This window comes from Aeromicrobium sp. CFBP 8757 (genome assembly GCF_014841755.1).
In the GTDB taxonomy this organism is placed as follows: domain Bacteria; phylum Actinomycetota; class Actinomycetes; order Propionibacteriales; family Nocardioidaceae; genus Aeromicrobium.
Map to the genome: position 1 here is coordinate 57,672 of NZ_JACYUM010000004.1, position 390,680 is coordinate 448,351.

Annotated in this window: 387 protein-coding genes, 7 tRNA genes, 1 other RNA gene, 3 pseudogenes and 2 riboswitches (1 of these 400 only partly in view); of the genes and pseudogenes, 168 read left to right on the forward strand and 230 right to left on the reverse strand. The window is 71.4% G+C overall.

Translation table 11 applies throughout. The features are described from left to right. The 5 genes from treS to IFT73_RS12165 form a co-directional block, all read right to left on the reverse strand. Positions 1-1,574, reverse strand: partial view of a maltose alpha-D-glucosyltransferase gene (gene treS / locus IFT73_RS12145; RefSeq protein ID WP_192167859.1) — the 5' portion only. The gene continues 271 nt to the left of window position 1, outside the view; the window shows 1,574 of its 1,845 coding nt (coding positions 1-1,574); its start codon is at positions 1,572-1,574; its stop codon lies off the left edge, out of view. Further along, positions 1,571-3,547 carry an alpha-1,4-glucan--maltose-1-phosphate maltosyltransferase gene (locus IFT73_RS12150; RefSeq protein ID WP_192167860.1) on the reverse strand — a complete coding sequence of 659 codons (1,977 nt, stop codon included), beginning with the start codon at positions 3,545-3,547 and terminating at the stop codon, positions 1,571-1,573. The genes treS and IFT73_RS12150 overlap by 4 nt, the downstream gene beginning before the upstream one ends. 89 nt (positions 3,548-3,636) lie before the next feature. Continuing rightward, positions 3,637-4,317, reverse strand: coding sequence for an alpha/beta hydrolase (locus tag IFT73_RS12155; RefSeq protein ID WP_371811258.1), 681 nt, complete (start codon positions 4,315-4,317; stop codon positions 3,637-3,639). Between the two features lie 40 nt (positions 4,318-4,357). After that, positions 4,358-6,481 (reverse strand): glycogen debranching protein GlgX, encoded by a 2,124-nt coding sequence (glgX, locus tag IFT73_RS12160; protein ID WP_192167861.1) that lies wholly within the window; start codon positions 6,479-6,481, stop codon positions 4,358-4,360. A gap of 55 nt (positions 6,482-6,536) precedes the next feature. After that, on the reverse strand, positions 6,537-7,121 hold the full coding sequence (locus IFT73_RS12165) for a hypothetical protein (RefSeq protein WP_192167862.1): 585 nt from the start codon (positions 7,119-7,121) through the stop codon (positions 6,537-6,539). A 211-nt stretch (positions 7,122-7,332) separates the two neighbouring features. Here IFT73_RS12165 and IFT73_RS12170 point away from each other — a divergent pair, with 211 nt between their 5' ends. Beyond that, positions 7,333-8,154 carry a PhzF family phenazine biosynthesis protein gene (locus IFT73_RS12170; protein WP_192167863.1) on the forward strand — a complete coding sequence of 274 codons (822 nt, stop codon included), beginning with the start codon at positions 7,333-7,335 and terminating at the stop codon, positions 8,152-8,154. 30 nt (positions 8,155-8,184) lie between these two features. On the opposite strand, the gene ndk is transcribed toward IFT73_RS12170, so the two are convergent. Beyond that, positions 8,185-8,592 carry a nucleoside-diphosphate kinase gene (gene ndk, locus IFT73_RS12175; protein ID WP_192167864.1) on the reverse strand — a complete coding sequence of 136 codons (408 nt, stop codon included), beginning with the start codon at positions 8,590-8,592 and terminating at the stop codon, positions 8,185-8,187. Between the two features lie 37 nt (positions 8,593-8,629). On the opposite strand from ndk, the gene IFT73_RS12180 reads away from it, so the two are divergent. From IFT73_RS12180 to IFT73_RS12200, 5 genes are all read left to right on the forward strand, one after another. Further along, positions 8,630-10,294, forward strand: a complete 1,665-nt coding sequence (locus IFT73_RS12180; RefSeq protein WP_197984157.1) for a glycoside hydrolase family 13 protein — start codon at positions 8,630-8,632, stop codon at positions 10,292-10,294. A gap of 97 nt (positions 10,295-10,391) precedes the next feature. Next, complete coding sequence (locus IFT73_RS12185; protein WP_192167866.1) at positions 10,392-11,723, forward strand: extracellular solute-binding protein; 1,332 nt, start codon at positions 10,392-10,394, stop codon at positions 11,721-11,723. After that, on the forward strand, positions 11,720-12,667 hold the full coding sequence (locus IFT73_RS12190; protein WP_192167867.1) for a carbohydrate ABC transporter permease: 948 nt from the start codon (positions 11,720-11,722) through the stop codon (positions 12,665-12,667). Before IFT73_RS12185 ends, IFT73_RS12190 begins: the two co-directional genes overlap by 4 nt. A 1-nt stretch (position 12,668) precedes the next feature. Beyond that, complete coding sequence (locus IFT73_RS12195) at positions 12,669-13,523, forward strand: carbohydrate ABC transporter permease (RefSeq protein WP_192167868.1); 855 nt, start codon at positions 12,669-12,671, stop codon at positions 13,521-13,523. A gap of 4 nt (positions 13,524-13,527) precedes the next feature. Continuing rightward, on the forward strand, positions 13,528-14,691 hold the full coding sequence (locus tag IFT73_RS12200; RefSeq protein WP_192167869.1) for an ABC transporter ATP-binding protein: 1,164 nt from the start codon (positions 13,528-13,530) through the stop codon (positions 14,689-14,691). Between the two features lie 72 nt (positions 14,692-14,763). Here IFT73_RS12200 and IFT73_RS12205 read toward each other — a convergent pair whose 3' ends face one another. Next, positions 14,764-15,615: a ParB N-terminal domain-containing protein gene (locus IFT73_RS12205; RefSeq protein ID WP_213014511.1), complete on the reverse strand. Its 852-nt coding sequence runs from the start codon at positions 15,613-15,615 to the stop codon at positions 14,764-14,766. Between the two features lies 1 nt (position 15,616). Continuing rightward, positions 15,617-16,240 carry a metallophosphoesterase gene (locus IFT73_RS12210; protein ID WP_192167870.1) on the reverse strand — a complete coding sequence of 208 codons (624 nt, stop codon included), beginning with the start codon at positions 16,238-16,240 and terminating at the stop codon, positions 15,617-15,619. Between the two features lie 63 nt (positions 16,241-16,303). On the opposite strand from IFT73_RS12210, the gene IFT73_RS12215 reads away from it, so the two are divergent. From IFT73_RS12215 to IFT73_RS12245, 7 genes are read left to right on the forward strand one after another with little or no spacing between them, the layout of a single operon-like run. Further along, positions 16,304-16,990, forward strand: a complete 687-nt coding sequence (locus IFT73_RS12215) for a response regulator transcription factor (protein WP_056611632.1) — start codon at positions 16,304-16,306, stop codon at positions 16,988-16,990. Continuing rightward, positions 16,987-18,333: a HAMP domain-containing sensor histidine kinase gene (locus IFT73_RS12220; RefSeq protein ID WP_192167871.1), complete on the forward strand. Its 1,347-nt coding sequence runs from the start codon at positions 16,987-16,989 to the stop codon at positions 18,331-18,333. The genes IFT73_RS12215 and IFT73_RS12220 overlap by 4 nt, the downstream gene beginning before the upstream one ends. Positions 18,334-18,390: 57 nt before the next feature. Then, on the forward strand, positions 18,391-18,720 hold the full coding sequence (locus IFT73_RS12225; protein WP_192167872.1) for a hypothetical protein: 330 nt from the start codon (positions 18,391-18,393) through the stop codon (positions 18,718-18,720). Continuing rightward, positions 18,717-19,625: an FAD:protein FMN transferase gene (locus IFT73_RS12230; protein WP_192167873.1), complete on the forward strand. Its 909-nt coding sequence runs from the start codon at positions 18,717-18,719 to the stop codon at positions 19,623-19,625. Before IFT73_RS12225 ends, IFT73_RS12230 begins: the two co-directional genes overlap by 4 nt. 2 nt (positions 19,626-19,627) lie before the next feature. Beyond that, a complete protein-coding gene (locus IFT73_RS12235; RefSeq protein ID WP_192167874.1) occupies positions 19,628-20,221 on the forward strand; it encodes a ferric reductase in 594 nt (197 codons plus the stop codon). Then, positions 20,218-21,465 carry an NADH-ubiquinone oxidoreductase-F iron-sulfur binding region domain-containing protein gene (locus tag IFT73_RS12240; RefSeq protein WP_192167875.1) on the forward strand — a complete coding sequence of 416 codons (1,248 nt, stop codon included), beginning with the start codon at positions 20,218-20,220 and terminating at the stop codon, positions 21,463-21,465. Before IFT73_RS12235 ends, IFT73_RS12240 begins: the two co-directional genes overlap by 4 nt. Then, a complete protein-coding gene (locus IFT73_RS12245; RefSeq protein ID WP_192167876.1) occupies positions 21,462-21,668 on the forward strand; it encodes a ferredoxin in 207 nt (68 codons plus the stop codon). Before IFT73_RS12240 ends, IFT73_RS12245 begins: the two co-directional genes overlap by 4 nt. On the opposite strand, the gene IFT73_RS12250 is transcribed toward IFT73_RS12245, so the two are convergent. Continuing rightward, on the reverse strand, positions 21,653-22,030 hold the full coding sequence (locus IFT73_RS12250; RefSeq protein ID WP_244633413.1) for a DUF4233 domain-containing protein: 378 nt from the start codon (positions 22,028-22,030) through the stop codon (positions 21,653-21,655). The genes IFT73_RS12245 and IFT73_RS12250 overlap by 16 nt on opposite strands. A 13-nt stretch (positions 22,031-22,043) precedes the next feature. Further along, positions 22,044-23,381, reverse strand: a complete 1,338-nt coding sequence (locus tag IFT73_RS12255; protein ID WP_192167877.1) for a folylpolyglutamate synthase/dihydrofolate synthase family protein — start codon at positions 23,379-23,381, stop codon at positions 22,044-22,046. Positions 23,382-23,492: 111 nt separating this feature from the next. Between IFT73_RS12255 and IFT73_RS12260 the strand changes: the two genes are divergently transcribed. Then, the gene (locus tag IFT73_RS12260; protein WP_192167878.1) at positions 23,493-25,631 is read left to right on the forward strand and encodes an MMPL family transporter; all 2,139 of its coding nucleotides are present in this window, start codon (positions 23,493-23,495) and stop codon (positions 25,629-25,631) included. 42 nt (positions 25,632-25,673) lie between these two features. Next, positions 25,674-28,259 (forward strand): valine--tRNA ligase, encoded by a 2,586-nt coding sequence (gene valS / locus IFT73_RS12265; protein ID WP_371811259.1) that lies wholly within the window; start codon positions 25,674-25,676, stop codon positions 28,257-28,259. Positions 28,260-28,355: 96 nt separating this feature from the next. Here valS and IFT73_RS12270 read toward each other — a convergent pair whose 3' ends face one another. The 7 genes from IFT73_RS12270 to IFT73_RS12300 all read right to left on the reverse strand — a co-directional run bounded on the left by IFT73_RS12270 (position 28,356) and on the right by IFT73_RS12300 (position 35,194). Then, entirely contained in the window at positions 28,356-29,507 is a 1,152-nt protein-coding gene (locus IFT73_RS12270) for a trans-acting enoyl reductase family protein (RefSeq protein WP_192167880.1), read from the reverse strand. 52 nt (positions 29,508-29,559) lie between these two features. Continuing rightward, a complete protein-coding gene (locus tag IFT73_RS12275) occupies positions 29,560-30,474 on the reverse strand; it encodes an alpha/beta hydrolase (protein WP_371811282.1) in 915 nt (304 codons plus the stop codon). 17 nt (positions 30,475-30,491) lie between these two features. Next, on the reverse strand, positions 30,492-31,763 hold the full coding sequence (gene clpX, locus IFT73_RS12280) for an ATP-dependent Clp protease ATP-binding subunit ClpX (protein ID WP_056611594.1): 1,272 nt from the start codon (positions 31,761-31,763) through the stop codon (positions 30,492-30,494). 169 nt (positions 31,764-31,932) lie between these two features. Next, positions 31,933-32,535, reverse strand: a complete 603-nt coding sequence (locus IFT73_RS12285; protein ID WP_056611591.1) for an ATP-dependent Clp protease proteolytic subunit — start codon at positions 32,533-32,535, stop codon at positions 31,933-31,935. Continuing rightward, a complete protein-coding gene (locus tag IFT73_RS12290) occupies positions 32,532-33,110 on the reverse strand; it encodes an ATP-dependent Clp protease proteolytic subunit (RefSeq protein ID WP_056611589.1) in 579 nt (192 codons plus the stop codon). The genes IFT73_RS12285 and IFT73_RS12290 overlap by 4 nt, the downstream gene beginning before the upstream one ends. A gap of 124 nt (positions 33,111-33,234) precedes the next feature. Continuing rightward, entirely contained in the window at positions 33,235-34,008 is a 774-nt protein-coding gene (locus IFT73_RS12295) for an SDR family oxidoreductase (protein WP_192167882.1), read from the reverse strand. After that, positions 34,001-35,194 carry a phytanoyl-CoA dioxygenase family protein gene (locus IFT73_RS12300; RefSeq protein WP_192167883.1) on the reverse strand — a complete coding sequence of 398 codons (1,194 nt, stop codon included), beginning with the start codon at positions 35,192-35,194 and terminating at the stop codon, positions 34,001-34,003. The genes IFT73_RS12295 and IFT73_RS12300 overlap by 8 nt, the downstream gene beginning before the upstream one ends. Positions 35,195-35,298: 104 nt before the next feature. Between IFT73_RS12300 and IFT73_RS12305 the strand changes: the two genes are divergently transcribed. Next, on the forward strand, positions 35,299-36,336 hold the full coding sequence (locus IFT73_RS12305; protein WP_192167884.1) for a LacI family DNA-binding transcriptional regulator: 1,038 nt from the start codon (positions 35,299-35,301) through the stop codon (positions 36,334-36,336). Positions 36,337-36,428: 92 nt separating this feature from the next. Here IFT73_RS12305 and IFT73_RS12310 read toward each other — a convergent pair whose 3' ends face one another. Together IFT73_RS12310 and IFT73_RS12315 are read right to left on the reverse strand one after the other, a co-directional pair. Then, entirely contained in the window at positions 36,429-37,217 is a 789-nt protein-coding gene (locus tag IFT73_RS12310) for a TIM barrel protein (RefSeq protein ID WP_192167885.1), read from the reverse strand. Next, positions 37,214-38,221 carry a Gfo/Idh/MocA family oxidoreductase gene (locus tag IFT73_RS12315; RefSeq protein ID WP_192167886.1) on the reverse strand — a complete coding sequence of 336 codons (1,008 nt, stop codon included), beginning with the start codon at positions 38,219-38,221 and terminating at the stop codon, positions 37,214-37,216. The genes IFT73_RS12310 and IFT73_RS12315 overlap by 4 nt, the downstream gene beginning before the upstream one ends. 102 nt (positions 38,222-38,323) lie before the next feature. Between IFT73_RS12315 and IFT73_RS12320 the strand changes: the two genes are divergently transcribed. Next, positions 38,324-39,358 carry a LacI family DNA-binding transcriptional regulator gene (locus IFT73_RS12320; RefSeq protein WP_192167887.1) on the forward strand — a complete coding sequence of 345 codons (1,035 nt, stop codon included), beginning with the start codon at positions 38,324-38,326 and terminating at the stop codon, positions 39,356-39,358. A 46-nt stretch (positions 39,359-39,404) separates the two neighbouring features. Here the strand turns inward: IFT73_RS12320 and IFT73_RS12325 are convergent, their stop codons facing one another. The 11 genes from IFT73_RS12325 to IFT73_RS12375 form a co-directional block, all read right to left on the reverse strand. After that, complete coding sequence (locus tag IFT73_RS12325; protein WP_192167888.1) at positions 39,405-40,394, reverse strand: Gfo/Idh/MocA family oxidoreductase; 990 nt, start codon at positions 40,392-40,394, stop codon at positions 39,405-39,407. An 82-nt stretch (positions 40,395-40,476) separates the two neighbouring features. Further along, entirely contained in the window at positions 40,477-41,664 is a 1,188-nt protein-coding gene (locus IFT73_RS12330) for a Gfo/Idh/MocA family oxidoreductase (RefSeq protein ID WP_192167889.1), read from the reverse strand. Then, complete coding sequence (locus IFT73_RS12335; RefSeq protein ID WP_082556358.1) at positions 41,661-42,551, reverse strand: ATP-binding cassette domain-containing protein; 891 nt, start codon at positions 42,549-42,551, stop codon at positions 41,661-41,663. Before IFT73_RS12335 ends, IFT73_RS12330 begins: the two co-directional genes overlap by 4 nt. Continuing rightward, the gene (locus IFT73_RS12340) at positions 42,548-43,582 is read right to left on the reverse strand and encodes an ABC transporter permease (RefSeq protein WP_192167890.1); all 1,035 of its coding nucleotides are present in this window, start codon (positions 43,580-43,582) and stop codon (positions 42,548-42,550) included. The genes IFT73_RS12335 and IFT73_RS12340 overlap by 4 nt, the downstream gene beginning before the upstream one ends. Before the next feature lie 165 nt (positions 43,583-43,747). Continuing rightward, a complete protein-coding gene (locus IFT73_RS12345; protein ID WP_056611565.1) occupies positions 43,748-44,710 on the reverse strand; it encodes a sugar ABC transporter substrate-binding protein in 963 nt (320 codons plus the stop codon). Between the two features lie 51 nt (positions 44,711-44,761). Continuing rightward, positions 44,762-46,258, reverse strand: a complete 1,497-nt coding sequence (locus IFT73_RS12350) for a CoA-acylating methylmalonate-semialdehyde dehydrogenase (RefSeq protein ID WP_056611562.1) — start codon at positions 46,256-46,258, stop codon at positions 44,762-44,764. Continuing rightward, positions 46,255-48,195 carry a 3D-(3,5/4)-trihydroxycyclohexane-1,2-dione acylhydrolase (decyclizing) gene (iolD, locus tag IFT73_RS12355; RefSeq protein ID WP_192167891.1) on the reverse strand — a complete coding sequence of 647 codons (1,941 nt, stop codon included), beginning with the start codon at positions 48,193-48,195 and terminating at the stop codon, positions 46,255-46,257. Before iolD ends, IFT73_RS12350 begins: the two co-directional genes overlap by 4 nt. Then, the gene (gene iolB, locus IFT73_RS12360) at positions 48,192-49,073 is read right to left on the reverse strand and encodes a 5-deoxy-glucuronate isomerase (RefSeq protein ID WP_192167892.1); all 882 of its coding nucleotides are present in this window, start codon (positions 49,071-49,073) and stop codon (positions 48,192-48,194) included. Before iolB ends, iolD begins: the two co-directional genes overlap by 4 nt. Further along, positions 49,070-49,981, reverse strand: coding sequence for a hypothetical protein (locus IFT73_RS12365; protein ID WP_056611552.1), 912 nt, complete (start codon positions 49,979-49,981; stop codon positions 49,070-49,072). The genes iolB and IFT73_RS12365 overlap by 4 nt, the downstream gene beginning before the upstream one ends. Beyond that, positions 49,978-50,901 (reverse strand): 5-dehydro-2-deoxygluconokinase, encoded by a 924-nt coding sequence (iolC, locus tag IFT73_RS12370; RefSeq protein WP_192168161.1) that lies wholly within the window; start codon positions 50,899-50,901, stop codon positions 49,978-49,980. The genes IFT73_RS12365 and iolC overlap by 4 nt, the downstream gene beginning before the upstream one ends. 26 nt (positions 50,902-50,927) lie before the next feature. After that, entirely contained in the window at positions 50,928-51,827 is a 900-nt protein-coding gene (locus tag IFT73_RS12375; protein WP_371811260.1) for a TIM barrel protein, read from the reverse strand. 137 nt (positions 51,828-51,964) lie between these two features. On the opposite strand from IFT73_RS12375, the gene IFT73_RS12380 reads away from it, so the two are divergent. Beyond that, positions 51,965-52,702: a GntR family transcriptional regulator gene (locus IFT73_RS12380; RefSeq protein WP_056611545.1), complete on the forward strand. Its 738-nt coding sequence runs from the start codon at positions 51,965-51,967 to the stop codon at positions 52,700-52,702. Between the two features lie 95 nt (positions 52,703-52,797). Here the strand turns inward: IFT73_RS12380 and IFT73_RS12385 are convergent, their stop codons facing one another. The 6 genes from IFT73_RS12385 to IFT73_RS12410 form a co-directional block, all read right to left on the reverse strand. Next, positions 52,798-53,277 carry an SRPBCC family protein gene (locus IFT73_RS12385; protein ID WP_192167893.1) on the reverse strand — a complete coding sequence of 160 codons (480 nt, stop codon included), beginning with the start codon at positions 53,275-53,277 and terminating at the stop codon, positions 52,798-52,800. Next, positions 53,277-53,738, reverse strand: a complete 462-nt coding sequence (locus tag IFT73_RS12390; RefSeq protein ID WP_192167895.1) for an SRPBCC family protein — start codon at positions 53,736-53,738, stop codon at positions 53,277-53,279. The genes IFT73_RS12385 and IFT73_RS12390 overlap by 1 nt, the downstream gene beginning before the upstream one ends. A gap of 52 nt (positions 53,739-53,790) precedes the next feature. Then, on the reverse strand, positions 53,791-55,047 hold the full coding sequence (locus IFT73_RS12395) for a triacylglycerol lipase (protein WP_192167896.1): 1,257 nt from the start codon (positions 55,045-55,047) through the stop codon (positions 53,791-53,793). 81 nt (positions 55,048-55,128) lie between these two features. After that, entirely contained in the window at positions 55,129-56,517 is a 1,389-nt protein-coding gene (gene tig, locus IFT73_RS12400) for a trigger factor (RefSeq protein WP_192167897.1), read from the reverse strand. 85 nt (positions 56,518-56,602) lie between these two features. Beyond that, complete coding sequence (locus tag IFT73_RS19025) at positions 56,603-58,063, reverse strand: HAMP domain-containing sensor histidine kinase (protein ID WP_192167898.1); 1,461 nt, start codon at positions 58,061-58,063, stop codon at positions 56,603-56,605. Continuing rightward, on the reverse strand, positions 58,060-58,734 hold the full coding sequence (locus IFT73_RS12410) for a response regulator transcription factor (RefSeq protein ID WP_192167899.1): 675 nt from the start codon (positions 58,732-58,734) through the stop codon (positions 58,060-58,062). Before IFT73_RS12410 ends, IFT73_RS19025 begins: the two co-directional genes overlap by 4 nt. A gap of 147 nt (positions 58,735-58,881) precedes the next feature. Between IFT73_RS12410 and IFT73_RS12415 the strand changes: the two genes are divergently transcribed. Then, complete coding sequence (locus IFT73_RS12415) at positions 58,882-59,379, forward strand: hypothetical protein (RefSeq protein ID WP_192167900.1); 498 nt, start codon at positions 58,882-58,884, stop codon at positions 59,377-59,379. Between the two features lie 8 nt (positions 59,380-59,387). Here the strand turns inward: IFT73_RS12415 and IFT73_RS12420 are convergent, their stop codons facing one another. After that, positions 59,388-61,010 carry an alkaline phosphatase gene (locus IFT73_RS12420; protein WP_192167901.1) on the reverse strand — a complete coding sequence of 541 codons (1,623 nt, stop codon included), beginning with the start codon at positions 61,008-61,010 and terminating at the stop codon, positions 59,388-59,390. Between the two features lie 154 nt (positions 61,011-61,164). Next, positions 61,165-61,238: transfer RNA gene (locus IFT73_RS12425), tRNA-Pro, on the reverse strand. Between the two features lie 31 nt (positions 61,239-61,269). On the opposite strand from IFT73_RS12425, the gene IFT73_RS12430 reads away from it, so the two are divergent. Together IFT73_RS12430 and IFT73_RS12435 are read left to right on the forward strand one after the other, a co-directional pair. After that, a complete protein-coding gene (locus IFT73_RS12430) occupies positions 61,270-61,809 on the forward strand; it encodes a 4-amino-4-deoxy-L-arabinose transferase (protein WP_192167902.1) in 540 nt (179 codons plus the stop codon). Positions 61,810-61,864: 55 nt separating this feature from the next. Next, positions 61,865-61,941, forward strand: a tRNA-Gly gene (locus tag IFT73_RS12435). Between the two features lie 45 nt (positions 61,942-61,986). On the opposite strand, the gene IFT73_RS19615 is transcribed toward IFT73_RS12435, so the two are convergent. From IFT73_RS19615 to IFT73_RS12470, 7 genes are read right to left on the reverse strand one after another with little or no spacing between them, the layout of a single operon-like run. Further along, positions 61,987-63,186 (reverse strand): PP2C family protein-serine/threonine phosphatase, encoded by a 1,200-nt coding sequence (locus tag IFT73_RS19615; RefSeq protein WP_192167903.1) that lies wholly within the window; start codon positions 63,184-63,186, stop codon positions 61,987-61,989. A 10-nt stretch (positions 63,187-63,196) separates the two neighbouring features. Continuing rightward, entirely contained in the window at positions 63,197-64,006 is an 810-nt protein-coding gene (locus IFT73_RS12445) for an Fpg/Nei family DNA glycosylase (protein ID WP_192167904.1), read from the reverse strand. After that, positions 63,999-64,457: a ribose-5-phosphate isomerase gene (locus IFT73_RS12450; protein ID WP_056611513.1), complete on the reverse strand. Its 459-nt coding sequence runs from the start codon at positions 64,455-64,457 to the stop codon at positions 63,999-64,001. The genes IFT73_RS12445 and IFT73_RS12450 overlap by 8 nt, the downstream gene beginning before the upstream one ends. A gap of 26 nt (positions 64,458-64,483) precedes the next feature. Beyond that, positions 64,484-66,076, reverse strand: coding sequence for a CDP-glycerol glycerophosphotransferase family protein (locus tag IFT73_RS19620; RefSeq protein WP_192167905.1), 1,593 nt, complete (start codon positions 66,074-66,076; stop codon positions 64,484-64,486). Positions 66,077-66,092: 16 nt separating this feature from the next. Further along, complete coding sequence (locus tag IFT73_RS12460; RefSeq protein WP_192167906.1) at positions 66,093-66,989, reverse strand: alpha/beta hydrolase; 897 nt, start codon at positions 66,987-66,989, stop codon at positions 66,093-66,095. Positions 66,990-67,023: 34 nt separating this feature from the next. Continuing rightward, a complete protein-coding gene (locus IFT73_RS12465) occupies positions 67,024-67,668 on the reverse strand; it encodes a DsbA family protein (RefSeq protein ID WP_192167907.1) in 645 nt (214 codons plus the stop codon). Continuing rightward, positions 67,665-68,816, reverse strand: a complete 1,152-nt coding sequence (locus IFT73_RS12470) for a glutamate--cysteine ligase (RefSeq protein ID WP_192167908.1) — start codon at positions 68,814-68,816, stop codon at positions 67,665-67,667. The genes IFT73_RS12465 and IFT73_RS12470 overlap by 4 nt, the downstream gene beginning before the upstream one ends. A 162-nt stretch (positions 68,817-68,978) precedes the next feature. Here IFT73_RS12470 and pepN point away from each other — a divergent pair, with 162 nt between their 5' ends. From pepN to IFT73_RS12485, 3 genes are all read left to right on the forward strand, one after another. After that, the gene (gene pepN, locus IFT73_RS12475) at positions 68,979-71,498 is read left to right on the forward strand and encodes an aminopeptidase N (RefSeq protein WP_192167909.1); all 2,520 of its coding nucleotides are present in this window, start codon (positions 68,979-68,981) and stop codon (positions 71,496-71,498) included. Positions 71,499-71,647: 149 nt separating this feature from the next. Continuing rightward, complete coding sequence (gene folP / locus IFT73_RS12480) at positions 71,648-72,517, forward strand: dihydropteroate synthase (RefSeq protein WP_192167910.1); 870 nt, start codon at positions 71,648-71,650, stop codon at positions 72,515-72,517. After that, on the forward strand, positions 72,510-73,463 hold the full coding sequence (locus IFT73_RS12485; protein WP_192167911.1) for a glucosyl-3-phosphoglycerate synthase: 954 nt from the start codon (positions 72,510-72,512) through the stop codon (positions 73,461-73,463). The genes folP and IFT73_RS12485 overlap by 8 nt, the downstream gene beginning before the upstream one ends. Positions 73,464-73,634: 171 nt before the next feature. Here the strand turns inward: IFT73_RS12485 and IFT73_RS12490 are convergent, their stop codons facing one another. Both IFT73_RS12490 and IFT73_RS12495 read right to left on the reverse strand, forming a co-directional pair. Then, positions 73,635-74,609 (reverse strand): nitronate monooxygenase family protein, encoded by a 975-nt coding sequence (locus IFT73_RS12490; RefSeq protein ID WP_192167912.1) that lies wholly within the window; start codon positions 74,607-74,609, stop codon positions 73,635-73,637. Between the two features lie 23 nt (positions 74,610-74,632). Beyond that, on the reverse strand, positions 74,633-75,238 hold the full coding sequence (locus IFT73_RS12495; RefSeq protein WP_192167913.1) for a TetR/AcrR family transcriptional regulator: 606 nt from the start codon (positions 75,236-75,238) through the stop codon (positions 74,633-74,635). A gap of 64 nt (positions 75,239-75,302) precedes the next feature. Between IFT73_RS12495 and IFT73_RS12500 the strand changes: the two genes are divergently transcribed. Next, positions 75,303-76,445: an acyl-CoA dehydrogenase family protein gene (locus tag IFT73_RS12500; RefSeq protein WP_192167914.1), complete on the forward strand. Its 1,143-nt coding sequence runs from the start codon at positions 75,303-75,305 to the stop codon at positions 76,443-76,445. Positions 76,446-76,467: 22 nt separating this feature from the next. Further along, positions 76,468-77,223: an SDR family NAD(P)-dependent oxidoreductase gene (locus tag IFT73_RS12505; RefSeq protein ID WP_192167915.1), complete on the forward strand. Its 756-nt coding sequence runs from the start codon at positions 76,468-76,470 to the stop codon at positions 77,221-77,223. A 38-nt stretch (positions 77,224-77,261) separates the two neighbouring features. Here IFT73_RS12505 and IFT73_RS12510 read toward each other — a convergent pair whose 3' ends face one another. After that, a complete protein-coding gene (locus tag IFT73_RS12510; RefSeq protein WP_192167916.1) occupies positions 77,262-77,543 on the reverse strand; it encodes a hypothetical protein in 282 nt (93 codons plus the stop codon). A gap of 32 nt (positions 77,544-77,575) precedes the next feature. On the opposite strand from IFT73_RS12510, the gene IFT73_RS12515 reads away from it, so the two are divergent. Further along, positions 77,576-78,496, forward strand: coding sequence for a mechanosensitive ion channel family protein (locus IFT73_RS12515; RefSeq protein WP_056611478.1), 921 nt, complete (start codon positions 77,576-77,578; stop codon positions 78,494-78,496). Further along, a complete protein-coding gene (locus tag IFT73_RS12520; protein ID WP_056611474.1) occupies positions 78,493-78,879 on the forward strand; it encodes a globin in 387 nt (128 codons plus the stop codon). Before IFT73_RS12515 ends, IFT73_RS12520 begins: the two co-directional genes overlap by 4 nt. 26 nt (positions 78,880-78,905) lie before the next feature. Here IFT73_RS12520 and IFT73_RS12525 read toward each other — a convergent pair whose 3' ends face one another. Genes IFT73_RS12525 through IFT73_RS12535 form a run of 3 tightly spaced genes read right to left on the reverse strand, consistent with a single transcriptional unit; the run spans position 78,906 to position 81,396 of the window. Further along, entirely contained in the window at positions 78,906-79,619 is a 714-nt protein-coding gene (locus IFT73_RS12525; RefSeq protein ID WP_192167917.1) for a thioesterase family protein, read from the reverse strand. 32 nt (positions 79,620-79,651) lie between these two features. Further along, on the reverse strand, positions 79,652-79,882 hold the full coding sequence (locus tag IFT73_RS12530) for a biotin/lipoyl-binding carrier protein (RefSeq protein WP_056611469.1): 231 nt from the start codon (positions 79,880-79,882) through the stop codon (positions 79,652-79,654). Continuing rightward, positions 79,879-81,396, reverse strand: a complete 1,518-nt coding sequence (locus tag IFT73_RS12535; RefSeq protein ID WP_371811261.1) for an acyl-CoA carboxylase subunit beta — start codon at positions 81,394-81,396, stop codon at positions 79,879-79,881. Before IFT73_RS12535 ends, IFT73_RS12530 begins: the two co-directional genes overlap by 4 nt. Before the next feature lie 170 nt (positions 81,397-81,566). Here IFT73_RS12535 and IFT73_RS12540 point away from each other — a divergent pair, with 170 nt between their 5' ends. The 5 genes from IFT73_RS12540 (at position 81,567) to IFT73_RS19315 (ending at position 85,141) form a co-directional block, all read left to right on the forward strand. Continuing rightward, a complete protein-coding gene (locus IFT73_RS12540) occupies positions 81,567-82,322 on the forward strand; it encodes an SDR family NAD(P)-dependent oxidoreductase (RefSeq protein WP_056611465.1) in 756 nt (251 codons plus the stop codon). Positions 82,323-82,329: 7 nt separating this feature from the next. Further along, a complete protein-coding gene (locus IFT73_RS12545; protein WP_192167918.1) occupies positions 82,330-83,349 on the forward strand; it encodes a phosphotransferase family protein in 1,020 nt (339 codons plus the stop codon). Between the two features lie 10 nt (positions 83,350-83,359). Beyond that, positions 83,360-83,977, forward strand: a complete 618-nt coding sequence (locus IFT73_RS12550) for a TetR family transcriptional regulator (RefSeq protein WP_235502089.1) — start codon at positions 83,360-83,362, stop codon at positions 83,975-83,977. A 184-nt stretch (positions 83,978-84,161) separates the two neighbouring features. Beyond that, complete coding sequence (locus tag IFT73_RS12555; RefSeq protein WP_192167919.1) at positions 84,162-85,022, forward strand: type IV toxin-antitoxin system AbiEi family antitoxin domain-containing protein; 861 nt, start codon at positions 84,162-84,164, stop codon at positions 85,020-85,022. Continuing rightward, positions 85,019-85,141: a hypothetical protein gene (locus IFT73_RS19315; protein WP_256435514.1), complete on the forward strand. Its 123-nt coding sequence runs from the start codon at positions 85,019-85,021 to the stop codon at positions 85,139-85,141. Before IFT73_RS12555 ends, IFT73_RS19315 begins: the two co-directional genes overlap by 4 nt. Before the next feature lie 98 nt (positions 85,142-85,239). Here IFT73_RS19315 and IFT73_RS12560 read toward each other — a convergent pair whose 3' ends face one another. The 5 genes from IFT73_RS12560 to IFT73_RS12580 form a co-directional block, all read right to left on the reverse strand. Beyond that, positions 85,240-85,629, reverse strand: coding sequence for a holo-ACP synthase (locus IFT73_RS12560; protein WP_192167920.1), 390 nt, complete (start codon positions 85,627-85,629; stop codon positions 85,240-85,242). Continuing rightward, positions 85,626-94,661: a fatty acid synthase subunit beta domain-containing protein gene (locus tag IFT73_RS12565; RefSeq protein WP_371811262.1), complete on the reverse strand. Its 9,036-nt coding sequence runs from the start codon at positions 94,659-94,661 to the stop codon at positions 85,626-85,628. The genes IFT73_RS12560 and IFT73_RS12565 overlap by 4 nt, the downstream gene beginning before the upstream one ends. Before the next feature lie 245 nt (positions 94,662-94,906). Then, the gene (locus IFT73_RS12570; protein ID WP_192167922.1) at positions 94,907-95,677 is read right to left on the reverse strand and encodes an SDR family oxidoreductase; all 771 of its coding nucleotides are present in this window, start codon (positions 95,675-95,677) and stop codon (positions 94,907-94,909) included. Between the two features lie 11 nt (positions 95,678-95,688). Further along, complete coding sequence (locus IFT73_RS12575) at positions 95,689-96,906, reverse strand: acetyl-CoA C-acetyltransferase (RefSeq protein ID WP_192167923.1); 1,218 nt, start codon at positions 96,904-96,906, stop codon at positions 95,689-95,691. A 57-nt stretch (positions 96,907-96,963) separates the two neighbouring features. Beyond that, on the reverse strand, positions 96,964-98,109 hold the full coding sequence (locus IFT73_RS12580; protein ID WP_192167924.1) for an acyl-CoA dehydrogenase family protein: 1,146 nt from the start codon (positions 98,107-98,109) through the stop codon (positions 96,964-96,966). 103 nt (positions 98,110-98,212) lie between these two features. On the opposite strand from IFT73_RS12580, the gene IFT73_RS12585 reads away from it, so the two are divergent. Next, on the forward strand, positions 98,213-98,788 hold the full coding sequence (locus IFT73_RS12585) for a TetR/AcrR family transcriptional regulator (protein WP_192167925.1): 576 nt from the start codon (positions 98,213-98,215) through the stop codon (positions 98,786-98,788). Between the two features lie 87 nt (positions 98,789-98,875). Here IFT73_RS12585 and IFT73_RS12590 read toward each other — a convergent pair whose 3' ends face one another. Continuing rightward, positions 98,876-99,421 carry a YceI family protein gene (locus IFT73_RS12590; protein ID WP_192167926.1) on the reverse strand — a complete coding sequence of 182 codons (546 nt, stop codon included), beginning with the start codon at positions 99,419-99,421 and terminating at the stop codon, positions 98,876-98,878. Between the two features lie 100 nt (positions 99,422-99,521). Between IFT73_RS12590 and IFT73_RS12595 the strand changes: the two genes are divergently transcribed. Both IFT73_RS12595 and IFT73_RS12600 read left to right on the forward strand, forming a co-directional pair. Continuing rightward, a complete protein-coding gene (locus IFT73_RS12595; RefSeq protein WP_192167927.1) occupies positions 99,522-99,995 on the forward strand; it encodes a MarR family winged helix-turn-helix transcriptional regulator in 474 nt (157 codons plus the stop codon). Positions 99,996-100,177: 182 nt separating this feature from the next. Then, complete coding sequence (locus IFT73_RS12600; protein WP_192167928.1) at positions 100,178-101,044, forward strand: DUF559 domain-containing protein; 867 nt, start codon at positions 100,178-100,180, stop codon at positions 101,042-101,044. Positions 101,045-101,137: 93 nt separating this feature from the next. Here the strand turns inward: IFT73_RS12600 and ettA are convergent, their stop codons facing one another. The 4 genes from ettA to IFT73_RS12620 form a co-directional block, all read right to left on the reverse strand. Next, on the reverse strand, positions 101,138-102,820 hold the full coding sequence (gene ettA / locus IFT73_RS12605) for an energy-dependent translational throttle protein EttA (protein WP_056611425.1): 1,683 nt from the start codon (positions 102,818-102,820) through the stop codon (positions 101,138-101,140). 42 nt (positions 102,821-102,862) lie between these two features. Then, entirely contained in the window at positions 102,863-104,512 is a 1,650-nt protein-coding gene (locus tag IFT73_RS12610) for a GTPase family protein (RefSeq protein ID WP_192167929.1), read from the reverse strand. Next, complete coding sequence (locus IFT73_RS12615; RefSeq protein ID WP_371811263.1) at positions 104,509-106,236, reverse strand: dynamin family protein; 1,728 nt, start codon at positions 106,234-106,236, stop codon at positions 104,509-104,511. The genes IFT73_RS12610 and IFT73_RS12615 overlap by 4 nt, the downstream gene beginning before the upstream one ends. A gap of 116 nt (positions 106,237-106,352) precedes the next feature. After that, positions 106,353-107,540 (reverse strand): PrsW family intramembrane metalloprotease, encoded by a 1,188-nt coding sequence (locus IFT73_RS12620; protein ID WP_192167930.1) that lies wholly within the window; start codon positions 107,538-107,540, stop codon positions 106,353-106,355. Positions 107,541-107,610: 70 nt separating this feature from the next. On the opposite strand from IFT73_RS12620, the gene IFT73_RS12625 reads away from it, so the two are divergent. After that, positions 107,611-107,684: transfer RNA gene (locus IFT73_RS12625), tRNA-Arg, on the forward strand. 455 nt (positions 107,685-108,139) lie between these two features. On the opposite strand, the gene rpsN is transcribed toward IFT73_RS12625, so the two are convergent. Genes rpsN through rpmB form a run of 3 tightly spaced genes read right to left on the reverse strand, consistent with a single transcriptional unit; the run spans position 108,140 to position 108,851 of the window. Continuing rightward, positions 108,140-108,445 carry a 30S ribosomal protein S14 gene (gene rpsN, locus IFT73_RS12630; protein ID WP_192167931.1) on the reverse strand — a complete coding sequence of 102 codons (306 nt, stop codon included), beginning with the start codon at positions 108,443-108,445 and terminating at the stop codon, positions 108,140-108,142. Continuing rightward, a complete protein-coding gene (rpmG, locus tag IFT73_RS12635; RefSeq protein ID WP_056611411.1) occupies positions 108,445-108,615 on the reverse strand; it encodes a 50S ribosomal protein L33 in 171 nt (56 codons plus the stop codon). The genes rpsN and rpmG overlap by 1 nt, the downstream gene beginning before the upstream one ends. Then, on the reverse strand, positions 108,615-108,851 hold the full coding sequence (gene rpmB, locus IFT73_RS12640; RefSeq protein WP_192167932.1) for a 50S ribosomal protein L28: 237 nt from the start codon (positions 108,849-108,851) through the stop codon (positions 108,615-108,617). The genes rpmG and rpmB overlap by 1 nt, the downstream gene beginning before the upstream one ends. 72 nt (positions 108,852-108,923) lie before the next feature. On the opposite strand from rpmB, the gene IFT73_RS12645 reads away from it, so the two are divergent. Genes IFT73_RS12645 through ykgO form a run of 4 tightly spaced genes read left to right on the forward strand, consistent with a single transcriptional unit; the run spans position 108,924 to position 110,618 of the window. Beyond that, positions 108,924-109,184 (forward strand): type B 50S ribosomal protein L31, encoded by a 261-nt coding sequence (locus IFT73_RS12645; RefSeq protein ID WP_192167933.1) that lies wholly within the window; start codon positions 108,924-108,926, stop codon positions 109,182-109,184. Further along, entirely contained in the window at positions 109,181-110,257 is a 1,077-nt protein-coding gene (locus tag IFT73_RS12650; protein WP_192167934.1) for a GTP-binding protein, read from the forward strand. Before IFT73_RS12645 ends, IFT73_RS12650 begins: the two co-directional genes overlap by 4 nt. A 44-nt stretch (positions 110,258-110,301) precedes the next feature. Further along, on the forward strand, positions 110,302-110,499 hold the full coding sequence (rpmF, locus tag IFT73_RS12655) for a 50S ribosomal protein L32 (RefSeq protein WP_192167935.1): 198 nt from the start codon (positions 110,302-110,304) through the stop codon (positions 110,497-110,499). Beyond that, entirely contained in the window at positions 110,496-110,618 is a 123-nt protein-coding gene (ykgO, locus tag IFT73_RS12660) for a type B 50S ribosomal protein L36 (RefSeq protein WP_192167936.1), read from the forward strand. The genes rpmF and ykgO overlap by 4 nt, the downstream gene beginning before the upstream one ends. A gap of 32 nt (positions 110,619-110,650) precedes the next feature. On the opposite strand, the pseudogene IFT73_RS19625 reads toward ykgO, so the two are convergent. Continuing rightward, positions 110,651-111,453: pseudogene (locus IFT73_RS19625) on the reverse strand (LysR family transcriptional regulator ArgP); the annotation flags it as partial. A 71-nt stretch (positions 111,454-111,524) separates the two neighbouring features. On the opposite strand from IFT73_RS19625, the gene IFT73_RS12670 reads away from it, so the two are divergent. The 3 genes from IFT73_RS12670 to IFT73_RS12680 are packed head-to-tail and all read left to right on the forward strand — an operon-like array spanning position 111,525 to position 112,918. After that, entirely contained in the window at positions 111,525-112,154 is a 630-nt protein-coding gene (locus tag IFT73_RS12670) for a LysE/ArgO family amino acid transporter (RefSeq protein ID WP_192167938.1), read from the forward strand. 33 nt (positions 112,155-112,187) lie between these two features. After that, positions 112,188-112,571, forward strand: a complete 384-nt coding sequence (locus IFT73_RS12675; protein WP_056611387.1) for a CrcB family protein — start codon at positions 112,188-112,190, stop codon at positions 112,569-112,571. Then, a complete protein-coding gene (locus tag IFT73_RS12680; protein ID WP_192167939.1) occupies positions 112,568-112,918 on the forward strand; it encodes a CrcB family protein in 351 nt (116 codons plus the stop codon). The genes IFT73_RS12675 and IFT73_RS12680 overlap by 4 nt, the downstream gene beginning before the upstream one ends. On the opposite strand, the gene IFT73_RS12685 is transcribed toward IFT73_RS12680, so the two are convergent. Beyond that, on the reverse strand, positions 112,915-113,703 hold the full coding sequence (locus IFT73_RS12685; RefSeq protein WP_157432702.1) for a DsbA family protein: 789 nt from the start codon (positions 113,701-113,703) through the stop codon (positions 112,915-112,917). The two genes, IFT73_RS12680 and IFT73_RS12685, sit on opposite strands and share 4 nt — an antisense overlap. A gap of 129 nt (positions 113,704-113,832) precedes the next feature. Here IFT73_RS12685 and orn point away from each other — a divergent pair, with 129 nt between their 5' ends. Continuing rightward, the gene (orn, locus tag IFT73_RS12690) at positions 113,833-114,444 is read left to right on the forward strand and encodes an oligoribonuclease (protein WP_192167940.1); all 612 of its coding nucleotides are present in this window, start codon (positions 113,833-113,835) and stop codon (positions 114,442-114,444) included. Between the two features lie 61 nt (positions 114,445-114,505). After that, a tRNA-His gene (locus tag IFT73_RS12695) sits at positions 114,506-114,578 on the forward strand. Positions 114,579-114,643: 65 nt separating this feature from the next. Here the strand turns inward: IFT73_RS12695 and IFT73_RS12700 are convergent. The 3 genes from IFT73_RS12700 to glpK all read right to left on the reverse strand — a co-directional run bounded on the left by IFT73_RS12700 (position 114,644) and on the right by glpK (position 118,770). Beyond that, a complete protein-coding gene (locus IFT73_RS12700) occupies positions 114,644-115,435 on the reverse strand; it encodes a DUF4097 family beta strand repeat-containing protein (RefSeq protein ID WP_192167941.1) in 792 nt (263 codons plus the stop codon). Beyond that, the gene (locus tag IFT73_RS12705; protein ID WP_192167942.1) at positions 115,432-117,177 is read right to left on the reverse strand and encodes a glycerol-3-phosphate dehydrogenase/oxidase; all 1,746 of its coding nucleotides are present in this window, start codon (positions 117,175-117,177) and stop codon (positions 115,432-115,434) included. Before IFT73_RS12705 ends, IFT73_RS12700 begins: the two co-directional genes overlap by 4 nt. A gap of 81 nt (positions 117,178-117,258) precedes the next feature. Continuing rightward, positions 117,259-118,770: a glycerol kinase GlpK gene (gene glpK / locus IFT73_RS12710; protein ID WP_192167943.1), complete on the reverse strand. Its 1,512-nt coding sequence runs from the start codon at positions 118,768-118,770 to the stop codon at positions 117,259-117,261. A gap of 47 nt (positions 118,771-118,817) precedes the next feature. Between glpK and IFT73_RS12715 the strand changes: the two genes are divergently transcribed. Further along, entirely contained in the window at positions 118,818-119,483 is a 666-nt protein-coding gene (locus IFT73_RS12715; protein WP_192167944.1) for a histidine phosphatase family protein, read from the forward strand. 63 nt (positions 119,484-119,546) lie between these two features. Continuing rightward, the gene (locus tag IFT73_RS12720; RefSeq protein WP_192167945.1) at positions 119,547-120,095 is read left to right on the forward strand and encodes a hypothetical protein; all 549 of its coding nucleotides are present in this window, start codon (positions 119,547-119,549) and stop codon (positions 120,093-120,095) included. A gap of 18 nt (positions 120,096-120,113) precedes the next feature. Here IFT73_RS12720 and IFT73_RS12725 read toward each other — a convergent pair whose 3' ends face one another. Then, positions 120,114-121,100 carry a pirin family protein gene (locus IFT73_RS12725; protein WP_192167946.1) on the reverse strand — a complete coding sequence of 329 codons (987 nt, stop codon included), beginning with the start codon at positions 121,098-121,100 and terminating at the stop codon, positions 120,114-120,116. 130 nt (positions 121,101-121,230) lie between these two features. Here IFT73_RS12725 and IFT73_RS12730 point away from each other — a divergent pair, with 130 nt between their 5' ends. The 7 genes from IFT73_RS12730 (at position 121,231) to IFT73_RS12760 (ending at position 125,191) form a co-directional block, all read left to right on the forward strand. Beyond that, the gene (locus IFT73_RS12730; RefSeq protein WP_192167947.1) at positions 121,231-122,772 is read left to right on the forward strand and encodes an NAD(P)/FAD-dependent oxidoreductase; all 1,542 of its coding nucleotides are present in this window, start codon (positions 121,231-121,233) and stop codon (positions 122,770-122,772) included. Positions 122,773-122,814: 42 nt separating this feature from the next. After that, positions 122,815-122,887: transfer RNA gene (locus IFT73_RS12735), tRNA-Lys, on the forward strand. 109 nt (positions 122,888-122,996) lie between these two features. Further along, on the forward strand, positions 122,997-123,335 hold the full coding sequence (locus IFT73_RS12740) for a TraR/DksA C4-type zinc finger protein (RefSeq protein WP_192167948.1): 339 nt from the start codon (positions 122,997-122,999) through the stop codon (positions 123,333-123,335). A 57-nt stretch (positions 123,336-123,392) separates the two neighbouring features. Then, positions 123,393-123,629, forward strand: coding sequence for a hypothetical protein (locus IFT73_RS12745; RefSeq protein WP_192167949.1), 237 nt, complete (start codon positions 123,393-123,395; stop codon positions 123,627-123,629). Positions 123,630-123,669: 40 nt separating this feature from the next. Beyond that, on the forward strand, positions 123,670-123,984 hold the full coding sequence (locus IFT73_RS12750) for a zf-TFIIB domain-containing protein (protein ID WP_192167950.1): 315 nt from the start codon (positions 123,670-123,672) through the stop codon (positions 123,982-123,984). 38 nt (positions 123,985-124,022) lie between these two features. Beyond that, positions 124,023-124,877, forward strand: coding sequence for an NAD-dependent epimerase/dehydratase family protein (locus IFT73_RS12755; protein ID WP_192167951.1), 855 nt, complete (start codon positions 124,023-124,025; stop codon positions 124,875-124,877). Further along, positions 124,874-125,191, forward strand: a complete 318-nt coding sequence (locus IFT73_RS12760; RefSeq protein ID WP_192167952.1) for a DUF503 domain-containing protein — start codon at positions 124,874-124,876, stop codon at positions 125,189-125,191. The genes IFT73_RS12755 and IFT73_RS12760 overlap by 4 nt, the downstream gene beginning before the upstream one ends. Positions 125,192-125,204: 13 nt before the next feature. Here IFT73_RS12760 and IFT73_RS12765 read toward each other — a convergent pair whose 3' ends face one another. Next, on the reverse strand, positions 125,205-125,888 hold the full coding sequence (locus IFT73_RS12765; protein WP_192167953.1) for a response regulator: 684 nt from the start codon (positions 125,886-125,888) through the stop codon (positions 125,205-125,207). Positions 125,889-125,901: 13 nt separating this feature from the next. Then, a complete protein-coding gene (locus IFT73_RS12770) occupies positions 125,902-128,415 on the reverse strand; it encodes an ATP-binding protein (protein WP_371811264.1) in 2,514 nt (837 codons plus the stop codon). 169 nt (positions 128,416-128,584) lie between these two features. Between IFT73_RS12770 and IFT73_RS12775 the strand changes: the two genes are divergently transcribed. Both IFT73_RS12775 and IFT73_RS12780 read left to right on the forward strand, forming a co-directional pair. Next, positions 128,585-129,634 (forward strand): aldolase/citrate lyase family protein, encoded by a 1,050-nt coding sequence (locus tag IFT73_RS12775; RefSeq protein ID WP_192167955.1) that lies wholly within the window; start codon positions 128,585-128,587, stop codon positions 129,632-129,634. Positions 129,635-129,642: 8 nt separating this feature from the next. Beyond that, entirely contained in the window at positions 129,643-130,524 is an 882-nt protein-coding gene (locus tag IFT73_RS12780; protein ID WP_192167956.1) for a CoA ester lyase, read from the forward strand. Positions 130,525-130,587: 63 nt separating this feature from the next. On the opposite strand, the gene IFT73_RS12785 is transcribed toward IFT73_RS12780, so the two are convergent. The 3 genes from IFT73_RS12785 to IFT73_RS12795 form a co-directional block, all read right to left on the reverse strand. Next, positions 130,588-130,842 carry a hypothetical protein gene (locus IFT73_RS12785; RefSeq protein WP_192167957.1) on the reverse strand — a complete coding sequence of 85 codons (255 nt, stop codon included), beginning with the start codon at positions 130,840-130,842 and terminating at the stop codon, positions 130,588-130,590. A gap of 331 nt (positions 130,843-131,173) precedes the next feature. Next, positions 131,174-132,292, reverse strand: coding sequence for an FUSC family protein (locus IFT73_RS12790; RefSeq protein WP_192167958.1), 1,119 nt, complete (start codon positions 132,290-132,292; stop codon positions 131,174-131,176). Between the two features lie 31 nt (positions 132,293-132,323). Beyond that, positions 132,324-132,572 (reverse strand): DUF3618 domain-containing protein, encoded by a 249-nt coding sequence (locus tag IFT73_RS12795; RefSeq protein WP_192167959.1) that lies wholly within the window; start codon positions 132,570-132,572, stop codon positions 132,324-132,326. Positions 132,573-132,646: 74 nt separating this feature from the next. On the opposite strand from IFT73_RS12795, the gene bcp reads away from it, so the two are divergent. The 4 genes from bcp (at position 132,647) to IFT73_RS12815 (ending at position 134,448) form a co-directional block, all read left to right on the forward strand. Further along, a complete protein-coding gene (bcp, locus tag IFT73_RS12800) occupies positions 132,647-133,114 on the forward strand; it encodes a thioredoxin-dependent thiol peroxidase (RefSeq protein WP_192167960.1) in 468 nt (155 codons plus the stop codon). 32 nt (positions 133,115-133,146) lie between these two features. After that, positions 133,147-133,228: transfer RNA gene (locus tag IFT73_RS12805), tRNA-Leu, on the forward strand. 51 nt (positions 133,229-133,279) lie between these two features. Beyond that, on the forward strand, positions 133,280-134,014 hold the full coding sequence (locus IFT73_RS12810; protein WP_056611322.1) for an AIM24 family protein: 735 nt from the start codon (positions 133,280-133,282) through the stop codon (positions 134,012-134,014). A gap of 8 nt (positions 134,015-134,022) precedes the next feature. Continuing rightward, complete coding sequence (locus tag IFT73_RS12815) at positions 134,023-134,448, forward strand: GAF domain-containing protein (protein WP_192167961.1); 426 nt, start codon at positions 134,023-134,025, stop codon at positions 134,446-134,448. Here IFT73_RS12815 and IFT73_RS12820 read toward each other — a convergent pair. Beyond that, positions 134,438-135,310 carry an EamA family transporter gene (locus IFT73_RS12820; RefSeq protein WP_192167962.1) on the reverse strand — a complete coding sequence of 291 codons (873 nt, stop codon included), beginning with the start codon at positions 135,308-135,310 and terminating at the stop codon, positions 134,438-134,440. The genes IFT73_RS12815 and IFT73_RS12820 overlap by 11 nt on opposite strands. Before the next feature lie 20 nt (positions 135,311-135,330). Next, positions 135,331-135,756, reverse strand: a complete 426-nt coding sequence (locus IFT73_RS12825) for an SRPBCC family protein (protein ID WP_192167963.1) — start codon at positions 135,754-135,756, stop codon at positions 135,331-135,333. 43 nt (positions 135,757-135,799) lie between these two features. Here IFT73_RS12825 and IFT73_RS12830 point away from each other — a divergent pair, with 43 nt between their 5' ends. The 3 genes from IFT73_RS12830 (at position 135,800) to IFT73_RS12840 (ending at position 138,317) form a co-directional block, all read left to right on the forward strand. Beyond that, entirely contained in the window at positions 135,800-137,017 is a 1,218-nt protein-coding gene (locus IFT73_RS12830; RefSeq protein ID WP_192167964.1) for a benzoate/H(+) symporter BenE family transporter, read from the forward strand. Beyond that, positions 137,018-137,482: a tRNA (cytidine(34)-2'-O)-methyltransferase gene (locus IFT73_RS12835; protein WP_192167965.1), complete on the forward strand. Its 465-nt coding sequence runs from the start codon at positions 137,018-137,020 to the stop codon at positions 137,480-137,482. Between the two features lie 118 nt (positions 137,483-137,600). Then, complete coding sequence (locus IFT73_RS12840; RefSeq protein WP_192167966.1) at positions 137,601-138,317, forward strand: SGNH/GDSL hydrolase family protein; 717 nt, start codon at positions 137,601-137,603, stop codon at positions 138,315-138,317. Between the two features lie 12 nt (positions 138,318-138,329). On the opposite strand, the gene rdgB is transcribed toward IFT73_RS12840, so the two are convergent. The 10 genes from rdgB to clpS form a co-directional block, all read right to left on the reverse strand. Further along, positions 138,330-138,944, reverse strand: a complete 615-nt coding sequence (gene rdgB / locus IFT73_RS12845; RefSeq protein ID WP_192167967.1) for an RdgB/HAM1 family non-canonical purine NTP pyrophosphatase — start codon at positions 138,942-138,944, stop codon at positions 138,330-138,332. Beyond that, positions 138,941-139,660: a ribonuclease PH gene (gene rph / locus IFT73_RS12850; RefSeq protein ID WP_192167968.1), complete on the reverse strand. Its 720-nt coding sequence runs from the start codon at positions 139,658-139,660 to the stop codon at positions 138,941-138,943. The genes rdgB and rph overlap by 4 nt, the downstream gene beginning before the upstream one ends. 19 nt (positions 139,661-139,679) lie before the next feature. Then, the gene (locus tag IFT73_RS12855) at positions 139,680-140,441 is read right to left on the reverse strand and encodes an MBL fold metallo-hydrolase (protein WP_192167969.1); all 762 of its coding nucleotides are present in this window, start codon (positions 140,439-140,441) and stop codon (positions 139,680-139,682) included. Continuing rightward, a complete protein-coding gene (gene murI / locus IFT73_RS12860; protein ID WP_192167970.1) occupies positions 140,438-141,298 on the reverse strand; it encodes a glutamate racemase in 861 nt (286 codons plus the stop codon). Before murI ends, IFT73_RS12855 begins: the two co-directional genes overlap by 4 nt. Positions 141,299-141,347: 49 nt before the next feature. Continuing rightward, the gene (locus IFT73_RS12865) at positions 141,348-142,325 is read right to left on the reverse strand and encodes a ribose-phosphate pyrophosphokinase (protein WP_056611806.1); all 978 of its coding nucleotides are present in this window, start codon (positions 142,323-142,325) and stop codon (positions 141,348-141,350) included. 168 nt (positions 142,326-142,493) lie between these two features. After that, positions 142,494-143,441: a PLP-dependent cysteine synthase family protein gene (locus IFT73_RS12870; protein ID WP_192167971.1), complete on the reverse strand. Its 948-nt coding sequence runs from the start codon at positions 143,439-143,441 to the stop codon at positions 142,494-142,496. A 10-nt stretch (positions 143,442-143,451) separates the two neighbouring features. Further along, positions 143,452-143,736: a MoaD/ThiS family protein gene (locus IFT73_RS12875; protein ID WP_192167972.1), complete on the reverse strand. Its 285-nt coding sequence runs from the start codon at positions 143,734-143,736 to the stop codon at positions 143,452-143,454. Beyond that, positions 143,736-144,197 (reverse strand): Mov34/MPN/PAD-1 family protein, encoded by a 462-nt coding sequence (locus IFT73_RS12880; protein ID WP_056611282.1) that lies wholly within the window; start codon positions 144,195-144,197, stop codon positions 143,736-143,738. Before IFT73_RS12880 ends, IFT73_RS12875 begins: the two co-directional genes overlap by 1 nt. Positions 144,198-144,260: 63 nt before the next feature. Next, on the reverse strand, positions 144,261-144,857 hold the full coding sequence (locus IFT73_RS12885) for a DUF2017 domain-containing protein (protein WP_192167973.1): 597 nt from the start codon (positions 144,855-144,857) through the stop codon (positions 144,261-144,263). Next, entirely contained in the window at positions 144,857-145,153 is a 297-nt protein-coding gene (gene clpS, locus IFT73_RS12890) for an ATP-dependent Clp protease adapter ClpS (RefSeq protein WP_056611277.1), read from the reverse strand. The genes IFT73_RS12885 and clpS overlap by 1 nt, the downstream gene beginning before the upstream one ends. Positions 145,154-145,229: 76 nt before the next feature. Here clpS and IFT73_RS12895 point away from each other — a divergent pair, with 76 nt between their 5' ends. From IFT73_RS12895 to IFT73_RS12905, 3 genes are read left to right on the forward strand one after another with little or no spacing between them, the layout of a single operon-like run. After that, positions 145,230-146,534 (forward strand): nicotinate phosphoribosyltransferase, encoded by a 1,305-nt coding sequence (locus tag IFT73_RS12895; protein ID WP_192167974.1) that lies wholly within the window; start codon positions 145,230-145,232, stop codon positions 146,532-146,534. 12 nt (positions 146,535-146,546) lie between these two features. After that, a complete protein-coding gene (locus IFT73_RS12900) occupies positions 146,547-147,101 on the forward strand; it encodes an isochorismatase family protein (RefSeq protein WP_192167975.1) in 555 nt (184 codons plus the stop codon). 19 nt (positions 147,102-147,120) lie between these two features. Beyond that, positions 147,121-148,419, forward strand: a complete 1,299-nt coding sequence (locus IFT73_RS12905; protein ID WP_192167976.1) for a GNAT family N-acetyltransferase — start codon at positions 147,121-147,123, stop codon at positions 148,417-148,419. On the opposite strand, the gene IFT73_RS12910 is transcribed toward IFT73_RS12905, so the two are convergent. The 8 genes from IFT73_RS12910 to IFT73_RS12945 all read right to left on the reverse strand — a co-directional run bounded on the left by IFT73_RS12910 (position 148,416) and on the right by IFT73_RS12945 (position 155,237). Next, positions 148,416-148,574: a hypothetical protein gene (locus IFT73_RS12910; RefSeq protein WP_192167977.1), complete on the reverse strand. Its 159-nt coding sequence runs from the start codon at positions 148,572-148,574 to the stop codon at positions 148,416-148,418. The genes IFT73_RS12905 and IFT73_RS12910 overlap by 4 nt on opposite strands. A 75-nt stretch (positions 148,575-148,649) precedes the next feature. Continuing rightward, positions 148,650-149,675 (reverse strand): LLM class flavin-dependent oxidoreductase, encoded by a 1,026-nt coding sequence (locus IFT73_RS12915; protein ID WP_371811265.1) that lies wholly within the window; start codon positions 149,673-149,675, stop codon positions 148,650-148,652. Between the two features lie 70 nt (positions 149,676-149,745). Next, positions 149,746-150,696: a superoxide dismutase gene (locus IFT73_RS12920; protein ID WP_192167979.1), complete on the reverse strand. Its 951-nt coding sequence runs from the start codon at positions 150,694-150,696 to the stop codon at positions 149,746-149,748. 67 nt (positions 150,697-150,763) lie between these two features. After that, the gene (locus tag IFT73_RS12925; RefSeq protein WP_192167980.1) at positions 150,764-151,645 is read right to left on the reverse strand and encodes an oxygenase MpaB family protein; all 882 of its coding nucleotides are present in this window, start codon (positions 151,643-151,645) and stop codon (positions 150,764-150,766) included. A gap of 64 nt (positions 151,646-151,709) precedes the next feature. Next, entirely contained in the window at positions 151,710-152,654 is a 945-nt protein-coding gene (locus IFT73_RS12930; RefSeq protein WP_192167981.1) for an alpha/beta hydrolase fold domain-containing protein, read from the reverse strand. Positions 152,655-152,663: 9 nt separating this feature from the next. Next, complete coding sequence (locus IFT73_RS12935) at positions 152,664-154,361, reverse strand: DEAD/DEAH box helicase (protein WP_192167982.1); 1,698 nt, start codon at positions 154,359-154,361, stop codon at positions 152,664-152,666. Continuing rightward, positions 154,351-154,632, reverse strand: coding sequence for a DUF3039 domain-containing protein (locus tag IFT73_RS19040; RefSeq protein ID WP_056611261.1), 282 nt, complete (start codon positions 154,630-154,632; stop codon positions 154,351-154,353). Before IFT73_RS19040 ends, IFT73_RS12935 begins: the two co-directional genes overlap by 11 nt. Positions 154,633-154,676: 44 nt before the next feature. Continuing rightward, the gene (locus IFT73_RS12945; RefSeq protein WP_206759099.1) at positions 154,677-155,237 is read right to left on the reverse strand and encodes a YqgE/AlgH family protein; all 561 of its coding nucleotides are present in this window, start codon (positions 155,235-155,237) and stop codon (positions 154,677-154,679) included. Between the two features lie 65 nt (positions 155,238-155,302). Between IFT73_RS12945 and IFT73_RS12950 the strand changes: the two genes are divergently transcribed. Then, complete coding sequence (locus tag IFT73_RS12950; protein ID WP_056611258.1) at positions 155,303-156,070, forward strand: MerR family transcriptional regulator; 768 nt, start codon at positions 155,303-155,305, stop codon at positions 156,068-156,070. Positions 156,071-156,165: 95 nt separating this feature from the next. Here the strand turns inward: IFT73_RS12950 and IFT73_RS12955 are convergent, their stop codons facing one another. Then, complete coding sequence (locus IFT73_RS12955) at positions 156,166-156,678, reverse strand: hypothetical protein (protein ID WP_192167983.1); 513 nt, start codon at positions 156,676-156,678, stop codon at positions 156,166-156,168. 140 nt (positions 156,679-156,818) lie between these two features. Between IFT73_RS12955 and IFT73_RS12960 the strand changes: the two genes are divergently transcribed. Further along, the gene (locus tag IFT73_RS12960) at positions 156,819-157,478 is read left to right on the forward strand and encodes a TetR/AcrR family transcriptional regulator (protein ID WP_082556350.1); all 660 of its coding nucleotides are present in this window, start codon (positions 156,819-156,821) and stop codon (positions 157,476-157,478) included. A 24-nt stretch (positions 157,479-157,502) separates the two neighbouring features. On the opposite strand, the gene IFT73_RS12965 is transcribed toward IFT73_RS12960, so the two are convergent. From IFT73_RS12965 to IFT73_RS12975, 3 genes are read right to left on the reverse strand one after another with little or no spacing between them, the layout of a single operon-like run. Beyond that, positions 157,503-158,516, reverse strand: coding sequence for a DUF3048 domain-containing protein (locus tag IFT73_RS12965; protein WP_192167984.1), 1,014 nt, complete (start codon positions 158,514-158,516; stop codon positions 157,503-157,505). Between the two features lie 55 nt (positions 158,517-158,571). After that, on the reverse strand, positions 158,572-159,042 hold the full coding sequence (locus IFT73_RS12970) for a hypothetical protein (protein ID WP_192167985.1): 471 nt from the start codon (positions 159,040-159,042) through the stop codon (positions 158,572-158,574). Positions 159,043-159,044: 2 nt separating this feature from the next. Further along, the gene (locus IFT73_RS12975; protein ID WP_192167986.1) at positions 159,045-159,731 is read right to left on the reverse strand and encodes a hypothetical protein; all 687 of its coding nucleotides are present in this window, start codon (positions 159,729-159,731) and stop codon (positions 159,045-159,047) included. 113 nt (positions 159,732-159,844) lie between these two features. Here IFT73_RS12975 and IFT73_RS12980 point away from each other — a divergent pair, with 113 nt between their 5' ends. From IFT73_RS12980 to IFT73_RS12990, 3 genes are read left to right on the forward strand one after another with little or no spacing between them, the layout of a single operon-like run. After that, the gene (locus IFT73_RS12980; RefSeq protein ID WP_192167987.1) at positions 159,845-164,470 is read left to right on the forward strand and encodes an ATP-dependent helicase; all 4,626 of its coding nucleotides are present in this window, start codon (positions 159,845-159,847) and stop codon (positions 164,468-164,470) included. Beyond that, complete coding sequence (locus IFT73_RS12985; RefSeq protein ID WP_056611240.1) at positions 164,463-165,242, forward strand: DNA-formamidopyrimidine glycosylase family protein; 780 nt, start codon at positions 164,463-164,465, stop codon at positions 165,240-165,242. The genes IFT73_RS12980 and IFT73_RS12985 overlap by 8 nt, the downstream gene beginning before the upstream one ends. A 36-nt stretch (positions 165,243-165,278) precedes the next feature. Next, positions 165,279-165,902 carry a vitamin K epoxide reductase family protein gene (locus IFT73_RS12990; RefSeq protein ID WP_192167988.1) on the forward strand — a complete coding sequence of 208 codons (624 nt, stop codon included), beginning with the start codon at positions 165,279-165,281 and terminating at the stop codon, positions 165,900-165,902. Between the two features lie 15 nt (positions 165,903-165,917). Here IFT73_RS12990 and IFT73_RS12995 read toward each other — a convergent pair whose 3' ends face one another. From IFT73_RS12995 to IFT73_RS13045, 11 genes are all read right to left on the reverse strand, one after another. Next, positions 165,918-166,205: a 4a-hydroxytetrahydrobiopterin dehydratase gene (locus IFT73_RS12995; protein WP_192167989.1), complete on the reverse strand. Its 288-nt coding sequence runs from the start codon at positions 166,203-166,205 to the stop codon at positions 165,918-165,920. Further along, positions 166,202-166,579, reverse strand: coding sequence for a hypothetical protein (locus IFT73_RS13000; protein ID WP_192167990.1), 378 nt, complete (start codon positions 166,577-166,579; stop codon positions 166,202-166,204). The genes IFT73_RS12995 and IFT73_RS13000 overlap by 4 nt, the downstream gene beginning before the upstream one ends. Positions 166,580-166,735: 156 nt before the next feature. Continuing rightward, positions 166,736-167,105, reverse strand: a transfer-messenger RNA (tmRNA) gene (gene ssrA / locus IFT73_RS13005). 157 nt (positions 167,106-167,262) lie between these two features. Beyond that, the gene (locus IFT73_RS13010) at positions 167,263-168,666 is read right to left on the reverse strand and encodes an MFS transporter (protein WP_197984162.1); all 1,404 of its coding nucleotides are present in this window, start codon (positions 168,664-168,666) and stop codon (positions 167,263-167,265) included. Further along, positions 168,663-169,544, reverse strand: coding sequence for an amidohydrolase family protein (locus tag IFT73_RS13015; protein WP_371811266.1), 882 nt, complete (start codon positions 169,542-169,544; stop codon positions 168,663-168,665). Before IFT73_RS13015 ends, IFT73_RS13010 begins: the two co-directional genes overlap by 4 nt. After that, entirely contained in the window at positions 169,544-170,020 is a 477-nt protein-coding gene (gene smpB / locus IFT73_RS13020) for an SsrA-binding protein SmpB (protein WP_192167991.1), read from the reverse strand. Before smpB ends, IFT73_RS13015 begins: the two co-directional genes overlap by 1 nt. A gap of 23 nt (positions 170,021-170,043) precedes the next feature. Beyond that, positions 170,044-170,526 carry an SRPBCC family protein gene (locus IFT73_RS13025; protein WP_192167992.1) on the reverse strand — a complete coding sequence of 161 codons (483 nt, stop codon included), beginning with the start codon at positions 170,524-170,526 and terminating at the stop codon, positions 170,044-170,046. Then, on the reverse strand, positions 170,523-171,845 hold the full coding sequence (locus tag IFT73_RS13030) for a M23 family metallopeptidase (protein ID WP_056611218.1): 1,323 nt from the start codon (positions 171,843-171,845) through the stop codon (positions 170,523-170,525). The genes IFT73_RS13025 and IFT73_RS13030 overlap by 4 nt, the downstream gene beginning before the upstream one ends. A 106-nt stretch (positions 171,846-171,951) precedes the next feature. Beyond that, a complete protein-coding gene (ftsX, locus tag IFT73_RS13035; protein ID WP_192167993.1) occupies positions 171,952-172,866 on the reverse strand; it encodes a permease-like cell division protein FtsX in 915 nt (304 codons plus the stop codon). 18 nt (positions 172,867-172,884) lie between these two features. Continuing rightward, positions 172,885-173,574 (reverse strand): cell division ATP-binding protein FtsE, encoded by a 690-nt coding sequence (ftsE, locus tag IFT73_RS13040; protein ID WP_056611212.1) that lies wholly within the window; start codon positions 173,572-173,574, stop codon positions 172,885-172,887. A 56-nt stretch (positions 173,575-173,630) separates the two neighbouring features. Further along, positions 173,631-174,827: an ROK family protein gene (locus tag IFT73_RS13045; protein ID WP_192167994.1), complete on the reverse strand. Its 1,197-nt coding sequence runs from the start codon at positions 174,825-174,827 to the stop codon at positions 173,631-173,633. A gap of 109 nt (positions 174,828-174,936) precedes the next feature. Between IFT73_RS13045 and IFT73_RS13050 the strand changes: the two genes are divergently transcribed. The 9 genes from IFT73_RS13050 to IFT73_RS13090 all read left to right on the forward strand — a co-directional run bounded on the left by IFT73_RS13050 (position 174,937) and on the right by IFT73_RS13090 (position 185,575). Further along, positions 174,937-176,469 (forward strand): sugar ABC transporter ATP-binding protein, encoded by a 1,533-nt coding sequence (locus tag IFT73_RS13050; RefSeq protein WP_197984164.1) that lies wholly within the window; start codon positions 174,937-174,939, stop codon positions 176,467-176,469. Then, complete coding sequence (locus IFT73_RS13055; protein ID WP_192167995.1) at positions 176,466-177,476, forward strand: ABC transporter permease; 1,011 nt, start codon at positions 176,466-176,468, stop codon at positions 177,474-177,476. The genes IFT73_RS13050 and IFT73_RS13055 overlap by 4 nt, the downstream gene beginning before the upstream one ends. A 57-nt stretch (positions 177,477-177,533) precedes the next feature. Then, on the forward strand, positions 177,534-178,583 hold the full coding sequence (locus IFT73_RS13060) for a substrate-binding domain-containing protein (RefSeq protein WP_192167996.1): 1,050 nt from the start codon (positions 177,534-177,536) through the stop codon (positions 178,581-178,583). A 79-nt stretch (positions 178,584-178,662) separates the two neighbouring features. Beyond that, the gene (locus IFT73_RS13065; RefSeq protein WP_192167997.1) at positions 178,663-179,838 is read left to right on the forward strand and encodes a Gfo/Idh/MocA family protein; all 1,176 of its coding nucleotides are present in this window, start codon (positions 178,663-178,665) and stop codon (positions 179,836-179,838) included. Between the two features lie 22 nt (positions 179,839-179,860). Next, on the forward strand, positions 179,861-180,868 hold the full coding sequence (locus IFT73_RS13070) for a sugar phosphate isomerase/epimerase (RefSeq protein ID WP_192167998.1): 1,008 nt from the start codon (positions 179,861-179,863) through the stop codon (positions 180,866-180,868). A 72-nt stretch (positions 180,869-180,940) separates the two neighbouring features. Then, on the forward strand, positions 180,941-181,570 hold the full coding sequence (locus tag IFT73_RS13075) for a hypothetical protein (RefSeq protein ID WP_192167999.1): 630 nt from the start codon (positions 180,941-180,943) through the stop codon (positions 181,568-181,570). A gap of 42 nt (positions 181,571-181,612) precedes the next feature. Then, complete coding sequence (locus tag IFT73_RS13080) at positions 181,613-182,446, forward strand: ABC transporter ATP-binding protein (protein WP_371811267.1); 834 nt, start codon at positions 181,613-181,615, stop codon at positions 182,444-182,446. Then, on the forward strand, positions 182,443-183,447 hold the full coding sequence (locus IFT73_RS13085) for an ABC transporter substrate-binding protein (protein ID WP_192168001.1): 1,005 nt from the start codon (positions 182,443-182,445) through the stop codon (positions 183,445-183,447). Before IFT73_RS13080 ends, IFT73_RS13085 begins: the two co-directional genes overlap by 4 nt. A 31-nt stretch (positions 183,448-183,478) precedes the next feature. Then, complete coding sequence (locus IFT73_RS13090; protein ID WP_192168002.1) at positions 183,479-185,575, forward strand: iron ABC transporter permease; 2,097 nt, start codon at positions 183,479-183,481, stop codon at positions 185,573-185,575. A 26-nt stretch (positions 185,576-185,601) separates the two neighbouring features. On the opposite strand, the gene prfB is transcribed toward IFT73_RS13090, so the two are convergent. Then, entirely contained in the window at positions 185,602-186,711 is a 1,110-nt protein-coding gene (prfB, locus tag IFT73_RS13095) for a peptide chain release factor 2 (protein WP_192168003.1), read from the reverse strand. A gap of 120 nt (positions 186,712-186,831) precedes the next feature. On the opposite strand from prfB, the gene IFT73_RS13100 reads away from it, so the two are divergent. After that, positions 186,832-188,535 carry a CotH kinase family protein gene (locus IFT73_RS13100; protein WP_192168004.1) on the forward strand — a complete coding sequence of 568 codons (1,704 nt, stop codon included), beginning with the start codon at positions 186,832-186,834 and terminating at the stop codon, positions 188,533-188,535. A gap of 24 nt (positions 188,536-188,559) precedes the next feature. Here IFT73_RS13100 and IFT73_RS13105 read toward each other — a convergent pair whose 3' ends face one another. After that, positions 188,560-188,742 carry a DUF5302 domain-containing protein gene (locus IFT73_RS13105; RefSeq protein WP_192168005.1) on the reverse strand — a complete coding sequence of 61 codons (183 nt, stop codon included), beginning with the start codon at positions 188,740-188,742 and terminating at the stop codon, positions 188,560-188,562. Between the two features lie 36 nt (positions 188,743-188,778). Between IFT73_RS13105 and IFT73_RS13110 the strand changes: the two genes are divergently transcribed. After that, a complete protein-coding gene (locus IFT73_RS13110; protein WP_192168006.1) occupies positions 188,779-189,210 on the forward strand; it encodes an HIT family protein in 432 nt (143 codons plus the stop codon). Beyond that, positions 189,207-189,767, forward strand: coding sequence for a hypothetical protein (locus tag IFT73_RS13115; RefSeq protein ID WP_192168007.1), 561 nt, complete (start codon positions 189,207-189,209; stop codon positions 189,765-189,767). Before IFT73_RS13110 ends, IFT73_RS13115 begins: the two co-directional genes overlap by 4 nt. Positions 189,768-189,772: 5 nt before the next feature. Here IFT73_RS13115 and IFT73_RS13120 read toward each other — a convergent pair whose 3' ends face one another. Genes IFT73_RS13120 through IFT73_RS13150 form a run of 7 tightly spaced genes read right to left on the reverse strand, consistent with a single transcriptional unit; the run spans position 189,773 to position 194,161 of the window. Then, on the reverse strand, positions 189,773-190,186 hold the full coding sequence (locus tag IFT73_RS13120; protein ID WP_256435515.1) for a Tad domain-containing protein: 414 nt from the start codon (positions 190,184-190,186) through the stop codon (positions 189,773-189,775). After that, positions 190,183-190,608: a hypothetical protein gene (locus IFT73_RS13125; RefSeq protein WP_192168009.1), complete on the reverse strand. Its 426-nt coding sequence runs from the start codon at positions 190,606-190,608 to the stop codon at positions 190,183-190,185. The genes IFT73_RS13120 and IFT73_RS13125 overlap by 4 nt, the downstream gene beginning before the upstream one ends. After that, positions 190,605-190,985 carry a TadE/TadG family type IV pilus assembly protein gene (locus tag IFT73_RS13130; protein WP_192168010.1) on the reverse strand — a complete coding sequence of 127 codons (381 nt, stop codon included), beginning with the start codon at positions 190,983-190,985 and terminating at the stop codon, positions 190,605-190,607. The genes IFT73_RS13125 and IFT73_RS13130 overlap by 4 nt, the downstream gene beginning before the upstream one ends. A 3-nt stretch (positions 190,986-190,988) precedes the next feature. After that, on the reverse strand, positions 190,989-191,150 hold the full coding sequence (locus IFT73_RS13135) for a hypothetical protein (protein WP_192168011.1): 162 nt from the start codon (positions 191,148-191,150) through the stop codon (positions 190,989-190,991). 13 nt (positions 191,151-191,163) lie between these two features. Next, complete coding sequence (locus IFT73_RS13140) at positions 191,164-192,078, reverse strand: type II secretion system F family protein (RefSeq protein ID WP_371811268.1); 915 nt, start codon at positions 192,076-192,078, stop codon at positions 191,164-191,166. Continuing rightward, positions 192,075-192,935, reverse strand: a complete 861-nt coding sequence (locus tag IFT73_RS13145; RefSeq protein WP_192168012.1) for a type II secretion system F family protein — start codon at positions 192,933-192,935, stop codon at positions 192,075-192,077. The genes IFT73_RS13140 and IFT73_RS13145 overlap by 4 nt, the downstream gene beginning before the upstream one ends. Beyond that, complete coding sequence (locus tag IFT73_RS13150; protein WP_192168013.1) at positions 192,923-194,161, reverse strand: CpaF family protein; 1,239 nt, start codon at positions 194,159-194,161, stop codon at positions 192,923-192,925. Before IFT73_RS13150 ends, IFT73_RS13145 begins: the two co-directional genes overlap by 13 nt. Before the next feature lie 253 nt (positions 194,162-194,414). Between IFT73_RS13150 and IFT73_RS13155 the strand changes: the two genes are divergently transcribed. The 3 genes from IFT73_RS13155 to IFT73_RS13165 are packed head-to-tail and all read left to right on the forward strand — an operon-like array spanning position 194,415 to position 196,782. After that, complete coding sequence (locus IFT73_RS13155) at positions 194,415-195,566, forward strand: MCE family protein (RefSeq protein ID WP_192168014.1); 1,152 nt, start codon at positions 194,415-194,417, stop codon at positions 195,564-195,566. Between the two features lie 45 nt (positions 195,567-195,611). After that, positions 195,612-196,127, forward strand: a complete 516-nt coding sequence (locus tag IFT73_RS13160) for a DinB family protein (protein WP_192168015.1) — start codon at positions 195,612-195,614, stop codon at positions 196,125-196,127. A gap of 40 nt (positions 196,128-196,167) precedes the next feature. Next, the gene (locus IFT73_RS13165; RefSeq protein ID WP_192168016.1) at positions 196,168-196,782 is read left to right on the forward strand and encodes a hypothetical protein; all 615 of its coding nucleotides are present in this window, start codon (positions 196,168-196,170) and stop codon (positions 196,780-196,782) included. A 22-nt stretch (positions 196,783-196,804) separates the two neighbouring features. On the opposite strand, the gene IFT73_RS13170 is transcribed toward IFT73_RS13165, so the two are convergent. Beyond that, the gene (locus tag IFT73_RS13170) at positions 196,805-197,161 is read right to left on the reverse strand and encodes an Lsr2 family protein (protein ID WP_192168017.1); all 357 of its coding nucleotides are present in this window, start codon (positions 197,159-197,161) and stop codon (positions 196,805-196,807) included. 104 nt (positions 197,162-197,265) lie between these two features. After that, the gene (locus tag IFT73_RS13175) at positions 197,266-197,649 is read right to left on the reverse strand and encodes a hypothetical protein (protein ID WP_192168018.1); all 384 of its coding nucleotides are present in this window, start codon (positions 197,647-197,649) and stop codon (positions 197,266-197,268) included. Between the two features lie 129 nt (positions 197,650-197,778). Here IFT73_RS13175 and IFT73_RS13180 point away from each other — a divergent pair, with 129 nt between their 5' ends. The 6 genes from IFT73_RS13180 to IFT73_RS13205 all read left to right on the forward strand — a co-directional run bounded on the left by IFT73_RS13180 (position 197,779) and on the right by IFT73_RS13205 (position 204,611). Further along, positions 197,779-198,495, forward strand: a complete 717-nt coding sequence (locus IFT73_RS13180) for a response regulator transcription factor (RefSeq protein ID WP_284148363.1) — start codon at positions 197,779-197,781, stop codon at positions 198,493-198,495. A 1-nt stretch (position 198,496) separates the two neighbouring features. Then, positions 198,497-199,936: an ATP-binding protein gene (locus tag IFT73_RS13185; RefSeq protein WP_192168019.1), complete on the forward strand. Its 1,440-nt coding sequence runs from the start codon at positions 198,497-198,499 to the stop codon at positions 199,934-199,936. A gap of 64 nt (positions 199,937-200,000) precedes the next feature. Further along, on the forward strand, positions 200,001-202,055 hold the full coding sequence (locus IFT73_RS13190; protein WP_192168020.1) for a glycosyltransferase family 39 protein: 2,055 nt from the start codon (positions 200,001-200,003) through the stop codon (positions 202,053-202,055). Next, the gene (locus tag IFT73_RS13195; protein WP_192168021.1) at positions 202,052-203,281 is read left to right on the forward strand and encodes a glycosyltransferase; all 1,230 of its coding nucleotides are present in this window, start codon (positions 202,052-202,054) and stop codon (positions 203,279-203,281) included. The genes IFT73_RS13190 and IFT73_RS13195 overlap by 4 nt, the downstream gene beginning before the upstream one ends. A 107-nt stretch (positions 203,282-203,388) precedes the next feature. Then, positions 203,389-204,129: a PspA/IM30 family protein gene (locus IFT73_RS13200; RefSeq protein ID WP_192168022.1), complete on the forward strand. Its 741-nt coding sequence runs from the start codon at positions 203,389-203,391 to the stop codon at positions 204,127-204,129. Beyond that, the gene (locus tag IFT73_RS13205) at positions 204,126-204,611 is read left to right on the forward strand and encodes a DUF2505 domain-containing protein (RefSeq protein WP_192168023.1); all 486 of its coding nucleotides are present in this window, start codon (positions 204,126-204,128) and stop codon (positions 204,609-204,611) included. Before IFT73_RS13200 ends, IFT73_RS13205 begins: the two co-directional genes overlap by 4 nt. Here the strand turns inward: IFT73_RS13205 and IFT73_RS13210 are convergent. From IFT73_RS13210 to IFT73_RS13225, 4 genes are read right to left on the reverse strand one after another with little or no spacing between them, the layout of a single operon-like run. Next, entirely contained in the window at positions 204,608-204,904 is a 297-nt protein-coding gene (locus tag IFT73_RS13210) for a hypothetical protein (protein WP_192168024.1), read from the reverse strand. The genes IFT73_RS13205 and IFT73_RS13210 overlap by 4 nt on opposite strands. Before the next feature lie 28 nt (positions 204,905-204,932). Continuing rightward, entirely contained in the window at positions 204,933-206,333 is a 1,401-nt protein-coding gene (locus tag IFT73_RS13215) for a wax ester/triacylglycerol synthase family O-acyltransferase (protein ID WP_192168025.1), read from the reverse strand. 40 nt (positions 206,334-206,373) lie between these two features. After that, positions 206,374-207,522 carry a chromosome partitioning protein gene (locus IFT73_RS13220; protein WP_192168026.1) on the reverse strand — a complete coding sequence of 383 codons (1,149 nt, stop codon included), beginning with the start codon at positions 207,520-207,522 and terminating at the stop codon, positions 206,374-206,376. A gap of 1 nt (position 207,523) precedes the next feature. Then, entirely contained in the window at positions 207,524-208,090 is a 567-nt protein-coding gene (locus IFT73_RS13225) for a hypothetical protein (RefSeq protein WP_192168027.1), read from the reverse strand. A 201-nt stretch (positions 208,091-208,291) separates the two neighbouring features. Here IFT73_RS13225 and IFT73_RS13230 point away from each other — a divergent pair, with 201 nt between their 5' ends. Further along, positions 208,292-208,543: a helix-turn-helix domain-containing protein gene (locus tag IFT73_RS13230; protein WP_056611133.1), complete on the forward strand. Its 252-nt coding sequence runs from the start codon at positions 208,292-208,294 to the stop codon at positions 208,541-208,543. Here IFT73_RS13230 and IFT73_RS13235 read toward each other — a convergent pair. Next, on the reverse strand, positions 208,527-209,030 hold the full coding sequence (locus tag IFT73_RS13235) for a hypothetical protein (protein ID WP_192168028.1): 504 nt from the start codon (positions 209,028-209,030) through the stop codon (positions 208,527-208,529). The two genes, IFT73_RS13230 and IFT73_RS13235, sit on opposite strands and share 17 nt — an antisense overlap. 139 nt (positions 209,031-209,169) lie before the next feature. Here IFT73_RS13235 and IFT73_RS13240 point away from each other — a divergent pair, with 139 nt between their 5' ends. Together IFT73_RS13240 and IFT73_RS13245 are read left to right on the forward strand one after the other, a co-directional pair. Continuing rightward, entirely contained in the window at positions 209,170-209,766 is a 597-nt protein-coding gene (locus IFT73_RS13240; RefSeq protein ID WP_192168029.1) for a LysM peptidoglycan-binding domain-containing protein, read from the forward strand. After that, a complete protein-coding gene (locus IFT73_RS13245) occupies positions 209,763-210,257 on the forward strand; it encodes an Rv3235 family protein (protein WP_192168030.1) in 495 nt (164 codons plus the stop codon). The genes IFT73_RS13240 and IFT73_RS13245 overlap by 4 nt, the downstream gene beginning before the upstream one ends. A gap of 150 nt (positions 210,258-210,407) precedes the next feature. On the opposite strand, the gene secA is transcribed toward IFT73_RS13245, so the two are convergent. The 12 genes from secA to IFT73_RS13305 form a co-directional block, all read right to left on the reverse strand. Next, complete coding sequence (gene secA, locus IFT73_RS13250; protein WP_371811283.1) at positions 210,408-213,125, reverse strand: preprotein translocase subunit SecA; 2,718 nt, start codon at positions 213,123-213,125, stop codon at positions 210,408-210,410. A 73-nt stretch (positions 213,126-213,198) separates the two neighbouring features. Continuing rightward, positions 213,199-214,416 (reverse strand): DNA glycosylase AlkZ-like family protein, encoded by a 1,218-nt coding sequence (locus IFT73_RS13255; RefSeq protein WP_192168032.1) that lies wholly within the window; start codon positions 214,414-214,416, stop codon positions 213,199-213,201. A 19-nt stretch (positions 214,417-214,435) separates the two neighbouring features. Beyond that, positions 214,436-215,098 carry a response regulator transcription factor gene (locus IFT73_RS13260; protein WP_235502060.1) on the reverse strand — a complete coding sequence of 221 codons (663 nt, stop codon included), beginning with the start codon at positions 215,096-215,098 and terminating at the stop codon, positions 214,436-214,438. Positions 215,099-215,140: 42 nt separating this feature from the next. Then, positions 215,141-215,770, reverse strand: a complete 630-nt coding sequence (hpf, locus tag IFT73_RS13265) for a ribosome hibernation-promoting factor, HPF/YfiA family (protein WP_192168033.1) — start codon at positions 215,768-215,770, stop codon at positions 215,141-215,143. 114 nt (positions 215,771-215,884) lie between these two features. Next, positions 215,885-216,541, reverse strand: a complete 657-nt coding sequence (locus tag IFT73_RS19630; protein WP_192168034.1) for a phosphoribosyltransferase family protein — start codon at positions 216,539-216,541, stop codon at positions 215,885-215,887. A gap of 58 nt (positions 216,542-216,599) precedes the next feature. Continuing rightward, a complete protein-coding gene (locus tag IFT73_RS13275) occupies positions 216,600-218,354 on the reverse strand; it encodes an LpqB family beta-propeller domain-containing protein (RefSeq protein ID WP_192168035.1) in 1,755 nt (584 codons plus the stop codon). Continuing rightward, positions 218,351-219,880: an MtrAB system histidine kinase MtrB gene (gene mtrB / locus IFT73_RS13280; protein ID WP_192168036.1), complete on the reverse strand. Its 1,530-nt coding sequence runs from the start codon at positions 219,878-219,880 to the stop codon at positions 218,351-218,353. Before mtrB ends, IFT73_RS13275 begins: the two co-directional genes overlap by 4 nt. Positions 219,881-219,890: 10 nt before the next feature. Then, positions 219,891-220,589 (reverse strand): MtrAB system response regulator MtrA, encoded by a 699-nt coding sequence (mtrA, locus tag IFT73_RS13285; RefSeq protein ID WP_192168037.1) that lies wholly within the window; start codon positions 220,587-220,589, stop codon positions 219,891-219,893. 118 nt (positions 220,590-220,707) lie between these two features. Beyond that, on the reverse strand, positions 220,708-222,135 hold the full coding sequence (gene ahcY, locus IFT73_RS13290; protein WP_056611098.1) for an adenosylhomocysteinase: 1,428 nt from the start codon (positions 222,133-222,135) through the stop codon (positions 220,708-220,710). 133 nt (positions 222,136-222,268) lie between these two features. Beyond that, complete coding sequence (locus tag IFT73_RS13295) at positions 222,269-222,439, reverse strand: Trm112 family protein (RefSeq protein WP_192168038.1); 171 nt, start codon at positions 222,437-222,439, stop codon at positions 222,269-222,271. Positions 222,440-222,492: 53 nt separating this feature from the next. Beyond that, on the reverse strand, positions 222,493-223,857 hold the full coding sequence (locus IFT73_RS13300; RefSeq protein ID WP_371811269.1) for a phosphomannomutase/phosphoglucomutase: 1,365 nt from the start codon (positions 223,855-223,857) through the stop codon (positions 222,493-222,495). Next, entirely contained in the window at positions 223,854-224,183 is a 330-nt protein-coding gene (locus IFT73_RS13305) for a DUF3499 family protein (protein ID WP_192168039.1), read from the reverse strand. The genes IFT73_RS13300 and IFT73_RS13305 overlap by 4 nt, the downstream gene beginning before the upstream one ends. Positions 224,184-224,231: 48 nt before the next feature. On the opposite strand from IFT73_RS13305, the gene IFT73_RS13310 reads away from it, so the two are divergent. After that, on the forward strand, positions 224,232-224,714 hold the full coding sequence (locus IFT73_RS13310) for a metallopeptidase family protein (RefSeq protein ID WP_192168040.1): 483 nt from the start codon (positions 224,232-224,234) through the stop codon (positions 224,712-224,714). 10 nt (positions 224,715-224,724) lie between these two features. Here IFT73_RS13310 and IFT73_RS13315 read toward each other — a convergent pair whose 3' ends face one another. From IFT73_RS13315 to IFT73_RS13325, 3 genes are all read right to left on the reverse strand, one after another. After that, positions 224,725-226,104: a DUF5719 family protein gene (locus tag IFT73_RS13315; protein WP_192168041.1), complete on the reverse strand. Its 1,380-nt coding sequence runs from the start codon at positions 226,102-226,104 to the stop codon at positions 224,725-224,727. Continuing rightward, on the reverse strand, positions 226,101-228,911 hold the full coding sequence (locus IFT73_RS13320) for a glycosyltransferase family 2 protein (RefSeq protein ID WP_192168042.1): 2,811 nt from the start codon (positions 228,909-228,911) through the stop codon (positions 226,101-226,103). Before IFT73_RS13320 ends, IFT73_RS13315 begins: the two co-directional genes overlap by 4 nt. A gap of 175 nt (positions 228,912-229,086) precedes the next feature. Further along, positions 229,087-229,341, reverse strand: coding sequence for a WhiB family transcriptional regulator (locus IFT73_RS13325; protein ID WP_056611083.1), 255 nt, complete (start codon positions 229,339-229,341; stop codon positions 229,087-229,089). Positions 229,342-229,459: 118 nt separating this feature from the next. On the opposite strand from IFT73_RS13325, the gene IFT73_RS13330 reads away from it, so the two are divergent. The 4 genes from IFT73_RS13330 (at position 229,460) to IFT73_RS13345 (ending at position 232,708) form a co-directional block, all read left to right on the forward strand. Continuing rightward, the gene (locus tag IFT73_RS13330) at positions 229,460-230,245 is read left to right on the forward strand and encodes a 2-phospho-L-lactate transferase CofD family protein (protein WP_192168043.1); all 786 of its coding nucleotides are present in this window, start codon (positions 229,460-229,462) and stop codon (positions 230,243-230,245) included. Next, a complete protein-coding gene (locus tag IFT73_RS13335; RefSeq protein WP_197984166.1) occupies positions 230,242-230,907 on the forward strand; it encodes a TIGR03089 family protein in 666 nt (221 codons plus the stop codon). The genes IFT73_RS13330 and IFT73_RS13335 overlap by 4 nt, the downstream gene beginning before the upstream one ends. Positions 230,908-230,988: 81 nt before the next feature. Then, positions 230,989-231,885, forward strand: coding sequence for an ABC transporter permease (locus IFT73_RS13340; protein WP_192168044.1), 897 nt, complete (start codon positions 230,989-230,991; stop codon positions 231,883-231,885). Beyond that, positions 231,875-232,708, forward strand: coding sequence for an ABC transporter ATP-binding protein (locus IFT73_RS13345; RefSeq protein WP_371811270.1), 834 nt, complete (start codon positions 231,875-231,877; stop codon positions 232,706-232,708). Before IFT73_RS13340 ends, IFT73_RS13345 begins: the two co-directional genes overlap by 11 nt. Positions 232,709-232,771: 63 nt before the next feature. On the opposite strand, the gene IFT73_RS13350 is transcribed toward IFT73_RS13345, so the two are convergent. Beyond that, entirely contained in the window at positions 232,772-234,142 is a 1,371-nt protein-coding gene (locus IFT73_RS13350; RefSeq protein WP_192168045.1) for an LCP family protein, read from the reverse strand. Positions 234,143-234,356: 214 nt separating this feature from the next. Further along, the gene (locus IFT73_RS13355) at positions 234,357-235,820 is read right to left on the reverse strand and encodes an LCP family protein (protein WP_192168046.1); all 1,464 of its coding nucleotides are present in this window, start codon (positions 235,818-235,820) and stop codon (positions 234,357-234,359) included. A gap of 161 nt (positions 235,821-235,981) precedes the next feature. Here IFT73_RS13355 and IFT73_RS13360 point away from each other — a divergent pair, with 161 nt between their 5' ends. Next, positions 235,982-237,112, forward strand: a complete 1,131-nt coding sequence (locus IFT73_RS13360; protein WP_192168047.1) for an LCP family protein — start codon at positions 235,982-235,984, stop codon at positions 237,110-237,112. 21 nt (positions 237,113-237,133) lie between these two features. Here IFT73_RS13360 and IFT73_RS13365 read toward each other — a convergent pair whose 3' ends face one another. Further along, positions 237,134-237,913 (reverse strand): hypothetical protein, encoded by a 780-nt coding sequence (locus tag IFT73_RS13365; protein WP_192168048.1) that lies wholly within the window; start codon positions 237,911-237,913, stop codon positions 237,134-237,136. A 77-nt stretch (positions 237,914-237,990) separates the two neighbouring features. Between IFT73_RS13365 and dapD the strand changes: the two genes are divergently transcribed. Together dapD and IFT73_RS13375 are read left to right on the forward strand one after the other, a co-directional pair. Next, on the forward strand, positions 237,991-238,935 hold the full coding sequence (gene dapD / locus IFT73_RS13370; RefSeq protein ID WP_192168049.1) for a 2,3,4,5-tetrahydropyridine-2,6-dicarboxylate N-succinyltransferase: 945 nt from the start codon (positions 237,991-237,993) through the stop codon (positions 238,933-238,935). Between the two features lie 9 nt (positions 238,936-238,944). After that, on the forward strand, positions 238,945-239,769 hold the full coding sequence (locus IFT73_RS13375; protein WP_192168050.1) for a hypothetical protein: 825 nt from the start codon (positions 238,945-238,947) through the stop codon (positions 239,767-239,769). Positions 239,770-239,888: 119 nt separating this feature from the next. On the opposite strand, the gene dapC is transcribed toward IFT73_RS13375, so the two are convergent. Further along, positions 239,889-241,001, reverse strand: coding sequence for a succinyldiaminopimelate transaminase (gene dapC, locus IFT73_RS13380; RefSeq protein ID WP_192168051.1), 1,113 nt, complete (start codon positions 240,999-241,001; stop codon positions 239,889-239,891). Between the two features lie 5 nt (positions 241,002-241,006). Beyond that, on the reverse strand, positions 241,007-241,330 hold the full coding sequence (fdxA, locus tag IFT73_RS13385; protein ID WP_056611057.1) for a ferredoxin: 324 nt from the start codon (positions 241,328-241,330) through the stop codon (positions 241,007-241,009). A gap of 116 nt (positions 241,331-241,446) precedes the next feature. Between fdxA and IFT73_RS13390 the strand changes: the two genes are divergently transcribed. Next, positions 241,447-242,406 (forward strand): GNAT family N-acetyltransferase, encoded by a 960-nt coding sequence (locus tag IFT73_RS13390; RefSeq protein ID WP_192168052.1) that lies wholly within the window; start codon positions 241,447-241,449, stop codon positions 242,404-242,406. Between the two features lie 18 nt (positions 242,407-242,424). Here the strand turns inward: IFT73_RS13390 and IFT73_RS13395 are convergent, their stop codons facing one another. The 3 genes from IFT73_RS13395 to mshB all read right to left on the reverse strand — a co-directional run bounded on the left by IFT73_RS13395 (position 242,425) and on the right by mshB (position 245,856). Then, the gene (locus tag IFT73_RS13395; RefSeq protein WP_192168053.1) at positions 242,425-244,515 is read right to left on the reverse strand and encodes a VanW family protein; all 2,091 of its coding nucleotides are present in this window, start codon (positions 244,513-244,515) and stop codon (positions 242,425-242,427) included. An 84-nt stretch (positions 244,516-244,599) separates the two neighbouring features. Continuing rightward, a complete protein-coding gene (locus IFT73_RS13400; RefSeq protein WP_192168054.1) occupies positions 244,600-244,941 on the reverse strand; it encodes a hypothetical protein in 342 nt (113 codons plus the stop codon). Positions 244,942-244,947: 6 nt separating this feature from the next. Next, positions 244,948-245,856 carry an N-acetyl-1-D-myo-inositol-2-amino-2-deoxy-alpha-D-glucopyranoside deacetylase gene (mshB, locus tag IFT73_RS13405; protein ID WP_192168055.1) on the reverse strand — a complete coding sequence of 303 codons (909 nt, stop codon included), beginning with the start codon at positions 245,854-245,856 and terminating at the stop codon, positions 244,948-244,950. Positions 245,857-245,915: 59 nt separating this feature from the next. Here mshB and IFT73_RS13410 point away from each other — a divergent pair, with 59 nt between their 5' ends. Continuing rightward, positions 245,916-247,997 carry a prolyl oligopeptidase family serine peptidase gene (locus tag IFT73_RS13410; protein ID WP_192168056.1) on the forward strand — a complete coding sequence of 694 codons (2,082 nt, stop codon included), beginning with the start codon at positions 245,916-245,918 and terminating at the stop codon, positions 247,995-247,997. 10 nt (positions 247,998-248,007) lie between these two features. Here IFT73_RS13410 and IFT73_RS13415 read toward each other — a convergent pair whose 3' ends face one another. After that, on the reverse strand, positions 248,008-248,277 hold the full coding sequence (locus IFT73_RS13415; RefSeq protein WP_192168057.1) for a hypothetical protein: 270 nt from the start codon (positions 248,275-248,277) through the stop codon (positions 248,008-248,010). 32 nt (positions 248,278-248,309) lie between these two features. Further along, a complete protein-coding gene (locus IFT73_RS13420; protein ID WP_192168058.1) occupies positions 248,310-249,254 on the reverse strand; it encodes an NADP-dependent oxidoreductase in 945 nt (314 codons plus the stop codon). Positions 249,255-249,316: 62 nt separating this feature from the next. On the opposite strand from IFT73_RS13420, the gene IFT73_RS13425 reads away from it, so the two are divergent. Continuing rightward, positions 249,317-250,558: an FAD-binding protein gene (locus IFT73_RS13425; protein ID WP_192168059.1), complete on the forward strand. Its 1,242-nt coding sequence runs from the start codon at positions 249,317-249,319 to the stop codon at positions 250,556-250,558. A 2-nt stretch (positions 250,559-250,560) separates the two neighbouring features. On the opposite strand, the gene IFT73_RS13430 is transcribed toward IFT73_RS13425, so the two are convergent. Beyond that, on the reverse strand, positions 250,561-251,424 hold the full coding sequence (locus tag IFT73_RS13430) for a bile acid:sodium symporter family protein (RefSeq protein ID WP_192168060.1): 864 nt from the start codon (positions 251,422-251,424) through the stop codon (positions 250,561-250,563). A gap of 116 nt (positions 251,425-251,540) precedes the next feature. On the opposite strand from IFT73_RS13430, the gene IFT73_RS13435 reads away from it, so the two are divergent. Continuing rightward, positions 251,541-252,257 (forward strand): YqjF family protein, encoded by a 717-nt coding sequence (locus tag IFT73_RS13435; protein ID WP_371811271.1) that lies wholly within the window; start codon positions 251,541-251,543, stop codon positions 252,255-252,257. A 3-nt stretch (positions 252,258-252,260) separates the two neighbouring features. On the opposite strand, the gene IFT73_RS13440 is transcribed toward IFT73_RS13435, so the two are convergent. Together IFT73_RS13440 and IFT73_RS13445 are read right to left on the reverse strand one after the other, a co-directional pair. Then, complete coding sequence (locus IFT73_RS13440) at positions 252,261-252,692, reverse strand: cupin domain-containing protein (RefSeq protein WP_371811272.1); 432 nt, start codon at positions 252,690-252,692, stop codon at positions 252,261-252,263. A 7-nt stretch (positions 252,693-252,699) separates the two neighbouring features. Beyond that, positions 252,700-253,449 (reverse strand): phosphotransferase, encoded by a 750-nt coding sequence (locus tag IFT73_RS13445; RefSeq protein WP_371811273.1) that lies wholly within the window; start codon positions 253,447-253,449, stop codon positions 252,700-252,702. A 9-nt stretch (positions 253,450-253,458) separates the two neighbouring features. Here IFT73_RS13445 and IFT73_RS13450 point away from each other — a divergent pair, with 9 nt between their 5' ends. Both IFT73_RS13450 and IFT73_RS13455 read left to right on the forward strand, forming a co-directional pair. Beyond that, positions 253,459-254,709, forward strand: coding sequence for a YibE/F family protein (locus IFT73_RS13450; protein WP_192168062.1), 1,251 nt, complete (start codon positions 253,459-253,461; stop codon positions 254,707-254,709). A 311-nt stretch (positions 254,710-255,020) separates the two neighbouring features. Next, complete coding sequence (locus IFT73_RS13455; RefSeq protein ID WP_192168063.1) at positions 255,021-257,147, forward strand: DEAD/DEAH box helicase; 2,127 nt, start codon at positions 255,021-255,023, stop codon at positions 257,145-257,147. Positions 257,148-257,212: 65 nt separating this feature from the next. On the opposite strand, the gene IFT73_RS13460 is transcribed toward IFT73_RS13455, so the two are convergent. From IFT73_RS13460 to IFT73_RS13470, 3 genes are all read right to left on the reverse strand, one after another. Further along, complete coding sequence (locus IFT73_RS13460; RefSeq protein WP_192168064.1) at positions 257,213-257,398, reverse strand: hypothetical protein; 186 nt, start codon at positions 257,396-257,398, stop codon at positions 257,213-257,215. 239 nt (positions 257,399-257,637) lie between these two features. Beyond that, the gene (gene rnhA / locus IFT73_RS13465; RefSeq protein WP_192168065.1) at positions 257,638-258,093 is read right to left on the reverse strand and encodes a ribonuclease HI; all 456 of its coding nucleotides are present in this window, start codon (positions 258,091-258,093) and stop codon (positions 257,638-257,640) included. A 20-nt stretch (positions 258,094-258,113) separates the two neighbouring features. Then, positions 258,114-258,527 (reverse strand): DUF1801 domain-containing protein, encoded by a 414-nt coding sequence (locus IFT73_RS13470; RefSeq protein WP_192168066.1) that lies wholly within the window; start codon positions 258,525-258,527, stop codon positions 258,114-258,116. Between the two features lie 97 nt (positions 258,528-258,624). On the opposite strand from IFT73_RS13470, the gene IFT73_RS13475 reads away from it, so the two are divergent. From IFT73_RS13475 to IFT73_RS13495, 5 genes are read left to right on the forward strand one after another with little or no spacing between them, the layout of a single operon-like run. Further along, a complete protein-coding gene (locus tag IFT73_RS13475; protein ID WP_192168067.1) occupies positions 258,625-258,852 on the forward strand; it encodes a hypothetical protein in 228 nt (75 codons plus the stop codon). A 48-nt stretch (positions 258,853-258,900) separates the two neighbouring features. After that, complete coding sequence (locus tag IFT73_RS13480) at positions 258,901-259,236, forward strand: HNH endonuclease (RefSeq protein WP_371811274.1); 336 nt, start codon at positions 258,901-258,903, stop codon at positions 259,234-259,236. Further along, positions 259,233-259,649 (forward strand): hypothetical protein, encoded by a 417-nt coding sequence (locus tag IFT73_RS13485; RefSeq protein ID WP_197984168.1) that lies wholly within the window; start codon positions 259,233-259,235, stop codon positions 259,647-259,649. The genes IFT73_RS13480 and IFT73_RS13485 overlap by 4 nt, the downstream gene beginning before the upstream one ends. 38 nt (positions 259,650-259,687) lie before the next feature. Then, positions 259,688-261,031: an MFS transporter gene (locus tag IFT73_RS13490; RefSeq protein WP_371811275.1), complete on the forward strand. Its 1,344-nt coding sequence runs from the start codon at positions 259,688-259,690 to the stop codon at positions 261,029-261,031. Next, a complete protein-coding gene (locus IFT73_RS13495) occupies positions 261,028-261,636 on the forward strand; it encodes a hypothetical protein (protein WP_192168068.1) in 609 nt (202 codons plus the stop codon). The genes IFT73_RS13490 and IFT73_RS13495 overlap by 4 nt, the downstream gene beginning before the upstream one ends. Positions 261,637-261,704: 68 nt before the next feature. Here the strand turns inward: IFT73_RS13495 and IFT73_RS13500 are convergent, their stop codons facing one another. Beyond that, positions 261,705-262,205: a hypothetical protein gene (locus IFT73_RS13500; protein ID WP_192168069.1), complete on the reverse strand. Its 501-nt coding sequence runs from the start codon at positions 262,203-262,205 to the stop codon at positions 261,705-261,707. Between the two features lie 131 nt (positions 262,206-262,336). Here IFT73_RS13500 and IFT73_RS13505 point away from each other — a divergent pair, with 131 nt between their 5' ends. The 3 genes from IFT73_RS13505 to IFT73_RS13515 are packed head-to-tail and all read left to right on the forward strand — an operon-like array spanning position 262,337 to position 266,161. Next, a complete protein-coding gene (locus tag IFT73_RS13505) occupies positions 262,337-263,992 on the forward strand; it encodes a bifunctional 3'-5' exonuclease/DNA polymerase (RefSeq protein ID WP_192168070.1) in 1,656 nt (551 codons plus the stop codon). A gap of 58 nt (positions 263,993-264,050) precedes the next feature. Then, positions 264,051-264,695: a TetR/AcrR family transcriptional regulator gene (locus IFT73_RS13510; protein WP_192168071.1), complete on the forward strand. Its 645-nt coding sequence runs from the start codon at positions 264,051-264,053 to the stop codon at positions 264,693-264,695. Beyond that, positions 264,692-266,161, forward strand: coding sequence for an MFS transporter (locus IFT73_RS13515; RefSeq protein WP_192168072.1), 1,470 nt, complete (start codon positions 264,692-264,694; stop codon positions 266,159-266,161). Before IFT73_RS13510 ends, IFT73_RS13515 begins: the two co-directional genes overlap by 4 nt. A 19-nt stretch (positions 266,162-266,180) precedes the next feature. Here IFT73_RS13515 and IFT73_RS13520 read toward each other — a convergent pair whose 3' ends face one another. From IFT73_RS13520 to IFT73_RS13535, 4 genes are all read right to left on the reverse strand, one after another. Continuing rightward, positions 266,181-267,302 (reverse strand): hypothetical protein, encoded by a 1,122-nt coding sequence (locus tag IFT73_RS13520; RefSeq protein WP_192168073.1) that lies wholly within the window; start codon positions 267,300-267,302, stop codon positions 266,181-266,183. Positions 267,303-267,396: 94 nt separating this feature from the next. Next, positions 267,397-277,662 (reverse strand): calcium-binding protein, encoded by a 10,266-nt coding sequence (locus tag IFT73_RS13525; RefSeq protein WP_192168074.1) that lies wholly within the window; start codon positions 277,660-277,662, stop codon positions 267,397-267,399. A gap of 32 nt (positions 277,663-277,694) precedes the next feature. Beyond that, positions 277,695-279,500 carry an Ig-like domain-containing protein gene (locus IFT73_RS13530; RefSeq protein ID WP_192168075.1) on the reverse strand — a complete coding sequence of 602 codons (1,806 nt, stop codon included), beginning with the start codon at positions 279,498-279,500 and terminating at the stop codon, positions 277,695-277,697. A gap of 355 nt (positions 279,501-279,855) precedes the next feature. Next, on the reverse strand, positions 279,856-281,622 hold the full coding sequence (locus IFT73_RS13535; RefSeq protein WP_192168076.1) for a GNAT family N-acetyltransferase: 1,767 nt from the start codon (positions 281,620-281,622) through the stop codon (positions 279,856-279,858). A 19-nt stretch (positions 281,623-281,641) separates the two neighbouring features. Between IFT73_RS13535 and IFT73_RS13540 the strand changes: the two genes are divergently transcribed. Genes IFT73_RS13540 through IFT73_RS13550 form a run of 3 tightly spaced genes read left to right on the forward strand, consistent with a single transcriptional unit; the run spans position 281,642 to position 283,257 of the window. Then, positions 281,642-282,424: an alpha/beta fold hydrolase gene (locus tag IFT73_RS13540; protein ID WP_192168077.1), complete on the forward strand. Its 783-nt coding sequence runs from the start codon at positions 281,642-281,644 to the stop codon at positions 282,422-282,424. A 31-nt stretch (positions 282,425-282,455) separates the two neighbouring features. After that, a complete protein-coding gene (locus IFT73_RS13545) occupies positions 282,456-282,905 on the forward strand; it encodes a hypothetical protein (protein WP_192168078.1) in 450 nt (149 codons plus the stop codon). Positions 282,906-282,921: 16 nt separating this feature from the next. Then, positions 282,922-283,257, forward strand: a complete 336-nt coding sequence (locus IFT73_RS13550) for a hypothetical protein (RefSeq protein ID WP_192168079.1) — start codon at positions 282,922-282,924, stop codon at positions 283,255-283,257. Here IFT73_RS13550 and IFT73_RS13555 read toward each other — a convergent pair. From IFT73_RS13555 to IFT73_RS13595, 10 genes and pseudogenes are all read right to left on the reverse strand, one after another. Beyond that, positions 283,254-284,099, reverse strand: a complete 846-nt coding sequence (locus IFT73_RS13555) for a hypothetical protein (protein WP_192168080.1) — start codon at positions 284,097-284,099, stop codon at positions 283,254-283,256. The two genes, IFT73_RS13550 and IFT73_RS13555, sit on opposite strands and share 4 nt — an antisense overlap. A 23-nt stretch (positions 284,100-284,122) precedes the next feature. After that, the gene (locus tag IFT73_RS13560) at positions 284,123-284,638 is read right to left on the reverse strand and encodes a hypothetical protein (protein ID WP_192168081.1); all 516 of its coding nucleotides are present in this window, start codon (positions 284,636-284,638) and stop codon (positions 284,123-284,125) included. Between the two features lie 95 nt (positions 284,639-284,733). Further along, positions 284,734-285,198, reverse strand: a pseudogene (locus IFT73_RS18655) (nuclease-related domain-containing protein); the annotation flags it as partial. Between the two features lie 15 nt (positions 285,199-285,213). Next, positions 285,214-285,558, reverse strand: a complete 345-nt coding sequence (locus IFT73_RS18660; RefSeq protein ID WP_197984174.1) for a hypothetical protein — start codon at positions 285,556-285,558, stop codon at positions 285,214-285,216. Positions 285,559-285,585: 27 nt separating this feature from the next. Continuing rightward, on the reverse strand, positions 285,586-286,119 hold the full coding sequence (locus IFT73_RS13570) for a hypothetical protein (protein WP_192168082.1): 534 nt from the start codon (positions 286,117-286,119) through the stop codon (positions 285,586-285,588). A 211-nt stretch (positions 286,120-286,330) separates the two neighbouring features. Then, positions 286,331-286,969, reverse strand: coding sequence for a fasciclin domain-containing protein (locus tag IFT73_RS13575; RefSeq protein ID WP_192168083.1), 639 nt, complete (start codon positions 286,967-286,969; stop codon positions 286,331-286,333). 37 nt (positions 286,970-287,006) lie between these two features. Beyond that, positions 287,007-287,693, reverse strand: a complete 687-nt coding sequence (locus IFT73_RS13580) for an anti-sigma factor (RefSeq protein ID WP_192168084.1) — start codon at positions 287,691-287,693, stop codon at positions 287,007-287,009. After that, on the reverse strand, positions 287,690-288,235 hold the full coding sequence (locus IFT73_RS13585; protein ID WP_192168085.1) for an RNA polymerase sigma factor: 546 nt from the start codon (positions 288,233-288,235) through the stop codon (positions 287,690-287,692). Before IFT73_RS13585 ends, IFT73_RS13580 begins: the two co-directional genes overlap by 4 nt. Positions 288,236-288,335: 100 nt before the next feature. Continuing rightward, a complete protein-coding gene (ychF, locus tag IFT73_RS13590; RefSeq protein WP_192168086.1) occupies positions 288,336-289,424 on the reverse strand; it encodes a redox-regulated ATPase YchF in 1,089 nt (362 codons plus the stop codon). 19 nt (positions 289,425-289,443) lie between these two features. Continuing rightward, the gene (locus IFT73_RS13595) at positions 289,444-289,965 is read right to left on the reverse strand and encodes a GNAT family N-acetyltransferase (protein ID WP_192168087.1); all 522 of its coding nucleotides are present in this window, start codon (positions 289,963-289,965) and stop codon (positions 289,444-289,446) included. Positions 289,966-290,067: 102 nt separating this feature from the next. On the opposite strand from IFT73_RS13595, the gene IFT73_RS13600 reads away from it, so the two are divergent. Then, the gene (locus IFT73_RS13600; protein WP_192168088.1) at positions 290,068-290,502 is read left to right on the forward strand and encodes an RNA polymerase sigma factor; all 435 of its coding nucleotides are present in this window, start codon (positions 290,068-290,070) and stop codon (positions 290,500-290,502) included. Here the strand turns inward: IFT73_RS13600 and IFT73_RS13605 are convergent. Beyond that, positions 290,483-290,650: a zf-HC2 domain-containing protein gene (locus IFT73_RS13605; RefSeq protein WP_157432675.1), complete on the reverse strand. Its 168-nt coding sequence runs from the start codon at positions 290,648-290,650 to the stop codon at positions 290,483-290,485. The two genes, IFT73_RS13600 and IFT73_RS13605, sit on opposite strands and share 20 nt — an antisense overlap. A 50-nt stretch (positions 290,651-290,700) precedes the next feature. Continuing rightward, a complete protein-coding gene (locus IFT73_RS13610; protein ID WP_192168089.1) occupies positions 290,701-291,357 on the reverse strand; it encodes a LysE family translocator in 657 nt (218 codons plus the stop codon). 54 nt (positions 291,358-291,411) lie between these two features. Between IFT73_RS13610 and IFT73_RS13615 the strand changes: the two genes are divergently transcribed. From IFT73_RS13615 to IFT73_RS13625, 3 genes are all read left to right on the forward strand, one after another. Next, positions 291,412-291,738 carry an antibiotic biosynthesis monooxygenase gene (locus IFT73_RS13615; RefSeq protein ID WP_192168090.1) on the forward strand — a complete coding sequence of 109 codons (327 nt, stop codon included), beginning with the start codon at positions 291,412-291,414 and terminating at the stop codon, positions 291,736-291,738. Positions 291,739-291,894: 156 nt separating this feature from the next. After that, positions 291,895-292,974, forward strand: coding sequence for a DNA recombination protein RmuC (locus IFT73_RS13620; protein WP_192168091.1), 1,080 nt, complete (start codon positions 291,895-291,897; stop codon positions 292,972-292,974). Further along, entirely contained in the window at positions 292,971-293,402 is a 432-nt protein-coding gene (locus IFT73_RS13625) for a DUF6542 domain-containing protein (protein ID WP_192168092.1), read from the forward strand. The genes IFT73_RS13620 and IFT73_RS13625 overlap by 4 nt, the downstream gene beginning before the upstream one ends. A gap of 216 nt (positions 293,403-293,618) precedes the next feature. On the opposite strand, the gene IFT73_RS13630 is transcribed toward IFT73_RS13625, so the two are convergent. Beyond that, the gene (locus IFT73_RS13630) at positions 293,619-295,505 is read right to left on the reverse strand and encodes a Na+/H+ antiporter (protein ID WP_192168093.1); all 1,887 of its coding nucleotides are present in this window, start codon (positions 295,503-295,505) and stop codon (positions 293,619-293,621) included. Positions 295,506-295,596: 91 nt separating this feature from the next. Between IFT73_RS13630 and ggt the strand changes: the two genes are divergently transcribed. Then, positions 295,597-297,462, forward strand: coding sequence for a gamma-glutamyltransferase (ggt, locus tag IFT73_RS13635; protein ID WP_192168094.1), 1,866 nt, complete (start codon positions 295,597-295,599; stop codon positions 297,460-297,462). A gap of 10 nt (positions 297,463-297,472) precedes the next feature. On the opposite strand, the gene IFT73_RS13640 is transcribed toward ggt, so the two are convergent. Next, positions 297,473-298,468 carry a 4-hydroxy-3-methylbut-2-enyl diphosphate reductase gene (locus tag IFT73_RS13640; RefSeq protein ID WP_192168095.1) on the reverse strand — a complete coding sequence of 332 codons (996 nt, stop codon included), beginning with the start codon at positions 298,466-298,468 and terminating at the stop codon, positions 297,473-297,475. 146 nt (positions 298,469-298,614) lie between these two features. Continuing rightward, positions 298,615-298,789, forward strand: a riboswitch (cyclic di-AMP (ydaO/yuaA leader). 4 nt (positions 298,790-298,793) lie between these two features. Between IFT73_RS13640 and IFT73_RS13645 the strand changes: the two genes are divergently transcribed. The 3 genes from IFT73_RS13645 to IFT73_RS13655 are packed head-to-tail and all read left to right on the forward strand — an operon-like array spanning position 298,794 to position 300,825. Further along, positions 298,794-299,315, forward strand: coding sequence for a C40 family peptidase (locus IFT73_RS13645; protein ID WP_192168096.1), 522 nt, complete (start codon positions 298,794-298,796; stop codon positions 299,313-299,315). A gap of 30 nt (positions 299,316-299,345) precedes the next feature. Beyond that, entirely contained in the window at positions 299,346-300,596 is a 1,251-nt protein-coding gene (xseA, locus tag IFT73_RS13650; protein ID WP_192168097.1) for an exodeoxyribonuclease VII large subunit, read from the forward strand. Continuing rightward, the gene (locus tag IFT73_RS13655; RefSeq protein WP_192168098.1) at positions 300,589-300,825 is read left to right on the forward strand and encodes an exodeoxyribonuclease VII small subunit; all 237 of its coding nucleotides are present in this window, start codon (positions 300,589-300,591) and stop codon (positions 300,823-300,825) included. Before xseA ends, IFT73_RS13655 begins: the two co-directional genes overlap by 8 nt. Here IFT73_RS13655 and IFT73_RS13660 read toward each other — a convergent pair. Then, on the reverse strand, positions 300,798-301,322 hold the full coding sequence (locus tag IFT73_RS13660; protein ID WP_056610884.1) for a DUF4245 domain-containing protein: 525 nt from the start codon (positions 301,320-301,322) through the stop codon (positions 300,798-300,800). The two genes, IFT73_RS13655 and IFT73_RS13660, sit on opposite strands and share 28 nt — an antisense overlap. 130 nt (positions 301,323-301,452) lie before the next feature. Between IFT73_RS13660 and glpX the strand changes: the two genes are divergently transcribed. The 9 genes from glpX to IFT73_RS13705 all read left to right on the forward strand — a co-directional run bounded on the left by glpX (position 301,453) and on the right by IFT73_RS13705 (position 309,880). Continuing rightward, positions 301,453-302,460, forward strand: coding sequence for a class II fructose-bisphosphatase (gene glpX / locus IFT73_RS13665; RefSeq protein WP_192168099.1), 1,008 nt, complete (start codon positions 301,453-301,455; stop codon positions 302,458-302,460). 61 nt (positions 302,461-302,521) lie between these two features. After that, the gene (locus tag IFT73_RS13670) at positions 302,522-303,466 is read left to right on the forward strand and encodes an alpha/beta fold hydrolase (RefSeq protein ID WP_192168100.1); all 945 of its coding nucleotides are present in this window, start codon (positions 302,522-302,524) and stop codon (positions 303,464-303,466) included. Positions 303,467-303,569: 103 nt separating this feature from the next. Continuing rightward, the gene (locus IFT73_RS13675) at positions 303,570-303,974 is read left to right on the forward strand and encodes a molybdopterin-binding protein (RefSeq protein ID WP_056610877.1); all 405 of its coding nucleotides are present in this window, start codon (positions 303,570-303,572) and stop codon (positions 303,972-303,974) included. Then, a complete protein-coding gene (gene modA / locus IFT73_RS13680) occupies positions 303,971-304,756 on the forward strand; it encodes a molybdate ABC transporter substrate-binding protein (RefSeq protein WP_192168101.1) in 786 nt (261 codons plus the stop codon). Before IFT73_RS13675 ends, modA begins: the two co-directional genes overlap by 4 nt. A 23-nt stretch (positions 304,757-304,779) precedes the next feature. Then, complete coding sequence (locus IFT73_RS13685; protein WP_192168102.1) at positions 304,780-305,571, forward strand: ABC transporter permease; 792 nt, start codon at positions 304,780-304,782, stop codon at positions 305,569-305,571. After that, complete coding sequence (locus IFT73_RS13690; RefSeq protein WP_192168103.1) at positions 305,568-306,614, forward strand: sulfate/molybdate ABC transporter ATP-binding protein; 1,047 nt, start codon at positions 305,568-305,570, stop codon at positions 306,612-306,614. The genes IFT73_RS13685 and IFT73_RS13690 overlap by 4 nt, the downstream gene beginning before the upstream one ends. Before the next feature lie 28 nt (positions 306,615-306,642). After that, on the forward strand, positions 306,643-307,815 hold the full coding sequence (locus IFT73_RS13695; RefSeq protein ID WP_192168104.1) for a redoxin domain-containing protein: 1,173 nt from the start codon (positions 306,643-306,645) through the stop codon (positions 307,813-307,815). Positions 307,816-307,844: 29 nt separating this feature from the next. Continuing rightward, on the forward strand, positions 307,845-308,486 hold the full coding sequence (locus IFT73_RS13700; RefSeq protein WP_192168105.1) for a hypothetical protein: 642 nt from the start codon (positions 307,845-307,847) through the stop codon (positions 308,484-308,486). After that, the gene (locus IFT73_RS13705) at positions 308,483-309,880 is read left to right on the forward strand and encodes an aspartate ammonia-lyase (protein ID WP_192168106.1); all 1,398 of its coding nucleotides are present in this window, start codon (positions 308,483-308,485) and stop codon (positions 309,878-309,880) included. Before IFT73_RS13700 ends, IFT73_RS13705 begins: the two co-directional genes overlap by 4 nt. A 105-nt stretch (positions 309,881-309,985) precedes the next feature. Here the strand turns inward: IFT73_RS13705 and IFT73_RS13710 are convergent, their stop codons facing one another. From IFT73_RS13710 to IFT73_RS13745, 8 genes are all read right to left on the reverse strand, one after another. Beyond that, positions 309,986-311,311, reverse strand: a complete 1,326-nt coding sequence (locus tag IFT73_RS13710; protein ID WP_192168107.1) for a DUF2079 domain-containing protein — start codon at positions 311,309-311,311, stop codon at positions 309,986-309,988. Then, complete coding sequence (locus IFT73_RS13715) at positions 311,308-312,477, reverse strand: ABC transporter ATP-binding protein (RefSeq protein ID WP_192168108.1); 1,170 nt, start codon at positions 312,475-312,477, stop codon at positions 311,308-311,310. Before IFT73_RS13715 ends, IFT73_RS13710 begins: the two co-directional genes overlap by 4 nt. Beyond that, a complete protein-coding gene (locus tag IFT73_RS13720; RefSeq protein ID WP_192168109.1) occupies positions 312,474-313,451 on the reverse strand; it encodes a carbohydrate ABC transporter permease in 978 nt (325 codons plus the stop codon). The genes IFT73_RS13715 and IFT73_RS13720 overlap by 4 nt, the downstream gene beginning before the upstream one ends. Beyond that, positions 313,448-314,272: a carbohydrate ABC transporter permease gene (locus tag IFT73_RS13725; protein ID WP_192168110.1), complete on the reverse strand. Its 825-nt coding sequence runs from the start codon at positions 314,270-314,272 to the stop codon at positions 313,448-313,450. The genes IFT73_RS13720 and IFT73_RS13725 overlap by 4 nt, the downstream gene beginning before the upstream one ends. Further along, a complete protein-coding gene (locus tag IFT73_RS13730; protein ID WP_244633463.1) occupies positions 314,269-315,537 on the reverse strand; it encodes an extracellular solute-binding protein in 1,269 nt (422 codons plus the stop codon). Before IFT73_RS13730 ends, IFT73_RS13725 begins: the two co-directional genes overlap by 4 nt. Positions 315,538-315,588: 51 nt before the next feature. Next, on the reverse strand, positions 315,589-316,245 hold the full coding sequence (locus IFT73_RS13735; protein ID WP_244633414.1) for a thioredoxin domain-containing protein: 657 nt from the start codon (positions 316,243-316,245) through the stop codon (positions 315,589-315,591). 67 nt (positions 316,246-316,312) lie between these two features. Beyond that, entirely contained in the window at positions 316,313-317,644 is a 1,332-nt protein-coding gene (locus tag IFT73_RS13740) for a PhoH family protein (protein WP_192168112.1), read from the reverse strand. A gap of 670 nt (positions 317,645-318,314) precedes the next feature. Next, on the reverse strand, positions 318,315-319,076 hold the full coding sequence (locus IFT73_RS13745) for an isoprenyl transferase (protein ID WP_056611742.1): 762 nt from the start codon (positions 319,074-319,076) through the stop codon (positions 318,315-318,317). A gap of 77 nt (positions 319,077-319,153) precedes the next feature. Between IFT73_RS13745 and IFT73_RS13750 the strand changes: the two genes are divergently transcribed. Beyond that, on the forward strand, positions 319,154-319,855 hold the full coding sequence (locus tag IFT73_RS13750; RefSeq protein WP_056610837.1) for a hemolysin III family protein: 702 nt from the start codon (positions 319,154-319,156) through the stop codon (positions 319,853-319,855). Beyond that, positions 319,855-320,352 (forward strand): hypothetical protein, encoded by a 498-nt coding sequence (locus tag IFT73_RS13755; RefSeq protein WP_192168113.1) that lies wholly within the window; start codon positions 319,855-319,857, stop codon positions 320,350-320,352. Before IFT73_RS13750 ends, IFT73_RS13755 begins: the two co-directional genes overlap by 1 nt. On the opposite strand, the gene IFT73_RS13760 is transcribed toward IFT73_RS13755, so the two are convergent. Continuing rightward, on the reverse strand, positions 320,342-322,327 hold the full coding sequence (locus tag IFT73_RS13760; RefSeq protein ID WP_192168114.1) for a thioredoxin domain-containing protein: 1,986 nt from the start codon (positions 322,325-322,327) through the stop codon (positions 320,342-320,344). The two genes, IFT73_RS13755 and IFT73_RS13760, sit on opposite strands and share 11 nt — an antisense overlap. Positions 322,328-322,525: 198 nt before the next feature. Here IFT73_RS13760 and IFT73_RS13765 point away from each other — a divergent pair, with 198 nt between their 5' ends. Together IFT73_RS13765 and IFT73_RS13770 are read left to right on the forward strand one after the other, a co-directional pair. Continuing rightward, positions 322,526-322,837, forward strand: coding sequence for a hypothetical protein (locus IFT73_RS13765; protein WP_157432673.1), 312 nt, complete (start codon positions 322,526-322,528; stop codon positions 322,835-322,837). After that, the gene (locus tag IFT73_RS13770; protein ID WP_192168115.1) at positions 322,837-324,219 is read left to right on the forward strand and encodes a hypothetical protein; all 1,383 of its coding nucleotides are present in this window, start codon (positions 322,837-322,839) and stop codon (positions 324,217-324,219) included. Before IFT73_RS13765 ends, IFT73_RS13770 begins: the two co-directional genes overlap by 1 nt. Before the next feature lie 506 nt (positions 324,220-324,725). Here IFT73_RS13770 and IFT73_RS19635 read toward each other — a convergent pair. From IFT73_RS19635 to IFT73_RS13805, 7 genes are all read right to left on the reverse strand, one after another. Continuing rightward, positions 324,726-324,959, reverse strand: coding sequence for a GIY-YIG nuclease family protein (locus tag IFT73_RS19635; RefSeq protein ID WP_371811276.1), 234 nt, complete (start codon positions 324,957-324,959; stop codon positions 324,726-324,728). A 301-nt stretch (positions 324,960-325,260) separates the two neighbouring features. Further along, positions 325,261-325,767, reverse strand: coding sequence for a universal stress protein (locus IFT73_RS13780; protein ID WP_056610824.1), 507 nt, complete (start codon positions 325,765-325,767; stop codon positions 325,261-325,263). 14 nt (positions 325,768-325,781) lie between these two features. Next, positions 325,782-326,165 (reverse strand): fluoride efflux transporter CrcB, encoded by a 384-nt coding sequence (gene crcB, locus IFT73_RS13785; protein ID WP_192168117.1) that lies wholly within the window; start codon positions 326,163-326,165, stop codon positions 325,782-325,784. Then, entirely contained in the window at positions 326,162-326,674 is a 513-nt protein-coding gene (locus IFT73_RS13790; RefSeq protein WP_197984176.1) for a CrcB family protein, read from the reverse strand. Before IFT73_RS13790 ends, crcB begins: the two co-directional genes overlap by 4 nt. A gap of 10 nt (positions 326,675-326,684) precedes the next feature. Then, a riboswitch (Fluoride riboswitch) is annotated at positions 326,685-326,756 on the reverse strand. A gap of 221 nt (positions 326,757-326,977) precedes the next feature. Beyond that, entirely contained in the window at positions 326,978-327,553 is a 576-nt protein-coding gene (locus IFT73_RS13795) for a DUF305 domain-containing protein (protein WP_192168118.1), read from the reverse strand. A gap of 596 nt (positions 327,554-328,149) precedes the next feature. Continuing rightward, positions 328,150-328,749, reverse strand: a complete 600-nt coding sequence (locus IFT73_RS13800; protein ID WP_056610816.1) for a uracil-DNA glycosylase family protein — start codon at positions 328,747-328,749, stop codon at positions 328,150-328,152. Then, entirely contained in the window at positions 328,746-329,651 is a 906-nt protein-coding gene (locus IFT73_RS13805) for a LysR family transcriptional regulator (RefSeq protein ID WP_056610813.1), read from the reverse strand. The genes IFT73_RS13800 and IFT73_RS13805 overlap by 4 nt, the downstream gene beginning before the upstream one ends. Before the next feature lie 94 nt (positions 329,652-329,745). Between IFT73_RS13805 and IFT73_RS13810 the strand changes: the two genes are divergently transcribed. Further along, positions 329,746-330,894: a TDT family transporter gene (locus tag IFT73_RS13810; protein WP_192168119.1), complete on the forward strand. Its 1,149-nt coding sequence runs from the start codon at positions 329,746-329,748 to the stop codon at positions 330,892-330,894. Positions 330,895-331,576: 682 nt separating this feature from the next. Here the strand turns inward: IFT73_RS13810 and IFT73_RS13815 are convergent. Together IFT73_RS13815 and IFT73_RS13820 are read right to left on the reverse strand one after the other, a co-directional pair. Further along, positions 331,577-333,127, reverse strand: a complete 1,551-nt coding sequence (locus IFT73_RS13815) for a ThiF family adenylyltransferase (RefSeq protein ID WP_162248866.1) — start codon at positions 333,125-333,127, stop codon at positions 331,577-331,579. Between the two features lie 224 nt (positions 333,128-333,351). Continuing rightward, positions 333,352-333,609: a hypothetical protein gene (locus IFT73_RS13820; RefSeq protein WP_129183188.1), complete on the reverse strand. Its 258-nt coding sequence runs from the start codon at positions 333,607-333,609 to the stop codon at positions 333,352-333,354. A 192-nt stretch (positions 333,610-333,801) separates the two neighbouring features. Here IFT73_RS13820 and IFT73_RS13825 point away from each other — a divergent pair, with 192 nt between their 5' ends. Continuing rightward, positions 333,802-334,167, forward strand: a complete 366-nt coding sequence (locus IFT73_RS13825; RefSeq protein ID WP_056610804.1) for a hypothetical protein — start codon at positions 333,802-333,804, stop codon at positions 334,165-334,167. A 180-nt stretch (positions 334,168-334,347) separates the two neighbouring features. Here the strand turns inward: IFT73_RS13825 and IFT73_RS13830 are convergent, their stop codons facing one another. Further along, on the reverse strand, positions 334,348-334,893 hold the full coding sequence (locus IFT73_RS13830; RefSeq protein WP_056610801.1) for a hypothetical protein: 546 nt from the start codon (positions 334,891-334,893) through the stop codon (positions 334,348-334,350). A gap of 1,153 nt (positions 334,894-336,046) precedes the next feature. Here IFT73_RS13830 and IFT73_RS13835 point away from each other — a divergent pair. The 3 genes from IFT73_RS13835 to IFT73_RS13845 all read left to right on the forward strand — a co-directional run bounded on the left by IFT73_RS13835 (position 336,047) and on the right by IFT73_RS13845 (position 341,163). Then, the gene (locus IFT73_RS13835) at positions 336,047-339,403 is read left to right on the forward strand and encodes a hypothetical protein (RefSeq protein ID WP_192168120.1); all 3,357 of its coding nucleotides are present in this window, start codon (positions 336,047-336,049) and stop codon (positions 339,401-339,403) included. Positions 339,404-339,805: 402 nt separating this feature from the next. Next, positions 339,806-340,270, forward strand: a complete 465-nt coding sequence (locus tag IFT73_RS13840; protein WP_129183192.1) for a hypothetical protein — start codon at positions 339,806-339,808, stop codon at positions 340,268-340,270. Between the two features lie 404 nt (positions 340,271-340,674). Next, complete coding sequence (locus tag IFT73_RS13845) at positions 340,675-341,163, forward strand: hypothetical protein (RefSeq protein ID WP_129183193.1); 489 nt, start codon at positions 340,675-340,677, stop codon at positions 341,161-341,163. A 117-nt stretch (positions 341,164-341,280) separates the two neighbouring features. Here IFT73_RS13845 and IFT73_RS13850 read toward each other — a convergent pair whose 3' ends face one another. After that, on the reverse strand, positions 341,281-342,216 hold the full coding sequence (locus IFT73_RS13850) for a nucleoside triphosphate pyrophosphohydrolase family protein (protein WP_129183194.1): 936 nt from the start codon (positions 342,214-342,216) through the stop codon (positions 341,281-341,283). Between the two features lie 106 nt (positions 342,217-342,322). Between IFT73_RS13850 and IFT73_RS13855 the strand changes: the two genes are divergently transcribed. The 4 genes from IFT73_RS13855 to IFT73_RS13870 all read left to right on the forward strand — a co-directional run bounded on the left by IFT73_RS13855 (position 342,323) and on the right by IFT73_RS13870 (position 344,827). After that, positions 342,323-342,613, forward strand: coding sequence for an acyl carrier protein (locus IFT73_RS13855; protein ID WP_129183195.1), 291 nt, complete (start codon positions 342,323-342,325; stop codon positions 342,611-342,613). Further along, the gene (locus tag IFT73_RS13860; RefSeq protein ID WP_129183196.1) at positions 342,610-342,978 is read left to right on the forward strand and encodes a helix-turn-helix domain-containing protein; all 369 of its coding nucleotides are present in this window, start codon (positions 342,610-342,612) and stop codon (positions 342,976-342,978) included. The genes IFT73_RS13855 and IFT73_RS13860 overlap by 4 nt, the downstream gene beginning before the upstream one ends. A gap of 68 nt (positions 342,979-343,046) precedes the next feature. Next, positions 343,047-343,988, forward strand: coding sequence for an ImmA/IrrE family metallo-endopeptidase (locus IFT73_RS13865; protein WP_188111748.1), 942 nt, complete (start codon positions 343,047-343,049; stop codon positions 343,986-343,988). After that, positions 343,985-344,827, forward strand: coding sequence for a hypothetical protein (locus IFT73_RS13870; protein ID WP_129183198.1), 843 nt, complete (start codon positions 343,985-343,987; stop codon positions 344,825-344,827). The genes IFT73_RS13865 and IFT73_RS13870 overlap by 4 nt, the downstream gene beginning before the upstream one ends. A gap of 3 nt (positions 344,828-344,830) precedes the next feature. On the opposite strand, the gene IFT73_RS13875 is transcribed toward IFT73_RS13870, so the two are convergent. The 6 genes and pseudogenes from IFT73_RS13875 to mca form a co-directional block, all read right to left on the reverse strand. Further along, a complete protein-coding gene (locus IFT73_RS13875) occupies positions 344,831-345,994 on the reverse strand; it encodes a nucleotide kinase domain-containing protein (RefSeq protein WP_197984178.1) in 1,164 nt (387 codons plus the stop codon). Between the two features lie 321 nt (positions 345,995-346,315). Further along, positions 346,316-346,480, reverse strand: a pseudogene (locus IFT73_RS13880) (DUF255 domain-containing protein); the annotation flags it as partial. Positions 346,481-346,515: 35 nt separating this feature from the next. Next, on the reverse strand, positions 346,516-347,886 hold the full coding sequence (locus IFT73_RS13885) for an FAD-linked oxidase C-terminal domain-containing protein (RefSeq protein ID WP_192168122.1): 1,371 nt from the start codon (positions 347,884-347,886) through the stop codon (positions 346,516-346,518). 19 nt (positions 347,887-347,905) lie between these two features. Next, positions 347,906-348,145, reverse strand: a complete 240-nt coding sequence (locus IFT73_RS13890) for a hypothetical protein (protein ID WP_056610764.1) — start codon at positions 348,143-348,145, stop codon at positions 347,906-347,908. Positions 348,146-348,178: 33 nt separating this feature from the next. Next, on the reverse strand, positions 348,179-349,117 hold the full coding sequence (locus IFT73_RS13895; protein WP_371811277.1) for a cation diffusion facilitator family transporter: 939 nt from the start codon (positions 349,115-349,117) through the stop codon (positions 348,179-348,181). A 19-nt stretch (positions 349,118-349,136) separates the two neighbouring features. After that, positions 349,137-350,009: a mycothiol conjugate amidase Mca gene (gene mca, locus IFT73_RS13900; protein WP_192168123.1), complete on the reverse strand. Its 873-nt coding sequence runs from the start codon at positions 350,007-350,009 to the stop codon at positions 349,137-349,139. 125 nt (positions 350,010-350,134) lie between these two features. Here mca and IFT73_RS13905 point away from each other — a divergent pair, with 125 nt between their 5' ends. Both IFT73_RS13905 and greA read left to right on the forward strand, forming a co-directional pair. After that, positions 350,135-350,512, forward strand: coding sequence for a DUF4307 domain-containing protein (locus tag IFT73_RS13905; RefSeq protein WP_162248865.1), 378 nt, complete (start codon positions 350,135-350,137; stop codon positions 350,510-350,512). Between the two features lie 64 nt (positions 350,513-350,576). Beyond that, complete coding sequence (gene greA, locus IFT73_RS13910) at positions 350,577-351,080, forward strand: transcription elongation factor GreA (protein WP_056610754.1); 504 nt, start codon at positions 350,577-350,579, stop codon at positions 351,078-351,080. Between the two features lie 7 nt (positions 351,081-351,087). Here the strand turns inward: greA and ilvA are convergent, their stop codons facing one another. After that, positions 351,088-352,278 (reverse strand): threonine ammonia-lyase, encoded by a 1,191-nt coding sequence (gene ilvA / locus IFT73_RS13915; protein ID WP_235502038.1) that lies wholly within the window; start codon positions 352,276-352,278, stop codon positions 351,088-351,090. A gap of 71 nt (positions 352,279-352,349) precedes the next feature. On the opposite strand from ilvA, the gene IFT73_RS13920 reads away from it, so the two are divergent. Beyond that, entirely contained in the window at positions 352,350-352,796 is a 447-nt protein-coding gene (locus IFT73_RS13920; RefSeq protein WP_192168124.1) for a MarR family winged helix-turn-helix transcriptional regulator, read from the forward strand. A gap of 23 nt (positions 352,797-352,819) precedes the next feature. Here IFT73_RS13920 and IFT73_RS13925 read toward each other — a convergent pair whose 3' ends face one another. Continuing rightward, complete coding sequence (locus IFT73_RS13925; RefSeq protein WP_197984181.1) at positions 352,820-353,149, reverse strand: MmcQ/YjbR family DNA-binding protein; 330 nt, start codon at positions 353,147-353,149, stop codon at positions 352,820-352,822. 4 nt (positions 353,150-353,153) lie between these two features. Next, positions 353,154-354,254: an AI-2E family transporter gene (locus IFT73_RS13930; RefSeq protein ID WP_192168125.1), complete on the reverse strand. Its 1,101-nt coding sequence runs from the start codon at positions 354,252-354,254 to the stop codon at positions 353,154-353,156. Between the two features lie 73 nt (positions 354,255-354,327). Between IFT73_RS13930 and IFT73_RS13935 the strand changes: the two genes are divergently transcribed. Both IFT73_RS13935 and msrA read left to right on the forward strand, forming a co-directional pair. Continuing rightward, complete coding sequence (locus tag IFT73_RS13935) at positions 354,328-355,098, forward strand: ankyrin repeat domain-containing protein (RefSeq protein ID WP_197984182.1); 771 nt, start codon at positions 354,328-354,330, stop codon at positions 355,096-355,098. 37 nt (positions 355,099-355,135) lie between these two features. After that, positions 355,136-355,771 carry a peptide-methionine (S)-S-oxide reductase MsrA gene (gene msrA, locus IFT73_RS13940; protein ID WP_192168126.1) on the forward strand — a complete coding sequence of 212 codons (636 nt, stop codon included), beginning with the start codon at positions 355,136-355,138 and terminating at the stop codon, positions 355,769-355,771. A 129-nt stretch (positions 355,772-355,900) separates the two neighbouring features. Here msrA and IFT73_RS13945 read toward each other — a convergent pair whose 3' ends face one another. Beyond that, positions 355,901-356,698 carry an SDR family oxidoreductase gene (locus tag IFT73_RS13945; protein WP_192168127.1) on the reverse strand — a complete coding sequence of 266 codons (798 nt, stop codon included), beginning with the start codon at positions 356,696-356,698 and terminating at the stop codon, positions 355,901-355,903. Between the two features lie 61 nt (positions 356,699-356,759). Beyond that, a complete protein-coding gene (locus IFT73_RS13950) occupies positions 356,760-357,122 on the reverse strand; it encodes a winged helix-turn-helix transcriptional regulator (protein WP_371811278.1) in 363 nt (120 codons plus the stop codon). Positions 357,123-357,248: 126 nt separating this feature from the next. On the opposite strand from IFT73_RS13950, the gene IFT73_RS13955 reads away from it, so the two are divergent. Further along, the gene (locus IFT73_RS13955) at positions 357,249-358,100 is read left to right on the forward strand and encodes an SDR family oxidoreductase (protein ID WP_192168129.1); all 852 of its coding nucleotides are present in this window, start codon (positions 357,249-357,251) and stop codon (positions 358,098-358,100) included. Positions 358,101-358,157: 57 nt separating this feature from the next. Then, positions 358,158-358,589 carry a VOC family protein gene (locus tag IFT73_RS13960; protein WP_192168130.1) on the forward strand — a complete coding sequence of 144 codons (432 nt, stop codon included), beginning with the start codon at positions 358,158-358,160 and terminating at the stop codon, positions 358,587-358,589. On the opposite strand, the gene IFT73_RS13965 is transcribed toward IFT73_RS13960, so the two are convergent. From IFT73_RS13965 to IFT73_RS13980, 4 genes are all read right to left on the reverse strand, one after another. After that, positions 358,532-360,016 carry a cytochrome P450 gene (locus IFT73_RS13965; protein ID WP_192168131.1) on the reverse strand — a complete coding sequence of 495 codons (1,485 nt, stop codon included), beginning with the start codon at positions 360,014-360,016 and terminating at the stop codon, positions 358,532-358,534. The genes IFT73_RS13960 and IFT73_RS13965 overlap by 58 nt on opposite strands. A gap of 29 nt (positions 360,017-360,045) precedes the next feature. Beyond that, positions 360,046-360,864, reverse strand: a complete 819-nt coding sequence (locus IFT73_RS13970; RefSeq protein ID WP_192168132.1) for an SDR family oxidoreductase — start codon at positions 360,862-360,864, stop codon at positions 360,046-360,048. Between the two features lie 61 nt (positions 360,865-360,925). Then, entirely contained in the window at positions 360,926-361,825 is a 900-nt protein-coding gene (locus IFT73_RS13975) for a pirin family protein (protein ID WP_192168133.1), read from the reverse strand. Continuing rightward, entirely contained in the window at positions 361,822-362,520 is a 699-nt protein-coding gene (locus tag IFT73_RS13980) for a tyrosine-protein phosphatase (protein WP_192168134.1), read from the reverse strand. The genes IFT73_RS13975 and IFT73_RS13980 overlap by 4 nt, the downstream gene beginning before the upstream one ends. Positions 362,521-362,606: 86 nt before the next feature. On the opposite strand from IFT73_RS13980, the gene IFT73_RS13985 reads away from it, so the two are divergent. Further along, positions 362,607-363,551, forward strand: coding sequence for an SGNH/GDSL hydrolase family protein (locus tag IFT73_RS13985; RefSeq protein ID WP_056610711.1), 945 nt, complete (start codon positions 362,607-362,609; stop codon positions 363,549-363,551). A gap of 84 nt (positions 363,552-363,635) precedes the next feature. On the opposite strand, the gene IFT73_RS13990 is transcribed toward IFT73_RS13985, so the two are convergent. Next, positions 363,636-364,469: a Bax inhibitor-1/YccA family protein gene (locus IFT73_RS13990; protein WP_192168135.1), complete on the reverse strand. Its 834-nt coding sequence runs from the start codon at positions 364,467-364,469 to the stop codon at positions 363,636-363,638. A 124-nt stretch (positions 364,470-364,593) separates the two neighbouring features. Continuing rightward, the gene (locus tag IFT73_RS13995; protein WP_192168136.1) at positions 364,594-365,112 is read right to left on the reverse strand and encodes a DinB family protein; all 519 of its coding nucleotides are present in this window, start codon (positions 365,110-365,112) and stop codon (positions 364,594-364,596) included. 18 nt (positions 365,113-365,130) lie between these two features. Here IFT73_RS13995 and trmB point away from each other — a divergent pair, with 18 nt between their 5' ends. Both trmB and IFT73_RS14005 read left to right on the forward strand, forming a co-directional pair. Next, positions 365,131-365,844: a tRNA (guanosine(46)-N7)-methyltransferase TrmB gene (gene trmB, locus IFT73_RS14000; RefSeq protein WP_192168137.1), complete on the forward strand. Its 714-nt coding sequence runs from the start codon at positions 365,131-365,133 to the stop codon at positions 365,842-365,844. Between the two features lie 41 nt (positions 365,845-365,885). After that, a complete protein-coding gene (locus IFT73_RS14005; RefSeq protein ID WP_192168138.1) occupies positions 365,886-366,272 on the forward strand; it encodes a hypothetical protein in 387 nt (128 codons plus the stop codon). A gap of 74 nt (positions 366,273-366,346) precedes the next feature. Here the strand turns inward: IFT73_RS14005 and IFT73_RS14010 are convergent, their stop codons facing one another. From IFT73_RS14010 to IFT73_RS14020, 3 genes are all read right to left on the reverse strand, one after another. After that, positions 366,347-366,835, reverse strand: a complete 489-nt coding sequence (locus IFT73_RS14010) for a hypothetical protein (RefSeq protein ID WP_192168139.1) — start codon at positions 366,833-366,835, stop codon at positions 366,347-366,349. Positions 366,836-366,981: 146 nt separating this feature from the next. After that, complete coding sequence (locus tag IFT73_RS14015) at positions 366,982-367,437, reverse strand: GNAT family N-acetyltransferase (RefSeq protein WP_192168140.1); 456 nt, start codon at positions 367,435-367,437, stop codon at positions 366,982-366,984. Positions 367,438-367,478: 41 nt separating this feature from the next. Further along, positions 367,479-368,459 carry an aldo/keto reductase gene (locus IFT73_RS14020; RefSeq protein ID WP_192168141.1) on the reverse strand — a complete coding sequence of 327 codons (981 nt, stop codon included), beginning with the start codon at positions 368,457-368,459 and terminating at the stop codon, positions 367,479-367,481. Positions 368,460-368,555: 96 nt separating this feature from the next. On the opposite strand from IFT73_RS14020, the gene IFT73_RS18665 reads away from it, so the two are divergent. Continuing rightward, complete coding sequence (locus tag IFT73_RS18665) at positions 368,556-369,080, forward strand: hypothetical protein (RefSeq protein ID WP_056610689.1); 525 nt, start codon at positions 368,556-368,558, stop codon at positions 369,078-369,080. A 25-nt stretch (positions 369,081-369,105) separates the two neighbouring features. Here the strand turns inward: IFT73_RS18665 and acs are convergent, their stop codons facing one another. Beyond that, positions 369,106-371,064: an acetate--CoA ligase gene (gene acs, locus IFT73_RS14035; protein ID WP_192168183.1), complete on the reverse strand. Its 1,959-nt coding sequence runs from the start codon at positions 371,062-371,064 to the stop codon at positions 369,106-369,108. A gap of 139 nt (positions 371,065-371,203) precedes the next feature. On the opposite strand from acs, the gene IFT73_RS19640 reads away from it, so the two are divergent. After that, positions 371,204-372,019 (forward strand): LuxR C-terminal-related transcriptional regulator, encoded by an 816-nt coding sequence (locus IFT73_RS19640; RefSeq protein WP_192168142.1) that lies wholly within the window; start codon positions 371,204-371,206, stop codon positions 372,017-372,019. A 39-nt stretch (positions 372,020-372,058) separates the two neighbouring features. Here IFT73_RS19640 and IFT73_RS14045 read toward each other — a convergent pair. The 9 genes from IFT73_RS14045 to IFT73_RS14085 all read right to left on the reverse strand — a co-directional run bounded on the left by IFT73_RS14045 (position 372,059) and on the right by IFT73_RS14085 (position 379,636). Beyond that, a tRNA-Leu gene (locus tag IFT73_RS14045) sits at positions 372,059-372,132 on the reverse strand. Positions 372,133-372,154: 22 nt separating this feature from the next. Next, positions 372,155-373,063, reverse strand: a complete 909-nt coding sequence (locus IFT73_RS14050) for an NAD(P)-dependent oxidoreductase (RefSeq protein ID WP_192168143.1) — start codon at positions 373,061-373,063, stop codon at positions 372,155-372,157. A 120-nt stretch (positions 373,064-373,183) separates the two neighbouring features. Beyond that, positions 373,184-374,104, reverse strand: a complete 921-nt coding sequence (locus IFT73_RS14055; RefSeq protein ID WP_192168144.1) for a Ppx/GppA phosphatase family protein — start codon at positions 374,102-374,104, stop codon at positions 373,184-373,186. A gap of 48 nt (positions 374,105-374,152) precedes the next feature. Next, positions 374,153-374,662 (reverse strand): DUF501 domain-containing protein, encoded by a 510-nt coding sequence (locus IFT73_RS14060; protein ID WP_371811279.1) that lies wholly within the window; start codon positions 374,660-374,662, stop codon positions 374,153-374,155. Beyond that, positions 374,659-375,249 carry a septum formation initiator family protein gene (locus IFT73_RS14065; RefSeq protein WP_082556326.1) on the reverse strand — a complete coding sequence of 197 codons (591 nt, stop codon included), beginning with the start codon at positions 375,247-375,249 and terminating at the stop codon, positions 374,659-374,661. Before IFT73_RS14065 ends, IFT73_RS14060 begins: the two co-directional genes overlap by 4 nt. A 3-nt stretch (positions 375,250-375,252) precedes the next feature. Then, the gene (eno, locus tag IFT73_RS14070; protein ID WP_192168145.1) at positions 375,253-376,533 is read right to left on the reverse strand and encodes a phosphopyruvate hydratase; all 1,281 of its coding nucleotides are present in this window, start codon (positions 376,531-376,533) and stop codon (positions 375,253-375,255) included. Positions 376,534-376,750: 217 nt separating this feature from the next. Next, positions 376,751-377,467: a MazG nucleotide pyrophosphohydrolase domain-containing protein gene (locus IFT73_RS14075; protein WP_244633469.1), complete on the reverse strand. Its 717-nt coding sequence runs from the start codon at positions 377,465-377,467 to the stop codon at positions 376,751-376,753. 16 nt (positions 377,468-377,483) lie between these two features. Further along, positions 377,484-378,131: a hypothetical protein gene (locus IFT73_RS14080; protein ID WP_192168147.1), complete on the reverse strand. Its 648-nt coding sequence runs from the start codon at positions 378,129-378,131 to the stop codon at positions 377,484-377,486. Between the two features lie 2 nt (positions 378,132-378,133). Continuing rightward, complete coding sequence (locus IFT73_RS14085; protein ID WP_192168148.1) at positions 378,134-379,636, reverse strand: APC family permease; 1,503 nt, start codon at positions 379,634-379,636, stop codon at positions 378,134-378,136. A 105-nt stretch (positions 379,637-379,741) separates the two neighbouring features. On the opposite strand from IFT73_RS14085, the gene IFT73_RS14090 reads away from it, so the two are divergent. Then, positions 379,742-380,308, forward strand: a complete 567-nt coding sequence (locus IFT73_RS14090; RefSeq protein ID WP_192168149.1) for a 1-acyl-sn-glycerol-3-phosphate acyltransferase — start codon at positions 379,742-379,744, stop codon at positions 380,306-380,308. 81 nt (positions 380,309-380,389) lie between these two features. Here the strand turns inward: IFT73_RS14090 and mfd are convergent, their stop codons facing one another. The 3 genes from mfd to IFT73_RS18725 are packed head-to-tail and all read right to left on the reverse strand — an operon-like array spanning position 380,390 to position 385,173. Further along, positions 380,390-383,911, reverse strand: coding sequence for a transcription-repair coupling factor (gene mfd, locus IFT73_RS14095; RefSeq protein ID WP_192168185.1), 3,522 nt, complete (start codon positions 383,909-383,911; stop codon positions 380,390-380,392). 3 nt (positions 383,912-383,914) lie between these two features. Then, a complete protein-coding gene (gene pth, locus IFT73_RS18720) occupies positions 383,915-384,496 on the reverse strand; it encodes an aminoacyl-tRNA hydrolase (RefSeq protein WP_371811280.1) in 582 nt (193 codons plus the stop codon). Continuing rightward, entirely contained in the window at positions 384,496-385,173 is a 678-nt protein-coding gene (locus tag IFT73_RS18725; RefSeq protein WP_371811281.1) for a 50S ribosomal protein L25/general stress protein Ctc, read from the reverse strand. Before IFT73_RS18725 ends, pth begins: the two co-directional genes overlap by 1 nt. A 199-nt stretch (positions 385,174-385,372) precedes the next feature. Here IFT73_RS18725 and IFT73_RS14105 point away from each other — a divergent pair, with 199 nt between their 5' ends. From IFT73_RS14105 to IFT73_RS14120, 4 genes are all read left to right on the forward strand, one after another. Then, the gene (locus IFT73_RS14105; protein WP_192168150.1) at positions 385,373-387,118 is read left to right on the forward strand and encodes a cell wall metabolism sensor histidine kinase WalK; all 1,746 of its coding nucleotides are present in this window, start codon (positions 385,373-385,375) and stop codon (positions 387,116-387,118) included. Positions 387,119-387,124: 6 nt separating this feature from the next. Then, entirely contained in the window at positions 387,125-388,237 is a 1,113-nt protein-coding gene (locus tag IFT73_RS14110) for a diguanylate cyclase (protein ID WP_192168151.1), read from the forward strand. 97 nt (positions 388,238-388,334) lie between these two features. Next, a complete protein-coding gene (locus IFT73_RS14115) occupies positions 388,335-389,789 on the forward strand; it encodes a glycosyltransferase (RefSeq protein ID WP_192168152.1) in 1,455 nt (484 codons plus the stop codon). A gap of 71 nt (positions 389,790-389,860) precedes the next feature. Beyond that, complete coding sequence (locus IFT73_RS14120; RefSeq protein ID WP_192168153.1) at positions 389,861-390,592, forward strand: hypothetical protein; 732 nt, start codon at positions 389,861-389,863, stop codon at positions 390,590-390,592. Positions 390,593-390,680: the final 88 nt, after the last annotated feature.

The following is a 390,680-nucleotide window of genomic DNA, read 5'->3' on the forward strand; positions in this document are numbered from 1 at the left end:
TTGGAGCCGCCCAGGTCGATGAACTCGCCCTCGGCGAACGCGCTGTGCTGCTTGCGGATCGCGATCATGCGGCGGGTCCAGTTGAGCAGCGACGCGGCGTTGTCCTGCTGCGCCTCGACGTTGATCGCCTCGTAGCCGTACGTCGGGTCCATGATCGGCGGCAGGTAGACCCGGCCCGGGTCGGAGCGCGAGAAGCCCGCGTTGCGGTCGGGCGACCACTGCATCGGCGTGCGGACCGCGTCGCGGTCGCCCAGCCAGATGTTGTCGCCCATGCCGATCTCGTCGCCGTAGTAGAGGACGGGCGAGCCGGGCAGGCTCAGCAGCATCGCCGTGAACAGCTCGAGCTGGTTGCGGTCGTTGTCGAGCAGCGGCGCGAGCCGGCGTCGGATGCCGATGTTGGCCTTCATGCGCGGGTCCTTGGCGTACTCCGCGTACATGTAGTCGCGCTCCTCGTCCGAGACCATCTCGAGCGTCAGCTCGTCGTGGTTGCGCAGGAAGATGCCCCACTGCGTGCCGGACGGGATCTCGGGCGTCTGCTGCAGGATCTCCGAGATCGGGAAGCGCGACTCGCGGCGCACCGCCATGAAGATGCGCGGCATCAGCGGGAAGTGGAACGCCATGTGGCACTCGTCGCCGCCGACGGCCGGGTCGCCGAAGTACTCCACGACGTCGGCGGGCCACTGGTTGGCCTCGGCCAGCAGGATGCGGCCGGGGTACTCGCGGTCGATCGTGGCGCGCACCTCGCGCAGGTACTCGTGCGTGCGCGGGAGGTTCTCGCCGTTGGTGCCCTCCTCCTCGAACAGGTAGGGCACGGCGTCGAGGCGGAACCCGTCGATGCCGAGGTCGAGCCAGAAGCGCAGGACGTCGATCATCGCCTCGCGCACCTCGGCGTTCTCGAAGTTCAGGTCGGGCTGGTGGCTGAAGAACCGGTGCCAGAAGAACTGGCCCCGCACGGGGTCGTAGGTCCAGTTCGACGTCTCGGTGTCGACGAAGATGATGCGCGCGTCGGAGTACTTCGAGTCGTCGTCGCTCCACACGTAGTAGTCGCCGTACGGGCCCTCGGGGTCGTTGCGCGACTGCTGGAACCACGGGTGCGCGTCGGACGTGTGGTTGAGGACGAGGTCGGTGATGACGCGGATGTCGCGCTTGTGCGCCTCCTCGAGCAGGAAGACGAAGTCGTCGACCGTGCCGAACTCGGGCAGCACCGCGCGGAAGTCGCTGATGTCGTAGCCGCCGTCGCGCAGGGGCGAGGCGTAGAACGGCGGCAGCCACAGGCAGTCGACGCCGAGCCACTGCAGGTAGTCGAGCTTGCCCGCCAGACCGCGCAGGTCGCCCGTGCCGTCGCCGTTGGAGTCGGCGAAGGCGCGCACGAGCACCTCGTAGAACACGGCGTGCTTGAACCAGTCGGGCCTGGCGGCGGCCTGGTGGGCGTGCTCGAAGTCGTCCGAGTTCGGCTGGACGAGCGTGCCGTCCTCCTCGACGCCCTCACCCGTGTGCGGGATGTCGTCGAGCCCGTCGAGGGCCGCGTCGGGGGCGGGCGCGTCGTTCGCCTCGGTGGTCAGGTCGTCGGTCATGTGAGCTCTCTCTCGGGCTGCTCAGGCTTGCGCTGAAGGGTGATGATGTGGGCGACGGCACGGTGCGGGTCGAGTCTCACGTAGTTCTCGGCCCCCCACTCGTACGTCTCGCCGGTGACCTCGTCGTGGGCGACCAGGCGGTCGTCCCAGCGCAGACCGAGGGCCGGCAGGTCGAGGTGGATCGTGCCCTCGCGGGCCTCGTGCGGGTCGAGCGAGACGATGACGAGCACCGTGTCGCCCGTCGCGGGGTCCTGCTTGGAGTAGGCGACCAGGGCGTCGTGGTCGACGTCGTGGACGTGCAGGGTGCGCATCTGCTGCAGCGCCGGGTGGGCCCGCCGGATCTCGTTGAGGCGCGTGAGCCACGGCTCGAGCGAGCGTCCCTCGGCCAGAGCGGCCGCCCAGTCGCGGGGCCTGAGCTCGAACTTCTCCGAGTGCAGGTACTCCTCGCTGCCGGGCTTCTGCGGCTCGTGCTCGAACAGCTCGAAGCCGGAGTACACGCCCCACGTCGGCGACAGCGTCGACGCGAGCGCCGCACGGATCGCGAACATCGCGGGCCCGCCGACCTGCAGGTGCTCGGGCAGGATGTCGGGGGTGTTGACGAACAGGTTGGCCCGCGACTCGTCCCAGCGGTCGCGGATCTCCTCGGCGAACTCCACGATCTCGGCCTTCGTGGTGCGCCACGTGAAGTACGTGTAGCTCTGCGTGAAGCCCGCGCGGCCCAGCCCGTAGAGGCGGGCCGGCCGGGTGAACGCCTCGGCGAGGAACAGCACGTCGGGATGGGTCTGCTTGACCGTCGCGATGAGCCACGCCCAGAAGCTCGTCGGCTTGGTGTGCGGGTTGTCGACGCGGAAGATGCGCACGCCCCGCTCGACCCAGACCATCGTGATGCGCAGCATCTCGGCGAATGCCGCGTCGGGATCGTTGTCGAAGTTCAGGGGGTAGATGTCCTGGTACTTCTTGGGCGGGTTCTCGGCGTACGCGATCGTGCCGTCGGGCAGCACCGTGAAGAACTCGGGGTGCTCGGACGCCCACGGGTGGTCGGGGGCGGCCTGCAGCGCGAGGTCGAGCGCGACCTCGAGGCCGAGCTTCGCGGCGCGGCGCACGAGGGCGTCGAAGTCCTTGAAGGTGCCGAGCGCGGGGTGGACGGCGTCGTGCCCGCCCTCGGCCGCGCCGATGGCCCACGGCGACCCGACGTCGTCGGGCGTCGGCGTGAGCGTGTTGTCCCTGCCCTTGCGGTTGAGCCGCCCGATGGGGTGGATCGGCGGGAAGTACACGACGTCGAAGCCCATCTGCGCGACTCGGTCGAGCGCCTTCGCGGTGGTCTTGAACGTGCCGTGGCGGGCAACGCCGTTCTTGTCGACGCCACCGGTCGACCGCGGGAACAGCTCGTACCAGGAGCCGAAGGCGGCGCGGGTGCGGTCGACCGTCAGCGTGTGCGGCACGCCCTGGGTCAGCAGCTCGCGGACGGGCTCGTCGTGCATCGCCGCCTGCACGACGTCGCCCAGCGCCGGGGCGAGACGCTCGTCGAGCGGCAGGGTCGCGTCGCGCAGCGCCGCGGCGGCATCGCTCAGCGACGCGGCGTGCCCGGCCCGCAGGTCGAGGAGGCGGGCGCCGATCTCGAGGTCGTTCGCGAGCTCGGCCGCGCTCTGGCCGGCGGCCTGCTTGACCGACGCGGCGTGCGTCCACGTGGCCCACGGATCGCCCCAGGCGTCGACGCGGAACGTCCAGGTGCCGGGTGCGTCGGGCACGATCGTCGTCGCGAAGCGGTCGAGGCCGGTGCCGACCTCGGCCATGCGGGACGTGCGCTCGGCACCGTCCGGCCCCCACCAGACGACCGTGGCGGCGACGGCGTCGTGCCCCTCGCGCCAGACCGTCGCCGTGACGGGGACGTGCTCACCCACCACGGCCTTCGCGGGGTCGCGTCCCCCTGCCACCTCGGGGGTGACGTCGTCGATGCCCAGACGGCCAGTCATGCACGCTCCTGTGTGGTCGGTCCTGTCGTGCTCTTGGAAGTCCGGTACCCAGCCTTCCATGCCTGGCTCGTGATGCAACAACCCGCCGATCAGATCTCAATCGGGGACTCCCCCGCCAGCGCCTGCGCCACGACACCACGGGGTGTGCGGTCGTCGAGCAGCGTCGCCGCGGCGAAGTCGGCGGCGAGCCGCTCGAACTCGCGGCCCCGCCGCAGCATGGCGTGCTTGCCACCGGAGACGCGGACGTACGAGACGTCGGCGGAGCGGGCGAGGCGCCGCGCGGCGTCGGCGGAGCGGTCGGCGGGCGCGATGCGGTCGTCGGTGCCGTGCACGACCAGCACCCGCCGGCCGTGCAGGTCGATGTCGCCGTCGGTCGGGTAGACCCACGGGTTGAGCGCCACGACGCTGCGCACCTCGGGACGATCGGCGGCCAGGATCGCGGCCCGCCCTCCGAGCGAGTGGCCCACGAGCCCGACCGGCAGGTCGGAACCGAATCCGTGGCGCAGCTGGTCGATCGCCCAGTGGACGTCGTCGACCGGCGTGTGGCGGGTGTCCCAGCCCCTCGTCGAGTTGAGCAGGCGGTACACCGCGATGCGGCGCCGGTCGGCCTTCGCGACGCGCTGCGCGATCGGGATCATGCGCAGCACCGAGAGCTGCGTCGGGCTGACGCGCGGGTCGTCCCGCCGGCTCGCCCCGCCGTGCAGGACTAGGACGACGGCCTCGGCGCGGCGGGGCTCGGCGACGGCGATGAGACGTGGGCTGTTGGTCACGGGCGATGCTGTACCCGCCCACGCCCGGTCTCACACTGTGTCATCGCTCTCGCGGGGCCTCCAGCAGCAGCAGCGACCGCCCTGCGAGCGTCACGACGGCACCGGCCGGCAGGGGCTCGTCGGACCGCGGCGCGCCGTCGGGCGTGGTGGTGTCGAGCACCGGCTCGAACGTCGTCCCGAACTCGGCGCCGGGCAGCGTCACCTCGACCGGCTCGGCGCCGGCGTGCATCAGCAGCAGCCACGAGTGATCGGCCTGCAGCTCGCCCTCGCGGGTGCGCGACTGGCTGTTGGAGCCGTCGATCCACATGCCGAGCGTGCGGCACTCGTCGGCGGCCCACGCCTCCTCGTCCATCTCCTGGCCGTCGGGCCTCAGCCAGATCAGGTCGGGACGACCCGTGGGCGTGGTGCGCCCGTCGAAGAACTCGGGCTGGCGCAGCGCGGGGCTGTTGGCGCGCAGGAACACGACCCGCCGGGCGAACGCCAGCATCTGCTCGGACTCCGGCGACTCGTCCCAGTCGACCCACGACGTCGGGTCGTCGAGGCAGTACGCGTTGTTGTTGCCGTGCTGGGTGCGCCAGCGCTCGTCGCCGGCCACGAACATCGGGGTGCCGGTCGACAGCAGCAGCGTCGCGAACAGGTTGCGCGCCTGGCGGGCCCGCAGCGCCGTCACGTCGGCGTCGTCGGTCTCGCCCTCGACGCCGTGGTTCCACGAGCGGTTGTCGTTGGTGCCGTCGCGGTTGTCCTCGCCGTTGGCCTCGTTGTGCTTCTCGTCGTACGACACGAGGTCGCGCAGCGTGAACCCGTCGTGGGCGTTGACGAAGTTGATCGACTGCCACGGACGGCGCAGCGTGTGGTCGTAGAGGTCGGACGAGCCCGAGAGCCGGTACGCCAGGTCGTCGACACCCGTCGCGCCGCGCCAGAAGTCGCGGACGGTGTCGCGGTAGACGCCGTTCCACTCGGCCCACTGGGCCGCGAAGAAGCCGACCTTGTAGCCCTCGCCCGTCGCGTCCCACGGCTCGGCGACGAGCTTGCACCGCGAGAGGACCGGATCGGTCGTGATCGCGGTCAGCAGCGCCGAGTCGGCGTCGAACGCGCCACCGCGCGGACGTCCCATGGTGCTGGCGAGGTCGAACCGGAAGCCGTCGACGCCGAGCTCGGTCGTCCAGTAGCGCAGCGAGTCGGTGACCAGGCGGATGACGGTCGGCGAGCTCGCCTCGAGCGTGTTGCCGCACCCCGTGATGTCGGCCATGTGGCCGTCGTCGTCGTGCAGGTAGTAGGCCGTGGCCTCGTAGCCGCGGAAGCTCACGGTCGGCCCGTCGGGGCCGCCCTCGCACGTGTGGTTGTAGACGACGTCGACGATGACCTCGATGTTGGCGGCGTGCAGTGCCGCGACCATCGTGCGGAACTCCTCGACCTCGCGACCCGCTTCGCTGGCGTAGCCCGCGTGGGGGGCGAAGTAGCCGAGCGGCGAGTAGCCCCAGTAGTTGTGGCGTCCGTCGCGCACCAGCGACGGCTCGTCGCTGAACGCCTGCACCGGCAGGAGCTCGACGGCCGTGACGCCGAGGCGCACCAGGTAGTCGATGACGGCCGGGTGTGCCAGACCGAGGTAGGTGCCGCGCAACGCCTCGGGGACGTCGGGGTGCCGCGCCGTGAACCCCTTGACGTGCAGCTCGTAGACCACGGTCTCCTCGAACGGGATCTCGGGCTTGACGCCGGTGTCGGGCCCGCCGGGGCTGGTCACCACGCTGAGCGGCACGCTGCCGAGCGAGTCGACCGTGCTCGGGGGCCCGTCCGGGTCGTCGGCGTACCCGAGGGCGGCGTCGAGATCGGTCGTCGTGCCGCTGATGCGGCGCGCGTACGGGTCGACCAGGATCTTGTGCGGATTGCACCGCAGCCCCGTCGCCGGGTCGTACGGACCGTGGACGCGGAAGCCGTACTTCTGGCCGGGCGTGACACCCGGGACCAGGCCGTGCCAGACGCCGAACGTCCGCTCGGTCAGCTCGATGCGGCGCTCGGCGCCCTCGTCGTCGACGAGGCACAGCTCGACACGCTCGGCGACGCGGCTCGCGACCGCGAACCGGACGCCGCCCGCCTCGGGGTGGGCACCCAGCGGGAACGGGCGGCCGGCGAGCACCTGGGCGTCGGGCGTGGGGTGGGTGGCCATGGGGTCCAGTGTCGCAGGCCCCCGTGGCACCCGGCCCCGCCCGGCCGCGGGTCGATCAGTGCGAGGAGGCCTTCGCGAGGGTCTTGGCAGCCTTCTTCTTGGCCTTCTTGGTCGACTTCTTCAGCGCCTTCTTCTGCTTCTTCGACACGAGGCCGTCGGAGGAGTTCTTGCGCTCGAGGCGAGCGGCCTTGCGCTCGGCGCGGGCCGTCTTGCGCTCGGCCTTGCGCACCTTGTGGCTGTCGCCGCTGCCGTCGATCACGAGGCTGCTGCCGATGCCGAGCAGCCAGACGTCCTTGGCGATCGCGGTGCCCTGCTGCGTCGGGCGGATGCCGTCGCGCATGCCGGGCGTCTTGGCGTACAGGCCGAGCAGGCCGCCCGAGAACGCGACGAGACCGGCGCCGGCCTTGGTCGACGACACGCCGGGCAGCAGCAGCGCCGCGCCGAGGGCGATCTCGCCGGCGGCGAGGGCCTTGACGAAGATGGGCGGCTCGACCTTCTGGACCGCGGGGTACGTGCCGGCGGCGAAGCCGTGCAGCTGCTGCGCGGTCTCGGCGTCGGCCGACCACTTCGACAGGCCGGAGTTGAGGATGAAGGACCCGGCGGTCAGACGCAGCGGGACGTGGGACAGGCGGAACGACATGGGACCTCCAGGTAAGTGACGGTGCGAGCTCGTCCCCCACCGTACGGGTCACGCCCCCACCCCGCGCGTCAGGCCGTGATGGGGAACTTCGACGTCACCGTGTCCGTCGAGGTGACGCGACCATGCCTGAGACATCAGGGTCGCTGGGACGACCCCAACCTCTCAGGATCGTGCGTCCCGATCACACGACGTGCGTCGATAGGGTCGGGGCATGCGGTTCACCCAGGTCGACGTGTTCACCGACGAGCTCATGTACGGCAACCCCGTCGCCGTGGTGCACGACGCCGACGGGCTGGACGACGAGCAGATGGCCGCCTTCGCGCGCTGGACCAACCTGTCCGAGACCACGTTCCTGCTCGCCCCGACCGATCCCGCCGCCGACTACCGGCTGCGCATCTTCACGACGGGTGGCGAGCTGCCCTTCGCGGGCCACCCCACGCTGGGGTCGGCGCGGGCGTGGCTCGCCGCCGGCGGCGAGCCTCAGCGGCCCGGACAGCTGGTGCAGGAGTGCGGTGCCGGTCTGGTGCGGGTGCGCGAGGACGGCTCACGGCTCGCCTTCGCGGCTCCCCCGCTGCGCCGCGGCGGACCGGTCGACGAGGCGGACGTGCGGCAGGTCGCCGACGCGCTCGGCATCGACCGCGCCGACGTCATCGGCGCGCAGTGGGCCGACAACGGCCCGGGATGGATCGCGCTGCTGCTGCGCAGCGCCGACGCCGTCCTCGCGATCGAGCCCCGCGGCTTCGGCGAGCTCGACAAGGTCGGCGTCGTCGGACCCCACGCCCCCGGCGGACCCGCCGACGTCGAGGTGCGCGCCTTCTACCCGGGCTCGCCCGGCGAGGACCCCGTCACCGGCAGCCTCAACGCCGCGATCGGCCAGTGGCTGATCGGATCGGGCCTGGCCACCGACTCCTACGTCGCGGCCCAGGGCACGCGGCTCGGGCGGCGAGGCCGCGTGCACGTCGAGCGGGTCGACGACGACGTCTGGGTCGGCGGCGACACCGTCGTGGGCGTCAGCGGCACCGTCGCGCTGTAGTCGTCCGGACCGGCCGGACGACGACGCGCGTCAGAAGTGCGGGAACCAGAGCGCGATCTCGCGCGCCGACGACTCCTCGGAGTCGGACGCGTGCACCAGGTTCTCGCGGTTCGACAGCGACAGGTCGCCGCGGATCGTGCCGGGGGCGGCGGCGCGGCCGTCGGTCACGCCGTTGAGCAGGCGGACGACCGAGATCGCCTCGTCGCCCTCGAGCACCAGCGCCACGAGCGGGCCGGACGTCGCGAAGTCGCGCAGCGGCGGGTACCACGGCTGCTCGACGTGCTCGGCGTAGTGGGCGTCGGCCTGGGCCGCGTCGATCGTGCGCTGCTCGAGCGCCACGAGGGTCAGTCCCTTCGACTCGAAGCGCGACAGGATCTGGCCGACGAGTCCCCGACGCACTGCGTCGGGCTTGATCAGGACGAGGGTACGTTGCGACATGTTCAGTAACGTAGCGTGCGACCGGGAGGACCCGACCATGACCATCACGCCCTGGTGGCGCGACGCCGTGATCTACCAGATCTACCCCCGGTCGTGGGCCGACTCCGACGGCGACGGGATCGGCGACCTGCCCGGCATCACGTCGAGGCTCCCGCACCTGGCCGAGCTGGGCGTCGACGCCGTGTGGCTGTCCCCCTTCTACACGTCGCCGCAGAACGACGCGGGCTACGACGTCGCCGACTACCGCGACGTCGACCCCGTCTTCGGCACGCTCGACGACTTCGACGCACTCGTCGCGCGGGCCCACGAGCTCGACCTGCGGGTCGTCGTCGACATCGTCCCCAACCACACCTCGAGCGAGCACCCGTGGTTCCGGGCGGCCCTCGCGGCGGCCCCGGGCAGCCCCGAGCGCGCCCGCTATCTGTTCCGCGACGGCCTCGGCGAGTCCGGCGAGCTGCCGCCCAACAACTGGCCCAGCAAGTTCGGCGGACGCGCGTGGACCCGCGTCACCGAGCCCGACGGCCGGCCCGGCCAGTGGTACCTGCACATGTTCGACACCAGCCAGCCCGACCTCGACTGGACGAACCCCGAGGTGCGCGATGAGATGCAGGGCGTCCTGCGCTTCTGGCTCGACCGTGACGTCGACGGCTTCCGCATCGACGTCGCGCACGGGATGGTCAAGGCCGACGGCCTGCCCGACGCCGACGTGGACGACGACGACTCCGTCAGCCCGACGTCCCGGCTGCCCATGTGGGACCAGCCGGGCGTCCACGAGATCTACCGCGACTGGCGGCGCATCGCCGACTCGTACGCGCGAGAGGGAGAGGACGCCGACCGCATCCTGTGCGCCGAGGCGTGGGTGCTGCCGGGCGAGGCGCTGGCGCGCTACGTCCGCCCCGACGAGCTGCACCAGTCGTTCAACTTCGAGTACCTCATGACGCCGTGGCTCGCGGCCGACCAGCGCGAGACCATCACGCACTCGCTCGAGCAGGTCGCCGCGATCGGGGCTCCGCAGACGTGGGTGCTGTCGAACCACGACGTCGTCCGCCACGCCTCGCGGCTGGGGTACCCGCAGCACCCGGGCCTGCAGAAGATCGCCGGCATCGGGCCGGACGACCCGCAGCCCGACGCGGTGGTCGGCCTGCGACGCGCCCGCGCCGCGACGGCCGTGATGCTCGCACTGCCGGGCTCGGCCTACCTCTTCCAGGGCGAGGAGCTCGGCCTGCCCGAGGCCACGCAGCTGCCCGACGACTCGCGGCAGGACCCCACGTTCGCGCGCACCGGCGGCGCGTCGAAGGGGCGCGACGGGTGCCGGGTGCCCGTCGCGTGGGAGGGCGGCGACCCGTCGTACGGCTTCGGCCCCGGCGCGCAGTCGTGGCTCCCCCAGCCCGCCGAGTACGGTGCGCTCGCCGCCGACCGCCAGCGCGGCGTCGTCGGCTCGACCCTCGACGTCTACACGACGCTGCTGCGCCTGCGCCGCGAGCGTCGTCTCGGTCGCGGCGAGCTCACGTGGCTCGACGGCCACCCCGCCGACGTCCTGGCCTTCACGGTCACGTCCGACGAGGGGGCCGTCACGGTGCTGGCCAACCTCGGCGCGATGCCCGTCGAGCTGCCCGAGGACGCCGTCATCCTGGCCACGAGCAGCGACATCGAGCCCGTGCGCCTGCTGGGTGCCGACGAGGCGGTCTGGCTCGACGCCTGACCCGATGTTGCGGCCGTCCGGACACGCGGATAGGTTCGTCAGCACCCTGTGACCCGTGTCACTGACGCGGGACGTGACAGGGCCGGTAGGGGGAGACATGACGAGACGACCAGCCCGCAGGACCACCAGGAGCACGAGGGCCACCGTCGGCCTCGCGGCCGCCGCGCTGTCGATGAGCGTCCTCGCCGCGTGCGGCGGAGGCGGCGGCAAGCCCACGCTGAACTGGTACATCAACCCGGACGGCCAGGACACGCTCAACGCCCTGGCCAAGAGCTGCAGCACCGACGACTACACGATCAAGATCCAGCTGCTGCCCTCCAGCGCGACCGACCAGCGCACGCAGCTCGCGCGCCGCCTGGCAGCCAAGGACAGCTCGACCGATCTCATGAGCCTCGACCCGGTCTTCGTGCCGGAGTTCGCCAACGCGAACTGGCTGCTGCCGTTCGAGGGCGAGCTCGCCGACCAGGTGCTCGACGATGACGTGCTGAAGGGGGCCGGCGAGACCGTCACGTGGGAGGACAAGGTCGTCGCGGCTCCGCAGTGGGCCAACACGCAGGTGCTCTGGTACCGCAAGTCGCTCGCGCAGGCCGCCGGTCTCGACATGACGCAGCCCGTCACATGGGACCAGGTCATCGACGCCGCCGCCGACAACGACGGCACGGTCGGCGTGCAGGCCAACAAGTACGAGGCCTACGTCGTGTGGATCAATTCGCTGATCCAGGGCGCCGGCGGCAACATCCTCGACCCCGAGACCGTCGAGGACGGCCGCGACGCCAAGGTCACGATCGACTCCAAGGCCGGCGAGGACGCCGCCGCCGTGATCGAGAAGCTCGCGAAGTCCGGTGCCACCCAGCCCGACTTCACGACGTCCAACGAGGGCACGAGCCTCGGCCGGATGTTCCCCGAGAACGGTGCCGGTGAGTTCATGACGAACTGGACGTTCGTCTACAAGAACTACGAAGGGCTGATCGGCAAGCCCGGCGGCCCGAAGGACGAGGCCGAGCTCGGCGACCTCGGCTTCGCGCGTTACCCCCAGACCGTCCAGGGCGAGGAGTCCAAGCCCCCCATCGGCGGCATCGACATCGGTGTCGGCGCGTACAGCAAGCACCCCGAGCTCGCCCAGCAGGCCGCGGTCTGCGTCACGAGCGCGCAGGCCCAGACCGACCTGGCCGTCAACGAGGGCCTGATGCCGTCGCGTCAGTCGGTCTACGGCTCCGACGAGCTCAAGGAGGCGTACCCCGCCGAGCTCCTGACGCTGTGGAGCGAGAGCGTCGACTCGGGCGGACCCCGCCCGAAGAGCGCCTTCTACAGCCAGGTGTCGAGCGCGATCCAGTCGCGCTGGCACTCCCCGACGTCCGTCGGACCCTCGACGCCGGCGAAGTCGGCCGCCTTCCTCGAGGCGGTCCTGAGCGGGAAGGCGCTGCTATGACCTCCGTGATCGCCAACGAGGCGAAGGCCGGCAACGGCAAGAAGGACAAGGAACCGACGTCCGACCGCTCGCGCTCGGAGAACCGGCTGGCCCTCAAGCTCGTCGCGCTGCCGCTGGCGCTGATGCTGCTGGTGACGGCGTTCCCGATGCTGCGGGCGCTGTACCTGTCGCTGTTCACGTACTCGCTGACGGCGCCCGACGACCGCAAGTTCATCGGCATCGACAACTACGTCACGGCGCTGACCGACGGCCTGTTCTGGCGCGACACCCTCGTCACGGTCATCATCATGATCGTCACGGTCGCGTTCGAGCTCGTCATCGGCTTCGCGTTCGCGATGGTCATGCACAAGGTGATCTTCGCCCGCGGAGTCATCCGCACGTCGATCCTGATCCCGTACGGCGTCATCACCGTGGTGTCGGGCTTCGCGTGGCAGTTCGCCTTCTCCAACACCAACGGCTTCGTCAACGACTGGCTGCCGTTCATCGGCACCGACTTCAACTGGTTCGCCGAGCGCAACTCGTCGCTGATCGCGATCATGGCGTCCGAGATCTGGAAGACGACGCCGTTCATGTCGCTGCTGCTGCTCGCGGGCCTGGCCCAGGTGTCGGAGGACATGCTCGAGGCCGCCAAGGTCGACGGGGCCACGTGGTTCCAGCGGCTCTACAAGGTGATCCTGCCCAACATGCGGGCCGCGATCATGGTCGCGGTGCTGTTCCGCGCGCTGGACGCCTACCGCATCTTCGACAACATCTTCGTCATGACGGCCGGCGCCAACGGCACCGAGTCGATCTCGTTCCTGACCTACCGGCAGGTGATCGAGCAGTTCCAGCTCGGCATCGGATCGGCGCTCTCGGTGCTGCTGTTCCTGTCGGTGCTGGTGGTGGCGTTCATCATCGTCAAGCTGTTCAAGGTCAATCTCGCCGACGCACGGCAGGAGGGCTGACATGCCGAAGACACTGACCGGCCTCAAGAACAACATCGGCACCGTCATCGGCTGCGCGCTGATCCTCGTCTGGTGCCTGCTGCCGGTGGCGTGGATCATCTCGCTGTCGTTCAAGTCGCAGGAGTCCGTCACCAACGGCTCCCCCGGCTTCTTCCCGTCCGGCGGTGGCGGCGCGGGGTGGAGCAACTACGCCGACGTGCTGCAGGACGACCAGTTCCGCCGCTCGATCATCAACTCGATCGGCATCTCGCTGATCGCCACGATCCTGTCGGTGACGCTCGCGACCCTCGCCGCCTACGCGATCGCGCGCCTGGAGTTCAAGGGCAAGAAGTTCGTGCTCACGACGGCCCTCGTGATCGCGATGTTCCCCGTCGTCTCGCTGGTCGGCCCGCTGTTCGACATGTGGCGCACGATCGGCATCTACGACACGTGGCTCGGCCTGATCATCCCGTACATGTCGTTCACGCTGCCGCTCGCGATCTGGACGCTGTCGGCGTTCTTCCGCGAGATCCCGTGGGAGATGGAGCAGGCCGCCCAGGTCGACGGCGCGACGTCGTGGCAGGCGTTCCGCAAGGTCATCGTGCCGCTCGCGGCGCCCGGCGTGTTCACCGCGGCGATCCTGACGTTCTTCTTCGCGTGGAACGACTTCGTCTTCGGCATCTCGCTGACCTCGACCGAGAACGCCCGCCCGATCCCCGCGGCCCTGTCGTTCTTCGTCGGCGCCGATCCGTTCAACCGGCCCGCGTCGCTCCTCGCGGCGGGCGCCGTCGTGGCGACGATCCCGATCGTCGTCCTCGTCCTGTTCTTCCAGCGCAAGATCGTCGCCGGCCTGACCGCCGGCGCAGTGAAGGGTTGATCACATGGCCACCATCGAGATGAAGAACATCGTCAAGAAGTACGGCGACGGGTTCCCGGCCGTCAACGACGTCAGCATCGACGTCGCCGACGGGGAGTTCCTGATCCTCGTCGGCCCCTCGGGCTGCGGAAAGTCCACGCTCCTGCGCATGATCGTCGGCCTCGAGGACATCACGTCGGGCGACATGCTGATCGGCGGCGAGCGGGTCAACGACCTGGCTCCCCGCGACCGCAACCTGTCGATGGTCTTCCAGAACTACGCGCTCTACCCGCACCTCACGGTGTACGAGAACATCGCGTTCCCGCTGCGCCTGGCCAAGTGGAGCGACAAGGACATCGACGCCAAGGTGCGCGAGGCCAGCAGGACGCTCGACCTCGACGAGCACCTCGAGCGCAAGCCCGCCAACCTGTCGGGCGGCCAGCGCCAGCGCGTCGCGATGGGACGCGCGATCGTCCGCGACGCCAAGGCCTTCCTGTTCGACGAGCCCCTGTCGAACCTCGACGCCAAGCTGCGCGGGCAGATGCGCACCGAGATCGCCCGCCTGCAGAAGAAGCTCGGCATCACGACGGTCTACGTCACGCACGACCAGACCGAGGCCATGACGCTCGGCGACCGGGTCGCCGTCATGAAGCGCGGCGTGCTGCAGCAGCTGGCCACGCCCCGCGAGCTCTACGAGCAGCCCGTCAACCTGTTCGTCGCCGGGTTCATCGGCTCGCCGCCCATGAACTTCCTGCCCGCGACGGTCGAGAACGGCCAGGTCACGCTGCCGTTCGGCACGTTCCCGCTGGCCGCCGACAAGGCCGCGAAGACCGAGGGCAAGGGCCTGCTGATGGCCGGCATCCGTCCCGAGCACTTCGAGGACGTCTCGGTGATCGAGGAGGGCAAGCTCGACTCGTCGCGCACGTTCGCGGCACACATCGACGTCCGCGAGTGGCTCGGCGACCAGCAGTACGCGTACGTGCCGTACGAGGCCGAGGCCAAGGTGCAGGACCAGCTCAAGGAGCTCGCCCGCGAGTCCGACAGCGACTCCCTGCGCACGCAGCTCGTGGTGTCGCTCGACGCCTCCAGCAACGCCGCGGAGGACAGCGACACGACGCTGTTCATCGACACCGACCAGATGCACCTCTTCGACCCGGCCACCGGCGACAACCTGACGGTCGGCCTGTAACCCCGGCCCGGAAGTGCGCAGAAGCGGACCGGATCCCCACCGGGATCCGGTCCGCCTGCTCGTGTCCGGGGCCTAGCGCTTCTTCTTGTTCTTCTTGATGGTCGCCAGCACCTCGGCGTTCCACTCGTGCTCGCGGATCAGGCGGTAGCGCTCGCACGCGACCCGCACGTAGGCCTCGGCGGGGCGCTCGTCGTCGCCGCGGACGCCGGCCTCCTCGATCATGTCGACGACCGGCCGGAACTCCTCGGCGTACCAGCGGGCCGCCATCGTCTCGCGGTCCATGTAGGCGCCCTCGGCGTGCATCGCGCGGGCCGCCCAGGCCTCGGCCGCCTCGGCGATCTCGCCGTACATCGACGGCTCGTTGACGGCGACCGCAGCGCGCGCCTCGCCCGAGAACGGCACGCGCTGCAGCATCAGCCGACGCCAGAACTTGAGCTCGAGCGCGGCCCGGGCCTCGATGCCGACGGGCGCCAGGAACGTCTCGATCGCCGTCACCCTCGCCTCGATGAGGTCGACCCGCAGGCTGCGTGCCACCGAGACGCGGTGGTGCCCGTCGCGGACGAAGTAGTAGTCGCCGACCTGGTAGACGTCGATCGGCGGGATGACCTCGCCGACGCGGCTCGCCCGCGCCAGGCGTTCCCACCGCTGCCGGCTGACGGTCGACGTCGGACGGAACCGGCGGTCGAAGTCGCGCACCTTGTCGACCGAGCCGACGATCGCGTCGAGCGGGATGACCTTGGTGCCGACGTAGTGCTCGGCGCGGCGACCCAGGGCGTCGACGACCTCGTCGAACGACATCGCCTGCACGACGTCCTCGGTGTCGCCGGTCAGCCGGGCCGCGAGCCCCGACAGCACCTGGTGACGGCGGGCGCGCATGAAGTCGCTCTCGGCGTCGACGCGCGGTGATCCCGAGCTGCTGGCCACGTCAGGCCCCTCTCCGCACGGCGGCCGCGGCGGCCCGCGGCTCGACCTCGACGACGTGCCACGGGATGACGTTGCGCACCGTCGTCGGCCCGACCTGTCGATCGCCCTTGACCATGCCGAACGGGTGGATGTGGCCGTGCAGGTGCCAGGTCGGACGCAGCGACTCGAGCACGCCGTGCAGCGCCGCGATCCCCACGTGGCTCGGGTCGTCGTCGTCGCCGAGCCCGAGCGGCGGCGCGTGCGTCAGCAGGACGTCGACCGGGGCGTCGTCGCGGTCGTGCGCCAGCATCGCGCGGGCCCGCCGCTCGTACTGCGCCTGCGTGTACTGGTGCGCACCGCCGTTGTAGCGCACGCACCCGCCGAGACCGGCGACGCGCAGCCCGCCGACCGTGACGATGCGCTCGTCGACGGCGACGAAGCCGCGCGGGCCGGTGGACGTCCGCGAGACGACCGGGTCGTGGTTGCCGGGCACGAACGCCGCGGGGGCGTCGACCTCGGCGGCGACCCGCTCCAGGTAGTCCCACGGCAGGTCGCCGGCCGCGAGCAGCAGGTCGATCCGCAGGTCACGGAGCCGCGAGCGCACCGCGAGGACCTCCTCGTCGGCGACCGCCAGCACCCTGACCATGTCACCGACCCTACCGCCGCCGACGCTCCCGCGACATGCCCGCGCGACGGCTACGCTCGCTGCATGCTGCGCATCCTGGTCGTCGAGGACGACGACGACATCCGCGCGGGCCTGACCCGTGCCCTGACGCAGCAGGGCGTCACGGTCGCGGCCGTCGCACGGGGCGGCGACGCGCTGGGCCGTCTCGGCGACTTCGCGCCCGACGCCGTGATCCTCGACCTCGGGCTGCCCGACCTCGACGGCGCCGACGTGCTCGCGATGATCCGCTCGCTCGGCGACGTGCCGGTGCTGGTCGCGACGGCACGCGACGACGAGCGCGAGATCGTGCGCCTGCTCGACGCCGGCGCCGACGACTACCTCATCAAGCCCTACTCGGCCGCACAGGTGCTGGCCCGCGTCCGCGCCGTGCTGCGCCGGGGCCGCACCGACGCGCACGAGCACGTCGGCACGGTCGACGTCGCCGAGCTCAGCATCGACCCGCAGGGCCGCGAGGCACACCTCGCGGGCACACCGCTCGTGCTGACCCGCAAGGAGTTCGACCTGCTGCTGTACCTCGCGCAGCGTCCGGGGCAGGTCGTGTCGAAGCGCGACCTGCTCGCCGACGTGTGGAACCTGCCGTGGGGTGGCGGCGACCGCACCGTCGACGTCCACGTGTCGTGGCTGCGTCGCAAGCTCGGCGAGTCGGCCGCCGAGCCCCGCTTCCTGCACAGCGTCCGCGGGGTGGGCGTCAAGCTGGTCGATCCGTCATGACGTTGCGCCGCCGCATCCTGCTCCTCGCGACGGGGCTCACGGCGCTCGTGCTGGTGCTGTTCGCGGTGCCACTGGCGATCGCGCTGAAGCAGTCGGCGTCCGACCGGGTCGTCCGCGAGACCGAGTACGTCGCCCAGGGCGTCGCGGACTACCTGACGACCAACGCCTACACGGGCGTGCAGGCCGGCAAGTACGTCGACCGCGTCAACGAGCGCACCGACACCGCCGTGACGGTGCTGCTGCCCGACGGCACGTCGGTCGGCGCGGCCCTGCCGGACGACGTGCCCGACGCGCCGGACGGCCCTCGACGCGGCGACGGCGACGAGGACGGCGACGACGACCGCGACGACCTCGGCAAGGTCTCGGCGCCCCGCACCGAGCGCGTCGACGGCGGCTGGCTCGTCGACATCGGCGCCGACAGCACGTCGGGACGCGCGCTCGTGCGGGCCTTCGTCAGCGACGGGGACGTCGACCACGAGGTGCACGAGCGGTGGGCCGTGATCGGCGGTGGCGCCCTCGCTTTGCTGCTGGTGGCGGTCGTCGGTGCCGAGGTCGTGTCACGTCGCCTGACCCGGCCGCTGGTCGCGACGGCCGCGACCGCCACCGAGCTGAGCGCCGGGCACCTCGACGCGCGGGCACCGGTGTCGGGTGCGCGCGAGGTCGCCCAGGTCTCGACGGCGCTCAACCAGCTGGCCGGGCGCATCGAGGAGCTGCTGGCGTCCGAGCGCGAGACGATCGCCGACCTGTCGCACCGGCTGCGCACCCCCATGACGGCGATCCGGCTCGACGTCGAGGCCCTCCCCGACTCCGAGCGCTCGCGCGAGCTCGCCCGGCACGTCGCGGTGCTCGAGCGGACGCTGACCGCCGTCATCCAGCACGCCCGTCTGCCCCGCGCCGAGCGCGACGACCGGTCGTGCGACGCCCGCGAGGTGCTGCGGGAGCGGGTGGCGTTCTGGACGCCGCTCGCCGAGGACCAGGCCCGCGACGTCACGGTCGTCGACCCCGGCACCGCCGCGACGGTGGGGTGCACGGCCGACGAGCTCGCCGCCGCGCTCGACGCCCTGATCGAGAACGTCGTCGCGCACACCCCCGAGGGCAGCGCCCTGGCCGTGGTCCTGCGGCGCACCGACGTCGGCGCCGACATCGACGTCGTCGACCACGGGCCGGGGATCCCGCTCGGCGCCGCCCGCCGCGGGCGCAGCGACCGCGGGTCGAGCGGCCTGGGGCTCGACATCGCCCGCAGCTGCGCCGAGTCGACCGGCGGGCACCTCGACGTGCTCTCGAACGACGACGGGTCGCACACGGTCCGCCTCGTCCTGCAGGCTCCTCACAGCATCATTTGACCGGCATTTGACGTTCGGCTGAGGCGCGCCTGACGCCCCGGCGACGACGCTGGACGCATGACCACCACACCTCACGGCCCCCGAGCCCACCTGATGGCGCGGTCGCGCCGGCACCTCGCCGCGATCGCTGCCACGAGCATCCTGATGACCGGTGCGCTGACGGCGTGCGCCGCCCGCGACGACGACGCGTCCGAGAGCTCCACGCCGACCGACTCCACCTCGACCGGCACGACGTCGACGGCGACGGACTCCGGCTCGACCTCCGGGTCGAGCTCGTCCGACTCCGGCACGACCGACTCCGGGTCGACCTCGACCGGCTCGGGCCTCACGAGCGCCGACGCCGGCAGCTCGAGCAGCTCGTCCGACGGCGGGAGCAACGCGTCATGACCGCGTCGGCGATCTGGACCGACTGGTCGTGCCGCGTGCGGGTGACCGTCACGCGCCCCGATGCGCTGATGGCGGCCAAGCAGCAGGTCGTGGCGCTCATGGCCGACGTCGCGCTGTCGGCCGACCGGTTCACCGCGACGTCCGACGTGTCGCGGGTCAACCGGGCCGCGGGTCGGCTCGTGCCCGTCCGCCGCCGCACGATGGAGCTGCTCGACGTCGCGCTGGCCGCGGCCGAGGAGTCGGGCGGGGCCGTCGACCCCACGATCGGCGCCCACCTGCTGCGCGCCGGGTACGCCGACGACATCACGGCGGTCCGCGACCTGCTGGTCATGACGGACGACGAGCCCCTCCCCCGCGCCGACTGGACCTCGGTGCGCACCGACCGGACGCTGTCGCTCGTCGGGCTGCCGACCGACGTGAGCCTCGACCTCGGCGCGACCGCCAAGGCGTGGACCGCCGACGTCGCGGCGCGCCGCGTCGCGAGGTCGCTCGACACCGCGGTGCTGGTCGAGATCGGCGGCGACGTCGCGATCGCCGGCTCGCGCAGCAGGCCCTGGCAGGTGCAGGTCAGCGAGCGGTCGGGCGAGCCCGGGCAGCCCGTCGGCCTCGAGCGCGGCGGTCTCGCGACGTCGTCCACGATCTCGCGGCGCTGGCGCACCCCGTCCGGCGCTGCGCACCACGTGATCGACCCGCGCACGGGTCGTCCGGCCGAGGGGCCGTGGCGCACCGTCACGGTCTGGGCCCCCACCGCCGTCCGGGCCAACACCGCGAGCACGGCGGCCCTCGTGCTGGGCGACGACGCGGTGCCGCACCTGCACAGCCTCGACGTCGCGGCGCGCCTGGTCGGACGCGACGGCACCGTGCAGCACGTCGGCGACTGGCCGGCCGAGACGCGGGCGGCGTAGCCATGATCTGGTACCTCGCACGCGCCACCGGCATGGTCGCCCTGATCGCGTTCACGGCGTCGACGGCGATGGGTGCCCTGGCGTCCCGTCACCGCGCGCGCCCCACCGAGCGACAGCTCGACCGCCGGTTCCTCGTGCAGGTGGCGCACCGCTCCGCCGCGGTGCTCGGGCTGACGACGCTGCTGGCCCACGCGGTGCTGATCGTCCTCGACGTCTACGTCGACGTCTCCCTCACCTCGACCGTCGTGCCGTTCACGGCCGGCTACCGTCCGCTCGCCCTCGGCCTCGGGACGCTCGCGGTCTACGCGTTCGTGGTCGTCGCGGTGTCGGGCGCCGCCCGCGGACGTCTCGCGACCTCGGCGCGGGCCACCCGCACGTGGCGCCGCGTGCACCTGGCCGCGTACGCCGGATGGGCCGCGGCGATGGCCCACGGCATCCTCGCCGGCACCGACACCGGCGCCTCGTGGACGACCGCGATCTACGCCGCCTGCGGCCTCGCCGTCGCCGTCGCGGTGGGTCTGCGCCTGCGCGACCACGCGACCGCCCGCCGCGCACCCCTCACCACCGCCCGCACCCTCGTCAGGAGCCACCCATGACCGTCGTCCTCGACTCCCCCACGACGCCCGTCTCGTCGATCGGCGCCCCCCGCCTGCTCGCCGGGGTCGCCGAGCACGGCCGCGTCGACCACGCCCGGCACCTGCTGCTGCACGGCGCGCCCGTGCTGCGCCGACGCAGCTGGCTCGTGGCCGCGACGCGCGACGTCAACCTGCTCGGCCGCGGCGGCGGAGCCTTCCCCGTCACCGCCAAGCTCGCCGCCATGCCGTCCGGACGCGACGTCGCGGTGCTGCTCAACGGCAGCGAGGGCGAGCCCGCGAGCCGCAAGGACCGCGTGCTCATGACGTGCGCGCCGCACCTCGTGATCGACGGAGCGCTGGTCGTCGCGGACGCGCTCGGCACGGCGAACGTCACGATCGTGGTGCACGACGCCGCCGCCCACGACTCGCTCGTGCACGCCGTCGCGGAGCGGACCGACGCGACCGCCGTGCGGGTCGTCCGCGCCGCAGAGAGCGGGTTCGTCGGTGGCGAGATCCGTGCCGTCGTCAACGGCCTGCGAACCGGACGGGCGGTGCCGGGCGGCCGCCGGGTGCTGCCGCACGTCTCGGGCGTCGACGGCCTGCCGACGTTCGGCTCGAACGTCGAGACGTTCGCCCACCTCGCGCTGCTGAGCCGCATGGGCGTCGACGAGTACGCCCGCACCGGCAGCACCGCCGAGCCGGGGACGAGCCTGCTGACCGTGCTGGGCGACGCGGCCGTCCGCGGTGTCGTCGAGGTGCCGAACGGCACGCCGCTGTCGGTGCTGCTTCCGGCGACGACGGCCCCCGTGCTGGTCGGCGGCTACCACGGCACGTGGCGCCGCGACGTCGACGGGCTGACGGTCGACCGGGCCGCCCTGCGCGCCGCGGGCTCACCCCTCGGCGCCGGCGTCATCGCCCGCCCCCACCCCGGCACGTGCGTCGTCGACGAGGTCGTCCGGGTCGCGCGCTGGCTCGCCGCGGAGTCCGCCGGGCAGTGCGGGCCGTGCTTCTTCGGGCTGCCGGCGATCGCGGACGACCTCGCGGCCCTGGCGGCGGGCGCGGGCGCAGACCGTGCCGCGTCGGCCCGCCGGCGGCTCGCGCTCGTCCGCGGACGGGGCGCCTGCGCACACCCCGACGGATCGGCGGCCTTCGTCGGCTCGGCACTGGACGCGCTCGCCGACGAGCTCGCCGTCCACCAGCACCACGGTCGGTGCGGCCTGCCCGCCTCGACCGTCCTGCCGACCCCCGAGGAGGGATCGCGATGAGCACGATCGACGTCGACTGGACCCGGTGCGACGCGCACGGGCTGTGCTCGCGGCTGCTGCCGGAGAAGATCACGCTCGACGAGTGGGGTTTCCCCGTCGTCGACGGTCGCGAGCTGCCGGACGACCTGGTGCGCGCGGCCCGGTCAGCCGCGCTGGCCTGCCCCGCGCTGGCCCTGCGGGTGGGGTCTCACGACGCGGGCTGAGCGCCGTCGTCGTCCTGTCCCTCGGCCTGGGCGGCCTCGCGGGCCCAGCGGGCCTTGTCGTCCTCGATGCGGCGACCCAGGAAGAACGCCCCGAACCACAGGGCCGCGAACATCAGCCCGACGAAGAACATCGCCGGCACGAGGAAGCCCAGCGCGATCGTGCCGGCCTGGATCGCGTGACCGACCCAGTACGCCTGCGGGCGGCGCAGGGATCCCGCGACCAGCACGCACAGCACCGCCAGGCCGAGCCCGAGGATCAGCGCGAGCGTCTTGTGGACGTCCTCGACCGCGATCATGACCGGCACCGACAGGCCCAGGATGATGGCCTGCAGCGACAGCATCGCGGCACACATGCCTCTCATGCGACGACTCCTCTCATGCGACGGTCCCGCCCAGCAGCACGCGGGCCTCGCCGACCGTGACGACCGAGCCCGTGACGAGCACGCCGCCGCTGCCGATCGCGTCGTCGCCACCGTCGCCGCCGTCGGCCATCGCGACGGCCCGCTCGATCGCGTCGTCGAGCCGCGGCACCACGACGACCCGCTCGTCGCCGAAGACGTCGCCGGCCAGCTCGGCCAGCTCGTCGGCCGGCATCGCGCGGTCGGTGCTGTTCTGCGTCACGACGATCTCGGCCATGACGGGCTCGAAGATCCGGAGCATCTCCTCGACGTCCTTGTCGGCCATGACGCCGACGACCCCGATCAGGGGGCTGAACGAGAACGAGTCCTGCACCGCGGCGATCGTCGCCTCGGCGCCGTGGGGGTTGTGCGCGGCGTCGAGCAGCACGGTGGGGCTGCGACGCACGACCTCGAGCCGTCCCGGCGACGTCACCTGCGCGAACGCGCCGCGCACCAGGTCGGGATCGAGCTGCTTGTTGCCCGTGAACGCCTCGACCGCCGCCAGGGCGTACGCCGCGTTGTGCGCCTGGTGCGCGCCGTGCAGCGGCAGGAAGATCTCGTCGTACGAGCCCGACAGGCCCTGCAGGCCGACCAGCTGCCCGCCGAGCGCCGTGACCCGGTCGTTGACGCCGAACTCGATGCCCTCGCGCAGCGCGATCGCGCCGACGTCGACGGCGCGGCGCATCAGGACGTCCATGACCTCGGGCGACTGCTCGGCCAGCACGGCGTGCGAGCCGGCCTTGATGATGCCGGACTTCTCGACCGCGATGAGCTCGGGCAGGTCGCCCAGGTAGGCCGCGTGGTCGACGCCGATCGGCGTGACGACGGCGACCTGGCCGGTGGCGACGTTCGTCGCGTCCCACGAGCCGCCCATGCCGACCTCGACGACCGCGACGTCGACGGGCGCGTCGGCGAACGCGGCGTACGCCATCGCGACCATCGTCTCGAAGTACGACAGCGGGTGCTGCGACGAGTCGTCGACGATCTGGGCGTAGGCGGCGACGTCGGCGAACGCGTCGACGAACTGCGCCTCGGTCAGCGGCACGCCGTCGAGCGAGATGCGCTCGGTCATCGACTGCAGGTGGGGGCTCGTGAAGCGTCCCGTGCGCAGGTCGAGCGCCCGCAGCAGCGTGTCGATCATGCGGCTCGTCGACGTCTTGCCGTTCGTGCCCGTCAGGTGGACGACCGCGTAGGCGTCCTGGGGATCGCCGAGGAGTCGGCAGATCGCGGCGATGCGATCGAGGGAGGGCTCGAGACGGATCTCGGGCCAGCGGCCGAGGAGCGCGCGCTCGACCTCCGCGTACGTGGGTGTCATCCCCACCAGTATCGCAGGACGAAGGGGATGACTCAGGGTCGCCACGGGCGTAGCCTGAAGCCGGGGTGCCGGTACCACGTTCTCGCTGCCTTCTCACCCCCTGGAGCACCGATGTCCCGCAACGTCGCCACCTGGGTCACCCACCGCTGGACCACCTGGATCGTCCTCGGCGTGTCGCTCGTCTTCCTCATGGGCATGGGTGCCCTCGGAGGCAAGCTCACGTCGGTCGTCGACAACGACATCGCGTCGTGGCTGCCCGGCGACGCCGAGTCGACCGAGGTCATCGAACGGGCGGCGGCCTTCTCCGATCCCGACGACATCCCGGCGATCGTCCTGTACGTCCGCGACGGCGGCACGACCGCCGCCGACCTGGCCAAGGCCACGGCCGACGTCGCGTCGCTCGCGAACGTCGACGACGTCGCCCGCGTCGAGGGCCCCGTCCCGTCCCAGGACGGGCAGGCCCTCCAGGTGACCGCCACGATCCGCATGAGCGACGACGGGTGGGAGATGCTGCCCGACCGGGTCGACGACATCGCGGCGATCGCCGATCGTGACGCCGCCGGGCTCGACGTCAGCCTGGCCGGCCCGGCGGCCCTCGGTGCCGACCAGGCCGAGGCCTTCTCGGGCATCGACGGCATCCTGCTGTTCTCGGCCGTCGCGATCGTGTTCGTGATCCTGCTCATCACGTACCGCAGCCTGCAGCTGGCGATCCTGTTCCTGTTCTGCGGTGTCGGGGCGGTCGGCATCGCCCAGGGCGTCGTGTACCTGCTGGCCAAGAACGCCGATCTGACGGTCAACGGGCAGAGCCAGGGCATCCTGAGCGTCCTCGTGCTCGGGGCCGGGGTCGACTACGCGCTGCTGCTCGTGGCCCGCTACCGCGAGGAGCTGCACCGCTACCGGGACCGCCGCGAGGCGATGGCCCACGCCCTGCACCGGGCGGCGCCCGCGATCCTGGCCAGCGGCGCCACCGTCATCATCGGGCTGCTGTGCCTGACGTTCGCGCAGATGAACTCGACCGCCAGCCTCGGGCCGGTCGGCGCCGCCGGGATCGCCTGCGCCCTGCTGGTCATGCTGGTCATGCTGCCGGCGCTGCTCGTCGTGGTCGGCCGCTGGATCTTCTGGCCCTTCGTGCCGCGCTTCGGCGAGCCGGTCAGGAGCGAGACCGGGCTCTGGGCGAAGGTCGGCCGCCGCATCGCACGGGCCCCGCGCGCGGTCTGGGTCGTGACGACCCTGGTGCTGGTGGGCCTGTCGTTCGGCATCGTCCAGCTCGACGCCGACGGGCTGACCAACGAGCAGAGCTTCACCAAGGAGCAGCCGTCCGTGGTGGCCGAGAAGAAGCTGGCCGAGCACTTCCCCGGCGGCGCGGGGTCGCCCGTCGCCGTCATCGCCGACGGCGACCGGGCCGATGCCGTCGCCGACACCCTGGCCGGGGTCGACGGCATCGATCCCGCGAGCGTCGCCGTCCGGAGCCCCGCCGGCAGCCCGGTCGCCTACATCGAGGGCACGCTGACGTCCGCGCCCGACTCGGCGACCGCGTTCGCCACGATCGACCGGGCGCGCGACGCGGTGGACGCCGTCGACGGCGCCGATGCGCTGGTCGGCGGCAACACGGCCGTCAACAAGGACGTCCAGGAGGCCTCCCGCGCCGACAACCGGCTCATCATCCCCGTGATCCTCGTCGTGGTGCTGCTGATCCTGGCCCTGCTGCTGCGCTCGATCGCCGCCCCATTGATGCTGCTGCTCACCGTCGTGGTCTCGTTCGCCGCCGCGATCGGCATCAGCGCCCTGGTGTTCCGTCACGTGTTCGGGTTCGAGGGAGCCGACTCGTCGTTCCCCCTGTTCGCGTTCGTGTTCCTCGTCGCGCTCGGCATCGACTACAACATCTTCCTGATGACGAGGGTGCGCGAGGAGTCGCTGCGGCACGGGACGCGTCGCGGTGCGCTGATCGGTCTCGCCGCGACGGGCGGCGTCATCACGTCCGCGGGCTTCGTCCTGGCCGGCACCTTCACGGCCCTGGCGACCCTGCCCATCGTGTTCCTGGCCGAGCTCGGCTTCGTCGTGGCGGTCGGCGTGCTGCTCGACACGATCATCGTCCGCTCGGTGCTCGTGACGGCGCTCACCCTCGACATCGGCCGGCACGTCTGGTGGCCCAGCGCCCTGTGGCGCACCGACGGGTCCGGCCACCACCCCGGCCCGGCGGACCTCGCCGACGCCGTGCCGGCGCCCCCCGAACCGGCGCACCGGGCGTAGGGGCGTGGGCCCGGCGCGCCCCGCCCCATAGACTTGCCTGTCGTGAGCAACGAACTGCGCGGCGTCCCCGAAAAGCCCGTCCTCGAAGGCCTCGAAGCCGCCTGGTCCGCCCGGTGGGCCGAGCAGGGCACGTACGCCTTCGACCGCTCGAGGTCGCGCGACGAGATCTACTCGATCGACACGCCGCCGCCGACCGTCTCGGGCTCGCTGCACGTCGGCCACGTCTTCTCGTACACGCACACCGACCTGATCGCGCGCTACCAGCGCATGCGCGGCAAGGAGGTGTTCTACCCCATGGGGTGGGACGACAACGGCCTGCCGACCGAGCGGCGCGTGCAGAACTACTTCGGCGTCCGCTGCGACCCGACCCTGCCCTACGAGGCCGACTTCGTCCGGCCCGAGAAGCCCGACCCGAAGAAGCAGGTGCCGATCAGCCGGCGCAACTTCATCGAGCTGTGCAACGAGCTGGTGCTGCAGGACGAGAAGGTCTTCGAGCAGCTGTGGCGCACGCTCGGCCTCAGCGTCGACTGGACGCAGACCTACACGACGATCGGCGACAACGCCCAGGTCGTGTCGCAGCGGGCCTTCCTGCGCAACGTCGGCCGCGGGGAGGCGTACACGCAGGACGCCCCGACGCTGTGGGACGTCACGTTCCAGACCGCCGTCGCGCAGGCCGAGCTCGAGGCCCGCGACTACCCCGGCGCCTACCACCGCGTCGCGTACCACTTCTCCGACGGCTCGACCCACCACGTCGAGACGACCCGACCCGAGCTCACGCCGGCGGCCGTCGCGATCATCGCCCACCCCGACGACGAGCGGTACCGGCACCTGTTCGGCACCAGCGCCACGTCGCCGATCTTCGGCGTCGAGGTGCCGGTCCTGGCCAGCACGCTCGCCGACCCCGAGAAGGGATCGGGCATCGTGCACTGCTGCACGTTCGGCGACCTGACCGACGTGCAGTGGTGGCGTGAGTTCCAGCTCGCCAACCGCACCGTCATCGGCCGCGACGGCCGCATCCTGCGCGAGGTGCCCGAGTGGATCGCCACCGAGGCCGGACGTGAGCTGTTCGCCGAGCTGGCCGGCAAGACGACGTTCTCGGCCCGCGAGCTCGTCGTGGCGGCCCTGCGCGACAGCGGCGACCTCGACGGCGAGCCCACGCCGACGCAGCGCGTCGCCAACTTCTACGAGAAGGGCGACAAGCCCCTCGAGATCGTCTCCACGCGTCAGTGGTACATCCGCAACGGTGGACGCGACGCCGACCTGCGCTCGGCCCTCGTGGCCCGCGGCGACGAGATCGAGTGGGTCCCGTCGTACATGCAGTCGCGCCTGACCAACTGGATCGAGGGCCTCAACGGCGACTGGCTCGTCAGCCGCCAGCGGTTCTTCGGCATCCCGTTCCCCGTCTGGTACCGGCTCGACGCCGACGGCGAGCCCGACTACGACGACCCGATCTTCGCCGCCGAGGAGACGCTGCCGGTCGACCCGGCCTCGCAGACACCCCCGGGCTTCGAGGAGTCGCAGCGCGGCGTGGCCGGCGGCTTCGCCGCCGATCCCGACGTCCTCGACACGTGGGCGACGTCGTCCCTGACCCCGCAGCTCGTGTGCGGGTGGGAGCGCGATCCCGAGCTGTTCGCCAAGACGTTCCCGATGGACCTGCGACCGCAGGCCCACGACATCATCCGCACGTGGCTGTTCTCGTCGGTCGTCCGGTCCCACCAGGAGTTCGGCACCGCCCCGTGGACGCACGCCTCGATCTCGGGCTTCGTGGTCGACCCCGACCGCAAGAAGATGAGCAAGTCGGTCGGCAACGTCGTCGTCCCCGACACGATCCTCGCCACGTACGGTGCCGACGCCGTGCGGTGGCGCGCGGCCGGTGCCCGACCGGGCGCCGACTCCCCGTTCGACGAGCAGCAGATGAAGGTCGGGCGCCGCCTGGCCATGAAGGTGCTCAACGCCAGCAAGTTCGTGCTGGCCCCCGAGGAGCAGTACGGCCTCGGTGCCGACGCCTCGCACCTCGACGCCGCGCGCGTCACCGAGGCGATCGACCAGGCGATGCTGAGCCGGCTGCGCGGTGTCGTCGACGAGGCCACCGCGGCCTTCGACGCCTACGACTACGCGACGGCCCTCGAGGTCACCGAGAAGTTCTTCTGGGACTTCTGCGACGACTACCTCGAGCTCGTCAAGGAGCGCGCCCGGCGCGACGACGCCGGCGGCACGTCGGCGAAGGCCGCGTTCGTGCTGGCGCTGTCGGTGCAGCTGCGCCTGCTGGCACCGTTCCTGCCCTACGTCACCGAGGAGGTCTGGTCGTGGTGGCAGGAGGGCTCGATCCACCGCGCCGCGTGGCCCGTCGCGTCGACCGACCTGACGACTCCCGAGCAGGACCCGGGCGTGCTGGCCGCGGCGGCGACCGTCCTGGCCGACATCCGCGGCGCGAAGTCGGTCGCGAAGGTCAGCCAGAAGACCGAGATCTCCGAGCTGACGGTCACCGGCAGCCAGGCCCAGCTCGACCTCCTCGCCGCGGCCTTCGCCGACGTCCGGGCCGCCGGCCGCGTCACGGCCGAGCCGACCCTCACCGCCGACGAGTCCGCGACGGGCTTCACGGTCGTCGCGACCCCCACCCCCGCCTGACCCCGACCCGCGAGTGGTGCGTCCTGGACGTTCTGGGACGGCGTGTCCGTCCACACCGCACCACTCCGGGGCCGGGATGCACCACTCGGCGAACCGTCAGAGCGTGCGGAACGTGATGCCCGCGTCGCGCAGGCGCGTGATGAGGGCGTCGCCCATCGCGACGGCAGTGGTGGTCTGGCCCGAGACGTCAGGCAGGTCGTCGAAGGCCAGGCACAGCGCCGACTCGCTCAGCATCTTGGCGGTCTCGGTGTAGCCCGGGTCGCCGCCCGAGACCTCCGTCGTGACCGTCGTGCCACCGCCCTCGCCGATCAGGCGCAGCGAGAACCACGACGAGGCGCGCTTCTGCTCGTCCGGACCGTCGCCCTGCGACTTGAGCTTGAGCAGCAGCGCCCGGGTCGGGGGCAGCTGCGCACCTGCCATGAGCACCGCGCCACCACCGATCGTGGCGGCCAGCATCGGCAGCCTCTTGAACTGGGCGAAGTGCGAGTAGGTGAACTCCGGTCCGTACCGCTCCAGCGACCGGGCCGAGCGCAGCACGATCTGCGGATCGATCGTCGGCAGCGGCAGCGCCCACCCCCTGCCGCCGGCACCGCGCCCGATCGTGCCGCCGCCGCGCACGCGGCGGCCGTCAGGACGTCCCTCGAGCCGCTTGCGCTCCCCCGCCGTCCGGGCCGACTGGCGCAGGCGCGAGAACGCCCCGATCGCGGAGTGGTACGTGCCACCCGACGCCGTGCCGCCGGCGCGGATGTAGCCCTTGACGTCCAGGGGGACGCCCTCGGGCAGCTGCTCGACCGTGAACAGCACGCCGAGGTCGTACGGGATCGAGTCGAATCCGCAGGCGTGCACGAGCCGCGCACCCGTGCGCTGCGCCGTCTCGTGGTACTTCAGCCACATCGCGTCGACGAACTCCGGCTCGCCGGTCAGGTCGACGTACGCGATGCCGGCCTCGGCCGCGGCCTTCACGGCCGGCTCTCCCAGCTGGACGTACGGGCCGACCGTCGTCATCAGCACCCGGGTGCTGCCGGCCAGCGCGGCCATCGAGTCGGCGTTGCCGGTCTCGGCCGAGATGATCTCGGGGCGCACGCCGCCGAGGGTCTCGACCCGGTCGGCGACGGCCTCGAGCTTGGCCTGGTTGCGTCCCGCGATCGCCCACGAGGCACCGGGCGGCAGGTGCGTGCCGAGGTAGTCGGCGGTCAGGCCGCCGGTGAATCCGGTGGCTCCCAGCAGGGCGATGTCGACGGAGGTCATGCGACCAACGTAGCGGTCCGGGGCGGTGCGCCAAGGGCTGCGGTGATCGCACTCAGCCGCCCAACGGCACCCGCCGATCGAGGAAGTCGAGCTGGTCGGCCACGGCGGGACCGCACCACGGATCCTGGTAGATCGCGAAGTGCCCGGTCTCGTACGTCCTGATCTCGACGTCCGGGGCGCGACGCAGCTGCCGCAGGGCGGTGCGGGACGGCGCGACGGTGTCGTGCAGGCACACGGCGGCGAAGATCGGCACCCGGGCGCGGCGCAGCCGTCGACCGGGTCGGTAGCCCATGATGCGCAGGCCGATGCGCGCCGCCGCCCGGTTGACGAACCGGCCGGACGCCTCGGGCGGCACCAGGGCCAGGAAGCCCGGCACGGCGTCGTGGGACGTCATGAGGGCCGCGGCGTGCGGCGGGCCCGCCGTCGGGATCATGATCGGACGGCGCCCCAGGCGGGCGCCGACGAGATCGGCGAGGGCACGCGGGCCCACCCGCAGGGCGCTCGACGGGCTCATCACGGCCGCCGAGGCGATGCCGTCGGTGAACGGGCACTGCGCCATCGCCGCGACGACTCCCGGCGGCTGCTCGGCCGCCAGCGTCAACGCGTGTCCGCCGCCGAACGAGGTGCCCCACACCACGACGCGGGCGGGGTCGACGCCCGGCAGCGTCCGCGCGAAGGCGATCGCGGCACGCCAGTCGTCGAGCTGCCGTGCGACGTCGATGACCTGGCGCGGCTCGCCCGTGCTGGCACCGAACGAGCGGTGGTCGAAGGCCAGAGCGGCGAAGCCGTGCTCCTGGAACGCCGTGGCGTACCGGTCGAGGCCCATCTCCTTGATCGAGCCGAGGCCGATGCCGAGGACCACGACGGGGGCCGGGGCCGATCCGCTGCGGGGTGGGTAGAACCAGGCGGCACAGCGCTCGTCGTCGGACGAGAACTCCACGTCATGACGGGTCACGACGTGGAGTATGGCAGCCCCGCGGACGGCTAGGAAGCCTTCTTGGCTGCCTCGTCGTGCGTCAGGATCTGCGGGCCCTCGGTGCCGGCCACCGTGGCCGCGTTGACGATGACCTTCGCGACGTCGTCGCGGCTCGGGATCTCGTACATGACCGGCTCGAGCACCGACTCGATGATCGAGCGCAGGCCACGGGCGCCCGTGCCGCGCGCCAGGGCCAGATCGGCCATGGCCTCGCTGGCGTCGGCGCTGAACTCGAGCTCGACGCCGTCGATCTCGAACAGGCGGACGTACTGCTTGGTCAGGGCGTTGCGCGGCTGGGTCAGGATCGCGACCAGCGCGTCCTTGTCGAGGTTGTCGACGGCCGCGATGACCGGGAGACGACCGATGAACTCGGGGATCAGGCCGAACTTCAGCAGGTCCTCGGGCAGCACCTTGCTGTAGAGCTTGTGCGGCTCGGCCTTGGCGCCGATGTCCTGCTGCGCCGCGCTGAAGCCCAGCGCCATCTTGCCGCTGCGCTGCTCGATGATCTGGTCGAGGCCCGCGAAGGCGCCGCCCACGATGAACAGCACGTTGGTCGTGTCGATCTGGATGAACTCCTGGTGCGGGTGCTTGCGCCCGCCCTGCGGCGGCACCGAGGCCGTCGTGCCCTCAAGGATCTTGAGCAGCGCCTGCTGCACGCCCTCGCCCGACACGTCGCGGGTGATCGAGGGGTTCTCGCTCTTGCGCGAGATCTTGTCGACCTCGTCGATGTAGATGATGCCCGTCTCGGCCTTCTTGACGTCGTAGTCGGCGGCCTGGATGAGCTTGAGCAGGATGTTCTCGACGTCCTCGCCGACGTAGCCGGCCTCGGTCAGCGCCGTGGCGTCGGCGATCGCGAAGGGCACGTTGAGCATGCGCGCGAGCGTCTGGGCCAGGTAGGTCTTGCCGCAGCCCGTGGGGCCGACCATCAGGATGTTGGACTTGGCCAGCTCGACCTGGTCGTCCTTGCCACGCCCGCCCGAGGTCTGCGCCTGCACGCGCTTGTAGTGGTTGTAGACCGCGACGGCCAGCGACTTCTTGGCGCCGTCCTGACCGATCACGTAGCCGTTGAGGAAGTCGTAGATCTCGTGCGGCTTGGGCAGCTCGCCCAGGCTCAGCTCGGCACCCTCGGCGAGCTCCTCCTCGATGATCTCGTTGCACAGGTCGATGCACTCGTCGCAGATGTACACGCCGGGGCCCGCGATGAGCTTCTTGACCTGCTTCTGGCTCTTTCCGCAGAACGAGCACTTCAGCAGATCGGCGGTTTCACCAATGCGTGCCATGGGGAGAGTCCCTTCTTGCCGTGAGGCGGGTGTTGCTGAAGCGGCGCACCATCGGCCGCTGTCGTGACGGGGGGCCGGACCCGGAGCGACCGAGACGACGTGGCATCCACGGTAGCGGCGAAATGCCTCGTCGTCTCGGTCACAGGCCGGATGTCGCGATCCGAGTTGATCAGATGGCGGGGGTCTTCAGCGTGTCGAGGACCTCGTCGACGAGTCCGTACTCGACGGCCTGCTGAGCCGTCAGGATCTTGTCGCGGTCGACGTCCTTGCTGACCTCCTCGATCGACTTGCCGGTGGCGTCGGAGATCATCTTCTCCATCAGCTCACGCATGCGGAAGATTTCGTTGGCCTGGATCTCGAGGTCGGAGATCTGGCCGCCGGTGCCCTCGGTGTAGGGCTGGTGGATCAGGATGCGGCTGTTGGGCAGTGCCAGGCGCTTGCCCGGCGTGCCGGCGGCCAGCAGGATCGCGGCGGCCGAGGCGGCCTGGCCCAGGCACAGCGTCTGCACGTCGGGCTTGATGTACCGGATCGTGTCGTAGATCGCGGTCAGCGCCGTGAACGAGCCACCGGGGCTGTTGATGTAGATGCTGATGTCGCGGTCGGGGTCCATGGCCTGCAGCGACATGAGCTGCGCCATGACGGCGTTGGCGACGTCGTCGCTGATCGGGGTGCCCAGCATGATGATGCGGTCCTCGAACAGCTTGGTGTAGGGGTCGATGCGACGGAAGCCGTAGGACGTGCGCTCTTCCCACTGCGGGATGTAGTAGCTCATGCGGTCAGGTCTCCTGCGCTCTTGACGACGTGGTCGATCAGGCCGTACTCCTTGGCCTGCTCGGGCGTGAACCAGCGGTCGCGGTCGGAGTCGAGCTCGATCTGCTCGACGGTCTGGCCGCTGTGCACCGACTGCAGCTGGTTGAGCTGCTTCTTGAGCAGGACGCTCTGCTCGGCCTGGATCTTGATGTCGGAGGCCGAGCCGCCGATGCCGCCGGACGGCTGGTGCATCATGATGCGCGCGTGCGGCAGGGCGTAGCGCTTGCCCGCGGTGCCGGCGGCGAGCAGGAACTGGCCCATCGAGGCCGCCAAGCCCATGCCGAACGTCGCGACGTCGTTGGAGATGAACTGCATCGTGTCGTAGATGGCCATGCCCGCGTCGACCGAGCCACCCGGCGAGTTGATGTAGAGGAAGATGTCGGCCTGGGGATCCTCTGCGTTGAGCAGCAGCATCTGGGCGGCGATCGCGTTGGAGTTGGAGTCGCGGACCTCGGACCCGAGGAACACGATGCGCTCCTTGAGCAGGCGCTGGTAGATGTGTCCGTCGAGATCCGAGGGACCGGCCTCGCCGGCCATCCTCGGCGACAGTGGGCTGGAGCTGTCAGATGTGTTCACGCCACAAACCTAGACGGCGCCGGGGACGAACACACGCCAAAACACGGCTGTTCGCTGATGGCATACTCGCCCCCGCCGCCGCAGGTCAGTCCGATCCCCCGACGACGTGCTGGTCCCAGTCGATGACCGAGCCCGTCACGACGCCGCTGCGGTCCGACAGCAGCAGCACCGCCAGCGCCGCCATGTCGTCGACCTGTCCCAGCCGTCCCATGGGCTGCGAGGCGTTCGCCGTCTCGAGCCAGGTGTCGTCGGCGTCGTGGAACTCGCGCTGCACCGCGTCCTCGCCCTCGGTCTGGGTCCAGCCGATGTTGATGCCGTTGACGCGCACGCGGTCCCACCGGTGGGCGTGCGCCGCGTTGCGCGTCAGGCCGGCCAACCCGGCCTTGCTCGCGACGTAGGGCGCGAGGTACGGCTGCCCGCCGTGCGACGACATCGTCAGGACGTTGACGACGGTCCCGCCGGCCCCGCGCCGCACCATGTCGGCGACGGCCGCCTGCATCAGGAAGAACGGTCCCTTGAGATTGACCGCGACGTGCTGGTCGAACAGCTCGGGCGTCGTGTCGAGCAGCGTGCCGCGGCTGGTGAGGCCGGCCGCGTTGACCAGGCAGTCGATGCGTCCGTGACGCTCGATCGTCGTCGCGACGGCCCCGCGGGCCTGCTCGACGTCGGCGACGTCGCACGCGACGAAGCTCGCCGCCGGGCCGAGGGACGCCGCGAACGCCTCCCCCACGTCGGGACGACGTCCGGTCACGACGACCGTCGCGCCCTCGGCGACGGCCGCCCGGGCGATGCCGCCGCCGACCCCCTGCGTGCCCCCGCTGACGAGGACGACCTTGTCGGCCAGCAGCGGCTCAGCCATCGGTGCGCCGCCGTCCGTCGTAGGCGTCGACGGCGGCGTCGAGCTGCTCGGGCGTCCAACCCTCGGCGAGCGCCCGGTGGACGACCTCGGCCTGCGACAGCGGCGTGAGGCCGTTGACGTTGGCGTCACGGTCGAGGTTGGTCGGGAACGGATACCCCTCGGCCGACGACGCGACCGCGTTCGCGACGAGATCGGCGTCGGTGCCCTCGGCGAGACGCGCGAGCAGCGCGGGGTAGACCGCCTTGGAGACCCGGGAGCGGTCGACCGTCTCCATCGCGCGTCCGAAGCCCGACGAGACCTGCAGCAGGTTGGCCATGCGCTGCACGTCGGTCGAGACGTTCGAGCCCGCACCGTGGAACAGGGCCGGGTTGAAGAAGGCCGCGTCGCCCCGGGCGAGCGGGAGCTGCACGTGGTGCTCGGCGAAGTACTCGCGGAACTCCGGCAGGCGCCACGCGAGGTAGCCGGGGACGTACTTGTGCGAGTGCGGGAGGTACATCGTCGGACCGCTCTCGACGGGCATGTCGGAGTGCGCGACGGCCCCCTGCAGCGTCAGCACCGGCGAGAGCAGGTGGACGTGGGCGGGGTACTGCTCGACGACCTCGTTCGACAGGAAGCCGAGGTGGTAGTCGCGGTGCGGGTCCTGCGCGACGCCACCGGGGCGCACGACGTTGACCTGCGACGTCACCTGGTACGCCGGGCCCAGCCAGGCCCGCGAGACCAGCGCGAGGACGTCGTTGGCGTAGTAGTCGACGAAGGCCTCGGGGTCGCGCACCGCGAGCTTCTCGAGGGCGTTCCAGACCCGGCTGTTGGCGCCGGGCTTCGCGAAGTGGTCGCCGGGGGCGGTGCCGGCGGCGCGCTCGTCGACGATGATCTCGTCGAAGACCGCCGTGACGCGGTCGACCACCGACGGGTCGGGGAAGGCGCCCTTGAGCGCCACGACGCCGGGACCCTCGCTCAGGGCGCGCACGAGCTCGCCCTCGACCTCGACGGCGCCCTCGGGGGTCGACGCCGCGGCGCGCAGCACGGCCGAGTCGTAGACCAGCACGCCCTGCTCGACGTGGTCGGCGTGCGGGTAGTCGGCGACGTCGGTGGTCTGCTGGACGACGGCGGCGAAGTCGTCGACGCTGCAGTCGGCCTCGCGCAGGCGGGACGACCGGCTGGCGGCGCTGTCGATGGTGGCGGTCATGGTGCTCTCCTCGGTGGCGGGTACACCCCGACGCTAGTCGCGGCCCTATGCTCCGTGGTGGGTCGGAACACCTCAAGAACACCTCAGGGAGACGTGCAGCACGCATGGGACACCGCTACCGCATGCGCGAGATCGCGCAGCAGTCCGGACTGAGTCTCGCGACGGTCGACCGCGTGCTGAACCGCCGTCCGGGCGTCCGCCCCGGCACGGTCGCCGAGGTCGAGCAGGCGATCGCCGAGCTCGATCGGCAGGCGTCGCAGGTGCGGGTCGCGGGACGCACGTTCCTGGTCGACCTCGTGATGCAGACGCCGGCGCGCTTCTCGTCGGCCGTGCGCGCGGCGCTCGAGGCCGAGCTGCCGCACCTGCGGCCCGCCGTCATCCGCGCACGGTTCCACCTGCAGGAGACGAGCTCGCCGCCCGAGGTCGTCCGGACGCTCCGCACCATCGCGCGGCGCGGCTCGCAGGGCGTCGTCCTCAAGGCACCCGACGACCCCGCGGTCGTGGACGCGGTCGACGAGCTCGTCGCCGCCGGCATCCCCGTCGTGACGCTCGTGACGGACGTGCCGGACAGCCGGCGGATCGCCTACGTCGGCATCGACAACCGGGCCGCGGGGGCCACGGCCGCGTATTTGCTGTCGCAGTGGACGCGCGACGGCGACGGCGCGGCCCTGACGACGCTGAGCAGCGCCGCGTTCCGCGGGGAGGACGACCGCGGGGCCGGCTTCCGCGCGGCGTGGGCCGAGCTCGCGCCCGGGCGCCCCGTGCTCGAGGTGGCCGAGACCGACGGTCTCGACGCGACGATGCTCGACGCGGTCGCGGCGGCTCTCGAGGCCGATGCGTCGATCGACACGGTGTACTCGATCGGCGGCGGCAACGTCGCGACGCTCGAGGCGTTCCGGCGGGCGGGCCGCACGTGCCGGGCGTTCGTCGCGCACGACCTCGACGCCGACAACGCCGGGCTGCTGCGGTCGCGCCGGCTGTCGGCCGTCCTGCACCACGACCTGCGCGACGACATGCGGCGAGCCTGCCGGGTCGTCATGCAGGCCCACGGCGCCCTGCCCGGGCCGGTCCACTCCCTGCCGTCGCACATCCAGGTCGTGACGCCCTACAACGAGCCCGGCGCCTTCCTCCCCCACCGCTGACGAGGGGGTTACCGCCCTCCGAGGAGAGGACGGCAACCCTCTCGCCGAGGGGCCGCAACCCCCTCCTCGGCAGACGGGGGGCGGGGGGCGGGTCAGACGGTGAAGGCCGTGCGGAAGGCCTCGAGGGCTCGGTCGCTGCCCTCGACCGACGGGTCGATCGCGAAGGCCTCCATCGCCACGACGCCGTCGTAGCCGGCGTCGGCCAGCGCCCGGGCGACGAACGACCAGCGCACCTCGCCCGTGCCGGGCTCGCAGCGGCCCGGGACGTCCGCGACCTGCACCTCGCCCACGTGCGGGACGGCCCGCCGGATCAGCTCGACGAGGTTCCCCTCGCCGATCTGCGCGTGGTAGAGGTCGAGGTTCATCCTCAGGTGCGGGCTGTCGACGGCAGCGACGAGCGCCAGCGTGTCGGCGGCTCTCGCGAACGGCGTGCCCGGGTGGTCGACCTCGGTGTTGAGGTTCTCGAGCACGAACGTGACGCCGTGCGTGGCGCCCAGCTCCGCGACGCGCGACAGCGTCCTCTCGGCCGCGAGCCACATGTCGCCCGTCACGACCTCGACGGGACGCACGGGGATCCCGCCCTCGCCGAGACCCGTGCCGTGCAGGTTGAGCGACGGGCAGCCGATCGCCTGGGCGAACGGGATCGACAGCTCGGCTGTGCGCAGCAGGTCGTCGGCACCCTCGGGCGTGACGAGGTCGCCCGTGACGTAACCGGTCATCGACGTGAACCGGGCACCCGTCGCGACGAGCGCCTGGGCGTCCTTCTGCGTCCAGTCCCAGATCTCGGCGGCGAAGCCGGCGGCGTGGATGCGCTCGACGCGCTCGAGGTGCGGCAGGTCGGTGTAGACCATCTCCGAGCAGATCGCGAGGTCGAAGGTCATCGTGCGACCTCCGCCCGGGCGCCGGACGTCATCGAGTCGATGCACGCCTGGGCGATCGCGAACGCCGCGAAGGCGTCGTCGCCCGTGACGGACGGCGTGCGCCCGTCGCGGACCGCCTGCGCGAACTCGGCGAACTCGCCCGTGTAGGCGTCGATCAGCAGATCGGTGTCGCTGTGCGACGTGGCGGCCACGCGACCGTCGGCGTTGTGCAGGCGCAGGGACGACTGCGCGCCCTCGCCCATCGTGACCATGCCCTCCGAGCCCAGCACCTCGCCGCGGACGTCGTAGCCGTACGTCGCGGCGAAGCTCGCCTCGGCCGTCGCGATGGCCCCGTTGCTGTAGCGGATCACGACGGTCGCGTGGTCGAGCAGCGTCGGGTGGCCGGGGGCCGTCAGCGAGTCGGCCGTCGCGACGACGTCGACCGCGTGGGCGCCGGGGTTGAGCCAGTTGAGGGTGTCGAAGTCGTGGATCAGGGTCTGCGTGAAGATCGTCCACGGCGGGACGACGTCGGGGTCGGACGGCCCGCGGCCCGGGTCGCGGGTCAGCGACCGGAGCTGCCAGACGGTGCCGAGCCGGCCCGCCACGACGGCATCGTGTGCCGCGGCGAACTCGCGGGCGAAGCGACGGTTGAAGCCGACCTGGAAGGCGACGCCCGCGGTGGCGGTCGCGGATCGCGCGGCGTCGATCTCGTCGAGCGTCATGCCGGCGGGCTTCTCGCTGAAGACGTGCTTGCCCGCGCGGGCGGCGGCGACGATCAGCTCGGCGTGAGCGACGGAGGACGCGGCGATCACGACGGCGTCGACGTCGTCGGCGGCCAGCACGGCGTCGACGGAGGTCTCGCCCCGCGCACCGAGCGGCTCGGCGAGATCGGCCGCGACGCCGGGACGGGGGTCGACGACCGCGACGAGGGTCGCCTCGGGGACGCGGCGGGCGATGACGTCGGCGTGCGAGGCGCCGATGCGACCGGCACCGATCAGGCCGATGCGGACGGGGGTGGTGGTCATGGGCTTCCTTCGCGACTAGAACGTTCTAGATGAGCGACGATAGACTCCCCGCACCGCGTCGTCAACCACGTCGACGCGTCCCCCACGACCCGAGGACGACGCATGACGCAACCCGGCACGAGGCGGACGGGCGCGGCCCGGCCGACCCTCGCCGACGTCGCCCGCGAGGCCGGCGTCTCGACGGCCCTGGTCTCGATCGTGATGCGGGGCGTGCCCGGCGCCAGCGACGCGACGCGCACCCGCGTGCGGGCCATCGCCGACGACATGGGCTACGTCCGCGACGAGCGCGCCCGCAAGCTGCGCCAGTCGAGCTCGCGGCTGATCGGCGTCACGTTCGACCTGCAGCAGGCCTTCCACGGCGACCTCGTCGAGCACCTCTACGGCGCCGCCTCGGCCCGGGGCTACGACCTCGCGATCAGCGCGGTGGCACCCAGCCGGCGCGAGGACGTCGCGATCCAGGCCCTGCTGCGCGAGCGGTGCGAGGTCGCGGTGCTGCTGGGCTCGGCGCTGGCCGACGACGAGCTCGCGACGACCGCCGGCCGCGTCCCGCTCCTGCTCGTGGCCCGGCGCAGCGAGGTCGCCGGCGTCTCGTCGGTGCACAGCGACGACGCGGGCGGCGTGGGCCTGGCGGTCGACCACCTCGTGGCCCTGGGGCACCGCCGGCTCGTGCACGTCGATGGTGGCGACGCCCCGGGCGCGGACGACCGACGACGCGGGTTTGCCCTCGCCGTCGAGCGTCACGGTCTGGGCGCGGACGCCCGCGTGGTCGCCGGCGGGCCCACCGAGCACGACGGCTCGCGCGCGGCCGAGGGCCTGCTCGACTCCCCCACGTCGCCCACGGGCGTCGTCGCGTTCAACGACCGGTGCGCCGCGGGGGTCCTCGACCTGCTGGTGCGGCGACGCGTCGACGTCCCCGCCGAGGTGTCGGTCATCGGCTACGACGACTCACGCCTGGCGGTGGGGCCACACGCCCAGATGTCGACGATCTCGCAGAACGCCGCCGAGATGGCCGAGGCCGCGATCGACGGGGCCCTCGACCTGCTGGACGGCGGCGCCCCCCGCGAGGTCGTCCTGGCACCCCACCTCGTGGCCCGCAGCACGACCGGCCCCGCGAGTGGCGCAGGACTGCTGGGCTGAGAGTGCTGCGCCAACAGTCCTGCGCCACTCGCGCGCCGAGCGCGCGCTAGGCGTAGAGCGCGGGGCGGGGCTTCAGCTCGACGGGCTCGCGGGCGCCGGACGCCAGCGACGCGACACCGGCCTCGGCGACGGCGTTGGCGACGTAGCCGTCCCACGCGCTCGGGCCCGTGGTGCGGCCCGCCAGGGCCTCGCCGGCCCACGTCGCCAGCTCGATGCGGTACGCGTCGGAGAAGTGCGCCACGAAGTCGTCGCGCACCGGCACGCCGTCGACGCCCGCGACCCGCGTGCTGACCGCCTCGGACGGAGCCAGCGAGGCGGTGCCCCTCGAGCCGACGACCTCGCAGCGGACGTCGTAGCCGTAGCCCGCGTTGACGAAGACCTCGGCGGTGACCATCACGCCGCCGCTGGTCCAGATCGTCGCGAGCTGCGGGTCGCGGAACCCCTCGACGACGGGCGACTCGACCCGGATCGCCGAGATCTGGTCGTCGAGCAGCCACGGGATCGTGTCGAGCTCGTGGATCATCGAGCCCGTGATGAGGCCCGCGTCGTCGGTGCTCGTGCTGCTCGACGCGTTGCGGTGGATCGCGTGCACCAGCCGCACGTCGCCCACGACCCCGTCGGTGATCGTGCGCTTGAGCGCGACGAAGCCGGGGTCGTAGCGGCGCATGAAGCCGACCTGCAGCAGCCGGCGTCCGCCGACGACCTCGGCCTCGACGACGCCGTAGGCCTCGTCGGCCGTGACGGCCAGCGGCTTCTCGCACAGCACCTGCTTGCCCGCCGCGAGGCACGCGCGGACCAGGTCGGCGTGCGTGCGGTCGGGCGAGGCGATGATGACGGCGTCGACCGACGAGGAGTCGATGAGCTCCTCGGCCGATCCGACGACGTCGGCCCCGACGGGCGACGCGGCCGCACGGGCCGTGTCGGTGTTGAAGTCGTAGACCGCCGACACGCGCGCCGAGGGCACGCTGGTCGAGATGGTCCGGATGTGGTCGGCGCCCATCGCGCCCGCACCGATGACACCCACGCGAAGACTCACAGCGACGCCTCCGTCGAGGAGGAGCAACGGTACGCAGCCGCCGCCGTGACACGGTCCTGATGGTTCGCTCGCTGGCGCTCGCTCACAGGGAGACCCACTTTCGTTCGTTCGATGACTCGATCATGGCGTCCAGCACCTTCGCCGTCGCCAGTGCGTCGTGGATCGTCGCGCCCACCGGCGTGCCGGTGGCGATCGACTCGACGAGCCGGCGCGCCTCGACGACCTTCAGGTCGTCGAAGCCGATCGGGTTGTTGGTGCCGGGCTGGAACCTGCTGAGCTCGCCGTCGCCGGGGCCCGCGTACTCGGTCGTGTAGAAGCTGTTGAGGTAGTCCTGGCCCGCGGCGGGGTCGACGCTCGTGACCCGCAGCTCGTTCATGCGCCGGAAGTCCCACTGCACGGCGCCGTGCGTGCCGTGCACCTCGAAGCCGTACGTGTTCTGCTCGCCGACCGCGGTGCGGCTCGACTCGAGGATGCCGCGCGAGCCGTCCGTCAGACGGAACAGCGCATTGACGTAGTCCTCGTTCTCGACGTCGCCGAGGTCGCCGGCGCCCTTCTCGTAGTGCATCGCGCCCGGCAGGGCCGCGCGCCGCTGCGGGATGAACGTGGCCCGGTCGACGACGAGCTCGTCGATCGGGGCGACGACGTGCTGCACGAGGTCGGCCGCGTGGCTGACGAGGTCGCCCAGCACGCCCGAGCCCGAGAACTCGTTCTGGAACCGCCACGACAGCGCGGCGTCCGGATCGGCCGAGTAGTCGGCGAGGAAGCGAACCACGGTGTGCTCGACGCTGCCGATGCGACCCGACGCGACGATCTCGCGGGCACGGTCGACCGCCGGCACGTTGCGGTAGTTGAACCCCGTGGCCGCCTGGACGCCCGCGGCCTCGACGGCCGCGACGATCTCGGCGGTCTCGCCGGCGTTGCGACCCGCGGGCTTCTCGACCCACAGGTGCTTGCCGGCCTCGGCCGCCGCGACGGCGACGTCGCGGTGGATGAAGTTGGGGCCGGTCACGCAGACCAGGTCGATCTCGTCGTGCGTGACGAGCTCGCGCCAGTCGGACAGCAGGTGCTCGAAGCCGTACGCGTCGGCGGCCCGCTTGGTGCGGTCGTCGGGCGCGTTGTCGGCCACGGCCACCAGACGGGGTGCCAGGGGCGCGTCGGGGTAGTGCTGCAGCAGACGGGACAGGGCACGGGCGTGCACCTGTCCCATCCAGCCGAAGCCCACGATCCCGACGCGCAGCGCGGGCTGGCCCGTCGCTGCGCCGGCGCTCACGTGACGTCGGCCTTCAACGTCTGCGCCACCTCGGAGTCGGGACCCATCGTCTTCTCGAGCTCGTGCGCGAGCGACTCCAGCTCGGCGCCGCCGGCCATCATCGACGTCAGCTCCTCGAGCGTCATCTCGGCCTTCGGGAAGTCGCCCATGCTCTTGCCGCGACGCAGCAGCATGAAGCGGTCGCCCACGGGGTAGGCGTGGTGCGGGTTGTGCGTGATGAAGACGACGCCGAGCCCACGGTCGCGGGCCTTGGCGATGTACTTCAGCACGACGCCCGACTGCTTGACGCCGAGGGCCGCGGTGGGCTCGTCGAGGATCAGCACGCGGGCACCGAAGTACACGGCGCGGGCGATCGCGACGCACTGGCGCTCACCGCCCGACAGGGTGCCGATCGGCTGCTCGACGTCGCGCAGGTCGATGCCCATGGCCGCGAGCTCGTCCTTGGTGATGCGCTTCATCTCGTCGACGTCGAGCTTCTTGAACGGGCCGACGCCCTTGGTGATCTCGCTGCCGAGGAAGAAGTTGCGCCACACCGGCATGAGCGGGACGACCGCGAGGTCCTGGTAGACCGTCGCGATGCCGAGCTCGAGGGCCGCACGGGGGCTCGAGAGCGTCGTGGCCTCGCCGTCGATCAGCAGGCTGCCGTCGCTGTGCTCGTGGGCACCCGCGAGGATCTTGATGAACGTCGACTTGCCGGCGCCGTTGTCGCCCAGCACGCAGGTGACCTCGCCCGCGCGCACCGACGTCGAGACGTCGCTCAGCGCGATGATGTTGCCGTACCGCTTGCCGATGTCCTTGACCTCGATGACCGCGGTGCCGTTGGCCGCCGGGGCCGTCAGGACCGTCGCCGTGCCGCCGTCGGTGGACTGGTTGGATGTCTTGCTCATCGTGCCGTCTCCGCTCGCTTGCGAACCCACTCGTTGAGGAGCACCGCTCCCAGGAGCATGACTCCCAGGAAGGCCTTGAGCCAGTTGTTGTCCCAGCCCGAGTAGACGATGCCCTGGTTGACCATGCCGTAGATCAGGGCGCCGAGGGCGGCGCCGATCGCCGAGCCGTAGCCGCCCGTCATGAGGCAGCCTCCGACCACGGCGCAGATGATGTAGATGAACTCCTGGCCGACGCCCGTGTTGCTCTGGACGGTCGACGTCGTGAACAGCAGGAGCATGCCGACGAGCCAGCCGGCGCCCGCGGTCGTCATGAACAGGCCGACCTTGGTCTTGAAGACCGGGACGCCGATCTGACGGGCCGCGGTCTGCTGGCCGCCGACCGAGAAGATCCAGTTGCCGGTGCGCGTGCGCAGCAGGATCCACGTCGCGATCGCCGTGACGGCGATCCACCAGAAGACCGAGGCGTACACGAGTCCGCCGCCGATGTCGGCCGCCGATCCGAAGACCTTCTTGGCCTGGTCGTAGTAGGGGACGCTCGACATGCCCTGGATCGCGACCTGGCCGATCAGCGCCTTGGTGCCGGCGAGGTCGATGCCCTGCAGCACGAAGAACGTGCCGAGCGTGACGATGAAGCTCGGTAGCCCCGTCTTCATGACGAGCACCCCGTTGATGAAGCCCACGAGGAGCGCGAGCGCCAGCGACACGACGATCGCGGCCCAGATGTTGAGGCCGTACTCGGTCGTCAGGACACCCACGACGAGGCCCGTGAAGCCCGTCATGGCACCGGCCGACAGGTCGAACTCGCCACCGATCATCAGCAGGGCGACGGCGACGGCCATGATGCCGATCGTCGAGGCGCCGCGCAGCCAGGTGCTGGCTCCCGGAGCTGTCGCGAAGACGCTCGTCGTGGCGGCGAAGAACACGAAGATGACGATGGTCGCGACGAGCGCGCCGATCTCCGGTCGTTTCAAGAGCTTGGTGACGGTGGACGTCCGCGCGATGCGCTCGTCCGTCACGGTGGCGGTGGTCATGTGGGTGCTCCCTGGGTGGGCTGAAGAGCTGTGTGGATGGAGAGGGTGAAAGGTGGTGCCGTGCTGCTGGTGGTGCGGCGGTGCTGGTGGTGCCGCGGTGCTGGTGGTGCTGGTCGTGCTGTGGCCCCCGGGGGCCCGGATCGCTCCGGGCCCCCGGGGATCAGGTCAGCGCGTGCCGTTCGAGGCGAACTTCAGGACGGCGTCCGCGTTCTCCTTGGTGATGAAGGCCGGGCCCGAGTTGATGGGCTGGCCGCCACCGATGTCGTTGCCGTTGATCGACTTGAGGTACAGACCCGTCACGCCGAGGAATCCCTGGACGTAGGGCTGCTGGTCGACCGCAAACAGGATCGTCCCGGCCTGGATGTCCTTGATGACGTCCTCGGACAGGTCGAAGGTCGCGACCTTGGCGCTGCTGCCGGAGTCCTTGACCGCGGCGACGGCGTCGATGGCGTACTGGCCACCGAGCGTCACGACGGTGTCGATGTCGGTGTTGCTCTGCAGCTTCGAGGTGATCGTGGCCTGGACGGCGTTGTCGTCCGTGCCGTCGACCTGCAGGTTCTCGACCGTGCCGCCCATCGTCTCGGCGACCGCCTTGCAGCGCTCCTCCAGGCCGACGTTGCCGGCCTCCTGGATGACGCAGATGGCGTTCTTCGAACCGGCCTCCTTGAGCTTCTCGCCGACGGCCTGGCCCGCGATCGTCTCGGTCTGGCCGATGTGCGTGATGGCGCCGAAGTCCTTGAACTGGTCGACACCGGAGTTGATCGTGATGACCGGGACGCCGGCCGCGACGGCCTTCTTGACGCTGGCCTCGACACCGTCGGGGTTGGCCATCGAGACGACGATGCCGTCGACCTTGTCGGCGACCGCGCCGTCGATCAGCTGCGACTGCTTGGCCGGATCGGCGTCGGAGGCGTAGTTGACCTTGACGCCGTAGTCCTTGCCGGCCTGCTCGGCGCCGGACTTGACCCGGTCCCAGAAGGCGTCGCCGGGCGCGCCGTGCGTGATGACGGCGTACGTGTAGTCCTTGGAGGCCGTGTCGGCCGTGCCGCTGTCGCTGCCGGTGCCGCTGCAAGCGCCCAGCAGGGTGCCGGCGGCGAGGATCGCACCGACGATCTTGATCTTCTTCATGATGGATGTGTTCCTGTCTTGTGGGTTTTTCCCGAGCCGGTGAGGGCAGGGCTAGTGAGCCGTCGGGAAGTTGAGCTGAGCGAGCGATTCCTCGCTGACGTGGGGCCACCTGGTGGTGACGACCTTCGCCTGCGTGTAGAACCTCACACCTTCGGGACCATGGATGTGGTGGTCGCCGAAGAGTGAGTCCTTCCAGCCTCCGAAGGAGTGGAACGCCATGGGGACCGGGACCGGCACGTTGATGCCGATCATGCCCACATGGACCTTCCGCTGGAAAGTCCGTGCCACCTCACCCGAGGAAGTGAACACCGCTGTGCCGTTGCCGTACGGGTTCGAGTTGATGAGCTCGATCGCGGCATCCAGCGTCGGAACCCGTAGCACGGTGAGCACGGGTCCGAAGATCTCGTCGGTGTAGACCGACATGTCAGGGGTGACCTGGTCGAGCAGCGAGGGGCCCACGAAGAAGCCCTCCTCGTACTCGTCGACGACCAGGTCGCGGCCGTCGACGACGACCGTCGCGCCGGCCGCCTCGCCCTGGCCGATGTAGTCGACGATGCGGTCGCGCGACGCCTTGGTCACGACGGGACCCATCTCGGCGTCGGGGTCGGTGCCCACGCTGACCTTCAGGTCGGTCGAGCGCTCGCGGATCTTCTCGACCAGCGTGTCGGCCACGGGGCCGACCGCGACGACGGCCGAGATCGCCATGCAGCGCTGACCGGCCGAGCCGTAGCCCGCGGCCACGATGTGGTCGGCGGCGAAGTCGAGGTTCGCGTCGGGCATCACGACGGCGTGGTTCTTGGCGCCGCCGAGGGCCTGGACGCGCTTGCCGGTGCGGGTCGCGTTCTCGTGGACGTACTTGGCGATCGGCGTGGAGCCGACGAACGAGACGCCCGCGATGTCGCGGTGCTCGAGGATCGCGTCGACCGCGACCTTGTCGCCGTGCACGACGTTGAACACGCCGTCGGGCAGACCGGCCTTCGTGTAGAGGCGGGCCACCAGGTCGGACGCGCCGGGGACGCGCTCGGACGGCTTGAGGATGAACGTGTTGCCCGTCGCGATCGCGACGGGGTGCATCCACAGCGGCACCATGATCGGGAAGTTGAAGGGCGTGATGCCCGCGACGACGCCGATCGGCTGACGGAACGTGTGCGAGTCGACGCTGCCCGAGACGCTGTCGGAGTACTCGCCCTTGAGCAGCTGCGGGATGCCCGCCGCGAACTCGACGACCTCGCGGCCGCGGACGACCTCGCCCTTGGCGTCGTCGATCGTCTTGCCGTGCTCGGAGCTGATGATCGCCGCGAGCTCGTCCTCGTGCTCGACCAGCAGCTGGCGGAAGTCGAACATGATGCGCGAGCGCGCCGTCACCGACGTCTCGCTCCAGGTCTGGAACGCCTTCAGCGACGACGCCACGACGGCGTCGACGTCGCCGGTCGTCGCGAGCCGCACCTGCGACTTCGCGACGCCGCGCGCGGGGTCGAACACGTCGCCGAAGCGGTCGCTCTCGCCCTGGAACGGCGCGCCGTCCAGGTAGTGGTCGTACTGCGTCATGAGTGGTCCTTCGTGTCGGAGGCGGGTGTCAGGTAGGGACGCTGGCGGGACTTGTGGTCCTCGTAGACGCGGCGGGCCTGCTGCGTCGACTCGAGGACGGACACCTCGGAGACCGGGACGTCCCACCAGGCGGGGCTGTCGGGGGCCGGCACCAGTGGATCGGTGTCGACGTGGATGACGGTCGTGCGGGTCGACTCCTTGGCCGTGAGCACCGCGGCCCGGAAGTCGTCGATGCCCGCCACCTGCAGGACGTCGGCGCCGAGGCTGGCCGCGTTGGCCGCGAGGTCGACCGGCAGCGTGCCGCCGTCGAGCCCCCTCTCGGTGCGGTAACGGTACGCCGTGCCGAACCGCTGGGAGCCCAATGACTGCGACAGCGCGCCGATCGAGGCGTAGCCGTGGTTCTGCACCAGCACGATGATGACCTTGATGCCCTCGGCGACGGCCGTGACGATCTCGGTGTTCATCATGAGGTAGCTGCCGTCGCCGACCATGACGAAGACGTCGCGCGCCGCGGCGCCCTCGGCGTGCTCCTGGTCGAGCGCCGCGAGCTTGACCCCGAGGCCGCCCGCGATCTCGTATCCCATGCACGAGAAGCCGTACTCGACGTGGTAGCCCTTGCGGTCGCGGGTGCGCCACAGCTTGTGCAGGTCGCCGGGCATCGAGCCGGCGGCGCACAGGACGACGTCGCGCGGGGCGGACAACTCGTTGACCGCACCGATGACCTGCGACTGGATCGCGAGCCCGTCGGCCACCGCGGGGGCGCCCTCGCCGGTGTAGGCCCGCTCGACCGTCGCGTCCCACGCGGCCGCGAGCTCGGTGGCCCGGGCCGTGTAGGCCTCGTCGGCGCGCCAGCCGTCGAGCGCGTCCGTCAGGGCCGTGAGGCCCTCGCGGGCGTCGGCGACCAGGCCGATGGCGGAGTGCTTGTGGGTGTCGAACGCCGAGACGTTCAGGTTCACGAACCGCACGCCCGCGTCCTGGAACACGGTGCGCGAGGCCGTCGTGAAGTCGCTGTAGCGGGTGCCGACGCCGATCACGACGTCCGCCTCCTCGGCCAGCGCGTTGGCGGCCGTCGTGCCGGTGGCACCGATCGCGCCGACCGACTGCGGGTGGTCGTACGGGAGCGCGCCCTTGCCGGCCTGCGACTCCCCCACCGGGATGCCGGTGGCCTCGACGAACGCCGTCAGGGCGTCGTTGGCCTGCGAGTACGTGACGCCGCCGCCGGCGACGACCAGCGGGCGGCGGGCCGAACGGATGGCCTCGACGGCGCGGGCCAGGGCCGCGGGCTGCGGGACGGTGCGCGCGACGTGCCAGACCCGCCTGGCGAACAGCTCGTCGGGGAAGTCGTACGACTCGGCCTGGACGTCCTGCGGCAGCGCCAGCGTGACGGCGCCGGTCTCGGCCGGGTCGGTCAGGATGCGGGTCGCGTGCAGCAGCGCCGAGGCGAGCTGCTCGGGGCGGTCGATGCGGTCGAAGTGCACCGAGACCGGACGGAAGATGTCGTTGACCGAGATGTCGCCCTGCTGGACGTTCTCGAGCTCCTGCAGCACGGGGCTCGCGACGCGGGTCGCGAACGTGTCGCCGGGCAGCAGCAGCACGGGCAGCCGGTTGATCGTGGCCAGCGCGGCACCCGTGACCATGTTGGTCGCACCGGGGCCGACCGACGCCGTCACGGCCATCGCGGCGAGGCGGTCGCGCTGACGGGCGTACGCCACGGCGGCGTGCACCATGGCCTGCTCGTTGCGGCCGTGGAAGAAGCGCAGGTGGCTGGGGTCGCCGGACTGCTCGCGCTCGAGCAGCGCCTGGCCGACGCCCGCGACGTTGCCGTGGCCGAAGATGCCCCAGCAGCCGGCGAAGAACGGCGTCTCGACGCCGTCGCGCTCGGTGTGCTGGGCCTCGAGGAATCGGACGGTCGCCTGGGCGACGGTCAGGACGGTCATGCTTCTCCTCCGAAGGACTCTGCCGTGAAGGGCAGGCGGGGGTCGACGGACTGGTCGGCCCAGGTGTCGCGGATCCAGGTGTGCGCGGGATCGTCGCAGATGAGCCAGGCCCGCTCGTCGCCGGGACCGGCCATCACGTTGAGGTAGTACAGGTCGTAGCCGGGCGCGGCGATCGACGGCCCGTGCCACCCGTGCGGGATCAGGACGGCGTCGCCGGAGCGCACCTCGGCCGAGACGTCGATGTCGGCGCCCTGGTGGCCGTAGACGCGCTGGAACCCGATGCCGGGACCGTTGGGGCCGTCGGCGACCTCGAAGTAGTAGATCTCCTCGAGACGCGTCTCGCCCTCGCGCTCCTCGTCGTGCTTGTGCGGCGGGTACGACGACCAGTTGCCGCCGGGGGTCAGCACCTCGCACGCGATGATGTTGACGGCGTCGAGCACCCCGGGCACGCCGAAGTTGTTGACCTGGCGGCTCGACTGGCCCGCTCCGCGCATCTCGACCGGCACGTCGCCCTTCGGCAGGTACGCCGGCTCGAGACGCTCGTGGCACACCGCGGAGGCCAGGGCGAAGCGTCCGCCCTCGGCGCTGGCGATCGTCAGCGAGGCGTCACGGGGTGCGTAGACGACGTCGCTGGGCCCGGCGAAGACGCTGTGGCGTCCCTCGAGCGAGAAGGCGTGGTCGTCGACCGTCACGTCGGCGGAGCCGCCCAGCGACAGCACCATGACCTCGGAGTCGCCGGTGTCGAGCTGCTCGGACCGGCCGGCGGCGAGCTCGAGGACCCGCAGGCCGCTGAACTCCCAGCCCGCGACCGTCGGGGTGATCTCGAGCGAGAACGGGCCGCTGGCCGCCTCGCCCGATCGCAGGACGTTGTCGGTCATCGGTGCATCAGCCCCACGGTCGCGTCGACGGCTTCCTCGACGGTGCCGGTCGGCGGGAACAGGAGGCTGCGGCCGACGATCATGCCGCGCACGACGGGATTGGCCAGCGCCTTCGACCACGTCGCGAGCTGCGCGCCCTGGTCGGCCGAGACCTCGCCGCCGAGCAGCAGCACCGGCAGGGTCGTGGCGGCCAGCACGGCGTCCATGTCGTCGACGACCGGCAGCTTGAGCCACGTGTACGCGCTCGTCGGCGCGAGTCCGGCCGCGACCGTCGCCGAGCGGATGACGGCCGCCGTCGACAGGTCGTTGCGGACCTTGCCGTCGTCGCCACGTCCGGAGATGAAGGGCTCGACCATCGCCATGAGACCGCGCGACGCCAGGTCGGACACGGCGTTCGCGGTGGCCTCCATGGTGTGCACCGTCGACGCGTCGTCGGGGTCGATGCGGAACAGCATCTTGCCGCCCTGGAAGCCGAACGCCTCGATCGTCGCGGCGTCGTGGCCGGTGTAGCGGTCGTCCATCTCGAAGACCGTGCCCGCGAGCCCGCCGCGGTTCATCGAGCCGATGACGACCTTGTCGTCGAGCGCTCCGAGCAGCAGCAGGTCCTCGATGACGTCGGCGGTGCCGAGCACGCCGTCGACGCCGGGACGCGACAGGGCGCGGACCATGCGGTCGAGCAGGTCGGACCGGTCGCCCATCGCCAGGGCGTCGTCGCCGGCCCGCAGCGCGCCGCGGGCGGGGTGGTCGGCGGCGATCAGCATGAGCCGTCCGTCGGGGTTCTGCCCGACCAGCCCGTTCGCGGGCTGACGTCGCTCGGCCCAGAGGCGCGCGATGCGACCCGGGTCGGTGGCACGCGTCGTGGTGATCGCCTGCACGTCGGCGGCGGTCACGGTGGTGGGTGCGGTCATCGGCCGTTCTCCTGGAGATAGGTCTCGAGCTGGGCCACGGTGGGCATGGCGTCGGCGCAGGACAGCTGTCCCGCGACGAACGACCCGGCGGCGTTGGCGCCGGCGAGGGTGTCGGTGAGGCTGGCCCCGGTCAGCAGGCCGTGCACGAGCGCGCCGCCGAAGGCGTCGCCGGCGCCGAGGCCGTTGACGACGTCGACGGGCACGGGCGGCACGACGACCGAATCGTCGCCGCGCACGCCCAGGACCCCGAGCGGGCCCTGCTTGACGATCGCGAGCTCGATGCCCGCGTCCTGCAGCGCCCTGGCGGCCGCGTGGGGCTCGGTCTCGCCGATCGCGACCTGGCACTCCTCCTTGTTGCCGACCGCGACGGTCGCGTAGGGCAGCGCCTTGGCGATCTCGGCGGTCGCCGCCTCGGGCGACTCCCAGAACATCGGGCGGTAGTCGAGGTCGATGACCGTCGTGCCGTGACCCTTGCGGGCCTCGAGCGCGGCGAGGTGCGCCTCGCGGCTGGGCTCCTGCGACAGCCCCGTCACGGTCACCCAGAAGATGTCGGCCGCGCGGATCGCGTCGTAGTCGAGGTCGTCCGCGCTGATGTGGAGGTCGGGCGCCTTCGGACCGCGGTAGAAGTACAGCGGGAAGTCGTCCGGCGGGAAGATCTCGCAGAACACGACCGGCGTCGGCACGCCGGGCACCGACGTGACGTACTGGTCGTCGACCCCGAAGCCCTGCAGCGCCTGGTGGATGAAGCGCCCGAACGGGTCGTCGCCCGTGCGGGTCACGACCGCCGAGCGGTGACCCAGACGGGCCGCGGCGACCGCGACGTTGGTCGCGCTGCCGCCGAGGAACTTGCCGAACGACGAGACCTCCTCGAGGCCGACGCCGATCTGCTCGGGGTAGATGTCGACGCCGACGCGTCCCATCGTGATGAGCTCGTGGTGGCCGTCAGTCACGCCAGTGCATCCTTCACGAAGTCGAGGCACGAGCGTACGTCGGAGACGGGTCCGTCGCCCTCGGGCGCGCCGTCCTTGAACATGACGTCCTGCTCCAGGACGTACCAGCCGTCGTAGCCGTGGCTGCGCAGCGCGTCGATCATGGCGCGGATGTCGACGTCGCCCTGCCCCAGCACCTGCCACATGCCGGCGGCGACGGCGTCGGCGAAGGCGACCTCGCCCGAGACGACCTTGGCCGCGGCGGCGGCGTCGACGTCCTTGAGGTGGACGTGCCGGACGCGGTCGAGGTTCGCGAGCGTGATCGCGACCGGGTCGGCGCCGGCGGCGGCGAGGTGACCCGTGTCGACGCACAGGCCGACGTGCGAGCCGTCGAGGACGCGCTGGACGTCGTCGGCGTTCTCGACGAGCGTGCCGATGTGCGGGTGGATCGCGGCGACGACGCCGCGCGACTGCGCGTGGTCGGCGATGCGGTCGAGGTTGGCGAGCAGGGTCTTCCACTGCAGCTCGTCGAGGACGGGACGCGCGTCGTAGCCGTCCAGGCCCGTCGACGCGGCCAGCACGACGACGCCGGCGCCGGAGGCCAGGCACGCGTCGATGAACGGATCGACGTCGACCATGGGGTCGTGCGACGGGTCGTGCAGCACGACGGGCAGGAAGCCGCCGACGGCCTGCAGCCCGTAGCCCTCGAGGAACGCGGCCTTCTCGGCCGGGTCCTCGGGCAGGAAGCCGTCGGGACCGAACTCCGTCGCGCCGAGGCCGAGCGACTGCATCTCGGTGAGGACGCGGTCGGCGGGCATCTGGTAGCCCCAGCCCGGGACTTCGCACACGCCCCACGAGATGGGGGCGCCAGCGATGCGGAGGGGGGTCTGGCCCTGGGGCTCAAGGGTCGTCGACACGGGATCCTCGGTTTCTGTGTGGTGAGCTGTGTTTGTCGTGACAAAGTCGGTCACCCGAGTGTGTCTCACGACACAGAGCGTGTCAAGCGTTTGTCATGACATATGGACATATGGGACAAACCCGATAGATTGTCCGCATGCCCGGGCCCGCGTTCACCCTCGACCGATCCAGCCCCGTGCCCCTGTACTTCCAGGTCGCCGAGCAGTTCGAGCGCGCGATCCTCGAGGGCACGATCGCCCCCGGTGAGCGCATCGACAACGAGGTCGCCCTCGCCCAGCGCCTCGGGTTGTCGCGCCCGACGATGCGCCAGGCCATCCAGGTGCTCGTCGACAAGGGCATGCTGGTGCGCAAGCGAGGCGTCGGCACGCAGGTCGTCCACGGCAAGATCCGCCGGTCGGTCGAGCTGACGAGCCTGCACGACGACCTCAGCGCGGCGGGCCAGAAGCCCCGCACCGAGGTCATCGCGGTCGGCCGGGTCGAGGCCGACGAGGACGTCGCCCGCGAGCTGCAGCTCACCAAGGGCGCGGACGTCTGGTCGCTCGAGCGGCTGCGATTCGTCGATCGCCAGCCCCTCGCGCACATGCACAACTACCTGCCCGTCGACGTCGTCGACCTCGACGCGATCGACCTGTCGGAGACGGGCCTCTACGCGCACCTGCGGGCGTCCGGCATCGTGATGCGGGTCGCCCGGCAGCGCATCGGCGCACGGGGTGCGTCGGTCGACGAGGCGCGGCTGCTGGGCGAGCGCAAGGGCGCTCCCCTGCTGACGATGCAGCGCACCGCCTACGACAACGCGGGCCGCGCCGTCGAGTACGGCCGCCACGCCTACCGTCCCGACCTCTACGCGTTCGAGCTCACCCTCGTCGACCGCTGACCCCTGCCGACGAGGGGGTTGCCGCCCCTCGAGGAGAGGCGCAGCGCCCTCGGCAGGGGCCACGACCCCCTCGCCGGGGGGCGACAACCCCCTCCTCAGCTGCGGGTGTCGGCGGCGAGGGCCTCGAGGGTGCGGTGCATGCCGTCGAGCAGCTCGGTGTCGTGCTGGTCGGCGCCGCCCATCGCGTAGCGGGCCGTCAGGCGCACGAGCAGCGACGGGCTCGGCAGCGCGCTGCGCCGCTCCGTCACGATCGTGCCGGTGCCGTCGGCCGTCGGCACGAGCTCGTAGGACCACTCGACGTCGGTGGGCCAGACGTGGAACGCCAGCGCCCCGCGCCCGCCGTCGTGGGCCGGGTCCTTCCAGCGGGTGATGCGGCTCGCCGTGGGCCACACGACGGCCCGCCGACGGTTCAGGTGCACCGCGCGCCGACCGACGCGCGGTGCACCCACCATGAGCGTGCCGACCAGCTCGGGACTGCGCCGGCTCATCGAGCGCAGGTCGGACAGCACGGCCCACACACCGGCCGGCGGCACGGAGATCTCGATCGACGCCTCGAGCGGCGGCTGGCCGGCCATCAGGCGGCCTCCGCCGCGGCCCTGATGCGTCCGAGCGTGTGCCTGATGCCGTCCGACAGGGATGACTCGAACGGCTCGGTGCCGCCCAGCCCCACCCGGACCAGGACGTTCGACACCCTCGAGATGCCCGCCGGGGCGCGGCGGCTCTCGGTCAGGAGCGTGCCGGTCGCGGTGGGCTCGAGCTCGTACGTCCAGACCGACCGGTTGGCAGGGATGCGGAACGCCAGGGTCTGCTCGGGCTCGAACACCACGACGCGCGCCGTCGTGGGCCATCGCTTCCAGCCCTGCCGGTTCAGGTTGACCGTGCGCGTGCCGACCCCGACCTCGCGCCCCAGCACCGCCATGCGGACGCACTGGGGGCTCCACTCCCCCATGCGGCGCAGGTCGGACACGATGGCCCACACCGCCGCGGGCGGCGCGGCGATCTCGATGCTGTGCTGGATGAGCGGCTGGTTCGGCACGGTTGCTCCTGGCGCTGGGGTGGGCTGAGCCTACCCATCGGGCGGACGGCTGTCAGGCCCTGCGCGAGGCCTCGATCGCGCGCGGGTCGCGGGTGCGGGCGGTGATCCACTCGACGATCCAGTCGCCGATCTGCGGGTGGTTGAGCAGCGCGAAGTGGTGGGCGCTCGGCAGGTACTCGAAGCGGGCCCCCTCGACGATCGGCCCGGTGCGTCCGACCCCCGTGGCCGACGAGAAGTGCACCAGCAGGTCGCCCAGCACCGAGCTGAGCGGGTGCTTCTGCGACGCCCCGAGCGTCGCCGCGACGAAGTGGTACTCGGCGTGCGGCAGCGGGGCGGCGGCGATGCGGTCGAGACCCCACTGCCCCGTCAGGTCCTGGCCCTCCCACTCGTCGCGGGTGATGTAGCCGTGGCGCAGGTCGACGATGCCCGCCGAGCGGGCGTCGAGGATCGTGCCGAACGGCGTCGACTCGGGCCAGAAGCGCAGGAGCCGCGACCCCAGGTGCGCGACCTTCTCGAGGTTGGCGCCCGCGTGGGGGGTGCCGAGGCAGATGACGTCGCGGACGAGGTGCTGCCACGTCTGGCCCGCGGCGGTCGCGTGGTTGGTGGCCGCGCGGGCCACCAGGCCGCCCATCGAGTGACCCACCAGCGTGATGCGGGTGACGTCGACCGGCCAGTGCTCGACGAGCTGCTGCACGAGGGCGTCGAGGTGCTTGCCGTTCTCGGAGATGTGCAGGCCCGTGTTGTAGCGGACCATGACGGGCGTGCCGTCGGTCTCGGCGGCGATGCGCTCGGCGTACGTCGTGCCGATCGTGCGGCGACCGTTCGACCACGACTCGTCGTTCTCGCACAGGCCGTGCAGGAAGATCACGGGGTGGCTCGTGGCGTCGCGGAACGCCTCGGCGAGCGGCCAGCCGGTCGCGGGGACGTCGGCACCCTCGACGCGGACCGCCATCGTGATGGCCTGCGGGTCGTCGAGCATGCGCAGCTCGTCGCCGATCAGGCCGTTGATCGCCGCGACGACCAGGCGTCCGCGGGGGCCCGACTCGATCGGGCGTCCGACCCCGCGCGAGGCCATCGCGCGGACCGAGCCGCTCGTGACGCGCAGCGTGCCGGAGATCGCGCCGTAGACCGAGGTCACGACGGCGTCGTGCAGCGACTCGGGGACCCGCCCGCCCACGAGGCGCGTCGCGCGGAACACGCGCGAGGAGACGGCCTGGTGCAGGTCACGGGCCGTTCCGACGATCAGTCGGTCGCCGTAGTCGAGAGCCAGCGCCGCGACGTCCGTGGTGCGTGCGGGTTCGGCGGGCATGTTTCCCATACTGCCGGTATCCGGCCGGGATGTGAACCTCCCCGAGGGGAGGGATGCATCACCCCGGCCGGACCGGACGGACTACTTGGTGTCGTCGCCCTCGGCGGCGTCGTCGTCAGCCTCGGCGGCGTCGGACTCGTCGGCGAAGGTGCCGTCGGCCTGCAGGCGCGCCAGGTCGATGACGTTGCCGGACTTGTCGCTGACCTTGGCGCCCTCGACCAGCGAGGCCAGGGCCTTGCCGCGCAGCACCTCGCTCACCATCTCGGGCACGTGGTTGTGCTCCATGATGTGCTGGATGTACGAGTTCGGGTCCTCGCCCGACTGCTGGGCGCGGCGCATGATGTGCTGCGACAGCTCGTTGTCGTCGATGCCGAACTCCTGGTCGGCCACGATCTGGTCGAGCACGAACTGGGCGACCAGCGAGTCGCGGACGCGCTTCTCGAGCTCGGCCTCGAACTCGTCGACGGTCTGCTCCTCGTCGTCGAGGTACTGCTGGAACGGCACGCCGGCCATCGCGAGCTGCTGCTCGATCTGCTGGCGACGGCTCGTGAGCTCCTCGGTGACGAGGCTCTCGGGCAGCGGGGCGTCGATCTTGCTGACGATCTCGTCGAGGACGAGGTCGCGCGCCTCGTTGGCCTGCTCCATGCGCTTGCCGCGCGTGACCCGGTCGGTCAGGTCGGCCTTGAGCTCGTCGATCGTGTCGAACTCCGACGCGGTCTGGGCGAACTCCTCGTCGAGCTCGGGCAGCTGCTGCTCCTTGACGTCCTTGACCGTGACGGTCACGTCGACGTCCTGGCCCGCGAGCTCTCCGCCGACCAGCTGGGTCGTGAAGGTCTTGGTCTCGCCGGCCGACAGGCCGATGACGGCCTCGTCGAGACCGTCGAGCATCGTCGCCTTGCCGACCGTGTACGGCATGCCGGCAGCCTGCGCCTCGGGGATCTCCTCGCCGTTCTGAGCGGCCGACAGGTCGATCGTCAGGAAGTCGCCCTCGGCGACGGCGCGGTCGACCTCGGCGAACGTCGCGAAGCGCTCCTGCAGGGCCGTCAGCTGCTCGGTGACGTCGTCGTCGGAGACCTCGGCGTCCTCGACCGTGACCTCGATCGTGGAGATGTCGGGGATCGTGAGCTCGGGACGCACGTCGAGCTCGGCGGTGATCTCGATCGGCTCGCCGTCCTCGAACTTCGACAGGTCGATCTCGGGCTGGCTCAGCGGCTGGAGGTTGGTGTCCTGCAGGGCCTGGCTGTACCAGCCGGGCAGGGCGGCGTTGATGGCCTCGTCGAGGACCGGGCCGCGGCCGACGCGCTGGTCGACGATCGCCGCGGGGACCTTGCCCTTGCGGAAGCCGGGGATCGTGATCTGCGAGCCGATGGTCTTGTAGGCGGCGTCAAGACTGGGCTTGAACTCCTCGAACGGCACCTCGATGGTGAGCTTGACCCGTGTCGGGCTCAGTGTCTCGGTGGTGCTTTTCACGTGGGTGACTCCTGCATGATCTCGGTGGGGGGTCGATGTGACCCGTTGCGGCCGTGGTCGGCCGTCAAAGCGTCCCTTCAGTCTCTCATGCGAGCGATTTGACGCCGAATGCACCTGCTGGCGCGCGACGGCCCCCGGACGTCGCCGGGAGGGTCAGCCGGAAGCGGGCGCCCACGGGCGAGTCCTCGCACGTCAGCCGTCCGCCGTGCGCCTCGGCGATGCCGCGGGCGACCGGCAGGCCGAGGCCGACCCCACCGGCGTGACGGTCGCGCCCCTCGTCGAGGCGCACCATGCGCTCGAAGATGCGCTCGCGGTCGGCGGGCGGCACGCCCGGACCGTCGTCGGTGACCTCGAGGACGACCTGCGGTCCGTCGGTGCGGACGTCGACGCGGACGTGCTCCGCGACCCGCGACGCGTTGGCGAGCAGGTTGCCGAGCACCTGCGCCACCCGGTCGGCGTCGGCCGACACCCACGCCTCGTCGCCCGTGACGTCGACGACCGTCCCGCCGAGCGGCAGGGGCCGCGAGGCCGCCGACCGTGCCGCGGCGACGAGGTCGAGCGGCTCGCGCACCAGGTCCAGGCCCTGGTCGACACGCGACATCAGCAGCATGTCGTCGACGAGCCGCGCGGCGTGCCGCGCCTCGCGGACGACCTGGACGGCCAGCATCTCCCGGTCGGCCCGCGACGTCTGGTTGCGCAGCAGGCTCTCGGCGGCGGCCTGCATGCCGGTCACGGGGGTGCGCAGCTCGTGCGCGGCGTCCGACAGGAAGTCGCGGAGCCGCTGCTCGGCCTGCAGGGCCGACTGCTCGGCCCCCTCGACCTCGTCGAGCATCTCGTCGAAGGCCGACGCGGTGCGCCCGATGTCGGTCCGCGGACGATCCGGGCGCAGACGGCGTCCGCGGTCGCCGGACGTGATCGAGCGGGCCACGCGCGTCATGTCGTCGAGGGGCGACAGCGACCGCCTCACGACGACGGTGAGCACCGCCGCGGCGAGCAGCAGCGCCGCCGCCGATGCCGTCACGAGCACCGTGCGCAGCTGCGCCAGGGTCGCCTCGACCTGGCTGGAGTCGGCCGCGACCCTGACGATCGAGCCGTCGGTCAGCTCGGCGTCGAGCGTCAGCACCGAGCCCATCTCGACGATGCGGCCGCTGGTGGCGGTCGGATCGGGCGGGCCCGGCGTGCCGCGGCCGCGGGTCGGGGGCGGCCCGGCGGCATCGGCTCCGGGATCGGTCTGGGCCGTGATCTCCTCCGGCGACGGACCCGAGGTGTGCACCTCGCCGTCCGCCGAGCGCAGGTAGGCCGAGACGCCCTGGCCCGACAGCCGGCGCACCAGCACGTCGTCGCTGACCGAGCCGCTCAGCGCCTGCGCGGTCTCGACCCGGTCCTGCAGCCGCTGCTCGATCTCACCGCGCAGCCGCGACCCCAGCGCCGTGTCGACCGCGACCCCGAGCACCAGCAGCAGGGCCGTCAGCACCAGCAGCACCGACGCGACGGTGCGGGTGCGCAGCGACCGCGTGCGCACCCGGTCCCTGACCGCCGTCCTCACGCGGCCCTCAGGACGTAGCCGATGCCGCGGACGGTCTGGATGAGCCGCGGTCCACCCCGCTCCTCGAGCTTGCGCCGCAGCGAGCTGACGTGGACCTCGACGAGGTTGGGGTCGTAGCTGTCGTAGCCCCACACCTGGGTCAGGATCTGCGTCTTCGACAGCGTGCGGCCCCGCTCCCCCGCCAGGAACGCGAGGAGACGCAGCTCGGTGCCCGTCAGGGTCACCGGCTCGCCGGCGCGCACGACGGCGCCGGCGTCGAGGTCGAGCAGCAGGTCGCCGATCTCGACGACGCCGGGCGCCCGCCCGCGGCGGCGCAGGATCGCGGTCATGCGGGCCACGAGCTCGGCCATCACGAAGGGCTTGGCCAGGTAGTCGTCGACGCCGACGCCGAAGCCCCGCAGCTTGTCGTCGACGCCGTCGCGGGCCGTCAGCAGGATCATGCCCGCGTCGCCCGACGCCGACACGACCCGGGCCAGCTCGATCCCCGAGCGTCCCGGGAGCATCCAGTCGAGCACCACGAGATCGGGCCGGAACGTGCCGAGCAGCTGCTCGAGCCCCTCGCCGTCGGGCACGGCCGTCGCGACCCAGCCGCGCGACTCCACCGCCGCGACGAGGGCCGATCGGATCGTGTCGTCGTCCTCGACGACCAGGACGCGGGCGGGGTTGACCATGCCCCCATCCTGCTCACCCCGGCTGAAGCCTGGCTGAAGATGACCTGTCCCCGACCTGTGCTTCAGGTCGGCTTCAGCCTGGGTGCCCATCGTCGGTGGGGAGGCACCAGAGCGGTGCCACGGAAGGACACCATGAACGACAACGGCATGAACGACACCGCCCCCCTCGAGCCCGTCCCGCCGGCGCCGAAGAAGGCCGCCCCGCGCCGCCGCACGATGCTGCTGGTGGGAGCGGCCGCCGCCGTCGGCGTCACGGCCCTGGGCGTCACCGCGGCCGTGGCCGGCTCGTCCGGTCCCGCGCCGACCGCCGCGTCCCGCACCTACGCCACCCAGGACGCGGAGGGGGCGACCCCGCCCACCCCGGGCGCCGAGGGCGGCACGGGCGCGCCGGCCGCAGAGGGCTCGGCGCCCGCTGCCCCCGAGGGCTGCGGACCGGACGCCAAGGGGCCCGGCCCGAAGGGTGACGGCATGAAGGGGCCCGCGGGCGAGGGCCCGGCGAAGGGCGAGGGCCCGAAGGCCCCCGGGGCCGAGGGCGACGAGCGCCCCACGCCGCCGGCCGACGGCGAGAAGCCGCAGCCGCCGAAGGCGCCGAAGGACGGCTCCGCGCCGACCCCGCCCGCACCGAGGACCGACGCCGCGGAGTAGGACGCCGGTCAGGCCGGCACCGGGACGTGCACGGGTCCGACCCGTGCGCTCCCGGCGGTCACGGCCCACGACGCGATGACGTGCGTCGTGGCCCGCGGGTCGCGGCGGTCGCTGATCGCGTGCCAGTCCATCTGCAGCCGCTCGTCCGTCACGTGCAGCACCGTGAAGCCGTGGTCGTCCAGGTTGACCCAGCGGACGTGGGGGTTGACCTCCTGGATCGCCGCCTCCATCACCAGCGACGTCGTCCGGGGCCGCGTCCCCATGAAGTCGTCGACGTTGTTGCTGGTCAACGAGCTGCAGACCAGCTCGACGGCCATCGGTCGACCCGTCCGCGGCGACGGGACCTCGGTCGCCCACGCCGAGTGCACGTCGCCGGTCAGGAACACCGTGTCGGTGACGCCGTCGTCCTCGAGGCGTCCCAGCAGCCGGTCCCGGTCGGACGTGTACCCGTTCCACGTGTCGGTGTTGGGCTCGGCGGTGCCGCGGCTCACGAAGCCGATGTGCTCGCTCATCGCGTCCTGCTCGGCCTGCGGGCGCGGCGGCATCATGACCGGTGCCACCATGACGGGGTTGCCGACGAGCTTCCAGCGGCACGGCGACGTGCTGAGGTTGTCGCCGAGCCACGCGAGCTGGTGCTCGCCCGCGATCGTGCGGCCGACGTCGTCGATCGCGGGGTCGCCCGGGTCGACCCTCTTGCTGCGGTAGCTCCGCAGGTCGAGCATCGACAGGTCGACGAGCCGGCCGAACTGCAGCCGGCGGTAGATGCGCTCGCCGTCGCCCGCCACGGCGGTGCCCGAGATGCGCACGGGCATCCACTCGTCGTACGCCCGGTGGGCCGCGCGGACGCGCCGTCGCCACGGCCCCTCGGTCGCGGGCTGGTGCTCGAACGCGCCGCCCGACCAGTTGCCGTCGGCCACCTCGTGGTCGTCCCACGTGACGACGAACGGCACGGCGGCGTGGAGCGCCTGCAGGTCGGGATCGGTCTTGTACTGCGCGTGCCGGCGGCGGTAGTCGCGCAGGCTGACGGTCTCGCGCTGCGGGTCGTGCAGGCGGACGTCGACCTGGTCGTGGCCGTAGGAGTACTTGCCGGGCTGGTACTCGTACAGGTAGTCGCCGAGGTGGATCACGGCGTCGAGGTCGCCGCGCTCGGCCAGGTGCCGGTACGACGTGAACCAGCCGGCCTGCCAGTTGGCGCACGAGACGACGCCGAAGCGCAACCCGTCGGGCGAGTCGCCCGGCGCGGGCGCCGTGCGCGTGCGCCCCGTCGGCGACGCGTGCACGTCCCAGACGAACCGGTAGCGGTAGTCGGTGCCGGGCTCGAGACCCGTCGCGTCCACCTTGACGGTGTGGTCCTGGCTCGGCCCCGTGCGCACGGTGCCGCTCGCCACGACGTCGTCGAACCCGTCGTCGCGAGCGACCTCCCAGACGACGTCGACGTCAGGACCGCGACCGGCACCGGGGAGGCACTCGGCCGTCGGCGTGACCCGCGTCCAGAGCACGACGGCGTCGGGGAGCGGGTCGCCCGAGGCAACGCCGTGCCCGAACACCCGGGGTGGGGCCGACGACGCGGACGTCGCGATCGCGGCCGGGCCGATGACGCCCAGTCCCGCGGCGACGCCGACACCACTCATCAGGAACCTACGGCGGCCGAGTAGATCAGCCGATGCGCTGCTCACGTACCTCAGTGCCGCAGACCAGCACGTCCTGCGTGACAGGTGCCGGTGAACGTCGGGCGTCGGATCGGCGTCGGTTCGACCCCGACGCCGGGGTCGGGTGCCCGGTGTGTCGGGATGACAGGATTCGAACCTGCGACCTCACCGCCCCAAACGGCGCGCGCTACCAAGCTGCGCTACATCCCGTAGCCGCGTCAGTCTAGTGGACACTGGGGGCGTGGCATCCCACTGGTACGAGCCCGTCGTCGCCCGCCTCGAGGACCGTCAGCCCGCGTGCGGCACGACGACCGTCGTGGCCGTCGACGGTCCGAGCGGATCGGGCAAGACCAGCTTCGTCGCGGGTCTGGCGGACGTCACCGGGGCCGACGTCCTGCACCTCGAGGACCTCTACCCCGGGTGGCACGGGCTGGCCGCGACGCCGGACGTCGTCGCGCGGGTGCTCGCGTCGGTCGCGGTCGGCGACACCGGCACGGCCCGCCGGTGGGACTGGGCGGCCGGCGCCCCGGGGTCGCTGCTGCACGTGCCGCCGACGCGCCTGCTGCTGCTCGACGGGGTGGGCAGCGGGGCGTCGGTCGTCCGCCCCTTCCTGAGCCTGCTGATCTGGCTCGAGGCGCCCGCCGACGTCCGCAAGGAGCGCGCGCTGACCCGCGACGGCGACACGTTCGCGCCGTTCTGGGACGTCTGGGCCGAGCAGGAGGCCCGACACTTCGCGGCCGAGGGCACCCGCGGTCGCGCCGACCTCGTCGTCCGCACCTAGCGACCGCGCCCGGGGCGTCGTGTGGCATCATGGTTCCGCTGCTTCGGCAGCACCTGCGGACGTAACTCAATTGGCTAGAGTCTCTGCCTTCCAAGCAGAATGTTGCGAGTTCGAGTCTCGTCGTCCGCTCCACCGAAGGGCCCCTCGTCGAGGGGCCCTTCGTCGTTCCCGCACCGCTCAGGCGTCCTGGTGCGTCGCGGCCGGGTCGTCGGGCGAGACGGGGGCGGCGGCAGCGACGGCGACGGCGACCGCGGTGCGGTTGAGGATCAGCACGGCGCGGTCGTCGTCGCCGGCCGTGACCTGCTTGATGATCTTGCGCGAGGCCTGGTCGAACCCCTTCGCGACGATGTCGCCGGCAGTCGCACGGAGCCACTCGATGCCCGACGTGAAGTCCTGCGTGCGGGTCTCGACGACACCGTCGGTGTAGAACATGAGGGCGTCGCCGACGCCCAGCGTGCCGGTCGTCTGGTGGAAGTCGGCGAGCTTGGTGATGCCGAGGGCGGTCCCCCGCGCACCGTCGACGACCCAGTCGCGGTCCGCGGCGTCCCAGCGCAGCGCCGGCGGGTGCCCCGCGTTGGTGATCGAGTAGTCGCCCGTCCGCAGGTCGATCAGCACGTGCACCGCCGTCGCGAAGCCCTCGTCCCACTTCTGCCGCAGCAGGAAGTCGTTGCCGGCCGAGAACAGGCCCAGGGGCGGCAGCGCGCCGATCAGGCCACCGAGGGCCCCCGCGAACTGCAACGACTGCGTGCCGGCCGCGACGCCCTTGCCGCACACGTCGACCATGACCATCTCGAGGCGGGTCTCGTCGTCCGAGAGGTTGGCCACCAGGAAGTCGCCCGCGAACTTGGTGCCCCCCGACGACACCATGGCCGACTGCGCCGACCAGCCCTCCGGCAGCATCGGCACGACGCCCTGCGCCTGCAGGCGGTCGCGCAGGTCGACCAGCATCGCCTCGCCGAGCGGCCCCGGCAGCCCGCTGCGGTGCCGGCTCGACTCGAACAGCACCAGGGTCGCGACGACCGCCATCGTGACGAGCGTGCTGACGCGGCCGCCGGTGATGCCCGGCTGCCCGGCGTCGACCGCGCGCAGGTACTCGTTCGTCACGGTCACGGCGACGCACACCACGATGAACAGCACCAGCGTCAGCAGGGGCCGGTAGCGCAGCAGCATCGTGCCCAGCAGCAGCGGGATGACGAACGTCGGCGCCGGGAACGTCGAGTAGGTCGCGAGCGATCCGGCCAGGATGACGACCGCGAGGGCCACCAGCGCCACGAGCACCGCGACCTGACCCTCGCTCGTGCCGGTGCGCCACCGCACGATCCGCTGGTCGAGGTACCCCGCCACGGAGGGCAGGGCTCGGCGCAGACGGGACGTCACCTGCTCGAGCCTAATCGCGTTGCTGGCAGGACGGGCACCAAAAGAGGTTTCTGCCCGCGAGGACGCTCGTGACGACGGGCGTGCCGCAGACCAGGCACGGCTGACCCGTGCGCCGGTACACGTACGACTCGCCTCCGCGCCGCCGCCGTCCGCGCCCCGCGGGGCCCTGCGAGTCGTCCGGGCGGACCGTCAGGATGCGGCCCTTGGCGACGCCGACCTTCATCAGCTCGACGATGTCGTCCCACATCGCGTTCCAGACGCTCTCGTCGAGCTCGCGACCCGGTGTCGTGGGGTCGACGCCGTGCCGGAACAGCAGCTCGGCCCGGTAGACGTTGCCGATGCCCGCGATGACGGCCTGGTCCATCAGCAGCGTCGCGATCGGTGCCCGGGAGGCGTGGATGCGTCGCCAGGCCCGTCCGGGATCGGCGTCCTTGCGCAGGGGGTCCGGCCCGAGCCGGCCCAGCAGGGCGTCGACGGCCGGCGGGTCGAGCAGCTCGCAGGCCGTCGGACCCCGCAGGTCGGCGGTCACCCCCGGCGCCGTCAGCCGCCACCGCACCTGCCCGACCACGGGCACGTCGTCGGAGCGCGTGACGGTGAACTTGCCGTAGAGGCCGAGGTGGACGTGCACCGTGGCGTCGGTCGCCTCGACCGGCACCAGGAGGTGCTTGCCCCACGCCTGGGCGCGCCCGAAGGTCGTGCCGTCGACGAGGGCGGCACCGACGGCGAACCGCCCCTGCGGGCTCGACGAGCCCACCACCTGCCGTCCGAACGTGCGGTTGAGCGTGCGGGCCAGCCGGTGGAGCGTGTGTCCCTCAGGCAAACCGGCCGGTCTTCTCGTAGGCCAGGAGCATGTCGATGCGACGCTGGTGGCGCGCGGCCTCGCTCCACGGCGTCGTCAGGAAGGCCTCGACGATCGCGGTGGCCTCGTCGGCCGTGTGCATGCGGGCGCCCACGGCGACGACCTGGGCGTTGTTGTGCTGACGGGCCAGCGACGCCGTCTCGGTGCTCCAGGCCAGCGCCGCGCGGGCACCCTCGACCTTGTTGGCCGCGATCTGCTCGCCGTTGCCCGAGCCACCGATCACCACCGCGAGCGAGCCGGGCTCGGCGACCGCGGCCGCCGCGGCGGCGACGCAGAACGGCGGGTAGTCGTCCTCGGCGTCGTAGGCGTGCGCGCCGTGGTCGACGGGCTCGTGGCCGTTGTCGGTCAGCCAGGCGATGAGGTGGGTCTTGAGCTCGAAGCCGGCGTGGTCGGCGGCGATGTGGATGCGCATGGGGTCCAGTGTTCCAGCCCCCACCGTCACGGTGCGACCCCGGCGAAGCGCTCGTGGAAGTAGGCGGCGAAGGCCTCCGCCGACTCGCGCCCCGTGAAGCCCCCGAGGACCCGCACCCGCAGCTCGTCGCGCGGACCGCGCATCGAGTCGGGGCCGAGCATGTCGGCGATCACCTCGTGGGCGTCCTCGAGGTCTCGCGTCAGGACGTAGGCCCCCCGCGCGACGGGGAACCGCTCGCGGAACTCGTCGACCGGCCACTTGGTGCTGACCATCGCGTACGGCTTGCCCGACTGCAGCCAGTCGGACACGACGCTCGACACGTCGGAGACGAGGGCGTCGGCGCGGTTCATGCACTCGTTGAGCGACCACGTGCGGTTCGGCAGGTCGCCGATGAGGTGACGGCCGGGCGTCTCGGGGTCCTGCGTGTCGAGCGCCAGCACGACCTCGGTGCGCCGCACGAAGTGCTCGAGCCGCGGGTGGCGCTTCGACAGGGGGTGGGGACGGAAGATCACGTCGGCGCCGGCCTCGATCAGCGCCTCGACGATCTCGGCACCGAAGCGCAGCGACGAGAAGTTGACCCGCATGCGCTTGCCCTGCCAGGTCGGCGCGTAGAGCACGACCGGGCGCTCGACGTCGGTGATGCTGCGGGTCGCCGCCTCGATCTCCTGCACCTGCGGGCGCCCCAGGACGACGAACTTCTCGGCCGGGATCTGGACCCCGCCCGTCGCGTACCGCTCGATCGCGGCGGTGCCCGAGACGACCAGCAGGTCGTAGTCGGCGTGCCGGCCGAACACGCTCGCCGGCTTGTCTGAGTCGCCGTGCCCCAGCCACACGTGCGTGACCTTCTTGATCGCCATGTACCGGTAGTTCGACTTGGCGTTGTGCAGGTAGAAGAAGTACCGGAGCGTCGGCACGACCAGCACCTGCAGGTCGCGGACCGCGTCGGTGCTCAGCTGGACGAACGGGGACGTCAGGTCGGTGTTCTCGCGCAGGTACCCGCAGTACTTCTCGCGGTAGTTGAACACGACCCCCGGGAAGCCCGCGCTGAGCAGCGGGTCCTCCCACATCGTCAGGTGCGTCGGACCGCCGCCGTAGCCCGCGTACGCGATCGCGAAGCGCGGCTGGTGGGCGGCGAGCGCGCGGGCGATCGCAACGGTGCGGCGACGCACGACGACCATGTAGAGCGCGACGCGGCCGGCTAGCACCACGACGGCCGCCAGCGGAACCGCGACGAACGCCGGCCCGAGCCCGACCGCGACGGCCAGCAGCGTCAGCGGGCCGGCGATCCTGCTGCCGATCACCCACGGGCCCATGTCGGGGTGGTCGGTCGGGCAGGGGCCGTGGGCGTCGCCGGGGACGCCGGGCAGCCCGTGCGCGTGGGGTGCCGGGGCGGGACGGCGCAGCGCCACGACGGTCAGGACCGTCGCGGCGACCGCCGCGACGACGTCGAGCACGCCCGGCGCGCCGTCGACCAGGGCGTGGACGCCGAGCGCCAGCACGAGCAGGACCGTCGCGACGCCCCACACCAGCGCGGTCGCACCGCGCCTGAACTTGAGGCTGATGCGGTGCCGGTGGATGAAGTCGGCACGCTGGCGGGCGTAGGAGGACTGGTCTGGCACCCGCACAGTATGCCAGTCAGCGACGGCGTGACCGGTGGGCGTCGAGCAGCGCGCCGACCACCGTGACGGTCGACCGCGACGCGTCGAACAGCGCCGGCTGGCGCCAGAACGAGTGGACCATCCCGAGCGCCCGGTGCGCGAGGACGTCGACGCCGGCCTCGGCGAGGCGTGCGGCGTGCTCCTCGCCCTGGTCGCGCAGCACGTCGTGCTCCGCGGTCACGACGTAGGCCGGCGGCTGGCCGGACAGGTCGGTCGCCCGCGCGGGCGACACGTCCGGGAGGTCGGCGAGGTCGCCCGGCGCGTAGGCGTCCCAGAACCAGTCCATCGTCGGAGCTTCGAGGGCGGCGTTGCCCAGCCCGATCGGCAGCTCGGCGCGACGGTCGACCGGCGGGTAGAGCAGCACCTGGGCGTCGACCGCACCGGCGTCGCGCACGCACAGGCCCGCGACGAGGTTGGCGCCCGACGAGTCGCCGATCGCGGGCATGAACGACGCGTCGACCCGGTGCCCGCGGTCGTGCTCGCGGAGCCAGGCCCCGGCGGTCTGGACGTCGTCGAGCGGCGCGGGGTACGGGTGCTCGGGGGCGCGGCGGTAGTCGACCGCCAGCAGGGCCCACCCCGTCTGGTGGGCGAGGTGGCGGCAGAACGCGTCGTGCGTCTCGAGGTCGTGCAGCACCCATCCGCCTCCGTGCACGTACAGCGCGACCGGCGCGCCCTGACGCGGGCGGTACAGACGGCACGGCACCCCGTCGGCGTCGACGTCGACGACGTGGTCGAGCCCGATGCGCGGCCCGGACAGGGCGGCCTCGCGGGCGTCGGACCGCAGGGCGCGGACGACCTCGAGCGTCATCTCGACGGCGTCCGCGCCCTCGCCCATGGCCTCGAGGAGAGCGCGCGACTGGGGGTGCAGGGTCATGCGGCCAGCCTAGGCCCGCCGACCCCCTCGCCGACTAGCTGAAGTCGAGGTCGCCCTTGCGGGTGCGCTTGAGCTCGAAGAAGTCGGGGAAGCCCGCGAGCAGCCGCGCGCCGTCGAAGACCGATCCGGCGGTCTCGCCCTTGGGGATGCTCTGCAGCACCGGACCGAAGAACGCGATGCCCGCGATCTCGATGACGGGGGTGCCGACGTCCTCGCCGACCTTGTCGATGCCGACCTGGTGCGAGGCACGGACGGCGTCGTCGAGCGACGAGTCGTCGGCTGCCTGGGCGAGCTCGGCCGGGAGGCCGATCTCGTCGAGCACGGCGGCGAACAGCTCGGGCGTGAACTCCTGCTGCTCGTTGTGCTTCTTGGTGCCGATCGCGGTGTAGTAGTCGCGCAGCGCCTGCTGGCCGTGCTGCTGCTCGATCGCGATGGCCAGGCGGACGGGACCCCATCCGCGCTTCATCATGTCCTGGTACTCCTCGGGCAGGTCGCGACCCTCGTTGAGCACCGACAGGCTCATGACGTGGAAGTGCGTCTCGACGTCGCGCACCGTCTCGACCTCCAGCATCCAGCGGGAGGTGATCCAGGCGAACGGGCACAGGGGGTCGAACCAGAAGTCGACGATCTCGGTGGACGAGTCGGTGGTCTCGGGCGCGGTCGTGTCTGAAGAGGTCATGACGGGTGCAACACCGGACGTCCCGCTCGCATTTCCTCGACCAGCGATCCGACGACGGCGTCGAGCTCGCCGCCGTTGAGGGCGGCCACGCGGCGCTGCCGCTGGTACGACGCTCCCCCCGCGATGATGTCGTGGATGCCGCCGAGCTCGTCGACGCACCCGAGCCGCTCGGCGACCGGTTCGAGGCGTTCGAGCAGGCGGTGCAGATCGGTCGTGATGAGGTCCTCGTGACCGTTCTTGTCGAGGATCAGGATCGCGTCCATGCCGTAGCGGGCCGACCGCCACTTGTTCTCCTGCGCGAACCACGGCGGGATCGTCGGCAGCTCGCGGCCCGCGTCGAGCTCGGACGAGAAGTGCTCGACCAGGCAGTGCGTCAGCGCCGAGACGCTCATGAGCTCGGACATCGTCGGGATGCCGTCGCACACGCGCACCTCGAGCGTCCCGAACTTGGGCGACGGCCGCAGGTCCCACCGGATCTCGTCGAAGACGTCGATGACGCCCGTGTGCAGCATGTCGTCGACGTAGCCCTCGAGCTGGCTCCACAGCTCGAACTGGAACGGCAGCCCCGCGGTCGGCAGCTGCTGGAACATCAGCGCCCGGTTGGACGCGTAGCCCGTCTCCTTGCCACCCCAGAACGGCGACGACGCGCTCAGCGCCTGCAGGTGCCCGTAGTAGGCCAGCATCGCGCGGCTGATCGGCAGCACCTTGTCGCGGTCCTCGATGCCGACGTGCACGTGGACGCCATAGATCAGCATCTGGCGGCCCCACCACTGCGTGCGGTCGATCAGCGTCGCGTAGCGCTCCTTGTCGGTGACCTTCTGGTGCGTCCAGTTCGCGAACGGGTGCGTGCCGGCGCACATCAGCTCGACCCGCAGCGGGTCGGTGACCTCGCGGATCTCGTCGATCGCCCGCTGCAGGTCGGCGCCGGCCTCGGCGACGGTGTGGCACACGCCCGACACGACCTCGACGGTGTTGAGCAGCAGCTCCTGGCGGATGTGCGGGTGCTGGTCGAGACCCGCGGGCTGCACCTCGTCGAGGACGGTCTGCGCGACCTGGCGCAGGTCGCCCGAGTCGGAGTCGACCAGGGCGAGCTCCCACTCGATGCCGACGGTGGAGCGCTCGGACGTCGCGAACGGGATCTGGGCCATGCCTCCATCCTGCCCGAGCGCACTCGGTCGGCCCGCCTCGCATCCGGCGCCTGCGGCGCGTCACGCACACGCGTCGCTGGCGCATGGCCTCCGCTCGCGCGCTGCGCGCGCTCGGTCGGCCACGCCTCGCCCGTGTCGTGGGCACGTGACAGCATGGCGACCATGCCTGGTACCAATCTCACCCGCGAAGAAGCCAGCGAGCGCGCGTCCGTCGTCTCCACCCAGACCTACGACGTCCGGCTCGACCTCACCCTCGACACCGACGAGCGCTTCGGCTCGGTCACGACGATCCGTTTCGGCGCCACCGCCGGCGCGTCGACGTTCGTCGACCTCGTCGACGGCGACGTCTCCGAGATCACCCTGAACGGCGATCCCGTCGACGTCTCCGCCTACGCCGACAGCCGCATCGCGCTGACGGGCCTGGCCGAGACCAACGAGCTCGTCGTCGCGGCGACGCTGCCGTACTCGCACTCCGGCGAGGGCCTGCACCGCTTCGTCGACCCGGTCGACGGCAAGGTCTACCTCTACACGCAGTTCGAGGTCCCCGACGCCCGCCGCGTGTTCGCGACGTTCGAGCAGCCCGACCTGAAGGCCACCTTCGTCTTCCACGTCACGGCTCCGTCGCACTGGGCCGTCGTGTCCAACTCCCCCACTCCCGAGCCCGAGCCCGCCGCCGAGGGCACCAGCACGTGGCACTTCGCCGAGACGAAGACGATGTCGACGTACATCACGGCGCTGATCGCGGGCGAGTACGTGTCGGTCACCGACTCCTACCGCGGCGCGTACGACGAGATCCCGCTGGGCGTCTTCTGCCGCCAGTCGGTGCGTGAGCACCTCGACGCCGACGACATCTTCCTCATCACCAAGCAGGGCTTCGAGTTCTTCGAGGGCGTCTTCCAGATGGGGTACCCGTTCGGCAAGTACGACCAGCTGTTCGTCCCGGAGTACAACATGGGCGCGATGGAGAACGCCGGCGCGGTGACGTTCCGCGACGAGATGATCTTCCGCAGCCGCCAGACCGTCGCGGCCTACGAGAGCCGCGCCAACACGATCCTGCACGAGATGGCGCACATGTGGTTCGGCGACCTCGTCACGATGAGGTGGTGGGACGACCTGTGGCTCAACGAGTCGTTCGCCGAGTTCGCGGCGTCCCACGCCTCGACCAACGCGACCCGCTTCACCGACGCCTGGACGAGCTTCACCAACGCCCGCAAGAACTGGGCGTACCGCCAGGACCAGCTGCCCTCGACGCACCCCGTCGCGGCCGACAACTACGACCTGCACGCGGTCGAGGCCAACTTCGACGGCATCACGTACGCCAAGGGCGCCTCGGCACTCAAGCAGCTCGTCGCCTGGGTCGGCGAGGAGGACTTCTTCGCGGGCCTGCGCGCCTACTTCGGCAAGCACGCGTACGGCAACACCGAGCTGTCCGACCTGCTGGTCGAGCTCGAGGCCGCGTCCGGGCGCGAGCTCGGCGACTGGACCAAGGAGTGGCTGCAGACGTCGGGCGTCAACACGCTGCGCGCCGCGTTCACGACCGACGACTCGGGCGCGTTCACGTCGTTCTCGGTCGAGCAGTCCGCGATCGAGGCCTATCCGACGCTGCGCCGTCACCGCATCGCGATCGGCCTGTACAACCGGGTCGACGGCACGCTGGTGCGCACCCACCGGGTCGAGACCGACATCCGCGGCGCGTCGACGTCGATCGACGAGCTCGTCGGCACGGTGCAGCCCGATCTGATCCTGCTGAACGACGACGACCTCACCTACGCCAAGATCCGTCTCGACGAGCGGTCGTTCACGACGCTGACCGAGAGCATCGCGACATTCGAGGACTCGCTGCCCCGGGCGCTCAGCTGGGGCTCCGCGTGGGACATGACGCGCGACGCCGAGCTCTCGGGCGCCGATTTCGTGACCCTCGTGCTGGCCGGCGTCGGCTCCGAGACCGACCTCACGGCGGTCAGCTCGCTGCTGCGCCAGGGCAACAGCGCCGTCAACCTCTACACCGCGCCCGACGCCCGACCGGCGCTGGCCCAGCGGTGGCAGGCCGGCCTGTCCGAGCTGGTCGACGCCGCCGAGCCGGGCAGCGACCACCAGCTCGCGCTCGTGCGGGCGTTCGCGTCGGCGGCGTCCACCCCCGAGCGCCTGCGCTCGATCCTGGCCGGCGAGCTCGACGGGCTGACCCTCGACACCGACCTGCGGTGGACGATCGTGACGGCCCTGGCCCGCATCGGCGACGCCGACGAGGCCGAGATCGCCGCCGAGCTCGAGCGCGACAACACGATCTCGGGCCAGGAGAACGCCTCGGCCGCGCGGGCCATCCGCCCGTCCGCCGACGCCAAGGAGACCGCGTGGCGGATCGCGGCGGTCGACCGGACGACACCCAACGAGACCCGGCGCTCCACGGCGCTGGCCTTCCAGGTGTCCGGCCAGGCCGACCTCCTCGAGCCGTACGTCGACCGCTACCTCGACCTCGCGAGCACCGTCGTCGACGACATGGGCGTCTGGATCGGGCAGGTCGCGCTGGTCTACCTGTTCCCGCTGGCCAACCCCTCGCAGGCGACGCTCGACAAGGTCGACGCGTGGCTCGCGTCGACGTCGGCCAACCCGGCGGCGAAGCGCTACGTCTCGGAGGGACGCGACGACCTGGCACGCGCCCTGCGGGCCCAGGCCGCGTCCTGACGCGTCCGCGACACCGCACCACCGAGGCCGTTCCCGTCAGCGCGACGGGGACGGCCTCGTCCGTCGCCGGTCCCCCTCGGCGGGTCCGGCCCGGGCGTAGGACAATCGACCGGGGCGCATCGTGCGTCCACCGAGCCGAGAGGTGAGCGATGCCGGTCGACCTGACGTTCCGCGGCCGCCGCGTGCAGCGTGACCGGGCCCTGGTCATGGCGATCGTCAACCGCACGCCCGACTCGTTCTACGACCGTGGCGCGACGTTCGACGACGGCCCCGCCCGCGAGGCCGTGCGCCGGGCGATCGACGCCGGCGCCGACATCATCGACGTCGGCGGCGTGAAGGCCGGGCCGGGCGACGACGTCGACGTCACCGAGGAGATCCGCCGCACCGTCCCGTTCGTCGCCGCCGTGCGCGACGAGTTCCCCGACGCCCTGCTCAGCATCGACACGTGGCGGGCCGAGGTCGGCCGCCACTGCGCCGACGCCGGCGCCGACATCATCAACGACACCTGGGCCGGCAGCGACCGCGCCCTCGGCGACGTCGCCGCCGAGTTCGGCTGCGGCTACGTCTGCTCGCACACGGGTGGCGCCGTGCCCCGCACCCGTCCGCACCGGGTGCGCTACGACGACGTCGTGCGCGACGTCGTCGACCAGACGACCCGGGCCGCGGACGACCTGGTCGCCCGGGGCGTGCCCCGCGGGGGCATCCTGATCGACCCGACGCACGATTTCGGCAAGAACACGTGGCACGGCCTGGAGCTGCTGCGCCGCGTCGACGAGCTCGTCGCGACCGGGTGGCCGGTCCTCATGGCGCTGTCCAACAAGGACTTCATCGGCGAGACCCTCGGCCAGCCCGTCGACCAGCGGCACGAGGGCACGCTGGCGGCCACGGCGCTGGCCGCGGCGGCCGGTGCGGCGGTCTTCCGCGCGCACGACGTCGTCGCGACGCGTCGCGTGCTCGAGATGACCGCCAGCATCCGCGGCGACCGCCAGCCGTCCCGGGTGGTGCGCGGTCTTGCCTGACTCCTCGTCCGTGCGGCGCTGGTTCGATACCCGCACCTTCGGGCTCGCCCAGTTCGACGCGGCGACGCTCGCCGTCGCCAAGGCCGGTCGACGCGTCAGCGTCCTGATCCCGGCGCGCGACGAGGAGGCGACGGTCGGCGACATCGTGGCGACCCTGCGGTCCGAGCTGGTCGAGCGCGTGCCGCTCGTCGACGAGATCGTCGTCGTCGACTCCCACTCCACCGATGCGACGGCCGAGGTCGCGCGGGCCGCGGGCGCCACGGTCGTCCACGTCGACGAGATCGTGCCGCAGGTCGGCAGCCGCACCGGCAAGGGCGAGGCCATGTGGAAGGCCCTGGCGGTCATGACCGGCGACCTCGGCATCTACCTCGACGCCGACGTGCAGGAGTTCACGGCCGACTTCGTCGTCGGACTGCTGGGCCCCCTGCTGACCGACGACTCGATCGTGTTCGTCAAGGCCTTCTACGACCGCCCGTGGACGGCCGGCGCCTCGCGGTCGTCGGGTGGTGGGCGGGTCACCGAGCTCGTCGCCCGTCCGCTGATCCTCGACCGCGCGCCCCTGCTGGCGGGCTTCGTCCAGCCGCTGGCCGGCGAGTGCGCGTTCCGCGTCGAGGCGCTGCGGTCGGTGCCGTTCGTCTCCGACTACGGCGTCGACATCGGCCTGATGATCGACGTCCTGCGCGACCACGGCCTCGACGCGATGGCCCAGGTCGACCTCGGGCTGCGCCTGCACCGGCACCAGGACCTCGCGGCACTGAGCGCGATGACGCAGCACGTGCGGGCCGCCTTCGACCTGCGGGTCGCACCCGACGGGCGCGACGAGGTCGTCAGCACCGCCACGATCTTCCGTCGCGAGGACGCCGCGATGCGTCTGGTCGAGCGCACCACCACGACGGTCCAGCGGCCCCCGATGGACGGCGTGCTGGGCCGCCGGCGGACCAGTTGACGCAGCTTCCCGGGTGAACCCCGGTTCCGGCCCGCCCACAGGACGATGACGGGGTGCGCCCGGGAACCATGCGCCTCACCCCTGGTGCGACCGGGGCGAGGCGCAGCAATCCGGGGTGGACCCCGAGAACTTCCGGGGTCCACCTGGGAAACCGCCGGCGCCGGGGCCGGCTCAGACGACGAGGCTCGGCAGGCGCCCGATGATCTCCTCGGCGTCGGCGACGACCTGGTCGACGACCTGCCGGACCGTGGCGATCTCGTGGATCAGGCCCTGCGTCTGGCCGGCCCACCACATGCCGTCCTCCATGTCGCCGTCGGTCAGGACGTTCTGCCGTCCGCGGACGCCCGAGGCGAGCGCGGCGATGTCGTCGAACGTCGCCCCCTCTCGCTCGGAGATCTCGACGATCTGCTCGGAGATCGTGTTGCGGACGACACGCGCGGTGTTGTGGAACCGGCGGAACACCAGCACCGTCGACCGCTCGTCGTTGGCGACGATCTGCTGCTTGACGTTGTCGTGGATCGGGGCCTCGGCGGTCGCCATGAACCGGGTGCCCATGTTGACCGCGACCGCGCCGAGGGCCAGCGCGGCGGCGAGTCCCTGCCCGGACGCGATGCCGCCCGAGGCGATGACGGGGATCGACAGCTGACGCACGGCGGCCGGGATCAGGATCAGGCCCGGCACGTCGTCCTCGCCGGGGTGACCGGCGCACTCGAAGCCGTCGATGCTGATCGCGTCGACGCCCTTGCGCTCGGCCGAGAGGGCGTGGCGGACGCTCGTGGCCTTGTGGATCACCTTGATCCCCGCACCGTGGAAGTCGGGCAGGTGGGGCTCGGGGCTCGACCCGGCGGTCTCGACGACCGTGATGCCGGCATCGATGATCGCCGCGCGGTACTCGTCGTACGGGACCGGGTCGATCGTGGGCAGGATCGTCAGGTTGACGCCGAACGGACGGTCGGTCATCTCGCGCGTGCGGGCGATCTCCTTCGACAGCGCCTCCGGCGTCGGTTGGGTGAGCGCGGTCAGGAAGCCGAGGGCGCCGGCCTCGGCGACGGGCGCGATGAGCTCGGCGGTGCCGAGACCCGTCATGCCGCCGCACAGGATGGGGTGGTCGACACCGAACTGCTCGGTGAACGTCGTACGGATCATGGCGGGTCCTTCGGATCGGTCGGTCAGGGGCGGGTCGGGGTGTCGTGGGGCGGGGTGTCGTGGGGCGGGGCGGACGTCCCCGCGAGGATCAGCCCGGCCAGCGCGCGGTACGCCGCCGAGTCGTCGAGCCCGGTGGCCCGTGCGACGTCGCCGCGATGGATCGACTCCATCACGAGTCGGGCGACCGCGCCGAGGAACGTCGGGTCGATGCCGGGCGCGGCCTCCAGGACCAGCTCCTGCACGCGCGTCGCGGCGATCTCGGTGTTCTGCCGGTAGATGTCGCCCGCGGGGGCGAAGTGCTCGAGATCGGCGAAGAAGGCCGGCGACGCCGGCGCGAGCTCGACCGAGACGGCGGTGAGGTAGGCACCGATGCGGTCGATCGCGGGAGCACCGGGGTCGACCGCTGCCTCGACCCGCTCGGTCGCCCTCCGGAAGAACGTCCGGACGATCGACACGAGCAGCTGCTCCTTGCTCGGCGCGATCGCGTACAGCGTCGACTTCGAGCAGTTGAGCCGGGCGGCCAGATCCGACATCTGGACGTCGCGGAAGCCCTCGCCGAGCACGATGTCGATCAGGGCGTCGCGCAGGGCGGCCGTGCGCCCGCTCATCGCGTCCCGCACCTCGACCATGGGCCGACCGTACCAGAACTGGTTCTGCAGTACAGTGACGCGTACATCACTGCGAGGGAGCCCCATGCCTGCCGAACGCCTCATGCCCACCGAGGAGTCGCACGACCTCATCGCCCTGACGCGCGACATCGTCGACCACGAGCTGCGCCCCGTCGTCGCCGGCCTCGACGCACGCGCCGAGTTCCCCCGGGACGTCTTCCGCACGCTCGGCCGCGCGGGCCTCATGAGCCTGCCGTACCCCGAGGAGCTCGGCGGCGGCGGACAGTCGTACGAGGTCTACCTGCAGGCCCTCGAGGAGATCGCCTCGGCGTCGGCCAGCGTCGGCGTGGGCGTCAGCGTGCACGCCCTGTCGTGCTTCGGCCTGTTCACGGCCGGCACCGACGAGCAGCGCGCCGACTGGCTGCCCGAGATGCTGTCGGGCGAGCTGCTCGGGGCGTACTGCCTGTCGGAGGCGCACGCCGGGTCCGATCCCGCGGCGATGCGCACACGAGCGGTCCGCGACGGCGACGACTACGTCATCGACGGCGCCAAGGCGTGGACGACGCACGGCGGCGAGGCCGACTTCTACAAGGTCATGGCGCGCACCAGTGACGACGGCGGGCGCGGGATCTCGTGCTTCCTCGTGCCGGCCGACACCCCCGGCCTGACCGCCGACCACCCCGAGCAGAAGATGGGCCTGATGTCGTCGACCACCGCCACGATGCTGTTCGACGGCGTCCGCGTGCCGGCGTCCCGTCGGCTCGGCGCGGAGGGACAGGGCCTGCCGATCGCGCTGTCCGGTCTCGACGCCGGCCGGCTCGGCATCGCGGCGGTCGCGACGGGCCTGGCGCAGGAGGCGCTCGACGTCGCGGTGGCCTACGCGAAGCAGCGCGAGGCGTTCGGCAAGGCCGTCATCGACCACCAGGGGCTCGCCTTCGTGCTCGCCGACATGGCCGCCGCCGTCGAGTCGGCGCGGGCGACCTACCTCGCCGCCGCCCGCCTCAAGGACGCCGGGCGGCCCTACTCGCGACAGGCCTCGATCGCCAAGCTCGTGTGCACCGACAACGCCATGAAGGTCACGACCGACGCCGTCCAGGTGCTCGGCGGGGCGGGCTACACCAAGGACTTCCCGGTCGAGCGCTTCATGCGCGAGGCCAAGGTCATGCAGATCTTCGAGGGCACCAACCAGATCCAGCGGCTCGTCATCAGCCGCGACCTCGCCCGCTGACACCCACCACCCAAGGAGAACCATGCAGCTCGACGACACCTCCGCGATCGTGACCGGCGGGGCCTCCGGCCTCGGCGCCGCGACCGCCGCCCACCTCGCCTCGCTCGGCGCGTCGGTCTTCGCGATCGACCTGCAGGGCTCGATCGACGACGCGCCCGCCGTCGACGGCGTCACCTACCTGGCCGCCGACGTCACCGACGAGCAGCAGGTGCGTGCGGCGGTCGCGACGGCGTCCGAGACCCTCCCCCTGCGCACCGTCGTCAACTGCGCGGGCATCGGCCCGTCGGCGCGCATCCTCGGCCGCAAGGGCGTCCACGACCTCGCGCTCTACGCCAAGATCGTCCACGTCAACCTGGTCGGCAGCTTCACGGTGCTGGCGCTCGCCGCCGAGGCGATCGCGCAGACCGAGCCCGATGCGAACGGCCAGCGCGGCGTCGTCGTCAACACCGCCTCGATCGCGGCGTACGACGGGCAGATCGGCCAGGTCGCGTACGCGTCGTCGAAGGGCGGCATCGTCGGCATGACCCTGCCCGCGGCCCGCGACCTGGCCCAGCACGGCATCCGCGTGTGCACGATCGCACCCGGCATCGTCAACACGCCGATGCTCGCGACGGTCAGTGACGAGTTCCGCGCGGGTCTCGCGGCGGGGGTGCCGTTCCCGCAGCGGCTCTGCGAACCCGCCGAGTACGCGAAGCTCGTGGCCATGATCGTCGACCACGACTACCTCAACGGCGAGACGATCCGCATGGACGGTGCGCTGCGCATGGCACCGCGCTGACCGAGGACGACGTCAGGCCCGGACGGCCCCGCGTGCCCTCAGTGGTGCGCGGGGCGGTGGTCGCCCACGGGCTCGAGCTCGGTGCTCGGTGCCGGGGGGACGTAGTTGTTGCGGGCCGTCAGCAGGCCGAACAGCGCGACGACGATGAACAGGCCGACCGTGCCGCCGCCGAACAGGATGATGGTGTCGAGGACGCTCCTGCCCTCGCCCTCCGGCCAGGCGCCGCCCGTGGGGGCGTCGGCGAAGGCAGCGCCCGAGCCGGCGATGAACGTCACGACGGTGGCGAGCACGAGTCCGAGCACGCGAGCAGGAGTCTTCATGGCCCCATCGTATCCACCCGTAGGGTGGAGGAATGCCTGACCTCGACATCAACTGGAACCTGCCGGAGGGCAAGGCCTACGACTGGTTCGTCGCCGTCCCCGGCAGGATCCTGCTCATCATCGTCATCGGCCTGGTGCTGCGCTGGTTCATCAACCGCGCGGTCGACCGGCTCGTCCACCGCGCGGGACGCGGCAACGTGCCCGGCTTCATCGCCGACAGCCGCGCCGGCGAGTTCCTCGACGGGCTCAAGCCCGCCAACCACGCCCGGCGCCAGCAGCGCACCGAGACCATGGGATCGCTGCTCAAGAGCATCAGCACCGGCATCATCCTGGCCGTCGTGGTCGTCACGACGCTGTCGACGTTCGGGATCGACATCGCGCCGATCATCGCGAGCGCCGGCATCGTCGGCGTGGCCCTCGGCTTCGGTGCGCAGAACCTCGTCAAGGACTTCCTGTCGGGCATCTTCATGATCCTCGAGGACCAGTACGGCGTCGGCGACACCGTCGACCTCGGCGAGGCCACCGGCACCGTCGAGGCCGTGAGCCTGCGCATCACGCGGCTGCGCGACGTCAACGGCACGGTCTGGTACGTCCGCAACGGCGAGATCCTGCGCGTCGGCAACCAGAGCCAGAACTGGGCCCGGACGGTCCTCGACGTCACGGTCTCGTACGACGCCGACCTCGACCAGGTGCAGCGCATCCTGCAGGAGGTCGCGACGACGACGTACGAGAACGAGCAGTTCCACGACGTCATCATCGAGGCGCCCGAGGTCTGGGGCGTCGAGCGGTTCGACAAGGACGGCGTCGTCGTGCGCGTCGTCCTGAAGACGGCGCCCGCGCAGCAGTGGCTCGTGGCCCGTGCGATGCGTCAGCGCATCAAGGCCGAGTTCGACCGCGCCGGCATCACGATGCCGACGACGTTCCCCGTGACCACGATCCAGGAGAGGTCATGACCGAGCAGACCCAGCAGACGTTCTACGACGCCATCGGCGGGCACGACACCATCAAGCTCGTCGTCGACACCTTCTACGACGGTGTCGCCGGCGACGAGGTGCTGCGCCCCCTCTACCCCGAGGAGGACCTCGGGCCGGCGGCCCACCGCTTCACGATGTTCCTCGAGCAGTACTGGGGCGGCCCGACGACGTACTCCGAGCAGCGCGGCCACCCGCGCCTGCGCATGCGACACGCCCCGTTCGCGGTCACGCCGGAGGCGCGCGACGCCTGGCTGCACCACTTCCGCGCGGGCCTCGACGCGGCGCACCTCTCCCCCGAGCACGACGCCCAGTTCTGGGCCTACGCCCAGCACGCGGCGCAGTTCATGGTGAACTCCGCGTAGACCCTGCAGCACCCCGTCGGGAGGTGCTAGGGGATCAGCGAGCGCAGCTGGTCGCGCTCGGCGTCGTCGAAGGTCTTGGCCGTCTGGCTGGCGGGGTCGAAGCCCACGAGCGTCGTGGTCGAGTCGGCCAGCACCCCGGTGCCGTCCGACAGCTCGGAGCGCATCTCGAACGACCCGTTGCCGACGCGGCTGATCCAGGCGGACGTCCGCAGCGGCTCGGGGCGCCACCGGATGTCGTCGCGGAACGTCACGGACGACGTGCCGACGACGAACCGTCCGGGTCGCATCGTGGCCAGCAGCGACGAGATGTGCAGCACGCGGGTCTCCTGGAACAGCTCGAAGACCTTCGTGGCGGTCGCGGCTCCGTCGGCGTCGAGGTCGTCGCGCCGCAGGCTCATCGGCAGGGTCGCGACGTCGGGGTGCACGTCGGCCGCGGCGCGCCGGCCCATCGTCGTCGTGACCTCGGCGAAGACCGTCCGGCCCGCCTCGCCGTCGAGCGCGATCTGCTGCACGACGTCGTCGCCGTCGACCGTGCCGGCCACCAGGACGGGACGCCGGCCGAGGCGCAGCGGCCGCAGGAACCGCACCGTCATGGTGACGGGCGTCAGGCCCGGTGCGAGGGCACCGTCGGCGACCATCGCGGCGCGGCCCTCGGCGGCGTAGGCCAGGTAGACGACGTTGTTGACGTGCTGCAGCGAGTCGAGGTCTGCCCAGCGCATCGGGACGAGGTGTTCGTGCACGCCGCCGATGATGTCAGACGGGGCCCGGACGGTCAGGCGCCGGCGGTCTCGTCGATCTCGACGATCGGGTCGCCCTCCTGCACGATCTGGCCGAGCTCGACCAGGATCCTGCTGACGTGGCCGTTGACGGTCGCGACGAGCGGGATCTCCATCTTCATGGACTCCAGCACCGCCAGGACGTCACCGGGACCGACCTGGTCGCCCTCGCGGGCCTCGATCTTCCAGACGTTCGACACGATCTCGGCACGGGCGAGGTGCATCATGCCCCCGATCCGTGCGTCAGCATGCGCAGCGCGGCGACCATGCGGTCGCGAGTCTCCTCCGGGAGGATGACGTCGTCGACGATGCCGGCCTCCGCGGCCAGGTACGGCCGGGCGACCTCCTCGCGGTAGACCGCGGCGAGCTCGTCGCGCAGGACCGTCGGCTCCTCGGCCTCCTTGAGCGCGCGACGGTGCAGCAGCGCGACGGCGCCACCGGGACCCATCACGGCGATCTCGGAGTTGGCCCACGCCCAGTTGGCGTGGGCCCCGAGCGACGCCGACCCCATCGCGATGTACGCGCCGCCGTACGACTTGCGGACGACGACCGTGAGCTTGGGGCTCTTGGTGTCGACGTACGCCTTGAGGAGCTTGGCGCCATGCGTGATGACGCCTCGCCCCTCCTCGACGGTGCCGGGCAGGAAGCCGGGCACGTCGACGAACGTGAGCACGGGCAGGTCGAAGCGTCCGCAGAACTCGACGAAGCGGGCGGCCTTGACCGACGCCTTCGAGTCGAGGATGCCGCCGCGTGCGTTCGGCTGGTTGGCCAGGACGCCGACGGCGTGACCGTCGATCCGGGCGAACAGCGTCAGGATGCTGGGGGCGTGCTCGGGCATCAGCTCGAGGCGGGCGCCGTTGTCGAGCACGCCGTCGAGCAGCTTGTTCATGTCGAACACGATGCTGGACTTCTCGGGCACCAGGGTCGGCAGCGCCGCCACGGAGTGCGGGTTGGCCGGCACGGGGTCGTGGCGCTTCTGCGCGCCGCCCTTGTGCGTCGGCAGGAACGACAGCAGCAGACGGGTCGCGTCGAAGGCGTCCTCCTCGCTGTCGACCTCGAGGTGGGCCACGCCGCTGACCTTGGTGTGCAGCGCGGAGCCGCCGATGTCCTCGGCCGAGGCGTCCTCGCCCGTCGCGGCCTTGACGATGTCGGGGCCGGTCAGGAACATCTGCCCCTGCTCCTTGACCATGATCGTCCAGTCCGTGAGCGCCGGGGAGTACGCCGCGGCACCGGCGCACGGGCCGAGGATCAGCGAGATCTGCGGGATGCGGCTCTGCGCCTCGATGTTCAGCGCGAAGATCCCGCCGCAGCCGTGCAGCGCGAAGATGCCGTCGTGGATGCGCGCTCCACCCGAGTCGTTGATGTAGACGATCGGGTAGCCCTTGTCGATCGCGAAGCGCTGCGCCTTCTGGATCGCCTCGGCCATGACCGCACCGATCGCACCCGAGGCGACGGCCGCGTCGTGCGAGACGACGACGACCGAGTGGCCGTCGGTCGTGCCCCAGCCCGAGACGACTCCGCTGCCGGCGCCGGGGGACGCCGAGCGCATCGGCGTCATCTCGACGAACGAACCCGGGTCGACGAGCATCTCGGCGCGCTCGCGGGCCGTGAAGACGCGCTTGCCCTTGGGCTCGACCCGCGCGAAGCGGCTGGCGCGACGGTCGGCGAGCACGCTGCGCTGGTCGGGCAGCGCCTGCGGTTCGGCCGGCGGGGCGGCGACCGGACGATCGAGCTTCGGCACATCGACTCCTAGAACATGAGGTTTTCCTCAACTATACACAAAGATGAGGAACCCCTCATATTCCTCCGACGTGTCGCCCGGTGATCTCGCGCACTCCCCCGTCGGTGCGATAACGTGCTGGAGTCCTGACTAAGCAAGCGCTTAGAACACATGGCCCCGAGGAGAACACCGTGACCGAATCCCGTACCGCGATCGTGACCGGAGCCGCCCGCGGCATCGGCGCGGCCGTCGCCCAGCGCCTCGCCTCCGACGGCTTCAAGGTCGCCGTCGTCGACCTCGACGAGTCCGCGTGCGCGTCGACCGTCGACGCCATCACCGCGGCCGGCGGCAGCGCCCTGGCCGTCGGCGCCGACGTCAGCGACGAGGAGCAGGTCAAAGCCGCGATCGACCGCATCGCCGCCGAGCTCGGCGCCCCGACCGTCCTGGTCAACAACGCCGGCATCCTGCGCGACAACCTGCTGTTCAAGATGACGGTCGAGGACTGGGACCTCGTCATGGGTGTGCACCTGCGCGGCTCGTTCCTCATGACGAAGTACGCCCAGAAGCACATGACCGAGGCGGGCTACGGGCGCGTCGTCAACCTGTCGAGCACGTCGGCGCTCGGCAATCGCGGCCAGGCCAACTACTCCGCCGCCAAGGCCGGGCTGCAGGGCTTCACCAAGACCCTCGCGATCGAGCTCGGCAAGTTCGGCGTCACGGCCAACGCGATCGCACCGGGCTTCATCCAGACCGACATGACGGCCGCGACCGCCGCCCGCATGAAGGTCGACTTCGACGACTTCATCAAGTTCAGCGCCGACCAGATCCCCGTCCAGCGCGTCGGCCAGCCCGAGGACATCGCCCACACGGCGTCGTTCCTCGTCAGCGAGGGCGCCGGCTTCGTGTCGGGCCAGGTCATCTACGTCGCCGGCGGACCGAAGGACTGACGCCACCATGAGCACCGACCCCCAGGGGCTGGACACGCGCGCCGTCGCCGACTGGCTGGCGAGCGTCTCGGCCGACGCCGTCGCCGGACCGTTCGAGGCGTCGCTGATCACCGGCGGCAAGTCGAACCTGACCTACCTGGTCACCGACGGCACGCACGAGTACGTCGTGCGGCGTCCGCCCCTGGGGCACGTGCTCGCGACGGCCCACGACATGTCGCGCGAGCACCGCGTCATGGCGGCGCTGACGTCGACCCCCGTGCCGGTGCCCGCGATGGTCGCCCTGTGCGACGACGTCGACGTCATCGGCGCGCCGTTCTACGTCATGGAGCGCGTGGAGGGAACCCCCTACAGCCGCGCGTCGCAGCTCGAGCCGCTCGGCCCCGAGCGCACGCGCCTGATCAGCGAGCGCCTCGTCGACACGCTCGTCGACCTGCACGCCGTCGACTACCGCGCCGTGGGGCTCGGCGAGTTCGGCCGGCCCGACGGCTACATCGGACGGCAGGTGTCGCGCTGGAAGAAGCAGCTCGCGGCATCGACGAGCCGCGAGCTGCCCGGCATGGACGAGCTCGTCGCCCACCTCGACGCGGGGGTGCCCGAGAGCGGCGAGGGCACGATCGTCCACGGCGACTACCGGCTCGACAACGCGCTGGTGCAGGACGACCGCATCACCGCGGTGCTCGACTGGGAGATGAGCACGCTCGGTGACCCGTTGTCGGACGTCGCCCTGATGCTGGCCTACCAGGGTCTGGCCGAGCTCAACCCCGGCTCCGGCGCCCTCGTCACCGATGCCGCCAACGCCCCCGGCTACCTCGACCGCGACGCCGTCATCGCCCGCTACTCGGCCGGTTCCGGACGCGACGTCAGCGACATGGGCTACCACCTGTCGCTCGCGTACTTCAAGCTCGCGGTGATCCTCGAGGGCATCCACTACCGTCACGCGCACGGCCAGACGGTCGGCAGCGGCTTCGACGGCATCGGTGACGCGATCGGCCCGTTGATCGAGGCAGGTCTCGCCGCTTCACGCTAGGGTGGCGCGCGTGACGGCCGAGATCCTCGAACCCCGGCGCCGCCCGACGCAGGAGCGGAGCCACAAGAAGTTCGACCACCTGCTCCTGGTGTCGCGCGAGCTCCTGCTCGAGGTCGGGTTCGAGTCGTTCACGTGCGAGGAGGTCGCGTCGCGGGCGGGGCTGCCGATCGGCACGCTCTACCAGTTCTTCCAGAACAAGTACGTCATCGTGTGCGAGCTCGACCGCGTCGACGCCGTCGCGGTGCGGCGCGAGCTGTGGTCGTTCGCCGAGGCCATCCCGACGCTCGACTGGCTCAAGTTCCTCGACCGCCTGGTCGACCACCTGGCGGCCCTGTGGGTGCGCGACCCGTCCCGCCGCGCGGTGTGGCTCGCGGTGCAGTCGACGCCCGCGACGCGCGCCACCGCCGCCGTCACCGAGCGCGAGCTGGCCTTCGAGGTGGCGCGGGCCCTGGCGCCCCTGACGCCGGGCACGCCCCGCGAGCGCCGCACGATCATGGCCGAGGTGCTGGTGCACGTCGCGTACTCGATGCTCAACTTCTCGATCCGCGACGGCCAGGAGCACAGCGAGTCGATCATCGAGCTCAAGCGCCTGCTGGCGTCCTACCTCCTCAGCGCCGAGCACGGCTGACCCTCCCCGCCGCGGTTTACCACGGTCCCGTGGTAAACCCCGTCCGCCCGGGGCAAGTCTCCCGGGGGCGGACGCAGCTTGCCCCGGGCGGACGGGTTGTCCACCGCCTCGGCGCGACCTCGTCTCGTCCACAGGCCGTCGCGAAGGGGGATCGCCGACGCGCAGGAGCCACCACCGTGGCGACATGGACGATCTCCTCCGCATCGCAGACGCCAACGGCGGCTACCTCCTGCGTCACCAGCTCAACGACCTCGGCTACCGCGACTCCGCCATCCGGCAGGCCACCCGCGCCGGCGTCCTGCGTCGCGTCCGTCACGGCACCTACGTGTTCGCCGCGGTGTGGGACCTCCTGTCCGCGCCCGAACGTCTCGCGACGCTGACTCGATCCGTTCTCGACAAGCTCGGGCCCGCCGTGGTCGCCACGCACCAGTCCGCGTCAGCACTGCACGGGCACGACCTGTGGGGTGCCGACCTCACCACCGTGCACGTCTCCGTCCTCGACGGCCGGCGCGGCCGAACGGAAGCGGGCGTCGTCTATCACGAGGGCTCCATCGACGTCGAGGACGACATCGTGCAGGTGGACGACCGCCAGGTCATCGAGCCGCGCCGGGCGGTCTTCGAGTCCTGCAGCCTGCTGGGGATCGAGAGCGGCATGGTCCTGGCCACCTCGGCCATGCGCGACCTCGGGATCTCGCGCGAGGAGCTGGAAGCCGACGGACGCAGGTTCGAGCACTGGCCCGGCACGAGGAACGCCCGGATGTCGATCCGGTTGGCCGACCCTCGCCTCGAGTCCGTCGGCGAGGTGCGCTCACTGTTCATGATGTGGAGCAACGGGGTTCCCCGTCCCGAGCTGCAGTGGGAGATCGTGACGTCCGGTGGCGTGCTGGTGGCACGGGTCGACTTCGCCTGGATCGACGACCACCACACCGGCGAGTTCGACGGACTCGTGAAGTACGGCTCAACCCCCACGCCACGGACGTGGGCCGGGTACTCGTCGACGAGAAGTGGCGCGAGGACGCGGTCCGCGCCGAGTCCCTGGGCATGAGCAGGTGGGGTTGGGCCGACCTCGGCGGCGCGAAGGGCACCGCCACGGCTCTGCGCATCAACCGTGGTCGGGCGCAGTCGCGGCGACTCCACTCGCGCAACCGCACCACGATCGTCTGACGTCCGCCCGGGGGAACGCGCAACTCCCCGGGGAAGACTTGCCCCGGGGGGACGCGGTTTACCACGGTCCCGTGGTAAACCGCGATCGCGGAGCGAGGTCAGGTCGACAGGACGACGTAGGCGATCGCGTAGTCGCCGTCGTGGCTCAGCGAGACCTCGAGCGCGTGGCCCGCCAGATGGCGGGCCACCTCGCCGTGCAGGCGGACGCGCGGACGTCCCCAGGCGTCGGCGACGAGCTCGATCAGGTGGTGGACGTGCTCGGACGCCACGGGTGCCTCCCCGTGCATCGACGCCGACCACGCCTTGACGACGGCCTCCTTGGCCGCCCAGCGGGCCGCGAGGTGGCGCCCGGGGTCGGTCGTGCGACCCCGGGCGTCGCGCAGCTCACCGGGCAGGAAGACGCCCTCGAAGCGCGTGCCGGGCAGGTCGAGCTGGTCCACGAACGACGGCACGTGGACCAGGTCGACCCCGACCCCGACGACCGTCACTCGCAGGCAGCCCCGAAGTAGGCGCCGTCGTCGCCGAGGCGCGCCGCGGGGTCGAGCAGCATGCCCGCCTCCCGCGTGCGCACGCCGGCCGAGCCCAGCCGGCGGTCGCCCGGACGCGAGTACAGCGGGTCGCCGCCGTACATCGCCCGGACGAGCCGCATGCGGCCCTCGATCAGACGCTCCTCGGCCCGCGCCAGGTACGCGTCGCGCTCGTCGTCCGACAACGTCGCGACGAAGCCCTGCGGGTGGACGATCGCGAGCAGTCCGGCGACGTGCCCGAAGCCGAGGCTCGTGACCAGACCGGCCTTGAGCTGACCCGTCGCGAGCGGCTCCCGCAGCCACACGAGGTGCTCGTGCTCGGCGAGGTCGTCCATGACGCAGTCGAGGCTGCGGTTGGGCGGCACGACGCCTCCGGTCAGCACCTGGCACAGCCCGATGATCTGGAACGCCGCCGCACCTCCCTTGGCGTGCCCCGTCAATGTCTTCTGCGACACGACGAACAGCGGGTTGCCGTCGCTGCGACCGATCGCCGCCGCGAGCCGCTCGTGCAGCTCGGACTCGTTGCGCTCGTTGACGCCCGTCGACGTGTCGTGCTTCGACAGCACCGCGACGTCGTCGGCCGTCAGGCCCACCGACGCCAGACCGCGCGCCAGCGCCGACCGGCGTCCGCCGAGGCCCGCCGCCAGCGCACCGATGCCGGGCGCCGGGATCGACGTGTGGACGCCGTCGGCGAACGAGCCGGCGTAGGCTACGACACCCAGGACGGGCAGACCCATGCGGGCCGCCACGTCGCCGCGCGCCAGGAGGATCGTGCCGCCACCCTGCGACTCGACGAAGCCGCCGTAGCGACGGTCGTTGCCGCGGCTGAAGTAGCGGTCCTCGAGCCCCTTGGCGCTCATCGCGGCCGAGTCGGCAGTCGCCGACATGTCCGCGAAGCCGACGATGCCCTCGATGCTCAGGTCGTCGAAGCCGCCCGACACGACGAACTCCGCCTTGCCGAGCCGGATCTTGTCGACACCCTCTTCGACCGAGACGGCCGTCGTGGCGCAGGCCGCGACGGGGTGCACCATCGCACCGTACGAGCCGACGTACGACTGCACGACGTGCGCCGCGATGACGTTCGGCAGCGCCTCCTGCAGGATGTCGTTGGCCTTGCTCTCGCCCAGCAGCGTGTCGATGTACAGCGACTGCATCGACTGCATGCCGCCCATGCCGGTGCCCTGCGTGTTGGCCACGAGCGCGGGGTGCACCCACTTCATGAGCTCGGACGGCGTGAAGCCGCTCGACAGGAACGCGTCGACGGTGCAGATCAGGTTCCAGAGCGCGACGCGGTCGATCGACTCGACCATCTCGGCCGGGACGCCCCACACCGTCGGGTCGAAGCCCGTCGGGACCTGGCCGCCGACCGTGCGGGTGAGCTTCATGCGGCGCGGCACGCGGATCTCGGTGCCGGCCTTGCGCGTCACGGTCCAGTCGCCGTCCGCCGAGGCGGAGACGACGGTGCGCTCGGGATCGGCGTCGCGCAGGGCACGCGCCTCGGCCTCGGTGCCGACCGTGAACGACAGGTCCTGGTCGAGGTACACCGACGTCAGCAGCGGGGCCGTGTTGTCGACCATCGCGCCCTCGTCGACGTAGCGGCGGATGCCGACGGCCTCGCGGACCGTCTCCTCGTACCGCTCCACGAGGTCGGCCTCGTCGACCGCCTCGGACGTCGCGGTGTCGAACCAGCCGCCACCCTGCTCGTCCCAGCTGACCAGGCCGGTCGACCAGGCGAGCTCAAGGACGCCGGCGGCCGACAGCTCGTCGGACACCTCGACCTCGAAGCGCGTGCGGGCCGAGCCGTACGGGCCGAGCTCGCCGGCGCCGACGATGACCACGAGGTCCTCGGGGCGCGTGTCGACGGGGGCCCAGTCGAGCTGCTCGACGCGGTCGAGCTGCCCCGGCGACGGGGCGAGCGCCGTGATGGTGGCGGTGTCGTCCTGCGCGACGGCCGCCGGACGCTCGATGCCCTCGGCGAGCGCCTTCATGTCGATCGTCGTGCCGCCGAGGCCGCCCGTCAGGTCGATCGTCAGGGGCTCGGTCAGCGCGGCGGTGCGCGCCGCGGGCTCGCACGTCGCGAGCAGCGCGGCCGCCATGTCGTACGGGGTCCAGGTGCGGACGCCCGCGGCCTCGACGGCCTCGACCAGCGGGTCGTTGGCGCCCATCAGCCCGGTGCCGCGCACCCAGCCGATGATCGCGTGGGCCAGCGTCACGCGCTCGCCCCACGTGCGCTCGGCCGACCAGCGCGAGACCAGCGCGTCGAGCGACGCCTTGGCCTCGCCGTAGCCGCCGTCGCCGCCGAACATGCCGCGGTTGGGCGAGCCGGGCAGGACGACGTGCAGCTTCGCGTCGATGTCGTGGTCCTGGCCGTGTGCCGACATCGCACCGATGAGGCGCTCGACCGACCACAGCAGGATGCGCATGTCGACCTCGGTGCGGCTGCCGGCGTCGGTGAGGTCACCGGCGACCCGTCCGGCCGCGAAGGGGAACAGCAGCGTCGGCGTCATGGCGGGCTTGAGCACCGTCGTGGCACCGGCTCGCGTCTGCGTCTGCTCGCCGTTGATCCACGCGACGAGCGCGTCGACGTCGGCGAACGAGGCCATGTTGGCCGGCACGACCCACAGGGCTGCTCCGTGGACGGCGTGCGTCCGGTACAGGTCCTTGAAGAAGGCGAGCTTGCGGGCGTCGAGCCCGGACGTCGTGGCGACGACCGTGGCGCCCCCGGCGAGCAGCTGCGCCGTCACGCCGGCGGCGATCGAGCCCTTGCTGGCACCCGTCACCACCGCGAGGTCGTCGGACCACTGGCCGGCCGTCGACGCGAGCGCGTCGCGGGCGATCGACCGGAAGCGCTCGGCCAGGTCGACGTCGTCGACGTGACCGGCCCACCACGTGGCCTGGGCCGACACGACCGCGCCGGCGCCCACGAACGAGGCGTCGACGGTCTGGCCCACGGCCAGGCGTGCGAGGTCCTCGCGGGCCGAGGCCCAGCGGTCGTCGAACACGACCGCCTTGAGGGGGTCGAACGCCGGGGCCGTGAGCTTGGCCCAGTCGCTGCCGAGCTCGGACTCGACGCGCGCGAGCACCTCGGCGTCGGCGGCGTCGGGCTCGACGACCGTCGGCACCGCCGAGAGTCCCAGCTGGTCGAGCACGAGGCGCGCCGAGGAGGCGAGGACGCCGTCGGGGCCCGTGATCTGCGCCGTGAACTCGCCGAGGGCGGCCGCGTCGATCGTGGCCTCTCCCCCGCCGGTCGACGGCAGCGCGACGCTGACGCCGTGGCGTGCGGCGACGGCCTGGACGCTCGCGTCGACCGCGGCGTCGACGTCGGCGGCCGACGCGATCGAGGTCAGCGAGCCGAACTCGCCGCCCCGGACGCTCGAGCCGTCGCGGCTCGACATCGCGAGCTCGGCGAGCACGTGGCTCGCCCAGCCGGCGCCGAGCTGCCACACGTCGGTGACGCGCTCGGAGATCGCGGCCTGGCGCTTGCCCGTCGGGCCGAGCACCTTCTTGAGGTGGTCGCCGATCGCCTCGGTCAGCACCGGGCCGAACGGCTTGTAGCCGCGGGCCAGGCCCTTGACCTGTGCCGACAGCGCGGGGATGTCGGCGTCGGCGGCACCGTCGATGGCACCGAGCCCCAGCTCGCCGCCCAGGTCGACCAGCAGCTGGTTGCGGCGCGACGACGCACCGTCGCACAGCGACTCGATCGAGTCGGCGGCACCGATCTGGTCCAGACGCATCTTGGTCCACCACGCGATCAGCAGCTGGGTGGCGTCGGACGCGTCGTACGTCACGTCGGCGGGACGCGGCCCACTGCTCGTCGGCGCCGACGCGGCGGCGGGAGCGGCGGTCGGGGCGGACGCGGAGGCGTCCTCGACCGGCGCGGCAGGTGCCTCGTCCTCGACGGGTGCCTGCTCCTCGTCGGTCGAGAAGACCGCCGCGTTGTCGCGCTCGAAGTTGAGCACCTGGACGGCGGGGCCGAAGCGACCCGGCAGCTTCAGCGTCGACGACGCGAGGTTCGCGACGGTCGGCGACTGGCCGACGCCGATCTCGACGAATCGCTCGACACCGAGGCCTCCCTCGGCGACCGAGGTGAAGAACAGGTCCTGCGTCTCGATCCAGCGCACGGGGCTGGCGAACTGCCAGGCCAGCAGCTCGATCAGCACGACGCGGCACAGCTCGCCGGGGCGCGCGATCCACGCGTCGTAGTCGGCCAGCACCTCGTCGAGGGGCTCGGACGGGACCAGGTCGGCGATCTCCTGCAGGAACGCGCGGTCGAGCGTGAACGGCCGCGGCACGAGGTTCGGCACGTACCGGCCCTCGAGGATCGTCGGGTCGATCGTCGCGGGCAGCAGCTCGCGCAGGCGGTCGCGGAAGTCGGGCACGCCGCCGTGCAGGACCGTGGAGTGGAACGGGACGTCGATGCCCGGCACGAGGATGAACGCACCCTTGCCGCCGAACTCGGCGCGGCGCCGGTTGACCTCGGTCTCGAGCACCTCCAGGCCCGCGACGGTGCCGGCGATCGCGTACTGCGAGTCCTTCAGGTTGTAGTTCACGATCTGCAGGAACTCGCCCGTGCTGCCGGCGATGCCGTCGACGAACGCCGTGACGTCGGCGTCGGTCAGACCGATCTGCGACGGACGGATCGCGGCCAGGCGGTAGTCGCTGCGGCCGGCGGCGTCGCGCGGCACCAGGCCGTGCATGACCGAGCCGCGCTGGAACACGACCTCGACGACGGCCTCGAGCGGGATGACGCCCGACACCGCGGCGAGCGCGTTGTACTCGCCGACGGAGTGGCCCGCGAGGACCGATCCCTCGACGAACGACCCCGACTCGCGCAGCTCGGCCATCTGCGCGGCACCGAGCACCGCCATCGCGACCTGCGTGAACTGCGTCAGGAACAGCACGCCGTCGGGGTGCTTGTGGGTGACGCCGCGGGTCACGAACGTCGTCGGGTTGTCGCGGACGACCGTGAGGATCGAGAAGCCGAGGGCCTCGCGGGTGTGCGCGTCGGCACGGTCCCAGATCTCGCGGGCGGCCTTCGAGCGCTGGTAGGCCGCCATGCCCATGCCGGGGTGCTGGATGCCCTGGCCCGGGAAGGCGTACGCCGTCCGCGGGGCCTCGAGACGCGCCGTGGCCGACATGACCACGTCGCCGCCGGAGCGCACCGTGACGTCGACGACCTCGGCGCCGGCGTCGAGGCCGACGCGGTCGGCCTGCACGGCGACCGGGGCACCCGGGGCCAGGGGCGACATGAAGCGGGTCGTCCAGCCCGTGATGCGGCGCGTGCCGGCGCCGCCGACGGCGAGCACCTGCTGCGCGGCGGCCGAGATCCACATGCCGTGGACGATCGGGTCCCCGAGGCCGGCCAGACGTGCCGCGGCGACGCTGGTGTGGATCGGGTTGTGGTCGCCCGTCACCGCGGCGAAGGCGCGCAGGTCGGTCGGCGCGACGAGCGAGGCCGAGGCACGTCCCTTGCGGGGGGTGTCGTGGACGTCGTCGCCGAGCGAGCCGCCGGCACGCTCGGGGTCGGCCAGCTGGCCGGCGCCCGTGCGGCCGCGGATCGCGAACCGCTCGCGCAGGGTCGCGACGTCGCCGCTCGCCGAGGTCACGGTCACGTCGACCGCGACGACCCGGCCGAAGTCGGTGTCCTCGATCGAGTCCAGGACCGACGAGATCGTGAGCTGCGTCGGCGCGAGCGGCAGCGTGCCGGTCAGGCGGATCGCGTGGTCGAGGTGCACCAGGTCGAGCATGCCCTCGATGACGGGCGTGCCGTCGGCGGTGGACGCGTCGCCGAGGACGGCGAAGACGGACGGCCACGCGAGACCCACGAGCACGTCGGGCACGGGGTGCGTCGGCACCGAGCCACCGGTGACGCCGGCGTGGTCGGCGACCAGGTCGGGGTCCCACTCGACCGTGACGGACGCGCGACCGGCCGAGACCGAGGGGACGGTCCCGCCCGCGGCACCGACGACCAGGGCGCCCATCGCCTCGGCCGCGGCGTCGGTCGTGACGACCGGGGCGGCACCGACGAGGACCGAGCGGTCGACCGCGATGCGCAGCGTCAGCGGACGCGCCATCGGCACCGTCAGCTCGGCGACGTCGGCCGAGACCTGCACCAGCGTGGCACCCGTCTCGGGGTGCTCGGCGCGCTGCGGATCGACCACGACCCAGCCGGCGCCGAGGCGGTGGACGGGATTGCGGACCGTGCGACCGGCCCACACGAGGTCGGTCGCGGCGAGGACCAGCGACAGCGCCTCGGCGGCGTCGTCGTCGACGCGGCGGCGGCCCGCGACGCGCTGCGGCGAGCGGCCCGAGGCGAGCAGGCCGTCGATCGCGGCGTCCTCGAAGCGGCGCAGCAGCTCGGCGACGGGCTCGTCGACGCGGTCGATGCCGGCGACCGCGAGGGTCCCGGGGATGATGCAGACCTCGTCGGCGGTGTAGCGGGCGTCGTGCGCCTGCCACAGCGAGTCCGAGCGCCACCAGCGGCGCACGTCCTGGTCGAGGACCGGCACGAAGTTGACGGGCTTGCCGGGCGTGCGGCACTGGTCGACGAAGAACAGCACGTCGGCCGGGTGCAGCACGACGTCGTCGGCGGCCGGGTAGGCGTCGCGCAGCCGCTGCAGCGCGGCGGCGCCGTCGTCCACCGTCGAGGCGTCGCCGAACAGCGTCCCGATGGGGCCGCGGTCGGCCTCGTTCAGGCGCGCCTCGGCGCGCTGGAGCATCGCGACGAAGCGGTTGCGCAACGTCACGTCGAGCCATTCGGGCGTGCCCGACAGCTCGAGGAAGCGCGCGAGCCACCGGCCGTACGTCATGGTCTCGACGTCGCCGAAGTACGGCTTCGCGGTGCGGTTGAGGGCCTCGACGATCTCGTCGCGGCGCGCGGCGACCGCCTCGGCGTCACCCGCGACCTCGTCGAGCAGGCGCCCCGTGCGTGACGCGGCGTTGTCGATCTCGTGGATGTCGGCGCCGAGCTGGCTGCGGCCCGAGGCCATGCCGCCCTTCGCCGTGCCGGCGCCGACCCAGGAGCCGGTGCCGGTCGTCTCGACCAGCAGCTGCTTGACGGCCGGCGAGGTCGTGGCCTCGAGCGTCGCCATCGCGGCGGTGCCGACCAGGACGCCGTCGAGCGGCATGCGCGGGAAGCCGTGGCGCGCGGCCCAGTCGCCCGTCAGGTACGCCGCGGCGACCTCGGGCGTCCCGATGCCGCCGCCGACGCACACCACGACGTTGTCGAGCGCACGCAGGTCGCCGTACGTCGCGATCAGCAGCTCGTCGAGGTCCTCCCACGAGTGGTGACCGCCGGCCTTGCCGCCCTCGATCTGGACGTGGACCGCGGTCGGCGCGACGGCCTTGGCGATCGCGACGACCTGGCGGATCTGCTTGACCGTGCCCGGCTTGAAGACGACGTGCGTGATGCCGGCCTCGGTGAGCTCCTCGACCAGGGCGACGGCCTCGTCGAGCTCGGGGATGCCGGCCGTCACGATGACGCCGTCGACCGGCGAGCCCGCGGCCCGCGCCCGCTGCACGAGGCGCTTCTGGCCCAGCTGCAGCTTCCACAGGTACGGGTCGAGGAACAGCGAGTTGAACTGGTACGTGCTGCCGGGCGTCAGCAGCTCGCCCAGGCGCTCGACGTTCTCGGCGAAGATCTGCTCGGTCACCTGTCCGCCACCGGCCAGCTCGGCCCAGAAGCCGGCGTTGGCGGCGGCCGCCACGATGGCGGGGTCGACCGTCGTCGGGGTCATGCCGGCCAGCAGCACGGGCGACTTGCCCGTCAGCCGGGTGAAGCGGGTCTCGACGTGCAGCGAGCCGTCCGCGAGCGTCACGACGGTGGGCTCGTACGCCGACCACGGGGTCGACGGGCGCGGGGCGGCACCGGCGGCGGTGAGCTCGCGGTGGCCGCGACGCGTCGTCGTGGCGACGACCGAGGCGCCGCGGACCTGCAGCTCACGGGCCGACAGGCGCGCGGCGAGGTCGCCCGGGCCGAGGTCGAGCACCCACGACGCACCGGAGTCCATCGCGTGCTCGAGCGAGGCGACCCAGTCGACGGGGTCGACGATCGAGCGCATCGTCAGCGAGCGGGCCGTGTCGGCGTCGATGCCGCACGCGGCCGCCCAGGTCGCGACGAGGTCGGCGGCCTCGGCCAGGTCGGGGTGGTGGAACGCGAGCTGCGACGGCAGCGGCTCGAGGACGGGGGCGAACGGCGAGCCGCCCGAGACCTTGCGGTCGCGGTCGGCCTTCTCGGCCGCGGCGATCTCGTCGAAGCGAGCCTCGACGACGCGCAGGCCCTCGGCCGGGCCCGACAGCACGACGCTGCGACGTCCGTTGCGCAGGCGCGACACGACGCGCAGCGACGCCGGCAGCTCGGCGAGGATCTCGTCGATCCGGCTCGGGACGACGTTCGAGACGCTCAGCATGGTGTCGCCCAGCAGGCCGCGGCGGCGACCGACGAGCTGGGCGGCGGCACCGATCAGGCGCGCGACGGCGAGCAGCTCGGCGTCCGGGACGCCCACCAGCGACTGCGTCGCGAGGTATCCCTGGGAGTGGCCGATGACGGCGCTCGGCGCGAGCGTCTCGGGATCGACGCCCTGGCGGCGCAGCGCGCGGATGCCGGCCAGCTGGGCCAGCAGGATGCCGGGCACCGACGCTCCGGGTGTATCCAGCACCGCGGAGGTCGGCAGCTCGGGGGCGTCCTCGTCGTCGGCGGACTCCGACGAGGCGAGGACGTCGGCCCATGCGAGCGGCGTGAACGTCACGCCGACACGGGCCAGCTCGGGGGCGACGGGCTCGAGGAGTCCCTCGGCGCGCTCGACGAGGGCCTCGAGCTCCGCCTCGAGGGCGAAGTCGCGGATGAGCCCGGCCAGGGGCTCCAGCCACGCGGCCCCCTGTCCGCCGAACGCGATCGCGTAGGGCGTCCCCGCCATCAGGCGGTCGACGAGCGCGGAGGCCCTGCGGCGCTCGGAGGACTGGTGGGCGGCGAGCGGGGTGTCGAACGTGGTCACGTGGTTCCCTTTGGCGTCACTGCCGTCGCTGGATCGACGGGCGGTCCCACCATCTTCGCAAAACATGAGGGGTTCCTCAACTTTAACGCGAGGGATTCCTCATGTTTTTCTGAGAAGTCGATCACGTCCCGCTCGCGAGTCACGCACGCCCGCTCGCGAGTCGCCGAGGCCCGGCGACGAATCACTCGGGTGACTCGTCGCCGGGCCTACGCGACTCGTCGCCGGGCGTGCGTGACTCGTCGGCGTCAGACGCCGCCGGTGAGCAGGACGCCGCCGTCGATCGTCAGCGTCTGGCCTGTCATCCAGGCCGAGTCGTCCGACAGCAGGAACGCCACGACCGAGCCGATGTCGGACGGCACGCCGAGCCGCTTGAGCGGGTACGGCGCCGCGACCTCGTCCTCGCGCCCCTCGTACAGGGCCTTCGCGAAGTTGGTCTTGACGACGGCCGGGGCCACGGCGTTGACGCGGATGTCGGGGCCCAGCTCGACCGCGAGCTCCTCGGTGACGTGGATCAGCGCGGCCTTCGAGGCCCCGTAGACCCCGATGCCGGGCGCGGGACGCTGACCGGCGACGGACGCGACGTTGACGATCGCTCCCCCACGCTCGGCCATCGACGACCGGTACACCTTCTGCGCCCAGGCGATCGAGGCGACGACGTTGACCTGGAAGATCTTGTTGGCAGCCTCCAGGTCGACGTCGATCATGCGCCCGTACGCGGGGTTGATGCCCGTGTTGTTGACGAGGAAGTCGATCGGCCCGAACGCCTCGGTCGTGGCGGACACGACCTCGTCCTGGTGCGCCGCGTCGTCGGCGGCACCCGCGACGAACATCGCGTGCTCGGAGCCGCCCAGGGACTCGACGGCCTCGGCCAGCGCATCGGCCTTGCGGGCCGTGATGCAGACGCGTCCACCGTCGGCGACGATGCGCTCGGCGATCGCCAGGCCGATGCCCCGGCTCGCGCCCGTGACGACCGCGACCTTGCCGGTGAACCGTCCCGTGTCCTCCGAGGGGAGCATGCCGGCCGTCATCAGGAGAGCCGCTCGAGGACCATGGCCATGCCCATGCCGCCGCCGACGCACATCGACTCGACGCCGAACTGCTGGTCGTGGTGCTGCAGCGAGTTGATCAGCGTGCTCGTGATGCGCGCGCCGGTCATGCCGAAGGGGTGGCCCACGGCGATCGCGCCGCCATTGACGTTGAGCTTGTCGAGCGGGATGCCGAGCACCTTGGCCGAGCCCCACGCCTGCACGGCGAAGGCCTCGTTGATCTCGAACAGGTCGATGTCGTCCAGGCCCATGCCGGCGTTGCGCAGCGCGGCCGGGATGGCCTCGACGGGGCCGAGGCCCATGACCTCGGGCGACAGGCCCGTGACGGCCGTCGACACGATGCGCGCCAGCGGCGTCAGGCCCAGCTCCTTGGCCTTGGTGTCGCTCATGACGACGACCGTCGCGGCGCCGTCGTTGAGCGGGCACGCGTTGCCCGCGGTCACGGTGCCGTCGGGACGGAACACGGGCTTGAGGCCGCTGATGCCCTCGAGCGTCGTGCCGGCGCGCGGTCCGTCGTCGGTGCTGACGACGGTGCCGTCGGGCAGCGTGACGGGCGTGATGTCCTTGGCCCAGAAGCCGTCGGCGATGCCCTTCTCGGCCAGGTTCTGGCTGCGGACGGCGAACTCGTCCTGCTCCTGGCGGCTCATGCCGAGGTGCTGCGCGACGTTCTCGGCCGTCTGGCCCATCGCGATGTACTGGTCGGGCAGCTGGCCCGACTCGCGCGGGTCGGTCCACGTGTCGGCGCCGCCCTCGGCACGCCTCGCGGTGCGGGCGACGGCGTCGGCGAACAGCGGGTTCTCCGAGCCGGGCAGGTCGGCGAAGCCGTTGGCGAACCGGCTGACGGTCTCGACGCCGGCCGAGATATAGACGTCTCCCTCGCCGGCCTTGATCGCGTGGAACGCCATGCGCGTGGTCTGCAGCGACGACGAGCAGTAGCGGTTGACCGTGACGCCCGGCAGGTGGTCCATGCCGGCGAGCACCGCGACGACGCGGGCCAGGTTGTGCCCGGCCTCGCCGGCGGGCTGGCCGACGCCGAGGTGCAGGTCGGTGATGTCGCGCGGGTCGAGGCCCGGGACCTTCGCGAGGGCGGCCTGGAGCATCTGCACCGACAGGTCGTCAGGGCGCATGTCCTTGAGCGATCCCTTGACGGCGCGGCCGATCGGCGAGCGGGCTGTGGAGACGATGACTGCTTCGGGCATGGACGTGCCTTTCGGGTGGGGTCGTGTCGATGTCTAGGGGCGGTGCCGACCGTCGGGTCAGAAGCCGAGGTCGCGGCCGATGAGCTCTTTCATGATCTCGTTGGAGCCGGCCCAGATCTTGCTGACGCGGGCGTCGCGCCACGCACGGGCGACGCGGTACTCGTTCATGAAGCCGTACCCGCCGTGCAGCTGGACGCAGTGGTCGAGGACGTCGTTCTGGATCTCCGACGACCACCACTTGGCCTTGGCCGCATCGGTCGCGGTCGCCTCGCCGGAGGTGTGGGCGAGCACGGCCTGGTCGACGTACGCCTCGGCGACCTCGATCTTGGTCACGAGCTCGGCGAGCAGGAACTTGTTGTGCTGCAGGCTGCCGATCGACTGCTTGAACGCCTGACGGTCGTGGGCGTACTGGACGGTCTCGGCCAGGATCTGCTTGGCGTGCGCGACGTTGGACACGGCGCACGACAGACGCTCTTGCGGGAGCCGCTCCATCATGTAGATGAAGCCGCGGTCGACCTCGCCGATGATGCGGTCGTCGCCGACGCGGACGTCCTCGAAGAACAGCTCGGCGGTGTCGGCCTCGGCCTGGCCGACCTTGTCGAGCTTGCGGCCGCGGCTGAAGCCGGGGTCGGTCGCCTCGAGCGCGAACATCGTGATGCCCTTCGCGCCCTTCTCGGGCGACGTGCGCACCGCCGTCAGGACCAGGTCGGCCGAGAAGCCGTTGGTGATGAACGTCTTGGACCCGTTGATGACCCAGCCGTCGCCGTCGCGCACCGCGGTGGTCTTGAGCGCCGCGAGGTCGGAGCCCCCGCTGGGCTCGGTCATGCCGATCGCGGTGACGATCTCGCCGGTCGCGCAGCGCGGGAGCCAGCGCTCCTTCTGCTCCTGCGTGCCGAGGTCGACGATGTAGGGCACCGCGATGTCGGAGTGGATGCCGACGCACGAGGCGAGGGCCGCGTTGAGCTTGCTGAGCTCCTCGGCCCAGACGGCGTTGAAGCGGAAGTCACCGGCCTCGGAGCCGCCGAACTCCTCGGGGATCTCGAGACCGAGGTAGCCCTCGTCGCCGGCGGCGCGCCAGAACTCGCGCGGCAACGCCTTGTCGTCGAGGTACGTCTCGAGGTTCGGGGTGACGTGCTTGGTCAGGAAGGCGGCGCACGAGTCGCGGAACGCGTCGTGGTCCTCGTCGAAGATCATCCGCTTCATGTCATGCCACCTCGTGCTCGAACGTCCGTCAGATGCCTCACGCACTAAGCGCTTGCTTAGCATGCAAGCAGTCCGTCATGCTGTCAACCGACGAAGGAGCGACATGACGACGATCACGGCCCGCGAACGGCTCATCAACGCCGCCGTCGAGGCGTTCGCCGAGAAGGGCTTCGCCGCGACGACGACGCGCGACATCGCGTCGCGCGCGGGCATGAGCCCCGCCGCGGTCTACGTCCACCACGACTCCAAGGAGAGCCTGCTCTACACCGTGAGCCTGCAGGGGCACCTGAGCGCCCTCGACATCATCGGCCGGGCGGCGCAGGCCAGCACCGAGCCCGTCGAGCGCATCCGCACGATGGTCTACCAGTTCAGCCTGTGGCACGCCGACCACAGCCGGGTCGGTCGGATCGTCCAGTGGGAGTACCACGCCCTGACACCCGAGCACCGCGCCGAGGTCGGCGCGATCCGGCGTGACATCGAGCGGACGATGCAGGACGCCCTGGCCGACGGGGTCGGTCAGGGCGTCCTGGATGTCGTCGACATCCCCGGCACGGCGTTCTCGCTGCTGTCGCTGGGGGTCGATCTGGTGCGGTGGTTCGAGCCCGGCGGGTCGCGCACGGGCGAGGACCTCGCGGCCCTCCACGCCGACCTCGCGGTCCGCATGGTCGTCGCGCACTGACGCCGGCGGCACAGGGGCGCCCGGTCTCGGGGGGATGGACCGGGCGCCCGTGAGCCGCCGGCGACGCGACGCGACGGCGGGGGGTCGTCAGGCCTGGAGCACGGCCTCGGCGACGATGTTGATCGTGATCTTGTCGCCGATCATGAGCTTGTCGGCGCCGTCGACCGGGATGTTGAAGTCGATGCCGAAGTCCTTGCGGCTGATCGTCGTCGTGGCCTCGAGGCCGACGCGCGTGCCGCCCCACGGGTCGCCGCCCTCGCCGAGGAACTCGGTGGCCAGGTCGACCGACTTGGTCGTGCCCTTGATCGTCAGGTCGCCGGTGACGACGAACTCGCCCTCGGCCTTCTCGACGATGCCGGTGGAGACGAACGTCATCTTCGGGTTCTCCTCGGCGTTGAAGAAGTCACCCGAGCGCAGGTGCGCGTCGCGGTCGGCGGTGCCGGTGTTCACCGAGGCGAGGTCGACCGAGACGTTGACCGTCGAGGCGGTGACGTCGTCGGCGCTCGTGATGGTGCCCTCGAAGGTCTCGAACTTGCCGCGGACCTTGCTGACGAGGTGACGGACCGTGAAGCCGATCTCCGTGTGGCTGGGGTCGAGCGCCCAGGTGCCGGTGGTCACTGCGGTGCTGGTCATGTGGTGCTCCTTGGAAGACTGTAGTTGACTGTTCAACGACATTGAATGTAGCACGCAATTCAAGATTCAACCAGCACCTTCCCGACGTAGGATGGATCACATGGAGACAGGCACCGACACCCCGTGGCTCGACGCCGAGCAGCAGCGCATCTGGCGCGTGTTCCTGGGCGGCACCACGGTCCTGATGGACCGGCTCGACCGCGACCTGCGCACGCAGCACGGCATCTCGATGCCCGAGTACGAGATCCTCGTCCGGCTCTCTGAGGCCCCCGGCCGAGCCATCCGCATGGCCGAGCTCGCCGACGCCGTCTCGCACTCCCGCAGCCGGGTGACGCACACGATCGCGCGCCTCGAGCGCGAGGGGATCGTGCTGCGCGGCCAGTGCTCCGACGACGGACGCGGCGTGTCGGCCGTCCTGACCGACCACGGCTTCGGCGTGCTCGAGCAGGCCGCGCACACCCACGTCACGGGCGTCCACACCTACCTGATCGCCAATGCCGAGCCCGACGAGCTGAAGGCCCTGGGCACCATCATGGAGCGGGTCATGCAGACCCTGCACGGCCGCAACTTCTGACCGACTGACGCCACCCCACCCCGCACTCAGCCCAGAAATGCGGAGAAGCGGACACTTTCGGAACCACTGAGAGGTGCGGTCCTCCGCACTTCTGGCGTCCACAGCTGAGTGCGGCGTACCGGTCGTCCACACGTGGGACGTCGAGGGCTGCCGAGCACGCGGCGCGCCGCCAGCGTGGGTCCATGCGATCCATACCCGCCCAGCTCTCGGGCCGTCCGTTCGCCCTTGCCGAGGCCGAACGGCTCGGCCTGACCCGCCGCATGCTGAGCGGCGATCGATTCGTCCGCGTCCGGCGCGGCGTCTACCGCTGCATCGACACGCCTCCGACGCTCCGACTGCAGGTGCAGGCCGCGCTCCTCGTACTACCTCCGGGCACGGCGGCCAGCCACACGACCGCGCTGGCCCTGGGAGGGCTCACCATCGGACGTCACGACGCGCTGCACTTCTCCGGCCACGGGCGTCCCGAGCACGACATCGAGGGAGTCGTGCTGCACCGCCGCCGCGTCCGCCTGAACACCGTGCTGGTCGACGGCGTGCCGGCACTGGGACCGCTGCGGACGTTCGTCGACGCGGCGACTGTGCTGTCGATGCGCGACCTGCTCGCGGTCGGCGACTGGCTGGTCTTCCACGAGCACGTCGACGTCCTCGACCTGCGCGCGTACGCCATCGCCTCACACCTCGACGGCGTGCGCACGGCCCGTCGCGTCGCGCCGCTCGTCCGCGAGCGGGTGGCGTCGGTCTACGAGAGCTACGTGCGCTGGGACCTCCACGCAGCGGGGCTGCCGGAGCCGGAGGTCAACGTCGACATCCTGGACGACCACGGCACGTGGCTCGCGCGCGGCGATCTGGTCTACCGGCCGTGGAGGATCTTGGTCGAGTACGACGGCTGGCAGCACGAGCGCGACGCCCAGCAACGCCAGCGCGACCACCTGCGTCGCGAGGCCCTCGAGGCGGCGGGCTGGCGCGTCATCGTCATCACGGTGGAGGACATGCGCAGGCCCGGCACCGTCGTCAGCCGCGTTCGCCAGGCCATCCGCCAAGCAGCCTGATGCACCCACCCGGCCCAGAAATGCGGAGAAGCGGACGCTCTCGGGTGTCCGAAAGGGTCCGCTTATCCGCAATTCTGGGCTGGGTCCGTGGGCTCAGTCGCGCGTCAGGCGACGGTGCGTGACGCGGTGCGGACGGGCCGCGTCGGCGCCCAGACGCTCGATCTTGTTGTCCTCGTACGACTGGAAGTTGCCCTCGAACCAGAACCAGCCGGCGGGGTTCTCGTCGGTGCCCTCCCACGCCAGGATGTGCGTCGCGATGCGGTCGAGGAACCAGCGGTCGTGCGACGTGACCACGGCGCAGCCGGGGAAGTCGAGCAGCGCGTCCTCGAGCGACGACAGCGTCTCGACGTCCAGGTCGTTGGTCGGCTCGTCGAGCAGCAGCAGGTTTCCGCCCTGCTTGAGCGTCAGCGCCAGGTTGAGACGGTTGCGCTCACCACCGGACAGCACGCCGGCCTTCTTCTGCTGGTCGGGGCCCTTGAAGCCGAACGACGCGACGTACGCGCGGCTGTTCATCTCGAAGTTGGCGACCTTGATGAAGTCGAGCCCCTCGGAGACGACCTCCCACACGTTCTTGTCGCCCGCGATCTCGCCGCGGCTCTGGTCGGCGTAGCTGATCTTGACGGTCTTGCCGACCTCGAGCGCGCCCGCATCGGGCGTCTCCTCGCCCGTGATCATGCGGAACAGCGTCGTCTTGCCGACACCGTTGGGCCCGACGACGCCGACGATGCCGGCCCGCGGCAGCGTGAACGAGATGTCGTCCCACAGCAGACGCCCGTCGTAGCCCTTGGTCAGGCCCTTCGCGTCGAGCACGACGTCGCCGAGTCGCGGACCGGCCGGGATGTTGATCTCGCTGGTGTCGACCTTGCGCGACTTCTCGGCCTCGGCCGCGAGCTCCTCGTAGCGGGCCAGACGCGACTTCGACTTGGTCTGGCGACCCTTGGCGTTCGAGCGCACCCAGTCGAGCTCGCGCTCGAGCATCTTGGCGCGCTTGGCGTCCTTCTGGCCCTCGATCTTGAGGCGTTCCTTCTTGCTCTCGAGGTACGTCGTGTAGTTGCCCTCGTAGCCGTGGATCTGGCCGCGGTCGACCTCGGCGATCCACTCGGCGACGTTGTCGAGGAAGTACCGGTCGTGGGTCACGGCCAGGACCGCGCCGGGGTAGTTCTTCAGGTGGCCCTCGAGCCACTGCACGCTCTCGGCGTCCAGGTGGTTGGTGGGCTCGTCGAGCAGCAGCAGGTCGGGCTGCTGCAGCAGCAGCTTGCACAGCGCGACGCGGCGGCGCTCACCACCCGACAGGTGGTCGACGAGCTCGTCGGCCGGCGGGCAGCGCAGGGCGTCCATCGCCTGGTCGAGGCGCGAGTCGAGCTCCCACGCGTTGTGGGTGTCGAGATCGGTCTGCAGGTCGCCCATCTCGGCGAGCAGCGTGTCGTAGTCGGCGTCGGGCTCGGCGAGCTCCTCGCTGATCTTGTTGTAGCGGTCGAGCTTGCCCTTGATCTCGGCGACGGCCTCCTCGACGTTCTCGAGGACGGTCTTGCCCTCGCTCAGCGGCGGCTCCTGCTGGAGCATGCCGACGGTCGCGTCGGGATCGCGGACGATGTCGCCGTTGTTGGGGTGGTCGAGCCCGGCCATGAGCTTGAGCAGCGACGACTTGCCCATGCCGTTGGGGCCGACGACGCCGATCTTCGCACCGTGGAGGAAGGACAGGGTGACGTTGTCGAGCACCACCTTGTCGCCATGGGCCTTGCGGATGTTCTGCAGTGCGAGGACGTATTCAGCCATGCGGTCAAGACTAACGAGGGCACGGCGACGGCCCCACGGCGGTCAGGAGAGCGCGTCGGCGATGCCGGAGCGGTACGTGGCGTACCGGTCGAGCTCGGCCTCGACGGGCGCGACGACCCGCTCGGACGCCGTCGAGCCGATCGCGGACCGCAGCGCCTCGTCGGCGCGCTGCGCCTTGCGTCGGGCACCGGCGCGAGCGGCGGCACCCGACCCGACCGCGAGCAGGGGTCCGCCCAGCAGCGCGACGACCAGGACGACCGCCGCGGTCGGGACGGGGCCGACCGAACCGAGGTCGGGCAGGTCGATCGACGTCAGGCTCGCGACGCCCTGGACGACGAGCCACACCAGAGCGAGGACGGCCGCCACCACCGCGACCAGCTGCACGACCTTCACGACCCGCCACCAGGGGGCCGGACGGGCGACGTCGACGCTGGCAGCGCGGACCGCGGCGTCGAGCTCGTCGACGACGTCGCGGTCGCGGGGGTTCGCGGCGTCGCGGACGGCATCGCGCCACGGTCGCTCGAGACCCGACGAGACGTGCTCGGCGAGGTCGCGGACCGCCAGCTCCGCGCCGGCCCGCTGCACCCGCGCCGCCTCGGGCGCGATCGCCCTGGCCAGCGACGCCGGCGACAGGTCACCGCCGAGGGCGAGCTCGTCGGACGACTCGTCTCCCCCGCGCCCGAGCCAGCGCAGCACGGGCCAGCCGGTGGCCAACGCGGCACGTCGCCGGGTGGACGACTCGATCGCCTCGACGATCTGCGGGACGCCCGCGCTGTCGACCAGCGCGTCGTCGAGCGAGCGGCGGGCCGCCTCGGAGATGCCGGGGGCCTCGGCCGATCCGCCGACCTGCTCGATGACGGCGGCGGCCGCGGCGATGTCGGACGTCAGGCGCGCCTTCGCGGACGACTTGGCGCGGATGCGCGCCGCCAGCTCGCGCTTGAGGTCGTCGACCCCGTCGCCGCGGGTCGCGGACACGCCGATCACGGGCACGTCGGGCAGTCCCTCGTCGGCCAGGATGCGGCGGACGTCGGCCAGTGCGCGGTCTCGCTGCTCGAACGGGATGCGGTCGATCTGGTTCAGCACGACCAGCGTCACGTCGCTGTACGAGGCCATGGGCCGGATGTAGCGGTCGTGGATCGCGGCATCGGCGTACTTCTGGGGGTCGAGCACCCACACGAGCAGATCGGCGTGCGTGACCAACCGGTCCATCTCGACGTGGTGCGACACCTCGGTCGAGTCGTGGTCGGGCAGGTCGAGCAGCACGAGGCCGTCGAGCTTGGTGTCCTCCGCCGACCGGTCGAGCATGCTCATGCGCGAGACCTGGTGCCGGGCGGGGATGCCCATCCACTCGAGCAGGCCCTGGGCGCCGTCGGGGCCCCAGGCGCAGGCCAGCGCCCACGACGTCGTGGGGCGGCGGACGCCGACGCCGGCGAGCTCGAGGTCCGTCAACGAGTTGAACAGGGACGACTTGCCCGACCCGGTCGCGCCCGCGAGCGCGACGATCGTGTGCTGGCCCGACAGCGTCAGCCGCTCGGTGGCGCGCTCGGACAGCATCTCGGCGGGTGCGAGGATCTCGTCGTCGATGCGGCCGCGTGCCGCGGTGACGGCGCTTGTCAGGCCGTCCAGACGGCGGGACACGTCGCTGCCACTGCCCGCGAACACCGGGGCATTGGACGGCGCCGGGGTCGTCATGACGTCGTCCCTCCGTTCAGGAAGTCGGCGTGCCGCGAGTACTCGGCCTGGCGGGCCGCGTCCCGCAGCGCGGTCTGGTGGCCCCTGAGACTATCGGGCGCCTCGAGCAGCGCGTGGTAGCGCGCCAGGTCGGACTCGAGCAGGGTCGTGGCCCGCGAGACGAGGTCGGCGTGGGCCGCGTCGAGCAACCGGTCGACGACCGGCGCGCCGAAGATCGCGTCGAGCAGGCGCCGCCCCAGCACCGCGCCCGAGCCGCCCCCGGACGTCGGGGAGTCGCCGTCGCGCGCGAGCATCGCGACCATCACGGCGACCGCGATGCCGTTGACGCCGAAGGCCAGGAACTTGGCGGTCATGCGCTTGTCGGCGCCCTCGACGCGCACGAGCTCGACGACGCCCTGGCGCCAGTCGTGCACCAGCCGCTCGGCCCGCACGCGGACGTCGCGCGACGCGCGGTCGAGCCCGGGCCCGTCGGCGGCGTCGAGCAGGCGACGTCCGGCCGGCGTGGCGTTCCAGGCGCGCGAGACCGTCTCGGCGGTCGCCTCGGACTGCTCGGTCAGGAGCATCCGGACGCCGGTCTCGATCGCCTCGACGACCTCGGTGGACCGGGTGCGACGTCCGGTCATGCCGCCCACGAAGCGGTCACGGATGCGGCTGACCTTCTCCTCGACCGACGAGAGCAGCTCACCGGTGCCGACGAACTCCTGCCACGTGGCGAGCAGGTCGCCGCGCATCAGCGTGCCGTCGGAGGTCTGGCGGGCGACGCGCTCGACCGTCGCACGGTAGGCGTCGTCGGCGGTGCCGAAGAGCGTCTCGGCGACCTCGATCTGACCGTCCATCGCGTCGCCGACGTCGTGCGCGCGCAGGACGAGGTGGCGGACCGCGCCGTCGAGGGTGCGGTGCACGACCATCTGCCGGGCGACGGGGTCGGCCGCGAGCTCGGCCAGCCAGTCGATCATGGGCAGCACCGACACGCGCGGCAGCAGTCCGTCGGTGTCGAGGTTCGACTCGGGCACCGTGAACAGGGGCGAGTCGGACAGGCCGCGCGACGTCATCATGCGGGCGAGGTGACCGCGCACCTCGATCAGGGCGTCGTCGCTCGTGCGGTCGAGGACGACGGCCACCGACGTGCTGCGCTCGGCCGCGTGGCGCAGGTAGTCCCACGGCACCTGGTCGGCGTAGCGGGCCGCCGACGTCACGAACAGCCAGAGGTCGGCCGCGGCGAGCAGCTGCGTGGCGAGCTCGCGGTTGCCCTTGTCGATCGAGTCGACGTCGGGCGCGTCGAGGATCGCCAGCCCCTGCGGGATGCGGTCGGTCGAGGCGAGCCGCAGGGCGTACGAGCCGTTGCCCTGCTCGGTCGTGCGGGGCAGGTCGGGCAGGATGCGGTCGGGCTGGAACCACTCGGCGTCGTCGGGGTGGTGCACCAGCACGGGCGAGCGCGTCGTGGGGCGCAGGACGCCCGACTCGGTGACCCGCTCCCCCACCAGCGAGTTGACCAGCGTCGACTTGCCGGCGCCGGTGGATCCGCCCACCACGGCGAGCAGCGGGGCGTCGAGCTGCACGAGGCGCGGCAGGATGTAGTCGGACAGCTGGTCGACGACGTCCGACCGGGTGCGACGGGCACGGTCGACACCGTCGGCCTGCAGGTCGAGCGGGGCGTCGCGGACGCTCAGCAGGAGCGAGCTCATGGCCGCGAGGAGCTCGGCCGGAGCGTGGTCGCCAGGCACGATGAGCTCCTCTCGTCGACGCGGTGGTTCAGCGGGTGGGGTTCAGCGGGTGGGTGGTACGCACAGATTAGTCGACTTGGGGACTCCCCGCGTCCACCGCATCTGTGACGCGGGGGTCAGGAGTGACGCGCGTAGCGGTGGAGCGCCGGGGGCAGCCGCAGGTCGGGCCGCAGGGCGTACATCGAGTCGAGCAACGCATACGTCCGCTCGACGCCCTGGGGCCTGCTGTGGCCGCTCATGAGGGAGTCGTGCAGGAAGGCCATCTCGGTCGCGAGGCGCTGGTAACGCGTCACGACCTTGGCGGCCTGCTTGCCGTGGTTGTCGCGGGCGTAGCGTCGCGCGGCCTTGCGGTAGCCGAACCGTGACAGGTAGGGGATCTCGGCGGGGTGGATCCAGCCGCGGTCGGCGACGTACGACAGCGAGCGCTCGAGCACCCGCACCTGCCGCACCCGCACGATGATCGCGATCGTCGCGAGGACGACGAGCAGCGCCGCCATCGCGAGGTACGCCAGGACGAAGCCCAGGCCGTTGGACGGCCCGTAGCTGAGCGAGCCGTTCCACAGCCCGTGCAGCGCGATGCTGAGGGCCAGGCCGATCGTGCAGATCAGCACGCGGACGATCTTCGAGCGCCGGCCGACCGCCAGCCCGATCGCGATGCCGAAGGCGGCGGTGAACAGCGGGTGGGCGAAGGGGCTGAAGACGCCGCGGACGACGAACGTCGTGGTGGCGCCCTCGGAGCCGGCCAGGGCGATGTCGGGCGAGCCGATGTAGCTGCTGGCGTAGTAGCCGATGTTCTCGACGAACGCGAAGCCGATGCCCACGATGCCGGCGTAGATCAGGCCGTCGAGGACGCCGTCGATGACCCGCCGCGACCGCACGAACGTCAGCAGCAGGAACAGGCACTTGGCCGGCTCCTCGGCCAGCGGTGCGGCGAAGGAGGCCGCCGCCTCGTCGCTGAGGTCGAAGGCGTTCTGCGCCCACACCTCGAGGGCCAGCGCGATCGCCACCGCGACGACGCCTCCCCAGACGAAGGCGGCGAGCTTGTAGCGCAGCGGCTCGGGCTCGTACCGGTCGAGCCACCAGAAGCAGAACCACAGGAACGGCAGCGGGATCATGGCGTAGAAGATCGACAGGCCCGCGCCCTCGGAGTCGCCGGCGCTGAGCGACAGCACGACACCGCCGACGACACCGGCGATCGCGACGAGCGCGAACAGCACGATGAGCGCGGTGCGCCCCTTCTGCCGGATCGGCTGGCGGGCCGGGGTCGACGCGGGCCGGAACGGGGCGGCCGTGGCTTCTGTCACCCGCCACATCGTAGGGGATCGTGGCGGCCCCGCCACCGCTCCGACGCGCGCCGATACGCTGGTGCCACGGGCGCCCGTAGCTCAGCTGGATAGAGCAAGAGCCTTCTAATCTCTAGGTCGCAGGTTCGAGTCCTGCCGGGCGCGCTCACTTCCTCCTCAGCAACTGTCCGCACCCCCCATCTGCCAGGGAGCGCAGCGACCGTCCCCACCCCCCCCCCGTTCGCCAGGGAGCGCAGCTGGGGGCCCGTGAGGGCGAAGCCCGAGGCGAACCAAGCGATCTGGCTTGCGCGAGTCCCCCTCGCTCCGCTCACGGGCCCCCTACTCGCAGAGCTCGTGGGGGGACCCCCAGGCCGCAGGCGGCCTCCCTGGGGGACGAGGAGTCCCGTTCGCCAGGGAGCGCAACTGGGGGTACCTCCCGCGAGCGCAGCGAGTGGGGGCCCGTGAGGGCGAAGCCCGAGGCGAACCAAGCGATCTGGCTTGCGCGAGTCCCCCTCGCTCCGCTCACGGGCCCCCTACTCGCAGAGCTCGTGGGGGGACCCCCAGGCCGCAGGCGGCCTCCCTGGGGGACGAGGGGTTGCGCTCCCTGGCGACCGCGTGCGTCACCAGCTGGACGTCGTGATGCCGGGCAGCTCGCCGCGGTGCGCGGCCTCACGGAAGCGGATGCGCGACAGGCCCGCGACGCCGACGTGCCCGCGGGGACGTCCGTCGACCTGGTCGCGGTTGCGCACCCGGACGGGTGAGGAGTCACGGGGCATCGCGGCGAGGGCACGCCCGGCGGCCATGCGCTCCTCGATCGGCAGGCGGACGTCCTTCGCCGCGGCCCGCAGCTCGTCCCGGCGGTCGGCGAGCCGCTCGACGAGCTCACGGCGTCGGTCGTTGGCGACGATCTTGCTGCGCTTGGCCATCAGCGCTCCTCCCTGAAGTCGACGTGGCGGCGCACGACGGGATCGAACTTGCGCAGCACGAGGCGGTCGGGGTCGTTGCGGCGGTTCTTGCGGGTGACGTACGTGAATCCGGTGCCGGCGGTCGAGCGCAGCTTGACGATCGGTCGGACGTCGCTGCCCTTCGACGCCATCAGAGCACCCCTCCCCGGGCGCGGATGTCGGCGACGACGGCGTCGATGCCCCGGACGTCGATGGTCTTGATGCCGCGCGCGCTGAGGCGCAGCGTGACGTGCCGGCCGAGGCTCGGCACCCAATACCTCTTCTTCTGGATGTTGACGTCGAAGCGCCGGTTGGTGCGTCGGTGCGAGTGCGAGACGTTGCGCCCGAACCCCACCTCTGCCCCGGTGACCTGGCAGATCCGTGACATGTCGTGGTCCTCTCTTGCGTGCTGGTGTAGAATGACAATCATTATCATTAAGTCTACCCACAGGAGCAGCTCGTGAAGAAGGGCATCCACCCCGCCTACGCCCCCGTCGCGTTCCGGGACCGGTCGGGCGACCTCGTGTTCGTCTCGTCGTCGACGCTGGCCGGCGGCCTCGTCGAGGGCGGCGAGACCGTCGAGGTCGACGGCACGACGTACCCCGTCGTCGACGTCGACGTGTCGACCGCCAGCCATCCCTTCTGGACGGGCCGGGGCCGGGTGCTCGACACCGAGGGTCGCGTCGAGAAGTTCAACCGTCGCTACGGGACGGGCGCATGACGACGACCCCGCTGGTGGTGCTGACGGGCCTCGACGCCGACGCGATGGCCTCGGCCATGATGGCGCTGCAGTGGGACGCCCCGCGGGCCGTGACGGTGCGGCACACGATCGACGTCGAGGCCCAGCGGCTGACCCGGCTCGTCAGCGACGTCGACGGCGTCGTCGAGCACGTGCACGTCGACCTCGACCACGCCTGCGTCGGGTGCGCACTGCGCGAGGACGTCATGCCGACCCTCGAGCGGCTGGCCGACGACGGACGGTGGGGCTCGATCATCGCCCACCTGCCGGTCGCGTCGGGCGCCGAGCAGGTGTGCGCGATCCTGATGCACGACCAGGTGCTGTCGGCCAAGCTCCACGTCGCGTCGGTCCTGGCCGTCGTGGCAGGCCCGACCGCCCGCGACGACGTGCTCGGTGACGACCTGCTGCGCGAGCGTCGGCTGCACACGTCGGTCGACGACACCCGCGGCGTGGCCGAGGTGCAGGCCGCGCAGGTCGAGTACGCCGACGCCGTCGTCGTGGTCGGGGACGTCGACCGCACGGATCGCCACCTGCTCGAGATGCTGATGCGCCCGGGCGCCCGGGACGTCATCGACCACCTCGCGCTCGACACCGCCGCGATCGTCGGCGGCAGGCGCCCGCACGAGGACGCCGAGGCGTGGGTCGACCCGAGCCACGCCGCACCCGTCGGTCTGGTCGAGTCGGGCGGGGCGTGGACCGTCGAGCTGACGTCCGACCGGCCGTTCCACCCCGAGCGGCTGATGGCCAACCTCGAGGCCCTCGGGGGCGGGGCGCGACGGTCGCGCGGCTGCTTCTGGCTGCCGACCCGTCACGACCAGGTGTGCGAGTGGGACGGCGCCGGCGGCCAGCTCAGCGTCGGCCCGTGCCAGCACGGCTCGACCGAGCCCCACACGCGGCTGCTCGTCACCGGCATCGACGACGACCGCGCCGAGCTCGTCGCGACGTTCACGGCCTGCCTGCTGACCGACGCCGAGCTCGCCGAGCGCGGCGCGATCTGGGAGAGCCGTGAGGACGGCTTCGAGCCGTGGCTGGGGCCCACGCGCCAGCCCGCCTGATCCCCACCCCCCTCCCCCGTCCGTCCCGATCACCGAGGAGAACCATGGCCGTCCCGAAGCGCAAGATGTCGCGCAGCAACACCCGTCATCGTCGCTCGAGCTGGAAGGCGACGCCCGTCGCCCTCGTGCCCGTCACGGTCGACGGCACGACGCACCGCGTCCCCCGCCGCCTGGTCCGTGCCGTCCAGCGCGGACTCGTCGACCCCGTCACCATCACCGCCACCACCAGGAGGAACCCATGAAGGTCCGCAACTCGCTCAGGTCGCTCAAGGAGCAGCCCGGCGCGCAGGTCGTGCGCCGCCGCGGACGCACGTTCGTGATCAACAAGCAGAACCCCCGCATGAAGGGCCGTCAGGGCTGACGCGCCCCGCCCCCGCCCTCAGAGCAGGTGGNCAGTGCAGCTCGACGTCGACGTGCTGCCCCGGGTCGAGCTCGACGAGCCGGCCCCGTCGCTCGGGCTCGTCGGACTGCTCGTGCGGCAGGACGGCCCACCCCAGCCCCAGCACGACGGCCTCGGCGAAGTCGGCCGAGGCCGGCACGTGGTGGCGCGGCGGGGTGAGCCGCCGGGAGGTCCGACGCCGCAGGTACCGCTCCTGCAGGTCGTCGTTGCGGTCGAAGACGACCATCGGCGCGACCGCGAGCGCGTCGACCGTCACGCCCTCGGAGAACCACCGGTCGACGAACCCGGGCGTGGCCATCGGCCGGTAGCGCGTCACGCCGAGCCGTTCGGAGCGGCACCCCTGCACCGGCTCGTCGACCGACGTGATCGCCGCCATGACCGTCCCGGCCCTGAGCAGGTCGGCGGTGCGCGACTGGTCGTCGCGGTGCAGGTCGAAGCAGACGCCCGGGCCCACCGTCGCGAGCGCCGGCAGCACCCACGTCGCCATCGAGTCGGCGCTGAGCGCGATCGGGACGGTGACGGGCGCGACGTCCCGACCGTCGCCGTCGGCACGGGTCTCGACCGCGGCCTCCCGCACGAGCGCGTCGATCTGCCGCGCCAGGCGCAGGTAGGCCTCCCCCGGGCCGGTCACCGCGGTGGGGCGGGTGCGTCGCACCAGCACCTGACCGGCCGACTGCTCGAGCGCCTTGATGCGCTGGCTGACGGCCGACGGCGTCAGGTGCAGCGCTGCCGCTGCGGCGTCGAACGACCCCTCGTCGACGACGGCGGCCAGCGCGGTCAGCTGCGACAGGTCCATGTGAAGCGATGCTAATGCACCGTGAGAATCATTCGTTGGACTTCACCCTGCGGTACTCCTACCGTCGAGTCATGACGCACGACGCCGCGCTCGCGGTCGCCTCCGGGCTCGGCTTCGGCCTCTCGCTGATCGTCGCGATCGGAGCGCAGAACGCCTTCGTCCTGCGCCAGGGACTGCTGCGCCAGCACGTCCTGCCGGTCGTGGCGGTGTGCGCCGTGTCGGACGCCGTGCTGATCGTCGCCGGCATCGCCGGACTCGGCTCGCTGCTCGACCTGGCACCGTGGCTCGTGGACGTCCTGCGCGTCGCGGGCGCGGCCTTCCTGCTGACGTACGCGGCGCTCGCGGCCCGCCGCGCGTGGCGCCCGGGCGCGATCGACGCCCGCGCGGACGGCTCCGGAGCCGCAGCGCTGTGGCCCGTCGCGAGCACCGCGGTGGCACTGACGTGGCTCAACCCGCACGTCTACCTCGACACCGTGGTCCTGCTGGGTTCGGTGGCCGGCACGCACGGCGACGAGCGCTGGTGGTTCGGCGCCGGCGCTGTCCTCGGCAGCATCATGTGGTTCACGGCGCTCGGCTTCGGCGCACGCCTGCTGCAGCCGGTCTTCGCCAGGCCATCGGCGTGGCGGGTGCTCGACGCGGTCATCGCCGTCGTCATGGTCGTCATCGCGGCGACCCTCCTGCACGGCCTCGGCGCCCGATGACCGCCCCTCCACGGGGCGTGGTCTGATGGGCTCATGAAGCTGTTCTGGCTGGTCGTCGCGGGTGGCGCGGCGGGGTCGCTGACGCGGTACGGCGTCAGCGAGTGGCTCAACCCCGGGCACGACCTGCCGGTCGGGACGCTCGCCGTCAACGTGACGGGCTCGTTCGTCCTGGGTGCCCTGCTGGCCGTGCTGACGTTGCGCGGCGACGACTCGGGCGGACGACGTCGGGCCCGCCTGCTGCTGGGCACCGGCTTCCTCGGGGGCTACACGACGTACAGCGCGCTGGCCGTCGAGACCGAGACCCTCATGCGCGACGGCCACGTCGCCCTCGGTGCCGGCTACGCGATCGGCAGCGTCGTGCTGGGCGTGGTCGCGGCGCTGGCCGGCGTCGCCACGGGCCGGGCGGTGGCGCGATGACGCCCCTGTGGCTGGCCCTGGCCGGGGGGCTCGGCGCCGGCACGCGCTACCTGCTCGACCTGTGGGTCCGACCCCGCGTGTCGGCCCGGCTGCCGTGGTCGACGCTGCTGATCAACGTGACCGGATCGTTCGCGCTCGGCCTGCTGGTGGGCGTGGGCGCCGACGACACGTGGCGCACGATCCTCGGCACCGGCTTCCTCGGTGGCTACACGACGTTCAGCACCGCGAGCGTCGAGACCGCGCACCTGCTGCTCGACCGCAGACACGCAGCAGCCGCCGTCAACGCCGTGGTCATGCTGACCGTGAGCGTCGCGGCGGCTGCCGGTGGGTACGCGCTGGGCGCCTAGCTCTTCTTGGCGGCGTCGATCGCCGCCTGCAGGTCGGCGACGGTCGCGATCGTGTTGTTCGCGCCGCTGACGTCCTTGCCGTCGATGCGGATCGTCGGGGTGCCGGACACGCCGTCGTCCTGGCCCTTCTCGCGGGCGTCCTCGATCCACTTGCCGTACGTCTGCTTGTTGATGCAGGCGTCGATGCCGGTGACGCCGGCCTGCTTCGCGAAGTCGATCAGCTCGTCGTCCTCGGGGCCGGCCGTGCCCTCCTCGGGCTGGTTGGCGAACAGGATGTCGTGGAAGGCCTTGAACGCCTTGGCGCCGCCCTTGTCGTTGACGCAGGCCGCCGCGTTCCACGCGCGCTGCGAGTACTCGTTGGTGCTCTGCTGCAGGAGGAACGAGTAGGGGCGGTACTCGATCGCGATCTCGCCGCTCTCGACCGCGCTGCTCAGGAACGAGCCGGCGGTCTGCTCGAGGGCGCCGCAGCCCGGGCACAGGAAGTCCTCGTACAGGACGACCTTGACCGGCTCGGCCGCGTCGGCAGCCGGCGCCGTGCCGGTGGCGGCCTGCTGGTCGTAGAGGATGCCGTAGTCGGAGTTGACGTTCGCCGGGGTGTTCAGGGCGGTGTCGATGGCGTTGTCGTCACTGGCCTTCTTGATGCCGTAGCCGCCGACGGCGATCAGGGCGACGACCACGACGACGATCGCCACGGAGATCAGGTTGCGCTGCTTGCGATCGGCCTTCTCGCGCTCCTTGCGCATCTGCTCTGCGCGCGCTGCTCGGTTCTGTCGGTCGTTGCTCACTGCTGTCTCCTGGTTCGGGTGGTCACCACCTGACCAACGCTGCACCTGCGGCGAAGGTTCCTGCCGAGCGTACCGGCCCGATCACAGGCGTCCCGTCACCGCCGTGCCGGCTGGACTAGTGTGCGAGGCGTGAATGACAAGCTGGTGTGGATCGACTGCGAGATGACCGGGCTCGACCTCGAGGCGGACGCCCTCGTGGAGGTGGCGGCCCTCGTGACCGACTACGACCTCAACGTCCTGGGCGACGGCATCGACCTCGTCATCAAGCCCCCGCAGGCCGCGCTCGACCAGATGAACGACTTCGTGACGCAGATGCACACGACGTCGGGCCTCATCACCGAGCTCGAGGCGGGGCTGAGCCTGCGCGACGCCGAGGAGCAGGTGCTCGCGTACGTCCGCGAGTTCGTCACCGAGCCGCGCAAGGCGCCCATGGCCGGCAACACGATCGGCACCGATCGCTCGTTCCTGGCGCGCGACATGGTCGAGCTCGAGGGCTGGCTGCACTACCGCGTCATCGACGTCTCGTCGATCAAGGAGCTGTCGCGCCAGTGGTTCCCGCGGGCCTACTTCGCGGCACCGGCCAAGGGCGGCGAGCACCGCGCGCTGGTCGACATCCAGGAGTCGATCGAGGAGCTGCGCTACTACCGACGGGCCGTCTTCACGCCCGATCCGGGCATCGACTCCGACTCGGCGAAGGCCATCGCGGCCGAGGTGTCGGGCTCGGTGACGGGCCGGTCCTGAGCACGCCGAGGCTTGCGTTAGACTTCTTCTCGCCGTGTCGGGCGCATGCCCGGCACGCGTGGTGGGTGTAGCTCAGTTGGTAGAGCACCGCCTTGTGGTGGCGGTGGTCGCGGGTTCGAGTCCCGTCACTCACCCCGATGCGCAAGACCCCCGGACCTCATCGGTCCGGGGGTCTTGTCGTTCCTGCGCTCCGACGACCTCAGCGGCGCGACAGCGAGATGTCGCCCGAGTCGGTCGTGGCGCGGATGAAGCCGTCGCCGTCCTCGTCGGAGTCGATCGACGACGACACGTCGCCCGACTCGGAGGTGGCCGTCACGTCGTACGTGCGCTTGCCACCGGCGAGGGTCGCGGTGATGTCGCCCTCGCGGGACGTCGCCTTGACGGCGAACGGCTGCGACGCGAACGTCGCTGTGATGTCGCCCGTGCCGGTCTGCACCGCGAGCTCGTCGAGCTCGAGCCCGGAGGCCCGGACGTCGCCGCTGCCGCTCTGGATCGTCAGGACTCCCTCGGTGACGTCGCGCACCGAGACGTCGCCGGACGTCGTGCGGACGACGACCGGGAAGCCCTTCGGGATCTCGAGCGTCGTGTCGACGCCGCAGCCCGGGTTGAGCCAAGTCTGGCAGCCCGAGACGATCTTGATCTGGTCGCCGCGCCGGCCGATCTCGAAGTCCGTCTTGCGCAGGCCGCTCGTGATGCGCGCCGAGACCCGGACGAGGTCCTCCGTGCCCTGGACGATCCGCAGGTCGGACGATCCCGCGTCCACGACGATCTGCGCCGACCGGCCGATCTCGATGTCGCTCGTGGACGTCGTGGTGCTGCGCTGGAGGATCGAGAAGCCCAGCACGAGGCCGGCGACGACCGTCACCGCCAGGACCGTCCCGACGACCGTGAGCAGGGTGCGCGACGCCGGCGAGCGGACGTCGTAGTCGGCGACGACCTCCTCGTCGGTGACGGCGGTGCCGTTCGTCATGGTCTCGTCGTCGGCGCTCATGCCATGCCCTGCCCGTCTCGCGTCGACACCGGCACGACGTCGTCGGCGCCCATGCGGGCGGCGTCGGCGGTCTCGTCGTCCGGCATGGTCTGGCTCTCGCGCTCGGCCTCGACCCGCTTGAGGTAGTGGTCGACCTCGTTGTCGCGCTGCTCGGCGGTCCACCCGAGCACACCGCCCATCAGGTCGGCGACCTCGGCGGCGACGTCGACGCCGCGGTCGAACGTCTCGATCGAGATGCGGGTGCGCCGGGCGATCGCGTCGTCGAGGTGCCGAGCGCCCTCGTGGCTCGCGGCGTAGACGATCTCGGCACGCAGGTAGTCGTCGGCGCCGGTCAGCGGGGCCGCGAGGTCGGGGCGCGCCTCGATCAGGTCGAGCACCTCGGAGATCAGCGATCCGTAGCGGTGCAGCAGGTGCTCGACGCGTCCGACGCCGAGACCGCTGGTGCGGGCGATCTGGTGGCGCTGGTTCCACATCGCGCCGTAGCCGTCGGCACCGAGCAGCGGGACGTCCTCGGTCACCGAGGGCGGCACGCCGCGGTCGGACACCGCGGACATGCCGTGCACCGCCGCGTCGACGGCGTCCTTGGCCATGACGCGGTACGTCGTGTACTTGCCGCCCGCGATCACGACCAGGCCCTTGACGCTCGTGCCGACCGCGTGCTCGCGCGACAGCTTGCTGGTGGCCTCGTCCTCGCCGGCCAGGAGCGGACGCAGCCCGGCGTAGACGCCCTCGACGTCGGCGTGCGTCAACGGCTCGACCAGCACGGCGTTGACGTGGTCGAGCAGGTAGTCGATGTCGCTGCGGCTCGCGGCGGGGTGGTCCTTCGACAGCGACCAGTCGGTGTCGGTCGTGCCGATGATCCAGTGGCGTCCCCACGGGATCACGAACAGCACCGACTTCTCGGTGCGCAGGATCAGCCCCGACTCGCCGCGGATGCGGTCGCGGGGCACGACGAGGTGGACGCCCTTGCTGGCCCGGACGTGGAACTGGCCGCGCTCCCCCGCGAACGACTGCGTCTCGTCCGTCCACACGCCGCTGGCGTTGACGACCTGCTTGGCGAGGATGTCGAACTCGGCGCCCGACTCGAGGTCCTTGACGCGCGCGCCGACGACCCGGTCGCCGTCGCGGACGAGGTCGACGACCCGCGTGCGGCTCGCGACGTGGGCCCCGTAGGCCGCGGCGGTGCGCGACAGGAACATCGTGTGGCGGGCGTCGTCGACCTGGCCGTCGTAGTAGTGCAGGGCGCCGACGAGCGCGTCCTTCTTGAGCGCGGGCATGATCCGGCGGGCACCGCGACGCGTCAGGTGGCGGTGCAGCGGGACGTCCTGGCCGTATCCGGACGCCTTGCTCATGGCGTCGTACAGGGCCACGCCGGAGCCGGCGTAGAACCGCTCCCACACCCGGTGCGTCAACGGGTAGATGAAGCCGACCTCGTGGACGAGGTGGGGCGCGAGCTTCTGCAGGCTCAGACCGCGCTCCTTGAGCGCCTCGGCCACGAGCCGGAAGTCGAGCATCTCGAGGTAGCGCAGCCCACCGTGCATCAGCTTGCTCGACCGGCTCGAGGTGCCGGACGCGAAGTCGCGGGCCTCGACCAGGCCGACGGTCAGGCCGCGGGTCGCGGCGTCGAGGGCGGCCCCGCCACCGACGACGCCGCCGCCGATCACGAGGATGTCGAGCGGTGTGGACGCCATCGCGTCGAGCGCGGCGTGGCGGTTCTCGGGCGACAGGGCGACGGGACGCATGCTGACAGTCAATCAGTCCTGTCACAGCGCGGCTAATGCCCGCGACCCGATGTGACCCAGCAGACGCCTCCCGGCACGGCGCTAGTCGAGGTCGACCCATCCCATCGTGCGCTCGACGGCCTTCTTCCACTGCGCGTGCCCCGTGTCGCGGTCGTCCTGGGTCGACGTCGGCTCCCACCGCCTCGACTCGTTCCAGTTGGCGACCAGCTCGTCGGTCGTCGACCAGAAGCCGACCGCCAGACCGGCCGCGTACGCCGAGCCGAGGGCCGTCGTCTCGGCCACCACCGGGCGGCTGACGGGCACGCCGAGCACGTCGGCCTGGATCTGCATGCACAGCTCGTTGGCCGTCACCCCGCCGTCGACGCGCAGGATCTGCAGGTCGAGGTCGGCGTCCGCGATCATCGCGTCGACGACGTCGCGGCTCTGGTAGCAGATCGCCTCGAGCGCGGCGCGCGCCACGTGGGCACCGGTGTTGTAGCGCGAGAGGCCGACGATGACGCCGCGGGCGTCCGAGCGCCAGTAGGGCGCGAACAGGCCCGAGAAGGCCGGGACGAAGCTGACGCCACCGTTGTCGTCGACGCTCGCGGCGAGGGCCTCGGAGTCGCCCGCGGCCTTGATGATGCCGAGCTGGTCGCGCAGCCACTGGATCGCCGAGCCCGTCACGGCGATCGACCCCTCGAGCGCGTAGACCGCGGGCGCGTCGCCGAGCTGGTAGGCGACGGTCGTGAGCAGGCCGTGCGTCGAGCGGACGATCTCGGTGCCGGTGTTGAGCACCAGGAAGTTGCCCGTGCCGTAGGTGTTCTTGAGCTCACCGGGCTCGAAGCAGACCTGGCCGACGAGGGCCGCGTGCTGGTCGCCGAGGTCTCCGGCGATCGCGACGGCGCCCGAGAACGGCCCGTCGTCCGTCGTGTGGCCGTACACCTCCGACGACGACCTGATCTCGGGCAGCATCGCGCGGGGGACGTCGAAGATCGCGAGCAGCTCGTCGTCCCAGGCGAGGGTCTCGAGGTCCATCAGCATCGTCCGGCTCGCGTTCGTGACGTCGGTCAGGTGCAGACCGCCGTCGGGGCCTCCCGTGAGCCACCAGATCAGCCACGTGTCGATCGTGCCGAAGATCGCGTGGCCGGCGTCGGCGTCGGCGCGCACCCCGTCGACGTTCTCGAGGATCCACTGCAGCTTGCCGCCGGCGAAGTAGGGCGCGGGCGGCAGGCCCGCACGCTCGCAGATCAGCGCGCCCGCGTCACCGCGGTTGAGCGCGTTCGCGATCTTGTCGGTGCGCGTGTCCTGCCACACGATCGCGTTGTAGTAGGGCTCACCGGTGCGGCGGTCCCACACGACGGTGGTCTCGCGCTGGTTGGTGATGCCGATCGCCGCGAGCCCGTCGGCCTCGATGCCGGCCCGGCCCATCGCGGCCTGGACGACGTCCTGCGTCGCCTCCCAGATCTCGTGCGGGTCGTGCTCGACCCAGCCGGCCTCCGGCATGATCTGCTCGTGCTCGAGCTGGTGCCGGGCGACCTCGTTGCCGTCGTGGTCGAAGACCATGAACCGCGTGCTGGTCGTGCCCTGGTCGATCGCGCCGACATACTTCGCCATGGGCAGACCCTATCCGTAGCGCGCCGACCCCTCCGTAGGCTTCGGTCATGCGCCTGATCCTCGTCCGCCACGGGCAGACCCCCGCCAACGTCGACGGCATCCTCGAGTCGACCGTGCCCGGGCCGGGCCTGACGTCCCTCGGCTCAGAGCAGGCCGAACAGCTCGTCGGGGCGCTCGCGGACCAGCCGATCGACGCGCTCTACGTCTCGACGATGGTGCGCACGCACCTGACTGCGGCACCGCTCGTGGCCGCCCGCGGCCTCGAGCCGGTCGAGCGCGCCGGCCTGCGCGAGATCGCGGCCGGCGACGTCGAGGGGCTCAGCGACGATGCGTCGGTGCACCAGTACGTGTCGACGCTGTTCGCGTGGTGCGGCGGCGACCTCGACCTGCGCATGCCGGGCGCGCAGACCGGGCGCGAGGTCGTCGAGCGGTTCGACGAGGTCGTGGCCGAGGTCGAGGCGTCCGGTGCCGAGAACGTCGCGCTCGTCAGCCACGGCGCGATCATCCGCGCGTGGTGCGCCGTGCGGGCCGACAACGTCGACCTCGACTTCGTCACCGACCACTACGTCACCAACACCGGCGTCGTCGTGGTGGACGGCTCGACGGCCGAGGGATGGACCGTCACGTCGTGGCTCGGTCAGAGCGTGTCCGAGGCCGCCGCGCAGGGCGTGTCCGCCGATCACAGCCCCGCCTCGGAGCACCTCGACGACTAACCAACCGCCGCGTCGTTCGTTGAAGTGACCATGGGTCGGACGAGACGTGACAGGACGCGGACGGTGGCGGCGGTCGCGGCCGTCTCGGGCGTGGTGGTGATGGGCTTCGCCCTGTCGACCCTCCTGCTCGGAGGCTCGGAGGCCGAGCCGCGCGCCGAGACGACCGTGGCCGTCCCCTCGGTCGACACCCCCGAGTACGTCGCGCCGTCCGACGCCGCCGACACCGATCGGGCCGGCTCGCCGACGAGCGGCCTCACCGGCATCCCGGGCTTCCCCGGCGCGGGTGCCACCCTGACGGGGCTCGGCGGCGAGGGCGGAGTCAAGGGGCTGCCGAAGATGCGCATCACGCTGAGCATGACCTCGGCCGCCCCGATCGCCTACGTCGGCTACATCGTGCCGACGAGCCTCGACAGCTCGACCGGCACCGTCGAGAGCCCCGGGACGTCGTGGTCGATGACGACGATCGGCTACGGCCCGCCCGACTACGCGCAGCTGTTCTCGATCGCCGGTCCGGCCGGCATCCCGGTCACGTGCACCATCACGGTCAACGGCGAGGTCACCGAGCAGCGGACAACGACCGGGCCGTACGACCAGATGTTCTGCCAGGGCTGACCGGACCGGCGCGGGCCGCTACTCCGGCAGCAGCTCGCCGTGGACGTCGTCGTGCGGGACCGTCGGGATCGTGCCGAGCCGTCCCTTCTGGAAGTCGGCGAACGCCTGGGCGACCTCGGCCTTGGTGTTCATGACGAACGGCCCGGCCCAGGCGATCGGCTCCCGGATCGGCAGGCCGCCGAGCAGCACGACCTCCATCGCGGGGTCCTTGCCGGCCTGCTGACGGTCGGCGCCGACCGTGACGGTCTCGCCGTGGCCGAGCACCGCGAGCTGGCCCGCGCGCAGCGGACGTCGCTCGCGCCCGACGTGGCCCGTGCCGCCCATGACGTAGACCAGCGCGTTGAAGTCGGTGCGCCACGGCACCGTCATCTCGGCGCCGGGCAGCACCGTCGCGTGGACCATCGTCATCGGCGTGTGGGTCGAGCCCGGGCCCTCGACGCCGTCGACCTCGCCGGCGATGACGCGCAGCAGGGCTCCGGCGTCAGGGGTCGACGCGAGGCCGACGTCGGTGCCGCGGATGTCCTGGTAGTGCGGCGGCAGCCACTTCGAGGCCTTCGGCAGGTTGACCCACAGCTGCAGACCGTGGAACACGCCGCCCTTGACGACGAGCCACTCGGGCGGGGTCTCGATGTGCAGCAGGCCCGATCCGGCGGTCATCCACTGGGTGTCGCCGTCGGTGATGGAGCCGCCGCCACCGTGGGTGTCCTGGTGGTCCATGACGCCGTCGATCATGTAGGTCACGGTCTCGAAGCCGCGGTGCGGGTGCCACGGGGTGCCCTTGGGCTCACCGGGCTGGTACTCGACCTCGCCCATCTGGTCCATGTGGATGAAGGGATCGAGCTGGCGGGCGTCGACACCGGCGAAGGCGCGGTGCACGGGGAAGCCCTCCCCCTCGTAGCCGATCGGCGCGGTCGTGACGCTGACCGGCGCGCGGTCCTCGGTCTGGGTCGGCGTCGCGATGACGCGCGGCAGGACGGTCCAGTCGGCAGCGGTGACAGCAGGCATCGGGTTCTCCTCGGTAGGTGTCTCAACCTAATTCAACATTCAACTACCGTCAAGCATTCCCCGACCGCGGAGCCGCATCGGTGCCCACACGTACGGACGCGGCGGACCGCCCGACCCTAGGCTGGACGCCATGACGCAGACCCCGCCCGCCCGTGCCGACGCCGTGATCGTCGGTGGCGGCCACAACGCCCTGGTCGCCGCCACCTACCTGGCCCGCGCCGGCCGCGACGTCGTCGTCCTCGAGCGCCTGCTGCACGTCGGCGGCGCGGCGATCAGCGCCCAGACGTTCGAGGGCCTCGACGCACGCCTGTCGCGCTACTCGTACCTCGTCAGCCTGATGCCCCAGCAGCTGATCGACGAGCTGGGTCTGCGCCTCGAGCTGCGCTCGCGCGACACGGCGTCGTACACCCCGTACGGCGACTCCGGACTGCTCGTCGAGACCACCGAGGGGCCGGCGACCCGCGACTCGTTCCGCGCCCTCACCGGCTCCGACGACGACCTCGACGCGTGGCGACGGTTCTACGCCGAGGTCGCCGACCTCGCCGGCGTCGTCGCGCCGACGCTGCTCGAGCCGCTCCCCCACATCGGCAACCTGCGCGACCTCAGCGACATGGCCGTGTGGACCGACGTCGTCGACGAGCCCCTCGGCGCCGCGATCGAGCGGCGGTTCTCGCACGACCTCGTCCGGGGCGTCGTCGGGACCGATGCGCTGATCGGCACGTTCGCGTCGCTGCACGACCCCTCGCTCGTCCAGAACCGCTGCTTCCTCTACCACCTGATCGGCAACGGGACGGGCGAGTGGCGGGTTCCCGTGGGCGGCATGGGTGCCGTGACGGGCGAGCTCGAACGCGTCGCCCGCGAGGCCGGGGCGACGATCGTCACCGGCGCCAGCGTCACGACGGTCACGGCGTCGGACGACGGCGTGGTGGTCGCCGGCGACGGCTTCTCGGTCGACGCCGACGTCGTGCTGAGCGGCGTCGCGCCGTACGTGCTGGCCGGGCTGATGGGACGACCCGCGCCGCCCAAGCCGTCCGGCTCGCAGTTCAAGGTCAACCTGCTCGTCTCCCGGCTGCCCCGTCTGCGGTCGGGCGTCGACCCCGCGATCGCGTTCGCCGGCACGTTCCACCTCGGGGAGTCGATGAGCGAGCTCGAGACCGCGTGGCGTCAGGCGTCGGACGGCGAGCTGCCGGACCGCGCCGCCGGCGAGCTGTACTGCCACACGCTGACCGACCGCTCGATCCTCGGCCCGGAGCTCGTCGCGAGCGACGCGCAGACCCTGACGTACTTCGGCCTGCACACGCCGTACGAGGTGCTGCCGGACGCGGCCGCGGCCGAGCGGGCGTACCGCCAGGTCGTCGACGCGCTCGAGGAGCACCTCGCCGAGCCGTTCGAGCCACTGGTGCTCGGCGTCGAGCACAAGACGCCCGCGCAGATCGAGGCCGCCCTGGGCATGCCGGGCGGGCACATCTTCCACGGCGACCTGCAGTGGCCGTGGCTCGAGGAGGACGAACGCCCCCGCTCGGCGGCGGCCCGCTGGGGCGTCGAGACGTCCCACCCCCGGGTGCTGATGTGCGGCAGCGGAGCCCGCCGCGGAGGCGCAGTCAGCGGAATTGCAGGGCACAACGCGGCCCACGCGGTGCTCGAGGGAGGCCTGGTTTCGAGAACCACCTGACCCCCTGCTAACGTTTCTCTCGCTTCGTGGCTCAGCCACTCGGCGGCATTAGCTCAATTGGCAGAGCAGCTGACTCTTAATCAGCGGGTTCGGGGTTCGAGTCCCTGATGCCGCACTGTGAAGGCCCCGTTCCTCGCCGAACGGGGCCTTTGCTCTTTTCAGAGCAGTCTCTTTTCAGAGCAGTCTCTTCTCGGAGCAGTCTCCTTCTCGACGAGGTGCACGCGATGGACACCGGCACCGCGACGACCGTGCTCGAGGCCGAGCGCGTTGCGTCGCAGCGACTGCTCGCCTCGTTGACGCGCGACTTCGACGGCATCGTCGAGGCGTCCGCCGACTCCAACGCCGACGACGAGCACGACCCCGAGGGCTCCACGATCGCCTTCGAGCGCTCGCAGGTCAGCACGATGGTCGGGCAGGTGCGCGGACGGCTCGTCGAGATCGATGCGGCCCTCGAGCGCGTGCGTGCCGGGACGTACGGGGTGTGCGAGCGGTGCGGGGCGACGATCCCCGACGGACGGCTCGAGGCACGGCCCGTGGCCCGCCGGTGCGTCCCCTGCTCGTGACGTCTGGCTCCTCGAGCGCGCTGGCGAGGCCGTGCGGCTCGACGTAACGTGGGTCACATGGCGAGCCGACGGTCACCCGAGTCGCGGGCCCTCGAGGCGCTCGTGGTGCTCGCGGTCGGACTCGTCGTCCTGACGGTCGTGGCCGCCGTGCTCTACCGACCCGGGGCACCGCGGTGGACGCACGTCCTGGTCGACGGGGTCGGCTGGATGCTGATCGTCGCGACCGGCACCGTGCTGACGGTGTCGGCGGTCGAGAAGCTCGTCCAGCTCACCCGTCGCCACCCCGGCCACTGACCTGCGGGAACTCTGGCAGCTCGACGCGAGTTGGTCAGGTATGAAGTGCCCCACCGACAGCGCCACCCTCGTGATGAGCGAGCGGGCCGGCATCGAGATCGACTACTGCCCGGAGTGCCGGGGGGTGTGGCTCGACCGCGGCGAGCTCGACAAGATCCTCGAGCGGGCCGCCGCGGACGTCCCCGCCGCGCCCGCCGCCCCCTCCCCCGTGCCCCAGCAGCAGTACGCCGAGCCGCGGTACGACGCTCCCCGCCGTGACGAGTCCCCCCGGTACGACGACCGGCGTGGCGGCTACGGGCAGCAGCCGTACCGCAAGAAGAAGAAGGAGCACTGGCTCTCGGAGATCTTCGACTGACGCGGAATACCGTCGGTATGGTCCCGGTTGACGCAGGCATGAAGATCTTGCTCACCGGCTCCACCGGACTCATCGGATCGGCCGTCACGGCGGCACTCGTCGCGCAGGGACACCAGGTCACCGCGGTCGTCCGCAGCCAGCAGTCGTCGCTCAAGGCCAGCGACCTCGGCGCGACCGGCGTCATCGGCGACCTGTTCGACGCCCCGTGGCTCGCCTCCGAGCTGCGCACGCACGACGGCCTCGTGCACACCGCCGCCGGCGGGGACGAGCGCGACGCCGAGCTCAACGACTCGGTGATCACCGCTGCTCTCGACGCCTTCGGCGGCACCGACAAGCCGTTCGTGCACACCGGTGGCATCTGGACGTACGGCTCGGGCGACGCGATCGTCGAGACCCAGGAGCCGCATGCCCCCACGATCACGTCGTGGCGGCCGGCCGGCGAGCAGCGCGTCCTGACCTCGGACGTCAAGGGGTCGGTCGTGCAGCCGGGCATCGTCTACGGCCGCGGAGCCGGCATCCCCGCGATGCTGGCCGGCGGCGTCGACGGCGGCACCCTGACCCTGATCGGCAGCGGTGAGCAGCACTGGACGACGGTCCACGTCGACGACCTGGCCGATCTCTACGTGCGGGTCCTGACCCGGGCACCGGGCGGCAAGGCGTACATCGCGGCGTCCGGGGACAACCCCACGGTCCGCGAGCTCGGCGAGGCGGTGACCCCGACGGTCGAGCCGGAGTCGGACGACGCGACGCTCGAGCGGCTCGGAGCGTTCGGCGAGGCGCTCCTGCTCGACCAGCAGGCGACGGGCGAGCGCGCCCGGAGCGAGCTCGGCTGGACGCCCACGCGTCCGACCCTCGTCGAGCTGCTGACGAAGGGCTACCCCGCCGACGCATGAGCGGCGGACGCGACGGCACGTGGGTCGGCTGGATCTCGTTCGACCTGCTGCTGGGCGACGTGCACTCCCTCAAGCAGAAGCGGTCGGTGGTCCGTCCCCTGATCGCCGACCTGCGGCGGACGTTCTCGGTCTCGGCGGCCGAGACGGCCGCCCTCGACCTGCACCGACGAGCAGGGATCGCCGTCTCGGTGGTGGCGGCCGACAGCCAGCACGTGAACGACGTCCTCGACCGGGTCGAGGACCTGGTCGCCCGCCGACCGGAGATCGAGCTGCTCTCGGCCCTGCGGCGCGTCGTGCGCGCCGATGACCTGTGACGCTCCCGGGCGTTCAGGAGCTCGACGTCACCAGGCGGTAGCCGATGCCGGGATCGGTCAGGAACATCGTGGGGCGGGACGGATCGGACTCGAGCTTGCGGCGGATCTGCGCGAGGTAGACGCGCAGGTAGTTGGTCTCGCGGTCGTAGCCGGGGCCCCACACCTCGTGCAGCAGATCGGCCTGGCGGACGAGCCGGCCCTGTCGCCTGGCCAGCACCTCGACGACGTGCCACTCGGTCGGCGTGAGCCGCACCTCGTCGCCGCCGCGGGTGGCGCGGCGCTCCGTGACGTCGAGACGCACGTCGCCGGCCGTCACGACGAGCGCCGCCTCCCCCGCCCCGGACCTCCGGATGGCCGAGCGGACGCGGGCGAGCAGCTCCTCCATGTCGAACGGCTTGGTGACGTAGTCGTCGGCACCCTCGTCGAGCGCCTCGACCTTGTCGTCGGACTCGTGACGGGCCGACAGCACCACGACGGGCACCTGCGTGAACGTCCGCAGCCGCTTCAGCACCGCGACGCCGTCGAGATCGGGCAGACCGAGGTCGAGGATCACCGCATCGGGCATCCGCTCGTCGACGACCTGCAGCGCCGAGCGTCCGTCGCCGGCGGTCTCGACGTCGTAGCCGCGGGCTCGCAGGTTGATCGACAGCGTGCGCAGGATCGCGGGGTCGTCGTCGACGGCCAGCACGAACGTCATCGTCCGCCCCTCCTCATCGTCCGCCGCCCGCCGCGGGCAGGTCGAGGACGAACGTCAGCCCGCCGCCGGGCGTGTCCTCGGCCGTCAACGTACCGCCCATGGCCTCGGTGAGCCCGCGGGCCACGGCCAGGCCCAGGCCGACACCCTCGCCGCGCGGCACGTCGCCCAGCCGCTGGAACGGCTCGAACAGCCCGCCCCTCTGCGCCGCCGGCACCCCGGGACCGCGGTCGACGACGCGGACGACGACGCGTCGGCCGGTGGCCGGCGTCGCCTCGACCGCGACCCGGGTGCCGTCCGGCGTGTAGGCCACGGCGTTGCCGACGACGTTCGCCAGGACCCGCTCGAGCAGCCCCGCGTCCGCCCCGACCAGCGCAGCATCGGGGTCGACCGTCACGTCGACCCGCGAGCGTCCCGCCAGCGGCGTGACGGCCGCGTGGACCACATCCTCGAGCTCGACCTCGTCGACGTGCGCCTTGACCGCGCCCATCTGGATGCGGCTCATGTCGAGCAGGTTCGAGACCAGCTCGTCGAGCCGGTCGGCCCCCTCCTCGACGGTCTCGAGCAGCGCGGCCTCGTCGTCGGCCGACCACTCGATGTCGGTGTTGCGCAGGCTGCTGACCGCCGCCTTGACCGCCGACAGGGGCGACCGCAGGTCGTGCGACACCGCCGCCAGCAGGGCGGTGCGCGTGCGGTCGGTCTCGGCCAGCACCCGTCGCTCGCTGCTCTCCCTGGCGGCCTGGCGACGCTCCTCCAGCACCGAGGCGTGCGCCGCGTACGCCTTGAGCAGACGCTGGTCGGCGGCCGGCAGCGACCGTCCCACGAGCACGAGGCTCGAGTCGTCGTCGATCGGCATGACGACGTCGGCCGTCGCGGCGTCGACCGTCTCGCCGTGGGCGTGCCGCACCTCGCCGTCGGCCGCGACGATCGCCGCCCCCTTCATGCCGAACAGCTCGCAGGCGCCGGCCAGCAGCGTGCCGAAGTCGCCCGCGTGCAGCAGGCTGTGCGACAGCACCGTCAGGGCGTCCGCCTCGGCGCTGGCCTTCTCGGCCTGGGCCGAGCGCCGGGCGGCCAGGCCGACGACCGACGACACCGCGACGCCGACCACGACGAACAGCACGACCGCGAAGGCGTTCTCGCCGCTCGCGATCGTGACGGTGCGCAGCGGTGGCGTGAAGAAGAAGTTGAGCGCGAAGCCGCTGACGAACGAGCAGACGATCGCGGGCCACCGTCCTCCGACGATCGCCGAGCCCACCACGAGCGCCATGAACAGCATCGCCTCGGTCGGCAACCCGTGGACGTCGGGTGTCGCGAGCAGCAGGGCGGTCAGCGCGAACGGGCCCAGCGCACCGATCGCGTACCCGCCGGCGCGCCGGCGCCAGCCGAGATCGGGCGAGGTGCGCACGGTCCCACGCTTCCGGCGTGCCTCGTCGTGCGTCACGATGTGGACGTCGATGTCGCCCGACTCGGCGATCACGATCTCGCCGACACCCGGGTTCGCGAGCGTCGAGAGGCGCCCGCGCCGGCTCGCGCCGATCAGCACCTGCGTCGCGTTCTCGCCCTTGGCGAAGTCGAGGATCGCGGTGGCGGTGTCGTCGCCGACGACGGAGTGGAACGTGCCGCCCATGTCGGTCGTCATGGCGTGCAGGCGGTGCAGCCGGTCGGGATCCATCTGGACGAGCCCGTCTCCGCGCGTCACGTACAGGGCGGCCCACTGCCCCCCACCGGTCCGCGACGCGATGCGCGCCGCCCGCCGCATCAGCACCTCCGACTCCGGACCGCCGGTGACCGCGACGACGATGCGCTCGCGGGCGGCCCACGTTGAGTCGATCTCGTGCTGCGCGCGGTAGCGTCCCAGGCCCTCGTCGACGCGATCGGCCAGCCACAGCAGCGCCAGCTCGCGCAGCGCCGTCAGGTTGCCCTCGCGGAAGAACTGCGACAGCGCGGCGTCGACCTTGTCGGCCGCGTAGACGTTGCCGTGCGCCATGCGACGGCGCAACGACTGCGGGCTCATGTCGACGAGCTCGATCGCGTCGGCCCGCCGCACGAACGTGTCGGGCACCGTCTCGCGCTGCCGGATGCCGGTGATGGCCTCGACGACGTCGTTGAGCGACTCGAGGTGCTGGATGTTGACGGTCGTGATGACGCAGATGCCGGCCTCCAGCAGCTGCTCGACGTCCTGCCACCGCTTGGCGTTGTCCGCCCCGTCGGCATTCGTGTGGGCCAGCTCGTCGACCAGGGCGACCTGGGGGGCCCGGGCGATCACGGCGGCGACGTCGAGCTCCTCCTGCGCCGAGCCGTGGTGGTCGAGCACGCGGCGCGGCACCACCTCGAGGTCGCCGACCTGCTCGATCGTGCGCTCGCGGCCGTGCGTCTCGACCAGGCCGATCACGACGTCGGTGCCGCGGGCGGCCCGTCGCCGGCCCTCGTCGAGCATCGCGTACGTCTTGCCGACGCCCGGCGACGCACCGAGGTAGACACGGAGACTGCCCCTGGTCGGCGAGTCCCCGGTGCGCGGTGCTGGTTCCACGCTCACAGTGTGCACCCGTGCGCCGCGAGGACGTCCGCCAGCGCCGACCTCACGGGCCCCACGGTGCCGATCGGCGACGGCGTCGGCATACTGGCCGGTAGTTTTGACGTCCGGCACCCCCCGACGCCACCACTCGACGCCCACCTGCCTCGACAGAGAGTTGACCCGCGTGCGCAATCCCCGAGCATTCCTCCGCCCCCTCGCCGTCGGCGCGCCGACGCCGCTCGCGGACATCCCGTTCCGCCCGAGCCGCATGATCCACTTCTTCGACCCGAGCAACCCGAAGATGGCCGACAAGGTCCCCGACATCGCGAAGAAGGTCGACATCATCCTCGGCAACCTCGAGGACGCGATCAAGACCGAGAACAAGGAGGCCGCGCGTCAGGGCCTGGTCGACATCGCCCGGAAGACCGAGTTCGGCGACACGCAGCTCTGGACGCGCATCAACAGCCTCGACTCCCCGTGGGCGCTCGACGACCTCATCACGCTCGTGACCGAGATCGGCGACAAGCTCGACGTCGTCATGGTGCCGAAGGTCGAGGGCGCCCAGGACATCCACTACGTCGACCGCATCCTGGCCCAGCTCGAGGCCCGGGCGGGCCTGACCCGGCCGATCCTCGTGCACGCGATCCTCGAGACCGCCGAGGGCATGACGAACGTCGAGGAGATCGCGGCCGCGAGCCCCCGCATGCAGGGCATCTCGCTCGGCCCCGCCGACCTGGCCGCGTCCCGCCGCATGAAGACGACCCGCGTCGGCGGCGGCCACCCCGGCTACCTCGTGCGCGAGGACCCCACGGGCGACGACCTGACCCAGGGACGCACGACGTACCAGCAGGACCTGTGGCACTACACGATCGCGCGCATGGTCGACGCGTGCGCCGGCAACGACATCCTTCCGTTCTACGGACCGTTCGGCGACATCAAGGACGTCGTGGCGTGCGAGGACCAGTTCCGCAACGCGTTCCTGCTCGGCTGCGTCGGCGCGTGGAGCCTGCACCCCGTGCAGATCGACATCGCCAAGAAGGTCTTCTCCCCCGATCCCGCCGACGTCGCGCACGCCAAGGAGGTCGTCGAGGCCATGGGCGACGGCTCGGGAGCCGTCATGATCAACGGCAAGATGGAGGACGACGCCTCCTGCAAGCAGTGCATCGTGATGCTCGACCTGGCCCGTGCGCTCGCCGAGCGCGACCCCGAGCTGGCCGCCGCCTACGACCTCTGAGGACCGACATGACCGACACCGCCACCGTCCTGCGCCCCCGGCGCTCCGTCCTCTACATGCCGGGAGCCAACGAGCGCGCGCTCGAGAAGGCCAAGGGCATCGACGCCGACGCCCTGATCCTCGATCTCGAGGACGCCGTGTCGCCCGACGCCAAGCCCGAGGCGCGCGACCGGGTGTGCGCCGCCGTGCAGTCGGGTGAGTACGGCCACCGCGAGCTCGCGATCCGCGTCAACGGCATCGGCACGCAGTGGCACGACGCCGACATCGCCGCGGCCGCCGCGGCCGGGCCCGACGCCGTCCTGGTGCCCAAGGTCAACTCCGCCGCCGAGGTGCTGCAGCTCGTGGCGGCGCTCGAGGCGGCCGGCGCACCCGACCGGACCCAGCTGTGGGCCATGATCGAGACGCCCGTCGCGCTGCTGCACGCCGAGGAGATCTGCGCCGCCCACGAGCGTCTGACCGTCATCGTCATGGGCACCAACGACGTCGTCAACGAGACGTTCGGCCTGCACGTCCCCGGGCGCAACCCGTTGGTGCTGACGGCCCTGTCGCTGTCGCTGCTCGCGGCGCGCGCCGCCGGCAAGGTCATCATCGACGGCGTCTACAACGACGTGAAGAACCTCGAGGGATTCGACGCCGAGGCCCGGCAGGGACGCGAGATGGGCTTCGACGGCAAGACCCTGATCCACCCGGGTCAGGTCGAGCCGGCCAATGCGGCGTTCGCGCCGTCCGAGGCCGACATCGAGCACGCGCAGTCGATGATCGAGACCTTCGAGCAGGCCCAGGCGGCCGGCCAGGGCGTCGTGACGTTCAACGGCCGGATGGTCGAGGAGCTGCACGTGCGCGACGCGCGGCGCATCCTGGCCTTCGCCGACGCCATCGCCTCGCGCTGACGCCTGACGACGTCGTCCCCGGCGGGTGCCTGACGGCTCGCCGGGGACGACGTCGCTGACGGGTCAGCGGTTGCTGCGGATTCCGTGGACCTGGGTGTAGATCGTCTGCTTCTGCTGCTGGAGCCTGCGGCGCTGACGCACCGACTCCAGGAGCACAGTTCGATCGATCTCGGACAGCTCGTCCCAGGCGCGCGTCTCACGGCCCTTGCGGGACTCGAAGAGTGCCACTGCCTTCACCCCCTCTCCGTCGTGTTCGTCCGTGGACGGGCATTCGTGGATGTGCTGAGCGGGCATGACGTGGTCGAGCGTGGTGTTCATGGCGCGCCTCCTTTCAGAAGGTTCGGGTGGGTGGGTCGAGGACGGCTCGTCCCTGGGGCGAAGGCCCCGGGAACGACGAAAAACCGCCCCGGATCGACGATCCGGAGCGGCAGAAGTGCCAACAGACGTGGGCTACTTCAGGTGCGGTGCTCCGGAGGTGTGACCGGCGAAGGACGAGACGACGTGGAAGGACGTCACGGTCGTCATCGGGGTGATGATCTGATCCATGGGTCCACCTCTTCCGTCGTCAGGCCCCCGGTCGGGAGCAGCTCCAGCAACGTAGCGCACCCTGGCGGAGGGTGTCCACCTCCGCCGTCCGGGCCCATCCGGCTCAGTCGAAGTCGAGGCTCTGGTCGATCTCGTCGCGGGTCGCGCCGCTGGCGTACAGCAGGTCGGCGGCCAGCGACCGCACCTGCGCCGCGATCGCGGCCGAGTTCATCGTCATCGCGGCGGGCAGCGCCGTGACCGCGATCCGGGCTGCCTCGACGAGCTGCTCGCGCGCCTCGGCGAAGTCGTCGTGCTCCGACAGGTCGTCGGCGAAGATCTCGACGGCGCGGGCGAGGCAGTCGATCGCCCGGTGCATGTCGGCCGGCGCGGACTCACCGTGGCGCAGCATCGCCGCGGTGCGCCGCGCCAGCACCCGGGCGTCGCGGATCGCGTTGTCGAGGTCCCTGACGGCACCGACGTAGAGGTCGAGGTGGTCGCGCTGCTTCCAGCGCATCGGCGACATCTTGGCGATCTCGGTGACGTTGACCGCCGTCGACTCGAGGGCCTGCAGGTCGGGCTGCATCGCGCGGGCCTCGGTCAGGGCCTTCTCGGCGAGGTCGGCGTCGGCCAGGCGCATCGCCTCGGCGCAGCGCGAGAGGACGGCCGAGAGACGTCGCAGCAGCTCCTGCGTCTCGACGTCGATGTCGCGAACGGGGTTGCGCGGCACCAGCAGGATCAGCGCCAGGCCGCAGCAGCCGCCGATGAACGCGTCCAGGAAGCGCGTGACCGCCGGATTGCCGGCGTTCGCGGCCGGCACGACGGCCGCGAGCAGCACCGACGAGTTGGCCGCCTGCGTCAGCGCGAGGCCCTTGATGCCCACCAGGGTGCTGATGACGACGGTCAGGACGACGACCAGCGCGATCTGCCACGTGCCCCGGCCGATCGTGAGGATCAGCAGCTCGCCGACCAGCACGCCGAGGGCCACGCCGAGCACCAGCTCGAACAGCGTCCGCGCTCGCACGCCGGCTCCGGCCACGATCACGATGACCGCCGAGATCGGCGCGAAGAAGGCCTGCGAGTGCCCCAGCAGGTGCGTCGAGATGAAGAAGGCGAGCGCCGTCGAGACGCTGAGCCGCAGCAGCAGCCGCCAGCGCTTGCGCACCAGCCGCAGGCGGTCGTCGAGGCTCAGCGTCGGACGGCGCAGACGGATGCGCCGCAGCGGGACGTCGCGCGACGGGCTCACGATGCGGCGGACGCCCTCGTGCCGGGCATGATCAGCGCAGGAACCGGCGCAGCACGACGATGCCCGCGACGACGGCGAGAGCGCCACCGACGAGCGGCGCGATCGTCTCGAGGCGCGGCGAACCGGTCTCGTCGACGAAGTGCGCCTTGAGGTCGGCCAGGCTGCGGCGGGCGACGTTCTTGGGGTTGGACCGGTCGATCAGGGCATCGACGGTGTCCGCCAGACGGTCGCGGATCACATCGATCTCGTCGACCAGATCATCGGGTTTGGCGTTCGCCACGTCGTGCCTCGCTCACTCGGTCGTTCACGGAGGTGCGGGCCGGCTGCCCGCACACGTACGTCAGGATAGTCCGCATGACGACCCGACTGCAGGCAGGCGACACCGCACCCGACTTCACGCTGACCGACGACACCGGACAGCAGGCCACGCTGTCCGACCAGCAGGGCAAGGTCATCGTCTACTTCTACCCCGCCGCGATGACCCCGGGATGCACCAAGCAGGCCTGCGACTTCAGCGACTCGCTCGACCGACTGCAGTCCGAGGGCTACACCGTCCTCGGCATCTCGCCCGACAAGCCGGAGAAGCTGGCACGCTTCCGCGAGAACGACGGCCTGACCATCACGCTGCTGTCGGACCCCGAGAAGGAGGTCCTCACGGCGTGGGGCGCGTTCGGCGAGAAGAAGCTCTACGGCAAGGTCGTGCAGGGCGTCATCCGGTCGACGTTCGTCGTCGAGGACGGCACGGTGCAGCTCGCGCAGTACAACGTCAAGGCCACGGGTCACGTCGCCAAGCTGCGCAAGGACCTCGGCCTCGAGTCCTGAGCGCCCGCGTCCGACTAGGATCGGTCGCGCAAGCCGATGTGGTGAAACTGGTAGACACGCAGGGTTTAGGTCTCTGTGCTTTCGAGCGTGCAGGTTCAAGTCCTGTCATCGGCACTCGCCGGAACCGTCGTTCGTTGTCATGTCACGACCCACGAAAGGCACGCCATGAAGTCAGAGCTCTTCGCCCAGGCCCACCACGAGGTGCAGACCTCGGAGCGGTTCACGCTGCAGAACCCACGGATGCTCAAGGTCACGCTGGGCGCGCCCGTGCTCGCGACCAAGGGCGTCATGGTCGCCTACCAGGGCCAGGTCACGTTCGAGCACAAGTCGGCCGGCAGCCTCGGCAAGCTCATGAAGAAGGTCGTCACGAGCGAGGACAACCCGCTCATGACGGTGGCCGGGCAGGGCGAGGTGTTCTTCGCCGACACCGCCAAGAACGTGTTCGTCCTGACCCTCGAGGGTGACGGCATCTCGATCAACGGGCGCAACCTGCTGGCGTTCGACGCGTCGCTCGACCACGACATCCGCCGGGTCAAGGGCGTCGGCGTCGCGGCGGGCGGGCTGTTCAACACGATCGTGTCGGGCACGGGCCAGGTCGCGCTGGTCGCCGACGGCGACCCCATGATCCTCGACTGCTCGCAGCAGCCGACGTACGTCGACATCAACGCCGCGGTGTGCTGGTCGGCCAACCTGACGCCGCAGCTCCACAACAGCATGTCGATGCGGTCGTCACTGCGCGGCGGATCCGGCGAGGCGTTCCAGTACGCCTTCCAGGGCCCGGGCTTCGTCGTCGTGCAGCCGTCCGAGGGGCCCGCCTACCCACAGGGTGGCGGCGGCAACGGCGGGGCGGTCGCGGGTGCTGCCGTCGGCGGCGGCATCCTCGGCGGCATCCTGAGCTGAGCCGTCACGTGACCGACCCGGTGTACCGCGCTCCCCTGCGCTCGCGGCGCGACGACGTCGACCACGCGGCGGCCGTCGAGCACGCCCTGCGCAACGGTCTCGTCGGCGTCGGCGAGGCCACCGACGAGCGGTCCGAGCGTCGGCTCGAGCGGTTCGCCGCGGTGCCCTCGGGAGCCTTCGTCTGGACCCGGCACCCGGACGGTCGCACGTTCCTCGGACGCATCACGGGGCCGTGGCGACGCGACGACGAGGGGGCGTCGGTCGACCTCGTGAACGTCCGCGACTGCGACTGGGTCGACGAGCCGGTCGACGCCGCCGTGACACCGGCCGCCGTGCAGCAGACGTTCGCGCGCGGCGGCCGGAACTTCCAGCAGACTCACCCCGGTGACGTGGAGTCGGCCACGGCGCACGTCTGGCGGCGGCTCAACGCCTGACGGCGAGCAGCGTGACGCCGGCGAGCAGCGCCGCGAGCCCCGCCCAGCCCGCCGCGGACAGCTGCTCGCCGAGCAGCGCCAGGCCCAGCACGCACGCCGTCAGCGGCTCGACCAGCGTCAGCGTCGACACCGACGACGCCGACAGCGACCGCAGCCCCGCGGCGAACAGCACGTACGCGATCACGACCGTCACGATCGCGAGCCAGGCGATCATCGCGACCCCCGACGTGCTCGTCGTCCACGACAGGTCGACCAGCAGCAGGAACGGTGCCGCCATCACGGCGGCCGTCGCGAACACGCTGCCGATCGCGGCGGTGGCGCTCCATCCGTCCGCCAGCAGCCGTTTCGCCGCGAGCGTGTAGACCGCGTACGACAGCGCGGCGCCGAGCGACCCGGCGAGCCCCGCCGCGCTCACGGCCTGGCCGGCGCCGTCGACCAGCCCGCCGATCAGCGCGACGCCCGCCACCGCGCACGAGGTGCCCACGAACCACGCGCGGGTGGGCACCTGCCGCGTCAGCACCCACTCGAGCAGGCCGGTCAGCACGGGAGCGGCGCCGAGCGTCACGACCGCGCCGACCGCGACACCGTTGAGCCGTGCGCCCGCGAAGAACGTCGGCTGGTACGCCAGTACCCCGGCACCGCCGACCAGCACCGCGACGAGCTGGGGACGCCCGAGGGTCGGCGGGACGAGCCGCGACCGTCGCGCGAGCCAGCACGCCACGCCGCCCAGCAACAGCCCGCCGACGACGATGCGCGTCAGGCCGACGGCACTGCTCGAGGCGGCGCCGGGCCCGTAGGCCTGGGCCGTGCCGGTCGTCCCGAAGCAGACCGCCGCCGCGAGGACGAACAGGATCGGGCGCACACCCGATTCTGGCACCTGCGTTACGGCGTCAGCTTGCCGATGCCCTTGCCGATCGCCTTCTGCAGGATCGTGCCGACGACGGCCGCCATGCCGGGCACCGCGGCGTCGAAGCCGATCGTGTAGTCGAGCTGCGTGCCGCCGTCGGGCGTCGGCGTCAGGATCTGGCGTCCCCAGTGACCCGTGAGGGGGCTCCCCTGCGTGATCCGGTACTCGATCAGGCTGTCGGGCTCGGCGACCGTCGTGGTCTCGTGGAACGCCGGGAGCGGGCCGATCTTCAGGCTGCGCGTGGATCCGACGCCGTTGCGCGTGGTGTCGCCGTCGCGGACGCGCCTGATCTTCGCGCCGAAGACCGGGCCGAGGTTCTCGTGCTCGGAGAGCTTCTCGAACACCGTGGCGGGATCGGACGTGAACGTGTGGACGACGTGGACGCGCTGGGGAGAGGCCATGGTCGGTGAGTCTAGGGCGAACCGTGCCCTAGGGTGAATGGCCATGGAGCAGGAGGCGGCCGCCGGCCACGGTCGTGGCGGTCTGCAGCAACCCGTCAGCGCCGGCGTCATCGCGGTCCTGGTCGGCTACACCAGCACCTTCGCGGTCGTCCTGACCGGCCTGCGCGCCGTCGGCGCGAGCCCCGCCCAGGCGGCCTCGGGGCTCTTCGCGCTGTGCCTGACGCAGGCCGTCGGCATGATCTGGCTGAGCCGCCGTCACCGCATCCCGCTGGTGCTCGCGTGGTCGACGCCCGGTGCCGCGCTGCTCGCCGGCACGGCGCCCCTCGACGGGGGCTGGGCCGTCGCGGTCGGCGCCTTCCTCGCGGCGGGCGCCGCGTACGTCCTGACGGGCCTGTGGCCCGCCCTCGGCCGCCTCATCGGGCTGATCCCCGCGCCGATCGCGCAGGCGATGCTCGCGGGCGTGCTGCTCGAGCTGTGCCTGGCACCCGTCCGGGCGCTGACCGACGACCCGTGGACGATCCTGCCCGTCGTGGTCGTCTGGCTGGCGGGTGTGCGGTTCGCGCCGCGCTGGGCCGCTCCGGCCGCGTTCGTGACGGCGGGCGTCGTGATCGGCGTCGACATGGTCCGCACGGGCACGACGATCGCCGGATCCGACCTGGTGCCGCGGCTGACGCTGACGGCGCCCGAGTGGAGCTGGGCCGCCATGATCGGCATCGCGCTGCCGCTGTACGTCGTCACGATGGCGTCGCAGAACGTGCCGGGCTTCGCGATCATGAAGTCGCTCGGCTACGACCTCCCGTGGCGCGGCTCGCTCGTCACGGCCGGTGTCGCGACGATGCTGGGCGCCGGGGCCGGCGGCCACTCGGTCAACCTCGCGGCCATCAGCGCGGCGCTCGCCGGTGGCCCGCCGGCCGGCCCCGACCCCCGACGTCGGTGGATCGCCGCCCAGTCGGGCGGCTGGACGTACGTCGTCCTCGCGATCGCCTCGGCGGCCCTCGCGGCGCTCGTGGCGGTCGCACCCACCGGCGTCATCGCGACCGTCGCGGGCCTGGCACTGCTCGGCACCCTCGCTGCCGCGTTCGAGGGGGCCGTGTCGGAGCGGACGGGCCGCGAGGCCGCCGTCGTGACGTTCCTGGTCGCCGCGTCCGGCGTCACGGTGCTGGGCATCGGATCGGCGTTCTGGGCGTTGATCGCGGGGCTCGTCGTCCACGTCGTCCTGATCCCCCGCTCACCGTCACCCCCGGCCGGAAGGCACCGCTGAATGTTCCGCATCCTGTTCCACGAGCCGCGCATCGCCGGCAACACCGGCGCCGCGATCCGGCTCGCCGCCGTCACGGGGGCCGAGCTGCACCTCGTCGAACCGCTCGGCTTCGACCTGTCGGAGTCCAAGCTCAAGCGCGCCGGTCTCGACTACCACGACCTCGCCGTCATGACGGTCCACGCCGATCTCGACGCGGCCCTGGCGGCCCTCGCGCCGTGCCGCGTCTTCGCGTTCACCGCGAAGGGCGACGAGGTCTACACCGACGTCCACTACGAGCCCGGCGACGTCCTCATGTTCGGCGCCGAGCCCACCGGGCTGCCGCAGGAGGTGCTGGACGACCCGCGCCTCACGGCACTGGTCCGACTGCCGATGCTGCCCGGCCGACGCTCGATGAACCTGGCCAACACCGCATCCGTCGCGGTGTACGAGGCCTGGCGGCAGCAGGGGTTCGCCCTGCCCGAGTAGGCGCTCGCATGGCCCGGAAGAACCATTTTCGGTGACAACTCGACGGACATGCGAGATTCGCTCCGACGGGGGCGCGCGGCGGACGTACAGTGCTGCTCTCGGGAACGAAGGATGCACCATGACGACACCACGCAGGTCTGCGCGCAGATCCGCCGCCCTCGCGGTCGTCGTCGCCCTGCTCGTCGGCCCGTTCGTCGCGTGGCAGGGCGCTCAGGGTGGCCAGTCGCAGGCCGTGTCGGTGATCGCCCCCGACGGCATCGTCGTGGTGGGCGACTCGATCTCGGCCCGCTACGACGACGACCCCGGTAGCGCCGACCAGGCGTGGTGGAGCGTCACCGGACGCCGCTTCGACGCCCACGTGCGGACGTACGCGCAGTCGGGCTCGGGCTACCTGCGTCCGGGCCAGCGTTGCACCGGCAACCGGTTCATCGACCGGCCCGATGCCTACACGGGCCCCGCGCCGTCGATCCTGATCGTCGAGGGCGGGCGCAACGACTGGGCCCGGTGCGTCGACGGCGGCTTCGTCCCGTCGACCGACGCCGAGGTGCGGCACGCCGTCGACACGTACCTCGACGTGCTGACGACGTACCTGCCGCGCTCGACCCGCATCGTCGTGCTCGGGCCGCCGTGGGGCCCGCTCGACCGCGCCGACGGCGTCCGCGTCACGCGCGTCATCGCCGACGAGGCGCGGGCGCACGGGCTGCAGTTCGTCAGCACCCACGGCGCCCTGACGGCCGATCGCGTCATCGACGGCATCCACCCCAACCGCGACGGAAGCCTGGCCATCGCGCGCCGCGTCATCCGGGCGCTCGAGAAGCCCGCGCTGCCGCGCTAGCCGTCCTCGTCGTCAGACCAGGGCGGCGACGATCGCGGGGGCCATCGCCGTCAGCGCCGTGCCGCGGTGGCTGATGCGGTCCTTCTCGCCCGGCGGCAGCTCAGCGGTCGAGACGTCGTACCCGTCGGCCCCGAAGAGGGGGTCGTAGCCGAACCCTCCGCCGCCGTGCTCGGCCTCGAGCACCCGACCGGCCATGACGCCCTCCTGCACGAGCTCGTGGCCGTCCGGCGTGCACAGCGCCATGACGCAGCGGAACTGGGCGGTACGGCGCGCGGCAGGGACCTCCGACAGCTGGCTCAGCAGCAGCCGGTTGTTGGCCGCGTCGCCCCCGTCGGCCTTCGGCACGCCCGACCAGCGCGCCGACAGCACGCCGGGCATGCCGTTGAGCGCGTCGACGCACAGGCCCGAGTCGTCGGCCAGCGACGGCAGACCCGTGACGGCCAGGCACGCGCGCGCCTTGATCAGGGCGTTGCCCTCGAACGTCGGCTCGGTCTCGGCGGGTTCGTCGTAGGCCGGGAAGTCGGCCAGGCCGAGCACCTCGACCCCCGGCACGAGCGGCTCGAGGATGCGACGCAGCTCGGCGAGCTTCTTGGCGTTGTTGGACGCCAGGACGACGCGGGCCGTCATCGTCCGAGCGCCTCCGTCTGGAGACGGGTCAGGTCGACGCAGCCCTTGGCCGCGAGCTCGAGCAGGGCGTCGAGCTCGGCCTTGTCGAACGGCGCGCCCTCGGCGGTGCCCTGCACCTCGACGAACTTGCCGGAGCCCGTCATGACGACGTTCATGTCGGTCTCGGCGCGCACGTCCTCGACGTACGGCAGGTCGAGCAGCGGCACGCCGTCGATGATGCCGACGCTGATCGCGGCGACCGACTCGACGAGCGGCTCGCCCGCCAGCGCGCCCTTGGCCCGCAGGTGCTCGACCGCGTCGGCGAGCGCGACGTACGCGCCCGTGATGGCGGCGGTGCGGGTGCCGCCGTCGGCCTGCAGGACGTCGCAGTCGATCGTGATGGTGTTCTCGCCGAGCGCCTTGTCGTCGATCGCCATGCGCAGCGACCGGCCGACGAGGCGGGAGATCTCGTGCGTGCGGCCACCGATGCGACCCTTGACCGACTCGCGGGCGGACCGGTCGTGCGTGGCCTGCGGCAGCATCGCGTACTCGGCCGTGACCCAGCCGAGGCCCGAGCCCTTGCGCCAGCGCGGCACGCCCTCGCTGGCGCTCGCGGCGCACAGCACCTTCGTCCTGCCGAACTCGATCAGGCACGAGCCCTGGGCGTGGTCGAGCCAGTTGCGGGTGATGGTCACGGGGCGGAGCTCGTCGGCGGCGCGGCCGTCTTCACGGGTCATGCCTCGAGCCTAACGGCCCTCAGAGCTGGTACGTCGCCCCGGCGGTGACGATGTCGTACGGGCCGGACCACGTCGTGCGGACGTCGGCCTCGACCTCGTCGCGATCGGTCCACGTGGGGATGTGCGTCACGAGCAGCCGCTGCACCGAGCAGACCGTCGCGTAGTGCCCGGCCTCGGCGCCCGTCAGGTGCAGGTTGGGCGGGTTGTCGCCCGACTCGACGAACGACGCCTCGCACAGGAACAGGTCGACGCCCTCGACGAGCTCGAGCAGCGCATCGGTGGGGCCGGTGTCTCCCGAGTAGGCGATCGCGTGGTCGTCCGTCGCGATCCGCAGGGCGAAGGCCGGCACGGGGTGGTTGACCAGCACCGACGTCACGGTGAACGGGCCGAGCTGCACCGTGCCACCGTCCTGCCAGGGGTTGAACGCGAACTGCTGCTGCATGCCCTGACGCTCCTCGACGCCGTAGGCCGCGACGAGGAAGTCGCCGGCCCCCTCGGGGGCGTGGACGGGGATCTGGTCGAAGGCGCCCTCGGGGTGGTAGCGGCTCACGACGTAGAAGCCCGACATGTCGAAGCAGTGGTCGGCGTGCAGGTGCGACAGCGCGATCGCGTCGATGTCGCGGATCGTGCTGTGGCGCTGCAGCGGGCCGAACGCACCGCTGCCGAGGTCGACGAGCAGGCGGTACGTGCGACCCTCGAACGGCGCCTCGACGAGGTAGCAGCTGGCGGGCGAGTCGGGGCCCGCGAACGATCCGGCGCAGCCGATGACGGTCAGCTTCATGACACCCCCACCCACGAGAACTGCTCGGCCGCGGCGATCTCGGGGCCGAGGAACCGGCGCCCGAGGCGGGCGAAGTCGTCGGGGCGCCCCGTCGTCAGGAAGCGGTGGTGCGGCGCCGGCAGCGTGCGGTCGCGCTCGAGGTCGTCGCGCACCAGCAGGCCGTAGACGTCCTTGGCCGTCTCCTCGGCGCTCGAGACGAGCGTGACGGCGTCACCCATGACGTAGGAGAGTACGCCGGTCAGCAACGGGTAGTGGGTGCACCCGAGCACCAGCGTGTCGACCCCGAGGCCGATGAGGGGCCGCAGGTACTCCTCGGCGGCCGCCAGCAGCTCGGGGCCGCTCGTGACGCCCTGCTCGACGAGGTCGACGAAGGCGGGGCAGGCCTGCGTGTGCAGCGTGATGCCGGGATTGGCGGCGAAGGCGTCGTCGTAGGCACGCGACGTCGCGGTCGCCTCGGTGCAGATGACGCCGACGACGCCGTTGCGGGTCGCGCTGACGGCGCGACGCGTCGCCGGCACGATGACCTCGACGACCGGGACGTCGTACCGCTCGCGGGCGTCGCGCAGCACCGCGGCGCTGGCCGAGTTGCACGCGATCACGAGGGCCTTGACGCCCTGGGCGACGAGGTGGTCGAGGCACTCGAGGGCGTACTCGCGCACCTCGGAGATCGGCTTGGGACCGTACGGCTGACGGGCCGTGTCGCCGAGGTAGAGCACCGGCTCGTGCGGAAGCTGGTCGAGCACGGCCCGTGCGACCGTCAGGCCACCGAAGCCCGAGTCGAAGATTCCGATGGGTGCGTCCACAAGCCACGACCCTACGTCCCCCGGCGCGTCCGGCGACAGCGAACCGGCCGACATCACACTCCGCCCGTCGGACCCGGGACGTCGGACCCGGGACCTGCAGCCGTCAGAGCGGCAGCTTGGGCTGCGGGGGCGCGTGGGCCGGGTCGACGCCGTCGAACAGCGACGAGACGGACTCCCCCGCGTGGATGCGGGCGATCGCCTCGGCGAACAGGCCCGCGACCGACCTCACCTGCAGCTCGGGCCAGTCGGCCGGCGGCGGGACGGTGTCGGTCGTGACGACCTCGGTGATCGAGGGGTGGCCGCGCAGGCGCTCGACGGCGTTGCCGGTGAACAGGCCGTGCGTGCAGGCGACGGAGGCCTCGACGCAGCCCTCCTCGCGCAGCTTGTTCATGAGCTCGACGATCGACCCGCCGGTCGCGATCTCGTCGTCGAGGACGATCGCCTTCTTGCCCGCGACGTCGCCCACGATCGCGTCGATCACGACGCGGTCGTCGGCCTGGCGCTGCTTGCTGCCGGCCGCGACCGGCACGCCGAGCAGGCGGGCGAACAGCGACGCGGTCTTGGCGTTGCCGAGGTCGGGCGACACCACGACGGTGTCGGTGAGGTCGCGGCTGCGGTAGTGGTCGGCGATCTCGCCGATCGCGGTCAGGTGGTCGACGGGGACGCTGAAGAACCCGTGCACCTGCGGCGCGTGCAGCGTCATCGTGACGACCCGGTCGGCGCCCGCGGTCGTCAGCATGTCGGCCACGAGACGACCGCCGATCGAGATGCGCGAGGCGTCCTTCTTGTCGGAGCGCGCGTAGGCGTAGTGCGGGATGACCGCGGTGACGGACGCCGCGCTGGCCCCGCGCGCCGCGTCGATCATCAGCAGCAGCTCCATCAGGTGGTCCTGCGTCGGCGGCACCAGCGGCTGGATGATGAAGACGTCCTTCTTGCGGCAGTTGGCCAGCAGCTGTACCTGGAGGCAGTCGTTGCTGAACCGCATCGTGTCCGACGCCGACAGGGGCTGCCCGAGCTCGGAGCAGATCTTCTCGGCAAGGGGACGGTGCGCGCTTCCGGAGAAGACCACGATCTGACTCACGCCCCGAGGGTAGTCGACGGGCACCCGAGGACGGTAGGAATGACGTGCCGACCCCATCACACCGGATCCGGAGGCGCGCAGCTCCGAGCGGTGACCTGGCGACCTCTCGCGGTCACTGAAAGGTCGCCACGTCACCGCCAGAGGGCGCCACCGGGAGCGGGGACGGCGCTAGGCCCAGAGCTGGCCGTCGAGCCTGTCCTCGGCCTCGTCGAGGGTGCCTTCGTAGGCGCCGGTCGACAGGTACTTCCAGCCGCCGTCGCAGACGATGAAGACGATGTCGGCCTTCTCGCCGGCCTTGACGCACTTGGCCGCCTGCGCCAGCGCGGCGTGCAGGATCGCGCCGGTCGAGATGCCCGCGAAGATCCCCTCGGACTCGACCAGCTCGCGCACCCGGCGGACGGCGTCGCGCGGGCCCACCGAGAACCGTGCGTCGATCATCGACGCGTCGTACAGCTCGGGGATGAAGCCCTCGTCGAGGTTGCGCAGCCCGTACACGAGCTCGCCGTAGCGAGGCTCGGCCGCGACGATGCGCACCTCGGGCTTGTGCTCGCGGAAGAACCGGCCGGCGCCCATCAGCGTGCCGGTCGTGCCGAGCCCGGCGACGAAGTGCGTCACCTCGGGGAGGTCGCCGAGGATCTCGGGGCCGGTGCCCTCGTAGTGCGCGTCGGCGTTGGCGGGGTTGCCGTACTGGTAGAGCATGACCCAGTCGGGGTGCTCGGCCGCGAGCCCCTTGGCGACCCGCACCGCCTCGTTCGATCCGCCCGCCGCGGGCGACGGGATGATCTCGGCGCCCCACATCGTCAGCAGCTGCGTGCGCTCGATCGACGTGTTCTCGGGCATGACGCAGATGATCCGGTAGCCGCGCTGCCGCGCCACCATGGCCAGCGAGATGCCGGTGTTGCCGCTCGTCGGCTCGAGGATCGTCGCGCCGGGGTGCAGGCGACCCTCCTTCTCGGCGCGCAGGATCATGCTCAGCGCCGCACGGTCCTTGATCGACCCGGTGGGGTTCTGGTCCTCGAGCTTGGCCCACAGCCGGACGTCCGGCGAGGGCGACAGCGTCGGGAGCCCGACCAGCGGCGTGCGGCCGACGGAGTCGATCAGCGAGTCGAAGCGCATGCGGTGCGGATCAGACCCCTGCGGACCCACCGGCGACCGCCGGCAGGATCACGACGGTGTCGCCGTCGGCGACGGGGGTACCGAGGTTGCCGGTGAAGCGGATGTCCTCGTCGTTGACGTAGATGTTGACGAAGCGGCGGGCCTCGCCGTTCTCGACCAGACGGTCCTTGATGCCCGCGTGATCGGTCTCGAGCTGGTCGATCACCTCGGTGACGGTCGACCCGGAGCCCTCGACGACGCGCTCACCGTCGGTGTACGTGCGCAGGATGGTGGGGATGCGGACCTCGATGGCCATCAGTGTTCTGCCTTCTGTTGGGTGACTTCTCCGTGGTCATAACCGTCGACGACCCGGACTTCTTCCTCGGTGACTTCGCCGTCCACGATCCGGTACGACCGGAAGTCGACCGGACCGCTCTCGTGGGCACCGTCGCGCGTCGAGACCAGGACGTAGTGGGCGCCCGGCTCCCCCGCGAGGTTGACGTCGGTGCGCGACGGATAGGCCTCGGTCGACGTGTGCGAGTGGTAGATCACGACGGGCTCCTCGTCGTTGTCGTCCATCTCGCGGTAGAGCCGCAGCAGGTCGCCGGAGTCGAACTCGTAGAACGTCGGCGACATCGCGGCGTTCAGCATCGGGATCAGGCGGGCGGGGACGTCGGAGCCGATGGGCCCGGCGACGACGCCACAGGCCTCGTCGGGGTGGTCGCGGCGGGCATGCGCGACGATCGCGTCATGCGTGGCCCGGTCGATGGTCAGCACCCGCCGAGTTTATCGGCTGGGGCGCCGCCCGCCCGGGACCGGCCAGCACGCAAGACGCGCCGGTCAGTCGAGCGCCGAGACCAGCGTCTCCTGGACGTAGCCGAGCCAGTCGAAGATGTCGGACATCGCCGCGATCGCCGCGTCCTCTGACTGCGCCACGTGGAAGGCGTCGTCGTCGGTCTCGATGCCGAGCCGCACCGCCAGCGACAGCCGGACGTCGGTCAGCGCGCGCAGCCATGCCTGCACCTCGTCGTCGTCGAGCTCGACCTCGACCCGGTCGCCGTCGTCGCCCGTGAGCTCGTCGGGCAGCTCGCCGAACGTGAGGCCGCCGTCGACCAGGGATCCGATCAGCGTCTCGGCGTTCAGCACCTTGGCGGACGTCAGCGAGCGCTCGGTGAACCGGCGGAACTCTCCCGCGTCGTCGGGGTCGTCCCGGTACGCGTCGGGCAGCAGGCGTTGCAGGACCGGGTCCTCCGGCGGCAGCGAGGGTCCGCCCATGCCGAGCTGCGCGGCGAGCGGGTCGGCGTCCGACTCCTCGGCACCGTTGCGGTCGCGCAGCAGCTCGACGACCTGCCCGGCCAGATTCGCCAGCAGGTGCGCCTCGCCGATCTCGAACGTCGCGGAGATGCCGCCGCGACGCCTCTTCTTGAAGGGCTTCATCAGGCGTCCTGCCGCTCGAGGGTCGCCCACAGGCCGTACTCGTGCATGGCCTGCACGTGCCGCTCCATCTGCTCGCGACGGCCACTGGAGACGACGGTCCTGCCGTCGTTGTGCACCTCGAGCATCAGCTCGTGCGCCTTCTCGTCGGTGTAGCCGAAGTAGTTGCGGAACACGTAGGCGACGTACGACATGAGGTTGACGGGGTCGTTCCAGACGATCGTGACCCACGGGTCCTCGAGCTCGACGACGCTGGAGACGTCGGGCTCGGCGATCTCGACGGGGGTCGGGGTGCTCACCCCACCATTGTGACGCAGGCACCCGCCGTGGCCAACGGCCGCGCCCCCTCCCCCCGCCCTGACCTAGGCTGAACGGGTGACCGCCACCCGGAGCACCGCGCTGCTGACCGACCGCTACGAGCTCACGATGCTGCAGTCGACGCTGCGCAACGGCACCGCGGACCGCCACTCGGTGTTCGAGCTGTTCGCCCGCCGCCTGTCAGGAGGACGTCGCTACGGCGTCGTCGCCGGCGTCGGCCGGGCCCTCGACGCGTTGGCCGACTTCCGCTTCGGCGACGCCGAGCTGACGTGGCTGCGCGAGGCGGACGTCGTCGACGCCGCGACCTTGGCGTGGCTCGCGGACTACCGCTTCGGCGGCTCGATCTGGGGCTACCCCGACGGCGAGGTGTACTTCCCGCAGTCGCCCGTCATGGTCGTGGAGGGGACGTTCGCCGAGTGCGTCGTGCTCGAGACGCTCCTGCTGTCGGTGCTCAACCACGACTCCGCCATCGCGACGGCCGCCTCGCGCATGATCACCGCGGCCGGCGACCGTCCGTGCATCGAGATGGGGTCGCGCCGCACGCACGAGGCGTCGGCCGTCGCCGCGGCCCGCGCGGCCTACATCGCGGGGTTCGCCGCGACGTCGAACCTCGAGGCGGGCCGCACCCACGGCATCCCCACGACCGGCACCAGCGCACACTCCTTCACGCTGCTCCACGACACCGAGCGCGACGCCTTCGAGGCCCAGATCGCGTCCCTCGGGCCGGGCACGACGCTGCTCGTCGACACGTACGACATCCCCGAGGCGATCCGCACCGCGGTGGGGCTCGCGGGGCACGAGCTCGGCGGCGTCCGGCTCGACTCGGGCGACCTGGTGTCGCTCGCGCGCGCGGTGCGGCAGCAGCTCGACGGGCTGGGCGCGACGTCGACGCGCATCACCGTCACCAGCGACCTCGACGAGCACGCGATCGCCGCCCTCGCGGTCGCCCCGGTCGACGGCTACGGCGTCGGCACCTCGCTCGTCACGGGCTCGGGGGTTCCCACCAGCGGCTTCGTCTACAAGCTCGTCTCGCGCGCCGGCGACGACGGCGCGATGGTGCCCGTCGCGAAGAAGAGCCAGGACAAGGTCTCGGTCGGGGGTCGCAAGCACGCCCTGCGCCGCCTCGACGCGACGGGTCGCGCCCAGGCCGAGGTCATCGGCATCGGCGACGTGCCCGACCGGGACGGCGACGACCGGCCGCTGCTGGTCGAGCTGGTGCGCGACGGCGAGCGCGTCCACCACGACACGCTCGACGACGCCCGCACGCGCCTGCGCACGGCCCTGGCCGAGCTGCCCGCCGCCGCCCGGCAGCTGTCGAAGGGCGATCCCGTCCTCGACACGATCTACGAGACCACCGACTGACCGGGAGGCACCATGACCACCGCACTGATCGTCGTCGACGTGCAGAACGACTTCTGCGAGGGCGGCTCGCTCGCCGTCGTGGGCGGGGCGAGGGTCGCGACCGACGTCGCCGCCCTGATCGCCACGGGCGCCTACGAGACCGTGGTCGCGACCCGCGACCACCACATCGACCCCGGGGCGCACTTCTCCGAGACGCCCGACTTCGTCGACTCGTGGCCCCGCCACTGCGTCGTCGGCACCGAGGGCGAGCAGCTGCACGCTCCGCTCGAGCCCGGCCTGTTCGACGAGACCTTCCTGAAGGGCGAGTACGAGGCTGCCTACTCGGGCTTCGAGGGGTCGTCCGCGTCCGGGACGCGGCTGGCCGACTGGTTGAGGGATGCCGGAATCGACGCGGTCGACGTGTGCGGCATCGCGACCGACCACTGCGTCCGGGCCACCGCGCTCGACGCGGCCCGCGAGGGGTTCGACGTGCGCGTGCTCGCCTCGCTGACCGCCGCGGTCTCGCCCGGCACCCTGTCGTCGGTGCACCGTGAGTGGGCCGAGGCTGGCGTGGTGCTGGCCGACTGACACGTCGTAGGTTGGCGGCGTGACCTCCCCGCACCTCGCCCTGCCGATCGACGAGACGTCCGCGGCGCACCTCGCCCGGCAGCACCTCACGATGCGCCTCGTCGACACCGCCGACGCGGCCGATCACACCGCCTGGTCGGACGCCGTCACGCGCGGCTTCCTCGGCCCCGCGGCACCCGCCGACCAGACCGAGGCGCGGCGCGCCCACGTGCTCGACGACCGGCTGGTCGGCGTCTACGACGAGACGTCCGCCGTGCCCGCCGAGCCCGTCGCCTCGACCCACTGCTGGCCCGCCGAGCTGACCCTTCCGGGCGGGCACGCCGTGCCGTCGTGGGCGATCAGCGGCGTGACGGTCTCGCAGACCCACCGCCGACGAGGCATCGCACGCCAGCTGCTCGAGGCCGAGCTGCGCACGGCGTCCGCGCTGGGTCTGCCGATCGCGATGCTGACGGTCTCGGAGTCGACGATCTACTCGCGCTTCGGCTTCTCACCCGCGGCGTTCGCCCGCGACCTCACGATCTCGACGCGCCGGGTGCGCTGGACGGGTCCGCCGACGACGGGACGCATCCACCACGTGACCCCCGACCAGCTGCGGCACGACGGCCACGCGATCGTCGAGCGCGTCCGCGCCCTGCGGGCCGGCGAGGTGTCCCACGCGGCCGACGGCAACCTCTGGCTGCGGCGGATCGGGCTCGGCATCGGCGACGACAACGCCAAGAACCTTCGTCTGGTGCGCCACGACGACGTCGACGGCGTCCCGCAGGGCTTCGCGGTCTACCAGCTCGTCGAGAACGAGGCCGACTTCACCGATCACACGCTCCGGCTGCACACCCTCGTCGCGGCGACCCCCGACGCGTACGCCGCCCTGTGGCGGTTCGTGCTCGAGATGGACCTCGTCTCGACCGTCACGGCCCACCTCCGTCCGGTCGACGAGCCGCTGCGCTGGCTGATCGACGACTTCCGCGCCGTGCACGTCGACGAGGTCGACCACCTCTGGGTGCGGGTGCTCGACGTGCCCGGGGCCCTGTCGGCCCGCACGTACTCCGCGAGCGGACGGGTCGTCGTCCGGGTGACTGACGACCTGGGGTTCGCCGCCGGCACCTACGCCCTCGAGGTCGACGACGACCGTCGCGCGGTCGTCAGCGCGACGGACGGGCCGCCCGACGCGACGGTCACCGTCAACGCCCTGGGGTCGCTGCTGCTGGGCGGCGTGTCGGCACGGACGCTGCAGGCCACGGGAGGCGTCACGGGCGACGCCGGGCGGCTCGACGAGCTGTTCCGCTCCCCGGTCGAGCCGTTCCTGAGCTTCTGGTTCTAGGACGCCTGCGCGTCACGCAGGGTGGGCGCCAGCACCGTGGCGAGAGCCCCCACGGCGACGCCCACGACCGCCGGACCGCCGATCGAACGGAGCAGCAGCGAGGCACGGGACGGGCGGGAGCGCCGGTGTGCGGGCGCCGCGATGATCTCGGTCATGGCACCGACCCTGCCCCGCGCAGGGCAACGCCCGTCCACCGTGGGGTGAACGGGCGTCGACGCGCGGGACAATCCCTACAGCAGCTCCTTGGCGAGCAGCTCGAGCGTGCGCTCGCGGCCCGGGGCCGTCGAGGGGTCGGTGCCGCGGTGCGCCGAGGCGATCGGGTTGACCATGACCTCGTCGACGCCGAACCGGTCGGCCAGACGACGCAGCTGGTCGGCGGCGTCGGCCGGCGTTCCGACGACGGCTCGCGCGTAGCCGTCGTCGATGATCGTCTGCAGCTGCGGGTGCGTCGGCACGGCCTGCGCGTCCTCGACCAGCGACAGCGCCGTGAGCGGCTGGCCCGTGCGCAGCTGCGACATCATCTGCATGTTCGGCAGCGCCAGCGCCCGCGCCTCCTCGTCGGTGTCGGCCACCGCGACGTTGACGGTCAGGAACGTGACGGGCTCGGACGCCACGTCGCTGGGCCGGAACTCCGATCGGTACACCGCGAGGGCCTCGGCGGTGCCGTGGCCCGAGAAGTGGTGCGCGAACACGTACGGCAGCCCCTTGGCCGCGGCGAGGTGCGCCGAGTACATCGACGAGCCGAGCAGCCACATGCGCGGCTCCGACGCGGCCGCCGGGGTGGCCTTCAGCACGTACTGCTGGCGCGGCACCGCGACCCGCACGCCCTCGGTGCCCATCAGCGCCACGACGTCGTCGAGGTACTGCGGGAAGTTCTCGACGTCGGTGTCGTCGCGGCCGGCGGCACCCCGCAGCGCCATCGACGTGACGGGGTCGGAGCCGGGAGCGCGGCCGATGCCGAGGTCGATGCGTCCGGGGGTCGCCGCCTCGAGCAGCGCGAACTGCTCGGCGACCGCGAGCGGCGCGTGGTTGGGCAGCATGACGCCACCCGAGCCGAGCCGGATGCGATCGGTGTTGGCGCCGAGGATGCCGATCAGCACCGGCGGCGAGGTCGCTGCGACGGCGGGCATGTTGTGGTGCTCGGCCACCCAGAAACGGGTGAACCCGGCCCGGTCGGCGACCTGCGCGAGCGAGATCGTCGACGCGACGGCGTCGCGGGTCGTCTGGTCGGAGCGGACGGGGACGAGATCGAGCACGGAGAGCCTCACACCGGGTCCAACGCCCTCCGCGACCGGAACCTTCCCCGCCTCGCCCCGACCGGACGGCTCAGCGCGCCGGGGCGCGGGTGATCCAGTAGGCGGCCGTCTCGGGCGCGGGCGTGCCGAAGCGGGCGTTGACGGCGTACAGCGAGCCCTTCAGCAGCGCGACGGTCGAGGGCACGTCGACGTCCGACGCGAAGTCGCGACGGCCGATCGTGTCGACGACCTTCGCCGACCGTGCCTTCGTCCCGAGCGAGAGGACGCGGATGCGGTTGTCGCGGTTCTGGACGACGTACAGGGTGCCGCCGGGGCCGGGCTCGAGACCGTCGCCGTTGACGAACGTCGTGCCGCCCGTCCGGACCCTAGTGGTGCGGCCCGACCGGGGATCGATCGTGAACAGGCGGCCGGTGTTGCTCTGGACGGCCACGAGCGTGCCGCGGGTGCTGACGATGCCGTTGAGGTTGTTGCCCTCGGCCAGCTTCAGGTCGCCGTTCAGCGACCGGGTCGTGGCGCGCCACGCGGCCGGCAGCTTCTTCGTGCGGGTCGAGAGCGGCACGACCAGCAGCTCGCGGCTGAGCGAGTCGGTCGCGTAGACCGCGGTGGGCGTGACCGTGACGTCGTTGACGAAGCGGTTGCCGGCGCTCGGGAAGCGGTACGTGCGCAGCACCTTTCCGGTGTCGGCGTCCTGGGCGCGCAGCTCCTTGCCCGCTCCGCCGGCCACCCAGAGGACGTCGCGCCGGCTGTCGTGGTCGAGGCCCACCGCGATGCGGCCCGGTGCGCCCGCGAACGTCCGGCGCTGGCCCGTGCGCACCGTGATCTTCTGGATCGCCCCGTCGGCGCGCGAGCCGGAGAACAGGTTCTTGCCGTCGGTCGTGATGCCCTCGGGCAACCAGCCGTTCGGCAGCTCGATGCGGTCGGGCGAGGACGACCGGTCGGACGGGGCGGCCTGGGCCGGCGCACCGCCCGCGGACAGGGCGATCGCGGCGGTGAGGGCGAGGACGGGGGTGATGCGCTTCACGGGGGCTCCTGGGGTCGGGACTCCCTCCATCGTGCGCTGCGCCGGGCGGACCGCAACCCGGTTCCGGTCAGACGCGTCCGGGCTCGGCGTCGTCGCGCGGCATCGTCGCGGGGAACGTGCCGAGGTGCTCGATCATGAAGCCGCCCGGGTACGTCCGCACGCGGTGCGTGTCGCGCAGCAGCGACGGCCGGCGGCGGGCGGGGAAGAAGCGCAGCAGCCGGCCGCGCGCCACCAGCGACCCGTGCGCCAGTGCCGACATCGCGCGCGTGGGCCGCGGGTAGCGGAACGTCTCGCGCAGGTGGTCGTCGAGCAGGGCGATCGCGAACCGGCGCATGACACGGCGCAGCGGTCGCGGGTAGAACGTCACGAACAGGTCGAGCGTCGAGTCGGCGACGGCCCGGGCCTTCGGGTCGAACACGTACGTCTCGCGCTCGTAGGCGTCCATCAGGTCGGAGAATCCCTGGTAGTCGACCGGGACGTCGGTGATGCCCATGAGCCGGCCGAGCCGCTGGTAGTAGCGCACCGTGGCGGTCTTCTCGGCCTCCGTGCCGTCGCGCCACCCGTACCGCTCGATCCACCGCACCGGTGTCACGACGAAGGTCGCGAGCACGTAGCGCATGTCGTCGTTCGAGATGTCGTAGCTGCCGTGCATCTGGTTCATGCGGCGCACGCCGGCTCGGCCGTCGGGCGACTCCAGGCCCCTCTCGGCGATCGTCTCGAGGAGGATCGCGGTGTCGTCGTGCCGCTTCTGCACCGAACCCGTGAACTCGCCGGTGTCGTAGAGGAGCCGGCCCACCGTCGGGACGGCGTAGGTGCGGAACAGTGCGAAGCTCAACGCCTGCTGCGAGTCCCACGGGAACTCGTGCATCGCGGTGATGCGCGCGATCTGCTCGTAGTCGGTCTCGGGATCGAGCCGTGCGATCTGCTGCTGCCAGTGGTCTCGCCTCATGAACGGACCGTACCGTGACAGCGACACTGTCACAATGGTCTGGCGCAGATTCGCCGGGACCGGGCTAGAGCACCTCGCGCAAGAAGTCGACGATGTCGTCGAGGGCGCGGCGCGCGACGGGCACGACGCCCGGCAGGCTCATGAAGCCGTGGATCGCCCCGTCGTACTCGACGTAGCGGACGGGCACGCCTGCCTCGACGAGCGCGTCGCGGTAACGGCTGCCGTTGTCGAGCAGCGGATCGGCCTCGGCCGTCAGGATGAACGCCTTGGGCAGGTCGGCGTGCGAGGCCGCCCGGATCGGCGAGGCCCGGAAGTCCTCGGTGCCGTGCTGCTCGCCGAGGTACAGCCGCGCGAACGCCCGCATGTTGGCCGACGTCAGCACGGGGGCGTCGGCGTTGCGGTCCTCCGACGGCCAGCGGTCGTACATCTCGACGCCGGGGTAGATCAGCACCTGCGCGCGGATGGGCGGACCGCCCGCGTCGCGCGCCATCAGCGAGACGACCGCCGCCAGGTTCCCACCGGCGCTGTCGCCCATCACCGCGATGCGCTGGGGGTCGACGCCGAGCTCCTCGGCGTGCTCGACGACCCACGCGAGGCTGTCGCGGGCGTCGTCGACGCCGGCCGGGAACTCGTGCTCGGGGGCCAGGCGGTACGCCGGCGACACCACGACGACGCGGCCCCGCACGGCGATGCGGCTCGCGAGCCACGCGGACTGCTCGGGGTTGCCCTGCACCCAGCCGCCCCCGTGGAAGTTCACGACGCACGGCAGCGGACCGATCGCGTCCTCGGGCCGGTGCACCAGGGCACGCTGGCCCGTGCCGATCACGAGCTCGTCGACCGTGGCGGCCGGATCGGGGCGTCCGAAGATCAGCCCGCCGATCGCGGTGCGCTGCAGCTTCACCCGCTTGGCCCGGTGCGCCGGGAGGTCGACGACGTCCTCGATGCCCTTCTCGGAGATCTTCAGGAGCCGTCCGAACAGACGGGTGCGCAGGGCCATCGACGAAGTCACCCCGAGAGCCTAGCCCGACGCCTTGAGCGCCCAGGTGCGCAGCGCGTCGATGCGGGCCTGCAGCTGCTCGGTCGAGGCCTGGGCCGCGGCGGGTCCGCCGCACTGGGACCGCAGACGGCTGTGGGTCACGCCGTGCGGCGCACCCGTGCGGTGGTGCCACGCGCCGACCAGCGCCTGCAGCTCGCGCCGCAGCTCACCGCGCTTCTCGAAGGCGACGTCGGCGGCCGGCGCCGACGGCTCGGCGGCCTTGGCCTGCGCACGCTTGGCCCGCGACGTGCGGAGCAGCTCGGCGACCTGCGCGGGATCGAGCAGGCCCGGGATGCCGAGGAAGTCGAGCTCGCCCTCGTCGTCCGACAGCGAGTCGTAGCCGAACTCGCCACCGTCGTAGACCAGTCGGTCGAAGTCGGCGTCGCTGGCCAGGGCGCGGTACTCCCCCAGCAGGTCGTCGGACGCGCCCTGGTCCTCCTGGGCCTTGGCGATCAGCTCGGCCTCGGCGGCGAACAGGTCGTCCTCGTCCTTGACGGGCCGGCCCACGACGTGGTCGCGCTGCGTCTCGAGGTCGGACGCGAGGGCCAGCAGGCGCGGCACGCTCGGCACGAAGATCGACGCGGTCTCGCCCTTGCGGCGCGCCCGCACGAAGCGCCCGACGGCCTGCGCGAAGTACAGCGGGGTCGAGGTCGTCGTGGCGTAGACGCCGACCGACAGCCGCGGCACGTCGACGCCCTCGCTGACCATGCGCACCGCGACCATCCACGGGTCCATGCCGGCCGAGAACTCCGAGATCTTGGCGCTGCTGCCGGCCTCGTCGGACAGCACGACGGTCGGGGCCGCACCCGTGATCTCGGCCAGCACCGCGGCATAGGCCCGCGCGCTGTCCTGGTCGCTGGCGATGACCAGCCCGCCCGCGTCGGGCACGTGGCGACGCACCTCGAGCAGGCGGGTGTGGGCCGCGCTGAGCACCTCGGGGATCCACGACCCGTTCGGGTCGAGGGCCGTGCGCAGCGCCTGGGCCGTCGCGGCGCGGTCGAGGGGCTCGCCGAGCCGGGCCGCGACCTCGTCGCCGGCCCGGGTCCGCCAGTGCATCTGACCCGAGTAGGCCATGAACAGCACGGGACGCACGACGCCGTCCTTGAGCGCGTGGCCGTAGCCGTACGAGTAGTCGGCGACGCTGACCTTCGAGCCGTCGGTCTGCGGCGCGTAGGTCACGAACGGGATGGGGTTGTCGTCGGAGCGGAACGGGGTGCCCGTCAGCGCGAGGCGCCGCACCGCGGGCTCGCAGGCCTCCTGCACGCCGTCGCCCCACGTGAGCGCGTCGCCCGCGTGGTGCACCTCGTCCATGATGACCATCGTCGAGCGGTGCTCGATGCGGTTGCGGTACGCGTTGGGGTTGACCGCGATGCCCGCGTACGTCACCGCGAAGCCCTGGAACCCGGACCCGAGCACGCCGCGGCTCGGCAGCGCGGGGTCGATCATGATGCCGATGCCGGCGGCAGCCAGGGCCCACTGCGTCTTGAGGTGGTCGGTCGGCGTGACGATGACGATGCGCTCGACGATGCCGCGCGCGAGCAGGTCGGCCGCGATCGTCAGCGCGAACGTCGTCTTTCCGGCGCCGGGCGTCGCGACGGTCAGGAAGTCGCTCGGTTGCGTGCGCTGGTAGAGGTCGAACGCCTCTCGCTGCCAGACCCGGAGGTGCTGGCTACGCGTCACCCGAGCCGTCTCCCTCGTCGCCCTTGTCCATGCTCTCCCAGATGTCCTTGCACTCGGGGCAGACCGGGAAGCGCTGCGGGTCGCGACTCGGCGTCCAGACCTTGCCGCACAGCGCGATCACCGGGGTGCCCATGACCATCGCCTCGGTCAGCTCGGCCTTGGGGACGTAGTGCGAGAACTTCTCGTGATCGCCCTCCTCGGTGCGCTGGTCGACGCGCTCGTCGGTGCGCTCGTCGAGAGCCGTCTGCGAACCACGCTGGAAGAAAGCCACGCGAGGAGTCTAACGACCTCGACCGGCACGTCCTAGTCGATGACCTAGTTGGTCGACGGGTCGTCCGGGAATGTCGCCCAGAACCGGACGTCGCCCTCCTGGCGTCGCAGCACCTCGCGCCACAGCAGCTCGGGCTGGGGCGAGATGAGGTCCTTGTCACGCGCGTCGACGACCATCCACGCGCCCTCGTCGAGCTCGTCGGCGAGCTGGCCCGGGCCCCATCCGGCGTACCCCGCGAAGACCCGCATGCCGATCAGCTCGGTGCCGGCGGGCACGGGCCCGTCGAGGTCGACCAGGCCCACCCGGCCGGTCATGCGACGCCAGCCCGCGGGAGCCGCGGGGGCGTCCGACGGATCGGCCACGATGCCCAGGCCCAGCGCCGAGTCGACCCCCACCGGGCCGCCGTCGAACAGGCACACGGGCGCGTTGACGAGCCCCGCCCAGTCGGGCAGGACGTCCTCGACGTCGGACGGCAGCGGCCGGTTGACGATGACGCCGAGGGTCCCGTCGGCGTCGTGGTCGAGCACGAAGACGACGCTGCGCAGGAACGGCCCCGAGTCGATCGCCGGGGTCGCCACCAGCAGCCTGCCGATCAGCTCGTCCATGGCCTCCATCATGCCCCCGCGACGCTCGGCACGGCAGAAGCCACCCTGCGGCCTATGATGCGTCCATGCCCGCCGACGCCACCTCCCCCGAGGAGAACGCCCCTCAGGAGTACACGGTCGACGAGCTCGCGGCACGTGCGCAGATGACGGTGCGCAACGTGCGGGCGTACGCGGGGCGCGGTCTCATCGAGGCGCCCCGGCTGGCCGGACGCACGGGCTACTACAACCGCGAGCACCTCCAGCGCCTTCAGCTCATCCGGCAGCTGCTCGACCGGGGCTTCACGCTCGCCGCGGTCGAGAAGGCGATCCAGAGCGCCCCCCAGAGCGCCGCGGGGCACACGCTCGACCTCATGACGATCCTCGACCTGCCCGAGGCGGACGAGGCCGAGATCATGTCGCGCGACGACCTCGCGGCACTGGCCGGCGTGGCCCGCGACGCCTCCCTCGTCGACTCGATGGTCGAGCTGGGCCTGGTCGAGGCCCTCGAGGGCGACCGCGTGAGGCTCGTCGAGCCCGCCGTCGTCCGGGCCGGCGCCGCCGCGGTGTCGATGGGGCTGGCGCCCAGCACCGTCATCGGCCTGTTCCCGACGCTGCAGGAGCACCTGCGGGCCATCACCGACACGTTCGTGCGCGACGTCGTGACCGAGCTGATCCAGCCGTTCATCGACGCCGGCTTCCCCGAGGACGACTGGGAGCGCATCATCGCGCTGGTCGACGGGCTGCTGCCGATCGCCAGCCAGGTCACGCTCGGCGTGTTCCGCAGCGAGTTCCGCCAGTCGATCGACGTCGAGATCGGCGAGCAGATCACCGGCCTCGCGTCACAGCGCCACTAGGCGGCTGCAGCCCCACCTCGCCTCTCCAGGACGCGGACATCCCCGCCCGGCACAGGAGGGAGGGAGCGTGCCGGACGGGGACGAGTGGGAGCCGCTCAGGCGGCGATCGCGTTGCGCAGACGCGTGATCAGACCCGGCCGGGCGTCGTCGCGGAGCGGGACGACCGGGGCCGCGGCGAGCTGCTCGCGGGCGGTCTCCTGGATGCGACGACCGTGCGTCGTCAGGTCGGCGCCGACGACCGAGCCGGCGGAGATCGCGAGGTAGGCGAGCTCCTTGGCGAACGCCTTGCGCAGCGCGGGGTCGTCGCGGTGGGCGTCGAGCAGCGCGCGGGCGCCGGGCAGCTCGGCCGCGGTCGTGACCCAGGCCGTGACGGGGACGAGCTCGGGCGTCTCGGAGTCGCCGGACAGCAGGCGGTCCATCTGGCCGCTGAGTCGCTGGAACCAGGTCATCTGCAGGTCGAACAGCGCATCGGTCTCGGTCGGGAAGGCCTCGCGGGCCCCGTCGACCGTGTCGAGCAGCTCGGTGAGCGTCGTGCCGGGGCGCCGGTCGGCGACCTCCAGCATCTCGCGGAGGGCGTTCTTGCGACGGTTGTAAGCATCCCAGGTCATGGTGTGCTCCTTTCTGGTCCGTCGGACCGGGGCCACATACCCGCGGTACGTACTCTCAGTATGTTGGGGCGTGCAGGCCATGGCAAACCGCAGGTATGTGATTCGGCGCACGACGCGCGCGTCCCCGTAGACTCGGACCCATGTCCCACCCCGCACGCGTGACCAAGAGCGTCCTGCGCACCGCCCGCAAGACCACCAAGACCTCGCGTCGGCAGGACTACTCCTCCAGCACCAAGCGGGCCCTGCTCGACAGCGCCACGACCCTGTTCACCGACCACGGCTACGCCGGCACCTCGCTCGACGAGGTCGTCGCCGCCGCGCGGGTCACCAAGGGTGCGCTCTACCACCACTTCCCCAGCAAGCTGGCCCTGTTCGAGAACGTCTTCCTGCGCGTGCAGGAGTCCACGACGACCGAGATCGGCAAGGCCATCAACACGTCGAAGGACCCGTGGGAGCGCGCCCAGACGGGCCTGCAGAAGTTCCTCGAGGTGTGCCGCCAGCCCGAGTTCCGCCGCATCTGCATGCAGGAGGGCCCCGTCGCGCTCGGCCACGAGCGCTGGCAGGAGGCCGAGAAGGCATCGTCGTACGGCATCGTGCAGAGCATCGTCGAGGAGCTCCTGGCCGATCTCGGCAACGCCGACCAGCTCGGCGAGGCGTTCACGGCGGTGTTCTACGGGGCCATCCGGTCGGCGTCGGAGTACGTCTCCGACGCGGAGGACCCGGAGGCCGCCAGCGACGACGTCCAGGCCACGATCGGCGCCCTGCTGGCCGGCCTGAGGCTCCTGCCGACCGTCGAGTGAGGGCCGGCGCGGACGCCGTGCCGATCAGCCCAGCGTGACCGAGCCGGCGTCCTTGGGCACGAGCTCGATGAACACCTTGCCCGGGTCGATCGTGTAGGGCGAGCCGTCGGCCGCCGTGAACGACAGCCCCTCGTCGAGGCTCGGCTTGCGCCACGTCACGGTGTCGACCTGACCGCCGTGGAACACCATGGCCTCGCCCTTGCCCTCGAACACCGTCTCGGGGACGGGGTTGCCGGCCGGGTCGGTGTAGCCCGCGTCGCCGACCTTGGCGAACACGACGATCATCGTGTCGGCCTCGAAGTCCTTGTTCGGGGAGGCGTGCCCGTTGGTGCGCGTCCACTTGCCGCCGTCGAGCTTCCACGTCGTCGACGTCGCGTTCGAGAACCGCACCGTCGCCGCCGTGGCCGCCTTGCCGGTCGCGGCAGCGGCGGCGGGTGCGTCGGCGGGCGTCCAGGGCAGGTACGGGCCCTTGATCGTGCTGCGCTTGGCCTTCTTGGCGACCGTCTTGAGATTGATCAACCGGTTGTACGGGCGGTACTTGGCGGGGTCGCTGCTGAAGCCGGCGGATCCGGCGTCCTCCGAGAAGACCGTGATGCCGGACTTCTCGACCTTGTTGTAGGCGCCGCTGGCGCCGCCCGAGGCCACGATCTGGCCGGCGACGGGGCCGGCGATGCCGATGTCGCTGGTGCGCAGCGACCGGACGTGGCCGACCTTCGACGGGATGCTGGAGTAGAAGAACGCCGCGAGGCGGGTCAACCCGCCCTCGACGAGCTCCTCGAGCACGAGGTCGGCCTTGTCCAGACCGTACTGCGGCGCACCGGCGGCGGTGTTCTCGATCTTGACGACGAAGACGGGGTTGTCGGGTCGTCCCTTCGAGAGCGCCAGGCCCGTGAGCGGTGAGATCTCGACGAGCGGGGTGGCGGTGGCCGCGGACGCGTCGGGGGCCGCGGGCTTCTCGCCGCCGTCCGACGAGGACGACGAGCACGCGGACAGGGCCAGGGCAGCGGCGGACACCGCCGCGACGAGACGCAGCTTCATGGGCGACAGCATGCCTCACGCGACGGGTCCGGCGGTGGTGCCACTCTGTCGGGCGTCAGCCGTTCTTGGGTCGGCGCAGACCAGCCTGCTCGGCCGCCTCGGCGCTCGTGAACCACAGCGCGGCGGTGGTGCGGGCGAAGGCGGGGCTCGTCGACGCGTGGTAGATCTTCGAGCCACGGCTGACCTTGACGACGTACTCGTCCGAGGGAGCGGCGCCGTCGGCCAGCGGCAGCGCCGAACCGGGGTGCGGGCCGGGGACGACGGGCGGCCGCGCCTCGGGCTCGGAGGCCGGCGGCCCGGCCGCCGGCTCCGGCGCGCCACCCTCCGCCATCACGACCTCGGGTGCGGGGGTAGGGGTCGGATCGGGTGCGGGTGCCGGGGTTGGAGCCGGGGTGGGGACGGAGGCGGGGGTCGGCTGGTGCCGCGCCCGCAGCACCAGCTCGCGCACGAGCCAGCCCAGCACGAAGCCGAGCGCCGCGGCGAGCAGCAACCAGAGGCCGATCTCGCCGATCGTGTACCCCGACATCGTCAGGCCCCCTTCCGCGGGGCCGACGCGACCCGCAGCGTCTGGACGAGCCGCAGCCCCGGCAGCGCCTGCGCGACCTGCTCGACGACCCGGGCGCGCGTCGTGCGGTCGGCGACCTGCCCGCCGAGCACGACCGTGCCGTCGCCCGGGACGTCGAGCGCCAGGCCCTCGACCCCGGCCACGATCTCGAGCACGTCCGGCACGGCGGCGACCCACGGCTCGGACGGCACCGAGCGGACGACCCTCACGTCGCCCGTGACGGTCGTGCGCAGCGTCGTCGCGACCGCGACCTTGATCGCGGCGGCGTCGTCGGGCGAGGGGACGGCGCCGCTGATCTCGACGTCGTCGCCCGCCCGGTCGAGCTCGAAGTGCGCGGCGTCCGCGACGACAGGACGCGGACGGCGGTCGACCTCGACCCGCCGGACGCCGGGCAGGGTGCGCACCAGCGACGCGGCGAGCCGCGCCTCGACGTCGTTGCCGCCGCGGAGCTCGGCCTCGCGGCCCGTGAAGTCGACGCGTACGTCGGCCAGGTCGGCGGCCTGCAGCGCCGCCGTGGACCGATCGCCCAGGTCGGCGGCGACCGATCGCGACCCCATCACGGCGCCGGCGACGATCACGGCGACGAGGCACGCCGCGACGGCCGCGACGAGTCGCTTGAGCGCTGGGCCCGCGGGGTTCGGATCGGACACGGAGCGAGGTCTCCCGGCTAGATCGGCACGACGAAGGTCCACCGTACCGGCCGGCACCCCCGTCCCGGATGCGGTCTCGAGCACATGTCGGCGGCGGCTGGGACGATGGGCTCATGACGTCGGCACTCGATCGCTTCGCCCCCGCCACCCGTGCGTGGTTCGGCGAGTCGTTCGACGGACCGACCCCCGCACAGGAGGGTGCCTGGCTCGGCGTCGAGGGCGATGAGCACGTCCTGGTCGTCGCGCCCACCGGCTCGGGCAAGACCCTGGCGGCGTTCCTGTCGGCGATCGACCGGCTCATGCACGCCGGCGACCCGGCCGAGGCCACGTCGCCCGACGATCGGGCGCCCGGCACCCGCGTGCTCTACATCTCGCCGCTCAAGGCGCTGGCCGTCGACGTCGAGCGCAACCTGCGGTCACCCCTGGTCGGCATCACGCAGGCGGCGGCGCGCCGGGGCGATTCGTTCCGCGACGTCACGGTCGGCGTGCGCTCGGGCGACACGACCCAGCGCGACCGGCGCGCGCTGATCACCCGGCCGCCCGACATCCTCATCACGACCCCCGAGTCGCTGTTCCTGATGCTGACGTCGGCGGCGCGCGAGACGCTGCGCGACGTCGACACCGTCATCATCGACGAGATCCACGCCGTCGCCGGCACCAAGCGCGGCGCCCACCTGGCGGTCTCGCTCGAGCGGCTCGACACCCTGCTCGAGGCGCCGGCGCGGCGCATCGGGCTCAGCGCCACGGTCCGCCCGCACGACGAGGTCGCCCGCTTCCTGGCCGGCTCGGCGCGGGTCACGGTCGTCGCCCCCGAGGCACCCACCCGCCTGGCGCTCGAGGTCGAGGTGCCGGTCGACGACATGACCAAGATCCCGGCACCCCCGCGCGACGAGGGCAGCGGCGCCCGTTCGCTCGCGCCCGGTGACGACGAGCAGCCGCGCGGCAGCATCTGGCCGCACGTCGAGGAGGCGATCATGCACCGCGTGCTCGGCCACCGCTCGACGATCATCTTCGTCAACTCGCGCGGGGTGTCCGAGCGGCTCACGGCACGCCTCAACGAGGCCTACGCGGCGCACCTCGGGCACGTCGACTCCCCCGACGGCGCCACGCCGGCCCGCGCGCCCGCGCAGAAGGGCAGCAGCACCCAGACGACCGCCGCGTCGTCCGACGACCCCGAGCTCGTGCTGGCCCGGGCCCACCACGGCTCGGTCAGCAAGGAGCAGCGCTCGCTGATCGAGGACGACCTCAAGTCGGGACGTCTGCGCTGCGTCGTCGCGACGTCGAGCCTCGAGCTCGGCATCGACATGGGTGCGGTCGACCTCGTCATCCAGGTGTCGTCGCCGCCGTCGGTCGCCAGCGGCCTGCAGCGGGTCGGACGAGCCGGCCACCAGGTCGGCGAGGTGTCGCAGGGCGTCACCTACCCGACGTCGCGCCCCGACCTGCTCGGCTCGGCCGTCACGACGTCGCGCATGCAGGCCGGCCTGATCGAGCGACTCGACATCCCCGCCAACCCCCTCGACATCCTGGCCCAGCACACCGTCGCGGCCACGGCGCTCGAGGGCATCGACGTCGAGGAGTGGTTCGACACCGTGCGCCGCAGCGCCCCGTTCGCGACGCTGCCGCGCTCGGCGTACGACGCGACGCTCGACCTGCTGTCGGGCCGCTACCCGTCCGACGAGTTCGCCGAGCTGCGTCCCCGCATCGTGTGGGACCGCGACGCCGGCACCATCACGGGCCGCCCCGGTGCGCAGCGGCTCGCCGTCACGAGCGGCGGCACGATCCCCGACCGCGGCATGTTCGGCGTGTTCCTGGCCGCCGGCACCGAGGAGAGCGGCTCCCGCAAGGTCGGCGAGCTCGACGAGGAGATGGTCTACGAGTCGCGCATCAACGACGTCTTCGCCCTCGGCGCGACGAGCTGGCGCATCCAGGAGATCACCCACGACCGGGTCAACGTGGTTCCCGCCTTCGGCCAGCCGGCCCGGCTCCCGTTCTGGAAGGGCGACGCGATCGGGCGGCCCTACGAGCTCGGCGAGGCGATCGGCGCGTTCGTCCGCGAGGCCTCGGCCCTGGCTCCCGACGCCCTCGCCGAGCGCACCGCCGGCCTGGGCCTCGACCGCCGGGCGGCCGACAACCTCGGCGCGTACCTGCGCGACCAGAAGGAGGCCACGGGCCAGGTGCCGTCCGACCGCACCCTGCTGGTCGAGCGGTTCCGCGACGAGCTCGGCGACTGGCGGGTCGTCCTGCACTCCCCCTTCGGCCGTCGGGTGCACGCCCCGTGGGCCCTCGCGGTGGCCGCCCGCATCATCGAGCGCTACGGCATGGACGGCTCGGTCGTGGCCAGCGACGACGGCATCGTGGCGCGCATCCCCGACACCGAGACCGAACCACCGGGCGCCGAGCTGTTCGTGTTCGAGACCGACGAGCTCGACACCATCGTGACGGCCGAGGTCGGCGGCTCGGCGCTGTTCGCGTCCCGCTTCCGCGAGTGCGCCTCGCGCGCCCTGCTGCTGCCGCGCCGCAACCCCGGCTCGCGCGCACCCCTGTGGCAGCAGCGGCAGCGGTCGGCGCAGCTGCTCGACGTCGCCCGCAAGTACCCGTCGTTCCCGATCCTGCTCGAGACGGCCCGCGAGTGCCTGCAGGACGTCTACGACCTGCCGGCGCTCACGATGCTGTCGAAGAAGCTGACCTCCCGCGAGGTGCAGATCGCCGAGGTCACGACCGAGCGGGCGTCACCCTTCGCGCAGAACCTGCTGTTCGGCTACGTGGCGGCCTTCCTCTACGAGGGCGACACCCCGTTGGCCGAGCGCCGCGCCTCGGCCCTGACCCTCGACCCCACGCTGCTGGCCGAGCTGCTGGGTCGCGCCGAGCTGCGCGAACTGCTCGACCCCGAGGTGCTCGAGCACCTCGAGCTCGAGCTGCAGCGGCTCACCGACGACCGTCAGGCCAAGGACGTCGAGGGGGTCGCCGACCTGCTGCGCCTGCTGGGCCCGCTGTCGTCCGACGAGGTGCGTGCCCGCGTCCAGCCCGATCTCGCCGGCGAGGTCGCCGGGTGGCTCGGCGAGCTGCAGAACGCCCGCCGCGCGATCGAGGTCGCGGTGGCCGGCGACGTGCGGTGGGCCGTCGTCGAGGACGCCGGCCGACTGCGCGACGCGCTCGGGGTCGTGGTGCCGATGGGCGTCTCCGAGGCGCACCTCGAGGTCGTCGCCGACCCGCTGCTCGACCTCGTCTCGCGGCACACCCGCACCCACGGCCCGTTCACGAGCGCCGACGTCGCGACGCGATTCGGCATCGGCGTCGCGATCGCCGACCAGGTGCTGCGTCGCCTGTCGCGCGACGGCCGGCTCACCGAGGGCGAGTTCCGGCCGCAGGCCACCGGCAGCGAGTGGGTCGAGCCCGGCGTGCTGCGCCGTCTGCGCTCGCGCTCGCTCGCGGCGGCCCGTCAGCAGGTCGAGCCCGTCGACCCGCTGACGTTCGCGCGGTTCCTGCCCGCGTGGCAGGGCGTCGGCGGCACGGTGCGGGGCACCGAGGGCGTGCTCGCCACGATCGACCAGCTCGCGGGCCTGGCGCTGCCCGCCTCGTCGTGGGAGTCGCTCGTGCTGCCCGCCCGCGTGCGCGACTACTCCCCCGCGATGCTCGACGAGCTCACCTCGGCCGGCGAGGTCGTCTGGTCGGGAGCCGGCTCGCTGCCCGGCAACGACGGGTGGGTGCAGCTGCACCCCGCCGACTTCGTGCTGCGCGCCGCCGGCGCCCAGGGCGTCGAGCCCCTCGACCCCGACGCGCTGCCGGCCACGATCGCCCAGGCGCTCGACGGCGGCGGGGCGTTCCTGTTCCGCCAGCTCGTCGAGGTGCTCGCGGCGCTGGGGCCCGACACCGTCGACCACGCCGACGTCGCCGCCGCGCTGTGGGACCTCGTGTGGTCGGGGCGCATCAGCAACGACACCTTCGCCCCCGTGCGCACGCTGGTCGGCCGCGGCGGCGCCCACCGCACGACGCGGCCGGCTCCCCGCGCCCGGCTGCACGGTCGCCGCATCCGCTCGCCGCGGGTCGCCCAGCAGGGCCCCCCGACCGTCAGCGGTCGGTGGTTCTCGCTCACCGAGACCGCCGACGACCCGACGACCCTGCAGCTGTCCCGGGCCGAGTCGCTCGTCGGGCGGTACGGCGTCGTGACCCGCGGATCGGTCATGGCCGAGCAGACGCCCGGTGGCTTCGCGGCGATCTACCGCGTCCTGCGCGAGCTCGAGCAGAGCGGCTCGGTGCTGCGCGGCTACTACATCGAGACACTCGGCGCCGCGCAGTTCGGGGCGCCCGCAACGGTCGACCGCATGCGCGCCTTCGTCCTCGAGGACGACCGGCCCACCGACGCCGCGGCCGTCACGCTGGCCGCCACCGATCCGGCCAACCCGTACGGTGCCGCGCTGCCGTGGCCCGACCGGCCCGTCGACGAGGCGAGCACCCGGCACCGTCCAGCCCGCAAGGCCGGCTCCCTCGTCGTGCTGCACGACGGGCACCTCGTGCTGTACCTCGAGCGCGGCGGCAAGAAGGCGCTGGTGTTCGACGACGACCCGGCACGGCTCGAGGCGGCGGGTCGCTCGCTCGCGACCCTCGTGCGGGCCAGACGCATGAGCCGGCTGACGGTCGAGACCGCCGACGGTCGTCCCGTCGCGTCCTCGCCGCTCGGTGCCGCCCTGCTCGAGGCCGGCTTCGAGCAGACCATCAAGGGGGTGCGGATCGATGCCTGAGGGAGACACCGTCTGGCGCACGGCCCACCACCTGCACGAGGCCCTCGCGGGGCGCGAGCTGACGCGCACCGACTTCAGGGTGCCGGCCTTCGCGACGCTCGACCTGTCGGGCGAGGTCGTCGACGAGGTCGCGAGCCACGGCAAGCACCTGCTGATCCGCACGCCCCGGCACTCGATCCACTCGCACCTCAAGATGGAGGGCGCCTGGCACGTCCAGCGGCTCGAGTCGCCGTGGCGGCGACCCGGCCACTCGGCACGGGCCGTGCTCGAGAACGACGAGTGGCAGGCGATCGGCTACTCCCTGGGCATCCTCGAGGTGCTCGACATCGACGACGAGGAGTCCGCGATCGGTTACCTCGGCCCCGATCTGTTGGGGGCCGACTGGGATCTCGAGCTGGCCGTCGCCAACACCGCCGCCGATCCCGACCGCCCGGTCTTCCTGGCCCTGCTCGACCAGCGCAACCTCGCGGGCTTCGGCAACGAGTACGTCAACGAGCTGCTGTTCATCATGGGCCTGCTGCCGACCCGTCCGATCGGCGAGGTGCCCGACCTGACGCGCGTCATCTCGCGCGGCCAGCGCATGCTCGACGTCAACAAGGCGCGCGTCGAGCGTTCGTTCACCGGCAGCACCCGTACCGGCGAGGACCGCTGGGTCTACAACCGCGAGCGCGCCCGATGTCGCCGGTGCGGCACCCGACTGCGCAACGGCAAGCTGGGCGACCGCCCCACCACCGAGCGCGACTGCTTCTGGTGCCCCCACTGCCAGACCTGACGCAGATGGTTGCGGGGTCGTTCTAGGATCACTGTCATGACTGACGCGATGGTGGCCGACCGGACCGACCTCGACACGTATGAGCGCTCCGATCGCGGACTCGGCCTGCTGCTGCTGATCGGTGGTGCGATCGGCCTGCTGTCGGCCGCGGTGCTGCTCATCGACAAGGTCAAGTTCCTCCAGGACGAGGCCGACGGCAAGACGGCCCAGCTGGCCTGCGACATCAACGCCTTCGTCAGCTGTGGCGGGGTCATCAACACCGACCAGGCCTCGGCGTTCGGCTTCCCCAACCCGATCATCGGTGTGGCCGGCTTCGCGATCGTCGTGACCCTCGGCGTCCTGATGGTCGCGCGGGTGCAGCTGCCCGGCTTCGTCTGGCTCGGCCTGCAGGCGGGCGCCCTGTTCGGCATCGGCTTCGTGACGTGGCTGCAGTCGCAGAGCATCTACGAGATCGGCAAGCTCTGCCCCTGGTGCATGGTCGTCTGGACCGTCATGATCCCGATCTTCGTGTGGCTCACGGCGCGCAACCTGGCGGTCTTCGCACCCGGCAACCCGGTCTCCCGGTTCGTCGGCGACTGGACGCTGCTGATCAACGTGCTCTGGTACGTCGCGGTCATCTCGGCGATCTGGTTCAAGTTCGGCTCCGACCTCTGGGCCTGAGCCCGTCCGCGCGGCTCAGCTGGCGGCGGCGACGCGCTCCAGCACACGGGCCAGCTGCACGTCGCGATCGGTGACGCCCCCGACGTCGTGGCTGCTCAGCCGGATGTCGACGCGGTTGTAGACGTTGGTCCACTCGGGGTGGTGGTCCATCTCGTCGATCGACCCCGCCGCCTTGTTGATGAACGAGATCGCGGCCATGAAGTCGGCGAACTCGAACGACTTCACGATCGCCTCGCCCTCCTGCGACCACGCCGGCAGTCCGTCGAGCGCTTCTTCGATCTGGGCATCGGTGTAGGACGTCATTCGTCCACGCTATCGCCGGGACGGTGAGGGGCAAGGCGGTGCTCACGATCCGACCGCGCCCGGCGGTGCCCGATGCGCAGGCTCGGCAGCAGGACCAGCGCCGACATCAGCGTCACCGAGGCCGGGACGGCGACCATCCGGAGGTGCTCGCGTGAATCCGACACGCAGGCGCCGTCGTGCGCCGCCTGGTCCGGTCGGAGCTCGCCGCCACGGTAGGCGTCGCCCGTGACCAGCACGTGCAGCACGCTGCCGCACTGCTCGACGCCGCCGGCCGTCCGTGCCTGCGCCTCGGACGACAGGATCTGCCACCCCCACACGAGCGAGGCTGCGAGGACGATCGCCGCCGCAGCGGCGGCCCACCCAGACCTGGTCATGAGCGTCCGACCTCTCGGTTCGCGCGACCGGGACACCGTTGCGCCGTCGCCCACCAGACTCTAGGCGCCGACGGGGGCCACTCGACCCACCGTGCTGCCGTCCGGCACGACAGAGCCCCGCTCGCCCCCGATGGGGGCGAGCGGGGCTCTGTCGTTCAGTGGAGCTGCGGGGAATCGAACCCCGGTCCTACGGCGCTGAGTCAGGGCTTCTCCGGGTGCAGTCTGTCTGGTCGCTTTTCTCAGCCCCGGCGCTCGAACAGACGCGTCGCCGACGGGCTCAGTCACAGAAAAGTCCCGATCACACGCTGTGACGCCGTGTGACCAGCAAGCCTCCTAAATGAGACTGGCGATCCGGAGCGGAAGCTCCCCCGGGCCAGCCCTTCACCTATCGCTTAAGCAGCGAGGGCGAAGTCAGTGCGCTTTGAATCGGCACTTGTTGGTTTCCAGAGATCGTTTAAGAGATAACCCTGGATCCTCTACCCGCTTCACCTGAATCGAACGACCTTAGTCGAAACCGATCAGCCCCTCTTGAGTTGTCAACCACCGTCGCATCGAGCTTCGTGCCGCGCCGGCGTGTCCATCCTACTCCTGCCCAACGCCAGGGCCGAGCCGATCATTCCGCGACGTCGTTCGAGTGCTGCATTCCCGTCCCCGAACGGTGCAGCGTGGTCGGACTCGCCGTCTCACTCTGTCCGCTCCGCACCACTCGCGGGTCCGGGGGCGGGGAGGCGGTGGATCAGGGTGACGGCGCACGCGGCGGCGAGCACCAGCATGCCGACGCAGATCAGGGTGCCGGTGCGGAAGCCCGGGCCGAACACGGCCGGGTCGGCGAAGTCTCGACCCGTGATCCCCGCGATCGGCGGGATCGCGGCCACCGCCAGCAGCGACGCGGTGCGCGAGACGGCGTTGTTGATGCCCGACGCGATGCCGGTCTGCTGCATCGGCGCGGCCGCCAGCACCGCGGTCGTCAGGGGTGCGACCAGCACCGTCAGGCCGATGCCGAACACGATGGAGGCGGGCAGCACGTCGGTCACGAAGCTCGCGTCGTCGCCGATCCGCAGCATCAGCAGCAGACCGGCCGCCGCGACCAGCGGGCCGATCGTCAGCGGCAGCCGCGGACCGATGCGCGTGCCGAGCGCTCCCGCGCGCGACGAGAACAGCAGCATGATGATCGTCATCGGCACGCTCGCCAGCCCCGCCACCAGGGGCGAGAACCCCGAGACGTACTGCAGCTGCTGCACCAGCAGGAAGCTCGACGCCGCCAGCGCCCCGTAGATCGCGAACGTGCAGATGTTGGCGGCCGTGAACACCCGGTCGGCGAACAGCTGCATCGGCACCAGCGCGTGCGGCGCGACCCGCTGGTGCAGCACGAACACGACCATCAGCACGGCACCGACAGTCCCCCACAGCCACGACCCGTCGACCAGCCCGTACGTCAGCGCGGCGAGCCCGAGCGCCGTCAGCGCGGCCCCCACGTAGTCGATCGGGTCGTCCTCACCGGTCGTCTCGGGCACGTGCCGCACGGCCAGCCACACCACGGCGACGGCCAGCGGGACGTTGATCCAGAAGATGCCACGCCAGCCCGTGGTGTCGACCAGCCAGCCGCCGACCAGCGGACCGATCGCCGTCGTCACGCCGGCCAGCCCCGACCAGAGGCCGATCGCGCTCCCCCGGTCCTCGGGCGCGAACGACGCCGAGATGATCGCGAGGCTGCCGGGCGTCAGGAGCGCCGCGCCCACGCCCTGCAGGCCGCGCGACGCGACCAGCACCTCGAGCGTCGGCGCCGCCGCGCACAGCACCGACGCGCCAGCGAACAGCACGACCCCGGCCACGAACACGCGGCGCCGTCCGAGCCGGTCGCCCAGCGACCCCCCGACCAGGATCAGCGCGGCGAGCATCAACGTGTAGCCGTTCACGATCCACTGCACGCCCGCGGCACCCGCCTCGAGGTCGGACCGCATCGCCGGCAGCGCGAGCCCCACGATCGAGCCGTCGAGGAACGACATCCCCGAGCCGAGGATCATCGCGGCGAGCAACCACCGCCCCTGGGCGGTCGCGAGGCGGATCGTGCCGGCGTCGGCACTCACACGGCGACCCCGAACAACCGCGAACCGTTGCCCCACAGCACGCTGCGCAACCAGTCGTCGCCCAGCTCGAGCCGCTGCAGCACCTCGACCTGGTGGGCGTACGCGTACGGGATGTTCGGGAAGTCGGTGCCGAACAGCACCCGGTCCTGCAGCTGGCCCAGCCGTGCCGGGACGCCGTCGGGCACCGGCGCGTCCCAGAAGTCGACGAAGGCCATCGTGGTGTCGAGCTGGACGTTTGGGTACTGCTCGGCGAGGTCGAGGAACTCGTCGATCTCGGGCATGCCGAGGTGGGCGATCACGAGCGCCAGGTCGGGGTGCCTCGACAGCACGTCGGCGACCCCCGCGGGACCTGTGTGGTGGCCCGGGGCCGGCCCGGAGCCCGCGTGCAGGACGATCGGGGTGCCGCTCTCGGCGAGCACGCCCCACACCGGCTCGAGCAACGGGTCGTTCGGGGCGAAGTCGCCGACCTGCACGTGCACCTTGAAGACCTCGACCCCCTCGTCGAGCAGCCGCGGGACGTACTGCGCGGCCTCGGGCTCGGGGTAGAACGTCGCCGAGCGCAGTGCGTCGGGGGTGCGGTCGGCGAACGCCAGCGTCCAGTCGTTCATGAAGCCCGCGACACCGGGACGGTGCGCGTACGACAGGGCCGAGAACCTCTTCACGCCGATCGAGCGCAGGTGGGCGACACGCTCCTCGTCGCTCCACCGGTACGTGATGGGCCACGGACGACCGAGCATCGGCCCCGCGGCGTCGAAGTAGGCCCAGACCTTCTCGAGGATCTGGGGCGCCATGAAGTGCGTGTGGACGTCGACGATGCCGGGCAGGCCCAGCGCGGCGACGAGCCCGGGGAGGTCGTCGTCCTGGAGCCCGCCTCCCACTAGTGGATGCCCTTGAGCCGCCGGCCCAGGTCGCGCTCGGCCTCGCGCGTCGCCGTGCGCTCGGCGATCGCGTGGCGCTTGTCGTACGTCTTCTTGCCGCGGGCCAGGGCGATCTCGACCTTGGCGCGTCCGTCCTTGAAGTACAGCGACAGCGGGACGATCGTCAGGCCCTTCTCGGACGTCCGACGCTCGATGCGGTCGATCTCGGAGCGGTTCAGCAGCAACTTGCGGCGCCGCCGCGTCTCGTGGTTCGTCCACGTGCCCTGGGTGTACTCGGGGATGTGGACGCCCAGCAGCCACGCCTCACCACGCTCGATCTCGCCGAACCCGTCGACCAGGGACGCGCGTCCCGCCCGCAGCGACTTGACCTCGGTGCCGGTCAGCACCATGCCGGCCTCGAACGTGTCCTCGATGTGGTAGTCGTGGCGCGCCTTCTTGTTCTGCGCTACGAGCTTTCGCCCCGTCTCCTTGGCCATCCCTCCATTGTGTCACGCGCCCGTCAGGCGTCGCGGGCACCGACGGCCGCCACGACGACGGGGTCGGCGCACCCGCGGGCGAAGCCGGCGATGCGTCGGTCGATGTCACGGCGCAGCACGACGGCGCCGACCCGCTCGGCCAGCGGCGCGAGCCACGACGGCCGGCACGTGAAGCTGTAGCGCCAGGTCGCGCGACACCGACCGTCCGGCTCGGGGGCGAAGCGCCAGCCACCGGCGAACGAGGCGAAGAACCACGGCCCCTGGACCATCGTCATGCCGACGTTGGTGGGCGGGTTGTACGAGACGTACTCGCTCACCATGCGCAGGCGCGAGCGGTGTCGCGTCTGCGTGCGCACCCCCTTGCCGGGGGCCGTCGCGCCGTCGAGGAAGTGCTGCTCGTGGATGAACGGGTCCCACCGCAGGCGGGTGGCGCCCGTCGACTGCGAGATCGCGAACGCCGTCGCCGGGTCGACGTCGACCACGACGCTCGACTCGGTGCGGGTCACAACCAGCCGGCGGGGTTCGTCGTCGAGCCGTTGACCAGGACCATGAAGTGCAGGTGGCAGCCGGTCGAGTAGCCGGTCGAGCCCGAGTAGCCGATGACCTGGCCGCGCTGCACCTTCGTGCCGGCCTTCAGCGCGAACCGCGTCAGGTGGTTGTAGGTCGTGACGACGCTGACGCCGCGCTTGACGCCGTTGTTGAGGATGATGCGGTTGCCGTAGGCGCCGTTGAAGTACTGCTGGATGATCGTGCCGGCGGCGGCCGCCTTGACGGGGGTGCCGCACGCCACGCCGAAGTCCATGCCGTCGTGCAGCTTGTACACGCCCGTGATGGGGTGCACGCGCATGCCGTACGGCGACGTGATCGGGCCCGACACCGGACGCGTGAGCGTGCCGCCGCTGTCGCCGGTCGGCGGATCGGGGTCCTCCGTGCTGCTGCCCCCGCCGCCCTTGGCCTTGCGCTGGCGCTCGCGCTCGGCGCGCTCCTTGGCCTTGCGCAGCTCCTCGTCGGCGATCTTCTGCAGCTCGGCGGCGAGCCGTGACGTCTCGGCCTCGCGCTCGCGGACGATCCGCTCGTCGTCGGCCTGGGCCGCGGCCGCCGTGGAGGCGGCGCCCTCGCGGACCGTCACGAGCGAGGCGACCTCGGTCGCCTGCTGCTCGGCGGCGGCCTCGAGCTGCTGCTTCTCGACCAGGTTGGCGGCGGCCTCGGCGCGCTGCACCTTGACCTTGTCGCGCAGCTTCTGCACCTTCTGCCGGTTCAGCTTGAGGATCACGCGCGTCGCCTCGAGGCGCTGCATCGTCGCGAGCTGGTCGTCGCTGACGGCGCCGTTGAGGCTGACCTCCTCGCCGTACGTCGAGGGGTCCTCCCCCTGCAGCAGGCCGCTGAGCGCGCGCAGCCCGCGATCGCCCTCGAGGTAGTCCTGCACCGCGAACTCCTCGACCGACTTCTCGGACCGCACGAGTCGCCTCTCGCCCTGGTCGAGCTCCTTGCGCGCCGACCGGAGCGCGGCCTGGCTCTTCTCGAGCTTGGCCTGCATCTGGGTGTCGAACGCCGCCGCGACCGCGACCTTGCCGCGCGTCTGGTCGAGCGTCGCCTGCGCCGAGCCGAGCTTCGCCTCGGCGTCCTGCAGGGCTGCGGCGGCCTCGGCGAACTCCTTGGTGGACGCGTCGAGGTCCTTCTGCGCCTGCTGCGCCGCCCCGCTCGCCTCCTTCTTCTGACGCTCGAGATCGTCCTTGCGGTCGGCGAACGACGGTGACGTCAGGCCGGCGAGCAGCGCGACCGAGAGCAGCGCAGCGAGCAGCGCGGAGCGGGTGTGGGAAGACATGACCTCGACCTTGGGGGAAGGATCCCCGGGCGGGCCCGGGGACGTGTCGACGAGCGTGCTGACGTGTCGTGCTGAAAGTATCAAGCCCGACTTTAGGCTATGAACCTCACACGTCGAGGTATTTGCGCGTCAGGAAGAGTGTCGGGATCAGCGCGAGCAGCAGCGCGAGCACCGTCGTCATGCCCATGACCTGCACCGCGTCGCCCCAGCCGACCCACGTCGTGATCTTGCCGAGGGTGTCGCGCAGGTAGCCGTAGACGACAAAGTGGACGAACGCGGCGAGCCCTGCCGCGGCCAGCGCGGCGGAGATGAGGGCCGCCAGCATCGACTCCAGGATGAACGGCAGCTGGATGTGCCAGCTCGACGCGCCGACCAGCCGCATGATGCCGATCTCGCGGCGCCGGGCGTACGCCGTCATGCGGATCGTGTTGGAGACCTGCAGCACCGCGGCGAAGATCAGCAGCGCCGAGATGGCCAGGGCGCCGTTGCGCAGCTTGTCAAGCGCCGAGAACAGCGGTCCCAGCAGCTCCTTGAGCGAGCTGACGTTGCCGACCCCGTCCATGCCGGACACCTGGCTGACGACCGCGTCGTACTTCTGCGGGTCGTTGAGGGTCACGAAGTACGAGACGGGGAACGAGTCGGGGCTCAGCGTCTCGAGCTGCTTGCGGCCGGTCTCGGACTGGCCGAACAGGACGCGTGCCTGGTCGTAGTTCTCCTGCGGCGTGCGGATGTCGAACGACTTGACCTGCGAGTTGCCGCGCAGGGCCTCCTGCACCGCGGTCTGCTGGTCGTCGGTCGCGGCGCCGCCGATGCACGTCGGCGCCAGCGAGTTCTTGGTGCACAGGTTGACCTGCAGCTGCAGCTTGTCGCCGAAGTACTTCTCGGTGCGCTGCGACTGGGCCAGGATCAGCAGGCCGAGCGCGGCGAGCAGCAGCGACACCGTCATCGTGACGATCAGGGAGACGGTCATGGACTTGTTGCGAGAAAGGCTCTGGCCCAGCTCGCTGAGAGTGCTACGCATGTGGTCCTCTTCGCCGGGTCAGTTCTGGTAGCCGTAGATGCCACGGGCCTCGTCGCGGACGATGAGCCCCGACTCGAGCTCGATGACGCGCTTGCGCATCTGGTCGACGATCGTCGAGTCGTGCGTGGCCATGACGACGGTGGTGTCGGTGCGGTTGATCCGGTCGAGCAGCTTCATGATGCCGACGCTGGTCGCGGGGTCGAGGTTGCCGGTGGGCTCGTCGGCGATCAGGATCATCGGTCGGTTGACGAACGCGCGGGCGACCGCGACACGCTGCTGCTCGCCGCCGGACAGCTCGTCGGGCATGCGGTGCCCCTTGCCCTCGAGGCCGACCATCTCGAGCGTCTCGGGCACGAGGGAGTTGATCTCGGCGCGCGACTTGCCGATGACCTGCAGCGCGAATGCGACGTTCTCGGTGACGGTCTTGTTGGGCAGCAGCCGGAAGTCCTGGAAGACCGTGCCGACCTGGCGGCGCAGCTTGGGCACCTTCCAGCTCGACAGCTTGTTGATCTCCTTGCCGGCGACGTAGACGCGTCCGCTCGTGGGGCGCGCCTCGCGCAGGATCAGCCGCAGGAACGTGGACTTGCCCGAGCCCGAGGCACCGACCAGGAAGACGAACTCGCCCTTCTCGATCTCGAGGTCGACGCCGTCGAGCGCGGCGCGCTTCTGGCCGGGGTAGGTCTTGGTGACCTTGTCGAATCGAATCACTGAGCCACTGTAGGCAGCCGGGACCCAGAGTCGTGGGACGTCGCGCCGTGGACGGGTCAGGCGGTGCGGCTCGCGACGTAGGCGTCGACGGCCCTCGGCGCCAGCACGGCGTCGATGACCATCGCGCTGGCCCCCAGGATGCCGCCGCGGCTGCCGGCCGAGGTGCTGACGATGCGCAGGTCGTTGGTCGCGAGCGGCAGCGACCGCTGGTAGACGACCTCACGGACGCCCGCCAGCAGGTACTCCCCCGCCTCCGAGAGCTTGCCGCCGATCACGATGACCGACGGGTTGAGCAGGTTGACGCACGTGGCCAGCACCGAGCCGAGGTCGCGCCCGGCCTCGCGGACGGCCTGCAGCGCGGCGATCTCGCCGGCCGCGACGGCGTCGACGATGCCCTGCGACCCCTCGACGTCCAGGCCCTTGGCCCGCAGGGTCGCCGCGATCGCGGGCCCCGCGGCCACGGCCTCGAGGCACCCGATGTTGCCGCAGCGGCACACGACGTCGTCGGGCGCGCCGGCCACCTGGACGTGCCCGAGGTCGCCGGCCGAGCCGAGCGCACCGCGCAGCAGGCGTCCGTCGGTGACGATGCCCGCACCGATGCCCGTCGCGACCTTGACCAGCAGCAGGTGGCGGGACGCCTGCCACGACGTGACGTACTCGCCCAGCGCCATCAGGTTGACGTCGTTGTCGACGAGGACGGGCCCGCTGAACCGCCGGCCGAGCCGCTCGGGGATGTCGACGTCGTGCCAACCGGGCATGATCGGCGGGTTCGCCGGACGTCCGGTGGCGTGCTCGACGGGGCCGGGCACGCCGATGCCGACGCCGGCGACGTCGGGCACGGCGCGGCCGAGATCGGCCAGCAGCTCGGTGCCGATGTCGGCGACGCGGTCGAGGACGATCTCGGGTCCGTCGGCGATGTCGCAGGCGACGGTGCGCTCGCCCAGCACCTCGCCCGACAGGTCGCTGACGGCGACCGTCGCGTGCGACGCGCCGAGGTCGATCGCGAGGACGACCCGGTCGTGGCGGTTGAGCGCGAAGCGGGTGGGCGGACGTCCGCCGGTCGAGGCGGCCTCGCCGACCGGGGCGAGCAGGCCCGAGGCCAGTAGGGCGTCGACGCGCGTCGTGATGGTCGAGCGGGCGAGCGACGACAGCGTCGACAGCTCGCCCCGGGTCCGTGGACGACCGTCGCGCAGCAGCTGGAACAGGTCTCCCGTGCCGACGAGCGCCGGCGGCAGCCCGACGGGCGCAGTCATGGTCATGAGTCAACCAGACCGTGTTTCGACGCCGACGTCAAGCATCCATGTCGGCGAACTTCTGACTTTTGCTTGACGGCCGACAAAACCTGTGACTAGGGTCACTCCCATGCGACAGACCGTCACCCCGCTGCTCGAGATGCGCGGCATCGTCAAACAGTTCCCCGGGGTCCGAGCCCTCGACGGCGTCGACCTCGTGGTCCGCGCCGGTGAGGTGCACTGCCTGCTGGGCCAGAACGGCGCCGGCAAGTCGACGCTGATCAAGGTGCTCGCCGGTGCCCACCCGATCGACGAGGGCACGATCCTGTGGGACGGCGAGCCGATCTCGTTCGCGAACCCGCAGGACGCCCTGGCCACCGGCGTCGCGACGATCTACCAGGAGCTCGACCTCGTCGACGGCCTCACCGTCGCCCACAACATCTTCCTCGGGCACGAGCGGGCGCGCGGCGGCATGACCCGCGACGCCGAGATGAACCGGGCCGCCCGCGAGCTGCTCGCCACCCTGGGCCACTCCGAGATCCGCCCGACCCGCGAGGTCGGCAGCCTGTCGGCCGCCGGGAAGCAGATCGTGTCGATGGCCCGGGCGCTGTCGCGCGACGCCAAGGTCATCGTGATGGACGAGCCCTCGGCGGTGCTCGACGCCGACGAGGTCGACGGCCTGTTCCGCGTCGTCGACGACCTGCGCGCCTCCGGCACCGCGATCATCTACATCTCGCACCGGCTCGAGGAGATCCGTCGCATCGGCGACCGCCTGACGGTCCTCAAGGACGGCGCGACGGTCGCGACGGATCTCTCGGCGCAGGACACCCCGACGTCCGAGCTCATCACGCTCATGACCGGTCGCACCGTCACGTCGGTCTTCCCGCGGCGCACCGCGCCGGTCCCCGATGCCGCGCCCGTCCTGTCGGTCGACTCCCTCTCGCGGGTCGGCGAGTTCACGGACGTGTCGTTCGACCTGCGCCCCGGCGAGATCATCGGACTGGCCGGTCTGGTGGGAGCCGGTCGCAGCGAGATCGTCGAGACGATCTACGGCGCGCGGCGGGCCACGAGCGGCACGGTCACGGTCGGGGGGACGACGCTGCGCAACGGGTCGGTCGACGCCGCGGTGGGCGCCGGTCTCGGCCTGTGCCCCGAGGAGCGCAAGTCGCAGGGCCTGATCCTCGACGAGGCCGTCTACCGCAACATCTCGCTCGCGAGCTTCTCCCGCTTCGCCCGCGGCGGCTTCTCCAACGAGGCGGCCGAACGGCGCGCCGCCCATGACGCGGCCCGCTCCGTCGACGTACGGCCCGACGCCCCCGACCGGATCATCCGCACACTCTCGGGCGGCAACCAGCAGAAGGTCGTCCTGGCCCGCTGGCTGCTGCGGTCGTGCACGATCCTGCTGCTCGACGAGCCGACCCGCGGTGTCGACGTCGGCGCGCGGGCCGAGATCTACTCGCTGATCCGCGAGCTGGCCGACTCCGGCGTCGCCGTCGTGGTCGTCTCGAGCGACATCGACGAAGTGCTCGGCCTGTCCGACCGCGTGCTCGTCGTCGCCGAGGGCTCCGTCGTCCACGACGGTCCCAGCGACGCCATCGACGCCGCCGGCGTCCTCGACCGCATCCTCGCCACCCACGACCACGACAAGGAAGGGGCAGCGTGAGCGCCTCCCTGAAGGACCCGTCCCTGACCGTCCCCACCCCGCCGAAGGGCGATCGTGGCGGTTCCGTCGGCATCGCGCGCAACCTCGGCCTCGTCATCGCCCTCGTCATCCTGTGCGTCGTCGGCGTCGTGACGGCCGGGGAACGCTTCGCGAGCACCGACAACATCGTCACGATCCTGCGTCTGGCCACCGTCACCGGTGTCGTCGCGATCGGCATGACCTTCGTGATCACCGGCGGTGGCATCGACCTGTCGGTCGGCGCGATCGTCGCCCTCGCCTCCGTCTGGGCCACCACCACCGGCACCCAGGCCATGGCCGATGACGTGCACTGGATCGTGATCGTGCTCAGCGCGATCCTGGTCGGCACCGCCTGCGGGGTCATCAACGGCCTGCTGGTGGCCTACGGCAGGATCGTGCCCTTCGTCGCGACCCTCGCGATGCTCGCGTCGGCCCGCGCGCTCGCCGAGCTCATCGCGGACCGCAAGACGCAGATCCTGCGCAACCAGGGCTTCACCGACTTCTTCGGCGCCGAGCCGCTCGGCATCCCCGTCATCGTCATCATCTTCGCGCTCGTGACGGTCGGTGGCTGGTTCCTGCTGAACCGGACGACCTTCGGCCGCCGCACGTTCGCGGTCGGCGGCAACCCGGAGGCGGCCCGCCTGGCCGGCATCAAGGTGCAGCGCCACACGGTCTACCTCTACGCCCTGCTGGGCATGACCTGCGGCATCGCCGCCCTGATCGTGATGTCACGCACCACGACCGGCTCGTCGACGCACGGCACGCTCCTCGAGCTCGACGTCATCGCTGCCGTCGTCATCGGCGGCACGTTGCTGAGCGGCGGACGCGGCACGGTCGTCGGCACCCTCTTCGGCGTCCTGATCTTCACGACCCTCACCAACGTCTTCACGCTGAACAACCTCTCGACGTCGACCCAGAACGTCGCGAAGGGCGTGATCATCGTGATCGCCGTGCTCCTGCAGCAGCGCATCGCGAACCGCAAGCCGTGACGGAAGACCCGCACAGCCCCGCACCATCGCACCACCTCACCCCCACCAGGAGTACACATGTCCACCATCCCGTCCCGCCGCCGCGGACTCGCCGTCTTCGGCGCCTTCGCCGCCGCCACGCTCGTCCTCGGCGCCTGCACCAACAGCTCGAGCGACGGTGACGACACCAGCGCCGCCGTCACCAAGAGCGGCACCGACAACGACAAGAGCGGTGACAAGGTCGTCATCGGCTTCTCGGCCCCGGCCGCCGACCACGGGTGGATGGGTGCCATCACGAAGGCCGCCGTCGCACAGGCCGAGCAGTACGACGACGTCGAGCTCAAGGTCGCCGAGGGCACCAACGACGTCAACCTGCAGATCTCGCAGGTCGAGACCTTCATCAACGACAAGGTCGACGCGATCGTGCTGCTGCCGTTCGACGGCGCCGCCATGACGCAGGTCGCCCGCAAGGCCATGGACGCCGGCATCACGGTCGTCAACGTCGACCGCGAGTTCGACTCCCCGTTCGCCGCCCGCACGACGGTGCTGGGCGACAACTACGGCATGGGCGTCTCGGCCGGCACCTTCGTCTGCGAGGACGCCAAGGGCGCGAAGGACAAGGTCGTCGCCGAGATCGCCGGCATCGACTCGCTGCCGCTGACCCAGGAGCGCTCGCAGGGCTTCGAGGACGCGCTCAAGGCCTGCGGTCTCGACGTCGACAACCGTGTCGCCGCCGAGTTCACGGTCGAGTCGGGCGAGAAGGTCGCCTCCAACCTGCTGCAGGCCGCGCCGAAGATCGACTACCTGTGGAACCACGACGACGACCAGGGCGTCGGCGTCCTCGCGGCGATCAACAACGCCAACCGCGACGAGTTCACGATGATCGGCGGCGCCGGCTCGGCCGACGTCATGGAGGCGATCAAGGCCGGCGACTCGGTGCTCAAGGCCACCGTCGTCTACCCGTCGACGCAGGCCGCCGACGGCGTCAAGCTGGCCCGTCTGCTGGTGCAGGACAAGTCGCTGTCGGACCTCGCCGAGATCGAGGTGCCGCGCCAGCTCAAGCTCGCCGCGCCCGTCGTGACGGCCGACAACGTCGACACGTACCTGCCGTCGGCCTTCCGGTCCTGATCTGATCGGCTGGGGTCCGCGGCCACCGCCGCGGGCCCCGGCCCCTCTCCGTCCACCACCGCCGCCCCAAGGAATCCTCATGACCGACACACGGCCCGACCTGGGCATCGCGATGGTCGGCTACGCCTTCATGGGCGCCGCCCACTCGCAGGCCTGGCGCACGGCCCCCGCGTTCTTCGACCTGCCCCTGCGTCCCCGCCTCCGCGCCGTCTGCGGACGCAACGAGGACGCCGCCGGCGAGGTCGCCCGCCGCTTCGGCTGGGAGTCGGTCGAGACCGACTGGCGCGCCCTGCTGACCCGCGACGACGTCGACGTCATCGACGTCTGCACCCCCGGCAACACCCACGCCGAGATCGCGATCGCGGCCCTCGAGGCCGGCAAGCACGTCCTGTGCGAGAAGCCGCTGGCCAACACCGTCGAGGAGGCCGAGGCGATGACCGAGGCCGCCACAGCCGCCGCCGAGCGCGGGGTCCGCGCGATGGTCGGCTTCACGTACCGCCGCACCCCCGCCGTGGCCCTGGCCCGCCAGCTCGTGGCATCGGGCCGGCTCGGCACGATCCGCCACGTCCGCGGGCAGTACCTGCAGGACTGGCTCGCCGACGAGAACGCGCCGCTCAGCTGGCGCCTCGACAAGTCGCTCGCGGGCTCCGGCGCGCTCGGCGACATCGGCGCCCACATCATCGACATGGCGCAGTTCGTGACCGGCACGTCGATCGCGTCGGTCAGCGGTCTCATGGAGACGTTCGTCCAGACCCGCCCCCTCGGGGGCGACCACGCCACGCTCGGCGGCTCCTCCTCCGTGGACGCCGAGCGTGGTCCGGTGACCGTCGACGATGCGGCCGCCTTCACCGCCCGCTTCGTCGGCGGCGCCATCGGCGTCTTCGAGGCCACGCGCTTCGCCACGGGCCGCAAGAACGCGTTGCGCCTCGAGATCAACGGGACGCTCGGTTCGCTCGCGTTCGACTTCGAGGACATGAACGTCCTCGAGTTCTTCGACGCCACCGAGGACCCGTCCGTCGCGGGCTTCCGCCGCATCATCGTCACCGAGGCGAGTCACCCGTACGTCGCCGCGTGGTGGCCGCCCGGCCACGGGCTCGGCTACGAGCACGGCTTCACGCACCAGGTCGTCGACCTCGTCACCGACATCGCCAAGGGCGCCAACCCGGCACCGTCGTTCGCCGACGGGCTCGCGGTGCAGCGCGTCCTCGCCGCCGTCGAGGCGTCCGCCGCCAGCGGCACCACCCAGACCCTCTGACCACCCGACCCAGGAGCTCCGCATGACGCGTCCGATCACCCTGTTCACCGGCCAGTGGGCCGACCTGCCGTTCGAGGAGGTCGCGCGACTCGCGGCCGGATGGGGATACGACGGCCTCGAGATCGCGTGCTGGGGCGACCATCTCGACCCGTGGGCCGCGGTCGAGGACCCGTCGTACATCCAGACCCGCCTCGACATCCTCGACCAGCACGGCCTGCAGGTGCACGCGATCTCGAACCACCTCAAGGGCCAGGCGGTCTGCGACGACCCGATCGACGAGCGTCACCACGACATCCTCTCGGCGCGGGTGTGGGGAGACGGCGACCCCGAGGGCGTCCGTCAGCGCGCCGCCGAGGAGATGAAGCACACCGCGCGGGCCGCCCGCATGCTCGGCGTCGACACCGTCGTCGGGTTCACGGGCTCGTCCATATGGAAGTACGTCGCGATGTTCCCGCCGGCGTCCGAGGCGATGATCGCGGCGGGCTACCAGGACTTCGCCGACCGCTGGAACCCGATCCTCGACGTGTTCGACGAGGAGGGCGTGCGCTTCGCCCACGAGGTGCACCCCAGCGAGATCGCGTACGACTACTGGACGACCCACGCCGCGCTCGAGGCGATCGGTCACCGCGAGGCGTTCGGGCTCAACTGGGACCCGTCCCACTTCATGTGGCAGGACCTCGACCCCCTGGGGTTCCTGTGGGACTTCAAGGACCGGATCTACCACGTCGACTGCAAGGACGCGAAGAAGCAGGTCGGCAACGGGCGCAACGGGATCCTCGGCTCGCACCTGCCGTGGGCCGATCCGCGGCGCGGGTGGGACTTCGTGTCGACGGGGCGCGGCGACGTCCCCTGGGAGGCGTGCTTCCGGATGCTCAACACGATCGGCTACGACGGCCCCGTCTCGATCGAGTGGGAGGACGCCGGCATGGACCGTCTGCTCGGCGCGCCCGAGGCGCTGGCATACGTCAGGGCCAACCTGTTCGACGCCCCGACGGCCGCCTTCGACGCCGCCTTCAGCACCCAGTCCTGACCCCTTCGCGGTAAACCGGAGTTGCCCTGACGGACATGAGCGGGGTGGGGACGACCCCGATAACGTGGGCGGATGCGACTGCCTCTTCCTGATCCCCGCGACGCCGTGACGCTCATGGGTCAGGCCCGCCAGCTGGTCGAGGACGTCGCGGGCGCCCTCCCCCGCGCCCTGACGCTGCTGGGTCAGGCCGAGGCGCTCATCGCGCGCGTCGACGGCCTGATCGACCGCATCGAGCAGACCCGCCGCTCGGCCGACGACGTCGTGGTGCGCGTCGGCGAGACGATCGACCGGGCCGACGAGTCGGTCGAGCGCATCGACCGGACGATCACGAGCGCCGACAAGCTCGTGCTGCGCGCCGCGGGCCTGGTCGGCAGCATCGAGCCCACCGTCAACCGCGCCCAGCACCTGCTCGACTCGTTCGCCCCGTCGCTCGAGATGCTGCAGCCGACCCTCGACCGCCTGGCCAAGAGCACCAGCCCCGACGAGGTCGAGGCGCTCGTGCGGCTCATCGACCACACGCCCGAGCTGGTCGACCGCCTGGTCGCCGACATCCTGCCGATCGTCGAGAACATGCAGTCCGTGGCACCCGACATCCACGACATGCTCGACACGATGCACGAGCTCAACGAGATGATCGCCAAGATCCCCGGCATGGGCCGCATCCGCCAGCGGGTCGAGGACAAGCAGGCGTCCGAGGGCTGACCCGCGACCCGATCAAGATGAGGCTTGCCTTACCTTGGTCGGGTGACCTCCCCCTCGGCGATCCAGCTGCGCGCGACCGGCCTGGTGGCCGGATACCGCCGCGCGACCGTCGTGCACGGGGTCGACGTCGCGTTGCGCGCCGGGTGCGTCACGGCCCTGATCGGCCCCAACGGATCGGGCAAGTCGACGCTGCTGCGGTCGATGGCCGACCTGCACTCCCCCAGCGACGGCCGGGTCGAGCTGGGTGACGGCACCCCCGTGTCCGAGCTGTCGGGACGCGACCTGGCCACGCGCCTGACGCTGCTGTCGCAGTCGCGCAGCGTCCCCGGTGGCGTCTCGGTGCGCGAGGTCGTCGAGTACGGACGGCACCCGCACCGCGCCCGCTGGAGCGGCTCCGACCCCGACGGCCACGCGGTCGTCGAGCGCGTCATGGCGATGTGCGGTGTCGACGAGCTGGCCGGACGCCCCGTCGACGCGCTGTCGGGCGGTCAGCTGCAGCGCGTCTGGCTGGCCAGCTGCCTGGCCCAGGACACCGCGGTACTGCTGCTCGACGAGCCCACGACGTTCCTCGACCTGCGCTACCAGGTCGAGCTGCTCGACACCGTCCGTGACCTCGCCGACCACCACGGCATCGCGGTCGGCGTCGTCCTGCACGACCTCGACCAGGCGGCGGCGATCGCCGACGAGATCGTCCTGCTCGTCGACGGACGCGTCGACGCCGCCGGGACGCCCGCCGAGGTCCTGACGTCCGAGCGCCTCAGCGCCGCCTACGGCATCCGGGTCGACGTCGCCGTCGACCCCGCGACCGGTCACGTGCGCACCCGCGCCGTGGCCCGGCACCACACCCGTGCCACCACCTCGAAGGAGAACCCGTGAAGTCCACCCGTCTCTCGATCCTGACCGCCACCGCGCTGCTCGCGACCACGCTCGCCGCCTGCGGCACCACCGAGTCGTCCGACGACGGCTCGTCGACGTCCGGCGCCGGCGCCGACGGCGGGGAGAAGATCACCGTCACCGACGCCCGCGGCAAGAAGGTCACGCTCGACGGGCCGGCCGAGCGGGTCGGCGCCACGGAGTGGAACGCCGCGGAGTACCTGGTCTCGCTCGGCGTGCAGCCCGTCGGCGTCTCGGACGTCAAGGGCTTCACGACGTGGGACAGCGCCGTCACCCTCGACGCCGACGTGACCGACCTCGGCACCCGCGGCGAGCCCAGCATCGACCAGCTCGCCTCGCTCGACCTCGACGTCCTCTTCGTGACCGACAGTCTCACCGGCGACGCCGTCGAGCAGATCGAGAAGACGATCCCGGTCGTCGTGCTGCCGGGCGGCAAGGCCGGGGAGCAGATCACGCAGATGTTCGACAACATCGACACCGTCGCGAAGGTCACGGGCACCGAGGACGAGGCCGCGACGCTGCGCACCGAGTTCGACGCCGCGCTCGACGAGACGAAGAAGACCGTCGCCGACTCCGACTTCGCGGGGGCGACGGTCGCCTTCAGCGACGCCTACGACACCGGCGACGCCGTCTCGGTGCGTCCGTACACCGCGACGTCGCAGCTCGGCACCCTGCTCGGCGAGCTGGGCTTCACCAACGCGTGGGACTCGATCGACGGGCTCGAGCCCGACAAGGCGTACGGCCTGGCGCAGACCGACGTCGAGGGGCTCACGAAGCTGCCGGCCGACACGAAGTACTGGTACATCGCCAACGAGTCGGAGACCGACCCGTACGTCGACACCCTGAAGGACAACGCGGTGTGGACGTCGCTGCCGTTCGTCGCGGACGACGGCGTCGTGCGCTTCCCCGACAGCATCTGGATGTTCGGCGGGCCGAAGTCGATGGAGCAGTTCCTCGACGCCGTCAGCGCGACGGTCAGCTGACCGACGCATCCCTGACGACTCCCTCCTCGCCATGACCCTGACGGACGACCGCCCCGGCGCCGACGAGCTCGTCTCGTCGGCGCCGGTCGACGAGCCGACCTCACCGTGGCGGGTCGCGGCGGTCGCCGCGGGGCTGGTCGTGGTGGTCGCGGTGGTCTCGGCGATCCACGTCGTCCAGGGCACCGCGGCGGTCGGCGTCCCCGAGCTGTGGGGATGGCTGACCGGCACGGGGTCCGACCAGTCCGCCGCCGTCGTCGTCGAGTCGCGGCTGCCGCGGCTCGCGGCCGGGCTCGTCGTGGGCGTCTGCCTCGGCGTCGCGGGTGCCGCGATGCAGTCGGTGGCGCGCAACATGCTGGCGTCGCCCGACACCCTGGCGGTCAACTCCGGCGCCTACCTCGCCGTCACGGTCGGCGCGACCGTCGGCGTGCCGTCGGCGATCGCGGGCGACCTCGTCCTGGCCTTCGGCGGCGGTCTCGTCGCGGCGCTGGTCGTGTTCGTCCTGGCCGGCACCGAGTACGGCACGGTGCGGCTGGTGCTGGCCGGCACCGTCATCTCGCTGGGGTTCACGGCGATCTCGACGATGCTCATCATCCTCAACCCGCTCGAGGCGATCGGCCTGCAGGCCTGGGAGGCCGGCACCCTGAGCCAGAACGGCTTCGGCACGCTGCGCCTGATGGCGCCGCTGATGGTCGTCGTCGTGGCGGCGGTCATGGTCTTCTGCCGCCGGCTCGACCTGCTGACGCTGGGCGACGACGAGGCCCGGTCGCTGGGCGTGCCGGTGCGCCGGACGCAGCTGACCGTCATCGTCCTGGCGGTGCTGCTGTCGGCGGTGTCGGTCACGGTCGCCGGGCCGATCGGCTTCATCGGGCTCGTCGCACCGGCGCTCGTCCGCCTCGGCACGTCACGCGTGAGGGGGCTGCACCGCCACCGGGCCCTCGTGCCGCTGTCGGGCCTGGCGGGCGTCGCGATCGTCCTGCTCGCGGACGTCGTCGTGCGGGCCGTGATGGGCTCGCAGCGGGCCGTGCAGGTGCCGACGGGGGTCGCCACGACGCTGCTCGGCGCCGTCGTGCTGGTCGCGTTCGCACTGCGCCTGCGCGCGTCACGCCTCGACGAGGGCGGCAACGCGCTCGACGTCCGCGGGCTGGGGCTCAGGCACCCGGTCGTCCTGATCGCTGCGCTCGTCGCGCTGCTGGTCGCGGTGGCGGGGGCGTCGATGCTGGTCGGCGACCGCATGTTCCTGCTCGGCGACCTCGTCAACTGGGTCACCGGACGTGCCGGGCCCATCACGACCAACGTCATGGACGCCCGCGCGCCCCGCGTGCTGGCGGCCGTGCTGGCCGGCGTCGCGCTGGCGGTGTCGGGCGTGCTGATCCAGGCCGTCACCCGCAACCCGCTGGCCGATCCGACGCTGCTCGGCGTCTCGGGCGGCGGGTCGGTCGGCGCCGTGATCGTCGTGACGGCGGTGCCGACCGCGAGCTTCTGGGCCATCTCGGGCGCCAGCGCGGCGGGGGCGGTCGTCGCGTCGGTCATCGTGTTCGGGCTCGCGGCCCGCAGCGGCTTCGCGACCGACCGCCTCGTGCTGCTGGGCGTCGGCGTCGCCTACGCCGCCACCGCGACGGTCACGGTGCTGATCGTCGCGACCGACCCGTTCAACGCCGCGAAGGCACTCACCTGGCTGTCGGGCTCGACGTACGGGCGGGCGTACGAGCACCTCTGGCCGCTCGTCGTGGCGTGTGCCGTCCTGCTGCCGCTGTCGTGGACGGCGGCGCGCCAGCTCGACCTGCTGTCGGTCGACGAGGACACGCCCCGCGTGCTCGGCGTGAACCCAGCCCGCGCCCGCCTGCTGCTGCTCGGCAGCGGCACCCTGATGGCAGCGGCCGCCGTGGCGGTCATCGGCGTCGTCGGCTTCGTGGGGCTCGTCGCGCCCCACGCCGCGCGGTCGCTGGTCGGACGCCGTCACCGCCTGGTGCTGCCCGTCGCCGCGCTGCTCGGCGCGGTCGTGCTGAGCCTGTCGGACCTGCTCGGCCGCACCGTCGTCGCGCCGACCCAGCTGTCGGCGAGCCTGCTCACCGCGGCGATCGGCACGCCGTACTTCCTGTTCCTGCTGCACCGCTCGCGCCGGCACTGAGCCGGGGCCCCGGCTCCTCCTGCGACCTAGGCGTCGACCTGGTTGCGGCGCCAGCGGATGCCGGCCTCGATGAAGTCGTCGATCTCGCCGTCGAGGACGCCCTGCGTGTTGCCGCTCTCGTACTCGGTGCGCAGGTCCTTGACCATCTGGTACGGGTTGAGGACGTAGTTGCGCATCTGGTCGCCCCACGACGCCTGCACGTCGCCGCGCAGCTCGTCGAGGTGCGCGCGCTCCTCGGCCTTCTTGAGTGCCAGCAGCTTGGCCTTGAGGATCACCATCGCGCTGGCCTTGTTCTGCAGCTGGCTCTTCTCGTTCTGGCAGCTCACGACCGTGCCGGTCGGGATGTGCGTCAGGCGCACCGCCGAGTCGGTCGTGTTGACGCTCTGGCCGCCGGGGCCCGACGAGCGGTAGACGTCGACGCGGATCTCCTCGTCGGGCACGTCGATCTCGTCGGTCTGCTCCAGCACCGGGACGACCTCGATCGCCGCGAACGACGTCTGGCGACGACCCTGGTTGTCGAACGGCGAGATGCGCACGAGGCGGTGGGTGCCGGCCTCGACCGACAGCGTGCCGTAGGCGTAGGGGGCCTTGACGGCGAACGTCGTCGACTTGAGGCCCGCCTCCTCGGCGTACGACGTGTCGTAGACCTCGACGGTGTAGCCGTGGCGCTCGGCCCAGCGGATGTACATGCGCTGCAGCATCAGCGCGAAGTCGGCGGCGTCGACGCCACCGGCGCCCGAGCGGATCGACACGAGGGCGTCGCGCTCGTCGTACTCGCCCGACAGCAGCGTGCGCACCTCGAGCGAGTCGATCGTCTTCTTGATGCGGACGAGCTCGCGGTCGACCTCGGCCGCCGTCTCGTCGTCGCCCTCCTCGACCGCCATCTCGTGCATCAGGCCGACGTCGTCGAGGCGCGTGCGCAGGCCCGTCACACGCTCGACCTGCGCCTGCAGCGTCGACAACCGGCTGGTCACCCGCTGGGCGTTGGCCTGGTCGTCCCACAGCTGGGGGTCGCCGACCTCGACCTGCAGGTCGTCGATCTCCTTGCGGACGGCGTCGAGGTCGAGCACCTTCTCGATCGACGTCAGGGTCGCGTCGAGGGCCTTGGTCTGCTCTGCGAAGTCTGGTGCTGCCACGTCCCGAGGTTACAGGCTCGGCCCGTGGGGGTCGCGCCGCGGCGTCGCGCCGACCGATGCGGGCATTCCGCCCCGCACGACAGGCTGTCGCCGTAAACTGGTGCGTCGGGAGCGTGAGTCGTGGGTGTCGTCAGAGTGCTGGTCGTGGTCGTCGTCATGGCGACCGCCCTCGTCGCGCCCGCCACCGCCACCGCGGCAGCGGGCGGCGTGACGATCGCGCCGTCTTCGCGCGCGCCGGCCGTCGGTCAGACCGTGACGTTGACCGGCAGCGTCCGCAGCACGACCCGCCCCCGGCAGGTGCGGCTGCAGCGCTGGACCGGACGCTCGTGGAGCACGCTGCGCACCACCACGACGTCGCGCCGCGGAGCCTTCTCGTTCCGCCACGTGGCCGGCGCGCCAGTGTCGCTGCGGGCGACGGCTCCCGCCGTCAAGCGCTCAGGCAAGCGCCTGCCGACCCGCACGTCGTCGACGCTGCGCCTGCGCCCCGTCGCGCCCGCGCTCTCCGCGACTCCCGCACCCGCGCCCTCCCCCGCCGTCACTCCCGCCCCGACGCCGGCGCCCAGCCCCACGCCGACCCCGACCCCGGACCCCGGGCCGACCACCGATCCCGAGCCGGTCGAGGTGCTGCCGCGGGTCGACGTCACGACGACGACGGGCGAGCCGATCGCGAGCCTCGAGCTCTACCAGACCGCCACGATGACGATCGACCCCCGCGGATCGACGCTGGCCGCGAGCACCACGCCGCTGCGCATCCGGGTGCGCGGCAACGTCACGTCGTGGGTCTCGATCAAGCTGCCCTACAAGATCAAGACCGACAAGAAGGCGTCGCTGCTCGGCATGCCCGCGAGCAAGAACTGGGCGCTGCTGGCGAACTTCTACGACCGGTCGATGCTGCGCAACCAGCTCGCCTTCGAGACCAGTCGGCGCGCCGGCCTGCCGTGGACGCCCCGCACGCAGCACGTCGAGCTGTGGGTCGACGGCGGCTACCGCGGGCTCTACCAGCTCGCCGAGAACGTCGAGGCCGAGCCGGACCGCGTCGTCGTGCCCGAGGGAGGCCACCTGCTCGAGGCCGACTCGTACCCCGACGACTCCACACCGTCCTTCCGCACGCCGCGCGGCATCCAGATCTTCCTCAAGGGCGACGAGACCGCGGCCGAGCGCGACGTCGTCGCCGGGCAGGTCGGCGCCTTCGAGGACGCCCTCTACGGCGACGGATTCACCGGGCCCGACGGGTGGGCGTCGCACGCCGACGTCGACTCGTTCGTGGACTGGTACATCGTCAACGAGCTGACCAAGAACATCGACGCGTCGCTGCGCAACAGCGTGTGGATGACGATCGACGCGCAGGGGCGGCTGTCGATGGGGCCCGTGTGGGACTTCGACTTCAGCGCGGGCAACCGCAGCAACTGGTCCACCGACCAGCCGAGCGGGTGGTTCCTGCGCACCAACTGGTTCGACCCCACGTGGCCGCAGACCGCGCCCACGCAGGTCAACAGCGCCGAGGCGGGGCCGGACGGGCACTGGTTCGTCCGGCTGTTCGACGACCCCGCGTTCGAGCAGCGGGTGCGCGAGCGCTGGAACGAGCTGTCGGACGACCTGGCGACCCTGCCGGCGTACGTGCGGTCGCAGGCCGAGCTGGTCGCTCCGGCCGCGGCCCGCAACTTCGCCGAGGGGTCGAACGGCACGGGTCTGCCGATCGGGCCGACGTTCCTCGACCCCGAGCCCGACCACGTGTTCGCGGGCTCGTGGGACGGCGAGGTCGACCTGCTCGCGACGTGGATCGGCGCCCGCCGGTCGTGGATCGACCAGCAGCTCGACGACTGAGGTGCGCGGCCGGGGCCGCGACCGTCAGACGCTCTTGCGGCGGAACTCCGGTGCCGTCGTGGGCCCCGTGGCGCCGTGCGACTTCTCGCTGCCGTCGTGCTCGGCACCCTCTGCGGTCGCGTGGTGCTGGTTCTTCTTCTTGTCGAGCGCCTCGCGGAACTTGGCCTTCATGTCGGTCTTCGCGTCGTTGCCTTCGTTGTCAGCCATGTCTCACCCTAACCCCGGATGTGATGGACTCGACCCATGAGCGCCACCCGCCCTGCCGACGACGGCTGCCTGTTCTGCCGCATCGTCTCCGGCGAGGCCGAGGCGCACCGGGTGCTCGAGACCGACGACGTCGTGGGATTCCTCGACGTCCGGCCCGTGTTCAAGGGGCACGTGCTGCTGGTGCCACGCGAGCACGTCGCGACGCTGCCCGATCTGCCCGAGCCCCTGATCGTCCCGCTGTTCTCGACCGCGCAACGGGTCGCCGACGCGCTGACGTCCGGGCTGGGCGCGCAGGGCACGTTCGTCGCGATGAACAACGTCGTGTCGCAGAGCGTGCCGCACCTGCACGTGCACGTCGTCCCGCGCACGAAGGGCGACGGGCTGCGGGGGTTCTTCTGGCCGCGCACGAAGTACGCCGACGGCGAGGCCGCGACCTACGCCGCCACGATCGAGGAGGCCCTGGCATGACGACGACCCGCGACGAGGCGGCGGCGAAGGCCCGGCAGGTGCTGGGCGTCGACGCCGTCGAGCCGTACCCCGACAGCGAGCTCGAGGACGACGCGGTGTGCGGCGGCTTCGCCTTCTTGGCAGGCGACGTGGCGGCGATCATCGGCCACCGCGGCGGCTACCAGACCAGCCTGCTCGAGGAGTCGGGCGAGACGATCGAGACGCTGATCCTCGGCTGGCTGGTCGAGCAGCGGCACGAGTACGGCATCGCGGCACCCGTCGGGGCGACCCACCCGTGCCCGATCTGCGGCACCCCCACCGCGCACGAGGACCGCTACCCCGCCGCGGTGTGCGCCGACTGCCAGCGCCGTGCCGCCGACCTCGACGGACGGCGCATCGTCGGCTACAACGAGGGCTTCGGCGGCGGGCTGATCGTCTTCTACGCCGAGTCGCCGAGCGGCCCGCAGACCGAGATCGCCGGCGACGTGCTCGAGACCGGACGCTGCTGGATCGACGGCATCGCGTGCACCATCACCGAGGCCCGCTTCGGCGGCGTCGTGGTGCAGCGGGCGGACTGACGCCATCACTGCCCCGTCCTGAGCTGGGCGGTGGCCTCGGACACGATCGTGGTGCGCGACCGCCAGCCCGGCGGGGCGAGGGCCAGGTCGACCGACCGCTCGAGCCGCACTCGCACCTGGTCGCCGTCGGTGCGCACCCAGGCGATGCGGACGTCCGGGGAGCCGACGTACGCCGCGACGAGCTCGCGGGCCTGCGAGCCGTCGAGCTCGATCGTCCCCTCGCGGTAGAACACCTCGCGGCTCAACCCGTCGGCCGCCGATCGCGCCGCCCCGTCGGCCAGGTTGTCGAGCTGCTGACGTTGCAGGAACGCGGCGGACGAGTTCACGACCACGACCGTCAGCAGCGCCAGGAACAGCAGGAACCCGATCGTCATGACCGTGATCGTCCCCGCCTCACGCTCTGCCGACCGCGGGGTCATCGCCGCGCCCGGTAGCTGCCGTAGGGCTCGGTGTGGGTGCTGTCGACCGTGACGCCCCCGAGCTGCGACCCCAGCGCCCGTGGTGTCAACGGCAGCCGCTGCGTCGCCCGCACGACGACCCGCACCGACGAGCCGGGCTCGAAGCACTCCGTCGGGGCGGGCAGGCACGTCACCCGGACGCTGGCACCGTCGATGCCTTGGTCGGCCAGCGCCGCATCGGCCGCGACCCGCGCCCGCTGCTCACCCGACGCGGGGTCGGTCGACTGCAGGAACGCCACCGCCGCCGCGCGGCTCGCGGCCGAGACCCCGTACGCGGCCCGTTGCGCGTCGAACACCGCCACCACGACGTAGACCAGCGGCACCAGCAGCAGCAACGACAGCCAGACGAACTCGACCGTCGCGGTGCCGTCGTCGCGCCTCACGGCTCGACCTCGCGCACCGCGTGACCCGTCACCGTCAGCGGCACCGACGGCCCGAACATGCCCAGGGCGGGCACCCGGGCGCGCACCTCGACCACGGCACCGGGCAGCCCGTCGACGGACGTCCACGACGACGTCACCTGCTGGGCATAGCGGTCGTCGAGCGCCGCGCGGATCATCGACCGGGTGCGCGCCGCCCCGTCCGCCGGCGTGGCACCCAAGGGCGAGGACGCCCGTGCCCCCTCGGAGGCCGCAGCAGCCAGCGTGTTGCGGACGTGCAGGACGAGCGCGACCTGGGCGATGCCCAGCACCAGCGGGACGAGCAGCACCATCACCAGCACGAACTCGACCACGGCCGCACCGCGCTCGCGACCGGCCACGTCTCAGCCGCCGACCGCCGACAACGCCTGCGTCAGCATCGTCTGCAGCCGCGGCCCGGCGACGGCCGTGATGAGCGCGACGAGCCCGGCCGACATGACCGTGATCATGACCCAGCCCGGGACGTCGCCCCGCTCGTCGTGGCGGTGTGACTCGAGGATCGACATGACAGTTCCTTTCCTAGGTGCCTGAGGTGAGGTGCAGGCCGACGAATCCGGGGAAGAACGCGAAGACGACGGTGACCGGCAGGATGAGGAACACAACGGGGATCATCATCGTGACCTCCTTGCGTCCGCCCGCCTCGATGAGCTCGCGGCGGGCCGACTCCCGGACGTCTGCGGCCTGGGCGTGCAGCACGTCGACCAGCGGCGTGCCCCGCTCGACCGCGATCGCGAGGCCCTCCGCGAAGCGCGCGATGCTGCCCACCCCCGTCCGCGACGCCAAGGCGTCGAAGGCGTCGGCGATGGGTGTGCCGGTGCGGATGTCGGCGACGACCCCGCCGAGCTCGTCGGCCAGCGCGCCCCGGCACACCCGCATGACGCGGTCGAGGCCCGCCACGGGGCTCTCGCCGGCCGCGACCGCCAGGGCCAGCAGGTCGGCGACGACCGGGAACTCCTCCTGCATCGCCTGCTCCCGTGCGGCGACACGGTTCGACAGGTGCTGGTCGCACCACAGCACCCCGGCCACGAACCCGAGCGCGCAGACGACCAGCAGCACCGGCCCGCCGGCTCGTCCCGTCGTCCACAGCACGCTCGAGAGCGCCACCGCGGCGCCCAGACCCGCGGCGCCCCACCCGACCTGCCTGACCCTGAACTCGTCGACCGTCGTCGTCGACCCCATCCGGGTCAGCCGGCGCGAGACGCTGGCGCTGCCGCCGAGCACCTCGCCCACGACGGTCCCGACGCGCCGCACGGCGGGGCCGAGCACCGCCTCCACCGTCGACGAGGCCCGCGCGGGAGCGGGCAGCTGCGGCAGGACGTCGCGGACGTAGGGCAGCACCCTCTGCTCGATCGACGGCCGACGCGTGCGCACCCAGCCGGACACCACCAGCAGCATCCCGCTGGAGAGGCAGAAGCCGATCACCGCGCCCGTCACGCGAGGATCCGCCGCTCGGTCGGAAGCCGTCCGATCCACATCATCAGCCGGTACGCGGTCACGCACAGGCCGGCGCCCGTCACCAGGACCACGAGCCCCACCCCGGTCGCGAAGCGCTGGACCACCTCGCCCTGCAGGCACATCAGCAGCAGGACGAGCCACGGTGCCGCCACGGCCAGCCGGGCGCCGTTCACGGTCCACGACTGCCGCGACTCCAGCTCCCCGCGCGTCCGGAGGTCGTCGCGCAGGAATCCCGAGAGCGATCTCAGCATGCGTCCGAGGTCGCCGCCGCCGACCTCGCGGGCGATGCGCAGCGCCTCGACGACGCGGTCACCCACGGGGTCGGCCAGGCGGTCCTTCAGCAGGTCGAGCGACTCGTGGAAGCGCCCCGTCGCCTGGTAGTCGCGGCCGAACTGGACGAACGCGTCACGCAGCCCCTCCGGCCCGCGCTCGCCCAGCTGGATCAGCGCCTCGGGCAGCGACAACCCGGCCCGCACCGCCGAGGTCAGGTTGTCGACGGCGTCCGGCCACACCGCGGCGTGCTCGCGCAACCGCCGCTGCGCCCGGCCGCGCAGGATCGCGACCGGCGACCCCGCCGCCATCAGGCCGAACACCAGACCGATCGCCGCCACGCCGGACACCCCGGTCATCACGACCGCCGTGATCACGAAGGCGACCGCGCACAGGCCGACGACCTGGGCCGGCGCGATGCCCTGCACCCCGGCCCGCGCCAACAGGTCGGCGAGGCGTCCCGGCCCTCGGCGCTTCCGGCGCGTCGGTCGCCAGTGCGGATCGGTGATCGTCCAGGCGACCAGGAGCAGCCCCAGGCCCGCCATGAAACCGGTCAGGGCGCCCATCGGCCGACCCCCATGACCTCGTCGAGATCGATGCCGGCCTGCTCGAACGCCTCGCGGCGCAGCGGCATGCCGTGCCCGCGCTCGAGACGGCCGGACCGACGGACGAACACCGGGTCGGCCTCGATCAGCCCGTTCTCGACCCGGCCGGTGACGGCGACGACTTCGCGGACCGCGCGGCTGCCGTCGGCGTCGAGGCCCGTGTGGACGACGAGGTCGACGGACGCCGCCACCGTCGGCACGACGAAGCGCGAGCCGATGTTGTCGCCGGCCAGCAGCGGCAGCGTGCACAGCTTGACCAGCGCCTGACGGGCCGAGTTGGCGTGGATGCTCGCCATGCCCGGCAGGCCCGCGTTGAGGGCGAGCAGCAGGTCGAGGCACTCGGCCGCCCGCACCTCACCGATGATGATGCGCGACGGACGCATGCGCAGCGCCTCCTTGACGAGCGCCCGCAGGTCGATCTCGCCCGTGCCCTCCAGCCCGGCCTGGCGCGTCTGCATCGCGACCCAGTCGGGGTGTCCTGTCTGCAGCTCGAAGACCTCCTCGGCCGAGATCAGTCGCTGCGAGCCGGGGATCGAGGCGGCGAGGCAGTTGAGCAGCGTCGTCTTGCCGGCCTGCGTGCCTCCGGAGACGACGACGTTCAGCCCCGCCCTGACGCTCGCGTCGAGGAACGCCGCGGTGGGGGTGTCGAGGGTGCCGAGGCCCACGAGGTCGGTCAGCGAGTGGGCCCGGGCCACGAACTTGCGGACGTTGACGGCCGCGAACCCGCGGGCGATGCCGTCGAGGACGACGTGCAGCCGGTGCCCGCCCGGAAGCATCGCGTCGACGAACGGCTGGCTGACGTCGAGCCGCCGCCCCGACGACGACAGCATGCGCTCGACGAGCTCGCGCACCTGCTCGGGCGTCAGCATCAGCGACGTCAGCTCGTGGCGTCCGTGCCGGGCGACGAAGACCCGCGACGGCTCGTTGATCCAGATCTCCTCGACCGTCTCGTCGTCCAGCAGTGACTGCAGCGGCCCGAAGCCCGACACGTCGGCGACGATCTGGCCGATCACGACCTCGGGGTCGTCGAGCGTCGCGACCGCACCGGTCAGGCTGCGGGCCTCGTGCTCGGCGATCGCGTCGCGCGCCGCCAACCGCACCGAGGCGGCGTCATTGCGCGGGTCGACGCGTCGCTGGCGCACCAGGTCGCGCACGCGCTCGGTCAGCGCCGACGTCGACGACTGCATCGCGATCACCCCTTCCCCGCAGGAATGCCTGCGATCAGAGTGGCGAAACCTCCGCGGGTTGTGAAGACACCATCGGCCGGCCTGGGGATTTCTTGTCACGCGCATGACAAATAACGAGCCGGACGTGACCGGGCTCACGTGCTCCCGGCCGCCCGATCGCCGGTACCTGCCGATAGGTTGAACGCGAACATACTCGCGGTATGGACTGAGAGGGGGCCGCCGAGTGATCGTGCGGCGCACGAAGATCCAACTGATGGTCTTCGCCCTCGTGACCCTGCTGGGCGGCGTGTTCGTCGGCGGGCGCTACGCCCAGCTCGACCGGCTCGTGGTCGACCGCACCTACACCGTGCAGGCCCACTTCACCGACTCCGGCGGCATCTTCGACGGCGCCCCCGTGACGTACCGCGGCATCGAGGTCGGACGCGTCGGACGTCTGACGCCCGAGCCCGACGGCGTCCTGGTCGACCTCGACATCGAGAAGAGCGCGCCCCGCATCTCGGCCGACGCCCAGCTCGTCGTCGCCAACAAGTCGGCGATCGGCGAGCAGTTCGTCGACATCCGCCCCCGCGGCACCACGGCCCCCTACCTCGCGCAGGGCACCGAGATCGCGGTCGAGAACACCGCCATCCCGATCTCGTCGACCCAGCTGCTGACGGACGTCAACACCCTCGTCACCTCGGTGAACACCGACAACCTGCAGACCGTGATCTCCGAGCTGGGCCAGGCGTTCGAAGGCACCGGCCCCGACCTGGCGCGCATCCTCGACACGACGTCGACGTTCATCCAGACCGCTGATGCCAACATCGACGTGACCCGCTCGCTGATCCGCAACTCCGACAGCGTGCTGCAGACGCAGATCGACCAGCGCGGCGCGATCTCGGAGTTCTCCGACAACCTCGCCAAGCTCTCCGACACCCTCGTCGACGCCGACCCCGACGTGCGACGCCTGCTCGACAAGGGCGGGGACGCGGCCGCGACGGTCAACGCCGTCGTCGACGAGAACGCGGCCGACCTCGGCACGATCCTGCGCGACCTGCGCACCGCCAACGAGCCGCTGCTGGCCAACCTGACGGGCATCCAGACGATCTTCGTGCTCTACCCCTACCTGCTCGAGGGCACGTTCTCGGTGCTGGAACCCAACGGCGACAACTGGGACGCGGCCTTCGGCCTCGCCCTGACCGACACGACCCCCACCTGCACCTACGCCAAGGACGGCGGCGCGTCGAGCGGCTACCAGAAGCGTCGTCCCGAGGGTGCGATCAGCGACCGCGAGCTGCCGCCCGGCACCGACTGCCTCGTGCCCAACGACATCGCGCGGCAGCCGTCGAAGGCCTCGCTCAACCGCGCCAGCACCGCCTCGGTCGCCACGTTCTCCGACGTCCTGCTGCAGCCCGCCATTCGCTGACCCCGGCAGGACGGCGCACCGCGGCCGAGGTGGGACGATCGAGCCATGACCTGGCTCTCCCCCACCCCCGACCCCGTCGACGGCCCCACGGCGGGGGCCGAGCGTCCGATCCTCGAGGGCATGCTGTCGCACCAGCGCCGCACGCTCGTCAACGTCTGCGCCGGGCTCACGGCCGACCAGCTCGCCCTGCGCCCCATCGCTTCGTCGAACCTCAGCCTGCTGGGGCTCGTGCGGCACCTCGCGAAGGTCGAGCGCATCTGGCTGCGCAAGCGCGTCGCCGGCGAGGACGTCGAGCACCTGCACGACTTCGAGGCGCACGACGACACCGACTTCAACCGGATCGACCCCGCCGACGCACCGGGAGCCGTCGACCAGCTGCGCGACGAGTGGACGCACGCCGACCGCGCCGTCGCGGGCATCGACCTCGACCACACGATCGACGTGCACGGCCACGCGATGTCGCTGCGCATGGTCTACGTGCACCTGGTGCAGGAGTACGCGCGGCACAACGGCCACGCCGACCTGCTGCGCGAGTCGATCGACGGCACGACCGGCCGCTAGCCTCACGCGGCTCACGGCGGCGACGAGGCATCATGTGCTCATGACGCGTACACGACTGGTCGCCACCGCTCTCGCGACCTCGACGGTGCTGCTGCTCGGCGCCTGCGGATCCGACGGCGACGCCGACACGGCGGCTCCCTCGACGTCCACCGACTCCCCCACCGCGACCGACGCGCCCACCACCCCGGCACCCACGAAGACCAGCACGACGAAGGAGCCGTCCCCGACGGCGACGACGAAGGAGCCGGCCGTCAAGCCCGGCACCTACATCGACTACGAGGCCGTCGACGAGGACGGCATCACGATCGCCGCGGTGTCCGACGTCTCGAAGCTCTCCGGCGCGCCCCTCGACTTCAAGACCTTCATCGCCGCCTCGATCGCGAAGCAGTCCGCGCAGGGCGTGGAGGGCTGCACCGAGGCGCCCCGCATCACCGTGACGCAGCTCGACACCGGCGGCTGGGCCCGCGGCGGCTACTCCGCCCCGGGGTGCGGCGGCTCGGCCGTGCTGTGGGCGAAGTCGGGCGGTGCGTGGACGCAGGCGTGGACGGGCCAGTCGCTCGTCGACTGCGCGACGCTCGAGCGGTACGACTTCCCGTCACGCCTGGCCGGCAGCACGTGCGACGCCGGCGGCGACTCCCGGCCCTACTCGAACTGACGGGCCGAGGCCCGGGGCCGGCTCAGCCCTGGGCCTTGTCGAACGCCTCGATGACCTCGGCCTTGATGCGGCCGCGCTCGCTGACGTCGTGGCCGTTGTCCTTGGCCCACGCGCGGATGTGCGCGAGCTCCTCGGACGAACGCCCCGAGCCCGACGGCTTGCGGGCCGACGAGGTCGACTGCGTGCCGCGCGAGCTCGCGCGCGACGCGACCTTGACGTAGCGGTCGAACGTGGAGCGGAACTCGTCGGCCTCGGCGTCCGTCAGGTCGATCGAGTAGTCGGCCCCACCCACCGAGAAGATGATCGTCTCGCCCTGACCCGGCTCGAGCTCGTCGCCCGAGAGATCACTGGTGATGACTTCGATGGTCCTCTTCGCCACGGCACTGCTCCTGTCGATGGGCGGTTGTCGTGACCGAGTATAAGGTCCCGCGATCCCGTGACGCCGGTTGGAATCGCACTTTCGCGCCGGTGGACGCCGGGTGACTAGATCGTGGCAGTGCTGCCGTCGTCGACCGGGTCGCCGCCCGACGGCGCGCCGCCCGTGCCGGGCGCCTGCCCGGGCACCTGCTGCCGACCCTGGGCGGGAGGCTGACCGGGGAGCTGTCCCGGTTGCTGTCCCTGGCCCTGGCCGACGCCCGGCTGCCCGAGCTGCCCGCGCATCTGGCCCGGAGCACCACCGGGGAACCCGCCCCGGCCGCCACCGAAGCCGCCGCTGCCGGCGTCCCCGCCCGCGCTGCCGAGGGCCGCCCCGGCCCCCGCGCCCAGCGCCACCGTGACGACCGCGGCGACGACGAGCGTCCGGGTCGACCACGTGCCCGACGACGAGCGCTCCGCGTCCTGCACCTCTGACCTCTGCACATCACTCATGGCCCCACGGTCCGTCGCCCACCTGTCAGGAACCTGTGCGCACGCTCGCCGTCGGCTGGGTCGCACGTTCACAGGTTTCTCACAGCGGACACCCATGCGCTGCCCGGCCAGCCCGTCCACACTGTCCTCATGGCTTCCTCACTGACTCGCGCCGACGGGTCCCCGCTGCGCGTCCTCGTCGTCGACGACGAGGTCAACATCGCCGAGCTGCTCCAGATGGCCCTGCGCTACGAGGGGTGGGAGATCCGCACCGCCGGGACGGGCCGCAAGGCCGTCGCGGCGGCCAAGGAGTTCGCTCCCGACGCGATCGTGCTCGACATGATGCTGCCCGACTACGACGGCATGGAGGTGCTGCGCAAGGTGCGCGCCTTCGCGCCCGGGATCCCCGTGCTGTTCCTGACCGCCCGCGACTCCGTCGAGGACCGCGTCGCGGGGCTCACGGCGGGCGGCGACGACTACGTCACCAAGCCGTTCAGCCTCGAGGAGGTCATCGCCCGCCTGCGCGGCCTGATGCGGCGCGCCGGCGCGATGGACGAGCGCCCCAGCTCGGTCATCGAGGTCGGCGACCTCACCCTCGACGAGGACAGCCACGACGTCGTCCGCGCCGGGCGCGAGATCGACCTCACGGCGACCGAGTTCGAGCTGCTGCGCTTCATGATGCGCAACCCGCGCCGGGTGCTGTCGAAGGCGCAGATCCTCGACCGGGTGTGGGACTACGACTTCGGCGGGCAGGACAACGTCGTCGAGCTCTACATCTCGTACCTGCGCAAGAAGATCGACGCCGGCCACGAGCCGATGATCCACACCAAGCGCGGTGCGGGGTACGTCCTGAAGCCGGTCGGCTGACGTGCGCCGGCTGCTGCCGTCGTCCCTGACCGGACGCCTCATCGTCACGGTCGTCGCGCTCGTCGCCGTCGTGAGCGTGCTGGTCGCGCTGACCGCGACGCTCGTCATGCGGTCGTACCTGACGGGGCAGCTCGACCGGCAGGTCGAGGGATCGCTCGAGCGCAGCAGCATGGCCGCCAACGGCGGGGTGCCCGGCATCGACCCGACGACGCCGCGCTCGGGCATCGGACCGCCGCCCGACGCCCGCGGCAACCGCGAGGGCAGCCTGACCGCCGTCTACCGCGACGGCTCGGCCACCGGGCGGTCGATCACGTCGTCGGGCAGCCGCCGGGAGATGTCGACGTCGGCGCTCGACTCGCTCGAGGACGTCGTCCCCGGGCGCGACCCGGTCACGGTGCAGGTGACGGGCCTCGGCTCGTTCCGCGTCGCCGCGACGACCCTCAGCAGCGGCGACGTGCTCGTGCAGGGCATCCCCACCGAGGACGTCGACGGCACGATCCAGGCGCTCGTCTGGTGGGAGTCGCTGCTCGCCGTGCTCGGCATCGGCGTCGCCGCCGTCGCCGGGCGCATCCTCGTCCGACGCCAGCTGCAGCCCCTGCGCGACGTCGCGCAGACCGCGCACCAGGTGACCGCGATGCCGCTGTCGTCGGGCGAGGTCGGCGAGACCGTCCGCGTCCCCGACACGCTGACCGACCCCGGCACCGAGGTCGGCCAGGTCGGCGAGGCGCTCAACCAGCTGCTCGGCCACGTCGAGCAGGCGCTCGACGCCCGCCACGAGAGCGAGCAGCAGGTGCGCCAGTTCCTCGCCGACGCCTCCCACGAGCTGCGCACCCCCCTGTCGACGATCAAGGGCTACGCCGAGCTGAGCCGGCGCACGGGCCGCGCCGACCCCGACCAGATCCTGGCGAAGGTCGAGTCGGAGGCCGGACGCATGTCGACGCTCGTCGAGGACATGCTGCTGCTGGCCCGCCTCGACGCGGGACGCGGCGTCGACCGCCGCCCCGTCGACGTGACGCGCCTGGTCGTCGAGGCCGTCGACGACGCCCGGGTGCGCGACCCCGAGCGGCGCTGGACGTTCGACGTCCCCGACGAGCCCGTCACCGTCACGGGCGACGAGCAGCGGCTGCACCAGGCCGTCACGAACCTCGTCACCAACGCGACCCGCCACACGCCCCCGGGCACGACGGTGTCGGTGCGGCTCTCGAGCGCGGACGTCGTGCGCGTCGACGTCCACGACGACGGCCCCGGCATCGACCCCGCCCTGCTGCCGACGGTGTTCGAGCGCTTCACCCGCGGCGACTCGTCGCGCACCCGCGCGTCGGGCGGCGCGGGGCTCGGCATGTCGCTCGTCAAGGCGATCATGCACGCCCACGGAGGCGACGCGACCGTCCGCAGCGTGCCGGGCGACACGACGTTCACACTGACGCTGCCGACCGCCTGACGCTCACAGACTCGGCACAGACTCAGCACACCCTCGCCCCAACCTGCGATCGCATCGTGGGGGCATGACCCAGACCACGATCTCGGCCCCCACGCCGACACCCCGACGCGACGCCACCGCACCGGCCGCTCCTCCGGCCCCGTCCCGCGCCCACCGCCTCTGGCGCGGCCGCGAGGACGACTCCCCGCTCGTCCGGCCGGCCCTGCTGGGGCTGCTGCTGGCCACGGCCCTGCTCTACCTGTGGGGCCTCGGCGCCTCGGGCTGGGCCAACTCGTTCTACGCCGCGGCCGCGCAGGCCGGGTCGGAGTCGTGGAAGGCGTTCTTCTTCGGCTCGTCCGACGCCGCGAGCTCGATCACGGTCGACAAGACGCCGATGTCGCTGTGGCCCATGTCGCTGTCGGTGCGCGTCTTCGGCCTGTCGTCGTGGGCCATGCTCGTGCCTCAGGCGCTGATGGGCGTCGCATCGGTCGGGCTGCTGTACGCGACGGTCCGCCGCACGACGCACAACGCCTGGGCGTCCCTGCTCGCCGGAGCGGCGCTCGCGCTGACCCCCGTGGCGGTGCTGATGTTCCGCTTCAACAACCCGGACGCCCTGCTGACGCTGCTGCTGATCGGCGCCGTGCACGCGACGATCCGCGCGATCGAGAACCCCGCGCGCGCCGTGCGGTGGCTCGCGCTCGGCGGCGCGCTCGTCGGCTTCGCCTTCCTGACCAAGATGCTGCAGGCCTTCCTGGTGCTGCCCCCGCTCGCGCTGGTCTACCTGGTGGCCGCGCGCGTCGGTGTCGTGACGCGGCTCAAGCACCTGCTGGTCGCGTTCGGAGCCATGATCCTGGCCGGCGGCTGGTGGATCGCGATCGTCGAGCTGTGGCCCGCCTCGAGCCGCCCCTACATCGGCGGCTCGCAGGACAACTCGATCCTCGAGCTGACGCTCGGCTACAACGGCCTCGGCCGCCTCAACGGGAACGAGACCGGCTCGGTCGGCGGCGGGGGCGGCTGGGGCCAGACCGGCATCCTGCGCCTCTTCACGTCCGAGATCGGCGGCCAGGTGGCCTGGCTGCTGCCCGCCGCGCTGGTGCTGCTGGGTCTCGGCCTGTGGTTCCGCAAGGGCGCCGGACGCTCCGACCGTCAGCTCACGGGCCTGGTCGTGTGGGGCGGCTGGCTGCTGGTCACGGGCCTGACGTTCAGCTTCATGGCCGGCATCTTCCACGCCTACTACACCGTGGCGCTGGCACCGGCGATCGCCGCGCTGGTCGGCATCGGCGCGAGCATCCTGTGGGACAAGCGCGAGTCGCCCGTCGCGGCGCTCGGCGCGGCCTTCGTCATCGCGATGACGTCCGTCATGGGCTTCGTCCTGCTCGACCGCGCGACCGACTTCGTGCCGTGGCTCAAGTACGTCGTCGTCGCCGCGGGCACGGCCGCCGCGTTCCTGGTCGTCCTGCACCGGCTGCTGCCGCGTCGCGCCGTCGTCGCCGTCATCGCGACGTCCCTCGCAGCCGTCCTCGTCGGACCGGCGGCCTACGCCGTCGACACCGCGTCGACCGCGCACACGGGCTCCATCCCGTCGGCCGGTCCCAGCACCGGGGGCGGCATGGGCGGCCCGGGCGGCGGACGCATGGACGGGATGGGCCGTCCCCCGGGCATGACGCAGGGGCAGGGACAGGGACAGGGGCAGGGGCAGACGCAGACGCCCACCGCGCCGAACGGGACGCCGTCCCGCGGCGGCGGAGGAGGCGCGGGCGGACTGCTCAACGGCTCGGAGTCGACCGCCGAGATCAACGCCCTGCTCGAGACCGACGCCGACTCGTACACCTGGGTCGCCGCGGCCGTCGGCTCCAACACCGCGGCCGGCTACCAGCTCGCGACCGAGCTGCCCGTCATGGCGATCGGCGGCTTCAACGGCTCCGACCCCAGCCCGACGCTCGCCGAGTTCGAGCAGCGGGTCGCCGACGGCGAGATCCACTACTTCATCGGCGGTGGCGGCGGGTTCGGCGGAGGCGGTGGCGGCCAGACCGGCGGCAGCAGCTCCAGCTCCGACATCGCCGCCTGGGTCGCCGACAACTTCACGGCCCAGACCGTCGACGGCGTCACGCTCTACGACCTCAGCGGAGGTGTCCAGTGACCGCCACGGCCACGGCTCCCGGCAGCCGCCCCTCCCCCGGCCGCGCACCCGTCCTCGACATCGTCATCCCGGTGTTCAACGAGGAGAAGGCGCTCGTCGCCTCCGTCGAGAAGGTCAGGGACCACCTGCGCACCCTGCCGTTCGAGCACCGCATCACGATCGCCGACAACGCCAGCACCGACGCGACGAGCCTGCTGGCCCACCAGCTGGCCCACCGCTTCGACGACGTCCGCGTCGTCAGCCTGACCCGCAAGGGACGGGGCCGGGCGCTGAAGGAGGCGTGGTCGCACTCGGACGCCGAGGTGCTGGTCTACATGGACGTCGACCTGTCGACCGACCTGAACGCCCTGCTGCCGCTCGTCGCCCCCCTGCTGTCGGGCCACTCCGACCTGGCGATCGGCTCGCGGCTGGCCCGCACGTCGCGGACGACCCGCGGGCCGCGTCGCGAGGTCATCTCGCGCGGCTACAACGTCCTGCTGCGCGGCGCCCTGCGGGCCCGGTTCTCGGACGCCCAGTGCGGCTTCAAGGCCATCCGGCGCGACGTCGCCGCCCAGCTGCTGCCGCTGATCGAGGACGACGAGTGGTTCTTCGACACCGAGCTGCTGGTCGTCGCCGAGCGCGCCGGCCTGCGCATCCACGAGGTGCCCGTCGACTGGGTCGACGACCCCGACAGCCGGGTCGACATCGCCCGGACGGCAGCGGCCGACCTGCGCGGCATGGGACGGCTCGGGTGGTCGCTCGTGCGCGGACGCATCCCGCTCGCGGACGTCGCCGAGGCCCTCGGCCGCGCCACGACCAGCAGCGCCGGCGGGCGGCTCAGCGCCCAGATGGTCGTCTTCGCCCTGATCGGTGTCCTGTCGACCGCCGCGTACGGGCTGCTGTACGTGCTGCTGCGCGGCAGCCTCGGCGCCTTCGAGGCCAATGCCGTGGCGCTGGCCGTCACGGCGATCGCCAACACCGCCGCCAACCGGCGGTTCACGTTCGGCCTGCGCGGGCCGTCCGGAGCGTTGCGCCACCAGCTCCAGGGCCTGCTGGTGTTCGGCTGCGGGCTCGCCGTGACGAGCGGCGCGATCTGGGTGCTGCGGGCGCTGCAGGGCGACGGGCACCCGCTCGTCGAGGTCGTCGTGCTGACCGCCGCGAACCTGTTCGTGACCGTCATGCGCTTCGTGCTGATGCGCACGTGGATCTTCAGGACGTCCCGTCGGCACCTCCCGTCCGTCGCCTGAGACGCCCGCCGGCCCTCGATCTGTTGTCTCGTCACCGGTGATGCAGCAAGATCGAGGGCGACGGCATCCTCCAGAGTTCGCCGACTGACGAAAGTGACGGACCCCTGATGGCACAGAAACAGTCCATCCTCGGGCGCATCGGTCAGCTGACCCGCGCCAACATCAACTCGCTCCTCGACAAGGCCGAGGACCCCGAGAAGATGCTCGACCAGCTCGTGCGCGACTACACGTCCTCGATCGCCGAGGCGCAGGACGCCGTCGCCCAGACGATCGGCAACCTGCGGCTCGCCGAGGCCGATCACGCCGAGGACGTCGCCGCCGTCAAGGAGTGGGGCAGCAAGGCCATCGCCGCCTCGCAGAAGGCCGACGCCCTGCGCGCCGCCGGCCAGACCGGCGAGGCCGACAAGTTCGACTCGCTCGCCAAGGTCGCGCTGAGCAAGCAGATCGGCTTCGAGAACGAGGCCAAGGCCGCCGCCCCGCAGATCGCCGCCCAGAACCAGACCGTCGAGCAGCTCAAGGCCGGCCTCGTCAACATGCAGGGCAAGCTCGGCGAGCTCAAGACCAAGCGCGACCAGCTCGTGGCGCGGGCCAAGACCGCCGAGGCGCAGGCCAAGGTGCAGAGCGCCGTGTCGTCGATCAACGTCCTCGACCCCACGAGCGAGCTGTCACGCTTCGAGGAGAAGGTGCGCCGCGACGAGGCGCAGGTCGCCGGGCAGGCCGAGCTCGCCGCGTCGAGCCTCGACGCCCAGTTCGCCGAGCTCGAGGGCGACACCACGCAGACCGAGGTCGAGGCTCGCCTGTCCGAGCTCAAGGCCCTCGCCGCCGGCGACCAGCAGGCCGCCGAATGAAGCTGACCGAGAAGTTCTCCTACCGCGACTCCGGCGTCGACGCGGTCTACGGCCTGCTCGTCGACCAGGCGTTCCGCACCGAGTCGTGCGTCAACCAGGGCGCCAGCGACTACGAGGTCACGGTCGAGCCGAAGGGCGAGGGCGCGACGGTCACGATCGTGCGCACCCAGCCCGCCGACATGCCCGACTTCGTCAAGAAGCTCACGGGCAGCACCGTCAAGGTCAAGCAGACCGAGGTCTGGAGCGGGCCCGACGCGTCGGGCAACCGCACCGCCGACGTCAAGGTCAGCATCATCGGTCAGCCCGCCGAGATGGTGGGCAGGGCCAGGCTCTTCGCCGTCGAGGGCGGCGCCGACTTCACCGTCGACGGCGACGTGACGGTCAAGATCCCGTTCCTCGGCAAGAAGATCGAGCCCGAGGTCGCCAAGGCCATCCGCGCCTCGCTGCGCGAAGAGGTCGAGTACGGGATGTCGAAGCTCTAGCGACGCACCAGCTCGATGACGGCGGCGATCTCCTGTGGTGCGAACCACGCGAGGTCGCCGCTGTCGTCGAGGTCGAGGTGCAGCGAGGCCACGTCGATCAGCGCGACGGGCCCGTCGGGGTCGTCGACCTCGGCCGCGGCCGCGACGGCGCCGTGCTCGGCCGCCTCCTCGAGCGCCGCGAGCTCGTCCTCCTCGTCGGTCGAGGCCGCGACGAACGACTCGGCGGGCGTCACCGATCCGCCGGCCTCGAGCGCGACCAGCTCGTCGACGTCGAGTCCCAGGTAGACCCTCATGCTCGTCCTCTCGTGGGGTGCGTGCTGCTCATGGGCGTGCCGGACGCTGACGTCCACGCGGTGCGCGGGTGCGCCGGTCCTCGACCGACTCGACGAGCTCGGCGAGCGCGTCCTCGACGCACTGCGCGAGCACGTCGACGTCCGGGATCGCCTCGCGGTCGGCGACGATGCCGAAGAAGACCTGGCCGTGGTACGACGTCACGCCGATCGCGACCGCGCGCCGACCGCTGAGCGGGATGCACGGGTAGACCTCGGCGACCGCCTCGCCGGCCAGGTACAGCGCCTCCTGCGGGCCGGGCACGTTCGTGATGACGATCTGGTGCCCGCGTCCGGCGCCCGCGTCGGCGACCCGCGCCCCGACGGCGTGGAACGTCGAGGTCGCGAAGCCCGGCAGGCCGGCCAGCTTGCTCGCGGCGACGGCCGAGCCGGTCTCGCGGTGGTCCTTCAGCGCGTACGACACCTGGTGCAGGCGCACGACGGGATTGGACTCGCCGACCGGCAGCGACAGCAGGTGGCCGCGCACCTTCGAGCCCAGCGACGTCGGCAGGCCGTCCTTCGCGACGACCGACATCGGCACCATCGCCCGGAAGCTCGTCTTGGCGGTCACGGGCTCGGCGCGGGTCAGCATCCAGCCGCGGATGCCACCGGCGATGCACGCGAGGATGACGTCGTTGACGGTGCCGCCGTGGTACTCGCGGATGCGTCGCAGGTCGTCGAGGCTGACGGCCAGCGAGGCGAAGCGCCGGTGACGGCTCAGCTCGGTCGACAGGACGCCGTGGGGCGCCTGGGCGTCCGATCCCACGACGGGCAGCTTGCGGGCCAGGCGTCCGAGGTTGTGCTCGGTGATGCGCAGGGCCTCGGCGGGGCGCCGCACGTTGCGGCTGACGGTCTCGACCAGCAGCTCGGCGCCGTTGGGCGCGGGGCGCGGGTTCCACTCCTCGAACGGGATGTCGCGCTCGTGCGCGGTCTCCTCGAGCAGCACCTGCGCGAGGTCGACGGTCTCCGAGCCGTCGACGAGCGCCTGGTGCGACTTGAACAGCAGGGCGACGCGTCCGTTCTCGAGGCCCTCGATCAGGTAGAGCTCCCACAGCGGGCGGTCGAGGTCGAGCCGGCGGGCGATGAGCCGCCCGACCAGCTCGTGCAGCGCGTCGACCGTGCCGGGACGCGGCAGCGCCGAGCGGCGCACGTGCAGGGAGATGTCGAAGCTCTCGTCGTCGACCCACACCGGGGTGCCGAGGGCGCCGGGGACGGAGCGCGGGATCTGCCGGTAGCGGGGGACGAGGTCGATGCGCTCGTTGATGACGTGGATCAGCCGGTCGTAGTCGAGCCGACCCCCGGCCTCGAGGATCGCGAGCGAGGCCACCTGGCGGGGGACGGTCGGGCTGTCCTGCTGCAGGAACATCGCGTCCAGGGGGCTCAACCTCTGCATGACTCTCCTCAAGACGACTTGCAGAGAAGTTACCACCGGGTCAGTGGGTCGACCCCGCGAGCGCGTCGGGCGAGACGAGCCGGTCGAGCACGTGCGACGTCAGCACCTCGACGCGGGCCACGAACGGCGACGACGGGGCCGCCTCGCGCGGGCTGCGGCCGCTGACGGCGGCCAGGTCGAGGCCCGACTGGTCGTGCGGCAGGTGGACGACGGGCTCGACACCGGCCAGGCGCAGCACCGTCGCGCGGACCTCGCGCTCGTGCCAGCCGAGCGTCGAGCGCATCTGGTTGACGACCACGACGGGCCGGACGTCCGGGAGTGCCTCCGCGAGCTCGTGGACCGAACGGACGAGACGCGACAGGCCGACGGGATCGGGCCGTCCGACCACCACCACGACATCGGCCGACTCGAGCACCTGCCGGGTCGTCTGGTGGCGCGACGGCCCCGGGCCCGGGGCCGTCTCGATCGGCGCGCCGACGTCAGCGACCACCAGCTGCGACCGGTCGCGCAGCTCGTCGAGCACGACCTGCATCGCCGCGGTGCGCACCTGCGACCACATGTCGGCCCGCGGCAGCCCGGTCAGCAGCCGCAGCGACGGGTCGATCCCGAGCAGGTGGTCGGCGACCTCGCTCGCGCGTCCGTTGTTGGCGGCCCGGCACGCGGCCACGAGACCGCTGACGTCGTCGAGCACGCTGAGCATCTGGCCCAGGGCACCGCCGTGGGTGTCGGCGTCGACCAGGACCGTGTCGACGCCCCGGGCCGCGGCGGACGATGCCAGGCCCAGCGCCACGGTGCTGCGCCCGGGCGCCCCGCCGGGACCCCAGACGGCGACGAGGGGCGTGCGGCGGGCGGCGTCTGCGGCGGGCGGCGTCCTTTGCTCACGAGCGAGCTCGTCGAGGTCGCCGAGACGCAGCGTGCGGCCGATGCCGAGCGCCGCGACCCGCTCGGTGGCGGGCCCGATCGTCACGACCTCGATGCCGTCGCCCCGCAGGCGCGCGACCGTGTCGACGTCGAGACCCGCGAGATCGACCGAGACGATCGCGGCGGCGGCGCGCCCGGTGTGCGCGATCGCGAGCAGGTCGGCGACGTCGACGCACCGGCGGGCGAGGCGCAGCGCCGTGGACGCCTCGACCTCGCGGATCGCCGGCTCCTCCCACGCTGCGCCACCGGCCGCGATCACGACGTCCACGTCAGACGATCCTGACGAGGGTGACGTGCCCCGTCGCGACGGCGCTGACGACCTCGGTGCCGAGTCGGTCCTGGTCGACGTCGACCAGCACCGTCCGGGCCAGCGACCCGCCCGCCGCGACGGCGTCGCCACCGGTGCGCAGCACCCGCACGCCCTCGAGCACCCGGACGGCCGGCCCACCGGAGTCGTCGCCCGGACCCGGACCCACCCAGACGTCGACGACGTCGCCGTGGGCGAGGTCGGACGGCGCCGCGCCCTGCGCCACGCTCAGCGGGAGCTCGCCGCGGGGCGTCGACGACCTGCTGACGAGGGCGTCGCGCCCCACCAACGAGCCGGACGTCACCCGGTGCGCCCAGACCAGGTCCTCCAGCGGCGCGTCGAACGCCTCGTCGGTGCGGATGTAGTTGTCGGCGGCACCGTCGGGAAGCCGTACCTCGACGGCTCGCAGGTCGTCGCGCGAGACCGTGTCGCCCGGGGTGGCGCCGTCGCCGACGGCCCAGTACTCGACCCGGTCGTCGCCCGCCGCGGCCAGGCGCGCACCCAGCACCGTCGCGCCCAGCACGAGCATGATCCCGAGGACGAGGCGCGGGTCGCGCCAACGTCTGATCTGCAGTCGTGGTGCCGTTCTGCCTGTGCTCGCAGGCCCCCGCCAGTTCGTCATGGCACGGTTCTACCGAGTTCGGCGCCTCCCGTCCAGACCCCCTCGGCGTCGTCCACAGATCTCACGACCTCGCGGACACCTGACACCGGGGCATGGGAAACTGGACGCATGCCTTCCTCCAGCCAGCGGTTCCTCACGCTGGCGGACGTCGCCGAGGTGCTCAACGTCACGGTGCGCCAGGTCTACGCGCTCGTCCGCTCCGGCGAGCTGCGCGGCATCCAGATCGGCGGCCGCGGCCAGTGGCGCATCGAGAACGACCAGCTCGAGGACTACATCTCCCGGCAGTACGCGCGGGCCGACCACGACGCCCGCGAGATGCTCGACGCCTCGGCGGACGACGACGTCACGTCCGACCGCTGACCACCACGATCGCGGCCCACACGACGTCCTGAGCCAGTCCCGCGGGCGTCACGACCCGCACGAAGTCGGCACCGACGGCCGCGACGACCCCCTCGCGTGAGCTGCCGTCGACCAGTCGCAGCACGACGTCCTGCCCCGCGTCGCGCAGGGCGCGGAACACGTGGCCCCACCCCAGGGCCGCCGCGACGCGTCCCGTCCCGTCGGCGCGCCGCTCGGCGGCGTGCACCACCGTCACGGCGCCCGCGGCCACGACGTGGTCGGTGCGGTCACCCGCGACCTGGACCAGCGTCTGGTTGACGAGCGTGACCGTGCCGGTCAGGCGTGCACCCCCGACCAGCTCGAGCGTCACGATCCCGCCCAGCAGGTCGCGCCACCCCGTCTCGGACCAGTCGCCGTCACGCAGCTCGTCGGCGAGCGCGTCACGCTCGTCACGCTCCATCTCCTCGGCCTGCGCCTCGAGATCGTCGAACAACCTGTCCCATCGCACGGGCCGCACGCTACCGGATGTCCACACCTCTCAGGCGTGAGACGTTGACACTCGTTTCGATTCGTACTTCGATGTCATCAAACGTATTCAAACGTCACGGAGCGTGCTCATGCAAATCTCGGCCAGCGGATGGACCCTCGTGGCGACCTCCGTCGTCGCATCGGTCCTGCTGGCCCCGACCGCGCCGTCCCTCGCGTCCGACCTGACCGACCGCTCCTTCCCGGTTGCAGCCGTCGCGGCGGGCTCGCTGGTGGTGCTCGGCCTCGCGTGCTGGACGCTCCTGGTCGCAGCGGCGGTCCTGGTCGGCGCGTCGTCCCGCGTCGTCACCGCGGTCACGCCCGTCGCGCTGCGACGCGCGCTGCTCGTGGGGGCGGCCGGCGCGCTCACGATCGCGCCGGCGCACGCCGAGCAGGTGCCGGCACCCACCGCACCACGGCACGTCGTCAGCGGGCTGGCGCTGCCCGACCGGCCCGACTCCCCCGCGACGTCCCACCGCATCGCGACGTCCGCCGCCGCTCCGGCCTCCGCCCGCCCCGCGGCCGAGGTGCGGGTGTGCCCCGGCAACACGCTCTGGGCGATCGCCGCGCGGTCCCTGCCCTCCGACGCCTCCGACGCCGCCGTCGCCGATGCGACCGCCGCGTGGCACCGCGCCAATCTCGACGTCATCGGCGCCGACCCCGATCTGATCAGACCGGATCAGCTGCTCGTGCCACCGCCCACGAAGGAGCCCTCATGAAGAATGCGACCACGCTGCTCGCACCCGTGCCCGTCACGCCCTTCGTCGGACCCACCACCGAAGCCGTCGAGCCGTCCCCGGGCCAGATCCCCCTGCCGTTCCCGGGCATGAGTCCCGTCCTGCCCGCCCCCGTCGAACGGGGCGACGCGCGGGCCATCCGGGAGCGGGCCGCGCGGTTCATGCAGGCGCTCGTCGAGGTGCTGTCGGGCGAGCGGCCCGTCCGCCAGATGGCCGCCTGGATGGCTCCGGACGTCTACGCCCAGCTCACCGCACGACTCACCCTGCACGCCCGGGTGCCGCTGCGCGCCCGCTCCGGGCGGGGCGCCCGGATCGTCTCGGTGCACGTGGCGATGGTGCACGACGAGGCCGCCGAGATCGCGGGGCGCATGGTGCACCGCGGCCGCTCGCGGGCCATCGCGGTGCGCCTCGAGCTGCAGACCACGCATCGCGGCGAGAAGGTCTGGAAGTGCACGGCCCTCGTCTGGGCTTGAGGCACGACGACAGAACTCGCCCGACCCATGAGGTGACCATGGGCCGAGCGAGCTTGATCCCTTGCCACGCCTCGCAGGCCGACGCCTTCGGCGTGAGACGCTCACGCTTCGCTGGCGCGCTTCGACGCTCGGCCGCAAGCGGCCTCGGTCTCAGCGGTTGTTCTTGCGGCTCTTGCGCTGCTGCTTGGCCTTCTGACGGGCCTTGTTCTTGCTGTTGGCCACGCGCCGCGCCTCCGACTCGGGCGAGTCGTCCTCGACGGTCTCGCCGTGCACCTCGACGTCGCCGTCCTCGGTGGGCGCCGAGTACGTCAGGTTCTGCGGCGCCGACTTCACGCCGAGACCCTTGGCCGAGAGCTGCATGACCTCGTCGGCCTCGTCGTCGTTCTCCTCGACCTGGACGTCGAGGTTGAACAGGAAGCCGACCGACTCCTCGGCGATGCCCTCCATCATGGCGTTGAACAGCTCGAAGCCCTCGCGCTGGTACTCGACCAGCGGATCGCGCTGCGAGTACGCGCGCAGGCCGATGCCCTCGCGCAGGTAGTCCATCTCGTAGAGGTGCTCGCGCCACTTGCGGTCGAGCACGCTCAGCACGACCCGACGCTCGAGCTCGCGCACGACCTCGGACCCCAGCTCGTCCTCGCGCCGGCCGTAGGCCGCCAGGGCGTCCTCGGTGACCTGATCGGTCAGCAGCTCGCGGCTCAGACCCTCGCGGCCACCGGCCTCGTCCTCGACCTGCTCGATCGTCAGGCCGACGGGGTACAGCGTGCCGAGCGCCGTCCACAGCTGCTCGAGCTCCCACTCCTCGGGGAAGCCCTCGGTCGCGCCGGCGACGTACGCGCCCGTGACCTCGGAGATCCGCGTGCGGACCCACTCGCTCATGTCCTTGCCCTCGAGCACCTCGCGGCGCTCGGTGTAGATGACCTCACGCTGGCGGCTCATGACGTCGTCGTACTTGAGGATGTTCTTGCGGGTGTCGAAGTTCTGCGCCTCGACCTGGGCCTGCGCCGAGGCGATGGCACCCGTGACGCGCTTGTTCTCGATCGGCACGTCGTCGGGGATCTTCATGGTCTGCAGCACCCAGTTGACCCAGTCGGCCTTGAACAGGCGCATCAGGTCGTCCTCGAGCGACAGGTAGAAGCGGGTCACGCCCGGATCGCCTTGACGCCCCGACCGACCGCGCAGCTGGTTGTCGATGCGGCGCGACTCGTGGCGCTCGGTGCCGATGACCGCCAGACCGCCGGCCTCGGCGACGGCGACCTTCTCGGCCTTGACCTGGTCCTCCATCTGCTGCAGCGTCTCGGGCCACGCGGCCTCGTACGCCTCGGAGTCCTCGAGCGGGTCGAGGCCCTTCTTGCGCAGTGCCGCGTCGGCCAAGAACTCGACGCTTCCGCCGAGCATGATGTCGGTGCCTCGCCCGGCCATGTTGGTGGCCACCGTGACGGCGCCCTTGTGACCGGCCATCGCGACGATCGCGGCCTCGCGGTCGTGCTGCTTGGCGTTGAGGACCTCGTGCGGGACGCCGCGCTTCTTGAGCTGCTTGCTCAGGCGCTCGCTCTTCTCGACGCTGGTCGTGCCGACCAGGATCGGCTGGCCGTTCGCGTGCCGCTCGACGATGTCCTCGACGACGGCGTTGAACTTGGCCTCCTCGGTGCGGTACACGAGGTCGGGCTCGTCGACGCGCGCGACGGTGCGGTTGGTCGGGATCGGGACGACGCCGAGCTTGTAGATCTTGTCGAACTCGGAGGCCTCGGTCATCGCCGTGCCGGTCATGCCGCCGAGCTTGTCGTACAGGCGGAAGTAGTTCTGCAGCGTGATCGTGGCGAGGGTCTGGTACTCCTCGCGGATGCGCACGCCCTCCTTGGCCTCGATCGCCTGGTGCAGGCCCTCGTTGTAGCGACGGCCGTCGAGGATGCGGCCCGTGTGCTCGTCGACGATCAGGACCTCGCCCTCCATGACGACGTAGTCCTTGTCGTTCTTGAACAGCTCCTTGGCCTTGATCGCGTTGTTCAGGAAGCTGATGAGCGGGGTGTTGACCGCGTCGTAGAGGTTGTCGATGCCGAGCTGGTCCTCGACCTTGTCGATGCCCTCCTCGGTGACCGAGATCGTGCGCTTCTTCTCGTCGACCTCGTAGTGCTCATCGATCGTCATGGCGCCGACGATGCGGGCGAACTCGCCGTACCACTTGACCTCGTCCTCGGTGGGGCCCGAGATGATCAGCGGCGTGCGGGCCTCGTCGATCAGGATCGAGTCGACCTCGTCGACGACCGCGAAGTTGTGGCCGCGCTGCACGCAGTCGTCGATGTCGTCGGCCATGTTGTCGCGCAGGTAGTCGAAGCCGAACTCGTTGTTGGTGCCGTACGTGATGTCGGCGGCGTACGACTCGCGCCGCTCGTTGGGCGACATGCTGGGCAGGATCTGGCCGACAGTCAGGCCGAGGAAGTGGTGGACGCGTCCCATCCACTCGGCGTGGTACTTGGCCAGGTAGTCGTTGACCGTGACGACGTGGACGCCCTTGCCCGACAGGGCGTTGAGGTACGCCGGCAGCGTCGAGACGAGGGTCTTGCCCTCACCGGTCTTCATCTCGGCGATGTTGCCGAGGTGCAGCGCGGCGCCACCCATGATCTGGACGTCGAAGTGACGCTGGCCGAGCACGCGGAACGCGGCCTCGCGGACCGTCGCGAAGGCCTCGGGCATGAGGTCGTCAAGCGACTCCCCCGCCTCGAGGCGGTCGCGGAACTCCTGCGTCATGCCGCGCAGCTCGTCGTCGCTCATCGCGCGGAACTCGTCCTCGATCGCGTTGACCTGCTTGGCGATCGCCTCGAGCTGCTTGAGGACCTTGCCTTCGCCCATGCGAAGGATCTTGTCGATGACCTTGGGCACGAAATGCACTCCTGGAACGGCGTGGGCCGCACAGTGGCGACTGAGCGGACGGTAAGCCTTGTCAGTCTAGGCCAGAGGCCAGACGGGCCGTGAGTTCCCCGGCCAGATCGCCCCTGACGGGCGGGGCGACGGTCTCGAGACCCAGCCAGCGGGCCAGGAGCCGCAGCTCGGCGGCGAGCTCGGCCGCCGTGCTCTCGGGGGCGTGCGTCTCGGCCCAGGCGCCGTGCACGACCAGGACGCCCTCGCGGCGATCGGCCTTCAGGTCGACCCGCGCCACGAGCCGGTCGCCCAGCAGGAACGGCAGGACGTAGTAGCCGTGGACCCTCTGGTCGGCCGGCACGTAGATCTCGATGCGGTAGCGGAAGTCGAAGAGACGCTCGGTCCGGGTGCGCTCGAACACCAGCGGGTCGAACGGGCTCAGCAGCGCCCGGGCGGCGACCCGGCGCGGCAGGACGGCGTCGCGGTGCAGGTAGGCGGGCCGCTTCCAGCCCGCGATCGTCGCGGGCAGCAGCTCGCCGGTCTCGACGAGGCCCTCGACCGCAGCCCTGGTCTGCGCCGGATCCATCCGGAAGTAGTCGCGCAGGCACTGCATCGTGCCCACCCCCAGCGCGCCGGCAGCGTGGCTGACGAGCACCCGGTGCGCCTCGGCGGCGTCCATCGGCGGCTCGTCGAGGCGGGCGCGCGGGATGACGCGCTCGGGCAGGTCGTAGACGCGCTCGAACGCCGCGTTGCGCCGGGCCGCGGTGACCTGCCCCTTGTAGAACAGGTACTCGAGCGCGAGCTTGACCTCCGACCAGTTCCAGCCCCAGTGGTCGCGGACACGGGGCACGTCGTGCTCGATCTCGCGCGCCGTCAGCGGCCCGCGCGACCGCACCTCGTCGAGCACCCACGCGACGAGCTCGGGTCGCTCGCGGGCGATGCGGTCCATGCCGCCCCACATCCGCGCGCCACTCTCCATGCGGAACTGGAACGCCTGCCACAGCCGGACGTCGACGAGCGCCGCCTCGTGGGCCCAGTACTCGAACAGGCGGCGGGGCGCCCGCGAGGCGGCACGGTGCAGCAGGTCGACGTCGTACGGCCCGAGGCGCGAGTACAGCGGCAGGTAGTGGGCGCGCTGCAGCACGGTGACCGAGTCGATCTGGAAGAAGCCGAGCCGTTCGACGACCGCCGCGACGTGGCGTGCCGTGACCGGCCGCTCGAGCCCCGGACGAGGACGCGTGAAGCCCTGTGCGGCCAGCGCGATGCGTCGGGCCTGGAGGACCGTGAGCTGCCGGGTCACGCCGGTCGTGCAGGGACGGTCACGGCAGGTCGTCGACGAGCTTGCTGCGCACGGCGTACATGGCAGCCTCCATCCGCGACTTCATCTGCAGCTTCTCGAGGATGTTGCGGATGTGGTTCTTGACCGTGTTCTCGCTGATGAACAGCGCCTCGGCGATCTCGCGGTTGCTCAGGCCGCGGGCGACGTGCCGCAGCACACCGAGCTCGCGCGGCGTCAGGTTGGTGGTCGGCGCAGGGCTCTTGGACATCTGGACGAACTCGTCGAGCAGCTTGGTCGCCATGCTGGGACTGATGAGCGACTGCCCGGACGCCACGAGCCGCACCGCCTCGGCCACCTGCTCGTAGGTGGAACCGTCCTTGAGCAGGTAGCCGGAGGCGCCGCTGCGGATCGACTCGTACAGATCGGACTCGTCGTCGCTGGCCGTCAGCATGATGATGCCGGTCGTCGGCGAGATCTGCTTGATCGCGGCGCAGACCTCGACCCCGCTGCGCCCGGGCATCCGCACGTCGAGCAACACGATGTCGAACGGGTTCTCGGCCACCAGCTCGAGCGCCTTGTCGCCGTCGTCGACCTCTTCGAGCTCGAGCGTGTCGTCGGCGCCCAGGACCATCTTGACGCCACGTCGGAAGAGCTCTTGGTCATCGACCAGCAGGACGCGGATGCTGTCGGCCCGGGAAGTCACGCGTCGATCATGCCACGGAACACGGGAAGTTGTGCGTCTGACTCAGTCGACGACATCGAGGTGGATCACCCCGTAGTCGTAGCCCTTGCGCAGGTAGACGACGCTCGGGCGCATCGAGTCCTTCTCGAGGAACAGGAAGAAGTCGTGGCCGACGAGCTCCATCTCGTACAGCGCCTGCTCGAGCGTCATCGGGCTGCCCTGGTGGGTCTTCTCGCGCACGACCAGCGGGCTCTCGCCCTGCACGTCGATCGGGCCGACCTTGGTCCACGGCACCTCGTCCGAGGACGGCTCGTCGAGGACGAGGTCCTCGATCGGCAGCGAGGCCGTGGCCTCGGCGACCGACGTGGGCCGCTTGTCGCCGTGGTGGATGCGCCGACGGTCGCCGGCCTTGCGCAGCCGGGACTCCAGCTTGTCGATCGCGGCGTCGAGCGCCGAGTGCTGGTCGGTGGAGGCCGCCTCGGCCCGCACGGCGGGACCACGCGAGCGCAACGTCATCTCGACCTTGGCCGCCTTGTCGTGCTGGCGCGGGTTCTTCTCGTGCGTGACCTCGACCTCGACGCGGTTGATCTTCTGGCGCGCGTCGTACTTCTCGAGCCGGAGGAGCTTTTCCTCGACGTGCTCCCTGAAGCGCTCGGAGATCTCGCTGTTGCGACCGTTGACGACAATTTCCATGTGGACTCCTCGTGTCGGTGTCACGCTTCTGAGGCGCTGCTTCATGCCATGCCTAGGACGTTAGTCCACCCTCGTGCTGAGGACCAGCATTGGTCCGAAGTTCATCCGCACGTCTCAGGATTGACGCGGCGTGGCCGCGACGACCGCGATGCCGACGGGCGGCCGACCCGCCGCCGAGAGCGCCCGGACGGCCTCGCGGGTCGTCGCCCCGGTCGTCAGGACGTCGTCGACCACGACGACCCGGCGGGGCGACGAGCCGGTGCGCGGACGCGCCACCAGGGCGCCGTCGAGGTTCGCGCGGCGTGCCGCGGCGTCGAGCCCCGCCTGGTCGTCGGTCCGGCGCGTGTAGGTCAGGGCCTGCACGACGACCGCGTCGACACCGACCTCGGTCAGCAGCCTCGCCCCGGCGCGGGCGACGTCGTCGACGAGATCGGCGCCGCGCCGTCGTCTGCTGCGCCGGGACGTCGGCACCGGCACGATCGCCACCGGAATCCCGTCGGCCACGAGCGGTACGACGGCGGCGGCCACGTGGTGGCGCAGCACGTCGGTGAGCCGGGTGACGCCCTCCTCCTTCCACGCCACGACGACCCGGCGCAGCACCCCGACGTTGAGGCCCGCTGCCACGGCGGGCACGTCGCCGGCCTCGACCGGCGTCGGGTCGGGACGCACCAGCAGCCCGCACGAGCGGCACAGCACGAGGGCCGGACCGCCGCAGCCGGCGCACCGCGCGCCGAGCAGCAGGTCGGCAGCGGGGACCACGAGCGAGCGCACCGCTCGAGCGTCCCCCGCGGCCGCGGCCGGCACCACACCGCGGCGCCGACCTGTGGACTCAGCGACCCGTCGCGAGGGCCGTGACCGGCGGGGTGTCGAGGGCGCGCCACGAGCCGCCGGGCGCCAGGTACCAGAGGGCGCCGTCCCGGTCGGTGACGTACAGGAACTCCGACCGTCCCTGGCCGATCGCGAGCGTGGCCGCTCCGACGTCGGGCAGCAGCGACCCGCTGCGCGACACCTCGCTGGTCGTCGCTGAGCCGTCGATCGCGACCTGGTAGACCTGCCGGCCGGCCTGGCTGTCGCCGAGGAACGACAGCTCGGTCGTCGACGACCACGACGCCGACCGGGGCGACGTGACCGTCGTCGGGACGCGCACGGGGTCGCCCAGACCCATGACCTGGTCGGTCACGTCGCGCAGCACCCGGCCCACGTAGAGCTCCCCGCCGCCCGCTCCCGTCACGGTGACGGCGTACCGGGTGCCGTCGGGCGAGATCGTGAGGTCGTCGACGGCCAGCCCCGCGACACCCCGGACGTCGAGCGCCCGCTCGTCGGCGCTCCCGTCGACGATCCTGACCCTGGTGGTGCCGCCCGCGCGGTCGACGAGCCACAGCTTGCCGTCGGGGTCCCAGTCGGGGGCGATCAGGTCGTTGCCGCGGATCGTGCGCGGTCTCGTGCCCTGCCGCGTCGTCAGCCGCACCGCGTCGCCGCCCGGCAGGACCCCCGCGACGCCGGACTCGGCGACCGCCACCTGCTGCACGCCGCGCGCGTCGCGACCCCACGACCCGCTGATCGGCTCGATCTGGCCGTCGGCGACCTCGACGACCCTGTCGTCGACGACGGCGTAGGCCCGGCCGCGAGCCGTGCTGGGACCGAACCCTCCCCAGGCCTGGACGGGCTGCGCCTCGTCGCCGCCGGCCGACAGCGCGGTCGTCCCGCCGACAACCTGCACGGCCTCGATGCCGGGGACCTGCCGGAGCGTCCACACGACCTGCGCCGACAACCGGTCGCGCGTCGACCCGCTGAGGTCGGCGAAGTCGTCGGTGAACTCGACGTCGGCGACGCCGCGCGACGACACGGGCACCGACGGCCGGAGCACGGTGCGCGACGGCACGTACGTGCGCGTGGCCTCGCGGGCCGACGCCGCCGGTCCGCCGGCCAGGCTCGACACCAGGCTCGTCGCGAGCTGGTCGCCGACCACGAGGTACACCGGGTCGGGCACCAGGCGGCGCCCGGGACGGTCGAAGAAGTAGAGGTCGAACGAGCGGAAGTAGTCGGTGAAGAACTTCTGGGTGACCAGCAGGCCGTCCTGCGGATCGGTGATGCGCCACTCGCCGTCGACCTGCTCGAGGGAGTACGACATCGACCGCGGGCGACCCACGCCGGTGTAGCGGCCCTGCCGGTCGAGCTGCGCGTCCTCGATGAATCCCAGCCGCACGGCGGTGCGGCCCGCGACCTGCTCGTCCGGGTCGTTGCGCGCCGACGACTGCGGCGTGGCCGAGACCGCCGACTGCGAGTAGACGCGCACCTGCGACGTGGGCGCCCACCCCTTGGCCGCCTCGGGCGTGAGGAAGGCCGACGCCGTGCGCGACGACGACGGGAACGCCAGCATCGCGTCGAGGTAGCCGCGCACGACCTGCTCGGGCGTCGCCCCCTGCTGGGGCCCGGCCGGCGCGTAGCGCACCGCGCTCTGGCCGAGGTCGCCGTCGTCGGCCACCTTGACGACCGGACCCGACGACGGGATGCCGGCGCAGCCCGCCATCACCGCGGCGACGACGACCGCCGCGACCGTCCCGGCGACGCTCCGGCGGGTCATGCGTACACCGGGTCGAGGGCGGGGTTCCTGGCCGAGCCCTCGGGCTTCGGGATCGTCAGGATGAACTCGCTGCCCTCGCCGGCGCGTCCCCAGGCCAGCAGCGTCCCGCCGTGGAGCGCGGCGTCCTCCCGCGAGATCGCCAGGCCCAGGCCCGTCCCGCCCTGCGTCCGGGCCGGGTCGGCGCGCCAGAAGCGGTCGAACACGCGGACGTTCTCGTCGCCCGACAGCCCCACGCCGAAGTCGCGGACCGCGAGCGAGACCGACTCGTCGTTCTGTGCGACCTCGATCTCGACGACGTCCGAACCGCTGTACTTGGCGGCGTTGGTCAGCAGGTTGCGCACGATGCGGTCGATGCGGCGCATGTCGGCCTCGACGACGGCCGGTGCCTCGACGCCGACCAGCCGCACACCGATGCCGGCGCGCGCCAGGCCCGCGTCGCCCGCCGCCGCGCGGGCGACCTGGGACATGTCGATCGTGTCGAGCTCGAGCTGCGCCGCGCCGGCGTCGAAGCGGCTCAGGTCGAGCAGGTCGGACAGCAGGCTCTCGAACCGGTCGAGCTCGCCCTTGAGCAGCTCGGCGGACCGCGCCGTCTGCGGGTCGAATCCCTCGCGCGAGTCGTACAGCACCTCGCTGGCCATCTGCACCGTCGTGAGCGGCGTGCGCAGCTCGTGCGAGACGTCGGACACGAAGCGCTGCTGCAGGCGTGACAGGTTCTCGAGCCGCCTGATCTGGCGCTGCAGGCTCGCGGCCATCTGGTTGAACGACGTGCTGAGTCGCGCGATGTCGTCCTCGCCGCTGACGTGCATGCGCTGCTCGAGGTTGCCGCTCGCGTAGCGCTCGGCGATGCGTCGCGCCATGCGGACCGGGTCGAGCACCTGCCGCGACACCAGCCAGGCCACGCCGCCGACCATCAGGATCATCGCGAGACCGCCCAGCAGCAGGGCTCGTCGCACGAGGTCGAGCGTCTCCTGCTGGTCCTCCAGCGAGAACAGGTAGAACAGGGCGTACGTGTCGCCGCTGCCGGGCGCCCGCAGCTGGCTGCCCACGACGACGGACGGATCGCTCGTCGTCGAGCCCAGCAGCGCCAGGTCGGAGTACCGCCAGAACGTGCCGGGGCCCGTGCGGACGGCGTCGGCCAGGTCGGTCGGCAGCGAGCCGGCACCGATCGCGGCGGACGACCGCACCGGCACCTCGCCGTCGTCGGTCAGCAGCGGGCCCTCGAGCACCAGCTCGTACGTGCGCTGCGCCCCGCGCGAACGGGTCAGCGAGTCGACCATCTGCGTCAGCGCCTGCGACTGCGTCGACTGCTCGGTCTCGACCGTCGCGTCGAGCTGCGTCTGCGCGTAGTCGAAGCCCGACCGCGCCTCGGAGACGGCGGCCGCCCGGCGGCTGTCGGCGAGGCCGCTGGCGACGTCGCGCAGCAGCGCCCACCCCGTCAGCGCGACGACGAGCGTGCTCAGCAGGATCGTGCTGGTCACGACCCGGGTCTGGATGGAACGGCGCCACACGCGGGCGAGGCGCCCCATCACACGACCGTCATGCGTCCGGGAGGATCGCCTGGTAGCCGACGCCCCGGACCGTGCGGATGACCCGGGGGTCGTCGGCGTCGTCCTCGATCTTGGACCGCAGCCGCGTCATGTGGACGTTCACGAGCTTGGTGTCGCCCGGGTGGTGGTAGCCCCAGACCTTCTGCAGCAGCGTCTCGCGGGTGAAGACCTGCGACGGATCGCTCAGCAGGCACGCCAGCAGGTCGAACTCGAGCGGCGTGAGCTCGAGGGGCTCGCCCTTGCGCGAGACCGTGTGGCCCGCGGGGTCGAGCACGATGTCGCCGAACTCGAGCGGCTCGGCGAGCTGGTCGGAGCGCCGCAGACGGGCCCGGAGTCGGGCGACCAGCTCGGTGTTCTTGAACGGCTTGGTGATGTAGTCGTCGGCACCGGCCTCGAGCCCGGCCACGACGTCGGGGGTGTCGGCCTTGGCCGTCAGCATGATGATGGGCACCTCGGACGCCGCACGGATCTGCCGGCACACGCTCATGCCGTCCAGCCCCGGCAGCATCAGGTCGAGCAGCACGACGTCGGGCTTGAACTGCGTGAACGCCGCCATGACCCGGTCGCCCGAGCGGCACACCGCCGTCGTGAGGCCCTCGCCCTCCAGGACGATCGTCAGCATCTCGGCCAGGGAAGCGTCGTCGTCGACGACGAGCACACGGTCGCGTTTGGTCCGCCTGTAGCTCATGTCGTCACACCCGCTCGCTCATAGGCGTCCCATGATACGGAGCCGACAACAGGACGAGCGCCCGGATCGTGACCCGGGCGCTCGTTCTGGGTGGTGCGTCGTGCGTCGTGCCGACCGCTCAGTAGCGGTAGAGGTCCGACTTGAACGGGCCCTCGATCGGCACGCCGAGGTAGGCGGCCTGCTCCTTGGTCAGCTCCGTCAGCTCGACACCGAGGGCGTCGAGGTGCAGGCGGGCGACCTCCTCGTCGAGGTGCTTGGGCAGCACGTGGACGCCGAGCTCGTACTCGTCGGCCTTCGTGAACAGCTCGATCTGCGCCAGGACCTGGTTGGTGAACGAGTTCGACATGACGAACGACGGGTGGCCCGTCGCGTTGCCGAGGTTCAGCAGGCGTCCCTCCGACAGCACGATGATCTTCTTGCCGTCCTCGAAGATCCACTGGTGGACCTGCGGCTTGATCTCGTCCTTGACGATGTTCGGGATCTTGGCCAGACCGGCCATGTTGATCTCGTTGTCGAAGTGACCGATGTTGCCGACGATCGCCTGGTGCTTCATCTTCTGGAAGTGCTCGACCGTGATGATGTCGAAGTTTCCGGTCGTCGTGATGAAGATGTCGGCGGTCTCGACGACCGACTCGAGGCGCTTGACCTCGTAGCCGTCCATCGCGGCCTGCAGCGCGCAGATCGGGTCGATCTCGGTGACGATGACGCGAGCGCCCTGGCCGCGGAGCGACTCGGCCGAGCCCTTGCCCACGTCGCCGTAGCCGCACACGACGGCGACCTTGCCGCCGATCATGACGTCGGTGGCGCGGTTCAGGCCGTCGATCAGCGAGTGGCGGCAGCCGTACTTGTTGTCGAACTTGCTCTTGGTGACCGAGTCGTTGACGTTGATGGCGGGGAACAGCAGCGTGCCCTCGCGGAAGCGGTCGTACAGACGCAGGACACCGGTGGTGGTCTCCTCGGAGACGCCCTTGATGTCCTTCGAGATCTTGGTCCAGTGGTCGGGCTTCGCGGCGACCGAACGGGCCAGGACGCGCAGCACCTCCTTGAACTCCTCGTTGTCGGTGCTGTCCTGCGAGGGGACGACGCCGGTCTTCTCGAACTCGACGCCTAGGTGCAGCAGCATCGTGATGTCGCCACCGTCGTCGAGCAGGACGTTGGGTCCGCCCTCGGCGAAGTCGAAGACCTTCTCGGCCTCGTCCCAGTACTCGGCCAGCGTCTCGCCCTTCCAGGCGAAGACGGGCGTGCCCTGGGGGTTCTCGGGGGTGCCGTCACGACCGACGACGACCGCCGCGGCGGCGTGGTCCTGCGTCGAGAAGATGTTGCAGGTCGCCCAGCGCACGTCGGCGCCCAGCTCGACCAGCGTCTCGATGAGCACGGCGGTCTGAATCGTCATGTGCAGCGAACCGGCGATGCGGGCTCCGGCGAGCGGCTTGCTCTTGCCGTAGCGCTCACGCATGGCCACCAGGCCCGGCATCTCGTGCTCGGCGAGGTCGATCTCCTTGCGACCGTACTCCGCGAGGGAGAGGTCTGCGACGTTGTAATCCATGCCTCCAGCCTAACGCCGGGTGGGCATTATGGCCGAATTGAAGAGGCCTCGACGGTGTGACGCTTCGCGCGTCCCGCGGGCGGGACGTCGGCGCGCCGTGCTCGTTGGTCCAACGGGGACCGGTACGGCCCGATCAGGCCAGCGACCGGGACTCGTCGACGAGCATGACCGGGATGTCGCGACGCACGGGGTACGCCAGCGCGCACGCGTTGCAGACGAGCTCGCTCGCGTCGTCGTCGACGAACAGGGTCGCACGGCACTGCGGGCACACGAGGATCTCGAGGAGAGCCGGGTCGAGGTTCATGCGCCCACCCTAGTCGGTGCCGGGGCCGACGCGCGGTCGCCCGCGCTGCTCGTTCAGTCCCCGCGGATGACGGCGAGGACGTCGTCGCGGACCGCGGACATCGTCGCCTCGTCGTCGCCCTCGACGTTCAGGCGCAACAGCGGCTCGGTGTTGGACGCCCGCACGTTGAACCACCACGTGTCGGCCGTGACCGTCAGCCCGTCCATCGTGTCCTGGTCGAGCTCGGCGTAGTCGTCGCGGAGCCGGTCGAGGATCGCGGGGCCGTCGTCGACCGTGCTGTTGATCTCGCCCGAGGCGACGTACCGCTCGTACTGCGCCATGAGCTGCGACACCGTGCCGTCGGTCTCGGCCAGCGCTGCCATGACGTGCAGGGCCGCGATCATGCCGGAGTCGGCGAGGAAGAAGTCCTTGAAGTAGAAGTGCCCCGAGTGCTCGCCGCCGAACACGGCGCCGGTGCGGGCCATCTCGGCCTTGATCAGCGAGTGGCCGACCGGCGTGCGCACCGCGGTGCCGCCGTTCTCGGCGACGATCTCGGGCACGGCCCTGGACGTGATGACGTTGTGCAGGATCGTCGCGCCGGGCGTCGTCAGGAGCGCGCGGTGCGCGATCAGGCCCGTGATGGCCGAGGGCGACACGACGTCGCCGCGCTCGTCGACCACGAAGCAGCGGTCGGCGTCGCCGTCGAAGGCCAGCCCGATGTCGGCGCCGGTCTCGCGGACCTTCGCCTGCAGGTCGACAAGCGTCGTGTGGTCGAGCGGGTTGGCGTCGTGGTTCGGGAACGTGCCGTCGAGCTCGAAGTACATCGGCGTGAGCTCGACGTCGAGCGAGGCGAACACCGACGGGACGGTGTGGCCCGCCATGCCGTTGCCGGCGTCGGCGACGACCTTCAGGCGACGCCCCGCGGGAACCGGCACGATCTCGTGCAGGTACTCGGCGTAGCGGCTCAGCGCGTCGCGCTCGCTGTACGAGCCGGTCGGCTCGGGCAGCTCGGTGCGCTGCAGCAGGGTCGTGGCGTGCTCGGCGATCGCCGACAGCCCCGTGTCGTAGCCGATCGGCTTGGCGCCGGCCCGGCACAGCTTGATGCCGTTGTACGCGGCCGGGTTGTGGCTGGCCGTGATCATGGCGCCCGGCAGGTCGAGGTCGCCCGAGGCGAAGTAGAGCAGATCGGTCGACGCCAGCCCGATCGCGACGACGTCGCCACCCTGGGCCCGCACGCCGTCGGAGAAGGCCTCGACCAGCACGGGCGAGGTGTCGCGCATGTCGTGGCCGATGACCGCCGCGCCGCGTCCGCCGGCGATGCCGGTCTCGACCGCGAAGGCCTCGCCGAGGGCCCGGGTCAGGGTGGGGTCGAGCTGTTCGGGCGAGCGGCCGCGCACGTCGTACGCCTTGACCACCTGCTCCAGGCGGGGGTCGATCACTGATCAGGCCTCACGAGTCGAAGGGAAGGTGGTCCGTCGGGGGCCGGGGCGGGCGGACGACCCGCCTCGCGGACGGCGTCGGCCAGCGCCAGCAGGTCGTCGCGGTTCGGCTCGGCCGCGGTCGGGTCGGGGGCGAGCCGCAGGACGCTCCAGCCCTGGGGCGCCGACATGCGCTGCGAGTGCGCCTCGCAGAGGTCGTAGGTGTGCGGCTCGGCGTACGTCGCCAACGGCCCGAGGACAGCGGTCTGGTCGGCGTAGACGTACGTCAACGTCGCCACCGCGGCCTGCGAGCACGTCGAGCGCGTGCACCGTCGAACTGTTCCCACGTGGCGAGGCTAGCGGGCCGGTCCGCACCACGGCGTTAGGCTCACCGCATGACATCGCGCACCGATGGCGAGGCCTCCGGCCCGACCTCCCGCTGGGGAGGGGTCGTCAGCGGTCCCCGGCCCGGACGCATGCGCGACCGGCGTGGTCGCGGGCCTCGCGGACCCGTCGCGCTGCCCGGTCCGCTGTCGCCCGACAGCATCCCGACCCACCGCCCGTCGCGGGAGTCGTTCGGCCTGCTCGTCGAGGAGATCTGCACCGCGCTCGAGCCGCACTTCACGGTCGAGCCCGACCACGTCGAGATCGTCGTCGACGAGGCTCCCCTGCTGCCGCCCGAGTGGACCGACGAGGTGCCGCTCAGCATCGTCGCCGCGATCCCCGGCGGTCACCGCATCCTGGTGTTCCGCATCCCGATCACGCACCGCTGCGTGACGGAGCGGGACCTCGAGGAGATCGTGTGGTCGGTGATCCTCGACCGGCTCGCCGAGGTGTGGCACATGTCGCCCGACGACCTCGACCCGCGGCCCCGCTGACCGGCGACGCTCAGCGCGCCGGCCGCACCTGGGGAGCCTCGGCCGACACGGGGGCCGCCGACAGCGCCAGCGAGCTGACCCGGTCGCCGTCGGTGTAGGTGGCGGCGGCCACGACCCGGCCCGTCGGTCGCAGGACGAGGTAGGCCGCCCCCTCGACGTCGGGCCGCACGGCGGTCGTCGTCCCGGCGGCCAGGGTCACGGTGGTCGGGGACCCGACGGGCGCCATCGACGCGTCGAAGGCCTGCACCTCGACCGAGGCCGCGTCCTCGGCCGCCGTCAGCACCAGCTGCGGCACCGACGAGCGGTCGCCCAGCGCGACCGGGACGACGGTCGGCCCCGAGAGTGCCGGGGTCGACTCCGCGTACGCGACGTCGGTGGCCGTCGGGGCCGACCTGACGGTCGCCGACACGGGCTGGTCGGACGTCAGCCGCAGCGCCTGCGGCTCGGCCCCGGCGGAGGCGGGGATCGTGACCGCCTGCACCGTGCCACCCGCGACCGAGACCTGCTCGAGGCCCTCGGGCGTGAACGTGCCCTTCTGCCCGACGACCTCGACGTCGACCCGGGCGGTAGACGTGCCGGGGTTCAGCACCAGCAGCGTGCGTCCGGAGGCACCTGCGACGAGCCCGCCGACGACCTGGGTGCGACGCGGCGACTGCGCGGCCGAGATCGGCTCGGTGCCCCGGGGCGCCGACGTCGAGGTGTCGTTGACGACCGCCGAGACCGAGCCCCGGCGGCGGGTCAGGTGCACCGCCACCTCGGACTCCCCCGCAGCCAGCTCGTCGAGGCGGATGCGCCGCACCGAGTGCGGCTCGACGACGATGCCGTCGGCATCGACGGCGTCGATGGGGCCCTCGGGCCCCCACAGCGACAGGTCGACCGAGGCGGTCGAGCCCGCGAGATTCGTCAGGATGAGGGTCGAGAAGTGACCGTTGCCCGAGCCGAGACCGAGGAGCCAGGCGTCGTCGACGATGCCCGTGCACGCGCCGACCACCAGGCCCCCGCCACCCGAGGCCGGCGCGGTGCCGGAGAAGTAGCCGACGGCCCCCGATCCCGTGCCCTGCTGGTCGACGACGACGCCCTCGCCGTCGACGACCGCCGTGCGCCACCCGTCGGCGCCGGCGAGCCCCGACGCGGGCGTGCGGGACGGCAGGACCTCGGCCGTCGCGGACGTCCCGGCCTCGACCTGCCCCGACGCCACCGTGATGATCGAGCCCGCGGGGCACGCGTACGACGACTGCGTCACCGGGACCGACGTCGGACGCCGAGCGCCGTCGCCGTCGCCGTCGCCGTCGGCGCCCGGCGCCAGCACGGCGGCGAGCACGAGGACGACGGCGAGCGCCGGGAAGGCCGCCGCCTTGAGGACGTCGAGCGGTCCATGGGACGGGGTCATGCGGAGACCTCCTCGACGTCGCCGGGCAACGGGGCGGGCTCGGCACGTCGGCGCACCGGAGCGGTCAGCACGATCGCGACGAGCCAGAGCAGCACCTGCAGGCCCGTCAGCGGCCGGTGCCACCACGGTGCGGACGACCGGTCGGCGGCGGGGGCCGACTCGAGGGTCCACACGCGCGAGTCGGGGTCGTCGCTGCCGGACGGCTCGAGGGCCGGGGTCGCGTCGATGCGGCGGACGAGCTCGGGGTCGGCCCGCGGCGCGTAGATCGCGTCGATGCCGGCGGCGGCGAGTCGCTCGACCTCGGCGCCGGTGGACTGGGCCAGCAGGCGGCGCACCGCCCGGGCGACGCGCTCGGTCGCCTCGGACGAGGCCGCGACGGCTTCCTGGCCGAGGAACGGCCCGTCGCCCGTCACGACGTCGATCTCGACACCCGACGCGATCGAGCCCGTGACGACGAGCGTGTCGCCCGGACGGTCGGCGACGAACGCCGGGACGACGGCCCGCGGCTCGTCGTCGAGCGGGTCGGCCGTGCCGCGGGCGATCCACCACACGCCGGTGCCGATCGGCATCACGAGCGCGACGACGACGGCGGCGACGACCACGGGACGCCCGCGGTCGACGACGGCGGGCACGGCCAGCAGCACCGCGGTCGCCAGCCCACCGATCCACAGCCCGGTCGGCACGCCGACCCAGGCCGTCACGGACGCGGCGCCGTCGGCGGACGAGTAGCTCACGAAGGTGCCGGCGAGCGCGACCCCGAGCCCGATCAGCGCGACGGTCCACGCCAGCTGCACGCCCGCGCGGGTGCGTGTGGGCACGAGCGCCAGGACCGCGAGCACCAGCAGGCCGACCGTCAGCACACCGGGAGCGGCGCCCGGACCTCCCGCGCGGCCGAGGACGACGTCGGTGACCGAGGCGCTGCCGGGCACGGGCAGGCCCGCCTCCCACCACATCTGCCACGGACGGAGCGCGCGCTGCGCGAGCCACGGCCCGAGCAGCACGAGGGGCGTCACGACGGCGACGAGCAGCTGGCGGCTCACCCAGCGGCCCTCCGACCACCACAGCACCAGCAGGCCCGCGAGCCCGAGCACGAGGACGATCGGGGCGAACGCCGCCGCCAGCGACATCCAGATGCCGAGGCGCAGGGCCAGCTGCCATCCCGGCTGCTCGGCGAGCTGCCACGCGGTGTTGACGACGATCGGCAGGACGATCAGCGCCACGACGGTGCCGATGCGTCCTTGGGCGACGGCACCCGTCGCGACGACGGCGAGACCGTACGACACGGCCCACACGAGACGCGGCAGACGGTGCGGGCTGATCTGCCGGCCCAGCCGGTGCGCCGTGAGCGCGGCGAGCGGGACGGCGAGCACCATGACGACCGTGACGACGAGGCCGGGGTGGAACCAGACCGGGGTCGCGACGACGGCCAGCGGCAGCGCGAACAGCGGCGGCAGGGACGTGCTGCCCAGGCCGACGTCGTGACGCTGCTCGAACAGCAGGCCCCACCAGCCGCCGGCCGTGCCGGGCGCCGGCAGCAGGGCGCCACCGTCGAGGCCACCCCCGAGCAGACCGCGCCCCGCGACGAGCGACAGCACGACGAGCGTCAGGACGGCGGTCAGCCACGGACGTCGCAGCAGCAGCGACGGGCCGTCGTCGAGGTCGACCGCCTCGTCGGGTGCGTGCTCGACGGCGGTCGACCGGCGGCCGACCGACGAGGCGGCCTCGGGCTTGACGAGGGCCGTCACGGTCTCGCGCAGGACGTCGTACCCGTGCTGGTACGGCAGCCAGTACGGCGGGAACAGGTCGCGGATCGCGCGGTGCGACCGGCGGCTGGTGCGGGCCCTGCGGCGGCGTGCCCGCAGGAGCCGGACGGGGTGCAGGTAGGTCGAGCGGAGCGCCAGCAGCTCGTCGCCCGCGGCCTCGGGGTCCTTGCCGATCAGGAGGCCGACGACGCGCACGAGCGAGCCGACGAACAGACGGACGTACTGCCACACGAAGTGCGGCATCGGGGTGTTGGCGAGCAGCGTGTGCAGCGCCGCGCGGCGCAGCTCCCAGTGCGGCCGGTCGCCCGGTGCATGTGGGCGGGTCCCGCGGCGGCTCGACTCGGCGTGGAACAGCACGGCCGTCGGTGCGGTGCGGGTGCGGTAGCCGGCGCGGGCGAGGCGCCAGCCGAGGTCGACGTCGTCGAAGTGCAGCGGCAGGTCGGGGTCGAGCCCGCCGAGCTCGTCCCAGACGTCGCGCCGCACCAGCATGCCGGCGGTGTTGACGGCGAGGACGTCGCGGGGTCGGTCGTGCTGTCCGGCGTCCGGCTCACCCGTCTCGAGGCCCGTCTCGCGCGCGCCGGTCGACGTGACGGTCACGCCGACCTCGAGGAGGCGACGCAACGACGGCCACTCGCGGATCTTGGGGCCGACCATCGCGATGTCGGTGGCCGAGGTGGCGGTGTCGAGCAGGCCCGACAGCGTGCCGGGCAGCACCGCTGCGTCGTCGTGCAGGAGCCAGAGCCAGTCGGTCTCGGGCAGATCGGCCAGCCCGAGCCGGACGGCGTCGCCGAACCCGGTGCCGGCAGGGGCGTGGGTCACGCGGTCGGCGCCGAAGAAGTCGGCGAGCAGCTCGGCGCTGCCGTCGGTCGATCCGACGTCGACGGCCCGCCAGGCGGTGGGCGCGTGGAACATGTGCGTCAGGGACGCGAGGACCTTCGGCAGCCAGCGGGCCCCGTTGTGGGCGACCAGCACGGCACCGACGGTGGGTGGGTCGTCGAGCCAGTGGCGCGTCGCGCCGACCTCGTCCTCACCGACCCCGTCCACAACGGCCAACCCTAGGCCATCTCCCCCAACCGCGGGTCCGGCCCGATGTCAGCTCCTCACCCCGCAGGCGCGTACCTGAGCGGGCTGGCGCCCGGCTGGCAAGGCAGAGGAGGGAAGGCGCACCGGTCTTGTGCGCCGACCGACGATAACGCCGCCAGGCGGGATGCCAGGTCGTTCAGGCTCGTTTCTTGAGCTTGCGGCGCTCGCGCTCGGACAACCCGCCCCAGATGCCGAAGCGCTCGTCGTGGGCGAGGGCGTAGTCGAGGCACTCGCCGCGGACGTCGCAGGTCAGGCAGACGCGCTTGGCCTCGCGGGTCGAGCCGCCCTTCTCGGGGAAGAACGCCTCGGGGTCGGTCTGGGCGCACAGCGCACGCTCCTGCCACATGAGTTCCTCATCGGGCTCGTGCGACAGTTCCAGATCGAATGACATAGATGGAATTACAGTCCCGTGACCTCTCACATGTCAAGCCGATTGGCAAGATCCACGCGATTCGCGGCGTGTCGTGGCCGCCGGTCGACGGTGCGCCGGGTCAGGACACAATGGCCGGATGCGGATCACGCTCATCTCCGGCGCCGACGGCGCACCCTTCGTGCACGAGCTCGCGGCGGCCCTCGGGCCCGACGACGAGCTGACGGTCGTCGCCCCGATCGTCCGCGACCACTGGTCGGCCTGGCTCAAGGCGTGCCCCGACCTGGACGCCCTGCTCAGCCCGCCGGGCGTGACGCCGACGTTCGCGGTGGCCGACCAGCTGCGGTCGATCGACTACTCCCCCGCGTGGCAGCGGGCCAGCGACCAGACGGTCGCGACACGTCTGGTCCGCACCGAGCTGCTGGGCACCGGCTACTCCTTGTCGCAGGCGACGCTGGCGGCGGCGTCACGTGGCGGCCTGGGCTACCGGCTGCTGCCGATGAGCGATGACCGAGCCGAGCTGCACGTCGTGGTCGAGGGCGACGACGAGCAGCCGCGGGCCGTGCACGTCGAGGAGTACCTGGCCGCGCCGTCGACGCACGTCGCGAGCGAGACGGTGCTGGTCGCCGAGGCGTGGGGCGTGTCGTCCCTGGTCGCCGACGAGCTGCGCGACAGCGACGTCGTGGTGCTGGGTCCGTCGAGCCGCACGCTGGCGATCGATCCCGTGCTCCGCACGCCGGGTCTGCTCGACGTCCTCGACGACCGGGGGCGCGCGCAGGTGCTCGTCGTCGAGCACGACGACACCGCGCCGGACGAGCTGGTGCGGGTCGCGGGTCTGCGGGCCGACGTGCCCGGCGAGGCGCGGACCGTCGCGGCGGACGTCACGGCCGTCGTCGCGACGCTGCGCGAGGTGGTGGCCCCGTGAAGACGCTCGACCACCTGCTGCGCGCGGCGGCCGACCCCTCGCAGCCCCTCGTGACCTACTACGACATGTCGACGGGCGAGCGCGTCGAGCTCAGCACGACGACGACCGCGAACTGGGTCGCCAAGACCAGCAACTTCCTGGTCGACGAGCTCGACGTCGAGCCGGGTGCTCGCATCCGGCTGGGTCTGCCGAGCCACTGGCTCACGATGGTCTGGATCCTGACGGCCTGGAACGTCGGTGCCGCGGTCGTCGACCACGACGCCGGGATCGGGGTCAGCGGGCCCGAGCTGCGGGCCGACGAGCCGCACCGCCTGGCGGCCTCGCTACGACCCCTCGGCGGACGGTTCGCCGAGGCACCCGCGGGCTTCCTCGACCTGGGGGCCGAGGTCCCGGGTCACGGCGACCACTTCGTGGCGGTCGACCCGCCGACCGCCGGCACCGTCGCCCTCGACCTCGAGGGACGCACCAGCACGCATGCCGACGTCCTGGCCGTGACGGCACCGTCGTCGGCCCGGCTCGTCGTGACGCCGGGCCCCACGGCCCGGGACGCCCGGATGCTCGCCGCGGCGTGCCTCGGCGGCGGCTCGCTGGTCGTCGTCGCGCAGGCCACGCCCGAGCAGCTGGACCGCGTGGCGGCCCAAGAGGGCGGAACCCCCACGTAGATCGATCCTCTACACTCGTCCGAGGCTGACGCGGTACCTCCCGAGGCCACGATCGTCCGAACAGTAGGGACCCGACACGCAATGACAATCGCCGACGAGGCCGCCAGCGCAGGCCTCACCAAGGTGGGCGGACGCCCCTCGCTGCGCGAGTACGTCACCGAGGTGTGGCGCAGGCGGTCGTTCATCTTCTCGATGGCCAAGTTCCGCATCGAGTCCGAGAACCAGCAGAACTCGCTCGGCATGTTCTGGGTCATCCTCAAGCCGCTGCTCAACGCGCTGATCTACGGCGCGGTCTTCGGCGTCCTGATCGGCCCCCAGGGCCGCCCGCCGCACTTCGTCGAGTTCCTGATCATCGGCATCTTCGTCTTCGAGTTCTTCGCCCAGTCGTGGACGGCCGGCGGACGGGCCATCACGAACAACTCGGCCCTGGTGCAGAGCCTCGCGTTCCCCCGCATGGTGCTGCCGCTGGCCGCCGTGACCGAGCGCTTCCTGAAGTTCCTGCCGACCGTCGCGATCATGCTCGTGTTCCTGGTCGCCACCGGCAACCCGATCACGTGGCACTGGCTGCTGATCATCCCGATCTTCGCCCTGTTCTTCGCGTTCACGTGCGGCATCGTGCTGATCACGGCCCGCCTCGCGGTGCACTGGCGCGACCTCAACAACTTCCTGCCGTTCATCACGCGTTTCTTCTTCTACACGACCGGCATCTTCTTCAGCATCGAGGAGCGGTTCGGCCCCAAGCCGCCGTCGGCCGCCAACCCCGAGGGCACGCCCGGCCACCCGTGGCTCGTGACCCTGACCGACTACCAGCCCGTCCACGAGTTCCTCAGCATCGCCCGCGCGGCGCTGCTCGACGGCCCCTTCTACGACACCAACACCGACTACTGGGTCTACTCGATCCTGTGGACGATCGGCGTGCTGGCGTTCGGGGTCTGGTTCTTCTGGCGCGCCGAGGAGAGGTACGGACGTGTCGACTGATCCCACCGAGCAGTCCGGGTCTATCGACGACCTCGACGACCTCGGCATGCCCCACCCGCCCGTGCACGTCCCGCAGGGGCCCCGCGCCCCCGTCGTGATCGTCGACGACGTGCACGTCGAGTACAACGTGTTCGCGACGGGCAAGCGTCCGTCCGCCGCCGACCGCAAGTCGCTGCGCCTCAAGGGTCGCGGCAAGCAGATGCGCACCGTCCACGCGCTCAAGGGCGTCTCGTTCACGGCGTACCAGAACGACAGCATCGGCGTCATCGGCACCAACGGCTCGGGCAAGTCGACGCTCATGCGGGCGATCGCGGGCCTGACGCCCACCAGCAAGGGCGCGATCTACTCCGAGTCGCGGCCGAGCCTGCTGGGCGTCGGCGCGGCGTTGCTGAAGGACCTGTCCGGCGAGCGCAACATCATCCTCGGCGGGCTCGCGATGGGCTTCACGATGGACGAGATCGAGGCCCGCTACGACGACGTCGTGGCCTTCGCCGGTCTCGAGAAGTTCATCGACCTGCCGATGCGCGCGTACTCCTCGGGCATGACGGCCCGTCTCAAGTTCGCGATCGCGAGCATGGCGACGCATGAGATCCTGATCGTCGACGAGGCCCTCGCCGTCGGTGACCGCACGTTCCGCAAGCGCAGCGAGGCCCGCATCCGCGAGATCCGCGACGACGCCGGCACGGTGTTCCTCGTCAGCCACTCGATGCAGTCGATCAAGGACACGTGCAGCCGCGTCATCTGGCTCGACCAGGGGACGCTGCTGATGGACGGCGAGCCGGACGAGGTCATCGCCGCCTACCACGCCGCCCAGGACAAGTGACGCGCTGCGCTCGCTCGGCCTGTGGTGGCGGCCCTCGCTGCCATCAGGTTGGTTGCTGACGCCTCAGCAGGCGGTCTGCAGGTCCTCGGCGTTGTTGGCCGCGCGGCCCTCGGTGGGCGACTGCGTCGTCGGGGTGGTCGGCGTCGGCGTCGTCGGCGTGCCGGTCGTCGAGCCCGTCCCGCCGCCGGTGGCGGGCTTCGCGGCGTCGCCCTCCGACTCGTCGATCGCGGTCTTGATCGCGGCGTGGATCGCGTCGAAGTCGGGCGTCTGGGTGTTGAACTGCGGCGGGACGATCGAGACCGTGCGGATCTGCTTACCCCGCGCCTTCAGGGCCAGGTCGGCGAAGCGGCCGAGCTCGGTCTGCGGGATGTTGGTGCTGAGCAGCTGCTTGCCGGAGCTCGCGATCTTGGTCGCGTTGGTCAGCACCTTGGCCGGACTCAGCTGATCGGCCATCGCCGCCATCAGGCACTTCTGGCGTCCCATGCGGGCGTAGTCGTCGGACTGCACCCGGCTGCGGGCGTACCAGAGCGCCTCCTGCCCGTCGAGCTTCTGCCGGCCCGGCTCGATGTAGACGTTCTTGTAGGCGTCGTCGTGGCCGAACATCGCGATGCGGGTCTTGACGTCCATCTCGACGCCGCCGACGGCGTCGACGAGACCTTTGAAGCCGTTGAGGTTGACCATGATGTAGTAGTTGATCGTCAGGTCGGTCGCACCCTCGATCGCGTCGATCGTGGCGTCGAGGCCCGGGTCCTTGCTGTCGGGGTAGAGGTCCTTGCGGTCCTGCGCCATCGTGTGCACCGCGTTCAGCAGGCACTCGTCGCCGCAGTTGTAGCCGTACGGGTAGACCGCGGCCAGCGGCGAGTCCTTGCGGAACGGGACGTTCTCGAGGTTGCGCGGCAGCGAGACCATGACCGACTTGCCGGTGTCGGCGTCGATGCTCAGCACCGTCATCGAGTCGGGACGGACGCCCGTGCGGTCGGCGCGGGCGTCGGAGCCCAGCAGCAGGATGTTGAAGCGACCCGCGAGCGGCGGGGTCACCTCGGTCTCGGGGAAGACCGTCTTGACGACGTTGCGCTGCACCTGGATGAGCTGCGAGGCGAAGGCCGTCGACCCCGCCACGCTGCCGATGATCGCGAGGTTGACGACCGTCACGACCGCCGCCCGCACGAACGTCAGGCGCACGGGCGAGCCGAGACGCCAGGCGTCGACGAACAGCACGAGCCACAGCAGCACCGCCACGACCATCGAGACGCGCGTGGCCAGCAGGACGTCGGGATCGGTGAACCAGCCCAGCACCCGGGCCCGGTCGGTGCGGAACGTGTAGAACGCGTAGCCGGCTCCCGCGATCGCCGCGCACCACGCGACGATCGCGGTCCAGCCGATGATCTTCTTGCCCATCGCGACCTGCGCCGAGCCCGGCACGACCATCGTCATGAGGCACAGCGTGAGGACACGACGGAATCGGACACGCGGCGAGTCCAGGTGGCGGTCCTGGTAGCCGCGGCCCAGCAGACTGGCCCGATGCGTCATGGTTCCTCGTGATCGTGCCTGGCGGACGGACGCCGCCGGGCGGAGCCCCCAGTATCGCTGATGAGGGCGTCCGTCACCGCATCCACCGTCGGATCTCAGCCAGTCCTCAGCCGGGACCTCAGCAGGCCGCAGCCAGGTCGGAGCTCTGGTTGGCCTCGATCGGGTCCTTCTTCTTCGCGGCGGCCTTGGCCTCGACCTGCTGCTCCTGGGTCGGCGGCACCGAGAGCGCCGCCGTCGCGAGGTGGGTCTTGGCCGCGGCGTTGGTGCCCTCGGCCTCGTCGATCGCCGCGCCGACCATGGTGCGGACCTTCACGTAGTCGGGGTTGCCGGTGTAGATGACCGGCGGGACCAGCGAGACCGTCGAGATCTTCTGCGACTTGGCCTTCAGCGCGAGGTCCATGAAGACGTCGAGGTCCTTCTGCGGGATGTCGGTGCTGAGCAGCTCCTTGCCCGACTTGGCGATCTTGCCGACGTTCAGCAGGACCTTCTGGGGGCTCATCTGCTGGACCATCGCGTTGATGACGCACTTCTGGCGTCCCATGCGGGAGAAGTCGTTGTTCAGCACCCGGCTGCGGGAGTACCAGAGGGCCTGGTCGCCCGTGACCTTCTGCTTGCCGGCCTCGATGTAGCCGCGCACGGGCGAGCCGATGCCGCCGATCGCGGTGCGCTCGCGCACGTCGAGCGTCACGCCGCCGACGGCGTCGATGAGCTTGGCGAAGCCCTTCATGTTGACCATCGCGTAGTAGTTGAGCTTGAGACCCGTGATCTCCTCGACGGCGTCCATCGTGGCCTTGATGCCGGGCGACTTCGTCCCGTAGCGGTCGGCGTGGTCGTTGGCCCACGTGTTGACCGAGTTGAGGTAGCAGCCGTCGCAGTCGAAGCCGTTCGGGAACTCCTTGTCCATGACGGTGCCGGGCTTGAACGGGACGTCCTCGAGGTTGCGGGGCAGGCCGATCAGCACGGTGCGTCCGGTGTCCTTGTCGATCGACGCGACCGTCAGCGAGTCGGGCCGGACACCGCTGCGGTCCGGACCGGAGTCGCCGCCGAGCAGCAGGACGTTGTAGCGGCCCGACTCGGGGGCGGACGTCGTGCTGGCCGAGAACACCGTGCCGACGAACGACTGCGACGTGCTGACCATGTGGGCCGCGAAGAACATGACACCGGCCGTGACGAAGCACAGGGCGCTGTTGAGGCCCGTCATCCACAGACGGTGCTTGCGGGCCATCTCGAGCGGGCGACCGAGGCGCCAGGCGTCGATCATCAGGGCCACCCAGGCGATCGCGCCGGCGATGAGCGTCCAGCGCCCCAGCGTCAGGACGGTCGGGTTGGTCATGAGCGAGAACAGGCCCGTGCGCGAGGTCAGCGAGACCACCAGCAGCGCGGCTCCGACGACCAGGAACGCGAGCCAGATGCGGACGCTGATGCGTCCGACCTTCTTGTTGCCCATCACGAGCTGGGCCGACCCGGGCATGACGAGCGTCATGGCGGTCAGCGTCAGGGCGCGGCGGAACTGGATACGGGCCGAGGTGTCGGCCGGGCGGTCGTACGACCCGCCCAGGACACTCGATGGAACGTCAGACATGGGGTCCTCGCGATGATGGGGAAGAGCTGAGGTGGACTCAGTATTCACTCAAACCCTCAATCGGAGGTTGAGGGCGCGCCGCGACGCGCCGCGCAATTTCGACGCGCTGCCCCGCGGTCGGCTGCGGTGTCGGCGACGCGGGGTCCGGTACGGTCGTCTCCATGTCAGATCAGCGCCCGCAGGGCAACTACGGGTGGCTCTACGGCGAGGACGACAGCACGCGTCCGGCGCCCCGTGCGGACGGTTCCGAGCTGCCCCCGCCGCAGCTCCCGCCCCCCAACCTCCCCCCGCCGGGTGGCCGCGGCCGGCCCGCGGCCGGCGAGCCTCCCCGGCCGAAGAAGCGACGCACCAAGCGACGCGTCGCCGGCATCCTGGTGCTGGCCTGGATCGTCTTCCTCGTCGCCGTCCCGATCTGGGCGTGGGGCAAGATCGCCAAGGTCGACGCCGACCCGGGCGGCGACCGTCCCGCCGACCAGCCCGGGACGACGTACCTGCTGGTCGGCTCCGACAGCCGCCGCGGACTGACCAAGGCCGAGCAGAAGGAGCTGTCGACCGGTGGCGACGGCGGCGGGCGCGGTCGCACCGACACGATCATGATGCTGCACACCGGCGCCGGGCCCGACGTCCTGATGTCGATCCCGCGCGACTCGATCGTCGACATCCCCGGCTACGGCCGCACCAAGGTCAACGCGGCGTACGCGTACGGCGGACCCAAGCTGCTGGTCAAGACGATCGAGGACAACACCGGCATCCGCGTCGACGACTACGTCGAGGTCGGCTTCGGCGGTCTGGTCAAGGTCGTCGACTCCCTGGGCGGGGTCGAGATCTGCCCCACGGAGAACATCAAGGACAAGGACTCGGGGCTCGACGTCAAGAAGGGCTGCCAGACCGCCGACGGACGCACCGCGCTGGCGTACTCGCGCAACCGTCACTCCTACGCCACGCAGGACATCCAGCGCGTGCAGAGCCAGCGCGAGGTGCTCGGCTCGATCGCCGGCGAGGCCAAGTCGCCCTGGACCGTCCTCAACCCGTTGCGCTACCTGAGCGTCGCCTCCGGGGCCTCGGGCTCGCTGACGATCGGCGAGGACGTCGGACCCATCTCGCTCGGCAAGTTCGCCCTCGCGCTGTCGTCGTCGATGGGCGGCAAGGGGCTCAACTGCACCGTGCCGCTGCGCGACTTCGCCGTGACGTGGGACCCCGAGCGTGCTCCGCGGATGTTCAAGCTCATCGCCCAGGACAAGAGCTCGGAGATCGGCTCGCTGTGCACCAAGGACGGCCTCCCGAAGTCGTAGCCGCGGCACCCGCACGGTGCGCTAGTACGGCGACACGAGGAACCGGCTCAGGCCCTGGCACTCGTCCGGCAGGCCCTCGATCGGGTCGGGCCGGGGGGCGTCGTCCTCCGAGACGAACCCGCCGCCGAGGTCGAGCACATCGCCCACGGCGTAGGTCGTCCCGCCCGGAAGGGTGACCACGGGCTCGGGACCGTACAAGACGGTCGTCCCGAACGGCCAGATCAGCAGGGTGCCGGCGCCGGACGCGTCGCCGACGCCGAGGCATCGATCGCCCACCACGGCCAGCTCGGAGCGCATCGCCGCATCCATGCCGGCGTTCGAGAGCTCGGCGACGGCGACACGGGGCTGCGCGCCGGAGCCGAGCACCGTCGCTGCGGGGTCGAGGCCCAGGTCCACGACCTCGGGCGTCGCGGAGACGGTCGCCACGACGTCCGCGTCCCGGCAGCTCGGCGGCACGTCGTCGACCTCGGGCGTCGCGGAGACGGTCGCGCGGAACACCAGCTCCGACCCCACGTCGTACGAACGACCGTGGAACTGCAGCCGCCCGCCCGTCCACTCCGGGCCATCGGCGTCGTCGGACGGCAGACGCAGCAGTGCGTGAGACGTCTCGTCGTCCTCCGTGACGGCCGCGGCGAGGCATCCACCTCGCACCTCGAGCGTCCCGGTGACGTACAGCGTCTCGGCGTCGTCGACCCCATCGGCGTACGTCGCCAGCGCCACCTCGCCGGCCGACCCGCCTCCCGACTCCCCACACGCGACGACCGCGAGCAGCAGGCACAGCAACCACCTGACACGTCTCATGCACCGACGATAGGACGTCGACATCCGCCTCGCAGGCGTCTCCCGGGACCTCACCCGCGTCCCGCTAGGTTTGACCCATGACTTCCGAGGAACACCCCGGCGCCCACGCCTACGGTCTCGCGACCCTGACCGCCGACGGCACGGTGCTCGACGTCTGGTACCCCGAGCCCCGGCTGGGCGCGGCACCCGACAACGGGCTGGAGCCCGCCGAGCTGACGGCTCTCGAGGGCGACGACCCCGTCCGCCAGGTGACCAAGGCCGTCGTGCTGACCCGCGTCGACGACCTGCAGTCCGCCCCCACCGACGCCTACGACGTGTGGCTGCGCCTGCACCTGCTGTCGCACCGTCTCGTCCGCCCCCACGGGCTGAGCCTAGACGGTCAGTTCGGCCTGCTGGCCAACGTCGTGTGGACGTCGATCGGCCCCTGCGCGGTCGCCGACTTCGAGGCGACCCGCGCCCGGGCCCGCGCGGCCGGCCAGCACGTCCAGGTCACGAGCGTCGACAAGTTCCCCCGCATGACCGACTACGTCGTGCCGAGCGGCGTCCGCATCGGCGACGCCGACCGCGTCCGGCTCGGGGCGCACCTGGCCGAGGGCACCACGGTGATGCACGAGGGCTTCGTCAACTTCAACGCCGGCACCCTGGGCCACGCGATGGTCGAGGGACGCATCTCGGCCGGCGTCACGGTCGGCGACGGTTCCGACATCGGAGGTGGCGCGTCGATCATGGGCACGCTGTCGGGCGGCGGCAAGGAGGTCATCCGGGTGGGTCGCAACTGCCTGATCGGCGCCAACGCCGGCATCGGCATCTCGCTGGGCGACGACTGCGTCGTCGCGGCCGGCACCTACGTGACGGCCGGCTCGAAGGTCACGACGCCCGACGGCTCGGTCGTCAAGGCCTCCGAGCTCACGGGCCAGGACGGCATCCTGTTCCTGGTCGACAGCGCGACGGGCGTGCTCGAGGCACGTCCGCGCGGCGAGCGCACCGGCATCGAGCTCAACGCGGCCCTGCACGCCAACTAGGGTGCCGGCGTGAGGTTGCGCTGGTTCGTCGTGGCGGGTCTCGTGACGGCCCTGGTGCTGTTCGCGACGGTCGTGCGCGACCGGGCCCCGCTGCGGGCGGAGTTCTGCGTCGCGACGGTCGGCGACACGCGCGCCCAGCTCGACCTCGAGCAGGGGCGGTGGGCGTCGCTGATCGCCGCGATCGCGCAGCAGCGGGGGCTGCCGCCGCGGGCGACGACGATCGCGATCGCGACGGCCTTCCAGGAGTCGAGGATCCACAACATCGACTACGGCGACCGCGACTCCGTGGGGCTGTTCCAGCAGCGTCCCTCGCAGGGCTGGGGAACGGTCGAGCAGATCATGGACCCCCACTACGCGATCGGCGAGTTCTACGACGCCCTGGTGAAGATCGACGGCTACCAGGACATGGTCATCAACGACGCGGCGCAGCTGGTGCAGCGATCGGGCTTCCCGCAGGCGTACGCGCAGCACGAGGACTACTCGCGTGCGCTCGCCTCGACCCTGCGCGGCTACAGCCCGGCCCGCTTCACGTGCCAGGTCAACGCCGGCGGCAGCGGCAGCACCACGGCCGTCGTCGAGGACGTGCGCGAAGCGTTCGGCGACATCGCGGTCGTCCGCAACGGCGACGACGCGTCGTACCCGCTCAGCGGGCGGGCCGCCGACATCGAGGCCCGCGGGTGGGCCATCGCGCAGTACCTGGTCGGGCAGGCAGCGTTCCTCGGCATCGCCGAGGTGACGTTCGACGGCTACCGGTGGACGGCCGTCGACTCCGACAAGGGGTGGACCCGGGGCGACGTGCCCCGGTCGACGACCGTCCGCGTCTCGACCAACTGACGCGGGTCCCCTGCGTGGGCGGTGACCGAGCGACGTGTGCCGGGCCCGGACGGGTCGCTCGCTCACCGCCCTGGTCGGCGTCAGGTCGCTCGCTCACCGCCCTGCGCGACGGACGCGGGTCAGGCGGTGAGGCGCCGCACGGCCGACGCGACGCGCTCGTCGGTGGCCGTGAAGGCGATGCGTACGTGCCGGGCGCCGGCCGTGCCGTAGAAGTCGCCGGGAGCCGCGAGGACGCCGCGCTCGGCCAGCCACGCGATCGTGTCGCGGCACGGTTCGCCGCGCGTCGCCCAGAGGTACAGCGCGCCCTCGGAGTGCTCGACCGTGAAGCCCGCCGACTCCAGCGCCGCGCGCAGGTCGCTACGCCGCGCGGCGTAGCGCTCGCGCTGCTCGGCGACGTGGTCGTCGTCGGCCAGCGCCGCGGTCATCGCCGCCTGCACGGGGGTCGGCAGCATGAAGCCGAGGTGCTTGCGCACCGCCAGCAGCTCGGTGACGACCGACTCGTCGCCGGTCACGAAGGCGTCGCGGTAGCCGGCCAGGTTCGAGCGCTTCGACAGCGAGTGCACCGCGAGCAGGCCCTCGGACGAGCCGCCGCAGACGTCGGGGTGCAGCACCGAGACCGGCTCACCGTCCCACGCGAACTCGAGGTAGCACTCGTCCGACACCAGCAGGGCGCCGAGGTCGCGGGCCAGCTCGACCATCGTGCGCAGGTGGTCGGCGCCGAGGATCTGGCCGTGCGGGTTGGCCGGGGAGTTGACGTAGACCAGCGCGGGACGGTGCTGCGCGATGACGTCGGGCGAGTCGGCGGCCAGCACCTGGCAACCGGCGTAGCGCGCGCCCACCTCGTAGGTCGGGTAGGCGAGCTCGGGGACGACGACCAGGTCGTCCGGCCCGAGGCCCAGCTGCATCGGGAGGTTCGCGATGAGCTCCTTCGAGCCGACCGTCGGCAGCACCTGCGACGCTGTCAGGCCCGTGACGCCGAACCGCCGCTCGAGCCAGTCGACGGCGGCCTGCCGCAGCGACTCGGGCCCGAACACCGTCGGGTAGCCGGGCGCGTCGGCCGCGGCCACGAGGGCCTCGCGCGCGACGTCGGGCGTCGGGTCGACCGGCGTGCCGATCGACAGGTCGACGATGCCGTCGACGTGCTCGGCCGCGCGCTGCTTGGCACCGGCCAGCGTGTCCCACGGGAACTCGGGGAATCGGGTCGACACCCGCGATGCGTCCGGTGCGCCCATGCGGACTACTCCTGGTTCTGCGGGGGCAGTGCGTCGATCATCGGGTGATCCTTGTCGATCACGCCGAGCTTCGCGGCGCCGCCGGGCGAGCCCAGGTCGTCGAAGAAGTTGACGTTCGCGTCGTAGTAGTCCTTCCACTCCGGCGGCGTGTCGTCCTCGTAGAAGATCGCCTCGACGGGGCACACGGGCTCGCAGGCACCGCAGTCGACGCACTCGTCGGGGTGGATGTAGAGCATCCGCTTGCCCTCGTAGATGCAGTCGACGGGGCATTCGTCCACGCAGGCGCGGTCCTTGATGTCCACACACGGCTGAGCGATCACGTACGTCACGGGGGCGTCTCCTAAACGACTGCTTGAGCTACTGCGGCGAGCTTCGACCAGTATCCCGCCCGGTCGGACGGATGGACTAGTTGGGTCCGCCTCACATCTCGTGGAAGGCTTGAACCATGACTCTAGACGCTCCCGAGGTGGGCACCCGCATCGTCGTGCGGCATGAGACGGGCGGTGTCGGCCCGACCGGCGGCCCGCAGATGACCGACGTCGTCGGGCACGTCCTGGCGGTCGACGACGACTCGCTCACGATCGAGCAGCGGGACGGATGTCCGCGGGTCGTCGACCGGGCGACCGTCACGACCTGGAAGCGCGTCCCCGACCGTCCGGTGCGGCGCCGACGTGCCGTCGCGATCGACGCCGAGGAGCTGACCCGCATCACCTCACGCGGCTGGCCGGCGATCGAGTCGGTCCCGCTGGGCGAGTGGGAGCTGCGCGCGGCCGGACGCTTCACGGGCCGCGCCAACTCCGTCGCCGTGACGGGCTCCCCCGGCATGCCGTTCGACGACGCGCTCGCGCGGGTGCGCGACTTCTACCGCGAGCGCTCGGCACCGCCGCTGGCCCAGGTCGTCGTCGGCTCGGAGCACGACCGGCTGCTGGCGGCCGCGGGGTGGGCGCCGATGGACGGGTACCACGGCGGCGCGGTCGTGCAGGTGGCCGACCTCGGGGCGTCCGGCACCTACGCGCACGACGCGGACGCCCGCGTCTCCCCCGTCGCCGACGACGCGTGGCTCTCGCGCTACGGACGCGTCAGCGACCCCGCCGACGCGCGCGCCGTCATGGAGGCCCCCGCGCAGGTCGGCTTCGTCGCGATCGGCGCACCGGGCGAGGCGATCGGCCGCGTCGTCGTCACGGGTGAGTGGGCGGGACTGTCGGCCGTCGAGGTGGCCCCGGAGGCGAGGCGGCGCGGGCTCGCACGACGCATCGTCGAGACGTCCCTGGCGTGGGCCGTCGGGCACGGTGCCGACAAGGCGTACCTGCAGACCATGCGCAGCAACGAGGCCGCGCTCGCGCTCTACCGGCCGTTCGGCTTCGTCGACCACCACGACTACGTCTACCGCGAGCCGTCGGCCTGAGAGCGGTGGCCGGCGGCGTCAGTCGTCCTTCGGCTCGGGCTTCTTGCCGCAGATGACGCGGTCGGCCGCCTGGTAGTTGGCGGTGTCGGTCTCGGTCTTGGCGACCTTGCCGTCCTTGATGAACTTGCGGACGATGTCGATGTCGAAGCCGGCGATGGGCGCCTGGGCGACGCACCGGTCGGTGTCGTCGTACTGCGTGCCGGGCGACCGGCCGTTGCGGCGCGGCGACGCGTCGGCCTCGACCCTGTCCCAGACCTTGGTGCTCCAGAGCTCGACGTGCATCTCGCCCTGCGTGCCCGGGGTGCTCTTGTTGACGTACGCGCGGATCAGGACGCCGTAGTCGGTGGGGTTCTTGAAGCGCAGGTCGAGGCTGCCGTAGTAGACCGTCGCCTCGCGCCCGACCGGGTAGCGGTCGATGTAGAAGGCGTGCGGGTGGTGCTCGACGTCCTCCATGCCGCCGAAGAATCCCGCGTTGTAGAGCGTCGTGACGACCTGCGAGACGCCGCCGCCGAGCTCCTCGCGGAACACCCCGCCGTTGATGACGGTGCCGGTCACGAAGCCGTTGGCCTCGGTGCGCTCGCCGACCGTGTCGTTGAAGCTGAACGTCTCGCCGGGCTTGACGATCGCGCCGTTGATCAGCTCGGCACCGCGGCTCTGGTTGGTGTTGCGGTACTCGGCGTAGGGGAACTTCGTCTCGAACTCGCCGATCTTCTCGGTGATCTTGAGCGCCTCGGCGTCGGCGGTCGTGAACTGCGGCTGGACGACCTTGGCCTCGACCTCGACCGAGCGCGCGTCGCCGGTCTGCGTCAGGGCCGGGACGAGCGCCGTCGCCATCTCCTCGGGCTGCAGGCCGAGGCCCTCCTTGCCCGGGACGACGACGGGCTTGCCGCCCTCGATCCTGACCGTCGCGTCGACGGCCTTGGTGCCGATGCCGGTGGTCGAGTCGGTCAGCGGCCCGGCGAGCTCCTCGGCGTCGATGACGGGCTTCAGCGAGCCGTCCTGCACCTGCACCGTGAGGGCGGGGGCGAAGGCCGTGACCGGCAGCGCGACCGACGTGTCGCCGACCTTCAGCGTCACCGGACCGCTGACGGCCGGCTCGGCGATCTGCGTCATGGCGGCCGCGAGGCCGTCGGCGTCGACCGTCGGCTCGACCGCGGCGGTCGGCACCTCGATGGGTTCGTCGCTGACGAGGTACGCGGCGCGGATCGCGTCGGCGGCGTCGGAGCGCGACACGACCAGGCCGGCCTTCGGCTGACGTGCCGTGGGCGTGGCCTTCGGGAAGGTGATCTGCGGCTCGACGACCTCCTGGTCGATGCCCTCGCTGATCGCCGCGACCGAGCTCGCCAGCGCGGCGTCGTCGACGTCGAGCACGGGGGCGTGCTCGTGGTCGCCGACGAACAGCGCGACCATGTCGCGCGGGTCCCAGCTGCGGGCGCCGCCCGCCGCGGCGACCGACCGGTCGGCGTCGAGCGCCAGACCGGCGTCGGCCGGCTTGATCGCGAAGGTCTTGCGGCCGTACGTCAGGTCGATCTCACGATCGGCGACGGGGGCCAGGGCCTGCTCGAGCGTCGCGCGCGCGTCGGCGGGCGACTGGCCCGAGACGTCGACGCCGGCGATCGTCGTGTCGGACGGCATGCGCGTGCCCGTCAGGAAGTAGCCCGTCACGTACGCGGCGCCGACCAGCGCGACGACCGCGAGCAGCGCGTACCGACCCCAGTGGCGGGACGATCCCGACCCGGTGCCGCTGTCGCTGCCGCCGTCGGCGTGGTCGCCGCCGTCGGCGGACGCCTGGGGGCGGTCGTCCCAGTCGTCGCTGACGGCATGAGCGGGGATGACGAGATCGTCGTCGCGGGCCACGCGGGTCTCGGGCGCCGGGCCGTCCTCGACCGGGGTGCGCCGGACGGGCGTGGGTGACTCGTCAGCGGGCGCGGGTGACTCGACAGCGGGCGCGGGCGACTCGTCGGCGGGCGTGGGCGACTCGTCGGCGGGCGGGGCGTCGGTCAGGTCGAGCTCGTCGTTCTCGAGGACCAACCCGGTCTCCGGGTCGACCGTCACGTCGTCGGCCGTCGCGTCGTCGTCGCGCGGACGGTCTGGCGTCTGGTCGGTCATGCGTGTCTCCCCTGGATCAGCATCTCGCCACGCGGGGCGGGGCCACAGCGGCGGGATGTGCCGCGAAAGGCTGTCCGTCCCCCGTCACGATCGTGGTCCGAGCCTAGTTCGCGCCGCCACGACAAGCACGATGACCCCCAGCGACCCGGCCGTGAACGCCATCCCGAGACCGTCGGAGGCGACGAGGTAGCTGCCGCCGGGCGACCACTGCAACGCCAGCAGCGCACCCGCCCAGCCGATCGCCATCCACGCCCCTCCCACGCGCATCGCGTCGTTCGCCGCGACCGTCACGAGGGCCGTCACGACGACCGTCGCGACGAGCCCCCACGGCCACGTCACGCCGCCCGCGGCCCACACCTGCCGGTGCACCACGGCCCCCAGCAGGCAGTCGTAGGCCCCGACGACCACGAGGATGACACGCAGCACGTCGGCCTACAGACCTGCGAACAGGTCTTCCTCGAGCCCGCTGTCGCCGACCGGCCCGCGGGCGCCCTTGACGAGGCGGTAGAACTCGCTGCCCCACACGACCGCCGCCATGTCCATGCCGCCGGCGAAGAACATGCCGTCCTCGGTGATCTGGCTGCGGTGCGCCTTCATCGCCGCGAGCTTGGCCTGCACGTGCTCGGGGGCCTCGATGACGGCGTCGAGGTGCTCGTCCTCGATCGCGAACGGCGGCAGGTGATCGGGGTCCATGCCCTCGAACGTCGTGGTGTCGCCCGTCGCCCGGATGGCCCGCAGGCCCTCGCGGAACCGCGACGCCGACATCGCGACCCAGTAGATCTTGGCGACGTCCCACGCCTCGCCGAGATCGGGGCGGTACGAGCGCGCGGCGGCGAGGTCGGCACCGTAGTGCGCGACGCGGTGCGCCTGGACGTGGTCGGGGTGGCCGTAGTTGCCGAAGTCGTCGTACGTCACGAGCACCTGGGGCCGCACCTCGCGGATGACCGCGGCCAGCTCGGTCGCCGCGACCAGCAGGTCGGCGTTCCAGAACGCGTTGTCGTGGATCTCGTCGGCGGCGGTCGCATGACCGTTCTCGTCCCACTTCATGCCGGAGTCGCGGAAGCGTCCGGCACCGCCCAGCAGACGGTGGTCGGTGACGCCCAGCTCGGCCATCGCCGCGGCGAGCTCGCCGGCCCGGTGCTCGCCCAGTGCGTCGTCGCGGTCGGCCGCGAGGTGCTCGAGCTCGGGCACGAGGATCTCGCCCATCTCGCCCAGCGTGCACGTCACGAGCGTCACCCGGGCCCCGTCGGCGACGTACTTGGCCATCGTCGCGCCGTTGTTGAGCGACTCGTCGTCCGGATGGGCGTGGACGAGCAGCAGGCGGCGGTCGGGGGTCGTCATGGGCCCAAGGCTACTGGCCGGAGCGCGTCCGCCGACGCCGACAATGATTGACTCGACGCATGACCGTCTCGTACCCCCGCCTGGCCGCCCGGACCCTGCGCTTCACGCTCGGTGTCCCCCGCTCGATCACGGTGTCGCCCGACGGCGGCACGGTGCGCTTCATCCGCACCCCCGACGGCGTGACGCGCACGGGCCAGCTGTGGGAGCACGACGTCGCGACGGGCGCCGAGACCGTCCTGGTCGACCCCGCCGAGCTGCTCGGCGACGACGGCGAGCAGCTCTCGGCCGAGGAGCGCTCGCGCCGCGAGCGCAGCCGCGAGTCGGCGGCCGGCCTCGTGGCCTACGACGTCGACGCGACCGGGCGCTGGGCGTGCTTCGCGCTGTCAGGACGCCTGTGGGCCGTGGGCCTGGGAGAGGGCGGGGCCGTGCACGCCCTGCCCAGCGTCGGAGCCGTCATCGACCCCCGTCTCGACCCGACCGGCCGCCGCATCGCGTACGCCTCGGGCGGCGCCCTGCGGGTCGTCGGCGTCGACGGCGACGACGAGCGGGCGCTCGTGTCGCCGGAGTCCGACACCGAGGTGTGGGGCCAGGCCGAGTTCATCGCGGCCGAGGAGATGGACCGCTTCCGTGGCTTCTGGTGGGCGCCCGACGGCGAGTCGCTGCTCGTCGAGCGCTTCGACGACGCGCCGGTGCGGACGTGGTTCGTCGCCGACCCCGAGAACCCCGAGCGCGAGCCCGTCGCCCAGCGCTACCCCGCGGCGGGCACGCCCAACGCCGACGTGACCCTGTGGCACGTCGGCCTCGACGGCCGCCGCACCGAGATCGTCTGGGACCGCGCCGAGCACGAGTACCTCGGCCGGGTCACCTGGTCGGCCGACGGCGCGCCGCTGCTGCAGGTCATGAGCCGCGACCAGGTCTCGTCGCAGGTGCTGTCGGTCGACGTCTCGACCGGCGCCACGACGGTGCTGCGCACGACGCGCTCCGACTTCTGGGTCGAGCTGACGTCCGCCCCGCGGTGGACGCCCGACGGACGGCTCGTCACGGTCGAGGCGGGGACGTCGTGGCACGTCGCGGTCGACGGCGAGCCCGTGACCCCCGACGGCTGGCAGGTGCGGTCGATCGTCGAGGTGTACGACGACTGCGTCGTGGCGACGGCGTCCGAGGAGCCCGCCGAGGTGCAGGTCGTGCGGTTCGGCCTCGACGGGTCCGTCGTGCCGCTGACACGCGGCGCGGCGGTGCACGGCGCCGTCGTCGGCGGTCCGACGACCGTCGTGGTCAGGTCGGCGCTCGACGTCGTCGGCACGACCGTCACGGTGCACCGCGACGGCGCCGAGCCGACGAGCGTCCGGGTCGTGTCGGAGCCCGCACCGTTCGAGCCGCAGGTCACGATGCTGCGGGCCGGCGCCGACGAGATCCGCACGGCCGTGCTGTTCCCCCACGGCCACGAGCGTGGATCGGCGCGGCTGCCCGTGCTGATGGACCCGTACGGCGGTCCGCACGCCCAGCGCGTGCTCGCCTCGGCCCGCGGCTTCCTCGAGGCCCAGTGGCTGGCCGACCAGGGCTTCTGCGTCGTCGTCGCGGACGGCCGGGGCACCCCGGGACGCGGGCCCGCGTGGGAGCACACGATCCACCACGACTTCGCCGGGGCGACCCTCGACGACCAGGTCGTCGCGCTCGAGGCCGTCGCGGCGGCGTACCCCGACGACGTCGACACGTCGCGCGTCGGCATCACGGGCTGGTCGTACGGCGGCTACCTCTCGGCCCTCGCGGTGCTGAAGCGTCCCGACGTGTTCCGCGCCGCGGTCGCCGGGGCGCCCGTGACCGAGTGGCGCCTGTACGACACGTGCTACACCGAGCGCTACCTCGGCGACCCGGCGACGAACGCCGACGTCTACGACCGCAACTCGCTGATCCCGCTGGCGCCGCTGCTCGAGCGTCCGCTGATGCTGATCCACGGGCTGGCCGACGACAACGTCGTGGCGGCGCACACGCTGCGGCTGTCGTCAGCCCTGCTGGCGGCGGGCAGGGCGCACACCGTCCTGCCGCTGTCGGGCGTCACCCACATGACGCCGCAGGAGGTCGTGGCCGAGAACCTCAAGCTGCTGCAGGTGCAGTTCCTGAAGGACCACCTCGACGCGTGAGCCGACCCCGTCAGTGCTTGAGACGTCGGGGCTGGCCCGGGAGCGGGGGCGGTTCCGCCGCGGGCTCCTGAGGATCGCCGGGGAGCCAGCCGCCGTAGACGTCGACCATGTCGACGACCCGTTCGTCGAAGGGCTCGACGACCAGCACCCACGCGCGGTCGTCCCAGTCCTCCTCGCCCGCGAACGCCTCGCGCCGCAGCGTCGTGGAGTAGCCCTCGGCGTCGAGAGCGGCCACGAGCTCGGCCGCGTCGTCGTCCTCGTCGAAGTAGACCTCGCCCATGCCCACATCGTAGGACCCGGCCGCGGGCCGCGTCAGGGGACGAGCGCGAGCTTGCCGCCGGGGTGGCCGCCCATCAGCTCGGCGACGGCCGCCTGCGCGTCGTCGAGGGCGTACGTGCGCGCGACCGGCACCACGAGCTCGCCGCCGCCCGCCAGCTCGACCAGCCGCGCGCGGACGCCGTCGCGGAAGCGGGCACTCTCGGGATCGGCGCCGGCCAGCGCCGTGAAGCCGTCCTGCTGCGCCCTCGCCCTGGCCGCGATCGTCACGACGCGGGTGCGGTCGGAGACCAGGGCCAGCGAGACGTCGACGGCCTCGTCGGTGCCCACCGCGTCGAGGGCGACGTCGTAGCCGGACGGCGCCGCGTCGCGGGCCCGCTGCTCGAGCCCGTCGCCGTGCGCGACGGCCGTGCCGCCGAAGCCCTCGACGACCGCGAACCGTCCGGGGCTGGCGGTGCCGACGACCGTCGCGCCGAGCATCCGCGCCTGCTGCAGGACGCTCACGCCGACCGCCCCGGACGCGCCGTGCAGCAGCACCGTGTCGCCCGAGGCGACCCGGGCGGCGCGCAGCATGTCGGCGGCCGTCGCACCGGCGAGCAGCAGGTTGGCCGCCTCGGCGAACCCCAGCGAGGCCGGCTTCGCCAGCACGTCCGCTGCCGGGACGTTGACGGCCGACGCGTACCCGCCGCTGATCCGGAAGGCCAGGACCTCGTCGCCCACCGCACGGCCCTCGACCGCCGAGCCGACCGCGGCGACGACCCCCGCGACCTCGTAGCCGATCGCGACCGGCAGCCGGCCGGCGTCGGTGCCCGCGGCGACGTGCTTGACGTCGGCGGGGTTCATGCCCGCGGCGCGCACCTCGATCGTCACCTCGTCCGCGGCCGGGGCCGGCAGGTCGTGCTCCTCCAGCGTCCAGCCCTCGGGCGAGCCGAGCTCGCGAGCCATCCACCGACGTGCCGTGCCGCTGCGCTGAGGTGCCATGCGCCCAGTCAACCCCTCACGGCAAGCGCGCGCCGTCCGGACCGTGGGCGCACACTGGACCGGTGACCACGACCAACTGGGCCGGCAACCTGACGTACGGCGCCCACACCCTCCACCGCCCGACGACGACCGACGAGCTGCAGCAGGTCGTGCGCGACGCGACCCACGTCCGTGCGGTCGGGTCGCGCCACTCGTTCAACCGCATCGCCGACACCGACGAGGCGCAGGTGTCGGTCGCCGACCTGCCGGTGACCGTCAGCGTCGACGAGCCCGCCCGCGTCGTCACGGTGTCGGCCGGGCTGCGCTACGGCGAGCTCGTCGAGCAGCTCGACGCCGCGGGCTGGGCGCTGCCGAACCTGGCCTCGCTCCCCCACATCTCGGTCGCCGGGGCGATCGCCACCGGCACCCACGGCTCGGGTGACCGCAACGGCAGCCTGGCCGCCGCCGTCGCCGCGATCCGGCTGGTCCGCGCCGACGGCGAGCCGGTCGACGTGCGACGGGGCGACGACGAGTTCGACGGCGCGGTCGTCTCCCTCGGACGGCTCGGGATCCTGACCCACGTGACGCTCGACGTCGTCCCGCGGTTCGAGGTGCGCCAGGACCTCTTCGAGCACCTGCCGTGGTCGGACGTCGAGGAGCACTTCGACGCCGTCACCTCGAGCGCCTACAGCGTCAGCATGTTCACCGACTGGACCGACGGCGGGCCGCACCAGGTCTGGACGAAGTCGCGCGTCGACGACGGCGCCGTGACCGAGCTGTTCGGCGCCTCGCTCGCGACCCGCGAGATGCACCCCCTGCCGGACGTCGACGCCGGTGCCACGACCCGCCAGCTCGGCCTGCCGGGCCCGTGGTGGGACCGCCTGCCGCACTTCCGGCTCGAGTTCACGCCGAGCGACGGCGACGAGCTGCAGACCGAGTACCTCGTGCCGCGCACCGTCGCGCTCGAGGCGATCCGGGCGGTGCGGGGCCTCCGCGAGGGACTCGCGCCGATCCTGCTGGTCTCCGAGATCCGCACCGTCGCCGGCGACGGGCTCTGGCTGAGCCCCAGCCACGACGTCGACTGCGTCGCGCTGCACTTCACGTGGCGCATGGACGTCGAGGGGGTCGAGGCCTTCCTGCCGACGCTCGACGACGCCCTGGCCCCGTTCGCGGCGCGACCGCACTGGGGCAAGGTGTTCGAGACGACGCCCGAGCGCCTGCTGGCCGCGTACCCCCGCCTGCCCGAGTTCCGGGCGCTGGTCGGCCGCTGGGACCCCGACGGCACGTTCGCCAACGAGCTCACCGACCGCTGGCTCGGCCTCTGACGTCAGGCCGGCTCGCGGGCGACCCGGCGCGAGATGGCGTGGCCCCACAGGGCCGCGAAGACGAACATGAAGATCGAGTAGACGGCGGCCGGCACCGACACCTCCGTGGAGTCGAGCACCTCGACGGCGATGTAGATCGCCAGCGTCGCGTTGTGCACGCCGATCTCCATCGACGACGCGATGGCCTGCGCCGCCGTGACGCCCAAGGCCTTCGGCACGACGTAGCCGATCACGAGGCTCGCGGCGCAGAACAGCCCCGTCGCCAGGCCGACGTCGCCGACGTACTCGCCGACCTGCTCGCGCTGGTCGACCAGGATGCCGATCACGAGGATCGCGAGCACCGCGGCCGACCCGATGCGGACCGGACGCTCGGCGGCACCGGCGAACCCGGGCCTGGCCGAGCGCACCAGCATCCCGAGCAGCACGGGGACGAGCACGATCGCGAACACCTCGACGACCTTCGAGAACTGCAGCGACACCGAGTCCTGCCGGTCGTAGTAGGCGATCGCGAGGTTCGTGATGACCGGCAGCGAGAAGATCGCGATGACCGAGTTGATCGCCGTGAGCGTCACGTTGAGCGCGACGTCGCCGTGGAACAGGTGGCTGAACAGGTTGGCGCTGGTGCCGCCCGGCGACGCCGCCAGCAGCAGCATGCCGATGCCCAGCAGGGGGTCGAGGTCGAGCACCACGACCAGCCCGAAGCACACGAGGGGCAGCACGAGCAGCTGGCACACCAGCGCGATCGCGACGGCTCGGGGCTGCCGGCGGACGCGACGGAAGTCGTCGGCCGTGAGCGACAGCCCGAGGCCGAACATGATGATGCCCAGGGCGAGCGGCAGGCCGACGGTCGTGAGCGCGGAGTCCATCACGACACCCTAGACGTGATGCCGGTCACACCCCGCGTGTGACGCGATCCGCGCCCGTCCACCGCGCCGGGACGCCCGGACGGCTCCATACTCGAGAAGTGAACACGTTCAGTACTGTGCCCGAACCCCTCCGCGGCCCCCGCATCATGCAGCAGGACTGGAACCGCATCTCGTTCGTGCACTGGGCGGTCGACCCCGAGCTGGTCGCGCCGCTGCTGCCGCCGCTGACGCGCCCGGACGTCCTCGACGGTGTCACGTACGTCGGCCTGATCCCGTTCGACATGCGGCACGCCGGCTTCGGCCGCGGACCGGCCGTGCCCTACTTCGGCGACTTCGCCGAGACCAACGTCCGCCTCTACTCCGTCGACGCGCAGGGTCGCCACGGCGTGGTGTTCCGGTCCCTCGAGACCGTCCGGCTGGCCGTCGCGATCGGCGCCCGCCTGGCCTTCGCCACCCCCTACACCTGGGCGCGCATGAGCATCGCCGAGCAGGGCGACACGATCGAGTACACGACCCACCGGCGCTGGCCGCGACCGCACGGGGCCGGGGGCACGATGCGCGTCCGCGTGGGCGACCCGATCACCCGGCCGTCGGCCGTGGACGAGTTCGTCACCGCCCGGTTCGGCCTGCACACCCGCTGGATGGGCCGGACGCTCTGGATCCCGAACCACCACGAGCCGTGGCCGCTGCGGCGTGCCGAGCTGGAGCACCTCGACGACGACCTGGTCGCGGCGGCAGGACTGCCGGGGGTCGTCGGCCGCGCACCCGACTCGGTGCTGCACTCGCGGGGCGTCCGCACGGCGTTCGGGATGCCGCGCCTCGTGCGCGGCTGAGCCTCACGCGTCGTCGGCCAGCTCGAAGTCGTCGAAGTCGAAGCCCGGCGAGACCACGCAGCCGACCAGCGCGTCGGTCGACGACGGGACGGTGCGCTGCCACACACCGGCGGGCACGAGAACCTGTGCGGCGTCCCCGGCGCCGAGATCGAGCCCGACCACGACCACCTCCGTCGCCGCGGGACGCCCGCCCGTGCCGCCGAGCTCGAGCCGCACCGAGCCGTGCTGGGCGATCCACAGCTCGTCCGAGGCGACCCGGTGCCACGCCGACGACTCCCCCGACGGCAGCAGGAACAGGATCGTCGTGGCCGTGGGTCGCACCCGCCCGTCCGGCAGGGTCACCTCGACGTCCGAGGCCCAGGTGCGGCGGTACCAGCCGCCCTCGGGGTGGGGCTGCAGGTCGAGCATCTCGGCGAGCGGCGGACGCTGCGTCACGACCGGCTCACAGTGCCGCCTCGATCGCCGGGATGCGCGCACGGAAGGCCGCGACACGGTCGCGGGTGCGCTGCGGCTCGCCGACGCGCCCGAGGTTGACGAACCCCTGGTCGCCGCGGGCCTGGCCCGCCTCGATCCGGTCGGACGCCGTCGACATGCGCTCGACGACGGCCTCGAGCACCGTCATCGGGCCCCACTCGCCGTAGGCGTCGACCAGGATGTCGAGGCGACGGGCGACGTCTCCGACCGGGATCTCGCGGTACAGCGGGATCGCGGTCCAGGCCATGAAGGCGAGGTCGTCGATCGCGCGTCCGGGCCCGGCCATGTCCCAGTCGATCATCGCGACGAAGTGCCCGCTCTGGATGATCCAGTTGTACGCGCCCGGGTCGTTGTGGCAGACGACCTGGTCGGCGGCGAGCTCGGCATCGCCCCCGCGCCAGGTCCGCACCCCGGACGGACGGAACCCCTCGACGACGTCGTGGAAGTCGCGCAGCCACGTCACGGCCTCCTCGAGGACCGTGTCGAGCACGACCTCGTCGTCGACCGGCACCCCGCGACCCTCGACGTGCTCGAGCACCTCGCGGCCCTCGTCGTCGACGCCGTGCAGCGCCGGGACGCCGCGCAGGCCCTCGGCGTCGAGGAAGGTCAGCAGCTCGTGCACCGCGGGCGTCCACGGGCCCGTCGGGCGACGCACCGTGCGGCCGATGCGGGTGACCCCACCGACCGCTCCGGGCAGGTGTTCAGCGTCCTCTGGCACGCTGTCATCGTGGCACATTCGCACTCGCACTCCCACGCTCCCGTCGACGCCGGACCGCCCCGTCGCGGCCTCGCGGTCGGTCTGTCGATGGTCGTCATGACGATCTCGGCGATCGCGGTCGTCGCGATGATCCTGCTGTGGCCCGATGCCGACCAGGTGCCGAAGGACCAGAACCCGTACAGCGGCGAGGGCGTCAGCACGGTCGACGCCACCGTCACCAAGGTCGAGCCGTTCGGGTGCAACAGCGGCGGCGAGGGTCCCGACGGCTCGGTCGAGGTCGCCGGCGACTGCGCCCGCGTCACGGCCACGGTGCCCGGCGGCACCGGCACGTTCGAGCTCGACGCGTCCCGCTACAAGGCCGGCATCGAGCCCGGCGACGACATCTCGCTGATCCGCATCGAGCCGGCCGGCCAGGAGGCGTCGTACGAGTTCCTCGACTTCAAGCGCGGCGTGCCGCTCGTCGCACTGGCCGCGATCTTCGCGGTGCTGGTGGTGGCGATCGCCCGGTGGCGCGGGCTGTTCGCGCTGGTCGGGATCGGCGTGACGCTGCTGGCCGTCACCAAGTTCATGCTGCCGGCGTTCCTGGCCGGCGAGTCGACGCTGGCCGTGGCGGTGGTCGGCTCGACCGTCATCATGATCGTCGTGCTGTACCTCGCGCACGGCATCTCGATCCGCACGACGTCGGCGCTGTTCGGCACGCTCGTCGGCATCGCGCTGACGGCTGCGATCGGCGTCGCCGCGACGGGGTGGTCGCAGCTCAGCGGCGTGGGGTCCGAGGACGACCAGCGGCTGATCGCGACGGTCCCCGACATCTCGCTGTCGGCGATCGTGGCCGGCACGATGGTGATCGCCGGGCTCGGCGTGCTCAACGACGTCACGGTGACGCAGGCCAGCGCGGTGTGGGAGATGCGGGCGCTCAAGCCCGCCGCCCGCGGTGCCGAGCTGTTCACGTCGGCGATGCGGATCGGGCGCGACCACATCGCGTCGAGCGTCTACACCCTCGTGTTCGCCTACGCGGGCTCGGCCATGACGATCCTGCTGCTCGCGACGGCGTACCAGCGCGGGCTGGCCGACCTCGCCACGACCGAGGAGATCGGCCAGGAGATCGTCCGCACGCTCGTGGGGGCGATCGGGCTCGTGCTCGCGGTGCCGATCACGACGCTGTTCGCGGTCTGGCTGGCCCCGCCGCGCACCGACGAGCCCGTCGGGGCGCCGGCGCGGCGCTCGGGCGGCAGCCACGCGGGCCCCGTCGGCGGCTGACGACCGCGCTGCGCTCGTCAGCCCGGGCGGCGTTCCGTCGAGGTTCGCGGACGCGGCGACGACTGCGGGGGTAGCATGGGGGCACACCGACCCGCAGCGTGTCCCCGAGGGACGATGACTGCTCACGGGCCGTCGTGCGTGGCCCGTCCCGGGCCCACCGCACGACCGACGCCGCCGGACGCAGGTTTCCCGGCGGTCGACGACGGGTGACGCACCGGCCACGACGTCCGGACGTCGTGCGTCACGGCCCACGGGCAGGACGGTGCCGCCGTACCGCCGGACCGACGTCCGGCACTCCACAGGAGGAACTCTTGGCTCGACGAGGCCAGCGCCAGTCCGGCACGACCCGCACCGCCCCCCGGCAGGCGCGGGGCGCAGGCCAGCGACCGCTCGAGAAGGGCGACATCATCCGCGTGCTCGCCCGCGCCGTCCGCGAGGTCGAGGCCAAGGCCCAGCGTGGCCCCCTGTCCCCCGCCGGACGCACGAAGTTCCAGGTCGTGGCCGTGCTGGTCCGTGAGGAGCGCACACGCGTCAAGGCCGACAAGGACGCCAGCGAGGCGCACCGCGCCGAGCAGCTCAAGCGCCTCGACGGCGTCGCGACGATCCTCGCCCAGACCGTCGCGCTCGACCCCACGGTCTACCCCCTGCTCGACGAGAACGCGGTCTTCACCGATGCCGCCGACACGCTGCGCAGCGAGATGCTGCAGGCCGCCGGTGTCGAGACACCCGTCGCCGACTCGTCCGACGCTGCCCCGGCCGTCGTGACCGAGCGGCGTGTCGTCCCGCAGTCGGTCGTCGCACGCCAGCTCGCCAACCCGTTCCTCGCGCCCGACTTCTCCGCCGTCGGCCAGCGCACCGCGAGCCCCAAGCGCCTGTCGACGTGGGAGCTGCTCGGCCCCCTGTTCCGCGCGTTCGAGTACGGCGGCGCGTCGTCGTGCATGCCGCTGCCCGAGCCCGGGTTCCTCATGACGCCCGGCGGCCTCGAGCTCATGCCCCACCAGGCCCAGGTCGTCGCCGCGGCCGCCGAGGGGCACCGCACGTTCCTGCTCGCCGACGAGCCGGGCCTCGGCAAGACCGCACAGGCCCTGCTGGCCGCGCACGCCGCCGACGCGTACCCGCTGCTGGTCGTCGTGCCGAACGTCGTCAAGACCAACTGGGCCCGCGAGGCCGACATCTGGACGCCGAGCCGCAAGGCGACCGTGATCCACGGCGACGGCGACTCGATCGACGGCTTCGCCGACATCGTCGTCGTCAACTACGAGGTGCTCGACCGGCACGTCGGCTGGCTCGGCGAGTTCGGCTTCCGCGGCATGGTCGTCGACGAGGCGCACTTCATCAAGAACCGCACCTCGCAGCGCTCGAAGCACGCCCTCGAGCTGTCCGAGCGCATCCGCCACCGCACGGTGCGCCCGCTGCTGATGGCGCTGACCGGCACCCCGCTGATCAACGACATCGAGGACTTCCGGGCGATCTGGCAGTTCCTCGGCTGGATCGACGACAAGAAGCCCCTGGCCGAGCTCATGGAGCGGCTCGAGGACACCGGCCTCACGCCGGCCGACTCGGGGTTCTACTCGTCGGCGCGCACCAACGTCATCAGCATGGGCATCGTCCGCCGTCGCAAGGTCGACGTCGCGGCCGACATCCCCGCGCGCCGCATCGCCGACCTGCCCGTCGAGCTCGACGACGCCGTCGGCCGGTCGATCCGCGAGGCCGAGCAGGAGCTCGCGCGCCGCCTGGTCGCCCGCTACGACTCGGCGCTCGAGAACCGCACGTCGGGCGTCACGGTCGACGGCATCGACCACGACCTCGTCCGCAGCGTCGCGCGCTGGGAGCGCGAGGACGCCGACGACGAGAAGACCGGCCAGAACGTCTTCGGCATGATGCGTCGCATCGGCCAGGCCAAGGCCGGCCTCGCCGCCGATTACGCGGCCCAGCTGTCGCGCAACGTCGGCAAGGTCGTCTTCTTCGCCAAGCACATCGACGTCATGGACGTCGCCGAGGAGACGTTCACGCGTCGCGGCATCCGCTTCGCCTCGATCCGCGGCGACCAGACCGCGAAGACGCGCCAGGCGAACATCGACGCGTTCGTCCAGGACGAGGACGTCGAGATCGTGGTCTGCTCGCTGACCGCCGCCGGCGTCGGCCTCAACCTGCAGGTCGCGTCCAACGTCGTGCTCGCCGAGCTGTCGTGGACCGACGCCGAGCAGACGCAGGCGATCGACCGCGTCCACCGCATCGGTCAGGAGGAGCCCGTCACGGCGTGGCGCATCATCGCGGCGCAGACGATCGACGGCAAGATCGCCGAGCTGATCGACAGCAAGGCGAGCCTGGCGGCCCGGGCGCTCGACGGCTCGGACGAGGAGATCTCGTCGTCCGCCGACGTCCAGCTCGAGGCGCTCGTCGCGATGCTCACCGAGGCGCTCCAGGCCCGCTCCTGACGCACCGCTGGGCCCGTCCAACGCTCGCGTTGGACGGGCCCAGCGTGGTGCGCGAGCCGCTCGGGTCAGCGGTCGGGGTGGGCGTCCTGGTCGGGCCCGGCCTCGGCCGTCAGGTCGCCGGGACGACCCTCGCCGGTGTCGGACGCGTCCTCGGCCTCGACCGGGACGGGGCCGGGGTTCGCCAGCTGTCCGTCCTCCTCGGTCGTCTCGTCGGTGTTGTCGTTGCGGGCCTGGGTGGGATCTGTGCTCATGGACGATCAGGTACCCCGTGGGCGACCGGCCAGACGCCCGGGGTTTGACGAGGGCGGTGAGGGGCATTGACCCTCTCACCACGGCGAGACCCCGCCGTCACACCCAGGAGGTCCCATGTCCAACCCGTCCGGCGCCCCGGCGTCGAGCACCGCTCGCGTCCTCGTCATCGTCGCGTTCGTCCTCGACGCCAACAGCTGAGCGACCCGGTCGGGCAGTCTCGGATGCCCGGCCGGGGACGTCAGACCGTCTGGGCCATCGCCTCGGCCATGCCCTTGGTCGCGAGGACGTCCGCCAACTCGTTGTCGGGCACGCCCGAGTGGCCCTTGACCCAGAACCACTCGACCTGGTGCCGGTCGCAGGCCGCCTTGAGCCGCTGCCACAGGTCGACGTTCTTGACCGGCTGCTTGGACGACGTGCGCCAGCCGTTGCGCTCCCAGCCGGCGACCCACTGCGTGATGCCGCTGCGGACGTAGGTGCTGTCGGTGTGCAGGTGCACGGTCAGGGGACGTCGCAGGGCCTCGAGCGCCATGATGGGCGCGGTCAGCTCCATGCGGTTGTTGGTCGTCGCCGTGGGCTCGCCGCCGAACATCTCGCGCACGTGCTCGCCCTGGCGGAGCACCGCTCCCCAGCCGCCCGGGCCGGGATTGGGCGTGCAGCCGCCGTCGGTGTGGATGATCACGGGTGCTTCGGTCACCGGACCATCCTCGCAGGGGCCTACTTCTTCGGGCCGGCGCGCTGCCCGGGTGTCGACCACGCCGTGTGGCCGGCCTCGTAGTCGTCGACGCGCTCGGCGAGGAGCCGGCGCACGATCGCCTCGGGGACCTCCTGGTCCCACCGGATCGTGAGCGCGCCCTCGATCGCGTCGTAGCCGGCCGCGATCGCCTCGTCGCGACGGTCGGCGAAGAACGCCACAGGGAACCGCACCGAGCAGTGGTTCTTGAACACCTGCAGCGTCCACACCATGGTCTGCGCGGCATAGGCCGGGAAGTTGAACTTCAGCGCCTCGACGATCTCGGTGCCCTCCGCCGCCTCGAGGCTCAGCGCGCGCAGCGCCTCGACGTGCGGGCGCTGGACGTCGTCGAGGCGGGCGAGGAACTCCTCGACGCTGGCGACCTTGCGGGCGGGCATGCGCCGAGCATAGTGAGCCGACCGACGCAGGACCCGGGTCTTGCGTCCCTTCTCCGCGATCGGCGCCGCGCGCCCCGCGCATGGGACGATCACGGCCATGCCCGACCCCCGACGGTTCACCTCCGCCGCCCTCCTCGCGTCGGTCCTCGTCGTGGACGGCTGCGGCTCGGACGTCCCCGAGGGCGGGGTCGTCGACACTCTCGACCTGCCGACCGTCACGACCGGCGACGACGGCGACTACCTGAATGTCGACCTCGGCCGCAGGACCATCACGACCGAGGACTCGCTGGGCGAGAAGGGGAGGTCCGACCTGCCGGTCCACTGACCGCCGCGGTGTCGTCTCCGGCCGCGGCGGGCCCGTACGATCGACCCCGTGCCGACGAGCAGGAAGGCCGCGACCCACGCGCGACGCCGCAAGCGCCGCATGGCCGCGGTCGAGCACGACCTCAGCGCCGACCAGTGGTACGCGCTGATGGAGGCCTGGGGAGGCTGCGCCTACTGCGGCGGCGACGGCGCCGCGCTGCAGAAGGACTGCATGCTGCCGATCTCCCGAGGCGGTCGGTACACCCTGACGAACGTCGTGCCGGCCTGCGCCTCGTGCAACGCGAGCAAGTGCAATCTCGAGGTCACGACGTGGATGCGTCGCAAGAAGCTCGACGAGCGGACGTTCCTGCTGCGGCAGGTCGAGGTCGTCGGGCTGCTGCGATGACCGGGCTGACCTCCACCGAGGCCCTGCTCGCCGCGAGCGGTCTCCACCTCGGCTTCCAGGCCGTCGTGACGATCGTCGTGTACCCCGCGCTCGCGTCGACGCCCGGCGATCGGTGGCACGAGGTGCACGCCGCGCACTCGCGGCGCATCTCGTACGTCGTCGCACCCCTCTACTTCGTCGTGGCCGCCGCCTGCGTCTGGGTGCTGGTCGCCGGCCCGCACACGGTGTGGGCCCTCACTGCCCTGGCCAGCCACGCCGTCGCGGCGGCGACCACGGCGGCCGTGGCGGCACCGGCGCACGGCCGGCTCGGCCGCACCGGACCGTCCGGCCGCGAGATCGGACGTCTGCTCGCCGCCGACCGCGTCCGGCTCGCGGCAACAGCGGCGGCGTTCGTCGCCGCGCTGCTCGCCTGAGGGTCGCGCGACGTCGGCCCCGCTGCGAGGATGGTCGGGTGCGTCGTGCCGTGACTCCCCTGCTGGCCGTGACCGTGGCCATGGTGCTGGCCGACTCCGCGGTCGTGACCCTCGCGCTGCCCGACATCCTGGTCAACCTCGACGCCTCGGTCGGCCAGGTCGCGTGGGTGCTGATCGCGTACAACCTCGTGCTCGGACTCGCCGCGGTGCCGGCTGCCCTCGTGCTCGAGCGGACGCAGCCGCGCCTGCTCGCCGCCGCGGGCATCGCGGCGTTCGCGGGCGCCTCGGCGTGGTGCGCCGTCGCCGGGTCGATCGAGGTGCTCGTGATCGCCCGGTGCGTGCAGGCGCTCGGCGGCGCCCTGGCGCTGGTCGGGTGCCTGGAGCAGCTCGTCACCGAGCGGGGCGAGCGCCGCGGCGTGGCGACGTGGGTGACGGCGGGGGTCGTCGGGACGGCCGCGGGTCCCGTCGCGGGCGGACTCCTGACGCAGGCGATCTCGTGGCAGGCGATCTTCGTCGTGCAGGTCCCCTTCGCGCTGCTGGCGGTGCCGGCGGCGCTCGCGTCGTCCGACCGACCCGACCGCCCGACCGACCGGCACCGTCCCGCCGTCCGCGCGAACGTGACCCTCGCGCTGATGTCGGCGGCGCTGACGGCGGCGCTGTTCCTGCTGGTGCTGCTGCTCGTGGAGGGGTGGGGACGTTCGCCCGCGACCGCGGCCGTCACGGTGTCCGTCGTGGCGGTCGCCGCGGTCGCGGCACCCGTGCTGGTGCGCCCGTTCCGTCCTCCCGCCACGGTCGAGGTGGGTGTCGGCTGCTTCCTGGTCGCCGGCGGTCTCGCGGGCCTCGCGCTGCTGCCGTCGTCGCACCTCGCCTGGACCGTCGCCCCGCAGGTGCTGGTAGGGCTCGGCCTGGGACTGACGGTCGACCGGCTCACGTCACAGGCGATGGACCTGCGCCTGCCGCGAGCCCGTCACGCCGGCTGGACGATCGGCGCCCGGCACCTCGGCGTCGTCGTCGGGCTCGCGGTGCTGACGCCCGTGTTCACCGCCGACCTGCAGGACGCGCAGGCGCCCGCCGAGCAGGCCGTCACCGCGCTCGTGATCGACGCGCCGCTACCGGCCGACGACCGGATCGCGGTCGCGAAGGCCCTCGGCGACGCCCTCGTCGACCAGCGGGGACAGGTGCCCGACCTGGCTCCGGCCTTCGCCCGGCTCGACGTCGACGCGGCTGACCGCCCGGCGCTCGCCCGCCTCGAGCGCGATCTCGACGACCAGCTCGAGCGGGCCGCCAATCGGGCGTTCCGCGACTCGTTCCTGATCGGGGCCGCGATCGCGCTCGCGGCCCTGCTGACCGTCGTGCTGCCACGACGCCGGAGGACGTCGTGACGGCGCCGCGCTGGATCGGGCTGCCGCTCGTGGCCGTGCTGCTGGTCGTCGCGACGATCAGCGTCCAGCTCGCGCACGGCGGCGGGACGTACGAGCCCCTGAAGCCCGCCGACGCCTGCGTCGAGCGTCCCGTCACGACGCAGGCCGACGGCATCGACGGCCTGACCGAGCGACTCGTGCTGATCGGGCTCGACGGCGCCGCGTGCACCCTCGGCACGAGCCGCGAGGAGCTGACCCTCGAGCTCGCCCGCTCCGACGAGCCGACCCCCGCCCAGGTCGACGCGCTCCGCGAGGGCCTGAGGTCGGCCGTGGCCCACATGAAGGCCGACGGCACGCTGCCCAAGGCGTCGACCCTGGTCGACGAGGTGCTCGACTCCGCCGACCTGAACGGGCTGCTCGAGCGGGTCATCCGCGCACTGCCCGCCTCCGTGGTCGACGGGGCACTCAAGACCGACGACGTCCTCGATCGCACGATCGACGAGCTCGACGTCCGCGCCCTGCTCGACGACGTCGACGACCCGTCGGCGTTGAACGACCGCATCGAGACCGCCGTGACGCAGGCCGTGAAGGACTCGCTGAGGGCCCGGCTGCGCGACCTCGTCTGACGGCGACCGCGCGGGACGACGCTCGGCCCCCGGCGGCACGTGTCGATCTGCGAGAGGCGCGGGGCGGGCTAGAGGGCGTCGATGACGGCGCGTCGACGCTCGTCGTGCTCGGCCCGGGTGATGAGCCCGTCGTCGAGCAGGCCCTTCAGCTCGGCGAGCCGCTCGCGGGCCGATGCCGGGACGGCGGGCGGCGTGGGCCCGGGGGTGGGCGCTGCCCCGCGCAGGCTCGAGGCGAGGTACGTCGACTCCAGCCCGTCGTCGGTGAGCAAGGCCATCTGGCCCGCGATCTTCGGGTCCATGCCGGACGCCGTCGCCAGTCGGCGCGCCGTCGAGACCTTCCAGACCGTGCCGACCACCCCGATCAGCACGACGAGGACGAAGAAGACCGCGAAGAGCGCACCGAAGCCGTCACCGCCCGTCCCGAAGCCGTCGTTCGGCCAGCTCGCGACGTAGCCGCCACCGTCGTACTGGGTGCACGTGGGGGGCTCGCCGAAGTGGTCCTCGGCCTGGTCGATGCACTCCTGCAGCGTCTGGGACGTCAGGACCGGGGCCAGCTGCAGGAGGAGCATGCCCGGATCCTAGCGACGCACCGGCTCCACGGGGACGAATCGCGCGTTCCGCACGGATCCGGTCTCTCGGTCGGGTGTCCGAGGCGCGGGGTAGATTCCCGACCGTCCGTGCCCCGACCAGAAGGACGCCCATGAGCCGGCCGTCGCTGTCCCGCCTGCCCGGCGACCGCGTGCTGGTCGTCGACGGCGAGGCGCGGCACGAGATCGCCGCGGACGACCTGCCGGCCCTCGTCGCCGGGCGCGAGGCCGATCCTGCGGAGGCACCGCGCTGGGTGTGGGACGACACGGCCCGCTGGTACCCCGCCCTGCTCGCCGCGGGCGTGAGGGTCGGACGCTGCCACGACCTGCGCCTGGCCCACCGCGTGCTGCGGCGCGCCCCCGCCGTCGACCAGCGCCTGCTCGACGGCGAGCAGTCCGAGCTGTGGGACCGGCTCGGCCCGTCGACCGAGGCGGCCCCGGCCCTGTTCGCCGTCGACGACCCGTCCGAGCACCTGCGCGCCGACCTGGAGGACGCACGCCAGCTCGCGGTCGTCCGGGCCAGCGACGAGTCGACCCGCCTCGGCCTGCTGCTGGCGGCCGAGTCGTCCGGCGCACTGGCCGCGGCCGAGATGACGTTCGCGGGGGTTCCCTGGCGCACCGACGTCCACGACCGCCTGCTGACCGAGCTGCTGGGCCCGCGGCCCCTGCGCGGCATGCGTCCCCGGCTCCTCGAGGCCGTCGCCGACGAGGTGCGCCATGCGCTCGCGTCGCCCGACCTCAACCCCGACTCCCGGGCCGAGCTGCTGGCGGCCCTGCGCCGCGCCGGCGTCGACGTGCCCGACGTGCGCGCGTCGACCCTGCGCGCCGTCGACCACCCCTCCGTCGACGTCCTGCTGCGCTACAAGAACCTGGCGCAGCTGGCCAAGACCAACGGGTGGGCGTGGAGCGACCAGTGGGTCTCCGGCGGTCGCTTCAGGCCGTCGTACCAGCCGGCGGGCTCCTCGACGGGTCGCTGGTCGTCCAACGGCGGCGGAGCTCTGTCGCTGCCCGCGCAGGTGCGCGCCGCGGCCGTGGCCGACGAGGGGTGGCGGCTCGTGGTCGCCGACGTCGCCCAGCTCGAGCCCCGCGCCCTCGCGGGCATGAGCGGCGACCACGCGCTCGCGGCCTCGGCCCGCGGGGCCGACCTCTACCAGTCGATGGCCGACGACGGTGCGGTCGCGAGCCGGCTCGAGGCCAAGATGGGCCTGCTGGGCGCGATGTACGGCGCCACCAGCGGGGGCAGCGGCCGGCTCGTCGCCTCGCTGACGAAGCGTTACCCGGCCGCTTTCGGGCTGGTCGAGGAGGCGGCCCGCGCCGGCGAGCGGGGCGAGGTCGTGCGGACGCTGCTAGGCCGTGGGGCTCCGCGCCTCGGTGAGACGGACGACGTCGACCCCGACGACCCGGCCGTCGACCCGGCCGGTCGCGCCCGCGACCGGCGCGCCTACGGGCGGTTCACGCGCAACTTCGTCGTGCAGGGCACCGGCGCCGAGTGGGCCCTGTGCTGGATCGCCGACCTGCGCCACCGGCTGTGGAACCTGGGCGGAGCAGGAGGTCTCGCGGACCGTCCGCACCTCGTGTTCTTCCTGCACGACGAGGTCGTCGTGCACGCGCCGGCCGAGCTCGCCGAGCTGGTCGTGCAGCACCTGGAGCAGTCGGCGGCCGCGGCCTCGGCCCTGCTGTTCCGCGACCTCGCGATCGACTTTCCGCTGACGACGTCGATCGTCAGGTCATACGCCGAGGCGGGCAAGGCCGGCGCCTCACCGGAGTGACGCGGCGCACGCCACTTTTACGAAACGGACCCGTTCCGTTTCGTGTTACGGTCGATGGGTGACAGACGCAACCATCTCGACCGACGAGTCGCCCCGCGGACGTCCGCGCGACCCGTCCCGCGACGCGGCGATCATCGAGGCCGCGCTCGACCTCCTGGTGCGTGACGGGTACGACCGGCTGTCGATGGAGGGTGTCGCCGCCCTCGCCGGTGTCGGCAAGGCGACGGTCTACCGGCGTTGGGGCAGCAAGGCCGAGCTCGTCATCGACGCCATGGCCACGGTCAAGCCCTCCGTCGACTCGATCGACTCCGGAACCCTCGACGGCGACGTCGACCTCCTGGTCGCCGCGTCGTGCAGCCCGCCGAGCGAGCGACTCCTGCAGGTCATGGCGAGCATCTGCTCGGCCCTCCCCCGCGAGCCCGACCTGCTGGCGGCGTTCCGCTCGCGCTTCACCGAGCCGCGCATCGCCGTGATCACCGCCGTCCTGCAGCGCGCGCGCGACCGTGGCGAGCTCGCGGCGGGCGTCGACGTCGACATGGCGGCGAGCCTCGTCCCGTCCCTCATGCTCCAGCGGGTGCTGATGACCGGACAGCCCGCCGGACGCGCCTACGCCGAGAAGGTCGTCGGCGGCGTCCTGCTGCCCGTGCTCGGCCTCCCCCCACGCCCCCCTTCCTCCCCCACCCCCCACGGAGACACCCCATGACCGACGCACCCCCCTCCCACGCGACCCGCAACGGCGGGCTCGCCCTGGCCGTGATCTGCGTCGCGCAGCTCATGGTCGTGCTCGACGCGACCGTCGTGAACGTCGCGCTGCCCAGCATCCGCGCCGACCTCGACTTCTCGGCCAACAACCTCACCTGGGTCGTCACGGCCTACTCGCTGGCCTTCGGCGGGCTGCTGCTGTTCGGCGGGCGCACCGGAGACCTGTTCGGACGCCGGCGGATGTTCATGATCGGCATCGCGATCTTCGCGGTCGCCTCGCTCGTGGGCGGGTTCGCGACCAGCGAGGCGATGCTGATCATCGCCCGCGCCGCCCAGGGCGCCGGTGGCGCCATCGCGGCGCCCACCGCGCTGGCCCTGCTCGCGACGACGTTCACCGAGCCCGCCGCCCGGGCCAAGGCGTTCGGCCTGTTCGCGGCGATGGCCGCGTCGGGCGGCGCCCTCGGCCTGCTCCTCGGCGGCGTGCTGACCGACTACGCGAGCTGGCGCTGGGCCCTGTTCATCAACGCCCCCATCGGCGCGGTCGTGCTGTTCCTCGCCCCGCGCGTCCTCGACGAGTCGCAGGGCTCCGACAGCCGGCTCGACCTGCCCGGCGCCATCTCCGTCACGGCCGGCATGTCGACGCTCGTCTACGGGCTCACCAAGGCCGCCGACGACGGCTGGGGCTCGACCACCACGATCGTCACGCTCGCCGTCGCCGTGGCGCTGCTGGTGGCGTTCGTGCTGATCGAGCACCGCAGCAAGCACCCGCTCATGCCGTTCCGCATCTTCGCCGACCGCAACCGCACCGGCGCCTACCTGATCATGCTGTTCCTCGCCGCGGCCCTGTTCACGACGTTCTACTTCCTCGCGCAGTACCTGCAGAACGTCCACGGCTGGAGCCCCCTGCACACGGGCGTCGGCTTCCTGCCGATGCCGGCCACGATCATGTTCATGTCGATCGTCGTCGTGCGCCGCCTGATCCCCCGCCTCGGCATCCGTCCGTTCCTGACGGTCGGCCCGATCCTGGCGATCGCCGCGATGCTGTCGTTCTCGCAGCTCGACGCGAGCAGCAGCTACTGGCCGTTCCTCGGCTCGATCCTGCTGCTCGGGGTCGGCATGGGCTGCAGCTTCGTCCCGCTGACCATGACGGCCGTCAACGGCGTCGCACCGCACGAGACGGGACTCGCCTCAGCACTGCTCAACACCGGTCAGCAGGTCGGCGGTGCGATCGGCCTGGCCGTCTTCGGCACCGTGTTCGCGCACGCGACGAGCGACCGCGCCGCCGAGCTGGGAGGCCGCGCCAGCACCGCGGCGGGTCAGGCGGACGTCTTCGTGGCCGGCCAGCAGCACGCGTTCCAGGCCGCGATCGTCGTGACGGCGCTGGCCCTGGTCGCATCGCTGGCGCTGATCCGCGTCAACAAGGTCGCGCCGCCCACCGGGGCGACCGCCCCGGCGATGGCCGACTGACGCTCGCCCGGGCGGACCGTCACGAGGTGCAGCGGACGAAGGCGTCGAACCAGACGTCCGAACCCGTCGAGCCCGTCGTGCGGTCCGCCAGGGTCAGCGAGCCGGCCCCGCTGATGTCGCGCTCGGCGGCCGGACCGCCGTAGGGGCCGGACGGCGTGGGCCCGACCGACTCGGAGACGACCGTCGCACCGTCCACGGCGATCTCCGCCTGCATCTGGTCGGTCTGCGCCCCCTCGGGTGCCAGGCCGACCCGGTAGAACAGCCGGATGCACGAGCCGCCGAGGGTGAACGACGCCGACGAGTCGCCCACGGGCGACGTCGTGGACGAGGTCTTGACCAGCACGCCGTCGAGCGTGGTGAAGGTGCGGTAGGCGAGCGCTCCGCTGGTCAGCGCGAGGTCCTGGACCCGGATGTCCTCGTACGACGTCGTCGTGAACTGGCGGACCACCGTGCTGCGCAGGATCGACCCCGTGGTGCCCGGGCCGGTGACCACGCGCAGCGGGGCCTGACGCTGCCCGACGGCCTGCATCGAGCCGGTGAACGTCCAGGCGCCGGACGCATCGACGGCCACCGCGCCGTACAGCCGCGACCACGCGCCGTCCTTGAGCTGCTCGACGCCGAGGCCGTCGTTCATCAGGGCCGAGCGCCACCGCCGGTCCGAGGTGCCCGTCACCGTGAGGGGTGCCTCGTCGACGCCGAACCGCGCCGTCACCGGGCTCGCGGCGGGGGCCGTCACGCCCGACCACGACGCGACCCTGACGTCGCCGTCGGGCTTGATCACCGTGTGCCGCACCGAGGGGCTGCAGCGCTTGGCCCTGCCCGTGCCGATGCACGCGCGGTACGTCAGCTTGCCCGGCGAGCGCGTCGTCAGCCGGGCCGTGAACCGGCCGCTGCTGCGCACGGACGCCGTACGGGCCTTGACCCAGTTGTACTTGGCCGACCTGCGGACCTGCAGCGTGACCTTGGTGCCCTTGCGGGCGCGGACGACCTTGCCCGTCAGCACGGCCTTCTTGCCCTGCTCGACGGTCGACGCCTTCACCCAGGTGAAGCCGGCCGGGCGGGACGCAGCGGACGCGGGCGCGGACAGCCCCGCTCCGACGAGGAACAGGGTGAGGCAGGCGATGACGACGGACTTGACCATGCGGACACGATAGTCGCAGGCGAGACCGGTTGTCTGCGAGACCGCGAAGGCCCCCACCGTCGTCGACGGTGGGGGCCTTCGCCTGACCTGCGGGTCAGCGCTCGCAGACGAAGCCGGGGCGCCCGGGGTACCTGGTGACCCGCTCGTTGAACGGGATCGCGATCTCGCTCGACCCCACCGCGCCGGACGCCTTGGCGATCTCACGCAGCGCCTTGATCGTCGACGCGCTCGACTCGTCCATGACCTTGCCGGTGCCGCGCCCCGTGCGGCACGTCTTGAAGACGTTGACCTTGGCACGCCAGTCGATCAGCCGGTCGCCCTGCACCCGCTTGCCGCCGGCGACGTCGCCCTCGTCGGCCTGCAGGCCGTCCGCGCCCGAGCCGCCGAACAGCAGGTCACCGCCGTTGGTCGTGCGCCGACGCCCGTCGGTGTCGGCCGACGGTGCCGCCACCTTCCAGAGCGGCGTGTGGCTCGCGCGACGCTTGACGTCGAGCAGGTCGTTGCCCTCGCCGCCGAACACGCGGTCGTGGTCGCCGCCGCCCCACAGGGCGTCGTTGCCGTCGCCGCCGAAGACGACGTCCTTGCCGCCGCCCGCGTTGACGACGTCCTTGCCGGCACCGGCGTGGACCGAGTCCGCGCCGTCGTCACCGATGACCAGGTCGTCGCCACCCTGGCGCGCGTGCGTCAGGGTCACGACGCGAACGAGGCTGCCCCGGGGGCGGACGAGCTCGCGCACGAACGACTTCTTGTCCTTGACCGTCCGGCTGACCGCGCCGAGCGCCGCCGCCTGGGTCGGGACGTCGACACCCTGGTCGCCCACGATCGCGTCGTCACCGACACCGCCGACCAGCACGTCGCCCGGCACGACCGCGCCGGCGTAGGTCTGGCCCGGACGCTTGGTGCGCGTGCTGTCGAACTGACCGTAGAGGTCGTCGTCGCCCTGACCGCCGGCCAGCCGGTCGCTGCCGGCCCAGACGCCCGGCACCTTGTCGGCCATCGCGACCTTGCGGACGGCGTGCGGGCCCGAGGCCCCGCCGCCGAGCAGCGCGACCGGTCCCCCCCGGGTGATGCGGCCGTTGTCGCCCAGCAGGACGTCACGGGCGTCGCCGCCGTCGAGCACGTCGTTGCCGTCGACCAGGCCGGACGCCGACACGTCGGTCGTCCCGCCCGGCGCCGTCAGCAGGCGGTCGACGACCGAGCCGCCGTCCACCGTGATGACCGCGCCGGTGCGGCTCGAGCCGCCGCCGACCAGGTCGTCCTCGCCGCTGCCGCCCGTCAAGGAGTCGGCACCGTCGTTGCCCTCGAGGTAGTCGGTGTCGCCGCCGCCGCCCAGCGCGTCGTCACCGGCCTGACCGAACACGAGGTCGCGGCCGTCCTCGCCGTCGATGCTGTCGCTGCCGCCCGTGCCCGCGGCGGCGCCCTTCGACGCCGTGGCCAGGTCGAACAGCAGCACCGATCGCATCGGCGTGCCGTCGATGCGGGTGAGACCGGTGAGGTCGATCCGGGCGTTGTCGCCCGCGAGGACGTCGTCACCCGAACCGCCGGTCATGACGTCGCGGCCGTCGAGCTGGCCGCTGCCGTCGCGCGACGGCGAGATGACGCCGTCCTTGGACGAGCTGCCACCCGTGAGGATGTCGTCGCCGGCACCGCCGTCGATCGTGTCGACGTCGGCACCGCCCTCGAGGACGTCGACGCCGTCGTCACCGTCGAGCGCGTCCTGACCGCTCTGACCGAAGATCCGGTCGAAGCCCCCGCCGCCCGCGATCGTGTCGCCGCCGGACGTTCCCTCGGCCGGGGCCCTGCCCGGCGCCGGCGCGTCGAGCAACGAGACGAACAGCGAGGTGCCGTCGGTCGGGTTGCCGTTGTCGCCGAGGATCTCGTCGTCGCCGCCGTCGCCCATCAGCACGTCGCCGGTGTCGGCCGTCTTCGCGGTCCACGATCCGCCGACGATCTTGTCGTCGTCCGCGCCACCGCTCACGGTGTCGCGACCCGAACCGCCCTCGACCGCATCCGCGCCGTCGCCGGCGGTGATGACGTCGTCGCCTCCCTGGCCGAACACGAGGTCGTCCTCGGCTCCGGCACTCATGGTGTCGCCGCCGCTGGACTCCGCCGCAGGCGCGGGACCGTCCGTCACGGGCACGTCGAACAGGTCGACCGCGACCTCGTCGCGGACGCCCCGCCACCTCGACCGGGTGCCGGTCGTGACGCGCAGACGGGCGTTGTCGCCCACCAGGACGTCCGATCCCGGCTTGCCGTCGACCCCGCCGTCGCCGATCACCTGGTCGCCGCCGTCCGCGACGCCCTCGGCCGAGCGGTCGGTCGTCACCGCGCCGGTCGTCGACGATCCGCCGACCAGCAGGTCGTCACCGTCGTCCCCCTGGACGAGGTCGACCTCGGAACCACCCTCGACGACGTCGTCGCCCGGTCCGCCGTACGTCTCGTCCCGGCCGTTCTGGCCGAAGACGAAGTCGTTGCCGACGCCGCCGTAGGCGAGGTCGTCGCGGCCCGTCGTCAGGGGCGTGCCCAGGAGCGTCACACCGACACCGGCGATGGCCGTCTTGTCGATCGGCGTGCGCGACAGGATCGCGTTTCCGCCAACGACGACGTCGTCGTCGCCGTCGCCCAGCACCTCGTCGCTGCCATCGGGGTCACCGGCCGTCGAGCCACCGCCGGCCAGGAGGTCGTTGCCGCCCCCGCCGCGCAGGACGTCGTCGTCGGCGTTGCCGAAGAGGATGTCGTCGCCGCGGTCGCCGGCGACCAGATCGTCGCCGGAGTCACCGTGGAGCGTGTCGTTGCCGAGACCGCCGCGGACGAGGTCGTTGCCCGACCCGCCCCGGACGTTGGTGTCGTTGCCCGCACCCGCATCGATGTAGTCGGCGCCGGCTCCGCCCGACAGCCTCGTGTCGACCTCGTCGCCGCCGAGGATGCAGTCGCCGTTGCCGGCGGCCAGCGTGATGCCGGCCAGGTCCACCGGTCCGGTGTCCCCGAGCGCGTCGGCCGTGCGCGGCTGGACGGTGCCGTTGCCGTTGAGGTCGATCAGGCCGTCCTTGAACACGATGCCGTCGATGGCACCCTCGAACGGGGCTCCCCCGGCATCCAGGACCGCACCGTCGCGGACCACCATGCCCTCGAGCAGTCCGTCGTCGTTGCCGGCCAGGTCGCCGTCCAGGTCGATGCGTCCGCCGACGATGCTCGTCGACACGTCGCACACCATGCTGCGGGCACTGGCCGTGTCGTCCGCCGGCATCGGATCGACCTCGGCGGACCCAGCGGTGTTGTCGCCGTCCACCGTGTCGATGCCGGCCTCGCCGACGAGCAGGTCGGAACCGCCGCCGCCGGCGATCACGTCGTCGCCGACACCACCGCGGACGAGGTCGTCGCCGTCGTCGCCCTTCAGGTCGTCGGCGCCGCCCGCACCGTAGATGCGGTCGACCCCGGGCCCACCGCGCACGACGTCCGGACCCTGCAGCTTGACGTCCACGTCGGTGTCGTCACCGCGCAGCAGGTCGTCACCTGCGCGACCGCAGACGCGGTCGGCTCCGGCACCGCCGGAGAGCAGGTCGCCGCCCGCGCCACCGATGACCACGTCACCGTCGCCGCCGCCCGTCACGTTGTCGGGACCCACCTCGCCGGGTGCGCCCGGGTCGGCGCACTGCGTCGCGATCTGGTCGGCCGACGGGAGCACGACCGTCTTGATGTCGTCGACGTCGACGTCGAGCAGCTCCTTGGTCGAGCTCACGCCCACGACCGAGGTCGAGGCGGACGTGTCGAACGTCGCGCGGTCGGCGCTGTACGCACCTCCCACGACGACGTCGGAGCCGTCGCCGCCGGTCACCTTGTCGGCACCGTCGCCACCGACGACGAGGTCACCGGAGTCGAGGGTCGGACGGATCGCGTCGGCGGACACGTTCGGGAACTGACCGTCCCTGTCCGCGCCGACGCCGCCGTCGACGACGTCCTTGCCGGCCTCGCCGCGGACCTCGTCGGCACCCGGACCGCCCGACACCTTGTCGTCGTCGTCGCCGCCGAGCAGGCGGTCGTGGCCCAGTCCACCGTTCAGGAGGTCGTTGCCCGTTCCACCCGTCACGACGTCGTTGCCCGTGCCCGAGTTGATCGTGTCGTCACCGTCGTCGCCGTCGACCACGTCGTCGCCGTCGGAGGTGTCGATCGTGTCGGCCGCCCCACCACCGGTCGCGTAGACCGGCGTGTCGAACACGGGATAGCCGGCGTCACCGGGCGTGAGCATCTCGGGCTCGCCCTTGGCGTTGGTCGTCACCGTCGGGATCGCGAACGCCCGGATCGTGTCGGACCCGGACCCGCCGTCGGCGACGACGACCGTGCCCTCGTCGACCTCGTAGTTCTGCACGAGGTTGAAGGCGCTGACCTGCAGGAGCACCTTGCCACCCTTGGGCTGACCCACCTGACGGACGGTGTACTTCTCGTCGATGTCGGTGAATGCCTCGCGCTTGCTGCTCTCGCTGCCCATCGTCAGCACGAGGGCCTTCTGGGTCACCGCCTTGCCCTGGGCGTCGGTCCGCGAGACGGTCTGCTCCGTCGCCAGCACGGGGGTCTTGACCTCGCAGTTGAAGTCGAAGATCTTGAGGCGCGGACTCTTCAGGAGCGTGAAGTCCTCGTACAGCGTGTAGAAGAGGAAGTCGATCAGGACGAAGAACGACAGCGAGAACGAGATGCCCGACGAGACGTCGAAGGCACACGCGGGTCCGCGCGAGGAGCCCGCGAACTCGTCGGTGTAGATCTTGCCGTCACCGTTCGGGTCGAACGCGTTGAGCGACAGGTCGAGCGTCACGCCTCCGTTGAGGCCCACCGAGACGATGCCCACCGTGACGGCCACACCGGCGGTGATCGTGAAGGTCAGCTTGATCTCGGGGACGTCCACGCCGTCCTCGAGGTCGTTGATGTAGAAGCCGTCGCTGAACAGCTTGGGCTTGGTGCCGCCGGCAAGGACCTTCTCGAACTCGCCGATGTCGCCCGTGCTGAGGCTGTCGATCTTGCGCGACAGACCTCTGGTGTCGAAGCCGAAGGCGAACCGTCCGTCGAAGCCGACCTCGCCGCCGACCACCACGGTCGCTGGGATGACGCCGAGGACGAACGGCCCGAACGTCCGCTGGACCTTCTTCTTCAGGCCCGCGTGGCCGAGGTCGACGTACAGCATCGTGGCGTCGCCCGTGTCCTGCAGGAGCTTCATGATCTGCGAGGTGTCCTGGAGCACGGGCAGCGAGACGCTCGGCAGGCTGAAGTACGGCGTGTTGACCGAGGTCTTGTCGATCTTCGTGCCGGGAGCGTCCTTGTCGAGCTTGCCCTTACCGAGCTTGTCGAGGGTGCTTCGCTTGCAGCGACCGCTGTCGCCCTTGCCACCGGTCTCGCGCTTGTACTCCTTGCCGTCGACCGTGCCGGTCTCGGTGCAGCCGCCGAGCTCGATCTTGGACGGTGCCACCTTGAAGCCGCCGATGTCGTTGGCTGCGATGTCACGCAGGTCGGGGTCGCTGGACTTCGGGTCCTTCGGCACGACGACGTTCTGCAGCTGCAAAAGGTTGAGGATCACGTTGATGGGGGTCTTGCCGCCCTGCAGCAACGACAGCATGGTCGTCTCGTCGCTGCTGCCGGAGAGCTTGCCGAGCTCGGTGACCACCGGGATCGGCTTCGTCAGCTGGTCGACGGCCGGGTTGAGCGGTGCCAGCCAGGCCAGGGCCTTCTCGAACCCCGGCAGCACGGCGTCCCGCAGCGTGCCGACGTCGAGCTTCAGACGGCCGTAGTCGAGGCTGCCGTACGTGCCGTCCCAGTTCAGCAGGACGGTGCCGACCACGTCGAAGAACCCGGCCTCGCCGGCGAACGACTCGAAGTACGCCGAGACGCGTCCCGCGCCGGTCGCGGTCGTGGTCGCCTTGACCTTGCCGTCGTACAGGGCCGGCACGTAGACCTTGCCGTCCTGCGCGTCGGCGGGCGCGACGAAGTCGACCGCGATCTTCGCGTCGACGTACGTGCTCTTGCCGTCGGCCTGCTTCTGGTCGACCAGGACGGACGGGAACTTGCCGACGTAGGCGTCGACGCATCGAGAGCCGTTGCCCGGAGCGCTGTCGATGGCGTCGTCGTCGACGACCTTCGACGGCTTGTTGACCGAGTCGAGCCACGTCTTGGCCCGTCGCCAGGAGTGGCACGTCGCATCGGGCACGCCCGACTTCTTGTACGTGTCGAGCGTCGCGTCGACGTCGACGGTCAGCATCGGCTTGTTCGCGACGACCGCGGGCAGTCGCAGGTACGCCCCGGCCCCCCGGGTGACGCCGACCGTGGCGTCGAGCGTCCACATGGCCTTGGCCGGCACGGTGCTGGTCGTGACGATCGTCGCGCCGCTCGGGCCGACCTGGAACGGCACGTCGACGGCGTCGGCAGCCTTGCCCGCCAGCGCCAGCTTGACCTCGACGTCCGTCACGGTCGAGACCGGATCGGCGTCCTTGCAGGTCTCGGTGCACGTGATGGCAGGCGTCGCGGAGACGATCGTGACGCGCTTGTCGCTCACGCCGGTCAGCGCCTTGCCGAGCTCTGACGTGAGGTCGGCGACGGTCTTCTCCTTGTCGTCCGCGGGCTTCATCGCGGTCTCGACGCCCTGCATGGCCGAGCGGACCGTCGACACGAACTTCTTGACGTCGCCGGGGACGTCCGCACCGGCGTCGAGGTTGGTGCCGACCAGCGGCAGGCTCAGCGGGACGGTTCCCGTGGGCGACTGCTTGCCGTTCGCGTCGAGCAGCACCTGGTCGCCGTCGAGGGCGTCCGTCAGGGTCTGGCTGAGGCCGTTGAGCCCCTCGGCCAGGAAGCGGTACGCGATGGGCTGCGCCTTCATGCTGCCGCCCGTGCCGTTCGAGGTCTCGTCGGCGCGCAGCGCCACCTCCACGGTGGACGTGGCCGGGTCGCTGACGATCGGCAGCTTGATGCACGCGGCGATCTCGGAGGCCCTCGGCACGGTCTTGGTCAGCGAGCAGTTCTGGGCGGAGGCGTCCTGCGGGATCGACCGGGTCTGCTGCATCTGCGAGCGCAGCGAGTCGAGGGGCATCCAGGTGCCGGTCGATCCGCGCGGGCTCGTGACCGCCTGGACGCCGATGCCGACCTTGATGTCGGCCTTGGCCCCGGACGTGACGCGAGCCGAGCCGTAGTCGGTGGGCTTGTCCGCCAGCCGCGTCTCGACGTCGTCGCCGTTGCGCTCGACGTTCTTGATGACTTCCTTGGTGGCCGTGTCGGCGCGCACGACCGAGCTGACGTCGGTCAGGTTGACGCCGAGCACGACCGTGGCCGACGACTCGACGGCGACGGGCAGCGTCACCGGGTCCTCGACGTCGTCCTTCTTGTTGCCGACGACCGTGACCTGGCTCGGTCCGTCGGCGAAGCGCAGGGCAGGCTTGCGCGAGCCCTTCGCGCCGAGCGAGGACTCGAGCACGAGGCGTCCGCCGTCGGCGGTCTCGAGCCGGAAGTCGAGCGTGGGGGTGCCGACCGCGACGTTGCCCTCGCCCTTGACGGCCTTGGCCAGGAGGGCCGAGAACTCACGCGAGAAGCTCTGCATCGACGACACGTCGACCGGGTCGGGCGTCGCGGAGCCGTCGACCGGCGCCGGGGGCTCGATCTTCGCGCGGATCTGCCGGATGGCCTCGCCGAGGCTGTTGCGCGCCACGCTGATCTCGCTCGGGACGAGGTCGACCAGAGGAAAGCTGCGGTTGGCGTTCAGGGACGGGTCGGGCGCCTCGAACGCGTTGAGCACCGTGGCGAGGTCCTCGATCACGATGTCGCGCAACGCGTCCTGGTCACCCTCGATCAGGTAGGGGTGGCCCTCCCCCACGACGCCGCGGTCCGCCAGCGGCCCCTTCGTGCAGGTGAGCTCGTGCGGGCCCACGACCACGAAGGTCGTGCAGATCGTGCTGCTCGAGCCCTCGACACCCAGGTCGTAGAGGGAGCGCAGCACCGTGCGGTCGTCCGTGCTCGTGCCGGTCACGCCGAACTGCTTCTCGAAGTCTGCGGTGGAGTCCTTGATCGTGCCGTCGGCGCTGCCGGCGGTCATGACGGCCTGACGGGAGGGGACCACGTCGAGCAGCCGCAGCTTGTCGTAGCCGGCCGTGGCCGTGATCGACGGCAGACGGTCGGGGACGAGCTTGGACCAGCCGGCCTGGATCGTGCCCTTGTCGTCGAAGGGGCGCTTGCCCTTGGTCTGGTACGAGGCCTGGACGTCCAGCGTCGCCTTCGCGGACAGGCCGCGCTCGGCCTTGATGCCCTTCGCGGCCGCGGACGAGTCGGTCAGCAGGTCCTTCAGCGTCACCGCACCCGACACGGTCTCCTTGCTCGGCAGGGGCACGTCCGAGGTCGGGACCGTCAGGGACGCGGCCTTGCCGGACTGCTCGACCGAGTAGTCGGTGACGTCGACGTCGGCCTGCAGGAACCCGATGCGGGCGACCATGCGGGCGTTCTTGGGCAGGGACGCCGTCGCCTTGTCGACCTGGTAGACCAGGCCGTCGTCGCCCGGCTTCAGGTAGAAGGTCGGCTCGGTCGGGACCGGCTGGCCCGCGACCGGCGTCGCCTCGGGCGGCAGGCCGATGCCGAAGGCGGCGTCGAACAGGCGACCCTTCGTCGCGACGACGGCCTCGCCCGACTGAGGGGTGACCTTGCCGTTCTTCTGGTCTCCGGTGGGCACGCACTCGCGAGGCTCGTCGGCCGCCCCCTGCGCCGCCTGGCACAGACCGGCCAGACCGGTCATCGGGGCCAGGTTGCCGTTGCCGCCGGTCGAGACCTTGACGCCGTCGCCGTCCGGGGTGCCCTTCTGCTCCACGGCGATCTGAAGGGACTTCTTGTCCGGGTCGAACGTGACGGCGCCGCCCAGGCCGAGGTCGTCGACGGCCTGACCCAGGTCCTGGATCGACGAGATGGCTGAGCGGGCGGTACGGCTCGCGCCGTCGTCCCCGGTGAAGTCGACGATGAGGGTCGGGAAGCCGTCGCCCTTGGTCACGGTGACGTTGTTGGTCGGCTTGCGACCCACGGTGCCCGCGGTGTCCGTGCTGAAGTCGACCGCGCCGTCCGGCGAGCTCCAGTCGATCGTCTCTTTGGACTTGGCATCGAGGTTCGTCGTGATGGCCTGGCAGTAGCGGGCCTCGCCCGGCTGCGGCGCGCCCGACGGCGGCAGCGTGTCGGCGGCACCGCAGACGATCGTCGCGGTCGCCTGCTGCGTCAGCAGCCCGACGAGCTGGGCACCCGGGGAGAACAGGTCGCTGAGCGATCGGTCGAGCAGCGGGAACGACTGGTCGACCTCCGCCTCGAGCGTCTGGACGGCGCCCGTGTACTGCGTGAAACCGGTCAGTGCCTGCAGTCGCGTGACGGAGGTCAGGTCCCTCATCGCGGCGCTGCGCTTCGGCGCGCCCACGACCGGGTAGGTCGTCGTGTCGTCCGTGCGGGGACCGACGGTCAGCGTGCCGGTGGCCTGGTCCGAGATCGGAGTGCTCAGGTCGATCGCCATCGACACGGCGTCACGGGCCGGAAGGCCGGTCGTCACGAACATGTCCGTGGCCTCGCTGAACCGGAGGTCCTCGGTCGTGATCTGGCCGCGACCGTTGGGGTCACGCAGCTTCAGGACCGTGGTGCTGTCGATCGTGGCCTTGCCCGTCGCGTCGAGCTGGACGAAGCCGTCGACGGCCTTGAACGCCGGGATCTGGACCTCGTCGGCGCCCTCGTCGGTGCCGGCGTTGCTGGACCACAGGTGCGTGGTCAGGGTGGAGTCGCCCACCACGGCGAATCTGCGCAGGGCCGGCACCGACGAGTCGTCGACGTAGCGGAAGCGGATCGTGGCGTCGAGCGAGCCGGCGAGCTGGTCGCCGAGCTTGGCGGTGCCGAACTCGATCTGGTCGGTCTTGTAGGTGAGCGCGACCGAGCGCGCCTTGCGCAGCGAGACCTTCATCGTCCACTCGCGGCTCTTCGCCGGCGCGCCGGGCGACGTCACGGCGTCCTTGATCTCGATCGGTCCTCCCTCGGGGAAGGCCTCTGCGAGGGTGTCGAGCGTCGTGTCGCCCTTCGCCGACAGCTTGTCGGTGACGATCGAGCCGATCGCCGTGTCGAGCGAGAGCAGGTCTCGCACCGACGTGTCGGTCAGCGGGAGGTCGTCCGACAGGGCCGGCTGCTCGGCCGACGCCGCGAGCGCGCCGCCGAGCTGGATCAGACCCTGCCGGACCTCGGAGATCGGCGTCGGCTTGTCGGAGCCGGGATCGGCGGCGGCCGCCGGCGACGTCCCCATCATCGGGAACAGCAGCGCGAAGGAGGCCACAGAGGCCACCGCGGCCGTGCGACGAGCGGTGAAGACGAGCGGTCGCAGCGACATCGCGGAGGTCCTTTGAATGGGAGTGAAGAAGGTCAGCGAGTCTTGTAGCCGTTGGAGCGATCGGCGACGGTCTTCGTCGTCGAGCGGACCTGGGCGACGTACGTCGTCCGCGAGCTGCGGTTCGTGTCACGGACCACGAAGCTCGCGGTGCCCTTGCGGCCCAGCGTCCTGGACCCGACCCGCTTCTCGACGCCCTTGACGACGCGGTAGAGATCGACCCGGGCGCCGGCCGCGACGCGTCCGGCGGCAACCGTCAGACGGTCCGCGCCGCGTCCCGCCGTGGTGCCCTTGGTCCTGGCCAGACGGGCCCGGACCGTCGCGCCGAAGGCGGCGGTGCCCGTCAGCTCACGACGACGGACGCCGTCGGTGACCTCGGCGGTGATCGTGGCGCGGCCGCGGGCCGTGCCGATGAAGCTGTACGTGGCCTCGCCGGCCGCGTTGGTCGTGCGGGTCGCGACGACGTCGCCGCGGACGGCGTCGGGGCCGTAGCGCAGGAAGCGCACGTCCCAGCCGTTGACGGGGTTGCCCTGCTGGTCGACGACGCGGACGGTCTGCGTGACGGTCGAGCCGACGCGGACGGTGTCGGCGGCCGACGACGAGATCGAGAAGCGCGAGGCACCGAACGAGATCTCGTACGTCGTCGAGGCGGTCGACGTGGTGACGTCCTTCACGCCCTTCACCGGCGTGCCGCCGGTGCCGTAGACCGTCGTCGGGGCCTCTTCCCACAGGCCGTTGACGTCGATCGTGCCGGCCTCGAACGAGGTCAGCCAGATGTCGCCGAACGTGTCGAGGTCGGCGACCATCTCGTCGTCGCTGTAGTCGTAGTCGTCGACGTTGCGGGTGTAGCCGAGGCCGATCGAGATGTCGGTGCCCGCGTTCTTCGCGACGGGGTTGCCGAACTGGTCGAGGGCGAAGACGTCGTAGAACGTGCGGTTGCCGGCCAGGGCCGGGTTGACCGGGCCGTCCTGCTCACCAGCGGGCGACAGGCGGATCGCGACACCACCGTTGAGCGGGTTGTCGGTGCTCCACGCGGCGTTCGTGCCGGAGGTCGTCACGCCGGCGACCGTCACGGCGGCGGCGACCTTCGCGTCGTCGTCGAAGCCGGCGTCACGGGCGATGCCGAGGTCGAAGTCGATCTGGCCGTCCTGGTCGGTGAGTCCGGTCAGCTTCGTGCCGGCGCTCTCGAGGTCTCCGACACGGCTGCCGGCGGCCGGGGTCGGCGCGGCGCCGGGGGTGAAGAAGCCGTGGTCGACCGTCAGCGAGAACACCTGTCCGGCGACGGGCTTGCCGTTGGCGTCCTCCACCGTCAGCGTGCCGCCCTGGGCGAGGCCCGGCGTGCTGCCGCCGAGGCCCGTGACCGTGGCGGTGCTGCCGGCGGGGGCGGCGTTGCCCACCGTGAAGGTCCTCGTGACCGACGGGGCTCCGGTCGTGCCAGCGGGCTCGTCCTCGAGCACAGCGTCCAGCGCGTAGGTTCCGGCGCCCTGGCTGACGGGGAGCGCAACCGTGAAACGACCCTTGACGTCGGTGGTCTGCTCGTCGAAGCCGGTGGCCGGGAGCGTGACGCTCTTCGCGCCCGTCCCGAACGGGGTGTACTCCCACGTGTAGCGCAGGTCCTGCGCGTCGTCGACGTCGTAGGCACCGGCCGAGTCCTCGACCTGCACGGCGATGTCGTCGGCGGCGTAGTCGGACGGCTGGAAGGCCGCTCCGTCCTGCGAATCGACGGTCAGCGTGAGCGTCGTTGCGGGTGCCGCGGAGGCGGGGGTGAACTGGAACGCGGAGCTGACGAGGACGGCGGTGACGCCGAGGCCGAGTGCGCGCGTGAACGTGACGGTCTTCATGATGATGTCTTCCCTGCTCGCGGGAAGAGACTTCCCGACCGGATGCCCACCGGTGCAGGGGCGTCGCCGGGAGCTCGCGGGTGTTGATCACGCGTCCTCCAGATCACCCATCCCCCAGGTGATGCGCATGAAGCGTAACCGCGATTTTCACCGATCCGACACGGATTCTGAGAATCAGTCACGAAGGACTAGTCACTGCTTCCACAAGGACTAGACGGGCAGGAGCGGGCCGCCCGGCGTAGGCTCGGACCACCGGTCTCGCGCCGCCTTTTCCACGGCGCGATCCCGTTCTCGAGAGGCCCAGCCACCCGCGGCACGGGCCTCTCGGCCTGTCCGGGGCCGGCGAACCTCCGGGTCAGAGCCCGCGCTTCAGACCCACGTGGCTGGTCTCGTAGCCGAGCCGCTCGTAGAACGTCCGGGCCCGCTCGCGCACCTCGTCGGTCGTGACCTGCGCCAGCGACGCACCCCTGGCACGTCCGTGCTCGTGGGCCCACCGGAGCATCGCCGCGCCGAGTCCGCGCGACCGCTCGCCGGCGGCGACCCGCAGGCCCTCGATCTGCAGCCGCGTCGTGCCCGATCGCAGCAGGCCCGGGATGATCGTCAGCTGCATCGTCGCCACCACGACGTCGGCCTCGTCCCGCACGACGGCGAGGTACTGCGACGTGTCGCGCGCGACGACGTCGAAGGCGGTCTCGTACCGGGCCTCCTCCGCGCTCTCACGGGCGCGACCCAGCTCGTCGTCGGCCAGCAGCGCGACGACGGCGGGGACGTCGGCCCGCACGGCCCGCTGCACCCGGAACCGTCGGTCGCCGACGTCGAGCCGGCTGCCCGCCGACGAGTGCGCGACGCCCCGCAGCCGCTCGACCAGCAGGTCGAGCCAGCCGCCGACGTGCGTGCGCGCCTCGTCGGTGTCGGGGTAGCGGCAGCGCAGGTGCAGGCCGCTCTCGTCGAGGATGAACCACAGCATGACGCCGTCGGTGCGGATCGCCGCCCCGATGTACTGCGCCTCGAGGCCAGCCGCGTCGACCCGCACCGGCAACCGGCGCAGGTCGAGCCACGAGATCGCGAACATGCCCGGGGCCTCGGGCATGCCGCCCCACGGCGCCAGGACGTCCTCGAGCGGCCACGAGCCGAGCTGCACGGCCTCCTTGACGGCGGCGGCGCAGGCACGCGGGTCGGGATCGGCCGACTCGAGGACCGAGTTGGTGATGAACCAGCCGACCGAGTCGTGCCACGTCGACTCGTACCGGCTGTGCACGGGGAACACCGCCCGCAGCGACGTGCCCGCCAGCTCGCGGGTCACGTCCGTCATCGCCGACACCGCGAGGGCCAGGGTCGAGACGTTCTCGGCCCGGGCCTGCGCCGAGAACGCGGCACTGTCGTCGACGTCGAGCACGTCGCGCACCTCGACCCGTTCGGGCTGCGGCACCGGCTCGCCGAGCGGCAGCGCGAAGCGCGGCATCGTCCCGCCACTGCCGTCGATGATCTCGCGCCAGCGACGGTGCACGTCGTCCGGCGCGGGTGGGCGCTGCTGCAGGGCCGCGGAGTGCTCGGCGAAGGCGGGCGCCTCGGCCAGGGCGGGTGCGCGACCCGCTCGGACGTCCGCGAGCGCCGCGAGCAGGTCGCGGACGATCACGAGCATCGACCACATGTCGACGTGCGAGTGGTCGGCCGCGACGACGATCGTGGGGCCGGCGGCGGTCTCGAGCACGCTGAGCCGGTGCGACGGCGACGCGTACGGGGTGCAGGCGCTGTCGAGCTGGTCGCGCAGCGCGTCGTTGACCGACTGGCCCGCCGCGACGGGGTGCTCGACCCAGCCGCCCGCCGAGACCTCGACCTCGTGCAGCTGCGGCTCGCCGTCGTCCCCGGGCACGAAGGCCGAGCGCAGCGTGCCGTGGCGCGCGACCACCGCGAGCCAGGCGTCGGCCAGCGCGTCGCGCGGCACCGGCTCGCGCAGACGGAACGAGATCGCCATCCACGAGCCCGGTCGGTCACCGGCGCCGACGTGGCGGCGCTGGTCGAACGACACCGTGAGCGGACGGCCCGGCTCGGACACCCTCACGTCGTACCCCATCAGTCGTCCGAAGGGGAGGCGCAGATGGGCGACGTTGGTCAGTCGCATGGCCGATACCCTAGCCGTCGTGAGCACCTTCGCGGTCCCGGGAGCCGACCTGGCCGTCGACCTCAGCGACGAGGGCGGTCACGCCGTCGTCCAGCTGCACGGGCTCACGTCGAGTCGCTCGCGCGACCGGCTGCTCGACCTCGACCTCGGGCGGGGGCTCAGCGGCACGCGGCTGCTGCGCTACGACGCACGCGGGCACGGACGCTCGACGGGCCGTGCCGAGCCCGACGACTACCGGTGGGACCACCTCGCCGACGACCTGCTGCGCCTGCTCGACGCGTTCTTCCCCGACGAGCAGGTGCACGGGGTCGGGCCGTCGATGGGCACCGCGACGCTGCTGCACGCGGCCGTCCGCGAGCCCGAGCGGTTCAGCGGGTTGACGCTGCTCGTGCCACCGACCGCGTGGGCGACCCGTGCCGCGAAGGCGGACGACTACCGTGCCGCGGCGCTGCTCGTCGAGGAGCGGGGCGTCGACGTGTTCGTCGAGGCCGGGCGGCTCGCGCCCGTCCCGCCCGCGACCGCGGGCCTGCCCGAGACCCGGCCCGACGTCGACGTCGACCTGCTGCCGTCGCTGTTCCGCGGCGCCGCGGCGAGCGACCTGCCGTCGGCCGAGGCGATCGCGACCGTCGACGTCCCGACCTCGATCCTGGCGTGGGTCGACGACCCGTCGCATCCCCTGTCGACCGCGATGGCCTTGGTCGACCTGATGCCGTCGGCGACGCTCGCGGTCGCCGAGACCCGCGCCGACCTCGAGACGTGGCCCGCCCTGCTCGCCGCCGACGTCGCCCGCCACGGGGCGTGACGTCGTGAAGCGGTGGGGGCGCAGGACCGGGGTGGGGGCCGACGCGGAGTTCACCTTCGACGGCACCCCCGATCAGCGGTTCCAGACCTGTGAAGACTGCGGCGAGGAGCACGAGGGCCGGACGGGCTTCGTGCAGCTGGGCGGGAGGCCTTACGCGGTCTACTTCGCCGACTGGTACCCCCACACCTACGAGACGTACGTCGACGTCGTCATGGGGTCGTTCGCCGGGCCCGACCACGACGACAACGTGACGTTCGGCTGCTGGTACGGCCACGTCGACGGGCAGGCCGAGATCGCCGCGTCGCTCGTCCCGCCGCTCCGACACTCCGGGGCGATCATGGGCCGGGCCCTCGACCGCGAAGCGGCGCTGCAGCACCCGCTGCTGCCTGACATGTGGCGCGTCACCGACTGGCTCGTCGAGAACGACGACCTGCTGCACCGCACGGTCTTCCACGCGCCACCACGTCCCGCGGCCGGCTGAAACGAGGATGGAGCCCGTGATGCGTTACGTCGACCACGAGCCCGGCGCGTGGTTCCTGGTCGAGCAGGACGACGTCCTCCTGCTCGACGCCCGCTACAGCTACAGCGCGCTGATCGACACCTCGGCGCTCATCAGGCTCGACGACTCCGAGCGGGACGCGTACCGGGCCGGCGGTCACGCGTACCTCTCCGACCTCGCGCACCGCGTCCACCACAGCGGCCCCTACCGCGAGGAGTCGCCGTACTACTCGCGCGACCTCTACCGAAGCGCTGACAGCACCGCGCTGCGCGCCGCCGTCGGCGCCGCGATCGTCGACCACACGTGGATCGCCGAGCAGCGCAAGACCGACTAGGGCGTCAGGCGGACGACCAGCGGACCGTCGGGTATCCGGGCCAGCGTGACGTCGTTCTCGTCCAGGACCAGCTCGGCCTCGACCGACTCGCCCGCGGGGACGTCGACCCGGTGGACCGCGAGCCCCATCCCGTCGACGACGAAGGCCAGGTCGTGCTCGCCTGCCTCGACCCGGACCGAGGTCGACTCCCCCGCCCGCAGCTCGGCGACCAGGTGCGCGTCGAGGTGCACGGCCAGGACCAGCCCGAACGCCCATCGGTTCGAGGGTCGACGCAGGCGCAGCTCACCGTGCCCGGCGTCCCGCCGCAAGGGTGGGGCCTCGCGGTGCTCCTGCGCCGCACGTCGCGATCGAACCGCCGCGACGGTGACCGCCACGACGAACACGCACCAGCCGGCCAGACCGGGCAGGGCGTCCGACCAGTCGCCGTCGAGAAGGTCTGCCCCGACCCATGTCATGACGAGCAACGCCCAGCTCGCCAGCCCCGCGTTCGACACGTACCGGTACGCCGTCGGCCACGGCCTGTCGCCGCCGGGCGGGTCGTCGCGTCGACGCACGTTCTCGACGAGAGCCCACCCGCAGCCAGTAGCCGCCACGGCGAGGAGCACCGAGACCCACCAGTAGCCGGCGGCGAGATGCAGCACCGCTCCCACCGCGATCAGCACGACGCCGGCGGTCCACGCGGTCCCGATGAACCACCGCTTACGTGTGCCGGCTCTCGCGAGAACTCGGCCACGCGCGGGGGCCGCCCTCACCGACCGCAGGCCCCGAACCGAGTGCATCGCGACGACGACGAAGACGCCCTGCCAGAGCAGGGTCGCGCTGCTCCCGGACTCGTACGGCATGTCGCTCCTCGGCGGCGGTGGGGTCAGCTCGGCTTGACGCAGTCGGCCAGGCCGAAGCCGAGCTCGGTGCTCTCGACCTTGTCTCCCCAGCTCAGCCAATCGGCGTCGGCGGGCGACTCGAGGTCGAACTGGGATGCGGTGAACTGGCCGACGGGTCCCAGGAGCTTCCCCTCCGCGTCCAGCGCGAAGTAGACGGGTCCGTCGAATCCGCCGATGCCCCCCGACGTGTCCTCGCCGCCGAGGACCACCGAGACCTGCAGAGCGACGAGCTGGTCGGCACCGAACTCGCGATCCTTCTCGGGCAGCTTCGCGACACTGGCGTCGAGCGGCTCCAGACGTTTGATCAGCACGCCGGGGCTTCCATCGGCCAGGGTCGGACGGAAGTCGGTCCGCGCGCCCGCCATGATCTGCTGGACGACCGTCGAGTCGGCCCCGTCGCACGATCCCGCACCTGCGTCACTCTCGCTGTTCGCGTCGCACGCTGCACCGGTCGCCACGATCGCGGCGCCGATCCCGCACGCCAGAGTTTGCCTCAGCATCGCGCGATCGTAACAGCGTGTTTCGCACAACAACCCTCGACCGCGGGCGTCGTCTGGCCGATGAACTGACGCCGACGCGGCCGACCCGCGGCTCCTCACGCCGGCCGCAGAGCCGCGGCGAGGTCACGATGGGTCCGCTCGACGGCGTCGAGCGTCATCGATCCGTCAGCTGCGAGGAGAGGGTAGAGCTTCCGCGGCCAGAGGACCGAGACTCCTCGCGTCGCGAACGAACCGCCGATGAGCGGCCAGTCGGCCTCGACGAAGCAGAGCACCGCGTGCACGGCGACATCATCACCGACCACTCCCCTCACGACGTCCACCTGCTTCAGCACCCCGTCGACGAGCTTGGTGCCGTCACGAGAACCGACCATCAGCTTCTCGACCCGAGGCCTCAGCACGCCGCCCTCGACCTTCAGCCGCGGACGGCCGGCGTACTTCTTCGCATCGATGACGTAGATTCCGGTCGGCGTCACGGCGAGGTGGTCGATGTTGGCGCGCGACCCCGGGACGCGCCGGTCGTGCAGCACGCGCAGGCGGTCGGACGCCAGCTCGTTCAGCCGGTTGCCGAGGCGCTCCTACCCCAGGGCACCGGTGTTCCAGGCGGCGGTCGACTGCGGCTCGTCCGACACCGCGAGCATAAAGCTGCCGATTCTCGGGTGCCTGGCACGGACCCTCCGCTCGCGGCCGTCCCGCCGACGCTCGAACTCGCGGCGTGCCGAGGCACCGGGCGTCCCCACGTCGAGGGACCCGTCAACGACGGGGACGTCAGGACGCTCGTCGTGCGCGAGGCAGCGAACCGTCTTGGTGGACCGCTCGTAGACCGCTGCGACCTTCGCCGGGATGTCGATCCCGCACACCCGGCAGGTGCCGGCGAACCGCAGGCGCATGCGCTTCTCGGCCGCCGGCGATGCGTTGCTCATGGGTCATGACCGTAGGCGCGAACGGGTTCACGAGGTGATCGCGTGGCCCACCTCGAGCCGCGCGGCCCTCAGGAGGATCTTGAACGAGAAGAACTCGAGGAGGAACGTCTGCGCCCCGTCCCAGGTCAGCTCGCACAGCTCGTTGTGGGGCTGCCCGGGTTCGTGGTCCTGGTCGGTCGTCCAGTCGGAGATGACGGCGTCGACGAACCGCAGCCTGGTGGGTCGCGAGCTCGGTGGGACGGGCTCGATGTCCAGGGTGAGCGTCGGCAGGGGCACCAACGAGTAGTCGAACGACTCGACGAGGGCGTGGCGCGTGTACGGCACGCCTCCGTCGCCCAGTCTCAGGTCGGTCAGGTCGCCGCTCTCGGCCGCTTCGGCGACCGACGCGTCATCCGCACCGTCGACCTGCGTCCGGGGCAGCGTGAGGGTCGGCCAGTCCTCGATCGATCCATCGACCGGGTACGGGGTGAGGAGCGGGTAGGCGATGTCGCCCCTCTCGCTGATCGCGAATCGCAGCGGAGGGACGTGTCCGCGCGAGGACGTGCGGCGAGGTCTCGACATGACGTGGTCACTCTCTGGAGATCGAGGACCGACCCTCTGGTCGGTCGCGCACTCAGGCGAGGCGACCGACCAGACTGACACGCCTCGCGCGAAGCTTCAACACGTCCGAGAAGCAGGAGCCTCTCGCATCGTCCGGCGCAGCACCGTCCTCACGGGCCGTCCACGCGGGAGCGCGGTCCCGGAGCCACCCGGGACCGCGCTCCCGCGTCGGTCAGAGGTCGAGCGGTCGCAGCACGCGGTTGATGCCGTGGGCGATCTGCCGGTTGCCCTTGTTGATGTCGCTCGAGGACGCGATGACGCGCGGATCGCGGTCGTTCGGGTCGTTGTCGCGCAGGTGGACGGCACCGCGTCGCACCGCGACGCGCAGGTCGGCATCGGTCAAAGCCGTCGCCAGGGTGGCGCCGTTCGCCTTCTGCGCCTGCCGGTACGTGATCGTCGCGCCCGGCACGACGTGGTAGAGCAGCACGGCCTCGAGCGTGTCGACGTCGGCCGCTCCGGCCAGCACCCTGAACACAGACTTCTCCTTGCTCAGCTTGCGGCCCGTCAGGTCGAGCACCAGTCGGCGGAACGCGATGTCCTTCGGCAGGAAGGCGGTCAGCGCCGTCCTGCCGTCGGCGAGGACCGCGACCGGGCTGCCCGGCTTGGCCGCGAGCACCGTCCTCACGGCCTTGTCGAGGATGTCGTAGTCGGACCAGTTGCGGTCGTAGCCGGCGCCGTCGGCGGCCAGCACGCTGGCGAGGCTGTCGGTGCCCCGGGGCTTGTGGCTCGCGGCACCGGCGGGGCCGGCCGGGCTGATCAGCGTCAGTGCCAGACCTGCGGCGACGGCTGTGCTGAGGGTACGAATCTTCATGGGGTTCTTCCTTCCGGGGGGGGTGAAATGCTCGGGGTCAGATCGACCCTGAGTCGTACGAGGCGCGAAGCACGGACGTGACGGAGTGGGCGGGGTCGCCGTTGTCCTCCTGGAGACTGATGTCGACGGCGCTGTAGCTCGCCACGAGGTCGTCGGGCAGCGTGAACGTGGACGCGTCCCCGACGCCGATCTGCCCGAGCGGCAGCATCTTGTTGGTGGTCGGGTCCAGCAGCCACGCGTAGTAGAAGCGGCCGCCGTCCACGGCCGGCAGGCGGTCGGCCTCGATCGTCATGCGGGTCGTCGACGCGGTGTCGTGCGCCATCAGGACGACGCCGGTGGCCGACCCGCCGAACGGTTCGAGCCTCGCCGTCGCGATCGGCCCTCCCCCGGCGTCCGGTCCGGCGCCGGATCCGATCACGGCGGCACCTGTGGCGACACCCACCACGAGCGCCGCGGCGGCGGCGGCCAGCAGGACACGTCGGCGTGGTCGGCGACGGCGCGACAGACCGGTCGGCAGCGGAGGGAGGGGCGCGGGATCCGGCACCGCCGGCCCGAGCCGCCGGGACGCCGACGTCAGCAGGGAGTGCCCCACCGCGAGGTCCGCGAGCTCCTCGAGGCACGGCGCGCAGTCGTCGAGGTGCTCGGAGACGCGGACGACCCCGGCGTTCGTGAGCTCCCCGCGCAGCAGCCCGCCGAGGTCGATGGAGTGGTCGGCCGAGGTCATGATGCTCCCGCGTAGGTGTCGACGGCGCGGATCAAGGCGCTGAGTCGGTGGGTGCCGCGCGAGGCGCGGGCCTTGACCGTCCCCTGGGGGACGTCGAGCCGGTCGGCGATCTCGCGGTGGGTCAGGCCGCTGAAGTAGACCAGCTCGAGCACGATCCGCTCGTGCTCGGGCAGCCGGTTCATCGCGACCCGCACCTCGGCCGCGTCGGCGTGACGCTCGGCCATCTCCCGCCCGTCCTCGCCGACGAGGTCACGGGCCAGGTCGACGTCGACGATGTCGTGCCGCCTGGCGCGCAGCGTGTCGACCGCACGCCGGTGGGCGATCATGAACAGCCAGGTGCTGAGTCGCTGCGACGTGTCGTACCGCCCGGCGCTCAGCCAGACGTCGAGCATCGTGCGCTGGAGCACGTCGTCCGCCTCGTCGGGCCCGACGAACCGGCTCAGGTACGAGCGGAGGCCGGACCCGTAGGCCGCGTACACGTCCGCCAAGGCCCCCTCGTCCTGCTGGGCGAGGCGGATGCCGAGGGCGGCGCCGGGATCCATACCATGTGGTTCGTGCACCACCCTCGGATGGTTGCATGAATTCGGCCCTACCGGCCGTGGGGATGTTCCCGGACGTGCGGGTCAGCCATCAGACGTCGATTCAGACGTTGAAGCGGAACTCCACGACGTCGCCGTCGGCCATGACGTAGTCCTTGCCCTCCATGCGCACCTTGCCGACGCTCTTGGCGGCGCTCATCGAGCCGGCCTCGACCAGGTCGTCGAACGAGACGATCTCGGCCTTGATGAAGCCGCGCTCGAAGTCGGTGTGGATGACGCCGGCCGCCTGGGGTGCCGTGGCGCCCTGCGGGATCGTCCAGGCGCGCGACTCCTTGGGCCCCGCGGTGAGGTACGTCTGCAGGCCGAGGGTCGCGAAGCCGACGCGCGCGAGGGCGTCGAGTCCGGGCTCCTCGACGCCCATGTCGGCGAGCATCTCGGCGCGCATGATCTCGGCGTCCTCGTCGTCGCCCAGCTCGACGAGCTCGGCCTCGCCCTTGGCGTCGAGGAAGATCGCCTCGGACGGGGCGACGAGGTCGCGCATCTGCTGCTTGAGCACCTCGTCGTTCAGCTCGTCGGCGTCGCAGTTGAAGACGTAGATGAACCGCTTGGACGTCATGAGGTGCAGGTCGCGCAGCAGCTCGAGGTCGAGCCCGGCCTTCAGCACGCCGGTGCCGGCCTCGAGCGCCTCCTTGGCCTTCTTGGCCTCCTCGAACACGGGGACGAGCGACTTGTCCTTGCGCGACTCCTTGTCGAGGCGCGGCAACGCGTTCTCGAGGGTCTGCAGGTCGGCCAGCGCCAGCTCGATCGAGATCGTCTCGATGTCGTTGGCGGGGTTGACGTCGCCGTCGACGTGCGTGACGTCCTCGTCGCGGAAGACGCGCGTGACCTGGCAGATCGCGTCCGACTCGCGGATGTGCGACAGGAACTTGTTGCCCATCCCCTCGCCCTCGGACGCACCGCGCACGATGCCCGCGATGTCGACGAACTGGACGGTCGCCGGCAGGATCTTCTCCGAGCCGAAGATCTCGGCGAGCTGGCCCAGCCGCGAGTCGGGGACGCCGACCACGCCGACGTTCGGCTCGATCGTCGCGAACGGGTAGTTCGCCGCGAGGACGTCGTTCTTGGTCAGTGCGTTGAAGAGGGTCGACTTGCCCGCGTTGGGGAGTCCGACGATGCCGATGCTGAGAGCCACGAGGGACGATCCTACGTCGTCAGGGGCGGTCGAGGCGAAACGCCCGCAGCTCCTTGTCGTACCAGTCGGTGCGCAGGCCGAGGTCGGTCATGCCGAGGCGTCCGCAGACGGCCTGGGAGGCGACGTTGTCGGGGTGCGTGACGGCGTACAGCTCGGGCACGCCGAGACCGAAGCCACGGGCGACGAGGGCGGAGGCCGCCTCGGTGGCATAGCCGTTGCCCCACGCGTCGGGGTGGAAGTGCCACCCGATCTCGAGGTCGTCGCGGTCGAGGCCGGCGCTGGCCGGGATCGGCACCAGCATCGCGATCCCGACCGCGGCCGCCGCACGGGTCGAGACGTGGAAGATCCCGGCCGCCGGGTGGTCGCCCGCGCGCCCGGGCTGACGTGCGATGCGCGCGACGGCCTCGTCGCGGTGGTTCATCGGCTCGCCCGAGCCGCTCCACCGCGCGACCTCCCGACGCCCGAACAGGTCGAGCACGAAGTCGGCGTCGTCCATCGTGAAGGGACGCAGCGTGAGTCGTTCGGTCTCGATGGTCGCCACGGCTCGATTCTGTCACCCGTCCGGCGCATGGACGGTCGACGAAAGGGGTAAAGGAGGCCGAGGGCGTGGCCCGGAGAAGGACCCCGAGCGGATGGCAGGACGATGAACAGCACCAGCGAGCAGCACCTCCAGGTCCTCGACCGGCACGGCACCGATCTCCACGCGGTGGCGAGCGTGCTGACGGCCGATCCCGAGCTCGCCGAGCAGCTCGTCGTCGTGGCCGTCCGGACGTCCCTGCCCGACGACGACCTGGCCCGGCTGAGCGGGACGGTCGTCCGCGCCTGGCTCGACGGGCACCCCGAGCAGCTGGAGACGATCACCCCGGCCGTGCCGACGCCCTTGAGTCGCCTGCACGAGCTGCCCGCCCACCAGCGCGCCTCGCTCGCGCTGTGCCGGTTCGGCGGTCACACGTACCGGCAGGCCGCCGATCTGCTGGAGCTGCCGGCCGCGTCGGTCGCCGACCTGCTGACGACCTCGCTGCGGGCCCTGCACGCCGCTCCCCCGGCCGACGGTGGCGTCACGACGCAGGCGGTCTGATCCTCGCGAGCCCGCGCGACGTGACCACGAGGGACGCGACCTCGTCCCAGCACGCGTCGCACGTGCCGAGGTGCCGCTCGAACGTCCACCGCTCGCGGTCGTCGACGGCGTCGACCGCGTAAGCGCCCAGGAGCGCGTGTCCGTCCATGCTGGTGGTTCGCCGCCGCGGGCGCCGAGGACGGGTCGCCCTCCGCTGGGTCAGCTCTTGGAGCCGGTGACGGCCAGCGCCCCGCCGAGGCCGATCATCATGACGCCGCCGCCGGCTCCCATGCGGGCCAGACGTCGGGGGTCACGGGCGAACCACGAGCGGGCGGTGCCCGCCGTGAGCGCCCACGCGCTGTCGCAGGCCAGCGCGATCGCGCAGAAGATGCCGCCGAGCAGGGCCAGCTGCAGCGAGATCGCGCCGGCGTCGCGGCTCACGAACTGGGGCAGGACCGCCACGAAGAACACGATCGTCTTGGGGTTGGTCACGCCGACCACGAAGCCCTCGGCCACGAAGCCCTCGGCCACGAGCCGGCGCGCGGACGGTCGGGACACGAGCAGCTCAGGACCGCTGCCGACGTGGTCGTGCCGATGGCGGATCGCCTGCACGCCGAGGAACACCAGGTACGCCGCGCCGAGCACCTTGACGACCGTCAGGGCGACGAGCGACTGCGCGACGACGGCGCCGATGCCCAGTGACACCGCGACGATCGCGGGCACCATCCCGAGGGCGTTGCCCAGCACGCTGAAGAAGCCCCCGACCCGTCCGAGCGACAGCGAGCGTCCGATCACGAACAGGACGCTGGGCCCGGGGACCACGACGAGGGCCAGTGCCGCGAGCGCGAAGGCGCCGGCGTGGTGGGCTGGCAGCATGCCGTGTCCGTCCGTCCGAGGGGCCACGACGCTATCAGTCCGTAGGCTCGGGACATGACCGTCATCAAGATCAACGCCATCACCGTCCCCGAGGGATCGGGCGACGAGCTCGCCCACCGGTTCGCCGCCCGCGCGGGTGCCGTCGACGGCGCCGCGGGCTTCCAGGGCTTCGAGCTGCTCAAGCCGACCGACGAGCGCACGCAGTGGCTCGTCCTGACCCGCTGGGCCAGCGAGGACGACTTCCAGGCCTGGGTCAGCTCGCCATCGTTCGCCGAGGGACACCGCTCGGCCGCCGAGCGCGCGGGCGGCGACGCCCCGAAGCCCGTCTCGACCCACAGCGAGATCTGGAGCTACGAGGTCGCCGGCGGCTCGCAGGGCTGACCCAGCGCCGCGAGTGGCGCATCGACGTCCCCGAGCGGTGCAGCTCGGTCAGACACGCCGTCCCAGATCGACCAGACCGCACCACTCGCGAAATCCGGTCGGGCCCGGGTGGGCGGCACGGGTGGAACTGTCGGTGGGCGCGGTCAGGATGCGGGTATGGAAGCCTTCCCCCTCCTCCTGACCGCCCTGCTGGCCCTCGTCGCAGGGCTGTCGATCGGCTACCTCCTCGGCGGACGACGCGCGCCCGCCGCGTCCGCGCGCGACCTCAGCCTGTCGCGCGCCGCCACGGCCCAGGCCGTCGAGCCCGTCCGCGAGAGCCTCGACCGCTTCGGCGAGCGGCTCCGGCAGCTCGAGTCGAGCCGCATCGAGTGGCACACGCAGCTGCGCGAGCAGGTCGACGCCGTGAGGGTCACGAGCGACTCGTTGCGCAAGGAGACCGCCTCGCTCGCCACGGCCCTGCGACGCCCGCAGGTGCGCGGCCGCTGGGGCGAGATGCACCTCAAGCGCACCGCCGAGCTCGCCGGCATGCTCGACCACTGCGACTTCGAGCTCCAGGTCAGCACGCACGGCGACTCGCTGCTGCGACCCGACATGGTGGTGCGGCTCGCCGGCGACAAGCGCGTCGTGGTCGACTCCAAGGTTCCGCTCGACGCCTACCTCGACGCCGCACAGGCCGACACCGAGGCCGAGGCCGCCGAGCACCTGCGACGTCACGTCCGCCAGGTGCGCACCCACATCGACCAGCTCGCGGCCAAGTCGTACTGGGCGCAGTTCGACCAGACGCCCGAGTTCGTCGTGCTGTTCGTGCCCGGTGAGTCGATCCTGTCCGCGGCGCTCGAGGCCGAGCCGGGCCTGCTCGAGCACGCCTCGGCCAAGAAGGTCGTCCTGGCCACCCCGACGACGCTCATCGCCCTGCTGCGCACCGTCGCCTACGCGTGGACCCAGGAACAGCTCGCCGCCAACGCCCGCGAGATCCAGACAATCGCCCGCGAGATGTACGACCGCATCGGCACCGTCGCCGGCCACGTCGACCGGCTCGGCCGCTCGCTCGAGACGACGGTCAAATCGTACAACGACGCCGTCAGCTCGATCGAGTCGCGCTTCCTGGTGACCGCGCGGCGCTTCAACGCCCTGCACGTCGCCGACACGCCGGTCGCGGCCCCGCGACTCGTCGAGACGACACCCCGGTCATTGACGGCCCCCGAGCTCGTCGATGAACTACCGTCGGTGCCATGACGCAGGCGGTGCGCACCACCCCTCGCACGGCGCGGCCCGACATGACCGCCCGCCAGGCGATCGTTGCGGCCTGCGTCGCGATGACCGCGATCGTCCTGCTCGACCTCGTCGACGGACGCCTCGACCTGCTCTACTCGGTCGGGTTCGTGCTGATCGCCGTGACGCCGCCCATGGCCGTCGGCGTCCGAAACCTGTTCCCGACCGGCGTGCTCCCGCCGGTGCTGTTCATCGTCAGCCTGCTGCTGGTGTGCCTGTTCGAGCCGTCCGCCATCCGCGTCGAGGGCATGGCGTCCGACGCCGGCACCTTCGCGCGACTGATCGCGGCGACGCTCGACCACGGCATGACGCTGTTCGCGGGCTGCGGCCTGGCACTGGTCATCATCGCGCTGCGCATCCTGACCGACGAACCCCGCTCGCGTCGTCCCTGACGCCGCCCGCGGGCGCAGATTCCCAGGTTCACCTCGGAAGTTTCAGGGGTGAACCCGAGAATCGGGCACCTCACCCTCGTCGCAACAGGGGTGACGCGTCGGACTCCGGGGTTCACGCCGGAACCCGCGCCCGCGCGGCGCCAGATTCCCAGGTTCACCTGGGGATCGGCACGTCAGGAAGAAACCCAGGTTCACCTGGGAAACCGCGGGCCCGGGTCAGCCGGTCAGCTCGTCGACGAAGCACCAGCGCCAGGCCTCACCCGGCTCGAAGCTGCGCATGACGGGGTGGCCCGTCTCCTCGAAGTGGCGCGAGGCGTGCTTCCCGGACGACGAGTCGCAGCACCCCACGTGCCCGCACGTCATGCACAGCCGCAGGTGCACCCACTGCGTCCCGTCACGCAGGCACTCCTCGCACCCCGTCGGCGTCAGCGGCCTCGGGTAGTCGCACGCGATCCGCAGGTGCTCGCACGCGGCGTCCGGGTCGACGGGCGGACGCAGGTCGGTCTCGCGGTCGGCCGTCGTCTCACCCTCCGACAGCCGGTCGAGGATCGACTCCTCGACGTCGAGCGCGTTCATGACCTGCTGCAGGATCGACTGGTCGACGCCGCCGACGTCGCGGATGCGCAGCAGCTCCTGCCGCTCCTCGTGCAGCATCGCGGCGCGCAAGCGTGAGTACTGCGCGCTCGGCGTCTCGAGACCACCCAGCCGCTCCCACACCGCGTTGGTCCGGTCGGCGGCGCGCTCGCGCAGGCGGTGCATGACGTCGTCGCCGACGGTGCCCTGCACCTCGCGGTCGAGGTACGCCATGCCGGCATCGGTCACGGCCTGGTAGACCGTGGCCTCCTGCAGGTGGTCCTCGTGACGGTCGGGACCGGGGACGTGCAGCAGCCGCACCAGCGTCGGGATCGTCAGGCCTTGGATCATCAGCGTGCCGACCGTCACGACGAAGGCGATCAGCACCAGCACCTCGCGCTCCGGCACGTCCGGCGGCAGGAGGAACACCGCGGCCAGCGTCACGACGCCGCGCATGCCCGTCCACGCGACCATGAAGATCGTCCGCGCCTCCGGACGCGGCTCGGCGGCGGCGATCCGCGGGACCAGCCGCGGCAGGTACGTCGCCGGGAACACCCACACGAACCGCAGCACGATGACCGCGGCCAGCACGGCGACGCATGCGACCGTGATGCGCGTGGCCGACAGCGTGCTCTCGTCGAGGTCGTTGACGATCGTGCGGATCTGCAGGCCGATCAGCAGGAAGACCGCGTTCTCGAGGACGTACGAGATCGTCGCCCAGTTGGTGCGCTCGAACAGCCGCGACGCCCCCGACTGGATGATCGGCGACTTGTGACCCAGGATCACCCCGGCGACGACGACGGCGAGGACGCCCGACGGCTGCGAGTCGAGACCACGCACGTGGATCTCCTCGGCCGGCAGGTACGCGACCCACGGCGTCAGCAGCGACACCGCGACGTCCGTGACCTCGTCCTCGATCAGCCGACGGATGCGCCCCACGACGAACGCGACCGTCAGACCGATCGCGACGCCGCCCGCGGCCGAGACCACGAACCCGGCGCCGATCTGCCAGACGCTGACCGTCCCGCCGATCGCGGCGATCGACGTGCGCAGCGTGACGATCGCCGTGGCGTCGTTGACCAGGCTCTCGCCCTCGAGGATCGTCACGACCCGGCGCGGCAGGCCCACCCGCCGTGCGATCGCCGTGGCGGCGACGGCGTCCGGCGGCGCGACGACCGCACCGAGGGCGAAGGCGGCGGCCAGCGGGACCCCGAGCAGCCACCACACCAGCAGACCGATCCCGGCGGTCGTGAACAGCACCAGCCCCACGCTCAGCAGCATGATCGGACGCTTGTTGGCCCGGAAGTCGATCAGCGACGTGCGGATCGCGGCGGCGTAGAGCAACGGAGGCAGCAGCCCCACCAGCACGATCTCGGGCGTCAGCTCGAAGTCGGGGACGAACGGCGCGTACGAGCCCGCGATGCCGACGACGATCAGCACCAGCGGCGCCGACATCCGGAACCGTCCGGCCACCGCGCTGACCGCGACGACGATGGCCAGCAGGGTCACGAGCGTCAGGGCGGTCTCCACCGACCCATTGTCTCAGGCTGCAACGGGTGGTGGAGACGTCTCGCCCGCCGTACGGTGAGCAGACGCCACGCACGCCTTCCGGGGGGAAGCCATGACCGAGCCCGTCGTCCACCACGCCGCACGCCGCCGCGTCCGTCTCGTCGCCGCCACCGGCGCCGCCGCCGTCGCAGGAGCGCTCGTCACCGCGGCCCCACCCGTGGCCTCCGCCGCGCCGGCCCCGGCCGCGGAGTCGCGGACGGGCTCGCTCGCGTCCACCTCGACGGCCACCGGCACGGGAGGCGCGGTCTCATCGGTCGACGTCGACGCGAGCCGCATCGGTCGCCAGGTGCTCGCCGAGGGTGGCAACGCCGCCGACGCCGCGGTCGCGATGGCGTCCGGCCTCGGCGTCTCGGAGCCCTACAGCGCCGGCATCGGTGGCGGCGGCTACTTCGTCTACTACGACGCGAAGAAGAACAAGGTCAGCACGATCGACGGCCGCGAGACCGCGCCGTCCGGCATCACGAACGACGCCTTCATCGACCCCGCGACGGGCCAGCCCTACCCGTTCACGCCGCAGCTCGTCTCGTCCGGCGTCGCGGTCGGCGTGCCCGGCACCGTCGCGACGTGGGACGCCGCGCTGAAGCGCTTCGGCACCCGGTCGCTCGAGCGCACCCTCGCGCCGTCGATCGCGCTGGCCCGCAAGGGCTTCGTCGTCGACCAGACGTTCCGCAACCAGACGCTCGACAACGCCGAGCGGTTCTCGGCGTTCCCCGACACGGCCCAGCTCTTCCTGCCGGGCGGCGACGCGCCGAAGGTCGGCACCCGCTTCCGCAACCCCGCGCTCGCCCGCACCCTGACGTCGATCGCGACCAAGGGCCCCAGGGCCTTCTACCGCGGCGCGCTCGCGCGCGAGATCTCGAGCGTCGTCCGCTCGCCCCGCAAGGACCCGTCCTCGGCGCTCCCCGCGCCGGCCGGCACCCTCTCGACGAAGGACCTCGCGTCGTACCGGGTGCGCCACCAGGCACCGACGCACGTGCGCTACCGGGGGCTCGACGTGTACGGCATGGCCCCGGGGTCGTCCGGCGGCACGTCGGTCGGCGAGGCGCTCAACATCCTCGAGACGTACCGGCTCGGCGGCGGCCGGCGGACGGCGCGCAGCCTGCACCTGTACCTCGAGGCGTCGGCCCGTGCCTTCGCCGACCGGGCCGCGTACGTCGGCGACCCGCGGTTCACGAAGGTGCCGACGAAGCGGCTGACGTCGCAGAGGTTCGCGAACTCGCGCCGCTGCACGATCGACCAGACCACGGCGTCGACGCGCCCCGTGGCGGCGGGCGACCCGTTCGCGTCGGGTTGCGCAAGCGTCACGACGCAGGACAAGCCCGACACCGAGAACGTCTCGACGACCCACCTGTCGGTCGTCGACAAGTGGGGCAACGCCGCCTCGTACACCCTCACGATCGAGCAGACCGGCGGCTCCGGCATGACGGTGCCGGGCCGCGGCTTCCTGCTCAACAACGAGCTGACCGACTTCACCGCGGCGTACGACCCGAAGGACCCCAACCGCATCGCCCCCGGCAAGCGTCCGCGCTCGTCGATGGCGCCGACGATCGTGACCGATCGCGGCCGGGTCAGGTACGTCGTCGGCTCCCCCGGAGGCGCGACGATCATCACGACCGTCCTGCAGATCCTGGTCAACCGCATCGACCTCGGCATGACGCTGCCGCAGGCCGTCGCGGCACCACGCGCCTCGCAGCGCAACACCGCCTCGACACCGGCCGAGCCCGAGTTCATCACCGCCTACGAGAAGCTGCTGGCCCCCTACGGGCAGAAGCTGACGCCGTCGGGCGACACGTTCACGTCGGCCGCCGAGATCGGAGCCGCCGCCACGATCGAGGTCGGCCGAGGCGGACGTCTGACCGCCGTGGCCGAGCCGAGGCGTCGAGGTGGCGGCAGCGCGCTGGTCGTGCGTCGCCGGTGACCGGACCAGGTCACTTGTAGGGGATGCCGGCCGCCTTCATGTCCTTGCGGAGCTCGGGGGGCAGGGCGAAGATCAGGCTCTCGTCGGCCGTGCGGACGGCGTCGGCGTCGGGGTGCCCGTGCGCGCTGAGGAAGCCGAGCACGTCCTGCACGAGGTCGTCGGGCACGGACGCACCGGACGTGACGCCGACCTTCTCGACGCCCACGAGCCAGGCCTCGTCGAACTCGGAGATGTCGTCGATGCGGTACGACGCCTTCGCGCCGGCCTCGAGGGCGACCTCGACCAGGCGCACCGAGTTGGACGAGTTGGCCGAGCCGACGACGATCACGAGATCGGCGTCCTTGGCGATCTCCTTGACCGCGACCTGGCGGTTCTGGGTGGCGTAGCAGATGTCGTCGCTGGGCGGGTCCTCGAGCTGCGGGAACTTCTCGCGCAGACGGCGGACGGTCTCCATGGTCTCGTCGACGCTCAGCGTCGTCTGCGACAGCCACGACAGCCGGGTGCCCGCGGGGAACTCGAGGTCGTCGACGTCGTCGGGCGTCTGGACGATCGTGATGTCGTCGGGCGCCTCGCCGGCCGTCCCCTCGACCTCCTCGTGCCCCTCGTGCCCGATCAGCAGGATGTGCTTGCCCTCGCTCGCGAAGCGTCGGGCCTCGTGATGCACCTTCGTGACGAGCGGGCACGTGGCGTCGATCGTCTTGAGGCTGCGGTCGGCCGCCTCGGCGTGCACCATCGGCGACACGCCGTGGGCCGAGAACACGACCGTGGCACCCTCGGGCACCTCGTCGAGCTCCTCGACGAAGATCGCGCCGCGCGCGGCCAGGTTGTTGACGACGTGCTTGTTGTGCACGATCTGCTTGCGCACGTAGACCGGCGCACCGTAGAGGTCGAGGGCCTTCTCGACCGTGATGACGGCCCGGTCGACGCCGGCGCAGTAGCCGCGCGGGTCGGCGAGCAGCACGCTGCCGCCGACGGGGGGCATGCCGAGAGAGACCTGGGAGGACATGGTTCCCATCGTAGGCGATGACGCCTCGCGCCCCCCGAAGAGCCGAACGTCCCGGGACCGCAGGGCGATCAACCTCACACGGCCCCGGCGAGCACGATTCGTCATCGGTCTGTAACGTTCTGCGGCGTTGGCCTCACCAGGTCGGCACTGCGCACGCGCCGAGGCCCGTCACGTTCGCAGTCATCGATCCAACCGCGACGGGCATGGAAGACCCAGCAGTGCGGCTCCCACGGAGTCTTGGGGTTAATCGGCACCACCGACAGGCATCCTTCGCGCCTGAACCCGACAGGTCATCTTTCACAGGCGTGCACGAAGGAACCCCCCTATGCGCATGTACGCACGCGTCTCAGCGAGCCTCGTTCTCGGCTCCGCCATCGTCCTCACCGGACTGTCCGCCCCGGCCCTGGCCGAGGGCTCGACCAAGACCACGGTCAAGACCGTGAAGACCGACCGCTCCAAGGCCGTCATCAGCCAGGCCAAGAAGCTCAAGGGCAAGCCGTACCGCTACGGCGGCGCGACGCCCAGCGGCTTCGACTGCTCCGGCTACGTCCAGTACGTCTACAAGAAGGCCGGCAAGAAGATCGGTCGCACGTCCGGCGCGCAGCTCTCGGGCGCCAGCGTCCCCAAGAGCAAGAAGAAGCCCGGCGACATCCTGGTCTTCATGCGCGGCGGCACCGCCTACCACTCGGCGATCTACGCCGGTGACGGCGAGATGTGGGAGGCCCAGCGCACCGGCGTGCCCGTCGGCCGTCACGACATCTGGTCGAGCAGCTACGTCGTGCGGCGTCCCGCCGGCGGATCGGTCACGGTCGCCACGGCCGAGGCCGGCCTCGACACGTCCCGCTGACGCGGGGTACCCGGCCCCTACGCTGAGGGCATGGCTCTCGACACCAGCGCGGACACCCCCGCGCCGCTGCGACAGATCTCGCAGCTGCTCGACGGCTACATCGGCCGTCTGGGGGCCGTCTGGGTCGAGGCCGAGATCGCCCAGCTCACGCGGCGTCAGGGCATCTGCTTCCTGACGCTGCGTGACCTGACGGCGAAGATCTCGATCGACGCCAAGTGCCACGTGAGCGTGCTCGACGGCTCGCCGGTCCCCGTCACGGAGGGATCGCGGGTCGTCGTGCACGCCAAACCGGCGTTCTACGCGCCGCGCGGCAGCCTCTCGCTCGACCTGCGCGAGATCCGCCCGCAGGGCGAGGGCGAGCTGCTGGCCCAGCTCGAACGACGGCGGCAGCTGCTCGCCGCCGAGGGCCTGTTCGACCCCCGGCTCAAGAAGCCGCTGCCGCTGCTGCCCCGTGGCATCGGGCTGATCACCGGTCGCAACTCCGCGGCCGAGCGCGACATCCTCGAGAACGCGCGCCTGCGCTGGCCCGACGTCCACTTCGTCGTGCGTCACGCCCTGATGCAGGGCAACGACTCGGCGCGCGACGTCATGGCCGGGCTCACCGAGCTGGCCGCCGACCGCTCGATCGATCTCGTCGTCATCGCCCGCGGCGGTGGCTCGGTCGAGGACCTCCTGCCGTTCTCCGACGAGGCGCTCGTGCGGGCCGTGCACGCGTACGCGCTGCCGGTCGTCAGCGCGATCGGCCACGAGCCCGACACCCCGATCCTCGACCTCGTCGCCGACCTGCGGGCGTCCACGCCGACCGACGCCGCCAAGCGCATCGTCCCGGACGTCCGCGAGGAGCTCGCCGGCGTCGCGATGATGCGCGAGCGCGCGTCCCTCGCGATCCGCTCGATGGTCGACCGCGAGGTGCGCGGGCTGGCCGACGTCCGCTCGCGCCCCGTGCTCGCCCAGCCGTCGACGCTCGTCGACGCCGAGCAGTCCGTCGTCCGCGACTGGCGCGACCGCTCGCGCCGCTCGCTGGGCCACCGCCTCGACCGGGCGGGCGACGAGATCGTCCACCACCTCGCCCGCGTCCGGGGGCTGTCGCCGCTCGCGACCCTCGAGCGCGGCTACGGCGTCGCCCAGCTGGCCGACGGCACCGTCGTCACCTCGATCGGCCAGGTCACGACCGACACCGAGCTGACCGTCCGCGTCGCCGACGGCACGATCACGACCCGCACGCTCGCCACCGAGCCCGCCGCCACCGCTTCCACCAGCCCCGAGGACGACCATGCCTGAGACGACACAGCCCACGTCACCGCCCGAGATCCCCTACGAGCAGGCCCGCGACGAGCTCATCGCCGTCGTGTCGCGGCTCGAGCAGGGCGGCACGAGCCTCGACGAGTCGCTCGCGCTGTGGGAGCGCGGCGAGCAGCTCGCGGCGATCTGCCAGCAGTGGCTCGACGGGGCGAGGGCGCGACTCGCCCAGGCCACCGGGGCTCAGGACGTCGACAGCGACGCGATGTAGTCCTCGAGCACGGGTCGCGAGACCGTCGTGTTCAGCAGCGTCGTGAGACCGTCCTCGTTGCGCAGGTACGTCAGGCGCCCGTTCGGCCCCGTGCGGACGTTCCACGTCTGCCCCGCGACGTCGGCCGTGCCGTCGCTCTTGCTGCCGTCCGCGAAGCGCTCGACCGCCCGGACCGCGGGGCCCTTGAGCTGCTCGAGGCCGACGTAGTCGTCGGTGTCGGTCAGCACACCGAGGTGCCAGCCGTTCTCCTGGAAGCGAGCGGACGTCGCCCGCCACCCCTCCGGCAGACCCGTCGGCGCCGCGAGCGGGAACGTCGCCGCGGGACGCGCCTGCGACACGACCTGGGCGTAGTCGACCGTCTCGACGCTCGCCTCGGGCTTCGCGGTGAACAGCTGCCCGATGCCGTAGAGGCCGAGGATCACGGCGCCGATCACGACCATCGAACGGATGATGTCGCCGATCGCGGGATTGCCGCGGGACGATCCGGTCGAGCTCATGGCACTACGTCCTCACCTCTGCGACACCCGTGCGGTGTCGGCCATCCCACTTTACGGGGCGAGCCGCCGACGTGCTCCGTGCCACCTCGTCGCCGACCCGCCCGGGACGGCCGACCGCTAGGCTGTGCCCGTGGACAGCCTCAAGCCCGCCGCCCAGGCGCCCGACCGCAACCTCGCCCTCGACCTGGTCCGTGTGACCGAGGCAGGAGCCATGGCCGCCGGCCGGTGGGTCGGCCGCGGTGACAAGAACGGCGCCGACGGCGTCGCGGTCAACGCGATGCGTTCGCTCATCAACACGGTGCAGATGAGCGGTGTCGTCGTGATCGGCGAGGGCGAGAAGGACGAGGCCCCCATGCTGTTCAACGGCGAGGAGGTCGGCGACGGCACCGGTCCGGCGTGCGACGTCGCGGTCGACCCCATCGACGGCACGACCCTGACGGCCAAGAGCCTGCCCAACGCCGTGTCGGTCATGGCCGTGGCTCCCCGCGGCTCGATGTACGACCCGTCCGCCGTGTTCTACATGGAGAAGCTCATCGCCGGCCCCGAGGCCGCCGAGGTCGTCGACATCCGGCTGCCCGTCGCCGAGAACATCGCCCTCGTGGCCAAGGCCAAGGGCATCTCGAACAGCGACGTGACGGTGTGCGTCCTCGACCGTCCCCGCCACCAGGGTCTCGTCGACGAGATCCGCGCCGCGGGCGCCCGCATCAAGTTCATCATCGACGGCGACGTCGCCGGCGGCATCACGGCCGCCCGCCCCGACACCGGCGTCGACCTGCTGGTCGGCATCGGCGGCACCCCCGAGGGCATCATCACGGCGTGCGCGATCAAGGCGATCGGCGGGACGATCCAGGGTCGGCTGTGGCCCGTCGACGACGACGAGCGCCAGCGCGCGATCGACGCGGGGCACGACCTCGACCGCGTCCTGCACACCAACGACCTGGTCGACGCCGACGACTGCTTCTTCGTCGCGACCGGCATCACCGACGGCGAGCTCATGAACGGCGTCCGCTACGGCGCCGGCAAGGCGTACACCGAGTCGCTCGTGATGCGGTCGCGCAGCGGCACGATCCGCAAGATCACGAGCGAGCACCAGCTCGGCAAGCTCAAGGCGTACTCGGCCATCGACTACGAGCGCTGACCCACCGCCCCGCCGGGCACGTCGGGCTGCCGGGGCGGCGATCCCCGATACGATCGAGCGCATGTCAGTCACCCAGTCGGACGAGCTGTTCGCGTCGCTGCCGTCGGGCATCGACATCTGCCACCAGACCTTCGGCGACGCCGACGATCCCGCGATCCTGCTCATCATGGGCCTCGGCGGCCCCATGGGCTGGTGGTCGACGCCGTTCTGCGAGCAGCTCGCCGAGCGCGGCTTCTTCGTCATCCGCTACGACAACCGCGACACCGGACGCTCGACCAAGCTGCGCCACCACAAGGTCGGCCGCACCGACATCGTCCGCGCCTTCACCGGGCTGCCGCTGATCGGGCGCGTTTCCGTGCCGTACACGCTGAGCGACATGGCGGGCGACGCGATCGGGCTGCTCGACCACCTCGGCATCGAGCGCGCCCACGTCGTCGGCGTCTCGATGGGCGGCATGATCGCGCAGACCATCGCGATCGAGCACCCCGACCGCGCGCTCTCCCTGACGTCGATCATGTCGACGACCGGCAAGCGGACGGTCGGCTTCCAGCACCCCAAGGTGTTCCCGGTCATGCTGTCGTCGGCCGGACGCACCCGTGACTCGTACGTCGAGCGGTCGCTCAAGGGCTCGAAGGTCATCGGATCGCCGGCGTTCCCGTCCGACGACGTCATGGCCCGCGACCGCGCCTTCGAGACGTACGACCGCGGCTGGACGGCCAGTGGCGTGACCCGCCAGATGCTGGCCGTGCTGACGCAGCCCGACCGCACCAAGGCCCTCGCGACGCTCGACCTGCCCGCCCTCGTGATCCACGGCCTCAACGACCCGCTGGTGCACCGGTCCGGCGGCAAGGCGACGGCCGACGCGATCCCCGGAGCCGAGCACCTCGAGATCGCGGGCATGGCGCACGACATGCCCGCGCAGCTGTACGCGACGTACGTCGAGGCCATCGCGCGCACCGCGGCCCGCACGACGTCGGCGGCCGCCGGCGACGACTCCCCGTCGTAGGCACGACCCCCGCCACGCCCGGTCGCCGCACCAGCCGCACCGGTACGCACCTACGGTGCCATCCGAGAGGTTCCACCGCAGATGATGCCCTAGGATGTCATCCATGTCGCACCTGCGGATCTCCGATGCAGCACGATTCCTCGGGGTCAGCGACGACACCGTGCGGCGCTGGATCTCGGCCGGCTCGCTGGCGTCGGTCACCGACTCATCGGGCCGCATGGCCGTCGACGGCCGCGAGCTGGCGAGCCTCGCCCAGCAGCAGGCACGCGCGGCGACCGACACGTCCGGCACGTCGAGCTCGGCCCGCAACCGCTTCGTCGGGCTCGTCACGGCGGTCAGGGCCGATGCCGTGATGGCGCAGGTCGAGCTGCAGTGCGGCCCGTTCCGCGTCGTCTCGCTGATGAGCAGCGAGGCCGTCGACGAGCTCGGCCTGGAACCGGGGTCCGTCGCCGTCGCCGTCATCAAGTCGACCAACGTCATCGTCGAGTCCCTGGAGGGCCACTCATGAAGCGCCTCATCGGCACGGTCGCCGCGGCCCTGCTGCTCTCGTCCCTGGCAGCCTGCGGCTCGTCCGACGACGATGCCGCGGCGGGCCCGTCGTCCGACGCCCCGCGCGAGACGACCCTGACGGTCTACGCGGCCGCATCGCTCAAGGACTCGTTCACCGAGATCGGTGCGGCCTTCGAGAAGGCCAACCCGGGCGTCTCGGTGACGTTCAGCTTCGCCGGATCGGCCGATCTCGTCGCACAGATCCAGCAGGGGGCGCCCGCCGACGTGTTCGCGTCCGCCGACACCAAGAACATGGACAAGGCCACCGCCGACGACCTCGTCGAGGGGACGCCCGCCGACTTCGCGACCAACACGCTCGAGATCGCGACCCCGCCCGACAACCCCGCCGACGTCGACTCGCTCGACGACCTGGCCGACCCCGACGTCACGGTCGTCGTGTGCGCCGTCGAGGTGCCGTGCGGCGCAGCCGCCGCCGGCGTCGAGAAGGCCGCGGGCCTCGACATCCAGCCCGTCAGCGAGGAGCAGTCGGTCACCGACGTCCTCGGCAAGGTCATCTCGGGCGAGGCCGACGCGGGCCTGGTCTACGTCACCGACGTCAGGGGCGCCGGGGACAAGGTCGCCGGCGTGCCGTTCCCCGAGTCGGCCGACGTCGTCAACACCTACCCGATCGCCGCACTCGCCGGGAGCAGGAACCCCGACGCGGCGAAGGCGTTCACCGCCTACGTCACGGGCCCCGAGGGCCGGTCGGTCCTGACGGCGGCGGGCTTCGGCGCACCGTAGCGCCGACGTCCAGGGTCTCTGCAATGGTCTCCGCACGCGCGTCGGGTCTCCCCCGGTGGGTGCTCGTCCCCGCCGCGGCGGGAGCGCTGTTCATCGTGCTGCCGCTCGTCGCGCTCGCGTCACGGGTGCAGTGGGGCAGCTTCTGGTCGCTCATCACGTCCGACTCGTCGCGCGAGGCGCTGCTGCTGAGCCTGCGGACGTCGGCCGCCGCGACGCTGCTGTGCGTGCTGCTCGGCGTGCCGATGGCGCTCGTGCTGGCACGGACGTCGTTCCGCGGGCAGGGGCTGCTGCGGTCGCTCGTGCTGCTGCCGCTCGTGCTGCCGCCCGTCGTCGGCGGCATCGCGCTGCTCTACACGTTCGGGCGCAAGGGCCTGCTCGGCGAGACGATCGACGTGCTGGGCCTGCAGATCGCGTTCTCGACGACGGCCGTCGTGATCGCGCAGACGTTCGTGTCGCTGCCTTTCCTCGTCGTGAGCCTCGAGGGATCGCTGCGCACCGCCGGGCAACGCTACGAGACCGTCGCCGCGACGCTCGGCGCGCGCCCGACGACCGTCCTGCGACGGGTCACGCTGCCGCTCGTGCTGCCCGGCCTGGCCGCCGGCGCGGTGCTGTCGTTCGCGCGGGCGCTCGGCGAGTTCGGTGCCACGATCACCTTCGCGGGCAGCCTCGAGGGCGTCACGCGCACGCTGCCGCTCGAGATCTACCTGCAGCGCGAGAGCAACCCCGACGCGGCCGTCGCCCTGTCGCTCGTGCTGGTCGTCGTGGCGGTGCTGGTCATCGGCCTGGTGCGCGGGACGCGCGGGGTGTCGGCATGACCCTGCGCCTCACCGCCACCGTGGCCGAGCGCGACGTCGACGTGTCGCTCGACGTCGAGGACGGCCGGACCGTCGCCCTGCTGGGACCCAACGGCTCGGGCAAGTCGACCGTGCTCTCGGTCGTCGCGGGCATCCTGCGCCCCGATGCCGGACGGGCGACGCTCGCCGGCACGACACTGTTCGACGTCGCCGCCGGCACCTGGGTGCCGCCGCACGAGCGCGGCACGAGCCTGCTGGCACAGGACCCCCTGCTGTTCCCGCACCTCGACGCGCTCGACAACGTCGCCTTCGGACCCCGCAGCGCTGGTGCCCGTCGCGGCGCCGCCCGCGAGACCGCCCGCACGTGGCTCGAACGGGTCGACGCCGCCGAGCTCGCCGACCGTCGGCCGTCCGAGCTGTCGGGTGGGCAGGCCCAGCGGGTCGCGATCGCCCGGGCCCTCGCGCCCGACCCGCGGCTTTTGCTGCTCGACGAGCCGATGGCCGCGCTCGACATCACCGTCGTGCCCGCGATGCGGCAGGTGCTGCGCACGGTGCTGCGGGGGCGCAGCGCCGTCATCGTGACCCACGACGTGCTCGACGCGCTGCTGCTCGCCGACCACGTCGTCGTGATGGAGGCCGGCCGCGTCGTCGAGCAGGGCCCCACGAAGGACGTCCTCGCCCGCCCGCGCAGCACGTTCGGCGCCGGCATCGCGGGGCTCAACCTGGCCCGCGGGACCACCGACGGAGGTGGCGTCCGGACGGCCGGCGGCCTGCTGGTGGCCGGCATCCACGACGACGAGACGGTCCCGGACGGCGTCGCGGCGGTCGCGGTCTTCTCCCCCGGCGCCGTCGGCGTGCACCGCGAGCGTCCCGGCGGCAGCCCGCGCAACGTCTTCGCCGCGACGGTCCGCGAGCTCGAGCCGCGCGGTTCGCAGGTGCGCATCCGGACCGACGAGGTCGCCGCCGACGTCACGGCGCCCGTCGTCGCCGAGCTCGACCTGGCGCCCGGCGCCGAGGTGTTCCTGGCGGTCAAGGCCAGCGAGGTCGCGATCTACCGGGCGTGAGCCACGGATCGGCGGCATGCTGGACGTCGTGCCCGGACCCCGTGACCTGATCGCCATGCTGCGCCGCTCGCCACGCCTGCTCGGTGCGCTGGCGGTCGCGATGGTGCTCGTGGCCGCGGCGGCCCTCGACGTCCCCGGGCGCCTGGCCGGGCTGGCCCCGACGGGCACGCCGACGACCGGGGCGTCGTCGGCGACTCCGTCCCCGGCCCCCTCGACGCAGGCCCCGCGACTCGTCCCCCTGACGAACGCCGACAACCGGCTGCTCGACCGTTGCACGCCCGGCAGCGACCGCCTCGCGCGGTGCGGCCCCGCCCCGGCCCTGGGCGAGGGCACGTGGCTCAACACGCCCGGCGGAGACACGGCGAGACTCGACGACCTGCGCGGATCGGTCGTGCTCGTCGACTTCTTCTCCGGGTCGTGCCTCAGCTGCCGCCGCGCCGCACGGTACGTCACGGCGTGGCAGCGGACGTACGCCGACGCGGGGCTGCAGGTCGTCGGCGTCCACTCCCCCGAGCGCGCCTACGAGAAGGACGACCGGTGGCTCGCCCGCGCGCTCGACGACCTGGCGATCACCTTCCCCGTCCTGCAGGACCAGGGCTACGCGACCCTGACCGACTACCGCACCCAGGTCCTGCCCTCCACCTACCTCGTCGACACCTCCGGCACCGTTCGGGCGATCTCGCTCGGCGAGGGTGGAGCCGAGCGCACCGAGCGGCTCCTGCGACAGCTGCTGCAGGAGCGCGACCCCGACGCGCCCCTGCCGGCACCGGTCGGTGCGCTCGACGACGGCGAGGACCCCGAGCCGGGCACGACGGGGCAGATCGACCTCGCCGACTCCCGCGGGACGCGCGTCGACAGCGAGTCCGACACCGTCGTCGGCGACGACACGCGCTTCCGCCTGCCGTCGACGGCCCAGCCCGACGGCACGTTCAGCCTGGGCGGGCTGTGGACGACCGGCACCGAGTACCTCGTGCCGCGTGACCGGGCCGTCGCCCGCGTCAGCTACCGCGGCCGGGCCGCGTACCAGCTCGTCGGGGGCAGCGGCACCCTGACCGTCACGACCTCCAGCGGGATGACGCGTCGCATCGTCGTCGACGGCGACCCGGAGCCGCGCCAGGTCCACGTCGCGCCGTTCGGGCCCGAGACCCTGACGGTCCGCTACGACGGCGACCTGCAGGTGTACGCGTTCTCGTTCGGCTGAGCCGGTCGCCCGGTGTCTAGGGTGGTGCCATGGACGAGGTGATCGTGCGCCGGCGCGACGACGGCGCCCTGGAGCTGCGCGTCAACGGCGTGTTCGTGATGGACGACCTCGAGACGACGTCCGAGCGTCTGCTGGCCGGCACGGCGCTCGACACCGGGGCACGCGACGTCCTGGTCGGCGGGCTCGGCCTGGGTTTCACGACCCGCGAGCTGCTGGCGTCGGGCGTCGTGGACCGGGTCGTCGTCGCCGAGTTGCACGGCGAGATCGTCGACCGGATGCGCGACGGCACGATCCCCGGCGCCGACCTGCTCGACGACCCGCGGCTCGACGTCGTCGTGGGCGACGTGCGCGACGTCGTCTCCGCCCAGCCACGAGCCTCGTTCGACGCGATCCTGCTCGACGTCGACAACGGTCCGGACTTCCTCGTGCACGACGAGAACGCCGCGGTCTACCGCGAGGGCTTCGTCGCGACGTGCGCCGCGCGCCTGCGAACCACCGGACTGCTCGCGATCTGGTCGATGGCCGACTCCGACGCCGTGCGGGCCCTGCTCGAGGCGCACTTCGACGAGGTGACGGTCGAGTCCGTCGACGTCCGGCTGCAGGGACGTGACGAGCGCTACTGGATCCTCGCCGGACGTCGACCGCGACGCAGCGCTATCGTGCCGACATGACCGAACACAGCAGCGAGTACCGCATCGAGCACGACACCATGGGCGAGGTCCGCGTGCCCGTCGACGCCCTGTGGCGCGCGCAGACCCAGCGGGCCGTCGAGAACTTCCCGATCTCCGGCACCCCCATCGAGTCGGCGCAGATCCGCGCCCTGGCCCAGATCAAGGCCGCCTGCGCGACGGCCAACGCCGAGCTGGGCATCCTCGACCAGGACGTCGCCGACGCGATCGTCGCGGCTGCCGACGAGGTCGCCTCGGGCGCGCACGGCGCGCACTTCCCGATCGACGTGTTCCAGACGGGTTCGGGCACGTCGAGCAACATGAACACCAACGAGGTCATCGCGACCCTCGCCACGAAGGCGCTCGGCAAGGACGTCCACCCCAACGACCACGTCAACGCGTCGCAGTCGTCCAACGACGTGTTCCCGACGTCGATCCACGTCGCCGCGACCGCCTCGGCGACCAACGAGCTGATCCCCGCGCTCGACCACCTCGCGACGTCGCTTGAGGCCAAGGCCACCGAGTTCGCGTCCGTCGTGAAGTCGGGCCGCACGCACCTGATGGACGCCACGCCCGTCACCCTCGGCCAGGAGTTCGCCGGCTACGCGGCGCAGATCCGTCGCGGCATCGCGCGCGTCGAGTCGGCCCTTCCCCACACCGCCGAGGTGCCCCTGGGCGGCACCGCCGTCGGCACCGGCATCAACACGCCGATCGGCTTCCCTCAGCGCGTCATCGAGATCCTGGCCGCCAACACGGGCCTGCCGATCACCGAGGCCGTCGACCACTTCGAGGCCCAGAGCGCGCGCGACGGGCTCGTCGAGATGTCGGGCCAGCTGCGCACGATCGCCGTCAGCCTGACCAAGATCTGCAACGACCTGCGCTGGATGGGTTCGGGCCCCCGCACGGGCCTCGGCGAGATCGCGCTGCCCGATCTGCAGCCCGGCTCGAGCATCATGCCCGGCAAGGTCAACCCCGTCCTGCCCGAGGCCACGCTGATGGTCGCCGCACAGGTCATCGGCAACGACGCGACGATCGCGACCGCCGGCGCGTCGGGCTCCTTCGAGCTCAACGTGATGCTGCCCGTGATCGGCCGCAACATCCTGGAGTCGATGCGCCTGCTCGGCAACGCCTCGCGCGTCCTGGCCGACCGCTGCGTCGACGGCATCACGGCCAACGAGGAGCGCTGCCTCGAGCTCGCCGAGTCGTCGCCGTCGGTCGTCACGCCGCTGAACCGCTACATCGGCTACGAGAACGCCGCCAAGGTCGCCAAGACCGCGGTGAAGGAGAAGAAGACGATCCGCCAGGTCGTCGTCGAGATGGGCTTCGTCGAGCGCGGCGAGGTCTCCGAGTCCGACCTCGACGAGGCCCTCGACGTCATGAGCATGACCCACCCGTAGCCCCCACCCGCCGAGGAGGGGGTTACCGCCCCTCCACGAGGGGGTTGCGGCCCTTTCACAGGGCCGTAACCCTCTCCTCGCAGGGCGACAACCCCCTCCTCGGCGTCAGTGGCGCTGGGCGAGGACGTAGCCGTCGTCGTCGTAGATGACGTCGTACGTCCCGCCGTGGGTCTGCTCGGCGTACACCGCGACGTCGCTGGGCGAGCCGATGCCCGCGGCGACGTCGAACAGGACGTACTCGGGCGTCGCCGAGCCGACGGTGCCGAGCCAGTAGACGGTGTGGTCGGTGACGAGGTGCCCCATCAGGCCGATGTCGGCCTCGACCGACGCACCCTTCGGCACCAGCGACACGACGGTCCGTGCGCTGTCGACGCGCGGCGGCTCGTCGTACGTCGCCGGGTCGGCGAGTGCCGCCACGGGCGAGCCGACCATCATGAAGCCGCCGACCACGAGCCCCACCGGCGTCGCCCACCGCAGCGCCGGACGGCGACGGATCGCGTCGATCATCGCGACGAACACGATCGGCATCAGCACGAGCGAGTAGTGCCACTCCGTGCCCCAGTAGAAGGGGACGTCTCCGGCGAAGCGCCAGGCGAACGTCGGCAGCACCAGCAGCACCCACGGTGACGCCAGCGCCGCGAACCCCGTGATCGCCACCGTCAGCACGACCGTCGCGATCTTGCGGCCCGGCGCGTCGAGCAGCGTCGCCACCACCCCGCGATCGCCGCCGAGCGTCCCCGAGTAGGCGTACGCGCCTCCGGCGTTGAAGCCGGGGACGACGACGAGCAGGATCAGCGCCGTCGCCGCGACCGCGCCGACCGCCAGTGCCGCCCCGCGACGCCGCTCCCCCGCGAGCCACAGGACGCCGCCGACGACCGCGACCGTCAGCCCGAGGTCCTCCTTGACGAGCAGCAGCGGCACCGACCAGAGCACGACCCGGTCGAAGCGCCGGTCGACGTACGCCGCTCCCGCCAGCGCCAGGAGCGGTGCCGCGAAGGCGACCTCGTGGAAGTCGGCCTCGACAGCGGACTGCAGGCCGAACGACAGCGCGTACGCCAGCCCGATCGCCGCCCCCACGATCGTCCCGACCGTCCGCATCGCGAGCACCGCGATGACGTGCACCGAGACCGCGATCAGCACGACCTGCGCCAGCAGGATCGTCTGTGCCGACGGGAACAGCCGGTAGAACGGGGCGATCAGCGCCGTGACGGGCGAGAAGTGGTCGCCGAGGATGTTGAAGCCCGGCCCCTTGATGTCGACGACCGGTGCGCCCAGCCCGGCGTAGCTCTTGACCGCCTGCTCGAAGATCGCGTTGTCGAACGACGCGATCGTGAAGTGGTCGAACCGCACGAGCGTCACGACGGCGTACGCCGCCCCGGTCACCAGCGCGATGACGGCGGCGAGCAGGTGCTGGGCGCGCGTCGCCGTCATCGCGGAAGGGTCAGGTTCTCGCCCGTCTCGGGGTCGAACACCAGGATCCTCTGCCGCGGGACGACGACCCGGATCGACATGCCCGGGCGCAGCGGGCTCTCGGCCGGCAGCTGGGCGACCAGGAAGCTCTGGAACAGGTCGAACTCGAGGAGCTCCTCGACCTCGCCCAGCACGCTCTCGACCTCGGGCTCGATGTCGTAGCCCAGGTAGGCGAACTGCGAGCTGCCCCGCCACTCGATGTCGTCGATGCGCGTCGTGAACTCGACCCGGTCGGTCACCCCGTGGCCCGCGGGCCCCGTGGCGTCGAGGCAGTGCTCGGGGCGGATGCCGGCCACCACCACGGAGCGCTCGCCGATGCGCTCGAGGAGGTCGTCGTCGAGCAGCATCGTGGCCAGCGGCATGACGAGCTGACGGCCCGTCGGGAAGGCCGGGACGAGGTTCATCGGCGGCGAGCCGAGGAATCCCGCGACGAACATGTCGGCAGGGTGGTCGTACAGGTCGCGCGGCGTGCCGACCTGGTGGATGAAGCCCTGGTGCATGACGGCCACGCGGTCGGCGGTGCTGAGCGCCTCCTCGACGTCGTTGGTCGTGAAGACCGACGTGCGCGACGCCTCGTGCTGCCACTGCGCCGTGACCGACCGGACGTGGGTGCGCACGCGCTCGGACTGGGCCGTGAACGGGGCGTCGAACAGGTACGCGTTGGCGTCGCGGACGAGCGCGCGCCCCAGGGCGACCCGTTGACGCTGCGGGTCGTCGAGGTCGGCGGGGCGCACGTCGAGGAGGTCGGTCAGCGCCAGCAGCTCGGCGACCTCGTGGATGCGGTCGGACAGCGCGTCCTTGTCGACCCCCTTGCGCAGGATCGACGAGAACGCGAGGTTGTCGAAGACGTCGAGGTGCGGGTGCAGCGCGTAGTCCTGGAACACCATCGCGATGTCGCGGCCGCGGGGATCGACGGCGTTGACCACGATGTCGTCGATCAGCACGTCGCCCGACGTCTGCTCCTCGATGCCGACGATCGTGCGCAGCAGACGGCTCTTGCCCGCCCCGGCCGGGCCCGTGATCGCGAGCGTCGACCCGGACGGCACCGTCAGGTTGACGTCGTCGAGCAGCGGCCGTCCACCCGCCGGGCCGTCGGTCGTGAGGTGGCGGATTTCGATCGAGGTCATCGGTAGGACCTTCCGAGGAGGTGGTTGATCCGGCGCGGGAGCACGAGCAGGAGGGCCAGCGGCAGCAGCAGCCACAGCAGGCCGGCGGCGGCGACGGCGCTCGACCCGTCGAGCTCGCGGGACGCGACGAGCAGCGTCGCGGGCAGGGGCAGGCCGGGGCGGTCGGGGGCGAGCCCGGCGCCGAGCGCGAAGTCGTTGCACGCGGCCACGAAGACCAGGAGCGCGACGGCCGCGACGCCCGGCGCGAGGTGCGGCACCGCGAACTGCCGCAGCACCTGGGTGCGGGTCGCGCCGTCGGCCCGCACGGCGTCGAGCAGCGTCCACGGGGCGTCGCGCATGACCGTGACGCACAGCCAGGTCGCGAGCGGCAGCGTCACGACGAGCGTCGGGACCACGAGCGCCGCGCGCGATCCGTAGGCGCCCAGGTCGATCAGCTGGTCGGCCCACGGGCCCGCGAGGGCGAGCACCGGCATCAGCAGCGCCGCGACGACGAAGCCGTAGACGACACGTCGCCCCCGCACGGGCAGGCGCACCAGCGCGTAGGCGGCGGGCACCGCGAGCGGCACCGCGACCAGGGTCGCGAGCAGCGCCACGAACAGCGACGTGCCGGCGGCCGAGCGCAGGAGGTCGGACGAGATCGCGCCGTCGAACGCCGCCCACGAGACGTCCTGGGGCAGCACCGTCCGCGGCGTCGTCCCGGCGGGGGTCGTGGCGACCGTGAACGTCCAGAGCAGCGGGACGATCGTCAGCACCGTGAACAGCTCGACCCCGAGGATCGCCCAGAACGAGACGGTGCGCGACGTGTCGGCGAACAGGACGCCCGCGGCCCCCGTCGCCATCAGCACGACGGCGACGGCGATCCACAACCACTGGTCGGGACGCGCGATCATCAGGACGCCGTAGTTGCCGATGCCGAAGCCCAGGGCGAACGACGTCGCCGAGGCCCACAGCCGGGAGCGGACGGACGGGGTCACACGACCCTCCTCACGCGCAGGACGGGCACGAGGAACGCCGCGATGAGCGCGGCCAGGAGCAGCAGGACGATCGACATCGCCGCCCCGAGCCCGATCTCGTACGACGAGAACGTCGTGTCCCAGACCAGGAACGGCGCCGTGCGCGTCGAGGTGGCACCGGGTTGGTCGACGACCAGCGGCCCCTCGAGGATGCGGAAGGCGTCGAGCGCGCGGTAGGTCACCGCGACCGCGATCGCCGGTCCCATCGCGGGCAGGACGACCCGCGTGACCCGCTGCCGCGCGGTGGCGCCGTCGGCGATCGCCGACGCCATCAGCGACGTCGGCACCCGCAGCAGCCCGGCCAGCAGGATGACCGCGGTGATGCCCGTGCCGCGCCAGACCTCGCCGGCCGACACCGCGACGAGCGAGCCGACGGGCCCGACGTCGTCGAGGTCGAACCAGGACGCCGCGAAGCCCGTCGTCACGGCGTCGCGCCAGACGACGGCCGACACGATCGCGAGCATCCCGAACGGCAGCAGCACGAGCACGCGCGTGACGGGCCAGGCGACGCCGAGACGGCGCAGCGCGACGGCGAACGCCATGCCCAGGACGACCTGCAGCGCGACCACGAGCACGACGACGGTGAGCGTCGCGGCGACCGCCAGCCACCACGTGCGGCTCGACAGCAGGTCGGTGTAGTTGTCGAGACCCACGAACCGTCGGTCGTCCGGGTTGGTCAGCGTCGACCGGTGCAGCGACGTCCACACGGCGCGACCGACGGGCCACGCCGTCACGACGAGCAGGACCACGACCGCCGGCGCGAGCCAGCGCCACGACCTCATCGGACCGTCCCCTCGACGACGGCCTCGACCTCGGCCTGCGACGTGCGCGGCGTGCCGTCCTGCGTGACACCTGCGACGGGCCTCCACGTCTCGTCGAGGGCGTCGACGACATTGGCCCACAGCGGCGTGACGGGCACCGTGACACCCGTCGAGGCCGATGCCTTGGCGGCGTCGAGGCTGCGGAAGGCCGGCGCGACGGCCGGGTCGTCGAGCACGCCGACGCGGCTCGGCGTGTGCTGCGGCCCCGTCGCGAGCGCCTGCAGCGAGGTCGCGGACGTCAGGCACGTGATCGCCTCGAAGGCCTCCGCGCGGTCACGGGCCGAGGCGGGCACCGCGAGTCCGACGCCCGCCAGCGGGGCGACGGCCGCGGTGCCGTCGACCGGATACGCCGCGGCCCGCAGGTCGGTCTGCACGCCGGCGAGGGCCGGGTCGGAGATCGCGGACGTCGACGCGAGCAGGAAGCCGCCCCCCGCGCCGGCGAACCGGGTCAGCGCGTCGCGGGACGGTCCGGGACCGACGCCCGCGTCGTCGTACAGCTCGACGACGGACGCCGCCGCACGACCGGCCGCGGTGTCGAGGCCGACCTCGGTGGCGCGGCCGTTCCCGCCCAGGAGGCTGCCCCCGCTGCCGGCGACGAGCGCGTTGACCCACTCGGCGAGCCCGCTGCCGTCACGGTCCTCGATCTCGACCGAGACACCGAGCCTCTGCGCGCCGGCGACGAGGTCGTCCCACGTGATCGGCTGGGTCGTGTCGAGACCGGCCCGCTCGGCCGTGGTGCCCCGGAACCACAGGACCTGGGGGTCGAGGAACCACGGCGCCGCGACGAGTCGTCCGTCCCACGTGGCGGCGGCGAGGGCCGCCGGCGTCACCCCCTCGGACAGGGTCGCCGCCTGCGCTGCGGGCACGGGCGCGAGCACGCCCGCGGCGGCGAGCTCGGCCGTCGACGCCGTGTCGAGGCTCAGCAGGTCCATCGACTCGTCGTCGGCCAGGAGACGCTGCACGAGCTCCGAGCGCCGGGCGCCGACGTCGGCGGGCAGCTGCTCGACCTCGATGCGGTACCGACCCTGTGCCGCGTCGTTGCAGGTGCCCGCGAGGGTCTCGGCGTCGAGACGGTCGGGGCCCACGTACCAGCTGACGACCGGCAGGTAGCGCGCCGGCGAGCTCCCCGAGCCGCAGGCGGCCAGCAGCGCGCTCGCGACGGCTGCCGCGGCGACGCTCGTCGCCGTGCGGCGCTGCCACCGTGACGCGCGTCTCCCGGGTGCCATCACGGGCGCAACTTTGCCACAGAGCGGGGCCGCGTCCACCGCGACGCGACGTCAGTCGGCGAGCGCGTCGTCGATCCGTCGGACGAAGTCGTCGGTCGAGGCAGCCTCGACCTTCTCGCCGTTCAGGAAGAACGTCGGCGTCCCCGTGACGCCGAGCGCCAGGCCGTCGTCGACGTCGGCCTGCACACGGGCCGCGACCACCTCTCCGGCGACGTCCGCGTCGTACGTGGCGAGGTCGAGGCCCAGGTCGTCGGCGAACGTCCGGAACAGCGGTGCCTGCGACTCCTGCGACTCGCCCCACTGCCGCTGCGTCTCGAACATGCGCCGGTACATGTCCTCCAGGCGGCCCTGCCGCGCGGCCGCCTCGACGGCGTGCGCCGCGTTGCGCGAGTTGAGGTGGCTCTCGAGGGGGAAGTACCGCATCACGAACGTCACGCGTCCGGCGTACTTCTCCCGCAGGTCCTCGACGAACGGGTACGCCGCGGCGCACGACTCGCACTCGAGGTCGAGGAACTCCACGAGCGTGACCTTGCCGTCGTCGGCGGTGTCGAGCCGGTGGCTGTCGGCCCGGACGGCGACGGTCTTCCGCTCCCCGCCCTCGACCTCGTCCGGCTCGGTCGCCAGCTGACGGACGACCAGCCCGCCCAGCAGCACGGCGGCCACGGCCGCGACGACGACGGTGACGGTGGTCTGGCGCGACATCCTCATGCCCGCACGACGAACGCGGGCCCGGGAAGGTTCCCGGGCCCGCGTCGGTCGCTCGCGGCAGGTCGGATCAGAGCGAGACGTCCTCGAGCATCTCGGTCACGAGGGCCGCGACGGGCGAGCGCTCCGACCGCGACAGCGTGACGTGGGCGAACAGCGGGTGGCCCTTGAGCTTCTCGACCACCGCGACGACGCCGTCGTGACGCCCGACCCGCAGGTTGTCGCGCTGGGCGACGTCGTGCGTCAGGACGACCTTGGAGTTCGTGCCGATGCGCGACAGCACCGTCAGCAGCACGTTGCGCTCCAGCGACTGCGCCTCGTCGACGATGACGAACGAGTCGTGCAGCGAGCGTCCGCGGATGTGGGTCAGCGGCAGCACCTCGAGCATGCCGCGGTCGAGGATCTCCTCGATGACGGCCGGGGAGGCGACGGCACCGAGCGTGTCGAACACCGCCTGCCCCCACGGCCCCATCTTCTCGGACTCGCTGCCGGGCAGGTATCCGAGCTCCTGACCGCCCACGGCGTACAGCGGGCGGAAGATCACGACCTTCTTGTGCTGCCCGCGCTCCATCGTCGCCTCGAGGCCCGCGCACAGCGCCATCGCGGACTTGCCGGTGCCGGCGCGGCCGCCGAGGGAGACGATGCCGATGTCGGGGTCGAGCAGCAGGTCGAGGGCGATGCGCTGCTCGGCGGAGCGTCCGTGGATGCCGAAGGCGTCGCGGTCGCCGCGCACGAGCTGCACCTGCTTGTCGGCCGTCACGCGTCCCAGGCCGCTGCCCTTGTCGGACAGCAGCACCAGGCCCGTGTGGCACGGCAGCTCGCGCGCCTCCGGCAGGTCGACCGTCCCGGCCTCGTAGAGCGCGTCGAGGTCGAGGCTGTCGATCTCGAGCTCGCGCATGCCGGTCCAGCCCGACTCGAGCGCGAGCTCGGCGCGGTACTCCTCGGCGCTCAGGCCGACGGCCGACGCCTTGACCCGCATCGGCAGGTCCTTGGAGACGATCGTGACGTCGAGCCCCTCGTCCGAGAGGTTCTTGGCGACCGACAGGATGCGGGTGTCGTTGTCGCCGAGACGGAAGCCCGACGGCAGCGACGACGCGTCGGTGTGGTTCAGCTCGACGCGGATCGTGCCCCCCTCGTCGCCGATCGGCAGGGGGACGTCGAGGGTGCCGTGCAGCACCCTCAGGTCGTCGAGGAAACGCAGGGCGCTGCGGGCGAAGTAGCCCAGCTCGGGATCGTGCCGCTTGCCCTCCAGCTCGGTGATGACGACGACCGGGATGACCACCTCGTGCTCGTGGAAGCGGTTGACGGCGTTCGGGTCGGCGAGCAGGACGCTCGTGTCCAGGACGTACGTGCGGCGGGAGGTGTTCGTCGTGCCCGGGTTCGACGTGCGCGGTGCAGCCACAGCTGTCTCCTCAACGGGCCCGCGCGCGCCTGCGCCGGCCCTACTCGTGGGTAGGTGATCCAGGCTCAAGCGCGAGCGTCAACACACGATGAACGTACGACCGCCGCACGGCGATTCCGGGCACGACACGCTGGACGTCAGATGACGTCCCCGTAAACACCCACCCCACCCGCCACACCTCTCCCGGTCGCCAGGGAGGCCGCCTGCGGCCGACCGTGAGCGAAGCGAGGCGACGTGACGCAAGCCTGTTCGCTGTGGTTCGCCTCGGGCTTCGCCCTCACGGTCGCTCCGCTCCCTGGCGAACGAACACATGCGGTCGCCAGGGAGGCCGCTTGCGGCCGACCGTGAGCGCAGCGAGGCGACGTGACGCAAGCCTGATCGCTGTGGTTCGCCTCGGGCTCCGCCCTCACGCTCGCTCCGCTCCCTGGCGAACGAAAGCATGCGGTCGCCAGGAAGGCCGCCCGCGGCCGACCGTGAGCGAAGCGAGGCGACACACGCAAGCCCGATCGCAAGGGTTCGCCTCGGGCTCCGCCCTCACGGTCGCTCCGCTCCCTGGCGAACGAAGGAGTGGGCACGGTCGCTCCGCTCCCTGGCGAACGTCGGGTGGGCCGAGCGAGCGCAGCGTACGAAGGCAGGCGTCCGGGCGCAGCCCGGGGCGACGAACGAGCCGTCACGCGCCGAAGCGGCGCTCCCTCGCGGCGTACGACCGCATCGCGCGGAGGAAGTCGACGTGGCGGAACGACGGCCACAGGGCGTCGCTGAAGTAGAACTCGGAGTGGACGCTCTGCCACAGCAGGAAGCCCGACAGGCGCTGCTCGCCCGACGTGCGGATGACCAGATCGGGGTCGGGCTGTCCGCGCGTGTAGAGGTGCTCGGCGATGTGGTCGACCTCGAGGGTCTCGGCGACGTCCTCGAGCGAACGCCCCTTGGCCGCCTGCTCGACCAGCAGCGAGCGCATCGCGTCGGTGAGCTCCTGGCGTCCGCCGTAGCCGACGCAGATGTTGACACGCATCTGCTGGACGTCTCGGGTCGACTCCGCGAGCCGCTTCATCCGCGCGGCGGAGTCGGCGGGCAGCATGTCGAGGTTGCCGATCACGGCCAGCGGCCAGCGCCGCTCCTCGGCGATCTGCTGCATGAGCGTCTCGACGGCGGCGAGGATGCTCGCGACCTCGTGGGCCGGGCGCTGCAGGTTGTCGGTCGACAGCAGCCACAGCGTGACGATCTCGACGCCGAGGTCGTCGCACCACTGGGCGAACTCGACGATCTTGTCGGCACCCGCGCGGTAGCCGTCCTCGGACTTGCCTCCCCCGCGCTTGGCCCAGCGGCGGTTGCCGTCGACGATCGCGCCGACGTGGCGCGGCAGGCGTGCGGGGTCGAGGCTCTTGGCGAGGCGGCGCTCGTACACGCCGTACGCGAGGTCACTGACTCCCATGGGGACGAGCGTAACGCTGACCACATCCGGCGCGTGCGCCAGCGGCTCGGTGTACATCTGTCCACTAGGCTCGCTCCATGACGAATCAGGAGCACGACGGCGTCGTCCAGGAGGCGACTGAGAGGCTCCGCGAGACGGTCGACGAGATCAAGCCGAAGCTGCGGGGCTGGCTGCACGCCGTCACGGTCCCGCTGGCCTTCTTCGCGTTCATCGTGATGCTCGTGATCTCCGACGACATCCTGGTGCGCATCGGTGTCGCGGTCTTCATGGTCAGCGCGATGCTGCTGTTCGGCGTCAGCGCGGTCTACCACCGCGGCACGTGGAGCGACCGGGTCAAGGGCTTCTGGAAGCGCTTCGACCACGCCAACATCTTCCTGCTGATCGCGGGCTCCTACACGCCGTTCTCACTGCTGCTCCTGACGCCCGCGCACGCGACGATCATGCTGTCGCTCGTGTGGGGCGGCGCGCTGCTCGGCGTCCTGTTCAAGATCTTCTGGATCGGCGCCCCGCGCTGGTTGTACGTCCCGCTGTACCTGCTGCTGGGGTGGGCCGCGGTCATCTACTTCCCGGAGTTCGTCGACAACGCGTCGACGGCGGTCATCGTGCTGCTCGTGACGGGCGGCGTCCTGTACTCGATCGGTGCCGTGGTCTACGGGTTCAAGTGGCCCAACCCGTCGCCGACCTACTTCGGGTTCCACGAGATCTTCCACGCCTTCACGATCGCGGCGTTCATCGTGCACTACATCGGCGTCAGCCTGCTCGCGTACCAGCAGCACTGATGGCCCGCGTGTCGCGGCCGGCGCCGATCGACGAGGCCGCCGACCGCATCTCGGCCTACGTCTACGGCAACATCCTGCTGCTGGCCGCGCTCGTCGTGCTGACCCGCGAGGACGTCCGCGACGGCGCGGGCCTGGCGATCGTCGCCGGGACGGCCGTCTCGACGTTCGTGGCGCACACCTACGCCGAGCGTCTCGGGGCGGCCGTCCGCAGCGCCGAGCGCTCGTCGTGGTCGGTGGTGCTGCGCGACAGCGTGCCGATCCTGTCGGCGGCCGCGGTGCCGGCGCTGCTCATGGCGCTCGGCGCGCTGGACGCCCTGCCGGCCACGACCTGCCTGCGGCTGGCCGAGGCCTGGGTCGTCGTGCGCATCGCGCTGACGGCGTTCATCGTCGGCCGCCTGCAGGGCCGGCCCGTCACGGTCCGCACCTGGGTCGCGTCGGTCGGCCTGGCCGCGACCGCGCTGGTGGTCGTCGCCGTCAAGGTCGTCCTCACCCACTGACGACGGCGCGCAGCTCCTCGGCGGTCGTGACGGGTCGGCGACACACGAAGCCCTCGCAGACGTAGGCGGCCGCGCCACCGTCGACCAGTCCCCGCTGCTCGAACAACGGCACCTCGAGCCCCACGTCTCCGGCCACCACCACGGCACCGGGCGATGCCAGGTGCAGGGCTGCACGGTGCAGCTCGGCGCGCTGGGCGACGTCGCCGACCACCGCGACCTCGAGCGGGCCGGCCAGCATCGCCTCGGCCGCGGCGAGCGTCCAGCCGGCGAACCGCGGGACGGTCGTCGCGATGACGGCCGCCGACCCGATGCCCGACTCGGCCGCCGCCCGGTAGCGGTGCTCCCCGGTGACCGCGGCGACCGCGATCAGCGCGTGGACGGCTGCCGACGTGCCCGACGGGTAGGCGTTGTCGGAGGCGTCCTTGGGCCGGACGACCAGGGTCTCGGCGTCGTCGGCGGTGTCGAAGAAGCCGCCCTCGGGGTCGGCGAAGTGGTCGACGACCCGGTCGAGCAGCGCACGCGCCCGGTCGAGCCACACGGCGTCGCCCGTGACGCCGAGCACCGCCACGAAGGCCTCCGCGACCGAGCCGTGGTCCTCGAGCACGGCGGAGTTGCCACCGGCCACGCCGTCGCGCGAGGTGCGCACGAGACCCCCGGGGGTCAGGTGGACGTCGTGCAGCAGCTCCGCGGCCGTGACGGCGGCGGCCGTGAAGTCGGGCTCGTCGAGCAGCACGCCCGCCTCGGCCAGCGCGGAGATCGCCAGGCCGTTCCACGACGCGACGACCTTGTCGTCACGGGCGGGACGGGTGCGGCCCGCCCGGGTCTCCAGCAGCCGTCCGCGGACCCGCTCCCAGCGCTCGGCGTCGTCCGGGTCGTCCCGCAGCTGCAGGGTCGAGAAGCCCCGCTCGAACGTCCCCGGGCCGGACACGCCCAGCAGCTGCGCCGACCAGGCGCCGTCGTCGACGCCGAGCGTGCGCATGAGCTGGTTGGGGTTCCAGACGTAGAACGTGCCCTCGTGCCCGTCGCTGTCGGCGTCGAGCGCCGAGGCGAACGCGCCCTCGGGCGTCCGCAGCTCGTCGAGCATGAACCGCCCGGTCTCGCGCACGACGCGCTCGGCCAGCGGCGAGCCCGTCTGCCGCCACCAGTGCAGGTAGACGCGCATCAGCTGGGCGTTGTCGTAGAGCATCTTCTCGAAGTGCGGCACGCGCCAGAACCGGTCGACGCTGTAGCGGGCGAAGCCGCCCGACAGCTGGTCGTACATGCCGCCGCGGGCCATTGCCTCGCACGTGCCCGAGACGAGGTCGAGCGACTCCTGCGACCCCGTGCGCGTCGCGTGGCGCAGCAGGAACTCGAGCACCATCGACGGTGGGAACTTGGGGCTCGTGCCGAAGCCCCCGGCGTCGGCGTCGTAGCCCTTGGCGAGCTCGGCGACCGCGGCGTCGAGGTCGTCGGGGCCCAGCGCTCCGCCGGTCGGGTCGATCGCCGAGCCCAGGTGGCTCATGACGTCCTTGCTGACGGTCAGCACCTCGTCGCGCCGGTCCTTCCACGCCTCGGCGAGCGCCTGCAGCACCTGCGTGAACGCCGGGGTGCCCTGCCGCGGCTCGGGCGGGAAGTAGGTGCCGGCGAAGAACGGCTCGCCGTCGGGCGTCAGGACGCACGTCATGGGCCAGCCCCCCTGCCCCGTCATGGCCTGGGTCGCGCGCATGTAGACCGCGTCGATGTCGGGACGCTCCTCGCGGTCGACCTTGATGTTGACGAAGTGGTCGTTCATGTACGCGGCCGTCGCCGCGTCCTCGAACGACTCGTGCGCCATCACGTGGCACCAGTGGCAGGCAGAGTAACCAACGCTCAACAAGATCGGTTTGCTGAGACGCTGCGCCTCCGCCAGAGCCTCAGCGCTCCATTCCCACCAGTCGACGGGATTGTCCTTGTGCTGCTGAAGATACGGCGACGTCGCGTTTCCGAGTCGGTTCATGGTTCGTCTCCTTGGTCATCACGGGGCGCCAGTGACAGCGATTGCTCGGAGCACGTCTCAGCATTTGTAACGAGCATTCGACGCTACGAACGAGTTTCGGAAATCAGTGCGAGAAAGTTCGAGCTCGGTGTGTGCACCATTGCAGATCTGTTGGCGGCTCGGACCTTCCCTCTCATGGTTACTTACCCCCCACAGGCAATGTCCACCGGAGATCAGGTCTTCCTGTCTCCCCGTCAGGTCTTCAGCCGTTACGGCTGGGGCCGCACCAAAGGCTACGAGATGTTGAAGTCTCCAAGCTTCCCCAACGCGATCGGCGGCAAGTACCGCCTCGACTCTCTCATCCAGTGGGAGAACTGGCTCCTGGGTGGCGGCGAACTCGCGGCAGACCCGACGCCTCTGAGCGATGGCGCAGATACGTCCGAACACGACCGCAACACGTCAGCCACCACCGTCGCCCCGGTTCGTCCTCGTCGCCGCACTCGCGGCAGCGTCCTGAACGGAGCGATCTGATGGCCCGCACACGCAAGGACGGCAAGCGGTCCGCCAGCGCGACTCGCGTCGGCAAGCCGCGCCCCACCGCCACCGGCGGGACCTGGCAGGTCCGGGCCTACAAGCCCACGCCGACCTCACCTCACGGTCGTGTGGTCTACCGTCACCCGGAGACAGACAGGCAGACCTCAGCCGTTCCGGGGAACGACGAGACGCTCGACCAGGTCTTCGACCAGATCGAGAAGTCCCTCGACCAGAACGTCGCCATCGGGACGCACACGCCGGCAGTCGCTGGTGCATCACCTGGGGTCAAACGCGATCTCGACGCCCTCGGCCAGCTCTACCTCGACTGGCTTGTGACGCTCAACCGCTCCACGGACTACGTCTCGAATCGTCGCAGTCTGCTAAACAAATGGATCTCTCCAGTCATCGGCGAGGTGCTCGTTCGCGACTGGTCGGTCGAGCACTCGCAACAGGTGATCTCGAACGCCCGCCGAGCAGGGTTGTCGGCCTGCCGCGTCGAGGACCTCGGTTCGACACTGTCAGGCATGCGCCGCACAGCACACCGCAAGCGCACAGGTGGCCGCTGGCTCTCGAAGGACGAGAATCCCCTCGAGGATGTGTCCTACGGTCGGTCAGCAAATGTCCAAGGCGCCCACCGCACGTACGTCGCGCCGCGAAAGAGGCCGTCAACCGACCGGGTGATCGCTGCGATCGAGTCCGCTCGGAGTCTTCCTGTCTGGGAATGGATGCCGGATGTCATGTCCTACGCTGCCTTCTGCGCGCCGCGGTTGGGTGAGCAGCTGGCGCTCCGAGCCATCGACGTCGATCTCGAGACCCGCAGGTTCGAGATCAACGGCGTCTGGCGCGTCGATCACAAGGCGGAGGTGGATGGAGACCGACGCGACCGGTATCGCGTGCCGATCCCCAAGAACGGCAAGCGACGGGTCGCCCCGTACCTCGGCTCGCAGCACCTCGGACTGATCAGGCGGTGTGCAATTGCCCTTGAGCTACCCGAAGACGCGTCCGAGGAAATCGTCATCGCTGCCATCGCGGCTGAGCGGGAGCGCAGAGCTCAACTCGACTCGGACGGCGACTGGGCGTCCTACGCCGAGGACCCTCGCAACGAGCCTTGGTTGTTCGTCGATGCCTCCGGGGTCCCTCCCACGCGCGAGGCGTTCAACGACGCCTGGCATGTCATCCGTGACGCCATTGATTGGCCGAAGCACATCCCGTACAAGAACCTTCGACACCATGCCGCCCTCTGGTGGAAGTCCGAGGGGTTCGACTGGGAGCTCATCGCGGAGTGGGACGGTCACGACGTCCGAACGCTGCAGCGGTACTACGTCATCGCCGCAGAGGATGGAACCGAAAAGGCAAGGGGAACCCTGGACGATCTCTGAACAAAGGCGCTGACGCTCACTTCACCGTGCGCGCCAGCGCCTTGCTGGTGTAGTCGAGTCAGCTCCAGGAGCCCTGGTCAAACTGATCAGCACCTAACCTTCTCGAGCTCATCAGCCCTTGGGGCCTGGCGCAAACAAATCAGATTTGTGTGAGCTTCCCATTCGCTACGCCCGACTGCAGACCAAGTCAACGGGCGCGAAGCCACTGGCGAGCGGTCGCGACGCGATGAGTGATTCACGCGAGCGCCCTCTGGGGAAAACCCGAGCACATGGCAAAAGACCCCTGACCGGCATCCATGCTTTTCAGGGGCCTCGTCAGTTGCGGGGACAGGCCAGAACGTCTGAACCTGCCCCCCCCTGGAAGCCTTCTAAGCGTGAAGATGACGGTTGCGGTGGCAGATGCCACCCTCGGCAAAGATTAGATCTGACTACTGACAACGCCGCCACAGTCGCTCAGACACGCAGCCTTTCTGGCCAGCTGGCTCTGCACTCTTCGGCCGACGCGTTCACAACCCAAGGACCTCAACTGAGTGAGCCTTGAGGACGTCCAGCGCCTGTTCTGGAGTGCCGCGGAAGAACTCGCGGGACAGATTGACCTTGTTGAAACGGTGACCCGCGAACGTCTGGTGCGACATCGTCTCGATGCCAACTGCATCGTGGGAAGAATGTGCATGGACGGCACCACCACAGTCCTCGACTGATGTCTTCGCACCTGGTCTGTCTGAGGCTCCACCAACCATCGGCGCACAGAAGACCCGATCCAGAAATGGCGGAGGGCCTTCGCCAAGCTCCAGGCACGGCTGTTGGCCTCCGGAGCGCTTGATCTCAGCTCCCTCAGCGCCTTTCGAGCCGACTCGAGCCTCGCCGACACCCCAGCATGGCTGCGGCAAGAAGGTTCTCGCATCCTTGCCGTCGACCGCGCGGACAGAACGTTCTATCCGCGGTTCCAGTTCTCGGAGGCGGGCGACCTACGACTCTCCAAGAGTCGGAAGCACCGCCCGGGCGGATCTGGGCCTGTTTGACGGAGCCAGATGCGCTTCATCATGGCCTGGTACTCGGACTCGGTACGACGAGCACCCCGCAGGGTGGTCTTTCGCTGAGCAGCCGGTGCTCGATCGACCCCTCGAACAGGTGAGCCAGAGCATTGCCCATGCCTTGGCCGTGGCTGCCGACGACGATCATCATGGCCTTGGTCTCCACCGCGACCGCCGCCAGGAGATCGGCCGGGTCATGTCGTCCGGCTTGGTAGGTCCATGCGCAGCCGAAGGGGTCGAGGACATCCTGGACGGTGCGTTCTTCGTCCCGCAACGTCGCTCTTGCCTCCTCCTCCCAGTCGGGACCGTCTGGATCGATCGGGTAGTCGCGAAGATCGACCGCGTGCACGACATGGACGACGATCGACAGCCGGGTTGCCAACGTTGCCGCGCTCTTCAGTGCGGCTGTGGACGCCTCATGTCGGTCGAATCCGACGACCAACCCGCCGGTGGTGGTATCGCCGTCACGAAGCTGGAGGCGCCTGCTGGGAATTTCGGGTGGATTGTCGTTCATGGAGACTCTCCCTTTCATGGGGCTGTGATGAGGTACGCGGCGGCAAGCTCATACCCACCAAGGCACAAGACGATAGTGAGCACGAGGCTCAGACCGAGGTTGAGCACTGCCGCTGTCAGGTGCTGTTGCTCGATGAGTCTGACCGTCTCGAAGCTGAACGTGGAGAACGTCGTAAGCGCCCCGCAGAAACCGGTGCTGATCAGTGCCACTACTGCTTGGTCGAGATCCGAGGTGGCCGCGAGTCCAGCGATGAAGCCGATGACGAATGACCCGATCGCGTTGACGGTGATAGTGCCCCACGGCAAGGACGAGGAATGGCGAGACTCGACGAACAGATCGACCAGGTAGCGGGTCGGCGCTCCTACCGCTGCGCCCAGGGCCACCACGAGAACCGTCATCGCGAGACCTCCATTCGGCGGACGAGCGATCGGGTGGAGACAAGACCAACCCATACCGCCAGCAACGACAAGGAAACGCTCAACGCCAGATAGGCAGCCGCGACGGCCACGTGCCCAGTGCGCAGCAGCTCGTGCACGTCCAATGCTGCGGTCGAAAAGGTCGTGTACCCGCCCAGGACGCCCACGCCGAGGAACGGCCGCAGCAGGCGCTGATCCGGCAGCACATCAACCACCACGACCATGAGGACGCCCAACAGAAGAGATCCGCTCGCGTTGATCGCCACCGTCGCCCACGGCAGCTCACCCAGCCGGTGCGGGAACAGATCCAGCAGCAACCATCGCCCTGCCGCGCCTGCAGCGCCGCCGGCGGCGATCACGCTCAGGATGTCCCATCGCTCACGGAGCACCTGCGCGACCAAGCGCACGTGATGCACTGTTCCGGTTGAACCGACGAGGCCATCAGACGGTTCGACGTCCGGATCGATGGGCTGGTCATCGAATGTGGACACACTTCTCCTGCGAATAGCAGGAGCCATCAGCACAATGCGGTTCGAGTCTGAAACTCAGGCGGGGTCCATCGCCAAGGTCGATGATACCGGCGAACTGCGTGGGACGCCATGCACAATGGGCAGGCGCGCGATCCTGGTCTCGTCGTCTCCGTCGCAGACAGTGTTGGCGGCGCGGGCCAGGCGTCAGACGGCTCGTCGCAGCACAGCCAGTGAAGAACCGCGGCTGGAGGACACCGGCGACGACGAACAGCAACGGGGTGCCGGCCGCGTCGGTCATGGACGCGCCCGGCACCGCGCCGTGCGTCAGGAGCTGAGCAGCCTCTGCATGGTCGAGATCTCGGCCGTCTGATCAGCCTGGATCTTCTCCGCCAGTTCGACGGCCTGGTCGAACCTGCCGTCGACCTCTTCCTGGGACGCCATCTCGATAGCGCCCTCGTGGTGGTCGATCATCATCGTGAGGAATTGCCTGTCGAACGCCGCACCAGATGCGGCCTCCAGCGAGCTCATGTCCTCTTCGCTCATCATGCCGGGCATGTCCGACGACGAGGACCCGTGATCCATCCCTTCCATCTCGCCCATGCCGCTGGAATCGGCGGGGACCTCCTTGTCCCAGGACGTCAACCAGCCCGACATGGTGTCGATCTCGGGTTGCTGTGCAGCGATGACGTGGTCGGCAAGACCCAGAACGTCCGTGTTCCGGGTCCGTTCCGCAGCAAGCTGCGCCATCTCGGTTGCCTGACGGTGGTGCGGGATCATGTCCTGAGCGAATGTCACGTCAGCGCTGTTGAAAGCAGCTGACGACGTGTCGGACCCTGAACAGGCCGACAGTCCGATGAGTGCAGCGGCAGCAACAGCTGTCGCGAGCAGCTTGGTATGCATTGTTCTCTCCTGAGGTCTGTGTGTGCATGACGAAGTAGCGATGCCGACGGGTCGGCCTCGCTGTCAGCACCTCAGGACGCAGGTACGTTCTCGTGGACTGCGTGGATCCCGTGAACGAGTGAGGTCGACAATGCCCAGCTCGAGGGGTGGCGGCAGCTGCCACAGGACCCGTTCGACGCGGCGCCGAGCGACCCACAGGACAACGCCAGCGCCGACGATCATCGCCAGACAGAGCGCGGCGAGTCCGCAGCATCCGTCCATCACACCAGACCTGTCGGGCATCGCAGGCACGTCGTCGGCCGCCGCACTGACAACTGTCTGCGTCGTATGGTGCATGCCCGAGGTCATGGAAGGGACGGTGAGCTCCAGGTTCATCCCAGCACCATGGTCGACACCGAGCAGCAGACCGTGCATGGCCGCGATACCACCGACGACGGCGGCAATCAGCGCAGCGCGAACCCAGTTGGGTGTCCCTACCCTCGTGGTCGTACCGCGACATGACATTGCCGCAACATTAGCCCTGGGCGCAACGACAGCCTGCGCGCCGAACGAGTGCGACAGGTCGGCGGCGGACGTGAGTCGAGATCTTCACGCTCTCAGGAGGTCGCGATCTCCTGGGCTCGTTCAAGAGCCACACGCAGTCGATTGAAGGCTTCTGCGCGAGCGTGGGCGTTGCGTGGTGACGGATGCGGTGCGCCCAGCGCGGGCACGACTCGGGCTGTCTCGTCGATCGTCATCAGCCGCATGACACCTTGGAGGGCTGGTGTCCCGACGGCGACGACGACCTGGAGGTCGGGCAGAGCCGCCCACAGCGCGGCCAGCGCCGGACGCGCCTCTTCAAGATCTCTCACCAGCGGAGGGCGGCGGTGGCCGGCAGCGTCGTAGGTCGGCCACGGCACCACGTTCCACCGCAGATACCCGTCACGGGCCATGCCCGCAGAAACTCGCGCTGCACGGAGTGCGGCCGCCGTCGGGTCGTCGTTGTCCTCGGTGCTGAACCCGAGGTCACCCGCGGCGACGGTGCGAGGGCCGGGCGACTCCATCAGCACCAGGATCCTCGCGTTCACGCCAGGACCGTCCGGGTCGAACCACGGGACAAACCGCTGCTCGTCGACCGCCGCACGCCAAGCACGGACCAGCGTGTTGAGCGCGAAGACGTGCGGCTCGTCAACTCGCGACCGGCGATCGGTGCTCATCTCGTGCGGGCCTTCGTGGCGATCGCCAGCAGATCGCGGACCGGACCGGCCGGCGGGCGGCCGCTGCCGACCCACAGCGCGGTGAGGTCGCGCGACAGGTCCAACCCGATGATCGGCACCTCGACGAGCCGGCCCGCCTCAACATCGCTGCGCACCGAACGTCGGCTCATGAACGCCGGCGGGCTGCCTGCGCTGACCGCCGATCGGATGCCGGACGTGGTGGTCAGCTCGGCGGCGGGCGCCGTGGCGGTCAAGCCGAGTCGTGCGAGCGCGTCATCGACGACACGCCGGGAGCCTGACCCCGCCTCGCGCCACGTCAGAGGCCGCGTGACGATCTCATCTGGCGCCAACGGCGAGTCCTGCTTGGCCCACGGGTCGTGCGGTGCCGAGTACAGGCCCAGCTCGTCGCGAGCGACGACCAGTGACGCCAGGTCGCCGGGGTCCGCACCGTCCTCGACGAAACCGATGTCGGCTGACCCGTCCGCCACGGCCGTCCTCACGTGCTCGCTGTTGGTGGCGATCAGGCTGACGACCGTGTCGTGCTGCTGGCGAAGCCGGACCAGCCACAGGGGAAGCAGGTACTCGGCCACGGTCATGCTCGCCACGATGCTCAGCTGGTGCGTCCGGCCCTCGCGCAAAGTCGCGATCGACTCGTCGATCTCCTGAGCAAGATCGATCAGACGTGCGGCCCAGCCGACCACCAGGACACCGGACTCGGTCAGCGTCGATCCCCCGGCAGCACGACGCAAGAGGGTCAGTCCCGTCAGGGCCTCGACGGCTCTGAGCCGTTCGGATGCCGATTGCTGGGTGATGCCGTTCGCTCGGCCCGCAGCGCCGATGCTGCCATGAGTGGCCACGTCGACCAGCAGTTGAAGAGCAGCCAGATCGGGGATGTTGCGCATCTGCCCAGACTACCCGTCCTCCACAGGTCTGCCCTGTGGAGCCACAGGGTGACGGGTTCTACCGGCAACCACGCATCGAGACCACAGTGGAGTCATGACCACCGCACACCTCACGACGACCAGCGAGCACGCCGCCCGCAGCACCCGCGACCGGACGGGCTGGCTCCGCGAGCTCGAGGGCGCTCCGGCTCTCGGCTTCATCGGACCCAACTGGTTTGCCTCGGTCATGGGCACCGGCATCGTCGCAATCGCCGCTGCCTCGCTGCCCTTCTCCGTCCCAGGGATCACGGTCTTCGCCACCACCGTCTGGGTACTCGCCCTCGTGCTGCTCGTCGCTGTGGTCGTGGCGACTGCCGGCCACTGGACGTTGCATGGCGAGGTGGCCCGCGGCCACCTTGACGACCCAATGATGTCGCACTTCTACGGCGCGCCCGCGATGGGACTCATGACCGTCGGTGCCGGCGCGATGCTCGTGGGACATCACCTGATCGGCATGCCTGCCGCGCTGGCGCTGGACTGGGTGCTGTGGACCGTCGGGACCCTGCTCGGTCTGACCACGGCCGTGCTGGTGCCGATCCGTGCCTTCACCTCGCACGAGGTCCGCGAGGACTCCGCTTTCGGCGGCTGGCTCATGCCCGTGGTCCCGCCCATGGTCAGTGCCGCCACCGGCGCTGCCCTCATCCCGCACCTGCCGGCCGGCCAGGCCCAGCAGACGATGCTGCTGGCCTGCTACATGTTCTTCGGCCTCACCCTCATGTGCAGCATCGTCATGATCGCGTTCATCTGGAACCGACTTCTGCACCACGGCATCGGAGCCGCCGGCGCCGTGCCCACCCTCTGGATCGTCCTCGGTCCCGTCGGTCAGTCGATCACTGCGGCCCACCACCTCGGCAACGTGACCCCCGACGTGCTGGACAGCCCCTACGGCACCGCGTTCCACGCCTTCGCCCTCGTCTACGGCATTCCCATGTGGGGATTCGCGATGCTGTGGCTGGCGATCGCCGCCACCCTCACCGCCCGCACCGCCCGGGAAGGACTTCCGTTCAGCCTGACGTGGTGGTCCTTCACCTTCCCGGTCGGCACCGTGGTCACCGGCACCTCGGGGCTGGCCCAGCTGACCGGCAACCACGTGCTCCAGGTCGCAGCCGGCGCATTGTTCGTCCTCCTTCTCAGCGCCTGGTCGGTCGTTGCCGTCCGCACCCTTCGCGGCGTGCACTCTGGGAAGCTGCTCAAGAAGCCCTGAACTCCGACAGACCCATACCTCCGATGAAAGGGAAGCCCTGATGAAGACGCCCCGTAACGCCCTCCAGGCCAACCTCGGGGTTGCCCACCAGTTCCAGCTCAGTGATCATCGCGCTCATCTACTTTCGGTCCGGTCCGCACGGGTGTGCACACTCAGACGTGACTGTGCTTGGGGCACCGATCGTCGCAATCAAGCTCCTGAGTGCAGCCCCGGAGCATCTCGTCCAGGTCATTCATCGGTTCACCCAGCGGGCGAGGTGGCGATGGCGCCGAGAACTAGAGCTCCTCGTCTGTCCTGTCCTGCCCGCTTGCCTCTGGGCTAGTACCTGGGGCAGGGCCGCTCGGCGGGTGCACGACGATCTGGCCGTCGTCGTCCATCGCCACTGAGTAGAGCCCTCTCCTGGACAGCATGGCTCGCCAGTTGATGCTCGCGAGACGGCGTGCCATCGCCTCGTGGACTGCTGTGTTGAATGCGGCGAGTTCGTCTGGTGTCAGCTCGCTGAGCGGGAGGTGGCCAGCTCGGGCTGCCTCGATCCTGCGCGACTTGCTCGGGGGCTGCGAGTCTTCGTTGCGGGTCTCGCGCGGTACACCTTCCTCCCCCATGCGAGCGTCCCCCTCGGCTGCGCCACGTGACCCTTCCGGATGCCGCAGGTGAAGCGGCGAGATCACGTGTCCTGCTCGCGTTACGGGTGGTGGTTCTCGCACGCGGGATGTGGCGGTAGGTCAACCGAGCGCCAAGAGGCCGGCGTCGGAGCTCCCTGGTCATCGCGCAACGTGGCGACGTAGTAGTCGCCGCCGAGCTGCCGGCGTTCCGCGAGGTGGTGGATGGCTACTCGGCTGGCGTGATGGGAAAGACAACCCGCTTCGCTGTTGGTCCCGGTGAAGGTGGGTTCGGAGCATGAGACCGGGCTCGTCCAACCATCGGGATCGGCGGGCGGCGTCGGCCAGCGGCTGTCTCTGAGTGTTGCGTGGTCGGCGCGGTGATGGGCGAGGCATTCTGTGCAGCCCGTCTGGCCTGGTCGGACCAGGGCGACCCAACCGCCCCACAGGCCCGGGGTGCCGGCGACAGTCAGCAGCGGACTCCGGTTCAGAGCCACGGCATTGAGGATGGCCGTCGCATTGGGGTTGGCTGTGGCGTCGATGATGAGATCGGCATCCATCAGGGTCCGCAGGACCCTCCGGCGGTTGCGTTCGGTGTCCGCGTCAGCGTCGTGCTCGAACAGCCGGGTGACGTTGATGTCCCAGGAGCCGACGCTGCCTGCGAGGGCAGTACCGCGGAGGTGCTCGGCCAGCGCGGCGGTCTTCGACATTCCCGCATGACTAACAGGGCCGTAGCTTCTGGCTCGCGTGTTGGGGTCGACCCAGTCGCAATCGACTAGGTCGAGGCGGTGAACGCCGGTGCGGGCTAGGTCGGCGGCAATGTGGTGCCCGATGGCGCCGACGCCGACGATGGCTACCTTTTTGTCGGCCAGGCCGGCGGCGATGGGTGTGCGGGTCGAGGTGCTGTCGTTCAGCTCTAGTCCCGCCAGCAGGACCGTCCCGTAAACGGGCGCGCCGTCGCGTGTGGTTCCCGTGCGGACTCGGAGAAGGAACATCCAGCACGGCCCGGGCTGGCCGTAGTCGCGCTCGTCCTCGACGAGCAAGCCAACGACGGTGAGAACCCTCGGGTCTGCCTCGACGATGAGTGGGTCCTTGTCCCCACTGACCTCCAGTGCCGGTAGGGCTGGCGACAGGCGCTCCCAGAGCTGGTCTGCTGTCTCAGTCGGGTCCCACGACGGCAGACGTAGCCACCAGCCGGTCACGACGATCGGGAAGCTGTCCAGGACGTCGAGGTTGGTGTTCTGGATGTTCAGTCCCGGGCCGAGTATCTGGTCCACGATGCTGGTGACGACGACGCCGGACCGGTCGATGCGCTGGCGCAGCACCAGCGCTCCCCCGGCGATGTTGTCTGGGATGTTCGTGTGCGGGACGACGACTCGGCGGGGTGCGGCGCTGTAGACCGTCCTGGGTTCAGCGACGGGCAGCTCGAGGCCACGGGTCGACGCTGCGAGGCGGTCGGCCGAGGTCAGGTCGTTGGACCGGACGAGCTTCGGCAGCTGGATGGCAAGGAGGTCCGCTGCTGTCCAGGTGGGGTCGTGGTCTGCGTCGTGGACCAGGCACAGCAACCCGCGGGTGGGATCGCGGTGGCGTGTCACGCCGAGCTCGTCGTGGAGGTCGAACACCTGGACCGGCATCCACGCGGGGTACGACTGTCGCGGGTAGACGACCTTCAGGCGAGCAGTCCGAGCAGCGACGTCCTCTGCCGCGGGTAGCGGGTAGTCGACGTGGACCTCCACTCCCCCGTCGACGTACCTGACCCTGTGCGCCCAACCGTGGTCGCCGAAGGCCTGACGCTCACGGGCCCACCTGCGCGGGAACCGGCGATGCCACCCCAGGGACGCGGGTGGGGTGTCGGCGGTCATCCGACGGCCGGCGGATGGCCGGGGACCGAAGGTGCCCGGTACGCAGACGCGGGGAGCAGTTCCTCCACGTCCTCTTCGATGCGGTCATCCACCACAGTTCGGCGGGTCGTCACCGTGCGTCGTGTGATGCGGTAACCACCGTCGGGAAGTTCCTCGAACGTTGATGTCGACGTCGTCTTTTCCGCACCCGGCCCGCTCGGCTCCTCAGCCGTTTCCGGCGGGTGAGCGTCGGCCGCCTTCGGCTCGTCTCTCATGCGTGGACTTTCCGGTTCGTCGCTGCTCAAGATGCCTCCCATCGCCGTCGTGAATGACCAGTTGAGCGGACACCTGACCTCGGATCCACCCGTGTAGCAACTTTTGCGCGACCACGCGGGACTCGCGCAAAAGTTGCCACAGGGAGTCACCGAAGGGGTTGTCTCTGGCCGGTCGCCTCGACGGTCCGCGTCATGTCTAAACGATCCCCCACCCTGCTGCTCAAGCCCAGGGACTACGCGGTTCCCGACTATGCCTTCGGCACGACCGCGGCCATCGACTGGACCGTCCCGGCCGGAGGTGATGAGCTCAGTCGCCGGTTCGCCGAGCTTCAGCACCGGCTCGTCGTAGCCGTGGCCACCCGGCCCGACCCGAAAGCTGAGGTGTCGAGGCGCCCGCGCAAGGACCTGACCGACCGAACAGCCATCGCCCGGATGAGCCGGTCTTGGTCGTTCAGCCGCTCTTGGTACCAGTCGGCCAGCCAAGGCCGCACGTGGCTCCACGTCACGGGCCTCGCCGCCGTGACCGACCTGCTGTTCTTGCAGGACCCTCACCACTGATCTGCCGTCCAGTCCCGCGCGAGACAACTACACGGTCCGCGTCCAAACGTTGGCACGCAATCATTCACACCATGGTCTCCGCCACCAAAGAGCACCGGCCAGCACGAAGACGACCCCCACGCGCTGCGTGGGGGTCGTCTTGATGGTGCCGAAATCTGGGTCAGTGTTGCCGGGCGTCGGTCAGGGCGCCAAGACCGTCATCGGAGGGATCAGTCCCATGTCGGACCGGAACTGCCAACTACTCATCTCTCGTCGGTGACGATCGAGGCTCTCTTCCCAGGTCTCATCCTCCTTGGCGCCGAACGCTTGGTGGCCGCGTTGATCGCATCGCTGCGGCCAGTCGCTGTCGTGAATCGACAAGGTGCTGCCGTGTCCACACGCGTGGCAGAACGGGTCCGTGGGCGCATCTCCCGGCCCACGCAGCATCGTCACCTCGTACTTGTCGGCCGTGGAAGTGGCCTCGATCGCCGCCCGCACCAGACGCGACAGCAACCGGTGCGACTCCTGACAGCTCACGAGACCAAACCCGCCGATGTCCAGCAGGGCCGGTCTCTGCCTGTCGGCCAACGCGAAGGCCATCACCTGGTCCAGTGTGGTCCCGATGCCGACGCCACGCAGCCAAGTGCTCACCTCCCCACCATGCTCCGAGTGCGTGCCTCGCAACAGGACCATTCCGCTTCCAGCCTCGACGACCAGCGCCTCGCAGTCGTACACGTAACCGCTCATGTTCTCTCCTTCTGACACACCGTGGGGATGCGTCGTGTGATGCAGGCACCGGATGGTGACTGCACCTCAGACCGTGCGCAACGACTACTTGCGCGCAATCGAGCCCGCCTTGCACGTCGCCGCATCGGCACGGGCGCCTCGAGTCAGAGTTCCGGCTGGCCCCGAGTGCACGTGCACCATTGCGAACGTTCGGCCTCAGCAGACGGTCGCACTTAGACGCCGCACATCAGGCCGTCCCCACCCATGGTCCGGAAGGCCTGTCATGAGACTTAGATTCACGATTCAGCTGACCGCCTCAAGGAGTCGAAGCCGTCGTACGCCGCATGAGGGCCAGCCTTCGACAAGACCGCCTCAACTTCCGAGATGTGGTGTCGGTTGATGAAGGATCCCGGCTGGAGCCCATCTGGAGGTTCGACAAGCAGGTCGCGTTGCGTCCGGGCAGGGTCTTGACTCATTCACCATCAGAACGTGGCACCGACCTGAAAACCTCTACGGAGAGGGCGGCCGCGCGTTCGAATTCGTGGGCGCGACATCTCCTCTGGTTGCTATCAGCGATCTCTCATCACTCCATAGCGGCCTTGACTTCACTTTCCACATCAGCGCCGCGTAAGAGACCGGGGAAGTGATCCACGCAGCAGACAGATACTTCAGGGATGGGATGTGCGAGTGGTGACAGGCTCCGGAGCGCGTGGTGGATCTTCGCGAATTGGTTCTCAGGCGAACATCCTGTAGACGCTGCTTGAATCCCAAGACTTCCAATGTCTCCGACTCCGAGCGCTCACCTGCCGGCCGAGCCTGCCGCCGACGGCGGATGCGCGGACGGCTGTCGCGCACCCGCGACGCTTCATCAACCGAACTCGCGAGCTGGTCCCGTGTGCCTGGGCTACACCGGCGGGTAGCGCATCGCACTGGCGAGGCGCACCACGCGACCTCAACGATGACTCCTCCCAGCATCGCCTCGAGCTGAACTGCCATTGAAGGGTGAATGGGCAGAGAGTCGACGCCGACCTGGCGGCGGCGGTTCCAGCAAAGAGTCCGTCTCGCGGTAAGCGGTACCGGCTGACTGAGCAGTCCTGCTCGATCTGCACATACCCATTGCACGATGGTCCGCGGCCCGCACTGTCCTAGGCATCACCAACGCCTAGGAGGCACCATGAGCAAGCACCGCACTCGACGAGTCGGACGGCTCACCCAGCGATCGACATACGCACAGCTCGAGTCATGGCTTCGATCTCGTAACGGAGACGCTGTCAATCGCGGCACGATCATCCGCCGAGCTCGCCTCATCAGGACGTCCGGCAGGAGCAGGGAGGCGTGGAAGGCGAGCGCCGAAACGTCATTCGCCTCGATCGACAAGACACTGCCCGACGTAGCGCAAGCACTCGCTCTCGGATTCGATCTCATCCGTAACGACGCCATCGGCGTCACAACACGGTCAGAACTGGGAGACAGCGTCTTTGTTCTGCGCCGTGGGCATGCGCCTGGCGGAAAGGGCGAAGCGCAGATCGGCCTCATCCTGCACGTCGGGGAAACCCTGTTTCTCTATCTCCTGACCTCTGCGCGCGCGAACGACATCAAGGGCGCAACAGCGGACCGCGGCTCCAACGCCTTTACCGAAGTTCTTTCGACGGTCGTTCGTCACATCACCGATGCCGGCCGATCTGCCGATCCGACCTTTCGGCCGGAGGTTCACGCCCGAGAGCACGGGCGATTCGTGCGAAGCGAAAAGCACGGTGCGGCCTTGAAGGAAACCTTCATCCGCTGCAAGGCTCTGGTATTCAAGCCTCAGGAAGTCGACTTGACCGACCCTGCCGCACAGCAGGCTTTCTCATTCGGATCACTCATGGAGGATTCGGCGGTCAACTCCCTGATCAAGGGAATGAACCGGCCCGAGGTCATCATGCAAGCTGACGGCGCGTGGTACGAGGGCCACAAACAAATTCCCTTCACGCACCAACCAGCGAGGACGGTCGAAACGGACTCTCGGACTGGCCGGACCATCGAGACAATCCACAAGCACCGCCTCACTGTTGCTGACGACCTGAACCTCGCCAAGACCATTCTGCGGTCGCTCGTCGATGAGGTTCTCAAGGACAAGGCCGGGACGAGGGGCGTGACCGACTGGGAAGCCGTTGGTGCCGTCGCGGCCGGCTTCGGTTTGCCATCTCGTAGACCGGAGGACGCCGTCAGGGACGTTCTCTTGTCCGACCTGCCGCCAGCCTCTCAAGGGCGCGCGGGCAGGAACTTGCTGCAGAAGAACTACATCGACGGTTGGCGTCACGGGTCCTTCTTGAAGGACGTGAAGATCAAGACGGCGCTAGACCTGGAGCTTGACGGGGTAGAGATTGTCACCACCGCCGACGGTGACTACTACCGGTGCAAGATCGACTTCCCGCTTCCTGAGGGAGGGTGGGGCATCACGGACGAGGAGTGGGACCTCGTCCTGAAGCGCCGCTACCCGCAGACCGAGGAACAGAAGGCCGCCCGGCGAGCAGCAACAACCGGTGAGCGTTTGCCGTTCGCGGGTGTCATCGGGTGGGACGACACCACGACCGGCACGCAGTGGAAGCTGCAAACCAAGAAGACGTACGGGCTGCACTCCCGTCCGCTGGACGAGGCCTACGTCCGGGGTCTTCCTGTCGGGTGGGAGCGCACCACCATGGGCCCGTCCCATGCAACGCTGCGGCCAGCGCTCCTGCACACGTCGGTGGGTAAGGCCATGGAGGCAGCGCTCCTTGCTTTGGACTCGCCCGCGCAGGAAACGTCGATGCCGGTCTATCGCGCAGTGTCCGCCACCGAGTCGACAGCCGACCGTGCGCGGAAGCAGATTCAAGAAGCGGAGGAAGATCTGACCGATGCTGAGGACCAGCTTGCTGGCGCGGAGGACGAGAATGCCCGGGCGGCCGGACGCGTGCGGAAGGACCCGTCCGACACCAACACCCGCACAGCCAAGCGAGCCCGCGCGACGCTAGAGCGGGCACAAAGTCGAGTCGTCGACGCCGAGCAACGCCTCGCCCAGGCCAACAAGCTGACCGCGAAGCAAACGACGAAGGCAACCTCGTCCGAGCACGAAGTGGAGTCCGCTACCGCCGAGTTCACGGCCGTCGCTCTCCAGAAGTGCGTCGAGTCCGCACCCCCTTGGTTGAACCAGGCGTGCGGCTACTTCTTGACCGACTGGACCATGACACCCGTCAGCGTTCCTGGCCGTCGCCCGTCCGTGGACTGGTCGTGCAACCTGGTCCTGGCAGATCCCGAGACCGGTACCGACGTGCTTGTGCCGCTGTCCGGAAACGTCGCAAACACCGCGCACGACGGAACAACTCGCGGCCGCAAGAAGGCCGAAGCCATGGCCTGGGCCTTCCTCTACGACGGCCAAGAAGTAGCAGACATCGCCGAAGCAGCCGGCCTCACACGCTCGTCGGCCAAGAACTCGTACGCCTACAGCGAGATCAGACGAGTCATGTCCGCCGTCGTGACCGACAGCCAGCTGCTGGCAGCAGCGATGGACCACTTCTCTCCGGCTGCACGGCGCGTCCTGTGGGCAGCGGTTAGCGACCAAGCCAAGGCCCTCCACGGCATCGACCCGGGCTTCGCGAAGCACATCAAGACCACCTACACCGGAGTGGCAGCCGTCAACTCCTGGTCGTTGTGCCGAGGCAGCTTCTTCCACCCACGCGCAGTCGCGGGACTGCTCAAAGCAGCCGGCGGATCCATGACCTTGCCCGACCTCACCGAGGCCAGCGGACTCTCGGCCGAGGACATCATGTCGCTGACCCGTGGCGGGTCCAACTCCCCCGGCAGCACAGCGACCAAGCAGATCGCGTACTTCACGAAGAACTTCTCCCGCGGCGGCACGCCCATGCCGATGGCCGAACGCGTCATCAGACTGCGCGAATGCCCACACGAGGACTGCCCCGATCGTCTGCGCGGCAACGCCGCATGGTGCACGATCATCCTCCGCCTACCTGAGACCGAGGCCGGGTTCGGCGTGCTGTGCCCCACCTGCCGGCGATGCCCCGTCCAAACGATGTCCAAGGTCAGGTTCCCCGCCGACTACCTCCGACCCTGGAGCGGACGATTCGGACGAGGCAGCCACGCCGCGGGCCGAAAGTCTGACGTCCGCATCTTCCTGCAACCCGGACTGCGCGACCCCGGACCAGCGGCGCCGTTGCCGGACGTCGGCTGCCTCCCCCGCGAAGACACCACCATCCGCGAACGATCCCCGAGAGCCAAGCGCCCCGACAAGGCACAGAAGAGCCGCCCACTTCGCGGACGGCGCGTCTACGTCGACCCTCGGATCGTCAACGACGAACGCCGAGAGCTCGCGGAGCACATCACTACCAACGGTGGAGATGTCGCCATCCGACTGAACAAGAGCGTCCTCGTCTACGTCCACCCCGGAGACAAACCGCACGGTGAGCACCTCGCGTGGATCACAAAGATGAAGATCCCGACCGCCAACACCGAGTCCTTCTACATGCGCGAACCCAGCAGCTGGGTCGCGTCCTAGGGCATCAGGTCGCAACGGATGCGTGCATGCGGATGCGGGTCCCGAACCGTAGAGGGGCATGCCCACCTCTCATGCCCCATCACGCTCAGACACCAACACCATGGCTGCTCGTATCCGAAAATGGAACGCCCTCAGCTGGGACGAACTCAGTGAGCTCATGAACGCTCAGCCGTTTGACCCAGCAACCATCGGTGATCACCGAGCACAGATCCGCGTCGTGGCCACAGAGCCCGACGCACAAAAGCAGCTATCCGACGCCTAGACGTCCTTCTGCCCACTCATCTCAGTCCTGAGCAACCCGTCGGACGCCTCGGGGCGATCGATCTTGAGGCGAGCCTCATTGCGCAATGAACGCTGAGCCGCACGATCTCAGGTCTAACCCCTCCTACCTAGGACACCGTCATGGAATCGTTCACCTTCAACCTCGTTATCGACGGACCGGCTGACCAGCTCAAAGATTTTTACGACGCCACAGCCCAAGCGTCGACTCTTGCCGGAGGCATGCTGCAGTTCAAGTACGCCCCGTGGACTGCATCCACACCGCCTATCGGTGACTGGACCGCAGACTTCTGTACCGCGACTCTGTACGCCGCAATCCGACACGGCATCAGTCACCTGGTGGCCAGTGCCGAGATCGTCGGCCAGACCCCCTTGAGGCCAACCATGGACGGCAAAGCTGCAATCACGTACGAGCTAGACGTCGTGTCCGTCCCGCTCTACGAGCTGGAAGAGACGTCCCGGCTCCACCCCGACCTGACCTTCACTGCTACCTGGACCGCGCCCTTCGCGCCACCGATGAAGTCCCAGTGGATCGCCGGCGACTGGACTATGGAACGCACTGACACCGACCCTGCCGGCGCTCAGTAGAACGCGACGTCAAGCAGTCAGCCCCGGTCCTGACGTGATCTGACATGCGCGCTGGACCTAGCTCGCCTCAGCATTGACGTCAGCGGCAGCGCCCTCGACGGCGTGCCGCCGTTTGCGCAGCATCTCCGACCACGTCGAGTGACCCAGCTCGCAGCGCGGCCTCCGGCTCGGACTTCTGGCAACCGAGCGGAGTACATCAGCGAATGAAGCTGATGGCGCACCACGCGACTTCGAGGCCCCGCCGCCTGTCGAAAGCAAGCAACCGCATCTGCCTGCACGCTTCGCCAGATCCTCAGGTATGTGCGCCATTGCGCCCATTGGGGAGCAGCGCACTGTCCTAGTTCTGGCACCTGCCGTCAGAGCCAACGACAACCCCACAACCACACGAGATTGGAACAAGACAAATGAGCAAGACCATCGAGGTGCTGCTGTTCATGAGCGGCCCCACCAAGGACATCAACGCCCTGGCCACCACCGTGCGTTGCGCGACCAGTAAGAACGGCGCCTTTGACCAGGCCCACGTCCAGCAACTCGCAAGCGGAGTGAGCGTCCCCGCCCATCTGGCCATGGAGAACATCAACCAGCAGGCGGTCGACACGTTTGCTCACCTCTCTCCGCGCAGGCTGCGACTTATCGACAGCAATGCACCCATCACCCCCGACACCGCGACCACCGCCACATGGGAGATCCACTTCCGCGGCGACGAGGTGCCCAACCTGACGATCGAACTCGCGTCCATCGCGTACCCGGACGTGTTCTTCGGATGCTGGGCCGTCATCAAGAATCTGAAGGCCGCCTCACCTCACGACCGTGAGATGGAGATGACCGCTACGTGCGAAGCCGGCCAATGGAACTACGCCCACCGAGAAGCGGCACGCAACTCCTGTCCCTGAAGCACCCTCTGGTCCCAAAAGGCGGCTCAAGCATCGAAGGCGGGTGGCACACAAGGTGTCGCCACCCGCAGGTCGAACCGTCTCATCGTTCTGACCCCGACAGCGAGTCGGGCAGACCTACTCGACGCCACGTGCAGTAGATACGCCGTCGGTGGAGTACTCGAACTGGGCCAAGTCGGCATCAAACAGCACGTAACCACCGTCGTTCGCGACTAGGGATCGAAACGCCGAAAGTCCCGACAAGATGGCGACCTCCCACTCCGCAGGGGTCCGCACGCCAACCTCGAGTGGACCGACCAGCATCTCGATGTTGTCGAGCAGGCGTTGGTCCAGACGCTTGATGGTCTTCCCCATCTGGTGCTGCCCGGCGTATGCGAAAACCGTCGCAGAAACACCTTCTTCGATGGCGATGGCGCGACCGCCATCCTCGTTCTCATCAGTCCTCTGAACGCTGCGCCTCTTCAGGCCGGCGAGACTTCGCGTGACCGGCGACCACCCGAGCAGCGTTGCGTAGGCAAGGTGGAACACGTCGTGGAACCGGTAGCCGTCTGCGTTGTGCGACGCATCGGTGAGCTCGTCACCGAGCTGGCGGCCCTCGAAGTAGATGCGTACCGACTCGCGCCCGTCAGCGTTGGTACCGGAGCGGAACTCGTAAACGCCAGCTCTCGGGAGTCGTTCGTGTATGGGGTAGTCCGCGTCCAGCGCCGCTGTCGGTGATGTCAGCCACCGCGAACGGGTTTTCGTGATGTTGGCCTGTGCCACCTCATCCAGATCGAGACCGACGTGGGAGGCGACGTTGGCGACGTACCAAAGCACGTCTCCGAGCTCCTCGCGCATCCGAGCCTTCCACCAGTGGTGCGCCTCGCCATCTCGAAGACGCTTCTTGTATTCGCTAGCCACGGAGCCGGCTTCACCTGCAAGACCCAGCAGGTGCACTACCAGTCCGGCGTCGTAGTCCTCGGCCTCCTTGGGAGTTCCGGTCCCATCGCCGGTCTGCGTGGCATTGAACTGGTCTGTATCTGACGTCTGTCGCTGATACTCGGTGAAATCCATCCTTGACTCCTGTTGTCTTTTCCGACTGCCTTGTGCTCTTTCCAGACAATGTTCTATCATGGGACAAGCGTGTCGGTAAAGCCGACAACACGATCGGAGAAAAAGTATGGATCAACGGCAAGTCGAGGACCTCATCCTGGAACTCATCGCGGACGGACAGCACCGCGACGCTAAGCACCTGCGCGCGGAACTCGAAGCGCTGGGTGAGGAACTGCCCATCGATTCGCTTTTTGCAGTGGAAGTGCTCGCACAGGTCGAAGACCGGTGTGGCGTCACGCTGTCCACCGATCCGGAGCGGGCAGCCGCGATGAAATCGGTCAAGCTATTCGCGGCAGCAATCGTGGCAGAGCTCGAGAAGGTCCAGCGCGCGTCAGCAGGCGGAGAGATGCCGGCGTGAGCGAAGACCCGTCGGCCGAGTGGCGTCAGCTCGGCGTCCGGCTGCGCGACGCACGCGAGTACTTGTCGTTGTCTCAGCAAGATGTCGCGGCGAGCACAGGCATTCCCCGTTCGGCGATTTCCGACATCGAGCGGGGCCAGCGGAAGGTGGACAGTCTGGAGCTGCGGAAACTGGCAAAGATCTACAAACGCCCCGTCGCATCTCTGCTCGGCACCGACGACTCCGACACCGGCTCAGAGACCTCGCGCGATGTCAGTATGCTCGCGCGCGCCGTGGAAGGCCTCACTGTCGATGACCGCGCCGAAGTGGTCCGCTTCGCGGAGTTCCTGCGCTTTCAGTCTCGTGGGAGTGGCGGCACCGCATGACTCAGAAGCCTTCGCACCTCTCGTCGGTCAAGCCTGCTAGCGCAACCTCAACTTCAGCAGCACGACCGATGACGTGGGCGAAGGCGCACCAGGTGGCGCACATGGCGGCAGCAAAAGCTCATCACGCGCTCGGGGTTGATCTGAGCGGGGTGAGCGTCGACGTCGTCAGCGCTCTGGGAGCCGCCGACCTCATCGTCATGTGGCGACCCATGCCGCAACTCTTCGGTGCCTACCTGAACGAGCCGGGTGTCGCGCCGGGTGTCCTCATCAACAGCGCACTCCCACGTCCCGCCCGACGGTACACATGCGCTCACGAACTCGGACACCACTGGATGCGCCACTCCACCAGCGTTGATGACGGGTCGAGCATCGACACGACACTTCACGAGGACATCGACGCAGTCCCGCAAGGAAACCGCCGTCGTCCCTGGCCCGAACAGGAGAAACTCGCCGAAGCCTTCGCCTCCTGGTTCCTCATGCCAAGGCGTGTGGTCGCGACCGCGCTGGACGTGCTCAATCTCAATCGTCCACGCACCGCAGCTGACGTTTACTCGCTATCTCTACTGCTCGGCACAAGCTACCGAACCACCGTCCGCCACCTCCCGAACCTGCGATTCGCGACCCCAACTCAAGCCAACTCCTGGGCGAACGTCGCCCCGGGTCGCCTCAAGGCAACCCTTGACGCCGGAGTGTCTGCTCCCACATCCAGACGCCCGGACGTCTGGATTCTGGATGACCGGTTCGACGGCCTCCGACTACCTGTCAGGCCAGGCGACCGACTCGTCATCCTGGGCCCGCCAGGTGTCGCGTCGCTCAGGCCCTCAAACACTTCTGTCCCGTTCTCAACGACACAGCTCGGCCAAACCAGCGGAACCCTCCGCGACGGCACCGTCCACGTCATCAACGACAACCCAACAGGCTCAGAACTGACTGTCACGTTCAACCACGCTTCCACGACCCTTCACATCCACCCGAGCCCGACCGGGCTGGACCCGCGAGGAGCAGCATGAAGTCCACCGTCGCCACCGGCGTGTTCGCCGGCAGCAATCTTTCCGAGGCCTGGCAGAACACCGTTCTGGGCATCGACCGAGCACCTGACCAGAAGCTGTTTCATACCGTCACCCGCATCGACGACCCGACCACTGAAGACGACCATGTGCGCCGCGCCATCGACTCACTTCTAGCCGACGAGGGGCACATCGACGTCGAGACGGTCGCAAACACCATTTTTCCCGCTCGCCTGGCAGACCACTGCGCCACCATCGAGGAACTAGCTGAACGCTACCGAGCTATGTACACCACCATTCGCCGATTCCGGGACAACAACCGCGGGACGTACTTCGGGCGAATGGTCAGCTACCCAGGACCGACGGCAACGGACAGTACAGACCAGCTCACGGCACTCGTGTCTCGGCTGCGTGACCAACTCGAGTTGAAGGGACCGATGAGCACGCCTTACGAGGTGACCCTGGACAGCCCCGGCGAAGACGCCGCCGGCACGCCGGATCCACGCCACGGCGACTCTCACGACTTCGACAGCACCGCCGTCGCCCACACGAACGCGGCCGGCGAGGGTCGCATCCGCGGCTTTCCCTGCATGTCCCTGCTCAGCGTTCAAATCGACAGGCACCACCTTCATGCGTTTGCGCACTATCGGTATGAGCTGCTCATCGAGAAGGGTTACGGCAACTACCTGGGCATCGCTCGGCTTCAGCAGTTCCTGTCCGAGCAGGTCGGGTTGAAAGTCGGTGTCCTGACCATCGCGACGGGGCGAGCGAATGTGGACGTGTCACACGCCAAGGTGACGAAGCATTTCGCGCAGGACTCGCTGCTCGTACCGCGAAGTTAATGTTCAGCGCGCCGCGAGCAGACCAGTCGAAGCGTCGCGCGAGTTTCGTCGAGGCCGGCGTGTCCGATGCTCGTCTAGATCCGTCGGCACTCGCAGCGGTGAGTCGCACTCCTCTGGGTTGATGCCCCATTTCGGGGGGAACCACGCGGGTGTCGGCGTGCCCGCCGGGGCAAAGCGCTGCTTGATGCGCGACCTGCCGGAGTAGCCAGCAATGTCAGGGTGCACGACTCGTGCGTATTTGTCGGTCTCGCAGAACAGGTTCTGGCAATCGATGAGTTGGAGCGGTCGGCCACGAAGACCGGTGAACTCGAGTCCAAGCCGCTCGAAGTGTTCGTCCTGGTGCTCAGCGACGTACCGAATGAGATCTGCTTCGATGCCCTTCGCTGCGTCACCGAAGCATTTGCGGAGACCGTCACGGGCGCCTGGTCCCGCCACAACGAAATCCATCTCGTCGAAGTTGATGGCCGTTGAGTAGTTCAAGTCGGTCGCGAACTGGAACGCGAGAAACGGCCCCATGCTTGGGTACGAGAGCAGCAGCTCATACACGGTCTTCATCGTCGAGGCCTCGCCGAGCCTGTCCGGTAGACCTTCTCCGAACATCCGTGCCAGCAGACGTAGATGGTTCGTGTGCTTTCGCGTCGCGCCGAGGTGGGGTGCTGGCATGACGTAGGCCGCGGAGTAGATCCGCTGACCCTCCGCCATAGCCGCGGAAAGAACGCGGTCGTACGCAGCAGCATCGAACGACGCCCACGACGGCGCACCAACCTCATCGACGAGCAAATTCCAGGTCTCGATGCGGTTGAAGAATTTGAATAACAGGATCCGGAACGCAACTTCGTCCGTCGCCTGGTCGCCCGTGTAGATGACGTCGTTGATGAGGAACTGGCTCACTCGGTCCGACGCGCGGTAACAGTTCGTGAAGCGGTGACCTAGAAGGACCGGGTCATCAGTCCATGGGCCTTCCGTCCCACTTTGGCGTGCGTCGTACACCTGCTGGCGGGCGTGGGCAAAACGCCAATAGGTGTCAAAGACGGGGGTCGGCGAAATGGTGCGCCCCGCGATAGTGATGGATGGCGCCGGTGCGTTTCTCACTGAGGGCGCGGCGGACCCCACCGCTACAGCATCATCACAAAATTGGGAAGCGACTGACCCCCGGAATTCGACCACGCGTTCACTGTAGGACTCATCCCATCGGCAAGCTGGGATCCATCACGCGACACGTCGCCCGCACGAGGCCAGTCTGCGTCCCTGTTCAATTGGCGCGCTAACCCGCACGCGGTGGTTCCCCACCGGATGACGATGGGATGCGCGCATCGCGAGCCCGGTCCGTCGCATCCTCACTCGGTCTGCATTCCAGCATTGAAGCCCAGCATTCGTAGACCGCGGACCTTCCGAACCACTGCGGAAAAGTCAACACAGTCCGTCAGCATGTGGAACATCCCGGACGCGGCGTCGCAGCAGATTCCCGCGTTTACGCCTAGGACTTGACACGTGGCACCAGTGGCAGGCGGCGTAGCCGACGCTCAGCAGGATCGGACGGTCGAGCGTCCGGGCGAGCTCGAGCGCCTCGGGGCTCCACTCCCACCAGTCGACGGGGTTGTCGGCGTGCTGCTGCAGGTACGGCGACGTGGCATCGGCGAGGCGATTGGGCATACCGCCACCCTAGGTCGGCCCGACGCAGCTGCGCCTCAGGCGTCGAACAGGTTGCCGGGGTTGAGCACTCCGCCGGGGTCGAGCGCGGCCCGCACGGCCCGCTGGACGTCGAGGGACGTCGCGTCGAGCTCGCGGACGAGCCACGACCGCTTGAGCCGGCCCACGCCGTGCTCGCCCGTGATCGTGCCGCCCAGGTCGAGGGCGTGCTCGGTGATGCGGTCGAAGGCCCGCATCGCCGCGGCGCGACCTGCCTCGTCGTTGTCGTCGTAGATGATCGTCGGGTGCATGTTGCCGTCACCGGCGTGCCCGAACACCCCGATCGTGAGTCCCTCGTCGGCCGCGACGGTCTCGATCCGCTCGAGCAGCTCGACGATGCGTCCGCGCGGCACGCAGACGTCGTCGAGCAGCCAGTCGCCGAGCTGCTCGAGGGCCGGGAGTGCCAGGCGACGGGCCTCGAGAAGCTGCGCACCCTCCTGGGGATCGTCCCCGACCGCGACGTCGACGGCCCCGGCCGAGTCGCAGTGCCCGGCCACCGCGGCCAGGACGCCTGCCGCGTCGGTCGTGTCGCACTGGGCCAGCAGCATCGCCGCGGTGTCGGGCTCGAAGCCCATGCGCGCCATCCGGTCGACCGCCTGCAGCGTCGTGCGGTCCATGATCTCGAGCATCGACACGGGTACCCCCGAGCCCGTGACGGCCGCGACCGCGCGTCCGGCGTCGGCCAGCGACGCGAACGTGGCGACCAGGGTCAGCGCCGGCGACGGCGCCGGCAGCAGGCGCACGGTGACCTCCGTGACGACGCCGAGGGTGCCCTCCGAGCCGACGACCAGGTGGGTCAGGTCGTAGCCCGCGACGCCCTTGGCGGTGCGGCGCCCGGTGCGCATGACACGACCGTCGGCCAGCACGACCTCGAGCCCCAGCACGAAGTCGCCCGTGACGCCGTACTTGACGCAGCACATGCCCCCGGCGTTGGTCGCGACGTTGCCGCCGATCGTCGAGAACCCGACGCTGCCCGGGTCGGGCGGGTAGAACAGGCCCTGCTCGGCCACGGCGGCCCTCAGGTCTCCCGTCACCACCCCGGGCTGGACCACGGCCAGGCGCTCGACGGGGTCGATCGACACGATCGCGTCCATGCGGTGCGTGCTCAGCACCACGAACTCGCCGTCGCCGTTGGCGGCGCCGCTCAGGCCGCTGCCCGCGCCACGCGTCACGACCCGCCACCCCTGCCGCGAGGCGACGCGCAGGCAGTCGGACACCTCCTGGGTGGACGTCGGTGCGAGGACGGCGAACGGGATCGCGCGAGCCGTCAGGCGCGACTCGTCGTGGGCGTACGTCGCCGTGACGTCGGGATCGGTCGACAGCACCACGCTGCCGAGCTCCCCCAGGGCGAGGGCGTCGGTGGCGTTCACAGGCGCCGGACCGCCGGGCTCAGCTCGTGCGGTCGTGCGGGGTCGTGCGCTTGACGCCGGAGTCGGCGTCCTCGCCGTCCCACGGCTTCTGCGCCTTGCGCGCGTGCGACAGGAACGAGCGGCACAGGAAGAATGTCGCGACGATCAGGATGCAGACGATGCCGAGCGCGACCCAGCCGGGCTTGACGTCGTTCGGGTCGAGCGGCTTGTCACGGGTGCCCGCGGCCGCGAGGTTCGCCAGAAGGACGTATGCGTTCATGCCTGCATTCTACGCCCGGAACCCTGGCAGGACTCAGTCGGCCGGCACGGCCTCCGGCAGCTCGGCATCGGGCGGGGAGCCGGGACGCGAGACCGTCAGCACGGCCTCGACCACGGCCTCCTCCTGCTCGAGCCGCGCCTCGAGGGACCGCAGCCGGTCGGCGACGCTCGACTCCGTCGCGTCCCCGACCAGGTCGACGCTCGCGACGATGTAGACGCGGTGCGGTCCGACGAACTCGACGTGCAGGTAGCCGACGCTCGACACCTCCTCCATCGAGGCGATGCGCTCGCGGACGACGTCGCGGACCGGCTGCGCGACCTCCATGCCGACCAGGAAGCGGCGGTTGCGGTCGATCAGCACGAACGCCACGACGGCCAGCAGCACGCCCACGAGGATCGAGCCGATCGCGTCGTAGACGGGCGACCCGGTCGCCTGGTGCAGCCCGATGCCGGCCGCGGCGATCACCAGGCCCGTCAGCGCGGCGGCGTCCTCGGCGAACACGGCCCGCAGCGTCGGGTCGGACGTCTCGAGGACGTGCTGCAGCACGGCGTCGTCGACCCGGCGGGCCTCGCCGCGCACCTGGCGCAGCGCCTGCGCGAATGACGTCCCCTCGAGCACGAAGGCGATGCCGAGCACGACGTAGGCGATCGTGTAGTTCTCGGCGGCCTCGTCGGCGGTCAGCTGCTGCACACCGTGCGTGATCGACACGACGGCACCGGCCACGAACAGCCCGACCGCGGCGAACATCGACCACACGTACGCCTCACGGCCGTACCCGAGCGGGTGCTGGCGGTCGGGACGACGCCGGGATCGACGGTCGGCCATCAGCAGGAACACCTCGTTGCCGGTGTCGGCCCACGAGTGCGCGGCCTCGGCGACCATCGAGGCCGATCCCGTCAGGACCGCCGCCACGGTCTTGGCCAGCGCCACCAGCGCATTGGCCGCGAAGGCCAGGACGACGGTGACGTTCACGATCGTGCTCGCCGCGCGCTCAGCGCAGCCCGGCGAACAGGTCCGTCTCGGGCAGGGACGTCTCGACCTTCGCGTCGACGAGCTGGTAGTCCTCGCTCGGCCACGCCTCGGCCTGGATGTCGCGCGGGATGGAGAAGAACCAGCCGTCGGGGTCGATCTGCGTCGCGTGGGCCAGCAGGGCGGCGTCGCGGACCTCGAAGTACTCGGCGCACTCGACCTGCGTCGTCATGCGCGCCTCGTCCTCGGGCTTGCGCTCCCAGTCCTTGAACCGCTCGGCGTAGGGGTTCTCGAGACCGTGCTCCTCGCACGCCTTCGCGATGGCCTCCATCTTCGCGTAGCTCCAGCCCAGGTGGTAGTAGAGCTTCGAGACCTGCCACGGCTCGCCGGCGTCCGGGTAGCGCGTCGGGTCGGCGGCGGCCTCGTAGGCCTCGACGCTGACCAGGTGGCACATGATGTGGTCGGGGTGCGGGTACCCGCCGTTCTCGTCGTACGTCGTCAGCACGTGCGGCTTGAACGACCGGATGAGGCGCACGAGGGGCTCGGCGGCCTCCTCGACCGAGACCAGGCCGAAGCAGCCCTCCGGCAGCGGCGGCTTGGGGTCGCCCTCGGGCCAGCCCGAGTCGACGAATCCGAGCCAGTCCTGCGTGACGCCGAGGATCTCGCGGGCGCGGTCCATCTCCTCGCGGCGGATCTCGGTGATCAGCTCGGGGTCGTCCTCGATGCCCGGGTGCTGGAACTGCGGGTTCAGGATCGACCCGCGCTCGCCGCCCGTGCAGGTCACGACGTGGACGTCGACCCCCTCGGCGACGTACTTCGCGGTCGATGCCGCGCCCTTGCTCGACTCGTCGTCGGGGTGGGCGTGCACGTGCATGAGGCGGAGCTTCTCGGCCACGGTTCTCCTTCTAGGGCGTGCGCAAATCCTTGCACCTGTCCGAACACCGGGTCGCGCCCGGGTGTTCCGCGCGCTCCGAGAGGCCGTCAGGGTGCGAGTGGGTGCCGCCTGAGACACTGGTGGACGTGACCGACCTCAGCTCCCGCTACGGATCCCGCCAGCGTCCTCGTTGGTTCTGGCCTGCGATCGCGGCCGTCGGCATCACACTGGGCATCGCCTTCGCCGCGTGGGTCGGCTTCCAGAAGGATCCCGTCACGGGGCGCCTGTGGGGGTACGAGGTCGTCAGCGACTCCAAGGTCGAGGTCAAGCTCGACGTCATCCGCCCCGACCCCCTGGCCGTCACGTGCTCGGTCTACTCGCAGGCCGAGGACCACTCGATCGTCGGCGAGAAGACCGTCGACATCCCGGCGTCCGACCGCGAGAAGGTCCGCGTGCTGATCGACATCGAGACCGAGCGCAGAGGCGTCAACGGCGTCCTGAGAACGTGTGTGCCCACTGATTGAGTGCTAGCCTTGCAAGTTCACCCCGGGCTGTTTCCCGGGGTGCCGCACGTAAAGGAGAGCTCACATGACTCAGCCCACAGAGACCGACACCATCTGGGTGACCCAGGAGGCGTACGACCGTCTGCAGCAGGAGCTCGAGCACCTGAAGGGTGACGTCTGGACCGACATCACCACCAAGATCGCCGCGGCCCGCGACGAGGGCGACCTCAAGGAGAACGGCGGCTACCACGCCGCCCGCGAGGAGCAGGGCAAGACCAAGGCCCGCATCGACCAGCTCGAGAGCATGCTGCGGCGTGCCGAGGTGGGCGACAAGCCCGCCGACGACGGCACGGTCGAGGCCGGCATGATCGTCACGATCCGCTTCGAGGGCGACACCGACACCGAGGAGTTCCTCCTCGGCTCGCGCGAGCTGCTGAGCATGGACTCCAACGTCGAGATCGACGTCTACTCCCCCACGTCGCCGCTCGGCGCGGCGATCGTCGGCAAGAAGGTCGGCGACTCCGCCGCCTACGAGACGCCCAACGGCAAGAGCCTGACGGTCGAGATCGTCGCCGCCAAGCCCTTCTGACCCCGGCTCAGAGCAGCTGGTAGCCCAGCTGCGTCAGCTGGGTGATGACGTCGGCGCGGTCCTGCGGGCCGCGCGTCGCGACCCGGATGTCGACGTCGACCTGCCGCACCGGCAGCGACTCCGACGCCCGGTCGTGGTTGACGTCGAGCACGTTGACCTGCATCGCGGCGAGGTCGCCCAGCAGCCGCATGAGCTCGCCGGGGCGGTCGGAGATGCGCGCCCTGAAGCTCAGGAACCGGCCCGCCGCGACGAGGCCGTGACGGATGACGTCGAGCAGCACCAGGGCGTCGATGTTGCCTCCCGACAGCACCGCCACGACGGGCCCCTCGAACTCGGTGGGACGGTCGAGGACCGCGGCGACCGCTGCCGTCCCGGCCGGCTCGACGAGCATCTTGGCCCGCTCCAGCAGGTGGACCAGCGCGGTGCTCATGGCGTCCTCGCTGACGGTGATGACCTCGTCGAGGTGCTCGTCGATGATCCCGAACGGGATGTCGCCGGGCTGCGCGACGGCGATGCCGTCGGCCATCGTGACGCCCATCGTCGCGGTGACGGGGTGGCCGGCCGAGATCGACGCGGGGTAGGCGGCGGCGTCCTCGGCCTGCACGCCGATGATCCGCAGGTCGGGGCGCTCGGTGCGCAGCAGCGCGACGCCCGCGGCCAGGCCGCCGCCCCCCAGGGGCACGAGGATCGTCCGCACGTCGGGGCACTGCTCCAGCACCTCGAGGCCGAGCGTGCCCTGCCCCGCGACGATGTCCTCGTGGTCGAACGGGTGGATCAGGACGGCCCCGGTACGCTCGGCGAACTCGCGGGCAGGCACGAGCGCCTCGGTGACGCCCGATCCGTGGAAGCGCACCTCGGCGCCGTAGCCCTCGGTCGCGGCCACCTTGGGCAGCGCCGCACCGACCGGCATGAAGATCGTGGCCTTCGCGCCCAGCAGCGAAGCGGCCAGCGCGACGCCCTGGGCGTGGTTGCCGGCGCTCGCCGCGACGACACCCCGGGCCCGCTCCTCCGGCGTCAGCCGCGCGATGCGGACGTAGGCGCCGCGGATCTTGAACGACCCCGTGCGCTGCAGGTTCTCGGCCTTCAGGAAGACGTCCTGGCCGGTTCTCGAGCTCAACCAGCGCGAGTGGGCCATCGGGGTGATCTCGGTGACGCCGTCGAGCAGCCCGCGGGCGGCTCTCACATCGCTCAGGTGCACCACGTCAACGTAACGCGTGACCTCGCCGACACCCACTTGGTTGCGTGGCGCAACTGATATATGCTTGCGTCATGCAACGAGTGATGGCGACACCCACCGAGGCGCTCTCCGCCGAGGACGCCGTGCTGCGATTCGTGATGGCGATGGGCCGACGTTTCCGTGCGCGCATCGACGGCGACACGGTCGATCCGTCGCAGGCGGCGATCCTCTACACCCTGTCGTGCCGCGGATCGATGCGTCTGGGCGACCTCGCCGAGTCGATGCGGCTCGACGCGTCGACCGTGAGCCGTCACGTGCAGCAGCTCGGCGACCACGGCCTCGTGCGCCGCGACCCCGATCCGGCGGACGGCCGGGCCAGCATCGTCGACGTCACCGACGACGGCCGCGCCGCGCTGGCCCTGACGTTCGACCAGCGCCGCGCCTTCGTCACCGACGCGATGTCGGCCTGGAACGACGACGACCGCGAGCGCCTCCGCGACGACATCCAGCGGCTGACCGCCGACCTCGGCGACGTCTGACCGGGCCTGTCGCCGCACCGCCCTCAGGGACGGTCGCGCGCCGGCAGCCTGTCGACGACCAGGTCGTACGAGTCCTCGACGAGCTCCTCGAGCAGACCCGGCGGCAGCGTGCCGTCGAGCTGCACGGTGACCCAGTGCTTCTTGTTCATGTGGTACCCGCGGCTGACGGCCTCGTAGGTCTCGACCAGCCCCGTGACGTCCTGCGGCTCGGCCTTGAGGTTGATGCTCGGACCACGATCGACGCCGGTCAGCGCGAAGATGCGTCCGCCGACCTTGTAGACCGCGGTGTCCTCGCCGAACGGGAAGGTCAGCGTCGCGCCGGGCATCGCGGCGCACAGGGCGTGGACGTCCACGGCGTCACGCCGGCTCGGGCTCGAGCCCGACGTCGTCCTCGGGGTCGTCCTGGTAGTCCTGCGCCACCGACACGAGGTGCTTCACGACGCCGTTGAGGCAGGCCGCCAGCGGCACCGCGATCAGGGCGCCGACGACGCCCGCCACCGTGACGCCGGCCGCGATCGCGATGATGATCGCGAGCGGGTGGACCGCGACGAGGCGACCCATCAGGAACGGCTGCAGCACGTGCGACTCGAGCTGCTGGATGGCCACCACGACGAGCAGCATGAACAGCGCCGTCCAGGGCCCTTGCGCCACGAGGGCCACGAGCACCGCGACCATGCCCGACAGCAGCGCGCCGATGATCGGGACGAAGGCACCGAGGAAGACCAGCACGCCGATCGCGAACGTCAGGGGCACGCCGAGCAGGTAGGCACCCAGCGCGATGCCGACGGCGTCGGTGAAGGCCACGATGACGGTCGCGCGCACGAAGGCGACCAGCGACGTCCACGCGGTGTGGCCCGACGAGTCGATGCGGTCGCGGGCCGACCGCGGGAACAGCGCGACGACCCAGCTCCAGATCCGATCGCCCTCGTACAGGAAGAAGAACGCCGAGAACAGGGCGATGAAGAAGCCCGCCAGCACGTGCGTCAGGGTCGAGCCGAGCTCGCCGACCCGTGTCACGACCGATGTGTCGCTCGACGCGATCGACTCCCTGGCGGTGTCGATGTAGCCCTGGATCTGGTTGTCGGTGAGGTTCAGCGGACCGGTCTTGGCCCAGTCCTGCACCTGCGAGATGCCCTCCACGACGTTGGACCGCAGCTCGCTGACCTGCGTCGACAGCTGCTGGCCGACCAGCGCCAGCGCCCCGAAGAACGCCACGAGCATCGCGATGACGACGATGAACGTGGCCAGGACGCGCGGCAGGCCCTTGTCGTCGAGCCAGTTGACGGCGTTGACCGTCAGGGCCGTGCCGAGCAGGGCGACCGCGACGGGCACCGTGATCTCGGAGAAGAAACGCAGCAGGAACAGCCCGACGCCGCCCGCAGCGGCGATCACCAGCAGCCGCCATGCCCATGCCGTCGCGATCTCGACGCCGGGCGGGACCTGATATCTCTCGCTCACTGGGCCACACTCCTCGTCGGACACAGTAACCGCAGAGGAACGCTCGGCGCTCACCGAGAGTTGTCATGGTGTGATGCCGTTCCGACCCGCGACCGTCCCGCTCCTGCTCGCTGCCGCCCTGATGGCGTCGTGCACGTCCACCGCCCCCTCGCCGGACGACGCCGACCCGGCAGCCGCTCCCCCGCCGTCCGCCACGCCCGCGGCCGAGCCGACGCCCGAGCCCAACCCGTACGCGGAGCGCTCCGCGGAGTTCCGCGGGCGGCAGCTGCTGCTCGCGGCACGCAGCGGCGACGCCGACAAGATCGCCCTGCTCGTCGAGGCGGGTGTCGACCTCGAGACCCGCGACGACCGCGAACGGACGGCCCTGCTGCTGGCCGTGACCGACGACCACGTCGACGCCGCACGGGCCCTCGTCGCGGCGGGTGCCGACCCGGACGCCCTCGACGACCGGCACGACACACCGTGGCTCGTCACCGGGGTGACCGGCAGCGTCGCGATGGCCCGGGTGCTGCTCGCCGCAGATCCCGACCTGACGATCCGCAACCGCTTCGGCGGCATCTCCCACATCCCGGCCAGCGAGCGGGGGCACGCCGACTACGTCGCCTTCGTGCTCGACGCGACCGCCATCACCGTCGACCACGTCAACGACCTCGGCTGGACGGCTCTGCTGGAGGCGGTGATCCTGGGGAAGGGAACAGAACCGTGGCAGCGGATTGTTGAATCACTCGTGGAGCACGGCGCCGACGTGTCGATCGCCGACCGCGACGGGGTCACCGCCCTGCAGCACGCTCGGCGGCTCGGGTTCACCCAGATCGCCGACATCCTCGACCGGGCTCCAGCCTGACCACTCCCACCACCACCGTCACGAGAGGCGGAACACCATGATCTTCGGACGCAGCAAGTCAGAGCTCCCCACCCCCGAGTCGGCCCTGCCCGGCCGCGAGGGACGCCAGTTCCAGGTCGGCGGCCAGCACCTCGTGCTCGGCACGCCCGTCGAGACGCAGGTCCCGGACGGCTACCAGTCGGCCGTGTTCGGCCTCGGCTGCTTCTGGGGCGAGGAGAAGACGTTCTGGGAGGTCCCCGGCGTCTGGTCGACGTCCGTGGGCTACGCCGGCGGACAGACCCCGAACCCGACGTACGACGAGGTGTGCTCCGGTCGCACGGGCCACGCCGAGGTCGTCCGCGTCATCTGGGACCCGGCCAAGCTGACGTTCCACGACCTGCTCAAGACGTTCTGGGAGAACCACGACCCCACGCAGGGCATGCGTCAGGGCAACGACCGCGGCACGCAGTACCGCTCGGTCATCCTGACCACGACCCCCGAGCAGCAGGCCGAGGCCGAGGCGTCGCGCGACGCCTACCAGCTGAAGATGACCGAGGCCGGCTACGGCGAGATCACGACGTCGATCCTGCCCCTCGAGCGCTACTACTACGCCGAGGACTACCACCAGCAGTACCTCGTCAAGAACCCGTTCGGCTACTGCCCGCTGCACGCGACGGGCGTCGCCTACGCCTGATCGACCGATCCTGATGCGTCGTGACCGGCATGCGGTGGCGATGCATCACGGCAGGTGAGCAACGACTCGATGGCCCCTCCTGATGGAGGGGCCATCGTCGTGCGGCACCTGCGACGACCGCGGGGTCGTCTAGCGCTTGTCGCGCTGCTGCTCGACCATCGACGCGGCGACCCGGTCGGCGCCGCCCGCACGCTGGAGGGCGGCCGACAGCGTCGGGAAGACGCCGCCGATCGCGGTGCCGATGCGCAGCTCGACCGGTGCGACCACCACCTCGGCGCGATCCTTGACGATGGCGCGCACGACCTGCCGGGCGACCTGCTCGGGGCTGACGGTGCGCACGCCCGGCGGCAGCGTGGCGCCCGACTCGGCGAACATCCCCGCCTCGCGGACGAAGCCCGGCTCGACGATCGACAGCCCGACGCCGTGCGGCGCGAGGTCCTGGCGGAACCCCAGCGAGAACCCGCGCAGAGCGAACTTGGTGGCGTTGTACATCGCGGCGTTGCCGGTGGCGACCTTGCCGGCGACCGAGCCGATCATCACGATGTGCCCCCGCCCCCGGTCGACCATGCCGGCCGCGGTGTCGCGGGCCATCAGCATCGGCGCCTCGACGTTGACCGCGAGGTTGCGACGGATCTGCTCGTGCGTGTACTCCAGCAATGCGCCCGAACCGGGCAGGGCGGCGTTGGCGACCAGCACGTCGAGGTCACCGGCCTCGGCCAGCAGCCGCCGGACGTCGTCGAGATCGGCCAGGTCGGCGACCACGACGCGCGCACCCAGCTCGGCGGCCAAGGGGTCGAGGACGTCCCGCCGACGCCCGCTCAGCACCAGCGCGCACCCCTGCGCGGCCAGCGCCCTGGCGATCGCCTGACCGATGCCACCCGTCGCGCCCGTGACGAGCGCGCGGGCGCCCTGCAGCTCGAACCCCATGCTGATCCTCTCGACGTCCGGACCGCCAGCGTAGGGCGGATCGGGAGCCGGGGCCGGTCACCTAGGCGGAGTCGGCGACCTTCAGCACCTCGGGCATGACGTCGTAGACCGCCAGCACCAGCACGCGGACCGCCTGCGCCACGGTCTGGCCGGACGGCGTCAGCGCGTAGTCGACGTGCAGCGGCGCGGTCGACTGCACACGGCGGTCGACGAGCCCGTCGCTCTCGAGCGACTTCAGCGTCTGCGACAGCATCTTCTCGCTGATCCCGCCGATCGTGCGTCGCAGCTCGCCGAACCGAGCCGGCTCGGACGACAGCGCGGCCAGCGTCAGCGACCCCCACTTGCTCGTGACGTGCTCGAGCACGGCTCGAGACGGGCAGGCCCCCGCCATCACGTCGAACGGACGGTCGTCACTGTCGGCCACGGCACCTCCTAGGGATGTGACCATGCTATCACTTCGTAAGCACTAACGACTAGTTGGTACTTACGAAAAGTGAGCGTATGCTCGACCACGGCTCGCGGACCGACCGCCCGCCGGAAAGGACCTCCCATGACCATCGCCGTCACCGCCGCCACCGGCCAGCTGGGCACGCTCGTCGTCGACTCCCTGCTGACCCGGGTCCCCGCCGCCGAGATCGTCGCCGTCGTGCGCGACGTCGCCAAGGCCCAGCCGCTCGCCGACCGGGGCGTCACGGTCCGCGTCGCCTCGTACGACGACCCGGCAGCCCTCGTCGCGGCCCTCGAGGGCGTCGACAAGGTCCTGCTGATCTCGGGCAACGAGTTCGGCCAGCGCCTCGCGCAGCACCGCAACGTCATCGACGCCGCCGCGGCCCAGGGCGTCTCGCTGCTGGCGTACACGAGCGCACCCGCCGTCGACACGTCGACGCTGCCCGTGGCCCCCGAGCACCTCCAGACCGAGCAGTACCTCGCGACGTCCGACCTCGACGTCGTCCTGCTGCGCAACGGTTGGTACCACGAGAACTACCTCTCCAGCGTCGACGCGGCGCGCCACACCGGCGCCGTGCTGACGAGCGCCGGCGAGGGCAAGGTGTCGAGCGCGGCCCGCGCCGACTTCGCCGAGGCCGCCGCCGTCGTGCTGACGACCGACCAGCCGCTCGAGCCCGTCTACGAGCTCGGCGGCGACGTGGCGTGGTCGCAGGCCGATCTCGCCTCGACGCTCAGCGACGTGCTCGGCACCCCGGTCACGGTGAACGAGGTCTCGCCCGAGGAGCAGGCCGCGGCCCTCGCCGCCGCCGGCGTCCCGCCGATGTGGGTCGACTTCACGGTCGCGACCGACGCCTCCATCGCCCGGGGCGAGCTCGAGGTCGCCGGCAACGACCTCAGCACCCTGATCGGACGTCCGACGACCCCGCTCGCCGACTCGCTGCGCGCCGCGGTCTGACCCGCGAACGACGCGGCGGGGCCTGACACCGTCGGTCCCCGCCGCTAGCGTCGGGTCATGGAGCAACGCATCAGCCTCATCACCCTCGGCGTCGCCGACCTCGCCCGTGCCCGCCACTTCTACGAGGACGGCCTCGGGTGGGTCAAGGGCAATGACGAGGACGAGGTCGCGTTCTACCAGCTGAGCAACGGCCTGGTGCTGGCGATCTGGTCACGCGCCGAGCTCGCCGCCGACGCCCGCGCGACCGACACCGGTGCGACCTTCAGCGGCATCAGCATCGCTTTCAACACCCGCTCGCACGACGAGGTCGACGACGTGCTCGCCGCCGCCGCGACCGCCGGGGGCGTCGTCACCAAGCCGGCCGAGGAGCAGCCGTGGGGCGGCTACTCGGGCTACTTCGCCGATCCCGACGGGCACCCGTGGGAGGTCGCCTACAACCCCGGGTGGTCGATCGACGACACAGGGCACGTGCGGCTCTCGGCCGGCTGAGCCGGCTCGCCGACGTCCGCCGCGGACGACGACGGCGTCCGCAGCGTGAGCCCCAGGCGGAATCCCTCGGGCATGAGGGTCAGCCGCTCGGTGATCGACAGCTCGTACGCGGGGTCGTACGTCAGCTCGTACCGGTGCAGCATGCGGGCCAGCACCAGGATCGCCTCGTGCAGCGCGAACTGGCGCCCGATGCACGACCGCTCCCCCGTGCCGAACGGCTTGTACGTCTGCGTCGGACGACCGCGGGAGTTCTCGGGCAGGAAGCGGTCGGGGTCGAACTCGTCGGCCGTCTCGCCCCACACCGACGGATCGCGGTGCACCGCGGGCAGCAGCACGAGGGCCCAGTCCTGCGGACGCATGACGTGACCCGACGCGAGGGTCGTCGTCTCGCGGGGGCTCCGCGCGTACGCCGGCGCGGTGGGCCACAGCCGCAGTCCCTCATCGAGCACCCGCCGCAGGAACCGGAACTTGGCCACCTGCCCGAACGTCGGCTCGACGTCGCGGTCGGGGCCGAGGATGCGGTCGACCTCCTCGTGCGCGCGGGCCAGCAGGTCGGCGTCGCGCGAGAGGTAGTACAGCGCGAACGACAGAGCCCCCGACGTGGTCTCGTGACCGGCGACCAGGAACGTCAGGATCTGGTGGCGGATGTTGACGTCGTCGAGCCGCGCCCCCGTCTCGGGGTGCGGCGTGTGCAGCATGATGCCGAGCAGGTCGCGGTCGTCGACGTCGGGCGAGGCCCGGCGGGTCGCGATGATGTCGTCGAGCAGGCGGTCGACGTACTCCTGGTGGTGGGCGTTGCGGCGGTCGATGCGCTTGGCCATGAGGCCCGCCCCCGGCATGGAGTTCAGCGTGCCCTTGCGCTGTCCCGCCCGCAGGGCCGCGATCATGGCCGGGATGAACGGGTGCGGCTCGTCGCGGGTGAAGGAGCCGAAGTCCTGGCTGAAGGCCGTGCGGCTGATGGTCTCCATCGTCAGCTTCGTCATGTCGGCCGAGACGTCGACGGGCTCGGTGGCGATGTCCCAGTGGTCGAACAGCTCCTGCGCCGCCGCGAGCATCACGGGGTGGTACCGCTGCATCGAGTCGCGCGTGAACGCCGGCCGCAGCAGGTCGTGCGCCAGCGCCCAGTCGGTCTCGTCGTTGTAGGCGGTGAAGAGGCCGGCACCCGCGAACTCGCGCAGCGCCACCAGGGCCGGCGAGAGGGCCTTCTCGAATCGGCTCTCGTCGGCCAGCTCGGCCGCGAGCTCGGCACCCGTGACGATGACGAACTTCTGGTCGAAGATCTTGAGCTCGAAGATCGGGCCGAGACCCTTCGACCGCTCCAGCGAGCTCTGCAGCGGCTTGCGAGGGTCGGCACCCAGCACGTCGCCGACCAGGGGCCGCCGTCCGGGCGGGTGCGGGAAGCTCTGGCCGTCCCAGTCGTTGCGCATGATCCGCCCCCGTCCCTCGCCGCTCCGGCCTAGAGCCCGCCGCGCTTGCCGGCCGCCGCCACGATCCGCTGGTAGCCCGAGCCCGTGACGCGCACCAGCGCGTCGAGGGCCTTGGCGTCCGGGCCGATCAGCACCCGCGCCCGGTTCTTCTCGACGCCCGCGAGGATGACCTCGGCGGCCCGCTCGGGGGTCGTGCGCGCCAGCTTGTCGAACGACGAGGCCAGCTTGTCGTGGTCGAGGCCCTCGACCTGCTCGCTGTTGCGGGCGATGTTGGTCTTGATGCCGCCGGGGTGCACGCAGGTCACCTTGACGGGACGACGGTCGTTGATCATCTCCTGGCGCAGCGCCTCGGTGAAGCCCCGCACCGCGAACTTCGCGGCGTTGTAGGCGCTCTGCTTCGGCACGGCGAACAGGCCGAAGATGCTGGAGATGTTGACGACGTGCCCGTCGCCCGAGGCGATGAGGTGGGGCAGGAAGGCCTTGGTGCCGCTGACGACGCCCCAGAAGTCGACGTCCATCACGCGGTCGATGTCCTTGAACGACATCTGCTCGATGCTGCCGGTGAACGCGATGCCCGCGTTGTTGAACACCAGGTGCACGACCCCGAAGTGCTGCGCGACGGTGTCGGCGTACTCGAGGACGAGCTCGCGCTGCGAGACGTCGAGGGTGTCGGACCGCACCTCGGCGCCGGCGGCCGCGACCATCGCCTCGGTCTCGGACAGGCCCGCGACGTCGACGTCGCTGATGGCCAGCCGCGCACCACGCCGTGCCAGCTCGACGGCCAGCGCTCGTCCGATGCCCGATGCCGCGCCGGTGACGACGGCGACCTTGCCGGTGAAGTGGGTCATGTCGAGCCTCTCGATCTCACATACCAACGGTATCTGAGATCGACGGTACCAGACCGGGGCGTCAGCCGACAGAGCGTCGACGAGGCGTCAGGCGCACCTCGGGCAGCGGCGGCGCCGGGATGACCTTGTCGCCGTGCCCGTCGACGTGGCCGAAGCGCTCGGCCGCGGCCTGCCAGTCGTCGCGTGCCAGCACGATGTCGTCGTGCGAGCGTCCGATGAAGTTCCACCACATGACGAGCTCCTCGTCGAACGGCTCGCCGCCGATCAGCAGGAGCGTCGTGGCGGCGGGCACCTGCACGCCGACCTGCGAGCGCCCGGGTGCGAGGTAGCGCAGCTCGCGGTGGGCGACCTCGACACCGTCGACGACGACCGGCCCGTCGACGGCCAGGACGGCGTGCTCGAAGTCGGGACGCAGCGGGATCGTGGACGCCCCGGGCCCGACCGACAGCTCGGCGCCGACGATCGGCGTGTGGGTCGTCGCGGGTGACGTGGCGCCGTCGAGCTCGCCCAGGAGCACGGTCGCCCTCCAGCCGTCGCCCTCGGCGACCGGCAGGTCGGGGTGGTGCTCGAAACCTGCTGGGCCGTCGAGCGCCCCGGACGGCAGCGCCACCCACAGCTGGATGCCGTGCATCGGCGCATCGGGGTCGCCGACCGAGAACTCCGAGTGCGAGACGCCGTCGCCGGACGTCATCAGGTTCAGTTCGCCGGGCCTGAGCACGACGTCGCTGCCGAGGCTGTCGCGGTGCCGGATCTCGCCCGCGAGGGGCCACGTGACGGTCTGCAGGCCCGTGTGCGGGTGCGGCAGCACCGCCATGGGGTGGCTGGTGGGTCCGAAGTGGTCGACGAAGCACCACGCCCCCACCGTCGGGAAGCCCTTCTGCGGCAGCGTGCGGTGCACCGTGAGGCCGCGCAGGCCCCCGAGGGGCACCTCCCGGGCCCCGAGCGTCAGGTCGTGGGTCATGCCAGGAGCGTACGACGCAGCTGGTCGAGCGAGGCCGACGATCCGCCCACCTCGACGAACCAGCCCTCGACCCCGGCCGGGTGCTCGTCCCACACGTCGAGGACCGCGTCGATCGCCTCGGGCGACACGTGCGCGAAGCCCGGCGGGTAGGTGTGGCCCGGCGCCGCCGAGGCGGGGGCGGACGTCGGCGGCCGCAGGCGGCGGTCGATCTCGACGAGCGCGTGCTCGGTGAGCCGGTAGTCGTGCAGCACCTCGTCGCGCGGGACGCCCACGAGGCGCAGCAGCAGCGCGACGGCGATGCCGGTGCGGTCCTTGCCGGCCGCGCAGTGGATCAGCACCGTGCCGGTCTCGCGCGACACCTCGTCGACCAGGCGGACGAGCTCGTGCGCGGCGTCGTCGAGCACGATGCGGTAGAGCATCGACAGGCTCTCGGCAGGAGCGACACCGGGGCGCAGCGCCGCCAGCAGCGGCACGTTGACGACGCGCGAGCCGGCCGCCTCGAGGGGGTGACCCGCCCGGGACTCGCTGGGCGACCTGAGGTCGATCACGAGCGCCGGCGGCCAGTCGTGCCCGTCGGGGCCGTGGTCGTCGGCGTGGGGCACGGCGCTGCGCAGGACGCGGCCCGTCGCGACGGTGCGCCCGTCGGTCGTGGGACGGCCGCCGATGTCGCGGAGGTTGGGCGTCAGATCGGGCACGCGGCCACTCTAGGGGCGGGGAGAGACATCTCACGTCGGGACGTCCCGAGTCGATCGCGCCGTCCGCCGCATCGTAAAATCGGTTTATGGTCCGTCCCCGTCGAGCAGCCACGACTGCACTCATCGGCAGCGGAGCCACCATCACCGGTTTCTACGGGTTCCTGATCGGCGAGGCCGTGCTCGCCCGCCGCGCGATCGGCACGACCGACGAGCGTCCGCCGCTGCCCGACGGCACCTACGGCGACGACCTGCCGGGCCAGACCATCCGACTGCTCGTGATCGGCGACTCGGCCGCGGTGGGCTACGGCATGACGACCGCCGAGGCGACGCCGTCGGCGATGCTGGGCATCGGTCTCGCGCACGTCATGGACGCACCCGTCGAGGTGCGATGCCGCGCCGTCGTGGGCGCGCAGACGTCCGAGCTGATGCAGCAGATCGCCGAGGTCGACGGCTGGCAGCCGCACGTCGCGGTCATCGTCGTCGGCACCAACGACGTGACGCACCAGGTGCCGCCCAGCACGTCGGCCCGCCAGCTCGGCGACGTCGTGCGGCACCTCGTGGCGGCCGACTGCGAGGTCGTGGTGGGCACGACCCCCGACCTCGGCTCGGTGCGACCCATCATGCAGCCGCTGCGCTCGGTGGCCCGTCGCTGGAGCCGCAACCTGGCCCGCAAGCAGACCGTCGCCGTCGTCGGCGCGGGCGGGCGGGCCGTGTCGCTGGGAGACCTGCTCGGCAACCTGTTCACCGAGAACCGCGACATCATGTTCGGTCTCGACCGCTTCCACCCGTCCGAGACGGGCTACGCCAACATGGTCTCGGTCATGGTGCCGGCCGTTGCCGCGTCGCTGCGCGAGCGCGCCCGCACCCTGGCGTACGCGGGCTACGCCTCGACCGAGCGTCCGCGCGACCTGATGTCGGTGCGCGAGGCCGCCGCCGAGGCCGCCGAGAACGCGGGCACCCAGGTCGTCCAGGACGGTGCCGCCCAGGGCGGCCGCTGGGCCACCGTGCTGCGCCGCCGCCGCGCCGGCTGACCCCTCCCCGACCCGGCCGGGCGACGGGAAAGACCGATGGCCGGCCCCCGAGGGGACCGGCCATCGTCAGACGTTCAGCTGCGCTCAGTCGCCACGCAGGATCGCGAGGATGCGCAGGATCTCGATGTAGATCCAGACCAGCGTGACGGTCAGGCCGAAGGCCACCCGCCAGGACTCGCGCTCCGGCAGGCCGGCCTGGATGCCCTTCTCGGCGTAGTCGAAGTCGAGGATCAGGCAGAAGGTCGCGTAGACCACCAGCGCGCAGGAGACCAGCAGGCCGAGGGTGTTGAACCCGCGGAGGCCACCCGACTCGAAGACGCCGGTCAGGCTCAGCACCATGTTGATCAGCAGCACGCCGACGATCGCGAAGCCCGAGATCATCATGACCTTGCGGAACTTGTCGGTCACCTGGATGTTGAAGAACTTGTACGCGGCCAGGGTGCCGGCGAAGGCGACGACCGTGCCGAGGACCGCCTGGAAGACGATCGAGGTCTCGCCGACGTACGCCGCGATGACCTTCGAGAAGGCGCCGATGAAGACGCCCTCGAACACCGCGTAGGCGAGCACCAGCGCCGGGCTGACGACCTTCTTGAACGAGTTGACCATCGCCAGGACGAAGCCGATGAGCGCACCGGCCATCGCGAACGTCGCGGCCTTGCCCATCACGGCCTCGCCGGTCGTCGGGTCGATGACGTCGCCGATCGCGAACCACGTGACGGCCGCGGCGACGACGAGCAGACCCAGCGTCATCGCGGTCTTCTCGACGACCGAGTCGATCGTCATGCGGCCGGTGCCGGGCTGGGTGTGCGTGGGCGAGCCGTTGAGGTCGACCTGCCACTGGGACGGGTCGTTGGCGATCGCGCCGCCGCGGCCGTTGAACTCGGCGCTGCGGGCGAAGACAGGGTTGCTGCTCTTCATGTTTCCCTCCGTGGGATGGCTCCGAAGATGGAGTCGTTGGTCCTACCCTATCCAACGCTTCCGACAGCCTGTTTGATCCCGGAATTGTCGTTGGGTGTTGCAACCTCTTCGGGCGCCGCGGACCTCAGCCGTGGACGTCGTGGAGGTGGTGGACGACGTCGTGCAGGAAGTACGTCGACAGCGTCGCGACCGTGAAGACCGAGCCGTTGCCGCGCCGCCCCGTGCGGCTCCACGCGTCGTCCGGCACGGCCGCGAACGTCTCGGCGACGGCACGCCCCGCGACGTCGAGCTGCGAGGCCACCTCGGACGGCAGCTGCACGGCGTAGTCGTCCTGGATCGCCGTGACGTCCTGGTCCCAGTTCTCGAACTCGGGGTCGTCGCCGTCGAGCATCAGCCGCACCCGGCGGTCGAACACGACGAACACGTCACGCACGTGGCACGCGTACTCCAGCGGCGACCAGGTGGCCGGTGCGGGACGCTCGCGCGCCTCGACGCGCCCCAGCACGTGGCGCCACCGGGGCAGCACGTCGAGCACCCGGTCGGCCACCGCCGTCGGGTCGACCTGCGCGGCGTCGAAGCCGCACGCGGGGCAGGGCCGCTCGAGCACCCACGTCCAGTCCTTGGTGTCAGGCTCGATGTCCACGCGTCTACGCTAGCGCGCGTGGAACCCGCCCCCTATCGCACCGAGCCCGTCTCGTTCACCCGCCGCGGCGGACGCCTGTCCGAGCGGCAGCAGGCCGCGTGGGACGCGCTCGCGACGACCTACGTGGCCGAGGCGCCCGACAACGGACCGACGACGTCGATCGACCCGTCGTACGTGCTCGACACGGCTGCCCTGTTCGGCCGCGAGGCCCCGCTCGTCGTCGAGATCGGGACGGGCCGCGGCGAGGCGATCGTCCACGCCGCCCACGAGCACCCCGACCAGAACTTCCTCGGCCTCGAGGTCTACGTGCCCGGCGTCGCGCAGACGCTCGTGACGATGCGCCACCGCGGGGTCGAGAACGTCCGGCTCATGATCGTCAACGCCGCCGAGGCGCTCGGCACGATGCTGCCGCCGGCCTCGGTGAACGAGCTGCGGGTCTGGTTCCCCGATCCGTGGCACAAGAAGCGGCACAACAAGCGCCGGCTCGTCACGCCGTCGTTCGCCGCCCTCGCGGCCCGGGTCGTCGAGCCCGGCGGCACGTGGCGTCTCGCGACCGACTGGCAGGAGTACGCCGACCAGATGCGGGACGTGCTGGCGGGCAGCCCCGACTTCGAGTTCAGCGGCACCTGGGCGCCGCGGTTCGAGGGGCGTCCGATGACCCGGTTCGAGCACAAGGGGCTGCAGGTCGACCGCGACATCCGCGACCTCGAGGCCGTCCGCCGACCCCTCTGAGCATCGACCGGGGCGTCGTCTCGACCCCCTAGGATGTGGCCATGAGCACCGACGTGACGAACGCCGAGAAGCTGCGCATCTCCGACGGATTCGTGGTGTGGGTCATCGGGACGACGGTCGAGGAGACCTCGCTGCTCGATCCGATGCCCGAGGGCGCCGAGATGATCGAGACCCGCGACGAGGAGGAGCCCGAGCAGGTCGACGCCGCGATCCTGTTCGCCGACGAGCGCACGCAGTTGGCCGACAGCTTCGACGAGGTGCTGCCGCAGCTGGGCTCGATCCCCGTCGTCTGGGTCGCGTTCCCCGTCCACGACGACCAGATCGGCGAGGACGCGATCCAGGAGCTCGTGGCCGACTACGGCTGGTACGCCGTCGAGTCGATCCTGCTCGACGACTCCTTCGCCGCCCTGCGCATCGAGCAGGAGTAGGGCAGCGCCGCGCAGACGCAGTCGTGCCCGACCACCTCTGGGCATCAGAGGCAGCCGGGGACGACGGGTGCGTGTCAGGCCGCTGCGCAACCGGCGGGTCGGACCGACGGGTCCTTGACCTGCGGGTTGTACAGGCGCAGGGTCAGCCAGTCGTCGTTGTCGAACCGGCGCACCTGGAACTCGGTGTAGCAGCGGAAGGCGTCCGTCACGCCGATCATGCTGGCACCGCCGGAGCTGCCGTCGGCCCACTCCGTGACCCGCGAGGTCCCGTCCGGGGTCGCGTAGACGATCCGGGCGCGGGCCATGCAGCTGGCGTAGGACGAGTCCACCGTGACCTGGACGTTCGTGGGGTTGGGGTAGGGCCCGCCCTGGAGGGTCGTGCGGACGTTCGCACCACCGCAGCGGTCGGTGGAGACCTCTGCGCCGTTGTTGTCCTGGAAGTGGATGGTGTCGCCGGCCTTGGTGCCGCCGACGACGTCGGCCTGGGCGGGTGAGCCGATCGCGACGGCTGCCGCGACGGTCATCGTGGCGGCCGTGACGGCGAGCCTGGTGGGGAGACGCATGTCGATGGATCCCTTCGAGAGAGGACTTGCTGACCCCTCCACACCACTACGACAGGGTGTCTGCCGTCCACCCCTGGACCCGCTCTGGTGCCATGGTTGGGCCAGCCTTCGACGGCTCTTCACCCGATGTTCACGGGCGGAGCGACTCAGGGCTCGCGCCGGAACCGGCTGATCCACACACCGGGCGGCACCTGCTCGTCGCCCGCGTGGTCGAAGCCGTGGGCGGCGTACAGCGCGGTGGCCGGGGCGTTGTCGCGTCCCGTCGCCACCTCGACCGTCCGGCCGTCGGCGACGTCCAGCACCCGGCGCAGCAGGGCCGAGCCGATCCCGCGGCGCATGGCCGACGGGGCGACCATGACCTTCGCCAGGTCGACGCGGTGGGTGCCGGACGTCCACGCAGCCGCGCCGACGAGGTCGACGCCGTCCCACGCCGTGAGCCACCGCCCACGCCAGGCGGCGAGCGCGTGCTCGTCCTCCTGCAGCGGCGGCAGCCGGTCGTCGCCGATCAGGTCCGCCTCGACGGCGTAGGCCTCGCGCTGCAGCGAGAGCAGTGCCGCGACGACGTACGGGTCGGCCGCGGGGTCGGGCGCGGAGAGGATCATCGACGTCCCTCCTCCCGGCCCGGTGCCCCGCAGCCTAGCGCCTACCAGCGCGGGTGGATCGACGATCGCAGCAGACGGTCGTAGACGTCGTGGAGGCCGGCATCGAAGCCGTCCGGCAGGACGACCGCGGCCGCGGCCGCGTTGCCCCGCGCCTGCTCGACGTTGCGCGCGCCGGGGATCGCGGCCGTGACGCCGTCCTGCGCGAGGATCCACGCGATGGCCGCCTCGGCGGGCCGGACGCCGTCGGGCACGAGCCCGCCGAACTCGCGCGCCGCCCGGACGCCGGTCTCGAAGTCGACGCCCGAGAACGTCTCGCCGACGTCGAACGCCTCGCCCGAGCGGTTGTAGGTGCGGTGGTCGTCGTCGGCGAACGTCGTCTGCTCGGTGTAGCGGCCCGACAGCAGGCCCGATGCCAGCGGCACGCGGGCGATGATGCCGACGCCCGCCTCGCGCGCGGCCGGCAGCACCTCGTCGAGCGGCTTGAGCCGGAACGCGTTGAGGATGATCTGGACGCTGGCGACGTTCGGGCGGGCGATCGCGGTCAGCGCCTCGTCGACGGTCTCGACGCTGACGCCGTAGGCGGCCATGACCTTCTCGTCGACCAGCGTGTCGAGGTCGTCGAAGACGCGGTCGTCGGAGAAGACGGCGGTCGGCGGGCAGTGCAGCTGCACGAGGTCGAGCGTGTCGACGCCCAGGTTGCCGCGCGACCGGTCGGTCCACGTGCGGAAGTTGTCCATCGTGAAGTGCACGGGGTCCTGCTCGGCGCGGCGGCCCATCTTGGTCGCGACGAAGACGTCGAGCTCGGGGCGGCTGCGCAGGTACTCGCCGATGATCTGCTCGCTGCGCCCGTCGCCGTACACGTCGGCGGTGTCGAAGAACGTCACGCCCTCGTCGACCGCGGCGTCGAGCACGGCGGCGGCGTCCTCCTTCGTGACGTCGCCCCAGTCGGCGCCGAGCTGCCAGGTGCCGAGGCCGACCACCGAGACGTCCCGTCCTGTGCGTCCGAGCGTGCGTGCCTGCATGGTGGTGCTCCTTCGAGATGGGGTGGAGCAACCACCCTAGGCAGTCGGGGCCCGACGTGCAGGTCGCCGTCGGGAGCCCCCGTCTAGGGTCGGGACATGAACCCCACGGCGGCCGAGGTCACAGCCCTCCTGCCCGGCGACGACGTCGTCCCCGACGCGAACGTCGTGATGGACCGGGCGTTCGGGCTCGACGCGCCACCCGAGCAGGTGTGGCCGTGGTTCGTCCAGCTGGGCAAGCAGCGGGCGGGCTGGTACCTGCCGCGCTGGGTCGAGCGCTTCGTGCCGCCCGACCGTCGCGCCTACCGGCGCATCGAGCCGGGCCTGCAGGACCTCGCCGTCGGTGACGTCATCGCCGACTGGGGCGGTCCCGACGCGACGTTCGAGGTCGCGGTGCTCGAGCCGCCGTCGACGCTCGTGCACGTCAGCACCCGCGGCAGCGTGCGGCTGTCGTGGGCGATCCGGGTGACGGCCGACGGTCCGGGCACCTCGCGCGTCCACCTGCGGCTGCGCCTCGGCGGGGTGCGTCGCGAGCGGCTCGCGCGGGTCGGCGGCGGGTTCGTCGACTGGCTGACCCTCGTCGGCCTCGCCGCCGGGCTGCGCGAGCGCGTCCGTCAGACCTGACGTCGCGCCCGCGCGGCCGAGGACGTCAGTCGTCGTCCTTGGCGGTCTGCATGCCGCTCGTGATGAGGTCCATGACCCCCGAGTCGGCGAGCGTCGTGGTGTTGCCGACCTCGCGGTTCTCGGCGACGTCGCGCAGCAGGCGCCGCATGATCTTGCCCGAGCGGGTCTTGGGCAGCTCGGGGACGACCATGATCGTGCGGGGCTTGGCGATCGGTCCGATCTCCTTGCCGACGTGGTTGCGCAGCTCCTGGATGACCTCGGTGCCGCCGTCGCCGGCAGACTCCCTGAGGATCACGAAGGCCACGACGGCCTGGCCCGTCGTGTCGTCCGTCGCGCCGACCACGGCCGCCTCGGCGACCTTGGGGTGCGAGACGAGCGCCGACTCGATCTCGGTCGTCGACAGGCGGTGGCCCGAGACGTTCATGACGTCGTCGACCCGACCCAGCAGCCAGATCGCGCCGTCCTCGTCCTTGCGCGCGCCGTCGCCCGCGAAGTAGACGTTGGGCCAGCGCGACCAGTACGTGTCCTGGTAGCGCTGGTCGTCGCCCCAGATCGTCCGCAGCATCGACGGCCACGGCTCGGTGATGACGAGGTAGCCGCCCTCGCCGTTGTCGACGGGGTTGCCCGCGTCGTCCACGACCTCGGCGGCGATGCCCGGGATCGCGGTCATGGCCGAGCCGGGCTTGCCGGACGTGACGCCGGGCAGCGGGCTGATCATGTGCGCGCCCGTCTCGGTCTGCCACCACGTGTCGACGATCGGGGTCGTCCCGCCGCCGATGTTCTCGCGGTACCAGACGTACGCCTCGGGGTTGATCGACTCGCCCACCGAGCCGAGGATGCGCAGGCTGCTGAGGTCGTGCCTCGCCGGCAGCTCCTCGCCCCACTTCATGCACGTGCGGATCGCCGTCGGCGCGGTGTAGAACAGCGTGACCTTGTAGTCCTCGATGATCTGCCACCAGCGGTCCTTGCCGGGGGTGTCGGGCGTGCCCTCGTAGAGCACCTGCGTCGCGCCGTTGGCCAGCGGCCCGTAGACGATGTACGAGTGGCCCGTGACCCAGCCGACGTCGGCGGTGCACCAGTAGACGTCGTCGGGCTTGTGGTCGAACACCGCCCAGAACGTCCACGCCGACTGCACGAGGTAGCCGGCGGTGGTGTGCAGGATGCCCTTGGGCGAGCCCGTCGTGCCGGACGTGTACATGACGTAGAGCGGGTGCTCGGAGTCGAACATCTCGGCCGTGTGGTCGGTCGACGCCCGGTCGACGGTGTCGTGCCACCAGACGTCGCGGCCCTCGGTCCAGTCGACGTCCTGGCCCGTGCGGCGCACCACGAGCACGCCCGTGACGTCGGGGCACTTCTGCAGGGCCTCGTCCACGGCCGGCTTGAGCGCCGACGGGGCGCCGCGACGGTAGCCGCCGTCGGCGGTGATGACGACCTTCGCGTCGCAGTCGAGGATGCGGCTCGACAGCGCGTCGGAGCTGAAGCCGCCGAACACCACGGTGTGCGGGGCGCCGAGACGCGCGCAGGCCAGCATCGCGATGACGGCCTCGGGGATCATCGGCAGGTAGATCGCGACGCGGTCGCCGGTCCGCACCCCGAGGTCGATCAGGGCGTTGGCGGCCTGCGAGACGAGGTCCTTGAGCTCGGCGTACGTGATGTCGCGGGTGTCGTCCGCGGGCTCGCCCACGAAGTGCAGCGCGACGCGGTCGCCGTTGCCGGCCTCGACGTGCCGGTCGACGCAGTTGTACGCGGCGTTGAGCGTCCCGCCGACGAACCACTTCGCGAACGGCGCGTTCGACCAGTCGAGCACCTCGGTGAACGGCGTGCCCCAGTCGAGCCGCTGCGCCTGCTCGCCCCAGAACGCCGGACGATCGGCGGCCGCGGTCTCGTAGGCGTCGGCCTTCACGTTGGCCGCGGCGGCGAGATCGGCGGGCGGGTCGAACGTCCGGTCCTCGTGGGAGAGGTTGCTGATGTTCTGCTCGGTCACGGGCTGCTCCTGGATCGGCACGTCGGGCACGGGCCGCTTCGGCAGGTGCCGGGTGGCGGGGCCGTGACAAACTGGTGTGGTCTGTCACACATCGTGTGACGACGACGGCGGAGGGTCTAGCCCCGAAAGGGGGTGCACGGTGACGATCGACGCGCGAGCGGACGACCTCGAGCTGCTGCGTGCGTCCGCCGGGCGCCTGCGCCGCGAGTGCGGCGTCCCGCTCGTCTTCGGGGGCCTGCGCGACGACCGGGGCGTCCCGGTCACCCTGACGATGGGCGAGGTCACGAGCGATCTCGCGACCATCACGATCAAGCCGTCCCTCGGCCTGGGCGGCAAGACGTTCCTGACCCGGCGGCCCGCCTACGTCCGCGACTACGGCACGTCGCTCGACATCACGCACGAGTACGACCGGCAGATCCTGGGTGAGCGGGTCACGTTCCTGGCCGTCGTCCCGATCGTCGTGCGCGACGACGTGCGCGGGCTGCTCTACGCCGGCACCCGCGACAGCCCCCTGTCGACCGGCGCGCTCGACTCGCTGGTCGTCGAGGCCCGCAAGGTCTCGGACGAGATGGAGATCCGCGACGAGGTCGACCGTCGCGTGGGCCTGGCGGCGTCGGTGGCGTCGGCCGGTCCCGAGACCGCCGAGCTGCAGCGGCTGCGCGACGCGTTCGCCGAGATGCGCGTCATCGCGCGCGAGACCGCCGACCCGCACACCCGCGAGCGGCTCGAGTCGCTGCTGGCCGCGACGCCCGACTCCCCCACGTCCCTGACGACGCGCCAGCTCGACGTCGTTGCGCTCGTCGCGGTCGGCTGCCGCAACGCCGAGATCGCGGCCCGGCTCGGTCTCGCGCCCGAGACCGTCAAGAGCTACCTGCGCAGCGCCATGGCGCGGCTCGGCGCGTCGTCGCGGCACGAGGCCGTCGCGGCCGCCCGCCGCCACGGCCTGCTGCCCTGACGCGCGGGTCCGGTCCCCCGGTGCGTCCGGTGCTCCCGGTGCTCCCGGTGGGGTTCGAACCCACGCTGTGACGGGTTTAAGCCATCTGCCTCTGCCAGTTGGGCTACGGGAGCGTCGCCCCAGCCTAGGCCGCGGTCAGCCGACGACGACGTCGGCGGGCGGCTGCCCGTCCTGCAGCAGCGCGATCTGCCGGCGCACGACGGCCTCGATGCGCGGACGCATCGCGGTCGACATGCCGCCGACGTGCGGCGAGACGAGCACGCCCTGCGTCGTCCACAGCGGGTGCTCGGACGGCAGGGGCTCGGGGTCGGTGACGTCGGCGGCGAGGCGGACGCGACCGGCCTGGCGCACGACGGCGTCGGTGTCGACGACCTTGCCACGCGAGACGTTGACGACGATCGCACCGTCGGGCAGGGCCGCGAGGAAGTCGTCGTCGACCAGGCCCTCGGTGCTGTCGGACAGCGGCACCGCCAGCAGCACGGCGTCGACGGTCGGCAGCAGCGTGGGCAGCTCGTCCTGCCCGTGGATCTCGCCCCGGTCGTCGGTCCGCGCACGCGACGCGACCCGCACCAGCTCGGCGCCGAAGCCGTCGAGGCGCTTCTCGATCTCGCGACCGATGCCGCCCGTGCCCAGCAGCATGACGCGACGGTCGATCAGGCTCGCGGTGAAGCCGCGGTTCCACTGGCCGACCTCACGGGCGTAGCGGTCGATCTCGCGCTGCGAGGCGAGCAGCAGCGCGACGGCGAGCTCGGCGGTCGACTCCTCGTGCACGCCGACCGCGTTGCAGTACGTGATGCCGTCGGGCAGCACGTCGGCGACGCCGTCGTAGCCGAGGGCCTGCGACTGGACGACGTCGAGCCGGTCGGGGTCGAGGGCGTCGAGCCCGCCGGCGGCGACGGTGTAGGGCCGGACGGCGAGGTCGACGTGCTCTCCGGGCTGGTCGCCGTCCATGTCCCACACCGACAGCTCGACGTCGTCGAGGTCATCGAGCGCGCTGAGCCAGCTGTCGTCGGGGACGGTCACGTGCAGGGTGCGGGAGGCCATGGTCCGATCATGCCGAGTGGTGCAAACCCGCTCTCGAGCGGTGCGGTGTGGTCAGACACGCCGTCCCAGAACGTCCACTCCGCACCACTCGCCGGCAGGCCGGCGGGCGGGGCGGTGTGGTCAGGCCATGTCCCAGGCGATGCCGTCGAGGATGTCGTGCTCGCTGACGACCAGGGTGTCGGTGTCGAGGGGCAGCTGCGCGACCAGTCGGTCGAGGATCAGCGACCCGGCGCCGATCACGTCGGCGCGGCCGGGGTGCATGAACGGCAGCATCCGCCGGTCGGCCACCGACATCTGCACCAGCGACAGGCACGCCGCGCTGACGTCCTCGAGGTCGAGCCGCGCCCGGTGGATCACGTCGGAGTCGTACGACGGCAGCGCGAGCGAGTGCGCGGCGACGGTCGTGACGGTGCCGGCCACGCCGACGAACGAGCCGACGGGATCGAGCTGGGCCACGACCGGCGCCAGCACGGCGTCGACGTGCTCCATGCACGCCGCGACCTCGGAGACGGACGCCGGGTCGCTGGGCAGGAAGCGCTCGGTCAGGCGCACCGAGCCGATGTCGAGCGACACCGACCACTCGATCCGGTCGCCCGTGCCGACGACGATCTCGGTCGAACCACCGCCGATGTCGACCACCAGCGTGCGGACGTCGTCGAGGTCGCGGGTCGCGCCGAGGAACGACGCGCGCGCCTCGTCGTCGCCGGCCAGCACCTCGGGACGCACGCCCAGCACGCCCTCGACGGCGTCGCCGAAGGCCTCGGCGTTGTCGGCGTCGCGGACCGCGGACGTCGCGCAGAACCGGATGTCGGTGACGCCGAACATCGCGATCAGCTCGGCGTACTCGCGGCTCGCCTGGAGCGTGCGCTGCACGGCGTCGTCGGCGAGGTGGCCCGTGCGGTCGACGTCCTGCCCGAGGCGGACGACCCGCATCTCGCGCAGCAGATCGGTCTTGCGGCCGTCGCCGATGTCGCTGATCAGGAGGCGGATCGAGTTGGTGCCGCAGTCGATCGCGGCGACGCGGGCACGCTGCTCAGGCATCTGACGAGCATAGCGACGCGACCCACGGCCGCAGCGCGAGCACCCGGCTCAGTCGTCGACGGGGGCGACCCAGTCGGGGTCGCACGACGTGCCGACCCACCAGTCGCCCAGCAGCTCGAGCGTCTCGTCGCCCAGCGGGTTGACGCCGGGGCCCTTGGCCAGCGAGTGGCCCACCAGCACGTGCAGGCACTTGACCCTGGTCGGCATGCCGCCGGCGGTGATGCCGTCGATCTCGGGGACGTGACCGAGGGCCTCGCGCTCGGCGAGGTACTCGACGTGCGCCTTCTCGTACGCCCGGGCGAGCTCGTCGTCCTCGAGCAGGCGCGCGCTCATCTCGCGCATCAGCCCGGACGCCTCGAGCGTGCCGATCTCGCCGGCCAGCCGCGGGCACGTCAGGTAGAACATCGTCGGGAACGGGGTGCCGTCGTCGAGCCGCGGCTCGGTCTTCACGACGTTCGGGTGGCCCGACGGGCACCGCGACATGATCTCGAGGATGCCCCGCGGGGAGCGTCCGAGCTGGTCGGCGACGGCGTCGAGGTCGGCCTGGGCGACTGTCACTGGTCCTTCAGCACCTTGTCTGGTTCGGGGTCGGTGGTCGGGGTGGCGGACGGCTCCTTGCCGGCCTCCTTCACGCTGCCCCACAGCTTGTCGTACCAGTCGGGGTCGGTCCTGGCGGGCGGCGCGTCGAGCGTCGGGACGTCGGCGCCCTGCACCTTGCCGTCGCTGCCGATGACGCGGTAGCCGACCTCACCGGGCGAGACCCAGCCGAACCGCTCCTTGGCCTGCTGCTTGACGTAGGCCGGGTCGTCCCAGCGGTCGATCTGGTCCTCCAGCTCGACGATCGCCTGCTGGCGCGTCGCGATCTCGGCCTTCGTCGCCTGGATGTCGGAGCGCTGCTGCCACCACGCGTGCAGCGTCGACGTGTACGACGCGATGAGCAGCAGCACGACGGCCAGCAGCACGACGGCCCTGGTCGTCAGCTGGGGCGCCGAGCCGATGCGACCCTGCGTGACGGGCTTGGCCGGGGTGGACCCGGGTCGGGACGTCGCGGATGCCGCGGCCCGGGGCGTGCGGCGTCCACCCCGTGTCGCGGTCGGCTTCCGGGCAGGAGGCCGACCGCGACCGCGGGGTGAACGCGATGCCATGCGTCAGAGGGCCAGCCGCGGGAACGCGGAGGCGCCGGCGTAGCTGGCGGACGAGCCCAGCAGCTCCTCGATGCGCAGCAGCTGGTTGTACTTGGCGACGCGGTCGGAGCGGGCGGGGGCGCCGGTCTTGATCTGGCCGCAGTTGGTCGCGACCGCGAGGTCGGCGATCGTGGTGTCCTCGGTCTCGCCCGAGCGGTGGCTCATCATGCAGCTGAAGCCGTGGCGGTGGGCGAGGTCGACCGAGTCGAGCGTCTCGGTGAGCGAGCCGATCTGGTTGACCTTGACGAGCAGCGCGTTGGCGGCGCCCTCGGAGATGCCGCGCGTCAGACGCTCGACGTTGGTCACGAAGAGGTCGTCGCCGACGATCTGCACGTCGTCGCCGATCGTCTCGGTCAGCGTCGTCCAGCCCGACCAGTCGTCCTCGTCGAGGGGGTCCTCGATCGAGACGATCGGGAAGTCGGCGGCGAGCTGCGCGTAGTAGGCCGACATCTCCTCGGCCGACTTCTGCTCGCCCTCGAACGCGTACGTGCCGTCGGCGAAGAACTCCGAGGCGGCGACGTCGAGCGCCATCGCGATGTCGGTGCCGACCTTCAGGCCGGCCTTCTCGACGGCGACGGCGATGAGCTCGAGAGCCGCGCGGTTGGAGTCGAGGTTCGGCGCGAAGCCGCCCTCGTCGCCCAGACCCGTCGACAGCCCGCGCTCGTTGAGGACCGACTTGAGCGCGTGGTAGACCTCGGCGCCCTGGCGCAGCGCCTCGGAGAACGAGCTCGCGCCGATCGGAGCGATCATGAACTCCTGGATGTCGACGTTGGAGTCGGCGTGCGAACCGCCGTTGAGGATGTTCATCATCGGCACCGGCAGCACGTGCGCGTTGGGGCCGCCGACGTAGCGGAACAGGGGTAGCTTGGCCGAGTCGGCCGCCGCACGGGCCGCGGCCAGCGAGACGCCGAGGATCGCGTTCGCGCCGAGCTTGGCCTTGTTGTCGGTACCGTCGAGGTCGAGCATCGCGAGGTCGATCGCGCGCTGGTCGTCGGCCTCGAAGCCCACGAGGGCCGGGCCGATCGTCTTGTTGACGCCGCCGACGGCCTTCAGCACACCCTTGCCGAGGTAGCGCTTCTTGTCGCCGTCACGCAGCTCGACGGCCTCGAAGGCGCCCGTCGAGGCGCCGGACGGGACGGCTGCGCGTCCGATCGTGCCGTCGTCGAGGGCGACCTCGACCTCGACCGTGGGGTTGCCTCGTGAATCCAGAATTTCCCGTGCGCCGACGGCGTCGATGCGTGCCAAGAGAGTGCTCCTCGTGAGTGAAAGAACCTGCGGGGACAGCCTAGTGCCGCGATCCACCCCGACCGCACCGCCTCGCCGCTGCCCCGGACCCGGAGCGGTGCGGCTGGCGGAGGCGGGGACACCACGCTCCACGCAGGCGCCGGTGACTCAGCGACGTGTCAGGTGCCCCGAGACGTCGCTGAGCCACCGCCCGGGTCGCGCCAGGGCCAGCCGGACGTCAGTGGCCGTGGGGGCTCGGGGCCTGGGCCCGCTCCCACCGCTTGATGCTCTGCCACTGGGCGTCGATCTCGTCCGGGGTGGTCGGCACGTGGTCGAGCGTCTCGGGAGCGAACACGTGCGGGTTGCGCCGCACCAGCTTGGCCGCGATGCCCGCCGCGACGTCGTCGACGTCCCACCCCGCGCCGTCGTCGACCGATCCCTCGGCGGCGATGCGCGCATGGAAGACGACCTGCATCAGCAGGTCGCCGAGCTCCTCGCGCAGGTGGTCGGAGTCGCCGCTCTCGAGCGTCTCGTGCACCTCGTGGGCCTCCTCCAGCACATAGGGCGCGAGCGACTCGTGCGTCTGCTGCGCGGTCCACGGGCACTCGCGGCGCAGGCGGTCCATGACGTCGACGACGTCGAGCAGGCCCGACCCGGGCAGGTCGTACGAGCCGAACAGCACCTCGACGCGCTGCGCGTCGTCGCCCGGCCCCATGAGGTCGTCGGCCATCGACCGCGCCCAGGCCGCGTCACCCGTCGGGGCGATCCACACCGTGCCGGCCTCGAACGTCGGCGGCCCCGCGGCCGTCTCGACCGCGACCCCCGACCGGACGATCGCCTGCACGTGCGGGTCGTCGAGAGCCGCCCGCACGCGCCGCGCGCCGCGCAACGCGTCCCACGCGGCCAGCGTCAGGATGCCGGGCGCGACCCTGGGGCTGAGCACCAGCACCTGCATCGTCACGCGACGACCGTCACGAGCACCGCAGCGCCGACGGGAGCTCCTCGTCGACCGGGGCCTCGAGGTCGACGGGGGTCACCGAGATCGATCCCGTCGCCGAGCGCTGCGTGCCGTCCGGGGCGAGCCCGAAGCGCGGGGCGAACGACACGTCGCTGTCGGCGAACGCCTTGAGGATCTCGTTCTGCCCGAGCTCGGCGAACTGGGCCTCGTTCTCGGTCGTGGCCTGCTGGTTGGCCTGCTTCTCGGCCAGGGCGACGGCGATCGCCGACACCTCCTGGCTGTCCTCGATCGCCTCGGCCAGGTCGTCGCCGTCCGAGCCCGGGAACGTCGACGCGAGCTGCTCGCGCTGCGACGCGGTCAGCTCGTAGTCGCTCGGGGACACCGTCACGTCCTCCCTCGTAGCGAGGTCGCGGGCGACCCGCAGCGACACCAGCCCGACGATCGCCTGACGGCGCACGTCGGCGTTGCTGACCGTCGTGATGCCCTGCTGGCGAGCCGTGCTGGCGGTCAGGGTGCAGTAGGCGGTGGCGGTGCGGTCGAGGGTGCGCATCGAGATCGTCGTGCCGTCGACGACGGCGGCCGATCCGGGGTGGACGGCACCGCAGGCCGCGAGCGACAGGCCCGCGAGCCCGAGGACGACCCCGCGCGTTCGAGTGAGCATGGTCACAGGTTAGACGGCGCCGTCCGGCCGGACGCCAGCCGGGAGTGCTTGCGTCCGTAGGCGAGGTACACGACGAGCCCGAGCGCGAGCCACACGAGGAACCGCAGCCACGTCTCGACCGCGAGGTTCGTCATGAGGGCGACGCACAGCACCGCCGAGACGATCGGGAGGAGCGGCACCGACGGCGTGCGGAACGGACGCTTCATGCGCGGCTTGGTGCGGCGCAGCACGATCACCGCCAGGGAGACGACGAGGAAGGCGAACAGCGTCCCGATCGAGACCATCTCCGCCAGGACGGCCAGCGGCACGAAGGCGCCCAGCACCGCGACCGCGATCGTCGTGCCGACCGTGATGACGACGGGGGTCTGGTACTTCGGGTGGATCCGGCCGACGGCCGGGGGCAGCAGGCCGTCGCGGCACAGCGCGAAGCCGATGCGTCCCATCGCGACGATGTCGACCAGGATCACCGAGGTGAGTCCGGCGACTGCCGCCGTGCCGATGATGATGCCGGCCCACCCGAGCCCCTTCTGGTCGAAGGCGTCGGCGAGCGGCTCGCCCGTGCTGAGCTGCGTGTACTTCACCATGCCGGTCAGCACGAAGCACACCGCGACGTACAGGACGGTGCAGATGACGAGGGTGCCGATGAGACCCCGGGGCATGTCCTTGGCGGGGTCCTTGGTCTCCTCGCCCAGGTTGGCGACGGCCTCGAAGCCCGAGTAGGCGAAGAAGACGATCGCCGCCGCGACGAGGACGCCCGTGACCCCGTACGCCGTCTGGTCGACACCGGTGACCCACTGCCACAGGGGCTGCTTGAGGCCGCTGGCCGACTCGGCCTTCTCGCTCGGCGGGATGTACGGCTTCTGGTTGCCCATGTCGATGTAGAACATCCCGACGCCGATGATGAACAGGCAGATCGAGACCTTGATGACGACCAGCGAGTTCGTGACGAGCTTCGACTCGCGGATGCCCATCGCGGCGACCACGCCGAGGACGATCACGATGAACACCGCGCCCAGGTTGACGACGCTGTCCTCCTCGCCGAAGAAGGCCTTCGGCAGGTCGAACACGCCCTGCAGGTAGCCCGACCAGCCGCGCGCGACGACGGCCGCGCCCAGGGCGAACTCGAGGATCAGGTCCCACGCGATGATCCACGCGAAGATCTCGCCGATCGTCGTGTACGCGTACGTGTACGAGCTGCCGGCCGTCGGCACCGCGGCGGCGAGCTCGGCGTAGCAGAGCGCCGCGAGCATCGCGACGACGCCGGCGATCAGGAACGAGATCATCACGGCGGGGCCGGCGTTGTCCTTGGCGGCCGTGCCGGTGAGGGTGAAGATGCCGGTGCCGATCACGATGCCGATGCCGAAGCCCATGAGGTCCCACACCGTCAGTCGGCGGCTCAGACGGGCGTGATGCCCCTCCTCCGAGGGGTCGGCGTCGTTCTGGTGGATGACGTCGTCGACGTCCTTGGTGCGCACGAGCTGCTTCCACGTCCCCGCTTTGGTCATGGGACGACGCTAGTACCGTCGTTGCCATCCGCAACCGACCCGCGGCTCCGGCGCGGCGCGTCCGGCACCGCGGGGGTGCGCCGGACCCTCCCCTAAAGTTGTCGCATGATCCGTCAGCGGCTGGCCCGCACCGTCGTCCGGCTGATGCGCTACCGGATGGTCGGCGACGTCCCGCCGAGCGGCATCCTGGTGGGCGCGCCCCACACGTCCAACTGGGACTTCATCACGATGCTGCTGGTGATGTGGCACAGCGGCGCGCACCCGCGGGTGCTGGTCAAGAAGCAGCTGTTCAAGGGCCCGCTGGGCTGGGTGCTGAAGGCGCTCGGCGGCATCCCGCTCGACCGCGACAACGCGGCCGGCGTCGTCCGTGACCTCGCCGAGGAGGCCAGGCGCGGCGACGGCGAGCCGTTCCGGCTGATCCTCGCGGCCGAGGGCACCCGGTCGAGGGGCGAGTACTGGAAGTCGGGGTTCCTGCGCCTCTCGCGCGAGACCGGTCTGCCGATCACGCTGGCGTTCTTCGAGCCCCCGACCCGGACGATGGGCTTCGGCCCGACGTTCCACGCGACCGACGACGTGACGGCCGACATGGACGTCGTCCGGGCCTTCTACGCCGACAAGCACGGCATCAAGCCGAAGAACGCGACTCCCCCCAGGCTCCGCGAAGAGGCCTGACCCACCCGGCCCAGATCTGCGGACAACCGGCCCCTTTCAGGCGTCCGATTCGGTCCGCTTCTCCGCACATCTGGGCTGGGGTCAGACCGGCGCGGGCGCCGGCACCAGGGTGTCGATGACGGTGCGGGTCCACTCCAGCAGCTCGCGGCCCACCAGCGGGCTGCCGCCGATCGGCGCGGTCCTCGGACGCGGGATGAGCGCGACCTCGGCAGCCACCTTGTAGGTGCTGCGCGGGTAGACGCGCTGCAGTCGCATCTGCGCCGAGTCGGGCAGCTTCAGCGGGGCGAACCGGACGTTCGGGCCCGCGGCCGTCACCTCGGTGAGCCCTGCCTCGCGCACCCGCACGCGCAGGCGTGCCACGTCGAGCAGGACGTCGACGGCCTCGGGCGGCTCGCCGTAGCGGTCGACCAGCTCGCCGCGGATCTCGTCGACGTCCGACAGCGCCCGGACGTCCGCGAGCCGCTTGTACATCTCGAGCCGCAGCCGCTCGCTGCCGACGTAGTCGTGCGGCAGGTGCGCCTCGATCGGCAGCTCGATCTTGACCTCGCGCTCGGGCTCGGCGTCGCCGCGGAACTCCGCGACGGCCTCGCCCACGAGTCGCACGTACAGGTCGAAGCCGACGTCGGCGATGTGGCCGGACTGCTCGCCGCCCAGCAGGTTGCCGGCGCCGCGGATCTCGAGGTCCTTCATCGCGACCGCCATGCCGCCGCCGAGCTCGGAGTGCTGCGCGATCGTGGCCAGGCGATCGTGCGCCGTCTCGGTCAACGGCTTCTCGGGCGGGTACAGGAAGTACGCGTACGCGCGCTCGCGCGAACGCCCCACACGGCCACGCAGCTGGTGCAGCTGCGACAGGCCGAGGGTGTCGGCACGCTCGATGATCATCGTGTTGGCGTTCGACACGTCGAGGCCCGACTCGACGATCGTCGTGCACACCAGGACGTCGTAGCGCTTCTCCCAGAAGTCGACCATGACCTCCTCGAGCTGGTGCTCGCCCATCTGGCCGTGCGCCGCGGCGACCCGCGCCTCGGGCACGAGCTCCTTAATCTTGGCGACGGCCTTGTCGATCGACTGCACGCGGTTGTGGATGAAGAACGCCTGGCCCTCGCGCAGCAGCTCGCGGCGGATCGCGGCGACGACCTGGCGGTCTTCGTACGCCCCGACGAACGACAGCACGGGGTGCCGCTCCTCGGGGGGCGTCGCGATGGTCGACATCTCGCGGATGCCCGTGATGGCCATCTCGAGCGTGCGCGGGATCGGCGTGGCCGACATCGACAGGACGTCGACGGCGGCCCGCAACATCTTCATGGCCTCCTTGTGCTCGACGCCGAAGCGCTGCTCCTCGTCGACGATCACGAGGCCGAGGTCCTTGATCTTGACGCCGGGCTGCAGCAGCCGGTGCGTGCCGATCACCATGTCGATCGAGCCGTCGGCCAGGCCCTCGAGGGTCTCCTTGGACTCCTTCTCGGTCTGGAACCGCGACAGCGGCTTCATCGTGACCGGGAACTGTCCGAAGCGTTCGGCGAACGTCGCGTAGTGCTGCTGGACGAGCAGGGTCGTCGGGACGAGCAGGATGACCTGCTTGCCGTCCTGGATCGCCTTGAACGCCGCGCGCACGGCGATCTCGGTCTTGCCGTAGCCGACGTCGCCGCACACCAGGCGGTCCATCGGCACGGTGCGCTCCATGTCGCGCTTGACCTCGTCGATCGTGACCATCTGGTCGGGCGTCTCGACGAAGGCGAACGAGTCCTCGAGCTCGGCCTGCCACGGGGTGTCGGGGCCGAAGGCGTGGCCCTTGGTGGCCTGGCGGGCCGCGTACAGCTTGATGAGCTCGCCGGCGATCTGACGGACGGCCTTGCGGGCCTTGTTCTTCCGGCTCGTCCAGTCGGCGCCGCCCAGACGGTCGAGGGTCGGCGACTCGCCGCCGACGTACCGGCTGATCTGGTCGAGCTGGTCCATCGGGACGAACAGCCGGTCGGCCGGTTGACCGCGCTTGGACGGCGCGTACTCCATCACGAGGTACTCGCGCGCCGCCCCCTGGACGACGCGCTGCATGAGCTCGGCGTAGCGACCGACGCCGTGCTGCTCGTGCACCACGAAGTCGCCGGGCTTGAGCTCGAGCGGATCGACCTGCTTGCGCCGGCGCGCCGGCATCTTGCGCTCGGTGCGGTCGGCGGCCCGCTGACCGACGAGGTCGTCGTACGTCATGACCGCGAGCTGGAGCGGAGCCGACACGAAGCCCGTCGACAGCTCGCCGATGACGACCTGGACGATGCCGGGTGCAGGAGCGGTGACCTCGTCGTCGAGGGCCGCGGGGACGTCGCTGTCGGACAGCCACTCGAGGGTGCGCTGCGCCTGACCCGCCGCCGGGGCGACGAACACGACGCGCATGCCGGCGGCGACCCAGCGACGGATGTCCTCGAGCGCCGCGGACGTGTCGCCGCGGTACGCCGCGCCGGCTTCCATCTCGACGGCGCGCTGGCCCTCGTCGAGGTCGAGGCCGAACGGCGTCTGCGTGAACCACGTGTGCCCGAGCCTCAGCGTCTCGAGCTTCACGTCGTCGAGGGAGTGGAAGGCCGCCGAGCCGAGATCGATCGGCGACTCGCCGCCACCGGCCGCCGCGGCCCACGAGGCCTGCAGGAACTCCTCGCTCGTCGCGACGAGGTCGGCCGCGCGGGCCCGGATGCGCTCGGGGTCCATCAGCAGGACGGCCGACCGCTCGGGCAGCAGGTTGACGAACGACTCCATCTCGTCGGTCAGCACGGGCGTCAGCGACTCCATGCCCTCGACGGCGTGGCCCTCGGACAGCTTGGTGAAGATCTCGGCCAGGCTGGGGTGCTCGACGGCCAGCTGCGCGGCGCGTGCCCGCACCTCGTCGGTCAGCAGCAGCTCGCGGCACGGCGGAGCCCAGACGTGCGTGATCTCCTCGAGCGTCCGCTGGTCGGCGACCGCGAAACGGCGGATCTCGTCGACCTCGTCGCCGAAGAACTCGATGCGCAGCGGGTGGTCCTCGGTGGGCGGGAAGACGTCGATGATGCCGCCGCGGACCGCGACCTCGCCTCGGCGCTCGACCAGGTCGACCCGCGAGTAGGCGGCTGCGGCGAGATCGGAGACGACCTGCTCGAGCGCGACCTCGTCGCCGCGGTGCAGCTCGACCGGCACGAGGTCGGCCAGGCCCTTGACCTGCGGCTGCAGCAGCGAGCGGATCGGTGCGACGACGACCCGCAGCGCCCCGCTCGCGGTGTCGGAGTCGAGCTCGCCGGCCTGCGTCGGGTGCACCAGGCGGCGCAGCACCGCCAGACGACGCCCGACGGTGTCGGACCGCGGTGACAGCCGCTCGTGCGGCAGCGTCTCCCACGCCGGGTAGTACGCGACGGCGTCGGCGCCCAGCAGCTCGCCCAGCTGCGCCGTCAGCTCCTCGCCCTCGCGGGCCGTCGCGGTGACGGCGACGACCGTCGCCTGCTCGGCGAGCGCAGCGGTCAGGAACGGGCGCAGCGGCTCGGGGGCCTGGACGTCGAGGGTGTCGACGCCCTCGGCGCGCTCGGCCAGCACGGCCGCCACGGTGGGCTCGGAGAAGACGATCGTGGCGAGGCGGGAAAGAGTCATCATCTACCGGTTGAACGCGCTCTGGGTCTGATCGAGTCCCACCGTGACGAGGCTCTCGACGGCGTCGGCCGCCTCCTCGACGTAGACCGGCAGGTCCTTGCGCTCGACAGAGCTGTAGGGCTTGAGCACGAAGTCGTGCACGTCCTGACGTCCCGGCGGCCGGCCGATGCCGACGCGCACCCGGAAGAAGTCACCCGAGGCGAGCGACTGACGGATCGACTTCAGGCCGTTGTGCCCGTTGTCGCCACCACCGAGCTTGATGCGCAGCATGCCGAAGTCGATGTCGAGCTCGTCGTGGATCGCGATGACGTGATCGGGCTCGACGCCGTAGAACTTGGCCATGGTCGAGACCGGTCCGCCGCTCTCGTTCATGTACGACTTGGCGCGCACCAGGACGACCCGCTCACCGGCGAGTCGCCCCTCGACGACCTCGCCCCGACCGGACTTGTGCTTCTTCCAGCCGGGGTTCTTGGGCGTGCCGCCCATACGCATCGCGAGGGCGTCGGCCACCATGTAGCCGATGTTGTGCCGCGTGCTGGCGTACGTCGGGCCCGGGTTTCCGAGCCCGACGACCAACCAGGTCACTACTCGGACTCGGTGGCAGCCTCGTCGTCGGACGACTCGGCAGCAGCCTCGGCCTCGGCCTCTTCGGCGTCGGACGGGTCGTGCTCGATGCCGAGCTCGTCCTCGGCCTCGGCCAGCTCGGCCTCGAGCTGCTCGGCGGTGGGCGCGGCGGTGACGTTGACGACGAGGAGCTCCTCGTCGACGGCGAGGGTCGAGCCGCTGGGCAGCTCGATGTCCTTGGCCAGGATCTGTGCGCCGGCCTCGAGTCCCTCGACCGAGACCTCGAACGCCTCGGGGATGTGGGTCGCCTCGGCCTCGATCGAGATCGTCGCGTTCTCGAGGACGACGAGGTTGCCGCTGACGGCCTCGCCGACGGTGCTGATGCGGACGTCGACGGTGACCTTCTCGCCCTTGCGGACGATCAGCAGGTCGGCGTGCTCGATGAAGCCCTTGAGCGGGTCGCGCTGGACCTGCTTGGGGATCGCCAGGTGCGTGTCGGAGCCGAGGTCGATCGTCAGCAGGGCGTTGGCCGAGCCCTTGAGCGCCAGCATGAACTGGTGACCCGGGAGGGTCAGGTGGATCGGGTCGGTGCCGTGGCCGTAGAGGACGACGGGGACCTTGTCCTCGCGGCGGATGCGGCGAGCCGCACCCTTGCCGAACTCGGTACGTGCTTCGGCGGCGATCTTGGTCTCGGCCACGGGATAACTCCTGTTGGGTGCGTCGTGCGTGCGAAAGGTCGGACATGCCGGCGGTCGAGGCGCTCGACACAGCACTCCTGTGGAGCGCCCTGTCGATCACGGTCCGAAGACCCTCGCCGAGGCAACCGCAGCAGTCTATCGCAGCGCCCACGGACCGGGAAATCGCGGCCGGCGCCCGCGGGAAGATACGCTGTGCGCCATGCAGTCGTCCCCGGTCCGCGATCGGGCACCTGTCTCGTCCTCGCGATTCGGCGACAGCGTCTTCCGCTCGCAGGTCTTCCTCGCCGGCGCGATCGGGCTCATCACCTGCATCACCGTCGTGCTGTCCGAGCGCGACCTGTCCGACAGCCCCGCGTTCTTCCTCGGCATCACCGCGATCCTGTGGGTCACGATCGCCGCGGCCGTCGTCCCGTGGCTGAGCATCCCGCAGCGCTGGCAGATGGTCGTCCCGCTGCTCGACATCGCGGCGCTGGGCCTCCTGCGCATGGCGGTGCCCGAGACCGGCTTCGGCGTCCTGATGGTGTTCCCGGTCATCTGGCTCGCGACGTCGTTCGGCCGGCTCGGAGCCGTCGCGGGGGCCGGCCTGGCATCGGTCATGCTGCTGACCCAGACGCTGCTGCTCGAGCTGGGCGTGATGCCGTCCCCCGCCGCCACGACGAGCCCCATCCCGGCCATCAGCCTGGCGTTCAGCCAGATCTTCGTCGCGGGCGTCGTCTACACAACGTCCCGCCGGGTCGACTCGCAGCGCGTCCTGCTGCGGCGCCAGACCCGCATGCTCGAGGCCGCCCTGACCCGCGCCCGCATCCAGGAGACGACCCTGCGCGAGGCCTTCGACGCCGTCCAGTTCGCCGTCATCAGCCTCGACATGACCGGCGCGACGGTCACCAACAACCGTGCGACGCGTGCCCTGCTCGCCGAGCTGGGCCTGCCCGACGACACGCCGTGGCACCGCTTCCCGCTGTACCACGCCGACAAGATCACCCCGGTCGCCCCGGGGGACTTCCCACACGTCCGCGTGCTGGGGGGCGAGGAGGTCGACGGCGCGACGTACTGGATCGGTCACCGCACGGCCACCCGCTTCACGATCGACGTGACGGTCCGGGTGATCCACGACGAGCAGGCCGGCCTCGACCGTGTCGTGATCGTCCTGCGCGACGTGTCGGCCGAGGTCAGGGCGATCACCGACCGCGACGACCTCGTGACGTCGATGTCGCACGAGCTGCGCACACCGCTCAGCTCGGTGCTCGGGTACATCGACCTGGCCCTCGAGACCGACGGCCTGCCGGACGACGCCCGCGACATGCTGAACATCGCGCTGACCAACACCGAGCGGCTCAACTCGCTGGTCACCGACCTGCTGGCGGCGCGGTCGAGCAGCCCGGCCAACGCGATGTCGCTGTCCCGCGCCTCGTGCGACGTCTCGCGCCTGGTCCACGAGTCGATCGACGCGATCCGTCCCATGGCCGGCGAGCGGCTCATCTCGATCCGCCTCGACGTCGCCGAGGCCGCCGACGCCGAGGTCGACTCGTTCCGACTGCGCCAGGTCGTCGACAACCTGCTCTCCAACGCCATCAAGTACAACCGCATCGGTGGCCGCATCTCGGTCACCGTCGCCCCCACGGAGTCCGACCAGGTGGAGATCGTGGTCACCGACACGGGACGCGGCATGTCGCTGGAGGAGCAGAAGGGACTGTTCGAGCGCTTCTACCGCGCCGAGTCGGTCCGCGGGTCGACGGTCCACGGCACGGGCCTGGGGCTCAGCATCTCGCGCGAGATCGTCGTGCTGCACGGCGGGACGATCGAGGTCGACAGCGAGCCGGGCCGCGGCACGCAGGTCACGGTGTGCGTCCCCCGGCACGACCCCGCCCGGCGCGTCGAGGCCCCGGCCACGTCCCCGTCCACGACGGCCGCCCGCGCGGTCGACCACCACCCCGAGGAGAGCTGAGACGACATGGATCTCGACCTGGAGACCCTGCTGATCGCTCGGGTCCTTCCGATGACGCTGGTGACGGCGATCTTCGCCACGACGGCGGCGATGCGCCACAACGACGAGGCCAACCGGGCCTGGACCGCCGCCTTCGCGGGCGCGCTGTGCGTCACCGCCCTCGACGCGATCTACGCCGCCGACGGGTCGGCGCCGCTGGTCGTCGTCGCGGCGGGCGACGCCTCGACCGTGTTCGCGGTCGGCGCGATGTGGGCGGGCTGCCGGCTGCTCGACGGCCGCGAGCGCTCCAACATCTGGATGGCCGTGGTCGCCGCCGCCGCCGTCGCGCTCCCGACGCTCGTGCAGACGTCCGACCCCGATCTCGACCTCAGCACGACGCTGCGTGCGGCGGCCACGGGAGGCTTCGCCTGGCTCGCGGCGACCGAGCTGCTCCGGGGCCCCATGCGCCTCAACCTGAACGCCCGCATCCTGCAGGGCACGTTCCTGCTGTTCGGCGCCTGGTACGTCGCCGTCGCGGCGCTCTACGCCTCCGGTGCCGTGCGCCCCGGCGTCGTGGGCGTGGCGCTGCCCTTCACGGCCCTGTTCGTCGTCTCGGCCGTCTGCCTGTCGGCCCTGCGGGTCGAGCGCGCCGGCAACTGGTGGTCGATGAGCGCCGAGGCACGCCGGCGCAGCAAGCTCAACGTGCTGGCGTCCGACGCGTTCCGCGAGGACGCCGCCGACCGGCTCGAGCGCGCCACCCGGGCCGGTAGCCACGTGGCGCTGGTGCTGGCCGAGATCGACGACCTCGACGAGCTCAACTCGGCCTTCGGCCGCGAGGCCGGCGACAGCGCCCTCGTGCACTTCTCGGGCATCCTGCGCTCCCGCGTGCCCGCCGACGCCCTGCTCGGTCACCTCGGCGCCGGACGGTTCGTCGTCCTGGTCGTCGCCGCGAACGCCGAGACACCCCGGCGCGTCGTCGACGCGATCCGCACCGGGCTGACCGAGTCGGCCGTCGGCGAGGGCATGGAGCTGCGCACCGGTGCGACCTTCGGGACGGGCCACACGATCGACTCCCCCGCGACGTTCGACTCGCTCCTCGGCCGGGCCGACGCCGATCTGGCCAAGGCCCGCCAGAACTGAGGCGATCCTGAGCCGAAGGTGCGGCAATCCTGATGTTGGTGCGTCAGGCTGGTGCCATCGGCCGGGCGAGCGCCCCGTCCACGAGGAGCGAGACGACATGAACGACGACGGCATCGGCTACGCCGCACCGGAGGGGACCTACGTCGATCCCGTCATGGGCGAGTACGCCGACACGTTCATGGCGGGCATCGAGGCCCTCCCGACGTACCGGTCGACGGTCGGCTGCGTCATCCCCGCCTACAACGAGGAGGACGCGATCGCCGACGTCCTCGACTCCCTGCTGGCGCAGACGCGCCTGCCCGACGCGATCCACGTCATCGTCAACAACACGACCGACGCGACGGTCGAGATCGCGAGCCACTACGCAGGCCTCCACGTGCGCGGCCACGGCTCGGACGAGCAGATGACCGAGATCTTCGTCCACGACATCGGCGAGAACCCCGACAAGAAGGTCGGCGCCCTCAACTACGGCTACACGCTCGTCGAGGGCATGGACTACCTGCTCGGCGTCGACGGCGACACGACCGCCGACCCGCACGCCGTGGAGTACCTCGTCCGCGAGATCCAGGACGACGAGCGCATCGGCGGCATCTCGGCGATCTACAGCATCGACGACAGCGGCCTCGACACCCTCATGGGCAAGTTCCTCATCGCGGGTCAGCGCGCGCAGTTCGCGGCCTTCAACATCCAGAACCTCCTGCGCGGCCGCAACATGGCGGTCCTCGGCGGCCAGTACTCGATCTTCTCCACCACCGCGCTGCGGGCCGTCGTCAAGCAGACCCACCAGCGCTACCCGTGGGTGCGCGACAGCGAGATCGAGGACTCCCTGCTCTCGCTCGAGATCAAGAGCGCCGGCTACCTCACCAAGATCAGCGCCCACGCGCGCGCCAACGTCGGCGGCATGACGACGCTGCAGTCGCTCGACGCGCAGCAGGTCAAGTGGAACACCGGCGCGATCGACCTGATGTGGCCCGGCCAGCGCGGCGACACCAAGGGCCAGCCGCTGCACCCCAACCTGCGCCTGCGCTGGTTCGAGAACATCTCGATGGCGACCAACGGCTTCACGCGCCTGGTCTTCCTGTTCCTGCTGATCACGTCGCTGATGCTCCACGCCTTCGTCTTCGTGATCCTGTGGATCGTCCCGACGATCATGGCGACGCTGCTGAACCTGCGCACGGCCCACGCGATGCAGAACGCCAACCGGCGCGACTACCTGTTCGCCCTGCTGTTCATCCCGGCCGAGCTCTACATGTGGGTGCGCCTGGGCCACTTCGCGCGCTCGTGGACCAAGTTCGCCAGCAGCTCGCAGACCGACAACTGGGCGCTGCAGGCCAAGGCCGAGAGCGGCGGCGGCGGGCACGCCCACCTGATCCCCCTCGCCATCGTCGGCATCGTCCTGGCCGGCGCCGTCGCGATCTGGGCCCAGCTGCCCACCGTGCTGCAGTCGGACGTCCTGCTCGGGGGCTGGACGGTCCTCGGCGTCATCACGGTCCTGCAGACCGTGTGGATGGCGATCAAGCTCCTCAAGCGCCACAAGGGCTTCAAGGCATGACCGACGCGCGCCACCCCCATCACTCCTCCACGCCCTCTTCCCCCTCGACCGACGCCTCCAGGAGCATCCCCGTGACCTCGACCTCCCACCGACGCGGCCTCCGCCGCCGCGTCGGCCACGCCGCCGTCGCCGTCATCGCGCTGTCGGCGCTCGGCGGCTGCAACCTCGGCACGTTCTCGTCGTCCGAGGCGACCCCGACGCCCAGCGCGACCCCCACGGCCGCGGCGACGCCCGCCTTCGACTCGCAGTTCACGCGCGACGGCACGTTCCAGTCGCACGTCGAGATCGACGGCGTCGACTTCGTCTACACGCTCTACCCCACCAAGTCGACGCCCCGCACGAACGAGTGGTACCCCCGGGGCAACAAGTACTTCTCGTTCACGTTCCAGGCCTACGACCTCGACCAGGAGCTGCGCGACCCGTTCAAGACCAAGCGGCGGGTCTTCCTCGACCGCATCGAGGTCGAGTCCGCGACGACGTCGACGTCCGGCACGGTCGAGCGCCCGTACACGCTCAACGAGAAGGCCTCGAGGATCACGTTCGACCCCGAGCCGCAGGGCGGCAAGTACGGCATGCTCATCACGTCGCCGAAGGGCGCCTTCGAGCTGCGCAACCAGCCGATCGGCGACCTCGCCGCCGACACGACCGGTGTCACGCTGACGTTCCGCGCGGAGGTGCGCATCCAGCGCTCCCCCGGGTCGTCGTCGTACGAGCGCGAGACGATCCGCCAGGAGGTGCCGATCGCGATCTTCGCCTCCGACACCCCGACGCAGGCCGCCGAGATCCCCGTCGACGCCAACTGACCCGCTCCAGCGGCACGACACGCCAGAGGCCCCAGCCGGTTCGGCTGGGGCCTCTGGCGTGTCGTCGGGCGGTCGGGGTCAGGCGACC

Excerpts from the sequence above, each read along its gene's own strand:
- IFT73_RS18660 (WP_197984174.1), bottom strand. The coding sequence starts at position 285,558 with ATGAGCAACGCATCGCCGGCGGCCGAGAAGCGCATGCGCCTGCGGTTC.
- IFT73_RS13990 (WP_192168135.1), bottom strand. The coding sequence starts at position 364,469 with ATGAAGAGCAGCAACCCTGTCTTCGCCCGCAGCGCCGAGTTCAACGGC.
- IFT73_RS13065 (WP_192167997.1), top strand. The coding sequence starts at position 178,663 with ATGACCGACACACGGCCCGACCTGGGCATCGCGATGGTCGGCTACGCC.
- IFT73_RS12810 (WP_056611322.1), top strand. The coding sequence starts at position 133,280 with ATGAAGTCAGAGCTCTTCGCCCAGGCCCACCACGAGGTGCAGACCTCG.
- ndk (WP_192167864.1), bottom strand. The coding sequence starts at position 8,592 with ATGTCGCAACGTACCCTCGTCCTGATCAAGCCCGACGCAGTGCGTCGG.
- murI (WP_192167970.1), bottom strand. The coding sequence starts at position 141,298 with ATGTCGGCCGGTTCGCTGTCGCCGGACGCGCCGGGGGACGTAGGGTCG.
- IFT73_RS13555 (WP_192168080.1), bottom strand. The coding sequence starts at position 284,099 with ATGCCGTACGAGTCCGGGAGCAGCGCGACCCTGCTCTGGCAGGGCGTC.
- IFT73_RS12345 (WP_056611565.1), bottom strand. The coding sequence starts at position 44,710 with ATGAAGAAGATCAAGATCGTCGGTGCGATCCTCGCCGCCGGCACCCTG.
- IFT73_RS12925 (WP_192167980.1), bottom strand. The coding sequence starts at position 151,645 with ATGAGGCGAGACCACTGGCAGCAGCAGATCGCACGGCTCGATCCCGAG.
- IFT73_RS13315 (WP_192168041.1), bottom strand. The coding sequence starts at position 226,104 with ATGACCCCGTCCCATGGACCGCTCGACGTCCTCAAGGCGGCGGCCTTC.
- rph (WP_192167968.1), bottom strand. The coding sequence starts at position 139,660 with ATGACCCGTGAAGACGGCCGCGCCGCCGACGAGCTCCGCCCCGTGACC.
- iolD (WP_192167891.1), bottom strand. The coding sequence starts at position 48,195 with ATGACCGTCCTGACCGTCGCCCAGGCGACCGTCCGATTCCTCGAGGCC.
- IFT73_RS12825 (WP_192167963.1), bottom strand. The coding sequence starts at position 135,756 with ATGGCCTCTCCCCAGCGCGTCCACGTCGTCCACACGTTCACGTCCGAT.
- IFT73_RS13245 (WP_192168030.1), top strand. The coding sequence starts at position 209,763 with ATGAAGAATGCGACCACGCTGCTCGCACCCGTGCCCGTCACGCCCTTC.
- IFT73_RS13075 (WP_192167999.1), top strand. The coding sequence starts at position 180,941 with ATGCGACTGCCTCTTCCTGATCCCCGCGACGCCGTGACGCTCATGGGT.
- IFT73_RS12240 (WP_192167875.1), top strand. The coding sequence starts at position 20,218 with ATGACCGTCGTCCTCGACTCCCCCACGACGCCCGTCTCGTCGATCGGC.
- pepN (WP_192167909.1), top strand. The coding sequence starts at position 68,979 with ATGCCTGGTACCAATCTCACCCGCGAAGAAGCCAGCGAGCGCGCGTCC.
- IFT73_RS14110 (WP_192168151.1), top strand. The coding sequence starts at position 387,125 with ATGGATCTCGACCTGGAGACCCTGCTGATCGCTCGGGTCCTTCCGATG.
- IFT73_RS12295 (WP_192167882.1), bottom strand. The coding sequence starts at position 34,008 with ATGGCTGAGCCGCTGCTGGCCGACAAGGTCGTCCTCGTCAGCGGGGGC.
- IFT73_RS13520 (WP_192168073.1), bottom strand. The coding sequence starts at position 267,302 with ATGGTCAAGTCCGTCGTCATCGCCTGCCTCACCCTGTTCCTCGTCGGA.
- IFT73_RS13225 (WP_192168027.1), bottom strand. The coding sequence starts at position 208,090 with ATGCTCGTGCTGGGCGCGACGGTGCTGGGTGCGCGCCTGGCCGCGGCG.
- IFT73_RS12985 (WP_056611240.1), top strand. The coding sequence starts at position 164,463 with ATGCCTGAGGGAGACACCGTCTGGCGCACGGCCCACCACCTGCACGAG.
- IFT73_RS12450 (WP_056611513.1), bottom strand. The coding sequence starts at position 64,457 with ATGCGCATCCACATCGCCGCCGACCACGCCGGCTTCGAGCTCAAGACC.
- IFT73_RS13750 (WP_056610837.1), top strand. The coding sequence starts at position 319,154 with ATGACGAATCAGGAGCACGACGGCGTCGTCCAGGAGGCGACTGAGAGG.
- IFT73_RS13620 (WP_192168091.1), top strand. The coding sequence starts at position 291,895 with ATGGAAGCCTTCCCCCTCCTCCTGACCGCCCTGCTGGCCCTCGTCGCA.
- IFT73_RS12570 (WP_192167922.1), bottom strand. The coding sequence starts at position 95,677 with ATGCTCCCCTCGGAGGACACGGGACGGTTCACCGGCAAGGTCGCGGTC.
- msrA (WP_192168126.1), top strand. The coding sequence starts at position 355,136 with ATGATCTTCGGACGCAGCAAGTCAGAGCTCCCCACCCCCGAGTCGGCC.
- IFT73_RS13845 (WP_129183193.1), top strand. The coding sequence starts at position 340,675 with ATGAGCAAGACCATCGAGGTGCTGCTGTTCATGAGCGGCCCCACCAAG.
- IFT73_RS13600 (WP_192168088.1), top strand. The coding sequence starts at position 290,068 with ATGAACAGCACCAGCGAGCAGCACCTCCAGGTCCTCGACCGGCACGGC.
- IFT73_RS12215 (WP_056611632.1), top strand. The coding sequence starts at position 16,304 with ATGCTGCGCATCCTGGTCGTCGAGGACGACGACGACATCCGCGCGGGC.
- IFT73_RS13045 (WP_192167994.1), bottom strand. The coding sequence starts at position 174,827 with ATGACTGCGCCCGTCGGGCTGCCGCCGGCGCTCGTCGGCACGGGAGAC.
- IFT73_RS12545 (WP_192167918.1), top strand. The coding sequence starts at position 82,330 with ATGAGCACCGACCCCCAGGGGCTGGACACGCGCGCCGTCGCCGACTGG.
- IFT73_RS13160 (WP_192168015.1), top strand. The coding sequence starts at position 195,612 with ATGACCTGGCTCTCCCCCACCCCCGACCCCGTCGACGGCCCCACGGCG.
- IFT73_RS12730 (WP_192167947.1), top strand. The coding sequence starts at position 121,231 with ATGACGCAGACCCCGCCCGCCCGTGCCGACGCCGTGATCGTCGGTGGC.
- IFT73_RS13780 (WP_056610824.1), bottom strand. The coding sequence starts at position 325,767 with ATGAACGACAATCCACCCGAAATTCCCAGCAGGCGCCTCCAGCTTCGT.
- IFT73_RS13970 (WP_192168132.1), bottom strand. The coding sequence starts at position 360,864 with ATGACCCACTTCACCGGCAAGGTCGCCGTCGTCACCGGCGCGGCATCG.
- IFT73_RS13890 (WP_056610764.1), bottom strand. The coding sequence starts at position 348,145 with ATGAACGCATACGTCCTTCTGGCGAACCTCGCGGCCGCGGGCACCCGT.
- IFT73_RS12910 (WP_192167977.1), bottom strand. The coding sequence starts at position 148,574 with ATGACCGAGATCATCGCGGCGCCCGCACACCGGCGCTCCCGCCCGTCC.
- IFT73_RS13410 (WP_192168056.1), top strand. The coding sequence starts at position 245,916 with ATGACCGTCTCGTACCCCCGCCTGGCCGCCCGGACCCTGCGCTTCACG.
- IFT73_RS12600 (WP_192167928.1), top strand. The coding sequence starts at position 100,178 with ATGCGATCCATACCCGCCCAGCTCTCGGGCCGTCCGTTCGCCCTTGCC.
- ykgO (WP_192167936.1), top strand. The coding sequence starts at position 110,496 with ATGAAGGTCCGCAACTCGCTCAGGTCGCTCAAGGAGCAGCCCGGCGCG.
- IFT73_RS12585 (WP_192167925.1), top strand. The coding sequence starts at position 98,213 with ATGACGACGATCACGGCCCGCGAACGGCTCATCAACGCCGCCGTCGAG.
- IFT73_RS12495 (WP_192167913.1), bottom strand. The coding sequence starts at position 75,238 with ATGGTCGAGGTGCGGGACGCGATGAGCGGGCGCACGGCCGCCCTGCGC.
- IFT73_RS12255 (WP_192167877.1), bottom strand. The coding sequence starts at position 23,381 with ATGACACCCACGTACGCGGAGGTCGAGCGCGCGCTCCTCGGCCGCTGG.
- IFT73_RS12580 (WP_192167924.1), bottom strand. The coding sequence starts at position 98,109 with ATGAAGCGGATGATCTTCGACGAGGACCACGACGCGTTCCGCGACTCG.
- rpsN (WP_192167931.1), bottom strand. The coding sequence starts at position 108,445 with ATGGCCAAGCGCAGCAAGATCGTCGCCAACGACCGACGCCGTGAGCTC.
- IFT73_RS19635 (WP_371811276.1), bottom strand. The coding sequence starts at position 324,959 with ATGGTTGGTGGAGCCTCAGACAGACCAGGTGCGAAGACATCAGTCGAG.
- clpX (WP_056611594.1), bottom strand. The coding sequence starts at position 31,763 with ATGGCACGCATTGGTGAAACCGCCGATCTGCTGAAGTGCTCGTTCTGC.
- IFT73_RS12980 (WP_192167987.1), top strand. The coding sequence starts at position 159,845 with ATGACGTCGGCACTCGATCGCTTCGCCCCCGCCACCCGTGCGTGGTTC.
- IFT73_RS12650 (WP_192167934.1), top strand. The coding sequence starts at position 109,181 with ATGACGACGACCCCGCTGGTGGTGCTGACGGGCCTCGACGCCGACGCG.
- IFT73_RS13200 (WP_192168022.1), top strand. The coding sequence starts at position 203,389 with ATGGCACAGAAACAGTCCATCCTCGGGCGCATCGGTCAGCTGACCCGC.
- IFT73_RS13825 (WP_056610804.1), top strand. The coding sequence starts at position 333,802 with ATGTCTAAACGATCCCCCACCCTGCTGCTCAAGCCCAGGGACTACGCG.
- dapD (WP_192168049.1), top strand. The coding sequence starts at position 237,991 with ATGACTTCCGAGGAACACCCCGGCGCCCACGCCTACGGTCTCGCGACC.
- ettA (WP_056611425.1), bottom strand. The coding sequence starts at position 102,820 with ATGGCTGAATACGTCCTCGCACTGCAGAACATCCGCAAGGCCCATGGC.
- IFT73_RS13415 (WP_192168057.1), bottom strand. The coding sequence starts at position 248,277 with ATGGGCGAGGTCTACTTCGACGAGGACGACGACGCGGCCGAGCTCGTG.
- ftsX (WP_192167993.1), bottom strand. The coding sequence starts at position 172,866 with ATGCGTAGCACTCTCAGCGAGCTGGGCCAGAGCCTTTCTCGCAACAAG.
- IFT73_RS14115 (WP_192168152.1), top strand. The coding sequence starts at position 388,335 with ATGAACGACGACGGCATCGGCTACGCCGCACCGGAGGGGACCTACGTC.
- IFT73_RS13475 (WP_192168067.1), top strand. The coding sequence starts at position 258,625 with ATGCCCGACCCCCGACGGTTCACCTCCGCCGCCCTCCTCGCGTCGGTC.
- IFT73_RS12970 (WP_192167985.1), bottom strand. The coding sequence starts at position 159,042 with ATGTCGGGGTACACGATCGGCGAGATCGGCCTCTGGTTGCTGCTCGCC.
- IFT73_RS14005 (WP_192168138.1), top strand. The coding sequence starts at position 365,886 with ATGAGCACCGACGTGACGAACGCCGAGAAGCTGCGCATCTCCGACGGA.
- IFT73_RS13580 (WP_192168084.1), bottom strand. The coding sequence starts at position 287,693 with ATGACCTCGGCCGACCACTCCATCGACCTCGGCGGGCTGCTGCGCGGG.
- IFT73_RS12830 (WP_192167964.1), top strand. The coding sequence starts at position 135,800 with ATGGAGCAGGAGGCGGCCGCCGGCCACGGTCGTGGCGGTCTGCAGCAA.
- IFT73_RS13960 (WP_192168130.1), top strand. The coding sequence starts at position 358,158 with ATGGAGCAACGCATCAGCCTCATCACCCTCGGCGTCGCCGACCTCGCC.
- IFT73_RS13560 (WP_192168081.1), bottom strand. The coding sequence starts at position 284,638 with ATGCTGAGGCAAACTCTGGCGTGCGGGATCGGCGCCGCGATCGTGGCG.
- greA (WP_056610754.1), top strand. The coding sequence starts at position 350,577 with ATGACTCAGCCCACAGAGACCGACACCATCTGGGTGACCCAGGAGGCG.
- IFT73_RS12950 (WP_056611258.1), top strand. The coding sequence starts at position 155,303 with ATGCCCGCCGACGCCACCTCCCCCGAGGAGAACGCCCCTCAGGAGTAC.
- IFT73_RS13000 (WP_192167990.1), bottom strand. The coding sequence starts at position 166,579 with ATGACCAGGTCTGGGTGGGCCGCCGCTGCGGCGGCGATCGTCCTCGCA.
- IFT73_RS12555 (WP_192167919.1), top strand. The coding sequence starts at position 84,162 with ATGGACGATCTCCTCCGCATCGCAGACGCCAACGGCGGCTACCTCCTG.
- IFT73_RS13835 (WP_192168120.1), top strand. The coding sequence starts at position 336,047 with ATGAGCAAGCACCGCACTCGACGAGTCGGACGGCTCACCCAGCGATCG.
- IFT73_RS12500 (WP_192167914.1), top strand. The coding sequence starts at position 75,303 with ATGCCTGCCGAACGCCTCATGCCCACCGAGGAGTCGCACGACCTCATC.
- IFT73_RS12410 (WP_192167899.1), bottom strand. The coding sequence starts at position 58,734 with ATGGTCAACCCCGCCCGCGTCCTGGTCGTCGAGGACGACGACACGATC.
- IFT73_RS13325 (WP_056611083.1), bottom strand. The coding sequence starts at position 229,341 with ATGTCATTCGATCTGGAACTGTCGCACGAGCCCGATGAGGAACTCATG.
- IFT73_RS13350 (WP_192168045.1), bottom strand. The coding sequence starts at position 234,142 with ATGACGATGGTCGTGCCGGGCTCGGCGCAGGTCGCGATGGGCAAGAAG.
- IFT73_RS12290 (WP_056611589.1), bottom strand. The coding sequence starts at position 33,110 with ATGGCCGGCGAGGCCGGTCCCTCGGATCTCGACGGACACATCTACCAG.
- IFT73_RS13715 (WP_192168108.1), bottom strand. The coding sequence starts at position 312,477 with ATGACCTCGATCGAAATCCGCCACCTCACGACCGACGGCCCGGCGGGT.
- IFT73_RS13945 (WP_192168127.1), bottom strand. The coding sequence starts at position 356,698 with ATGGGGTTCGAGCTGCAGGGCGCCCGCGCGCTCGTCACGGGCGCGACG.
- IFT73_RS13820 (WP_129183188.1), bottom strand. The coding sequence starts at position 333,609 with ATGAGAGACGAGCCGAAGGCGGCCGACGCTCACCCGCCGGAAACGGCT.
- IFT73_RS12610 (WP_192167929.1), bottom strand. The coding sequence starts at position 104,512 with ATGACGACCCCGGCGCCGTCCAATGCCCCGGTGTTCGCGGGCAGTGGC.
- IFT73_RS12595 (WP_192167927.1), top strand. The coding sequence starts at position 99,522 with ATGGAGACAGGCACCGACACCCCGTGGCTCGACGCCGAGCAGCAGCGC.
- IFT73_RS12680 (WP_192167939.1), top strand. The coding sequence starts at position 112,568 with ATGACGCCCCTGTGGCTGGCCCTGGCCGGGGGGCTCGGCGCCGGCACG.
- IFT73_RS12725 (WP_192167946.1), bottom strand. The coding sequence starts at position 121,100 with ATGCCTGCTGTCACCGCTGCCGACTGGACCGTCCTGCCGCGCGTCATC.
- IFT73_RS12470 (WP_192167908.1), bottom strand. The coding sequence starts at position 68,816 with ATGGCCCAGATCCCGTTCGCGACGTCCGAGCGCTCCACCGTCGGCATC.
- IFT73_RS13230 (WP_056611133.1), top strand. The coding sequence starts at position 208,292 with ATGCCTTCCTCCAGCCAGCGGTTCCTCACGCTGGCGGACGTCGCCGAG.
- IFT73_RS12990 (WP_192167988.1), top strand. The coding sequence starts at position 165,279 with ATGACTGACGCGATGGTGGCCGACCGGACCGACCTCGACACGTATGAG.
- IFT73_RS13610 (WP_192168089.1), bottom strand. The coding sequence starts at position 291,357 with ATGCTGCCAGCCCACCACGCCGGCGCCTTCGCGCTCGCGGCACTGGCC.
- IFT73_RS13870 (WP_129183198.1), top strand. The coding sequence starts at position 343,985 with ATGAAGTCCACCGTCGCCACCGGCGTGTTCGCCGGCAGCAATCTTTCC.
- IFT73_RS14080 (WP_192168147.1), bottom strand. The coding sequence starts at position 378,131 with ATGCTCACTCGAACGCGCGGGGTCGTCCTCGGGCTCGCGGGCCTGTCG.
- IFT73_RS12350 (WP_056611562.1), bottom strand. The coding sequence starts at position 46,258 with ATGACGCAGTACGACCACTACCTGGACGGCGCGCCGTTCCAGGGCGAG.
- IFT73_RS13215 (WP_192168025.1), bottom strand. The coding sequence starts at position 206,333 with ATGCAGAGGTTGAGCCCCCTGGACGCGATGTTCCTGCAGCAGGACAGC.
- IFT73_RS13755 (WP_192168113.1), top strand. The coding sequence starts at position 319,855 with ATGGCCCGCGTGTCGCGGCCGGCGCCGATCGACGAGGCCGCCGACCGC.
- IFT73_RS12590 (WP_192167926.1), bottom strand. The coding sequence starts at position 99,421 with ATGACCAGCACCGCAGTGACCACCGGCACCTGGGCGCTCGACCCCAGC.
- IFT73_RS12715 (WP_192167944.1), top strand. The coding sequence starts at position 118,818 with ATGCGCCTGATCCTCGTCCGCCACGGGCAGACCCCCGCCAACGTCGAC.
- IFT73_RS13810 (WP_192168119.1), top strand. The coding sequence starts at position 329,746 with ATGACCACCGCACACCTCACGACGACCAGCGAGCACGCCGCCCGCAGC.
- IFT73_RS13175 (WP_192168018.1), bottom strand. The coding sequence starts at position 197,649 with ATGAGTGATGTGCAGAGGTCAGAGGTGCAGGACGCGGAGCGCTCGTCG.
- IFT73_RS13030 (WP_056611218.1), bottom strand. The coding sequence starts at position 171,845 with ATGTCTTCCCACACCCGCTCCGCGCTGCTCGCTGCGCTGCTCTCGGTC.
- IFT73_RS12700 (WP_192167941.1), bottom strand. The coding sequence starts at position 115,435 with ATGAGCGCCGACGACGAGACCATGACGAACGGCACCGCCGTCACCGAC.
- IFT73_RS12285 (WP_056611591.1), bottom strand. The coding sequence starts at position 32,535 with ATGAGCTACTACATCCCGCAGTGGGAAGAGCGCACGTCCTACGGCTTC.
- IFT73_RS13655 (WP_192168098.1), top strand. The coding sequence starts at position 300,589 with ATGCCTGAGACGACACAGCCCACGTCACCGCCCGAGATCCCCTACGAG.
- crcB (WP_192168117.1), bottom strand. The coding sequence starts at position 326,165 with ATGACGGTTCTCGTGGTGGCCCTGGGCGCAGCGGTAGGAGCGCCGACC.
- IFT73_RS13920 (WP_192168124.1), top strand. The coding sequence starts at position 352,350 with ATGCAACGAGTGATGGCGACACCCACCGAGGCGCTCTCCGCCGAGGAC.
- IFT73_RS12250 (WP_244633413.1), bottom strand. The coding sequence starts at position 22,030 with ATGAGAGGCATGTGTGCCGCGATGCTGTCGCTGCAGGCCATCATCCTG.
- ggt (WP_192168094.1), top strand. The coding sequence starts at position 295,597 with ATGACCGAGCCCGTCGTCCACCACGCCGCACGCCGCCGCGTCCGTCTC.
- IFT73_RS13210 (WP_192168024.1), bottom strand. The coding sequence starts at position 204,904 with ATGAGGGTCTACCTGGGACTCGACGTCGACGAGCTGGTCGCGCTCGAG.
- IFT73_RS13165 (WP_192168016.1), top strand. The coding sequence starts at position 196,168 with ATGACGCGTACACGACTGGTCGCCACCGCTCTCGCGACCTCGACGGTG.
- IFT73_RS13675 (WP_056610877.1), top strand. The coding sequence starts at position 303,570 with ATGTCGCACCTGCGGATCTCCGATGCAGCACGATTCCTCGGGGTCAGC.
- IFT73_RS13530 (WP_192168075.1), bottom strand. The coding sequence starts at position 279,500 with ATGAAGACCGTCACGTTCACGCGCGCACTCGGCCTCGGCGTCACCGCC.
- IFT73_RS13585 (WP_192168085.1), bottom strand. The coding sequence starts at position 288,235 with ATGGATCCCGGCGCCGCCCTCGGCATCCGCCTCGCCCAGCAGGACGAG.
- IFT73_RS12380 (WP_056611545.1), top strand. The coding sequence starts at position 51,965 with ATGCCCGGGCCCGCGTTCACCCTCGACCGATCCAGCCCCGTGCCCCTG.
- IFT73_RS14090 (WP_192168149.1), top strand. The coding sequence starts at position 379,742 with ATGATCCGTCAGCGGCTGGCCCGCACCGTCGTCCGGCTGATGCGCTAC.
- IFT73_RS13800 (WP_056610816.1), bottom strand. The coding sequence starts at position 328,749 with ATGAGCACCGATCGCCGGTCGCGAGTTGACGAGCCGCACGTCTTCGCG.
- IFT73_RS12235 (WP_192167874.1), top strand. The coding sequence starts at position 19,628 with ATGATCTGGTACCTCGCACGCGCCACCGGCATGGTCGCCCTGATCGCG.
- IFT73_RS12230 (WP_192167873.1), top strand. The coding sequence starts at position 18,717 with ATGACCGCGTCGGCGATCTGGACCGACTGGTCGTGCCGCGTGCGGGTG.
- IFT73_RS13605 (WP_157432675.1), bottom strand. The coding sequence starts at position 290,650 with ATGGACGGACACGCGCTCCTGGGCGCTTACGCGGTCGACGCCGTCGAC.
- IFT73_RS12755 (WP_192167951.1), top strand. The coding sequence starts at position 124,023 with ATGAAGATCTTGCTCACCGGCTCCACCGGACTCATCGGATCGGCCGTC.
- IFT73_RS14050 (WP_192168143.1), bottom strand. The coding sequence starts at position 373,063 with ATGGCCTCCCGCACCCTGCACGTGACCGTCCCCGACGACAGCTGGCTC.
- glpK (WP_192167943.1), bottom strand. The coding sequence starts at position 118,770 with ATGGCGAAGTATGTCGGCGCGATCGACCAGGGCACGACCAGCACGCGG.
- IFT73_RS12420 (WP_192167901.1), bottom strand. The coding sequence starts at position 61,010 with ATGAGTGGTGTCGGCGTCGCCGCGGGACTGGGCGTCATCGGCCCGGCC.
- IFT73_RS13090 (WP_192168002.1), top strand. The coding sequence starts at position 183,479 with ATGACCCTGACGGACGACCGCCCCGGCGCCGACGAGCTCGTCTCGTCG.
- IFT73_RS14075 (WP_244633469.1), bottom strand. The coding sequence starts at position 377,467 with ATGCAGGTGCTGGTGCTCAGCCCCAGGGTCGCGCCCGGCATCCTGACG.
- IFT73_RS13730 (WP_244633463.1), bottom strand. The coding sequence starts at position 315,537 with ATGGCACCCGGGAGACGCGCGTCACGGTGGCAGCGCCGCACGGCGACG.
- glgX (WP_192167861.1), bottom strand. The coding sequence starts at position 6,481 with ATGGCCACCCACCCCACGCCCGACGCCCAGGTGCTCGCCGGCCGCCCG.
- IFT73_RS12750 (WP_192167950.1), top strand. The coding sequence starts at position 123,670 with ATGAAGTGCCCCACCGACAGCGCCACCCTCGTGATGAGCGAGCGGGCC.
- IFT73_RS13515 (WP_192168072.1), top strand. The coding sequence starts at position 264,692 with ATGACCGACGCACCCCCCTCCCACGCGACCCGCAACGGCGGGCTCGCC.
- IFT73_RS13340 (WP_192168044.1), top strand. The coding sequence starts at position 230,989 with ATGACAATCGCCGACGAGGCCGCCAGCGCAGGCCTCACCAAGGTGGGC.
- IFT73_RS12270 (WP_192167880.1), bottom strand. The coding sequence starts at position 29,507 with ATGACCTCCGTCGACATCGCCCTGCTGGGAGCCACCGGATTCACCGGC.
- IFT73_RS13865 (WP_188111748.1), top strand. The coding sequence starts at position 343,047 with ATGACGTGGGCGAAGGCGCACCAGGTGGCGCACATGGCGGCAGCAAAA.
- IFT73_RS12840 (WP_192167966.1), top strand. The coding sequence starts at position 137,601 with ATGACGACACCACGCAGGTCTGCGCGCAGATCCGCCGCCCTCGCGGTC.
- IFT73_RS13850 (WP_129183194.1), bottom strand. The coding sequence starts at position 342,216 with ATGGATTTCACCGAGTATCAGCGACAGACGTCAGATACAGACCAGTTC.
- IFT73_RS13700 (WP_192168105.1), top strand. The coding sequence starts at position 307,845 with ATGGACGAGGTGATCGTGCGCCGGCGCGACGACGGCGCCCTGGAGCTG.
- mtrB (WP_192168036.1), bottom strand. The coding sequence starts at position 219,880 with ATGGGGCGCCTCGCCCGCGTGTGGCGCCGTTCCATCCAGACCCGGGTC.
- IFT73_RS12835 (WP_192167965.1), top strand. The coding sequence starts at position 137,018 with ATGTTCCGCATCCTGTTCCACGAGCCGCGCATCGCCGGCAACACCGGC.
- IFT73_RS12200 (WP_192167869.1), top strand. The coding sequence starts at position 13,528 with ATGGCCACCATCGAGATGAAGAACATCGTCAAGAAGTACGGCGACGGG.
- IFT73_RS12335 (WP_082556358.1), bottom strand. The coding sequence starts at position 42,551 with ATGAGCAAGACATCCAACCAGTCCACCGACGGCGGCACGGCGACGGTC.
- IFT73_RS12965 (WP_192167984.1), bottom strand. The coding sequence starts at position 158,516 with ATGAAGCTGCGTCTCGTCGCGGCGGTGTCCGCCGCTGCCCTGGCCCTG.
- IFT73_RS13770 (WP_192168115.1), top strand. The coding sequence starts at position 322,837 with ATGGCCCGCACACGCAAGGACGGCAAGCGGTCCGCCAGCGCGACTCGC.
- IFT73_RS12300 (WP_192167883.1), bottom strand. The coding sequence starts at position 35,194 with ATGACCGCCACCATCGACAGCGCCGCCAGCCGGTCGTCCCGCCTGCGC.
- IFT73_RS13110 (WP_192168006.1), top strand. The coding sequence starts at position 188,779 with ATGAGCGCCACCCGCCCTGCCGACGACGGCTGCCTGTTCTGCCGCATC.
- IFT73_RS12190 (WP_192167867.1), top strand. The coding sequence starts at position 11,720 with ATGACCTCCGTGATCGCCAACGAGGCGAAGGCCGGCAACGGCAAGAAG.
- IFT73_RS14055 (WP_192168144.1), bottom strand. The coding sequence starts at position 374,104 with ATGCCTGAGCAGCGTGCCCGCGTCGCCGCGATCGACTGCGGCACCAAC.
- rpmG (WP_056611411.1), bottom strand. The coding sequence starts at position 108,615 with ATGGCGTCGAAGGGCAGCGACGTCCGACCGATCGTCAAGCTGCGCTCG.
- IFT73_RS13985 (WP_056610711.1), top strand. The coding sequence starts at position 362,607 with ATGGTCCGTCCCCGTCGAGCAGCCACGACTGCACTCATCGGCAGCGGA.
- IFT73_RS12960 (WP_082556350.1), top strand. The coding sequence starts at position 156,819 with ATGTCCCACCCCGCACGCGTGACCAAGAGCGTCCTGCGCACCGCCCGC.
- dapC (WP_192168051.1), bottom strand. The coding sequence starts at position 241,001 with ATGGGCGCACCGGACGCATCGCGGGTGTCGACCCGATTCCCCGAGTTC.
- IFT73_RS12745 (WP_192167949.1), top strand. The coding sequence starts at position 123,393 with ATGGCGAGCCGACGGTCACCCGAGTCGCGGGCCCTCGAGGCGCTCGTG.
- IFT73_RS12210 (WP_192167870.1), bottom strand. The coding sequence starts at position 16,240 with ATGGTCAGGGTGCTGGCGGTCGCCGACGAGGAGGTCCTCGCGGTGCGC.
- IFT73_RS13120 (WP_256435515.1), bottom strand. The coding sequence starts at position 190,186 with ATGACCCCGCGGTCGGCAGAGCGTGAGGCGGGGACGATCACGGTCATG.
- iolB (WP_192167892.1), bottom strand. The coding sequence starts at position 49,073 with ATGACCGACAACGTCCTGCGATCGGGCGAGGCGGCCAGCGGCCCGTTC.
- IFT73_RS12260 (WP_192167878.1), top strand. The coding sequence starts at position 23,493 with ATGTCCCGCAACGTCGCCACCTGGGTCACCCACCGCTGGACCACCTGG.
- IFT73_RS12530 (WP_056611469.1), bottom strand. The coding sequence starts at position 79,882 with ATGATGCACCTCGCCCGTGCCGAGATCGTGTCGAACGTCTGGAAGATC.
- IFT73_RS14065 (WP_082556326.1), bottom strand. The coding sequence starts at position 375,249 with ATGGCATCGCGTTCACCCCGCGGTCGCGGTCGGCCTCCTGCCCGGAAG.
- IFT73_RS12875 (WP_192167972.1), bottom strand. The coding sequence starts at position 143,736 with ATGGCCATCGAGGTCCGCATCCCCACCATCCTGCGCACGTACACCGAC.
- IFT73_RS14010 (WP_192168139.1), bottom strand. The coding sequence starts at position 366,835 with ATGCGTCTCCCCACCAGGCTCGCCGTCACGGCCGCCACGATGACCGTC.
- IFT73_RS13710 (WP_192168107.1), bottom strand. The coding sequence starts at position 311,311 with ATGACGGCGACGCGCGCCCAGCACCTGCTCGCCGCCGTCATCGCGCTG.
- IFT73_RS13975 (WP_192168133.1), bottom strand. The coding sequence starts at position 361,825 with ATGACCCACGACCTGACGCTCGGGGCCCGGGAGGTGCCCCTCGGGGGC.
- IFT73_RS13135 (WP_192168011.1), bottom strand. The coding sequence starts at position 191,150 with ATGTCGATCCTCGAGTCACACCGCCACGACGAGCGGGGCGACGTCCCG.
- modA (WP_192168101.1), top strand. The coding sequence starts at position 303,971 with ATGAAGCGCCTCATCGGCACGGTCGCCGCGGCCCTGCTGCTCTCGTCC.
- IFT73_RS12415 (WP_192167900.1), top strand. The coding sequence starts at position 58,882 with ATGAACGACACCGCCCCCCTCGAGCCCGTCCCGCCGGCGCCGAAGAAG.
- mfd (WP_192168185.1), bottom strand. The coding sequence starts at position 383,911 with ATGACTCTTTCCCGCCTCGCCACGATCGTCTTCTCCGAGCCCACCGTG.
- IFT73_RS12225 (WP_192167872.1), top strand. The coding sequence starts at position 18,391 with ATGACCACCACACCTCACGGCCCCCGAGCCCACCTGATGGCGCGGTCG.
- IFT73_RS13660 (WP_056610884.1), bottom strand. The coding sequence starts at position 301,322 with ATGAGCTCGACCGGATCGTCCCGCGGCAATCCCGCGATCGGCGACATC.
- IFT73_RS14105 (WP_192168150.1), top strand. The coding sequence starts at position 385,373 with ATGCAGTCGTCCCCGGTCCGCGATCGGGCACCTGTCTCGTCCTCGCGA.
- IFT73_RS13295 (WP_192168038.1), bottom strand. The coding sequence starts at position 222,439 with ATGAACCTCGACCCGGCTCTCCTCGAGATCCTCGTGTGCCCGCAGTGC.
- IFT73_RS12675 (WP_056611387.1), top strand. The coding sequence starts at position 112,188 with ATGAAGCTGTTCTGGCTGGTCGTCGCGGGTGGCGCGGCGGGGTCGCTG.
- IFT73_RS12785 (WP_192167957.1), bottom strand. The coding sequence starts at position 130,842 with ATGAACACCACGCTCGACCACGTCATGCCCGCTCAGCACATCCACGAA.
- IFT73_RS13420 (WP_192168058.1), bottom strand. The coding sequence starts at position 249,254 with ATGGCACCTCAGCGCAGCGGCACGGCACGTCGGTGGATGGCTCGCGAG.
- IFT73_RS13190 (WP_192168020.1), top strand. The coding sequence starts at position 200,001 with ATGACCCAGACCACGATCTCGGCCCCCACGCCGACACCCCGACGCGAC.
- IFT73_RS12765 (WP_192167953.1), bottom strand. The coding sequence starts at position 125,888 with ATGACGTTCGTGCTGGCCGTCGACGACGACCCCGCGATCCTGCGCACG.
- IFT73_RS12855 (WP_192167969.1), bottom strand. The coding sequence starts at position 140,441 with ATGAAGCTGACCGTCATCGGCTGCGCCGGATCGTTCGCGGGCCCCGAC.
- IFT73_RS13760 (WP_192168114.1), bottom strand. The coding sequence starts at position 322,327 with ATGAACCGACTCGGAAACGCGACGTCGCCGTATCTTCAGCAGCACAAG.
- IFT73_RS12460 (WP_192167906.1), bottom strand. The coding sequence starts at position 66,989 with ATGACCCTGCACCCCCAGTCGCGCGCTCTCCTCGAGGCCATGGGCGAG.
- IFT73_RS13460 (WP_192168064.1), bottom strand. The coding sequence starts at position 257,398 with ATGAGCACAGATCCCACCCAGGCCCGCAACGACAACACCGACGAGACG.
- IFT73_RS12305 (WP_192167884.1), top strand. The coding sequence starts at position 35,299 with ATGGGACACCGCTACCGCATGCGCGAGATCGCGCAGCAGTCCGGACTG.
- IFT73_RS13180 (WP_284148363.1), top strand. The coding sequence starts at position 197,779 with ATGGCTTCCTCACTGACTCGCGCCGACGGGTCCCCGCTGCGCGTCCTC.
- IFT73_RS18665 (WP_056610689.1), top strand. The coding sequence starts at position 368,556 with ATGAACCCCACGGCGGCCGAGGTCACAGCCCTCCTGCCCGGCGACGAC.
- IFT73_RS13105 (WP_192168005.1), bottom strand. The coding sequence starts at position 188,742 with ATGGCTGACAACGAAGGCAACGACGCGAAGACCGACATGAAGGCCAAG.
- IFT73_RS13070 (WP_192167998.1), top strand. The coding sequence starts at position 179,861 with ATGACGCGTCCGATCACCCTGTTCACCGGCCAGTGGGCCGACCTGCCG.
- IFT73_RS12740 (WP_192167948.1), top strand. The coding sequence starts at position 122,997 with ATGGACACCGGCACCGCGACGACCGTGCTCGAGGCCGAGCGCGTTGCG.
- IFT73_RS12490 (WP_192167912.1), bottom strand. The coding sequence starts at position 74,609 with ATGATCCGTACGACGTTCACCGAGCAGTTCGGTGTCGACCACCCCATC.
- IFT73_RS13765 (WP_157432673.1), top strand. The coding sequence starts at position 322,526 with ATGTCCACCGGAGATCAGGTCTTCCTGTCTCCCCGTCAGGTCTTCAGC.
- IFT73_RS14015 (WP_192168140.1), bottom strand. The coding sequence starts at position 367,437 with ATGATCCTCTCCGCGCCCGACCCCGCGGCCGACCCGTACGTCGTCGCG.
- rdgB (WP_192167967.1), bottom strand. The coding sequence starts at position 138,944 with ATGACGGCCCGCGTCGTCCTGGCGTCCAACAACGCCAAGAAGCTCGCC.
- IFT73_RS13685 (WP_192168102.1), top strand. The coding sequence starts at position 304,780 with ATGGTCTCCGCACGCGCGTCGGGTCTCCCCCGGTGGGTGCTCGTCCCC.
- IFT73_RS13815 (WP_162248866.1), bottom strand. The coding sequence starts at position 333,127 with ATGCCGGTCCAGGTGTTCGACCTCCACGACGAGCTCGGCGTGACACGC.
- IFT73_RS13965 (WP_192168131.1), bottom strand. The coding sequence starts at position 360,016 with ATGCGCAACGACTGGGACGGCCAGAGCTTCCCGCACCCGCCCGGACGG.
- IFT73_RS13615 (WP_192168090.1), top strand. The coding sequence starts at position 291,412 with ATGACCGTCATCAAGATCAACGCCATCACCGTCCCCGAGGGATCGGGC.
- IFT73_RS13145 (WP_192168012.1), bottom strand. The coding sequence starts at position 192,935 with ATGGGCGCCCTGACCGGTTTCATGGCGGGCCTGGGGCTGCTCCTGGTC.
- IFT73_RS13430 (WP_192168060.1), bottom strand. The coding sequence starts at position 251,424 with ATGGACTCCGCGCTCACGACCGTCGGCCTGCCGCTCGCCCTGGGCATC.
- IFT73_RS13670 (WP_192168100.1), top strand. The coding sequence starts at position 302,522 with ATGTCAGTCACCCAGTCGGACGAGCTGTTCGCGTCGCTGCCGTCGGGC.
- IFT73_RS13205 (WP_192168023.1), top strand. The coding sequence starts at position 204,126 with ATGAAGCTGACCGAGAAGTTCTCCTACCGCGACTCCGGCGTCGACGCG.
- IFT73_RS12885 (WP_192167973.1), bottom strand. The coding sequence starts at position 144,857 with ATGAAGCCCTTCAAGAAGAGGCGTCGCGGCGGCATCTCCGCGACGTTC.
- IFT73_RS13745 (WP_056611742.1), bottom strand. The coding sequence starts at position 319,076 with ATGGGAGTCAGTGACCTCGCGTACGGCGTGTACGAGCGCCGCCTCGCC.
- IFT73_RS12760 (WP_192167952.1), top strand. The coding sequence starts at position 124,874 with ATGAGCGGCGGACGCGACGGCACGTGGGTCGGCTGGATCTCGTTCGAC.
- IFT73_RS12340 (WP_192167890.1), bottom strand. The coding sequence starts at position 43,582 with ATGACCACCGCCACCGTGACGGACGAGCGCATCGCGCGGACGTCCACC.
- IFT73_RS13470 (WP_192168066.1), bottom strand. The coding sequence starts at position 258,527 with ATGCCCGCCCGCAAGGTCGCCAGCGTCGAGGAGTTCCTCGCCCGCCTC.
- IFT73_RS13525 (WP_192168074.1), bottom strand. The coding sequence starts at position 277,662 with ATGTCGCTGCGACCGCTCGTCTTCACCGCTCGTCGCACGGCCGCGGTG.
- IFT73_RS13330 (WP_192168043.1), top strand. The coding sequence starts at position 229,460 with ATGCGGATCACGCTCATCTCCGGCGCCGACGGCGCACCCTTCGTGCAC.
- IFT73_RS12900 (WP_192167975.1), top strand. The coding sequence starts at position 146,547 with ATGACCACCGCACTGATCGTCGTCGACGTGCAGAACGACTTCTGCGAG.
- hpf (WP_192168033.1), bottom strand. The coding sequence starts at position 215,770 with ATGGAAATTGTCGTCAACGGTCGCAACAGCGAGATCTCCGAGCGCTTC.
- IFT73_RS12170 (WP_192167863.1), top strand. The coding sequence starts at position 7,333 with ATGCGGTTCACCCAGGTCGACGTGTTCACCGACGAGCTCATGTACGGC.
- IFT73_RS12520 (WP_056611474.1), top strand. The coding sequence starts at position 78,493 with ATGACCGAGCAGACCCAGCAGACGTTCTACGACGCCATCGGCGGGCAC.
- IFT73_RS13575 (WP_192168083.1), bottom strand. The coding sequence starts at position 286,969 with ATGAAGATTCGTACCCTCAGCACAGCCGTCGCCGCAGGTCTGGCACTG.
- IFT73_RS12945 (WP_206759099.1), bottom strand. The coding sequence starts at position 155,237 with ATGGACGAGCTGATCGGCAGGCTGCTGGTGGCGACCCCGGCGATCGAC.
- IFT73_RS13625 (WP_192168092.1), top strand. The coding sequence starts at position 292,971 with ATGACGCAGGCGGTGCGCACCACCCCTCGCACGGCGCGGCCCGACATG.
- IFT73_RS12195 (WP_192167868.1), top strand. The coding sequence starts at position 12,669 with ATGCCGAAGACACTGACCGGCCTCAAGAACAACATCGGCACCGTCATC.
- folP (WP_192167910.1), top strand. The coding sequence starts at position 71,648 with ATGCCGGTCGACCTGACGTTCCGCGGCCGCCGCGTGCAGCGTGACCGG.
- bcp (WP_192167960.1), top strand. The coding sequence starts at position 132,647 with ATGACGACCCGACTGCAGGCAGGCGACACCGCACCCGACTTCACGCTG.
- IFT73_RS12510 (WP_192167916.1), bottom strand. The coding sequence starts at position 77,543 with ATGAAGACTCCTGCTCGCGTGCTCGGACTCGTGCTCGCCACCGTCGTG.
- iolC (WP_192168161.1), bottom strand. The coding sequence starts at position 50,901 with ATGGGACGCGTCGGCGTCGACATCTACCCCGAGCAGATCGGCGTCGGC.
- IFT73_RS13935 (WP_197984182.1), top strand. The coding sequence starts at position 354,328 with ATGCCGTTCCGACCCGCGACCGTCCCGCTCCTGCTCGCTGCCGCCCTG.
- IFT73_RS13795 (WP_192168118.1), bottom strand. The coding sequence starts at position 327,553 with ATGCATACCAAGCTGCTCGCGACAGCTGTTGCTGCCGCTGCACTCATC.
- IFT73_RS13805 (WP_056610813.1), bottom strand. The coding sequence starts at position 329,651 with ATGCGCAACATCCCCGATCTGGCTGCTCTTCAACTGCTGGTCGACGTG.
- IFT73_RS12780 (WP_192167956.1), top strand. The coding sequence starts at position 129,643 with ATGACCGACACCGCCACCGTCCTGCGCCCCCGGCGCTCCGTCCTCTAC.
- IFT73_RS13485 (WP_197984168.1), top strand. The coding sequence starts at position 259,233 with ATGACCGGGCTGACCTCCACCGAGGCCCTGCTCGCCGCGAGCGGTCTC.
- IFT73_RS12575 (WP_192167923.1), bottom strand. The coding sequence starts at position 96,906 with ATGCCCGAAGCAGTCATCGTCTCCACAGCCCGCTCGCCGATCGGCCGC.
- IFT73_RS12315 (WP_192167886.1), bottom strand. The coding sequence starts at position 38,221 with ATGACCACCACCCCCGTCCGCATCGGCCTGATCGGTGCCGGTCGCATC.
- IFT73_RS13840 (WP_129183192.1), top strand. The coding sequence starts at position 339,806 with ATGGAATCGTTCACCTTCAACCTCGTTATCGACGGACCGGCTGACCAG.
- rpmB (WP_192167932.1), bottom strand. The coding sequence starts at position 108,851 with ATGTCACGGATCTGCCAGGTCACCGGGGCAGAGGTGGGGTTCGGGCGC.
- IFT73_RS12505 (WP_192167915.1), top strand. The coding sequence starts at position 76,468 with ATGCAGCTCGACGACACCTCCGCGATCGTGACCGGCGGGGCCTCCGGC.
- IFT73_RS13275 (WP_192168035.1), bottom strand. The coding sequence starts at position 218,354 with ATGACCCGCCGGAGCGTCGCCGGGACGGTCGCGGCGGTCGTCGTCGCC.
- IFT73_RS13855 (WP_129183195.1), top strand. The coding sequence starts at position 342,323 with ATGGATCAACGGCAAGTCGAGGACCTCATCCTGGAACTCATCGCGGAC.
- IFT73_RS12955 (WP_192167983.1), bottom strand. The coding sequence starts at position 156,678 with ATGACCTGGGATGCTTACAACCGTCGCAAGAACGCCCTCCGCGAGATG.
- IFT73_RS13735 (WP_244633414.1), bottom strand. The coding sequence starts at position 316,245 with ATGAGGATGTCGCGCCAGACCACCGTCACCGTCGTCGTCGCGGCCGTG.
- IFT73_RS13155 (WP_192168014.1), top strand. The coding sequence starts at position 194,415 with ATGGTCTTCGCCCTCGTGACCCTGCTGGGCGGCGTGTTCGTCGGCGGG.
- IFT73_RS12180 (WP_197984157.1), top strand. The coding sequence starts at position 8,630 with ATGACCATCACGCCCTGGTGGCGCGACGCCGTGATCTACCAGATCTAC.
- IFT73_RS12220 (WP_192167871.1), top strand. The coding sequence starts at position 16,987 with ATGACGTTGCGCCGCCGCATCCTGCTCCTCGCGACGGGGCTCACGGCG.
- rpmF (WP_192167935.1), top strand. The coding sequence starts at position 110,302 with ATGGCCGTCCCGAAGCGCAAGATGTCGCGCAGCAACACCCGTCATCGT.
- IFT73_RS13390 (WP_192168052.1), top strand. The coding sequence starts at position 241,447 with ATGACTCTAGACGCTCCCGAGGTGGGCACCCGCATCGTCGTGCGGCAT.
- IFT73_RS12245 (WP_192167876.1), top strand. The coding sequence starts at position 21,462 with ATGAGCACGATCGACGTCGACTGGACCCGGTGCGACGCGCACGGGCTG.
- IFT73_RS13060 (WP_192167996.1), top strand. The coding sequence starts at position 177,534 with ATGTCCACCATCCCGTCCCGCCGCCGCGGACTCGCCGTCTTCGGCGCC.
- xseA (WP_192168097.1), top strand. The coding sequence starts at position 299,346 with ATGGCTCTCGACACCAGCGCGGACACCCCCGCGCCGCTGCGACAGATC.
- IFT73_RS12515 (WP_056611478.1), top strand. The coding sequence starts at position 77,576 with ATGCCTGACCTCGACATCAACTGGAACCTGCCGGAGGGCAAGGCCTAC.
- IFT73_RS13355 (WP_192168046.1), bottom strand. The coding sequence starts at position 235,820 with ATGTCTGACGTTCCATCGAGTGTCCTGGGCGGGTCGTACGACCGCCCG.
- IFT73_RS13360 (WP_192168047.1), top strand. The coding sequence starts at position 235,982 with ATGTCAGATCAGCGCCCGCAGGGCAACTACGGGTGGCTCTACGGCGAG.
- IFT73_RS12670 (WP_192167938.1), top strand. The coding sequence starts at position 111,525 with ATGACGCACGACGCCGCGCTCGCGGTCGCCTCCGGGCTCGGCTTCGGC.
- IFT73_RS13500 (WP_192168069.1), bottom strand. The coding sequence starts at position 262,205 with ATGCTCCTCCTGCAGCTGGCCCCGGTCCTGACGTCCCAGACGCTGCAG.
- IFT73_RS13115 (WP_192168007.1), top strand. The coding sequence starts at position 189,207 with ATGACGACGACCCGCGACGAGGCGGCGGCGAAGGCCCGGCAGGTGCTG.
- mtrA (WP_192168037.1), bottom strand. The coding sequence starts at position 220,589 with ATGAGCTACAGGCGGACCAAACGCGACCGTGTGCTCGTCGTCGACGAC.
- IFT73_RS12870 (WP_192167971.1), bottom strand. The coding sequence starts at position 143,441 with ATGCGCTTCGACTCGCTGATCGACTCCGTCGGCCGCACGCCGCTGGTC.
- IFT73_RS13310 (WP_192168040.1), top strand. The coding sequence starts at position 224,232 with ATGACATCGCGCACCGATGGCGAGGCCTCCGGCCCGACCTCCCGCTGG.
- IFT73_RS12385 (WP_192167893.1), bottom strand. The coding sequence starts at position 53,277 with ATGGCCGGCCAGCCGCCGCTCGAGGCGTCGATCGAGATCTCCGTGCCG.
- ahcY (WP_056611098.1), bottom strand. The coding sequence starts at position 222,135 with ATGGATTACAACGTCGCAGACCTCTCCCTCGCGGAGTACGGTCGCAAG.
- IFT73_RS13505 (WP_192168070.1), top strand. The coding sequence starts at position 262,337 with ATGAGCCGGCCGTCGCTGTCCCGCCTGCCCGGCGACCGCGTGCTGGTC.
- IFT73_RS12310 (WP_192167885.1), bottom strand. The coding sequence starts at position 37,217 with ATGACCTTCGACCTCGCGATCTGCTCGGAGATGGTCTACACCGACCTG.
- mshB (WP_192168055.1), bottom strand. The coding sequence starts at position 245,856 with ATGACGACCCCCGACCGCCGCCTGCTGCTCGTCCACGCCCATCCGGAC.
- IFT73_RS12320 (WP_192167887.1), top strand. The coding sequence starts at position 38,324 with ATGACGCAACCCGGCACGAGGCGGACGGGCGCGGCCCGGCCGACCCTC.
- IFT73_RS13640 (WP_192168095.1), bottom strand. The coding sequence starts at position 298,468 with ATGTCCTCCCAGGTCTCTCTCGGCATGCCCCCCGTCGGCGGCAGCGTG.
- IFT73_RS19315 (WP_256435514.1), top strand. The coding sequence starts at position 85,019 with ATGAGCAGGTGGGGTTGGGCCGACCTCGGCGGCGCGAAGGGCACCGCC.
- IFT73_RS12995 (WP_192167989.1), bottom strand. The coding sequence starts at position 166,205 with ATGACGTCCTACACCGATGCCCAGATCGAAGAAGCGCTCGACGGACTG.
- IFT73_RS13955 (WP_192168129.1), top strand. The coding sequence starts at position 357,249 with ATGACCATCGCCGTCACCGCCGCCACCGGCCAGCTGGGCACGCTCGTC.
- IFT73_RS12185 (WP_192167866.1), top strand. The coding sequence starts at position 10,392 with ATGACGAGACGACCAGCCCGCAGGACCACCAGGAGCACGAGGGCCACC.
- IFT73_RS13705 (WP_192168106.1), top strand. The coding sequence starts at position 308,483 with ATGACCGAACACAGCAGCGAGTACCGCATCGAGCACGACACCATGGGC.
- IFT73_RS13365 (WP_192168048.1), bottom strand. The coding sequence starts at position 237,913 with ATGAGACGTGTCAGGTGGTTGCTGTGCCTGCTGCTCGCGGTCGTCGCG.
- IFT73_RS13050 (WP_197984164.1), top strand. The coding sequence starts at position 174,937 with ATGCGACAGACCGTCACCCCGCTGCTCGAGATGCGCGGCATCGTCAAA.
- IFT73_RS14085 (WP_192168148.1), bottom strand. The coding sequence starts at position 379,636 with ATGACCAAAGCGGGGACGTGGAAGCAGCTCGTGCGCACCAAGGACGTC.
- IFT73_RS12150 (WP_192167860.1), bottom strand. The coding sequence starts at position 3,547 with ATGACTGGCCGTCTGGGCATCGACGACGTCACCCCCGAGGTGGCAGGG.
- IFT73_RS12165 (WP_192167862.1), bottom strand. The coding sequence starts at position 7,121 with ATGTCGTTCCGCCTGTCCCACGTCCCGCTGCGTCTGACCGCCGGGTCC.
- IFT73_RS13395 (WP_192168053.1), bottom strand. The coding sequence starts at position 244,515 with ATGACCGACCAGACGCCAGACCGTCCGCGCGACGACGACGCGACGGCC.
- IFT73_RS14020 (WP_192168141.1), bottom strand. The coding sequence starts at position 368,459 with ATGCAGGCACGCACGCTCGGACGCACAGGACGGGACGTCTCGGTGGTC.
- IFT73_RS13830 (WP_056610801.1), bottom strand. The coding sequence starts at position 334,893 with ATGAGCGGTTACGTGTACGACTGCGAGGCGCTGGTCGTCGAGGCTGGA.
- IFT73_RS12465 (WP_192167907.1), bottom strand. The coding sequence starts at position 67,668 with ATGACCTCTTCAGACACGACCGCGCCCGAGACCACCGACTCGTCCACC.
- smpB (WP_192167991.1), bottom strand. The coding sequence starts at position 170,020 with ATGGCCAAGGAGACGGGGCGAAAGCTCGTAGCGCAGAACAAGAAGGCG.
- IFT73_RS13645 (WP_192168096.1), top strand. The coding sequence starts at position 298,794 with ATGCGCATGTACGCACGCGTCTCAGCGAGCCTCGTTCTCGGCTCCGCC.
- IFT73_RS13535 (WP_192168076.1), bottom strand. The coding sequence starts at position 281,622 with ATGCGACTGACCAACGTCGCCCATCTGCGCCTCCCCTTCGGACGACTG.
- IFT73_RS12705 (WP_192167942.1), bottom strand. The coding sequence starts at position 117,177 with ATGCGTCCCGTCGCCCTGTCGCCCGAGAACCGCCACGCCGCGCTCGAC.
- IFT73_RS13150 (WP_192168013.1), bottom strand. The coding sequence starts at position 194,161 with ATGCAGTCGTCGACGTCGGCGCTGACCGAGCGCGTGCGCGACCTGGTG.
- IFT73_RS13690 (WP_192168103.1), top strand. The coding sequence starts at position 305,568 with ATGACCCTGCGCCTCACCGCCACCGTGGCCGAGCGCGACGTCGACGTG.
- IFT73_RS12365 (WP_056611552.1), bottom strand. The coding sequence starts at position 49,981 with ATGACCGCACCCACCACCGTGACCGCCGCCGACGTGCAGGCGATCACC.
- IFT73_RS12395 (WP_192167896.1), bottom strand. The coding sequence starts at position 55,047 with ATGCCCGCCGAACCCGCACGCACCACGGACGTCGCGGCGCTGGCTCTC.
- IFT73_RS13725 (WP_192168110.1), bottom strand. The coding sequence starts at position 314,272 with ATGAGGTCGTGGCGCTGGCTCGCGCCGGCGGTCGTGGTCCTGCTCGTC.
- IFT73_RS13570 (WP_192168082.1), bottom strand. The coding sequence starts at position 286,119 with ATGTCGAGACCTCGCCGCACGTCCTCGCGCGGACACGTCCCTCCGCTG.